447 protein-coding genes, 1 tRNA gene, 4 riboswitches and 4 other annotated features (2 of these 456 only partly in view) are annotated in these 461373 nt (G+C 40.4%); of the genes, 386 read left to right on the plus strand and 62 right to left on the minus strand.

The window, feature by feature from the left end:
* From ACCB35_RS08115 to ACCB35_RS08130, 4 genes are all read left to right on the plus strand, one after another.
* Positions 1–450: the 3' portion of a TerC family protein gene (locus tag ACCB35_RS08115; RefSeq protein WP_044337623.1), read on the plus strand. 342 nt of this gene lie to the left of the window's left edge; only the last 450 of its 792 coding nucleotides appear in the window; its start codon lies off the left edge, out of view; it ends in the stop codon at positions 448–450.
* A gap of 210 nt (positions 451–660) precedes the next feature.
* Complete coding sequence (locus ACCB35_RS08120) at positions 661–1854, plus strand: DUF5667 domain-containing protein (protein WP_374056484.1); 1194 nt, start codon at positions 661–663, stop codon at positions 1852–1854.
* A 200-nt stretch (positions 1855–2054) separates the two neighbouring features.
* Positions 2055–2810, plus strand: coding sequence for an RNA polymerase sigma factor SigI (gene sigI, locus ACCB35_RS08125; protein ID WP_374056485.1), 756 nt, complete (start codon positions 2055–2057; stop codon positions 2808–2810).
* Positions 2807–3886: an anti-sigma factor domain-containing protein gene (locus tag ACCB35_RS08130; RefSeq protein WP_374056486.1), complete on the plus strand. Its 1080-nt coding sequence runs from the start codon at positions 2807–2809 to the stop codon at positions 3884–3886. The genes sigI and ACCB35_RS08130 overlap by 4 nt, the downstream gene beginning before the upstream one ends.
* A gap of 80 nt (positions 3887–3966) precedes the next feature.
* Here the strand turns inward: ACCB35_RS08130 and ACCB35_RS08135 are convergent, their stop codons facing one another.
* On the minus strand, positions 3967–4167 hold the full coding sequence (locus ACCB35_RS08135; RefSeq protein WP_044337619.1) for an alpha/beta-type small acid-soluble spore protein: 201 nt from the start codon (positions 4165–4167) through the stop codon (positions 3967–3969).
* Positions 4168–4431: 264 nt separating this feature from the next.
* On the opposite strand from ACCB35_RS08135, the gene ACCB35_RS08140 reads away from it, so the two are divergent.
* Positions 4432–5784, plus strand: a complete 1353-nt coding sequence (locus ACCB35_RS08140) for a TrkH family potassium uptake protein (RefSeq protein WP_374056487.1) — start codon at positions 4432–4434, stop codon at positions 5782–5784.
* 30 nt (positions 5785–5814) lie between these two features.
* On the opposite strand, the gene ACCB35_RS08145 is transcribed toward ACCB35_RS08140, so the two are convergent.
* Positions 5815–6339 (minus strand): hypothetical protein, encoded by a 525-nt coding sequence (locus ACCB35_RS08145; RefSeq protein WP_374056488.1) that lies wholly within the window; start codon positions 6337–6339, stop codon positions 5815–5817.
* A gap of 155 nt (positions 6340–6494) precedes the next feature.
* On the opposite strand from ACCB35_RS08145, the gene ACCB35_RS08150 reads away from it, so the two are divergent.
* Both ACCB35_RS08150 and ACCB35_RS08155 read left to right on the plus strand, forming a co-directional pair.
* The gene (locus tag ACCB35_RS08150; protein ID WP_374056489.1) at positions 6495–6653 is read left to right on the plus strand and encodes a hypothetical protein; all 159 of its coding nucleotides are present in this window, start codon (positions 6495–6497) and stop codon (positions 6651–6653) included.
* Positions 6653–6778, plus strand: coding sequence for a hypothetical protein (locus ACCB35_RS08155; RefSeq protein WP_374056490.1), 126 nt, complete (start codon positions 6653–6655; stop codon positions 6776–6778). The genes ACCB35_RS08150 and ACCB35_RS08155 overlap by 1 nt, the downstream gene beginning before the upstream one ends.
* Before the next feature lie 26 nt (positions 6779–6804).
* Here the strand turns inward: ACCB35_RS08155 and ACCB35_RS08160 are convergent, their stop codons facing one another.
* Complete coding sequence (locus tag ACCB35_RS08160; protein ID WP_374056491.1) at positions 6805–8535, minus strand: B12-binding domain-containing radical SAM protein; 1731 nt, start codon at positions 8533–8535, stop codon at positions 6805–6807.
* 346 nt (positions 8536–8881) lie between these two features.
* Entirely contained in the window at positions 8882–9907 is a 1026-nt protein-coding gene (locus tag ACCB35_RS08165) for an acyltransferase family protein (protein ID WP_374056492.1), read from the minus strand.
* Between the two features lie 170 nt (positions 9908–10077).
* Between ACCB35_RS08165 and ACCB35_RS08170 the strand changes: the two genes are divergently transcribed.
* The 3 genes from ACCB35_RS08170 to ACCB35_RS08180 all read left to right on the plus strand — a co-directional run bounded on the left by ACCB35_RS08170 (position 10078) and on the right by ACCB35_RS08180 (position 13420).
* Positions 10078–12231 carry a PAS domain S-box protein gene (locus ACCB35_RS08170; protein ID WP_374056493.1) on the plus strand — a complete coding sequence of 718 codons (2154 nt, stop codon included), beginning with the start codon at positions 10078–10080 and terminating at the stop codon, positions 12229–12231.
* A gap of 14 nt (positions 12232–12245) precedes the next feature.
* Entirely contained in the window at positions 12246–12707 is a 462-nt protein-coding gene (locus ACCB35_RS08175) for a methylated-DNA--[protein]-cysteine S-methyltransferase (RefSeq protein WP_374056494.1), read from the plus strand.
* 119 nt (positions 12708–12826) lie between these two features.
* On the plus strand, positions 12827–13420 hold the full coding sequence (locus tag ACCB35_RS08180; RefSeq protein ID WP_374056495.1) for a metalloregulator ArsR/SmtB family transcription factor: 594 nt from the start codon (positions 12827–12829) through the stop codon (positions 13418–13420).
* A 54-nt stretch (positions 13421–13474) separates the two neighbouring features.
* On the opposite strand, the gene mtnA is transcribed toward ACCB35_RS08180, so the two are convergent.
* The 3 genes from mtnA to ACCB35_RS08195 all read right to left on the minus strand — a co-directional run bounded on the left by mtnA (position 13475) and on the right by ACCB35_RS08195 (position 16880).
* A complete protein-coding gene (gene mtnA, locus ACCB35_RS08185; protein WP_374056496.1) occupies positions 13475–14521 on the minus strand; it encodes an S-methyl-5-thioribose-1-phosphate isomerase in 1047 nt (348 codons plus the stop codon).
* A gap of 18 nt (positions 14522–14539) precedes the next feature.
* Positions 14540–15721: an S-methyl-5-thioribose kinase gene (mtnK, locus tag ACCB35_RS08190; protein ID WP_374056497.1), complete on the minus strand. Its 1182-nt coding sequence runs from the start codon at positions 15719–15721 to the stop codon at positions 14540–14542.
* Positions 15722–15839: 118 nt separating this feature from the next.
* A riboswitch (SAM riboswitch) is annotated at positions 15840–15996 on the minus strand.
* A 101-nt stretch (positions 15997–16097) separates the two neighbouring features.
* On the minus strand, positions 16098–16880 hold the full coding sequence (locus ACCB35_RS08195; RefSeq protein WP_374056498.1) for a carbon-nitrogen family hydrolase: 783 nt from the start codon (positions 16878–16880) through the stop codon (positions 16098–16100).
* 121 nt (positions 16881–17001) lie between these two features.
* Between ACCB35_RS08195 and ACCB35_RS08200 the strand changes: the two genes are divergently transcribed.
* From ACCB35_RS08200 to ACCB35_RS08245, 10 genes are all read left to right on the plus strand, one after another.
* A complete protein-coding gene (locus ACCB35_RS08200) occupies positions 17002–18186 on the plus strand; it encodes a pyridoxal phosphate-dependent aminotransferase (protein WP_374056499.1) in 1185 nt (394 codons plus the stop codon).
* A 49-nt stretch (positions 18187–18235) separates the two neighbouring features.
* A riboswitch (SAM riboswitch) is annotated at positions 18236–18337 on the plus strand.
* Positions 18338–18442: 105 nt separating this feature from the next.
* A complete protein-coding gene (locus ACCB35_RS08205) occupies positions 18443–19648 on the plus strand; it encodes a 2,3-diketo-5-methylthiopentyl-1-phosphate enolase (protein WP_374056500.1) in 1206 nt (401 codons plus the stop codon).
* Positions 19649–19655: 7 nt separating this feature from the next.
* Entirely contained in the window at positions 19656–20318 is a 663-nt protein-coding gene (locus ACCB35_RS08210) for a 2-hydroxy-3-keto-5-methylthiopentenyl-1-phosphate phosphatase (protein WP_374056501.1), read from the plus strand.
* Entirely contained in the window at positions 20315–20962 is a 648-nt protein-coding gene (locus ACCB35_RS08215) for a methylthioribulose 1-phosphate dehydratase (RefSeq protein WP_374056502.1), read from the plus strand. The genes ACCB35_RS08210 and ACCB35_RS08215 overlap by 4 nt, the downstream gene beginning before the upstream one ends.
* The gene (locus ACCB35_RS08220; protein ID WP_374056503.1) at positions 20959–21471 is read left to right on the plus strand and encodes an acireductone dioxygenase; all 513 of its coding nucleotides are present in this window, start codon (positions 20959–20961) and stop codon (positions 21469–21471) included. The genes ACCB35_RS08215 and ACCB35_RS08220 overlap by 4 nt, the downstream gene beginning before the upstream one ends.
* Before the next feature lie 214 nt (positions 21472–21685).
* Positions 21686–21931, plus strand: a complete 246-nt coding sequence (locus ACCB35_RS08225; protein WP_374056504.1) for an aspartyl-phosphate phosphatase Spo0E family protein — start codon at positions 21686–21688, stop codon at positions 21929–21931.
* A 234-nt stretch (positions 21932–22165) separates the two neighbouring features.
* Positions 22166–22624, plus strand: coding sequence for a MarR family winged helix-turn-helix transcriptional regulator (locus ACCB35_RS08230; RefSeq protein WP_374056505.1), 459 nt, complete (start codon positions 22166–22168; stop codon positions 22622–22624).
* A 163-nt stretch (positions 22625–22787) separates the two neighbouring features.
* Complete coding sequence (locus ACCB35_RS08235) at positions 22788–24482, plus strand: M3 family oligoendopeptidase (RefSeq protein ID WP_374056506.1); 1695 nt, start codon at positions 22788–22790, stop codon at positions 24480–24482.
* Between the two features lie 140 nt (positions 24483–24622).
* Entirely contained in the window at positions 24623–25654 is a 1032-nt protein-coding gene (locus ACCB35_RS08240) for a GerAB/ArcD/ProY family transporter (RefSeq protein ID WP_044337600.1), read from the plus strand.
* A gap of 75 nt (positions 25655–25729) precedes the next feature.
* Entirely contained in the window at positions 25730–25849 is a 120-nt protein-coding gene (locus ACCB35_RS08245; RefSeq protein WP_220154054.1) for a DUF6254 family protein, read from the plus strand.
* Between the two features lie 48 nt (positions 25850–25897).
* Here the strand turns inward: ACCB35_RS08245 and ACCB35_RS08250 are convergent, their stop codons facing one another.
* Both ACCB35_RS08250 and ACCB35_RS08255 read right to left on the minus strand, forming a co-directional pair.
* Positions 25898–27283, minus strand: coding sequence for a DUF2254 domain-containing protein (locus tag ACCB35_RS08250; RefSeq protein ID WP_374056507.1), 1386 nt, complete (start codon positions 27281–27283; stop codon positions 25898–25900).
* 131 nt (positions 27284–27414) lie between these two features.
* Entirely contained in the window at positions 27415–27594 is a 180-nt protein-coding gene (locus tag ACCB35_RS08255; RefSeq protein ID WP_044337597.1) for a DUF2187 family protein, read from the minus strand.
* Between the two features lie 165 nt (positions 27595–27759).
* Here ACCB35_RS08255 and ACCB35_RS08260 point away from each other — a divergent pair, with 165 nt between their 5' ends.
* From ACCB35_RS08260 to ptsP, 12 genes are all read left to right on the plus strand, one after another.
* Positions 27760–27954, plus strand: a complete 195-nt coding sequence (locus ACCB35_RS08260; protein WP_374056508.1) for a hypothetical protein — start codon at positions 27760–27762, stop codon at positions 27952–27954.
* Positions 27955–28134: 180 nt separating this feature from the next.
* On the plus strand, positions 28135–28725 hold the full coding sequence (locus ACCB35_RS08265; RefSeq protein WP_374056509.1) for a cell wall hydrolase: 591 nt from the start codon (positions 28135–28137) through the stop codon (positions 28723–28725).
* A gap of 107 nt (positions 28726–28832) precedes the next feature.
* Complete coding sequence (locus ACCB35_RS08270) at positions 28833–29012, plus strand: Spo0E family sporulation regulatory protein-aspartic acid phosphatase (RefSeq protein ID WP_374056510.1); 180 nt, start codon at positions 28833–28835, stop codon at positions 29010–29012.
* 157 nt (positions 29013–29169) lie between these two features.
* On the plus strand, positions 29170–29907 hold the full coding sequence (locus tag ACCB35_RS08275; protein ID WP_374056511.1) for an SDR family NAD(P)-dependent oxidoreductase: 738 nt from the start codon (positions 29170–29172) through the stop codon (positions 29905–29907).
* Between the two features lie 209 nt (positions 29908–30116).
* Entirely contained in the window at positions 30117–31058 is a 942-nt protein-coding gene (locus ACCB35_RS08280) for an AAA family ATPase (RefSeq protein ID WP_374056512.1), read from the plus strand.
* Complete coding sequence (locus ACCB35_RS08285; protein WP_374056513.1) at positions 31055–32248, plus strand: DUF58 domain-containing protein; 1194 nt, start codon at positions 31055–31057, stop codon at positions 32246–32248. Before ACCB35_RS08280 ends, ACCB35_RS08285 begins: the two co-directional genes overlap by 4 nt.
* A complete protein-coding gene (locus ACCB35_RS08290; RefSeq protein WP_374056514.1) occupies positions 32218–33480 on the plus strand; it encodes a hypothetical protein in 1263 nt (420 codons plus the stop codon). The genes ACCB35_RS08285 and ACCB35_RS08290 overlap by 31 nt, the downstream gene beginning before the upstream one ends.
* Before the next feature lie 94 nt (positions 33481–33574).
* Complete coding sequence (locus ACCB35_RS08295) at positions 33575–34189, plus strand: ATP-binding cassette domain-containing protein (protein WP_374056515.1); 615 nt, start codon at positions 33575–33577, stop codon at positions 34187–34189.
* 12 nt (positions 34190–34201) lie between these two features.
* Positions 34202–34990 (plus strand): iron export ABC transporter permease subunit FetB, encoded by a 789-nt coding sequence (gene fetB, locus ACCB35_RS08300; RefSeq protein ID WP_044337589.1) that lies wholly within the window; start codon positions 34202–34204, stop codon positions 34988–34990.
* Positions 34991–35069: 79 nt separating this feature from the next.
* The gene (locus tag ACCB35_RS08305; protein WP_052504427.1) at positions 35070–35333 is read left to right on the plus strand and encodes a hypothetical protein; all 264 of its coding nucleotides are present in this window, start codon (positions 35070–35072) and stop codon (positions 35331–35333) included.
* Positions 35334–35653: 320 nt separating this feature from the next.
* A complete protein-coding gene (locus ACCB35_RS08310; RefSeq protein ID WP_044337587.1) occupies positions 35654–35920 on the plus strand; it encodes a phosphocarrier protein HPr in 267 nt (88 codons plus the stop codon).
* Positions 35920–37641, plus strand: coding sequence for a phosphoenolpyruvate--protein phosphotransferase (gene ptsP, locus ACCB35_RS08315; protein ID WP_374056516.1), 1722 nt, complete (start codon positions 35920–35922; stop codon positions 37639–37641). Before ACCB35_RS08310 ends, ptsP begins: the two co-directional genes overlap by 1 nt.
* A gap of 170 nt (positions 37642–37811) precedes the next feature.
* Here ptsP and ACCB35_RS08320 read toward each other — a convergent pair whose 3' ends face one another.
* Positions 37812–38483, minus strand: coding sequence for a GNAT family N-acetyltransferase (locus ACCB35_RS08320; protein WP_374056517.1), 672 nt, complete (start codon positions 38481–38483; stop codon positions 37812–37814).
* A gap of 353 nt (positions 38484–38836) precedes the next feature.
* Here ACCB35_RS08320 and ACCB35_RS08325 point away from each other — a divergent pair, with 353 nt between their 5' ends.
* On the plus strand, positions 38837–39013 hold the full coding sequence (locus tag ACCB35_RS08325; RefSeq protein ID WP_172655616.1) for a hypothetical protein: 177 nt from the start codon (positions 38837–38839) through the stop codon (positions 39011–39013).
* Positions 39014–39058: 45 nt separating this feature from the next.
* On the opposite strand, the gene ACCB35_RS08330 is transcribed toward ACCB35_RS08325, so the two are convergent.
* Positions 39059–40210, minus strand: coding sequence for an aminotransferase A (locus tag ACCB35_RS08330; protein ID WP_374056518.1), 1152 nt, complete (start codon positions 40208–40210; stop codon positions 39059–39061).
* A 132-nt stretch (positions 40211–40342) separates the two neighbouring features.
* On the opposite strand from ACCB35_RS08330, the gene corA reads away from it, so the two are divergent.
* A complete protein-coding gene (corA, locus tag ACCB35_RS08335; RefSeq protein WP_374056519.1) occupies positions 40343–41338 on the plus strand; it encodes a magnesium/cobalt transporter CorA in 996 nt (331 codons plus the stop codon).
* A gap of 51 nt (positions 41339–41389) precedes the next feature.
* On the opposite strand, the gene ACCB35_RS08340 is transcribed toward corA, so the two are convergent.
* Positions 41390–41977: an HD family hydrolase gene (locus tag ACCB35_RS08340; RefSeq protein WP_374056520.1), complete on the minus strand. Its 588-nt coding sequence runs from the start codon at positions 41975–41977 to the stop codon at positions 41390–41392.
* A 203-nt stretch (positions 41978–42180) separates the two neighbouring features.
* Positions 42181–42225: riboswitch (PreQ1 riboswitch) on the plus strand.
* A 124-nt stretch (positions 42226–42349) separates the two neighbouring features.
* On the opposite strand from ACCB35_RS08340, the gene queC reads away from it, so the two are divergent.
* The 3 genes from queC to queE are packed head-to-tail and all read left to right on the plus strand — an operon-like array spanning position 42350 to position 44165.
* On the plus strand, positions 42350–43015 hold the full coding sequence (gene queC / locus ACCB35_RS08345) for a 7-cyano-7-deazaguanine synthase QueC (RefSeq protein ID WP_374056521.1): 666 nt from the start codon (positions 42350–42352) through the stop codon (positions 43013–43015).
* Entirely contained in the window at positions 43012–43446 is a 435-nt protein-coding gene (locus ACCB35_RS08350) for a 6-carboxytetrahydropterin synthase (protein WP_374056522.1), read from the plus strand. Before queC ends, ACCB35_RS08350 begins: the two co-directional genes overlap by 4 nt.
* Positions 43443–44165 carry a 7-carboxy-7-deazaguanine synthase QueE gene (queE, locus tag ACCB35_RS08355; protein ID WP_374056523.1) on the plus strand — a complete coding sequence of 241 codons (723 nt, stop codon included), beginning with the start codon at positions 43443–43445 and terminating at the stop codon, positions 44163–44165. Before ACCB35_RS08350 ends, queE begins: the two co-directional genes overlap by 4 nt.
* A 45-nt stretch (positions 44166–44210) precedes the next feature.
* Here queE and ACCB35_RS08360 read toward each other — a convergent pair whose 3' ends face one another.
* Positions 44211–44408 (minus strand): hypothetical protein, encoded by a 198-nt coding sequence (locus tag ACCB35_RS08360; protein WP_044337578.1) that lies wholly within the window; start codon positions 44406–44408, stop codon positions 44211–44213.
* A gap of 155 nt (positions 44409–44563) precedes the next feature.
* Between ACCB35_RS08360 and ACCB35_RS08365 the strand changes: the two genes are divergently transcribed.
* Positions 44564–45493, plus strand: a complete 930-nt coding sequence (locus ACCB35_RS08365; protein WP_374056524.1) for a chemotaxis protein — start codon at positions 44564–44566, stop codon at positions 45491–45493.
* Positions 45494–45586: 93 nt separating this feature from the next.
* Here ACCB35_RS08365 and ACCB35_RS08370 read toward each other — a convergent pair whose 3' ends face one another.
* Positions 45587–46054 (minus strand): YkyB family protein, encoded by a 468-nt coding sequence (locus tag ACCB35_RS08370; RefSeq protein ID WP_374056525.1) that lies wholly within the window; start codon positions 46052–46054, stop codon positions 45587–45589.
* A 234-nt stretch (positions 46055–46288) separates the two neighbouring features.
* Positions 46289–46576: a hypothetical protein gene (locus ACCB35_RS08375; protein ID WP_082051140.1), complete on the minus strand. Its 288-nt coding sequence runs from the start codon at positions 46574–46576 to the stop codon at positions 46289–46291.
* A 238-nt stretch (positions 46577–46814) separates the two neighbouring features.
* Here ACCB35_RS08375 and ACCB35_RS08380 point away from each other — a divergent pair, with 238 nt between their 5' ends.
* From ACCB35_RS08380 to ACCB35_RS08405, 6 genes are all read left to right on the plus strand, one after another.
* The gene (locus ACCB35_RS08380) at positions 46815–48815 is read left to right on the plus strand and encodes an EAL domain-containing protein (RefSeq protein WP_374056526.1); all 2001 of its coding nucleotides are present in this window, start codon (positions 46815–46817) and stop codon (positions 48813–48815) included.
* 315 nt (positions 48816–49130) lie between these two features.
* Complete coding sequence (locus ACCB35_RS08385; protein WP_044337575.1) at positions 49131–49349, plus strand: hypothetical protein; 219 nt, start codon at positions 49131–49133, stop codon at positions 49347–49349.
* Positions 49350–49485: 136 nt separating this feature from the next.
* The gene (fadH, locus tag ACCB35_RS08390) at positions 49486–50253 is read left to right on the plus strand and encodes a 2,4-dienoyl-CoA reductase (protein ID WP_374056527.1); all 768 of its coding nucleotides are present in this window, start codon (positions 49486–49488) and stop codon (positions 50251–50253) included.
* A gap of 145 nt (positions 50254–50398) precedes the next feature.
* Entirely contained in the window at positions 50399–51622 is a 1224-nt protein-coding gene (locus ACCB35_RS08395; protein ID WP_374056528.1) for an EAL-associated domain-containing protein, read from the plus strand.
* 129 nt (positions 51623–51751) lie between these two features.
* A complete protein-coding gene (locus ACCB35_RS08400) occupies positions 51752–51994 on the plus strand; it encodes a hypothetical protein (protein ID WP_374056529.1) in 243 nt (80 codons plus the stop codon).
* Positions 51995–52208: 214 nt separating this feature from the next.
* On the plus strand, positions 52209–52703 hold the full coding sequence (locus ACCB35_RS08405) for a DUF3993 domain-containing protein (protein WP_374056530.1): 495 nt from the start codon (positions 52209–52211) through the stop codon (positions 52701–52703).
* 63 nt (positions 52704–52766) lie between these two features.
* Here the strand turns inward: ACCB35_RS08405 and ACCB35_RS08410 are convergent, their stop codons facing one another.
* Positions 52767–53000 carry a glutaredoxin domain-containing protein gene (locus ACCB35_RS08410; RefSeq protein WP_374056531.1) on the minus strand — a complete coding sequence of 78 codons (234 nt, stop codon included), beginning with the start codon at positions 52998–53000 and terminating at the stop codon, positions 52767–52769.
* A complete protein-coding gene (locus ACCB35_RS08415) occupies positions 52997–53953 on the minus strand; it encodes an MBL fold metallo-hydrolase (RefSeq protein WP_374056532.1) in 957 nt (318 codons plus the stop codon). The genes ACCB35_RS08410 and ACCB35_RS08415 overlap by 4 nt, the downstream gene beginning before the upstream one ends.
* 154 nt (positions 53954–54107) lie before the next feature.
* On the opposite strand from ACCB35_RS08415, the gene ACCB35_RS08420 reads away from it, so the two are divergent.
* From ACCB35_RS08420 to ACCB35_RS08430, 3 genes are all read left to right on the plus strand, one after another.
* Positions 54108–54353, plus strand: coding sequence for a YkuJ family protein (locus ACCB35_RS08420; RefSeq protein ID WP_044337569.1), 246 nt, complete (start codon positions 54108–54110; stop codon positions 54351–54353).
* Between the two features lie 157 nt (positions 54354–54510).
* Positions 54511–54951 (plus strand): cyclic-di-AMP-binding protein CbpB, encoded by a 441-nt coding sequence (cbpB, locus tag ACCB35_RS08425; RefSeq protein ID WP_044337568.1) that lies wholly within the window; start codon positions 54511–54513, stop codon positions 54949–54951.
* Positions 54952–55047: 96 nt separating this feature from the next.
* On the plus strand, positions 55048–56541 hold the full coding sequence (locus tag ACCB35_RS08430) for an MDR family MFS transporter (RefSeq protein WP_374056533.1): 1494 nt from the start codon (positions 55048–55050) through the stop codon (positions 56539–56541).
* Here ACCB35_RS08430 and ACCB35_RS08435 read toward each other — a convergent pair.
* Positions 56530–57255 carry a sulfite exporter TauE/SafE family protein gene (locus ACCB35_RS08435; RefSeq protein ID WP_374056534.1) on the minus strand — a complete coding sequence of 242 codons (726 nt, stop codon included), beginning with the start codon at positions 57253–57255 and terminating at the stop codon, positions 56530–56532. The genes ACCB35_RS08430 and ACCB35_RS08435 overlap by 12 nt on opposite strands.
* Positions 57256–57365: 110 nt before the next feature.
* On the opposite strand from ACCB35_RS08435, the gene ACCB35_RS08440 reads away from it, so the two are divergent.
* From ACCB35_RS08440 to ACCB35_RS08490, 11 genes are all read left to right on the plus strand, one after another.
* On the plus strand, positions 57366–58244 hold the full coding sequence (locus ACCB35_RS08440; protein ID WP_374056977.1) for a LysR family transcriptional regulator: 879 nt from the start codon (positions 57366–57368) through the stop codon (positions 58242–58244).
* 95 nt (positions 58245–58339) lie between these two features.
* Positions 58340–59050: a 2,3,4,5-tetrahydropyridine-2,6-dicarboxylate N-acetyltransferase gene (gene dapD, locus ACCB35_RS08445; RefSeq protein ID WP_374056535.1), complete on the plus strand. Its 711-nt coding sequence runs from the start codon at positions 58340–58342 to the stop codon at positions 59048–59050.
* 114 nt (positions 59051–59164) lie between these two features.
* Complete coding sequence (locus ACCB35_RS08450; RefSeq protein ID WP_374056536.1) at positions 59165–60283, plus strand: N-acetyldiaminopimelate deacetylase; 1119 nt, start codon at positions 59165–59167, stop codon at positions 60281–60283.
* A gap of 741 nt (positions 60284–61024) precedes the next feature.
* Positions 61025–63427, plus strand: coding sequence for a hypothetical protein (locus ACCB35_RS08455; RefSeq protein ID WP_374056537.1), 2403 nt, complete (start codon positions 61025–61027; stop codon positions 63425–63427).
* Entirely contained in the window at positions 63424–64359 is a 936-nt protein-coding gene (locus ACCB35_RS08460) for an ATP-binding cassette domain-containing protein (protein WP_374056538.1), read from the plus strand. Before ACCB35_RS08455 ends, ACCB35_RS08460 begins: the two co-directional genes overlap by 4 nt.
* The gene (locus tag ACCB35_RS08465) at positions 64356–65207 is read left to right on the plus strand and encodes an ABC transporter permease (RefSeq protein WP_374056539.1); all 852 of its coding nucleotides are present in this window, start codon (positions 64356–64358) and stop codon (positions 65205–65207) included. Before ACCB35_RS08460 ends, ACCB35_RS08465 begins: the two co-directional genes overlap by 4 nt.
* A 4-nt stretch (positions 65208–65211) precedes the next feature.
* On the plus strand, positions 65212–66699 hold the full coding sequence (locus ACCB35_RS08470) for a hypothetical protein (protein WP_374056540.1): 1488 nt from the start codon (positions 65212–65214) through the stop codon (positions 66697–66699).
* Positions 66696–67697, plus strand: a complete 1002-nt coding sequence (locus tag ACCB35_RS08475) for an AAA family ATPase (RefSeq protein ID WP_374056541.1) — start codon at positions 66696–66698, stop codon at positions 67695–67697. The genes ACCB35_RS08470 and ACCB35_RS08475 overlap by 4 nt, the downstream gene beginning before the upstream one ends.
* The gene (locus ACCB35_RS08480) at positions 67694–68575 is read left to right on the plus strand and encodes a DUF58 domain-containing protein (protein WP_374056542.1); all 882 of its coding nucleotides are present in this window, start codon (positions 67694–67696) and stop codon (positions 68573–68575) included. Before ACCB35_RS08475 ends, ACCB35_RS08480 begins: the two co-directional genes overlap by 4 nt.
* Positions 68576–68584: 9 nt before the next feature.
* Positions 68585–70345, plus strand: coding sequence for a VWA domain-containing protein (locus ACCB35_RS08485; RefSeq protein WP_374056978.1), 1761 nt, complete (start codon positions 68585–68587; stop codon positions 70343–70345).
* Positions 70329–73100 carry a VWA domain-containing protein gene (locus ACCB35_RS08490; RefSeq protein WP_374056543.1) on the plus strand — a complete coding sequence of 924 codons (2772 nt, stop codon included), beginning with the start codon at positions 70329–70331 and terminating at the stop codon, positions 73098–73100. Before ACCB35_RS08485 ends, ACCB35_RS08490 begins: the two co-directional genes overlap by 17 nt.
* Before the next feature lie 37 nt (positions 73101–73137).
* On the opposite strand, the gene ACCB35_RS08495 is transcribed toward ACCB35_RS08490, so the two are convergent.
* Positions 73138–74004: a mechanosensitive ion channel family protein gene (locus ACCB35_RS08495; RefSeq protein ID WP_374056544.1), complete on the minus strand. Its 867-nt coding sequence runs from the start codon at positions 74002–74004 to the stop codon at positions 73138–73140.
* A gap of 349 nt (positions 74005–74353) precedes the next feature.
* Here ACCB35_RS08495 and ACCB35_RS08500 point away from each other — a divergent pair, with 349 nt between their 5' ends.
* The 8 genes from ACCB35_RS08500 to ACCB35_RS08535 all read left to right on the plus strand — a co-directional run bounded on the left by ACCB35_RS08500 (position 74354) and on the right by ACCB35_RS08535 (position 83976).
* The gene (locus ACCB35_RS08500; RefSeq protein ID WP_044337555.1) at positions 74354–74896 is read left to right on the plus strand and encodes a peroxiredoxin; all 543 of its coding nucleotides are present in this window, start codon (positions 74354–74356) and stop codon (positions 74894–74896) included.
* Between the two features lie 134 nt (positions 74897–75030).
* Positions 75031–75486, plus strand: coding sequence for a TlpA family protein disulfide reductase (locus tag ACCB35_RS08505; RefSeq protein ID WP_374056545.1), 456 nt, complete (start codon positions 75031–75033; stop codon positions 75484–75486).
* A gap of 204 nt (positions 75487–75690) precedes the next feature.
* Entirely contained in the window at positions 75691–77445 is a 1755-nt protein-coding gene (locus ACCB35_RS08510; protein WP_374056546.1) for an ABC transporter ATP-binding protein, read from the plus strand.
* 4 nt (positions 77446–77449) lie between these two features.
* Positions 77450–79279 carry an ABC transporter ATP-binding protein gene (locus tag ACCB35_RS08515; protein ID WP_374056547.1) on the plus strand — a complete coding sequence of 610 codons (1830 nt, stop codon included), beginning with the start codon at positions 77450–77452 and terminating at the stop codon, positions 79277–79279.
* Positions 79280–79581: 302 nt separating this feature from the next.
* Positions 79582–80550, plus strand: coding sequence for a nuclease-related domain-containing protein (locus tag ACCB35_RS08520; protein ID WP_374056548.1), 969 nt, complete (start codon positions 79582–79584; stop codon positions 80548–80550).
* 222 nt (positions 80551–80772) lie between these two features.
* The gene (locus ACCB35_RS08525; protein WP_374056549.1) at positions 80773–82110 is read left to right on the plus strand and encodes a cytochrome ubiquinol oxidase subunit I; all 1338 of its coding nucleotides are present in this window, start codon (positions 80773–80775) and stop codon (positions 82108–82110) included.
* Positions 82111–82180: 70 nt separating this feature from the next.
* Positions 82181–83194, plus strand: a complete 1014-nt coding sequence (locus ACCB35_RS08530; RefSeq protein ID WP_374056550.1) for a cytochrome d ubiquinol oxidase subunit II — start codon at positions 82181–82183, stop codon at positions 83192–83194.
* Positions 83195–83319: 125 nt separating this feature from the next.
* Positions 83320–83976: a TrkA family potassium uptake protein gene (locus ACCB35_RS08535; protein WP_044337550.1), complete on the plus strand. Its 657-nt coding sequence runs from the start codon at positions 83320–83322 to the stop codon at positions 83974–83976.
* A 48-nt stretch (positions 83977–84024) separates the two neighbouring features.
* Here the strand turns inward: ACCB35_RS08535 and rnjA are convergent, their stop codons facing one another.
* On the minus strand, positions 84025–85692 hold the full coding sequence (rnjA, locus tag ACCB35_RS08540; protein WP_044337549.1) for a ribonuclease J1: 1668 nt from the start codon (positions 85690–85692) through the stop codon (positions 84025–84027).
* A gap of 4 nt (positions 85693–85696) precedes the next feature.
* Positions 85697–85903 (minus strand): DNA-dependent RNA polymerase subunit epsilon, encoded by a 207-nt coding sequence (locus ACCB35_RS08545; protein ID WP_044337548.1) that lies wholly within the window; start codon positions 85901–85903, stop codon positions 85697–85699.
* 969 nt (positions 85904–86872) lie between these two features.
* On the opposite strand from ACCB35_RS08545, the gene ACCB35_RS08550 reads away from it, so the two are divergent.
* Positions 86873–87643 (plus strand): Cof-type HAD-IIB family hydrolase, encoded by a 771-nt coding sequence (locus ACCB35_RS08550; RefSeq protein ID WP_374056551.1) that lies wholly within the window; start codon positions 86873–86875, stop codon positions 87641–87643.
* 43 nt (positions 87644–87686) lie between these two features.
* Here ACCB35_RS08550 and def (ACCB35_RS08555) read toward each other — a convergent pair whose 3' ends face one another.
* Positions 87687–88241 (minus strand): peptide deformylase, encoded by a 555-nt coding sequence (gene def, locus ACCB35_RS08555; RefSeq protein WP_374056552.1) that lies wholly within the window; start codon positions 88239–88241, stop codon positions 87687–87689.
* Between the two features lie 329 nt (positions 88242–88570).
* On the opposite strand from def (ACCB35_RS08555), the gene ACCB35_RS08560 reads away from it, so the two are divergent.
* The 5 genes from ACCB35_RS08560 (at position 88571) to lpdA (ending at position 94763) form a co-directional block, all read left to right on the plus strand.
* A complete protein-coding gene (locus ACCB35_RS08560; protein WP_374056553.1) occupies positions 88571–89230 on the plus strand; it encodes a YkyA family protein in 660 nt (219 codons plus the stop codon).
* Positions 89231–89746: 516 nt separating this feature from the next.
* Entirely contained in the window at positions 89747–90862 is a 1116-nt protein-coding gene (gene pdhA, locus ACCB35_RS08565; protein WP_044337545.1) for a pyruvate dehydrogenase (acetyl-transferring) E1 component subunit alpha, read from the plus strand.
* Between the two features lie 3 nt (positions 90863–90865).
* Positions 90866–91843, plus strand: coding sequence for an alpha-ketoacid dehydrogenase subunit beta (locus tag ACCB35_RS08570; protein WP_044337544.1), 978 nt, complete (start codon positions 90866–90868; stop codon positions 91841–91843).
* 159 nt (positions 91844–92002) lie between these two features.
* Entirely contained in the window at positions 92003–93349 is a 1347-nt protein-coding gene (locus ACCB35_RS08575; RefSeq protein WP_374056554.1) for a dihydrolipoamide acetyltransferase family protein, read from the plus strand.
* A gap of 4 nt (positions 93350–93353) precedes the next feature.
* Complete coding sequence (gene lpdA, locus ACCB35_RS08580; RefSeq protein ID WP_299740571.1) at positions 93354–94763, plus strand: dihydrolipoyl dehydrogenase; 1410 nt, start codon at positions 93354–93356, stop codon at positions 94761–94763.
* Positions 94764–94877: 114 nt separating this feature from the next.
* Here the strand turns inward: lpdA and ACCB35_RS08585 are convergent, their stop codons facing one another.
* The gene (locus tag ACCB35_RS08585) at positions 94878–95270 is read right to left on the minus strand and encodes a hypothetical protein (RefSeq protein ID WP_052504422.1); all 393 of its coding nucleotides are present in this window, start codon (positions 95268–95270) and stop codon (positions 94878–94880) included.
* Between the two features lie 311 nt (positions 95271–95581).
* On the opposite strand from ACCB35_RS08585, the gene ACCB35_RS08590 reads away from it, so the two are divergent.
* From ACCB35_RS08590 to ACCB35_RS08600, 3 genes are all read left to right on the plus strand, one after another.
* The gene (locus tag ACCB35_RS08590; RefSeq protein ID WP_044337541.1) at positions 95582–95830 is read left to right on the plus strand and encodes a hypothetical protein; all 249 of its coding nucleotides are present in this window, start codon (positions 95582–95584) and stop codon (positions 95828–95830) included.
* A gap of 65 nt (positions 95831–95895) precedes the next feature.
* The gene (locus ACCB35_RS08595) at positions 95896–96735 is read left to right on the plus strand and encodes a polysaccharide deacetylase family protein (RefSeq protein ID WP_374056555.1); all 840 of its coding nucleotides are present in this window, start codon (positions 95896–95898) and stop codon (positions 96733–96735) included.
* Positions 96736–97008: 273 nt separating this feature from the next.
* Entirely contained in the window at positions 97009–97128 is a 120-nt protein-coding gene (locus ACCB35_RS08600) for a GapA-binding peptide SR1P (protein ID WP_082051137.1), read from the plus strand.
* Between the two features lie 95 nt (positions 97129–97223).
* Here ACCB35_RS08600 and ACCB35_RS08605 read toward each other — a convergent pair whose 3' ends face one another.
* Positions 97224–98693, minus strand: a complete 1470-nt coding sequence (locus tag ACCB35_RS08605) for an aminotransferase class I/II-fold pyridoxal phosphate-dependent enzyme (RefSeq protein ID WP_044337539.1) — start codon at positions 98691–98693, stop codon at positions 97224–97226.
* 489 nt (positions 98694–99182) lie between these two features.
* Here ACCB35_RS08605 and ACCB35_RS08610 point away from each other — a divergent pair, with 489 nt between their 5' ends.
* Positions 99183–100139, plus strand: coding sequence for an NAD(P)H-dependent flavin oxidoreductase (locus tag ACCB35_RS08610; RefSeq protein WP_374056556.1), 957 nt, complete (start codon positions 99183–99185; stop codon positions 100137–100139).
* Positions 100140–100172: 33 nt separating this feature from the next.
* Positions 100173–100445 (plus strand): UPF0223 family protein, encoded by a 273-nt coding sequence (locus ACCB35_RS08615; RefSeq protein WP_044337537.1) that lies wholly within the window; start codon positions 100173–100175, stop codon positions 100443–100445.
* A 60-nt stretch (positions 100446–100505) separates the two neighbouring features.
* On the opposite strand, the gene ACCB35_RS08620 is transcribed toward ACCB35_RS08615, so the two are convergent.
* Positions 100506–101126 (minus strand): YktB family protein, encoded by a 621-nt coding sequence (locus ACCB35_RS08620; protein WP_374056557.1) that lies wholly within the window; start codon positions 101124–101126, stop codon positions 100506–100508.
* A 180-nt stretch (positions 101127–101306) separates the two neighbouring features.
* Between ACCB35_RS08620 and ACCB35_RS08625 the strand changes: the two genes are divergently transcribed.
* Both ACCB35_RS08625 and ACCB35_RS08630 read left to right on the plus strand, forming a co-directional pair.
* Positions 101307–101501, plus strand: coding sequence for a hypothetical protein (locus ACCB35_RS08625; protein ID WP_044337535.1), 195 nt, complete (start codon positions 101307–101309; stop codon positions 101499–101501).
* 312 nt (positions 101502–101813) lie between these two features.
* A complete protein-coding gene (locus ACCB35_RS08630) occupies positions 101814–102611 on the plus strand; it encodes an inositol monophosphatase family protein (RefSeq protein ID WP_374056558.1) in 798 nt (265 codons plus the stop codon).
* A 45-nt stretch (positions 102612–102656) separates the two neighbouring features.
* Here ACCB35_RS08630 and ACCB35_RS08635 read toward each other — a convergent pair whose 3' ends face one another.
* Complete coding sequence (locus ACCB35_RS08635; protein ID WP_374056559.1) at positions 102657–102845, minus strand: YlaF family protein; 189 nt, start codon at positions 102843–102845, stop codon at positions 102657–102659.
* Positions 102846–103133: 288 nt separating this feature from the next.
* Between ACCB35_RS08635 and typA the strand changes: the two genes are divergently transcribed.
* Positions 103134–104972, plus strand: a complete 1839-nt coding sequence (gene typA / locus ACCB35_RS08640; RefSeq protein WP_044337533.1) for a translational GTPase TypA — start codon at positions 103134–103136, stop codon at positions 104970–104972.
* Positions 104973–104995: 23 nt separating this feature from the next.
* Positions 104996–105304 carry a YlaH-like family protein gene (locus ACCB35_RS08645; protein WP_044337532.1) on the plus strand — a complete coding sequence of 103 codons (309 nt, stop codon included), beginning with the start codon at positions 104996–104998 and terminating at the stop codon, positions 105302–105304.
* A gap of 58 nt (positions 105305–105362) precedes the next feature.
* Here ACCB35_RS08645 and ACCB35_RS08650 read toward each other — a convergent pair whose 3' ends face one another.
* Positions 105363–105806, minus strand: a complete 444-nt coding sequence (locus ACCB35_RS08650) for a hypothetical protein (protein WP_374056560.1) — start codon at positions 105804–105806, stop codon at positions 105363–105365.
* Positions 105796–105996, minus strand: a complete 201-nt coding sequence (locus ACCB35_RS08655; RefSeq protein ID WP_374056561.1) for a YlaI family protein — start codon at positions 105994–105996, stop codon at positions 105796–105798. The genes ACCB35_RS08650 and ACCB35_RS08655 overlap by 11 nt, the downstream gene beginning before the upstream one ends.
* 187 nt (positions 105997–106183) lie before the next feature.
* On the opposite strand from ACCB35_RS08655, the gene ACCB35_RS08660 reads away from it, so the two are divergent.
* On the plus strand, positions 106184–106639 hold the full coding sequence (locus tag ACCB35_RS08660) for a pyridoxamine 5'-phosphate oxidase family protein (RefSeq protein WP_374056562.1): 456 nt from the start codon (positions 106184–106186) through the stop codon (positions 106637–106639).
* Positions 106640–106692: 53 nt separating this feature from the next.
* On the opposite strand, the gene ACCB35_RS08665 is transcribed toward ACCB35_RS08660, so the two are convergent.
* The gene (locus ACCB35_RS08665; protein WP_044337528.1) at positions 106693–107295 is read right to left on the minus strand and encodes a YhcN/YlaJ family sporulation lipoprotein; all 603 of its coding nucleotides are present in this window, start codon (positions 107293–107295) and stop codon (positions 106693–106695) included.
* A 177-nt stretch (positions 107296–107472) separates the two neighbouring features.
* On the opposite strand from ACCB35_RS08665, the gene ACCB35_RS08670 reads away from it, so the two are divergent.
* Positions 107473–108801 carry a PhoH family protein gene (locus ACCB35_RS08670; protein ID WP_374056563.1) on the plus strand — a complete coding sequence of 443 codons (1329 nt, stop codon included), beginning with the start codon at positions 107473–107475 and terminating at the stop codon, positions 108799–108801.
* Between the two features lie 123 nt (positions 108802–108924).
* Here ACCB35_RS08670 and ACCB35_RS08675 read toward each other — a convergent pair whose 3' ends face one another.
* Positions 108925–109422 (minus strand): peptidyl-prolyl cis-trans isomerase, encoded by a 498-nt coding sequence (locus ACCB35_RS08675; RefSeq protein WP_374056564.1) that lies wholly within the window; start codon positions 109420–109422, stop codon positions 108925–108927.
* A 136-nt stretch (positions 109423–109558) separates the two neighbouring features.
* On the opposite strand from ACCB35_RS08675, the gene glsA reads away from it, so the two are divergent.
* The 4 genes from glsA (at position 109559) to pyc (ending at position 115913) form a co-directional block, all read left to right on the plus strand.
* Positions 109559–110485, plus strand: a complete 927-nt coding sequence (glsA, locus tag ACCB35_RS08680; RefSeq protein ID WP_044337525.1) for a glutaminase A — start codon at positions 109559–109561, stop codon at positions 110483–110485.
* A gap of 231 nt (positions 110486–110716) precedes the next feature.
* Positions 110717–110998, plus strand: coding sequence for a YlaN family protein (locus tag ACCB35_RS08685; protein ID WP_374056565.1), 282 nt, complete (start codon positions 110717–110719; stop codon positions 110996–110998).
* Positions 110999–111112: 114 nt separating this feature from the next.
* Positions 111113–112330, plus strand: coding sequence for an FtsW/RodA/SpoVE family cell cycle protein (locus ACCB35_RS08690; RefSeq protein WP_044337523.1), 1218 nt, complete (start codon positions 111113–111115; stop codon positions 112328–112330).
* Positions 112331–112472: 142 nt separating this feature from the next.
* Positions 112473–115913: a pyruvate carboxylase gene (gene pyc / locus ACCB35_RS08695; protein ID WP_374056566.1), complete on the plus strand. Its 3441-nt coding sequence runs from the start codon at positions 112473–112475 to the stop codon at positions 115911–115913.
* 38 nt (positions 115914–115951) lie between these two features.
* Here the strand turns inward: pyc and ACCB35_RS08700 are convergent, their stop codons facing one another.
* Positions 115952–116869 (minus strand): heme A synthase, encoded by a 918-nt coding sequence (locus tag ACCB35_RS08700; protein ID WP_374056567.1) that lies wholly within the window; start codon positions 116867–116869, stop codon positions 115952–115954.
* A gap of 491 nt (positions 116870–117360) precedes the next feature.
* Here ACCB35_RS08700 and cyoE point away from each other — a divergent pair, with 491 nt between their 5' ends.
* The 8 genes from cyoE (at position 117361) to eis (ending at position 125323) form a co-directional block, all read left to right on the plus strand.
* Positions 117361–118272: a heme o synthase gene (gene cyoE / locus ACCB35_RS08705; RefSeq protein ID WP_044337521.1), complete on the plus strand. Its 912-nt coding sequence runs from the start codon at positions 117361–117363 to the stop codon at positions 118270–118272.
* A 103-nt stretch (positions 118273–118375) separates the two neighbouring features.
* Positions 118376–119452 (plus strand): cytochrome c oxidase subunit II, encoded by a 1077-nt coding sequence (gene coxB / locus ACCB35_RS08710; protein ID WP_044337520.1) that lies wholly within the window; start codon positions 118376–118378, stop codon positions 119450–119452.
* Between the two features lie 29 nt (positions 119453–119481).
* A complete protein-coding gene (gene ctaD, locus ACCB35_RS08715) occupies positions 119482–121353 on the plus strand; it encodes a cytochrome c oxidase subunit I (protein WP_374056568.1) in 1872 nt (623 codons plus the stop codon).
* Positions 121353–121982 carry a cytochrome (ubi)quinol oxidase subunit III gene (locus ACCB35_RS08720; RefSeq protein WP_169216128.1) on the plus strand — a complete coding sequence of 210 codons (630 nt, stop codon included), beginning with the start codon at positions 121353–121355 and terminating at the stop codon, positions 121980–121982. The genes ctaD and ACCB35_RS08720 overlap by 1 nt, the downstream gene beginning before the upstream one ends.
* A gap of 4 nt (positions 121983–121986) precedes the next feature.
* Entirely contained in the window at positions 121987–122319 is a 333-nt protein-coding gene (gene ctaF, locus ACCB35_RS08725) for a cytochrome c oxidase subunit IVB (protein WP_044337517.1), read from the plus strand.
* A gap of 304 nt (positions 122320–122623) precedes the next feature.
* Positions 122624–123529, plus strand: coding sequence for a cytochrome c oxidase assembly factor CtaG (ctaG, locus tag ACCB35_RS08730; protein WP_374056569.1), 906 nt, complete (start codon positions 122624–122626; stop codon positions 123527–123529).
* Between the two features lie 73 nt (positions 123530–123602).
* Positions 123603–124064 (plus strand): DUF420 domain-containing protein, encoded by a 462-nt coding sequence (locus ACCB35_RS08735; protein WP_044337514.1) that lies wholly within the window; start codon positions 123603–123605, stop codon positions 124062–124064.
* A gap of 113 nt (positions 124065–124177) precedes the next feature.
* Complete coding sequence (gene eis / locus ACCB35_RS08740; RefSeq protein ID WP_374056570.1) at positions 124178–125323, plus strand: enhanced intracellular survival protein Eis; 1146 nt, start codon at positions 124178–124180, stop codon at positions 125321–125323.
* 106 nt (positions 125324–125429) lie between these two features.
* On the opposite strand, the gene ytvI is transcribed toward eis, so the two are convergent.
* Both ytvI and ACCB35_RS08750 read right to left on the minus strand, forming a co-directional pair.
* Entirely contained in the window at positions 125430–126488 is a 1059-nt protein-coding gene (gene ytvI, locus ACCB35_RS08745; protein ID WP_044337512.1) for a sporulation integral membrane protein YtvI, read from the minus strand.
* A gap of 216 nt (positions 126489–126704) precedes the next feature.
* On the minus strand, positions 126705–127064 hold the full coding sequence (locus tag ACCB35_RS08750; protein ID WP_044337511.1) for a YugN family protein: 360 nt from the start codon (positions 127062–127064) through the stop codon (positions 126705–126707).
* Between the two features lie 252 nt (positions 127065–127316).
* Here ACCB35_RS08750 and ACCB35_RS08755 point away from each other — a divergent pair, with 252 nt between their 5' ends.
* On the plus strand, positions 127317–127751 hold the full coding sequence (locus tag ACCB35_RS08755) for a CBS domain-containing protein (protein ID WP_374056571.1): 435 nt from the start codon (positions 127317–127319) through the stop codon (positions 127749–127751).
* Between the two features lie 222 nt (positions 127752–127973).
* On the plus strand, positions 127974–129014 hold the full coding sequence (locus tag ACCB35_RS08760; RefSeq protein WP_374056572.1) for a CAP domain-containing protein: 1041 nt from the start codon (positions 127974–127976) through the stop codon (positions 129012–129014).
* Positions 129015–129077: 63 nt separating this feature from the next.
* On the opposite strand, the gene ACCB35_RS08765 is transcribed toward ACCB35_RS08760, so the two are convergent.
* The gene (locus tag ACCB35_RS08765) at positions 129078–129572 is read right to left on the minus strand and encodes a PaaI family thioesterase (RefSeq protein WP_374056573.1); all 495 of its coding nucleotides are present in this window, start codon (positions 129570–129572) and stop codon (positions 129078–129080) included.
* Positions 129573–129736: 164 nt separating this feature from the next.
* On the opposite strand from ACCB35_RS08765, the gene ACCB35_RS08770 reads away from it, so the two are divergent.
* From ACCB35_RS08770 to ACCB35_RS08785, 4 genes are all read left to right on the plus strand, one after another.
* Positions 129737–130153 carry a YlbD family protein gene (locus ACCB35_RS08770; protein WP_044337508.1) on the plus strand — a complete coding sequence of 139 codons (417 nt, stop codon included), beginning with the start codon at positions 129737–129739 and terminating at the stop codon, positions 130151–130153.
* Positions 130154–130167: 14 nt separating this feature from the next.
* On the plus strand, positions 130168–130410 hold the full coding sequence (locus ACCB35_RS08775) for a YlbE-like family protein (protein ID WP_044337507.1): 243 nt from the start codon (positions 130168–130170) through the stop codon (positions 130408–130410).
* 116 nt (positions 130411–130526) lie between these two features.
* Positions 130527–130922, plus strand: coding sequence for a hypothetical protein (locus tag ACCB35_RS08780; protein WP_052504421.1), 396 nt, complete (start codon positions 130527–130529; stop codon positions 130920–130922).
* 167 nt (positions 130923–131089) lie between these two features.
* Positions 131090–131536 (plus strand): YlbF family regulator, encoded by a 447-nt coding sequence (locus ACCB35_RS08785; RefSeq protein WP_044337506.1) that lies wholly within the window; start codon positions 131090–131092, stop codon positions 131534–131536.
* Between the two features lie 67 nt (positions 131537–131603).
* Here the strand turns inward: ACCB35_RS08785 and ACCB35_RS08790 are convergent, their stop codons facing one another.
* Entirely contained in the window at positions 131604–131918 is a 315-nt protein-coding gene (locus ACCB35_RS08790; protein ID WP_374056574.1) for a hypothetical protein, read from the minus strand.
* A gap of 138 nt (positions 131919–132056) precedes the next feature.
* Between ACCB35_RS08790 and ACCB35_RS08795 the strand changes: the two genes are divergently transcribed.
* Positions 132057–132332, plus strand: coding sequence for a YlbG family protein (locus tag ACCB35_RS08795; RefSeq protein WP_044337505.1), 276 nt, complete (start codon positions 132057–132059; stop codon positions 132330–132332).
* A gap of 87 nt (positions 132333–132419) precedes the next feature.
* Here ACCB35_RS08795 and ACCB35_RS08800 read toward each other — a convergent pair whose 3' ends face one another.
* On the minus strand, positions 132420–132809 hold the full coding sequence (locus tag ACCB35_RS08800) for a methylthioribose kinase (protein WP_374056575.1): 390 nt from the start codon (positions 132807–132809) through the stop codon (positions 132420–132422).
* A 99-nt stretch (positions 132810–132908) separates the two neighbouring features.
* Between ACCB35_RS08800 and ACCB35_RS08805 the strand changes: the two genes are divergently transcribed.
* The 4 genes from ACCB35_RS08805 to coaD all read left to right on the plus strand — a co-directional run bounded on the left by ACCB35_RS08805 (position 132909) and on the right by coaD (position 136066).
* On the plus strand, positions 132909–133223 hold the full coding sequence (locus ACCB35_RS08805) for a hypothetical protein (RefSeq protein ID WP_374056576.1): 315 nt from the start codon (positions 132909–132911) through the stop codon (positions 133221–133223).
* Positions 133224–133313: 90 nt separating this feature from the next.
* Positions 133314–134723 (plus strand): hypothetical protein, encoded by a 1410-nt coding sequence (locus tag ACCB35_RS08810; RefSeq protein WP_374056577.1) that lies wholly within the window; start codon positions 133314–133316, stop codon positions 134721–134723.
* A gap of 261 nt (positions 134724–134984) precedes the next feature.
* Positions 134985–135542, plus strand: coding sequence for a 16S rRNA (guanine(966)-N(2))-methyltransferase RsmD (gene rsmD, locus ACCB35_RS08815; RefSeq protein ID WP_374056578.1), 558 nt, complete (start codon positions 134985–134987; stop codon positions 135540–135542).
* Positions 135543–135568: 26 nt separating this feature from the next.
* A complete protein-coding gene (coaD, locus tag ACCB35_RS08820; protein ID WP_374056579.1) occupies positions 135569–136066 on the plus strand; it encodes a pantetheine-phosphate adenylyltransferase in 498 nt (165 codons plus the stop codon).
* 87 nt (positions 136067–136153) lie between these two features.
* On the opposite strand, the gene ylbJ is transcribed toward coaD, so the two are convergent.
* On the minus strand, positions 136154–137374 hold the full coding sequence (gene ylbJ, locus ACCB35_RS08825) for a sporulation integral membrane protein YlbJ (protein ID WP_044337499.1): 1221 nt from the start codon (positions 137372–137374) through the stop codon (positions 136154–136156).
* A 177-nt stretch (positions 137375–137551) separates the two neighbouring features.
* On the opposite strand from ylbJ, the gene ACCB35_RS08830 reads away from it, so the two are divergent.
* Together ACCB35_RS08830 and ACCB35_RS08835 are read left to right on the plus strand one after the other, a co-directional pair.
* Positions 137552–138331 (plus strand): patatin-like phospholipase family protein, encoded by a 780-nt coding sequence (locus tag ACCB35_RS08830; protein WP_374056580.1) that lies wholly within the window; start codon positions 137552–137554, stop codon positions 138329–138331.
* Positions 138332–138335: 4 nt separating this feature from the next.
* Positions 138336–139376: a SepM family pheromone-processing serine protease gene (locus ACCB35_RS08835; RefSeq protein WP_374056581.1), complete on the plus strand. Its 1041-nt coding sequence runs from the start codon at positions 138336–138338 to the stop codon at positions 139374–139376.
* A 35-nt stretch (positions 139377–139411) separates the two neighbouring features.
* Here ACCB35_RS08835 and ACCB35_RS08840 read toward each other — a convergent pair whose 3' ends face one another.
* The gene (locus ACCB35_RS08840) at positions 139412–140623 is read right to left on the minus strand and encodes a nucleotidyltransferase (RefSeq protein WP_374056582.1); all 1212 of its coding nucleotides are present in this window, start codon (positions 140621–140623) and stop codon (positions 139412–139414) included.
* Between the two features lie 239 nt (positions 140624–140862).
* Here ACCB35_RS08840 and ACCB35_RS08845 point away from each other — a divergent pair, with 239 nt between their 5' ends.
* From ACCB35_RS08845 to ACCB35_RS08860, 4 genes are all read left to right on the plus strand, one after another.
* Complete coding sequence (locus ACCB35_RS08845; RefSeq protein ID WP_044337495.1) at positions 140863–141405, plus strand: DUF177 domain-containing protein; 543 nt, start codon at positions 140863–140865, stop codon at positions 141403–141405.
* 64 nt (positions 141406–141469) lie between these two features.
* Positions 141470–141643, plus strand: a complete 174-nt coding sequence (rpmF, locus tag ACCB35_RS08850) for a 50S ribosomal protein L32 (protein ID WP_044337494.1) — start codon at positions 141470–141472, stop codon at positions 141641–141643.
* A gap of 129 nt (positions 141644–141772) precedes the next feature.
* Complete coding sequence (locus ACCB35_RS08855; RefSeq protein ID WP_374056583.1) at positions 141773–142531, plus strand: enoyl-CoA hydratase/isomerase family protein; 759 nt, start codon at positions 141773–141775, stop codon at positions 142529–142531.
* A gap of 129 nt (positions 142532–142660) precedes the next feature.
* Positions 142661–143281 carry an RsfA family transcriptional regulator gene (locus ACCB35_RS08860; RefSeq protein WP_044337493.1) on the plus strand — a complete coding sequence of 207 codons (621 nt, stop codon included), beginning with the start codon at positions 142661–142663 and terminating at the stop codon, positions 143279–143281.
* A 364-nt stretch (positions 143282–143645) separates the two neighbouring features.
* Here the strand turns inward: ACCB35_RS08860 and ACCB35_RS08865 are convergent, their stop codons facing one another.
* Positions 143646–144122 carry an N-acetyltransferase gene (locus ACCB35_RS08865; RefSeq protein ID WP_044337491.1) on the minus strand — a complete coding sequence of 159 codons (477 nt, stop codon included), beginning with the start codon at positions 144120–144122 and terminating at the stop codon, positions 143646–143648.
* Between the two features lie 232 nt (positions 144123–144354).
* Between ACCB35_RS08865 and ACCB35_RS08870 the strand changes: the two genes are divergently transcribed.
* From ACCB35_RS08870 to pyrE, 46 genes are all read left to right on the plus strand, one after another.
* Entirely contained in the window at positions 144355–145704 is a 1350-nt protein-coding gene (locus tag ACCB35_RS08870; protein ID WP_374056584.1) for an acetyl/propionyl/methylcrotonyl-CoA carboxylase subunit alpha, read from the plus strand.
* Positions 145705–145780: 76 nt separating this feature from the next.
* A complete protein-coding gene (locus ACCB35_RS08875; RefSeq protein WP_044337489.1) occupies positions 145781–145996 on the plus strand; it encodes a biotin/lipoyl-binding carrier protein in 216 nt (71 codons plus the stop codon).
* Positions 145997–146081: 85 nt separating this feature from the next.
* Positions 146082–147623, plus strand: coding sequence for an acyl-CoA carboxylase subunit beta (locus ACCB35_RS08880; RefSeq protein ID WP_044337488.1), 1542 nt, complete (start codon positions 146082–146084; stop codon positions 147621–147623).
* Between the two features lie 136 nt (positions 147624–147759).
* On the plus strand, positions 147760–148656 hold the full coding sequence (locus ACCB35_RS08885; RefSeq protein WP_374056585.1) for a ketopantoate reductase family protein: 897 nt from the start codon (positions 147760–147762) through the stop codon (positions 148654–148656).
* A 1-nt stretch (position 148657) separates the two neighbouring features.
* Positions 148658–149044, plus strand: a complete 387-nt coding sequence (locus tag ACCB35_RS08890) for a DUF3397 domain-containing protein (RefSeq protein WP_044337486.1) — start codon at positions 148658–148660, stop codon at positions 149042–149044.
* Positions 149045–149134: 90 nt separating this feature from the next.
* Complete coding sequence (bshC, locus tag ACCB35_RS08895; protein WP_374056586.1) at positions 149135–150754, plus strand: bacillithiol biosynthesis cysteine-adding enzyme BshC; 1620 nt, start codon at positions 149135–149137, stop codon at positions 150752–150754.
* Between the two features lie 249 nt (positions 150755–151003).
* The gene (mraZ, locus tag ACCB35_RS08900) at positions 151004–151435 is read left to right on the plus strand and encodes a division/cell wall cluster transcriptional repressor MraZ (RefSeq protein WP_044337484.1); all 432 of its coding nucleotides are present in this window, start codon (positions 151004–151006) and stop codon (positions 151433–151435) included.
* Between the two features lie 37 nt (positions 151436–151472).
* Positions 151473–152408, plus strand: a complete 936-nt coding sequence (rsmH, locus tag ACCB35_RS08905; protein ID WP_374056587.1) for a 16S rRNA (cytosine(1402)-N(4))-methyltransferase RsmH — start codon at positions 151473–151475, stop codon at positions 152406–152408.
* Between the two features lie 26 nt (positions 152409–152434).
* Positions 152435–152797, plus strand: a complete 363-nt coding sequence (gene ftsL / locus ACCB35_RS08910) for a cell division protein FtsL (protein ID WP_044337482.1) — start codon at positions 152435–152437, stop codon at positions 152795–152797.
* Positions 152797–154998, plus strand: a complete 2202-nt coding sequence (locus ACCB35_RS08915; RefSeq protein WP_374056588.1) for a penicillin-binding protein — start codon at positions 152797–152799, stop codon at positions 154996–154998. The genes ftsL and ACCB35_RS08915 overlap by 1 nt, the downstream gene beginning before the upstream one ends.
* 233 nt (positions 154999–155231) lie before the next feature.
* Positions 155232–157148, plus strand: a complete 1917-nt coding sequence (locus tag ACCB35_RS08920; RefSeq protein WP_374056589.1) for a stage V sporulation protein D — start codon at positions 155232–155234, stop codon at positions 157146–157148.
* A gap of 220 nt (positions 157149–157368) precedes the next feature.
* Complete coding sequence (locus ACCB35_RS08925) at positions 157369–158829, plus strand: UDP-N-acetylmuramoyl-L-alanyl-D-glutamate--2,6-diaminopimelate ligase (RefSeq protein ID WP_374056590.1); 1461 nt, start codon at positions 157369–157371, stop codon at positions 158827–158829.
* A 2-nt stretch (positions 158830–158831) separates the two neighbouring features.
* Positions 158832–159239, plus strand: a complete 408-nt coding sequence (locus ACCB35_RS08930) for a hypothetical protein (RefSeq protein ID WP_374056591.1) — start codon at positions 158832–158834, stop codon at positions 159237–159239.
* A gap of 2 nt (positions 159240–159241) precedes the next feature.
* Positions 159242–160216 (plus strand): phospho-N-acetylmuramoyl-pentapeptide-transferase, encoded by a 975-nt coding sequence (gene mraY / locus ACCB35_RS08935; protein WP_044337479.1) that lies wholly within the window; start codon positions 159242–159244, stop codon positions 160214–160216.
* Positions 160217–161566: a UDP-N-acetylmuramoyl-L-alanine--D-glutamate ligase gene (murD, locus tag ACCB35_RS08940; protein WP_374056592.1), complete on the plus strand. Its 1350-nt coding sequence runs from the start codon at positions 160217–160219 to the stop codon at positions 161564–161566.
* Between the two features lie 113 nt (positions 161567–161679).
* Positions 161680–162780 carry a stage V sporulation protein E gene (spoVE, locus tag ACCB35_RS08945; protein WP_374056593.1) on the plus strand — a complete coding sequence of 367 codons (1101 nt, stop codon included), beginning with the start codon at positions 161680–161682 and terminating at the stop codon, positions 162778–162780.
* Positions 162781–163449: 669 nt separating this feature from the next.
* Positions 163450–164235, plus strand: coding sequence for a cell division protein FtsQ/DivIB (locus ACCB35_RS08950; protein ID WP_374056594.1), 786 nt, complete (start codon positions 163450–163452; stop codon positions 164233–164235).
* Positions 164213–164920, plus strand: coding sequence for a DUF881 domain-containing protein (locus tag ACCB35_RS08955; RefSeq protein ID WP_082051177.1), 708 nt, complete (start codon positions 164213–164215; stop codon positions 164918–164920). The genes ACCB35_RS08950 and ACCB35_RS08955 overlap by 23 nt, the downstream gene beginning before the upstream one ends.
* Positions 164921–164994: 74 nt before the next feature.
* The gene (locus ACCB35_RS08960) at positions 164995–165723 is read left to right on the plus strand and encodes a DUF881 domain-containing protein (protein WP_044337474.1); all 729 of its coding nucleotides are present in this window, start codon (positions 164995–164997) and stop codon (positions 165721–165723) included.
* Position 165724: 1 nt separating this feature from the next.
* The gene (locus ACCB35_RS08965; RefSeq protein ID WP_044337473.1) at positions 165725–166087 is read left to right on the plus strand and encodes a small basic family protein; all 363 of its coding nucleotides are present in this window, start codon (positions 165725–165727) and stop codon (positions 166085–166087) included.
* Between the two features lie 116 nt (positions 166088–166203).
* Complete coding sequence (gene ftsA / locus ACCB35_RS08970; protein WP_044337472.1) at positions 166204–167502, plus strand: cell division protein FtsA; 1299 nt, start codon at positions 166204–166206, stop codon at positions 167500–167502.
* 41 nt (positions 167503–167543) lie between these two features.
* Positions 167544–168716, plus strand: coding sequence for a cell division protein FtsZ (gene ftsZ, locus ACCB35_RS08975; RefSeq protein WP_374056595.1), 1173 nt, complete (start codon positions 167544–167546; stop codon positions 168714–168716).
* A gap of 450 nt (positions 168717–169166) precedes the next feature.
* On the plus strand, positions 169167–170093 hold the full coding sequence (gene spoIIGA / locus ACCB35_RS08980; protein WP_374056596.1) for a sigma-E processing peptidase SpoIIGA: 927 nt from the start codon (positions 169167–169169) through the stop codon (positions 170091–170093).
* 53 nt (positions 170094–170146) lie between these two features.
* The gene (sigE, locus tag ACCB35_RS08985) at positions 170147–170866 is read left to right on the plus strand and encodes an RNA polymerase sporulation sigma factor SigE (RefSeq protein ID WP_044337469.1); all 720 of its coding nucleotides are present in this window, start codon (positions 170147–170149) and stop codon (positions 170864–170866) included.
* Positions 170867–170996: 130 nt separating this feature from the next.
* Complete coding sequence (gene sigG, locus ACCB35_RS08990) at positions 170997–171845, plus strand: RNA polymerase sporulation sigma factor SigG (protein WP_374056597.1); 849 nt, start codon at positions 170997–170999, stop codon at positions 171843–171845.
* A gap of 396 nt (positions 171846–172241) precedes the next feature.
* Complete coding sequence (locus ACCB35_RS08995) at positions 172242–172529, plus strand: YlmC/YmxH family sporulation protein (RefSeq protein ID WP_044337467.1); 288 nt, start codon at positions 172242–172244, stop codon at positions 172527–172529.
* A 50-nt stretch (positions 172530–172579) separates the two neighbouring features.
* A complete protein-coding gene (gene pgeF / locus ACCB35_RS09000) occupies positions 172580–173416 on the plus strand; it encodes a peptidoglycan editing factor PgeF (protein ID WP_374056598.1) in 837 nt (278 codons plus the stop codon).
* Complete coding sequence (locus tag ACCB35_RS09005; RefSeq protein WP_374056599.1) at positions 173403–174077, plus strand: YggS family pyridoxal phosphate-dependent enzyme; 675 nt, start codon at positions 173403–173405, stop codon at positions 174075–174077. The genes pgeF and ACCB35_RS09005 overlap by 14 nt, the downstream gene beginning before the upstream one ends.
* A 16-nt stretch (positions 174078–174093) precedes the next feature.
* A complete protein-coding gene (locus ACCB35_RS09010; RefSeq protein WP_113968289.1) occupies positions 174094–174537 on the plus strand; it encodes a cell division protein SepF in 444 nt (147 codons plus the stop codon).
* A gap of 8 nt (positions 174538–174545) precedes the next feature.
* On the plus strand, positions 174546–174809 hold the full coding sequence (locus ACCB35_RS09015; RefSeq protein WP_044337463.1) for a YggT family protein: 264 nt from the start codon (positions 174546–174548) through the stop codon (positions 174807–174809).
* A 94-nt stretch (positions 174810–174903) separates the two neighbouring features.
* Positions 174904–175674, plus strand: a complete 771-nt coding sequence (locus tag ACCB35_RS09020; RefSeq protein WP_044337462.1) for an RNA-binding protein — start codon at positions 174904–174906, stop codon at positions 175672–175674.
* Positions 175675–175763: 89 nt separating this feature from the next.
* The gene (locus ACCB35_RS09025; protein ID WP_034755815.1) at positions 175764–176279 is read left to right on the plus strand and encodes a DivIVA domain-containing protein; all 516 of its coding nucleotides are present in this window, start codon (positions 175764–175766) and stop codon (positions 176277–176279) included.
* A 50-nt stretch (positions 176280–176329) separates the two neighbouring features.
* Positions 176330–176568, plus strand: a binding site (T-box leader).
* A gap of 105 nt (positions 176569–176673) precedes the next feature.
* The gene (gene ileS / locus ACCB35_RS09030) at positions 176674–179445 is read left to right on the plus strand and encodes an isoleucine--tRNA ligase (RefSeq protein WP_374056600.1); all 2772 of its coding nucleotides are present in this window, start codon (positions 176674–176676) and stop codon (positions 179443–179445) included.
* A gap of 135 nt (positions 179446–179580) precedes the next feature.
* Positions 179581–179862: a hypothetical protein gene (locus tag ACCB35_RS09035; protein ID WP_374056601.1), complete on the plus strand. Its 282-nt coding sequence runs from the start codon at positions 179581–179583 to the stop codon at positions 179860–179862.
* 108 nt (positions 179863–179970) lie between these two features.
* Positions 179971–180489: a signal peptidase II gene (lspA, locus tag ACCB35_RS09040; protein ID WP_374056602.1), complete on the plus strand. Its 519-nt coding sequence runs from the start codon at positions 179971–179973 to the stop codon at positions 180487–180489.
* Complete coding sequence (locus ACCB35_RS09045; RefSeq protein WP_374056603.1) at positions 180437–181348, plus strand: RluA family pseudouridine synthase; 912 nt, start codon at positions 180437–180439, stop codon at positions 181346–181348. The genes lspA and ACCB35_RS09045 overlap by 53 nt, the downstream gene beginning before the upstream one ends.
* Positions 181349–181535: 187 nt before the next feature.
* On the plus strand, positions 181536–182081 hold the full coding sequence (gene pyrR, locus ACCB35_RS09050; RefSeq protein WP_374056979.1) for a bifunctional pyr operon transcriptional regulator/uracil phosphoribosyltransferase PyrR: 546 nt from the start codon (positions 181536–181538) through the stop codon (positions 182079–182081).
* A 148-nt stretch (positions 182082–182229) separates the two neighbouring features.
* Entirely contained in the window at positions 182230–183558 is a 1329-nt protein-coding gene (locus ACCB35_RS09055; RefSeq protein ID WP_374056604.1) for a uracil-xanthine permease family protein, read from the plus strand.
* A 161-nt stretch (positions 183559–183719) separates the two neighbouring features.
* Positions 183720–184598 carry an aspartate carbamoyltransferase catalytic subunit gene (locus ACCB35_RS09060; RefSeq protein WP_374056980.1) on the plus strand — a complete coding sequence of 293 codons (879 nt, stop codon included), beginning with the start codon at positions 183720–183722 and terminating at the stop codon, positions 184596–184598.
* Positions 184599–184614: 16 nt separating this feature from the next.
* Positions 184615–185901 (plus strand): dihydroorotase, encoded by a 1287-nt coding sequence (locus ACCB35_RS09065; protein ID WP_374056605.1) that lies wholly within the window; start codon positions 184615–184617, stop codon positions 185899–185901.
* On the plus strand, positions 185898–186989 hold the full coding sequence (locus tag ACCB35_RS09070) for a carbamoyl phosphate synthase small subunit (RefSeq protein WP_374056606.1): 1092 nt from the start codon (positions 185898–185900) through the stop codon (positions 186987–186989). Before ACCB35_RS09065 ends, ACCB35_RS09070 begins: the two co-directional genes overlap by 4 nt.
* Entirely contained in the window at positions 186982–190194 is a 3213-nt protein-coding gene (carB, locus tag ACCB35_RS09075) for a carbamoyl-phosphate synthase large subunit (RefSeq protein WP_374056607.1), read from the plus strand. The genes ACCB35_RS09070 and carB overlap by 8 nt, the downstream gene beginning before the upstream one ends.
* A complete protein-coding gene (locus ACCB35_RS09080; protein WP_374056608.1) occupies positions 190191–190964 on the plus strand; it encodes a dihydroorotate dehydrogenase electron transfer subunit in 774 nt (257 codons plus the stop codon). The genes carB and ACCB35_RS09080 overlap by 4 nt, the downstream gene beginning before the upstream one ends.
* A complete protein-coding gene (locus tag ACCB35_RS09085; RefSeq protein WP_044337452.1) occupies positions 190961–191902 on the plus strand; it encodes a dihydroorotate dehydrogenase in 942 nt (313 codons plus the stop codon). The genes ACCB35_RS09080 and ACCB35_RS09085 overlap by 4 nt, the downstream gene beginning before the upstream one ends.
* Positions 191874–192584, plus strand: a complete 711-nt coding sequence (gene pyrF / locus ACCB35_RS09090) for an orotidine-5'-phosphate decarboxylase (protein WP_044337451.1) — start codon at positions 191874–191876, stop codon at positions 192582–192584. Before ACCB35_RS09085 ends, pyrF begins: the two co-directional genes overlap by 29 nt.
* A complete protein-coding gene (pyrE, locus tag ACCB35_RS09095; RefSeq protein ID WP_374056609.1) occupies positions 192581–193204 on the plus strand; it encodes an orotate phosphoribosyltransferase in 624 nt (207 codons plus the stop codon). The genes pyrF and pyrE overlap by 4 nt, the downstream gene beginning before the upstream one ends.
* Positions 193205–193334: 130 nt before the next feature.
* Here pyrE and ACCB35_RS09100 read toward each other — a convergent pair whose 3' ends face one another.
* Positions 193335–195038 (minus strand): NFACT family protein, encoded by a 1704-nt coding sequence (locus tag ACCB35_RS09100; protein WP_374056610.1) that lies wholly within the window; start codon positions 195036–195038, stop codon positions 193335–193337.
* Positions 195039–195251: 213 nt separating this feature from the next.
* On the opposite strand from ACCB35_RS09100, the gene ACCB35_RS09105 reads away from it, so the two are divergent.
* The 108 genes from ACCB35_RS09105 (at position 195252) to ACCB35_RS09640 (ending at position 304444) form a co-directional block, all read left to right on the plus strand.
* Complete coding sequence (locus ACCB35_RS09105; RefSeq protein ID WP_374056611.1) at positions 195252–197933, plus strand: cation-translocating P-type ATPase; 2682 nt, start codon at positions 195252–195254, stop codon at positions 197931–197933.
* Positions 197934–198067: 134 nt separating this feature from the next.
* Positions 198068–198943: a YicC/YloC family endoribonuclease gene (locus ACCB35_RS09110; protein ID WP_374056981.1), complete on the plus strand. Its 876-nt coding sequence runs from the start codon at positions 198068–198070 to the stop codon at positions 198941–198943.
* 56 nt (positions 198944–198999) lie between these two features.
* Positions 199000–199272: an extracellular matrix/biofilm regulator RemA gene (gene remA, locus ACCB35_RS09115; RefSeq protein ID WP_044337446.1), complete on the plus strand. Its 273-nt coding sequence runs from the start codon at positions 199000–199002 to the stop codon at positions 199270–199272.
* A complete protein-coding gene (gene gmk / locus ACCB35_RS09120) occupies positions 199273–199887 on the plus strand; it encodes a guanylate kinase (protein ID WP_044337445.1) in 615 nt (204 codons plus the stop codon).
* Positions 199888–200109 carry a DNA-directed RNA polymerase subunit omega gene (rpoZ, locus tag ACCB35_RS09125; protein ID WP_044337444.1) on the plus strand — a complete coding sequence of 74 codons (222 nt, stop codon included), beginning with the start codon at positions 199888–199890 and terminating at the stop codon, positions 200107–200109. It abuts the gene before it with no gap.
* Positions 200110–200246: 137 nt separating this feature from the next.
* Positions 200247–201476 (plus strand): bifunctional phosphopantothenoylcysteine decarboxylase/phosphopantothenate--cysteine ligase CoaBC, encoded by a 1230-nt coding sequence (coaBC, locus tag ACCB35_RS09130; protein ID WP_374056612.1) that lies wholly within the window; start codon positions 200247–200249, stop codon positions 201474–201476.
* Positions 201463–203886: a primosomal protein N' gene (gene priA, locus ACCB35_RS09135; RefSeq protein ID WP_374056613.1), complete on the plus strand. Its 2424-nt coding sequence runs from the start codon at positions 201463–201465 to the stop codon at positions 203884–203886. The genes coaBC and priA overlap by 14 nt, the downstream gene beginning before the upstream one ends.
* Before the next feature lie 31 nt (positions 203887–203917).
* Positions 203918–204400, plus strand: coding sequence for a peptide deformylase (gene def / locus ACCB35_RS09140; protein WP_374056614.1), 483 nt, complete (start codon positions 203918–203920; stop codon positions 204398–204400).
* Positions 204400–205350, plus strand: coding sequence for a methionyl-tRNA formyltransferase (gene fmt / locus ACCB35_RS09145; protein WP_374056615.1), 951 nt, complete (start codon positions 204400–204402; stop codon positions 205348–205350). The genes def (ACCB35_RS09140) and fmt overlap by 1 nt, the downstream gene beginning before the upstream one ends.
* Complete coding sequence (gene rsmB / locus ACCB35_RS09150) at positions 205343–206677, plus strand: 16S rRNA (cytosine(967)-C(5))-methyltransferase RsmB (protein ID WP_374056616.1); 1335 nt, start codon at positions 205343–205345, stop codon at positions 206675–206677. The genes fmt and rsmB overlap by 8 nt, the downstream gene beginning before the upstream one ends.
* Before the next feature lie 315 nt (positions 206678–206992).
* Entirely contained in the window at positions 206993–207742 is a 750-nt protein-coding gene (locus tag ACCB35_RS09155) for a Stp1/IreP family PP2C-type Ser/Thr phosphatase (RefSeq protein WP_044337438.1), read from the plus strand.
* A 4-nt stretch (positions 207743–207746) separates the two neighbouring features.
* Positions 207747–209762: a Stk1 family PASTA domain-containing Ser/Thr kinase gene (pknB, locus tag ACCB35_RS09160; protein WP_374056617.1), complete on the plus strand. Its 2016-nt coding sequence runs from the start codon at positions 207747–207749 to the stop codon at positions 209760–209762.
* 140 nt (positions 209763–209902) lie between these two features.
* Positions 209903–210784: a ribosome small subunit-dependent GTPase A gene (gene rsgA / locus ACCB35_RS09165; RefSeq protein WP_374056618.1), complete on the plus strand. Its 882-nt coding sequence runs from the start codon at positions 209903–209905 to the stop codon at positions 210782–210784.
* Entirely contained in the window at positions 210784–211437 is a 654-nt protein-coding gene (gene rpe, locus ACCB35_RS09170; protein ID WP_374056982.1) for a ribulose-phosphate 3-epimerase, read from the plus strand. The genes rsgA and rpe overlap by 1 nt, the downstream gene beginning before the upstream one ends.
* Before the next feature lie 57 nt (positions 211438–211494).
* On the plus strand, positions 211495–212142 hold the full coding sequence (locus ACCB35_RS09175) for a thiamine diphosphokinase (RefSeq protein WP_374056619.1): 648 nt from the start codon (positions 211495–211497) through the stop codon (positions 212140–212142).
* Between the two features lie 112 nt (positions 212143–212254).
* The gene (spoVM, locus tag ACCB35_RS09180; protein ID WP_032088878.1) at positions 212255–212335 is read left to right on the plus strand and encodes a stage V sporulation protein SpoVM; all 81 of its coding nucleotides are present in this window, start codon (positions 212255–212257) and stop codon (positions 212333–212335) included.
* Positions 212336–213435: 1100 nt separating this feature from the next.
* The gene (gene rpmB, locus ACCB35_RS09185) at positions 213436–213624 is read left to right on the plus strand and encodes a 50S ribosomal protein L28 (RefSeq protein WP_034755741.1); all 189 of its coding nucleotides are present in this window, start codon (positions 213436–213438) and stop codon (positions 213622–213624) included.
* A gap of 313 nt (positions 213625–213937) precedes the next feature.
* Entirely contained in the window at positions 213938–214300 is a 363-nt protein-coding gene (locus tag ACCB35_RS09190; protein WP_034755738.1) for an Asp23/Gls24 family envelope stress response protein, read from the plus strand.
* A gap of 15 nt (positions 214301–214315) precedes the next feature.
* Positions 214316–215980 carry a DAK2 domain-containing protein gene (locus ACCB35_RS09195; RefSeq protein WP_374056620.1) on the plus strand — a complete coding sequence of 555 codons (1665 nt, stop codon included), beginning with the start codon at positions 214316–214318 and terminating at the stop codon, positions 215978–215980.
* A 96-nt stretch (positions 215981–216076) separates the two neighbouring features.
* On the plus strand, positions 216077–216739 hold the full coding sequence (gene sdaAB, locus ACCB35_RS09200) for an L-serine ammonia-lyase, iron-sulfur-dependent subunit beta (RefSeq protein ID WP_374056621.1): 663 nt from the start codon (positions 216077–216079) through the stop codon (positions 216737–216739).
* A 49-nt stretch (positions 216740–216788) separates the two neighbouring features.
* Positions 216789–217682 (plus strand): L-serine ammonia-lyase, iron-sulfur-dependent, subunit alpha, encoded by an 894-nt coding sequence (sdaAA, locus tag ACCB35_RS09205; protein ID WP_044337430.1) that lies wholly within the window; start codon positions 216789–216791, stop codon positions 217680–217682.
* Positions 217669–219720 carry an ATP-dependent DNA helicase RecG gene (gene recG / locus ACCB35_RS09210; RefSeq protein WP_374056622.1) on the plus strand — a complete coding sequence of 684 codons (2052 nt, stop codon included), beginning with the start codon at positions 217669–217671 and terminating at the stop codon, positions 219718–219720. Before sdaAA ends, recG begins: the two co-directional genes overlap by 14 nt.
* A 92-nt stretch (positions 219721–219812) precedes the next feature.
* The gene (fapR, locus tag ACCB35_RS09215) at positions 219813–220394 is read left to right on the plus strand and encodes a transcription factor FapR (protein WP_374056623.1); all 582 of its coding nucleotides are present in this window, start codon (positions 219813–219815) and stop codon (positions 220392–220394) included.
* Complete coding sequence (plsX, locus tag ACCB35_RS09220) at positions 220395–221384, plus strand: phosphate acyltransferase PlsX (RefSeq protein ID WP_374056624.1); 990 nt, start codon at positions 220395–220397, stop codon at positions 221382–221384.
* Position 221385: 1 nt separating this feature from the next.
* Positions 221386–222330 carry an ACP S-malonyltransferase gene (gene fabD / locus ACCB35_RS09225; RefSeq protein ID WP_374056625.1) on the plus strand — a complete coding sequence of 315 codons (945 nt, stop codon included), beginning with the start codon at positions 221386–221388 and terminating at the stop codon, positions 222328–222330.
* Positions 222331–223074 carry a 3-oxoacyl-[acyl-carrier-protein] reductase gene (gene fabG / locus ACCB35_RS09230; RefSeq protein ID WP_044337426.1) on the plus strand — a complete coding sequence of 248 codons (744 nt, stop codon included), beginning with the start codon at positions 222331–222333 and terminating at the stop codon, positions 223072–223074.
* 93 nt (positions 223075–223167) lie between these two features.
* Positions 223168–223401 carry an acyl carrier protein gene (gene acpP, locus ACCB35_RS09235; RefSeq protein WP_032088865.1) on the plus strand — a complete coding sequence of 78 codons (234 nt, stop codon included), beginning with the start codon at positions 223168–223170 and terminating at the stop codon, positions 223399–223401.
* A gap of 192 nt (positions 223402–223593) precedes the next feature.
* A complete protein-coding gene (rnc, locus tag ACCB35_RS09240; protein ID WP_374056626.1) occupies positions 223594–224340 on the plus strand; it encodes a ribonuclease III in 747 nt (248 codons plus the stop codon).
* Positions 224341–224351: 11 nt separating this feature from the next.
* Positions 224352–227918, plus strand: a complete 3567-nt coding sequence (smc, locus tag ACCB35_RS09245) for a chromosome segregation protein SMC (protein ID WP_374056627.1) — start codon at positions 224352–224354, stop codon at positions 227916–227918.
* A 16-nt stretch (positions 227919–227934) separates the two neighbouring features.
* A complete protein-coding gene (ftsY, locus tag ACCB35_RS09250; protein WP_374056628.1) occupies positions 227935–228924 on the plus strand; it encodes a signal recognition particle-docking protein FtsY in 990 nt (329 codons plus the stop codon).
* Positions 228925–229141: 217 nt separating this feature from the next.
* A complete protein-coding gene (locus ACCB35_RS09255; RefSeq protein ID WP_371928757.1) occupies positions 229142–229453 on the plus strand; it encodes a putative DNA-binding protein in 312 nt (103 codons plus the stop codon).
* Between the two features lie 12 nt (positions 229454–229465).
* Positions 229466–230809 carry a signal recognition particle protein gene (gene ffh, locus ACCB35_RS09260; RefSeq protein ID WP_374056629.1) on the plus strand — a complete coding sequence of 448 codons (1344 nt, stop codon included), beginning with the start codon at positions 229466–229468 and terminating at the stop codon, positions 230807–230809.
* 118 nt (positions 230810–230927) lie between these two features.
* The gene (rpsP, locus tag ACCB35_RS09265) at positions 230928–231200 is read left to right on the plus strand and encodes a 30S ribosomal protein S16 (RefSeq protein ID WP_032088859.1); all 273 of its coding nucleotides are present in this window, start codon (positions 230928–230930) and stop codon (positions 231198–231200) included.
* Between the two features lie 12 nt (positions 231201–231212).
* Entirely contained in the window at positions 231213–231446 is a 234-nt protein-coding gene (locus ACCB35_RS09270) for a KH domain-containing protein (protein ID WP_044337421.1), read from the plus strand.
* 237 nt (positions 231447–231683) lie between these two features.
* Entirely contained in the window at positions 231684–232070 is a 387-nt protein-coding gene (locus ACCB35_RS09275; RefSeq protein ID WP_044337420.1) for a YlqD family protein, read from the plus strand.
* 17 nt (positions 232071–232087) lie between these two features.
* A complete protein-coding gene (gene rimM, locus ACCB35_RS09280; protein ID WP_374056630.1) occupies positions 232088–232606 on the plus strand; it encodes a ribosome maturation factor RimM in 519 nt (172 codons plus the stop codon).
* The gene (gene trmD / locus ACCB35_RS09285; RefSeq protein ID WP_172655660.1) at positions 232606–233340 is read left to right on the plus strand and encodes a tRNA (guanosine(37)-N1)-methyltransferase TrmD; all 735 of its coding nucleotides are present in this window, start codon (positions 232606–232608) and stop codon (positions 233338–233340) included. The genes rimM and trmD overlap by 1 nt, the downstream gene beginning before the upstream one ends.
* 136 nt (positions 233341–233476) lie before the next feature.
* A complete protein-coding gene (gene rplS, locus ACCB35_RS09290; RefSeq protein ID WP_032088854.1) occupies positions 233477–233821 on the plus strand; it encodes a 50S ribosomal protein L19 in 345 nt (114 codons plus the stop codon).
* Positions 233822–234020: 199 nt separating this feature from the next.
* The gene (gene lepB / locus ACCB35_RS09295; RefSeq protein ID WP_044337417.1) at positions 234021–234560 is read left to right on the plus strand and encodes a signal peptidase I; all 540 of its coding nucleotides are present in this window, start codon (positions 234021–234023) and stop codon (positions 234558–234560) included.
* A 28-nt stretch (positions 234561–234588) separates the two neighbouring features.
* Complete coding sequence (ylqF, locus tag ACCB35_RS09300) at positions 234589–235455, plus strand: ribosome biogenesis GTPase YlqF (protein WP_374056631.1); 867 nt, start codon at positions 234589–234591, stop codon at positions 235453–235455.
* A 101-nt stretch (positions 235456–235556) separates the two neighbouring features.
* Entirely contained in the window at positions 235557–236312 is a 756-nt protein-coding gene (locus ACCB35_RS09305) for a ribonuclease HII (RefSeq protein ID WP_374056983.1), read from the plus strand.
* Positions 236313–236397: 85 nt separating this feature from the next.
* Positions 236398–238206 carry a hypothetical protein gene (locus ACCB35_RS09310; protein ID WP_374056632.1) on the plus strand — a complete coding sequence of 603 codons (1809 nt, stop codon included), beginning with the start codon at positions 236398–236400 and terminating at the stop codon, positions 238204–238206.
* Complete coding sequence (locus ACCB35_RS09315; protein ID WP_374056633.1) at positions 238203–238484, plus strand: EscU/YscU/HrcU family type III secretion system export apparatus switch protein; 282 nt, start codon at positions 238203–238205, stop codon at positions 238482–238484. Before ACCB35_RS09310 ends, ACCB35_RS09315 begins: the two co-directional genes overlap by 4 nt.
* Before the next feature lie 260 nt (positions 238485–238744).
* The gene (gene sucC, locus ACCB35_RS09320) at positions 238745–239905 is read left to right on the plus strand and encodes an ADP-forming succinate--CoA ligase subunit beta (protein ID WP_374056634.1); all 1161 of its coding nucleotides are present in this window, start codon (positions 238745–238747) and stop codon (positions 239903–239905) included.
* Between the two features lie 16 nt (positions 239906–239921).
* Positions 239922–240824: a succinate--CoA ligase subunit alpha gene (sucD, locus tag ACCB35_RS09325; protein WP_044337414.1), complete on the plus strand. Its 903-nt coding sequence runs from the start codon at positions 239922–239924 to the stop codon at positions 240822–240824.
* Positions 240825–240903: 79 nt separating this feature from the next.
* Positions 240904–241779, plus strand: a complete 876-nt coding sequence (dprA, locus tag ACCB35_RS09330) for a DNA-processing protein DprA (RefSeq protein WP_374056635.1) — start codon at positions 240904–240906, stop codon at positions 241777–241779.
* Positions 241780–242079: 300 nt separating this feature from the next.
* Entirely contained in the window at positions 242080–244155 is a 2076-nt protein-coding gene (gene topA, locus ACCB35_RS09335) for a type I DNA topoisomerase (protein WP_374056636.1), read from the plus strand.
* Positions 244156–244446: 291 nt separating this feature from the next.
* The gene (gene trmFO, locus ACCB35_RS09340) at positions 244447–245745 is read left to right on the plus strand and encodes an FADH(2)-oxidizing methylenetetrahydrofolate--tRNA-(uracil(54)-C(5))-methyltransferase TrmFO (protein ID WP_374056637.1); all 1299 of its coding nucleotides are present in this window, start codon (positions 244447–244449) and stop codon (positions 245743–245745) included.
* Between the two features lie 61 nt (positions 245746–245806).
* A complete protein-coding gene (gene xerC / locus ACCB35_RS09345; RefSeq protein WP_044337409.1) occupies positions 245807–246706 on the plus strand; it encodes a tyrosine recombinase XerC in 900 nt (299 codons plus the stop codon).
* Between the two features lie 19 nt (positions 246707–246725).
* Positions 246726–247268, plus strand: a complete 543-nt coding sequence (gene hslV / locus ACCB35_RS09350; RefSeq protein ID WP_044337408.1) for an ATP-dependent protease subunit HslV — start codon at positions 246726–246728, stop codon at positions 247266–247268.
* A gap of 68 nt (positions 247269–247336) precedes the next feature.
* A complete protein-coding gene (gene hslU, locus ACCB35_RS09355; RefSeq protein WP_374056638.1) occupies positions 247337–248749 on the plus strand; it encodes an HslU--HslV peptidase ATPase subunit in 1413 nt (470 codons plus the stop codon).
* A gap of 97 nt (positions 248750–248846) precedes the next feature.
* On the plus strand, positions 248847–249626 hold the full coding sequence (gene codY / locus ACCB35_RS09360; protein WP_044337406.1) for a GTP-sensing pleiotropic transcriptional regulator CodY: 780 nt from the start codon (positions 248847–248849) through the stop codon (positions 249624–249626).
* 719 nt (positions 249627–250345) lie between these two features.
* Positions 250346–250735: a flagellar basal body rod protein FlgB gene (gene flgB / locus ACCB35_RS09365; RefSeq protein ID WP_374056984.1), complete on the plus strand. Its 390-nt coding sequence runs from the start codon at positions 250346–250348 to the stop codon at positions 250733–250735.
* A gap of 2 nt (positions 250736–250737) precedes the next feature.
* The gene (gene flgC / locus ACCB35_RS09370; protein ID WP_374056639.1) at positions 250738–251199 is read left to right on the plus strand and encodes a flagellar basal body rod protein FlgC; all 462 of its coding nucleotides are present in this window, start codon (positions 250738–250740) and stop codon (positions 251197–251199) included.
* An 18-nt stretch (positions 251200–251217) separates the two neighbouring features.
* Positions 251218–251523, plus strand: coding sequence for a flagellar hook-basal body complex protein FliE (gene fliE, locus ACCB35_RS09375; protein WP_374056640.1), 306 nt, complete (start codon positions 251218–251220; stop codon positions 251521–251523).
* A 33-nt stretch (positions 251524–251556) separates the two neighbouring features.
* The gene (gene fliF, locus ACCB35_RS09380; RefSeq protein WP_374056641.1) at positions 251557–253152 is read left to right on the plus strand and encodes a flagellar basal-body MS-ring/collar protein FliF; all 1596 of its coding nucleotides are present in this window, start codon (positions 251557–251559) and stop codon (positions 253150–253152) included.
* An 11-nt stretch (positions 253153–253163) separates the two neighbouring features.
* A complete protein-coding gene (fliG, locus tag ACCB35_RS09385; RefSeq protein ID WP_299740847.1) occupies positions 253164–254177 on the plus strand; it encodes a flagellar motor switch protein FliG in 1014 nt (337 codons plus the stop codon).
* Entirely contained in the window at positions 254170–254946 is a 777-nt protein-coding gene (gene fliH, locus ACCB35_RS09390; RefSeq protein WP_374056642.1) for a flagellar assembly protein FliH, read from the plus strand. The genes fliG and fliH overlap by 8 nt, the downstream gene beginning before the upstream one ends.
* Positions 254943–256262, plus strand: a complete 1320-nt coding sequence (gene fliI / locus ACCB35_RS09395) for a flagellar protein export ATPase FliI (RefSeq protein ID WP_374056643.1) — start codon at positions 254943–254945, stop codon at positions 256260–256262. The genes fliH and fliI overlap by 4 nt, the downstream gene beginning before the upstream one ends.
* A gap of 5 nt (positions 256263–256267) precedes the next feature.
* Positions 256268–256714, plus strand: coding sequence for a flagellar export protein FliJ (gene fliJ, locus ACCB35_RS09400; protein WP_374056644.1), 447 nt, complete (start codon positions 256268–256270; stop codon positions 256712–256714).
* Between the two features lie 4 nt (positions 256715–256718).
* Positions 256719–257312, plus strand: a complete 594-nt coding sequence (locus tag ACCB35_RS09405) for a magnesium transporter MgtE N-terminal domain-containing protein (RefSeq protein WP_374056645.1) — start codon at positions 256719–256721, stop codon at positions 257310–257312.
* Between the two features lie 25 nt (positions 257313–257337).
* Positions 257338–258909: a flagellar hook-length control protein FliK gene (locus ACCB35_RS09410; protein ID WP_374056646.1), complete on the plus strand. Its 1572-nt coding sequence runs from the start codon at positions 257338–257340 to the stop codon at positions 258907–258909.
* Between the two features lie 8 nt (positions 258910–258917).
* Positions 258918–259550, plus strand: a complete 633-nt coding sequence (flgD, locus tag ACCB35_RS09415) for a flagellar hook assembly protein FlgD (protein WP_374056647.1) — start codon at positions 258918–258920, stop codon at positions 259548–259550.
* Positions 259551–259561: 11 nt separating this feature from the next.
* Complete coding sequence (locus ACCB35_RS09420; RefSeq protein WP_374056648.1) at positions 259562–259948, plus strand: TIGR02530 family flagellar biosynthesis protein; 387 nt, start codon at positions 259562–259564, stop codon at positions 259946–259948.
* Positions 259949–260015: 67 nt separating this feature from the next.
* Positions 260016–260873 (plus strand): flagellar basal body rod protein FlgG, encoded by an 858-nt coding sequence (gene flgG / locus ACCB35_RS09425; protein ID WP_374056649.1) that lies wholly within the window; start codon positions 260016–260018, stop codon positions 260871–260873.
* A 78-nt stretch (positions 260874–260951) separates the two neighbouring features.
* A complete protein-coding gene (locus tag ACCB35_RS09430) occupies positions 260952–261173 on the plus strand; it encodes a flagellar FlbD family protein (protein ID WP_374056650.1) in 222 nt (73 codons plus the stop codon).
* Positions 261163–261588 (plus strand): flagellar basal body-associated protein FliL, encoded by a 426-nt coding sequence (gene fliL, locus ACCB35_RS09435; protein WP_374056651.1) that lies wholly within the window; start codon positions 261163–261165, stop codon positions 261586–261588. Before ACCB35_RS09430 ends, fliL begins: the two co-directional genes overlap by 11 nt.
* Before the next feature lie 33 nt (positions 261589–261621).
* Positions 261622–262620 carry a flagellar motor switch protein FliM gene (gene fliM / locus ACCB35_RS09440; protein ID WP_374056652.1) on the plus strand — a complete coding sequence of 333 codons (999 nt, stop codon included), beginning with the start codon at positions 261622–261624 and terminating at the stop codon, positions 262618–262620.
* Positions 262610–263785 (plus strand): flagellar motor switch phosphatase FliY, encoded by a 1176-nt coding sequence (gene fliY, locus ACCB35_RS09445; protein WP_374056653.1) that lies wholly within the window; start codon positions 262610–262612, stop codon positions 263783–263785. The genes fliM and fliY overlap by 11 nt, the downstream gene beginning before the upstream one ends.
* A gap of 24 nt (positions 263786–263809) precedes the next feature.
* A complete protein-coding gene (locus ACCB35_RS09450; protein ID WP_374056654.1) occupies positions 263810–264172 on the plus strand; it encodes a response regulator in 363 nt (120 codons plus the stop codon).
* Positions 264173–264196: 24 nt separating this feature from the next.
* A complete protein-coding gene (locus ACCB35_RS09455; protein WP_374056655.1) occupies positions 264197–264835 on the plus strand; it encodes a flagellar biosynthetic protein FliO in 639 nt (212 codons plus the stop codon).
* Positions 264828–265493, plus strand: a complete 666-nt coding sequence (fliP, locus tag ACCB35_RS09460) for a flagellar type III secretion system pore protein FliP (RefSeq protein WP_044337390.1) — start codon at positions 264828–264830, stop codon at positions 265491–265493. The genes ACCB35_RS09455 and fliP overlap by 8 nt, the downstream gene beginning before the upstream one ends.
* Positions 265494–265506: 13 nt before the next feature.
* Entirely contained in the window at positions 265507–265776 is a 270-nt protein-coding gene (fliQ, locus tag ACCB35_RS09465) for a flagellar biosynthesis protein FliQ (RefSeq protein ID WP_044337389.1), read from the plus strand.
* A 4-nt stretch (positions 265777–265780) separates the two neighbouring features.
* The gene (gene fliR, locus ACCB35_RS09470) at positions 265781–266557 is read left to right on the plus strand and encodes a flagellar biosynthetic protein FliR (protein WP_374056656.1); all 777 of its coding nucleotides are present in this window, start codon (positions 265781–265783) and stop codon (positions 266555–266557) included.
* A gap of 1 nt (position 266558) precedes the next feature.
* Positions 266559–267641, plus strand: coding sequence for a flagellar biosynthesis protein FlhB (flhB, locus tag ACCB35_RS09475; RefSeq protein WP_374056657.1), 1083 nt, complete (start codon positions 266559–266561; stop codon positions 267639–267641).
* An 18-nt stretch (positions 267642–267659) separates the two neighbouring features.
* Complete coding sequence (gene flhA, locus ACCB35_RS09480) at positions 267660–269696, plus strand: flagellar biosynthesis protein FlhA (protein WP_374056658.1); 2037 nt, start codon at positions 267660–267662, stop codon at positions 269694–269696.
* Positions 269693–270847 carry a flagellar biosynthesis protein FlhF gene (flhF, locus tag ACCB35_RS09485; protein WP_374056659.1) on the plus strand — a complete coding sequence of 385 codons (1155 nt, stop codon included), beginning with the start codon at positions 269693–269695 and terminating at the stop codon, positions 270845–270847. Before flhA ends, flhF begins: the two co-directional genes overlap by 4 nt.
* Entirely contained in the window at positions 270828–271688 is an 861-nt protein-coding gene (locus ACCB35_RS09490) for a MinD/ParA family protein (RefSeq protein WP_374056660.1), read from the plus strand. The genes flhF and ACCB35_RS09490 overlap by 20 nt, the downstream gene beginning before the upstream one ends.
* A gap of 9 nt (positions 271689–271697) precedes the next feature.
* Positions 271698–272780, plus strand: a complete 1083-nt coding sequence (locus ACCB35_RS09495; protein ID WP_374056661.1) for a chemotaxis response regulator protein-glutamate methylesterase — start codon at positions 271698–271700, stop codon at positions 272778–272780.
* A 15-nt stretch (positions 272781–272795) separates the two neighbouring features.
* Positions 272796–274814 (plus strand): chemotaxis protein CheW, encoded by a 2019-nt coding sequence (locus tag ACCB35_RS09500; RefSeq protein WP_374056662.1) that lies wholly within the window; start codon positions 272796–272798, stop codon positions 274812–274814.
* 33 nt (positions 274815–274847) lie between these two features.
* Positions 274848–275273, plus strand: a complete 426-nt coding sequence (locus ACCB35_RS09505) for a chemotaxis protein CheW (protein ID WP_374056985.1) — start codon at positions 274848–274850, stop codon at positions 275271–275273.
* Between the two features lie 14 nt (positions 275274–275287).
* Positions 275288–275923: a chemotaxis protein CheC gene (locus ACCB35_RS09510; protein ID WP_374056663.1), complete on the plus strand. Its 636-nt coding sequence runs from the start codon at positions 275288–275290 to the stop codon at positions 275921–275923.
* Entirely contained in the window at positions 275920–276417 is a 498-nt protein-coding gene (locus ACCB35_RS09515; RefSeq protein WP_374056664.1) for a chemotaxis protein CheD, read from the plus strand. The genes ACCB35_RS09510 and ACCB35_RS09515 overlap by 4 nt, the downstream gene beginning before the upstream one ends.
* Before the next feature lie 100 nt (positions 276418–276517).
* Complete coding sequence (locus ACCB35_RS09520) at positions 276518–277276, plus strand: FliA/WhiG family RNA polymerase sigma factor (RefSeq protein ID WP_374056665.1); 759 nt, start codon at positions 276518–276520, stop codon at positions 277274–277276.
* Between the two features lie 232 nt (positions 277277–277508).
* Positions 277509–277934, plus strand: coding sequence for a DUF6115 domain-containing protein (locus tag ACCB35_RS09525; protein ID WP_374056666.1), 426 nt, complete (start codon positions 277509–277511; stop codon positions 277932–277934).
* 158 nt (positions 277935–278092) lie between these two features.
* Entirely contained in the window at positions 278093–278800 is a 708-nt protein-coding gene (gene rpsB, locus ACCB35_RS09530; RefSeq protein ID WP_044337376.1) for a 30S ribosomal protein S2, read from the plus strand.
* A gap of 149 nt (positions 278801–278949) precedes the next feature.
* Positions 278950–279831: a translation elongation factor Ts gene (gene tsf / locus ACCB35_RS09535; RefSeq protein WP_044337375.1), complete on the plus strand. Its 882-nt coding sequence runs from the start codon at positions 278950–278952 to the stop codon at positions 279829–279831.
* A gap of 87 nt (positions 279832–279918) precedes the next feature.
* Positions 279919–280644, plus strand: a complete 726-nt coding sequence (gene pyrH, locus ACCB35_RS09540; RefSeq protein WP_044337374.1) for a UMP kinase — start codon at positions 279919–279921, stop codon at positions 280642–280644.
* Positions 280644–281201: a ribosome recycling factor gene (frr, locus tag ACCB35_RS09545; protein WP_044337373.1), complete on the plus strand. Its 558-nt coding sequence runs from the start codon at positions 280644–280646 to the stop codon at positions 281199–281201. The genes pyrH (ACCB35_RS09540) and frr overlap by 1 nt, the downstream gene beginning before the upstream one ends.
* Positions 281202–281485: 284 nt before the next feature.
* Positions 281486–282277 carry an isoprenyl transferase gene (locus tag ACCB35_RS09550; protein ID WP_374056667.1) on the plus strand — a complete coding sequence of 264 codons (792 nt, stop codon included), beginning with the start codon at positions 281486–281488 and terminating at the stop codon, positions 282275–282277.
* Positions 282277–283062, plus strand: coding sequence for a phosphatidate cytidylyltransferase (locus ACCB35_RS09555; RefSeq protein WP_374056668.1), 786 nt, complete (start codon positions 282277–282279; stop codon positions 283060–283062). Before ACCB35_RS09550 ends, ACCB35_RS09555 begins: the two co-directional genes overlap by 1 nt.
* A gap of 37 nt (positions 283063–283099) precedes the next feature.
* Complete coding sequence (locus ACCB35_RS09560; protein WP_044338003.1) at positions 283100–284242, plus strand: 1-deoxy-D-xylulose-5-phosphate reductoisomerase; 1143 nt, start codon at positions 283100–283102, stop codon at positions 284240–284242.
* A gap of 114 nt (positions 284243–284356) precedes the next feature.
* Entirely contained in the window at positions 284357–285613 is a 1257-nt protein-coding gene (rseP, locus tag ACCB35_RS09565; protein WP_374056669.1) for an RIP metalloprotease RseP, read from the plus strand.
* A gap of 139 nt (positions 285614–285752) precedes the next feature.
* Positions 285753–287462, plus strand: coding sequence for a proline--tRNA ligase (locus ACCB35_RS09570; protein WP_374056670.1), 1710 nt, complete (start codon positions 285753–285755; stop codon positions 287460–287462).
* 93 nt (positions 287463–287555) lie between these two features.
* The gene (locus ACCB35_RS09575; protein ID WP_374056671.1) at positions 287556–291875 is read left to right on the plus strand and encodes a PolC-type DNA polymerase III; all 4320 of its coding nucleotides are present in this window, start codon (positions 287556–287558) and stop codon (positions 291873–291875) included.
* A 186-nt stretch (positions 291876–292061) separates the two neighbouring features.
* Positions 292062–292532, plus strand: coding sequence for a ribosome maturation factor RimP (gene rimP, locus ACCB35_RS09580; RefSeq protein WP_044337367.1), 471 nt, complete (start codon positions 292062–292064; stop codon positions 292530–292532).
* Positions 292533–292567: 35 nt separating this feature from the next.
* The gene (gene nusA, locus ACCB35_RS09585) at positions 292568–293701 is read left to right on the plus strand and encodes a transcription termination factor NusA (RefSeq protein ID WP_374056672.1); all 1134 of its coding nucleotides are present in this window, start codon (positions 292568–292570) and stop codon (positions 293699–293701) included.
* Between the two features lie 12 nt (positions 293702–293713).
* Complete coding sequence (rnpM, locus tag ACCB35_RS09590) at positions 293714–293983, plus strand: RNase P modulator RnpM (protein WP_374056673.1); 270 nt, start codon at positions 293714–293716, stop codon at positions 293981–293983.
* 10 nt (positions 293984–293993) lie between these two features.
* Positions 293994–294311, plus strand: coding sequence for a YlxQ family RNA-binding protein (locus ACCB35_RS09595; protein WP_044337364.1), 318 nt, complete (start codon positions 293994–293996; stop codon positions 294309–294311).
* A 4-nt stretch (positions 294312–294315) separates the two neighbouring features.
* Positions 294316–296487 carry a translation initiation factor IF-2 gene (infB, locus tag ACCB35_RS09600; RefSeq protein WP_044337363.1) on the plus strand — a complete coding sequence of 724 codons (2172 nt, stop codon included), beginning with the start codon at positions 294316–294318 and terminating at the stop codon, positions 296485–296487.
* A complete protein-coding gene (locus ACCB35_RS09605; protein WP_374056674.1) occupies positions 296484–296762 on the plus strand; it encodes a DUF503 domain-containing protein in 279 nt (92 codons plus the stop codon). Before infB ends, ACCB35_RS09605 begins: the two co-directional genes overlap by 4 nt.
* Positions 296763–296814: 52 nt before the next feature.
* Positions 296815–297183 (plus strand): 30S ribosome-binding factor RbfA, encoded by a 369-nt coding sequence (gene rbfA / locus ACCB35_RS09610; protein WP_044337361.1) that lies wholly within the window; start codon positions 296815–296817, stop codon positions 297181–297183.
* Between the two features lie 101 nt (positions 297184–297284).
* The gene (gene truB / locus ACCB35_RS09615) at positions 297285–298193 is read left to right on the plus strand and encodes a tRNA pseudouridine(55) synthase TruB (protein ID WP_374056675.1); all 909 of its coding nucleotides are present in this window, start codon (positions 297285–297287) and stop codon (positions 298191–298193) included.
* A gap of 18 nt (positions 298194–298211) precedes the next feature.
* Positions 298212–299156 carry a bifunctional riboflavin kinase/FAD synthetase gene (ribF, locus tag ACCB35_RS09620; RefSeq protein WP_374056676.1) on the plus strand — a complete coding sequence of 315 codons (945 nt, stop codon included), beginning with the start codon at positions 298212–298214 and terminating at the stop codon, positions 299154–299156.
* A 135-nt stretch (positions 299157–299291) separates the two neighbouring features.
* Positions 299292–299561, plus strand: coding sequence for a 30S ribosomal protein S15 (gene rpsO, locus ACCB35_RS09625; protein WP_034760125.1), 270 nt, complete (start codon positions 299292–299294; stop codon positions 299559–299561).
* A gap of 337 nt (positions 299562–299898) precedes the next feature.
* Entirely contained in the window at positions 299899–302022 is a 2124-nt protein-coding gene (gene pnp / locus ACCB35_RS09630; RefSeq protein WP_044337358.1) for a polyribonucleotide nucleotidyltransferase, read from the plus strand.
* A gap of 145 nt (positions 302023–302167) precedes the next feature.
* Positions 302168–303157 carry a polysaccharide deacetylase family protein gene (locus ACCB35_RS09635; protein ID WP_374056677.1) on the plus strand — a complete coding sequence of 330 codons (990 nt, stop codon included), beginning with the start codon at positions 302168–302170 and terminating at the stop codon, positions 303155–303157.
* Positions 303158–303202: 45 nt separating this feature from the next.
* On the plus strand, positions 303203–304444 hold the full coding sequence (locus tag ACCB35_RS09640; RefSeq protein ID WP_374056678.1) for a M16 family metallopeptidase: 1242 nt from the start codon (positions 303203–303205) through the stop codon (positions 304442–304444).
* Positions 304445–304461: 17 nt separating this feature from the next.
* On the opposite strand, the gene ACCB35_RS09645 is transcribed toward ACCB35_RS09640, so the two are convergent.
* A complete protein-coding gene (locus ACCB35_RS09645) occupies positions 304462–304632 on the minus strand; it encodes a hypothetical protein (RefSeq protein ID WP_374056679.1) in 171 nt (56 codons plus the stop codon).
* 597 nt (positions 304633–305229) lie between these two features.
* Here ACCB35_RS09645 and ACCB35_RS09650 point away from each other — a divergent pair.
* From ACCB35_RS09650 to ACCB35_RS09795, 30 genes are all read left to right on the plus strand, one after another.
* Positions 305230–305463, plus strand: a complete 234-nt coding sequence (locus ACCB35_RS09650; RefSeq protein WP_044337355.1) for a YlmC/YmxH family sporulation protein — start codon at positions 305230–305232, stop codon at positions 305461–305463.
* A gap of 228 nt (positions 305464–305691) precedes the next feature.
* Positions 305692–306594, plus strand: coding sequence for a dipicolinic acid synthetase subunit A (gene dpaA / locus ACCB35_RS09655; RefSeq protein ID WP_374056986.1), 903 nt, complete (start codon positions 305692–305694; stop codon positions 306592–306594).
* Complete coding sequence (locus ACCB35_RS09660) at positions 306591–307184, plus strand: dipicolinate synthase subunit B (protein WP_044337353.1); 594 nt, start codon at positions 306591–306593, stop codon at positions 307182–307184. Before dpaA ends, ACCB35_RS09660 begins: the two co-directional genes overlap by 4 nt.
* Before the next feature lie 209 nt (positions 307185–307393).
* Complete coding sequence (gene asd / locus ACCB35_RS09665; RefSeq protein ID WP_044338002.1) at positions 307394–308443, plus strand: aspartate-semialdehyde dehydrogenase; 1050 nt, start codon at positions 307394–307396, stop codon at positions 308441–308443.
* Between the two features lie 88 nt (positions 308444–308531).
* Positions 308532–309770, plus strand: a complete 1239-nt coding sequence (dapG, locus tag ACCB35_RS09670) for an aspartate kinase (RefSeq protein WP_044337352.1) — start codon at positions 308532–308534, stop codon at positions 309768–309770.
* Between the two features lie 22 nt (positions 309771–309792).
* The gene (dapA, locus tag ACCB35_RS09675) at positions 309793–310665 is read left to right on the plus strand and encodes a 4-hydroxy-tetrahydrodipicolinate synthase (RefSeq protein ID WP_374056987.1); all 873 of its coding nucleotides are present in this window, start codon (positions 309793–309795) and stop codon (positions 310663–310665) included.
* A gap of 262 nt (positions 310666–310927) precedes the next feature.
* On the plus strand, positions 310928–312595 hold the full coding sequence (locus ACCB35_RS09680) for a ribonuclease J (protein WP_374056680.1): 1668 nt from the start codon (positions 310928–310930) through the stop codon (positions 312593–312595).
* A 136-nt stretch (positions 312596–312731) separates the two neighbouring features.
* On the plus strand, positions 312732–313487 hold the full coding sequence (locus tag ACCB35_RS09685; RefSeq protein WP_044337350.1) for an ATP-dependent Clp protease proteolytic subunit: 756 nt from the start codon (positions 312732–312734) through the stop codon (positions 313485–313487).
* Complete coding sequence (locus tag ACCB35_RS09690; RefSeq protein WP_374056681.1) at positions 313484–313690, plus strand: YlzJ-like family protein; 207 nt, start codon at positions 313484–313486, stop codon at positions 313688–313690. The genes ACCB35_RS09685 and ACCB35_RS09690 overlap by 4 nt, the downstream gene beginning before the upstream one ends.
* A gap of 190 nt (positions 313691–313880) precedes the next feature.
* Complete coding sequence (locus ACCB35_RS09695) at positions 313881–316244, plus strand: DNA translocase FtsK (RefSeq protein ID WP_374056682.1); 2364 nt, start codon at positions 313881–313883, stop codon at positions 316242–316244.
* A 424-nt stretch (positions 316245–316668) separates the two neighbouring features.
* Positions 316669–317394: a GntR family transcriptional regulator gene (locus ACCB35_RS09700; protein ID WP_044337347.1), complete on the plus strand. Its 726-nt coding sequence runs from the start codon at positions 316669–316671 to the stop codon at positions 317392–317394.
* 49 nt (positions 317395–317443) lie between these two features.
* Positions 317444–318541, plus strand: coding sequence for a BMP family protein (locus tag ACCB35_RS09705; RefSeq protein WP_044337346.1), 1098 nt, complete (start codon positions 317444–317446; stop codon positions 318539–318541).
* 214 nt (positions 318542–318755) lie between these two features.
* On the plus strand, positions 318756–320291 hold the full coding sequence (locus tag ACCB35_RS09710; protein WP_374056683.1) for an ABC transporter ATP-binding protein: 1536 nt from the start codon (positions 318756–318758) through the stop codon (positions 320289–320291).
* The gene (locus ACCB35_RS09715; RefSeq protein ID WP_374056684.1) at positions 320284–321333 is read left to right on the plus strand and encodes an ABC transporter permease; all 1050 of its coding nucleotides are present in this window, start codon (positions 320284–320286) and stop codon (positions 321331–321333) included. The genes ACCB35_RS09710 and ACCB35_RS09715 overlap by 8 nt, the downstream gene beginning before the upstream one ends.
* Positions 321334–322293: an ABC transporter permease gene (locus tag ACCB35_RS09720; protein ID WP_374056685.1), complete on the plus strand. Its 960-nt coding sequence runs from the start codon at positions 321334–321336 to the stop codon at positions 322291–322293.
* A gap of 258 nt (positions 322294–322551) precedes the next feature.
* The gene (yfmF, locus tag ACCB35_RS09725) at positions 322552–323826 is read left to right on the plus strand and encodes an EF-P 5-aminopentanol modification-associated protein YfmF (protein ID WP_374056686.1); all 1275 of its coding nucleotides are present in this window, start codon (positions 322552–322554) and stop codon (positions 323824–323826) included.
* 2 nt (positions 323827–323828) lie between these two features.
* Positions 323829–325118: an EF-P 5-aminopentanol modification-associated protein YfmH gene (yfmH, locus tag ACCB35_RS09730; protein ID WP_374056687.1), complete on the plus strand. Its 1290-nt coding sequence runs from the start codon at positions 323829–323831 to the stop codon at positions 325116–325118.
* 61 nt (positions 325119–325179) lie between these two features.
* Positions 325180–325896, plus strand: a complete 717-nt coding sequence (ymfI, locus tag ACCB35_RS09735; protein WP_374056688.1) for an elongation factor P 5-aminopentanone reductase — start codon at positions 325180–325182, stop codon at positions 325894–325896.
* 89 nt (positions 325897–325985) lie between these two features.
* Positions 325986–326243, plus strand: a complete 258-nt coding sequence (locus tag ACCB35_RS09740; protein WP_044337337.1) for a DUF3243 domain-containing protein — start codon at positions 325986–325988, stop codon at positions 326241–326243.
* Between the two features lie 269 nt (positions 326244–326512).
* The gene (locus ACCB35_RS09745; RefSeq protein ID WP_113968160.1) at positions 326513–327304 is read left to right on the plus strand and encodes a DUF3388 domain-containing protein; all 792 of its coding nucleotides are present in this window, start codon (positions 326513–326515) and stop codon (positions 327302–327304) included.
* Between the two features lie 19 nt (positions 327305–327323).
* Complete coding sequence (locus ACCB35_RS09750) at positions 327324–328217, plus strand: helix-turn-helix domain-containing protein (RefSeq protein ID WP_374056689.1); 894 nt, start codon at positions 327324–327326, stop codon at positions 328215–328217.
* 82 nt (positions 328218–328299) lie between these two features.
* Complete coding sequence (gene pgsA / locus ACCB35_RS09755; protein WP_044337334.1) at positions 328300–328878, plus strand: CDP-diacylglycerol--glycerol-3-phosphate 3-phosphatidyltransferase; 579 nt, start codon at positions 328300–328302, stop codon at positions 328876–328878.
* Positions 328879–328950: 72 nt separating this feature from the next.
* A complete protein-coding gene (locus tag ACCB35_RS09760) occupies positions 328951–330186 on the plus strand; it encodes a competence/damage-inducible protein A (RefSeq protein ID WP_374056690.1) in 1236 nt (411 codons plus the stop codon).
* A 302-nt stretch (positions 330187–330488) separates the two neighbouring features.
* Positions 330489–331526: a recombinase RecA gene (gene recA, locus ACCB35_RS09765; RefSeq protein ID WP_044337332.1), complete on the plus strand. Its 1038-nt coding sequence runs from the start codon at positions 330489–330491 to the stop codon at positions 331524–331526.
* 449 nt (positions 331527–331975) lie between these two features.
* Positions 331976–333535 carry a ribonuclease Y gene (gene rny, locus ACCB35_RS09770; RefSeq protein WP_374056691.1) on the plus strand — a complete coding sequence of 520 codons (1560 nt, stop codon included), beginning with the start codon at positions 331976–331978 and terminating at the stop codon, positions 333533–333535.
* Positions 333536–333700: 165 nt separating this feature from the next.
* Complete coding sequence (locus ACCB35_RS09775) at positions 333701–334504, plus strand: TIGR00282 family metallophosphoesterase (RefSeq protein ID WP_044337330.1); 804 nt, start codon at positions 333701–333703, stop codon at positions 334502–334504.
* A gap of 137 nt (positions 334505–334641) precedes the next feature.
* On the plus strand, positions 334642–334902 hold the full coding sequence (spoVS, locus tag ACCB35_RS09780) for a stage V sporulation protein SpoVS (RefSeq protein ID WP_034760060.1): 261 nt from the start codon (positions 334642–334644) through the stop codon (positions 334900–334902).
* A 101-nt stretch (positions 334903–335003) separates the two neighbouring features.
* Positions 335004–335927 carry a dipeptidase gene (locus ACCB35_RS09785; protein ID WP_374056692.1) on the plus strand — a complete coding sequence of 308 codons (924 nt, stop codon included), beginning with the start codon at positions 335004–335006 and terminating at the stop codon, positions 335925–335927.
* Between the two features lie 221 nt (positions 335928–336148).
* Positions 336149–337891: a 2-oxoacid:acceptor oxidoreductase subunit alpha gene (locus tag ACCB35_RS09790; protein WP_374056693.1), complete on the plus strand. Its 1743-nt coding sequence runs from the start codon at positions 336149–336151 to the stop codon at positions 337889–337891.
* Between the two features lie 3 nt (positions 337892–337894).
* Positions 337895–338761, plus strand: a complete 867-nt coding sequence (locus ACCB35_RS09795) for a 2-oxoacid:ferredoxin oxidoreductase subunit beta (protein WP_374056694.1) — start codon at positions 337895–337897, stop codon at positions 338759–338761.
* Between the two features lie 69 nt (positions 338762–338830).
* Here ACCB35_RS09795 and ACCB35_RS09800 read toward each other — a convergent pair whose 3' ends face one another.
* A complete protein-coding gene (locus tag ACCB35_RS09800) occupies positions 338831–339943 on the minus strand; it encodes a hypothetical protein (RefSeq protein WP_374056695.1) in 1113 nt (370 codons plus the stop codon).
* 261 nt (positions 339944–340204) lie between these two features.
* On the opposite strand from ACCB35_RS09800, the gene miaB reads away from it, so the two are divergent.
* The 3 genes from miaB to ACCB35_RS09815 all read left to right on the plus strand — a co-directional run bounded on the left by miaB (position 340205) and on the right by ACCB35_RS09815 (position 343027).
* Positions 340205–341770, plus strand: a complete 1566-nt coding sequence (gene miaB / locus ACCB35_RS09805) for a tRNA (N6-isopentenyl adenosine(37)-C2)-methylthiotransferase MiaB (protein ID WP_374056696.1) — start codon at positions 340205–340207, stop codon at positions 341768–341770.
* A gap of 1 nt (position 341771) precedes the next feature.
* Entirely contained in the window at positions 341772–342203 is a 432-nt protein-coding gene (locus ACCB35_RS09810) for a RicAFT regulatory complex protein RicA family protein (RefSeq protein ID WP_044337324.1), read from the plus strand.
* 287 nt (positions 342204–342490) lie between these two features.
* Positions 342491–343027 carry an outer spore coat protein CotE gene (locus ACCB35_RS09815; RefSeq protein ID WP_044337322.1) on the plus strand — a complete coding sequence of 179 codons (537 nt, stop codon included), beginning with the start codon at positions 342491–342493 and terminating at the stop codon, positions 343025–343027.
* Positions 343028–343184: 157 nt separating this feature from the next.
* Here the strand turns inward: ACCB35_RS09815 and ACCB35_RS09820 are convergent, their stop codons facing one another.
* Positions 343185–344174, minus strand: coding sequence for a YeiH family protein (locus ACCB35_RS09820; protein ID WP_374056697.1), 990 nt, complete (start codon positions 344172–344174; stop codon positions 343185–343187).
* 142 nt (positions 344175–344316) lie between these two features.
* Here ACCB35_RS09820 and ACCB35_RS09825 point away from each other — a divergent pair, with 142 nt between their 5' ends.
* The 14 genes from ACCB35_RS09825 (at position 344317) to ACCB35_RS09890 (ending at position 361596) form a co-directional block, all read left to right on the plus strand.
* Entirely contained in the window at positions 344317–346485 is a 2169-nt protein-coding gene (locus ACCB35_RS09825) for a DNA topoisomerase III (RefSeq protein ID WP_374056698.1), read from the plus strand.
* A 98-nt stretch (positions 346486–346583) separates the two neighbouring features.
* Positions 346584–347105, plus strand: a complete 522-nt coding sequence (locus ACCB35_RS09830) for an ankyrin repeat domain-containing protein (RefSeq protein WP_374056699.1) — start codon at positions 346584–346586, stop codon at positions 347103–347105.
* Positions 347106–347378: 273 nt separating this feature from the next.
* A complete protein-coding gene (locus ACCB35_RS09835; protein WP_374056700.1) occupies positions 347379–348827 on the plus strand; it encodes a carbon starvation protein A in 1449 nt (482 codons plus the stop codon).
* Positions 348828–349269: 442 nt separating this feature from the next.
* Positions 349270–350160 (plus strand): nitrilase-related carbon-nitrogen hydrolase, encoded by an 891-nt coding sequence (locus ACCB35_RS09840; protein WP_044337317.1) that lies wholly within the window; start codon positions 349270–349272, stop codon positions 350158–350160.
* Positions 350161–350252: 92 nt separating this feature from the next.
* Complete coding sequence (locus ACCB35_RS09845) at positions 350253–351608, plus strand: NAD(P)-dependent oxidoreductase (protein ID WP_374056701.1); 1356 nt, start codon at positions 350253–350255, stop codon at positions 351606–351608.
* A gap of 23 nt (positions 351609–351631) precedes the next feature.
* Positions 351632–352921, plus strand: coding sequence for an NAD-dependent dihydropyrimidine dehydrogenase subunit PreA (gene preA / locus ACCB35_RS09850; protein ID WP_374056702.1), 1290 nt, complete (start codon positions 351632–351634; stop codon positions 352919–352921).
* Positions 352922–352932: 11 nt separating this feature from the next.
* A complete protein-coding gene (hydA, locus tag ACCB35_RS09855) occupies positions 352933–354360 on the plus strand; it encodes a dihydropyrimidinase (protein WP_374056703.1) in 1428 nt (475 codons plus the stop codon).
* Positions 354361–354493: 133 nt separating this feature from the next.
* Positions 354494–355963, plus strand: a complete 1470-nt coding sequence (locus ACCB35_RS09860; protein WP_044337313.1) for an NCS1 family transporter — start codon at positions 354494–354496, stop codon at positions 355961–355963.
* 86 nt (positions 355964–356049) lie between these two features.
* Positions 356050–356253, plus strand: coding sequence for a hypothetical protein (locus tag ACCB35_RS09865; protein WP_113968125.1), 204 nt, complete (start codon positions 356050–356052; stop codon positions 356251–356253).
* Positions 356254–356274: 21 nt separating this feature from the next.
* Positions 356275–356460: a hypothetical protein gene (locus tag ACCB35_RS09870; RefSeq protein WP_374056704.1), complete on the plus strand. Its 186-nt coding sequence runs from the start codon at positions 356275–356277 to the stop codon at positions 356458–356460.
* Positions 356461–356533: 73 nt separating this feature from the next.
* Positions 356534–358135 carry a PucR family transcriptional regulator gene (locus tag ACCB35_RS09875; protein ID WP_374056705.1) on the plus strand — a complete coding sequence of 534 codons (1602 nt, stop codon included), beginning with the start codon at positions 356534–356536 and terminating at the stop codon, positions 358133–358135.
* Positions 358136–358283: 148 nt separating this feature from the next.
* The gene (locus tag ACCB35_RS09880; RefSeq protein WP_374056706.1) at positions 358284–359750 is read left to right on the plus strand and encodes a CoA-acylating methylmalonate-semialdehyde dehydrogenase; all 1467 of its coding nucleotides are present in this window, start codon (positions 358284–358286) and stop codon (positions 359748–359750) included.
* 21 nt (positions 359751–359771) lie between these two features.
* Entirely contained in the window at positions 359772–361127 is a 1356-nt protein-coding gene (locus ACCB35_RS09885; RefSeq protein ID WP_374056707.1) for an aspartate aminotransferase family protein, read from the plus strand.
* Between the two features lie 100 nt (positions 361128–361227).
* Positions 361228–361596, plus strand: a complete 369-nt coding sequence (locus tag ACCB35_RS09890; RefSeq protein ID WP_374056708.1) for a VOC family protein — start codon at positions 361228–361230, stop codon at positions 361594–361596.
* A 46-nt stretch (positions 361597–361642) separates the two neighbouring features.
* Here ACCB35_RS09890 and ACCB35_RS09895 read toward each other — a convergent pair whose 3' ends face one another.
* Positions 361643–362572, minus strand: a complete 930-nt coding sequence (locus ACCB35_RS09895) for a VanW family protein (protein WP_374056709.1) — start codon at positions 362570–362572, stop codon at positions 361643–361645.
* A gap of 128 nt (positions 362573–362700) precedes the next feature.
* Between ACCB35_RS09895 and ACCB35_RS09900 the strand changes: the two genes are divergently transcribed.
* From ACCB35_RS09900 to mutL, 4 genes are all read left to right on the plus strand, one after another.
* On the plus strand, positions 362701–363519 hold the full coding sequence (locus ACCB35_RS09900; protein ID WP_374056710.1) for a hypothetical protein: 819 nt from the start codon (positions 362701–362703) through the stop codon (positions 363517–363519).
* A 93-nt stretch (positions 363520–363612) separates the two neighbouring features.
* Entirely contained in the window at positions 363613–364257 is a 645-nt protein-coding gene (locus tag ACCB35_RS09905; RefSeq protein ID WP_374056711.1) for a DedA family protein, read from the plus strand.
* Between the two features lie 181 nt (positions 364258–364438).
* Positions 364439–367060, plus strand: coding sequence for a DNA mismatch repair protein MutS (gene mutS / locus ACCB35_RS09910; protein ID WP_374056712.1), 2622 nt, complete (start codon positions 364439–364441; stop codon positions 367058–367060).
* Positions 367061–367073: 13 nt separating this feature from the next.
* Positions 367074–368963: a DNA mismatch repair endonuclease MutL gene (gene mutL / locus ACCB35_RS09915; protein WP_374056713.1), complete on the plus strand. Its 1890-nt coding sequence runs from the start codon at positions 367074–367076 to the stop codon at positions 368961–368963.
* 52 nt (positions 368964–369015) lie between these two features.
* Here mutL and ACCB35_RS09920 read toward each other — a convergent pair whose 3' ends face one another.
* Positions 369016–369462: a DUF4385 domain-containing protein gene (locus ACCB35_RS09920; protein WP_374056714.1), complete on the minus strand. Its 447-nt coding sequence runs from the start codon at positions 369460–369462 to the stop codon at positions 369016–369018.
* 177 nt (positions 369463–369639) lie between these two features.
* Between ACCB35_RS09920 and ACCB35_RS09925 the strand changes: the two genes are divergently transcribed.
* From ACCB35_RS09925 to spoVK, 5 genes are all read left to right on the plus strand, one after another.
* Positions 369640–370677, plus strand: coding sequence for a class I SAM-dependent methyltransferase (locus ACCB35_RS09925; RefSeq protein ID WP_374056715.1), 1038 nt, complete (start codon positions 369640–369642; stop codon positions 370675–370677).
* A gap of 190 nt (positions 370678–370867) precedes the next feature.
* Entirely contained in the window at positions 370868–373240 is a 2373-nt protein-coding gene (locus tag ACCB35_RS09930; RefSeq protein WP_374056988.1) for a penicillin acylase family protein, read from the plus strand.
* A gap of 211 nt (positions 373241–373451) precedes the next feature.
* Positions 373452–374411, plus strand: coding sequence for a tRNA (adenosine(37)-N6)-dimethylallyltransferase MiaA (miaA, locus tag ACCB35_RS09935; RefSeq protein ID WP_374056716.1), 960 nt, complete (start codon positions 373452–373454; stop codon positions 374409–374411).
* A gap of 27 nt (positions 374412–374438) precedes the next feature.
* Positions 374439–374675 carry an RNA chaperone Hfq gene (gene hfq, locus ACCB35_RS09940; RefSeq protein WP_374056717.1) on the plus strand — a complete coding sequence of 79 codons (237 nt, stop codon included), beginning with the start codon at positions 374439–374441 and terminating at the stop codon, positions 374673–374675.
* A gap of 389 nt (positions 374676–375064) precedes the next feature.
* Complete coding sequence (spoVK, locus tag ACCB35_RS09945) at positions 375065–376018, plus strand: stage V sporulation protein K (protein ID WP_374056718.1); 954 nt, start codon at positions 375065–375067, stop codon at positions 376016–376018.
* Positions 376019–376091: 73 nt separating this feature from the next.
* Here the strand turns inward: spoVK and ACCB35_RS09950 are convergent, their stop codons facing one another.
* Positions 376092–376700 carry a trimeric intracellular cation channel family protein gene (locus ACCB35_RS09950; RefSeq protein WP_374056719.1) on the minus strand — a complete coding sequence of 203 codons (609 nt, stop codon included), beginning with the start codon at positions 376698–376700 and terminating at the stop codon, positions 376092–376094.
* Between the two features lie 200 nt (positions 376701–376900).
* Between ACCB35_RS09950 and hflX the strand changes: the two genes are divergently transcribed.
* From hflX to glnA, 4 genes are all read left to right on the plus strand, one after another.
* A complete protein-coding gene (gene hflX / locus ACCB35_RS09955) occupies positions 376901–378154 on the plus strand; it encodes a GTPase HflX (protein WP_374056720.1) in 1254 nt (417 codons plus the stop codon).
* Between the two features lie 18 nt (positions 378155–378172).
* Positions 378173–379453, plus strand: coding sequence for an aminotransferase class I/II-fold pyridoxal phosphate-dependent enzyme (locus tag ACCB35_RS09960; protein WP_374056721.1), 1281 nt, complete (start codon positions 378173–378175; stop codon positions 379451–379453).
* Positions 379454–379589: 136 nt separating this feature from the next.
* Positions 379590–380006 (plus strand): MerR family transcriptional regulator, encoded by a 417-nt coding sequence (locus tag ACCB35_RS09965; RefSeq protein ID WP_374056722.1) that lies wholly within the window; start codon positions 379590–379592, stop codon positions 380004–380006.
* A gap of 37 nt (positions 380007–380043) precedes the next feature.
* Positions 380044–381378, plus strand: a complete 1335-nt coding sequence (gene glnA, locus ACCB35_RS09970) for a type I glutamate--ammonia ligase (RefSeq protein ID WP_374056723.1) — start codon at positions 380044–380046, stop codon at positions 381376–381378.
* A 122-nt stretch (positions 381379–381500) separates the two neighbouring features.
* On the opposite strand, the gene lexA is transcribed toward glnA, so the two are convergent.
* Positions 381501–382121 (minus strand): transcriptional repressor LexA, encoded by a 621-nt coding sequence (gene lexA / locus ACCB35_RS09975; protein WP_044337292.1) that lies wholly within the window; start codon positions 382119–382121, stop codon positions 381501–381503.
* 160 nt (positions 382122–382281) lie between these two features.
* Here lexA and ACCB35_RS09980 point away from each other — a divergent pair, with 160 nt between their 5' ends.
* The 9 genes from ACCB35_RS09980 (at position 382282) to ACCB35_RS10020 (ending at position 391869) form a co-directional block, all read left to right on the plus strand.
* Positions 382282–382608 (plus strand): LysM peptidoglycan-binding domain-containing protein, encoded by a 327-nt coding sequence (locus tag ACCB35_RS09980; protein ID WP_044337290.1) that lies wholly within the window; start codon positions 382282–382284, stop codon positions 382606–382608.
* A gap of 11 nt (positions 382609–382619) precedes the next feature.
* Complete coding sequence (locus ACCB35_RS09985) at positions 382620–383270, plus strand: recombinase family protein (protein ID WP_374056724.1); 651 nt, start codon at positions 382620–382622, stop codon at positions 383268–383270.
* Between the two features lie 105 nt (positions 383271–383375).
* Positions 383376–383609 carry a DUF896 domain-containing protein gene (locus tag ACCB35_RS09990; protein ID WP_044337288.1) on the plus strand — a complete coding sequence of 78 codons (234 nt, stop codon included), beginning with the start codon at positions 383376–383378 and terminating at the stop codon, positions 383607–383609.
* A gap of 252 nt (positions 383610–383861) precedes the next feature.
* The gene (gene tkt / locus ACCB35_RS09995; RefSeq protein ID WP_374056725.1) at positions 383862–385868 is read left to right on the plus strand and encodes a transketolase; all 2007 of its coding nucleotides are present in this window, start codon (positions 383862–383864) and stop codon (positions 385866–385868) included.
* Positions 385869–386113: 245 nt separating this feature from the next.
* On the plus strand, positions 386114–386551 hold the full coding sequence (gene sirA, locus ACCB35_RS10000; RefSeq protein ID WP_044337286.1) for a sporulation inhibitor of replication protein SirA: 438 nt from the start codon (positions 386114–386116) through the stop codon (positions 386549–386551).
* An 84-nt stretch (positions 386552–386635) separates the two neighbouring features.
* Positions 386636–386857 carry a YneF family protein gene (locus ACCB35_RS10005; RefSeq protein WP_044337285.1) on the plus strand — a complete coding sequence of 74 codons (222 nt, stop codon included), beginning with the start codon at positions 386636–386638 and terminating at the stop codon, positions 386855–386857.
* A gap of 191 nt (positions 386858–387048) precedes the next feature.
* Entirely contained in the window at positions 387049–388170 is a 1122-nt protein-coding gene (locus ACCB35_RS10010; RefSeq protein ID WP_374056726.1) for a CamS family sex pheromone protein, read from the plus strand.
* Between the two features lie 141 nt (positions 388171–388311).
* Positions 388312–390060 carry an ABC transporter transmembrane domain-containing protein gene (locus ACCB35_RS10015; RefSeq protein ID WP_374056727.1) on the plus strand — a complete coding sequence of 583 codons (1749 nt, stop codon included), beginning with the start codon at positions 388312–388314 and terminating at the stop codon, positions 390058–390060.
* Positions 390061–390063: 3 nt separating this feature from the next.
* Positions 390064–391869 (plus strand): ABC transporter ATP-binding protein, encoded by a 1806-nt coding sequence (locus ACCB35_RS10020; protein WP_374056728.1) that lies wholly within the window; start codon positions 390064–390066, stop codon positions 391867–391869.
* Between the two features lie 95 nt (positions 391870–391964).
* On the opposite strand, the gene ACCB35_RS10025 is transcribed toward ACCB35_RS10020, so the two are convergent.
* On the minus strand, positions 391965–392141 hold the full coding sequence (locus ACCB35_RS10025) for an aspartyl-phosphate phosphatase Spo0E family protein (RefSeq protein WP_082051130.1): 177 nt from the start codon (positions 392139–392141) through the stop codon (positions 391965–391967).
* Positions 392142–392405: 264 nt separating this feature from the next.
* On the opposite strand from ACCB35_RS10025, the gene ACCB35_RS10030 reads away from it, so the two are divergent.
* The 4 genes from ACCB35_RS10030 to ACCB35_RS10045 all read left to right on the plus strand — a co-directional run bounded on the left by ACCB35_RS10030 (position 392406) and on the right by ACCB35_RS10045 (position 394863).
* Entirely contained in the window at positions 392406–393113 is a 708-nt protein-coding gene (locus ACCB35_RS10030; RefSeq protein WP_374056729.1) for a cytochrome c biogenesis CcdA family protein, read from the plus strand.
* A 131-nt stretch (positions 393114–393244) separates the two neighbouring features.
* Complete coding sequence (locus ACCB35_RS10035) at positions 393245–393604, plus strand: response regulator (RefSeq protein WP_374056730.1); 360 nt, start codon at positions 393245–393247, stop codon at positions 393602–393604.
* Positions 393605–393727: 123 nt separating this feature from the next.
* Positions 393728–394207: a CcdC family protein gene (locus ACCB35_RS10040; protein WP_044337279.1), complete on the plus strand. Its 480-nt coding sequence runs from the start codon at positions 393728–393730 to the stop codon at positions 394205–394207.
* Positions 394208–394383: 176 nt separating this feature from the next.
* Entirely contained in the window at positions 394384–394863 is a 480-nt protein-coding gene (locus tag ACCB35_RS10045; protein WP_374056731.1) for a site-2 protease family protein, read from the plus strand.
* A 157-nt stretch (positions 394864–395020) separates the two neighbouring features.
* On the opposite strand, the gene ACCB35_RS10050 is transcribed toward ACCB35_RS10045, so the two are convergent.
* On the minus strand, positions 395021–395446 hold the full coding sequence (locus tag ACCB35_RS10050) for a DUF2621 domain-containing protein (RefSeq protein WP_374056732.1): 426 nt from the start codon (positions 395444–395446) through the stop codon (positions 395021–395023).
* 205 nt (positions 395447–395651) lie between these two features.
* On the opposite strand from ACCB35_RS10050, the gene ACCB35_RS10055 reads away from it, so the two are divergent.
* The gene (locus ACCB35_RS10055; RefSeq protein ID WP_374056733.1) at positions 395652–396977 is read left to right on the plus strand and encodes an ATP-binding protein; all 1326 of its coding nucleotides are present in this window, start codon (positions 395652–395654) and stop codon (positions 396975–396977) included.
* A 64-nt stretch (positions 396978–397041) separates the two neighbouring features.
* Here ACCB35_RS10055 and ACCB35_RS10060 read toward each other — a convergent pair.
* Positions 397042–397138: transfer RNA gene (locus ACCB35_RS10060), tRNA-Sec, on the minus strand.
* Between the two features lie 302 nt (positions 397139–397440).
* Here ACCB35_RS10060 and ACCB35_RS10065 point away from each other — a divergent pair.
* From ACCB35_RS10065 to ACCB35_RS10180, 24 genes are all read left to right on the plus strand, one after another.
* Positions 397441–397968, plus strand: a complete 528-nt coding sequence (locus tag ACCB35_RS10065; protein WP_374056734.1) for a hypothetical protein — start codon at positions 397441–397443, stop codon at positions 397966–397968.
* A 105-nt stretch (positions 397969–398073) separates the two neighbouring features.
* Positions 398074–398211 carry a YvrJ family protein gene (locus ACCB35_RS10070; RefSeq protein WP_113968090.1) on the plus strand — a complete coding sequence of 46 codons (138 nt, stop codon included), beginning with the start codon at positions 398074–398076 and terminating at the stop codon, positions 398209–398211.
* A 181-nt stretch (positions 398212–398392) separates the two neighbouring features.
* On the plus strand, positions 398393–399538 hold the full coding sequence (locus ACCB35_RS10075) for an exonuclease SbcCD subunit D (protein WP_044337996.1): 1146 nt from the start codon (positions 398393–398395) through the stop codon (positions 399536–399538).
* Entirely contained in the window at positions 399535–402669 is a 3135-nt protein-coding gene (locus tag ACCB35_RS10080; protein ID WP_374056735.1) for an AAA family ATPase, read from the plus strand. Before ACCB35_RS10075 ends, ACCB35_RS10080 begins: the two co-directional genes overlap by 4 nt.
* A 209-nt stretch (positions 402670–402878) precedes the next feature.
* Positions 402879–403958 (plus strand): endospore germination permease, encoded by a 1080-nt coding sequence (locus tag ACCB35_RS10085; protein WP_374056736.1) that lies wholly within the window; start codon positions 402879–402881, stop codon positions 403956–403958.
* 12 nt (positions 403959–403970) lie between these two features.
* On the plus strand, positions 403971–405419 hold the full coding sequence (locus ACCB35_RS10090) for a spore germination protein (protein ID WP_374056737.1): 1449 nt from the start codon (positions 403971–403973) through the stop codon (positions 405417–405419).
* Positions 405420–405425: 6 nt separating this feature from the next.
* The gene (locus ACCB35_RS10095) at positions 405426–406586 is read left to right on the plus strand and encodes a Ger(x)C family spore germination protein (RefSeq protein ID WP_374056738.1); all 1161 of its coding nucleotides are present in this window, start codon (positions 405426–405428) and stop codon (positions 406584–406586) included.
* Between the two features lie 113 nt (positions 406587–406699).
* On the plus strand, positions 406700–406996 hold the full coding sequence (locus ACCB35_RS10100; protein ID WP_299741111.1) for a hypothetical protein: 297 nt from the start codon (positions 406700–406702) through the stop codon (positions 406994–406996).
* A 165-nt stretch (positions 406997–407161) separates the two neighbouring features.
* A complete protein-coding gene (locus tag ACCB35_RS10105; protein WP_374056739.1) occupies positions 407162–407758 on the plus strand; it encodes an SCO family protein in 597 nt (198 codons plus the stop codon).
* Between the two features lie 379 nt (positions 407759–408137).
* Positions 408138–410024, plus strand: coding sequence for a selenocysteine-specific translation elongation factor (gene selB, locus ACCB35_RS10110; protein ID WP_374056740.1), 1887 nt, complete (start codon positions 408138–408140; stop codon positions 410022–410024).
* A 280-nt stretch (positions 410025–410304) separates the two neighbouring features.
* Positions 410305–410862, plus strand: a complete 558-nt coding sequence (locus tag ACCB35_RS10115) for a VanZ family protein (protein WP_374056741.1) — start codon at positions 410305–410307, stop codon at positions 410860–410862.
* A gap of 173 nt (positions 410863–411035) precedes the next feature.
* On the plus strand, positions 411036–412250 hold the full coding sequence (locus tag ACCB35_RS10120; protein WP_374056742.1) for a phosphatidylserine/phosphatidylglycerophosphate/cardiolipin synthase family protein: 1215 nt from the start codon (positions 411036–411038) through the stop codon (positions 412248–412250).
* Positions 412251–412362: 112 nt separating this feature from the next.
* Positions 412363–412518 carry a hypothetical protein gene (locus ACCB35_RS10125; RefSeq protein WP_374056743.1) on the plus strand — a complete coding sequence of 52 codons (156 nt, stop codon included), beginning with the start codon at positions 412363–412365 and terminating at the stop codon, positions 412516–412518.
* Positions 412519–412776: 258 nt separating this feature from the next.
* Positions 412777–413433, plus strand: coding sequence for an HAD hydrolase-like protein (locus ACCB35_RS10130; protein ID WP_374056744.1), 657 nt, complete (start codon positions 412777–412779; stop codon positions 413431–413433).
* Between the two features lie 13 nt (positions 413434–413446).
* Positions 413447–414073 carry an NUDIX domain-containing protein gene (locus ACCB35_RS10135; protein WP_374056745.1) on the plus strand — a complete coding sequence of 209 codons (627 nt, stop codon included), beginning with the start codon at positions 413447–413449 and terminating at the stop codon, positions 414071–414073.
* A gap of 96 nt (positions 414074–414169) precedes the next feature.
* The gene (locus tag ACCB35_RS10140) at positions 414170–414796 is read left to right on the plus strand and encodes a metal-dependent hydrolase (RefSeq protein WP_374056746.1); all 627 of its coding nucleotides are present in this window, start codon (positions 414170–414172) and stop codon (positions 414794–414796) included.
* Positions 414797–414863: 67 nt separating this feature from the next.
* Positions 414864–415107: a binding site (T-box leader), on the plus strand.
* A gap of 54 nt (positions 415108–415161) precedes the next feature.
* Entirely contained in the window at positions 415162–416154 is a 993-nt protein-coding gene (locus ACCB35_RS10145; RefSeq protein ID WP_374056989.1) for a tryptophan--tRNA ligase, read from the plus strand.
* Positions 416155–416274: 120 nt separating this feature from the next.
* Positions 416275–416385, plus strand: a riboswitch (SAM riboswitch).
* A gap of 91 nt (positions 416386–416476) precedes the next feature.
* Entirely contained in the window at positions 416477–417601 is a 1125-nt protein-coding gene (locus ACCB35_RS10150; RefSeq protein ID WP_374056747.1) for a methionine biosynthesis PLP-dependent protein, read from the plus strand.
* Positions 417594–418778, plus strand: a complete 1185-nt coding sequence (gene metC / locus ACCB35_RS10155) for a cystathionine beta-lyase (protein ID WP_374056748.1) — start codon at positions 417594–417596, stop codon at positions 418776–418778. Before ACCB35_RS10150 ends, metC begins: the two co-directional genes overlap by 8 nt.
* A 16-nt stretch (positions 418779–418794) precedes the next feature.
* Positions 418795–420645, plus strand: coding sequence for a bifunctional homocysteine S-methyltransferase/methylenetetrahydrofolate reductase (locus tag ACCB35_RS10160; RefSeq protein ID WP_374056749.1), 1851 nt, complete (start codon positions 418795–418797; stop codon positions 420643–420645).
* On the plus strand, positions 420626–424072 hold the full coding sequence (metH, locus tag ACCB35_RS10165; RefSeq protein ID WP_374056750.1) for a methionine synthase: 3447 nt from the start codon (positions 420626–420628) through the stop codon (positions 424070–424072). Before ACCB35_RS10160 ends, metH begins: the two co-directional genes overlap by 20 nt.
* A 958-nt stretch (positions 424073–425030) precedes the next feature.
* Complete coding sequence (locus ACCB35_RS10170) at positions 425031–425876, plus strand: STAS domain-containing protein (RefSeq protein WP_374056751.1); 846 nt, start codon at positions 425031–425033, stop codon at positions 425874–425876.
* A 268-nt stretch (positions 425877–426144) separates the two neighbouring features.
* On the plus strand, positions 426145–427125 hold the full coding sequence (locus ACCB35_RS10175; protein WP_374056752.1) for a ring-cleaving dioxygenase: 981 nt from the start codon (positions 426145–426147) through the stop codon (positions 427123–427125).
* A 14-nt stretch (positions 427126–427139) separates the two neighbouring features.
* Positions 427140–427745: an alpha/beta hydrolase gene (locus ACCB35_RS10180; RefSeq protein ID WP_374056753.1), complete on the plus strand. Its 606-nt coding sequence runs from the start codon at positions 427140–427142 to the stop codon at positions 427743–427745.
* Between the two features lie 45 nt (positions 427746–427790).
* Here the strand turns inward: ACCB35_RS10180 and ACCB35_RS10185 are convergent, their stop codons facing one another.
* A complete protein-coding gene (locus ACCB35_RS10185; RefSeq protein WP_374056754.1) occupies positions 427791–428705 on the minus strand; it encodes a hypothetical protein in 915 nt (304 codons plus the stop codon).
* A gap of 220 nt (positions 428706–428925) precedes the next feature.
* Between ACCB35_RS10185 and ACCB35_RS10190 the strand changes: the two genes are divergently transcribed.
* The 3 genes from ACCB35_RS10190 (at position 428926) to ACCB35_RS10200 (ending at position 431576) form a co-directional block, all read left to right on the plus strand.
* Positions 428926–429999: a bifunctional transcriptional activator/DNA repair enzyme AdaA gene (locus ACCB35_RS10190; protein ID WP_374056755.1), complete on the plus strand. Its 1074-nt coding sequence runs from the start codon at positions 428926–428928 to the stop codon at positions 429997–429999.
* A gap of 51 nt (positions 430000–430050) precedes the next feature.
* The gene (locus tag ACCB35_RS10195) at positions 430051–430758 is read left to right on the plus strand and encodes a DNA alkylation repair protein (protein ID WP_374056756.1); all 708 of its coding nucleotides are present in this window, start codon (positions 430051–430053) and stop codon (positions 430756–430758) included.
* Between the two features lie 212 nt (positions 430759–430970).
* Positions 430971–431576, plus strand: a complete 606-nt coding sequence (locus ACCB35_RS10200) for a YitT family protein (RefSeq protein WP_374056757.1) — start codon at positions 430971–430973, stop codon at positions 431574–431576.
* A gap of 38 nt (positions 431577–431614) precedes the next feature.
* On the opposite strand, the gene ACCB35_RS10205 is transcribed toward ACCB35_RS10200, so the two are convergent.
* The gene (locus ACCB35_RS10205; RefSeq protein WP_374056758.1) at positions 431615–432391 is read right to left on the minus strand and encodes an MBL fold metallo-hydrolase; all 777 of its coding nucleotides are present in this window, start codon (positions 432389–432391) and stop codon (positions 431615–431617) included.
* Between the two features lie 176 nt (positions 432392–432567).
* Here ACCB35_RS10205 and ACCB35_RS10210 point away from each other — a divergent pair, with 176 nt between their 5' ends.
* The 7 genes from ACCB35_RS10210 (at position 432568) to ACCB35_RS10240 (ending at position 439478) form a co-directional block, all read left to right on the plus strand.
* A complete protein-coding gene (locus tag ACCB35_RS10210) occupies positions 432568–432744 on the plus strand; it encodes a hypothetical protein (RefSeq protein WP_374056759.1) in 177 nt (58 codons plus the stop codon).
* A 62-nt stretch (positions 432745–432806) separates the two neighbouring features.
* Complete coding sequence (locus ACCB35_RS10215) at positions 432807–433100, plus strand: TIGR04104 family putative zinc finger protein (RefSeq protein WP_374056760.1); 294 nt, start codon at positions 432807–432809, stop codon at positions 433098–433100.
* A 437-nt stretch (positions 433101–433537) separates the two neighbouring features.
* On the plus strand, positions 433538–434335 hold the full coding sequence (locus ACCB35_RS10220) for an alpha/beta fold hydrolase (protein ID WP_374056761.1): 798 nt from the start codon (positions 433538–433540) through the stop codon (positions 434333–434335).
* 303 nt (positions 434336–434638) lie between these two features.
* Positions 434639–435358 (plus strand): TIGR02206 family membrane protein, encoded by a 720-nt coding sequence (locus tag ACCB35_RS10225; RefSeq protein WP_374056990.1) that lies wholly within the window; start codon positions 434639–434641, stop codon positions 435356–435358.
* A 63-nt stretch (positions 435359–435421) separates the two neighbouring features.
* On the plus strand, positions 435422–435976 hold the full coding sequence (locus ACCB35_RS10230) for a glycerol-3-phosphate acyltransferase (RefSeq protein WP_374056762.1): 555 nt from the start codon (positions 435422–435424) through the stop codon (positions 435974–435976).
* Between the two features lie 35 nt (positions 435977–436011).
* Positions 436012–437622, plus strand: a complete 1611-nt coding sequence (locus tag ACCB35_RS10235) for an aminotransferase class V-fold PLP-dependent enzyme (protein ID WP_374056763.1) — start codon at positions 436012–436014, stop codon at positions 437620–437622.
* A complete protein-coding gene (locus tag ACCB35_RS10240) occupies positions 437619–439478 on the plus strand; it encodes an LTA synthase family protein (RefSeq protein ID WP_374056764.1) in 1860 nt (619 codons plus the stop codon). The genes ACCB35_RS10235 and ACCB35_RS10240 overlap by 4 nt, the downstream gene beginning before the upstream one ends.
* Before the next feature lie 91 nt (positions 439479–439569).
* On the opposite strand, the gene ACCB35_RS10245 is transcribed toward ACCB35_RS10240, so the two are convergent.
* The gene (locus ACCB35_RS10245) at positions 439570–439950 is read right to left on the minus strand and encodes a hypothetical protein (RefSeq protein WP_374056765.1); all 381 of its coding nucleotides are present in this window, start codon (positions 439948–439950) and stop codon (positions 439570–439572) included.
* 132 nt (positions 439951–440082) lie between these two features.
* The gene (locus tag ACCB35_RS10250; RefSeq protein ID WP_374056766.1) at positions 440083–441336 is read right to left on the minus strand and encodes an ATP-binding protein; all 1254 of its coding nucleotides are present in this window, start codon (positions 441334–441336) and stop codon (positions 440083–440085) included.
* A gap of 399 nt (positions 441337–441735) precedes the next feature.
* On the opposite strand from ACCB35_RS10250, the gene ACCB35_RS10255 reads away from it, so the two are divergent.
* The 6 genes from ACCB35_RS10255 (at position 441736) to ACCB35_RS10280 (ending at position 447234) form a co-directional block, all read left to right on the plus strand.
* On the plus strand, positions 441736–442644 hold the full coding sequence (locus ACCB35_RS10255) for a YitT family protein (protein WP_374056767.1): 909 nt from the start codon (positions 441736–441738) through the stop codon (positions 442642–442644).
* 192 nt (positions 442645–442836) lie between these two features.
* A complete protein-coding gene (locus tag ACCB35_RS10260; protein ID WP_374056768.1) occupies positions 442837–443148 on the plus strand; it encodes a hypothetical protein in 312 nt (103 codons plus the stop codon).
* Positions 443149–443193: 45 nt separating this feature from the next.
* Positions 443194–444015 (plus strand): undecaprenyl-diphosphate phosphatase, encoded by an 822-nt coding sequence (locus ACCB35_RS10265; protein WP_374056769.1) that lies wholly within the window; start codon positions 443194–443196, stop codon positions 444013–444015.
* A 328-nt stretch (positions 444016–444343) separates the two neighbouring features.
* Positions 444344–444567 (plus strand) — a binding site (T-box leader).
* A gap of 50 nt (positions 444568–444617) precedes the next feature.
* Positions 444618–445841 (plus strand): threonine--tRNA ligase, encoded by a 1224-nt coding sequence (gene thrS, locus ACCB35_RS10270; RefSeq protein ID WP_374056770.1) that lies wholly within the window; start codon positions 444618–444620, stop codon positions 445839–445841.
* Positions 445842–446037: 196 nt separating this feature from the next.
* The gene (pyrH, locus tag ACCB35_RS10275) at positions 446038–446766 is read left to right on the plus strand and encodes a UMP kinase (RefSeq protein ID WP_374056771.1); all 729 of its coding nucleotides are present in this window, start codon (positions 446038–446040) and stop codon (positions 446764–446766) included.
* 48 nt (positions 446767–446814) lie between these two features.
* A complete protein-coding gene (locus ACCB35_RS10280) occupies positions 446815–447234 on the plus strand; it encodes a GNAT family N-acetyltransferase (RefSeq protein WP_374056772.1) in 420 nt (139 codons plus the stop codon).
* Positions 447235–447280: 46 nt separating this feature from the next.
* Here ACCB35_RS10280 and ACCB35_RS10285 read toward each other — a convergent pair whose 3' ends face one another.
* From ACCB35_RS10285 to ACCB35_RS10300, 4 genes are all read right to left on the minus strand, one after another.
* A complete protein-coding gene (locus tag ACCB35_RS10285; protein WP_374056773.1) occupies positions 447281–447574 on the minus strand; it encodes a 4a-hydroxytetrahydrobiopterin dehydratase in 294 nt (97 codons plus the stop codon).
* Positions 447571–449298 carry an aromatic amino acid hydroxylase gene (locus tag ACCB35_RS10290; RefSeq protein WP_374056774.1) on the minus strand — a complete coding sequence of 576 codons (1728 nt, stop codon included), beginning with the start codon at positions 449296–449298 and terminating at the stop codon, positions 447571–447573. The genes ACCB35_RS10285 and ACCB35_RS10290 overlap by 4 nt, the downstream gene beginning before the upstream one ends.
* A 93-nt stretch (positions 449299–449391) precedes the next feature.
* Positions 449392–449601, minus strand: a binding site (T-box leader).
* A gap of 208 nt (positions 449602–449809) precedes the next feature.
* The gene (locus ACCB35_RS10295) at positions 449810–450034 is read right to left on the minus strand and encodes a hypothetical protein (RefSeq protein WP_148969181.1); all 225 of its coding nucleotides are present in this window, start codon (positions 450032–450034) and stop codon (positions 449810–449812) included.
* 225 nt (positions 450035–450259) lie between these two features.
* Positions 450260–450727 (minus strand): DUF2062 domain-containing protein, encoded by a 468-nt coding sequence (locus ACCB35_RS10300; RefSeq protein WP_374056775.1) that lies wholly within the window; start codon positions 450725–450727, stop codon positions 450260–450262.
* A gap of 178 nt (positions 450728–450905) precedes the next feature.
* Between ACCB35_RS10300 and pssA the strand changes: the two genes are divergently transcribed.
* The gene (gene pssA / locus ACCB35_RS10305) at positions 450906–451580 is read left to right on the plus strand and encodes a CDP-diacylglycerol--serine O-phosphatidyltransferase (RefSeq protein WP_044337230.1); all 675 of its coding nucleotides are present in this window, start codon (positions 450906–450908) and stop codon (positions 451578–451580) included.
* Between the two features lie 126 nt (positions 451581–451706).
* On the opposite strand, the gene ACCB35_RS10310 is transcribed toward pssA, so the two are convergent.
* The 3 genes from ACCB35_RS10310 to ACCB35_RS10320 form a co-directional block, all read right to left on the minus strand.
* Entirely contained in the window at positions 451707–452939 is a 1233-nt protein-coding gene (locus ACCB35_RS10310; protein ID WP_374056991.1) for a chromate transporter, read from the minus strand.
* Positions 452911–453219: a PadR family transcriptional regulator gene (locus ACCB35_RS10315; RefSeq protein ID WP_044337228.1), complete on the minus strand. Its 309-nt coding sequence runs from the start codon at positions 453217–453219 to the stop codon at positions 452911–452913. Before ACCB35_RS10315 ends, ACCB35_RS10310 begins: the two co-directional genes overlap by 29 nt.
* Positions 453220–453420: 201 nt before the next feature.
* Positions 453421–455112 carry a dihydroorotate dehydrogenase gene (locus tag ACCB35_RS10320; RefSeq protein WP_374056776.1) on the minus strand — a complete coding sequence of 564 codons (1692 nt, stop codon included), beginning with the start codon at positions 455110–455112 and terminating at the stop codon, positions 453421–453423.
* A 402-nt stretch (positions 455113–455514) separates the two neighbouring features.
* Between ACCB35_RS10320 and ACCB35_RS10325 the strand changes: the two genes are divergently transcribed.
* Both ACCB35_RS10325 and ACCB35_RS10330 read left to right on the plus strand, forming a co-directional pair.
* Entirely contained in the window at positions 455515–456996 is a 1482-nt protein-coding gene (locus tag ACCB35_RS10325) for a lipase family alpha/beta hydrolase (RefSeq protein WP_374056777.1), read from the plus strand.
* Between the two features lie 253 nt (positions 456997–457249).
* Entirely contained in the window at positions 457250–458299 is a 1050-nt protein-coding gene (locus ACCB35_RS10330; RefSeq protein WP_374056778.1) for a M14 family metallopeptidase, read from the plus strand.
* A gap of 131 nt (positions 458300–458430) precedes the next feature.
* Here ACCB35_RS10330 and ACCB35_RS10335 read toward each other — a convergent pair whose 3' ends face one another.
* Entirely contained in the window at positions 458431–458847 is a 417-nt protein-coding gene (locus ACCB35_RS10335; RefSeq protein ID WP_044337224.1) for a universal stress protein, read from the minus strand.
* Between the two features lie 268 nt (positions 458848–459115).
* On the opposite strand from ACCB35_RS10335, the gene ACCB35_RS10340 reads away from it, so the two are divergent.
* From ACCB35_RS10340 to ACCB35_RS10350, 3 genes are all read left to right on the plus strand, one after another.
* Complete coding sequence (locus ACCB35_RS10340) at positions 459116–460597, plus strand: SulP family inorganic anion transporter (protein ID WP_374056779.1); 1482 nt, start codon at positions 459116–459118, stop codon at positions 460595–460597.
* Between the two features lie 196 nt (positions 460598–460793).
* Positions 460794–461138 (plus strand): ArsR/SmtB family transcription factor, encoded by a 345-nt coding sequence (locus ACCB35_RS10345; protein WP_374056780.1) that lies wholly within the window; start codon positions 460794–460796, stop codon positions 461136–461138.
* A 14-nt stretch (positions 461139–461152) separates the two neighbouring features.
* Positions 461153–461373, plus strand: partial view of an arsenic transporter gene (locus tag ACCB35_RS10350; protein WP_374056781.1) — the beginning only. 1078 nt of this gene lie beyond the right edge of the window; only the first 221 of its 1299 coding nucleotides appear in the window; its start codon is at positions 461153–461155; its stop codon lies off the right edge, out of view.

Raw genomic sequence — 461373 nt, forward strand, 5'->3', positions numbered from 1 at the left:
TTGAAAGTGGAACTTGCAGACATCGCCTTTGCGGTTGACTCCATGTTAGCTGCCGTTGCTTTAGCGGTTACATTGCAGCCAACAGGATGGTTTGATGTGGGTGGAATTGATGGTGGTCAATTTATCGTCATGTTCCTTGGAGGCATAATTGGCTTGGTGATTATGCGATTTGCTGCTACATGGTTTGTTAAATTATTGGAGAAATATCCTACTTTGGAATCGGCAGCATTTTTGATTGTCGGTTGGGTTGGGGTAAAGCTTGCTGTCTTTACACTCGCTCATCCCGACGTGGCGATCCTGGATCATCATTTCCCTGAATCAAAGCCATGGAAGCTCGTCTTCTGGACCGTATTGATCCTTTTATCAGTTGGAGGATATTTATTATCACGAAAGAAAGCAAAACAGGAAGAAGCCAAGGCAGAAGTCAAGAAAGAAGCCAAAGCGGAATAAAGAAAAACCGAAAAGCTAACGTGAGTAATATTCACGTTAGCTTTTTTACATGAGGAATCAAATATCTACCCTCCCCCTTACCATTCCGTCCCTTTTTAAGAACTTTCAATTTTTATTTGTATAAACCCCCTCAAAAAAAATTCTCATAACGTAACTCCTTTAATAAGGCGATCGATCGACTAATAAAAATTCAACTTCCGAGGTGTACATATGACAAAACATTCCAAATTAATGAAATCATCTTTAGCTGTATTAGTAGCAGGATCTATTAGCTTTTCAGGTTCAATGGCTTATGCGAATAACGATGAAAAAACGTTCGACACGGTTACAATTGAGCAAAAGGACAGTACAGGAGTTACAGTGAATGATGAAGCCATGATTGATTCTGCTAAAACAGAAATTGAAAAACTTGAAAAGACAGAAAACCCATCATTACTTCCTGGTGATTTCTTCTATTTTGCAAAGCTTGCTCTAGAGAAAGTGAAGCTTGCCTTTACGATGGATGACGCGAAAGAAGCGAAATTACTTGCAGAGTATGCAGCAGAAAGACTTGCTGAAGTAGAAGCTTTATTTGAAGAAGGAAAAGAAGAGGAAGCCATCGAAGCAATCAATCATGCCATTGAAATGATTCAACGCTCTGGAGAAGAATTACCACAACGTGAGAACGAAGAATCTTCTGAAGAGGATTCAATGGAAAAGTCAGAGGGCGAAACTGCAGATGAATTGAATACTGAAGAGAAAAACAGTGAAACTGAACAAACCAAAGAAAGTAATGAAGAAGGTACTGTAGAAGAAGCAGATTCCGAAGGGAAATCGGATGAAATGACTGAAATGGAAGAACTGATGTCACAAAATATCATTTCACTTCAAGCGAATATGGAAAAAGTGAAGAATCCAAAAGCGAAAGCAGCTCTTCAAAATAACATTGAAAAAAGCTATAAGAAATTAGCCGAAAAGCTTGCAAAGCTTGAAGAAAAATGGACGAAAAAAGCAAAGGCTAAAGAAGAAACAGAATCCGATGCATCGATGAAGGAAGACTCTGTAACTTCGGTTGAAGAATCAGTGCCAAACGAAACAACGACTGATGAAAATACAGATGGAAATATAACTGAGACAGTGAAAGAAGAAACAGAAAAAACTGCACCAGTAAAAGTTCAGCATGTGGAAAAAGAAGCGAAAAAAGAATTAAAGCAACAGCAAAAGCAAGAGAAAAAAGAATTAAAGCAACAGCAAAAGCAAGAGAAAAAAGAAGCGCACAAACAATTGAAAAACGAGGAAAAACAAGCTCGTCAAGATGTTAAAGAAGAAAAGAAACAGCATCAGTCAGATGTAAAACAGAAGGAACATCAGGGTCATAACGGTGAAAGCGGAAAAGAAAACGGCAAGGGTCACAATAAAGACTAAGAATTAAGCAAAAGCTTCAGGATAGGCTGGAATTCTAATGACCCGTCAGTCTCGAAGGGGATACTGGACTTGAAGTGATTTGTCATTTGCTGAGTGGAATGCATCTGTGAAGATTACTTAAGCGGTACCCCTTCCTCTCTATTATCCTTTTAAAATCAACTTCATATGAGTATAATAGTGTGCAGGATGGAGTGAGACTGATGCTAAATGTATTACTATTTTTATTAGCCAAACAAAAGAAGAAACAAACGCTCGAAGACATGGCGATACAAATACAAAATGGTGATGAACAATTACTGAACATAGTCCTTGAAGACTATAAGCCATTTATAAAAAAAACGGTATCTTCAGTCTGTAAACGATATATTTATGAAAGTGATGATGAATTTAGCATCGGTCTTATTGCCTTTCATGACGCTATCTTAAAATATAATTATCAGCGAGGGTCATCCATCATCAGTTTTTCTGAAGTAATCATCAAACGGAAAGTCATTGATTATATCAGAAAAAACGGGAAGTTTCAGGATGTGAGCATCGACATGAGTCTGGTTGAGGATGATGAAGAGAACCCGAATTTAACAATCGAGCAAATTGTCTCAGTTGAAGAATATGGGAAGCAGCAGGAAGGAAGGAAGAGGCGGGAAGAGATCATCTCTTTCCAAGAACATCTTTCTCACTTCAAATTATCCTTCCATGAGCTGGTCGAACAGTCACCTAAGCATGAAGATGCCAGACTGAATGCCATTGACATTGCAAAAACGGTAGTGAATTCCAAAGAACTATTGGATTACCTCCTTGAAAAGAAACGGTTACCCATAAAAAAAATAGAGAAACAGGTAAACGTCAGCAGAAAAACAATCGAGAGAAATAGAAAATATATTATTGCCATTACTCTTATTCTTATTGGAGATTATGTATATTTACGGGATTACTTAAAAGGGCGGTTAGAGATATGAAAAAAGGGATCATTATGGAAATCAAACGTGATATCCTCGTTATGATGACGTCAGAAGGGGAATTTCTGACGGGAAGAAGACAGCCCAATCAACATTATACAATAGGAGAAGAAATTCCTTTCTTTCCTTTACATCATGAACCTGCTATGGCGAAACCACCTATTAAATGGAATTGGAAAGTATCGACTGCATTATTAACAGCCATAATCGTCATCCTCACCCTGTTTTCAAGTGCATTCTTACAGAGTAACCAGGCATATGCCTATGTGTCTGTCGATATCAACCCAAGTATGGAATTGACACTGAATAAAAAGCAACAGGTGATAGAGATCACCCCTTACAATCAAGATGCCAAAGTGCTTCTAAAAGAGTTGGGTGACTGGGGAGATATGGATGTAAGTGAAGTGACAAAGGAAATTTTCCTTTTATGTGAAGAAATGGGATATTTAAAAGAGAATCAAAATGTTCTCATCACCTCTTCATTTATTGAGGATTCGAATGATCAGACTGAAGATGATTTGGTTGCTGAAATAAACATGTTTGTTCAAGAATATAGTACATCCCATAACATGAATATCACGGTGAAAGAAACATCGCAGGAAATGAGAGAAGAAGCTTCTGATAAAGGAATGACTGCAGGCTCCTTATTACGTGAAACCGAAAAAGCTGAAACACCGAAACCAGCAGGGAATCCTGAAGAAGAGAGTAAAGACCAAGATGTGCTCAAAGAGGAATTGATGAGAGAGGAGAATTCAAAGGTTGAGAATCAAAAGGTGGAATTACCATCTGAAGAGAAGAAGCAGATACCAGCGAAACCTGAGAACCATCCAAAAAATGATAAACCTCTTCCAAATGAAAATAAGCCTCAAGAAAAACCAGCACAACCCCAAGGCAAAGGCAATTCCTCTGACCATCACAAATGGAATGAGTCCCATGGGAAACATAATGGCTCTTCTAATCAAGGTGATAAAGATCAATCCAGAGGCAATGAAAACCGTGAAAATCGTGAAAAGGAAAACAAAGAAAAGAAAAATGAACACCAAGATAGAAAAGAGAATAAAAAAGACAATGACTAATAAACAGCGGCCCATTTATGAAATGGGTCGTTCTTATTTATAAGGGGCAGCTGGTGGAAACCGGCTACCCCATGCCATTATTATTTAGTTTGTTGTCCAGAAAGTTGTGATTGAGCTTGTTTAACCAGACGCTTTGTAATTTCTCCTCCAACAGATCCGTTAGAGCGGGCTACTGTATCTGATCCAAGTGTTACACCAAATTCTTGAGCAATTTCATATTTCACTTGATCAAGGTACTGTTCAACACCAGGAACTAGTAATTTATTGCTGCTTCTAGCCATAGTCGTTTCCTCCTTATTAGTAGACTTGAAACAAAGATGTTTCTGTAGTACTATTATTTGTCTTATTTCTTTGAACATGAATGGTAATATTTCGCCGAAATTGTATAGTTTGTATGGTGCAAATTGAGTGATTTTATCTTGATGGTTAAGCATCTGTCGTTATAGAAAGAATAAACATATAGTAAATTATCCATTTTTCCTTTCATTCTTCGTTCATATTCATTAAGATAGAAAAGGAAATAACCTTGAAAGGGAAATACATATATGTGGTATAAATTAAGATTAAATTTGAATAAATTGACTCCTGCTCAAGTCATTGTAACCTTTTATCTAATTGCCGTTACAGTGGCAACGATTCTTTTGAGCTTACCATTCGCCCATAAACCCGGGGCAGAGTGGAGTTTTATTGATGCTATTTTCACTTCCGTCAGTGCGGTGAGTGTAACGGGCTTGACGGTTGTTAGTACCGCCGATACGTTTAATACAACAGGAATATTCTTATTGGTATTTGTTTTACAATTCGGTGGAATTGGGATCATGACTCTTGGAACTTTTTTCTGGCTTCTGGTAGGTAAGAAAATAGGGCTGAAAGAACGGCGATTGATTATGACGGATCAAAATCAAACAAATCTGTCCGGCCTTGTTCATCTATTAAAGCAAATATTATTACTTATCATTGTAATTGAATTAGTTGGTGCATTTATTTTAGGGGTTTATTTCCTGAGTTACTATCAAACTTGGCAGGAAGCATTCATCCACGGACTTTTTGCCTCAGTGAGTGCTACGACAAACGCTGGATTTGATATTACCGGTCAATCACTCATTCCCTTTAAAGATGATTATTTTGTGCAATTTATTACAATTATCTTGCTCACATTAGGGGCAATTGGATTTCCGGTATTAATCGAGACAAAAGACTATTTAATGAACAAGAAAAGAAGCAAACATCATTTCTCATTATTCACTAAAATTACGACCATTACTTTTGGTATATTATTAATTTTCGGTACGTTGGTTATATGGTTGTTCGAATATGATCGATTTTTTTCAGGTATGTCTTGGCATGAATCATTCTTTTATTCACTCTTTCAATCTTCATCGACGAGGAGTGGTGGTCTTGCTACCATGAATGTAGCAGAGTTTTCAACTCCTACATTGTTGGTTTTGAGTGCGTTAATGTTCATTGGCGCCTCTCCAAGCTCAGTGGGTGGAGGAATTAGGACAACAACTTTTGCCTTGAATATCTTGTTCTTATTCCACTTCGCCAGGGGCAATAAAACGATCAAGATTTTTAGAAGAGAAGTACACGAACAGGATATCATTAAATCATTAGTCGTAACGATGGTGGCAGTCCTTATGTGTTTCGTGTCAGTCGTAATCTTAACAATTACAGAAGATCACAGTCTTATTGAAATAATCTTTGAAGTTGCTTCTGCCTTCGGAACAACAGGTTTATCATTGGGGATCACCTCTGACCTTTCATCGATTGGAAAGTGTGTGATTATTGCCCTCATGTTTATCGGTCGAGTCGGCATTCTATCCTTCTTGTTTATGATAGGAGGAAAAGAGAAAACAACCAACTATCATTATCCAAAGGAACGGGTTATTATCGGATAGAAAAAAACGATGCTTTGCCGCATCGTTTTTTTATTTGAGTGCAGAATAGGGCACATCGAAATATAGCCAAAGAAAGAAAATTATGGGAAAGGATATAATCCATCCAATTATCGGGCTTTTATGGTGAACAATGAGTACGGTGAACATCATGATATTAAATAGGATATCCCAGCCAAAATGCCAGCCGTTGTGATAGGTCATCATCCCAAGAACATGCGATAAGCCTTCACCTACACCGTAAATTCCCGTCCACAACATAATCCATGCGACTTTTCCCTGGAAAGACGAAGGCAGTTTCCCGATAAAGATTGCAATGGTGGCAGTGTATTGAACAGCCATTTTACAAAGTGATATGATCGTATGATTCAGGTTGATGTGGTCGCCAAATGCTGTAACCGTTTGGAATTCCCACATGGAATAGTCATACAAAAGGAATTGGGATAGTAAATCGCCGATAATAAAAAACAGTAAAGTTGGATAATAGCTGTAAAATTCTTTCCAATTTCCAAATTTCCATCCGAGTAGAGCATAGCAAAGTAAGAAGACAAATATCATTTCATATCCTCATTTAGCATTTTTGCTTAGTTTCTGGTTAAATGCTTCATTTATTCAGACTTTTTCTTCTAGTATTGGAATACCTTACGCGGCTTCTTAGGGAATGGAAAGAGAAACGAATGGAGAAAATAAGGGTAACAAAGGAGATGAGTTACATGAAACGAAAAGCACAGTATAATGCTGCTGAAAAAAACAACCAAACGCCATTAAAGAATAAACAAGAGTCAGAATTCTCAGCTGAATTCTCTCAAGGAGAAGATTCAGCGAAGGGGAAGAATCGAAACTCTTCTAAAGGGATGAAGGGTAAAAGCTGATGAAGGATAAAAAACAATCTTTTCGCGAAGAATTTGGTCAGGAATTCGGAGATGTTAATGCAGCCAAGATCCTGGAAGTAACTCAAAAACAGCCAAAAGCAAAAGAAGACAAGAAAAAATGTTAAGCGATTCGCTTAACATTTTTTCTTGTCTATAGTGATACAGATTGTCGATCAATCTCAAATACGGTAGATTGACCGGTTGCTGGTTCAAAGTAAGCTAATACATACTGATCTTGTCCATCCTTGGATTGAATGGTTTCCAGGAGTGTATGCTTATACAATTCCTTTTCATTTAAGTTTAGAAGAGCGAAAGATTTTCCTGCGATAGTTGGTTCTGCCAGCAAGGATTGATAAATAGCAGATCGATCTGCTTTAGTCAGTTCATGAGTCCACCAAGGCTTACGTGGTTTGTACTTCTGGTTCTCTAAATAATCCAGTTTCATTAGACCTTCAATAATCGAAATGTTGAAGCTTGTCTCTGTAGATAAAAACTCATGCAGCCTTTTAAACAAATCTTCCAGTTGATGTCCGATTCTTGACCAACCACGGTTTTCCCAGTAAGAGCCGAATTGTTGGAAGAAATCAAAGGGAGTTTCAAAGCACTCGGTCACTAAATATTCAATCGTACGATCCATACGATGATCATTCCAATACTTTTCCAATACATCTTCTACCTGTTTGATTCTAACGATATCATCAAAGGACAATACATTGTTTCCCAGGATTTCATAAGGTGAATGGTCCATATACGTGTATTGATGATCGTTTGCACGAATCCTTAAGCCTGTACCACGAAGCATCTTCAGGAATCCTAATTGAAGCTCCTCTGGTCGCAATTCAAATACATCATTAAAAGTTTTACGGAAAGAGTTGTAATCCTCTTCAGGCAAACCGGCAATTAAATCCAGATGCTGATCAATCTTTCCTCCATCTTTCACCATGGTAACGGTTCTCGTCAGTTTCGTGTAATTTTGTTTTCTCATTACGAGGTCATTCGTTTCATCATTCGTAGATTGAATTCCAATTTCAAAGCGGAATAACCCTGCAGGGGCATTTTCGTTCAGGAATTCAATTACTTCCGGTCTCATTATATCGGCGGTTATTTCAAATTGAAAGACAGTACCCGGTAAATGTTCATCAATTAGAAATTGAAACATTTCCATGGCATAGCTTCGACTAATATTGAACGTACGATCAACAAATTTAATGGTTTTGGCACCATTTTTCATTAAGAAACGGATATCATCTTTTATCTTTTCCCTGTCAAAGTAGCGTACACCTACTTCAATCGAGGAAAGACAGAACTGACAGCGGAAAGGACAACCCCTGCTTGTCTCAATATAGGTGACCCTTTTACCCAATTGAGGCAGGTCTTCTTGAAAGCGAAATGGTGAAGGCACTTCTCTTAAATCGATTTTATTCTGCTGTGGCTTGATGACAGGCTTTCCATCTGCCAAATAAGCGACTCCATGGACCTTTGAAAAGTCCCTATCTCCATTAAGCTCATCTAATAACTGCTTAAAGGATTCTTCTCCTTCCCCCACTACAATAAAGTCAACGTCTTGCAGGCGCTCGAGCCAGTAGGGAACATCATATGTGACTTCTGGTCCCCCAAGGACGATGGTTACTTCAGGCAGGATTTTACGAAGGATCTTGATCACTTTGATCGTCTCTTCGATATTCCAAATGTAACAGCTGAATCCAATGATATCCGGTTTTTTCGAGAACAAGTCAGTGGCGATGTTAAGGGTGGGATCTTTAATGGTGTATTCAGCCAGTTCAATTTCATGTTCAGGCTCTGCATAGGCCTTTAAGCAACGAATGGCTAAATTGGTGTGAATATACTTTGCATTTAACGTACTTAAAACGACTTTCTTCATAAATAAGCTCCTTTTATACTAAAATTCACCTGGATATATACCAAATGAACCGTTGTAAACCAAATTTTCCAATATATATGGGTTGTTCGTACAACCCATACAGGCAGTACTGATTATCATTTTATCTAAGGAAGAGAGAAAGCTCAATGTTTGTCTAAAATGAATTTAAATTTATTGTAAGTATTAGAAGGAATTTCAGGAAAAGTTACGAATAATATAATAAAATAAATAGTTTTTTGATAATTGTGTAGAAGTGAAGTGGATTAAAATATACCTTAAGAGAATAGTTACTCATGAAAAGGGACTGACCCGTGTCTGCAATTGGGTCAGCCCTTTCTAGTGAGGTTTATCTTGTTTTCATTTCTCTTTTTGAAAGAAGCTTCTGGATTTTGGTTGATTTAAACTCGACAATCGGTTGCGTAATGCTTGTGAAAAACTTTGTCGAGAAAATCATCGTCAGAACTAATGATACACCTAGTAATAGTATTAAACTCGTAGTGGGATCGATTATATCCTTAAGCTGACTTTCCCGGAATAACCGGATAAGGAAGCCGTGCAGCAAGTAGACATACAGGGTGTTTTTGCCCCATTTAGTGAAAAACTGTCTTTTCGTAGGGACAAACGTGAAGAAGCTAAAGATCATCACAACATTTAACAAGTATACAAATGCACGAACTGCCACACTGACCGTATCATTCCATTCGAAATCTCCATAAGGCTTTGAGCCAAGTAACCATTTATCGGAGAATTCAGGGATGAAGTACATTCCTAAAAATACGAGAACAAATAATGAACCTGCCACTATACGAGCTTTACTCGTTTTGAAATATTCGAAGTGCTCCTTCTCCAAGTAATAGCCCATCAGGAAAATCGGAAAAAACACAAACGTTCGGGACAAGCTTAAGTAGTTTGAAATCACGTCTGCAAATCCAACAAGCAACCCAAGGGAAAAAGCCACTGTCAAACCAATAGCAGGTTTGAATTTGAACCACTTTATGAAAGCGTAAAGCAGTGCATTCCAACAGAATAAGCTAATTAGGAACCACAATGACCAGTGCGGGTTAAGTGGATCCAATTCAAATGTAGATTTCTCATAAAGAAAATAGTAATACACCGTGTAGATCAATTGGAACACAATGTAAGGGAGTATTAACTTTTTCGCTAGTTTTTGAATATATCCCTTTTTATAGAATCCTTTTGCGAAAAATCCCGCCACAAGTATAAAAGCTGGCATGTGGAAGGTGTAGATCGTTTTATATAAAGAAAGGATAAAGGGATCGCTTTCGATATAGGACCGGATCAAATGTCCAAATACCACTAGAAATATCAAAATGAATTTGGCATTGTCGAAGTAATAGTCACGCTGTTTCATATCTTCACCATCTCTTAGAATAGTTTTATCCTAATTCATTCTTACCCTAGGATACAATGAGTAAAACATGAATTTCACTGTTAATTATGACCATAAGTATGGGAAGCTATGCGAATTCTATAAATGCCTGAGCCAATAGTCGTCTTTTAAATTAGTAGGGGGATGAGAAAATGACTAATAGTAGTAAACTGGAAAAAGAGCTGAATAAGGAAGAATGTCATCCCGTCGATAGGGAAATTTGCTTAGCATCACCCATGCCGATGTTCGTAATCAATGAAGAGTTGAAAATCGTCTATGCCAATCTCGAAGCATGTGAAACACTGGAGACAACTTCTGAATCGATTGTAGGCAAGCTGTTCAGCGGTTTTTTCTCTTCTGTTCCTGCACCGATTGTTGCTCATTACAAGGAAGTGATGGAAACAGGAAAAACCCTTGAAGATGAAACCCTAATGAATATTACCGATAAGAAAATCCTTCATATTGAGCTCTTGCTCAAAAAATCGACCATTTCTCCTAATGCCTATCTCTACTTCAAGGATGTAACGGAACTAAAGGAAAAAGAGCGAAAAGATCATATGAATGTCCATTTGTTATCGAATATTTTCCAGAATGCATCAGAAGGAATCGTTCTCTTTGATATTGAAGGAAATATTAACGATGTGAATCAGGCGTTCAGTTCACAAGTCGGATTGGACAAGGAAGAAATCACAAACAGGAACATAAGCTCCTTTATCCCTGAAAATGCCCATTATAAGATTGAAAAGATAAAAGAACTGATTTCTCAAAATAAAAAAGCACGAGGAGAAATTCCGATAAAAAAAGCACACAGCATATCGATTGTTGAATTTACGACAAGTCCCTATGTGCATCACAAGCTTCATATGGCCATCCTTAGAGATGTAACCGAGAAGAGACAGATGGAAATTCAATTAAAGCGGAACGAAGAGTTATTTAAAGGATTATTTGAAGAAGCGATTGATGCCATTGTGTTATGGGATCAGGATGGTAGAGTATTAAAAGCCAACTCTTCTGCCCTGAAGATCTTTGAATGCTCACTTTCAGAACTTCTTTCGAAGAGAATCAGGGACTTTGTTTACCCTCTGGAAAGCCAAAAGTTTGATCTGGTCATGGAACAGTTAAACAGAAGTGGTGCTGTAAGGGATGAAGTGTTGTTTCTCATGCCTAACAATCAGTTGAAGCATTTGGAATTCACTTCTAAGCTTCATTCCGTTGACGGCTATAACATGACGATATTCCGTAACGTCAGTGAAAGGTATCAAATGGAGAAGGAATTACGGGAGAGTGAGGAGAGGTTTCGGAAAATTTTTGAAGGCTCATTGGACGGCCTGCTCCTAACCAATCACAATTATGTTGTCGTAGATGCAAATCCAGAAGTGAGCAAAATCATTACGATCGAGAAAGATCACTTAATCGGAAAAGATGTACGTGAGATATTGAATATCGAACCTGGTGACGAATCATATGATGAGTATTTACAACAATTAAAAGAAGAAGGACAGGCAACGTTTTTAAAAACGTTAACTTCTCATAGGGATAAGCTTCAATACGTGGAGCTGTCATCCAAGTATAATTTGCTCTCTAATTTGAATCTAACGATCATTCGTGACATTACCGAACAAATTGAAATGCAGGAACAGTTAAGAAAATCAGATACATTAAGTGTAGTTGGGGAGCTCGCTGCCGGGATTGCCCATGAAATCAGGAACCCGATGACCGCCCTAAAAGGCTTTATTCAATTGTTGGAAAATAGTGTAGGTCAAGATCATGAAATGTACTTTAATGTGATTACTTCTGAATTTCAGAGAATTGAATCCATCATTACTGAGTTTCTAGTGTTAGCAAAGCCACAGGCCATTCAATATCAAGAAACGAATTTAATCAAGATCATGAAAGATACCGTTGATCTATTAAGTGCTCAGGCAGTTATGCACAATGTGCAGTACGAGGAGAGTTACCAAAAGAATCTCCCAACCATCATTGCAGAGCCAAATCAGTTAAAGCAGGTATTCATTAATGTCATCAAGAATGCAATTGAAGTTATGACGGACGGTGGGTTCATTTCCATCGGTATCCAGGAAACAGAGGATGAAATGATTCATATTAGAATAAAAGACCAGGGAGGCGGAATTTCAAAGGATAAGATTAAAAAGCTTGGTGAACCGTTCTATACTACGAAGGAACGGGGGACTGGACTAGGGCTGATGGTAAGCTTTAAAATTATTAAAGAGCATAAAGGAAGCGTTCAGGTTGAGAGTATTGTTGGAGAAGGAACCACCTTCCATATTTATCTGCCTAAATCTTAAAGGAGTCGTGCAAAATGTCAATTCATGCTATTGTGATGGAGAGCCCGATTGGAAATTTAGAGCTTCAAGCAGATCATAGCCATCTTATTTCAGTACAGTTTGTAGAAGGTGAAGAGAAGGCGTGTTCTGACACGGATCATCCAATATTAAAGAGTACACAAGAACAAATCAGACAATTCTTTAAAGGAGAGAGAAGAGAATTTGATCTTCCTTTAAGGATAGAAGGAACTGCTTTTCAGAAAGAAGTATGGAACACCCTGCAACAGATCCCATTCGGTGAAACATGGTCTTATCAGGATGTAGCCCAAGCGATTCAAAGACCTAAAGCTGTAAGGGCAGTAGGGCAAGCGAATAAAGCCAATCGTTTCCCCATCATCATCCCATGCCACCGAGTCATAGGTAAGAATAAAACACTTACAGGCTATGCCGGTAAGCAGGTGGATAAGAAAGAAACCCTATTGTTGTTGGAAAAATAGAATGAATTACAGGTATCTTCCATCGGGAGGATGCCTGTTTTTTATACGAAATTGATTTTCCTATCTATTTAGATTATTATCTAATTAGACGATAATCTAAATAGAGAGAGGGAGACATTTTGCAATTAAGTAAGCAGGTGGCTTTTCATAAAACGATGGGGGATCCGACCCGGATCAAGATTGTCTATTTACTGACATCAGAAAGCTTGCACGTGGGAGCAATTGCCGGAAAGCTGGGACTCACTGCCCCGACAATCTCCCATCATCTAACGAAACTGAAAGAGTGCAATCTTGTTTATTCAAGAAGAGAGAAGAACACGGTTTACTACTATTTAAATAAAAAGGTTTTAAGACATCATGGGAATGTTCTTAATCAGTTTGCTCAGGAAGAGAAAGGGGAAAGTGTGATGTCAGAGAAGTTATTGAAAGAAAAACAGAAGGTAAAGAATAATTTTCTGGAGAAAAATGGACGAATCAAAAATATTCCTTCTCAACAAAAAAAGAAATTATTTATTTTGGAACATATGGTGGAAGGATTAAAGGTGGGTGAAAAATATCCGGAAAAAGATTTGAATGAATACATTCAGCAATTTCATGAAGACTATGCAACCCTAAGAAGAGAATTTATTATTCATCAGTTTATGTACCGGGAAAATGGCATATACGAAGTGAACCCGAGGGAAATGTGGGCGTCATCAAAACTATATGAATAATATCGATGAAGTCTAAAGAAGAGCAGGAGAAATCTCCTGCTCTTTCTTTTGGCTTTAACCGATGCTTTGTTGGATACTTTCTTCAAAGCTAGGGTAGAGAACACCTTTTTCCGTTATAATGCCTGTAATCAACTCATGCGGAGTAACATCGAAAGCAGGATTATAAACAGGTACATTTTCTGGTGAAATCAATGTTCCACCTACTATTGTGATCTCTTCCCTGGTTCTTTCTTCAATCGGAATCTCATTACCATTTCGAATTGATAGATCGAATGTGGAGGACGGAGCGGCCACATAAAAAGGAATATTGAAGTGTTTACACAGAATGGCGAGCATGGACGTTCCGATTTTATTTGCGGTATCCCCGTTGGCAGAGATGCGATCAGCACCAACGATGACAGCTTCCACCCCTCTTTCTTTCATGGTATGAGCCGCCATGCTATCGGTGATGAGGGTGACGTCAACTCCTGATTGTTGTAATTCCCAAGCAGTCAGTCGTGCTCCTTGAAGTACGGGCCGTGTTTCACATGCGTAAACCTGGAACGCTTTTCCTTTTTCCCTTCCTAAATGAAATGGGGCTAATGCCGTTCCATACTTACTCGTTGCAATGGAACCGGCGTTACAAATGGTCATCACGATTTGTTTGTCCTTCAATACACTTAATCCATATTCTCCTATTAAACGACATACTGCCTCGTCTTCTGCATGAAGTTGGACTGCAGCATGAAGTAAATTGGTTTTGGCTTCATTAACCGAAGATATATGCTCTAGTACATTTTCTAAGCGATTTAAAGCCCAAACCAAGTTGACCGCTGTAGGACGTGAACCGGCGAGATATTTCTTGTCTCGTTGAAAGAGGTCCATAAATTCTGCTAAGTCATTCGTTTCATATTGACGGGCTGCATGGGCTAATCCGTAAGCAGCTGTAATGCCAATGGCGGGAGCACCTCTCACTTTTAGCGTAATAATTGCATCGTAATATTCTTCAATGTTCGTCAGTTTGATGTATTCCACTGTGTTAGGCAATTTTTGTTGATTTAGAATCAGTAAATAATCTTCATGCCACTCCAGTGAAGTTGGAATTGTAAGTGTTTGTGTCATGATAATCTCCTTTATTCATTAGGAATGAGACTGTATTAAGGATATGAGTTCCTCGATGGAATAAATCTGTTTACGTTTCACGATCAGTTCTTTCCCTAGGGCTAAGCAAGCACGTTTGGCCTGTATTCTTTGTTCTTTATCAGCGATGATTTCCAAGTCTTCAACATGAGCAAGACCTATTGTTCTTCTGATACATTCACAGCCTGCAAAACCGATGCTGTCTTGAAAGCTTTTCTCCAATACATATTCAAGGTAGCCATTTACCTTCGTGTAGGCATCGCCACTTACTTTCCAATGGTTGGAAAATGTAGTGGAGAAGACGTTCCAGGTTTTCTGGATGTGATAGAGAATCGTTTCTTTCTCTTCAGGGTTTGAAATCACCTGGAAAATAAGGTTTGCGATGAATTGCCCAATATCAAAGCCTATCGGTCCATAAAAGGCGAACTCGGGATCGATCACTTTTGTCTGATACTGATCGACAAAGATGCTTCCAGTATGAAGGTCTCCATGCAGCAAGGCTTCTCCTTCAGTTAGAAAGCTCTTTTTCAATTTGGCCACTTCAAGTTTTAAAGTGAAATCATCCCATAACTGCTGAACATCCTCAGATAATTCTTCCTCAAATTCATTGGTTTCACTGTTGAAAAAAGGATCCGTGAATACAAGGTCTTCAGTGATTTTGCACAGCTCTGGATTTGAAAATTCTTTCACATATTCCTTTTTCTTGAAAGGATGAAGGGCATAATCGGATGTGTAATACAGTGTATTGGCTAAAAAAGTTCCAATGTCTTGGGAGAGCTGTGGATACTTTTCCCCTTTGATAAGACCTGTTCGGGCAATCGTCAGTGCACTTAAATCCTCCATTACCGTAATCGCAAGTGCAGGGTCTGAGTAGTACACTTCAGGAACCAGATCTCCCACAAATGATTGTTGAAGCTTTAGAGCACCCGCTTCGATTCTTGCCCGTTCGATTGTCAATGGCCAGCTTTCCCCTACAACCTTTGCATAAGGAAGTGCTTGCTTTATGATGATTCCTTTACCTGTCTCACTCTCCACTACATGAAATACCAAGTTTAGGTTACCGTCTCCAATTTCTTTACACGTCAAGAGAGTTCCGTCTTCAAAAATTCTTAACCGAATGGCCAGCACAATTGCTGACTGTTCAGTAAGTGGTTGATACGCATTAAGTTTTGTAATTGCCATTTTTATTCCTCCTTTTAGTACACCCCTTATTTAAAGACGGTGTTATGGAGGCTTTTCCGTGGCATAAGAAAAGCCTCTTTCCATGTTCGAAAGAGGCTTGAAGAATCATCTTCGTCGCCTCTTATCTCTCAGAAAGAATATCTTTCTGTTGGAATTAGCACCGTGCCTTACTGGATTAGTCAATCCGGCGCATACTGCGCCCCGCTTTAATGCGGTATTATGGTCGGTTGCTGGGCTTCATAGGGCCAAATCCCTCAGCCAGCTCTTGATAAGAGTTGCGTACGCTATTTAATTAAACTTTCAGAATGTTTCATTTGAATTGAATGGTACCATTTAAGTATTTTCCATGTCAACGTTTTTTTGGAAAATAACCTTTCTAATAAAAATCCGGTCTTCGGTCCTGGAATATCGGAATCTGCTTTCTGACTCTTTCTACTTCATGTAAATCGATTTCAGCTGAAACCAATTCTTCCGTTTGAGATCCCTTTGAAAGAATCTCTCCCCATGGATCAATGATGAGGGAACAACCGCCAAATTCATTGTTCGGGTCACTGCCTACACGGTTGCAGGCGATGACGTAGCACTGATTTTCAATCGCCCGTGCCCTTAAGAGGGTCTGCCAGTGATCAATCCGTGCTGCTGGCCACTGTGCTACGACAAAAACGACCTTGGCTCCCATTAGTACATGTTTTCTGAACCATTCCGGAAAGCGGATGTCGTAACAAATCAATCCTGCCATTTCTGTTTCTTGAAGGGTAAACATGCCATCCTCTTGTCCGGGAAGTAAATAATGATGTTCATCCATTAGCTTGAAAAGGTGAAGCTTTGAATACTGTTTCACCAACCGGCCATTGGAATCAACTACTAAAAGTGTATTGCTTACACCATTCTGTGTTTTGTTTGCTACAGAACCACCTACAATCTGAATGGAATTTCTTTTGGACAGGGCGGTCAGGAAAGAAGATGAATCATTTGCTCCGTTATCAGCGATGTCATCCATTCTTGTAAGATCATATCCAGTCGTCCAAAGCTCAGGCAGTACAACTGTATCACAGCCGTCTTCACTTGCTTTTTTAACCCATTTCTCGACTCTTTTCTTGTTTTCTAAAGGATTTCCGAACACAATATCCATTTGTGCGATACCTATCTTTTGAATCATTTCTTTCACCTCATTGTGGCCTTTTGGAATTTATTGCTTTACATTCTTTATTTTCCGTTATATCATTTGTGACTAGAATTTGAAAGTAATAAATTTTCAAAAAAATGTAGTGGGTGAGTGTATGAAGACTTATAGTAAGGCAAAACGTTTAGATTTATTACCTGAACAATTTTTCGCATCCCTTGCAGGGAAAGTGAATGCTGTTGTGAAAGAGGGACATGATGTCATTAATTTAGGGCAGGGAAATCCGGATCAGCCGACTCCTCCTCATATTGTGGAAAAACTGACAGAAGCAGCTGCTACACCTTCCAATCATAAATATCCCCCATTTCGTGGGTTATCGTCATTTAAAGAGGCGATTGCCGCTTTCTACCTCCGTGAATACAGTGTAGGTTTGGATCCGGAAACAGAGGTAGCTGTGCTGTTTGGAGGAAAGGCAGGATTAGTTGAAATTCCTCAATGTTTATTGAACCCTGGTGATGGTGTATTAGTGCCTGATCCCGGTTATCCTGATTATTTATCCGGGGTTGCATTAGCAGAAGCCCGCATGATTAAAATGCCTCTCCGTGAGGAAAATGGATTTCTACCTGATTATCAAGAACTGTCCGGTGAAAAGTTATATAATGCAAAGCTAATGTTTCTTAACTACCCCAATAATCCAACTGGTGCGATCGCCACAAAATCATTCTTTGAAGAAACAGTGGAACTTGCCGATCAGCATGATATTTGTGTTGTGCATGACTTTGCCTATGGAGCGATTGGATTTGATGGACAGAAACCTATTAGCTTCTTGGAAACAGAAGGAGCTAAGGATGTCGGTATTGAAATCTATACTCTATCGAAAACATATAATATGGCTGGCTGGAGAGTCGGGTTTGCAGTTGGGAATAAAAGTGTCATAGAAGCGATCAACGTCCTTCAAGATCACCTTTATGTGAGCTTGTTCGGTGCCATTCAAGAAGCGGCTACCACAGCCCTCTTAAGCTCGCAGGAATGCGTGAATGCATTGGTTTCAACATATGAAGAAAGAAGAAAACTATTAATCTCCGGGCTTCAGGGAATAGGGTGGGATGTAAAGGCTCCACAAGGTTCCTTCTTCGCCTGGTTAAAGGTACCTGAAGGATTTACATCTGTAGAGTTCTCAAACTATTTACTTGAAAAAATCAAAGTCGCTGTTGCTCCGGGGGTAGGCTTTGGAGAATTCGGTGAAGGGTATGTACGTGTAGGACTTTTAACCACAAACGAACGGATAAAAGAAGCGATTTCACGTATTGAAAGTTTAGAATTATTCCACAAAAGGGATTGACATAAGCCAAAATTGGTGCAATAATCCAACTGAATAATTAATAATGAAATTCTTATCAAGAGCAGGCGGAGGGACCAGCCCGATGAAGCCCGGCAACCGACTTATTAAGCACGGTGCTAATTCTTGCAGCTATATTGCTGACAGATAAGAAAGAGTGACGAATGCAAACCTCTTCTTATCTGGAAGAGGTTTTTTGTTTGCCGCTATGAAACCAACATGCGGCTTAGTAGCTTTTTCATAAGGAGGTAATTCAACAATGAGTGAAGTGATAGCAACCTATCAACTAAAGGGAAAGAGCGGTTCATACGAGAAAAAGGCAGAGGGAATTGCCTTGGGTCTAACGGTCGGTTCATGGACGGACTTGCCGCTACTGGAACAGGAACAATTGAGAAAGTACAAGGGTAGAGTCGTTTCCGTGAAGGAGTGGGAAGGCGATGATGGCCCACGGGGTGAAGTGAAGATTGGATATCCCCGTCATAATTATTCAAATGATATTCCAGCCATCCTAACAACGGTGTTCGGTAAGCTTTCCCTTGATGGAGAGGTGAAATTGATAGATTTAGAGTTTTCGAAAGATTTAAAAGAAATATATCCTGGTCCGAGATTTGGAATTGAAGGGATCAGGGAGTTAACAGATGTACATGATAGACCACTGTTAATGAGCATCTTTAAAGGTGTAATCGGCAGGGATCTCACTTTCCTTGAAAATCAGTTAAGAGCCCAGGCTCTCGGAGGAATCGATGTAGTAAAAGACGATGAAATTTTATTCGATAATCCGCTGACACCCTTTTCTGAGAGAGTCAGATTAGGAGAGGAGGTGCTGAACGATGTGTTTGAGGAAACAGGGAAGAAAACCTTGTATGCAGTGAACCTGACAGGCAGAACATCACAATTACGGGATAAAGCAAGAAAAGCAAGGGAGCTCGGGGCAGATGCTCTATTATTCAATGTGTTTTCTTATGGTCTCGATGTTCTTCAGGAATTGAGAGAGGACGATGATATCGCGTTGCCGATCATGGCCCATCCTGCTTTTGCCGGGGCTACTGCGGCATCTCCTGTTCATGGTGTGAGCTATTCTTTATGGTTAGGGAAATTTTTACGAATGGTCGGGGCTGATTTCTCATTATTTCCATCACCATACGGAAGTGTTGCATTAGAAAAGAAAAAAGTTCTAGCCGTGAGCCATGAGTTAACGAAGGAAGATGCCCATTTGAAAAGAGCATTGCCAGTACCATCTGCCGGCATTCATCCCGCTCTTGTCCCGCTTTTGGTGAAGGATTTCGGTATAGACTGTGTCATCAATGCGGGGGGAGGCATTCATGGTCACCCTGACGGTGCAAGTGGTGGAGGGAAAGCATTCGTTCAAGCAATCGATGCAGTTTTAAAAGGAACGTCTCTCAATGAGGCAGCAGAAAACCATGGTGAACTTCGTAAAGCACTATCCCTATGGGAGAGGAGGTAAAGGTGTAGTGGGTCATCCAATCATTTTTTGTGATTTCGATGGAACGATTACAGAAACGGATAATATCATCTCGTTGATGAAATCCTTTGCTCCTCCAAAATGGGAAGGTATCAAGGAGGACATTTTAAGTCAGTCGATGTCCATTAAAGAAGGTGTAAGCAAGCTGTTTTCGCTTATTCCTTCATCACAGAAAGACGAAATGATTCAGTATTTATTGGATACAGCTGTCATACGTGAAGGTTTTAAGGAATTTGTGGAATATACGAAAGACAACGAGATTCCATTGTATATCGTCAGCGGAGGAATAGACTTCTTTGTTCACCCTTTACTGAATGAATACGGGCCCTTTAACGGAGTTTTTTGTAATGAAGCAAACTTCGATGATTCTACCGTAACAATTCATTGGCCGCATCCATGTGACGATCATTGTGACAGTAAAGGTTGTGGATGCTGCAAGCCTTCCATCCTGAGAACATTGTCTTTAAAAGAAGATACAGAGGTCATTGTGATCGGGGATTCTGTCACAGATATCGAGATGGCAAAGCTTGGTGATACTGTGCTTGCCAGAGACTATCTCGCGCGCATGTGTGAAGAAAAGGGAATCCCCTATCTTCCCTTTGAAACGTTTCATGATTGCATGGATGCAATTAAAAAAGGAGTGACATTATGAAATCCTATCAACCGGAGTGGGATGAGCTCGCCGATATTAAAAGGGAATTAGCAGACAGAGATTGGTTCATGGGCACCAGCGGGAACCTCGCGATACGAGTGAGTTCATCCCCTGCCACTTTCCTTGTTACGGCAAGTGGAAAGGATAAACGAAAGCACACAAAAGAAGATTTCCTCCTCGTCAATGCTCATGGTGAGGCCATGGAGGAAACTCAATTACGACCATCGGCAGAAACACTGCTGCACAGTCATGTTTTTACACGGAGTTCAGCGGGATGCAGCTTACATGTCCATACCGTTGCAAATAATGTGATCAGTGAACTGTATGGGGATGAAGGTGTCGTCACGTTTAGAAACCAGGAACTGATTAAAGCTTGGGATAAATGGGGGGAACATGATTCCCTATCCATTCCGATCATTCATAATCATGCCCATATCCCAACCTTGGCAGATGCCTTTCAACCATTCATTAAAGGAGACAAAGGTGCCGTACTCATTCGAAATCACGGGATTACGGTATGGGGGCGTAACGGTTTTGAGGCTAAGAAACTATTGGAAGCTTGTGAGTTTATGTTCCAATACCAACTCACTCTATTATCTTTATCAACCAAGGAATCCATTCTTAAAGGAGGAGTCAGCTTATGACAACCATTAAAATTCAGGGGAAAAATCAAGTCATTGATCATCAGGAAGAGGTAGTGAAGTATTTAAATGAACAAGGAGTCATCTATGAGCATTGGAATATTGAAAAACTGAGCGAATCACTAAGGGATCGGTACGCTTTAACGGAAGAAGATAAAGCGGACATCCTGTCTACTTTCAAAGAGGAGATTGAAGATATTTCAGAGAGAAGAGGGTATCAAGCCTGGGATGTAATCTCCCTTTCGGAGAGTACCCCAAATCTTGAAGAACTACTAAAAAATTTCCAACAGGAGCACCATCACACGGATGATGAAGTCCGCTTTATCGTAAACGGCCATGGTGTGTTTGTCATACAAGGTAGTGATGGTGATTTCTTTGAAGTACACCTAAACCCGGGGGACTTGATTTCAGTCCCTGAAAACATTCGCCATTATTTTACATTAAGTGAAGATAAGAAGGTAGTGGCTGTACGTATTTTCGTCACTCAGGAAGGCTGGGTACCAATTTATTAATAGGCTGGAGGATAGACAAAGAATAGAATCTATTGTCTATCCTCTTATTTTAGTGGAAAGGAATTTTTGGCGAAAGATGTCTAAATTAGCAACATTACTAGTTATTTTGTCTTGTTTTGCGAATCTATTTACTTTTCTGATAATACTTGCGATAATTCTCAAGTACCGATTTAAATGAATAAAGACTAGGAGCTAAAAAAGGAGTTTACAAGAAATGGGTCGCCTATTAAAAAAGAAATGGTTATTAATGAAAATCAATCAGAAACGTTCAGAAATGATTTCCCTGGGAGAGAGTTTAGGTTTATGTGCAGCTGAAACCGTTCGATGCAGCCAGCAATTGGATCAGCTATTGAACGACTATGAAAAATGCACAAATAAAGTTGTATCATTTACCTTCCAGGAATCATCAAGTGAATTTGGGCATTACATTAAGACCTTATTAAAACGAACTGCTTCGTGACGATTCAACAAGAATTTCCTCACCATTCAAGGTATAAAGAGAGAACGATCTCCAATAATTTCCACATTTAAACCTGGACAATCAATCTAATTTGTCGTAATTTCAAAAAAGAGAAGGACGGTACGCTACAGGCGTACCGTCCTTCTCTTTTTTAACTAGCGGGCGATTTGTTTGACAATAACAGGGTTTATTTGTATAATATTTTGAAACTGAGATATTTAAATTTTTAAAGGAATGAATGCCATGAATGAAACTCAAGATACAAAACAATCATTAAAGCTTTTCATTGTCCTTTCAAGAGCTTTCAAAGCCTTAAATGAAGAGATAAACAAAAACATTCAGGAAAACGGTTTAAACCCTACCGAATTTGCTGTTCTAGAGCTTCTTTATCATAAAGGAGATCAGCCCCTGCAGCAAATTGGCGGAAAGATCCTATTAGCATCCGGCAGTATTACGTATGTAGTGGATAAGCTTGAACAAAAGGGCTATCTTAAGCGTAATGCTTGTCCAAAGGACCGTCGAGTTACTTATGCTCAAATAACTGAGAACGGCAGACAGTTAATTGATGAGATTTTTCCTAATCACGAAAATCGAATTCATGAACTGATGTCAGCTCTATCCCCTGTTGAGAAGAAAGAAACGATTGAAATGTTGAAGAAACTAGGCTTATCGATTAAAGACTTGTCGTATTAAACCAATTCCTGTACCCCGTCTATCACTAGACGGGGTTTTATTTTGTCTTAAAATCTCTTTATTCTGATAGCTGTGTCTTGAATTCAATCCTTGTGATAAAAGGAGATTCTATATTATAAGTCGAATAACTATAATCGGGAATATTTTATGAGGAGGCAACATTATGAAGTTTGAGCAATTTACATATGAAAGGCCGAATTTAGGAGAGATTAAACCTGTGTTTCAACAGTTGCTCGGTAAATTCAAGGCTGCGTCCAGTGTACAAGAACAAATGGATGCGATGAAGAAACTCAACGAAATACGTCTCAACATCGATACAATGCAAAATATATGCTATATTCGGCATTCTATTGATACCAATGATGAGTTTTACAAAGAAGAACAAGATTATATTGATGATATGATGCCAGAGGTCCACGGGATGGTAACGGAATATTATCGGGAACTTGTAAATTCCCCTTATCGTGAAGAATTAGAAGAGAGGTGGGGAAAGCAGCTATTCGCTTTGGCAGAGAGTGAAATGAAGACATTTTCTCCTGAGATCGTCACCCTTCTGCAACAGGAAAATAAGTTATCTTCCCAATATACAAAGCTAATGGCGTCAGCAAAGATTCCATTTGAGAGAGAAGAAAGAACGTTAGCTCAGATGGGCCCGTTCGCACAATCTGTGAACCGTGAAACAAGAAAAGAGGCCGCACAAGCGACTGTTGCTTTCTTTGAAGAAAATCAAGAAGAATTGGATCGTTTGTTTGATGAGTTAGTCAAGCTGCGTCACCTCATTGCAACTACATTAGGGTATAAGAACTTTGTTGAACTAGGTTACCATCGCATGACGAGAACGGATTACACTCCTGACATGGTCAAGGTTTTCCGTGAACAAGTGAAAAGGCATATCGTTCCTCTTGCTACAGAACTTAAAGACAGACAAGGTAAACGTATCGGGATTGATTCCATGAAGTTTTTTGATGAAGGATTCAAGTTTACTTCTGGAAACGCGGTTCCCAAAGGTAGTCCTCAATGGATTATTAATAATGGCAAAAAGATGTACGAGGAATTGTCTCCTGAAACAAAGGAATTCTTTGATTTCATGATCGAACATGATCTTATGGATTTAGAAGCGAAGAAGGGAAAAGCTGGAGGCGGTTACTGCACGTATATTGCAAACCATGAGTCTCCTTACATTTTCTCGAATTTCAATGGGACCTCAGGAGATATTGATGTATTGACCCATGAAGCAGGTCATGCATTCCAGGTTTACTCAAGCAGAGGGTTTGATATCCCTGAATATATCTGGCCAACATATGAAGCGTGTGAAATTCATTCAATGAGTATGGAATTCTTCACATGGCCCTGGATGGATTATTTCTTCAAAGAGGATACAGATAAGTATCGATTTACACATCTAAGTGAAGCGCTGCAATTCCTTCCTTACGGTGTGGCAGTTGATGAGTTCCAGCATTTTGTGTACGAGAACCCTGAAGTTTCTCCCGCTGAACGGAATGCTGCCTGGAGAAGAATAGAGAAGGAATATCTTCCCCATAGGGACTATGACCATGTTTCGTACCTGGAAAATGGAGGGTTCTGGCAGCGCCAATCCCATATTTATAATTCTCCTTTCTATTATATTGATTACACATTGGCTCAAATTTGCGCATTCCAATTCTGGAAAAAGATGAATCTGAATCGTGAAGAAGCGTGGAGTGATTATGTTGCCCTTTGTAAATTGGGGGGGAGCCTTTCATTCACTGGGCTTGTAGAAGCAGCCAAACTCGAGTCTCCATTCCGGGAGGGGACAGTTGAGAAAGTCATTGAACCGATAAGACAATGGTTAAATGGGATTGATGATCAATCATTATAAAGTAAAGAGGGCAGCCGAATTTTTTTACGGCTGCCCTCTTTCTTGGGGCCTTCTATAATTCCGGAAGAATTATGTTCTTTTGCTTCTGATTTTCTCTGCTTGTACATAAGGTGAAGTAGAAGGTTGTCAGAGGTGATAGGATGAAAAAGTTAGCTGGTTCGTTTCAAATAGCTGCTGTTTATGTTGGTACCGTAATAGGAGCAGGGTTTGCAACAGGAAGGGAAATTGTAGAGTTTTTCACCCGGTTTGGCTTTATCGGGTTTATTGCGATTTTATTAAGCGGGTACTTATTTATCACAATGGGGACGAAGATCATGCTGAAGTCCCATGATATTAAAGCAAAGTCCTTTGAAGAATTTAATGAGTATCTATTTGGGAAATGGTTCTCTAAGTTTATGAATATCGTCATGATGATTATGCTAATCGGGGTATCCGCGGTCATGCTTTCAGGAGCGGGTGCTGTTTTTCAGGAGCAGCTTTTGCTACCTAAGCAATTAGGTATTTTGCTGACGATTGGATTGGGATTTATCACGATGATGGTGGGGATCAAAGGACTTTTTGCTGTAAATACATTCGTTGTTCCTCTTATGATCGTCTTTAATCTTTTCTTAATGATTCATTCTGTTCGGGACGCTGGATTTTTAGACGCATTTCTTATGATCCCTCATGCTGAGGATGGGTGGAAATCGGTTGTAGCCCCTTTTTCATACGTAGCTTTTAACCTTGCCATGGCACAGGCTGTTCTCGTTCCTGTTGCCGGTGAAGTAAAAGATCGGGAAACCATTAAGTATGGAGGTTATCTTGGCGGTTTTTTCCTTACACTGATTCTAATCTCCAGCCATATTACTTTGGTCATGATCCCGAATGTGACACAATACCAAATTCCAATGGCTATGGTTATGAAATCCTTTGTAGCCGGCTTTTATTTCATTTATATTATCATCATTTATGGTGAAATATTCACCTCCGTCATTGGGGGAGTATTCGGCCTGGAGAAACAATTATCGAATTACTGGAAAGGCACCTCTTTATTGACCTTTGCCGGTATCTTCCTCGTGATTTATTCTTTAAGCTTTTTTGAATACAGCGAACTATTGTCTTATTTATATCCACTCTTTGGATACATGAGCTTACTATTTATTATTCTTCTCTGGATGAAACCAAATAAATAAATAAATGTTGGAAGAGAGTAAAAAGCGAGTCTGCTGCTCATGTTAATAGAGACTAATGAAAAAGGAGTGGCGAATATGACACAATCAAAACACGAAAAAGAAAGACAGTGGAATGTAAGGAAACAGGAACAGCATCCCCATGGTAAAGTATCTTCCTTCAAAGAGCTTTCAGAAGGGAAAAAAGGAAAAGAATAATAAAAAAACGGATGCTTCTAGCATCCGTTTTTTCGTCCGTTGGGTAAGTTACTCTTCATTCCCATGATCATAAGCGTCACTTGTTTTATATTGTTCAGGGAAATACTTATTCCGTACTTCATCCTTATCCCAATTCCTTTGTCTGCAAGCTGTCGCAAGTTCATCCAAATGTCTCATGATGTATTGCATGTCGAGGTTTTGGAGGCTTTCATAATCGATCCCTTCCAATATATAATCTTTAAACGTCCACACCATGCGCTTCGTCTCTTCGCTATTGTTTTCCCCTATCATTCTCAATGAACGCAGAATTTCTGAAATAATGGATATGTCCTGCTTCCCGTAATGCCTTAACTGGTAAAAGCTTCTGTATAAGTAATCAGAGAAGGTAGGCTGTTCCAATATGATTCGCACATTGTTTTTTTCATCCGATAAATAAGAGCTTGGAAGCTTGTGTTTAGCAAGCTTTGATAGAATGATCCCGATTTCTTCTATACAATTTTTTGCCGTATTCGGATCATTGATAGCCGGAGAGATGGCCCTCAAGGCTATTTCGACCAGTTTCCTAATACCGAGCTCAATGTCTTCAATGGGTTCTTTATCTGGTCCAAGCACGAGGTACCCCAAGTAATCCTCTACATCGATGTCTTTATTAGTAGTCCATGCAGTCATGACAGGAGTACCTTCAAGTAAGTATTCACCCGGTGTTTTCACCATCCGGATGATCGCTTTATCTTTAGCAGCTTTACTGATCATCCCTTCTATATTTATCTGCTGTAAATACCCCGATTGCTCACTATACACATATAGGGGTTCGGTATCATCAAACAGGGATTCATTAAAGGTTGGTGGTTCGTCATTAACGGCATTTTTTCTATATAAATAACTATTATCAATTTTTTTATTGGTTTTGATTGTTATGTTATGTATTAAATTACTTACCTTCACCCAATTGGAAACGTGATGCACAAAGTAGACGAAAACAAATAAACAGATAATCGCCACTATGCCGGCAAATGCAGATGAAATATATAATTTTTGTCCGGTTTCATCTTGTAGGAGAACCAATAATGTGATGCAATACACCACACCTGACACAAAAATGGCAAGAACCCGCTGAGTAGGGCGGTCATTAATGAAATTTTGAAGGGTCCTCGGTGAATATTGTGATAAAAAAGTGGTTAACACGACCATAATCGTTGAAAAGGTAATCGTCGTCATGGTCATGATCGATGATGCAATCGTACTGATGATGGTCATGGATAAATCGAAATTCGAGAACAAAACTTTAGGGAACAAAGGATAATCATGCTGACTTAACCACCAATCAAAATAAAAGGTGAGTAGGGAAAGCGCTAATGAGATGAGTGAAAATAAAAATGGTACAAACCAAAAGCTTTTTCTTGCTTTGTTAACAATATGTATATTTAAGTTCATGACGGGGCTCCACCTTACGAAACAGTATGCTATAAGAATATCCTCAAAGCTGTTTCTGTAAACCTTTTCTCTTCTTATGAATCTCAATATAAAAAGGTGGAGTAGCGTTCTCCACCTTTTAGAAATTTGTACTATGCTTCAACTATTTTATAGTTTTTATGATTAACAACTGTTTTTTCTTCCAGTTCAAGGTCTCGATAATTCTTCATATACGTCAGATCAACGATAACCGAGTTTTCATTTACTTTTTCTACAATTCCTTTTAATCCTTCTCTAAATTCAATCACATTTCCGATTTCTGCCTTTTTCATGAGAAGTCGCTCCTTTTTGCCAAAATTCTACAAACAATTACTAATATTTTGACGTAAACTCAATAAAAGGTAAAGAGTTTTCTAAAAATTTCATCAAAAAAATTATTCTTGAGCTTTTCATCCTTTTATACCTACAATAGAGACATTCAGGATGGAGGTTTGGATATGAGTGAAACAGAAATTCTTGAACAATTACAACTATTGCGTACAAGAGAAATTGAAGAAATAAGGGTGATGAAAGAAGACTTTCTTACTTTTCGATCTGTACTCGTTAAACAAGAGGATTTTAAACAGTTCCGTGGGGTGGCTCAGCATGGCGGAAATATTCTTTATCACTATTTAGATACACCAAGAAGTTGAAGTAAGCGGGGGATAGGATCCTCCGTTTTTTTTTTTGTTTCATATCCAATATATGAAACACTCTGGGTGTTTAGAATGAATGGACAGTCTACAAACAACGAAGGGTGGTAACCATTACCTGATGAATTTCTGTTTATTCGTTGTTATCTTAGTGGTGAGCGCTAATGAGGAGGTAGAAAGATGATTAAGAAAAGCTTACTAGTAGGGATTGCGGCACTTTCAATTGTTTCATTCTCTACTCAAACTATTGCAGCTGAAGGAGTACACACTGTAGAAAATGGTGAGTCTCTTTGGGATATAGGTAAGGAGCAATCTGTATCTGTCCTTCAACTAAAAAAAGAGAACGATTTGAAATCGAATGAAATTCATCCAGGTCAAACGTTAATTGTACCAGAAAATGAAGTAACAGTTGAAGATCGTGAGTTACTGGCAAAACTGGTTCATGCAGAAGCTAAAGGAGAATCATATGCAGGTAAAGTGGCTGTCGCAACGGTTGTTTTAAACCGGGTGGATTCCACTGAATTCCCAGACTCTATTAAAGAAGTAATCTACCAGGTAGCAAATGGTCATTATGCCTTTTCACCTGTTCAAAACGGTGAAATCAACCAAGCGCCTTCCCAGGAAGCGAGAGATGCGGTTCAAGAGGCATTGGCTTTCAGAGGTCAAGGACAAGGTTCTCTCTTCTTCTATAATCCTGTAACATCCACAAGCGATTGGATTACCAGTAGAGAAACATTGTTAACCATTGGAAAACACCGCTTCGCAAAATAATCATTACGCAGGATTTTTTCAATAACAAAAATAGCGTTCGGATACTTTTTTCTTTTCTCTACGTGGAATTAATAGTAAAATAGAGTAAAGAAGAAGAGGTGATGTTGATGAATGGGACCATAGTGGCTCGAATTGAAACGGTACGATGGAAGATGATACAATCAGGTATTCGTTTTGGGCTGAGCAGTCCAGTCACCATTCAACTCAGTAAAGAGTTGGATGCCTTAATCAATATTCATCAGCGTAATGATATAAATAAAAGAACAAAAAATAAGATAGTACAATAAATAAAAGGATTAACCTTGGAATGTCACGTCATTTCCACAGGTTAATCCTTTTCTATATGTCGAGAGAAGGTTGAGGGCCAGTTGAAAAGGGTATCCTTTTTAGGAAGAATGAATAGGTGAATATGAAAATAATTGAAGACAAAGGGAGAGGACAAGAGTGAAAGATAAAATTGTCTGCATAACAGGTGGGGCGAATGGAATCGGTAAAACGCTGGTTGAAGAATTTGCGAAGCAGGGCGCAGTCGTTGAATTTATGGACATGGATGGGGATAAAGGGGAGGAATTATCCCTGAAGCTCAACTCTGAAGGATATTCAACACGGTTTCATGAAGTCAATGTAGGAGTCTATCAACAGGTAAAAGATGTTTTTTCAAAGATGAAAGAAGACCATGGCGTGGTGGACGTACTAATTAACAATGCAGGTGTTTCGAAGTTCATGTCCTTCTGGGAGATGGATCCCGAGGACTGGGACAGCATTCTTTCGTCAAACTTAAGTAGTGTCTTCTATTGCAGTAGAGAAGGGGCAGCTTTAATGAAGAACCGAGGTGGTTGCATCATTAATATGGCCTCTACCAGGGCTTCAATGTCTGAACCGGATACGGAAGCCTACTCTGCAACTAAAGGGGGCATTGTGAGTTTGACTCATTCAATGGCCATTACATTGAGTGAGGTAGGGATCCGGGTGAACTCAATAAGTCCAGGCTGGATTCAAACCGAAGAGTATGATTCATTACGGGACAAGGATCATGACCAGCATCCATCCGGCAGGGTGGGGAAACCTGAAGACATAGCAAGGGCATGCTTATTTCTTGCTCATCCGGATAATGATTTCATAACAGGAGAAAACCTAGTGGTGGATGGTGGAATGACAAGGAAGATGATCTATGAGCATTAACACTTTTCGGGTGATGGCTTAGGTATTTTTGATATTTAAATGAATACTGAAGAACTACCGGTTACGAATCCAAGACAGGGATGGTGACCGGCTTTTTACTGTCCCCCAAAAGGGATATTTTAACAACGAAATATGGTATGATGAGAAAGGATCTATTTTTAGAATATTAGCTGAATATTTACTGTTGTCAACATAAAGGGGGAGCAAAGATGTCAACTATACAAGACATAAAAAAAGAAATGAGCAAAGTCCTGATTGGAAGGGAGAAAGAAATCGAGCTTCTATTGATTGCCTTACTTCAGGAAGGCCACGTCTTGCTCGAGAGCGTACCAGGTACCGGTAAAACATTATTGGCTAAGACTTTTTCACATTGTATTGAAGGAGATTTTAAGCGAATACAATTCACACCCGACGTATTGCCGAGTGATGTCACGGGCATTCAGTTTTTTAATCCTAAGTCTCAAGAATTTGAATTAAGAACGGGGCCAGTTGTCACGAATGTGTTGCTGGCAGATGAAATCAATCGTGCCACTCCGAGAACCCAGGCAAGCTTACTTGAAGTGATGGAAGAGAAGCAAATCACCATTGATGGAGAAACAGTGGCATTACAACCACCTTTTATTGTGGTAGCCACCCAAAATCCAATTGAATCCCAGCAAGGAACGTTCCCACTCCCAGCTGCACAACTGGATCGTTTTTTATTGAAAATTCCATTTGCATACCCCAGCTTTGATGAAGAAAGAAGCATTCTTAAACGTTTTAAATCCGAGCAGCCACTAAATACCGTTCAAAAAGTGATGAGTTTAAGCGCAATTCAATCTCTATCAAGTATTGTAAAAGATGTCCACATATCCGAGGACGTTGAATCTTATATTCTGCAAATTACCAGAGGAACGAGAGAGCATGATTGGGTTGAGATAGGAGCTAGTCCACGGGCCAGTTTAGCCCTATTAAAAGCCTCACAGGCCCAGGCATTTATCGAAGGGAGAGATTATGTAAGACCCCAGGATGTTGTTGAGGTTGCACCGTATGTCCTTCAACATAGAGTTCAGTTAACGATAGAAGCATCCTTGACAAGAACACCGGAAGAAGTCATTGGACAAATCATAGAAATGGCAATGCTTCCTGTGGAAGCGAGGCAGGCGCAGTGAACTGGAAGCGCGAAGTAGTCGAGGACCCGTATATATCCATGAGTCTGGTGCTCCTTGTTATTGTCGGGGCAGTAAGTTTCTATGTACAATCTTATGTTGGATTGGGGATTTTCCTGTTAATCATCCTCTATTATCGCGTTCATCGATGGTATCTGCTGAAAATCGGAGAGGGAGTCATGATTGAAAGATCTCAACGAAGGTTAAAGCTTCATTGTGATGAAGAAGATATTTGGTTGTTTAAGCTTGAAAACAAGGGACTTCCTATTTGGGGAGCTACATTGAAGATGACATTTAAAGATATTGTGGAGCCTACAAAGCATCCATATTCATCCGACATTGCAAACGAGATCGAGGTATCCATCCCATTCTCCATTCGAAAAAATGAAGAGGGGCAAATTTCGTTGCCGGTCAGAGGTAAGAGAAGAGGTTTATGCCGTATTACTAATATCCACCTTGAAATCCCTCATCTTTTCGGAAGTGGTAAGGTTATCCTGAGTCTACTCGATTCGGTCCCAGCCACCGTTATGGTGTTCCCCTCTTCATCCCCTGTCAGGATGGCGGAACATCAGCTTACTTTAAGGCAAGGGGACGTATCTACCCCCCATTCTTTGTTCCATGACTTGTTTCATCCCGTAGGAACAAGGGGTTATGTACAGGGAGATCGATTTCAGGACGTGCATTGGAAGGCTTCTGCTCGAACAGGCGAGCTGCAAACGAAAATCTTCGCGCCTGCTACTCAAAAAGAGTGGATGATCGCCATCAATATCTCTGACCGTTATGCCATTACAAGCAAGCTGGAGGGGATTATCAAGCATACAGCTTACCTAATGCAACTTGCCGTGGAACAAAACATTTCTTTCTCACTGGTCTTAAATGTGAGAACACCGGGAGTTACGCCTTACTATTATCTTCCTCCAGGGACAGGAAGGAAGCACCGGCAGAGAGGACTGGAGCTATTAGCTACCTTATCGACCGATGAATTCACCATGCCATTCCACTTCGTCCTGAAACATTTGTATCTGCAGAGACTGGTACCTTCCGTTTTTATTGTTGCCGGTTCACTTGGGTCAAGTGAAGAGGAGTTATTGCTAACTATCAAGAAAGGCCATCCACATATCTTTAAGCTGAGCTTAGAAGAAAAAGAAGGAGTCGTCACATTATGGAATCGATCGTTGAAAATTCCTTCATAACGAAATATAAACATATGCTTTTTATCAAAATGGGGCTGTATACAGGGATTGATCTTCTGTTTGTACTTTTGCTCATTACGTTTTTATTTCCAGGGGACGTCGTATTGAATCAATACGTGCCGGCTTTTTCGATATTGCTGGTGCTGGTAATGACTTACACGGCCATATCCCTCAAAATGGAGGGCTTTCATCATCTTATATTATATGCAGTGTTTGTCTTGGGGATTGGATCTGGAATCTTATTTTTCTCCGCGTCCTGGTGGGTTTTGCTTCCTGCTACGATCTTTCTGCATTGGAGAATCAGTTCTTATCTACAGATCAAGGACCCATTCATTGAAGTAAGCAGTGGCAGCGTATTGGTTTTTCTTTTTATCTCTGCTGTTTCTTTATTCACGGGATCCATAAGACAGTTGGAAAACACATATCTGGTTTACAGTCTGCTGTTTCTATTATTCGCGTTCATTGGTACCTTCACCTCGTTTCAAAGGATGTTGGCCAGTGAAAGTAAAGGAGCAAAGAAGAGTATATACAAGCCTTTTGCCCTCCTTCTCATGGTGTTTGTAAGCGGTGGGATACTGGCAGCTGTTAGTTCAGTGATCAGCAAAGGAATATATTGGCTGCTTGAAAAGGCATTTTGGCTATTCTCTTTTTTCGTTGACCCGATCTTTAATGGATTGATTAAACTAAGGGATTTGATCATGAAGTTTTTTGAAAGTAACCAGGAAAAGGGAGGAGGCAATAAGCTCGCACAACAGAATCATGATGAATCCCGGTTGCCTGCGTTTGGTGACGGACTTTCTTTTTCATGGGTAGATGAGGCATTGCTGGCCCTGTTGATTTGCTTTGCTATCATTTATTTGTTCAAGAAAAGAAAAACTTCCTTAGAATTATCCACGAGTGAGGGTACAACACCTCTCATGATGACCAGGGGAAGTGATGAGATTCGTGTCCATCATGAAAAAGAGGAAGTCTCCTATTCTAAAGCAAGGGATATAATAAGGAAATCGATGGAAAGGTTAGAAGAAGAGGCATATAGGAATGAAGCCGGAAGACTTCCGAATGAAAACGTCCAAGCTTGGTTCACTAGAATTGAGTTGGAGGGAAATGCCCGATTTTACTTTATTTACGAACGTGTCAGATATGGGCGTGGAGTTCCGGAGCAGGATGAAGTTGATTTTTTTACTAGACAAATTCAGCAACACATCCAATACTTGAATACGCGACATGAATGAAGCTGATGCCCGGGGTTCTCCTTCCGAGCATCAGCTTTTTTATTTCATGATTCTTTAGGGTATGATAAATGTGATTATATGAGAGGTGAAGATAGTGCTATTCAAATTAGAAAAAATAATATTTAAAGATATAATAGACATCGATCACATGGAGATATCCTCAAACATAACAACCTGCCTTATCGGTGAAAGCGGTGCGGGAAAGTCCACCCTTCTGAAGTTATTGAATAAAATGAATACACCAGATGCAGGAAAGGTTTATTATAATGAGACTCCCTTACAAGAGATTGACCCTGTAAAACTTCGAAGAGAAGTAGTGATGATTTCACAAACCCCCTTATTATTCGGGGAAACGGTAGAAGAGAATTTGCAGAAGGGTCTTATGTTTTCAGAGAAGCCCCTTGCCAGTCGTGAGGAGCTCATGAAAACCCTGGAAATTGTAAAGCTCGATAAACCTTTGGATGTGCTTGCTGAACGGTTATCCGGAGGGGAAAGACAACGCCTGTCCCTTGGAAGGGTTCTATTGATGAAGCCAAATGTCTATTTATTGGACGAGCCAACCTCGGCCCTGGATGAAGAAACCGAGATCGAAGTAATGAAAAGCTTTATTGAGTGTACGAAAGGGCATGAGGGGACCATTATCATGGTGACTCATTCGATGAATGTTGCCGAGCAGTATGGTGAAGAGACGATAACCCTTTCAAAATAAGTGAAGGAGAGAATGTTAGTGGAAAATGGAATTATTGATATAGAGCTGTGGAGATTTCTAGCTGCATATGTCTTTGTTCTTCTATTGTTACTTATTGTGAAGTGGCGGGGGATTTCAAGAGAGAAGCAGATTATCCTTGCATCTTTTAGGATGACCCTCCAGCTGATCGTTGCAGGATACATACTGACCTATATTTTTGACAATCCAAGTCCGTGGCTTACATTAAGTATCATTTTGATCATGGAAGCCTTCGCCATCAGGAATATTTTTAAGCAAGTTAAATATGAGATGGATAAGTTACTGAAAGGGATTGCCGCTTTATCTTTACTTATCGGAACACTGATTAGCTTATTCTACTTTAATATGGTGGTCATCCATTTCTCCCCTTGGTACGAACCGAGATATTTCATACCCATTGCGGGAATGATCGTCGGTAATTCCATGACGGGCATCACATTGGGGATCAATACTCTATTAGGGGGATTAAAGGATCAAAGAGAAAAGGTAGAAGGTGCCCTCATGCTTGGGGCAACCCCTAAAGCAGCTTCCAAGACCTATGTAGACAATGCCTTTGATTCAGCAATTCTTCCCACTCTAAATAATATGTTAGGGATGGGAATCATCTTTTTGCCCGGGATGATGACAGGGCAGATCCTTTCCGGGATAAGTCCATTAGTGGCCATCGAGTATCAGATCGCCATACTTTTAGGCATTGTGGGGAGTGTAGCCTTAACAGTCATCATCTTTATTTTATTGGGATATAAGCAATTGTTTACGAAAGATGCCCAATTGAATGTATAGATACCCTATAGCTCACCCGTTCTAATCTAGTTTTTCATGCATATGATGTGAAAGAATGGTAGGAAAGGGGAGGGTTCTATTGAATTACCAAACAGAGCAGGCTCTAAGAGTGAAAAGTTTAGCCATTGATGTCATGGAAGAACTCATGAAAGAGGATGTTAAACATGGGGTGCAAGAATTAAAACAGCTCTCAGAATTATTCTCTCGATGCATATGTGACTTAGTGAACGTATATACAAACACGTCTGAGGATCATGAAATGACACTGAAAGGCACGGTCATAAAAGCAAAAATCGGCTACAATATCATGAAAGCCAAATCACAAATCATAGAAAAAGAATAGTATTGCAATGACAAAACTGACTCATACTAAAGACTCCACCTCCTATTCGGAATGGAGTCTTTAGTATGAGTCAGTTTTTTATTTTGTATAAAAAACATTCATGATTTTTACATAAATAGGTTCATAACAGTGGCAAATTTATGAAATACTAAAAAAATCAAGCTTTACAATTGTGTATATCCTCATTGCATGCTATTCTTTTTTATTGAACAGCTTTATAGGAAGAATGGATTAATCACTATAAATAGTTGACGTTTTCTTCATAATCCATTACTTTTATGAAGCAACCAAAAACAAGATAAATTAAGGAGTCGATTCACATGGCACAAAAAACATTTACAGTTACAGCTGAAACAGGAATTCATGCTCGTCCGGCAACTCTACTAGTTCAAACGGCAAGCAAATTCGACAGCGATGTACATCTAGAATACAAAGAAAAGAAAGTCAACTTAAAATCAATCATGGGTGTTATGTCTTTAGGTGTAGGTAAAGGTGCAGATATCACAATCATTACTGAAGGTAGCGACGAAGAAGAAGCATTAAACAGCTTACAGGAAACACTGAATAAAGAAGGTTTAGCTGAGTAATGTCTAGTCTCTTAAAAGGAATTGCGGCATCAAATGGCATTGCCATAGCGAAAGCGTATCGCTTAGTTGAACCTGACCTAAGCTTTGAAAAGAAAAGCGTAGACAATGCTGAAAAGGAAGTATCACGCTTCCAGGAAGCCATTGCGACATCCAAGTCTGAGCTTGAAGCGATCCGTGATAAAGCGAGAGTTGATTTAGGGGAAGATAAAGCTCAAATCTTTGAAGCGCATCTTCTTGTCTTAAGCGACCCGGAACTACTTACACCAATTGAAGACAAAGTCAAATCAGAAAATGTAAACGCTGAATTCGCACTTAAAGAAACAGCGGATATGTTTGTATCCATGTTTGAATCAATGGATAATGAATACATGAAAGAACGTGCCGCGGATATCCGTGACGTGACGAAACGTGTCCTATCACACCTGTTGGGAGTGCAAATTGCGAACCCTAGCATGGTAACAGAAGAGGTTATTGTAATCGCAGAGGACCTGACTCCTTCTGATACGGCACAATTAAACCGTGAATTTGTAAAAGGTTTTACAACAGATATCGGTGGAAGAACATCTCACTCGGCCATTATGGCCCGTTCAATGGAGATCCCGGCTGTAGTGGGTACCAAATCCATTACTTCATCTGTTGAAAATGGTGATATGATCATCGTTGACGGATTAAATGGAGAAGTACATATTAATCCGACTCCGGAAGTCATCGAAGAGTATAAGAAAGAACATGCCCGTTATGAAGAACAAAAAGCTGAATGGGCGAAGCTTGTGAATGAACCAACTGTGTCCAAGGATGGTGAGCATGTCGAACTTGCTGCTAACATTGGGACACCTAAGGATCTGGAAGGGGTTATCAATCACGGCGGAGAAGGTGTAGGTCTGTATCGTACAGAATTCCTATACATGGGTCGTGACGAATTACCGTCTGAAGACGAGCAATACGAAGCGTATAAGGCTGTATTAGAAGGCATGGAAGGGAAACCTGTAGTGGTTCGTACCCTTGACATCGGTGGAGATAAAGAGCTTCCTTACTTAAATCTGCCAAAAGAAATGAATCCATTCCTTGGGTATCGCGCAATCCGACTTTGTCTGGACGAACAGGATATCTTCCGTACTCAGCTTAGAGCGTTATTGAAGGCAAGCCCATTCGGAAACCTGAAAATCATGTTCCCGATGATTTCAAATCTTCAAGAGTTCAGAGAAGCGAAATCCATCCTTGAAGAAGAGAAAAAAGCTCTTCTTGAGAATGGGACAAACGTAGCTGATCACATTGAAGTGGGAATCATGGTCGAAATTCCATCAACAGCCGTAATGGCGGATGTGTTTGCCAAGGAAGTTGATTTCTTCTCTATCGGAACCAATGATCTGATTCAGTATACTATGGCTGCCGACCGCATGAACGAGCGGGTTTCCTACTTATATCAACCGTATAACCCCGCCATTTTACGCCTTGTCAAAATGGTGATTGATGCGGCTCACAAAGAAGGCAAATGGGCAGGTATGTGTGGTGAAATGGCTGGAGATGAGATTGCTGTACCGATCTTACTTGGATTAGGTTTGGATGAGTTCTCTATGAGTGCTACATCGATCTTGCGCGCACGTTCTCAAATCCGTCAATTGAACCGTTCGGAAATGAAAGAACTGGCAGAACAAGCACTACAATTAGATACCAATGATGCTGTTATTTCTGCAGTGAAAAAAGCGACATCAATGGAATAATTTTAGGTTTAGATGGTGGAAATGGGGGTATTATATCTGTGAAGAATAAGGCACACCCTTTGGGCCTTTTCATTCTCATTTCCCCCTTTCTTGTGGATTGAAGGAACTTGTTGTTCTTTCAATCCCTTTTTTCTTTTTCATGGGGGTACATCAATTTGCGAAACATGCTATTACCTTGAACTTTTAAAGGGATTTCTCCATTCCATTAAAACACCATAGTCACATGATTCTTCATCCTCCAGGTACCCTTTAACCGCTTTTAATGGGGTGCGTCCTGTTTGAAGAAGGAACGTTATGACGGGGTCCTTGTATTCTCCACTTATTAATTTCTCTATATATTCCTCAATCGGAACATTTTTGGCCACTTTATGATAGGTAGGAATCCGACCGCCTCCAAGCAATCGATCCAATTGTAAATGCACCACGATCTCAAACATTGCATTCATAAGTACTTTTCCAAGCTTAAATCCCCGATAGGCCGGGTCGATACATAAATCTACCACATACAACGTATTTCCATTTTCATTGTGCGTCCGGATATATCCATTATCAGTTATATTTTCCCACGTATGATGCGGCTCTAACGGATCAAATTCGACGATCAAGCTGGTCATGCTTCCCGCTAATTTACCGTCTACTTCTACACACAAAGCCCCAAGAGGGAAATGAGTCAAGTGATGTTCGAGCTGATCTTGATTCCACCATAATTCCGACGGGAAAGGAGGTGGAAAAGCTCTTTTTTGAACGGATATCAAATCTCTGAAATCCTCTTTGTGGTAATTTCTTATAACGGCTTTATGAATCTGGCTGTTTCTGAAAACGTACTGTTCTTTCACATACATGTCAGAACCTCATTTCTCAGAATTTACTTGTTCATTATACGTTATGAAAGCGCTTTTTTAAAGTGTTTTACTGAAATAACTTTTCTCTTGAAAAAAATTTGAATTTTTTTTTGAAGGGCGGTTTATCATTCTGGAAAGCGGGTATTCTATAATTAAGCATGAAATTGGAGATTAATTTCTCACTAACACCCCCTTTTCCTTTTTTTTGAACCAACCCAGTTAAAAGGGTTGGTTCTTTTTTTGCTCTTTTATCCGGGCAGTTGATTCGTATAGTGAAAAAGAAGAAAGCGAATAATAATCCTATGCTGATCCATTTAAGGATAAGCATGATCAATAAAAGGGGTGTAAAACTAATGGCGAAACGTACAAAAAAGAATGATCCACAGCAGAAGAACAAAAAAGGATTCGATTCTTCTAAGATCAATGCGGAATTTGCCCACGAAATCGGAAGTGCGGCAACAAACAAAATACACAAAGACAAAGCCAAAAAAGAAAAAGCATCTAAAAATAACGGTGAATATAAAGGGTAAACATGAAGAGGGACGGACCTTGCTATGCAAGGTCCGTCCCTCTCGTCAGGTTTGGATGAAGGATTGGATACGGTCAAGACCTTCTGTCAGCTGGTCCATGGAGCAGGCATAGGATAGGCGGAAGTATCCTTCGCCGAACTGGGAAAAAGCATCTCCAGGAACGACAGCCACCTTCTTTTCTTGGGCAAGGGCCAACGAGAAATCAAATGAATTCAAAAGAATCCGCTCTGGTATCCTGACGAAAAAGTAGAAGGCTCCGTCAGGTTTGACGATTCCTTCAAATCCCATCCCAATTAATCGGTTGTAAACATAGTCCCTTCGTTTTTTATATTCTTTCTTCATATCTGCCGCATCATCTTTTCCGACTGTAAGAGCTTCATAGGCAGCTTTCTGGGAGATGGAAGAAGCACAGGATACATTGTACTGGTGAACCTTTAGAAGATGCTTAGAAATCGATTCTGGAGCGAATACCAGCCCGATTCTCCAACCGGTCATGCTATGTGATTTAGATAAACCATTGACGACGATGGTTTGTTCTCTTAAATATTCTGCAATTGAATGATGGGAATCATCGAAGGTCAGTTCACTGTAAATCTCATCGGCCAACACAAAGATATTTCTATCTTTAAGCAAATCGGCAATCTTTTTCAATTCTGCTTTTGATAGGCTTACCCCAGTAGGATTGGAAGGATAAGGCAATATAACACATTTGGTTGAAGGAGTTAAGCTAGCCTCAATGAGAGCGGCATCCAATTTAAAATCATTTTGTGTGATATCAATCTGTACGGGATTAGCACCACAAAGTTTAATGATTGGCTCATAGCCTGGGTACACCGGTCCCGGCAAAAGGCAGTCATCTCCTTCGCATAGGATTGTCCGAAGGATCACATCGATCCCCTGAGAAGCGCCGTTTGTGACTATCACCTCATTTACAGGGTTATAATGTACATTATATTTTTCTTTCACATATGAAGCCGCTGCTTCTCGTAACTCTAGAAATCCTGCATTATGTGTATACGAAGTGAAGTCATCCTCAATGGCAGCCTTACCCGCATCTTTAATATGAAGTGGGGTAGGGAAATCCGGCTGACCGATTGTCAAAGAGATTATGTCGTCTATGTCTGCCACCATATTAAAAAACTTTCGTATCCCTGAAATCTGGATGTCCTTGACCCTAGGGTTTATATACTGTTCCAATACGTACACCTACTTTAATAATTTGATTCATATTTTATCATTAATCTCAGCTTTTACGTAGTGATTTTGTTTGAATGGTGAAGAAAAAGGGAAAGGATAAAAAATAAATAAGTGTCAGTTAGGGAGAGCCAAATGATTCGTACGAGTATTGTTATGGAAAATGGGGAAATTGAACATAATGTTCCCTTATCCAGAATTAAGGAAAAAGCGGTTAAATGGTATTGGGTGGATTTTTCAGAGCCTACCAGCAAGGATATTCGGTTACTTAAGCTGTATTTTCGTTTCCATCCACTTGCGATAGAGGATTGCCTGGACGATTTCAGTCAGCGGGCCAAGCTCGATTTTTATGATCAATACATATTTGTCCTTCTGCATGCCATTAATAAGAAAACGCTGGATTCACACGAAGTGAATATGTTTGTAAACTCCAGTTTTATTGTTACATTTCATAAACAGCCTGTCAGGGAAATAAATAATGTATGGGAAAAAGTCCATCAAGAAGGGGATCAACTCAGTCCTTTTAAGGTCATGCATGGAATTGTCGACCGGTTAGTGGATGATTATTTTCCGCTTGTTTATGGTATAGAAGATCGACTCAATACAATTGAAGATAATACAAATGAAGAGGCTGATAGTGATCTGATGGATGAATTATTCGATATTCGTCATGATATGTCAAAGTTAAGAAGAACCCTCGTACCCATGCGGGATTTATTGTATCGGATCAGCAATTCCGGAAGATTGAATGCATTGAAGGAAGAGCAGCTCTATTTCAATGATGTGTATGATCATTTAATCAAGCTTGTCGAGATGCTTGAATCGTATCGTGAATTCTCATCAGATATCAGGGATAATTATTTATCCATCAATTCAGATAAAATGAATAACATCATGATGACATTGACCGTCATTACGACGATATTTATGCCTCTTACGTTTATAGCGGGTTTATATGGGATGAACTTCGCCTATATGCCGGAACTGGATGAGCGAAGCGGATACTTTATCGTTCTTGGAGTCATGGGCATAATAGCACTGGTCATGTTTGGGTTCTTTATGAAAATCGGCTGGCTCAGGTTCGGCTTGAAAAAACGGAGAAAACGAAGAAGGCTTCTCCGCTTGAAATAAGTAAGCCAAAAAAGCAGTGACTTCTAAGGAAGACACTGCTTTTTTAGGATTCTATCTTCTCATAAGCCAGCCTTTTTCAACCCCCATTTCAACCCATTCGTTTATTTGAGCATAAATCCGGGGAGAAGCTTCCTTAATCCAAGCATTACGGTTTAAAACCTGATGAGCGTAAATCGTATGTTCCATCCACGACTTTCCTTCTGTCGAAATATTTAAGAGAAGAGGTTGAATGTGGTCAATGATCGCAGCATAAAGAGCTTCATTGGTCTTTCCTTCTTCAAACTCATCCCACAGGGAGCGGTATTCGGTTCTCATCTTTTCAGGAAGCAATCCAAAGATTCGATCAGCAGCAAGCTCTTCCCGTTCTCTCTTGTCCTCATAACCGCCTTCATCAAACGCGTAAGTATCACCTGCATCAATTTCCACAATGTCATGAAGAAGAAGCATCTGAATGGAAGTGAACAGTTCTGTTTCGTGGTTTTTCTCATACACTTCAAATAAGGTCATCGCCATCACACATACGTGCCAGGAATGCTCGCCGCTGTTTTCTTTACGGCTTTGGTCACTTATGTATGTACGGCGTTCGATCGTCTTTAGTTTGTCTACCTCTTTAATGAAATTGATCATATCAGCTAACATGCCATACCCTCCAATGGTTATTCTCCTCTTCATTATGAGGAGGGGAAGGGGAACTTGCAAATTGTTGATAGTCCTTAATATGGGGACGTGGTCCCGAAAGAAATGTATTTTCAGGTAATATCCCTGTAAACGGTAGATTTTTTTAAGAAAAAACGTTATATTGGTTGAGGACAATTAGAAGAAGAACTGGGACAAAAAGTGCGTCCCGAGAGGTTCTAGCACAACCCTCTATAAAAAACTAAGGAAAACGGCATCCTTAGGTGTCGTTATTTTTTGTTAATGACGGCTTTAAAGCCAATATTATAGGGTATTAGAGAATCTCTTTCTTCTTTTCATGGCAAAAGAGCCTGTAGAAAAGAAAGGAGAACCTTTATGAACACAGAGAAATCATTAGTCGTTTTCAGCGGAGGTCAAGATAGTACAACGTGTTTATTTTGGGCGAAGCAACAATTTAAAGAAGTAGAAGCGGTGACATTTAACTATGGTCAGAGACATGTTGCAGAGCTGGACTGTGCAAAAGAGATTGCAGAGGACCTGAATGTACCTCACCATGTATTAGATATGAGTTTATTGAATCAACTGGCACCAAGTGCATTAACACGGGCTAATGAAGAAATCACCCATCGGGATGGTGAATTGCCCTCTACCTTTGTTCCTGGAAGAAACCTATTATTCTTATCATTTGCCGGGATACTGGCGAAGCAGATTGGTGCGAAGCATATTGTAACGGGAGTATGTGAAACAGATTTTAGCGGGTATCCGGATTGCCGGGATATTTTTGTGAAATCGTTGAATGTTTCCCTCAATCTATCTATGGATGATCAGTTTGTGATTCATACCCCACTCATGTGGATCAATAAAGCACAAACGTGGGAAATGGCCGATAGGTTAGGGGCTTTCCAATATGTTCAGGAAAATACCCTTACTTGCTATAATGGAATAAAAGGCAGCGGATGCGGCGAGTGTCCTGCTTGTGACCTTAGACAAAGAGGACTGGATGAATATGTGCAGATCAAAGAAGGAGGAATGGGATCATGATTCAACAAATTTACCCTACTCCCGACCATTCTTTTGAATTTGAATTAAATAAAGACATGCATTTTGCGGCAGCACATTATATTCCTCATCCGGAAGCAGGCAGCTGTCAGGAGATTCATGGTCATACGTATTTTGCCAATATAACGATTGGTGGGGATCAACTTGATGATTCAGGGTTCCTTATTAATTTTCAGCATATCAAAAAATTGATCCATAAGCGTTTTGATCATAAATTGATGAACAATGATGAAATATTTTCTTTAGAACGGGGCAATGTGTTTCCGACTACTGAAGTAGTGGCAAAAGTGATGTGGGAAATCATCCAATCTCATTTAGACACACTTCCTCACCGACCTCAATGCCTTCAGGTGTTTTTGAGAGAAACACCAACAAGCTATTGTCTTTACAGACCAAAGGGGAAGAGGCCATGAGGAAAATCCCTGTTCTAGAAGTGTTTGGCCCTACCATACAAGGGGAAGGGATGGTCATCGGTCAAAAGACGATGTTTGTACGGACTGCCGGATGTGATTATAGCTGTGCATGGTGTGACTCTGCATTTACGTGGGATGGTTCTGCCAAAGAGGATATACAGCTTATGACGGCTGAGGAAGTGTGGAACAGACTAAAGGAAGTTGGCGGAAATAAGTTTTCCCATGTAACCATTTCCGGCGGGAATCCTGCTCTATTGGCTCATTTGAAGGAGCTTATCGAAATCTTAAAGGAGAATGGTATTGCTTCGGCCTTAGAAACTCAAGGGAGCCGCTGGCAGGATTGGTTCTATGATATAGATGATCTCACTCTTTCTCCAAAGCCACCCAGTTCGAAAATGGGTATTGACTTTGAGATGCTGGATCATATTGTTCATCGTCTAAGTGAAAATCGCTCACAATTCAGCTTAAAAGTAGTTGTCTTTGATGATCTGGACTTAGAATATGCCACAGAAATTCATAGACGTTATCCTGATGTTCCATTCTATATCCAGACAGGTAATCCTTCTGTTACAGAAGGAGATACAGCTAAATTGGTGTCTAACTTATTATTGGATTATGAGACACTCATTGAAAAGGTCTGCGATAGGGAAGAATTAAATCACGTGCGGGTACTACCGCAATTGCATACCTTGGTATGGGGGAACAAGCGTGGAGTATAAGGAAAAAGCGATTGAAGGGGAGTCCTTCAATCGCTTTTTTTCTTTTTATTTCCTTGGATTTTCATCATGTTCCTGTCTTATTCTCCTTTGACCCTCTATGTAAGAAAGTTCAGAGGGTTCATCCTTTCCATCCACGTTCTTCCCCAAGGCAATAATGGGAAGGTTGTTCTGTGAGGGGAGAATGTGGTCACTTATTTCATCGAAATCAGGCAACTTATTCTCTAGGTACCTTCGGTCGGTCATATCAACACCTCCTCTTCTTAGTATGTATAGGGATTCATTTTCTATTACTTTTTAGGTCACGTATAGATAGCAGAACGTGACTGCCGACTTTTTTCATGTTTACCTTTAAACATGTTTCTCAATTGTTCGATATAAGAAGAGTAAGGTAAATACTCATGTTTGTATGGAAGGACGAAAAACAATTGAATCAAATAAACGGTATTCTTCTTGAAAGTGGAACCAACGAACTTGAAATAGTTGAATTTGAAGTTCAAAACAATAAATTTGGTATAAATGTGATTAAGGTGAAGGAAATTATCGAGCCTACCCCCGTTATCCCAATCCCTCATTCCCACCATAATGTGAAAGGACTCATTCAATTGAGGGGAGAGGTTCTTCCAGTTATTGATATGGCAAGGGTGCTTGGTGTGGAAGGGGAGGAAACATCCAAATCAAAGTATATTGTTGCTGAGTTTAATCAACAGAAGGTCATTTTTCTTGTCCATAACGTAACTCAAATACATAGGATTTTTTGGAATCAAATTGATAAGCCTTCAGAAATGTCTTCAGGGGTCCATTCCGGAATAATAGGGGTCATCAAGCGAAACGAGTCAATGATATTGTTATTGGACTTTGAGAGTATTATGCAGGAAATCAATCCTGAAACAGGGATCCGGGTGGAACAAGTGAAGAAGTTAGGGCAAAGGGAGAGAAGGAATAAGAAGATTGTTGCAGCAGAGGATTCTCCTCTAATCCGTAAGCTTTTGAATGATGCATTGAGTGAAGCAGGATATGAAGAAGTGGAGTTTTTTGAAAATGGAGCCGATGCATTCAACTATCTGGAGTCACTGGTCGAAGGGAATCAGGATATTGAAAAGACTGTCCAGCTTGTGTTAACAGATATTGAAATGCCACGAATGGATGGGCATCATTTGACCAAAAAAATAAAGAGTCATTCTAAGCTAAATAAACTGCCTGTAATCATTTTTTCTTCACTTATTACAAATGATTTAAAACATAAAGGTGAAACGGTCGGAGCAGAAGATCAAGTCAGTAAACCGGGGATTGCTGACCTGATCATGAAAATCGATCAACATATATTGTAGAAGCAAGGAAAAAGAAAGATACACAAAAGGGTTCCGGCATTTGGCCGGAACCCTTGAGAAGAAATATGCGTTATATATTAAAAACATCGACCATTAAAAGTAGCTATCGCCCAACTTTTTGAAGACGGGTTTTTGATAATTGTTCTTTCCCGGCTTTCGAGGCTTTTCATTCTGTTCGGACATTCCTGTATATTGTTCTAAAATCCCTTTTGCCTGCTGAAGTCCCATCTTACATCTAGGATTTCTTAAAGATTGATTAAGTGACCCAAGGTGAGGCAGTGCCTTAAAATCCTCTTTTGATGGTGGGATATGGAAGGTATAATCCCCGCAATCAATCAATACGTCAGATTGTTGTTGACTGTTCTTTGGATTGTTGGAGAAGTGAAGTCCAACTTTCTTCGCTTTACCTTCTCGGATCATTTTCATTAAGGCTCGTTTTTTTAATGAATATAAGTATTTTGGATTACCTGCTGTTTTCGCATGACGGTTCACAGTGAAAATAGCTTGAGAGAGGGTGATTACGGATGTGGAAGAAGGGGTGGATTTACTAGTATTCCTCAAGTTAATGGCTCCTTTCCAATGTATTAATCTCCATTATACCTCCTTTTTCTGGTATTGGAAAGGTACGGTGGGGAGTTTCTTGTTGAAAGATAAGTATATTTTAGACGGGGTTTATCTAAATATAACATTAACTTATGCGGGGAAAGGAGTAACCGGGCCGGCGTTGTTGAGAGTAAATATCAGAAGGCTCAACCTAAAGAATGTAACCCATACATTTTCAGGTGAGCCTTTTGATTATCTTTGGGGGTATATATTTATATTCTCTGTAAAGTTGTATGGTGAAGATTGAAAATTATTTCCTCCATAGGGTTGTTGGTAAGCAGGATAAGGATACCCTCCGTATGGTGGATAAGGTGGATAGCAAGCAGGACCGTAGCAAGGTCTGTTGAAAAGGAACGGGCTAATGGCCAATCCTGCTAAACCACCTGCTAAAAACGGTAATCCAAAGAAGGGGAAGAAACGTTGATCTCCTCCTCTATACTGTGGGTAACTCTCATATGGGTAATATGCATGTCGATACATTAAACAAAAAACCTCCTCTCTCTATTCACTTTAGTGTATGGTCCATAATCGAGCTGCGCGCCTGTCTCACATATAATGGGCAGTCGAATCGAGTATCCATATGGGTCTAAAGTAATTAAACGTGAAGAAAATGATGAATATTCTTACAGGAATGTAGGAAATTCCTGGTTTAACTAGTAAAATATAATCAGGATACTTGATGTAGAAAATGACAGAAGCCTAAGAGGATGAAGAATCCATGAAATGGACAACCATTAATAATACTATCGGTCAAGATCAAGAGATGCTTGACACTGTTTTGAAGGAACTAATTTTAGATCATATTCATGATATGATTTTCATTATGAAGGTTGAAGAGGGGCCTACTTTCAGGTACCTGTACATAAATGAATCTGCTAGAAGGTACACGTCTATTCATATTGAGGATATGGGGCGATTATTGGAGGAAGTTGTTTCATTTGAGATGGCTACTGACATACAGAAGAAATACACCAAACTTGTGCAATCAGGAGAGAAGATCATCTATCAGGATACGTTTTTCCATTTGAATGGAAGCCAAGTGGTAAACGAATCGATTCTCACACCCATAAAGAATGAAAGTGGAAAAGTAGAGTACGTGGTTTCCATAACAAGAGATATTACTTCGTCCATTGCAGAGAAGAAGAAATTAGTAAAAGCGAAAGAACGATACAAATCCATTATTGAACATAATCTGGATGCCATATTTATTCTGGATTCACATGGGTTCATCAAAGAGTCCAACGGAGCAGGATGCTCATTAACCGGCTATTTGAAAGAAACCTTGGTGAACATGAGAATCTATGATTTGTTTCACTCTCAAAATGAGAACACCCTAACCGGTTCACTTGTTCAAACCTTAAAAGGAACGCCCTCCTCCATTGAACATTGCCTACTACTAAACGAAGCAGGAGAAGAGAAGATAACTCAATTAAAAATGATTCCCATCGTTGTAGAAGAAAAGTGTGATGGTTGTTATATTATCGTGAAGGATACAACCAAGCACCATGAACAGAATGAAATAATTCATTATATGGCTCTTCACGATCAATTAACGGGTCTTTGGAACAGGAAAGCATTGGATGATCATGTCCCTTTAATCATTCATAATATGGAAGAAAGAGGTATAGAGCTCTCGCTTTTATACTTGGACTTAGATCGGTTTAAATTTGTAAATGATACTCTTGGTTTAAAGGGAGGCGACCGGTTTCTAAAAAAAATCACAGAGCGTTTGGTAACTCTTACGAACGAAGAATGTCTATTGTACAGGCAAGGCGGTGATGAATTTATCTTTCTGTTGAAGAATAGTAATGTTGAAGATACCAAAACGAAGGCGAAGGAAATCTTAGCGCTGTTCATAGACTCTTTTACTATTGATGAGCAGGAATTTTACATCTCACCTTCGATTGGAATCAGCCGTTATCCTGCAGATGGATATGATTCTAATTCACTCATTCAAAAAGCTGCTCAAGCTCTCTTTGAAGTAAAAGAAAAAGGAAGAGCCCATTATCGCTTTTACCAAACGCATATGAAATCAAGCTTTCCTAATTATATCATTATGGAATCCCACTTACGAAAAGCTATTGAAAAGGGTGAACTGTATGTCCATTATCAACCACAGGTGAATTTATCGACTGGCACCATCGATAGCTTCGAAGCGTTAATTCGCTGGAACAACCGTAAATTTGGGTTTGTAACACCGGCACAGTTTATTCCCTTGGCAGAAGAAACGGGCTTGATTCACCAGATTGGTGAATGGGTAATGGAGCAAGTATGCTTACAATTGCAAAAATGGAGAAAAAAAGGGTACAGGACAGTGCGTGTAGCTATCAACATTTCCCCTAAGCAATTTCTACAGGAGCAATTGGTGGATACAATTGATTTCTATTTATCAACGTATAATATACCCGCTTCCTGCATAGAAATTGAAATTACGGAGGGAGCCATGCAAGACACTCAACAAACATTGAAAATGCTGAAAAAGCTAAAAAATCTGGGTGTATACATTTCTGTTGACGATTTTGGGACCGGATATTCTTCACTTCATTATTTAAAGCGATTTCCAATCGATATATTAAAGATCGACCAATCCTTTGTGAAGGAAATAGGAATGAATCAGAAGGACTCTGCCATAACGACTACCATCATCCATCTTGCACATAGTCTGGGACTGGAAGTGATTGCAGAAGGTGTAGAAAGGGAGGGACAAGTACTTTCTTAAAGAGGCAAACTGCCAAAAAGCTCAAGGGTACTTCTTTAGTAAACCGATTTGCCCAAAGGAAATCGAGGAACAGCAATTTGTTCTTATGTAACGTTCTTGTCCGACTATTTCTAGGCAACCTGTCATTTGAATTGAAGATACGTTTTTATTTTCATGCTTTTTCACGTACGTCTACTAAATGCAATGAAATGTTTGACAGAGTAGTTCCTATGACTTATTTTAAAGTGAGGAGAGTAAAAGATTCATAGACTGGAAGCGATAAAATCGCATTCCAAGTGAATCAGAGTTCCGAATGCTTAATGAAGGAGAGGGATTATGAAAAAGACAAAACGTATGGAAATCCTATTTCTCCCTACCGATAGAGGAACGATTAAAGTATATGTATATGGCTTTAAATCTCCTCGATCTTTAGGCCAGGTAGTTGTTTCATATAATAATGTTTCGATTGAAGCAAAAGGATATAAGAGAAATAAAACCATTATTAAGGCGTTGGCGCAATTACACGATACCATTGTTAACAATCCGGATGGTTGATTTTTCAGGCTGATTTTTTAAGAAAAAGATATTTTCTTAAAAATCAGTCTTTTTTTATTGTCAAAATGGTTGCAACGCATCTCTATATGATAAAATTGTGAGTGAGCATTCATTCATTAATGAGGGGGAGTTACATATGGGAGAACAACAAGTTGTAATTGTAACAGGCGGTTCGAATGGTATGGGGAAATATATGGCGAAGCGCTTTGTAGAGTCTGGCGCAAGCGTCGTCGTAACAGGGAGAAATGAAGAACGGCTTCAATCGGTGAAAGAAGAGTTTTCTTCTCTTAATGGAAGTATTGAAGTATTTCAAATGGATGTAAGGGAACAAGAACACGTCAAGGCCATGGTTGAATTTACTGCAGGGAAATTCGGCAAAATTGATGTGCTCATAAACAATGCAGCAGGAAATTTTATTTGTCCGGCGGAAAAGCTAACTCCTAATGGCTGGAAATCTGTTATTGATATCGTCCTTAATGGAACGTTCCTTTGCTCACATGCTGTAGGGAATTATTGGATTGAGCACAAACAAAAGGGATCCATTATAAATATGGTTGCCACTTACGCCTGGAATGCAGGTGCAGGTGTGGCTCATTCAGCTGCAGCAAAAGCTGGGGTTTTATCGTTAACGCGCACGCTTGCCGTCGAGTGGGGCCATAAATACGGTATTCGTACAAATGCCATTGCACCTGGACCAATTGAAAGAACCGGTGGGGCAGAGAAGCTTTGGATTTCTGATGAGGCAGCGAAAAGAACGATTGATAGCGTCCCGTTAAAACGGTTAGGGACACCGGAAGAAATCGCCGGCCTTGCTTATTTTATTGCGTCAGATCAAGCGGCGTATATAAACGGAGAATGCATCACAATGGATGGGGGCCAATGGCTTAATCAATTTCCATTCTAATAAAGCATGAACAAAGGATTAAAAGCTTTCCCCCATATGTCTAGACGACAGTGCAGGGAAAGCTTTTTTTTATGTGTTTTCAATTCCACTGTATAGTTGTGTTATAATTATGCAAAAAAACATGAGTAATGGTGGGGGAGTGCGCATGGACGCATTAGAAGTGTTAACCAATATTGAAAAAGTGATTCCGTACTTTCAACCAATTTTCAGTGCGGATGAACATAAAATCATCGGCTACGAGGTATTAGGGAGAATAGAAGTCGATGAAGGAACAATTGAGAGTCTTGGTCCATTTTTTGGAGATGAAGAAATACCGGATGAATATAAAGTTGAAGTGGACGAACGAATAACCAGGCTTGCTCTAAACAAATTTTTACAAGAGGGACAAGAGGGGGACATCTTTCTAAACCGTGATGCAAGGCTATTGATGCTTGACCATGGAGAATCCTTACTTGATCTCCTCCAGGAATACGAAAAGAAGGGATTGAATTTGAACCGGACAGTCATTGAGCTGTCTGAAAAAACCTTTTCAGGGGATTTCGATCAGCTGGTCCATTTGCTTCTATATTACAAAACGTATGGGATTAAAATCGCAATCGATAATGTCGGCGGTAATAGCGGTCAGTTGGATCGGCTATCGCAATTCTCACCGGATATATTAAAGGTGGATTTATTCCAGCTTCGAAATGATGCGGGTAATAAAGTATACAAAGATATATTGTACAGTTTGTCGGTGCTTGCCAGAAAAATCGGAGCTTCCCTCTTATTTGAAAATATCGAAATCAACTTTCAACTGCAGTTTGCCTGGTTGAACGGCGGCCGTTATTATCAAGGATTTTATCTTCAGCACCCGTCAGCCTCATTTTTGAAACCCGATCTCCTAAAAGAAAAGCTGAAGGAAAAATGCCAGGACTATATTCGATATGAGAAGAAGCATCTTGAAGCAGGGTATGAATTCGCAGATGTGCTGCACAAAGAAATTAGTCAAAATCTGATTATGATAAAAAAACAGAGCACTGAATTCGATGATATACTTTTTGAGTTAGGGAAGAATTTTACACATAAATGCTTCAGGCTGTACATTTGTGATGAAAATGGCTTCCAAGTGACTAGTAACGTAGTAAAAGCTGATCAAAAATGGAGGATCGAACCAAGGTACAAAGGGAAGAACTGGAGCTGGCGCCCTTACTTTCTGGAAAATATCATTCGTATGAGGATCAATAAGAAAGGTTTATTATCGGACATTTACAGCGATATTGATTCAGGAGAATCGATCCGGACCTATTCGTTTCCATTTGGCAATGGCTTATATTTATTTATGGATCTTTCATATGAATTTTTATTCGAGGAAGATGGTTTGATTTTTTAAATCCCCAGGTATCCCTCTGTCAGATTCGCCTTATGCTAGTCGGGCCTGATCGAGCCGCCTCCGCTTTTCTTGTATAGCCTTTTCCTATTGGGACAAATTATTCTTAAGGACATTATGTAAGGAGGGGCTATGATGAGTATATATATGATTGTGCTTGCCCTGATTGTAATAGGGATAGCCGGTTATTCTTTGGTGTATACCTTTAAACTGGCTGGACAGGAGAAGAGGCTGAAGGGTGAGTATGACACAGATATTCCGGATGTTGTGAAGGAACATCCTTATATCCGGAATCCTATTTTCTTGTCTATCTTAATTGCAACCATTCTAATTACACTGTTCATTATATATTGGTCCGTTCGCTATTTATCATAATTAAAGGGGTGCCGCATGTAATCATGCGGCATCCCTTTTTTTGGGTAAATGTACCATTGATTTTTGTGTTTGACTGTCACCAATAGGGGGAATTTTACAACCAAACCAAAATATATGTCAGTCCTTGTTAGGATTTAACGAACAAATGATAACCTATCGACAATTTTCCATTGCTACAATAATTTCAACAAGCATATTAAGGGAGGGAAAGCATATGGAAAAGAAAAAATTATGGCTATTATTTCTTATTATAGGGCTCGTTACAGCGGCATGTGGACATGTCAGTCAAACCCAAGCATCTGAATTTTCTAAAGAAAACGCATTGTCTCTTGTGGAAGATGCCTTTCGTACCCAAGTATCATTAAGTGAAAAACCACAATCGAAGAAACATATCAATGACAAGTTGTCACAGTATTTCACAAAGGATCTTACAGCTAGCTTCATCAGGGAAAATGTGTATGAAGTAGAGGGCGGTTATATTACATTTGGATCTGACTTTGCATCACACTATATTCCATTTTTCAAGTATGATGACTCTACTAACGTAGAATACATAGATGGAAATTGGTATGTATGGGAAGAACGGACAGGGGAGGAAGAAGGGCCTGTATCAACGGATTCCGGTGTTGAAGCTGTCATGGTAAGTGAAGAAGAAGGAACATGGAAGGTTTCATCCATAACGTACGAATTACCGGAAAAACTTCAATAAATATTAAAAGTTGGCCATAAAAAGAGATTGGCCAACTTTTTTGTTGATAAATCATCTCAATGCTTATTTGTTTAAAGCTGCAGAAAGGGCTTCGAGGTTGAAGCCTGATATTACTTCGGAGTCCACTGTGATGGTTGGGGTGGAATATGACTTCAGCTCTTTCACAAGATAATTTCTTGCTTGTTCATCTTGTTTGATATCAATTTCTTTATAGTCAACATTGTGTTCTTTCAGAAACATTTTGACTACTTCACAAGGGGGGCATTCTGGTTGAGAGTATAAAGTGACTATTTTCATGATGTTTCTTCTCCTTTTCTTTGCCTAATGAAGTAATCTGCGATTCCCATTGCAGATACATTCATATCAAGCTTTAATAATTTGAAAATCGAGTCGTCCGGATCAACGCCTTTTTGGATCATTGTACTTTTCGTTAGATCAAAAAGTACAGAAGTTATCGCTTTTACGTTCTCTTCCACTGTTACTTTGGAAGAGAACTGTTCCTTACTTTTTTCCATGAAAAGGTCAAGCCATTTTTCTACTTCCCCTAATGCAAATGATACTTCTTCAGTGACACCGTAGTGCCCAAAATACAAACGATCCAGATGTAACTCCTTATACAAACGAATCGAATCCTTCATTCGTTCAGGACTAAATTGATTGGGGGAGGTGGAAGGGAAGTAAAAGTGCTTTGACCCAACAGAATACTGGATCCCGCATGTGTCCCCGGTGAACATCCCATTTGAAACAGAATCAAAGATGCTAAAATGGTGATTTGCATGGCCAGGGGTGTCCAAAAACGTTAATGTACAGCTTTCGCTCAGTTCCAGCTTTTCTTCATGCCCCATCACAATCAATCGCTCTTCAGGAATTGGCACAATCGGGTGAAAAAGCTCATCGAATTTCTCTCCATATACCGCTCTTGCTCCTTTGATCAAGCGTGTCGGGTCAACAAGGTGCCGTTTGGCTTTCGGGTGAACGATGACCTTTGCATTAGGGCATTCATTCAGAAAAAGACCTGCACCTCCCGCATGATCAAGATGGATATGAGTTAAAATTATGTATTGAATATCTTCAAGATTAATGTTTAACTTAGAGAGACCTTTTTTTAGATGAGGTATAGAAGGACTGGCAGACGTTTCGATAATGGTAAGGGACTCTTCGTTTATTATATAACTTCCTGTACGTTCCTGTAATGACAGATCCATTAGATCAACTAAGGATATTCGAGAATCTATACGATAAATACTCATCCAATCAATCCTTTCCGGGGAGAATATATTTCTACCCTTTCATTATAAAGGAATTTATGTAGAAAAAGGACAAAACATTAGATTTAACAGGATAGAATCTGGTACAATGCAAAAGCTATGACCAAGAATTAGAACAGGAAAGGAGAGACCAATTATGTCTCAGCTTCTTGGAATTATACAAAGATTAAAATCATTACAAGAACAAGGTGAACAAGGGGAAACTCAACAACGATTTTTCGAATACAATGGAAAGAAAATTTGTGAGGTAAAGTATTTACCAAAGCAAGATACATTCGAAATTGAAGTCATGAATGAAAAAGGAAGCAGTTTTCCTTTTGATAACATAGACATTACAGCGATTGAAATTTTTGAACTTCTACAAGAAGCTCAACAAGATTGATGTACTAAAAAGGTAACCATGTGGTTATCTTTTTTAGTCTTTATTCCAATCGTCAAAACATACATTTTTCTTCCAGTATGTTAAAATGGTTAGTGTCTGCTTCTTTTGTTTATAGATAGGCACGCAAATTCTTATTTTTTAAAATGAGGGGTTATACATGATTTCATTGAGTAGCAAAGAGTTATTAGAAACGAATATTAAAGATTTCATTATTCCTTCTGAGAAAGTTGCTCATGTTCAAATAGGGAATTCCCTGGAACATGCGTTACTATTACTCACAAAGAGTGGTTACTCAGCCATCCCTGTACTTGATCCGACATTTCGTTTTCAGGGCTTGATTAGTTCAAGTTTAATTACCGATTCCATTCTTGGTCTCGAGCGTTTTGAATTTGAAAAACTTGAAACAAAGAAGGTAGAGGAAGTCATGACAACTGAATTTCCCAGTGTATCCTTACAATCGGATTTCAAGAAAGCACTCGAGCTTTTAGTGGACCACCCATTCCTATGTGTGGTTTCTGATGACGGGTACTTTGAAGGGATCATGACAAGGAGAGTTGTGTTAAAGCAACTTCAAAGACAACTGTTTAAAAGGGATTAAACCCTTCATGGCAGTTACATAATGTTAAGATCATATAGGATGGCATATTTGTCATCCTCTTTATTTTTTATTGAACACGATTTAAAGGAGAAAAAGATGAGCAGTTTGGAATTGAATTCAGTCAAAAGGACAAAAAAACCGCTTGTATTGGCCGCAGTGATGCTGGCTATGTTCATGGGGGCCATTGAAGCAACAATCGTCTCTACCGCCATGCCTGCCATCGTGGGGGAACTCGGTGGGTTTTCTCTTTATAGTTGGGTGTTTTCTGCTTACCTTTTAATGAATGCCATTACGGTCCTGATCTACGGAAAGCTATCTGATTTATTTGGAAGGAAACCGATCATTACGATTGGGATCGTCATTTTTCTTATCGGCTCCATCTTATGCGGGTTTGCTCAAACGATGGGACAATTGATCTTATTCAGATTTATACAGGGCTTTGGAGCCGGAGCGGTTCTACCAATGGCAACTACCATCGTCGGCGATATATATTCCAAGGAAGAACGTGCGAAAATACAAGGGTATTTATCAAGTGTTTGGGGGATATCTGCCATTAGTGGACCACTTGTCGGAGGATTATTGGTTGAATATGCAAGTTGGAGATACGTTTTTTGGGTCAATATCCCGCTAGGTTTATTATCTATCGTTGGTCTATGGCTTTACTTACATGAAAATGTTGAAAAGAAAAAAACGGTTATCGACTATGGGGGAGCTTTTCTATTGGTTGTATCCCTCTCATCTTTAATGTTTTTACTGGTGGAGGGAGGGGTTCACCTACCTTGGAATTCCTGGCAGGCAATACTCCTGATCGCACTTTTCATTTTGGGGTTTGGAGCGTTTATTTATCAAGAACGGCGAACGGCACAGCCGATGATGCCTTTTGATTTATGGAAGGTCCGTTCCATTTTGGTCGCCAATATCGTTTCATTAACAACTGGCGTCATGTTAATCGGTATTTCAAGCTTCCTTCCTGCCTTTGTACAAGGCGTCATGGAGCAAAGCGCAACAGTTGCAGGGTTTACATTAACGGCGATGTCTATTGGATGGCCGATTTCGGCAACGATAGCTGGTCGCTTATTATTAAAGATCGGGTATTTTAGGACCTCCTTGATTGGTGGATTATCTCTTATACTGGGCGGAAGCATCTTTGTGATGATGGAACCATCCTACGGTCCTTTATGGGCTGCATGTGGGTCATTCTTTGTAGGTGTAGGGATGGGTCTCACCTCAACATCGTTTATCGTTTCTATTCAGTCTACTGTCGAATGGCAGGTACGGGGGATCGCGACTGCCACCAATATGTTCATGAGGAATTTAGGTACGACGATAGGGGCTGCATTATTAGGTGGAATCCTTAACAGCCGGCTGCAGACGTACTTAGATGAAAGCGATAAGGACTTTTCCATTAACGATGTGAACATGCTCTTAAATAAAGGGGAAAGAGAGAATTTATCTTCTGATGTGCTCGAATTGTTTCAAGGGGCACTTACAGGTTCCTTGCAATCGGTATACGTTGTCGTTCTCCTCTTCGCCCTGTTTAGCTTTATCGGCATCCTATTCCTTCCAAGGGACCGTTCCCTAAAGAAATAGGTTTTTTCCGAGTTGTAGTATAAGAATGAAAGTGAGGATGTTTAGCAGGATTTGTACATGTTTGGTAGAAAGCTTAGCTGCTAGTCTTACCGCCACCTGAGCCCCCACAAGGGCACCCAGAGCAAAAGGGATGGCAACTTCCCACTCGACGTGGCCATTATGAAAATACACCGTAAATGCACCTAAACAGCTTACAAATGTTTGAAAACGGGTAAGAGCTACTGATTTCAAATACGAAAGCCCGTGTAACAAATGAGTGTACATAAGCATGGTAGCCTGCCCTGGTCCGAATAAACCGTCATACGTACTGATTAAGTACAAAAATCCATATGTCCGATAGTGCTTCTGTTTTTTTTCCCTTGGCTTGAATCCTTTTAAAATACTTAGTGAAAGAGCGAACAGTAGAAAGAAAAAGGCCATCCATTCGAGCAAGGAGGGAGATATGCTATCCGATAGAAATGCCCCCGATAATCCCCCAACCAGTGCAATGGGAAGAATGGGCAAACATTCTTTCCATGTAACTTTCCGGTCCCTAATTAAATAAACAAAGCTTGAAAAAGAACTGATGATATTTGAAAATTTAGCCGTAGCGATTGCTGTATGAATAGGTAAACCAATTAAAAGCATCACCGGCATACCAATCAAACCGCCGCTCCCTGCCAAAGTGCCAACAAGTGCTACAACCAATCCAGTGAAAAAGAGAACCACTTCCATTATCCAACACCTCTTTTCAAATCTACTATCAGTGTATTCCATTCCATCTGATAATGAAATTTTATATAAATTAAGATATAATATAAGAAAAACTTATGAAGGTGAAAGAAATGGCGTTTTCTGAATATCAATTACTAAACGTACTGGCTCAGGAAATGAACATGCGTAAAGCAGCAGAGCGGTTATTTGTATCACAGCCGGCATTATCGCAACGACTCCAGACGATTGAAAAGGAATGGGGAACAAAATTATTCCTCCGTTCTCAAAAAGGTCTTGCATTGACCCCTGCCGGTGAGCTTGTAGTGAAATTGGCTGAAGAGATGTTGCAGAAGGAAGAGAGTGTGAAGGAAAGAATTCAAGCTTTGGAGTTTGAGGTGCATGGAACCTTAAAGATAGCTTGTGCATCCATCGTGGGTCAGAATTGGCTTCCTAAAGTACTCAAACGATTCGTTGAAAGCTATCCTCATGCCAAGATTTCTTTAATGACAGGGTGGAGCTCTGAAATTCTTAAAGCGATATATGAAAATGAAGTGCATATCGGAATTATCAGGGGGACGCCTGATTGGAAGGGGCCCAAACACCATCTCTTTCAAGATACATTGTACTTGGTGGATAGAGAAATCCAATCGATTGAAGAGGTCATGAAAACCGATCGACCGTTTATTCAATTTAAGAGTGATTCAAATTATTATCAGGAAATTCAGGATTGGTGGCATCGTCAATTTCAGACAACACCGAAAAGAACGATTGTTGTAGATCAAATTGAAACTTGTAAGCAGATGACATTAAATGGAATCGGCTACGCAATATTGCCTGCCATCACGTTAGACGGCATGGAAGATGACATTTATAAAGTACCTTTAATCGATGAACATGATTCGTTGATACACCGGGATACGTGGTTACTCGGGTATGACTCTGCATTCCAATTAAGGCAAGTGGAAGCGTTTGTTGAAGTTGTAAACGAATTCATTCATGAAAACTCATAGGATTCGCCTTTATGGCTTGTCTTCCACTCTTTAATTTGATAAAGTAATTCAAGAAACGAATTCTGAATTTATACATAATTATGGAGGGTGTTCTTATGAAAATGATGGACGCAAACGAAATTATTTCTTTTATTCAAAATAGTACAAAATCAACTCCTGTGAAAGTTTACGTGAAAGGTGATTTAGAAGGAATCGACTTTGGTTCATCTTCTCAAACCTTCCTTCAAGGAAACTCCGGAGTAGTATTTGGGGAGTGGAACGAGCTTTCTGCTATTCTGGAAGAAAATAAAGAAAAAATCGAAGACTATGTAGTAGAAAATGATCGCAGAAATTCGGCGATACCTCTTCTTGACCTAAAAGGGGTTAAAGCGCGTATTGAGCCAGGCGCTATCATTCGCGATCAAGTGGAAATCGGTGACAATGCGGTCATTATGATGGGTGCAATGATCAATATCGGTTCTGTAGTAGGTGCAGGAACGATGATCGATATGAATGTTGTACTTGGTGGCCGTGCTACAGTAGGGAAGAATTGTCATATTGGAGCGGGTGCAGTGCTGGCCGGTGTAATTGAGCCGCCATCTGCAAAACCCGTCGTCATCGAAGACGATGTAGTCATTGGTGCAAATGCGGTTGTCCTTGAAGGTGTAACAGTCGGAAAAGGAGCTGTCGTAGCAGCCGGGGCGATTGTCGTCGATGATGTAGCTCCATACACGGTTGTGGCAGGTACACCAGCCAAGAAATTGAAAGACATTGATGAAAAGACAAAATCCAAGACTGAAATAAAACAAGAATTACGTCAACTGTAAACATTTCAACAATAGTATGATCAAGGAGAGAACGGACGGCTGTCGTCTGTTCTTTTCTTGTAAGATCCCATTTTCACTAACTATCCATCTATTATCCATGTAAGGAGGATACCCATGTCTACTTTAGACTTTAAGTCGATCAGGAGAGATCTCCATCAAATTCCTGAACTTGGGTTTCAAGAGTTTAAAACACAGCAATATCTATTGAATTATGTTTCAAGTCTGCCTGCTGACCGATTAGAGATTAAGACCTGGAGAACAGGGCTCTTCGTTAAGGTTCATGGCACAAATCCTACAAGAATGATTGGCTACCGCGGGGACATTGATGGCCTGCCGATCACGGAAGAAACAGGTTTGGATTTTCCTTCAACACATGAAGGGAGGATGCATGCCTGCGGCCATGACTTTCATATGTCCATTGAGCTGGGGGTTTTAACTCATTTCGTTCACCATCCGATAGAAGATGATCTTCTGTTCATATTTCAACCAGCAGAGGAGGGACCAGGTGGAGCGAAACCAATGCTTGAAAGTGAAATCATGCAGGAATGGACGCCGGATTGTATTTTCGCCCTTCACATTGCACCGGAATATGAAGTGGGGACGGTGGCTATTAAAGAGGGTCTGCTTTTTGCCAATACGTCTGAGTTATTTATTGATTTTAAAGGGAAAGGGGGCCATGCTGCCTATCCACATCAGACCAAGGATATGATTGTCGTGGCCTCTTCCTTTGTCACACAAATACAGTCGATCGTATCAAGGAATGTCGACCCATTAGACAGTGCGGTCATCACCGTCGGAAAAATGGAAAGTGGGACGGTGCAAAATATCATTGCTGAAACTGCCAGATTGGAAGGTACCATCCGTACCCTTTCAGCCGAGTCGATGGAAAGTGTAAAAAAACGGCTGGAAGCATTAATCGAAGGTATGAAAATCAGTTATGATTGTGATATTCAGGTAGATTATGGAAGCATGTATCGCCAGGTCTACAATGATCCTGAGTGGACAAATCATTTCATTTCTTTCCTCCAAAAAACGGATCGGAACCTAGTAATCTGTCAAGAAGCCATGACGGGTGAAGACTTTGGTTATATGCTTGAGGAAATACCAGGCTTTATGTTTTGGCTTGGCGTAAATTCTCCATATGGCCTGCACCATTCTAAATTAAACCCTGATGAGGAAGCGATAGATTTTGCCATCTCCCTTCTCTCAGATTATATTGGCGGATTAAAATAATGACTGTGAATCACGGAACGTTATCTTTGGATATCGTTCCGTGATTTTTTTATAGGCTCTTTTCGCAAAGTTTGTGGTTATCTTAATGAAGAGTGTAGTAGTTGATTTCCGCTCCAGGATGCTCGCTTTCCGCGGGGCTGGCGGTGAGCCTCCTCGGCTGCGCCTCCGGGGTCTCACCTGTCCAGCTACGGGGCTTAGGGGCTCGAGGTCATAAGCCAAGTCTGCCAAAAAGGCAAAGTGCGCCTTTCCGGCAGACTCGTCTTATACTTGTCGCCCCTGAGCAAAGCCCCTCCGCTTTTCGTACTGTCCAGCTATTCCCGCAGGAGTCGATCATCCTGCAACGAGAATCAACTTTCTGAGCATGTATCCCTAATGGAAATCAATAAAAACAAGAATATTAGTAAACAACCTTTTCTTAAGATTTGAGATTGATTTCCCTTTTATAAAAAGGAGAATTATTCTTTCTAGTTACATGGTTTAATTACGCATGTTGAAGCTCTGTCACAAAAAAATTTAAAAGATGGTAATTGGCAGATGTTAAAAGCAACAATCTTTTCGAAAAGAGCCTTTTAATATAAGGAAAATTAACATAAATTCCTAAAATTGTATTGCTAAGAGATTAAAATAGTGTAAAATTACACTATGGGTAGGTGGAAACTGAGGGAAAAGATAAAAATAATAGAAACTTTTCCCATAATAATTTCGTCTATTTTGTAGAGAGAAAGAAAGAGGGGAATTCATGTGAAAAGATCGACGAAAGCAATATTTGTGATGATAGTAGGGTTCTTGATGTTTCTTGTCATGGAAGATACAACACTTGCACAAGCGCAAATTAAAATTTCAGTGGAAGAAGGTATCGATGGAAAAGTGAAGGAGGGAAGAGGTTTCCCTCTTAAAGTGACCGTCGAAAATACAGGTTCTGATTTCAAAGGAGATCTATTGTTTGATTATGCACCTTCCTACCAGACGGGAGGAGCAAGAGCATTATCAATAGATGTTCCTGCAAACTCCACACGTACATATACATTTTCCATTCCAGGATTTAATGACGAGATAAGGCATAACTCAAATCAGGAGACCATTCATTTATTCGAGGGCTCATGGGAAAAAGGGAAAGAGATGAAATTCAAAGGAGATAAACGATTAACTCCTAATTTCATCTATAGCAATTATACAGCCATCGGTTTATTGAGTGAAAATCCTGACCGTTTGAAGGGAATTAAAGGGGCTAACATGGGAGGTAATCAGGTAGAGGCATTAACGCTCACAAAGGAAAATATTCCTGAAGAGAAGAGCGGATTTCAAATGCTTGATTATCTTATCATTGACCAATTCAATATTTCAGAACTTAGCCAGGATCAACAAAGCGCGTTAAAAAGCTGGGTTGAGGCAGGTGGTGTTTTATTTATAGGAGGGGCTCCTCATTTAGAGGATACTCTAGGATCTGCAACAGATATGGCTCCTCTTACGTTCGGGGAAGAATCGACACTCTCCGACACTTCAACCTTTAATGTGAAGAAGAATATAGAGGCTTCCTTTAACTCATTAGCAATCTATAAAGGAACTGTTCAACCAGAATCGGATGTTCTGGTTGAACAAGACGGAATCCCATTGGTCGTGAAAAGTTCCGAAGGCTTAGGAGAAGTGTGGCAGACGGCATTCTCATTGGGTGATCCTGTATTAAATGCATGGGAAAGCTATGACGAATGGTTTGCAAATGTCCTTTCTAAAACAGAGCCATACTTTTTACTTGGCCAGTCCAACGGAGATCAAAGTTTCCTGGAGAGGATTTATTATGAAGTAGCTGACAGCAATGAGCTCTTTCCGACTACCAATTTTAAAGTAAGTACTCTAGTCATCATTCTCATCATTTATTTGATTGTCCTTGTACCTCTACTGTATTTCTTATTAAGAAAAGTGGATAAGCGTGAACAAGCATGGTGGATCATTCCTGCCATCTCGGTCCTCGTTTCCTCAGGCATCTTTATCACCGGGGCTAAAGATAGAATCTCGAAGCCACATTTGAATCAAATGAGTGTCTTAAAAGTTGAGGAAGATAAGAGCGTACACGGAATTTCAGCATTTAGCGCGTTATCCAACTCCGGGGGAGACTATGAATTTGTTTCAGATAAGCATAATTTAGAAATCACACCTGCAAGAGTAAGGAATAGTGCGGGGGGAGTGGATCAGTATAAGTTTGCAGTTGAAGAGATGACGAAGGATAATCGATCCATTACATTTCGGGATGTAGAATACTGGTCCACGAGGACATTACTCGGTACTAGCGAAAAGGAAGAAGTAGGAAGGTTTATACCTGAATTAGTGTTAGAGGATCAAACCTTATCCGGTACAATTCAAAATGATTTCCCATATGATTTTACAGATGTATATATTTGGTCAGGGTCCAGAATGTATCGTCTCGGAGATATGAAAGCCGGGGACACCCTCGAAGTTGATAAAAAGCTTTCAACGAATTATTTATCTTCTCCTATTGGTATGACCCCGAATATGTCAGCGCCATTACCGAATCAGCAAAATATCAAGCAGCAAAAGAAAGAACGGTTGGAAAACTTCGCATCTCAAATGATTTCTGCGGATAATGAAAATAACTCCCCGGTCATTTTTGGGTATACAGAAGCGGAGATATTCAATATGAAGATTAAAAACAAAGAATCCAAGTCTGAAAATTTCTCATTACTCTATCAACATTTTCCATCCCTCGGAAACTATAAGGGTGCTTTTACACTTAGAAATGAACAGCTTGATCTGGATGTGTTGCCTATAAAGGGACAGGTGATTGAGCATTACTCACATAATGGTGCAAATGAGATGGGACTTGAAGATGGCACGTATGAGCTAACCATCCACCTCCCAAAACAGCTTGATTTATCTAAAGTTACTCTTCATTCGCTGAATATGACTCTGCATACAGGAGGGGTGCTTCAGTTTTCTCTGATCGATCCACAAACTGATGAACGAATGGTGCTTTCTGAATCATCCACGAACTCAATCGAAGTAAAAGATAAATTGAACAAATATATTAATGACAATGGGGAAATCGTTTTCGAGTTTAAAAAACGATCTCAAGGGGATCCGTTTGTTCGTTTACCTGACATTGTGTTGAAAGGAGAGGTCCGACCATGATCGAAATTCAAAACTTATCTAAACGCTATGGGTCTTTCCTGGCCCTTGATGATCTGAACTTATCCATTGAGAAAGGAACCGTATTTGGCTTTGTTGGTCAAAACGGAGCGGGGAAATCTACGACATTCTCCATATTGGCCACTCTATTAGCTCCTACTACAGGAACGGCTACAGTGAACGGATTCAATATAAGTAAAGATCCAAAATTGGTCAGGAGGCAGATCGGCTATATGCCAGATTTCTTTGGAGTGTATGATCAATTAAAAGCTGACGAGTATCTGGACTTTTATGGTGCAAGCTATAAAATTCCCCAAGAGCAAAGAAAGAAACTCATTCCCCAGTTGTTGGAACTGGTAAATCTCTCTCATAAAAGGGACTCCTATGTTGACCTCTTATCCAGGGGGATGAAACAGCGCCTTTGTTTAGCAAGGTGCCTTATCCATGATCCGGAAGTGCTGATACTAGATGAACCGGCATCAGGGCTTGATCCGAGGGCCAGAATCGAAATGAGGGAAATTCTAAAAGAACTAAAGAAAATGGGTAAAACGATTTTAATTTCATCCCATATCCTTCCCGAATTAGCGGAAATGTGTGATGAAATTGGTGTGATCGATAATGGGAAGCTCATAGCTCATGGCTCTGTCCAGGATATTCAATTTCAACTTCAGGCAGATAAATTGATTGTCGTGAAAGTACGGGGGATGGTGGAGAGTGCTGTTGCATTCTTTGAAGACGACCCCTATGTTTCAAAGGTTGAAGTGGATGAAGCGAATAGAACATTTCAATTCCTTTATAAAGGTGAGGAAATGGAGCAAATAGAGCTATTGAAAAAAGCCATCTTAAATGACATCCAGATTGTGAGTTTCAAAGAGACTGAAACGAATTTGGAAGATGTCTTTATGGAGATTACGAAAGGAGTGACACTTTCTTGAAGCAGTTACTCATCAACCCTATGTTAAATAAAGAATTTAAACTTCGTTTTCGTTCCTTTAAGGCATTCATCGGGATGTTATGCTACTTGATTGCGGTAGGAATTGTCGTGATCGGTTTCATCTATATGCAAACGAGATTTTCAAATACTGGATATTTTCGCCCCGAAGAAAGCCGTGTGATGTTTATGATTCTCTCATTTTTGCAGCTTGCTCTCGTGTTATTCATTACACCCGGGTTAACAGGAGGCGTCATCAGTGGAGAAAGAGAGAAACAAACGTTAAGCATGTTGTTGACGACGGAGCAAAGCTCAATGAGTATAATCCTGAGTAAACTGGTATCGTCCGTTTCTTATTTGTTATTACTCGTTATCTCAAGTTTGCCTCTATACAGCTTTGTGTTCTTGTTCGGGGGAGTTTCACCAACGGATTTACTTTTTGTGTTCGGATATAGCTTGTTCCTGGTTTTTGCATTTGGTTCCGTCGGAGTTTTATATTCAACCATTATTCGAAAGACGATCGTGTCGATGGTCACAACCTATGCGACGGTTCTGTTTCTTGCAGGGGGGACGTTATTCCTCTTTATGCTCTCAATGGCAATCGGGAGCGGCCCTTATCAGAATCAGACCAATCCTGCACCGTACCTAATCGCTATGTTTAATCCGGGGATTGTCATGATGGCGCATTTTGAGCCAATGGCGATTGAAGAAATTTACACTCGCAGTGGCATCACATTTCCTTTATGGATTTCATTCCTGCTCATTTACACTGTTCTTGCAGTGATTTCCCTTTCCCTCAGTATTATGAAGCTAAGACCAAGTATGAAGGTGAAGAGCGCTAAAAAAGGGTGAGAAGATGGAACATACTCAACAATTTCTTCAATTGCTTCAGCAAATAAGAAAAAAGCTCTGGGTCAATCAATTCTGGTTTTACATTCAGCTCCTGCTTGTTTATGCAGGAGTCTTTACTCTATGCATCGTTTCAATGGCAGCGTCAGTAGTCATTCCATTTTGGGAAAGGATCCTTTGGATTGGTTTCCCCTTTATTTTCATTGGTGTTGCGATTTTATTTTATCGAAGGAGAGCCACTTTGAAGGATAGTGCCTTCACCTATGATGGGTTCGTGGAGGACAATCGTGTAACTGCCGCTTATAGTAGCCTTAACAGTGGCCATGCCCTTTCCTCCCTGGTTGTGCATGATGCATTGAAGCAGATGAATAGGGTTCATCCGGAAGTATTGAAATATAGAAAGAAAAGAATTAAGCCTTCATTTCTGTTATCAAGCGGAGTTCTTATGCTATTATCCTTACTGATTTTCACGCAATGGAATACCTCATTTCAGGTAGCGAATCGGATTGAGGAAGAAAAGGAAATCATTGCGGAGTCAAATAAAAGAATAGCAGAACAGGCGGAAAAGAAAGAGAATGCTTCTATCAAAGAAGAGTTGTTGAAGAAAATTGAAGAGCTCGAGAAAGTAAAGGAAGCGGCCAAACGATATGATGAACTATCCAAAAAAGTGAAAGAGATCGAGTTTCAGAAAAAATCAATTGAGAAACGGAATGATAATCTTCAGGAAGTGAAGAAAAAAATAGCAGATGTTGAGAACGTAGACAAAGCGCTTCAAGAAAAAAATGGCGATAAACTCCAGCGAGCCATTAATCAAATGACACAAGCACAAAGGGATCAGCTTTTAATGGCTTTGAAGTCACAGGGGATTGCCTCCTTGAAAGAATTGTCAGAAATAATGAAAGAGTCGGATAGCGCAGAAGAACAGTTAGATCAACTAGCTAAACTTCAAGATGAACTACAAAATGAAGCCGATCTCTTAAAGAATGCAATCGGACAGAGTGATACCACAAGTTCAAATTCATTGGCACAGAATTCCGGTAAAGCGCCATCTAACCAGGCAAACAGTAAGTCACAGGGGAATAGTGGTCCTTCTTCATCTGCAAATGGAAATCAGCCAGGCAACAGTGATTCAAATTCACCTGGCCAGGGAGGGAATGGAAACGGTGCAGGAACTGGAAACGTTTCCTCCCCTCTAGCAGGAAACGGAGCCGGCAACGGGCAGGGGTCCAGAGAAATGCTTTCTGTCCCGGAAAAAATCGAAGGGCAGAACCATATTGAACGGGATACAGGCAAATTAGGTGAGGGTGAAGAGGGAGAGCGGTTTGAAAGCAATGGACCGATACAAAAGGGAACCCTCCGTCCATATGAAGAAGTGTATCAGGATTACTATTCTTCTTACCGGAAGTCGTCAGATCGATCCACGATCCCAAAAGATTTAGAAAATATCGTACAATCCTATTTCAGTGAAATTGATCCAGGGGAGTTGGCAGAGTGAACTTAGAGGATAAAGAACAACAATTTAAACATGCATCCTTGAAGATAACAGAAGTGAAGGAAGAAGTTCAGCGCTTTATCGTAGGGCAGGAGGAAATTGTAGAGGGTGTACTTTGGTCCATCCTTGCGGGAGGTCATTCTCTCTTGGAAGGCTTACCGGGATTAGGGAAAACGATGTTGGTCCGTACTCTGGCAGATGTTATGGACCTTAGCTTTTCACGAATTCAGTTTACCCCTGATCTAATGCCTACAGACATCACTGGAACAATGGTCATGAAACAAAACCGGGACGATCAACAGCCGTTTGTATTCCATCAAGGTCCTTTGTTTCATCACTTAGTTTTAGCGGATGAAATCAACCGTTCGACCCCCAAGACGCAGAGTGCCCTTCTTGAGGCAATGGCAGAGAATACGGTGACGGTGGTAGGTGAAACGATGACCTTGGATAAGCCCTTCTTTGTCTTGGCCACACAGAATCCGATTGATCTTGAGGGAACGTATCCTTTGCCTGAAGCACAAGTTGATCGGTTCATGTGTAAAATCTTGGTTTCCTATCCTACTAAAGCAGAGTTAAAACAAATAATCCAGCGTACAACCGGAACAGAAGACATCGTTCTTGAGAAAAGACTGAATGAAGCTGAACTATTAAGCATTCAGGGCCTGGTGAAAGAAATCATGGTCACAGATGAAATGATTGACTTTGCCATTGATCTTATTGATGCAACACACCCTAATAGTGAAAGAACAACGGATAGAATCAAACAATATGTTGAATTTGGGAGTGGACCAAGAGGGCTTCAAAATGTCATTCTTATGGCCAAAGCCAGAGCATTGACACAAGGCAGGTACCATGTGTCCATTGGAGACCTGAAAAAGGTGGCTCCTCTCGTATTGCGGCACCGTATGATCCTGAATTTTGAAGGAGAAGCCATGAGTATTGGAACGGATGAGCTCATCCTTGAAATGATCGATTTTGTTCAAAAAGGTGTTAGTCGGTGAAAACACTTTGGCACAGCCAGTTTCTAGCTCAACTGAAAAGGCACAGGATTACCGGTAAACGATTAAAGAGCGGTCATCATAAAGGTTCCCGTCTCGCAACCCATCATGGGAGTTCCCTGGAATTTTCCGATTATCAAATGTATGAACTTGGGGATGATGTAAGGCAAATCGACTGGAATGTGTATGCCAGAACGGAAAAGGTATATATCAAAAGGTATCTGGATGAAAGAGAAATAAAGGTTCATATTTACCTTGATTGCTCGAACTCTATGTTAATAGAAAATAGAAAGTGGAAGAGAGCGAAAGAATTAGCTGGAGCACTGTCATTTTTAGCTCTTTCAAATGATGACCGGCTTTCATTGCATTGCATGGGAGCTCATCACCAAAAGTGCATTATGAAAAAAGGGGCACGGGACGCAAAAGCGATTCTCCATGACATTCAAGAGCTGTCTATGGACCATACAGGGGAAGAAGGAATCTCCTTTTTTGAGCAAGTAGGAAAAGGGGTACGAAAAAAAAGCTCCGTATCCTTTATTCTTTCTGATGGACTCGAATCGCTCTCATTGATAGAGGAAGCACTCAGAAAACTTTCGATTAAAAGAGAAATGGTTTATTTTATCCAACTCCTCGATGAAGAAGAGATAACACCGTCTTATCAAGGTGATGTCAAATTATTAGATAGTGAAAAACAACGGGAAACGAATGTATCAATAAATCCGAGGATGGTGGAGCTCTATCAGGAGCGATTAGTTCATCACAACAAAGAAATAGAAGCATTATGCAATAAATGGGGGTTTGGCTATATCCAGACAAGTTGCCTGCCACCATTAAACGGAATATTCTTTAAAGATTTCAAAAAAAATGGATGGATCCGCTGAGGTGATATGATGGGAATAGGGAATCCAATCTTTTTTTTCTTTTCTGTTTTTATAGCCGCCGTTATTTTAATGTATTTCTTTCGAAAACAATACAGAGATCAAGTTGTTCCTTCAAATCTACTATGGGAAGAGGTTATGAAGGAATGGCAAGCTTCTCCATGGTTTCATAGATTACAGAAAAATCTCTTACTTCTTTTACAAGTCCTGATCCTTTTCTTCTTAATGATCGCCCTGGTAAAGCCTTACACATTTAACGAAATGGCCAAAAAAGATCATCTAGTCATTTTACTGGACACCTCTGCCTCTATGAACGCATTGGTGAATAATCGATCTCACTTTGAAGAAGCAAAGGAAGACATCCAATCATTGGTTGAAGGAACTGATGGAAAAGTAACCTTATTGGCAGTGGGGAAATCTGTAACCCCCATTGTCTCGGAAGAAACAAACGACAGGGTTGTTCTCAATGATTTAAAGAACCTGCCATTGTCTAATGACAACGAAGATATGAAAAAAGCGATTCACCTTGGAGAGGCATTGGCGATCGGGTCGGAATCAAGCATACATATCTTCTCAGACTCCATGGAAAAAGACGATTTTACAGAAGAACTTTCAAGTCCTATTCAGGTACATAATCTATTGACTAATCCTGTAAATGTATCACTAACAAGTTTCGGGGTTGAACGGCTGGGATCTTCTTATAAAGGAGTCGCTGTGGTCGAAAATCAAAGTGAGATATCACGAAGGGGCCACCTCGCCATTTACGATGAAAAGAATGAAATCTTTTCAGTGGAACTGACATTGGATCCGGGAGAGGAAACCGTTGTTCCATTAGCTGACCTTTCCCATAGCCCAATCTATAAGGCGGTAATCGATTTTAATGATGATTACATGGAAGATAACAGCCTTTCAAATATTCAGGCTGCTTCAAAGCCGGCCATTCATGTCCTGGGGGAAATCAACCCCTTCTTATTAAAAGGGTTTCAATCCATCGGAGTAAACGTGAAAACCATTGAAGAGGATAAAATGAAGTCGGGGGATGAAATCATCTTGACCACAAAGGAGAAGTGGCAGCGTTTATCGGTCGAGGGTCCTGCCATGATTGTTCCGGAGCAATCAAAAGAATCCACTCCCCTGACACAGGGGATTAAAGCAACGAATGATGATCCCATATTAAAACATGTTTATCTGCAAAAAGTGTACGTGGAAAAAGTGAATTCCATCCAAATGAAGAATCTCCAATCAGTTGTCACAGGTGATTCCATTCCTCTCATACAGAAGGGAGAAGTGAATGGTCAGAAGCTTGTCCTGTTAAATTTGCACCTCAACGAATCAGATTTCCCATTACATCCGGGATTTCCGATCTTTCTTTATAATTCTTATCAATTTTTATCAGAGAATCACGGGTTTTTAGGCTATTATCAACCGGGTGAAGAGAGGACATTACCTCTTTCGGGAGATAAATGGGATATATACTCGACTGAAGGTGAGTTTGTAAAAGAATGGAATGGGGAGGGAGTGTTCAAGGCACCCGAAGCCCCTGGTGTATATCAGGCTATACGAGATGGTGACACGAAATATTTCACTGTCGTACTTGATGACCGTGAAAAACAAATATCAGCAGGGTCTTCCTTTTCCCTTGAACCCACTAAAGGAATGAATAACGAGGAATCAAAGAGCATTCCCGAATCCCTTACTGAGTGGTTTTTAATCTTGGCAATCCTTTTATTATTTATCGAATGGGAGGTATACAGACGTGGGAATCGAGTTTAAAGAAATCCTTTGGTTATGGTTGATGATTCCCCTTGGATTTGTACTCTTCCTATTTGCCAAACAGGGATTGAAGAGGAAGGAAGATAAGATCGTCTTTCTATTAAGGGGATTTGGTATGAGTCTATTGATCATTGCCCTTGCTAACCCGTATATTTTGTTGCCGGATAAAGGGCGGTCGGTACTCATTTTAGCAGACCGTTCTGCATCTATGGCGGAACAAGAGAATCATATCCTGAATCTGATCAATCAAGCATCCCGGACCACTGAGGAACATGATGGATACGGAATCGTAGCCTTTGGAGAAAACGCGGAAATTGAACGAACAATTTCACAGGAAAGAAATGAAATCGATCAGTTTGCAGGAGAAATCAAAGAGGGAGAAACGAACCTCGAAGAAGGATTGGAATATGCATCGAATCTCCTTACCCGTGGAGGTAGAATTGTCGCCATCACGGACGGTAAGGAAACGACGGGGTCTGGGGGAAATGCCATACCATTATTAAGGGGTAAAGGGATTGAAGTGGATTGGATTCCACTTTCACCGGATACGAAAGAAGACGTGGCAGTGACGAAGGTTACGTCGCCCTCCATTCAATATGAAGGGGAAGAAACAATCATAACCGTTAACGCATACAGCACAACTAAAAAAGAGATAGAGATGCGCATATCCTTAAATGATCAGTCAATCATTAAGGAAATTGTACAAGTACAGGAAGGTGACAATGAATTTCAGTTCAAGCATGTCGTAGGTGAATCAGGTTTATTGGTATATAAGGCAGAGGCGTTTACTGAAGGAGATGAAAGCAAAGAAAATAATACCTTATACAATCTTGCCCGTTCAGAAGGTCCAGCCAAAGTCCTCCTGGTGGAAAGCCCTTCTGGAGAAAGTCCATTAACCCCTTTACTGAAATCAGCAGGGTTTAGTGTCGATTCATACAAACCTGAGCAGTTACCGGAAATGCTGACTTCCTACCTTGAATATCAGACGATTCTTTTTGATAATGTATCTGCTACAAGCATTCCTGAAAATAAAATGCTCCTTATCGAGAAAAGCGTGAAAGAATTTGGACGAGGATTTATTATGTTTGGCGGAAGCGAAAGTTTTGCTCTTGGAGGATATTTTAGAACGCCGATCGAAAAATTACTGCCCGTCGACATGGATGTGAAAGGGAAAAAGGAGCTTCCTTCTCTTGGTCTTGTCATTGTTCTCGACCGATCAGGCAGTATGAATGGTCAGAAGATTGCTCTTGCAAAAGAAGCTGCTGCGAGAACCGTCTCTTTACTTAGGGATAAGGATACGCTGGGAGTCATTGCATTTGACGATCGACCATGGGAAATCGTCGAGACGAAACCACTTTCTGATCGTAAAAAAGTAGAAAAGCAAATACGATCCATCTCACCTGGCGGCGGAACGGAAATCTTTTCCTCCTTACAGCAAGCGTATGAGAGTTTAGAAGATTTACCTTTAAAAAGAAAACATATCATTCTTTTAACGGACGGACAATCTGCGACGACAGGCAGTTACCAGTCACTTGTAGAGGATGGGCACGATAAACAAATCACCTTATCCACCGTCTCAATCGGTGAAGGAGCAGATCGAGGTCTATTAAATGATTTGTCCCAATGGGGAAAAGGTCGATTTTATGATGTCGTCGACGCCAGTGTGATACCGAGTATCTTAACAAGGGAGACTGTCATTACAACAAGGACCTATATTGAAGACAATCCATTTTATCCAGCGATTTTTTCGTCTAAATGGGAACCGTTATTTACAGAAGGCATTCCCAAAATGAATGCCTATATTGCCACTAGTCCAAAAGGCACTTCTCAAGTGGAGATGAAGAGTGAGAAGAATGATCCAATTTTGGCAACCTGGAGATATGGTCTGGGGAGGACATTTGCCTTTACGTCCGATACAACTGGAAAATGGACAGGGGATTTCGTCAGGTGGAAGGGATGGCCGACGTTCATCAATCAGCTTGTTACACGTTCGTTTCCTGATATTCAATCCAACCCGTACACCATCGATGTGGAAGACGATCGGGGACATACTCAGTTAAAGCTTTCGGCATCTGCGGGAGATGTCTCACAACTTGATGTAACGGCACTTGATGAAAGTGGAAAAGAGGTTCCTGCAACGACGAGAATCAAGGCTCCGGGAGACTATGAAGTCGAATTTGAGAGCAGGTTATCACCCGGATTATATCATATGAATATCTCCAAGGCAGGTGAAGAGAGTGGAGTCTCATACCAAACAGGCTTTGCGGTTCCATATTCAAAAGAATACTCCTACAAGGGGGGAACCCGAACACTGGAAGAGATAGTAGAAGCAACGGGAGGGAAGCGGTATTCATCCCCTAAAGAAGTCTTTCGAGATTTCAAATACAAATCATCCAGAGAGCAATCAATCCGTACACTCCTTATGATTATTAGTTTTCTACTATTTTTTAATGAAATTGCTATAAGAAGGTTTGGATTAGGACCTATATTGGAAATCATTAATAAGCTTAAAAGGAAGATCCCTGTCTCCGCTCCCAAAGAACAATCAACTTTAGAACAACTTGGAAGCAAAGTGAAACAGAAACGCGGGGGGAATGAGCAGGAAAAACCTATAAGCAGCAAGCAGACTATGCCTGAAGTTTCAGAGAAGAAGGGGCAGATGAACAAATCCAAGGTTAAACAGGATCCTCAAGAAACTAAGGATGATGATCGCCTTCAACGTCTACTGAATGCAAAAAGGGGAAGAGGCAAATAAAAAGAGAAGGTGCGGGCACCTTCTCTTTTTACTTTCATTAGCTTTCTTTCTTTTCGATATACACCTGGTGAGGGTATGGAATTTCAATTCCATTTTGGTCAAGAGCTTCTTTTAGAGCTTTACGAAGTTTCCGTTCCACTCCCCATTGTTCCATGTTTTTCGTTTTGCATAGCACTCTCAATACTACATCTGAAGCGCCAAGTGTCTGAACACCTAACACATTTGGACCATCTACAATATTGTCATCTTCTTGAGCGATCGTGTCACAAACCTGCTGAAGCACGACCATCGCTTTGTCAATGTCATCATCATATGAGATCCCGATATCAACAAGTGCCCTCATATTTCCACGGGAATGATTGCTGACACTCGTAATTTCTCTATTTGGCACATAATGCAGAGTGCCATCAAACCCACGTATATGAGTCGTTCTTAAACCAACCTCTTCTACAATCCCTGAGAAATTTCCAGTGGACACGTAATCCCCTACATCCACTTGCTTTTCCAATAGAATAAAGAATCCAGTCACTACATCACTTACTAATCCTTGTGCCCCAAAGCCAACTGCAAGACCAACAATTCCTGCCCCGGCAAGAATAGCCGTCACCTGGATCCCAAAGATTTGTAAAATCGTAACAAAGAAAACAAAAATCAGAATGTATCCGATAATATTTTTTGAAAGACTTTGTAGTGTTTGGGCGCGGCCTTCAGAAACATCATTTCTCTTGCGGTACTTATCAAAGACTCTCTCAACCACTTTGTTAGCCGCACCTTTCACGATAATGAAAGCGATCCAAATCGCTACAATCTGTAAAGCGCCAATTCCGATCGTCACCAATAAACCGCCCCAATTAAAATTGGCAAGTCGGTCACTTAATGCATTAAGACCAAGTATGTAATTCAATCCAAAACATCCTTCCATTAAATAATGACCATTCTAGTATACACAATTCACCATAGGACATGTCAAAGAGTATATCAAAAAGCATATTGTTTTATTCCCCAGTTGAGAAATGGTAAACTTTATGTAGATGTTTAATCAGGCAGAAAAGTGAGTAAACTTCTATATAATGGGGAAAACCAAGTAAGGGATATTGTCAATAAATTATAATCATTTTAACATTAAATTGATTATAATTTGAGATTGACTAAAAAAAATTAATCCTATATAATGAAAATTGTGATTCAGAAAGGACAAGCCTTCCTTTCTCAGATAAAATATTTCATTAAAAACTCATTGGAGGGATTCACTCATGGCAGAACGCATGGTAGGTAAACAAGCTCCACGTTTTGAAATGGACGCTGTATTGCCAAACAAAGAATTCGGTAAGGTGTCACTGGAAGAAAATATGAAAAACGATAAGTGGACAGTATTGTTCTTCTACCCAATGGACTTCACTTTCGTTTGTCCAACTGAAATTACAGCAATGTCAGACCGCTACGATGAGTTCGAAGATTTAGATGCAGAAGTTATCGGTGTCTCTACAGACACCATTCATACACACTTAGCTTGGATCAACACAGACCGTAAAGAAAATGGTCTTGGTGAGCTAAGATACCCATTAGCTGCAGATACTAACCACAGTGTATCCAGCGAATACGGAGTTCTAATCGAAGATGAAGGTATTGCTCTTCGCGGACTATACATCATCAACCCTGAAGGGGAACTGCAATATCAAGTAGTATTCCACAACAATATCGGCCGTGACGTTGAAGAAACCCTACGTGTACTTCAAGCACTTCAAACTGGCGGACTTTGCCCGGCAAACTGGAAGCCAGGTCAGAAAACTTTATAATTTCTAAATGAATAAAGGCCTAACCGATTGTTAGGCCTTTTTCTTATCACATTCCATTAATTACAGGAGTAGGACAAATTCATCCTGTTGACAATAGAAATAATACTTAAGACGGATTGAAGGAGGCTCTATTAATGAAACTTCGTGAACCAATGCCTGATCTAACAGGCGCCACAGAATGGTTGAATGGAGAAGTAACAAAGGGGGATCTGGTGGGAGAAAAGCCGACGCTTATCCACTTCTGGTCCATCTCTTGTCACCTATGCAAAGAGGCCATGCCTCAAGTAAATGAATTCCGAGACAAATACAGTGATAAACTGAACGTGATGGCTGTTCATATGCCACGTTCTGAAGAAGACCTTAACATGGAAGAAATCAAAAAGGTAGCGGCTGAGCACGATATCACTCAGCCAATCTTCGTAGACAGTGAGCATAAGTTAACAGATGCATTTGAAAATCAATACGTGCCAGCTTACTATGTATTTGATAAAGATGGGAATCTTCGCCACTTCCAAGCAGGAGGAAGCGGGATGAAAATGCTTGAAAAGCGCGTCAATCGTGTGTTGGATGAAATGGAAAAAAGCGAATGAGTTCAAACGTATTATGGAGAAGAGATCGGTCAAAAGACCGATCTTTTTTTGTGGATTCATTTTTACAATAAATAAGAATAATACGATTAGAAGGATAATTCACAAAAAAGTAAAAAATTCTAAAAAAGGGTAGATAAATATTTCGAAAGCCGATATATTTATTAGTACGTCGTTTTTTTCTGGAACACTGAAGGGAGAGAAAATATGGATACATTTAAAAAATTGAAAGCCTTTTATTGGCCTTATAAAAGGCATTTTATCATTTCAATGATCTTTTTGATCTTTGTTACCGGCATTACTGTTGTCTATCCAATGATCCTGCAAATCACGATCGATGATGTGATTCTGCAAGGGAACTACCAGTGGATTCCTTACCTGGCATTCGGGTTTATCGGCATCATGATAGTGAAGGGTGTTGCTACCTTTATTCAACAATATAATGGAGATCTATTCGGTATTACTTCCGTTTACAGACTGAGAAACGAACTGTATGAAAAGCTTCAGTTCCTTCCATTCAGTTACTACGATAATGCCAAAACAGGGGATCTCATGTCCCGGCTGACGGCAGATGTAGAAGCATTCCGTTTCTTCTTATCATTTGGTTTTTCCGAATTGCTTCGCTTTTTCCTTTTGGTAACGGTAAGCTTTGGGGTTATGTTCTACTACTCACCTCAACTGACATTTGTCACCCTCGTTTCCTTACCATTTCTGGCGATTGCCGTATACAAATTTGATAAAGCGGTTCACCCGGCTTTCAGGGGCATCAGAAAATCATTCGGAAAGCTGAACACCAATGTACAAGAAAATATTTCAGGAATCAATACAGTAAAATCCTTATCGCGGGAAGATCATCAAATCAACAAATTCAACCGATCAAACGGTGATTATAAAGATAAGTACCTTTTCACCTCGGACATCTGGGCAAAGTACTTTCCATTAATGGAGTTCTTGGGAAATGTAAGCGTGGTGACACTCCTCGCATATGGTGGTTATCTGGTGATGAACGGCAACCTTCAACCAGGAGAGCTTGTCGCGTTCTACAGTTTAGTGTGGTACATTATCTGGCCGATCATGAATCTTGGATTTACGATTAACTTGTTTTCCCAATCGAAAGCATCAGGGGAACGTTTACTCGAGATACTTGAAGTGGATGAAGAAATAAAAGATCATCAAGATGTTCTTCACGTTGATCGAATGAAGGGTGAAGTGGAGTTCAAGCATGTGTCCCTGAATTACACCGTTCATGATGAAGCTGCACTGGAGGATATTTCCTTCAAAGCAGAACCCGGAAAAGTCATCGGTCTGATCGGAGGGACCGGCTCGGGTAAAACAAGTATCACACAACTCATTACACGTTTCTATGAACCCGAAGAAGGAGAAATTCTCATTGATGGCCGGGACCTGAAAGACTACTCTTTAAAGTCCCTGCGTAAAAATATTGGATTCGTCCTTCAGGAGTCTTTCTTATTTTCCTCGACCATCAAAGCCAATATTTCGTACGGGCGACCTGAAGCAACCATGGATGAAATCATGGAAGCAGCCAAACGGGCACAAGCTCATGATTTCATTTCAGAACTGCCTGATGGCTACGACACAAGACTCGGAGAAAGAGGTTTAGGTCTTTCCGGTGGCCAAAAGCAGCGAATTGCCATAGCCCGTGCGATCTGTACAGATCCATCGATCCTGATCCTTGATGACGCTACAAGCGCCGTAGACATGGAAACCGAATTCAGAATTCAAAAAGCGCTGAAAGAAGTGATGTCGGATCGAACGACCTTTATCATTGCACACCGAATTTCGTCTCTTAAGCATGCAGACGAAATCCTCGTACTGGAAAACGGGAAAGTCGTCGAAAGGGGAGTTCATGAATTCCTACTGAAGAATAATGGGCCGTATCAACGGATCTATGACATCCAATACAAGGACCAGAAAAAAATATTACAAACTCAGGAAGGGTAGGTGAGTGGATTTGAGTCAGAAAAACAAAGTGAACAAAAGCGTACTAAGCAGATTCCATTACTCTACAGATCAAGTGATTGATAAGCCGTTTAACTGGGAACAACTCTACCGGTTACTAACGTATTTAAAACCCTATTCTAAAAAACTTCTGCCCTTATCCATCATCACCGTTCTGATCACAACAGCAGTACGATTGATCGTACCTATTCTGATCGGGGTATACACATTAGACAAAGCAATCAGGCAGAAGGATTCCAATTTACTCTTTACACTAGTTGGAATTATCGCGGGACTCTATGTATTGAACTACGTTGCAAACGTGCTCAGAATCAGATGGATGAATCAGCTGGGGCAAGGGGTCATTTACGATCTCAGAAAGCATCTTTTCAGCCATGTTCAATGGTTATCCCATCGCTTCTTTGATCAGAGGTCAGCCGGTTCCATCCTGGTCCGGATCATGAATGACATTAACTCCCTGCAGGAACTCTTTACAAACGGAGTTATAAATCTCTTGATGGATATCATTCTACTTATTGGAATCATCGTCATCCTATTTACGTTAAGTCCTGAGTTAACACTGGCCGTCATGGTCATTCTGCCAATCATGTTTTTTATCTCAACCAGCTTACGGAAAAACATCCGCAGATCCTGGCAGATGGTACGACTCAAACAATCGAAGCTAAATTCCCATCTTAATGAAAGCATTCAGGGGATCCGTGTTACTCAATCATTCACTCAAGAAAAAGAAAACATGGCCTTCTTCGATGGGGTAAACACCGAAAACTTCGATAGCTGGAGAACAGCCACAAAGAAAAATGCCATGTTCCGCCCGCTGGTAGAATTGACAAACGCCATCGGTACAGCGGTCCTCATATGGTACGGTGCCCATCTTATCCAAGGCGGCTCATTGGAACTCGGAGAATTCGTTTCATTCGCCTTCTACCTGGGGATGTTCTGGGAGCCCATTTCAAGGCTCGGTCAAGTATATAATCAACTACTGATCGGTATGGCTTCATCAGAGCGTATCTTCGAATTCCTCGATGAACAACCGATTGTAAATGAAAAAACGAATGCAGTGAACCTGACTGACATCAAAGGAAGAATTCAGTTTGAGAATGTTGAATTCTCCTACGATGACAAACGAAAAGCATTGCAAAACATTAACCTTGAAATGAAAGCCGGCCAAACCGTCGCATTAGTCGGTCATACCGGTTCAGGAAAAACCACGATCGCCAACCTGATCAGCCGTTTTTACGACCCGACGAAAGGTGAAGTGAAGATTGATGGGGTGAACCTGAGGGATGCATCCGTTTCAAGCTTAAGAAGCCAAATCAGCATCGTACTTCAGGATACCTTCATCTTCTCCGGAACGATCATGGATAACATCCGATTTGGACGTCCAGATGCTACGGACGAAGAGGTTAAGAAAGCAGCCGAAGCAATCGGAGCTAATGAATTCATCGAGAAGCTTTCTAATGGATACGAGACCGAAGTTGAAGAACGGGGGAACGTATTATCAGTCGGTGAAAGACAATTACTGTCATTCGCCCGAGCACTCTTGGCAAACCCGAGAATCATCATATTGGATGAAGCGACAGCATCCATCGATACAGAAACAGAAGTCAAAATCCAAAACGCACTGAAAAAACTACTGAACGGCCGGACCGCGATCATCATCGCCCACCGCCTATCCACGATCCGTGAATCGGACAATATCTTTGTTCTGGAAAATGGAAGAATCAAAGAATCCGGTAACCACGATGAGCTGATGGAGCAGCAGGGTGATTATTATGAGCTGGTTAAATCGCAGTTCAGGATGTTGGATGCGATGTAAGTTGAGAGGAGCCCCGCACAGGTGTGTGGGGTTTTTTTCGTTGTAGTTATGGGAGGGGGAGTTGTACGGTGGGGTTGCGGAACTTGTCGGAATTTGCAGAACGGTTGGTATTGTGAAAATAAGGTTGATATAATGAAAAAACGGTTGATAAATTTAAATTTTGGTTGATAAAACAAAATAACAGTTGATAAATTTCTATTACGGTCGATAAAAAAATCATTACTGAAATTTTTCCAATAATAAAGGGAATTCTTATTTGAAAGTAGAATACTATTATTACCAAATTCGAAAGGAATGATAATTTGATCATTAAAGTAAGAGAAATCCCCCTAATTATCCTCTATTTTGAAGCCTTGTTAAGGAGGCTACCCCGGGAATCCAGCCTCAGATCCAAGATTGAAGAAAACTTGCTTAAAGCTTGGGCAGGTTACCATGGAGAGTGTAAAGTAGACCGGCAAGTGAGTACAATCGATAATGAACACATGCTCGTCCTTAACGATCTACGCATACCAATGGGGGAGAGTTTCTTCCAAATTGATACTCTAATTCTCACTAGAAATTTTATATTGATTTTAGAAATAAAAAATATAGCGGGATCAATGGAATTCGGAACTCAATTTGAACAATTTTCCCGTACTCTTAATGGAGAAGTAACAGGCTTTCCCAATCCCCTCTCTCAAGCGAATAGATATAAGATACACCTCACACAATGGCTCCAAAAGAAAAAACTCCCTATTATCCCAATTGAATTTTTAGTTGTATTCACAAACTCTTCTTCATTGATATCTACCTCTAGTCAGAGTAAAAATACTTTAGGTAGGGCTATCAGAATAGAGAATCTCGTTGCGAAATTTCTTACCATTCAACAAAGCTGCTCTAATTCGAATTCAATTCTTGAAATGAAAGAAATTAATAAAATTGCCAATTCCCTAATGAAGGAGAATGCTCCATATTCTAAATTTAACCAACAGCATGAAGGGATCATACGCGGTGTTATGTGTACCCGATGCGAGAGATTCAATATGGTACGTAACATGAGGTCTTGGTACTGTCCTGATTGTGGAGAATTTGACCGGAATGCTCACCAACAGACTATTTATGATTACTTATTACTTGTAAACCCAAATATCACCAACAAACAAGCAAGAGAGTTCTTAGGTGTTGAATCCTCCAGAGTGGCCTATCATCTCCTAAATAACATGGACCTTTCTTCAAAAGGTAAAGGAAAAGGTAGAATCTACTATCTCCCAAAAAACCTCAGTCATCAGTAATCTCTAGTAAAATTAAGCCCCATCATCCCCAAGCAACATCATTGCCAACCACCCTAAAAACCCCTAATATAAAGGTAGAACCAATGTTTGTGAAAAACGTCACAAAATATTCATGTTCAACACATCACAAACTCATTTTCAGGTTTTATAATGGACCATAAGTGATAAACAGGAGGAAAGAGCTGTTTACGAAAAAAAGTAATTCGGTAGGGGGAGTAGTGAATGGTTTTGGATAGTGTGATTTTGAGTAGAATGCTCACGTCGACAACCCTTGCATTCCATATTATATTTGCGACGATTGGGGTAGGGGTGCCGATCATGATTGCCATTGCAGAGTTTATGGGGATCAAACGGAATGATCCCCATTATCTATTGCTTGCTAGAAGATGGGCAAGGGGATTTACCATTACAGTTGCGGTGGGGGTTGTAACCGGTACAGCCATAGGGTTGCAGCTGTCCTTATTATGGCCTTCGTTTATGCAGGTGGCCGGACAGTTGATTGCCCTGCCCTTGTTTATGGAAACTTTTGCGTTTTTCTTTGAGGCTATCTTTTTAGGAATCTATCTTTATACTTGGGACCGATTTAAGAATAAGTGGATTCACTGGCTGCTGACGATTCCCGTTATGATTGGTTCTTCAGCTTCTGCGTTGTTCATTACGACGGTAAATGCGTTTATGAACACTCCTCAAGGGTTTGAATTGGAAAATGGGAAAGCAATTAATATCGATCCGATTGCTGCGATGTTGAATCCGGCAACTCCTACAAAAGTGTTTCACGTATTGACGACTGCCTATTTAACATCTGCTTTAGTGTTGGCGGCGATTACGGCATTTGCGATTCTTCGTAAGAAAGGCGGGGAGTATCATAAGAAAGCCCTGCGTTTAACGATGGTTTCTGCACTGATTTTCGCTTTTGCCACTGCTTTGGCAGGGGACTTATCAGCCAAATTCCTGGCAGAGTATCAGCCTGAGAAGCTCGCCGCAGCAGAATGGCACTTTGAAACGGAAGAGAATGCGGATCTGATCGTATTTGGAACACTGGATGAAAATAATGAGGTCCATAATGAGATACGCTTACCCGGATTCTTAAGTTTTCTGGCAGGGAGTTCTTTTGAAACAGAGGTTATTGGTCTGAATGAATTTCCTGAAGATGAACGGCCGCCTTTATGGATTCACTATATGTTCGACCTGATGGTATCAATTGGATTTTACAGTATCTTTATTTCAGCTGCATTTATTTTATTCTGGAAGTGGAAGAAGCGAAATGAATGGAACAAGCCTCTTTTATGGGGTATTGTAGCGAGTGGACCACTTGCGATGCTGGCGATTGAATTTGGTTGGATTTATGCCGAGGTGGGGCGACAGCCGTGGATCATGAGAGGGTATATGAAAGTGGCAGATGCTGCAACGAAAGCCGATGGAGTAGGCTTGACGTTTGCATTGTTTGTTGGTCTCTATATCCTCCTGGGCGTGCTATGTGTGGTTGTATTAATCAAAATGTTTAAAAATAAGCCTGCAGAGGCGGAATTAGAACAACGTTTTCCTAAGAAAGCGAGTTAATGAGAAATAAAAGGGCTCCTTCTTTAGTAGTCGAGGAGAAGGGGCTTCAAGCTTTAAGGGAGGAATGGGCATGAGTTTGGAAGTAGTAGGGATTACCGTATTGTGGATATTCCTTTACGGGTACCTTATTGTGGCATCGATTGATTTCGGGGCTGGCTTCTTCGCCTTTTATGGAAGAATGAAAGGCAAGGAGCATACATTAAACGTGTTGATCAGCAGATATCTTTCTCCGGTATGGGAAGTAACAAACGTCTTTTTTGTCTTCTTCTTTGTGGGTCTTGTCGGTTTTTTTCCCGACGCAGCCTATTATTATGGAACGGCATTATTACTTCCGGGAAGTATCGCCATCATCTTGCTTGCCATAAGGGGAAGCTTCTATGCATTTGGAAATTACGGCTCAAAGGATAATATCGTGTATCTGTTTTTATACGGAGCAACCGGGTTATTAATTCCTGCTTCTCTATCGACGGCATTAACGATCTCAGAAGGCGGGTTTCTGGAAGAAAAGGGAGATAAGGTCATCTTCCTGGCCGGGGAGCTTTTTACCAGTCCTTATTCATGGAGTGTGGTGGCCCTCTCCATTGTGTCGGTGTTATTTATTAGTGCGACTTTTCTAACCTATTATGCAAATCGTGCAGGGGATATGGATTCCAGGGAGGAATTAAGAAAGTTTTCTCTGTTTTGGAGTCCACCGACCATTCTAGCAAGCTTATTAGTGTTTGTGTCTTTAAGAGAGCATAATGCAGAGCATTTTACAAAGGCCATTGATATTTGGTGGATGTTTGGGTTATCACTCCTATGCTTCTTCGGTGCATCACTCTTAATCTATCTGCGTAAGAATTTTGGAACTGCCTTTATTTTGGTTATGCTGCAATTCTTCTTTGCCTTCTTTGGCTACGGTGCATCGCATTTACCTTATATTCTAAAACCGTTCATTACGATTGAAACGAGTGTAACGAATCCAACAATGGGAATGGCACTGGTAATCGTCTTCATAGCAGGGTTGCTATTATTGATTCCATCTCTTTACTTGTTAATGAGACTGTTTTTATTTGATGCAGATTATGTTAAAGGTAAGAAGTGATGATGGAAGAGGGTGTTGTTAAAATGCTCCTCTAAATTTAATACAGGGAACGACAGGGAGAAATTTCATTTTCTCCTTTTTTTTGTGCTAAAATATAGAATATATAGAGTGCGGGGGGATGTAGGGTGAAAAAAGAGTTTGTGGTTGTTGGATTAGGGCGATTTGGAGGCAGTATTGTACGTTCATTATCCGATCAAGGCATGGAAGTTATGGCGATTGATCAGGATGAAGATAAAGTAAATGAATTCTCTTCTATTGCCTCTCATGCGGTAGTGGCAGATTCAACGGATGAATCCGTTTTAAAGAGCCTGGGAATCAGAAATTTTGATCACGTCATTGTGGCTATTGGGGACGATATCCAATCCAGTATCTTAACTACCTTGATGATGAAAGAAATCGGGGTGAAGAACATTACAGTCAAGGCTCAAAATGATTATCATGAAAAAGTATTACGGAAAATAGGTGCGAACCAAGTCGTTCATCCAGAGCGCGACATGGGAAGAAGGATTGCTCATAATATCGTTTCGAATAATGTACTGGATTACTTAGAGCTATCGGATGAGCACTCCATCGTGGAGATTGTGGCGAATGAAAACCTGAGCGGGAACTCGTTGATCGATCTGGATATCCGTGCTCAATTCGGAATCAATATTGTGGCGATTAAAAGGCAAAAGGATATTATTGTGTCGCCCCAAGCCGATGAACAGATTCGTGAAGGAGATATCCTGATCGTAATCGGGGCGGATACGGATATTAACCGTTTTGAAAAGAAGGTTTTATAATAAAGAAGAGGCTGCCCTTTATATCGGGTCAGCCTCTTTTTTGGTAGATCAGACTTCCATAATGATTGGTAAAATCATAGGACGACGTTTTGTTTTTTCATATAGGAATGGAGCCAGTGTATCTGTGATTTCATTTTTGATTTCTGACCATTGAGAAGTTCTTCTCTCAAGAACTTTGTTCAGATGTTTAGAAATAAGTGTTTGAGCTTCATTGATAAGATCACCTGATTCACGCATGTACACAAATCCTCTTGAAATCAGGTCCGGTCCAGAAGCAATCTTGAAATCTTTCATATCGATGCTTACCACTACGATGACTAAGCCTTCTTCAGAAAGGATACGGCGGTCACGAAGGACGATATTACCGATATCACCAATACCGCTTCCGTCGATATAGACGTTTCCAGAAGGGATTTTACCAGCAACTTGTGCGGAGTCATTGCTTAATGCAAGTACCTCACCATTGTCCATTATGAAGCAGTTATCAGGCTGTACTCCACAATCTACACCAAGCTGTGCGTGCATCTTCTGCATGCGGAATTCACCATGTATCGGCATAAAGAAGGTAGGATTCATCAGGCGGAGCATTAACTTCATCTCTTGTTGTCCACCATGACCGGATGTATGGATATCACTTAATGGGCCATGAATGACTTCTGCTCCAGCACGATATAATAGGTTGATTGTACGATTTACACTGATCGTATTTCCAGGGATCGGTGAAGAAGAGAATACAACTGTGTCACCAGGCTGGATCTGAATCTGACGGTGAGTACCGTTTGCGATTCTTGATAATGCAGCCATTGGTTCACCCTGGGAACCTGTGCATAATATCGCGACTTCATTCGCAGGTAAACGATTTATTTGGTTATGTTCAATGAATGTATCTTTAGGGGCGTTGATATACCCTAATTCTTGACCGATCGTAATGGCCGCTTCCATGCTTCTTCCAAATACAGCGACTTTTCTATTATGAAAGACAGCTGCTTCAACCACTTGTTGTAAACGGTGAATATTAGAAGCGAAAGTAGCGAATATAACACGACCGTCCACTTTGCGGAAAATGTCATTGATGCTTTCTCCGACTTTACGTTCCGACATTGTGAAGTTTGGAACTTCAGCGTTTGTACTATCAGATAGAAGACAAAGTACGCCTTCTTTTCCGATTTCAGCCATTTTGGTTAAGTTCGCGGGTTCACCAACCGGCGTGAAATCAAATTTAAAGTCACCTGTGTGTACAACATTACCAGGTGGTGTTTTCACGACAATTCCGTATGAATCCGGAATACTATGAGTCGTTCTGAAGAAGGTTACGGACGTCTTGCGGAATTTAACGATGTCATCTTCTTTGATTACATTAAGTTTCGCATTTCGTAATAAACCGTGCTCTTCAAGCTTGTTTTTAATAAGTCCCAGTGCGAGCTTCCCGCCGTAAATCGGGATGTTTAATTCGCGAAGTAAATAGGGGATTCCACCAATATGGTCTTCATGTCCATGTGTCACGAAAAGCCCTTTGATTTTATCTGCATTCTTCACCAGATACGTATAGTCTGGGATTACGTAATCGATGCCGAGCAGTTCGTCTTCAGGAAACTTGATTCCTGCATCGATCAGGATGATTTCGTCTTGGAATTGTACGCCGTATGTGTTTTTACCGATTTCACCTAAACCGCCAAGGGCAAATACTGCGGTTTGGTCATTCTTGACAAATTTCATTTAATTATTGCTCCAACTCGAAAGAATGATGGTTTTCTTCATACTCTAAAAAAGCGCCCTCTAGCTTTTGTACGAATTCAATGTTATACGGTTTGTCTTTTAATTTCAGGCGTACTTCACGTTCTGAATCTGCTTCCATGTAAAGAGATTGAGTGCATTCGCGAACAGGCACTTCTGCTTTACTTTCTTGATAAAATACTTTAAAAATCATGTTTTTTCTCTCTCCTTATCCGTTTTCAAAAAATCTAACTTTCATCTATGATAAAAAAGTTATCAACTACATAACAAAAGCGGCGTCATAAACCCTATCCGCATAAAACCTTAATCCGGTTGAGGGATGTGTGTGGATTATGAAGAATAGGCTAGACGCTGGAGCTGGACATTAGAGGGCTGGTTTCCCTGCTAATAGGTATAGATATACCATTGTGGTCTGAACAGTTACTATGTTCATATATGGCTCATTTACGCCCTGTGGTAAAAAAACGATTGATAAAAGTATCATTTCCTTAACACAGGGCGACCTTTCAGTATGTATGAAAGGTGAGTGAAATCCATCTTTCACGAGAATTCACCATAGCGGGCAGTCCTAACTCTAACTCTTCGAAATGAACCTATCATTTAAATAGGGATGAATCATCTTGTTTATGTATGCTATAAATTATAAAGGATTCTTTCATGTAAATAAAGTTTTTGCAAGAATCCTTCATTAAAACATTACAAAAATAGAGAAGAGGGACTGAACCAATGGAGACGAAAAAGCTCACTAGTGGCATCAGTCCCTTATTATTTGTGTAAACGTATGACAGTATAGCCGAATGACATGTATTTTAGTAGTGTGACTGCCTGATTTCGTTCAGCAGATAAAAAAACTATGCAATCGTTTTTTTTCTAAGCAATTCTTTCCACTGTTTTAAAAGCTTTTTCCTGAGCTTCTTTAACATGGTGGATCACTCCTTATCAATAGTTTACCGAGATTTTCCTTTGAAGTAAAGGAACAATAAATACCGACGTCTCTGTTGTCTTACTTATATTGTACGGAATTTATTGAATCTCTTACATGGTTAAGTTTGGTAAATGAAGCTGTTTGGGCTCATTCATTGACTTTTAAGCCGTAAAGGATTACTTTAAACAACGGGTAAAAGAGATGAAAGATCGATAATGTATGAAAAGGAGAACGGTTATGTCTAAAATAGTTTTCTTCGATATAGATGGTACACTGCTTGACCACGATAAGAAGCTGCCTCAAGCAACGAAAGAAGCCATCCAAACACTACAATCAAACGGCACTTATGTAGCGATTGCAACTGGCAGAGCCCCATTTATGTATGAGAGTCTGAGGGAAGAGTTAGGGATTGAATCCTTTGTTTCATTCAATGGTCAATATGTGGTTTTTGAAAATGAGGTCATCTATACTAATCCATTAAAAATAGAGACGTTGGAAGAGTTACTGGAGGATACGTATTCTAAGGAACATCCGGTGGTTCACTTAAACCATGAAACGATGAAGTCAAACCAAAAACACCATGAATATATTGAAGAGAGTATGAGAAGTTTAAAATTTCCACATCCTGATTATGCTCCTGAATTTTATAAAGGGAGAGATATTTATCAATCCTTGTTGTTTTGTACAAAAGAAGAAGAGAGCTTTTATCGGGAGAAATACAATGATTTCACGTTCATTCGCTGGCATCAGTACTCAATGGATATCCTGCCAAAAGGTGGATCGAAAGCAGAAGGCATTAAAAAGATGATCGCTAAGCTCGGCTTTAAAATGGAAGACGTTTACGCGTTTGGAGACGGATTAAATGATATTGAAATGATTCAGTCCGTTGGTACAGGTGTTGCCATGGGAAATGCCGTCCAAGAAGTACAAAAACATGCAAATTTGATTACAAAACACGTAGATGATAATGGAATATACCATGGTTTAAAGGAACTGGAATTAATTTAATTGAAAAAAGACTTCTTCGGAAAACAGGAAGAAGTCTTTTTTATTATCGTTCAATGGCGATTGCATCCGGAATCGGCTCGAATGGGTTATTCGGGTTGATGTGGTCATAGAACATGATTCCATTCAAATGATCGATTTCATGCTGGAACACGATGGATGGTAATCCCTTTAAACGCAGTTTCACTTCGTTTCCATCCACATCCCAGCCTTTTACCGTCACCCTGGCGTATCGAGGAACAAATCCGGGGACATTTCTATCTACTGACAGACAACCTTCACCTGATGTTAAATAAGCTTTCTCGATTGAGTGACTAATAATTTTCGGGTTGAATAAAGCATAACTGTGTAATTTCCCCTGATTGTCTGTCACATTGACAGCCAGCATCCGCTTAGAAATATTGACTTGAGGCGCAGCAAGGCCAATCCCGGGTCTAAGGCCATACTTATGTGCTGTTTCAGGATTTTGGCTGTTTATTACATACTCCAATAAGCTTCTTAATGTTTCCCGGTCTTCATTTGATGGCGGGATAGGCACTTCCTTTGCCACCATCGTTAATGTTGGGTGGCCCTCCCGGATGATGTCATTCATCGTAATCATTGATCTTCCTCCTCAGGTACAATAGAGATATGAACGGATAGGCAATAAATGTCCTTAAATAACACTTGAAGACATGGCCTGATGATCAATCACTTCTCTACTTTATATATTAAGATAATCTACTATGTATGATAATAGTCTATCATTTTACATCGGAAAAGTTAACGAATCAGGTTTAAGGTGGAATACTCACCAGTTAAATGACATAATCATTTTAATAGGAAGAATTGTCTAATCGACATTTTTTTCCACAGTTGTAAATCCCTATTGTCAAATGTTGTAGACATAGATATAGTAGAAGGTGGTAAATAGTTAAGGGGGATCTAGTTGTGTCGAAATTTCGTTTTGCTTTCATTTTAGGAGCCGCTATCTTTGTATTGATGGGCTGTGTTGGTGGTTCTTCACCCGAGGAGAATATGTACAATGTTCTTGAAGAAACAGTATCCAAAGAAGGGCAATATGTTGAAGTTCAAAAGCCTCTTCAGAAGTTAGAAGAAAAAGAAAAAGAAATTTATACTAAGATTATGGATCTTGGGATGAAAGAGTTTGACCAAATTGTAAAACTTTCCGACGAAGCTCTGGAAAACATCAAAAAAAGAAAAGAATACATAGATAAAGAGCGTGCGTCCATGAGTGAAGCCGAAGAAGAGTTTGCGAAAGCAGACGAATATGTAGATAAGTTAGAAAACGAAGATCTTAAAAAAGAAGCCGAAAAGCTGGGGAAAACGATGGAAGAACGCTATCAGCTTCATGAAAAGCTAACATCTTCTTATCTGGATGTGCTGTCTCTGGATAAAGAACTTTATAATATGTTCAAAAAGAAAGAACTTACAATGGAAGAGCTTGAGAAACAAATCTCTTCTATTAATGAACAATATGAAAAAATAGTGAAGTTCAACGGGGACTACAATAAAAAGACAGAAGAATTTAATAAGCTAAAACAAGAATTTTATTCCAATGCCGGTCTTGATGTGAAAGACTCAGAATAATGATGGATAAAAAGTGGTAGAAGAGGAAAACTTCCTCATCTACCACTTTTTTTGTCATTTCACTTAAAAAATATTCTGAATCCCTATCAAGTCTCAAGGTCATAATGGGTTTATGAGGAATTACGGTATTCTTACTCTATAACAGATGCGATTGTTTCCGATGTTTATATATAACAGTAGATGAGGAAGTATTGATACAGTTTTGAAAAGAAATGGCAGAAAAAATTTGAAGGTTGTTTGGAATCATTAATTTATAATACTTTGTCGTTGACTTCCTGAATTTCTATATTGTAAACTAGTAAAGGTATTTATGAATTGTATTAGTCTTTATGGAATTTAGACTGATACAGATAAGCTCGAATGTAATTTCGGGTTTTCTTTCTTGGTATTTGTGGAAAACTACTAATAGTGTGTGTATCCTCAAGTATTGTGGTAGGTCATACTGAATTTGGGTAATCTAAACTTTGTATGTAAAAAAACCAAAATAAATGTATAAAGAAAGGATAGGTGACTTCGATGGCTTCTAAATCAAAGAAGGCACAATTCGATGCAGTTAAGACGCTCGAACAAATTGAAGACAAGTTTGAAATGTTCCAAATTTTGAACGAAGAAGGCGAAGTAGTAAACGAAGATGCAATGCCGGAGATCTCTGATGAGGATCTGCAGGAATTAATGCGTCGTATGGTTTATACTCGTATTCTTGATCAAAGATCAATCTCCCTGAACCGTCAAGGACGTTTAGGTTTCTATGCACCAACAGCCGGACAGGAGGCATCACAAATTGCTTCTCACTTTGCTCTAGAGAAGGAAGATTGGATCCTGCCTGGTTACCGTGATGTTCCACAGATCGTTTGGCACGGTCTTCCTTTGGCTCAAGCGTTCTTATTCTCACGTGGACACTTCAAAGGGAATCAGCCTCCAGAAGGAGTGAATGTATTATCACCACAGATCATCATCGGTGCTCAATACATCCAAACTGCCGGAGTAGCATTGGGTCTTAAGAAACGTGGTAAGAAAGCTGTTGCCGTTACATATACAGGCGACGGTGGATCTTCACAAGGTGATTTTTACGAAGGTATTAACTTTGCAGGTGCGTACGCAGCTCCAGCGATTTTCGTTGTTCAAAACAACCAGTTCGCCATCTCAACACCACGTGATAAGCAAACAGCCGGCCGTACAATCGCGCAAAAAGCAGTTGCAGCTGGTATCCCTGGTATATTAGTGGATGGAATGGATCCATTAGCAGTGTATTCAGCTACATTAGAGGCCCGTAATCGTGCTGTAAATGGTGAAGGTCCTTCATTGATCGAAACACTTTGCTACCGTTATGGACCACATACGATGGCTGGAGATGATCCAACTCGCTACCGTACTTCAGAAATGGATACTGACTGGGAAAAGAAAGATCCATTGGTGCGTTTCCGTAAATTCCTGGAAGGTAAAGGATTATGGAGTGAAGAGAAAGAAAACGAAGTGATTGAAGAAGCGAAAGAAGATATCAAACAAGCGATTAAAGAAGCAGACGGAACTCCTAAACAAAAAGTTACTGATTTCATTAACAATATGTATGAAGAGCTTCCTTACAACTTGAAAGAACAATTAGAAATCTACAAAGAAAAGGAGTCGAAATAAGCCATGGCGCAAATGACAATGATTCAAGCGATCACTGATGCACTGCGCACAGAACTACGCAACAACGAAGACGTTTTAGTTTTTGGTGAGGACGTAGGTCTAAACGGTGGTGTATTCCGTGCAACGGAAGGACTTCAGAAAGAATTCGGTGAAGACCGCGTATTCGATACTCCACTAGCAGAATCAGGAATCGGTGGTTTAGCAATCGGTTTAGCATTAGAAGGATACCGTCCAGTACCTGAAATCCAATTCTTCGGTTTCGTATATGAAGTAATGGACTCAGTAAGTGGACAAATGGCGCGTATGCGTTACCGTTCAGGTGGAACGTATACTTCCCCAATCACAATCCGTTCCCCATTCGGTGGTGGAGTACATACTCCAGAACTTCATGCGGACAGCTTAGAAGGATTGATGGCTCAGCAACCTGGTCTGAAAGTTGTTATTCCATCAACACCATATGACGCAAAAGGTTTATTAATTTCATCCATTCGCGATAATGACCCTGTCATTTTCTTAGAGCACATGAAATTATACCGTTCATTCCGTCAAGAGGTTCCAGAAGAGGAATACACGATCGAACTTGGTAAAGCGGATGTTAAACGCGAAGGTACAGACCTTTCCATCATTACTTACGGAGCAATGGTACACGAATCATTAAAAGCAGCTGAAGAACTGGAAAAAGAAGGACATTCAGTCGAAGTAATCGATTTACGTACGGTTAGCCCGCTGGATATCGATACGATTATGGCATCTGTTGAGAAAACAAACCGTGCCATCGTTGTTCAAGAAGCTCAAAAACAAGCTGGTATCGCAGCGAACGTGGTTGCTGAAATCAATGACCGTGCGATTCTTAGTCTTGAAGCACCAGTACTTCGTGTAGCGGCACCAGATACAGTGTACTCATTCTCCCAAGCGGAGCCAATCTGGTTACCAAACCATAAAGACGTGCTTGAAACTGCGAAAAAAGTACTTAACTTTTAATGGGTAAGGAGTTTTTATAGCTCCCCCCTAGATATTCAAAGGAGAACAGAAGGGCAATCCACCCTTCTCTTTTCCAATTGTAGATATAAGAAAATCAGACAGAGATAAATATTACATTCATCTATTTTTAATCATTATTCAATACAGGAGGTAGAGTCCATGTCATTCGAATTCAAATTACCAGACATTGGTGAAGGTATTCATGAAGGTGAAATCGTAAAATGGTTTGTTAAGCCTGGCGATAAAGTTGAAGAAGACGATGTACTATGTGAAGTCCAAAATGATAAAGCAGTAGTAGAAATTCCATCTCCGGTAGCAGGAACAGTTGAAGAACTTCTTGTTGACGAAGGTACTGTAGCGGTTGTAGGTGACACACTGATTAAGTTCGATGCTCCTGGATACGAAGATCTTCAGTTCAAAGGTGACGATGGAGAGAAGAAAGAAGCTCCTAAAGCTGACGAGAAAACAGAAGGTCAAGTTCAAGGATCTGCTGAATCTGGACAAGATGTCAAGAAAGAAGCTGCTCCTGAAACAAAGGAAGAAGCAACAAGTCAAGATTCTGAAGTTGATTCTAATAAGCGTGTCATCGCTATGCCTTCCGTTCGTAAATACGCTAGAGAAAACGGCGTGGAAATTCGCCAAGTATCCGGTTCTGGTAAAAACGGACGTGTTGTCAAGGAAGATATCGATGCTTTCTTAAGCGGAGATTCTAAGCCGGCTGAAACTGCTGAAGAAGCTAAAACAGAAGAAAAAGCACCAGAAGCTGATTCTAAAAAAGCTGCTCCTAAAGCACCAGAGGGTGAATACCCTGAAACTCGCGAGAAAATGAGTGGTATGCGTAAAGCAATTGCCAAAGCAATGGTTAACTCTAAACATACAGCTCCTCACGTAACATTAATGGATGAAATCGATGTGACAAAACTTTGGGCTCACCGCAAGAAGTTCAAAGAAGTTGCAGCTGAAAAAGGTATTAAATTAACATTCTTACCATACATCGTTAAAGCATTAACAAGTGCATTACGTGAATACCCGGCTCTAAACACATCTATTGATGATTCAACGAGCGAAATCGTACAAAAACATTATTACAACATTGGTATCGCAGCGGATACTGACAAAGGACTATTAGTACCTGTTGTGAAAAATGCTGATCGTAAATCCATGTTCTCAATTTCAAATGAAATTAACGAACTGGCTGGAAAAGCTCGTGATGGTAAGCTTTCAGGTGATGAAATGAAAGGTGCTTCATGTACAATCACGAATATTGGTTCTGCCGGTGGACAATGGTTTACTCCAGTAATCAACCATCCAGAGGTTGCCATCCTTGGAGTCGGACGTATTGCAGAAAAACCTGTAGTTAAAAATGGTGAAATTGTAGCCGCACCTGTGTTAGCATTATCATTGAGCTTCGATCACCGAATGATCGACGGAGCTACTGCTCAACATGCACTTAACCATATCAAGCGTTTGTTGAACGATCCAGAATTATTATTAATGGAGGCGTAATACAATGGTAGTAGGAGATTTCCCAATTGAAACAGATACTATAGTAGTCGGTTCAGGTCCCGGAGGATATGTTGCTGCAATCCGTGCAGCGCAACTGGGGCAAAAAGTGACAATCATCGAAAAAGAAAACATGGGTGGAGTATGCTTGAACGTTGGTTGCATCCCATCTAAAGCTCTAATCACAGCGGGTCACCGTTTTCATCAGGCTCAACATTCTGATGACATGGGGATCGTAGCTGAAAATGTAAAAGTGAATTTTGATAAAGTTCAAGAGTGGAAAGCTGGAGTTGTTAAGAAATTAACTGGCGGTGTTGAAGGTCTTCTTAAAGGAAACAAAGCAGAAATCGTACGCGGTGAGGCTTACCTTGTAGATACTAATACATTGCGTGTGATGGACGACAACTCTGCTCAAACATACAAGTTCAAAAACTTGATACTTGCAACTGGTTCACGTCCAATCGAAATCCCTAGCTTCAAGTTCTCAAAACGCGTCATCGATTCAACAGGAGCTCTTGCTCTTACTGAAATTCCACAGAAGCTTGTGGTAATCGGTGGAGGTTACATCGGAACTGAACTTGGTACTGCTTACGCAAACCTTGGATCCCAAGTAACGATTTTAGAAGGTGCCGACGATATCCTTAGCGGTTTCGAAAAGCAAATGACTACGGTCGTGAAAAAAGGTCTTAAGAAAAAAGGCGTCGAGGTTGTAACGAAAGCAATGGCTAAAGGCGTTGAAGAGAGCGATAGCGGCGTTGTCGTTAAATATGAAGTAAAAGGTGAAGAGAAAACGGTTGAAGCTGATTACGTGCTTGTAACAGTTGGCCGTCGTCCAAATACGGATGAAATCGGTCTTGAAGAAGTTGGCATCGAGATGTCAGACCGCGGTGTTGTCAAAATTGATAAGCAGTGCCGTACGAACATCCCTAACATCTTCGCAATCGGTGACATCGTGGATGGACCACCACTTGCTCACAAAGCTTCTTACGAAGGTAAAATTGCTGCTGAAGTCATCTCAGGTGAACCGGCAGAAATCGATTACCTTGGTATTCCTGCTGTGTGTTTCACAGATCCTGAATTAGCGACAGTAGGTTATTCTGAAGCGCAAGCGAAAGAAGAAGGCATCGAAGTGATCGCTGCTAAATTCCCATTCGCTGCTAATGGCCGTGCATTGGCTCTTAATGCGAGTGATGGTTTCATGAAGCTTGTTACTCGTAAAGAAGACGGATTAATTATCGGAGCACAAATCGTAGGTTCCGGTGCATCAGATATGATAGCTGAATTAGGACTGGCGATTGAATCAGGTATGACTGCTGAAGACGTTGCGATGACGATCCATGCTCACCCTACATTAGGTGAGATTTCCATGGAAGCAGCAGAAGTTGCTATGGGTAGCCCAATTCATATCGTAAAATAATGTAACAAATCGAGGATGATCCCAGCTTGCTGGGATCATCCTTTTTTTATTTGTTATCAAGAATAAAAGGGATTGAAGCAATAATGCGCTTCAATCCCTTTTTTACAATTGTTATTATTCCCAACTTTCAATTGCAGTTGAAACGGGTTTTATAATGTCTTCTTTGGAAATATCGCCTTCCACTTTACATATGACCTGATTATTTTCTACGACTACGATTGCAGGTGAAGTCGGGGGAGAATCTGCTATTTCATTAGGTGCCTCAGTATTGAGGCTGACAACCTTCAAACGTTTAAGGTCATCAGGATATTGTTTTTTCAGCTCAATGATTGCATCGTAATAGGGTATTTCTTTAGAAACGTTGCGTTCATCCGTAAAGAATATAACCTGCTTTTCTATAAATTGATCTTCTGCTAAAACAACCTTGTTCGAAGAAATATAGTCACATGAAGTCAAAAGCAACATCGTGGAAATGATTAATATTGATAAAGTGAGTGTATGTTTCATACATCATCCTCTTTTCTTAAACGATGCTATGAACTTTAATTTGTAAATAAATAACTTTTATACTGATCTTACGTCACATTTTATCATATGAAAAATCGTAAAAGGGTCAAGTCATTGAAATGTTACATAATTGAAAAGACATACATAATGAAAGTAATCTTAAAAGAATATACTATATTAATACCACATTAATACGACGATTGAAGGTTATTCTAAGACTTTATTATCTAATCGTCAGGTTTCAATTCATGAATAGGGGTAAATAAAAAAGAAGGAAGTTTAAAATAAATCACTTAAAGGGTGTAATAAACATGAAATCGTATATTGCGTTTTTGGTTCAAATGATTTTATGGAGTGTTTTCTATATAGCTGAATGGATGTCTGATAAAGATCATTTAGAATATAAGTGGATAATGTTTGTTATATTCTTTTACTTAGCTTTTATAGCCGCCAAGAAAATCGTTCAATCAAGAAAGCTGACCTTATTTATTACATCTTTCAGTTTAACGTGTTTCTTTGCCTTCAAAGTTGTATTTGAAAATGTAATGGAAATATTTTAATTCTTTCCCAGATTCATTTAAGAATATGTTAAAATATTCAAAGTGAATACGGAAAGGTGAGAGACATGAAAAAGATTTTAGCAACCGGCTTAACCCTACTACTATTAACAGCATGTTCCGGTGAACCAACAACCACCAACGAAGAAACCAAGAAACCCGATCATTCTGAAATGGAAGAAGAAAGCGGCAAGACAACTGAGGTTGACTCTTCAGCAGAGAAAAACACTGAACAGGAAGAGACAAGTGAACCTTCAGAAGAGGTAGTTCAAACAAAGGACTATACGATCAATGAAAATAACTGGAGCATTAATCCTATAGGTGATGCGAATCCTAAAGTAGTTCTCCTTACGATCGATGATGCACCAGATCAACACGCCTTACAAATGGCAAAAGATCTTAAAGCGCTGAACGCTCCGGCTATCTTCTTTGTAAATGGTCATTTTCTTGAAACACCTGAAGAAAAAGAGACTTTAAAAAAGATTCATGACATGGGATTTACGATTGGAAATCATACGTATAGTCATAGCAGTCTGAAAGAAATCAGTCCTGAAAAACAAAAAGAAGAGATTGTGTCCCTAAATGATCTTATTGAATCCATCATTGGGGAACGACCTAAATTCTTCAGAGCTCCATTTGGTCAGAATACTGACTATAGCCGACAAATTGCAGCAGAAGAAAAGATGTCACTGATGAACTGGACATACGGATATGATTGGGAAAAGCAATATCAGAACAAAGATGCGATCACCGATATTATGGTTAACAGCCCTTACCTGAATGATGGAGCAAATCTTCTCATGCATGATCGCACATGGACGAGCGAGGGCTTATCCGATATTGTTAAAGGCCTTCGGAATAAGGGATATGAGACTCTCGATCCAAATAGAATAAAAACCATTGAATAACTCTTAAAGCTGCATGAAGAATCTCTTCTTTATGCAGCTTTTTTCATTGCGCCTACGAAAATGTGCAAAAACTCTTTGAATTTCTTTAAAAAACTGTTCATGTTAATGAAAACACTTACATATAGTTTAATGTTTAATAGTATGGTTAATTAAAAGAATAAAAAGTTAAATATGTTATACAATTTAGGCTTGATATTTTAAATGTGTTATATTATTATAGAAGCAGATAAGATAAAGCGTTTACAAAAAACATCGCGAAGGAGAGGAAAAAAGATGGGAACAATTGTATGTCAATCATGTCTTGGCACTATCGAGCATTATGAGGATGAGAAGGTTTCTGTTTTATTCTCTAACTGCTGTGACTGCAACGACGACAAAGAATTAGACGACTGATACCTGCTAAGGGGAGCAGGGAGTGAAAGTGTCTTAAAGGGGTTCTAATAAATAAAAGGATGAAGAAGGGTGGGACCTTCTTCATCCTTTTTTGTTTATCTTATTGCTCTGTGCTCTTTAATTACTCTCAAGTGACGCAAATCATAATCTTCAGGTCCTTGTACTGGCAGACCTGCTTCTATATTGGTTTTAATATAATTGATGTTTTCCTGTGTGATGATTTCACCGGGGATGAAAATCGGAATTCCTGGAGGGTAGACCATAATAAATTCAGCGATTGTTCTTCCGACAGACTCATCAATTGGAATGACCTCGGTATCTGCATAAAACGCATCCCGGGGAGTAATGGAGAGAACCGGGATATCAGGGAGCATCACTTTAACAGGTGTCATTTCTCCCTGTTTCTTAAGACTTGTCACAAGTTCTTTTAAAGCAATGACCAATTGATTTCCCTCAACCTCGGTGTCACCAGGTGTGATGATGCAAAGGATATTATAAAGGTCAGACATCTCAACCTCGATATTATGAGCTTCCCGTAGCCACTTCTCAGCATCAAATCCACTGATCCCTAAATCCTTCACGGACACAATCAATTTTGTTGGATCATAGGCATAGGTAGCTTTCGTTCCAAGGATCTCTTCACCAACACAGTACAAATCGTCAATTTCGTTGATCTGTCTTCTAATATCCTGCGACAGTTCAATCGTCTTGGTGATGAGCTCATGTCCTTCAGTGGCCAGCCGTTTTCTGGCAACATCGAGGGAAGCCAGTAATAAGTAGGAAGTCGAAGTGGTCGTCAACATACTTAAAATGGTTTGCACCCGTTTCGATGAAACAAGTCCCTCTTTCATGTTAAGGACAGAGCTCTGAGTCATAGAACCGCCAAGTTTGTGAACGCTGGTAGCCGCTAGGTCAGCACCTGCCTGCATTGCTGAAAGGGGTAGCTCATCATGGAAATGTATATGAACGCCATGAGCTTCATCCACAAGTACTGGAACATTATATGAATGGGAGATTTCTACAATCTTCTTAAGGTCTGCAGAAATCCCAAAATAAGTTGGATTTATGACCAGAACACCCTTGGCATCGGGATTTTGGTCCAATGCTTTGGCTACAGCATCTGTTGTGATTCCATGAGAGATACCTAAGTCCTCATCAATGTCCGGGTGGATAAAGATAGGAATAGCTCCTGAGAATACAATTGCAGACATAACCGATTTATGGACGTTTCTAGGAACAATGATCTTGTCGCCAGGTCCACATACACTCATTACCATTGTCATAATGGCACCACTTGTTCCTTGAACTGAGAAGAATGTATGATCGGCACCAAATGCTTCGGCGGCAAGGTCCTGAGCTTTTTTTATCATTCCCTTGGGCTGATGTAAATCATCTAAAGGACCGATGTTAATCAAATCGATGGAAAGGGCATTCTCCCCGATGAAATCCTTAAAATCAGGATCCATACCTGCCCCTTTTTTATGACCTGGAATATGGAATTGGACGGGATTTTTTTTACTATGTTCAATTAAGCCGGTAAACAACGGCGTTTCATTCTGAGACAATTCATTCAACACCTCTTTATATTCTTGATAACACAATTAACCAACTTGCTAAAGATATTATTATATAGGATTATGACCACAATTTCATACATTTTCTTTAGAGATTTCAACAAACAAATGAATTATAGCACTTAAGAAAATCTTTGCATAGTGGCATATGCCTAACCATGGTTTATTTTGTATTTCATAGCACAATAATAAAGATTAGAAACCGATGATTTTTGGCTCATTTCCGTCCGGTGGTAGAGAATCCCCAGCCCAAGCTCGCTTGGGCTGGGGATTCTCTACCACCGGACGACCTTTCAGCATTGCTGAAAGGCGAGTGAAACGTACGTTTCACTCGAATGAGCCAAAAATCTACACTGCATTCCAATTTTAACGCGGTAATTCATACAAATCAGGTTCAAAGTATCTTTTTTATTATGCTGCCACCAAGAAAAGGATTTCACGCACTCCATCGAGAATAGATGAATGAATGGAGGGATTCAATTGAATTGGAAAACACGGGTAACAGAGTTATTAAACATTCAATATCCAATTATACAAGGTGGCTTGGCTCATCTGGCATATGCAGAACTGGCTGCGGCAGTGTCGAATGCGGGTGGACTTGGCCAGATCACTGCAATGTCCCTGGACAATCCTGAACAGCTTCGTGAAGAAATCGTAAAAGTAAGGTCGTTAACAGATAATCCGTTTGGAGTAAACTTTGCCATCGGTCAACATGGACGCCCCTTTAGTGAATTTGTGGACGTTGCCATTGAAGAGAAAGTACCGGTCGTTTCCGTTACAGGAGGAAACCCGACGCCCCTGTTTCAACAACTACAAGGGAAGAACATTGTTAAGCTTGTATTAGTTTCCTCAAAAAGACAGGCTATCAAAGCGGAAGAACTAGGTGCGGATGCCGTTATGGTGGTTGGACAAGAAGGGGGAGGCCACTTAGGGAAAGATGATATCGGTACATTCGTCTTGATTCCAAGGGTCGTTGATGCTGTTTCTATTCCGGTCATTGCTTCGGGAGGTGTTGGAGACGGTAGAGGGTTAATGGCTGCCCTCAGCTTTGGTGCTGAAGGAGTTGAGATGGGTACAAGGTTTATTGCTACAAAAGAATGTGTACATGCTTCTGATGTTTATAAGCGTGCCTTGATTGAAGGAGACGAGAGTGGTACAGTAGTCATCAAACGATCTTTAGGGGCTCCGGCAAGAGCCATTTCCAACACATGGACCAAGCAGATACTGGATGCTGAAACATCGGACGCTGGATATGAAGGATTAAAATCATACATAAGCGGTGAAGCCAATAAACGATACATTTACGATGGGGAAATAGACGAGGGGTTTGCGTGGGCTGGACAAGTGATGGGTTTAATCCATGATATCCCATCTGTTAAGGATCTCATTCAACGAATGATCCGCCAATCAGAGAACATTCGCAAGGAATGGAAATAACACATCATCATTCATCAAGGAGTTGTTTGAACTATGGAATACCAATACCCTTTCGATATAGACTGGTCTACGGAAGAAGTAATTGATGTTATTGCCTTTTTTGAAGCCATTGAAAAAGCCTATGAAAAAGGCGTCTCAAGAGATGATTTAATGGATAGGTATAAGCGATTTAAGGAAATCGTACCAGGTAAGGCAGAGGAAAAGAGAATTTGTAATGAGTTTGAAGAATCAAGCGGCTATTCTTCTTATAAAGTCGTAAAGAAAATGAAAGAACTTCAAGACGCTGACAAAATTTCAATGAACTAAAAGAACGACTGCTATTTTTAGCAGTCGTTCTTTATGCATTATTGACAACACTTATATGGTTTAGTTCATTTTATAAAGGGGTAAAAGTGTTTCAAAGGCACTATTAACTTCCTGGATAAATTCATCACCATTCAGCTTAATAGCTGTATCCCGGTCAAGATGAAGTCCACATAGAAGTTCGGCTTTTTTAACATTTTGTACTCTTTCAGTTAAAGCAATGAATTCATCCTGTGACATAGAAGAAAAAGGTGTAGCATCTGGTTTTGTATGATCTCCAGACCAAACAAAGTGACCAGGGATCAATGATCTTATCTTATCCGCACTTTCTGCAGCCTTTCTACCGAATTCAACTTTATTTGGAGCTTCATAGATCATTGCAAACCATATAAAAACATGCGTTTCCCATAATCCAATCTGGAAATGTGGATGTTTTTTATAACCCCGTTTGTTGTTCGCAAACGCTACCCAGGTATCATCAGGAGGGTTAACCGATCGACGTGCATGTTTAGCCACATGGTAGAACATTTCATCTCCTGTTAATGCGCTTAAAGTGGGTGCGAAATGTTCGCCTAAATCTTCAAGTTTTGGCCTAATCTGTTCCTGAATGGCAGTCATTCGATCTTCTAACCCATTAATAGTGAAAACTTGAAAATCTTCTTGTTTGAAACCATTGAATTTCATGTTGAATCCTCCTTATTTACCACCAATATCTTAACATAATGTAGTGCAAGCTTGTAGTCGATTGATTTATCCATGGGTGTCTGCACATTTTAGTTACAAGATGAGAGGATATTTCATAACATGTAGTAAATATTATCAGAACAATCAGATAAATCGAAAACTCGGAAGGGGTGTATGGCCATGAAACAAGTAATGAACACTTCTAAAAAACGTGATGTCCAGCAGCAAAGGATGAATGTATTAAGACTTGAAATGGATTATGAATTAGCTGTTTTGTTCGAAGCAATTCAAACGAAGAATAAAGAAACCCAGACCAAGTCCAAACAGAAACTCATGAGTATTCGAGAAGAGCTAATGAAAATGAAGGCCTTATAAAGCTTTAATCCTTTCAGGTGGGTATAAAGTATTTTGATATGATTCAACAGTTGAACGGCGAGCTCAAAGGCATAAAGAGTTCGCTTTTTTGTGGTCATAGATACTCCCGTTTTAGATCATGTCTAATTTGCGATGAGCAACGAGGTAAATAACTTGAAACAGTCTCTTATTTCCATTAAGCTATTTAGCTATAGAAGAAGAAGTGTATTGCGATTTTTGTTTAGAGAATGAGTATGAGTCGGATCTAATGAAAACGACCATATTAATAATTGTAATAAGTTGATTGTTACACATATTGGAGGCTAGTTATCAATGACAAATTGGACGGAATTAGATCAAAATGTTAGAACGTGGATACGGGAAGCTGGAGAGAAGATTCGTCAATCATTCAAGGAAGAATTGAATATCAAGACAAAGTCGAACCGAAATGATTTGGTTACCGATATGGATGAAGCAACAGAGCAATTCTTTACAGAAAACATCCGGAATACTTACCCTGGTCATCAAATCCTCGGTGAAGAAGGTTATGGGGATGACTTTAAGGAGTTATCAGGTATAACGTGGATAATCGATCCTATCGATGGAACGATGAATTTTGTTCACCAACAACGGAATTTTGCCATCTCTATCGGGATCTATGATGGAGAAGCAGGGAAATTAGGATACATATATGATGTTGTTCATGATGAGCTATATTTTGCAAGTAAGGGTAATGGGGCTTATATGAATGATGTGAAGCTGCCCGAGCTTGATCCAGTACCTGTTCAAGATGCAATTGTAGCTTTGAATGCACTTTGGGTGACTGAGAATAAACGAATTGACCGAACAATTCTTTCGCCACTCGTGAAGGATGTAAGGGGAACTCGTTCCTACGGATCAGCCGCCATTGAATTGGCATATGTTGCTTCAGGTAGATTGGATGCTTACTTAACAATGCGTTTGGCTCCTTGGGATTTCGCAGCCGGAAAGATTATGATTGAAGAGGTTGGGGGAGTTGTGACAGACCTTAATGGGGATCCCTTAAACCCATTGAATAAAAGCTCGGTTTTTGTAGGGAAACCAAAACTGCACCAAACCATCTTGACTGACTATCTTGGACGGAAGAACTAAAGAAGGGAGACCGGCAATATTTTTGCCGCGTCTCTCTTCTTCTGTCTACAATCGACCTTCTTCACGGTATTTTTTCTTTGTTTTGAAACCGAATCCCATCACAATAAATAGAAAAATTAAGCTTACAGAAGCAAGCAGGATGCTTTGTAAACTGATTGATATCGCAATACCCATAAGGGAAACGGCAGCTAATAAAGAAAATAATACAAAAATCCATTTAATATTTCCCATCATAAAACCTCCAAAAAAATCAAAAATCATTTTCCTGATTTTATTAATATTATACATATTTTATAGCTCTCCCAATTAAATTCTACCTATCAAATGAATAATGTGCAATGGGTATAGTAGACAAAGAGGGAGAGGGGTGTGACCCAAGTGATTACGGAAACTATTAGTTGACGGATAGGCAAATGAAATATTTATTAGGGCTTTTCTTGATGCTGTGATATAATGGTCTAGTTGAACTGAAATATATTATCTTTAACATAATAAAGAAATCCAATATTCAGGAGTGGAAATATGAAATTAAGAAATGATCTTAGAAATATTGCTATTATTGCTCACGTTGACCACGGGAAAACGACATTAGTAGACGAGCTTTTAAAGCAATCTGGAATCTTCCGCGAAAATGAAACAGTTTCTGAACGCGCGATGGATTCAAATGATTTGGAGAGAGAACGCGGTATTACGATCTTAGCGAAAAATACGGCGATTCAATATAAAGATTCTCGTATCAACATTCTTGATACCCCGGGACATGCTGATTTTGGTGGAGAAGTTGAACGTATCATGAAAATGGTAGATGGTGTTTTATTAGTAGTGGATGCGTATGAAGGATGTATGCCTCAGACTCGTTTCGTTCTTAAGAAAGCACTTGAGCAAAACCTTACACCTATCGTAGTTGTAAATAAAATTGACAAGCCTTCAGCGCGTCCGGAAGAAGTAATCGATGAAGTTCTGGAATTATTCATTGAATTGGATGCAAATGATGAACAGCTTGAATTCCCTGTTGTCTATGCCTCGGCTATCAACGGTACAGCAAGTACAGATCCGGATCCGGAAAAACAAGACGAAAACATGCAGTGTTTATATGACTCAATCATTGAGCACATCCCTGCACCGGTAGACAACTCTGAAGATCCACTGCAATTCCAAGTTGCATTGCTCGATTACAATGATTACGTTGGTCGAATTGGAATAGGACGTGTGTTCAGAGGGACAATGAAGGTTGGCCAGCAGGTAGCATTAATGAAGCTTGACGGTTCTGTTAAACAATTCCGTGTAACTAAAATCTTCGGTTTCTTCGGATTGAAACGTGAAGAAATTCAGGAAGCAAAAGCGGGTGATTTGATCGCTGTTTCCGGAATGGAAGACATTAATGTTGGTGAAACGGTTTGTCCTGTTGAACATCAGGATCAACTTCCGGTTCTTCGTATTGACGAGCCTACACTTCAAATGACATTCTTAGTGAACAACAGCCCATTTGCAGGTAGAGAAGGTAAATTTGTTACTTCAAGAAAAATCGAAGAACGTTTATTAGCTCAGCTTCAAACAGATGTAAGTTTACGTGTTGAACCAACAGATTCACCTGATGCATGGACGGTTTCAGGTCGTGGAGAGCTGCACCTTTCAATCCTGATTGAGAACATGCGCCGAGAAGGTTACGAATTACAGGTATCAAAACCTCAGGTTATCATCAAAGAGATTGATGGAGTGAAGAGTGAGCCTGTAGAACGTGTTCAAATTGATATTCCTGAAGAATACATGGGCGGAGTCATTGAATCCCTTGGTCAACGTAAAGGTGAAATGCTGGATATGGTAAACAACGGGAATGGACAAGTCCGTTTAATGTTTATGGTGCCTGCACGTGGATTAATTGGTTACTCAACCGAATTTATGACTCTTACTCGTGGATATGGTATCATCAATCACACATTCGACAGCTACCAGCCCCTGCAAAAAGGTAGAGTTGGCGGACGTCGTCAAGGTGTATTAGTATCCATGGAAACAGGTAAAGCATCCCAATACGGAATCATGCAAGTGGAAGACCGCGGTATTATCTTTGTTGAATCCGGTACTGAAATTTATGGTGGGATGATTGTTGGGGAACATACAAGAGAAAATGATATTACCGTTAATATCACAAAGCTTAAACAAGCGACAAACGTTCGTTCTGCTAACAAGGATCAAACCGTAACCATTAAAAAAGCAAGAATCATGACATTAGAAGAGTCTCTTGAATACCTAAACGATGACGAGTATTGCGAAGTAACACCTGAATCAATCCGTCTTCGTAAAAAGATTCTTGATAAGAATGAACGAGAAAGAGCAGAAAAGAAAAGTAAAGTTTCTCAATAAACTAAGTGAAGGGGGAGTAGGAAATGGATGTAACAGAGCGTTTGTCCTTTTTCGCATCCCTTTACCGTGTTGACCAAAACGCGGAAATGGGTATGTGGTTGCTTTATATAACCATAGTTGGGCTCTCAATCTTAGTTTACAAGCTCGGTTTTGCGAAGAAGCTGCCAGTAATGAAATCGATTTTGATTTATACTTTTCTCATTTTGGGATGTACCGTATTAACGTTTCTCGGAATTTTCTTGCCGGTTGCCGAAGGATTAGTCGTTGCGGCTCTAATCTTGATAATATATAAGGTGCGTCTAACGAACGAAAAGAAAAAAGGCACGTTTTAAGAATGAAAAAAAGCTGTAGTCTCTAATGGTGAGACTACAGCTTTTTTCGTTATGTGGATTAACCACGTACAGAAAATAGATAATAAAGCGGGGGTAAAGACAGTGCGTAAAGAAGGTGTCCTGCTGTCCACAAGATAATTGCCTCTCCATACAGTAAACCGGGTACATCTTTAATCGCCAGGTATGAAAGAGGGAAATATAGGAACACAGTCGGCGCTGTTAGGGCAAAGGAAAGGATCCAAGCGCCTTTACCAGAAACGTTCAGCCTTTCCATCATGTACACCAACACTACCCCGATCACACATGAAATAACCAAATGGAACAAAAACTCCATCCATTCAGGAAAGTCTTTATCACCGAACACGGGAATGAAATCAACATTCAATAAAAGGACATATACCTTGATGCCTGTCATTCCTTGCATCCATTTTAGGAATAATCCTAATAGGGTACCTGAAACAAGACCGATAATAGTTCCAGAACCGATTTGTTTAAAAGTCATCTTCTACTTGAGGTGAACGATAAAATCTGAAATTCCCGGTAGACACACGTTCCTCTGTCTTTTCTTTGATACGCTCATGGCACTTGTCACACATATACGTATGGATGGGGCGGTTCCGCAATTTCTTTGCTTGCAAGGAATAATCATCAATATTTTCTATCACTTCACATAAAGCACATTTTACTCTCATACATTACACCTCTATTTGTTCTAATCATAAGTTTAGTCTTTTTAGTATATCATGTAGTAAAGTCAAACGCTTTATTTAACTTTCCTGTATGCTTTTATCATTAGAGTTTGGTATAGTATAATCAAGATGAATCACGAATGAAATGAAACGCTTACAGAGAAAATGAGGCCTCATAAGGGGGGGTTGTATGGCTAATCAAGTGGAATCCAGCTTAATTCCTGCACTATTTGATGTACTTCAATCAGAGCGGTTTGTTACGCTCGCTACCGTTGATTTTGAAACTCATGGACCCAATGTGAGTGCGATTTCCTGGATACTTGCGAAGGATGAACACACGTTGTTATTTGCTGTTGATCAACGTTCCAGGATTGTAGAGAATATTAAGAATAATTCCCTTGCAGTTGTGAATTTGATTGCAAATGAATCGACCTATTCCATAAGCGGAAAAGCAGTGGTCCAAGAGGAGAAGCTGGAAGGGGTCCCTTTAAAGCTGGCGCTAGTTAAACTTGCTATCAATGAAGTAAGAGACGTCATGTTCTATGGATCGAAAATATCGTCAGAACCTGCCTATGAGAAGACATATGATAAGACGGCCGCAGACCGTTTGGACCGTCAAGTAATAGAAGCCATGAAAAAAGCTTAGAACCCTAAGCTTTTTCATGGCTTTTTCTCATTCATCCTTTAAATACCCAGGAATTATTCAATCTTATCGTACGTTTGATTTTCCTGTTTTTTCTGAAGTTGTTTTTCTTTCGTGTTATTCATTTTCTTATTGGGTTCATTCGGCGCATTTTCGGGGTCTGTTTGCTTTAACGATCTAGGAATTTCAGGCATGAGTCTGCCGGATATGTCAGCCAATTCATTCATGATACCTTGAACCGGTTCGCCCCTTTGAATGTCTTTGCTGATTTCATTTAAACGTGCATAAAGGTCCGGGTCGGCGATGACAATGGCTTCTGCACCATATGGATCTTTCTGAAGTGCTTCTGCTACAGAATACTTGATGGAACCGACTTGAGAACGTTCAATATCGGAATCGATATCGATCCCAACAAATGCATACTTCCCAAAGACTACCGCTGTTGCGTCTTTTACATCAGGTACACTAGTCGTCAGGTCAACTAAATGCTTTGAGATTTGCTGTCCTGATTTTCGCTCAACATGTTGGATATTGCTATCCTGAACAGTGATGGGTTTATTGTTTTTACTGTTCGAATCATTATTATACCCGACCTCATTCTTGTTCGCGCATGCACCCAGAATGATGGTTACCATAAGTAGAGAGATGAGTTTAAACATGTGAAAACCTCCCGATTTAGAATCAATATCTTTCTTATTGTGTAATTTTCTTCTATCTTTATACGTTTATTCATATATTTTAAGAAACGGGCCGTCCTATTTGAGTAGCTGGGAATAACCGGAACAACATTGGCTACATACAATAGTAATAAGAAATCAGGAGCAGGAGGCATCGATTTGAATAAAATTTATGTATTAGATACCAATGTCTTATTACAAGATCCACAAGCCATCTTTTCTTTTCAAGATAATGAGGTGGTTATACCTGCAGTCGTTTTAGAAGAAGTGGACTCCAAAAAGCGTTATATGGATGAAATCGGAAGAAACGCAAGACATGTATCGAAGTTAATAGATAATTTACGGCAAGAAGGAAAGCTCCATGAAAAAATCCCCCTTTATACGGGAGGATCATTGAGAATTGAACTGAATCACCGCTCATTTCAGCAGCTTCAAGAAATATTTGTAGAGAAGACCAATGATAATAGAATTATTGCCGTTGCAAAAAACTTATCTCTCGAAGAAGAAGCAAAAAAGGATGGGAAATCAGTCATACTTGTTAGTAAAGACACACTCGTAAGGGTAAAGGCTGATGCATTAGGGTTACAGGCAGAGGATTTCCTGAGTGACAGGGTTATCGAGGTAAATGATATCTACACAGGATTTATTGAACTATATACGGAGAGAGAGTTACTTGACAAATTTTATGATAAAGGGGAACTGACCCTTACTGATATAACGAAACAACGATTTTACTCCCACCAATTCCTTATTATGAAGGATGCACTTGGAAGCTCTGCTTCTGCATTAGGGATGGTGGATGCAACTGGACTGAAAGTAAAGAAGTTGGTATACGATCAAGAGCATATGTGGGGTATCAAGGCCAGGAATGTTCAGCAAACGATGGCAACTGAACTGTTACTAAGAGATGATATTTCTTTAGTCACCATGATTGGAAAAGCCGGCACAGGAAAAACCTTGCTTGCATTGGCTGCTGGGCTCCTTCAAACAGAAGACTTTAATAAATTTAATAAATTGCTCGTTGCTCGTCCGATAGTACCCGTAGGGAAGGATATTGGTTATCTTCCAGGAGAAAAACAAGAAAAACTCAGACCTTGGATGCAGCCGATTTACGACAACCTGGAATACTTGTTCAATACAAAGAAGCCAGGTGAACTGGATGATATCCTCGCCGGTATGGGATCGATTGAAGTGGAAGCTTTAACTTATATTAGAGGTAGAAGCATCCCGGATCAGTATATCATCATTGATGAAGCTCAGAACTTAACAAAGCATGAAGTGAAAACAATCTTAACCAGGGTAGGAGAACGAAGTAAAATCGTTTTGATGGGAGATCCAGCTCAAATTGATCATCCATACCTGGATGAGTACAACAATGGCTTAACATATGTTGTAGAAAAATTTAAGGATCAAAAATTAGCCGGACATGTTAAACTCATGAAAGGTGAAAGATCCGGTCTTGCTCAACTTGCTGCTGACCTCCTTTAGTACTTTCATTATTTAAAACACAATTATAACGTATGAAAAAACCGGTTCAGAGGTTCCTGAACCGGTTTTTTGTAAACATTTTTGACTAAGGGCTCCCTTGAGTAGCAAATCCCTTATACGATCTTATTCTACCCGAAATGCTCTTACATCGGTAATTGGGTTGTCTCTATTCGATCCGTTTTTGTAGTAGATATGAACGGGACCGTTTTCCCTTAGAGGCTTTCCTTCTTTTGAGAATCCAATGAGTAATTGATCTGCCTGTGAAAGGTCCATGCGATATTCATCCGAGTCGGTTTCGATTACAAGAGATGACGCATTTTCAAGAGGTTCCGCATTTGTAAGAAACGGCTTTAACGGAATAGCGAATGTTCCGTTCAAAATCTTTTCCTTTTCATACTTTTTCTCTGTCTTAAGTGTTGGCGGGTATGTTGCGCCTTCTTGAATTTCCCGGGACCAATGCTTGGACACGGCTTTTGTATATTCTTCTAATTCATCAATCGTCTCATTCGTTTCATCAAAATATGTAGTTAAATCCACTTTTCTATCATCAAATATCCAAACGCCCGAATCCAAGGTTATCGTGAATTTCACCTTACCTTTTATTGGTACTATGCTTTCCAATTTAGATTCCTCCTCTCGCTGATAGTTTCAGTATATCCGTTATCTTAATGTTTGTCACACAAAGCTGAAAGCATTTTCAACGTTTTCAATCGGGGAAAGTAGGGAAACTAAAGGTAGGACTAAAGGAGCTGATACAATGGTGGTTAGAACCCAGGAGCTTTTGGAAGAATTAGTGGAGAAAGCAAGGCCTTTTGCTTCAGAGGGGAAGGTGGCGGATTACATACCTGCATTAAAGGATCAAAATCCCAGTGATTTGGCAATAAGTATATATACTTTGGACAATCACTCTTGTTATGCAGGGGATCACTTAAAGAAATTCACATTGCAAAGTATATCTAAAGTCATCACTCTTGCCCTTGTATTAATGGACTATGGGGAGGATCATGTGTTTTCTAAGGTTGGTATGGAGCCTACGGGTGATCCTTTTAATTCCATAGCAAAACTCGAAACCCATAAGCCCTCTAAACCCCTGAACCCGATGATCAATGCAGGTGCACTAGCTGTAACGAATATGATTAAAGGAAACACTGGAATGGAAAAGTGGGAACGATTAATCGAGTTCATCAATCACATGACTGGGGATACGGTATCATATAATGAAGATGTGGCTTATTCAGAACTCCAAACAGCAAATTTAAATAGATCGCTTTGTTATTATATGAAGCAGCACGGAGTGATTACTGGAAATGTAGAAGATTTACTCGTTCTCTATACGAAACAATGTGCCGTGGAAATGAGTTGTGTCGATCTTGCTAAGATGGGTGCTGTTTTCGCTAATGATGGCGTTGATCCTGAAAGCGGGCGAGAAATTATTACGAGGGATGTTGCGAGAATTTGTAAAACGTTCATGGTTACGTGTGGAATGTATAACACCTCTGGCGAATTTGCCATTAAAGTGGGCATCCCGGCCAAAAGTGGCGTGTCAGGTGGAATCATGGGGGCCGTTCCAGGGAAGTGTGGAATCGGAATCTTTGGACCTGCACTAGATAATGTCGGGAATAGCAATGCAGGGCTAAAGCTCCTTGAAATGCTAAGTGATGAATATTCCTGGAGTATATTTTAACCTAAGGGTCCCATCAATCACATACGGTTATGAATCAAAAGCATTGGTTATTTAGCGGGTTCTGGAAAAAGCGGTTATAAAAGAGATTTTTCACGGTGATCCCTCCGGAAAAATAATTCGAAAATCTGTCATTGAATCCCGCCGAATACACTTATTTTTCTTGCAATTTCTCTGATTTAACGATAAAATTTTAAGACAGGAATGCACTTTGTTCGGAATGGGGGGATCACTGTGGCGTCAGAAATGACAATCAATCATCGGGAAAAAGCCTATGAGCTGTTAAAGGCCGACGCAGAAAAGATTTTACAACTTATTAAAGTACAAATGGATAATTTAACGATGCCCCAATGTCCTCTTTATGAGGAAGTATTGGATACCCAAATGTTCGGATTATCTCGTGAAATAGAATTTGCAGTCCGTTTAGGGCTAGTGGATGATCATGATGGTAAAGAACTGATTGATTCTTTAGAAAGACAACTTTCTGCCCTTCATGATGCATCTACAAAAAAGTAAAATAGTCATGACAACTCAAACAATACATGGATCTGTTGTTTGAGTTTTTTTGTTAAGGATATTGATTGCTTGGGATCTATTCAATGATATAAGAAAAAAAAGGATTGAAATGTTATGATTAAAAAAATAGCAAAGTCCTATGATTATTCGTTAATCGCTGTATATGTATTTCTTTGTTTGTTTGGTCTGGTAATGATTTATAGTGCGAGTATGGTCATGGCTGTGGAACGGTTTGGTTGGGAAAGTGACCATTTCTATAAAAGGCAGATGCTCAATATCATCATTGGATTCATTGCCTTTACCGTAGCAGCGTGGTTTCCGTACAAAGCCTTCCAAGTGGGGAAAATAATCAAAGGTCTCATGTTTATTATTATTGGATTATTAATCGGGGTACATATCTTCGGTTATGAAGTAAACAACGCAAAAAGCTGGATCAATTTAGGCTTCATGCCCATTCAGCCATCGGAGTTCGCCAAGCTCGCAGTCATTATTTATCTTGGCTCTGTGTACTCCAAGAAACAGGCATACATAGATGATTTTAATAAGGGTCTTGCCCCGCCATTACTATTTTTGGGTTTTATATGTTTTTTAGTCTTTCTAGAGCCTGACTTTGGTACGGCGGCGATCATTTTCGCCATTGGAGCAATCGTCATTTCATGTTCCGGGATCAGTTATAAGACATTCTTCAAACTGGCTGGTTTAGGCGTAGGGCTGCTGATCGTACTATCACCTGTCATTTACCTGGCAAGGGGCTTCATTTTCACAAGAGAAAGACTTAGCCGGATTGAAGCTTATCTATCACCGTTTAAATATGCCCAGGGAGAGGGCTATCACTTAGTGAACTCTTATCTTGCAATCGGTTCTGGCGGGGTAAAAGGGCTTGGATTGGGACAAAGTGTTCAGAAACTGGGTTATCTGCCTGAACCACAAACGGATTTCATTATGGCTATCATCGCTGAAGAATTAGGTGTATTCGGTGTAAGCTTTGTGATTCTCGGTCTGTCTTATATCGTGCTCCGGGGGATCTATACTGGGGTTAAATGTCAGGATCCATTTGGAACGATGCTGGCAATCGGAATATCGAGCATGATCGGTATTCAGGCCTTCATTAATTTAGGCGGTGTATCTGGATTAATTCCAATTACAGGTGTCCCACTTCCATTCATCAGCTATGGAGGATCATCATTATTGGTTCTATCTTTGTCGATGGGTGTCCTTGTAAATGTGTCGATGTTTGTAAAATATGAAGAAAAATATAAAACAAAGAAGGAAAATGGCTATCCTTCGGAGAATATTGATAATAGCAAAAAAATATATGGTGTAAAAATGTAGGTCACTTTGATAGAGTATCTAAAACTCTAAGTCTAGGGTCTGCCCCCTAAGATACTTCTAAATTATCTTTCGGGTCAGTCCTTTTTTCATAGACTGCATTATAGAGATTTTCAATCATGAATAGCTTAAAGGAGAGAGAGTATTGAAGAAAATTAAAAAAGTACTAGTAGCAAATCGCGGTGAAATTGCCATCCGTGTGTTCCGTGCGTGTACGGAGCTTAGTATTAGAACCGTCGCCATTTACAGTAAGGAAGATTCGGGAGCGTATCATCGTTATAAAGCGGATGAGGCATACTTAATAGGTGAAGGGAAGAAACCTATTGATGCTTATTTAGACATAGAGGGGATCATTCGAATCGCAAAGAACTCTGATGTCGATGCCATCCATCCTGGTTATGGGTTCCTATCTGAAAACATTCATTTTGCCAGACGCTGTGAAGAAGAGGGGATTACTTTTATTGGGCCTCATTCAGAGCACTTAAATATGTTTGGGGATAAAGTCAAGGCGCGACATCAGGCTCAATTGGCCAATATCCCTGTTATTCCGGGAACAGATGGCCCCGTAGAGACTTTGGAAGAGGTCATTGCCTTCGGTAGGGACCATGGCTTCCCGATCATCATTAAAGCTTCATTAGGTGGTGGTGGACGCGGAATGCGTATCGTCCGTAACCTGGAGAGCTTAAAAGAAGCCTATGAGCGTGCTAAATCAGAAGCGAAAGCAGCTTTTGGAAATGATGAAATATATGTAGAGAAATTTGTGGAGAATCCTAAGCACATTGAAGTCCAGATACTTGGGGATGAAGAAGGCAATATTGTTCACTTGTATGAACGTGATTGTTCCATCCAGAGACGTCATCAAAAGGTAGTTGAAATCGCACCATCCGTATCTTTGAGTGATCAGCTGAGAGAAGATATTTGTGAGGCAGCCGTCCGTTTGATGGATAATGTAAAGTATGTGAACGCCGGAACGGTTGAGTTCCTGGTAGCAAATGATCAATTCTATTTCATAGAGGTAAACCCTCGCGTTCAAGTAGAGCATACGATCACGGAAATGGTTACAGGGGTGGATATCGTTCAGTCTCAGTTGATGATTGCAGAAGGTCATGCCTTACATAGCAGTAAACTCGGGATCCCTGTTCAAGAAGAGATCCGGACAAATGGGTTTGCGATTCAATCCCGTGTTACAACAGAAGATCCATTGAATAACTTTATGCCTGACACCGGGAAGATCATGGCTTATCGTTCAGGAGGCGGATTCGGGGTTCGATTGGATGCAGGTAACGGCTTCCAGGGAGCAGTCATTACTCCGTACTATGATTCACTTCTTGTTAAACTGTCTACGTGGGCTTTAACCTTTGAACAGGCTGCATCAAAAATGGTCAGAAATCTTCAAGAATTTAGAATACGTGGAATTAAGACGAATATTCCGTTCTTAGAAAATGTTGTTAAGCATGAAAACTTTATTACAGGCAAATATGATACCTCCTTTATTGATACGACACCTGAACTGTTTATTTTTCCGAAACGTAAAGACCGTGGTACGAAGATGCTTACTTATATCGGAAATGTAACCGTAAATAGTTTCCCGGGTATCGAGAAGAAGAAAAAGCCTGTATTCTCTAAGCCAAGGATTCCAGTCCTTGACTTGAAACAAGATTTTAAACCGGGGACAAAGCAAATTTTAGATCAACATGGTGCCGAAGGGTTGGTTAATTGGGTCAAGGAACAAAACTCAGTACTGCTGACTGATACCACTTTCCGGGATGCACATCAATCTTTACTTGCTACGCGTGTCAGAACAAATGACCTCAAGCAAATTGCAGAGCCTACATCTCATTTACTTCCCGATATGTTCTCCTTTGAAATGTGGGGAGGTGCGACGTTTGATGTAGCCTATCGTTTCCTGAAGGAAGATCCTTGGAATCGATTATTAACAATGAGAGAGCGCATTCCAAATGTTCTTTTCCAAATGCTTCTGAGAGCTTCCAATGCTGTTGGTTATAAGAACTACCCTGATAATGTCATTAAAGAATTTGTTGAGAAATCCGCATTTGCAGGAATAGACGTCTTCAGGATATTTGACAGCTTAAACTGGGTCAAGGGTATGGAAGTAGCCATTGATGCTGTAAGACAAAGTGGAAAAATCGCCGAGGCTGCCATTTGCTATACCGGTGACATAGAAGATCCTACCCGGACAAAGTACAGTATTGATTACTACAAGGATATGGCAAAAGAGTTAGAAGCAAGCGGAGCGCATATTTTAGCGATCAAAGATATGGCAGGGCTCTTAAAACCACAGTCTGCCTACCGTCTTATTTCGGAACTTAAAGATACGGTTAGCCTGCCTATCCACTTACACACTCATGACACGAGCGGTAACGGAATATACACTTACGCAAGAGCCATTGAAGCCGGTGTAGATATTGTCGATACAGCACTGAGCACCATGTCGGGACTAACATCTCAACCAAGTGCCAATACGCTATTCTACGCATTAAAAGGAACCGAAAGAGAACCGAATGTAAACATTGACTCCCTTGAAACTCTTTCTCACTATTGGGAAGACATCCGAAAGTATTATACAGACTTTGAAAGTGGCATGATGTCCCCACATTCAGAGGTGTATAAGCACGAAATGCCAGGGGGGCAGTATAGTAACCTTCAGCAGCAGGCAAAAGCTGTAGGACTCGGGCATCGTTGGGAAGAAGTGAAAGAAATGTATGCAAGGGTCAACCATCTCTTTGGGGATATCGTAAAGGTTACTCCTTCATCTAAAGTCGTTGGAGATATGGCGCTATTTATGGTTCAGAATGATTTATCGGAAGAAGATGTAATCGAGAAGGGTGAAAAGATCGATTTCCCTGACTCAGTGGTGGAATTATTCGAAGGGTATCTTGGGCAACCTCATGGAGGATTCCCGAAAGACTTACAAAATGTGATTCTGAAAGGGCGCACTCCATTGACCGTTCGCCCAGGGGAGCTCCTTGATGATGTTGACTTTACCGCCCTTAAAGAAAAGCTCTTCGAGGATCTTCAGCGCCCTGTCACGAGCTTTGATGCCCTTGGATATGCCCTATATCCGAAAGTGTTCATGGAATACGCACAAACAATGGATCAGTTTGGAGATATTTCAGTTCTTGATACCCCGACATTCTTATTCGGGATGAGACTGGGTGAGGAAATAGAAGTGGAAATTGAAACTGGGAAAACACTGATTGTTAAGCTTGTTTCGATTGGTCAGGCTCAGGCAGATGGTACCCGTATTGTTTATTTCGAGCTGAATGGCCAGGCCCGTGAAGTGGTCATTAAGGACGAGAGTATTAAATCAACAGTCGCAGCCAAGATGAAGGCTGATGTGAAGAATGAAAATCATATCGGGGCTTCCATGCCAGGAACCGTTATAAAGGTCATTGCAGAAAAAGGCGAAACGGTTGAAAAAGGAGATCATCTAATGATCACAGAAGCCATGAAAATGGAAACGACCGTTCAAGCTCCGTTTGCAGGGGTAGTGAAGGACATTTATGTACAAAACGGCGATGCCATTAATCCTGGAGATCTATTAATTGAAGTGCAAAAAGCATAAAGAAAAGGATTCCGGATAAATCCGGAATCCTTTTTCTATTATTTAAGTTTACTTCTTGAAGCAAGTAAAATGAAGTAGCATAGTAATCCGAATAAACAAGAGATGATCAATGCGTGTAATAAAGCAATCCCAAGGTTCAATCGTGTGAACACAACGAGTGCTCCAGACATGACCTGAAGGGATACCAGCGTAAATGCAATGATCCACCCCCAATAAATAACCTTTTGGTGTTTATGCTCTTTAATTGCAATATAGGTGATATATGCGATCCATAAGAAAATGAGTCCTGCTGCTGTTCGATGTCCCATTTGAATCCATTCATAGAGATTTGCGGGCAGACCCGGGGACGAGTTAACACATAACGGCCAATCTTTACAGACTAAGCTCGAATCCGTGTGCCTGACTAAAGCACCGGTATAAACAACAATATAACTATATAAAGTGACTCCTATTGTATGGAATCTCATACGTTTATTAATAACCAATGAGTTGGCATCAAATTTCTGATCGACTTCAAAAATCAGAAGTGTTAACAATAGAACTGAAGCAAATGATATAAGGGAAATCCCGAAATGCAGTGCAAGTACGAAGTCTGATTGACCCCAGAGTACAGCGGCAGCTCCGATTAGACCCTGTAATACTAAGAAAAAGAAAGAGAGTGCAGCAAGGAATTTCGTTTCACGTTTATATCCAATCGCTCTCCATGACCATATCGATAATGCTAATACTAATAACCCTACACCACCGGAGACAACCCGGTGTGCCAATTCTATAACAAGCTCGAACGTTATGTCGCTTGGAATCAATTGTCCGTTACATAATGGCCAAGATCGACCGCAGCCCATACCAGATTCGGTCTTCGTAACGAGGGCTCCTCCCAATAGAACAAATAACATACCAAGAGTAGTGAGAACGGCAAGCCACTTTAATCCTTTGTGGACACCTTTATTATGCAATCTATTCACCTTCTTAATTAATAGACTCTACACACTTTCTAATTTATAAATATAGTAGAAAAATATATATGCCCCTACGATAATACATAAAAGGTCAGTAAAACTCAACCGATAAAATGTTACAGAATTATGAGCATTATGAGCATGATAATTATTTATATGAAGAGAATAGGTATTAGTAGATAATGACTAATTTACAGAAAAACAAAATCTGTAAGCGCTTAGCTTCGTTTTATGGTATGATGGGTTTAAAATGTTTGTAGAAATATGAAGAAACGTCTGCGATTTTCTTTCTTCACAATTTCTTCACATTATTGTTTAATTCTTCCCCAAAAAGGAAAAAATATATGGTTTAATATAATATTGATAGCATATATACTATTTCTTATCTGTGTATGAATTAACAGATGGATATAGAAATAGAGAATCATTTCCTATATAGTATAGAGGTGGTAATTGGCCTCTGGCTTTTTATAGAGAGGAGGAAGAGTATGTCTAGTCGAATGATGACTAACGCTCAAGAAGCAGATTTGACAACCTCAACTGCTTGGAAAGATTTCTTAGCATTAATCAAAATTGGTATCGTTAATTCAAACTTAATTACAACCTTTACAGGTATGTGGTTAGCGTTTTACTTTACGAATACACACTTTCTAAATTCTCTTGATACAATGTTCCTGACGTTGATAGGTTCTTCCCTTATTATTGCGGGTTCCTGCTCCATAAATAATGTGTATGATCGAGACATCGATCCTCTGATGGAACGTACGAAGGGACGCCCTACCGTAACAGGTAAGATCAATGCTCCTAAAGCGTTGTCTTTGGGATTAATTATGATTGCAGTGGGAATTATAATGTTATTTATGACTACCGTCACTGCAGGTGTGATAGGAATCATTGGGGTTTTTAGTTACGTTGTATTATATACAATGTGGTCTAAGAGGAAATACGTAAGCAACACGATTGTAGGCAGTATCTCAGGTGCGGTCCCGCCACTAATTGGTTGGTCAGCTGTAGATGCAAATCTGGATATCATCGCATGGGTTCTGTTCCTAATGATGTTTATCTGGCAGCCTCCTCATTTCTACGCTTTAGCGATGAAGAGAGTGGAAGAATACAGAGCAGCGAATATACCGATGCTTCCAGTAGTAAAGGGATTTGCTACAACAAAGCACCATATCGTTGCATGGGTTGCAGCATTACTGCCCCTGCCATTCTTCTTGTTGGATTTAGGAATGTTTTTCTTTATTCTTGCAACAGCCTTTAATATTGGATGGCTTGCACTGGGCTTAGCCGGTTACAAAATGAAAGATGATATTAAGTGGTCGAAACTTATGTTTGTCTATTCACTCAATTATTTAACTATCTTGTTCGTAGCGATGGTAATCGTTACCGTAATTTAAGATTAGTGGGAATTCTTTCTGATAAGAAATCCAAATAGATATTTTTTATGAGTCCTTGTTTTATTCAAAAGTATATTACACGAAAGAGGGGTTTGATTAAGCTATGAAAGCAAGGCTATCTAAGTGGCGCTTATTCTCAATTGTAGCAATGTTAGCGCTAGTTCTTTCTGGTTGTGGAGAGCCATTTCTCTCCACTTTACAGCCAGCTGGTGAAGTAGCACAGACACAATATGATTTAATGATACTGTCTACATTAATAATGGTATTAGTAATCATTGTAGTAGTAATCGTCTATATGGTTGCGATTATTCGTTTCCGTAGAAAAAAAGGAGATACTACTATTCCAAAACAAGTTGAAGGAAGTCACACACTTGAAATTGTGTGGACAGTTATTCCGATCATCCTTCTTCTTATCCTGGCTGTTCCGACCGTTACGTCTACATTTGAATTAGCTGATACTAAAGCTATGGATAAGAAAGACGCAGACGGGAATCGCGAAGCACTAGTTGTAAACGTTCGCGCTAACCTTTACTGGTGGGAATTCGAATATGAGGATCAAAAAATCATCACTTCCCAGGATTTAGTTGTTCCAACTGATCAAAAGGTTTATTTCAATGTCACAGCTTCTGACGTTAAGCACTCCTTCTGGATTCCAGCTGCCGGAGGAAAGATTGATACTAACGTCGATAACGTAAACACATTTTTCCTTGAGTTTGATGGAGAAAAGTCTGAAGAAGCAGGTGGGTTATTCTACGGAAAATGTGCTGAGCTCTGTGGACCTTCTCATGCTTTAATGGACTTTAAAGTAAAAGCGCTTCCTAAGGACGAGTTTACGGCATGGGTAGAAGATATGCAAAATGCAGGAGAACCTAAACCGACTTCTGATTTAGCTCAACAAGGACAAGAAATCTTCAACCAAAAATGCTTAAGCTGTCACGCAGTATCACCTCAGGATGGACGTCCGGAATCAGCTCGTCTTGCTCCGAACTTAGCAAACTTTGGTGAGCGTACCAGAATCGCAGGTATTTTAGATCACAATGAAGAAGAACTGAAAAATTGGTTAGTTGACCCTGAGCAGTACAAGCCAGGAAATAAAATGACAGGTACATACGGTAACCTGAAGGAAGACGAACTTGATGCCCTTGCAGAATATTTAATGGGATTAAAAGTTCAAGATTAATTGGGGATTAGTTAAAGGGAGGTTTAATCGTGAGTAGCTATGCACAGAAAAAAGGCTTCGGCGCGACTGTTTGGGACTATTTAACAACAGTAGACCACAAAAAGATCGCCATCCTTTACCTTATGGCTGGAGGATTCTTCTTCTTGCTCGGTGGACTGGAAGCTCTTATTATTCGTATACAGCTGGCTGTTCCTAACAATGACTTTGTTAGTGCAGGCTTATACAACGAAGTTTTAACAATGCACGGTACAACGATGATTTTCTTAGCGGCCATGCCGCTGATATTCGCATTCATGAATGCGGTTGTACCATTACAAATCGGTGCTCGTGACGTTGCATTTCCATTCCTGAATTCATTAGGTTTTTGGTTATTCTTCGCAGGTGGGGTTTTCCTTAACCTTTCATGGTTCTTAGGGGGAGCACCAGATGCAGGGTGGACTTCATATGCTTCACTATCTATGGCATCTAAAGGACACGGTATTGATTTCTATGTACTAGGTTTACAGATTTCAGGTGCAGGAACACTAATAGGTGGGATCAACTTCCTTGTAACCATTATTAATATGCGTGCTCCAGGTATGACCTACATGCGTATGCCGTTATTCACCTGGACAGTATTTGTTACCTCGGCACTTATTTTATTCGCTTTTCCTGCGTTAACGGTAGGATTATTCTTAATGTTATTTGACCGTATGTTCGGATCGAATTTCTTTGATGTAGCGAATGGCGGTAACACCATTATTTGGGAACATTTCTTCTGGATTTTTGGTCACCCTGAGGTATACATCCTTGTATTGCCTGCTTTCGGAATTTTCTCTGAGATCATTCCGCACTTCTCTAGAAAACGTTTATTCGGTTACTCATCCATGGTATTTGCAACCGTACTTATCGGTTTCTTAGGATTCATGGTTTGGGCTCACCATATGTTTACAGTAGGTCTTGGACCAATCGCAAATGCAATCTTTGCCGTTGCGACAATGGCCATTGCCGTACCAACAGGTATCAAAATCTTTAACTGGCTCCTTACCATGTGGGGAGGAAGTATCAGCTTCACGACTCCAATGCTCTACGCAGTAGCGTTTATCCCTACTTTCGTAGCAGGTGGGGTTACTGGAATCATGAACGCAGCTGCAACTGCTGACTATCAGTTCCATGATACGTATTTCGTTGTAGCCCATTTCCACTACGTTATCGTAGGTGGGGTAGTATTTGCCCTGTTGGCAGGTACTCACTATTACTGGCCAAAAATGTTCGGAACAATGTTAAATGAATTCTTAGGGAAAATCACTTTCTGGTTATTCTTTATCGGATTCCACTTAACATTCTTTATTCAGCATTTCCTTGGTTTAATGGGTATGCCTCGTCGTATTTGGAAATTCTTGCCTGGTCAAGGGTTAGAAACAGGAAACCTGATCTCTTCAATTGGAGCAGGCTTCATGGGAGTTGCGGTTATTGTCCTTCTTGTTAATGTCATCATGACTCAAGTCAAAGGTGTTAAGGTTTCTAATGACCCTTGGGGAGATGGTCGTACGATTGAATGGGCGATCCCATCACCACCGCCATTCTATAACTTCAAGCAAACTCCACTTATCCGTGGTTTGGATGCCTACTGGTTAGAAAAGATGGAAGGTAAGAAAGACTTAACTCCAGCAGAACCAATCGGAGACATTCATATGCCGAATAACTCCATCTTACCGGTAATCATTTCTCTTGGATTATTCATCGCAGCCTTTGGTGCTATGTATCATCCGGATGGTGATAAAGCATGGGCAATCCCTGTTCTGGTAATTGGTATGCTTATCACATTAGGTGCAATGTTCTTCCGTTCAGTAATTGATGATCATGGATATCATGTTCACAAAGAAGATTTAATGGATGATGATAAAGGGGGTAAGGCATAATGCACGCTGAAGAAAAATTCACGCCAAAGACCTGGCCAGCCTCCCCTGAAAAGGCGACCCTTGAGGGGAAAAACAAGTTTATGGGCTTCTGGTTTTTCCTTGGTGGAGAAACGGTTCTTTTCGGATCTCTTTTCGCAACATATTTAGCGCTTAAAGACAAAGTTCCTAGTGACAGTCATGCACTTGCTGCTGACATCTTTGATTTACCACTTGCATTTATTGCGACTATGTTACTTTTAACAAGTTCTCTTACAAGTGTTTATGCAATGTATCACATGAAGAATTACAACTTCCAACGCATGCAGGCTTGGTTATTGGTAACGGTTCTTCTAGGCGCAGCATTCCTTGGATTAGAGATTTATGAGTTTAATCATTACGTACATGAATACGGGCATACTTTTACTAGTAGTGCATTTGGTTCAGCCTTCTACACACTAGTTGGATTCCACGGAGCACACGTTGCTTTCGGTCTTCTATGGATTGTAAGCTTAATGCTTCGTAACGCTAAACGCGGTTTAAACCTTTACAATGCTCCAAAGTTCTATTTAGCTTCTCTATACTGGCACTTTATCGACGTTGTATGGGTATTCATCTTTACAGTAGTATACTTAATGGGAATGGTGGGATAAACTGATGGCGAATCAACAATCAAATTCAGGTAACCCAAGTGTAGATTACGAATATCGTCGTAAGAAAAATGCAGAAGACATGAGAATGCAGGTTACATCCTTCATGTTAATGATTTTCTTAACATTAGTGGCGTTCATTGCAGTCGCAGGAGATTTTGATAAGTACTTTATTGTACCTTTCATCCTCTTACTTGCAGTCGTTCAACTAATTTTTCAACTTTATTACTTCATGCATATGAGTCATAAAGGTCATGAAGCTCCTGCATTGTTCCTGTACTCTGGTGCACTTGTTGCATTTATCACAGTATTGGCATTTGTAACGATTGTATGGATCTAAAGAAAAAAGTCAGCCGTATGGCTGGCTTTTTTGTTGGTTGTGGATTTCTAGATATGCTTGTCGGGTCTGTTCAAGCCGCTTCCGCTTTTCATTGTGCAGCTCCGGGACTTAGAGGCTCGAGGTCATAAGCCGGGGATGCCAAAAAGGCAAAAAGCGCCTTTCCGGCAGAATCGTCTTATGCTTGTCGCCTCTGGGCAAAGCCCCTCCGCTTTTCTAATTGTCAAGAACTTGTCATTACCTTACATTGAAGTGGGGGAGGGTTGTCAGTATAATGGGGGTAGGAAACGTGAAATGAGGTGAAGAAATGCCTTTGGGTATTTTTGGTTTTATGGCTTTATGGAGCCCATTTTTTCTCTTGGCTTTAGCATTTATAACGGTCGTGTATTTCTTAATCACAATCAAATGGAGAGACAGCTTTAGAGAAAGTAAAAAGCTGACCCGCAAAGAAGCCACTTATTTTATTTTATCAATGGTTCTACTATATGGCATTAAGGGTTCGCCGGTAGAAATTATGAGCACAATTTTATTTTCAGCTCACATGGCACAAATGGCGTTACTATATTTAGTGGTCACTCCTCTGCTTGTATTGGGAATTCCTAAATGGGTCTGGAAGGCTGCAGTTGAGTTACCGGTGGTTAAGCAAGTATTTAAGTTTATGACAAAACCATTGATCTCTTTACTATCTTTCAATATCATCTTTTCGATTTATCATATCCCTTTAGTGTTTGATAATGTCAGGACCGATGCTACTCTTCACGGTTTGGCAACCATCATTCTATTCTTGTTGGCCTTATTCATGTGGTGGCCTTTACTGAATCCGGTGGATGACGATATTGATCTAAGTGGGCTAAAGCGTATTGGATATATTCTTGGGAGTGCAGTCTTATTGACTCCGGCATGCGGTTTGATTATTTTTGCCGAGAATCCTTTATATGCCCCTTATTATGATCCACAGGAGTTTCTTAAAGCGCTGGCACTATGTGTGCCCGTTACTACTCTTGAAGGCTTGACGTTGACTGGGCCGGAATTATTTACGGATATGTCAACACAAAATGATCAGCAGCTTGGCGGTGTGATCATGAAGATTGTTCAGGAGATTGTATTTGGAGTTATGCTCTTCAACTTGTTCTTTCAATGGTATCGCAAAGATCAGGAGAAACAGGAAAAGCTCTCGTATGATCCTATTGATCCCAAATTGACAGAACAGTAACGAATCTGGGGATGATTAAACGTCATTCCTCTAATTACATAGCTTAGTATCTTTAGAAAAGAGAGGATTAGAGATGGGTTTACCTATTTTACCTACAATTAGTACCACTTTTATCGTATTAAGTGCAGTGACAGTCGCAATTGGATGGTGGCAGATTAAACAGAGAAAGATTGAGCAACATCAGAAAACCATGACACTTGCAGGTGTTTTTGCGCTTATCTTTTTCATCATTTATATGAGCAGAACGATTTTTGTTGGGAATACGTCCTTTGGCGGTCCCGACAGCATCAAGATTTATTATACGATATTCCTGGTTTTCCATATTACATTGGCAACAACCGGGGCAGTGTTTGGTTTAATGAGTTTGTGGACAGGCTATAAAGACCGTTTAGCAAGGCATCGAAAACTAGGACCGATAACGAGCCTTATCTGGTTCTTCACAGCTATTACAGGCGTTGCAGTTTACCTCCTTCTATACGTATTTTATAAGGGTGGGGAAACCACTTCGGTCATTAGGGCAATACTGGGGTACTAATCTAAACCTATTATGCGTTTACCGCATAATAGGTTTTTATTTTTTGCTTGGTCTCAAAAGGGGATAACGGATATTCGTCGAATGTAAATAGAGGAGAAAGGAGCAGATGAAGAATGATTACTAAGTTAGAGCACAATCAGCTTGAAGAATCTTTACAGTTATCCGAATATGCGTTTCAATATACTGTACCAAGAGAAGACAGGGAGAGACGTATTCAACAGACTAAGAACCATACTGTGTATGGAATATATGAAGAAGAGAAATTAGCTGCAAAGCTTCATTTGATACCTTTGGAAATACAGATGGGTAAACATGTGTATCCCATGGGGGGCATTGCAGGAGTCGCCACCTATCCGGAGTTTAGAAGGAGGGGGTACGTACGTCGATTGATGAACCATTCATTACATAAGATGAAGGAAGATGGCCAAGTCTTATCCATGCTCCATCCATTTTATATTGATTTCTATCGCAAATTTGGTTGGGAGGTATTTACGTATTTCCACAAGGCACAGCTGGAGAAGAAGGACCTAGTCCCTTTAAAACCTCATAATGGACAAATTAAAAGATTTACGAAGGATACGTATCCTAGTGAATTAGAATTGATTTATAATCGCTACGCTGAAGAATATAATGGCATGCTCGTACGTTCAGAAAACTGGTGGAGGGAAAGAAGCATCACGGATTTGTGGATAGCCATATATTATAACGAACAAGCTGAGGCAACCGGATACCTTACATATGAAGTGAAAAAGGAAAAGATAAAGGTTGAAGAATTTGTTCCCCTTACAAGTGATGCAAGAATTGGATTATGGAACTTTATTTGTCAGCACGACTCTATGGTAAAAGAGACAGAACTTATTTTGAACCCGTGTGAACCATTACTGTATATGTTGAGGGACCCTGCAGTTAAGATGGAGAAGTACCCATACTTCATGGCAAGAATCGTCGACGTGGAAAACTTCTTGAAGAAATATTTAAAAGAAATCGATTTTTCGTATCAACTGTCACTCTCCATTACGGATCCGACAGCCGCATGGAATACCAATACCTTTTTTGTAAATAAAAATAAAGTGATCGTGGGAGAAAAGATGGAGGATCCGGTCTCAATGGATATAAACGCTTTCACAGGGTTAGTTTTTGGAATACATACCCCTCAGGCCCTATTGCAAATGGGAAAACTTCAATGCGGGCATGGGGAGCTTCATAAGCTCCAAGCCTTTTCTCAGGGAAAACAGCCGTTTTTTTATGATTTCTTTTAATGAGGTCCAACTTAACAGATCAACAATAATATGAACATAGCCAAAGGAATTTTAATCGCTGATTCAAAAAAGGACAAATCCTGGTCGATAGGACTTGTCCTTTAAATTATAACTTGAAATTCGTTTTTATAATACCTGCCTCTTTAGCGGAGTTAAAAACAATGAGTAATAATGGACCGATGATAAAGCCCAAGACACCAAAGAGTTTAAGCCCAAGATACATGGCGATCAATGTAGCTAGCGGGGATAGACCAATATGGGTTCCCATCACTTTAGGCTCTACCGTTCTTCTAATAATAAGAAGAATGGCAGCTAAAACAGCAAGTTGAGTTCCTAATGCTATATTTCCTGTTAAGAGATGGAAAATAGCCCACGGGCCCAAAACGACGATCGACCCTATCAAAGGAATGAAATCAATCACCCATATGATAATCGACATTACGATTGCAACATCGGGAGATATAAATAATAATCCAATTAAGGAAACGATAAAGATGATAATACTCACCAGGAATTGAGCTTTAAAGAATCCAAAAATAACATAAGTGAGCCGGGAAGTCATAAACGCTACTTTCTCTGCAGTTCTTTCTGTCAGGTGACCATAAATGGATTTCTTAATGCGTGGTAAATCCAACATGAAAAGAAAGAGAGCAATTAAGTAAACTAGAAAACTGACTAAGTAATTGGGTATATATGATAAAAATACGCTTATCTTTTCAATATTGACAGAGTTCAGAATCTTCGTCTTCCCACTATTCAGGAAGTTTTGAACGTCTTCACTGAAGCTTTTCACTAATTCATCAGGAAGATCCTCCGTGGCGTTCAATAGCCTATCCTCATAATCAAGCCATATATCGCTTAATTGGTTAACATATTTCGGTGCATCTTCTATGAGCTTAATACCCTCACCTACGACTTTGGTAGTTACGAAGAACGAGGAAACGCTAATAAGAAGTAGAAATAGTATAAAAACAGAAAGTACAGCAATTCTACGTTTTGCCGAAAAACGCTTTTGAATAAAGCTAACGGCTGGCTCCAGGAAAAGAGCAGTAATAATCGCAGTAATGAGGGGAACGGAAACAGGTAAAATAAAAAAAGCAACTATAGCAAGTATTAAGATGATAAGCGTAATCATTAATACTTTTTTCGTGAAAAACTTGGACAATTGTGTACCCCTTTCTAACAGAAAACTCTTACTATATATTATATGAGAGAATGTGGAGAATGAACAGTAGGAAGAAAATGAAATTTTAAAGGATATTTTTCTGTTTACATACATGTTCTATCAATTGTTGAACAGGAGAGATTGAAGTATGGCACACTCTAATTAAGACATAGAAAAAGACTGTCTGAAGATAGACAGTCTTTTCAAATTCAACTATTACCAAGCGAAATTCGTTGCTTCTTTTTTGACATCCGTAATAAGTTTTTCACAAGAAGTGACCAGGTGTTTAGGGAATTCTTCACCTTCACCGTATTCTACACCATGTGGATAATAGTGCTTACCTAATAGTGGGGTCATTAATTGGATAACTGCGTCATGCTTACCGATATCTCCTTCAACAGCAAGACCTTGGATTCGCAAGTAGAAAATGCCTTCTCTAATTTCGAATTTGCGATCGTACGTTACTCTTTCGTAATCCCATTGCCCTGCACGAACTAGACCATGAGATTCCATAATTTCGTCTAATCGGTTTAAATCCACTTTTAAGCTTTCAAATTCTGTTCCTTCAAATCGCATAATAATTCCCTCCTATATTGTCTGGCATGATGGCACTAAAAGCACTCATGCTGTACGTATGGTAGAAGCATTTATATCCGTGTATGTACAATGATACTAATGCGGTATTTCTCATTCTTAATAATAGTGGAAAAACCTTTATCTTGCAATGTCTTGAAGCATTTGATTATGGCAATTTTATAAAAGGTGAATATCCTTCATGAGAAAGTGAAAAATATAGAAAGTAATTCTGAACGCATGAGGAGGATAAATTTGACCAAAATCAAAGATATAATGACAAAAGATGTTGAAACCTGTTCATTACTGGACAATGTTTATGAGGTTGCTCTTAAAATGAAGGAACATAATGTAGGATCCATTCCCATCGTAGATGGTGAGAAGATTGTGGGAATGATGACGGACCGGGATATAGTCCTCCGCTGTATTGCTGAAAAACACCCTGCTTCATCGAAGGTAGAGGATATTATGAGTACACATTTAATAACTGTAGGACCTGAAGCCGAAGCGGAAGAAGCGGCTCATATCATGGCCGAGAATCAGATCCGCAGACTCCCCATTGTTGATGGAGACCGATTGGTCGGCATGATCTCTTTAGGTGATTTTGCTATAAGGGAATCACTGGGCAGACAGGCTTACGTTGCGTTAGAAAATATATCTGAATCGAATTTCAGAAATAAACCGTTTTAATCCTGATGATGAGATGATCTATGATCATCTCTATTTTATTTCAGGCAGAAACCTTTCCCTATAGAGATTCATTTGTTTTAGAAGGCATGAAAATATGCTATCCTTTATACTAGACTGAAGTTTTAGAATCATGAACAATGGTATAATAATTCTAGTATATGCAGCATATCTTGATAGAGAAAGTAGAGAGGAGGGAAATTTCTGAGAACCGTTTTGCGTATTTTGATCATTCTTGTCATTATTTTATTTATTGGTATTTATCAAGGTCAAAAACAAGAAAATGAACCTCTAAAAGGACCAGAAACCCAAACTCTTAAAGAAGACAACGAAAACCAATTGAACCAATCAATCGAAACTTCAGGTGAACGTCCTACATCCGGTTTATCTACCTGGATTGGTAAGGATACAAAAAAGGTAATAGAAGCTTTTGGGGACCCTGAGCGGGTTGAACCAAGCTCCTATGGTTATGAATGGTGGATCTACCCGATATCGGATAAGCAGTACATACAAATGGGCGTTAATAATGATAAAGTCGTTACGCTGTTTGCCATTGGGAATCAAGTGGATGTGGCCCCTTATAAATTGGGGCAAAGCTTAGAAGACATATACCGTTTTACCATTGTTGATTCCGAAATCGTGGTAAATGATGATTCAGGTGCATATCAATTTGAACTGAATGAAGAAGACCTGAATACACGGCTACTCATATCCCTCGGAGATATCTATGCACAGCTTTATTTAGACAAATTCACCGGTAAGCTCACGAGTATCCGCTTTCTGGATAGCCAAACATTGATTGAGATGCATCCATATGAAATGATGTATCGAGGGGAATTGACAGAAGCACAGGTCCCGAGTGAAGATGAATGGGATAAAGTGAATAGTGCCAGTGAACAGCAGATCTTCGATATTACCAATGTGCTCAGGCATCAATTTGAGGAGGATACCTTAAAATGGGATGAAGAAACGGCAAAGGTAGCAAGAGGACATAGTAGGGAAATGTATGAAGAGGACTATTTCTCACATGATTCACCTACCTTCGGAAACCTTTCCGAGCGCCTGGAAAGTGAAAACGTTATGTTCAAAACAGCAGGGGAAAACATTGCTTCCCAGTACACCGATGCTCCCGAAGCCGTTCATGGCTGGCTCAACTCTGAAGGACATCGAAAGATACTATTGGAACAACAATTCACTCACCTTGGTGTCGGGGTATACAAAAGGTACTACACCCAAAACTTTATAGAGAAATTCGAAAACGAATAAAAGAAAGGTTGATTCCCAACGCTAAAAGGGGAGTCAACCTTTCTTTTGAAAAAAAAAGCTCGTCTATTGTTTCTTTTTGAATATAAAAAAGGATCCGGTAGAATGAGCGACAATCTTGCCGTCTGAACTTACAACTTTCCCATCCACAACAATTGTCTTGCTGCCCTGATGAACCACTGTTGCATGAGCAGTTAATCGTTCTCCTTTACCTGGGGCCAAGTAGTGTACATTTAAATTTGTGGTTACAGCACCATAACCCTCTGGAAGCATCATATTGGCCAATGTCCCCATAGCTGAGTCAACCAAAGTAGCCGTTACTCCTCCATGAACGATCTTCAGGGAATTATGTGTGACTGGGGTTATCGGAATGCTTATTTCGAAATTCCCGTCTTTTACTTCACGGTCCATTGCAAATATTCCGCCAATGATTGATCCATTTTCATTTTCCTTCTTACGTTTTACTCCTTCAAGAAGCTGGTTCAGTATAAGAAGTTCCTCATCCGTTGCCCCTGAAAGACATTCGTCAAATAACTGTTGTACCCGTTCTTTCATCTTCATACATCCTTTTCTTTATTCACAGCAGCCTATACTTGGAAACTGTTTTGTTGAAAATCGGCTTTAATATACATGTAAATATTACTACAAAAAGGAATGTATCACCATTCTTTTCAATCCTTCATAAAGTATAGTAGGTAGATGCCTGTAATGGAGGTGTTCATAAAATGGGTAAATCACTACACCCAAAGGTAAAAGAGTTTAAAGGATTTGTGAAGAAGCACCCAAAAATTGTAAGGGATGTACGGAATGGTGATGCTAATTGGCAAGATCTCTTTGAAGACTGGTACTTACTTGGGGAGGATGATACAAAATGGGATAAGTATAGAGACCAAGTCACCAAAGAAACAACAGCAACAAACCAGGTAAGCAAAAACGGCTGGATGGACCAAGTAGGAGAAATGGTGAAAAAAATGGACGCTAATCAATTGCAGCAACATATTAACAGCTTAAGCGAAGCCCTGGGAGCCGTGCAAGGTGTACTTAGTCAATTTCAGTCAAATAACAATAGGGGATCAAAAACGGCGACCAAAACAGAAACACCATCTAAACCCTCCCATCCATTTTCATTCCGAAAAGATTAGGAGGACGACGAAATATGAGAGCAGATATTATTGAGTATATTTATGCCAAAGAAGATCTGAAATTATTTTTAAGGGATCAGCCACAGTGGTATCGCACACTTTCACGTAATCCCAATGAATTAGAGAAATTCGAAATTGCGTCCATCAACCATTTTCAAAAGACGATTCCTCATCGAGTACAAAAATTCTCAAACGGAGTGCAAATGGCTTCCATGATGATCAGTATGTTTCAATCAATGAATAGTGCCGATAGTTGAGGTGCTATTTTTTTGTTTAAGGCATGCATTAAATACTTCACACCCGCTCCCATCAAATATTTTGAGTAAAATTCGTGTGGATAGGGCAAGGCTATTAGTAAGGAGTGGTGTACACGATGAAGAAAATCATTTTTCTATCCATTGCGTTACTTATTGTATTAAGCGGCTGTAAGGAAAAAATGCCTGAACCAGAAAGCTTTACGTTCACAAAAAAAGTAGAAGCAGCGAACACTGAGCAAAAACCTCTTTCCATCAAACATATGGTACAAGGAAGTCAAGTGTATATTGAATGTATCGTTCCCAATGTAACTTTCACTTCAGAAAAAAGCGGAGCAAAAAAAGGGAAGATTGTCGTTCGTTCAAATACAGGAAATTTGTATAAGGAGTATCATACAGCTGCCTTTGTTGTAAAAGGATTACCAAAAGGTGTACATCTTCTCAACGTGGAAATCGTAGGGACGAATAACAAACCTTTAGGGATGAAAAAGCAGTTTTATGTGACGATTCAATAGTAATTATTTATCATTGACCGCCGTGAAAATTATTTCACGGCGGTTTTGCTGTAGGATAATTTAAAGTAGGCCAGGCATTCCATTAAGTGAGCAAATCTAAAAAATCAATTTGTATATTCGCTTCCTTTCCTAAAACATGTTAAAATGTCGTTACGGAGGTGAGCATTATGCTTGCTACTATAGAAAGAATGGAAATATTGGATTCAGCTGACGAATTATCTCAGTGGATTTTAGAATCTGATGTGGCAGAAAATTATCGTAAGTCTTTATATAAACTTCGCAATCATTCTGAAACTCAGCGAAAAGTACAAACCTTTGCGCGGATGAAGGAAAGTTACGAAGAAGTTCAGCGTTTCGGCCGTTACCACCCTGACTACAAAACCATCATGAAAGAGATCCGTGAAGTGAAAAGAGAAATGGATCTTGATGAAAATGTAGCAGAATTCCGGCGTGCGGAAAACGAATTGCAAGATCTCCTTGACCAAGTGAGCCTGCTAATCGGCCATTCTGTATCAAAAAATGTAAAGGTTCCTTCAGGGAATCCTTTCTTTTCAAGCGGAGGATCCTGCGGAGGAGGCTGCGGTTCTGGCGGAAGCTGCGGCTGTTCAGCGTAAACAAGTGGAAAGAAGAGCGGACAATGTGTCTGCTCTTCTTTTATCTAGAGAAGATCAAAACCTATACCTACTGCCTTAACCTAACACAATCCACGCAGAGGTTCCCGCAGCAAAACATCTTTTCCTGCGGAACATAGAACCGGTGGCGATATACATATATTGATTCATCTTCCCTGAAAAAAATCGTATCTGAGTGCAATCTTTTTCCCCGCATCGCTTTAGCCGACCACTTTTTAATGGAGTATTCAATGTCACTTTTCTCTTTCTTGGATTGTATATAGATAAATGGAATGCCTGCGCTCCATTTCACATGAGCATCCTCAATCCCATCCTCTTGTCGAAGCTGTTCGATAAAAAAGTCCCAAATCACATTTAAGTCCATGGTGGCCCTCCATTCTCTACTTCATTATGTAGTATTCACTGTCAGCTTAATTATTGAATGTTCACACCATTACGTATTGCTTACCCCCACATTATTATGCTAGACTTAAAAAAAAGTGATTCCTAGAGGGGAAACTATATGTTAACAGAGAGACAAGGTTTAGTTGTTTGGTTACATAGTTTGAAACATGCCAAGTCCCTGAGACGATTTGGGAATGTTCACTATGTTTCGAAGAAAATGAAATATGTTGTACTTTATTGTAATCAAGATGAAATCGACTCTGTAATGGAACGAATATCTACCTATTCTTATGTAAAAAAAGTAGATCCTTCATTTAAGCCATTTATTAAGTCTGTTTTTGAAAATTCCCGCCCGGATAAGGCAAAGGAATATGATTACAAAATGGGATTTTAATGTTTGCTGCCAAAGAGTGTTGTTTTGGCAGCTTTTTTCTTAGGGTGTAAAGCCCCCTGTTACAAAAAACTGCATGTTTAATATCCTTTATTGCAAAGGCAGTATATAATGATTTAAGCGCAGTATCGCGATCAGATGTTGATAGTACAATTCTTTTTCTGGATAGAGAGTGGAGGGTTTCACATCCATTTGGATGATGACCTTGTCTAATTCGTTAGCCGTTTCTTCAAAAAGGGAGTAGCGCTGATTCGGTGTGATGTTCGGGTTTGGAATTCCTTCCCTGCACACATAGATTGCTTGGAATTTCCCCTGTTCTGTAGGTTTCATCACAAGAGCCAGGGACGAAACGGCCCGGTTATTAACAATTGTATGAAATGCCATCACATGCTGTAATCGTTCTTTATTAGCTTTTGCAAGCTCCATAAGTTCATAAATATCTGAATATCCTTCTCCTAATTCAATAAAACGTTGAATCATTCATTCAATCTCCTTTTCTTACCGAGTTTATCAATTCCTTATTATTTCAAACATATAGTGATAAGTAAAGATTCAAAATAACTTATAGGGGTGATCGTGATGGTATGGTTATTTCTATTTCTCGTCCTGGGATTATCATGTTTATATGTAATCGGAGGGAGGCAGGAAAGGGGAGACATTGAGATAAAGAATAGTGATTCCTTTATCGTGACAGCAATCCTGTCGACACTGGCGGCTCACGGAATCTTATCCCTCATGGAAGAAAATGAACTGCAAAACTCTTCACTTGAAGATTTACAGGAAACTCTTCTCAGTAATGGTTTGGTCGATGAAATTGAATGGAATCATTTAATGAACGATCATTTAGGCGACTCCCCTTTTCTCACAGACAGTAAAGATCTGGATATTGGATGAATAAAAAATGGTAATCTCCTTAAAATATCCCACCACTCTCTGCCTGAATCTGCTATTCTTTATGTAGCAGACGGAGTTAAGGAGTATGGTATGACACGCGTTCTATTTACATTGGGTCTACTTATGGTTCTGATCAGCTCTGGCATCCTTTTCTTTCAATGGATGGGATTTACGACGGAAAGTGCCGAAGAGTCCGGAGCTGTAAAAGTGAATCAGTCTTATTTCATTATGCATAAGGAAAAAAAATTTCTTGTTACACAAACCATTCAATTTTTATCAACGATTCCCAAACAAATAACAATTGAATGGCCGGATGGTGCAATGGATTTTACATGTGTAAATGATAGAGGGGAAAATTGTTTAACCAAACAAAACGGAGAATTCCTACTAAGCAATCTCCACAATGAGCTTCAGGAAATCACGATTTCCTATTCATTCGAACAGCCACTAGAAACAGAAGTAATGTTAGTAAAAGAGTGGCATCCTACACTTTCTTCAGTTACTACAATAAATACAGATATTCATATAACGGAAAAGAACTTCAGGACTGGAAAATGGATAGCGGGATATAAATATGCCAGCCATAAAAAAATGAATTATATTGATTACTATTTCTTCAGTGGTGGAGGGGAGCCATCCGCTTTATATTGGACAAGAGAAACGATGATGGAAAAAAAGTCATCTACTGTGAGAATGTTGTACGACACGACTGACATTGAAGATATCCCGGAGGCTTCCCTGAGTTCCTTTGAAGGATTTGTGACGGTCATCATCTCGAACAAAATAAAGCCCTATCGATCTCCATATTTGATTGTGAGGAATACAGCTGACGAGGAGCTCCTCAATGAAGTGAAAGGCGGCTTACTTTATCAACAGCATGCATCCGCTGATGAAGAGGTTTGGCTCAAAGAGTTTATCGTTGGCATCAGCTTAAAAAAACAACCGCTCACTCCAAAATCCGCATGGGCTTATAAAGAAATAATGGAAGGACTAACACCCCCCCAATTGGATGAGTTTAAGCGAAGAATTGAGAAGGACGAGACAAAATCCGTCGATGCATTCAAATTAGATATGACAGTAGGAGCGGTTACAGGCTTTGACTCTACATTTTTCACTGAAAATACAAAAAGGAAAAAGAATGTCCCGATGGTTTTTAAAGCCGATCACCCAGTGGTCATCAACAAGAAATCACAGAACCTGTTTTACATTTCTTATAAACAGAAAGAGTACATTCAATTCCCACAAGCCGTGAAGGCTCTTGGACTGAATATCAAAGAGATTCAACCCAACGTATTCTTTACATCAATGAATGGAAATACATTCAGATTTTATGTAAATGAAGATTATTTTATTTACAATGAAGAAAATTACGGCTTATTAACGAAACCTGTCCAATCGATTGGGGGCTACAATTATATGGATGTTCAGTGGTTTGAGAAATTGTTTAAGGTAAAAGTGTTGAAAAAAGAAACCTCAATCGAAATCAAAGAAGAAATGTAAAAAGCCCTGCAGAAATTCTGCAGGGTCCTTCTATATCCATTTCTGGAAAGAAGGCAAAGGGAGAGGAGAAACCGGAGGAAGAACTTATGGGGAATCGTAAGTCTTCTCCGCGGTTGGCAACAACATCAGTTAGGATGCTGTTACTTCCATTATCACCTATCAAAATGATTTTATACATTTTTAGAACAATTTCAGTATGTAGCGATATCTGTCGAGATATGATAGGATAGTGAAGAAAAAATACATATTTGGTGGATGATTATGAGAGTGATATCGGGTACGTTAAAGGGTAGACCGTTGAAAGCTGTTTCTGGCAGTGGGACACGGCCGACTACAGATAAGGTGAAAGAGTCTATATTTAATATGTTAGGCCCCTATTTTGAAGGGGGATCAGGATTGGATTTGTTTGCAGGAAGCGGTGGACTGGGAATAGAAGCCCTGAGTCGCGGGCTTGATTCTGTTATATTCGTAGACCGTGATGCAAAAGCATTTCAAACCATTAAGGCAAACCTCCGGGATTGTGACTTAATGGACCAGAGTGAAGTGTATCGGAATGAAGCAACGAGGGCGTTAAAGGCGATATTAAAAAGAGAGTTAACCTTTGATTATATTTTCCTGGATCCTCCTTATAAACAGCAGAAGCTTCAACAACTCCTTGAGTTCATCGATGAGCACAACCTTTTAAATGAAAGCGGTTACGTCATGTGTGAACATGGCTCGGATATTACCTTGGAAGACAGAGCCGGGAGCTTGAAGAAAGTAAGGGAAGAAACGTATGGAATTATAAGGATTTCCATTTTTTCGAAAGAAACCGATTGAAGGAACAAAAGGCAGGGGGTAACAATATGACGAGCATTGCAGTTTGTCCGGGAAGCTTTGATCCGATTACTTATGGACATTTAGATATTATCACACGAGGTGCGAAAGTTTTCGATCAAATTTATGTGGTGGTCTTAAATAATTCTTCTAAAAAACCACTTTTCTCTGTAGAGGAAAGAATTGAATTGATTCGTGAGGTAACCAGGGACATTCCAAATGTAGTGGTGGATTCTTTTCAAGGACTTCTAGTAGATTACGCAAAAAAAGTAAATGCGAAAGCAATTATTAGAGGGTTGCGTGCGGTATCGGACTTTGAATATGAGATGCAGATCACGTCTATGAACAGGGTTTTAGAAGATGATATTGAGACGTTCTTTATTATGACGAATAATCAATACTCTTTCTTGAGCTCGAGTATTGTAAAAGAAGTGGCTAAGTACGGGGGGAACATATCCGAATTAGTCCCGAAGCGTGTGGAAGAATCGTTAAAGGAAAAATATAGTGAATTAAATAAGCCTGAATAATAAACAGGGTTGATCCCAGAGTCTGGACCTTACCTTTCACATGATGTGGAAGGTAACTGGCATAGGCAAAGGGATCAACCCCATTCTTTATTTATACACTTGTCTTCTTGCATACAGAACGATGTAGAGTATCAAACTGAAAATAGTGACCACTGGACCTGCAGTCTTAAACCAATATAGCATTTCCGTCCAGAATGCATTATTTTTCATGGCGAAAACGGGTATGGCATTTGAGAGCTGCTCATCGGAAAATCTCTCATATATCGGCTTCCAAATAAGAATGGTCGTGACGGACGCCGCTATTCCGTGAACAAAACGGGCATAGAAAAAAGGTTTGAACCGTATATCGGTTTCGGCTAAGATGCTTGCAACTTGTGCTTGGACACTAAATCCACTGAATCCTAATATAAAGCTTGTAATGATGGCTTGTTGAAGGAGAGTGGCTTCATTCACTCCACTTGTCAGCTTTGAACCTAACGTAATTTCAAATAATCCGGATATAAAAGGAATACTTAACTGCTCCGGTAATTGAAGCAGAATAAATAGAGTTGAAAAGCCTTCTGCAAAAAAGGTCGTAATGTGAAGATGGTAAAGCATTTTATTTATGACCGAAAATAAGATAATGAAACCACCGATCATTAGTAAGGTTTGGATAGAAGAGGTGACAGCATCTCCCAAGAGTTTCCCTATAGGGCGCTTATCTTCAAGTCTTGTTCGATGAAGAGCAGAAAAGGCTTCCCGAATGATAAAGCCCTTTTTCCCCGAAGAGGAATTCCTCATTTCTTCCTTTTCTTTTCCACCATAGAACCTCATGACGACACCTACACATATGTTTCCAATATAATGAGCGGCAGCTAAAACGATACCAAGTGTAGCGTTTTGAAAGAACCCGACTGACACAGCTCCGAATATGAATAAAGGATTGGAAGAGTTCGTGAAGGAAACAAGGCGCTCAGCTTCCAATTTGGTGATTTGTTCTTCTTGTCTCAGGCGGGCCGTCAATTTTGCTCCCGATGGAAAACCTGATGCCATTCCCATTGCCCACACAAATCCTCCGACCCCGGGAACCCGGAATAATGGTCTCATCAAGGGCTCAAGCATGACCCCGATAAACCTGACTACCCCAAATCCAATCAACATTTCAGACACGATAAAAAATGGCAGTAAGGAAGGGAAAACGATCTCCCACCACATATCTAATCCACGTATGGACGCCTCAAGAGATTCTCCGGGCATTATGATGAGAGATACCGCAAACACAGTCACGCTTATGGATAAAGCCAAGGTTTTGATTTTCGATTTAAACAACCGGACTTCCCCCTCTTATGAAATAAGTTCCTGCTATATCAATTCCTTGTGAAATGGGAAAAGAATGATAAAATGGGATTAATTCAACTTGTCCTCATATTACTCAATATACTCATACATAATTGAAATAGACCATATGATGAAATGTACCGATAACTCGGGAAAAGGGGGAAGGGCATGGAGAGACCGAAAATTGGATTAGCCCTCGGCTCGGGTGGGGCAAGAGGTTTTGCACATTTAGGTGTGTTAAAGGCATTTGATGATGCAAAGATTCCGATTGATATGATAGCAGGGAGCAGTATGGGCGCTTTGGTCGGCTGCTTTTATGGGGTAGGGCATAAGATGGAAGACCTTTACAAACTTTCTACCACTTTCAGAAGAAAATATTATTTAGATTTTACAGTTCCGAAGATGGGATTTATTTCGGGTAAAAGGATAAAAGAATTCATTCAGCTTTTCACACATAATAAAAATATTGAAGATTTAAACATCCCAGTAAGTGTAGTCGCCACAGACATTACAAATGGGGAAAAAGTAGTATTTACGACTGGACCTATTTCAAGTGCGGTCAGGGCAAGTATCGCGATTCCCGGTATATTTGTACCTGAAAGAATAAACGGCCGTTTACTCGTGGACGGAGGAGTCATTGACCGGGTACCAGTTTCCGTTGTAAAAGAGATGGGTGCTGATATCGTCATAGGAGTCGATGTATCTCATGTGAAACGTAATGCAGAAATCACAACGATTTATGATGTGATTATGCAAAGCATCGATATCCTTCAACTAGAAATCGTCGCACACAGGGAATTTGCTTCTGACTTTATGATAAGACCACATGTAGAAATGTATAGTACCAGAGCGTTCAAAAATATTGAAGAAATTATAGATATGGGAGAGGAAGAGGCGAAGAAGGTTATTCCTTCTATTCAGAAGGCTTTAGATAATTGGAAGGAGTAAGAACATGAAAACGAAAACATTAATCAGGACCCTAGTCATCATGACCATTATTATGGTTGCTACATCCTTTTATTATCTTCCATTCTATGTAACGAAGCCGGGAGGTGCACATGAACTGGATCCGATCGTTGATGTGAAGGATGGATATGAGGACGAAGGTGAATTAATGCTTACAACCGTCAGGATGGGAAGAGCAAATATCTATGCCTATCTTATAGCAAGCTTAAGAAAATACGAATACATCTTTCCGGTTGAGGAAATCAGAAGTCCTCATGAAAGTGACGAGGAGTATAATCTTCGTCAACTTCACCTTATGGCCGACTCTCAAAACCATGCCATTGAAGTGGCCTTCAAAAAAGCAGGTAAACCCTATAAATACACATATAAAGGAATATATGTGTTAAATATTTATCCTTCAATGCCAGCAGAAGAAGTCTTGAAGCCTGGTGATCGAATTACTGCTGTTGATGACAATGCATTTCAATCCTCAGAGGAATTTATCGAATATGTCAGTAAGAAAAAAAGTGGGGATAGCGTGAAGATTACTTTCGTTCGGGATAAGGAGGAGATGGTTGAAACGATCTCCCTTCAATCTTTTCCAGATATGCCGGATAAAATTGGTCTTGGAATTACCCTCAGTGATGATAAAGAAATCAAAACCAACCCGACGGTGAAACTGGATACTGAAGAAATAGGTGGCCCTTCCGCAGGATTGATGTTTAGCTTAGAGATTTATAATCAATTAACGAAGGATGACCTCACGAAAGGGTATTCCATTGCGGGAACCGGTACGATTTCCGAAAATGGGGAAGTTGGGCGCATTGGCGGTATTGAACAAAAGATCATTGCTGCTGACAAGGCGGGTGCAGAGTATTTTCTTGCTCCACATGAAACAGTTACAAAGGAAATGAAAGAAAAATATCCAAATCTTGAATCAAACTATATTGCTGCCAAAAGAACGGCTGAAGACATTGATACGGACATGAAAGTAATACCCGTGAAAACATTTGATGAAGCATTAGCATTTTTACAAACATTAGAATAAACAAAGAGGCTGCCTTCTGTCAGCCTCTTTTCTATTTATATAATAATTGGCGGTTGAGACCATTCTTGATGAAGTAATTTTTTTCGGGCTGCCGTATTTTCTAAACCTAATGAATAAATTTCAGCCGCTCTGACATCTAAGGTTATATCACATTGATTTGCACTGGAAAGCTTGCTGATTAAAGGCAAAGGCATTTCTTTTTTCTTAGAATGGATAAATTCCCTCCCTGTCTTATTCATTCCAAGCAGGCGAATATAGCGTGGAGAGTTGTGTCTGCTTCGCATCTCTTCCTTTTTTGTACTGGTTAAAACATGAAGGAGCATTCGTTGAAGCCGCGTCCAAGTATATCGTTTTGTTTTAAGCTTCATCATGAATTCTTCAAAGGAAGTCGAGCTTTTAACTAACTCTATCATCCGATTCTCTATACCTTCTTCTATTTCATATATCTCCTTCAGCTCCTCTTTGGACGACGAAAGAAGCTTATACTGCAAAAATGTCCAGTAATTTTCCCAGCGATGGAATTCCCCGTACTCGAGTCGGTACTGAGATAATTGATCAACAGATGTAGAGGGAAGATAAGAGTCAATCTTGCTATCACCCTCACTGCTGAAAATATTTTTCCTGATGCTTGTAGCGCTCGCAATCGAAGGAGAAGAAAAGTGCTCGTCATGGTATCCGGCAGATTCTCTTGTGATGGTGTAAGCTTTTAATGACGTGTGAAGCTGATTTCTAGCTTCCATATAGTGAAATCCCAGTATATTATTCGGCTTACTTAAATCGATGACCGAATCCCCGCTCCCTAACCTTTGGAAGGCTTTGGCCAGAGCAGAAGGGTAGCTCGTGCCTTCCTGGATAAACTCACTTATATATGTATTGTATTTCTCCTTATTCGCTTGGATGAATTGGACCGTTTTCTCGAAAGTATCGATATCTCCATCTTCACTGCCGAAACAAAAGCTTTCACAGCCGATGGCCTCAAGGAGAGAAATGGCTCCCCGTGAAAAAAATTCGGCATGCTGTGTTGCAAAGCAATAAGGAAGCTCAATGACAACGTCAACCCCTGCTTCCAATGCCATTTTGGTGCGGGACCATTTTGAGACCAGTGCTGGCTCTCCACGTTGAAGGAAATGCCCACTCATAACCGCAACCACCACATCCGCCCCAGTGGTTCTTCTCGTTTCCCTTAAATGATGTAAATGACCATTGTGAAAGGGATTATACTCTACTACTACTCCTGTTGCTTTCATGAATTTCTCCACATCCTTTCTAAGTCGGAACTATCTGTTATTTAGTTCATTATATAAGGAAATGATATAGATTCTCTCCTTTTATAACATAATCATAACTAATATTATAAAATATTTGAAAATCCTTATATTTAAACGTTATAATTACAACACTATGGTTGTAAAGAGTGTAAAGAAAAAATATTGACAAACGGTATTATGAAAGCTATAATTACCTTTGTTGCCTTGAGGTGATTACATTGAAATGGTCAATAATACAATTACAAAAATTTAGAGACAAGGGACTTTCCATTGACGAAACAATTAATTTGGATGAATTGAAAGAAATCGATCCCCAAATTATAGAAGTCTCACCTATTCGAGTGTCTGGAAAGGCAGATATCGGATCAAACCGGGTCACCTTCCATCTTCATATAGAAGGAAAGTTAGTATTACCTTGCTCAAGAACCCTTGTGGATGTTGATTTACCAGTTGACATTAAAACGATCGAAACCTATCTTCTAAATGAAAGTGATTATGATCAGTACGAGGAAGAGGAAGTACATCGAATTCAAGGTGATGTTATTGATTTAAAACCTGCTATAAGAGAATTGCTGTTACTTGAGATTCCGATGCAAGTAATCAGTGATGAAGCGAGAGAACAAGATGAGATGCCTTCTGGTAAGAACTGGGAAGTTCTGACGGAAGAACAAGCTTATCAAGTCGAGCAAGAGGAAGAGAAAAAGGTTGATCCTCGTCTCGCTGACTTAGCAAAACTTCTTGATCAAAACAAGAAATCTTAAAAGCGAAGTACCAGTTCGACTGGCTTCATAATGAGTATGAATCTCTTTTAAGGAGGTGGGAAGAATGGCAGTACCTTTTAGAAGAACATCTAAAACAGCAAAAAGACAACGTCGTACACACTTCAAACTACGTGTACCTGGTATGGTAGCATGCCCAAACTGTGGTGAAATGAAACTAGCACACCGTGTTTGTAAAGAGTGCGGAACGTATAAAGGAAAAGAAGTTGTAAACAAATAATTGTTTATAACAAAAAAAGCGTGAAAGAGGCCATGGCTCTTCACGCTTTTTTTATTGTCATTTTAAAGAAATCTCTGTTCAACCCATTTATAAAACCATACACTATAAGTATGGAAGGAGAGGTCTGATTTGGGAGAATATATGATACATATGAATGAAGATGGGATCCTGCAGTTTATCATCAATCGTCCGGAAAAGCGAAATGCAGTGAGTTATGAAATTATGGAAGGACTCGAAAAAGCGTTAAATGAGTGTATTCTTAATGATCATGTGAAAGCGCTGCTTATTACTGGTAGTGGTGATCAGGCTTTTTGCTCAGGAGGGGATTTATCTCAATTTCATAACCTGAAAACTGAAAGTGAAAGTTATGGAATGCTCAGTAAAATGGGCAGCCTCATTATGAAACTAGCCTTTCTACCAAAACCTACAATCGCCTTTATTAACGGAACGGCGATTGGCGGAGGGTGTGAGATTGCCACAGCTTGTGATTTTAGGATTGCCAAAAGGACCTCTAAAATGGGTTTCGTTCAAGGGAATCTGGCCATCACCACAGGCTGGGGAGGGGGGACCTTACTTTTTGAAAGGCTTTCAGCGTCTAAAGCACTCTCGTTACTGATGACAGCGAGGGTGGAAGAAGCAGAAGTCCTTCATGATATAGGGTTTATAGATGAATTAGTTGATGCAAATGTCCCAATCCATGAAATTCCCCTTATTAAGATGATCTCACTGAAATCAGAGGGAGTCTTGAAGGCATATAAGCTGCAACTCCTGAGGAAATGGGATAAAAAAAGAGTAGAAGAGAATATAATGAAGGAAATCAGCCAGTGTGCAAAGCTTTGGGCGAGTGATGAGCATCACGAGGCAGTGGAGAGATTCTTTAATAAATAAACCATGCCAAAAGGAGCGGGTTCAGAAAACCTGTTCCTTTTTGTATGGATAAAAAATAGTGATGCAGATTCTATCTTCTCTAGTAAGCGCATATGTATGGATAAACTGGATCTTACAGGGGGGATGGAAATGTCTTCAAATAGACAGGATGCATGGAGTCAAGATGAAGATGTGTTGTTAGCGGAAGTGGTATTACGCCATATACGAGAAGGCGGTACCCAGCTTCAAGCATTTGAAGAGGTAGGAAGGAAACTATCAAGAACATCAGCGGCCTGCGGCTTTCGTTGGAACTCATTTGTTCGTAAACAATATAAATCCGGAATTGAACTTGCTAAAAAGCAGAGAAAGCAATCTAAGAAGGATTCTCCAATAGGTAAGGTAAATGAAGATAAACAAGAATTGCCGAAGCAGGTAGAGAGTTCTCCAGAGCATGAAGCCCCTGAAGTGTTTTCAATGGGCAGTATGATAAATTATCTTCAAAAAGCTGAAGAAGCCGTTCGAAACGGTGAAAAAGTAAGGAATGAAAATACACAGCTTCATGGACAAATCTCTTTTTTGAAAGAAAAGCTTCAAGAGGTTGAAGGGGAGTTGAAAGAGTATGAAGCGAAATATAATCTTCTTGAAGAAGATCATAAGTCATTATTAGCTATTTTTGAAAAAGCAAGGAAAATGGCTCTTTTGCAAGGGAATGAAGATAAAGTGAAGTTTCAGATGGATAAAAACGGGAACCTTCAGCGGTTGAATAAATGAAGACAAAGATAGGCTGGCTAAATGAATTCATTTAGCCAGCCTATCTTAGTTCATTGTGATAATGGTTATCGTATGCTTGTCGCCTCTGGTCGAGCCGCCTCCGCTTTAGTTATCATCCAGCTACGGCGCCTAGAGGCTCGAGGTCATAAGTCAAACCAGCCAAAAAGGCAAAGAGCGCCTTTCCGGCTGGTTCGTCTTATGCTTGTCGCCTCTGTTCGAGCCGTCTCCGCTTTAGTTATCATCCAGCTCCGGCGGCTAGAGGCTCGAGGTCATAAGTCAAACCCACCAAAAAGGCAAAGGACGCCTTTCCGGTGGGTCTGCCTTATGCTTGTCGCCTCTGGTCGAGCCGCCTCCGCTTTAGTAGTTAACTGATTTTCTGTTCTTTAACCCCTTCTGGGAACCATACGTATGGATTTTCACCTAAATCTCTTTCCACTTCGTACGTAACGGCTTCGAAGCCCATTTTCTCCCAGAATCCCTGGGATTTAATACGGGAATTTGTCTTAATGGGTAAACCAAAGCTTTTCGCAAATTCTACAAGCATTTTTCCGTAACTTTTGTTCTGATATTTTGGTAATACCTCAAGTTTCCATAGTTCCAAGTAATTTTGGGGAGGATCGAAGTACTGATCAAAACGGGCATTGCGCTGATACAAGCTCATTCTGGCAACCAAGGTATCTCCAAAGTAAATTCCATAAAAAGGTGACTCGCTATCGTTTTCAATAATGTTTGCTTGTAAGTCTTCCAGCATGGATAATTCCTGTACACCATATTCTTTAAATTTCTTAAACTCTTCAAGAGTTTTATAGTTTACTTTTAATTTTTCCACTTTCACAGCCATCGTATTACCTCCTAGAATGCTAAAAAATATGTTTGAGAAAACATGGTGAATCATGAATCCGTTTGCAACGGATCTAATGATCATGCAAGTATTTACTATTATTATATAACAAATAAACAAAAAATTCTGCACTTAATTAAGAAAACGTTTACAATAAAGAAGAAGGATTTCGACGATTTTTGTAGAATTCGTAATATGAACAGAGGTGTTCTATGAAGAAAGGGGAGAGATTGTGCGAAAAATTCTAATTGCAAATAGGGGAGAAATTGCTTCAAGAATCATTAAAACCTGTAAACAATTAAACATTCAAACAGTCGCGGTTTATTCCGATGCAGATCAGGATATGCCCTTCGTTAAAGAAGCGGATATTGCACACCGCATAGGTGAATCACAAGTGAATCGCTCATACTTGGTAGTGGACAATATACTCGACGTAGCGAAAAAGGAAAAGGTGGATGGAATTCATCCCGGGTATGGTCTGCTATCAGAAAATGCAGACTTCGCCAGAAGAGTTGAAGAAGAAGGTTTCACCTTCATTGGTCCTACTCATGACATTATCGAAAAGATGGGCGACAAGGTAGAGGCTAGAAGGGTGATGCAAGAAGCGTCTGTACCGGTCGTACCTGGAAGTGATGGAGGTGTCGAAACCCTTGATGCTGCCAAGCGTGTAGCAATTGATATTGGCTACCCCGTTATGTTGAAGGCCAGTGGTGGAGGCGGGGGAATCGGTATGATCCGCTGTGAAAATGAGCAAGCGCTCGTTCAAAGCTTCGACTCTACTAAAAATAGGGCAAAAGCCTATTTCGGGAAAGAGGAAGTCTTTCTTGAAAAATGTATAGAGAATGCGAGACATATTGAAGTTCAGATCTTTGGGGATCATCATGGGAATTTGGTGCATCTTTTTGAGCGGAATTGTTCTGTACAAAGAAGAAATCAAAAAGTGATAGAAGAATCACCTTCTCCCGGGCTTTCTCAAGAAACGAAGGAGAAGATGTTTGCCTCTGCTGTACAGGCAGGGAAGGCAGTCAACTATACGAATGCCGGAACAGTTGAGTTCATTGTTGATGAAGATGAAAATTTTTATTTTCTGGAAATGAATACCCGACTACAAGTAGAACATCCGGTCACTGAAACCATCACGGGATTAGATTTAGTGAAGTGGCAGCTTTTAGTAGCTTCAGGAAACCCTCTCCCTCTATGCAAACAGGAGGAAATCCCTGTGAACGGTCATGCAATTGAGTTTAGAGTATACGCCGAGGATCCGAAGACGTTTTACCCGTCTCCAGGTCAATTAACGACCTTGCAATGGGGAGAAGGAGAAGGTGTTCGAATTGATAGCGGATACGCAGAAGGAAACAAGGTTACTCCATTCTATGATCCGATGATTTCTAAATGCATCATCGAAGGAAAAGATCGTCAAGATGCATTACATAAAGCCAAGGTCTTCTTTGAAGGGGTAACCATTGAAGGAGTAAAGACGAATGTCACTCTATTCAAGAATATCATTGAAGATAAAGGCTTTATCGAAGGATCTTACACCACGAAATGGCTTCAGGACTTCTTGACAGCCAACCGCACGTAAGAAGAATGGGCATTGGGCATTATGTTAGACACTGATAAGAATTCAACTAAAAGAGAACAAACTGGAGGAATCGATCATGAAGGAAATTACATCAACAATGGCAGGAACGGTTTTAAATGTACTTGTAGAACAAGGCGGAGTAGTGTCTGGTGGGGATACTGTATTAATGCTTGAATCAATGAAAATGGAAATTCCTGTGGAAGCTGAAGCGGGTGGGAAAGTTTCGGAAATTAAGGTGAGTGTAGGGGATTTTGTCAATGAAGGGGATGTATTACTCGTTATTGAAGGTTAAATCGAGTATGCAAACATTAAGTCAGAGATGATTTGAACATCTCTGACTTGTTTACGCATTTACATAAAACGACGGAGGGGATAGTATGTCGACATCTAAAACGATCATCAATACTCTCGAACAAACGAGAGAAAGGATTACTTCGGGTGGTCAGCCGAAATATCACGAGAAATTGAAAGAACAGAAAAAGATGTTTGTTCGTGATCGGCTTCAACAGTTATTTGATAATGGGGATTATCAAGAAGATGGTATGTTTGCAAACAATAAGGCAGAAGATCTGCCGGCGGATGGAGTCGTAACGGCAATTGGAAAGGTTGGAGGCCAGACTGTTTGTGTGATGGCCAATGATTCTACAGTTAAAGCAGGATCATGGGGAGCAAGAACCGTTGAGAAAATCATCCGGATTCAAGAAACCGCGCTGAATTTAAAAGTGCCTATCTTTTATTTAGTAGATTCAGCCGGAGCTCGCATTACCGATCAGTTAGATATGTTCCCTAATCGACGCGGTGCCGGTAAAATCTTTCATAATCAAGTGAAAATGTCAGGGATGGTTCCACAAATTTGTGTACTTTTTGGACCGTCGGCAGCTGGTGGCGCGTATATCCCTGCTTTTTGTGACATAGTGATTATGGTTGATGGAAATGCATCTATGTATCTCGGTTCTCCTCGTATGGCTGAGAAAGTAATCGGCGAAAAAGTGACACTCGAAGAGATGGGTGGTGCAAGAATGCATTGTACTGTCAGTGGATGCGGAGACCTTCTTGCAGCATCTGAAGAGGAAGCGATTGAAGAAGCGAAGAGATATTTAAGTTATTTCCCGGCGAATTATAAACACAAGCCTGCCGTCAAGGATGGTCTCGCTCCTAAGCATGAGAAGCTGTTAGAAGACATTATCCCGGAACATCAAAATGCACCTTTTAATATGTACGATTGCATCGATACATTGATTGATGAAGGCAGCTTCTTTGAAATGAAAAAACTCTTTGCACCTGAATTAATAACGGGTTTCGGGCGAATGGATGGAAAAGTGGTCGGGATCATTGCCAATCAGCCAAAGGTAAAGGGAGGAGTACTTTTCCACGATTCTGCAGACAAAGGGGCAAAATTCATCCAGTTATGTGATGCATTCCATATTCCCTTATTATTCCTTGCAGATGTCCCTGGTTTCATGATAGGGACGAAAGTGGAGAGAGCAGGTATTATTCGCCATGGAGCTAAGTTGATCGCTGCCATGAGCTCTGCAACGGTTACGAAGATTTCTGTCATCGTAAGAAAGGCATACGGCGCCGGTCTATATGCAATGGCAGGTCCAGCTTTTGATCCTGATGTTTGTATTGCCCTCCCTACAGCTCAAATTGCCGTAATGGGGCCTGAGGCAGCGGTAAATGCCGTTTATTCAAATAAGATACAAGCTATCGAAGACCCCAAGGAGAGAATTCAATATGTTCAAGAAAAGCAAAAAGAATATAAAGAACACATTGATATCTATAAACTGGCTTCGGAATTAATAGTCGATGAAATTACAGCTCCTAATGAGTTACGTTCTGTTTTAATTCAACGTTATAAGCTCTATGAAACCAAAGAAGTTCAATTTAGTGAGAGAAAACATCCCGTATATCCTGTTTAATGATAGTTAGAAAGGGCTCGCTCCTTAGGGACGGGCCCTTTCTTTTAAACGTGGACTGATTCTTTTAGCCTATAGTTTTCTAGTTCCGGGGAATTTGGTAAACTATACTTAAAAACATGTTCGAAAAGGAGTCTTTATGAAAATAGGAATCATCGGAGGAGGAGCAGTCGGACTTCTATTTGCGGGTTATTTGGGCCGGAAGTTTGATGTCACTCTCTTTGTAAGGAGAGAGGCACAGGTTCAGTTCCTATCAATGAACGGTATAAATGTACATAAGGAAAGTTCTTCATTCACAACGCAGGTCCGGTCCGATCAACTTACTGAAGTTCCCTTGAAGTTTGACCTAGTGATTGTGGCAGTAAAGGGATATGATTTAAAGTCCTTGGAAAATGTGTTAGTGCTTATGGATAAGAATCAACCACTACTATTCCTTCAAAATGGGATTGGACATTTGGATTGGGTGAAATCATTGCCCCACCAGAATTTGCTTGCTGGTTCGGTAGAACACGGAGCGCTGAAAGAAAACGACCATGCTCTCCTTCATTCAGGAGAAGGTAAGACAAATCTCGCTTTAATTAGAGGAGAATGGGGAGTTGTAGAAGAATTAGTATCACAGAGCATTCCTTCATTTCCATTTTTACTAAAACAAGACTTCGAGGAAATGCTCCTAACCAAGCTATTCGTAAATGTACTAATTAACCCTCTAACGGCTATAACCCGGATAACCAACGGGAAGCTGGTTGAAAACCCACACTTGCATCAATTACAAAAAGATTTATTTCAGGAACTGCTTCTCCTCTTTCCTCAAATGGAAGGGATTATTTCCTTTGAAAGGGTTGAAGAAATTTGCACCAATACATATCAAAACAGATCTTCCATGTTAAAAGACATTGAATCCAGCAGGAAAACGGAAATAGAATCTATCTTAGGCGTTCTAGTTGAAAAAGCATATAAAGAACACCATTTTGTACCCATCATGAATATAGTTTACAGATTAGTTAAAGGAATAGAAAGAGAAGGTCTGGGGGGATAAAATGGCTTCGATTTTTTCGACCATCATTGCCATATTTGTATTGATTCCATTTTTAGGATATTTCATTAGTTTCATTCTAGCGAAAGAAATCATGAAAAACCATCGGAAAGCCGTACATTTGGCCATTGATATTACAACCTTTCTACTTATTGTCTCTGTTCACTTTATTGTGATTGCCATTTGGCAAACTTCGTATCTATGGCTTATTTTCCTTGTGATTTGCTCCATTGGCATTCTATTTGCCATCATGTATTGGAAGGCTAAGGGGGAAATCCATTATCCCAAGGTATTGAGGGGTTTCTGGAGGATGAACTTTCTGTTATTCTTTACGGCCTATATTGCATTAATGATAACAGGATTGATCCTCCGCATCCTAGAATTATATTAGAAAAAAGAACAGGCAAGTTTTTTCCTTTTCTTAATGTGGAATGATATACTCATCGTTAGGATATTAAGAGCTAGAAAAGGAGTAATTCAAATGGAATTGGAAAGCTTAAACATTCCAGCAATAAATCAGTTTGCCTCTCAATACTTAAAACAAGAAGAGCCCGTCACTTCTTTTTTTCACTATAATGTAAACAGTTCTTCAGTCTATTTAGACCGCATGAAAGATCTAGATTCCAGACAGTTTCAGAGAGAGGATCTTGCAGAATGTATATCTTCTTACATGAAGCCATTGCCGTCATCCAAGAAGGTTGAAGAATCGTTGGCTAAACTGAGTAACAATGCCGTAACCGTCATTGCTGGCCAACAGGCAGGTCTGCTGACCGGCCCACTTTACACGATACATAAGATCATTTCTGTCATTCAATTAGCCAGACAGCAGGAAGCTGAGTTAAAGCATCCTGTGGTTCCTGTTTTTTGGATTGCAGGAGAAGATCATGATTATCAAGAAGTAAATCATATATATGTAGAGAATGGATCAAAGATTGAAAAGGTCGGATATCCGGAGAGAATATTAGAAAAGAAAATGACCTCTCATATTACGTATACAAAACCAGTGATGAAGAAATGGCTTGATGACATACTAGTGATGCTGGGAGAAACACAGCATACAAAACAACTGGCATCGGACCTTACTAAAATGATTGACGAAGAAGAGGATATTGTTAGATTCTTTGCCCACTTTGTAATGAGCTTATTTAAAGATTTCGGCTTATTGGTCATTGATTCGGCCTATCCATTACTAAGGAAACTTGAATCGAGACATTTTCATCATTTGATCGAAAGCAGTCAATCCATATCGGATGCGGTGTTTAAGCAACAAGATGAAATCCGTAAAAAAGGATATAGCACTCAATTAGATATTTCCCCTGCAGCAGCCAATCTCTTTATTCAAATTAAGGACGAAAGGGCTTTGTTAGAAAGAGAAGGGAATATGTTTTTCGAGAAGAATAGTGGTAAAACATTTTCAAATGTGGAGCTGCTATCCATTCTTGAAGATAGTCCAGAATCATTCAGTAATAATGTGGTCACGAGACCTATGATGCAGGAATGGTTATTTCCAACCCTCGCATTTGTTGCCGGACCTGGCGAAATTGCCTATTGGGGCGAATTAAAAAGAGCCTTTGAATTTGTGGATCTAAAAATGCCGCCAGTCGTCCCGAGGTTAAATATAACCATTGTGGAACGTGAAATAGATAAGAGGATTCACGACCTTCAATTGACTCTACATGGTGTGATTACAGAAGGTGTTTCTACTGCTCGTGATGCCTTTTGGAAATCCCTCGAGCGTCCCACTCTAGAGTTGGGAATGAAAGAGATCCAGGAAGAACTCCAACGGAAATATAAGAGGATTCGCGAACAGGCTGTTAGTATTGATCAAGGATTAGAACCGATTGTTGATAAGAACCTTGAATTCCACTTGAGTCAGTTCGATTATCTACGCAACAAAGTGGATAAATCCCTGAAAGATAAGCACTCGTTAACATTTAATCAGTTTATGAAGGTGGAAAACAGCATCAGGCCAAATGGAGGGCCACAGGAAAGAGCGTGGAATGTTCTCTATTTCTTAAACAAATACGGACCCGACTTCGTAAGAGACCTGACACTTCAAGATTTCACCTTTGACGGAACTCATAAAGTGGTATATATCTGATTAGAAGCCATTTGCAATATTACCAGTCGACAATCAAAAAAATAAAAGGACCTAATTCGTTTTTTATTGCGAATTAGGTCCTTTTTACGTTGTATAAAGACAAATTTCAACGGTGAAAAATTGTCTGGAAAAGAGAGAAAAAGACTAATGAAAAATAGAGGAAATAATTTGCAAGTGAAGAATTTAGAAAAGAGTGGAGAAAAGTGGGGGGATGTGGTACATTTGTGTTAGAAAGTGGGGGCAGTGCATATGTTCATGGGCGAATATCAACATAACATTGATAATAAAGGCCGTTTAATCGTACCTGCCAAGTTCCGTGATCACCTCGGAGATTCATTTGTCATCACCCGAGGGTTGGATCAATGTTTATTTGGTTATCCCATGGATGAGTGGCGAGTTCTTGAAGACAAGCTCAAAGCCCTACCACTGACAAAGAAAGATGCCCGTGCCTTCACTCGATTCTTCTTCTCTGGTGCGACTGAGAGCGAATTAGATAAGACAGGCAGGGTGAATATTCCTGCTTCGCTTGTGAATTATGCACAATTAGATAAAGAATGCATTATTTTAGGAGTTTCCAATCGAATTGAGATTTGGAGTAAATCATTATGGGAAGACTATTTCACACAGTCTGAAGATTCATTTGCTGAGCTTGCAGAGAATATGGTAGGGTTTGATATTTAACCCCCACAAAACGTTCGATTGGAAAGGTGAAATCAACATGTTTAAACATACAACTGTATTATTGAAGGAAACGGTGGATGGCCTGAATATTAAAGAAGATGGAGTGTATGTGGATTGTACTCTGGGTGGAGCAGGACATAGCGAGTATCTTGTTAGCCAGTTATCACCGAAAGGGCATCTATATTGCTTCGATCAGGATGAAACAGCCATCGGCCATGCAAAAGAAAAGCTTTCATCCTATCAGGATAGGGTTACATTCGTTCAATCAAATTTCAGGAATCTAAAGGAAGAACTTGAACAACTTGGAGTACATAGTGTGGACGGGATTCTTTACGACCTCGGTGTATCATCGCCTCAGCTGGATACTCCGGAAAGAGGTTTCAGTTATCACCATGATGCTCCTCTCGATATGAGAATGGACTTGCAAGGTGAAGTAACTGCTTATGATGTGGTTAATCATTGGTCGTTTGAAGACTTAGTTCGGATATTTTATCGATATGGGGAAGAAAAGTTCTCAAAGCAAATAGCGCGAAAGATAGAAGCGGCAAGAGATATCAAGGCGATTGAAACAACGGGTGAACTTGTTGAACTCATTAAGGATGGTATTCCTGCACCTGCGAGACGAAAAGGTGGCCACCCGGCTAAGAGAGTCTTTCAAGCCATACGAATCGCCGTGAACGATGAACTGGGAGCCTTTGAGGATTCTCTCGAACAAGCGATAGAGCTTCTTCATAAAGGAGGAAGAGTAAGTGTCATTACCTTCCATTCCCTCGAAGACCGTATTTGCAAAACGATGTTCAAAGAGAAGGCATCAGGTCCTGATTTGCCTCCGGGTTTACCGATTATTCCAGAGGGATATGAAGCGGAGCTGAAGCTTATAACAAGAAAACCGATCCTGCCTAGTGAGGAAGAATTGGAAGAAAATAATCGCGCTAGGTCAGCTAAATTAAGAATCGCAGAAAAAAATATATAATATAGAAGGAAATAGGAGGGAGAATTTTGAGTAACTTAGCCAGAAAGTACGAGCAGCAAAAAGTTGAGAATCAATCCGTTCAAGCCAAACCTAAGCGCCTGAGTGAAGAGAGAAGATCCGTCATTACACCAGGGGAAAAGATCCTTGTGGCGATTTTCGCAGCAGTTTTTTGCTTCCTAGCCGTTCAAATTGTTACAACACAAGCTGCTATCTATGATGTGAATAAAGATGTTCAGCACGTAGAATCAACCATTGAAAAGCAGGAAAAGGCAAATAATGACCTTAAGCTTCAAGTGAGTGAGCTAAGTACGTATGAACGTATTCTTGAAAAAGCAAAAGAGCTTGGACTTAATTTGAAAGAAAAGAATGTTAAGGTTGTTGAACAATAATGAAAAAAAGACCAAGTATGAACATAGGGGCAGCCATCCTTTTCGGGATTTTCGGCTTGCTCTTTTTTGTATTGATGGTTCGCTTTGTCACGATTCAGGTCACCGGGGAAGCTGAAGGAAAGGTCCTGGCATCACAAGCGGCAAAAAAATATATAAAGAGTCACATTTTGGAAGCCCACAGGGGAACGATCTTTGACGGGAAAGGAGAAGTCATTGCAGAGGATACTTCTGCCTATACACTCGTAGCCATTTTAGATCCCAGCATCACAAGTGACCCGAAAAAGCCTAAGCATGTGACAGATCCCAGGAAAACAGCAAAGGCTCTGGCTCCATATCTTGAAATGAAGGAGAGCGAAATTTATGAACGCCTTAATCAAGATGGACCGTATCAAGTGGAATTTGGATCTGCTGGCAGAGACTTGTCCCATCAATTGATGCTGGAGATTAAAGAAGAAAACATACCTGGAATCACATTCAGGAAAGAAGCAAAGCGATTTTATCCAAATGGTTCTTTCGCGCCTCATCTTATTGGGTTTGCGCAAAAAACCACTGCAGATAACGGTGACACCAAAACCGTCGGAAAAATGGGTGTAGAAGCAAGCTTTGATGATGTGTTAAGCGGCAAGGATGGGTCAGTGGAATATAAGAGTGATGTATGGGGATATTTATTGCCAAATGCAGATGAGCATGTAACATCACCACAAGATGGGAAAGATATTTATTTAACAATTGACAAGAAAATTCAAACATTCCTAGAAGAAGCCATGAATGAAGTACAAAAGAAATATAAACCAAAGAAAATATTTGCGATCGTATCAGATCCGAAAACGGGTAAGATACTGGCCATGTCTCAAAGACCATCCTTTCATCCTGACACGAGAGAAGGTCTACTGGATAATTGGACAAACTTCATTGTGGAGGAAACAATTGAGCCGGGTTCAACGATGAAGGCTTTTTCATTGGCCGCTGCAGTAAATGAAGGAAAATTCAATCCGAATGAAGCCTATGAATCTGGTAGGTATTATGTTGATAATGTTCCTAATCCCATCCGGGATCATAATGGAGGAGAAGGTTGGGGGACGATTTCATATTTAGAAGGCGTTCAAAGATCTTCTAATGTGGCATTTGCAAATTTATTGGACAAAATTGGTTTCAAGAAGTTCGAAGGGTATTTAAATAGTTTTGGATTTGGTGAACCGACAGGTGTGGGGTTACCACATGAGGCTTCTGGATCTATCCTTTATCATTACCCGATTGAAAAATACACAACCATCTTTGGGCAAGGAACAACCGTTACCCCGCTTCAAATGATTCAAGCAGAATCGGCCATTGCGAACGACGGGAAAATGATGCAACCCTATGTAATCTCGAAGATAGTAGATCCAAATACGAATAAAGTGGTTGAAGAAACAAAACCAAAAGTTGCCGGAAACCCAATTACGAAGGAATCTGCTGAAAAAGTACGTGAATACTTAGAATCAACTGTTACCTCTGAGAATGGCACAGGTACCCGTTTTGCCATCGATGGCTATCGCGTTGCAGGGAAATCAGGTACCGCCCAAATACCTGACCGAGAAACGGGAAGGTATATGTACGGAAAGGAAAATTATCTATTTTCATTCATGGGTATGGCGCCTGCTGACGACCCACAGCTAATCGTCTATGTAGGTGTTCAGCAACCCGAATTAGAACCGACTGAAATCGGTTCAGATCCCGTAGCGGCTGTGTTCAATCCCGTGATGCAAAATAGCTTGAAATACTTGAATATCAAACCTCAGGAAAAAGTGAGTTTGAAAAAACGGTCTCTCCCTGATACGAAAGAAATGAGTGTTGAAGAAGCTAAAGAAGAGTTGAAAAAAGCAGGGGCTTCACCCGTTGTTGTTGGAAACGGATCGGAGGTCCAGAAGCAGCTGCCCCAAGCTGGCAGTACGATACTCGAAGGGGAAAGGGTTGTAATCAAAACAGACGGAGACACCACGATTCCTGATATGAAGGGATGGTCTGTAAGAGATGTCTTTAAAGTGGCGAATCTTGCAGGTTTGAAGATCAATATGGTTGGAAACGGCTACGCCGTCAGCCAAAATATTCAACCGGGGGTTCCAGTGCAGAAAGAAGAGCCTCTAGTGGTTAATTTTAGTACTCCGGAAGAACAGGTACAGCAAGATGAAGACGAGAATACGGAAGAACCACCACTGAACTAAATAAACAGGGCTGACTTATGTATGTGACTCACTCGAGGGCACCTGGATCGATTTCTTTGGAATCGATTTAGGGACGAGTGCCATTCACATTAAAGTCGCCCTTTTTCTTATGGGCTGAAACGATTGAATTGACGTGGATGATAGAGCATCCCTCATCCTTTCATGGATTTCGAACATACCCATATAAGTCCAAGCATATAATGGAACGAGCCATAGAAGGGGAGGTTCCATTAGTGAAAAGAGTATCCAATGTAACGGTAAGGAAAAGGTTAGCAGTAGCGCTTGTAGTAGGAGTCCTGATTTTCTCCATTATCGATATAAGGCTGGGGTATGTCCAGTTTTTTAAAGGGGACTGGCTTACTGGTTTAGCAAAGGATTCCTGGAGTCGAAATATCCCATTTCAACCGGAGAGAGGGAAAATAGTAGACCGAAATGGGGTAGAATTAGCTGGAAACCAAAGTGCCCCGACGATATTTGTCGTTCCGAGACAAATCACTGATCCTCAGGGAACGGCGGATAAACTGGCGGCTGTTCTTAATATTTCAGTAGAATCTGCATATAAATATGTTACGCAGAGGGCAAATATGGTGCTGATTAAAGAAGCTAGAAAGATCTCATATGAAAAAGCGAAAGAGGTCAGGGATCTTAATTTAAAAGGGGTTTACTTAGGGGAAGATTCTAAGCGTTATTATCCATATGGCAGTTATCTATCCCATGTACTTGGTTTTGCAGGAATTGATAATCAGGGGTTGATGGGACTTGAACTTTCATATGATGAGGAGCTTAGTGGGGATAAGGGATATGTGAAATTTTTCTCAGATGCCAAAGGGAAAAGAATGCCTGACATGGCAGATGACTTTGAGAAACCTGAAAATGGCCTGGATTTAAAGCTGACGATCGATTCAAAGGTTCAAACCATCGTGGAGCGTGAATTGGATATTGCACAAGCCACTTACAATCCTGATGGGATTATCGCAATTGCCATGAATCCTAAAAACGGGGAAATATTGGCAATGTCAAGCCGTCCTACTTTTGACCCGGCGAATTTTCAGAATGTACCCCAAGAGATATACAACCGGAATTTACCGATTTGGAGCACCTATGAACCTGGTTCAACGTTTAAAATCATTACTCTTGCCGCAGCGCTGGAGGAAAATAAGGTGGACCTTTATAAAGAAAAATTCCACGATTCAGGCCATGTTGAAGTTGCCGGATCCACTCTACATTGTTGGAAGCGGGGAGGACATGGAACCCAAACATTTTTGGAAGTGGTCCAAAATTCATGTAATCCGGGATTTGTCGAGTTAGGTGAGAGATTAGGTAAAGAAAAACTATTCAGCTATATACATGATTTTGGATTTGGGCAAAAGACCGGAATCGACCTTCAAGGGGAGGGGAAAGGAATTCTCTTTAATATAGATAGAGTCGGTCCTGTTGAACAAGCGACGACTGCCTTCGGTCAGGGGGTGGCCGTAACGCCGATTCAACAGGTTGCAGCTGTATCAGCAGCCGTAAATGGTGGAATACTGTATCAACCGTACATCGCAAAAGAGCTGGTTGATCCTTCCACCGGAGAAGTGGTGATGAGGAAGACACCACAAATGAAAAAGAGGGTCATTTCAGAAGAAACATCTAAACAAATCCGTGAAGCATTGGAAAGTGTTGTAGCAAAAGGAAGCGGTAAGAAAGCTTTTGTAGATGGTTATCGTGTAGGCGGGAAAACGGGAACCGCTCAAAAAGCAAAGGATGGTAAATACTTAGAAAATAATCACATCGTTTCCTTTATGGGAGTTGCGCCTGCGGATGATCCTGAAATTGTTGTATATGTGGCTGTTGATAACCCTAAAGGCACGATTCAATTCGGTGGAGTCGTAGCAGCCCCGATCGGAGGAAGTATCATTGGCGATAGTTTAGAGGCGATGGGAGTCCCTAAGCGTAAAGGTCAAATTGAGAAAGAGATGACTTGGACCGATATTCCGTTGATTGAAACCCCTGACTTGGTTGGATTAACAAAAAAAGAGTTACAGGAGCAGCTTGTTAATCTTGATTTGGATATAAGTGGAACCGGAGATAAAGTGGTTAGTCAATCTCCTGATCCGGGGGTGAAGATCAAGCAAGGTTCAAAAGTAAGGGTGTATCTATCGGAATAAGTGCCGGGGATGTCAGCATGATGGCTTGTTTCATGATATACTTCTTATTTATGTCAGGGCTTTATCATCCTAAGGTGAGGCCCTGTAATCCTTTAAATGATGTTGAAGTCTGCAAGTTTTCAATAATTATAACGAACTAAGTTAAAAGGTTTATAGCTTTCATACGCATTTTTTTGTAAAATATAAAAAGGTTGCTTTCTACCTGTGAGGAGTTGAAAAGATGAGATTGCACACTTTGCTGGAAGTATTACCGTTTTTCTCAGTAGAGGGTGAAGGGAATCCAGCTATTTCAAACATCGCTAACCACCATAAGAAAGTGAAAAATGGTGATCTATTTATCTGTATTAACGGATTAGAGATTGATAGCCATTCACTCGCCCCACTGGCAGAGAAGAACGGTGCAGCTGCGATTCTCGCTGAGAGGAGCATAGAAGCAAACGTGCCGGTTATTATCGTTCCGGATACGAAGAGAGCAATGGCCATCCTAGCCGACTACTTTTATAAGCAGCCCTCCCATCAGCTTTTGTTGGTGGGGGTGACAGGCACAAATGGGAAAACAACGACCACCCATCTGATTGACCAGGTGCTTACCCACTGTGGAATAAAGACCGGTTTAATCGGTACAATGCACATAAAAGTGGGGGATGACTTACAAGTAAGTCACAATACGACTCCTGACAGCTTAACCCTCCAACAAACGTTTAAACAGTTTTGTGATAAAGGGGTACAATCTGCGATCATGGAAGTCTCTTCACATGCGTTAGATCAGGGCAGGGTTCACGGATGTGACTATGATATTGCCGTGTTTACAAACCTGACTCAGGATCATCTGGATTATCACAAGACCATGGACGATTACCGAAACGCAAAAGGCTTATTGTTTTCACAATTAGGGAATACTTATTTTAAGAAATCCCCTAAATACGCCATCATTAATAAAGACGATGAAGCAGCTGATTTTATTATCAGGACAACGGCCGCACATGTATTTACATATGGTCTGTCTCCTTCTGCTGACTTCTGTGCAAGAAATATTGTCCTGAAAGCAACAGAATCCGCTTTTACACTCGTTTCACCATTCGGAGAAAGAGAGATGGTATTAAAATTTGCGGGGCAATTTAATGTATATAACGCTTTGGCTGCGATTGCAACAGCCAGTGCTGCAGGTATACCCATCGAGGACAGCGTAAGAAGCCTGGAGAGCGCACATGGAGTCAGGGGACGGTTTGAAACGATCTCTGAAGGCCAGCCCTACTCGGTTATCGTTGATTACGCACACACTCCAGATGGTTTGAAAAATGTATTAGCAACAATCCAATCGATTACCAAGGGGAAGATTATTGTGGTGGTCGGGTGTGGAGGGGACAGGGATAAGATTAAGCGGCCGATAATGGCTGCGATTGCCTGCAAATATGGGGACTTTGCTATCTTCACCTCTGATAATCCGAGAACCGAGGATCCAAATGGTATCCTCAAAGATATGGAAGCTGGTGTGGTCGGGAAGCAGTATCAATTAATTGTGGATCGGAAAGAAGCAATTAAAAAGGCTTTAAGTCTTGCCGAAGCTGAAGATGTTGTCCTGATTGCGGGTAAGGGTCATGAAACCTATCAAATTATTGGAAACAACGTACACGATTTCGATGACCGCGAAGTGGTCAGACAAATCATAAAGGGGATGTAAGAATGCTCTTTTATGATGATGTAAAGAAATTATTTCCTGAAACATCAGGAATACTTCTACCAGGCTTTACGTTTCTAGTAGTTTCAAATTCAACTAGTATGGGAATGGAGAAGGGACTATACGTCCCTTTTGGTGATGAATTAGACCTTTTTGAAAGTATCGAAAAAGGAGCGATTGCTTCCCTTTGGCCAAAGAATAAAGAAGTACCTTCATTTGTTCCGAACCACTTTCCATTATTCATTGTTGAAGATGTTTACAAGGCATACATCGACTTACTACAAAATTACAAACAAAATTACAATCAAGAAAAGTGGGAAATTATGACGAAGTTTATTTTTAACAACGAACCAGAACAAAATCACACAATGGACGTATTATTGAACGAATCCAACGGAAAAGGAGGGGAATAATGATGATGGAACAAGTGATCTTCTTTACAATCATCATGGCATTTCTCATAACCGTATTGCTTGCACCTGTCTTTATTCCCTTCCTGAGAAGATTGAAATTTGGGCAAAGCATCCGAGATGAAGGCCCCCAGTCTCACCAAAAAAAGACTGGTACACCGACAATGGGTGGAATTGTGTTCTTAGTTTCCATCGTGATTACTACATTTGTAATGATAGGGAAATATTCAGAGCCAGGTCCTGAAACCTATTTAATGATTCTTGTGACCGTCGGGTTTGGGTTATTGGGGTTCCTAGATGACTTTATTAAAGTTGTGATGAAGAGGAACCTGGGACTGACATCTAAGCAAAAGCTATTAGGTCAGATTGTCATTTCTGTCATTTTTTATCTCATCTTTAAGCAAAATGACTTTCCGACTACGGTCTCGATTCCGTTAACGGATTTTTCCTTTGAATTAGGTTGGTTTTATTGTTTATTCATTATCTTTTGGCTTGTTGGATTTTCAAACGCTGTCAATTTAACAGATGGGTTGGATGGATTAGTATCAGGAACGAGCGCCATTGCCTTTGGTGCACTGGCTGTATTAGCCTGGAATCAATCCCAATATGACGTAGCGATTTTCGGAGTGGCAGTAGTTGGAGCGGTTCTAGGTTTCTTAGTATTCAATGCCCACCCTGCTAAAGTATTTATGGGGGATACAGGATCTCTAGCCTTAGGAGGAGCAATCGCCACGATTGCCATTCTAACCAAATTGGAAATCATCTTAATTCTTATCGGTGGAGTATTTGTCATCGAGACGCTCTCCGTCATCTTGCAGGTCGCATCATTTAAGACAACAGGAAAACGAATATTTAAAATGAGCCCGTTGCATCATCATTATGAATTAGTCGGTTGGTCTGAATGGCGTGTTGTTGTAACGTTTTGGACTGTCGGTTTGCTATTTGCCGTTTTAGGAATCTATATTGAGGTGTGGTTATAATTGAAGAAGATAACGAAGTTCAAACATAAAAAAGTTCTTGTATTAGGTTTAGCAAAAAGTGGGGTAAGTGCTGCCTCTCTTCTACATAAGTTAGAAGCATTTGTAACGGTAAACGATCAAAAACCATTATCTGATAATCCTGAAGCGCAGGGGCTTCTTCAGGAAGGCATTAAAGTGATCTGCGGAAGCCACCCAATCGAACTTCTTGATGAAGGCTTCCAGTATGTGATTAAAAACCCCGGAATACCCTATCACAACCCATTAATAAAGAAAGCAATCGAAAAAAACATCCCCGTTCTGACAGAAGTGGAACTTGCCTACTTAATTTCTGAAGCAGAAATGATTGGGATTACAGGAACAAATGGTAAAACCACGACAACGACACTTCTTTTCGAAATGCTAAAAGAGGCCAACCAAAAACCTCTTATTGCAGGAAATATCGGAACGGTCGCTTCTGAAGTAGCTCAGGAAGCGAAAGAAGATGAAAAAATGGTGGTTGAGCTCTCATCATTCCAGCTGATGGGGATTGAAGAGTTCGCTCCTCATATTGCCATCATTACGAATTTATATGATGCACATTTGGATTACCACGGTGACTTGGATGAATATTGGAAGGCGAAATCCAATATAACGAAAAATCAAACAGAAGATGATTATTTGATCTTTAATGCAGATCAAGAACATGTTTTAGAATCAGTCGCCTTTACAAAAGCACAATTGATTCCCTTCTCCACAAAGGAAGAAGTAGCAGCAGGGGCCTATATTAAAAATGGGGCTATCTACTTTAAAGGTGAGAAGATTGTTGAGGTAGCTTCTATTGTTTTACCTGGTGCGCATAACCTGGAGAATATCCTTTGTGCGGTTGCTGCATGCAAAATTTACGGAGTGCCAAATGCAAGTATTGAGAAGGTACTTGGGACTTTTACAGGTGTTAAGCATCGTACACAATTCGTTCGTGAAGTGAAGGGTGTAAAGTTTTACAATGATTCGAAGGCAACGAATAGTCTGGCGACGAAAAGTGCCCTGCATGCGTTTGAGGGTCCGACCATCCTGCTGGCTGGCGGTTTGGACCGGGGAAATGAATTCGATGACCTGATTCCATATTTGAAGAATGTAAAAACGTTGATCACCTTCGGGGAAACGTCCGAGAAGTTCGTTAAAACAGGTAAAAAGGCAGGGATACAAACCGTTATTCCTGTCGATAATGTTGAAAAGGCAGTTCCTGTTGCTTTTGAACATGCTAAAAGTGGAGATGTTGTTTTATTGTCTCCTGCATGTGCAAGTTGGGATCAATATCGAACTTTTGAACAACGTGGTGACATTTTTATTGAAGCGGTGCATAAGCTTTAATAGGGGCTTGTCTATGAAGAGCATCAATACTCTAACAACCAGTACACCAATCCAAGATAAGTAGTTTTCTATGCTCGAACGGCTCTAAATTTGTCTATTCGAGGTGTTTAGGATTGCCTTTAAAAAAATCGACTCCCGATTTTATACTCATTATGGTTACACTCACTTTACTTGCAATTGGTTTGATCATGGTGTACAGCGCGAGCGCTGTCTGGGCTGATTACAAATTCGAAGATTCCTTTTTCTTCGCAAAAAGGCAAGTGCTCTTTGCTGGTGTAGGGTTAGTCGCTATGTTCTTCATCATGAATGTGGAGTACTGGACATGGAGAAATTGGGCGAAAATCATCATCATCATTTGTTTTGTCCTTCTTGTACTGGTGTTAATCCCGGGTATCGGGGTTCTAAGGAATGGTTCCAGGAGCTGGATAGGAGTAGGTGCTTTTTCCATTCAGCCTTCAGAATTTATGAAACTTGCCATGATTGCGTTTCTCTCAAAGTATTTATCGGAAAACCAAAAGTATATTACTTCCTTCAGAAAAGGAGTCCTGCCGGCGCTTCTCTTAGTGTTCTCTGCTTTTGGAATGATCATGCTACAACCGGATCTGGGTACGGGTACTGTCATGGTTGGTACTTCAGTAGTGATGATCTTTATTGCAGGGGCGAGGGTCATGCATTTTGTAGGCCTTGGTATGATTGGATTAGTCGGATTCATTGGACTTGTTATATCTGCACCTTATCGCATTGCACGGATAACGTCCTTTTTAGACCCATGGCAAGATCCATTGAATAGTGGCTTCCAAATTATTCAGTCACTATATGCAATCGGTCCGGGAGGCTTGTTTGGATTAGGTCTGGGACAAAGCAGGCAGAAGTTCTTCTATCTGCCAGAACCTCAAAATGATTTTATTTTTGCTATTTTAGCAGAAGAGCTCGGTTTTATTGGTGGGACGCTTGTCTTGCTTCTGTTTTCATTGATTTTATGGAGAGGCATTAGAATCGCTTTGGGGGCTCCTGATTTATTCGGGACTTTTCTGGCGTTAGGAATCGTGTCAATGATTGCGATCCAGGTAATGATCAATGTAGGGGTTGTAACAGGGCTTATGCCTGTTACGGGAATCACCCTCCCTTTTCTTAGCTACGGGGGCTCCTCATTGACCCTCATGCTAATGGCTGTCGGAGTGCTGCTGAATATTAGCCGCTATACGAGACAGTAACGATTTAACAAGGAGATTGACAGTAAAAGCCGGGAAGAAGTGAATGGTAAAGGCCTGATTGTCAGGAATGCATCATTCATGTCCTCACCTGTCTTTAATGGTCAGTCTCTTTTTTTTATTAATGAAAAAACTCATAAATTCCCATGTTTTTTATTGAAATAACGATAGGATATTTAAAAGTGGGATGTTACAATTAATTACATATATGTAATGCATTATGATCAGACCTTTTCAAAATAAAGGAGAGTTTATTACTTTTGTTAGTAAAAACTTTTACAATTCAATGACATACTTTCATTATATAGAAATTGTTGTTTAAAATAGAGTATAAGAGTGTAATAGTAAGGATGTCCTCTTTTTGAAATGGTCACTGGAAATACATATACGAAAAGTGTTGTGGATGATGTATCTTAGAAATGGCTGGATTATTTGAACAGTGATTTTTAGAGGCTAAACTCCAGAATATCCAGCCTGTAACTCAATCATAAGGGTTTCTTTTTCAACATTATGTCATATGGCAGAAAATAACGTTCTGTTCCTCTTTTAACATTTGCTGCCTTCATATAGAATGAAAGGTATCCCAATGTAAAGAGTACTTTCATTATAAGACGTGGAGAGAATATTTTATTCATGACTTAATGAATACAAAGTGAAATTGAGGAGAACGAAATGAAAAAAGAAAATGTTGTTTCCCTTGAAGATCGTATTCCTAAATTAAAACAACACCGAAAAAAGAAAGCGAATCGCAGGCTGCTTTTTCTACTTTCTTTATTCTTACTCATGATTTTATCGGTTGTTTACTTTCAGTCACCTTTAAGTCATGTGAAAGAAGTGGTGGTACACGGGAATGAACTTGTTTCAAATGAGACGGTCCTTCAGTATAGTGGAATTGACAGCGGTATGAATTTGTGGAGCGTAAACAAAGACAAAACTGAGGAACAATTAAAGAAGCTTCCTGAAGTGAAGAATGCGAAGGTGAAGATGTCCTTTCCTAATTCCTATGAAGTACACATCCAAGAATATGATAAAAAGGCATATCTTTCGAAAGGTAATAAATTCTTTGTCATATTAGAGAATGGGAAGGTCCTGAATAAAGGCACGGAATCAATACCTGTGGACGCTCCTTTACTCAGAGGTTTCGAGGAAGATAAGGTACTGGTGAAAATGGTGGAAGAATTAGGGGAACTTCCGAAAGAAGTTCAGCATCTCATTTCGGAAATTAACCTGGTTCCAAAGAAAACAGACCAATATCATTTGACCTTATTTATGAATGATGGATTCGAAGTGAGTGCTACCATCAGGACCTTTTCAGAGAAGATGGTCCATTACCCGTCCATTGTCAGTCAACTTGATCCTTCAGTTAAAGGAGTCATTGATTTAGAGGTAGGTTCTTATTTCAGAGCATATGAAACGGAAGGTGAACAAAGCGATGATGAGGATGAGGGTGAGAGGTAAGCATGTAATCCTCTCTCTTGTATGTCTGGTGTTAGGTTTCATCCTTGCTTTTTCATTTAGTCTTGCTAACACAGAACAAGCGGAACTTGGGAACCGAACGAATGGTCAGTGGAAACAGGAAGAAGCATTGAGAGATCAGATCCTTGAGTATCAGCAGAAGAATAATAATCTTCAAGAGGAACTCTTTGAGAAACAGGAAAAGGTCGTCAACATGGAAAAGGAATTTTCTAAAGAGAAACAAATTTACTTTAACCTGGCAGAAGATGCGGAGAAGTATCGTATGTACCTGGGGAAAACGAAAGTGCAAGGTCCCGGGGTGAACGTAACGTTATCAGACGCTGATTACGATCCGAATGAAGAAAACGCCAATAATTATATCGTTCATGAGCACCATGTCTTTAAGGTGATCAATGAATTATACATTGCCGGGGCTTCTGCCGTAGCGATAAATGGACAAAGGTTAAAGCATGATTCATACATACTGTGTAACGGTCCCGTTATTCAAATTGATGGAATCGAATATCCTGCTCCCTTTGAAATTACAGCTATCGGAGATCCGGAAGTATTATCTTCATCCATGAACATCACAGGCGGGGTAAAAGACCAGCTTGTAAATGATAACATTATTTTTAAATTGGAAAAAAAGAATACCGTTATTTTAGAACCAAGCATCAGCGAATCCTAAGCAATAGATGCCGAATTGCCGATTCGATCTGTTACCAAGTGATGAGAGTTAGATGTGAAAGTAAGGTGCAATGAATGGACAACAAATTAAAGGTAAGCTTCACCATTATTACGATTATTATTGGGTTTATGATTGCTATACAGTTCCAAACAGTCAAAGAACCTGTTGTCCGGGATACACGAGATATATGGGAACTACGAGATGCATTATTAAAAGAAAAAGAAGTCAACTCCAATCTTTATGCAGAAATGCGTGCTGTTGAGACGAAGTTGGAACAATATAAGACAGAACAGCAGTCAAGTCCAGAACGAGCGTTAAAACAAACGTTAGAGGAATTGAAAACAGAAGTTGGTTTGACTGAGAAAACAGGAGCTGGTGTCATCTTAACGATTGAACCTGCCATGGAAGAAGTCCTGCTTGGGGAAAAAGTTCAAAGCGTATCACCTGAACTGTTGGAAAGACTTGTGAATGAGCTGAATCGTTACGATGCAATGGACATCTCCATAGATGGCCATCGCTTAATCAATACCTCGGTCATCAGGGATATTAATGGAGAAACCAAGGTGGATGGTTATTCAATTAAGACAATTCCATTTGAAGTGAGAGTTTTAACCAAAGATTTAGACTCTGCAAAAGAATTGTATAACCGGATGCAGGTATCACAGTCTGTGGAGGACTTTTTTATCGATAATCTTCGAGTCTCTATTTCAAAGCCTTTAGAAAAAGTGGTGGTTCCACCATATGAAGATACCATACGGGTCCGTTTAATGGAGCCGGTTAAGGAAAGAGGAGGGAACGGGTAATATGTGGCTTCCCCTTTTAGGGTTGCTGGTAGGGGTCGTATTGGGGCTTCTTACAGATATTAGAATTCCAGATGAGTACTCGAATTATTTATCAATCGCCGTCCTGGCAGCATTGGATACATTATTTGGCGGGATAAGGGCCCACCTCCAGAATATTTATGATGACAAGGTCTTTGTTTCTGGATTCTTTTTTAATATTTTACTAGCAGCAAGTTTAGCTTTTCTAGGTGTACATCTTGGTGTAGACTTATATCTGGCGGCTGTATTTGCTTTTGGAGTAAGATTATTCCAGAACATTGCAGTGATCAGAAGAATACTTATTAGCAATTGGTCAAATAAACAAGAAAAAAGAGAAAAAAATTAGAATTTTAAAAGGGAATCGTTTTTGTTACGACGAATATCATAATTAAGATATACTTAGAATAGTGTTTTTCTAGGATTGTTGTTCCAAACAAACATTCTTTAAGGAGGTGCCATAGAGTGAACAGCAATGAAATTTACGTTAGCCTAGACATCGGTACATCCACAGTAAAAGTAATCATTGGTGAAATGTCAAATGATTCCTTAAACATTATCGGTGTAGGAAATGTGAACTCAGAAGGAATCAGAAAAGGTTCCATCGTAGATATAGACGAAACTGTTCATACAATCAAGAAAGCAGTTGAACAAGCGGAAAGGATGGTTGGTTTATCCATAAGCCAAGTCATCGTAGGTATTACTGGCAACCACGTGTCCCTTCAATCGTGTCATGGTGTGGTGGCAGTATCAAGTGATAATCGGGAAATTGGCGATGAAGATGTTCTAAGAGTGATGGATGCAGCCCAGGTTGTTTCTATTCCTCCAGAAAGAGAAATCATCAATGTAATCCCAAGGCAATTCATTGTTGATGGATTGGATGAGATTACAGATCCCCGGGGCATGATCGGTGTTCGACTGGAAATGGAAGGCACCATCATTACGGGATCAAAGACGATTTTACATAATACTCTCCGTTGTGTAGAAAAGGCGGGCCTTGAAATAGTAGATATCGTTCTTCAGCCTCTGGCAGCTGGTTCTGTTGCTTTATCAAAGGATGAGAAGAATCTCGGTGCTGCCTTAATCGATATTGGAGGCGGGTCTACAACTATAGCTGTTTTTGAACAAGGTCACTTAAAAGCTACAACTGTACTGCCTGTAGGGGGAGAACATATTACCAAGGATTTGTCTATCGGTTTAAGAACTTCAACTGACGATGCAGAGAAAATCAAAACCAAATATGGACATGCTTATTATGACCATGCATCAGAAGATGAAGTGTTCAGCGTACCAATTATTGGTAGTGATCAACATCAGCAATTTAATCAATTAGAAATTTCTGATATCATAGAAGCAAGGCTGGAAGAGATCTTAGACCTAATCAGCCATGAGCTGAAACGAATGGGGATAAGAGACCTGCCGGGTGGATACGTGTTAACTGGTGGTGTAGCAAATCTTCCAGGTGTGTTAGAATTAGCACAAATCGTTTTCCAAAATCGTGTACGAGTGGCAATTCCGGATTATATTGGAGTTAGAGAACCTCAGTATACGACCGCAGTAGGATTGATCAAATACGCTCAAAAGAATGCTAGATTACAAGGAAGATCTGTTAGTGCAGAACCAGTGCCTGTAGAGGCTGCTGAGAAACGTCAATCGAAACCAGCTAATAAAAAGCCAAAGCCTGCAAAGGTTAAAGAAGAAGAACATGAAGATGAAAAGGCCATGTCAAAAGTGAAAAAGTTCTTTGGATACTTCTTTGAATAAATAAAGGAATCCATAGATTCGATGAGTTAGGAGGATTTGTCATGTTGGAGTTTGATACAAATTTAGATTCGTTAGCGACAATAAAAGTTATCGGTGTCGGCGGTGGAGGAAATAACGCTGTAAACCGAATGATTGAGCATGGCGTACAGGGTGTTGAATTTATCGCTGTTAATACAGATGCGCAAGCTCTGAATCTATCAAAAGCTGAAATAAAAATGCAAATCGGTGGTAAATTAACTAGAGGATTAGGCGCAGGTGCCAATCCGGAAGTAGGTAAAAAAGCTGCTGAAGAAAGTAAAGAACAAATCGAAGAAGCCCTAAGAGGGGCGGACATGGTCTTTGTTACGGCTGGAATGGGTGGAGGTACCGGAACTGGTGCAGCTCCGGTAATCGCTCAAATCGCCCGTGAGATCGGTGCATTAACAGTCGGGGTTGTGACACGACCTTTCACCTTTGAAGGCAGAAAGCGTTCAAATCAGGCAAGCGGTGGTATCGCTGCAATGAAAGAAGGAGTGGATACCCTTATCGTTATTCCAAACGATCGTCTTCTTGAGATTGTAGATAAGAGCACGCCTATGCTTGAAGCTTTCCGTGAAGCTGATAACGTTTTAAGACAAGGTGTACAAGGTATCTCAGATCTAATCGCTACACCTGGTCTGATTAACCTTGATTTTGCCGACGTAAAGACGATCATGTCTAACAAAGGCTCAGCACTAATGGGTATCGGTGCAGCATCTGGTGAAAACCGGGCTACTGAAGCCGCAAAAAAAGCCGTTTCAAGTCCACTACTTGAGACTTCCATTGATGGGGCACAAGGTGTTCTGATGAATATTACAGGTGGTACGTCTTTAAGTCTATATGAAGTCCAGGAAGCTGCTGACATTGTAGCATCTGCTTCAGATCAAGAAGTGAACATGATCTTCGGTTCCGTTATTAACGAAGATTTAAAAGATGATATCGTCGTAACAGTTATTGCAACCGGGTTTAATGAAGAGGTCATCCAACCTCCAAAGCAAACTCGACCTACATTTGGTGGAATGAAACCAAATCAAAGTCCAAACCCGAACCAAAGTCAATCTATCAAGCGCGAGCAACCTAAACGTGAAGAGCCTCAACACCAAGAGCCGGTGAGAACTTCTTCCAATCAAAATCAGGGAGCGGAAGAAACACTGGACATCCCAACCTTCCTTCGCAACCGTAATCGTCGTCGATAAACTGAAAAGCGGAGGGGCTTTGCCCAGAGGCGACAAGCATAAGATGAGCCACCCGGAAAGGCGTCCTTTGCCTTTTTGGGTGGCTTAGCTTATGACCTCGAGCCTCTAAGCCGCGGAGCTGGACAATCGAAAAGCGGAGGGGCTTTGCCCAGAGGCGACAAGCACAACAAGGAATCCCCAAAGGCAATTAATGCCTCTGGGGATTTTTTTGTCTTATTTATTTTCTACTTAACCTCCAATCAAAACCCGCTCCACAAAGCATTCTTTATACCTTGAATCAGGAATATATTTAGTGACATATTTCGTTCTAATCTCTGAAAAGTTTTCCTCTGAAGCATACAAAAAATGACAACCTTTTAAAGGGTATGTACGATATACTTCTCATAAGTCATTCCTATCTCGAAATTCATGTGAATGTAACTGGGTGAAGTTTCAAAAGGAGGGTAGAGATTGACCTTATATCTGGATGTCATCTGGTTGTTGAATCTGTTAGTAGACTTTTTCTTATTATGGTTAACTGGGATCATCTTAAAGAGACAATATGCCCTATGGAGAATTGGAATAGGCGGTTTGATAGGTTCGATCATTATTCTCCTTGCCTTTTCACCTTATGCCCATCTTGCAGGAAACCCTCTTATGAAATTGTTGTTTTCAATCATCATGGTATACACAGCATTTGGGTATAGAAGATTGCGCTATTACTTATCAAACCTGCTTATGTTTTATTTTGTTACTTTTTTTACCGGTGGGATTTTAATTGGAACTCATTATTTTATAAGTTTTGACCCTAGTGCAGAATCATCCATGCTACTTGCGAGTATCCGTGGATTTGGAGATCCGATAAGTTGGGTATTTGTTATGCTCGCCCTGCCTCTTGCCTGGTATTTTTCTAAGGGGAGAGTAGATAGTATTGAGCATGTGAAGATACAGTATGACCAGCTTCTGAAAGTAAGCGTAAAAATTGAAGATTTTCATTGTACCGTAAACGGCCTTGTAGATAGTGGGAATCAACTTCAAGACCCCATATCCAAAAGCCCGGTCATGATCCTGTCAATTGCTGAAATAGAGGGAGAAATTCCAAGTGAAGTGATGGCACTTTGCAACGATGTTGATGACATTTTCTCTGGTGAAAAATCTATTGATCCACGCTGGTCTGACCGGATGAGAATTGTTCCCGCCCAATCAGTGGGAAGAAAAAGTCAACTTCTTGCAGCTATAAAGCCTGATTCTCTCATAATGAAGGATCATGAATCAGAATGGACGATCCCGAATGGACTGATTGCCTTCAGAGAGGATCCGCTATCAGCAGACGGGAATTTTCAGGCGATCGTTCATCCGAAAATGGCTTCTCGAAAGCCGGTACTTAACGTTTCTTAAATCAATTATTACTACTATACTCACAATTTAAAGAAATAGAAGGGGGAGCAACAATGAAAAAATTCAAATTTAAATTTTTATACTATTGGTACAAACTGTTAATCAAACTAGGGCTGAAGACAGATGAAATTTACTACATAGGTGGTAGTGAAGCACTTCCCCCTCCATTGACGAAAGAGGAGGAAGAAGTACTACTTAATAAATTGCCCAATGGAGACAAGGCGGCACGTTCACTATTGATTGAACGCAATTTAAGGCTAGTCGTATATATTGCGCGAAAGTTTGAAAATACCGGGATTAATATTGAAGACTTAATCAGCATCGGGACGATTGGTTTGATTAAAGCGGTCAACACATTCAATCCAGAGAAAAAAATCAAATTAGCTACGTATGCTTCCAGATGTATTGAAAATGAGATCCTTATGTACTTAAGAAGAAACAATAAAATCCGATCTGAAGTTTCGTTCGATGAGCCCCTCAACATTGATTGGGATGGAAATGAATTACTGTTATCAGATGTACTCGGTACAGATGAAGACATTATAACAAAAGATCTTGAAGCAACCGTAGATAAAAAATTACTCTTTAACGCCCTTCACCAGCTTTCTGATCGCGAGAAACAAATTATGGAGCTCCGGTTTGGCTTAATGGGAGAAGAAGAAAAGACCCAGAAGGATGTAGCGGATATGCTTGGCATCTCCCAGTCCTATATCTCTCGATTGGAAAAGAGGATTATTAAGCGTCTAAAGAAGGAATTTAATAAAATGGTATAAATGAGTCAAAGCTGACCTTTTCGATCGAAAAGGTCAGCTTTTTTGCATTATAAGAATTTGAAAATTTTTTATGACGAATTTCCCCAGATAACTTAAGGGATTTGGAAAGTGTGAACCATTACTTGGCAGAATGAAATGCATATTTTTCCTCTTCAAGGAAATACTGAATTTTGTACAGCAGCTCCTACAAGGAGGGGAAAGAATGACACGTAATAAAGTCGAGATTTGTGGTGTAGATACTTCCAAATTACCAGTTCTCAAAAATGATGAAATGAGAATACTATTCAAGCAAATGCAAGCGGGCGACAATACCGCAAGAGAAAAACTTGTAAATGGGAATTTGCGCCTCGTCTTAAGTGTAATTCAACGCTTTAATAATCGTGGTGAATATGTTGATGATTTATTTCAAGTAGGGTGTATCGGGTTAATGAAATCCATTGATAACTTTGACTTAGGTCAGAACGTTCGATTCTCTACATACGCGGTTCCGATGATTATTGGAGAAATCCGTCGATATTTACGAGACAATAACCCAATAAGAGTGTCCCGTTCACTACGAGATATTGCGTACAAAGCTCTGCAAGTAAGGGAAAGATTAATGGGTGAAACATCCAGGGAGCCGACTGCTGAAGAAATAGCTAAAGTACTTGATGTATCTCATGAAGAAATTGTATTTGCGTTAGATGCCATCCAAGATCCTGTTTCGCTATTTGAACCCATTTATAACGATGGTGGAGATCCAATCTTTGTAATGGACCAACTGAGCGACGAAAAGAACCGTGATTTCCATTGGATTGAAGAGATTGCTCTTCAAGAAGGGATGAGGCGATTAAATGATCGTGAAAAACTCATTATCAGTAAACGCTTCTTTCAAGGGAAAACTCAAATGGAAGTCGCTGATGAAATCGGCATATCTCAGGCGCAAGTATCACGTCTGGAAAAAGCAGCAATCAAACAAATGAACAAAAATATTCAATAAGAAAAGAAAAGCGGAGGCGGCTCGATCAGCCCCGACAAGCACAATAGGAAACCCCCAAAAGGCGCTTTTTGCCTTATGGGGGTTTCCTATTGTGACCTCGAGGGGCTAGCCGCCGGAGCTGGACAAAAGAAAAGCGGAAGGGCTTTGCCCAGAGGCGACAAGCATAAGGCGTACCATCCGGAAAGGCGCACTTTGCCTTTTGGGATGGTTCGACTTATGACCTCGAGCCTCTAAGCCCTGTAGCTGACCAAAGAAAAGAAAGGCAGAACTCCTTCGGGAAGGTCTGCCTTTTCTTTTGCTGCATACACTAGTTATAACTACTTAAATTGGGAGAATCAACAGTCTTTGACACTATAGTGCACAATGAAAAACAATAAGAAGTGAGGGTGAAAACAGATGGTGCGTATATCTGAGTTTCAGGTGAAAGATGTCGTGAGTATTTCAGACGGACGTAAGTTAGGGAATATAGGGGATATAGAAATTAACCTGGATACCGGAAAAATTGAAGCCATTGTCATCGGAGGTGGAGGGAAGATATTGGGATTCTTCGGTAAAGAGGAAGATATTGTGATTCCTTGGAGCAGCATTGTGAAAATCGGGGAGGATGTTATTCTGGTACGATATAAAGAAAACCATTATATTCAAGGTCAGCTCCAGGAACCGAAACAATCCCCCGATACATGACGAATCTTCAAAGTCTATGGTACACTAAATAAAAACGAAGGAGATTTAACGTGTCGAAGGAGCCTTTTAAAAGAGAAACAGAATCTTATTATTCTATAGAGAAATGGACGAAAGAAAATCCAAGGCTAGTTGCAGGGATCACGACAAAATGGGGGGGTGTCAGCACCGGACCATTTCACTCTTTCAATATGGGATTGCACGTGGGTGACGATGAATCCTCGGTGATTCATAATCGTCAATTACTTGCTTCACGTTTATTCATGCCCGTACGATCATGGGTAGCTGCTGAACAAACACATGGAAATAACATCCACACAGTAGGGGAAGTAGACAAGGGTAAAGGTGCAGAGTATTATCATACCAGCATTAAAGATACTGATGGCTTTATTACATGGAATGAGAATATTCTATTAACGATGTGTTATGCGGATTGTGTTCCACTTTATTTCCTGGACAAAGAATCGGGTACAATCGGATTGGCTCATGCCGGATGGAAGGGGACAGTTTTACAAATCGGACCTAAAATGGTCGATGCATTCATGGAGCAAGGGGCCTCCAAGTCTTCTCTGGAGGTGGTGATCGGGCCATCCATATGTAAAAATTGCTATGTAGTTGATGACCATGTGATTGATAAAGTGAAAAAAACACTAGAAGATGAAAACAACTTACCCTATAATTTAAAGGAAGAGGGACAGTATTACCTCGATTTAAAGAAGTTGAATGAACGGCTTTTAGTACAAACCGGTTTAAATGCTGAACAAATCCACACTTCTAGTTATTGTTCATCCTGTCACAATGAGTTTTTCTCTTACAGAAGAGATGGTGGGAAAACAGGAAGAATCATGAGCTTTATTGGCTGGAAGGAGATAAAAGATGAAGGTATCTGAAAAATTCAAAATCATCCAAGAAAATATTGAAAATGCTTGTAAGAACAGTGGAAGAAACCCTGAAGACGTACATGTTGTAGCAGTCACCAAATACGTTTCCATTGAGAGAGCCGAAGAAGCGGTTGAAGCCGGGCTCATTCACTTAGGGGAAAACCGTGACGATGGATTACTTTCCAAGTGGGAAGTTCTACAGGGCAAACCCCAGTGGCATTTTATTGGATCTCTACAAACTAGAAAAGTAAAAAACATCATTGAAAAAGTATCATACATACATTCTCTGGATCGTCGGTCATTAGCCAAAGAAATTCATAAAAGAGCGGACAAGCCTGTTTCTTGTTTTGTTCAAGTGAATGTTTCGGGAGAAGACTCTAAACATGGGTTATCCCCTCAAGAAGTAAAAGAATTTATTGGGAGTTTAAAAGACTTCACAAATATTAAAGTCGTAGGATTAATGACGATGGCTCCACATACGGATGATGAACCATTCTTACGGACTTGTTTCAGACAGTTGAAAGCAATCCAGGAAGAAATCAAGGCATTAAACCTTCCATACGCCCCTTGTAAAGAATTATCAATGGGGATGAGCAATGATTACATGATTGCTATCGAAGAAGGGGCTACATTTATTCGTATTGGAACTGCATTAGTTGGAAATGACTGAAAGGGGATGAATACAAATGGGTATCAAGTCGAAATTTAAGACGTTCTTTTTGCTGGATGAAGATGAGTATGATTATGAAGAAGAAAAGTTTGAAGAAGAATACGAGGAGAAGAAGCCCATGAAGTCGCAGCTTTCAAATTCGAAACAAAATGTTGTAAGTCTTCAAAGTGTCCAAAAGTCATCGAAGATGATTCTTGTAGAACCAAGAGTTTATGCCGAGGCTCAAGAGATTGCTGATCATTTGAAAAATCGACGCTCTGTTCTGGTCAACTTACAACGAATTCAGCATGATCAAGCGAAACGCATTGTCGATTTCTTAAGTGGAACAGTTTACGCTATTGGCGGCGACATTCAGCGTGTTGGAGATAATATTTTTCTTTGTACGCCTGATAATGTTGAAGTAAGCGGAAATATTTCAGAGTTCTTAAAAGAAGAAGACCTATCAGATTCGAGGTGGTAATGTAAATTATGGTGTTGCTTTATGAAATTTTATCGAACCTTATTCAAATATACTCTTGGGCTTTAATCATTTATATATTAATGTCCTGGTTTCCAAATGCAAGGGAGACGGCGATCGGGCAGTTCTTAGCAAGAATATGCGAACCGTATTTAGAACCGTTTAGACGTTTTGTTCCTTCAATCGGGATGATTGATATTTCACCAATCGTGGCATTTATTGTGTTGAACTTAGCACAATCAGGGCTATACCAATTATTTAGATGGCTTATTTAATTAAAAACAGGCGATCATATATCTTTAAAGAGCTGAAACGTATTGAACAGTTTCAGTTTTTTTATTTTGGATAAATCACAGAGGAGGTGTGCGTGTGTCTTCAATTTATCAACATTTCAGACCGGATGAAAAAGAGTTTGTGGATGCTGTACTGGAATGGAAACTGGCAGTGGAAAATCAATATTCTGCTAAACGAACAGACTTTTTGGATCCGAGGCAACAGTATATTGTCGAGTCGATCATAGGAAATAACGACGAAATTCTCCTCTCATTCTATCCTGAGAATACAGAAAGGAAGAGAGCGTTATTGTATCCTTCTTATTTTCAGCCTGAAGAAGAAGATTTTGGAATTAGGCTATTTGAAATACAGTACCCGTCTAAGTTTGTTACAATAGAACATAGACAGGTATTAGGGACTCTTATGTCATTAGGCTTGAGACGTGAAAAATTCGGTGATATTTTAGCAGAGGATGATACCATTCAACTCATGCTTGCAGATGAGATTTCTGAATACGTTCGAATGGAACTCACACAGATAGGGAAGGCAAAGATATCCTTGAAGGATATTCCTTTGAAGGATCGAATCGTGAGTAAGGAAGAATGGCTGGAAAAAGTGACTACTGTAAGTTCCCTGCGGTTAGATGTCGTTCTTGCAGCAGTTTATAATGATTCCCGTCAAAAAGCTCAAAGCTTAATCAAGAGTAATCATGTAAAAGTCAATTGGAAAACGGTCGAAAACGCCTCTTTTGAAGTAGAAGCTGGCGATGTACTTTCAGCAAGAGGGTACGGAAGAAGTAAGTTATTGTCCATTGAAGGAAGGACTAAACGGGAGAAATGGAGAATTTCTGTCGGAATACTGAAATAATTTACGAAAAATAAAGGAATTCTCCCACATACTGTCGAAATTTTAGTTATAATAAATATGTAATTCACCAAGTACTGGAGGTGGCTCCCATGCCTTTAACGCCATTAGACATACATAATAAAGAATTTAGTCGTGGCTTTCGTGGTTATGATGAGGATGAGGTTAATGAATTTTTAGATCAAATTATTAAAGATTATGAAATTCTTATCCGTGAGAAGAAAGAAACGGAAGAACGTTTAAACTCCTTGAATGAACGTTTAGGTCATTTTACAAGCATCGAGGAAACATTAAACAAGTCAATCGTCATTGCTCAAGAAGCAGGGGAAGAAGTTAAGAGAAATGCAATGAAAGAATCAAAGCTGATCATTAAGGAAGCCGAGAAGAATGCTGATCGCATCGTGAACGAATCATTATCTAAAGCCCGTAAGATTGCCATTGAAATTGAAGAGCTCAAGAAGCAGTCAAAGGTGTTCCGGACTCGTTTTAAAATGTTAATCGAAGCTCAGCTTGATTTACTTGATACAAATGACTGGGATCAATTAATGGAATTCGATTTGGACGCGACAGACTTAAAAACTTTAAAAGAAGAAGAGACATTGTCTTGACGAAAAGCGCAATATTTTCATATAATTGAACGACAATGTAAATTGCCATAATGAATGCTAAGACAGGGACAGTACGTTTCTTATAATATTTCCTTTCTAGCGAGTCGGGGGCGGTGGAAGCCCGACAAGGAACAAAGGTACGGAAGATCACCCTCGAGCTCTATTCATGAATTTCACTATCTGGAGAGTAATGAATAGCGTCTTGTTCACGTTACGAATCAATACAAGTGAAGATCGATTTCGATCTTTATGAGGGTGGTACCGCGGGAAAAGCTTTCTCGTCCCTTTCCAGGGATGAGGAAGCTTTTTTTGTTTGCTAAAGGGATTGCCTGATTAAGATTCACGGGATATAGAAAAGATGGCAATTAAGAGAAACGTTTAGGAGGAAGATTTCATGGAGTATAAAGATACATTATTGATGCCGAAGACGGAATTTCCGATGAGAGGAAATTTACCGAAACGCGAACCGGATACACAGAAGAAATGGGAAGACATGAATATTTATCAAAAAGTGCAGGAGAGAACGAGTGATCGTCCATTATTCGTTCTTCACGATGGACCTCCATACGCAAATGGAAATATTCATATGGGTCATGCTCTAAATAAAATCCTTAAAGACTTTATCGTCCGCTATAAATCCATGAGCGGATTCCATGCTCCATATGTTCCGGGCTGGGATACTCATGGTTTACCGATTGAACAGGCGTTAACAAATAAAGGTGTTAAGCGTAAAGAAATGACCATTGCTGAGTTCCGTAAATTGTGTGAGGAATATGCATATGAACAGGTTGACAATCAACGTACTCAGTTCAAACAATTGGGGGTGCGCGGGGATTGGGATAATCCATATATTACATTAAAGCCTGAATATGAAGCTCAACAGATTAAAGTGTTTGGTGACATGGCGAAGAAAGGCTATATCTACAAGGGTAAAAAGCCAGTGTACTGGTCTCCTTCAAGTGAATCAGCCTTAGCAGAAGCAGAGATCGAGTATCAGGATAAACGTTCTCCTTCCATCTACGTTGGTTTCGCCGTTACAGAAGGAAAGGGAGTTCTTGAAGAAGGGACTCAATTAGTCATCTGGACGACAACACCTTGGACGATTCCTGCTAATCTGGGGATTGCCGTGCACGAAGATCTAAGTTATGCCGTTGTAAATGTGAAAGAAAGCATCTATGTTGTTGCTGAAGATTTATTAGAAGAAGTAGCGAAGAATCTGGAATGGGAAGATTACTCTGTATCAAAAAAGGTTAAAGGGGCGGAGCTTGAGCATATTGTGGCAAAACATCCATTATATGATCGGGATTCACTTGTTGTCCTTGGGGAACATGTCACTACTGATTCTGGTACTGGATGTGTTCATACCGCACCTGGACACGGGGAAGATGACTTCTTAGTAGGAAAAAAATACGGCTTGGATGTGTTATGTCCGGTAGACGACAAAGGAGTTATGACATCAGAAGCACCTGGATTTGAAGGCTTGTTTTACGATAAAGCCAATAAACCTATTACAGAAAAGTTACAGGAAACAGGAGCATTATTAAAGCTTAACTTTATTACTCACTCCTATCCACATGATTGGCGTACGAAAAAACCTGTTATCTTTAGAGCGACAGCCCAATGGTTTGCGTCAATTGATAAATTCCGTAAAGAGCTGCTTGAAGCTGTCAATGAAACGAAATGGGTTCCTGCTTGGGGGGAAACACGCCTATACAATATGGTCAGAGACCGTGGAGACTGGTGTATTTCAAGACAACGTGCATGGGGAGTGCCAATCCCGGTATTTTATGCTGAAAATGGCCAGGAAATCATTACTGATGAAACAATCGACCATGTATCGAAGCTCTTCCGTGAACATGGATCAAACATCTGGTTTGAAAAAGAAGCGAAGGATCTTCTACCTGAAGGATTCACTCATGAAGGAAGTCCTAATGGGAAGTTCACGAAAGAACAGGATATCATGGATGTCTGGTTTGATTCAGGTTCCTCACATCAGGCGGTACTTGAAGAAAGAGATGACCTGAAGCGTCCTGCAGACCTTTATTTAGAGGGATCTGACCAATATCGCGGATGGTTTAACTCTTCCTTGACTACAAGTGTAGCAGTGACGGGTAAAGCACCATATAAAGGTGTGTTAAGTCATGGATTTGCTCTTGATGGGGACGGAAGAAAAATGAGTAAATCATTAGGGAATGTAGTCGTTCCTGAAAAAGTGATGAAGCAGCTTGGAGCCGATATCCTTCGCCTTTGGGTTGCATCGGTTGATTATCAAGCGGATGTCCGGGTATCAGATCCGATCTTGAAGCAAGTGGCTGAAGTGTATCGTAAAATCCGTAATACGTACCGTTTCTTATTAGGAAACCTATCTGACTTTGATCCAAGCAGCAATGCGGTATCCTTCGATCAATTAAGAGAAGTGGACCAATTCATGCTTGTGAAGCTGAATGATCTTGTGAAAAATGTGAGAAATGCTTACGATAAATATGAGTTTGCAAGCATCTATCACGCAGTTAACAATTTCTGTACATTGGATTTGAGTTCCTTCTATTTAGATTTTGCGAAGGATGTTCTTTATATCGAGTCGGAAAATCATTACGAGCGTCGAGCTATCCAAACTGTATTATATGAATGCTTGGTTTCTCTTACGAAATTAATGTCTCCAATCCTTTCACACACAGCTGATGAGGTATGGGCGTATATCCCGGGAGTAGAGGGAGAAAGTGTTCAACTAACAGATATGCCTGAAGTGCAGGAGTTAAGAAATGCTGATCAGCTGAAGAAAAAATGGAATGCATTCCTCGAGTTAAGAGATGATGTTTTAAAGGCTCTTGAAGAAGCGCGCAATCAGAAGATGATTGGTAAATCTTTAACGGCTAAAGTGACTCTTTACGTGAATGATGAAACAAAAGCTTTACTCGGTTCCATTAAGGAAGACTTAAAACAATTGTTCATCGTGTCCGCCTTTGAAATCGGTGGGGCAGTGAACGAAGCACCAAATCATGCATTAAGTCTTGGTGAGAACAATATTGTCGTGGAAAAAGCAGAAGGGGAAACATGTGACCGCTGCTGGGTTGTCACCCCTACTGTCGGCGAGGACAAAGATCATCCTACATTATGTACAAGATGTGCATCAGTAGTGAAAGAAAGTTATTCTCACTTGGCATAAATGAAAAAGCTGACTCACACACGATGTGAGTCAGCTTTTTTTCGTCCAACCAGCTTTTCTAATTCCAGAATTGCTATATCTTGCAACACAATTTTCAGGTCTGTTTCCCCCATACTATAAATGGAGGGATCAAAGATGACATATGACCGATATACATCCATTGTTCAAGAACTGACTACATCCTTGAAAGAGCTGGAGGCAAGTCAATCTCAACATCCTTTAATTCAGCAGTATATTGATGAAGAAATTACAGAAGTGAAACAAGCGTTAGATCGATTCAGAGTGAATCAATACGGCTTTTGTGAAATGAGCGGAGAAGAAATTCCATTTGATTTCATTAAGATGAACCCAACATGCACTTCTATGGATGATGCATTGGAATGGAGAAGATTTGGAAAAATCTCATCTTATTCCTAAGGGCCGCTCAACAGGTTTTCATCGTTCTCCTTAGTTTAAGTGTCTTTATTCTCCCATTTATGCTAAAATGCAAAGGTAATCATTTAACGATGTTCGGAGGTTACCTTTGTGTATTATTATTTATTGGCTTTGGTTGTGATTGGACTGGATCAATTAACGAAATGGTTGGTTGTGAAACGAATGACAGAAGGAGAGAGTATAAAGATCATTGAAAATGTCTTATATCTTACTTCTCACCGAAATCAAGGTGCAGCATGGGGAATACTTCAAGGTCAGATGTGGTTTTTTTACATTATTACAGTAGTAGTGATCGTAGGTATCGTGTATTATATGCAAGTCCATGCAAAAGGGCATTCTTTATTCAGTTTAAGTTTAGCCTTCATGCTTGGTGGAGCTATTGGAAACTTTATTGACCGCGTCTTTCGGAAAGAAGTGGTTGATTTCTTAAATACATACATCTTTTCCTATGATTTTCCGATATTTAATATTGCCGATGCAGCATTAACCATTGGAGTAGCGTTGTTACTAATTTACATGTATTTAGATGAACGAAAAGCGAAGAAGGAGAACAAAAATGGAAGTAATTCAGCACAACATACAGCAGGAAGACCAGGGAGAACGAATTGATAAAGTCGTTAGTCAGTTGAACAAGGAATGGTCCCGTTCACAGGTTCAACAATGGATAAAGGAAGGGCATATTCAAGTGAATGGCGAAGCAGTCAAGCCCAATTTTAAATGTCCTTTTGATGCAGTCATCACGGTTTCAATCCCTGAACCGGAAGAATTGGATGTGGAGCCGGAAAATCTTAGACTTGACATTGCGTATGAAGATGGGGATGTCATCGTAGTGAATAAGCCGAAAGGGATGGTCGTTCACCCTGCACCTGGGCATTATTCAGGGACGATGGTGAATGGTTTGATGTATCATTGTAAGGATCTATCAGGCATTAATGGAGTTCTAAGACCGGGAATTGTCCACCGTATAGATAAGGACACTTCCGGCCTACTGATGGTGGCGAAAAATGACATGGCTCACGAGCATTTGGTGAATCAGCTTGTAGAAAAGTCCGTAACAAGAAAGTATACAGCCATTGTACATGGCCTCATTCCCCACGAATACGGTACCATTGATGCTCCGATCGGAAGAGACCCTAAAGATCGTCAAAGTATGGCTGTGGTGGATAACGGCAAACAAGCAGTCACTCATTTCAGAGTGCTGGATCGTTATAAAGATTTTACTTTAGTTGAATGTGAACTGGAAACGGGAAGAACGCATCAAATCCGTGTGCATATGAAGTATATCGGTTACCCGCTTGCCGGGGATCCAAAGTATGGACCAAGAAAAACACTGAGCATAGAAGGACAAGCCCTTCACGCAGGGGTGTTAGGATTTGTTCATCCGAGAACAGAAGAGTATATGGAATTTCAGGCGGAGTTACCTCCAGAGTTCACTAAACTAGTGAACCATCTTGAAAATAATCGTTGACAAATTTCGACTCTACCTTTATGATTTAGTTAATTGAATAAGTAACCTTTAATACGGTCCCGTGAGGCTGAGAAGGAGCATGTACGACCAATTCGTTTTGGCGTGCAATCAGATTACAACGATAAGTGTGCCCTCTCATCCCTACGGTGAGAGGGATTTTTTATTTTAAAGAAACGAGGTGGCGAAAGTGACAAAGAAAGCAACGGTATTGGATCAACCCGCCATTCGAAGAGCACTGACAAGGATAGCTCATGAAATCATTGAGCGCAACAAAGGAATTGAAGATTGTGTCCTTGTTGGAATCAAAACCAGAGGCATATACATCGCTAACCGATTAGCGGAGCGAATTCATGATATTGAAGGTGAAAAGATTCCCGTAGGGGAAATAGACATCACCTTATATCGAGATGACTTAACAAAGAAAACAGAAGATCAAGAGCCCGAGGTGAAAGGTTCTGACCTGCCTGTGGATATTACCAACAAGAAAGTTATCCTGGTAGACGATGTATTATTTACAGGGAGAACGGTCCGGGCAGGCTTGGACGCATTAATGGATCTTGGAAGACCAAGTCAGATCCAACTTGCAGTATTGGTCGATCGTGGACATAGAGAATTACCGATACGAGCAGACTTTGTCGGGAAAAACATCCCTACATCAAGCTCCGAAAAAATTATGGTTGCCTTAACAGAGGTCGATCAGGAAGATATAGTCGCAATACACGAAAAAGAATAACGGAAAGTCCTTTTAAGAGTAGTCCCGTGAGGCTGACAAAGGATGGGAATGAAGGTAGAAATAGGCCTTCTTGTACCCTCTTTGTGCCCTCTTTTGGACAAAGAGGGTTTTTTATTGGGAAATTTGGGTATTAGAGGAGGAAATATAAATGAGTCAAAATCAACAAATTGTATTAGATGTAGAAGAAGTGCCGAAGTTAGGAAAATGGATCACTTTAAGCATACAGCATTTATTCGCCATGTTTGGGGCAACGGTGTTAGTTCCATTCCTGGTAGGGTTAAGCCCGGGGGTCGCCCTGATCTCAAGTGGACTGGGAACGCTTGCTTACCTTTTCATTACAAGGGGAAGAATTCCTGCTTACTTAGGATCATCCTTTGCATTCATCGCACCTATCTTAGCTGCAAAGAGCTTTGGAGGACCGGCGGCTGCCATGATGGGAAGCTTTCTCGCCGGGATTGTTTACGGAGTCGTTGCATTACTGATATCAAAACTGGGTTTGAAATGGCTGGTGAGGATTCTTCCTCCGATTGTTGTAGGACCTGTGATTATGGTCATCGGATTAGGCCTCGCAGGAACGGCGGTAAATATGGCCATGTATGAAAACCCTGGAGCAGAAGAATTGGTTTACAGCAACACACACTTTATGGTGGCCCTTGCGACTCTGGCCATCACCGTTATTTGCTCGATTTACTTCAAAGGGTTTCTCGGAATGGTACCGATTTTAGCCGGAATCATTGGTGGATATGTCATCGCGGTTTTTGCAGGGTTAGTGAATTTCCAACAAGTAATCGATGCACCGCTTTTTCAAATGCCGGATTTCTTCATCCCATTTGTTGACTACGAGCCAAGCTTCTCTTGGGAGATTGTCTCCATCATGGTACCAGTTGCCCTTGTAACATTGGCAGAGCATACGGGAGACCAGATGGTTCTGAGTAAAGTGGTAGGAAGAAACTTCATTGAGAAACCAGGTCTTCACCGCTCCATTCTTGGGGATGGGGTAGCAACTGTGATTGCATCCTTTCTTGGGGGACCACCTAATACAACGTATGGGGAAAACATTGGAGTATTAGCCATAACACGAGTGTTCAGCGTATTCGTAATCGGAGGAGCCGCAGTACTTGCCATCATGTTCGGATTTGTCGGTAAGATAACAGCCTTGATCGGATCGATTCCATCAGCCGTCATGGGCGGAGTATCCATCCTTCTGTTCGGAATTATCGCATCTAGCGGACTGCGCATGCTGATTGATAACAAAGTGGACTTAGGAAACAAGAGAAACCTGGTGATTTCCTCAGTGATCCTGGTGATCGGGGTAGGAGGGGCATTCGTGAAGGTGAACGAGCAGGTATCCTTATCAGGAATGGCACTTGCGGCGATTGTCGGAGTTCTCCTTAACCTTGTCTTACCAGGCAGAGAAGAAAGCGAAGGGGAAAACAACTTATTCGAAGAAGAGAATGCTAAGCATGATGTTGCATAGAAGCACCTTTTAACATGGTCCAGAGAGTCTAAGAAGGGTGAATTTGAACAAGACAGGCACGTGGGATTTTTCGCACTGTCCCTGTTGGTATGTTCAAAACACCCTGTCAGAAAATTGGCAGGGTGTTTTTTTGAAAGAAGAGAAGAAAGGGTTGTCCCATGATGAAGAACTTGTTGACAATGAATGATTTATCAAAAGAGGAAATCATTGAAATATTAGATGCAGCTGAACGCTTTAAAGATGGAGAAACGTGGAAGGAAGGCTCCAATAAATATGTAGCCAATCTTTTCTTCGAGGCAAGTACCCGGACGAAATGCAGTTTTGAAATGGCGGAAAGGAAGCTTGGGCTCGAGGTAATCCCATTTGAAGCACAGACCTCAAGTGTTCAAAAGGGAGAAAGCTTATATGACACGGTGAAAACATTAGAAAGCATCGGTGTCGAAACCGTCGTCATCCGGCACTCCCTTGAAAGATATTTCGATGAACTTGCACCACTTAACATAAGCGTCATCAACGGAGGCGATGGATGTGGCAATCATCCTACTCAATGCCTTTTGGACCTGCTGACCATTCGTCAGGAATTTGGAGGGTTTGAAGGACTGAAGGTATCGATCATTGGAGACATTGCCCATAGCCGGGTGGCACGATCCAATGCAGAAGCGTTAACGAAGCTTGGAGCAGAAGTGATGTTCTCCGGGCCAAAGGAATGGTTCCCATCACAGGATCGACATCAATATATGCCTATAGATGAATGTATAACAGATTCCGATGTCGTCATGTTACTGAGAATTCAACACGAACGACACGATAGTACATCAAGCTTAACGAAAGAAGAGTACCATGAAAGCTTTGGTTTAACGGAAAGTCGAAAAGGAAGAATGAAACCAACCGGTATCATTCTTCATCCGGCACCGGTCAACCGTGGAGTTGAAATTGCAGATTCATTGGTGGAATGTGATCAATCAAGAATCTTTAAGCAGATGGAAAATGGAGTATACGTCAGAATGGCTGTGTTAAAGAGAGCACTTGAAATCAACTAACTAGGGGGAATTTGAAATGAAATGGTTAATCCGAAATGCACGTATTCTAGCAAAGAATGGTGACCTTGAGATAGTGGATGTGAAGGTGGAGAATCAGAAAATCATCGAGATGGGAACAGACCTCAAATGTACCGACCACCAGGAATTTCAAGCAGATGGGTTATTGATTTCCCCAGGATTTGTTGATCTTCATGTCCATTTAAGGGAACCGGGGGGCGAACACAAAGAAACAATTGAAACGGGAACAAAAGCTGCTGCAAAGGGTGGTTTCACGACCATCGCTGCAATGCCCAATACAAGACCCGTACCTGACTCAGTAGAAAATCTGCAAGCCCTTAACCAAAAGATCTCTGAAACAGCCAGTGTTCGCGTGTTACCCTATGCCGCCATCACAGAGAGACAAGTTGGGAAAACGCTTAATGACTTACCTTCCTTAAACGAAAATGGGGCATTTGCATTCACGGATGACGGGGTAGGGGTGCAATCGGCAGGCATGATGTTTGAAGCCATGAAGAAGGCAGCCGGCATCAATGCATCCATTGTGGCCCACTGTGAAGAGAATACCCTGATATATGGAGGAGCGGTCCATGATGGAACATTCTCCAAAGAGCATAACCTGAAAGGGATACCTTCCATCTGTGAAGCCGTACATATATCCCGGGATGTGCTGCTTGCAGAAGCGGCAGGCGTACATTATCACGTATGTCATATTTCAACAAAAGAGTCAGTGAGAGTAGTCCGTGATGCTAAAAGGGCAGGGATCAATGTGACTGCTGAAGTGACACCACACCATCTTCTTCTATGTGAAGAAGATATTCCAGGCCTTGATCCGAATTTCAAAATGAACCCGCCGCTTAGAAGCAAAGAAGATCGGGAAGCGTTAATAGAAGGATTGCTGGATGGCACCATCGACTTTATCGCAACGGATCATGCACCTCATACGGAAGCGGAAAAGTCTGAAGGGATGCAGCTCGCTCCTTTCGGAATTGTAGGATTGGAAACAGCCTTTCCGTTACTCTACACACACTTTGTAGAAAAAGGGATCTTCACATTGAAGCAGCTAATTGACTGGATGACGATTAAACCAAGCTCAGCCTTTAAACTTCCGTTTGGACTACTAGAAGTAGGAGGAGAAGCTGACTTTACGCTTATAGATTTAAATGAACAAAAAGTGATTGACCCAGCTGAATTTCTGTCAAAAGGAAAAAATACTCCATTTAAAGGGTGGGAGTGTAAAGGCTTTCCGAAAGCTACTTTTTATCAGGGATCTCTTGTATGGAATGAAGGAGGAAACAAACAATGAAAAGACAACTCATTTTAGACGATGGAACAGTATTCGTAGGAGAAGGATTTGGAGCGAATAAAGAAACGATTGGGGAAGTGGTCTTCAATACAAGTATGACAGGATATCAGGAAATTCTATCTGATCCATCATACTGTGGACAGCTTGTCACTTTGACTTATCCCCTCGTAGGGAACTATGGAATCAACCGCGACGATTTCGAGTCCATCACACCAGCTATCAAAGCGTTCATTGTGAGAGAGGTTGCAGACTTTCCTTCTAACTGGAGAAATGAATCAACATTGGATGAATTATTAAAAATAAAAGGTATTCCAGGAATTTCGGATATCGATACCAGAAAGTTAACAAGAATCATTAGACAGCATGGAGCAATGAAAGGCATTATTTGTTCAGCTGAATTAGATCCAAAAGAAATGATTGAGAAATTGAAAAATACAGCTCTAAGAACAGATCAAGTCATGCAGGTTTCGACCAAAACAGCTTATGCCAGTCCAGGTAGGGGATATCGTGTCGTGTTAATGGACTTTGGGATGAAACACGGAATTCTTAGAGAATTAAACAAGCGTGATTGTGACGTGATTGTGGTTCCTTACAATACGTCAGCTGAAGAGATCCGTCGCTTGCAGCCTGACGGCATCATGCTTTCAAATGGACCGGGAGATCCGAAAGATGTGCCGGAAGCCATTGAGACCATTAAAGAGCTACTGGGGGAAATTCCACTCTTCGGAATTTGTTTGGGGCATCAATTGTTTGCTCTGGCATGTGGGGGAGACTCCTTCAAAATGAAATTCGGTCACCGCGGAGGCAACCATCCGGTAAAAGATTTGACAACTGGAAAAGTAGCACTGACCTCCCAGAACCATGGCTATGCTGTAGATGAAAAATCATTGGCAGGATCAAGGCTTCAAGTTACTCACATGGCCATCAATGATGGAACAGTAGAAGGATTAAAGCATTTAGACTTCCCGGCCTTTACGGTTCAGTATCACCCGGAAGCATCTCCTGGACCTGAGGATTCAAATTACTTATTCGATGATTTCTTACAACTTATGAAAGACGAGAAAAGAAAGGAGCTTCAACATGCCTAAACGTACAGACATCAAAAGCATCTTAGTTATCGGAAGTGGACCAATCATCATAGGACAGGCGGCAGAATTCGATTATGCAGGAACTCAAGCGTGTATCGCCTTAAAAGAGGAAGGCTACCGGGTTATTCTAGTAAACTCAAACCCGGCTACAATCATGACCGACGCTGAAATGGCAGATAAAGTGTATATCGAACCACTGACACTGGAGTTTGTCAGCAGGATCATCCGTAAAGAACGTCCGGATGCCCTACTTCCTACATTAGGTGGACAAACGGGATTGAACCTGGCTGTTGAACTTGCTAAATCGGGGGTTTTAGAAGAATGCGGAGTTGAAATTCTCGGAACGAAGCTTTCTGCGATCGAGAAAGCGGAAGACCGTGACTTGTTCAGAAACTTGATGAATGAAATGGGAGAGCCGGTTCCGGAAAGTGAAATCATTCATAGCTTAGATGAAGCTTATCAATTTGTGAATGAAATCGGCTATCCAGTCATCGTCCGTCCTGCCTATACATTGGGTGGAACCGGTGGTGGAATCTGTCACAACGAAGAAGAATTGGTCGAGATCGTAAGCTCAGGATTGAAATATAGTCCTGTAACCCAGTGTCTCTTGGAGAAAAGTATTGCGGGCTTCAAAGAAATAGAATATGAGGTTATGAGAGACGCAGCCGATAACGCCATCGTGGTGTGTAATATGGAGAATATCGACCCGGTTGGAATTCATACGGGAGATTCAATTGTTGTAGCACCAAGTCAAACCTTAAGTGACCGTGAGTATCAAATGCTGCGGAATACAAGTTTAAATATCATCCGTGAGTTAGGAATAGAAGGAGGCTGTAACGTACAGCTTGCCCTGGACCCTGACAGCTTCCAGTATTACATCATAGAGGTGAATCCTAGGGTGAGCAGATCATCTGCCCTTGCATCAAAAGCGACGGGATACCCGATTGCGAAGCTTGCAGCAAAAATTGCAGTAGGACTGACCCTGGATGAAATGATGAATCCTGTAACAGGTAAAACATATGCATCATTCGAACCTGCACTGGACTATGTGGTGACAAAAATCCCAAGGTGGCCTTTTGATAAATTTGAAGCTGCCAAGCGTAACCTGGGTACGCAAATGAAAGCAACCGGTGAAGTAATGGCGATTGGCCGAACGTTTGAAGAGTCACTTCTTAAAGCGATTCGTTCACTCGAAAGCAATACGTATCATATGGAGTTAAGTGATGCTGAGCAATTTACAGACGAGTGGATCGAGAAGAGAATCCGTAAAGCAGGAGATGAACGACTCTTCTATATCGGGGAAGCACTTAGAAGAGGAGTGACGATTGAAACCATTCACGAATGGAGCAAAATCGATCTTTTCTTCCTGTATAAGATGAATAGAATTGTAGATTTCGAAAAGGAATTGACCTTGCATCCCTTCAATCTTGACATGGCTCGAAAAGCAAAGAGAATGGGCTTCTCAGACATCACCATTGCCAAGCTATGGAATTGTGCAGAAGCAGATTTGTATAGCTGGAGAAAAGAAAATCATTTAACACCTGTATATAAAATGGTAGATACTTGTGCGGCTGAGTTTGAATCAGAAACTCCTTACTTCTATGGAACATATGAGGATGAGAATGAGTCCAGGGTCACATCAAGGGAGAGTGTCATCGTTCTTGGGTCAGGACCGATCAGGATCGGTCAGGGAGTTGAATTTGATTACGCGACTGTTCACTCTGTCTGGGCCATTAAAGAAGCGGGTTATGAAGCGATCATCGTAAACAACAATCCAGAAACGGTTTCGACAGACTTCAGCATCTCGGATAAATTATATTTTGAACCTCTTACGGTAGAAGATGTGATGCACATCATTGATCTTGAGAAGCCTAAGGGAGTTGTCGTGCAGTTTGGCGGGCAAACCGCGATCAATCTTGCAGATGAGCTGGTTAGAAGAGGAGTCAAGATTCTCGGTACTTCCCTTGAAGATTTAGATCGTGCAGAAAACAGGGATAAATTCGAACATACTCTGAACGAACTTGGCATTCCTCAACCTGAAGGGAAAACAGCGGTATCTGTAGAAGGAGCCATATCCATTGCTAAAAGCATCGGATACCCGGTGCTGGTCAGACCGTCTTACGTCCTTGGTGGAAGAGCGATGGAAATTGTTTACCGGGAAGAAGAGCTTCTTCAATACATGAAGAATGCAGTGAAAGTGAATCCGCAGCATCCGGTTTTAATCGACCGTTACCTGATCGGAAAAGAAATTGAAGTGGATGCGATTTCTGACGGAGTGGACGTAGTCATCCCTGGAATCATGGAGCATATTGAACGAGCTGGAGTTCACTCTGGAGATTCCATCGCGGTTTATCCTCCACAGCAGCTCACACAAGAACAGAAACAAACGATTGTGGATTATACAACGAGACTAGCTAAAGGCTTAAACATTGTGGGGTTACTGAATATCCAATATGTCATCTCAAAAGGAGAAGTATTTGTTCTGGAAGTGAATCCACGCTCCAGCCGTACAGTGCCATTCATCAGTAAAATCACCAATGTACCGATGGCGAATATTGCAACCAAGTCCATACTTGGGATCTCCCTGAAGGAACAAGGATATGAATCAGGATTAATACCTGAAAAACATGGTGTATATGTGAAGGTTCCTGTATTCTCCTTTGCCAAGCTAAGACGGGTGGACATCACGCTGGGACCAGAAATGAAATCGACGGGAGAAGTAATGGGGAAGGATCTCACATTAGAAAAAGCCCTCTACAAAGGAATGGTTGCAGCAGGGATGCAAATGAAAGAATATGGCTCTGTACTCATGACCGTAGCAGATAAAGACAAAGACGAAGCAGTTCTTCTTGCTCAACGCTTTATCGATATCGGGTATCAAATCCTAGCAACCAAAGGTACGGCTGAGCATCTGACGAAAGCAAACATTGCCGTAAGCGAGGTGGATAAGATCGGATCCACCGGACCAACCCTGCTGGACATCATCCAAAGTGGAGAAACACAGCTTGTCATCAATACCTTGACTAAAGGAAAACAACCTGCCCGTGACGGATTTAGAATTCGTAGAGAATCTGTAGAGAACGGCATTCCATGTCTTACATCTCTGGACACTGCAGAAGCCATCCTGCGGGTGATTGAATCCATGACATTCTCTGCTGAGGCTCTTCCATCACAACCGAAGACAAGAGAGGCGGTTTTTCAATGATCGTAAATGAAAAGATGGTTGTGCTTTCTCATGAAAGAATCGCGGAAAACATCTTTGAATTAGTTCTACAAGGGGAATTGGTGAGGGAGATCAAGGCTCCTGGACAATTTGTCCATATTAAAGTGGGTACAGGAATGGACCCTTTACTTAGAAGGCCGATTTCAATCGCCTCTCACAACCCTGAAAACCTCACGATGACATTGATCTACCGTGCTGAAGGGAAGGGAACCGTTATCCTTTCAGAGGTGAAAAGAAGTGAAACAGTCGACGTTTTAGGACCTCTTGGAAATGGGTTCACAGTCGAAGACGGAAGTAAGACCGCACTGTTAGTAGGTGGAGGAATTGGAGTTCCTCCCCTCTACGGTCTTTCTAAAAAGCTGGTTGAAAATGGTTGGACAGTAAAACATATCCTCGGGTTTCAAAATGAATCCGTGAGCTTTTATGAAGACAGATTCAGGGAATTGGGTGAAACCTTTGTCGCCACAGTGGATGGAAGCCTTGGAACTTCCGGGTTTGTAACAGATGTAATACAAGAAAAAGGACCGGCCTTTGATGTGTTTTATTCCTGTGGTCCGACACCGATGCTAAAAGCACTTCAAGCCCAATTAGAGGATAAAAACGGGTTTATCTCTTTAGAAGAACGAATGGGCTGTGGAATAGGTGCATGCTTTGCATGTGTTTGTCATACACAGGATGATCCTGAAGGGTCAAGCTACGTTAAGGTTTGCAGTGATGGACCTGTATTTCCAGTAGGGGAGGTGCTTTTATGAAATCCTTACAAATCGAATTACCCGGATTATCATTAAGAAACCCGGTCATGCCAGCATCAGGATGCTTTGGCTTTGGTCGCGAATATAGTCAATTCTATGATTTAAGCGAACTTGGGGCAATTATGATCAAAGCGACCACGGAAGAAGCGCGCTTTGGAAATCCGACTCCCCGAGTTGCAGAGACGAATGCCGGTATGCTGAACGCGATTGGTTTACAAAATCCAGGACTAACCGGTGTGATGGAAAAGGAACTTCCTTGGCTTTCTCAGTATGATGTTCCCATCATCGCTAATGTGGCTGGTTCTCAAGTTGAGGATTACGTGGAGGTGGCAAGAGTCATCTCAACCGCCGAAAACGTAAAAGCCCTTGAATTGAATATCTCCTGCCCAAATGTAAAAACAGGGGGAATAGCCTTTGGTACCATCCCCGAAGTGGCAAAAGAATTGACCGAGAGAGTAAAAGAAGTATCACAGGTCCCGCTTTATGTTAAGTTATCACCGAATGTCTCCAATATTGTCGAAATGGCCAAGGCTGTTGAAGCAGGAGGAGCTGACGGACTGACGATGATCAATACACTCCTCGGGATGAGACTGGATATGAAGACAGGTAAGCCTATCCTGGCAAACAAGACAGGGGGGTTATCGGGCCCCGCCATTAAACCGGTTGCGATTCGTATGATATATGAAGTAAGTCAACAGGTTGATCTTCCGATTATCGGAATGGGGGGCATACAAACTGCTGAAGATGTGATTGAATACTTCTACGCAGGGGCAAGCGCCATAGCTGTAGGTACAGCAAACTTCGTGGATCCATTCGTGTGTCAGCGTATCATCAAAGATTTACCGCCATTACTGGCTGAACTGGGAGTGGAGCATATATCAGAGTTGACCGGAAGGAGCTGGGGGAAGCATGAATCAAAAGCCGTTTATAGCCCTTGATTTTCCAACGTGGGAGAAGACATCAATCTTTTTAGATCATTTCTCAGAAAGTTTAAATGTAAAAGTCGGCATGGAGCTATACCTTCAAAATGGACCGATTATCATCGAAAAGATATTAAATAAAAATCATCGTATTTTCCTGGATTTAAAGCTTCATGATATTCCCAATACAGTTTACGGTGCCATGAAGGGACTTGCCGGGTTAGACCTTGACTTGATCAATGTGCATGCTGCAGGCGGCAGTGTGATGATGGAAAAGGCGTTGGAAGGTTTACAAGCCGGCACACCCGCCAATCATTCACCGGCAAAACTGATAGCCGTCACTCAGTTAACTTCAACGACAGAAGAACAAATGCAGAGGGAACAATTAATACCTAAAACGATTAATGAGTCTGTCTTACATTATGCCACTCTTGCAAAAGAGGCAGGGCTCGATGGTGTGGTATGTTCTCCTCACGAATCCTCTCTTATAAAAGAGTACTGCGGAGAAGACTTTATTCGGGTGACTCCGGGGATCAGGTTGACAAATGATCAAAAAGGAGATCAAAAAAGAGTCACCACACCACGTATGGCAAGAGAAATGGGATCTTCTTTCATTGTTGTAGGGAGAAGTATTACAGGAGCAAGCAACCCGGTTGAAGCATATGAACGAATCGTACAAGAATGGGAGGGCCTTGAATGAAACAAGAAATCGCCAAAAAACTATTAGACATCGAAGCTGTATTTTTAAACCCCTCGGAGCCTTTTACATGGTCATCCGGGATCAAGTCCCCGATCTATTGTGATAATCGACTGACCTTATCTTATCCTGCAGTACGGGATGAAATCTCTACGGGTCTTGTTGAGATTATCAAAGAGAATTTCCCTCATGTCGAAGTCATTGCGGGGACTGCAACAGCTGGAATTCCACATGCTGCATGGGTGAGTGAAAAACTAAACCTTCCAATGTGTTACGTCAGGTCAAAAGCAAAGGCTCACGGAAAAGGGAAGCAGATTGAAGGGAAAGCTGCGCCGGGACAAAAAGTAGTCGTGGTTGAAGACCTCATCTCAACGGGAGGAAGCTGCATTACAGCTGTGAACGCCTTGAGAGAAGCGGGCTGTGACGTATTAGGAGTAGTCGCGATTTTCACATACGAACTGGAGAAAGGGAAAAGGATGTTTGATGAGCAAGATATTGAAGCCTATGCCCTATCCGATTATTCAAGCTTATTGGATGCAGCGGTCCAAAATGAGATTATTCGTGAAGATGAGTTAGAACAGTTAAAGCTTTGGAGAGAAGACCCAGAGAATTGGGGAATGTAAGGGGAAAGCAACTCGTTGGTGAGTTGCTTTTTAATTTTTGAGGGGTAGGGAACCGTCCCCTGACGACCAATTAAAAAGCACTCCCACCCAATCCCAATTCAGACTGAGTGAAAGTGCCTCATTGCTAAAGTCAATCTTTCAATGATCGAACCAGATCCAAATCAGGTGTCACATACACGGTTTGCTGTCCTTCATAAATGACAAACCCAGGCTTGGCTCCTTTTGGTTTTTTTACCTGTTTGACTTGAGTGAAATCAACAGGTACCGAGCTTGATTCTCGTGCTTTACTGAAGTAGGCAGCAATGTTAGCCGCTTCCTTGATCGTCTCCTCAGAAGGATTCTGACTTTTGATTACTACGTGGGAGCCGGGAATATCCTTCGTGTGAAGCCAAATCTCTTCCCTGCCTGCGACTCTGTTCGTTAGATAATCGTTTTGTTTATTGTTTTTTCCAACTAAGATTTGTGTGCCATCGCTTGATGTGTAGTTTTCCAGAACGGGCTTTACATTGGCTTTTTTCTTTTTCGTCTGCTTGCGGACCCTCAGGTAACCTTCTTCCTCGAGTTCTTCTCTGATTTCTTCTACATCTTTGGTAGATGCCGATTCTAATTGCTGAAGTAATTGCTCTAGATACTTAATCTCATCGTCGGCTTTTTCGATTTGCTCATGAACGATTTTCACTGCATTCTTTGCTTTTTGATAGCGAGAGAAATAGTTTTGGGCATTATCAGATGGAGACTTTTGTGGGTTGAGGGGGATGGTAATGCTTTCCCCGTTTTCATCGTAGTAATTTACAACGCTAACCTCAGTCATACCCCGTTCAACGGCATATAAATTCGATGTAAGTAGTTCACCCAGCAATTGATACCGATCAGCCTGTCGGGCATCCTCTAATGTTTGCTTTAATTTTTCGATTTTATTTACATTTTTATCACGTTCGTTTCGAATGAATCGTTCCAAATCGTTTCCTTGCTGCTTGACCCGGTCTCTTGCAGCCTTCTGATAGAAGAACCGGTCTAATAATTCACTTAACGAAGGAAAGGTTTGTTTCTCTCCTTGAAGATGTTCAAGATCCATCCAGTAAAACGTTTCTCTTTCTCCGCTAATGAGGGTTGGTGTTGAGTCATTCGATTTTGCATGCTGAATCAATTCTATGAATGATTCAGCAATGGTCGACTGGCTTCCGATTCCAGCCCGGTGTACAACTTCCTTCGCATATAGAGGAGAAATTCCTGCAAAGGATTGAACGATCTGCTTATCTAGTTTGCCGGAATTAAAGTCCAGTGCTCTTAGGACATCATCACTTGTTGCTTCAAGAGGATTTCTTTTATCCTGCTGAGGGGGGAGAACATACGTATGTCCTGGTAAAACGGTACGATGGGTGTTCATACTTGGTGAAATATGCTTGATACTATCCAAAATCATATTACGTTCCTTATCAACTAAGATAATATTGCTGTGTCGTCCCATGATCTCAATAATCAATTGTTTATATGAAATATCACCGATTTCATTTCTTCCTTTCACTTCGAATATAATCATCCGGTCTAACCCAACTTGTTTGATTCCTTCCACAATGTACCCTTCCAGATGCTTACGTAAGAGCATGCAGAACATAGGAGGAACAGAAGGATTTTCGTAGTTTTCGTTGGTTAATTGTACCCTGGAATAATTGGGGTGGGCAGATAATAGAACTTTGTGATTTTTTCCATTAGCCCGGATAATCATAATGATTTCATTTTTATAAGGTTGATGTATTTTATTAATCCGTCCGTGTAATACGTTTTCATTCAATTCTCGCGTCATGCTTCTCGTAAATAATCCATCAAATGACATATAAAACATCCTCTACTTTAAACGGTTTCAATCGTTTTTAATTCTATCCGACTTTGTCAACATCTCTGTGTATCAAATGTAATCGATTTTACCCCTCTAAACGATAAAATGCAAAACATACATAAATCATATCATTTTTTAGGACGAGTCTGAATAAGAATGCTATGAGAAGGGACAACTTTTCGTATCGTAGGAGGAGAGTGAAATGGTTGCATGAAATTTCATGAGATGAGACAAGAGGATATAGAGCAGTCATTGAATACCAATTATCAAGAAGGTCTTTCAACAGAAGATGTAGCTAAGAGACGGAACCAATATGGCTACAATCAATTAGAAGAAGCTGAGAAGCAATCGGCTTTGTTATTATTTTTCAGTCAATTTAAGGACTTTATGGTTCTTGTGTTATTGGCAGCCACACTCATTTCAGGATTACTTGGAGAATACATCGATGCGATTGCAATCATTGCCATTGTATTAATCAACGGTTTTTTAGGTTTTTTTCAAGAGCGTAAAGCAGAAAGGTCCCTACAGGCTTTAAAGGAACTCTCAGCACCTCAGGTTTCAGTGTTAAGGGATGGAAAATGGGTGAAAATTGCTTCAAAAGAAGTCATCATTGGAGATATTATACGCTTTGGAAGCGGGGATCGGATTGGGGCAGATGTACGCCTCATTGAAGCAAATAGCCTGGAAATAGAGGAATCTGCCTTAACGGGGGAATCTGTACCTGTTATTAAAGGAACGAACCCTGTTAATGGCGAAAATATGAGTCTCGGAGATTTAGAGAACATGGCCTTTATGGGGACGTTGGTTACAAGGGGAAATGGAATTGGAGTGGTTACATCGATTGGAATGAAAACAGCGATGGGACAAATCGCTGATATGATTCAAAAAGCAGAAACGATGATAACCCCACTTCAAAGAAAGCTTGAGGAATTAGGGAAAATACTGATCACGGTTGCCCTCGTGTTAACGGCTTTAGTCGTAGGAATCGGTGTAATCCAAGGCCATGACATGTACACCATGTTCTTAGCGGGAGTTTCTTTGGCTGTAGCGGCTATTCCTGAAGGGTTACCGGCAATTGTAACCGTTGCCCTTTCCCTCGGTGTTCAGCGGATGATCAAGAAAAAAGCGATCGTTAGAAAGCTGCCGGCTGTTGAAACATTAGGCTGTGCATCGGTTATATGCTCAGATAAAACAGGGACTCTGACTCAAAATAAGATGACGGTCACACATCTCTGGAGTGGAGGCAGGACGTGGACGGTAACGGGGATCGGATACGAGCCGGACGGCCAATTCTACAACGGGGAACAAAGGGTGACACCTCACAATGAGAATGCCCTGCAACAATTATTAACCTTTGGAATGCTATGCAATCATGCAGAACTTGTTACACGTGAAGAAGGCTTTGTGGTTGATGGCGATCCCACAGAAGGGGCTCTACTTGTTGCGGGATTGAAAGCTGGATTAAGCCGGGAGTCTTTGCAGAAAAAATTTACGGTTGTAAAAGAATTTCCCTTTGATTCTACTAGAAAGATGATGAGTATTATCGTTGTGGATCAAAATGGGAAACACTTTTCTGTAACGAAAGGTGCTCCGGATGTATTAGTCGCTAAAAGCGAGTCCTTCTTGTGGGAAGGAAGACTTCAATATAAAACAACTGAAATTTCCCGGAAAGTGGAAGAGGCTATCAGCGAGATGTCTTCCAATGCCCTGCGAAACATTGCGATTGCGTATAAACCGCTCAATGAAAGATCCATGGAAGGGATTACTGAACAAGAAATTGAAGAAGGAGTCACCTTCATTGGATTGCAAGGTATGATTGATCCTCCAAGACCTGAAGTGAAGCAGGCGGTCAAAGAATGTCGCGCAGCCGGTATCAAGACGGTCATGATTACTGGCGACCATATCTTAACCGCTAAAGCGATTGCTAAACAGCTCGGGATCTTAAAAAACAAGGATCGGGTTCTGGATGGAAAAGCGTTAAATCAAATGGAAGTACATGAATTGGAAGAGATTGTGGACGATGTATCGGTATTTGCACGTGTTTCTCCTGAGCATAAATTAAAAATAGTCAAAGCCCTGCAAAACAGGGGTCATGTAGTGGCGATGACCGGGGATGGAGTAAATGACGCTCCTGCTATAAAATCTTCCGATATTGGAGTGGCCATGGGGATAACAGGTACGGACGTGGCAAAGGAGTCCTCCTCACTGGTCCTGTTGGATGATAACTTTGCGACGATTAAATCGGCGATTCAGGAGGGTAGGAACATCTATGAAAATATCAGAAAGTTTATCCGGTACCTGCTGGCTTCGAATGTCGGTGAAATTCTCGTCATGCTATTTGCTATGATCCTGGCCCTTCCGCTTCCATTGGTGCCGATTCAGATTCTTTGGGTAAACCTTGTGACAGATGGGCTTCCTGCCATGGCGCTGGGTCTTGATAAGCCTGAAGATGATGTAATGAAGAGAAAGCCAAGGCATCCGAAAGAAGGGGTGTTTGCACGGGGACTAGGTTGGAAAGTAGTGTCAAGGGGATTCTTAATCGGAGGAGTCACTTTACTTGCATTTATGTTGTCTTATAAGACTCACCCTGATCACTTGGCATATGCCCAAACGGTCGCCTTTGCTACATTGGTTATGGCACAGCTGATACATGTTTTCGACTGTCGAAGTGAAGTATCGGTATTTTCAAGAAATCCGTTTGGAAACATGTATCTGGTGTGGGCAGTGTTATCTTCACTTGTATTAATGCTTCTCGTAATCTACATCCCATCCTTGCAGCCGATCTTCCATACAGTACCAATCGCGATGAAAGACTGGTTCTTGATCATCGGATTAAGCTCCGTTCCAACGTTTTTGCTGGCAGGGTCATTTTTCGCAAGAAAAAAACAGTGAAATGTGGTATAATCCTAAAGGTAATAGAGAATCGCCTCTATTACCTTTTTTATATAGTGTGAATGCACGTATGAAATCATATGAAATCAGTAGATCTACATACGAATACCGTCAAAAGATTGGATGTGATCGTAATGGTTGTCAGTATGACAGGCTTTGGAAGAAGCAAAGTAGACTCTGAACAACATACTGTAACGGTTGAAATGAAATCCGTTAATCACAGATTCAGTGAATGTTACATAAGAATGCCCCGCCAATTAATGAAACTTGAGGATAAAATTAAAAAACAAGTATCCCAGTCCGTTAAGAGGGGGAAAGTGGATATTTTCATCACCATAACCGGTGATGGCTTAGTACATAAAAATCTACATATTGACTGGAAGCTCATTCAAGATTATTATCAGTTAGTAAATAAAGTGAAAGAAACCTTCTCCTTAAAAGATGAAGTGCAATTAGCCCACCTCTTAAACAGAGAAGAATTTGTGTTGATTGAAGAATCGGAAGATGAAAATGAAGAACTTGAGCATTTGGTGTTAAAAGCTGTAGAACAAGCGGCAATTGACCTTAGGTTAATGCGGGAAAAAGAAGGACAGCTTCTCAAGAAGGATTTTCTCTCCCACCTCAATCATTTAGAGAACAAATTGGTTGAACTTACCAATCATGCTCCCCAAGTGGTCAATCAATACAGGGAACGATTAAGAAAAAGGATTCTTGAATACAATGAAACTTCCTTTGATGAAAGTCGTTTACTTACGGAAGTTGCCATTTTTGCTGATAAATCGGATATTACCGAGGAACTGACGAGATTGGAAAGTCACATTCAGTATTTTTATTCCACATTGACTGGTGAAGGGCCTGTAGGCAGGAAGCTTGATTTCATAATTCAGGAAATGAACCGGGAAGTGAACACAATTGGTTCGAAAGCAAATGATTCCTTTATCGCCACGATTGTGGTGGAACTGAAATCAACACTCGAGAAGCTAAGAGAACAAGTGCAAAATGTAGAATAAGAAGTTTAGTTTCCCGTCATTCCGGCGAAACTAAACTATTGATTAGGAGGAGCGTTATGTCGATCAAGCTCATCAATATAGGATTTGGAAATATCGTTTCAGCTAACCGGATCATCTCCATTGTCAGTCCCGAATCAGCACCGATCAAACGCTTGATTCAGGATGCAAGAGACCGGGGAACACTTGTTGATGCTACATACGGAAGAAGAACAAGAGCGGTTATTATTACGGATAGCGATCACGTTATTCTTTCAGCTGTTCAACCCGAAACCGTTGCTCATCGTTTAACGGATAAAGAGGATATAGTAGAAGAAGGGCAGGGTAAATAAATGAAAGAAAAAGGATTGCTGATCGTTCTATCCGGACCTTCAGGTGTCGGAAAAGGAACCGTTCGTAAAGCGATTTTTTCCCAAAAAGATACAAAATTTGAATATTCCATCTCCATGACCACTCGTAAACCCCGAGAAGGCGAAGTGGATGGTGTAGATTATTTCTTTAAAACAAGAGAAGAGTTTGAAGTGCTTATAGAGCAAGGAAAGCTCTTGGAGTATGCAGAGTTCGTTGGGAACTATTATGGCACTCCGGTTGATTATGTTCGAGAAACACTTGATGCAGGAAGAGATGTTTTTCTTGAAATTGAAGTACAAGGTGCACAGCAGGTCAGGGATAAATTCCCTGAAGGTTTATTTATCTTCCTGGCACCCCCTAGTCTTTCTGAACTTCAGAACCGCCTCGTAACAAGAGGGACTGAAACGGATGATTTGATCCAGGGCAGAATGAATACAGCAAGAAAAGAAATCGAAATGATGAATCTATATGATTACATTGTTGAAAATGATCAAATAGAAAATGCCGTAAACAAGATTAAATCCATTGTTCAGGCAGAACACTGTAAACGGGAACGAGTGCAACAACGATACTTAAATATGCTGGAGGTTGAATAAATGTTAAACCCATCCATTGATTCATTAATGAAAAAGATCGATTCTAAATATTCGTTAGTCAGTATCGCGGCTAAGCGAGCGAGAAATCTTCAAGACACCGGGGATTACCGTTTGAACCAATATGAGTCTCAAAAGTTTGTAGGAAAAGCTCTTGAAGAAATTCAGGCCGGTCAACTATCTATGAAAGAAAGAGACGCTAAAGCTGTTTATTCTGATGAATAAGCATCAGCATGCTTAATGATAAACTCTAAGGGGTTGACTCGAAAGATTTCATGATCTTTTCGAGACAACCCTATTTTCTTTTTCTATCAATATCCTTCATAATAAAGGAAGTATAAAGAGTAATGGGGGAAAGTAGAATGATCAAGGGGAAAAAAATACTGCTATGTGTATCTGGTGGAATTGCTGTATATAAAGCGGCTGCTTTAACGAGCAAGCTGGTCCAAAGCGGTGCGGAAGTGAAAGTCATCATGACTGATTCAGCTCGAAAATTTGTGGCTCCACTTACCTTCCAAGCATTATCCCGTCAAGATGTATACTGGGATACCTTTGATGAAAAGGATTCGGCAAAGATTGCTCATATAGACTTAGCTGACTGGGCGGATCTTGTACTCGTAGCACCAGCAACAGCCAACATCATCGGGAAGCTTGCGAACGGGATTGCAGATGACATGATATCAACAACCATTCTGGCAACGACATCCAAAGTTTGGATTGCCCCTGCCATGAATGTACATATGTATGATCACCCGGCGGTGAAACGAAACATTAATACCCTTTTTGGCTTTGGCTACGAATTTGTCGAACCAAGTGAAGGGTATTTAGCTTGTGGATACGTTGGAAAAGGAAGATTAGAAGAACCTGAAAGAGTAGTGGAATTGATTGATCGCTATTTTTCAGATCATGATCGTGAAGGACTGCTTTTACAAGGCAAAAGAGTAGTGATTACAGCAGGCCCTACGAGAGAAATGGTTGATCCTGTAAGATTCTTCTCCAATCGATCAACCGGGAAAATGGGCTATGCCTTTGCAGAAGCTGCCGTTTCCCTTGGGGCTCAGGTCGTATTGATTTCAGGACCTTCCCATTTACCGGTTCCCCGGGGTGTTGAATTGGTATCCGTCATGAGTGCTGAAGACATGTACAACGCGGTTCATGCAGCTTTCCCGACAGCGGATATCGTGGTGAAGAGCGCAGCGGTGGCTGATTATCGTCCGAGGGAAATATTTGAGGATAAGTTAAAGAAAAAAGATGGAAATCTAGTGATTGAATTCGAAAGAACGAAGGATATATTAAAAAGTCTTGGAGACATAAAGAATCATCAATATCTTATCGGATTTGCGGCAGAAACTACAAATGTTGAGGAGTATGCCAAGGCTAAACTTGAAAAGAAACGGGCAGATATGATCGTGGCAAATAATGTGAAAGAAACTGGGTCAGGCTTTGGTACCGATACAAACCGGGTGTCGATCGTTACAAAAGGCGGGGACGTTAGGGATTTGCCGTTATTATCAAAAGTGGATGTAGCCAAAGAAATCTATAAAGAAGCAGTCCGGCAAATAAAGAAGGGTACGCCACATGAACGTAGCTAGTGTAATCGTCGATGTCCCTGCCATGCAAACGGATCGCACCTACGATTATAGTATCCCGGATGAATGGAGAGGCAGTATCCTTCCCGGCATGAGGGTAGTTGTTCCGTTTGGACCAAGAAAAATTCAAGGTTTTGTGATTGAATTAAAGGAAAAAGGCGAAGTGTCGAAACTCAAACCGGTCATTGAGCCAATGGATCTTGTACCGGTTCTCAATAACGAACTCCTGGCGCTGGGGAACTGGCTGACAGAGAAGACCCTTTGTTTTAAAATCTCTGCTTTTCAATCGATGCTGCCTGCAGCCATGAAGGCGAAATACGAAAAATTCTTTCAGCTCGAAGGAAACATGGGACCTGGCGGGCTCCATCACTCTTTGCAGCGCTTCTTTCAGCAGGGGAGAGAAGTTTCCTGGAAAGCGATTGAAGAAAGCGGGCTTTTACCTCTCATTCATAAAGAGGTTAAGAATGGTTCTGTTGAAGTGATATACAGGGTGAAAGCCAAGGGGAATAAGAAAACGGTGAGAAGACTCTATCTTAATATTCAAGACGATGATTTAGAAGAGATAAAGAACAGCCTGCCCCCTCAAGCAAGTAAGCAGAAACAGATCATAGAGTACATGAGTGATTCTGCTCCGGGGGGGGACGGGATACTTGCTTCGACCCTCCTTGAAGAGATGGCGACCACCTCATCTACCGTTAAATCATTAGTCAATAAAGGTCTTCTGATTGAGAAAAACGTTGAAATGTATCGTGACCCTTTTGAAAACAGAACATTTGAGAAGACCTCACCCCTGACGTTGACGTCCCAACAGGACCAAGCGATTCGTCCTATACTGAACACCATCGATCAACATAAACATCATACATTCCTTCTTTACGGTGTAACAGGGAGTGGTAAAACAGAAATTTACCTGCAATCCATTCAACGGGTCTTACAAGAAGGGAAGGAAGCGATTGTATTGGTTCCTGAAATATCGCTTACCCCCCAAATGGTCCACCGTTTTAAGGGCCGTTTCGGAGATGATGTGGCTGTATTGCACAGTGGTTTGTCCGTTGGCGAAAAGTATGATGAGTGGAGGAAGATTCAGCGTAAGGAAGTAAAAGTGGTGGTTGGTGCCCGCTCAGCCGTTTTTGCTCCTTTTGAAAATATCGGCATAATCATTATCGATGAAGAGCATGAGACGAGTTATAAGCAAGAGGAAAATCCCCGGTATCATGCTAAGGACGTCGCCATTTATCGAGGGGAATATCATCAGTGCCCTGTGATCTTAGGAAGTGCTACGCCTTCTTTGGAATCCTTTGCGCGAGCATCGAAAGGTGTATATGAGCTTCTCACCTTGGATAAACGTATGAATGACGGACCATTACCTTCCGTGGACATTGTGGATATGAGAGAGGAGCTGAGGAAAGGGAACCGTTCCATGTTCTCAACAGAACTATTCGAGAAGCTTCAGGACCGGATGGCAAAAGGAGAGCAAACTGTTCTCTTCCTGAATAGACGGGGACATTCTTCATTCATCATGTGCAGGGATTGCGGCTTTGTCCTTCAGTGTCCAAACTGCGACATATCCTTGACCTATCATCGTTTTTCAAATGGAATGAAATGTCACTATTGCGGTTACGAAGAGGGAGTTCCAAGTACTTGTCCTGAATGTACGAGTGAGCATATTCGTTATTTTGGAACCGGAACTCAAAAGGTAGAGGAGGAATTGACAAAACTCATACCAGATGCTCGTATCATTCGTATGGATGTAGATACAACGTCTCGAAAAGGCTCCCATGAAAAACTTTTGACAGCCTTTGGAGAAGGTAAGGCGGATATCCTGCTTGGTACTCAAATGATTGCGAAGGGTCTCGATTTTCCCAATATCACTCTTGTGGGGGTCCTCAGTGCGGATACGATGCTCCATCTGCCTGATTTCAGAGCAGCAGAAAAGACGTTTCAATTACTGACTCAAGTGAGTGGTCGAGCCGGCAGGCACACGCTGCCCGGAGAAGTAGTGATTCAAACGTATACACCTGAGCATTATTCAATCGAGTTAGCATCAAATCACGATTACAATCGTTTTTATCAGCAGGAAATGATGATGAGGAAAATGGGATCCTACCCTCCTTTTTATTACATCACTCTAATCACATTAAGTCATGAAGACCTAATGAAAGTAGTGGACATTGCAGAGAAGATGACGAACTATATTCGGTCAAAGCTATCCGGCACAACGATTATTCTTGGCCCCGTTGCGTCACCGATCCCCAGGATAAAGAATAGATATCGCTATCAATGTTTGATAAAATACAAGCGGGAACCAAATCTTGGCACTACATTAAAGACAGTATTAGATCAGTACCAGCAGCAATATGCATCACAAGGGTTATCAATCTCCATTGATGTGAACCCTTATATGATGATGTAACGCTATTTATACGGAAAAATGGAGGAGACTTATGGCAATACTTCCAATTGTAATGCATCCTGATCCAATCTTAGAAAAAGATTGTGAGAAGGTAACGGCATTTGATAAGAAATTAAAAAAATTACTGGCAAATATGTATGATACTATGCTTGAAGCGGACGGTGTCGGCCTTGCAGCTCCTCAAGTAGGAGTCGACCTTCAGATAGCAGTGGTCGATATCGGGGATGACAGTGGAACAATCGAGCTTATTAATCCGGAAATCATCGAGGCGGAAGGCTCTCAAACAGACCTCGAAGGATGCTTAAGCTTCCCGGGCTTATATGGCGAAGTGACCCGTCCTTATTCCATCAAGGTCAGAACGCATGACAGAAAAGGAAGAATGATTGAATTTCAAGCTGAGGATTTTTTAGCCAGAGCGATTCAACATGAAATCGATCATCTTCATGGTATCCTATTTACCTCAAAGGTAGAAAAATATGTTACAGAAGAAGAATTAGAAGGGTATGAAGCTTAATGACGAAAGTGATTTTTATGGGAACACCTGATTTTTCAGTTCCTGTTCTTCAATCTCTATTAGATGAAAACTATGATGTAATTGCGGTTGTGACACAGCCTGATCGCCCGGTGGGAAGAAAAAGGATCCTCACGCCTCCACCTGTAAAAATAGCAGCTGAAAAACACGGGATCCCAGTATACCAGCCAGAGAAAATAAAGGATGAAGATGAGTTAAGCAAAGTGCTTGCATTGAAGCCTGATCTTATAGTGACAGCCGCTTTTGGGCAAATTCTTCCTAACGCATTACTGGAAGCTCCGCCCTACGGATGTATCAATGTTCATGCCTCTTTACTTCCTGAACTTAGGGGTGGGGCACCCATTCATTATTCCATTCTCCAAGGAAAAGAGAAAACTGGCATTACCATCATGTATATGGTCGAAAAGCTTGATGCTGGGGACATAATTAGTCAAGTGGAAGTAGATATAAATGAGCGGGATCATGTCGGAACGCTTCACGATAAACTAAGTGTTGCAGGTGCGGCATTACTGATTGAAACGATACCCAAATTATTAGGAGGGGAAATTACCCCGGTCAAGCAAGATGATTCAAAAGCCACCTTCGCACGAAACATAAAGAGGGAACAAGAAAAAATAGACTGGAAGAGAAGTGGAGAAGAAATCTATAACCATATTAGAGGACTTCACCCTTGGCCGGTTGCGTACACCACTTTAGAAAATTCTGTGATGAAAATCTGGTGGGGAGAAAAAGTCGAAGGACGATCCTCTGCACCTGGTGAAATCCTGAGAATCGAAGAAGATGGGTTCGTTGTTTCCACAGGCAATTCAGTAGGAATTAAAATAACCGATTTACAGCCTTCCGGTAAAAAGAGAATGAGTGCAAAGGATTACCTGCGTGGAGCAGGCTCTCACCTAAATGCAGGAATGATGTTAGGAGAAAATAATGAGTAAACGAAATAAAACCGTTCGTGAAGCAGCGCTTGATGTCATTGAAGCGGTAGAAAAAAATCAATCGTATAGTAATTTATTACTTAATCATGTGATTGAAAAAAATCAGCTGCCAAGTAAAGACATTGGATTATTAACGGAGCTGACGTATGGAACCATTCAACGAAAAATGACGTTGGATTTCTATTTAGCCCCGTTTATTAAGGGGAAGCTGGATGAATGGGTTCGGCAACTTTTACGTTTATCCCTCTATCAGCTTGTGTACTTAGATCGAATTCCTGACCGTGCTGTTTTCTTTGAAGCGGTAGAAATCGCCAAAAAGAGAGGGCATAAAGGCATTTCAGGATTAGTGAACGGGGTCTTGCGTTCTGTTCAGAGAAAAGGGCTTCCTTCCCTAGACAGTATTAAAGATCCGATCGAGCGGGTGGCCATCGAGACGAGTCATCCTTATTGGCTGGTAAAGAGATGGGAAGAACAATTTGGTTTGGAGAAAACGAAAGAGATGTGTGAAACCAATTTAATCGCACCTAAACAATCGGCACGTGTCAACACGACCAGAATCAATAGGGAAGAACTGGTTAAACGTTTAACGGATGAGGGGAATGAAGTGAAAGAAAGCGCGATTGTCCCTGAAGCTATTCAGTCACTTCGAGGTAACATTGCTAAATCAGAAGCTTATCGTGACGGACAGTGTACAATCCAGGATGAAAGTTCCATGCTTGTCTCCTATGCTCTAAAGCTTGAACAGGGGATGAAAGTGTTGGATGCATGCGCAGCACCTGGGGGTAAAACGACCCACATAGCCGAAAAACTTTCAGGTACGGGTGAAGTTCATGCATTGGACTTACACAAGCATAAGGTGAAATTAATCGACGAAAATGCGACCCGACTTGGATTGAATAATGTGAAGTCGACAACCCTGGATAGTCGAAAAGCAGGAGAGAAGTTTGAAAAAGAGAGCTTCGATCGCATTCTGGTCGATGCTCCATGCTCCGGACTAGGTGTATTAAGAAGGAAACCGGATATTAAATATGCTAAAAAAGAATCCGATCTTCTTTCGCTACAGAAGATTCAGCTGGACATCTTATCAGCTGTTGCACCACTGTTAAAAAAAGCTGGACTTTTAGTTTATAGCACATGTACTGTAGACCAAAATGAGAATGAAGGTACCATCTCGGCTTTCTTAAGTGATCATCCTGAATTTGAACCACATGCTTTAGATGGTCTTCCTGATTCCATTACACCTTTTATTAGTGAGGATAAATTACAAATATTCCCCCAAGACTTTGGTGGAGACGGGTTCTTTATTTCGTGTTTTAGAAAAAAATGAGTCGAAATAAATCAAATGTCGAAAGAAAAGCAGGAAAATTCACCAGAAAAGTCGTAAAAGTACAACAGCCCTTAATGAATCTTTGATTATCTATTACTTTGTAATCATATGCTTATTTCATCAAAAGTGATAAGCCCGAATATATTCGACCTTTTCATTATCAACTTTATTCAGCCCCATTCAAAATGAATGAAATGCTGATCGTATTTAACGAAGATAATCAAAGTCCTTTCATTTTTTGAACTAAAGATGCACCCGACTATGAGTATAAGGTGCTACTTGATCAGGTGCAGAAGAAGAGACGAGGTGACCTAAGTGAAAACTGTTTATTTTACGGACAAAGGGAAAGTGCGTCAACTTAATGAAGATAGTGCCGGCGTATTTGTGAATCATCATGGCGATCATTTAGCTGTTGTAGCAGACGGAATGGGGGGCCACCGGGCAGGAGATGTTGCCAGTGGGCTCACCATTTCGATCTTAAAGGACTTATGGGAGAAAACCGAGAAATTTCACACCGCTGATGAGGCCGAAAATTGGTTAAAAACAACTATTAACGAAGTAAATAAAGAGGTTTATACTTATTCTCAGTCCAATTCGGAGTGTGAGGGGATGGGGACGACTCTCGTCGGAGCCATTTGCACTTCCTTATTTGCGACCATTGTCAATATTGGTGACAGCAGAGGATATATTCTGAACGAAAATGGTTTTCATCAGTTAACAGAAGATCATACATTAGTGAATGAATTAGTCAGAAGCGGTGAAATTTCGAAAGAAGATGCAGAGCATCATCCGAGAAAGAATGTAATACTTAGAGCGATAGGTACGGAAGCTTCAATTACAATGGATATTAAAACGATAATGTTTGAAGAAGAAGACGTTATTTTACTATGTTCAGACGGTCTTTCTAACAAAGTCTCCCAAAAAGAAATGAAAGAGATATTGGTTCAGGACCACTCCCTGGAGAATAAAGGAGAGTCGCTTGTTCATTTAGCCAATGAATATGGCGGTGAAGATAATATTACCGTAGTAATTGTTGAGTTTGCCGCTGAAACGGAAAGCGGGTGATAACATGATGGAAGGAAAGCGCATCAGTGGGCGTTACAGAATCATTAAATTAATCGGCGGCGGAGGAATGGCCAACGTTTATTTAGCTCACGATGTGATTTTGGATCGTGAAGTGGCTATTAAAATGCTCCGGATCGATTTTGCCAATGAAGAGGAATTCATTAAACGATTCCAACGAGAAGCTCAATCTGCTACAAGCTTGGCTCACCCGAACATTGTGAGCATATACGATGTAGGAGAAGAAGACGATCTATATTATATTGTCATGGAATATGTCCATGGCATGACCTTAAAGCAATACATACAGCAGCATTCACCTGTTCATGTGGACAAAGCGATCGATATTATGAAGCAATTAACGCTGGCTATGTCTCATGCTCATCAGAATCATATTGTACACCGTGATATAAAACCACATAATATCCTTCTTGATGAAGAAGGGAATGTGAAGATAACGGATTTCGGGATCGCGATGGCTCTCAGTGCCACTTCGATCACCCAGACCAATTCAGTCCTAGGGTCGGTCCATTACCTTTCCCCTGAACAGGCGAGGGGCGGCATGGCTACGAAGAAATCAGATATCTACTCACTTGGAATCGTCATGTTCGAGTTGTTAACGGGCAGACTGCCTTTCTCTGGGGAATCAGCGGTTTCGATTGCATTGAAACACTTGCAATCAGAAACTCCTTCTCTAAGAAGATGGAATCCGGATATTCCACAGAGTGTTGAGAATATCGTATTAAAGGCAACGGCTAAAGATCCATTCAGACGGTTTGAAAGCCTTGAGGATATGGACGAGGCATTGACCTCAGCCTTGGATCCGGACAGGATGAATGAACCAAAATTTTCCGTTCCCCTTGATGACGAAGCAACAAAAGCGATACCTGTCATTACCGATCAGAAGGCGTATTCGAATCTTGATGATACGATTGTTCACCATCAAGCGGACACAGACAAACTTCAAACGAAGCCGACTCCTCCCGTTCAAGAGGGGAAAAAGAAAGGAAATAAGAAAAATAAGAAGGAAGCCCCTAAGAAAAAGAGTAAAAAGAAGTGGCCGATTCTTATTATTAGTTTATTCTTTTTGTTGATACTTTTAGGGGTTGCTGCTGTTACTTTTGTTCCTGAGCTGCTTGGACCAAAGGAAATCCAGGTACCGGATGTGGTTGAAAAAGATCAGACTGAAGCCATTTCCACCATCGTTTCAGAGGGATTTGTCGTCGGAGAAACAAAAAAACAATCCCATGAATCAATTCCTGAAGGTTTTGTCATCAAAACAAACCCAAAAGCAGGACGGATGGCTAATGAAGGATCTGCCATCGATATCTATGTTAGTACAGGAAAAGAAAAAGTGGCAGTCGAGGACTACGCCGGAAAGAGTTTTGAAGAAGTATCATCTGAACTTGAAGAAAAAGGATTCACGGTAGAGAAAGAAGAAGAGTTCGATGAAGGGGAACCTGCAGGAACCATCCTCGACCAGGATCCGTCACCTGGAGTAGAGGTCGTGGCTGAGGAAACTACTATTACCTTTACGGTGAGTAAGGGAATTGAGAAGTTTGATTTGGAAAACTTGGAAGGTTTTGATCAAACTGCACTTGATAAATATGAAGCCTCGAATGGGATAAATATCATTGTACAGGGTGAAAAGTTCTCGGATGAAGTTGAAGAAGGCAGGGTAATTTCTCATAAGCCGGTTGCGAGTACTCCTATTAGTAAAGGTGAGGATGTTTACGTTATCATGTCTAAAGGTCCTGAGCCACCGAAGGAAGTACCGACGAAGGAACATACTGAGGAAGTGTTCATTCCTTATACCAAGGAAAATGGAGAACCTCAAGTAGTGGATATTTATATTCAAGATAAGAACAGGAAGATTGAAGATAGTGACGAACTCATGAGTATTTACGAGGATACAACCATTACAATGAAGTTCACATTGGAAGAAGGAACTGTAGGGGAGTATCTCATTCTCGTTGATGAAAAAGAGTATAAAACAGGTACTGTCGAGTATCCTAAAGAATAAATGAAAATTGCCAAAGGGCTGTACCCGGGTTTTTAATGAACCTGACGGGACAGTCCTCTTGTTTTCATTTATAATGGTAGTGATACATAATGGAAATGACTAAAATATTTATATAAATGCTTTTGAATAGGAGGTTTCGAATGCCTGAAGGAAAAATCGTTAAAGCATTAAGTGGGTTTTACTATGTGCTTTCAGAAGGAAGCGTTACACAATGCCGGGGAAGAGGCAATTTCCGTAAAAATAAAATAACCCCACTGGTGGGGGATTATGTTGAATTTCAAGCTGAGAACAAAACGGATGGGTACATCCTGAAGGTCTTTGATCGTAAGAATGAGTTAGTGCGACCCCCAATCGCGAATGTCGATCAGGCGATACTGGTCTTCTCTGCAAGCGAACCGGATTTCAGCCCGGCATTACTTGACCGCTTTCTTGTGTTAGTGGAGAGTAAAGAAATAGAGCCGCTTATTTGTGTTACCAAGATGGACTTACTTACATCTGATCAAACAACCAAGATCGAACGATATGTGAATGATTACCGGTCATTTGGTTATGAAGTCCTGATGACGTCTTCTAAAACCGAGCATGGTGTAGAGGAATTAACTCCCTATTTACGTGATAAAATTTCTGTCTTTGCCGGCCAGTCCGGAGTAGGGAAGTCATCCTTGCTTAATGCCTTGAAGCCTGAACTTGAATTAAAGACGGCTATGATCTCCTCCCATTTGGGCCGGGGAAAACATACGACTCGTCACGTGGAACTGATTGATATTGAGGATGGTTTAGTAGCGGATACCCCAGGTTTTAGTTCACTGGAGTTTTCAGAGCTTGAAATAGAAGAGCTGCCACAATGCTTCCCAGAAATGGTTGAAGTATCAGACGACTGTAAATTCAGGGGCTGCCTTCATATCAATGAACCGAAATGTGCCGTTAAAGCTTCCGTGGATGCAGGAGAAATCCCTGCATACCGCTACGATCACTACTTAACATTCCATAAGGAAATAAAGGAAAGAAAGCCGAGGTACTAATTATGAAAATCGCACCTTCCATTCTGTCTGCAAATTTTGCAGAGTTAGGGAACGAAATTAAAGATGTGGAAAAAGGGGGAGCCGACTATATCCATGTGGATGTGATGGATGGTCACTTCGTCCCGAATATCACACTGGGGCCAATGATCGTGGAGGCGATTCGCCCGTTAACAACGTTACCATTGGACGTACATCTTATGATTGAAAATCCTAGTCAATATATCGCAGCTTTTGCAGATGCGGGAGCTGACTATATTACCGTCCATGTAGAAGCTGACCCCCATTTGCATAGAACGATTCAGATGATCAAAAGCAAAGGTGTAAAAGCGGGAGTCGTCCTAAATCCTGCAACACCGGCAGAAATGATCAAGCCTGTTTTGCAAGATGTCGACATGGTTCTGCTTATGACCGTGAACCCAGGATTCGGTGGACAATCTTTCATCCCGTCGGTCGTGCCAAAAATCAAACAGATTCGTGAATGGGCAAATGAAATCAATCCTACCCTTGAAATCGAGGTGGACGGGGGCATTAACCCTGAAACGGCAGCTATTTGTGCTGAAGCAGGAGCAGATGTATTTGTAGCAGGTTCTGCCATCTATAATCAGAGCGATCGTGGGGCAGCAATCGAAGAATTAAAGAAATCTCTTGCGTAAGAGATGACAGGCTGATCCTTTAGGGTCAGTCTATTTTTATAATATGGGAGTGATAGTATGGAAATCAATATCGTTGCTGGTGGACCCAAAAGATATATCCCTGAATTGAACACATATTGTGGTGAAGGAGTGAACTGGATTGGCGTGGACCGGGGCGTATACACGTTATTGGAACAAAGTATCGAACCTCATATCGCATTTGGGGATTTTGATTCAGTGAACGAAGAAGAGTGGGAGCTGATTCAAGAAAAAGTCCAAGAAGTCAATCGTTATCGGCCGGAAAAGGACGAAACGGATCTGGAGCTTGCCCTGAACTGGGCGATTGCTCAAGACCCTGACCGAATAACTATTTTTGGTGCCACAGGTGGGCGACTTGATCATTTCATGGGTAACCTGCAACTGTTAATGTCACAGAGTCTTTTAAGTAAGGACATTAAAGTGGAAATCATAGACGTTCAAAACCGATTATACCTAGCCAAATCTGGAGAGCACTCCGTCGAACAGAGGCACGAATTACAGTACATTTCCTTCGTTCCCGTAACCGAAAATGTGGAAGGTATCACCCTCACCGGCTTTAAATATCCATTAAAAAATCGGAATATTTCAAGAGGATCCACACTATGTATTAGTAATGAACTTATACAATCATCTGGTACTTTTTCCTTTTCAAATGGCATATTAATGGTGATAAGAAGCAGTGATTAAAGCTTCTAAAAACCAGGCAGAAAAGAAGACGTACTTAACTGAAACTGCTTGAATAAACTAACTGTTGTCAAGCGAAACATTACGTTCTTTAGATTGCGGGGAGGGACTAAAAATGCGCTTTTATACAATTAAATTACCAAAATTTTTGGGTGGACTTGTGAGGGCGATGTTAGGAACGTTTAAAAAAGAATAAATGGTTTATTGGAGATGGCTTTTGTGCCATCTTCTTTTTTTTGGGGGAAGGCGGGGGATCTTGATATGACAGAAGGGCTTTTTTAAAAATAATTGCCGATATGACCGCTTGGGAGCAACATTATTGGAATTTTTACGGTTACAAAACTAAATACTTCTGATGAGGTCCATTAAAATGTCTTGCTCAGCCATCAAGAGTATAATAAGCGGAGTTTTTTCCGTTATATTCAGGGAAATCCTTATTTTGAGGCTAATAAGGGGAGTTTTTCCGGTTATGCACAGAAACATCATCCATTTTTAGTATGATGTGAGTGAATAGGCGGAATTTTTCCTTCTATTTCATCCTTTTTAAACAGTAATTTCAAAATAAGCGGAATTTTTCCGGCTATTTATCAGCTTTGACGCTTAACCTGATCGCCCAACCGAGAAGTGGGCCCACTCTTTAATCTAAGTAAGGTAATCAGGTAATCAGCTGTTTTTACATTTCTTATTGTCCATCACGATGAACATGAAAATTGATAGGTGAACGTTGGTGGGATTCAATCGTCTTATGCTTGCCGCCTCCGATTTTCGGTGATGTCCAGCTCCGGCGGCTAGCCCCTCGAGGTCATAAGCTAAATTGACCAAAAAGGCAAAGGACGCCTTTCCGGTCAATTCATCTTATGCTTGTCGGGCCTGACCAAGCCGCCGCCGCTTTTTGGTGATGTCCAGCTCCGGCGGCTTGAGGCTCGAGGTCATTTCTGAAAAATCCCAAAAGGCAAAGAGCGCCTTCAGGAATTTTCTAGAAATGCTTGTCGCCTCAGGGCGAGCCCTTCCGCTTTTCGATATGTCCAGCTCCGGCGGCTAGTCCCTCGAGGTCATAAGTCAAATCAACCAATAAGGCAAAGAACGCCTTTCCGGTTGATTCGCCTTATGCTTGTCGGGCCTGACCAAGCCGCCTCCGCTTTTCGGTCTGTAAAGTATTTTTTCTTGAAAGGTTTTAATTGTAGTATTGCATTATAGAAAGTTGTGTGATAAATTATTAAAGTATCTTTATGATAATAAGCGAAATGTGGAACTGAAATTAACTTCAGCTTCTTGTTAGTGAGGAGGGAATATATTATGGCAAAACAATGCGTAGTAACAGGCCGTAAAGCTAGCTCAGGTAACGCTCGCTCTCACGCAATGAATGCGAACAAGCGTACTTGGGGTGCAAACCTGCAAAAAGTTCGAATTCTTGTAGACGGAAAGCCTAAGAAAGTATGGGTTTCTGCAAGAGCGTTGAAATCTGGTAAAGTTGAACGCGTATAATACTTAAAACGAGAAGGCGTCTAGTTGATAGGCGTCTTTTTTCTATCTATCGGTGGCAGCGGGGCAAAGGGATCTGCTAGACACATAGAAAATCAGGAAATTTCTCGATTAAGTATCTGGAACATGGCCGATCGAACACGATTATCATCACTCACTTCACTTGAAGTATGAATGATTAATCTTTGCATATTAAGGAAAAAATAGATGGCATAACCAACAAATCACGTAGAGATAATAGTTTAGCTTTCAAAAACAGCATACTTATAGTAAAATGTTTTTAGCCAAGCATGTAATTAAAGGGGGAAAACATTCCATGTCCATCGAATTAAAAACGCAGTACGGACAAATTGATATTACGAATGATGTCATTGCAATGATTGCTGGAGGTGCAGCGGTGGATTGCTACGGAATTGTTGGAATGGCTTCAAAGAACCAAATTAAAGACGGTTTCACAGATATCTTACGCAAGGAAAACTTCACTCGCGGAGTGATTGTTCGTCAAGATGAAGAGGAAGTACATATTGATATGTATATCATTGTGAGTTATGGTACAAAAATTTCTGAGATTGCTCATAACGTACAATCCAAGGTTAAATATACTCTTGATAAGACCGTCGGCTTGGCGGTAGATTCAGTAAATATTTTTGTGCAGGGGGTTCGTGTCACGAACCCGTAGTGAGGAGGAAGATTCGTGTCGATTACATCTTTGGAAGGAAAACGTTTTGCTGAAATGGTGATACAAGGTGCCACCCAATTATCTGCGAATGCGCAGCTGGTTGACGCATTAAACGTTTTTCCTGTTCCTGATGGTGATACTGGAACAAATATGAATTTATCCATGACTTCTGGTGCGAAGGAAGTCCAAAACCACATTCAAGGTCATATAGGAAATGTGGCTGCTGCTCTTTCAAAAGGGTTATTGATGGGAGCAAGAGGTAACTCAGGTGTTATCTTATCCCAATTGTTCAGAGGATTTGGTAAAGCAATTGAAGGGAAAGAATCCTTATCAAGTGTAGAATTTGCCAATGCACTTCAAACAGGTGTGGAAACGGCTTATAAAGCGGTTATGAAACCTGTTGAAGGAACGATTCTGACGGTTGCGAAAGATGCTGCCAAAAAAGGTGTTTCTGCAGCTGAAACGGAAAGTGATTTCGTAAAGGTTATGCAGGCAATCGTCGATGAAGCACAGGCTTCATTAAATCGTACACCTGATTTACTTCCTGTGCTAAAGGAAGTAGGAGTAGTCGATAGTGGTGGTCAAGGTCTTTTATTCGTTTATGAAGGCTTTCTAGCTGAGCTAAAGGGTGAAAAGGTTTCAAATCAATCTTCGTTACCGTCCATGAATGACCTTGTAAGTGCTGAACATCACAAAACAGCTCAGGATTTCATGAGTACTGAAGATATTGAGTTTGGTTATTGTACTGAATTCATGGTCAGATTTGAACAAGACAAACAATCCTTTGTGGAAGAAGACTTCCGTCAGGATTTAAGTGAATTCGGTGATTCACTGCTTGTCATAAGTGATGATGAATTAGCTAAAGTACATATCCATTCCGAACAACCTGGGGATGTATTGACGTATGGACATAAATACGGAAGTCTCATCAATATCAAAATTGAAAACATGAGACAGCAGCACAGCAGCATTGTCGGTGAAACAAAGCCTGTGAAAGCGGAAGTCCCTGCTGAAGCAAAAGAAGTTGACTTTGCCATTGTGACCGTAGCGATGGGTGAAGGGATTGCCGATTTGTTCAAGAGCATCGGGGCTACCTCTGTGATAGAAGGTGGTCAAACGATGAATCCAAGTACGGAGGATATCGTTAAGGCTGTCGAAGAAGTGAATGCCAAGAAAGTCATTATCATGCCAAATAATAAAAACATTATTATGGCAGCTGATCAAGCAGCTGAAGTTCTGGATATGGAAGTGGCTGTTGTACCAACGAAGACAGTACCTCAAGGAATGGCAGCGTTACTTGCCTTTAATCCTTCAGCTTCTGTTGAAGATAACAAGCAGTTAATGACTGAAGCTTCCAAGCAGGTCAAAACCGGTCAGATCACGTTTGCTGTCAGAGATACGAATATTGATGGTGTTGAGATTGCAAAAGATGATTTTATGGGAATCGCAGAAGGTAAGATAGTCATTTCTGATCATGACCGTCAAAAGACAGCGCAAAGCTTATTAGATAAAATGCTGGATGAGGACTCTGAAATCTTAACCATTCTATATGGTGAGGATGTAACAGAAGAGGATGTGCATTCATTAAAAGAGTATGTAGAAGAGCACTATGAAGATGTCGAAGTGGAAGTTCATAATGGTAAACAACCACTTTACTCCTATATATTCTCAGTTGAATAAGGAATAAAGGAAGGGGGCAGCTCTATATGGAGGTTGTCCCCTTCAATTATGTTAGAATGGTACTATAGATCGGATGTTAAGTGAGGGGGAGAAGTCATGAAATACAAAAGTGTATTTGATATTATTGGTCCCGTAATGATTGGTCCATCAAGTTCTCATACGGCTGGTGCAGCGAGAATAGGGAGAGTTGCGAGAAACCTGTTTCGTCGGGAACCTAAATGGGCGACGATCTCGTTTTACGGATCTTTTGCAAAAACATACAAAGGTCATGGAACAGATGTAGCCATTGTAGGAGGAATCCTTGATTATGATACATATGATGAACGAATTATTGAATCAATCAATGTAGCAAAGCAAAAAGGGATAAAGATCAAGTTTCAAGAGGAAGACGCCATTACGGATCATCCGAATACGGCTCGTATCAGGATGGGAGACGAGCACGGTGAAATCGAATTAGTCGGTATCTCCATTGGAGGCGGGAAAGTTGAAATAATAGAACTCAATGGTTTTGAGCTCAAGCTTTCAGGTCACCATCCTGCCATATTGGTTGTTCATGACGATCGATTTGGAGCGATTGCATCAGTATCCAATGTCATTGCCAAACATCAATTGAACATCGGACATATGGATGTTTCACGTAAAGAGAAAGGTCAGATGGCATTGATGACCATTGAAGTGGATCAGCCGATTGATGAGGCTGTCATCAATGAATTAACATCTCTGCCCAACATTACCCAGGTTACCCGAATTTCCGATTAATCAATTTATTTAATGATAGCGTTTACATTTAGATGGGGAGGTCATATTAATGTTTCGAAATGTAGCAGAGTTAGTCGAACTTGCTGAAAGTCAGAACAAGAAGATTTCTGACATTATGATTGAACAAGAAATCGAGTTTACAGGCAAAACATTTGAAGAAGTATACAGTCAAATGGAGAAAAACCTTGAAGTGATGGAACAGGCTGTAGCCAGAGGTCTGGAAGGTGTCAAATCCCATTCAGGATTGACAGGCGGGGATGCCGTATTATTGCAAAAATACATTGATTCAGGCCGCTCACTGTGTGGGGAAACCATTTTGGATGCAGTCAGTAAAGCGGTGGCGACGAACGAAGTGAATGCAGCAATGGGAACGATTTGTGCCACACCTACTGCAGGTTCTGCGGGGGTAGTGCCGGGGACTTTGTTTGCGGTGAAAAATAAGCTGAATCCTACAAAAGATGAAATGATCCGCTTCTTATTTGCGTCTGGAGCGTTCGGTTTTGTTGTAGCGAATAATGCTTCCATATCAGGTGCAGCTGGCGGATGTCAAGCAGAGGTTGGTTCTGCCAGTGGGATGGCTGCAGCTGCCATCGTAGAAATGGCCGGGGGCACACCGAGCCAGTCAGCCGAGGCCATGGCCATTACCTTAAAGAACATGTTAGGTCTTGTGTGTGATCCGGTTGCGGGACTCGTTGAGGTACCTTGTGTGAAAAGGAATGCGATGGGGGCGGCCAATGCAATGGTAGCAGCGGATATGGCACTTGCGGGCATAACGAGCCGTATTCCATGTGATGAAGTGATTGACGCCATGTATAAAATCGGTCAAACAATGCCAGTGGCGCTGAGAGAGACAGCTCAAGGTGGATTGGCTGCCACCCCTACAGGCAGGGAGCTGGAAGCGAAAATTTTTGGGGTTTCCCTGAATAAACGTGAAGACTCATAATGAAGGACTAACGATCCAGAACATAAAGGGGATTGGTGAAGAAACAGCTGTGCAGCTGAATGCAATGGGGATTTACTCTGTTCTGGATTTGTTAGAATATCTGCCTTACAGGTACGAGGATTACAGGCTTCGGGACTTAGAGGAAGTAGCCCATGATGAACGTGTCACAGTGGAAGGAAAGGTCCATTCTGAACCTGCGTTGATGTATTATGGGAGAAAAAAATCACGCTTGACCCTCCGGATATTGGTAGGGAGAAATTTAGTTCAGGCCGTATTTTTTAATCAGCCGTATTTAAAGAAGAAAATAAACCTTCACGATACGGTGACGGTGACAGGGAAATGGGATAAGAATAGGCAAATCATTACGGTTCAGCATTTTCAGTCGGGGCCGCACGGGAAACAGGGAGATTTTGAACCTGTTTATTCGCTGAAGGGCTCAATAAAAAACAACACACTCAGAAAATTCATTAAAAAGGGTTTTCAGGATTACAGTTATTTGTTGACGGAGAATTTGCCCAACCACCTCATGGAGAAATATAAGCTTTCCAGCCGAAAAGATGCTCTCTATCATCTGCACTTCCCTGACTCTACTGAAGACATGAAGCAGGCGAGAAGACGATTTGTGTATGAAGAGTTCCTGTTGTTTCAACTGAAGATGCAGGCACTTAGGAAGTTTGAAAGAGAACATTCCTCTGGTGTCCAACAAAATTATGATTTAAATAAAATCAAAGAGTTCATTGAGTCTTTGCCGTTTCCTCTAACCGATGCGCAAAAGCGGGTAGTAAATGAAATCTCAGCAGATATGAAGTCTCCTTTCCGTATGAACCGGCTTTTGCAGGGGGATGTCGGATCGGGGAAAACAGTCGTATCGGCTATCGCGCTCTATTCGAGTGTAACCGCAGGATTTCAAGGGGCTTTAATGGTCCCGACAGAGATCCTTGCAGAACAGCATGCAAATTCTCTGAGTGAATTATTGGAACCGGCGGGCCTGTCGGTTGCCCTGTTAACAAGCTCCGTAAAAGGAAAAAGACGACGGCTCCTATTAGAAAAGTTAAAAGAGGGAGAAATAGATATTCTCATTGGAACACATGCACTTATCCAGGAGGATGTGCAATTTAAGTCTCTTGGACTCGTTGTAACCGATGAACAACATCGCTTTGGGGTAAATCAAAGACGGGTCCTAAGGGAAAAAGGGGAAAGCCCTGATGTATTATTTATGACAGCGACTCCCATCCCAAGAACACTTGCCATTACCGTGTTTGGTGAGATGGATGTAAGTATAATCGACCAAATGCCAGCTGGAAGAAAGGCGATTGAAACTTACTGGGCTAAAGCGGATATGCTATCAAGGGTGCTTTCATTTATGGACAAGGAGCTGGATCAAGGCAGACAGGCTTATGTGATTTGTCCTCTGATTGAAGAGTCTGACAAACTGGATGTTCAAAATGCGATCGATGTTTACAATCAATTGCTGCACTACTTTGAAGGACGATACAATGTCGGATTGATGCATGGTAGGCTTCACCCAGATGAGAAGGATGAAGTGATGAGGGAATTTAGTGCAAATCACCTTCAAGTACTTGTGTCCACCACAGTTGTCGAGGTAGGTGTGAATGTTCCAAATGCTACTTTTATGCTTATTTATGATGCTGAACGCTTTGGGTTGTCTCAGCTTCATCAGCTAAGGGGGAGAGTTGGACGCGGGGAACATCAGTCCTATTGCATTCTTCTGGCTGAACCGAAAACGGAGGTTGGAAAAGAACGAATGAAGATCATGACCGAGACCAATGATGGATTTGTTTTGAGCGAGAAAGATCTGGAACTGAGGGGTCCAGGGGATTTCTTCGGTAGAAAGCAGAGTGGGCTCCCTGAATTTAAAGTGGCAGATATGGTGCATGACTATCGTGCACTGGAAGTTGCAAGAGATGATGCCGCAACCTTAATCCAATCCGATTATTTCTGGAGGGACCCTGAGTTTGAACCTCTTCGGGCGTATCTGTCGGTTGCTGGGATATTAGAAGGTGAAAAGCTGGACTAGAAAGGCAGATTGTGAGATTATTTCTTGCAATCTGCTTTTTTAGATTATATACTACTATTAGTACCTAGTACTAATACTGGACGGTGTTGATATTGAGACTCACAAAAAAAGAAAGACAGGGAAACCTTACTGGCACGATAAAGGAAAATCCTTTTATAACAGACGAAGAGTTAGCTGAGCGTTTTAGAGTGAGCGTACAGACAATCCGGTTGGATCGTATGGAATTGTCGATACCGGAGCTTCGTGAACGGATTAAATATGTAGCAGAGAAATCGTTTGAAGATGAAGTGAAAGCATTACCTATTGAAGAGATCATTGGAGAAATTATTGATATAGAATTAGATCAGAGTGCGATTTCCATTTTTGATGTGAAACGAGAACATGTTTTCGTAAGGAATGGGATAGCGAGAGGGCATCATCTGTTCGCTCAAGCAAACTCTCTCGCGGTAGCCGTCATTAATGATGCCCTAGCGTTGACGGCTAAGTCAACAATCCGTTTCACCCGACCTGTAAAGGAAGGGGAGCGTGTTGTCGCGAAAGCAAAAGTGATACATACGAAAGATCAAAAGGATCGAACAACGGTGGAAGTTCAAAGTTTAGTCGGTGGCGAGCTCGTTTTCACTGGTGAATTTGAAATGTATCGCTCTAAAAAATCTGCAAAGGATGAAGCGTAGATGAAGTTAGCCGTTGATGCAATGGGCGGAGATCATGCTCCTAAAGAAATCGTTCTTGGTGTAAAACGCGCATTGAAGGAATTTAACGATATAGAAGTGCTTTTATTCGGAGATGAAAGCCAAATCAAGCAGTACATCTCACCAGTTGATCGATTGACAATCGTTCATACGGATGAAGTGATAGAGGGAACAGATGAACCTGTAAGAGCCATCAAACGCAAGAAAAATGCCTCTATGGTATTGATGGCCCAGGCGGTTCAAAATGGGGAAGCTGATGCGTGCATCTCTGCAGGAAACACAGGTGCCCTGATGACAGCCGGGTTATTCATTGTAGGCAGAATTGATGGGATTGAACGCCCTGCTTTGGCGCCAACCCTCCCTACATTGGATGGTAGAGGATTTCTCATGCTCGATTTAGGGGCGAATGTTGATGCCAAGCCTGAACATCTCCTTCAATATGCAATAATGGGGAGCATTTATGCTGAGAAAGTAAGAGGAATCAACAATCCCCGTGTAGGGTTATTAAACATTGGGACTGAAGATAAAAAAGGGAATGAATTAACAAAGAAATCCTTCCAACTTCTAAAGGACGCTCCTGTTCATTTTGTGGGGAATGTTGAGTCCAGGGACTTACTTGAAGGCCCAGCGGATGTCGTAGTAACCGATGGATTCACCGGGAATATGGTGTTGAAGACGATTGAAGGGACGGCTCTTTCTGTCTTCTCGATGCTTAAGAAGACATTTACAGCCTCGACAAAAAATAAATTGGCCGCCGGGTTAGTGAAAAATGATTTAAAGCAAATGAAGAACATGCTGGATTATACAGAGTATGGAGGCGCGGGCTTGTTTGGTCTAAAAGCACCGGTGATCAAAGCCCATGGCTCATCAAATGAAGTTGCTTTATATAATGCCATGAGACAAGCCAGGGAAATGGTAAGGAATAATGTCTCCAATACCATTAAAGATGCCATCAAGGGGAGTGTGGAATAGTATGAGTAAAATCGCGTTCATTTTTCCTGGACAGGGTTCTCAATCAGTCGGGATGGGAAAAGAATTGGCTGATCAATACCCTGAAGTACAGGAGTATTTCAATAAAGCGGACATAAGATTGGATACAAAGCTATCAACTGTTATTTTTGAAGGGCCCCAAGAGGAACTTACCCAAACGACGAATGCTCAGCCTGCTTTATTAACGACAAGCGTCGCGATTCTTGACCGTTTAAAGGCTGAAGGCATCACAGCAGATTATACGGCGGGTCACAGCTTAGGTGAATATTCCGCCCTGGTGGCTGCCGACGCCCTTAGATTTGAAGATGCGGTGTATGCTGTTCGTAAAAGAGGGGAATTCATGGAAGAAGCGGTTCCAAGTGGAGAAGGTACGATGGCTGCTGTTCTGGGCATGGCAAGGGGACCCCTTAAAGAAGTTACCGATCTTGTAACAAATGAGGGACATCCAGTTGGGCTGGCAAATTTGAATTGTCCTGGTCAGATTGTGATTTCAGGTACCGTGAAAGGTGTGGAGCTTGCTTCAGAGAAAGCGAAAGAAGCTGGAGCGAAGAGAGTCATCCCACTTCAAGTGAGTGGTCCGTTCCATTCTCAATTAATGAAACCTGCTGCAGACCAGTTTGTTTCAATCTTAGATTCAATCACGATTGAAGATGCGGCTATACCTGTCATTGCAAATGTGACGGCAAAACCTGTGACTGATGGTGAAGAAATCAAGCGTTTATTGATTGAACAATTATACTCACCCGTTCAATGGGAAGATTCTGTTGAGAACCTGCTTGAATTAGGTGTGGATACGTTTATCGAAGTTGGACCCGGAAAAGTCCTTTCAGGTTTAGTGAAGAAAGTCAATAGACGGGTGAAAACGTATGCTGTTCAAGATGAAGCATCCTTAGAACAAACCATTCAAGCGTTAAAGGAGGAAGCTTAAATGAATTTAGAAGGAAAAGTTGCCCTGGTAACCGGTGCGTCCCGGGGAATAGGCAGGGAAATTGCTCTTGAGCTTGCCCGCGAAGGCTGTAATGTTGCCGTAAACTATTCAGGAAGTGAAGCGAAGGCTAATGAAGTCGTCGATGAAATTAAAGGTTTAGGCAGAGAAGCCATTGCCGTACAATGTAATGTATCGGATAGTGAGGCTGTTCAGGCCATGGTAAAGGAAACGATTGGTCAATTCGGTTCCGTGGATATTCTTGTTAACAATGCTGGAATTACGAAAGATAATTTATTGATGAGAATGAAAGAAGCAGAATGGGATGATGTCATTAACATCAATCTTAAAGGTGTATTCCTTTGCACAAAGGCCGTTACGCGCCAAATGATGAAGCAAAGAAGCGGCAGGATCATCAACATTTCTTCGATTGTGGGTGTGAGTGGAAACCCCGGACAGGCAAACTATGTGGCTGCTAAATCGGGTGTAATCGGATTAACGAAAACAACAGCAAAAGAGTTGGCACCCCGAGGTATCACCGTGAATGCGATCGCTCCGGGTTTCATTTCAACGGATATGACGGATCAGCTGCCGGAAGATGTGCGTAATGAAATGTTAAAGCAAATCCCTTTAAGCCGCTTTGGTGACCCCAAGGATATTGCGAAGGTAGTAACATTTGTTGCTTCTGACTCAGCTGCTTATATGACAGGCCAAACCCTTCATATCGATGGCGGAATGGTCATGTAACGGCAAGGAAATAATAAATTATTGATCGTTTTCATGTATACTCTTTTCATTAGAGGCAAAATTCTCTATAATACTTGATGGGAGGTGACAAAAATGGCAGAAGTATTAGATCGTGTAACAAAAATTATCGTTGATCGTCTAGGTGTAGATGAATCTCAAGTAACTCTTGAAGCTTCTTTCAAAGAAGATCTAGGAGCTGACTCCCTTGATGTAGTTGAGCTGGTTATGGAACTTGAAGATGAATTCGACATGGAAATCTCTGACGATGATGCTGAAAAAATCGGCACAGTAGGTGATGCTGTGAACTACATAAAAGCAAACGCTTAATCGTTAGATTGAATAAAAAGATGGGCAAACGCCCATCTTTCATTCAAAACCATTTAAAACTTGGTAGAGGTCTCACCTCTACCAAGTTTATTTGTGTTCTAACATATGCAAGAAACTTTTGCGTAAATGATTTTTTTAGCATAAACTTGATTAGTATATAATGAGAACATATAGAGCAAGGTGGAGTGCCTTATGCGGAAGCAAAGTAGAAGTAAAGGAATATCCAGATATAAAAATGATGGAAAGTTCAAAACGTTTCAAGATGAAATCGGGATTCATTTTAATGATGAAAAACTGTTAAAACAAGCTTTTACTCATTCATCCTATGTGAATGAGCATCGTCGGAAGCCTTATGAAGACAACGAACGCTTAGAATTTCTTGGAGATGCCGTCCTGGAATTAACGGTTTCTCAATTTCTTTTTAAGAAGTATCCAATGATGAGTGAAGGTGAACTTACGAAATTAAGGGCAGCCATAGTATGTGAGCCGTCCTTGGTAAAGTTCTCGATCGAACTGAATTTCGGAGAGCTCATCTTACTTGGTAAAGGAGAAGAAATGACAGGTGGTCGAGAAAGACCAGCACTAATCGCAGATGTCTTTGAGGCGTTTATCGGAGCGGTATATTTGGATCAAGGGTTAGATACAGTAATTTCAATCCTTGAAAAAGTTGTCTATCCAAAGATCAATGTCGGTGCTTTTTCTCATGTGATGGATTATAAGAGCCAGCTGCAAGAACTAGTCCAGCGAGGCAGTGCAGGAATGATTGAATACAGTATTCTTGAAGAAAGCGGGCCTGCCCATAACCGTCAGTTCATTTCCCGTGTCAGCTTAAATGACGATGAATTAGGTATTGGAAAAGGCCGATCTAAGAAAGAAGCCGAACAACAAGCCGCACAGAAGGCTCTTGAGAAGCTAAAACAAAAGCTAGACGCTAAATAGGGGGAAAGAAGATGTTCCTCAAACAACTAGAAGTAATGGGGTTTAAATCTTTTGCAGAAAGAATATCCGTGGAATTTGTACCGGGTGTTACAGCTGTTGTTGGACCAAACGGCAGTGGGAAAAGCAATATTATCGACGCGATTCGCTGGGTGCTTGGCGAACAGTCTGCCAAAAGTCTACGTGGATCGAAGATGGAAGATGTTATATTTGCCGGCAGTGATTCAAGAAAAGCCCTTAACATAGCAGAGGTTACACTCGTATTGGATAATCAAGACGGAGCACTTCCGATTGATTACAGTGAAATCAGTGTCACTAGACGAGTGTACCGTTCAGGGGATAGTGAGTATTTACTCAATAAACAGCCTTGTCGACTGAAAGACATTATTGAATTATTTATGGATTCAGGCCTGGGGAAAGAAGCATTCTCCATCATCAGTCAGGGGAAAGTGGAAGAAATCCTTAATAGCAAGCCTGAAGAACGACGAACCATTTTCGAAGAGGCAGCTGGCGTATTGAAGTATAAATCTCGCAAAAAAAAGGCTGAAAATAAGTTATTCGAAACACAGGAAAACCTAAATCGAGTGAATGACATTCTTCATGAGCTGGAAGGGCAAGTAGAACCCCTTAAAATCCAAGCTTCGATGGCACGTGATTATTTAGAGAAAAAAGAAGAGCTGGAGAAGTTCGAGGTTGCCTTGACGGTCTATGATATTGAGGATTTACATAAGCAATGGGAAAAGCTCAGTGAAGAATTCGAACAACATGGAAAAGAAGAACAGGCACTTTCCACGCGTATACAAAAGAAAGAAGCGATTCTAACCCAAACCCGGGATAAAATTGCAGCTCTTGATGAGTCGATTTCAAATCTTCAGGAAGTACTCCTGGCAACAAGTGAAGAATTGGAGAAACTTGAGGGCAGGAAGCAAGTATTAGTGGAACGGAAGAAAAATTCGTCTTCCAACGAATCTCAATTAAAGCATTCGATAGAAGAAGCCAAGGAGCAAATTCAACAACTGATTTCTGAAAAAGAAAAAGCAGAAATGGAATTCAAGTCTATTGATTCAGGTGTTAAGGAACTAAAAGAACTCCTTTCAACGAAACAGAATCAATTTAAACATTATAATGAGAATATTGAAGATGTAATAGAATCCTTCAAAAGCGATTACATTGAGAAGCTGAATCAGCAGGCGTCAGCTAAAAATGAAATTCAGTACCTTGAGCAACAACTGGAACAGCAATCTAATCGAAGCGGCCGATTAGAAGCAGAGAATGAAAAATATGTCATCCAGCGCGATGAATTGCATTTGGGTCACAAAAAACTTTCGAAAGAGCTGCAATCACAAAAAGAGGTAATCGATGAGCACATATTCTTCTATCGAGAGGAACAGAAAAAGCTAGAATCGGTTAAAGAAAAATATGAAAAGCAAGAAAAAACCCTTTATCAAGCTTTCCAATTTCTGCAACAAGCAAAATCCCGTAAAGAAATGCTTGAGGAAATGGAAGAAGATTATACAGGTTTCTTCCAAGGCGTAAAAGAAGTCCTGAAAGAACGTGACGGTCTGTTAACAGGTGTTCAAGGAGCTGTTGCGGAACTGATTACTGTACCTAAATCATATGAAACAGCTATGGAAACTGCTCTGGCAGCCTCTATGCAGCATATCGTGGTCGACACTGAAGAAGATGGCCGAAAAGCCATTGCTTTCTTAAAGAAGAATCAATATGGCCGTGCTACTTTCTTACCGATGAACGTGATCAAAGGGAAATCGATACCTGATAGTCAAAAAAACATGCTGAAGGGTCATTCATCCTTTATTGGAGTTGGAACCGACCTCCTGAATTATGATCAGCGCTTCCAAATGGTGATCTCCAACCTGGTTGGAAATGTAATCATCACAAAGGATTTAAAGGGAGCTAATGAAATCGCGAAGCTTGTACAATATCGCTACCGTCTTGTAACTCTGGATGGGGATGTTGTTAATCCCGGTGGATCCATGTCAGGTGGTGCGATGAAGCAGAAAAAAAATTCTCTTCTTTCCAGAAAAGGTGAGCTTGAAGAAATGAAAGCGAAGCTTTCTTCAATGGAAACTCAGACTGAACAGCTTCAATCTCAAGTCAAATCACTCAAAGAAGAGAGCAGTTTCAGAGAAAAGAAGCTGGAAGAAATGAGAGTGAAGGGAGAGCGTCTGAGACTCAAGGAGCAAGAACTGCTTTCCCAACTTCGTGAAAATGAATTATCCCAACAGAATCTGGATGAAAGGCTTTCCCTATACGACTTGGAGAAAAAAGACTTTACGTCGGTTAAAGAAAAGCATGATTCCAGAACGAAAGAATTAAGGGAGTCCCTCAATGAGATAGGGGAAGAGATTACAAAACTCGATCAAAAGATCAGCGAACTTACTCTCCAGAAGAATAGTGAACGAACATCCAAGGACGCTTTATTGAACGAAATAAGTGATATTAAGGCGAATCTGGCCGCGCGAAATGAGCAACTGGTTAATAGTCGTAATCAATTAAATCGTGTGCAGGAAACAATCGTCGAAACAAACAAGCGAAAAGCTACTTTGCAGGATGATTTAGAATGGCTGCAGACAGAAATGAAGGATAACTTTTCAGGTGAAGAGCAGCTCGGGAAGAAGGCAGAAGAATGTGCCGTCCAAAAAGCTGAAACTTCTAACCTGATCTCTTTGCGTCGTGAAGAGCGTTTGAATCTTCAAAATAGGGTTGAAGATGAGGAACTTGAGTTAAAAGAATTAAAGCGTCAGCATAAAGGATTGGTTGGAGCTTTGAGGGACGAGGAAGTAAAGATCAATCGTCTTGATGTTGAACTTGAAAATCGACTTGATCATTTACGTGATGAGTATATGCTTTCATTTGAAGCGGCTAAGTCCGACTACCCATTAACGATCGAGGTTGAAGAAGCAAGAAAGAAAGTGAAACTTGTGAAATTGGCCTTAGAAGAGCTGGGGACCGTCAATCTCGGTGCCATAGATGAATATGAACGAGTAAAAGAACGCTACGAATTTTTAGTTGATCAAAAGAATGATTTAACTGAAGCGAAGGACACACTATATCTGGTCATCAATGAAATGGATACAGAAATGATCAAGCGCTTTGATCAAACCTTTACGGCCATTCAAGTGGAATTTGAAGGTGTATTTAAAGCCTTGTTTGGTGGTGGACGAGCTCAGTTAAAGCTGACAGATCCATCAGATCTTCTTCATACCGGGGTGGATATAGTGGCGCAACCACCTGGGAAGAAGCTGCAGAACCTGGGCCTCATGTCGGGCGGGGAGAGGGCCTTAACGGCCATTGCACTCCTATTTTCAATCCTGAAGATTCGGCCTGTGCCATTTTGTATATTGGATGAGGTAGAGGCAGCCCTTGATGAAGCAAATGTGCAGAGGTTCAGCCAATATTTAAAGAAATTCAGTGACGAAACGCAATTCATCGTCATCACTCATCGAAAGGGTACCATGGAGGAAGCCCACGTACTATACGGTGTAACGATGCAGGAATCCGGGGTGTCCAAATTGGTATCAGTCAGACTACAGGAAACAAAGGAACTACTTGAAACTTAAATAAGGGTGTGGAAAAGTGAGTTTTTTTAAGAAGCTTAAAGATAAATTTACACAGTCGAGTGATAATGTATCAGAAAAATTTAAAGATGGGTTAAGTAAAACAAGAAACAACTTCACTTCAAAGGTGAATGACCTGGTGGCCAGATACCGCAAAGTCGATGAAGAGTTCTTTGAAGAGCTGGAAGAAATCCTGATTGGAGCGGATGTCGGCTTTGATACCGTCATGGAGCTGATTGACGAACTGAAGCTTGAAGTGAAGCGAAAGAATATTCAAGACACGGAAGGTGTCCAATCTGTCATCTCAGAGAAGCTCGTAGAAATCTACCAGGGGGATCGTGAAGAAGACAGCAGTCTGAACATCCAAGACAATGAGTTAACGGTTTTATTATTCGTTGGAGTGAACGGTGTCGGAAAGACGACGACCATCGGAAAAATGGCTCATATGTTCAAGGAGCAGGGTAAGAATGTCGTTCTTGCAGCAGGAGACACATTCCGTGCAGGAGCGATCGAACAGCTTGAAGTATGGGGGGAACGTGTCGGGGTTCCGGTCATTAAACAAGCTGCGGGAAGCGATCCGGCGGCAGTTATGTTTGATGCAGTCCAATCGGCCAAAGCGAAAAAAGCAGACATATTAATATGTGACACTGCAGGAAGGTTGCAAAATAAAGTGAACCTTATGAAAGAGCTTGAAAAAGTGAAGCGAGTGATTGAAAGAGAAATTCCGGGTGCTCCTCACGAAGTATTGCTCGTTCTTGACGCAACCACAGGGCAAAATGCCATGGTACAGGCGAAGACCTTCAAAGAAGCGACAAACGTCTCAGGGATCGTCCTGACAAAGCTTGATGGTACAGCCAAAGGTGGAATCGTCCTGGCAATCAGAAACGAACTCGAAATCCCTGTTAAATTTGTCGGATTAGGCGAAAAAATGGACGACCTCCAGCCGTTTGACGCAGAAAAGTATGTATACGGCTTGTTCTCAAACCTTGTTGATAAAGAAGAAGAATAGATCTAAGAATCGATAGAGTAGCCTGATGATAGACTATAAGAAGTGGTCTTGCAGGTTACTCTTCTTTTGTTTAGGCAATCAGTTTGTTATTTTAGGTTTTCCCTCTATGAAAAATCCATAAGTATCCTTGACAAACGCCTGTAAAGACTGTATTCTTCATATGTAAAGGTTTTTCACTTAACAAGGAGGGATATCCGTGCTGGAGAAAACAACCAGAATGAATTATCTCTACGATTTTTATCAATCTTTGTTAACTCCTAAGCAAAGAAGCTATATGTCCCTCTATTATCTGGATGATTTCTCTTTAGGGGAAATCGCTGAAGAGTATAATGTTAGTCGTCAAGCAGTGTATGATAACATTAAACGAACAGAGGCCATGATCGAGGAGTACGAAGAAAAGCTTTTATTATTTAAAAAATTTCAAGAACGCAACGAGATTCTTGATCAACTCAGACAAAAAATAGAAGAACCATCAATCGATTCTTCTCATTGTTTAAAACTCATTGATGATCTTGAAATATTGGATTAGGAGGCGGCATGAATGGCATTTGAAGGATTAGCCGACCGACTGCAAGGTACAATACAAAAAATCCGTGGTAAAGGAAAGATTTCAGAAGCGGATGTTAAAGAAATGATGCGTGAAGTTCGTCTTGCTCTTCTAGAAGCAGACGTTAATTTTAAAGTGGTGAAGCAATTCGTCAAGAAAGTGAGTGAACGGGCTGTCGGACAGGAAGTCATGAAAAGTCTTACACCTGGACAACAAGTCATTAAAGTTGTTCAAGAAGAGCTTACAAACTTGATGGGTGGCGAACAAAGTCAGATTGCCGTCGCTAAACGTCCCCCGACTGTCATTATGATGGTCGGTTTACAAGGTGCAGGTAAAACGACGACCACTGGTAAGCTTGCGAATCTGCTTCGAAAGAAACATAACCGCAAACCCCTATTAGTGGCTGCCGATATTTATCGTCCCGCTGCGATCAAGCAGTTAGAAACAATCGGGAAGCAATTAAGTCTTCCGGTGTTTTCAATGGGTGATCAGGTCAGTCCGGTGGAAATTGCGAAAAAAGCCATCGAAAAGGCAAAAGAAGAACATCACGACTATGTTCTGATTGATACAGCAGGTCGACTTCACATTGATGAAACCCTGATGGGAGAGTTGAAAGAAATCAAAGAACTCTCAAATCCAGATGAAATTTTCCTCGTTGTGGATGCCATGACTGGTCAAGATGCGGTCAATGTCGCTCAAAGCTTCAATGATGCCCTTGGTATATCCGGTGTTGTTCTGACAAAACTTGATGGTGATACTCGAGGCGGGGCGGCATTATCCATCCGTTCAGTCACTGAAAAACCAATTAAATTTGTTGGGATGGGCGAAAAGATGGATGCTTTGGAAGCATTCCATCCTGAACGTATGGCGTCGAGGATTCTCGGTATGGGAGATGTTTTATCCCTTATCGAAAAGGCTCAGGCCAATGTGGATGAAGAGAAGGCCAAAGAACTGGAACAAAAAATGCGCACCATGTCTTTCACATTCGATGATTTCCTTGAGCAATTAGGTCAAGTAAGGCAAATGGGCCCACTTGATGAGTTACTCAAAATGATGCCGGGGGCAAACAAAATGAAGGGTCTGGATAAGCTTCAAGTCGATGAGAAGCAGATCAGCCATGTAGAGGCGATCATTCAATCTATGACTGGTGATGAGAAAGTTCATCCGGAAACCATTAATGCTTCCCGTCGGAAACGGATTGCCAAAGGAAGTGGAACATCCATTCAAGAGGTGAACCGGCTTCTGAAACAATTCGAGGATATGAAGAAAATGATGAAACAGATGAGCGGCATGCAAGGAAAAGGCAAGAAAAAAGGAATGAAATTCCCATTTATGTAAGCAATTCGTTCTAATTTTCATAAGAAAAATAGAACTGTTAAGAAAAAACACTTTACAAACAAAATACACATTTGATATTATACTAACTTGTGTGAAACTATTCGGAGGTGCTTTAATTATGGCAGTAAAAATCAGATTAAAACGTATGGGAGCAAAAAAGTCTCCTTTCTATCGTATCGTAGTTGCAGATTCTCGTTCACCACGTGATGGACGTCAAATCGAAACAGTTGGAACGTACAACCCGGTTGCTAAACCAGCTGAAGTGAAAATCGATGAAGAGTTAGCTCTTAAATGGTTATCTAATGGTGCTAAACCATCTGACACAGTTCGTAACCTATTCTCAAAACAAGGCATTATGGAAAAATTCCACAATGCTAAAAACAGCAAGTAATCGATTAGATCGATGAAAGATCTTATTCTAACGATTGTGAAACCCTTAGTTGACCATCCTGACGCAGTCCACATCGATTTGGATGAAGGAACGAACGGCATAACGTATAAGTTATCTGTTCATCCCGAGGACATGGGGAAGGTTATTGGGAAACAAGGGAGAGTAGCTAAATCGATTCGAACTGTGGTATACGCTGCAGCAGGATCTTCACAACAGAAGAAAATCTTTTTAGAGATAGTGGAGTAAGGTAGCTTTCATCAGCTGCCTTCTCATGAGGCATTAGACCTTCAACACTTGCTCTTTTAGAACCAGGGGACTGACCCACAAGGTTACAATATAGCCTTAAGACGTCAGTCCCCTTTTTCATAGGGGTAGGCTGCTCTGTATCTGAAGAATGACCTGCACAATCCAACACTCCCCCAAGAGGACACCCTGAGGATTCAATACGACAGAGTGGGGTGAATAGAAGGAGGAGGAAGAGCTTTGAATGTGATACATACGATTACGATTAAACAGGTGCTGACAGAAAATAGTAAGGATTTGTTGATGAAACGGTATGAAAATCAAAAGTTTCATTTAGCCAAGGAATGTGACCAGTTACAGTTTGAAATGAAAAAGATTGAACGCGGGAAGAAATACCCGTCACATAAATTAAGTCAACATTTTGAAAGAGAATTGAATGAACGGGCTGAAAAGATCAAGCTCTTGGAATTCCAAATCGAACAGTTAAATATCTTGCCTATCGGGAGCGAACTCAAGGAAAGGGAAGTCCAAGGTATGATGGACATTCAAGTTGGTGACAATTGGGAAGAGGAAACACTTTCTAAGACGATTGTAATAGAAGATGGTATTGTGAAAGAAATTCGTTAATGCAAGAGGTGAAAGCTATGGAAAAGTGGTTTAAAGTAGGGAAGATCGTCAACACCCACGGAGTTAAAGGAGAGGTGAAGATCGTTTCGACTACCGATTTCCCGGAAGAACGCTATCAAAAAGGGAACACACTTTATCTGTTTCAAGGTCAAAATAGCGAACCGATCAGTCTCGTGATCAAATCTCATAGAAATCATAAGAGCTTTGATTTACTGACCTTTGAGGGATATGAAAATATTAATGAAGTTGAGAAATTTAAAGAAGGCATCCTGAAGGTTCAAGAAGACCAATTACAGGACCTTGAAGAAGGAGAATACTATTTCCATGAAATCGTCGGCTGTAAAGTCGTTACGACTGAAGGGGAAGAATTGGGTACGATTAAAGAGATTCTGAGCCCCGGAGCGAATGACGTTTGGGTAGTGAAGGGTCAACGGGGAAAAGAACACCTAATTCCTTACATTGAGGATATTGTGAAAACCGTCGATATTGATAAGCAGCTCATCACGATTGAACCGATGGAAGGCTTATTATCATGATGAGAATCGATGTCCTATCTCTTTTCCCATCCATGTTTGAAGGAATCTTTGGTGAATCGATACTCAAGAAAGCCCATGAAAAAGAAGCTGTAAGCTATAATGTGATTAACTTCAGGGAATACGCTGACAATAAGCATAATCAAGTCGATGATTATCCGTACGGTGGAGGGGCAGGAATGGTTTTGAAGCCCCAGCCTATCTTCGATGCCGTCGACGCATTGAAGAGTGAACATCAATCAAAGCCGAGGGTCATCCTCATGTGTCCCCAAGGAGAACCCTATACTCAACAAAAGGCTGAGGAACTGGCGAAGGAAGATCATCTGGTATTTATATGTGGGCACTATGAGGGCTACGATGAGCGAATCAGGGAGCATGTTGTTACCGATGAAATTTCGATAGGAGACTATGTTTTAACTGGTGGAGAACTTGGTGCCATGGTGGTCATAGATAGTGTAGTACGCCTGCTTCCTGGCGTGCTTGGTAATGTGGATTCTCCCATTCTGGATTCCTTCTCGTCAGGACTCCTTGAACATCCCCATTATACCCGTCCGTCCGACTTTAGGGGGATGAAGGTACCAGAGGAGCTGATCTCAGGGAATCATCGTCTGATAGATGAATGGAGAGAGAAAGAGAGTCTGAGAAGAACCTTTGAAAGAAGACCGGATCTATTAGAAAGCTATACGCTCACAGATCGACAAAAAGCCTGGATAGAGGAATGGAGAAAGTCTAAATAGGCTATTGCATCCTGCCGGTCTGTGTGATATTATATTCTTTGTGGCTTGAGGGGTTATCTTCTGTTGCCATTGATCCCGATGTTCCGCTGCAATCTATCGCTTTTGTAAGAGCATCTGTTGGAAGGAGTTGAAAAAGATGCACAAATTAATCGAAGATATTACGAAAGAACAACTTCGCTCTGATCTACCATCTTTCCGTCCTGGTGATACAGTACGTGTACACGTTAACATCGTTGAGGGTACTCGTGAACGTATTCAGGTATACGAAGGAGTAGTAATCAAACGCCGCGGTGGCGGTATCAGCGAAACATTTACAGTTCGTAAAATTTCTTACGGTGTAGGTGTTGAACGTACTTTCCCAGTACACACACCAAAAATCGCTAAATTAGAAGTTATTCGTCGCGGTAAAGTCCGTCGTGCGAAACTTTATTACCTGCGTAACCTGCGTGGTAAAGCGGCACGTATTAAAGAAATTCGATAAGAACGTAAGAAAAGGAGCTTGGAGACAAGCTCCTTTTCCTTATTCTTTCAACATTCTTTCAACTGCTTTTAGTGGACAATAAAAGTAAACGTCCGGCAGAATGCCTGAATTTTTAATGAACCCACCTTTTTTTAATGAGAAATACAAGAATTTCTAGTAGAATAGAAAAAGATAGAAAAATACATTGGGTGGTGGAGACGTGGTTAAAGAGAAAAATGAGTGGTGGGAGTGGATGAAGGCCCTGTTGATCGCAGTAGGTTTAGCTGCAATTATCAGATTCTTTTTATTTGCACCCATTGTTGTCGATGGATTATCAATGATGCCTACTTTACATAATGGAGATCGAATGATTGTAAGTAAATTAGGGGAGCCGGAGCGATTTGATATCGTCGTTTTCCATGCACCTGAACAAAAGGATTATATCAAACGCGTCATCGGGCTTCCAGGGGATAAAGTTGAGTATAAAAATGATACTTTATATATAAATGGAAAAGCGTATACTGAACCATATTTACAGGAATATAAGGATCAATTAAATGAAGGTGTGTTAACAGAAGATTTCACTTTAAATGATATCATTGAAAAAGGGACAGTTCCTGAAGGGGAAATCTTTGTGATGGGTGACAATCGCCGTTTCAGCAAGGATAGCCGTCACATCGGTACAGTCCCATTAGAAGAAGTGATTGGCGACACAAAAGTGATCTATTGGCCTGTTAAAGATATAGGTTTCGTGAAATAATAGAAAAAAGTTGTTTGGAGGTGGTCATATGACAATACAATGGTTTCCAGGGCATATGGCTAAAGCTCGTAGACAAGTTACTGAGAAGTTAAAACTTGTAGACATTGTGATTGAATTAGTAGATGCGAGAATCCCGTTATCGTCAAGAAATCCAATGATTGAAGAAATTATTGGACAGAAGCCGCGTCTTGTTTTGTTAAACAAAGCAGATATGGCTGATACCAATAGAACGAATCAGTGGATTTCTTATTTTGAAGAGCAAGGAATAACAGCCCTTGCCGTGAATGCACAGGCTGGCAAAGGACTTCAAGTCATTGTCCAAGCGGCTAAAGAAATATTAAAAGAAAAGTTTGACCGCATGAAATCAAGAGGAATGAGACCTCGTGCCATAAGAGCCATGATTGTCGGTATTCCTAACGTAGGAAAATCTACTTTAATCAACCGGCTCGCTAAAAAAAATATAGCGAAAACAGGAAATACACCTGGAGTGACAAAAGCCCAGCAATGGATCAAAGTGGGGAAAGAGCTTGAACTACTCGACACGCCGGGTATTTTATGGCCAAAGTTTGAAGATCCGCAAGTTGGATATAAACTGGCATTGACCGGTGCCATTAAAGATACCATCCTGAATCTGCAGGATATCGCCGTTTATGGTTTGCGCTTTCTTGAAGAGCACTATCCAGAGCGATTAGAAGAACGCTACGGCCTTGAAGAAATACCTGAAGAAGTAGTGGATAGCTTCGATAAAATTGGAGCTAAAAGAGGCTGTCTGATGGCAGGTGGAGAAGTGAATTATGACAAGACTTCTGAAATTATCGTCCGTGATATCCGAAATGTACAATTAGGCCCCATGACGTTTGATATCATTGGAGAGACTGAGGGAGAAAGCGAATAAAAGAAGAGGCTGTAAAAAGAGGGAAACTCTTTTACGCAGCCTCTTTATTTATGTAAGGTACGTCCGATATATATAGGAGGGACAATGTGACAACAGTACATATGACCATAAAAGAAATAAAAGAAATCATCAAATCCGTTCCGGCTCAAGATCCAATCCTTGAAGATTTGAAGAAGGACGAAAGAATAGGTGTTCAAAAACTATTACAACAGATTGAACGTGAGCGTATGAAACGGGTAATGGAAAAAAAAGAATTTGAAGTACTTACTCAATACGAAAGAGAACTTCGCCAACAAGGATTCACCCTTATTGCAGGGATCGACGAAGTAGGTAGAGGTCCTTTAGCAGGTCCTGTGGTAGCGGCTGCTGTCATTCTGCCTCATGACTTCTATTTGGCGGGATTGAATGATAGCAAGAAGATAACAGAAGCAAGAAGAGAAGATTTCTATGAATACATCAGGGAACACGCAACTTCTATTGGAGTAGGGATGGTACATGCGGATGAAATCGATTCAATAAATATTTATGAGGCTACGAAGAAGGCAATGAATGAAGCGATTGTCAGCCTGCATGTACAGCCTGAGTATTTACTGATCGATGCGATGAAAATTCAATCACCATTTCCCAGTCATTCGATCATTAAAGGGGACGCCAAAAGTATATCCATTGCAGCAGCGTCCATTATTGCCAAGGTAACACGTGACCGACTGATGAAGGACTATGCCCGTAGCTATCCTGGGTACGCGTTTGAGAAGAATGCAGGATATGGAACAAAGGATCATTTACTTGGATTAGAGAAATTAGGCGTCACGCCCATACATCGAAAGAGCTTTGCACCGGTGAAGGAGATGCTATAGCCCCCTGGCATCCGGCTGAACTATACGTACTAAGGGTGCAACAATCTGAAATGGTTAGGATTCACATTGAACGGGAGATAGGGATATGACCCACATTCATGGTATTATAAATAATCAGCCCCTTGACCAAAAGCCCTTTTCCATTCAAGATGGAAAAGTTCTATACATCAGCGTCCATAAAATGCTGGGCGGGGGCAATGCAGAGGTGTCTGCACATGGACAACGCTTTATTGCGAAAGTTGAAGCTCCATTGCAGGCCGGAGAGCGATACTGGGTTGAAGTGAAACAATCAGAAAGTGGTATAAGTCTCCATTTAATCCCAAACCTCTCGCGAACTGGAGAAGAAAACGGAAAGCATATGGCAGCGAATCTATTACAGCATTTGTCCATATCAAGCAAAGGGAAAGCAATGAACGGGTTTGTTATGGAGCTAATGAAAAAGAGCATTCCTATTCATAAAGAACTGTTGATATTCGCTGAAGAGCATTTGAATGGGAAAGATTCACCAGAAAATGTGAAGGCCCTGATAGAAATGGCTAAGAGGAACATGCCCCTTTCTGACAGGGTCTTTCTCTCATTGAGATCGGAAGCTTCAACAGGCAGTTTTATATCCATGTTAAACAAGCTTGCTTCAAAGTTAAGCGGAACGGGAAGGGGTACGGCCATACTTCCTTTACTCAATGAGATCCAGAAGCCTTTAAATAGGCTGGCATCAGAAAAACTTGTGATAAATGCATTATCCAGTTTAGTTGATTCTTCCCAGCCCTTCACCGATCGATTAGGCCATTTCGATCTATTGAAATCACTTGGATTCTTTCCGGAAGAAGTCTCCATGAATCAATGGAAGGCAGGGTTAAAGACAACGATTTTAGAAGAATTGAAACAGTCTTCACAGGGGCAATTGGAAATAAAGATAGAGCTTCTAAGAAACCAATTGGAACGGCTTCCCGGTGCAGATTCCGAAAAGCTTCGAAATGAATTAAGTCAGCTTCTACCAAGGGGTTCAGACTTTCTTAAACGAACTGGTGCTCATATCGATAAGTGGATGAATAATCTACTCAGTTTAGAGAATGTATTTAATGGAGGAAAGGACGAATCTTCCATTCTGGCAGCTAAAGAGCTGATGGGAGTGGTTGGTGAGGGAAAGAAGCGGTCGATTGAGATGAACTATATCAGGCTCCTGCACTCCTGGGGGAGAGGATCACCTGTATCAAATCAGGAACGGCTATTTCATAAACTTCACCTGCAGATAGAACAAGGGCTCACAGAGACGATACGAGGGGAAGAGCTGGCAAAAGTGTTGAAGAGAGTAATTGGAACGTTTGGGATCAATCTTGAATCTCAGATGCAAAAAAACGGTCATGAACTTCAATTTCATCCTACAATTAAGCAGCATCTCATTGGATTGAGTCAAAATCACCCACTTTCAGATATTCGGAAATTAGCCGATGATCTTGTTCTCAAGATGAACCACCAGGTGCTTCAATCACATGAGAATTCTCCGTTTCTTACAATCGTTCAGCAGTTCCCACTTTATATATTTGGGCAGAGCACCGATATAACACTTCAATGGACCGGGAAGGAGAAGGAAAAAGGTGTGATAGATGGAGACTATTGCAGGGTTTTATTTTATTTAGAGCTCGGGAGCTTAAAAGAAACCTTAATTGACATGCAAGTTCAAAATCGAGTGGTGTCCTTAACCGTCTGGACTGCACACCCAAAGGCAGAAGGCCTGTCCCGTTCTTTTATCCCTGGATTAAAAGAGGGTTTAACAAAGCTGGACTATCAACTATCTATGGTGAAAGTGAAAGCTCCTGATAATCAGGCCGAGCTTTCTGATGAAATCTTGAATGAACGTTTTAAAACGTTTTCGGGGGTTGATGTGAAAATATGAAAAACCTTCATGAAAGAAAAGAAGCGATTGCTCTAGGCTATAATCAACATACTGAATCAGCTCCCAACGTCCTCGCTAAAGGCAAGGGAATCATTGCTGAAAACATTTTAACTCAAGCAAAAGACCATCAAATACCGGTACAAGAAGACAAGAGCTTACTGTCGCTTCTCGGGAACCTGGATATCGGGGAGTCCATACCAGAAGAATTATATGGTGCTGTAGCGGAGGTTTTTGCTTTCATCTATCGATTAGATCGGGATATAGATGGGAAGGGATAATTTCTTTGCCAATCTAATATACTTCATGTCACCAAACGGCATGAGCACGCATTAGAATCGTAAATTATATTTTTTAAGAATAATAATTTTAGTGATAATCCCTTTAAGAACAATGGTACATATGGAGTAATACTACTATTTTAAGTTCAGAATTTTAAAATTAATATAATATTTTTAGCATAATGGTAGACAGATATACTGTCATTTTATACAATGAAAGCGCAGTCTATTTTTTGAAGAGTTTGATAGGAGGATGGAAAATGAATATCCATGAATATCAAGGTAAAGAAATCCTCAGAAATTACGGGGTATCCGTACCAAATGGTAAAGTGGCATTTACAGCTGAAGAGGCAGTAGAAGCGGCGAAGACATTAGATTCCAGCGTGTATGTAGTGAAAGCCCAAATCCATGCAGGTGGTCGAGGTAAAGCTGGCGGAGTTAAAATCGCTAAAAGCCTGGACGAAGTGCGTACATATGCAGATGAGTTAATCGGTAAAACTTTAGTAACTCACCAAACAGGTCCTGAAGGTAAGGAAGTAAAGCGCTTACTTATTGAAGAAGGCTGTGATATTAAGAAAGAATATTACGTAGGTCTGGTACTCGACCGCGCGACTTCCCAAGTTGTTCTGATGGCTTCTGAAGAAGGCGGAACAGAAATCGAAGAAGTAGCAGAAAAAACACCGGAAAAAATCTTTAAAGAGTATATTGATCCAGTTGTTGGATTAACAGGTTTCCAAGCTAGACGTATTGCATTCAATATCAATATTCCTCAAAAACTGGTTGGAAAAGCAGCTAAGTTCATGATGGGTCTTTACAACGTGTACGTCCAAAAGGATGCTTCTATTGTCGAGATCAACCCTTTGGTTGTAACGGGTGATGGAGACGTAATGGCATTGGATGCGAAGTTCAACTTTGATTCAAATGCATTATACCGTCAAAAAGACGTTGTTGAATTACGCGATCTTGAAGAAGAAGATGTAAAAGAAATCGAAGCTTCTAAATATGACTTAAGCTATATTTCCCTGGACGGAAATATCGGTTGCATGGTAAATGGCGCTGGTCTTGCCATGGCAACGATGGACATCGTAAAGCATTACGGCGGAGATCCCGCTAACTTCCTTGATGTTGGGGGCGGTGCGACAGCGGAAAAGGTTACAGAAGCATTTAAAATCATTCTTTCTGATGAAAACGTTAAAGGTATTTTCGTCAATATCTTCGGTGGAATCATGAAATGTGATGTTATTGCAACAGGTGTTGTAGAAGCAGCTAAGCAAATCGGTCTTCAAGTTCCACTTGTGGTTCGTCTTGAAGGTACAAATGTTGACTTAGGGAAAGAAATCCTTAATAAATCAGGATTGAATATCATTGCAGCTGAATCTATGGCGGACGGCGCACAAAAAATCGTTGAGCAAGTAGGCTGAGAAAGGCGGGGGACTAATGAGCGTATTTATTAATAAAGATACCAAGGTTGTTGTACAGGGAATTACAGGATCAACAGCTCTTTTCCATACTAAGCAAATGCTTGAATACGGTACACAAATCGTGGCAGGTGTAACACCTGGAAAAGGCGGAACTGAGGTTGAAGGCGTACCAGTTTTCAATACAGTTGAAGAAGCAAAGAAAGCAACTGGCGTAAATGCATCAGTCATTTATGTTCCTGCTCCGTTTGCAGCAGATGCAATCATGGAAGCGGTAGATGCCGAGCTTGATTTGGCAATCTGTATTACTGAACATATCCCGGTATTGGATATGGTGAAGGTCAAGCGTTATATGGAAGGCAAGAAAACTCGCCTTGTAGGACCGAACTGTCCAGGAGTCATCACTCCTGAAGAGTGTAAAATAGGGATCATGCCTGGTTACATCCATACGAAAGGTCATGTAGGTGTTGTTTCACGTTCTGGTACACTTACGTATGAAGCAGTTCACCAACTTTCACAAGCGGGAATCGGTCAGTCGACGGCAGTTGGTATCGGTGGAGACCCTGTGAATGGAACAGACTTTATCGATGTATTGAAAGCATTCAATGAAGATGAAGATACGTATGCCGTCATCATGATTGGTGAAATCGGCGGTACTGCTGAAGAAGAAGCTGCTGAATGGGTTAAAGCCAACATGACTAAGCCTGTAGTAGGATTCATTGGAGGACGTACAGCACCTCCAGGAAAACGTATGGGCCATGCCGGTGCGATCATTTCAGGCGGTAAAGGAACAGCTGATGAGAAGATTCGCGTTATGAATGAATGCGGAATTCAAGTTGCCCCTACACCTTCAGACATGGGTGAAACATTAATTAAGGTTCTGAAAGAAGAAGGAATCTTGGATAAATGTAAAACTCATTAATCATTTATTGAGACTGATGGCATTCAAGCTATCAGTCTCAGTTTTATCTTCTCTATTAACAATTTCCAGGAGGTAATAAATGAAAGAACGTCGTCATATTCTATTTCATATTCATCATTGTCGGGGAATTGGACTGAAAGGAACAAAAAGATTACTAGAATCGCTCCAGAAGTTACACACTATCTTTGATTTATCCCCTTCCGTGCTTCAACAGTTAACCTATTCTACCACTACCAATTCAGAACTCTTCTATAAAGATCTTCATTCATTTGATTCAGAACGATATAAAAAGCTTTATGCAGAAAACGAGATTGAATGGATCACAATTGAGGACGAAGATTATCCTTCTCTACTGCGAAACGTATATGATCCCCCATTTCTTCTATTTTTAAAAGGAAACAGGAATCTCCTTCATGCCCCAAGGAAACTGGCCATTATTGGCTCGAGGAAGTCCACCCCTTATACTGAAAGAGTCCTTCATGATTTGATTCCACAGCTGGTTAAGAAAGAGATACTCATTGTAAGTGGGTTGGCACAAGGTGCAGATACGGTCGCACATAAAGAAACGATCCAATCTGGCGGGAATACGATAGGTGTCATTGGTGGAGGGTTCAATCATATTTATCCAAAGCAAAATGAAGGCTTGGCCCATCATATGATGAATCATCATCTTTTACTTTCTGAATATCCCCCTTATATTAAACCTGAAAAATGGCAATTCCCGTTCAGAAATAGAATTATCAGCGGTCTTGCCGATGCAGTGCTTGTAACCGAGGCCAGGAAGAAGAGCGGTACATTCATTACAGCTGATTATGCCTTAAATGAAGGAAGAGAAGTCTTCTGTATACCAGGCTCCATCTATGAGCCATTAGCTGAAGGGACAAACAGCTTAATTCAAGAGGGAGCAAAAATGGTCTTATCAATAGAAGATATATTTTCAGAACTGGGAGTATAAAGTCAGAACATATGATATAGAATCTTTTAATAAAGTAGGATTTTCCCTGTGAATGTTTGAATAATTACAAGTTATTTATACAAAATGGTTGCAATTATTGTGAAACTGTTATACATTTTGCAACAGGTATCTAAAACTATATATAAGAGTAAGAAATCGTTAAAAGTAGTAATTCTCTACACTGAAATCAATTCTATACCTATGTGAATGTTAGTGTAAACGTTTCCGTTTCGCTGGGTTCTTTATCATTCCAAGGTGCTATAAACAGTGATTATTTTCCTCTTTAAGGAGGCTTATTGGATGGCAGATTATTTAGTAATAGTGGAATCGCCGGCTAAGGCGAAAACAATTGAACGTTATTTAGGAAAGAAATATAAGGTCAGGGCATCAATGGGACACGTCAGAGACTTACCGAAAAGTCAAATGGGCGTCGATGTTGAAAACGAATTTGAACCGAAATATATAACGATACGTGGTAAAGGCCCTGTATTAAAAGAACTGAAAACCGCAGCAAAAAAAGTGAAGAAAATCTTCCTTGCGGCTGACCCCGACAGAGAAGGGGAAGCCATTGCATGGCATCTGGCTCACAGCCTTGATATGGACACGACTTCCGAGTGTCGGGTTGTATTCAATGAAATCACGAAGGATGCGATTAAAGAGTCATTTAAGCATCCACGAGCAATTAATATGGATTTAGTCGATGCACAGCAGGCACGAAGAATTTTAGATCGATTAGTGGGGTATAACATCAGCCCTCTCCTTTGGAAAAAGGTTAAAAAAGGTCTAAGTGCAGGAAGAGTACAATCCGTCGCTGTACGATTGATCATTGACCGTGAAAATGAAATCAAGAGCTTCACCCCAGAAGAGTACTGGTCGATAGAAGCTGAATTCACCAAAGGAAACGATACATTCCAGGCATCCTTTTACGGTATGGACGGTAAGAAGGTTGAACTGAAGACAGAAGAAGATGTGAAAGAAGTACTTGGTAAAGTAAAAGGGAAGTCCTTTGAAATTAACAAGGTAACAAAAAAGGAAAGAAAACGGAATCCCGCTCCTCCATTTACAACTTCTTCTCTGCAGCAGGAAGCAGCAAGAAAATTAAACTTCCGTGCAAAGAAAACGATGATGCTCGCCCAGCAATTATATGAAGGAATTGAGATGGGTAAAGAAGGTACCGTTGGTTTTATTACCTATATGAGAACAGACTCCACCCGTATTTCTGAAGTGGCTCAAAAAGAAGCGAACGAATACATCGTTAATAAATATGGAAATGATTTCGTTAAGCAGACTGAGCGTAAAGAGAAAAAACAACAAAAGTCTCAAGATGCCCACGAAGCCATCCGTCCAACCAGTACTTTAAGGGACCCGGCTTCTGTGAAAGAATATCTTTCAAGAGATCAATACCGACTTTATAAATTGATCTGGGAACGATTCGTGGCAAGCGAAATGTCCCCGGCAATCATGGATACGATGAGCGTTGATATTGTAAATGGTTCAGTAATGTTTAGAGCAACCGGCTCTAAAGTTAAGTTCCCGGGCTTTATGAAAGTCTACGTTGAAGGATCCGATGATCAGAAAGAAGAAAAAGACAATCTCCTTCCAGCTTTGGAAGAAAACGATAAAGTGAAAAGTGAAAGCATTGATCCCAATCAGCATTTCACTCAACCACCACCAAGGTATACAGAAGCAAGGCTGGTTAAAACGCTGGAAGAACTGGGTATTGGCCGTCCTTCCACCTATGCCCCCACCCTGGATACGATTCAACGAAGAGGCTATGTAACACTTGATAATAAGCGTTTCATTCCAACTGAGCTGGGTGAAATCGTCTTGGAATTAGTGAGAGAGTTCTTCCCGGAGATCATTGATGTCGAGTTTACGGCAAACATGGAACGCAGTCTTGATGATATTGAAGACGGCAATGTAAAATGGGAAAGTATCATCGATCGTTTTTATCAGGATTTTGAAAAGCATTTAGAAAAAGCGGAAAATGAGATGGAAAAAATCGAAATCCGCGATGAACCTGCCGGTGAAGATTGTGAAGAATGTGGACATCAAATGGTATTCAAAATGGGGCGATACGGTAAATTCATGGCATGTAGTAACTTTCCTGATTGTAGAAATACAAAGCCGATCGTCAAGGAAATCGGTGTGAAATGTCCTAAATGTGAAAAAGGGAATATCATCGAACGAAAAAGCAAGAAGAAGCGTATTTTCTACGGTTGTGATCAGTATCCTGAATGTGACTTCTTGTCTTGGGATAAACCGATTGAACGAAAGTGTCCGAAGTGTTCAGAACTACTTGTAGAGAAAAAGCTTAAAAAAGGTAATCAAATTCAATGTACGAATTGTGATTACAAAGAAGAACCGCAAAAGTAGTATAAGTATCCTGTTCATCTGGGGATTGAAAGCCTGCGTTATCAGTAAATGTTAACAAAGCCAATAAAAAAACGATTGATTGTTGAACAATGAACTTATACAATGTAACGAGGGACTGTCCCAACAGGTGATTTCTCTATTACCTAATGGGTCAGCCCTTTTCTGTTTGCATTAATCTTTGTAATGAACTATACCAATACTTAATATGCTTTTCTCTTTTTTCTCATTGTCCTTTGGTGTACAATGCAGAATGGATGAGTTAAAGGGACGATTCACAGGGGGTCTATATAGATGCTAGTAAATGTCATCGGAGCAGGGTTAGCGGGAAGTGAAGCTGCTTGGCAGATTGCCAAGAGGGGAATAAAGGTAAACCTTTATGAAATGAGACCGGTCCGCCAGACACCTGCCCATCATACAGATAAATTTGCAGAGCTTGTGTGCAGCAACTCACTTAGAGCAAATACATTAACCAATGCCGTTGGGGTATTGAAAGAAGAAATGCGTCAATTAGATTCCGTCATTATGTCAGCAGCTGATGCTTGTTCAGTTCCGGCGGGGGGAGCTTTAGCAGTCGATCGCCATGAATTTGCGGGTCATGTTACTGAGAAAGTGAAAAATCACCCGAATGTCACAATATTCAATGAAGAAGTCACGGATCTTCCTGAAGGAATTACGATTGTAGCCACAGGACCGCTTACAAGTGAGAATCTTTCTGAAAAAATAAGAAAAGTAACGGGTGAAGAGCATTTATATTTCTATGATGCAGCTGCTCCCATCATTGAGAAGGACTCCATTGATATGGACAAAGTGTATTTGAAATCCCGATATGACAAAGGGGAAGCGGCATATTTAAATTGTCCAATGACAGAGAGTGAGTTCAATCGTTTTTATGAAGCTCTTATTTCAGCTGAAACAGTGCCTTTGAAAGAGTTTGAAAAAGAAATTTTCTTTGAAGGCTGCATGCCGATAGAAGTAATGGCTTCCCGGGGTAAGAAAACCATGTTATTCGGTCCTCTAAAGCCAGTGGGATTAGAAGACCCTAAAACAGGTAAACGACCCTATGCTGTTGTTCAGTTAAGACAAGATGATGCAGCAGGAACACTCTATAATATCGTAGGTTTCCAAACACATTTAAAGTGGGGACCGCAAAAAGAAGTTCTCCAATTAATTCCGGGGCTTGAGAATGCAGATATTGTCCGTTATGGGGTCATGCACAGAAATACCTTCATCAACTCTCCCAATGTTCTAAAAGATACCTATCAACTAAAAGATCATGAGAACCTGTTTTTTGCTGGTCAAATGACAGGGGTGGAAGGTTATGTGGAATCCGCTGCCAGCGGGTTGATTGCCGGAATCAATGCTGCGAAAATGGCCAAGGGTGAATCACCCCTGGTATTTCCGCATGAAACGGCGATTGGAAGCATGGCAAGGTATATAACGACTGCCAACAAGAACAACTTCCAGCCGATGAATGCTAATTTCGGTCTATTCCCTGACTTACCCAAAAAGGTAAAAGGCAAGAAAGAGCGAAATGAACAACATGCAAATCGGGCCTTGGAAACAATTCAGAACTTTGTGAAAAAAGTGTAAAATTCATTGCAAGGGCTGCTGGGTTGTGTTACTATTTAGTAGCCCTTGTGAGGTGTTAAAAATGAAAAATCAATTATATGAACAATTACAATCCTTTACTGAATATATACAAATGGAAAAGCATTATTCTGCTCACACTTTTGAACAATATCGTCATGATATTGAAGAGTTCTACGTATTTATGAAAGAACAAGGTTTAAGTTCATTAAAAGATGTCGAGTATTCTGATGCGAGACTTTTTTTAACCAAGCTGCATGAACATGGTTTAATGAGGTCCTCCATTTCAAGGAAGGTCTCCAGTTTAAGAAGTTTTTACCGCTATTTAAATCGGGAAAAACAGCTGACCGTTAACCCATTTTCTTTCGTGAATCTTCCTAAAAAAGAACAACGGTTGCCTAAATTTTTTTACGAGGAAGAAATACAAGCATTGTTGGAAGCGTGCGGTGGAGACACACTTTTAGACATCCGCAACCGAGCCATCTTCGAACTTTTATATGCAACAGGTATTCGCGTAAGTGAATGCACAAATATGCAACTGAAGGACGTAGATTTTGGGCTTTCTACAATCCTTGTGAAAGGTAAGGGTAACAAAGAAAGATATGTACCATTTGGCAGCTTTGCTCATGATGCTTTAGAACAATACATAACACAATCCCGACCCATGTTAATGAAGAATCAGACTCATACACATTTGTTGGTCAATCATCGTGGCGGAGCATTAACCCAAAGAGGGATACGCCTTATCTTGAATAAAATTATCGAGAGGGCTTCTTTGACTGGAAAGATACACCCCCATATGCTAAGGCACACATTTGCGACTCATTTACTTAATAATGGTGCCGATCTAAGAACGGTTCAGGAACTTCTTGGACACTCTCAGTTATCATCGACTCAAGTATATACTCATGTTTCAAAGGACCAGTTGAGAAAAACGTATTTAGCACATCATCCACGTGCTTAGAAGAGTTGGAGGTCAGGATATGGAACAATTCCACGCAACCACTATTTTTGCTGTGCAACATAGAGGCAAATGTGCGATGTCTGGTGACGGACAGGTTACATTTGGCAATACAGTTGTGATGAAGCACACAGCAAAAAAAGTACGAAAGCTTTTTAATGGTAAAGTATTGGCAGGTTTTGCCGGATCTGTTGCCGATGCATTCACACTATCAGAAATGTTCGAAGGCAAACTCCAGGAATTTAACGGGAACCTTCCGAGAGCAGCAGTTGAGCTGGCTAAAGAGTGGAGAAGCGACAAGGTGTTAAGAAAGCTTGAAGCGATGTTGATTGTAATGGATGAAAATCACTTGCTTTTAATCTCTGGAACAGGTGAAGTGATTGAGCCGGATGATGGCATTTTAGCCATTGGATCAGGTGGGAATTATGCATTATCTGCTGGAAGAGCGTTAAAGCAATATGCAGGAGACCATTTATCTGCAAGGGAAATCGCTCAGTCTTCCTTACAGATCGCTGCAGATATATGTGTATATACAAATAACCAAATTATTGTTGAAGAGCTTTAAACATGGGGCATTAGTTTTTAATTTAATATTCTTTCACACTATATGGAAAGTAAGGAGTGTGCCATTTAATGAAGAGTACTGATCACTTAACTCCAAGGCAAATTGTTGAACGTCTGGATCAATATATTGTAGGACAAAAAGATGCAAAGAGAGCGGTCGCTGTTGCCTTACGAAACCGTTATCGTCGCAGCCTTCTTTCGGATGTATTAAAGGATGAAGTGATTCCAAAGAACATTTTAATGATGGGACCAACAGGTGTCGGAAAGACAGAGATTGCCAGAAGAATCGCGAAGCTTGTAAGAGCGCCTTTTGTAAAAGTGGAGGCTACAAAGTTTACTGAAGTAGGCTATGTTGGACGTGATGTGGAATCAATGGTAAGAGATTTAGTCGAAACGTCTGTCCGTCTTGTGAAAGAGGAGAAGATGGTAGGAGTTCGTGAAAGAGCTGCTGAAAACGCCAATCGACGCTTAGTCGAAATGGTTGTGCCATCAAAGAAAAAGTCATCTTCTTACAAAAACCCATTCGAAATGATTTTTGGTGGCAGTCAGACTCAGGGCACTTTGGAAGAAGAGGAAGAAAAGCAAGAAGAGAGTTCCCTTCAAGAGCAAAGACGAAGAATGGAAAAGAGGCTTCAAAATGGTGAGCTTGAAGAAGAGTACATCACCATTGAAGTGGAAGAGCAGCAGCCTTCCATGTTCGATATGCTCCAAGGCTCCGGTATGGAACAAATGGGTATGAACATGCAGGATGCCATGAGCAACTTCATGCCGAAGAAAAAGAAAAAACGAAAATTAAAGGTGAAAGAAGCGAGAGTCGTTCTTACAAATGAGGAAGCTCAAAAGCTCATTGATATGGACGAAGTGACCCAGGAAGCAATCGTGCGTGCAGAGCAATCAGGAATCATTTTTATCGATGAGATTGATAAAATTGCAAGCAAGGGCTCCGGTCAATCTTCGGCCGATGTTTCAAGAGAAGGGGTGCAGCGTGACATCCTTCCTGTTGTAGAAGGATCTACGGTGGTCACGAAGCATGGTTCCGTGAAAACAGATCACGTGCTTTTCATTGCCGCAGGTGCCTTTCACATGAGTAAACCATCGGATCTAATTCCGGAATTACAAGGTCGTTTTCCAATCAGAGTGGAACTACAGAAGCTTTCTACAGAAGACTTTGTACGTATACTTGTTGAACCTGATAACGCAATAATCAAACAATATATTGCTTTAATGGAAACAGAAGGTATACAAATTGAATTTTCTGACGATGCTATTCGTAGATTAGCTGAAATTGCATATGACGTAAATCAGAACACCGATAATATTGGAGCGAGAAGACTTCATACGATTATGGAAAAACTTCTCGAGGACTTGTCTTTTGAAGCTCCGGACATTACATTGGAAACGGTTAAAATCACACCTCAGTATGTAGATGATAAGTTAGGCGCAATATCCAAGGATAAGGATCTGAGTCAGTTTATTCTATAAGTTTTCACCTTCACTCTATTGGGTAAAGATAGATGAATTATTCACAATACTAAAATTAAATAATAGATACACTTAAGTTGTAGTAGGAGGAAATGAAATGAATTTATTAGGTAAAACAAGAACCATCAATGCTATGCTGCAAAAAGCAGCTGGTAAACCAGTTAACTTTAAAGAAATGTCAGAAACACTCAGCAAGGTAATTGAAGCAAATGTATTCGTTGTAAGTCGTCGAGGGAAATTACTTGGATACGCTATTAATCAGCAAATTGAAAACGAGCGCATGAAACAAATGCTTGCTGACCGTCAATTCCCCGAGGAGTATACTCAGAACCTGTTTAATGTTCAGGAAACATCTCCAAACCTGGATGTAAACAGTGAATATACTGCATTTCCTGTTGAAAATAGAGAATTCTTCAAAAATGGTTTAACAACGATCGTTCCCATTATCGGTGGGGGAGAAAGACTGGGTACATTAATTCTTGCTCGCCTGGAAGCAAGTTTCGAAGATGATGATCTCATCCTGGCTGAATATGGTGCAACAGTAGTCGGTATGGAAATTCTTCGCGAAAAAGCTGAAGAAATTGAAGTCGAAGCTAGAAGTAAAGCTGTCGTGCAAATGGCGATCAGTTCATTATCATACAGTGAACTTGAAGCGATCGAGCATATCTTTGAAGAGTTAAATGGTAATGAAGGTCTTCTGGTTGCTTCGAAAATTGCTGATAGAGTGGGAATTACTCGTTCAGTAATCGTTAATGCCCTTCGTAAATTAGAAAGTGCCGGTGTAATTGAGTCTCGTTCCCTGGGAATGAAAGGTACCTACATTAAAGTCTTAAACAATAAGTTCTTAGTTGAGTTAGATAAGCTTCGTACAAATTAATCAATACAATGAATAAGCTGTTCCCTGATAATTGGGGAACAGCTTTTTTATTTGTCTTCCTTTATGCTTGTCGCCTCTGGGCGAAGCCCCTCTGCTTTTGTTTCATCCAGCTCCGGGGCTTAGAGGCTCGAGGTCATAAGCAAAGGGAACCAAAAAGGGTAGGGCGCCTTTCCGGTTCCCTTTGCTTATGCTTGTCGCCTCTAGGCGAAGCCCCTCTGCTTTTATGGTACAAATGGACGGAAATATCAGATTGTTTAGTGAAAATAAGTCGAATGGACTATCGATAATTGTCCTTTAGGTATTGTCATAAATGACATGAATAGTACAATAAAGTTACAACAATGTTACGACTATTTTCGACAAAAGTACTTATTAAATATTAAGAATGGATAATATGATAACTTTCGCCTCTTTGCAGGTGTTATTTTCATGTGTAAGGATTTTGTACATTGAAAATGAACCATTTCATTAAACGGGTATGTAACATATATGTAATAGAACTAGAAAAAAAGTCTTTTATTTGTAAAAATACCCTTGGGAATTTAAGGGTTAAATATAGATTAAAAGTCACGAATTCTTTGAATATCGACCTCATTCATGAAAATTTACGGAATATTCATAGACACTAATCTTGCTAAACATTACAATAAATACTGTTGCATGCTAAATTTGTAAAAAATAGTAGTATCTTGTCAAAAAAACGGATAGAGGTGCCTAAAGTGAAATTATTTTCCAACACTTTCACAACTCTAGAAAGAGGACTTAATTACGCCTCATTAAATCAAAAAGTAATCTCTCAAAATATCGCAAATGTCGATACGCCAAATTATAAAGCAAAAAAAGTAGAATTTAAAACAATGTTAGATCAATCAATTCAACAACTGGATGCCAAAAGAACCGATCATCGGCATTTTTTATTTCATTCAAGCAGTCAACATCCAGCAGTTAAAACCAAGACAGCTTATCAATATAATCACAATGGAAATGGTGTGGATTTAGACCAGGAAATGTCAGAAATGGCTTCGAATCAAATCTATTTTAACGCCTTGACAGATCGGATAAATGGTAAGTTCAACAGTCTTCAGACGGTTGTAAGGGGAGGTAAATGATAGTGGGGATATTTACTAGTATGAATACAACCGCTTCTGCCCTTACGGCTCAACGTTTAAGAATGGATGTCATTTCATCGAATATGGCGAATGTGGACACAACAAGAGGGGAAATGGTCAATGGGGAATGGCAGCCTTATAAGAGAAAATCTGTTGTAATGGCATCTAAGGAAAATCAATTTTCATCATTTTTAAACAATGCAATGAACACAAGAGACAAAAGCAGTGTTGGCATCGGGGTAAAGGTTTCCAGAATCGAAGAAGATGATGAGACACCATTTAAAATGGTGTACGATCCTGAACATCCTGATGCGAATGACGAGGGGTATGTGCAACTCCCCAACGTAGATCCATTAAGAGAAATGGTTGACCTTATATCGGCTACCCGTTCATATGAAGCAAACGTAACCGTATTTAATGCGAATAAAGCGATGTTAATGAAATCATTGGAAATCGGCAAATAGGGAAGAAGGTTCAGTTCTATGACAATACATAATATTAATTCGATTAATTCTGGAGTTATAAGTCCGTCAATTGAAAAAAAAAATATAACACCTTCAGAAGGTGCAGAGAATTTCAGTCAATTACTGAAAAATTCCATTGAAGAAGTGAATTCCATGCAAGTTCAATCAGATCAAATGACAGAAAAAATTGTAAGGGGAGAAAATGTTGATCTTCATCAAATGATGATCGCTTCACAAAAGGCCAGTATTACGCTCCAAACGACCATGGAAGTGCGGAATAAAGTAGTAGAAGCGTACCAAGAAATAATGAGGATGCCAATGTAGTAGGCTCATGGAGTCATGTACCGGAGGATTGTAATGAATGAATCGTTAAAGAAATATACAGAACAAATAACGTCTTTTTGGGCAAGCAGAACAAAAAAACAGAAGATAAGAATGGGTGTAACCTTCCTGATTATGGTCATTCTGATTAGTGTTGTGAGCTTCTTTGCAACAAGAACTTCGCTTGTGCCCCTATACAGTAATCTATCACCATCAGAAACCGGAACCATTAAAGAAAATCTGGACGGTAGAGGAATACCATCGGAGATTTCCGATGGTGGATCAACCATCATGGTTCCTAAAGAACAAGTAGATACATTAAAGGTTGAGTTAGCAGCAGAAGGTATCCCTAACACGGGCAGTATTGATTACTCCTTCTTCAGTCAAAATGCTGGATTTGGGATGACGGATAATGAATTTAATGTGTTAAAGCTGGATGCAATGCAAACGGAACTGGCTCAACTCATGAAAGGGATCGAAGGAGTACAAGATGCAAAAGTCATGATTAACCTTCCTGAGAAGCAGGTTTTCTTGAATGATGATGTTCAGCAAGCATCAGCGTCCATTGTATTAAATACAAATCCAGGTTTCACATTTGATCAAAAGCAGATTAAGTCCCTTTACCATCTGGTTTCGAAAAGTGTTCCTGATCTTCCTACTGAGAATATCGTCATCATGAATCAATTTTTTGAGTATTTCGATTTGGAATCCCAAAATAATTCCATGAGCGGAGGGAACTTTGCTCAACAGATGGATGTTAAGAAAGAAATTGAACGTGATATACAACGTCAAGTTCAGAATATGCTCGGAACATTGATTGGATTTAACAAGGTGGTTGTGTCAGTTACAACTGATATAGACTTTACCCAGGAAAATCGGGAAGAAAACCTTGTAACACCAGTGGATGAAGAAAACATGGAAGGAATTGCCGTAAGTGCACAACGTATAACTGAAACTTTTTCTGGAGAGGGAGCAAGTCCTGAAGGGGTACCACCGGCAGAAGATACAGATGATACATTCGATTCGAGCTCCTACCAAGAAGGAACTGAATCAAATGGTGATTATGAACGAATGGAAGAAACGATCAACAATGAAGTCAATCGTATCCGTAAAGAAGTGGTAGAAAGCCCATACAAAATACGGGACCTTGGGATTCAGGTAATGGTGGAACCTCCAAATCCTGAAGAGGTAAATTCCCTTCCTCAAGATAGGGTGGATGATATCCGCCAAGTATTATCGACCATTGTACGAACGTCTATCGACAAGGAAGCTACCCCTGAATTAACAGACGAAGCAATAGAAGACAAGGTCATCGTCTCGGTTCAACCGTTTAATGGAAAAGTCAACTTGGTCTCTGAAGAGAAATCTGTTCTTCCTTGGTGGACTTATGTAGTCGGAGGGATACTTATTGTTGTCATTCTACTATTAGTATTTTTCTTAATTCGTTCCAGAAAGAAAGAAATGATAGAAGAAATGGCTTACGAAGAAAAAAGGGAGCCTGTCCATATCCCTGATATTGAGCCTAAAGAAGAAACAGAAGGATCCATTCGCCGGAAACAGCTTGAAAAGATGGCTAGAGAAAAGCCGGAAGAATTTGCAAAATTATTACGTACCTGGTTAGCAGAGGATTAGGAGGGATGAACATGGTTAGAAGAGAGAAAGAATTAACGGGAAAACAAAAAGCAGCCATCCTCCTGATCTCTCTTGGTCCTGATGTATCCGCGTCAGTGTACAAGCATTTGTCAGAAGAAGATATCGAAAAATTAACGTTAGAGATTTCCGGAGTTAAAAAGGTAGAGAATGAAGCGAAAGAGGATATTCTAGAGGAGTTTCACAATATTGCCATTGCTCAAGATTATATCTCCCAAGGCGGGATTGGCTATGCCAAAACAGTACTAGAAAAAGCACTCGGATCAGAACAAGCATTAGCTATCATAAATCGATTAACGTCATCTTTACAGGTAAAGCCTTTTGACTTTGCAAGGAGGGCAGATGCTGCTCAAATTCTCAACTTTATTCAAAACGAACACCCACAAACCATTGCATTGATTCTATCTTATCTTGAACCTCAGCAAGCAGGCCAAATCCTGTCAGAACTTCCTCAAGACGTTCAAGCGGATATTGCAAGGAGAATCGCAATTATGGATGGTACATCACCAGAAGTGATAAGTGAGGTGGAAGCCATCCTTGAAAGAAAGCTTTCAGCAACTGTTACCCAGGATTATACGCAAACGGGTGGAGTTGAAGCAGTGGTGGAAGTGCTGAATGGGGTAGACCGTTCTACAGAGAAAACCATCCTGGATGCATTAGAAATTCAAGATCCGGAATTAGCAGAAGAAATCAAGAAGAGAATGTTTGTATTCGAAGATATCGTTACCCTTGATGGACGTTCCATTCAACGTGTCATTCGGGATTGTGATAACGAAGACCTTCTCCTTGCCCTTAAAGTATCCAGCGACGAGGTCAAGGAAGTTGTATATAGAAACATGTCTAATCGAATGGTGGAGACCCTTAAAGAAGAAATGGAATTCATGGGGCCGGTTCGTTTGCGCGATGTAGAAGAAGCACAGTCTCGGATTGTAGCTGTGATAAGGCGATTAGAAGACTCCGGTGAGATCATCATAGCCCGTGGTGGAGGAGACGATATTATTGTCTAGAATCATTAAATCTTCCATTGCTCAAACCATTCATGAGGGTGAAAAAGTGATATCCCTTAAAAGAGTTAAGCCACTAAGGGAATTCAAGCAGTATGATCCGGATGACTTTGAACTGAACACAGCGATCCGGGCAGACCACATTATAGAGGAAGCGAAAGAGAAAGCGGACCGGATAATCGAAGAAGCGAAACAGATGACTCTTCATGCAGAGATTCAAATTGAACGTGAGAGAGAAAAGTGGGTCATCGAGCGCGAGCAACTTATGCAAGAAGCCTATAATGCCGGATTCCTTCAAGGTGAAGAAGAGGGCAGAAACAAAGGTTATCAAGAATATCAGCAGCGTTTAATGGAAGCCAACGAAATGACCGAGCGAAATAAACAACAATTTCTTGACTATATTCACAATGCAGAAAAGGTCATAGTTAGTCTGGGGATAACATGTGCTGAGAAGATTATGAATTGCAAGCTTGAGGATGAACCCGATCATTTCCTTTCGATCGTCGAACAGGGCTTAAAGGAAGTAAGAGGTTTACCCCACATTCAAATTCATGTTCATCCGTCTAAGCATAGACTTTTGGCTGAAAACAAGAACGATCTTGAAGTCATGTTCCCCATGAATGTTCAGTGTTTCATTTATGCAAGTGATGACCTTAAACCAGAGGAATGTTATATAGAAACCAATCAGGGACGTGTCATTGTAAGTGTGGATTCCCAATTAAAAGAATTGAAACTGAAGCTACTCCATCTTCTGGAAGGTGATGTTGAATGAAAGCCGCAGATCTAATTCACCATATCCCCCGGATACCAACTTTCAAAAAGTTTGGAAAGGTGAAACGTGTTGTAGGGTTAATGATAGAATCTCAAGGACCTGAAAGTTCTGTTGGTGAAGTATGTCATATTCATATTATTTCCCGAGGCAAGCAGAAAGTGATTTTAGCAGAAGTGGTAGGGTTTAATGATGAATTAGTGATCCTCATGCCTTATACCAATATGCAGGATATCTCTCCCGGCAGTTTGGTTGAAGGAACGTCAAAGCCGTTGGAAATCAAAATTGGACCATCTTTAATAGGGAAGGTGATTGATTCCCTTGGACATCCACTCGATGGAAGTAACTTGCCTAGTGGATTGAGCACAACGTATACAGAACAAGACCCTCCCAATCCTCTGTCAAGACCTCCCATTAACGAAAAAATGGAGGTTGGTGTAAAAGCCATCGATAGCATGCTGACTGTAGGTAAAGGTCAAAGGGTCGGTATATTCGCTGGAAGTGGGGTAGGGAAAAGCACCTTGCTTGGAATGATTGCCCGAAACACAAAAGCGGACTTGAATGTGATTGCTTTAATCGGTGAACGGGGAAGAGAAGTCAGGGAATTTATTGAAAGAGATTTAGGAGAAGAAGGGTTAAAGCGAACGATTGTTGTGGCAGCCACTTCAGACCAACCTGCCCTAATGAGGATCAAAGGAGCCTTTACGGCAACAGCCATTGCGGAATATTTTCGTGATAAAGGATTAAACGTCATGCTCATGATGGATTCGGCCACGCGTGTAGCAATGGCACAGAGGGAAATCGGTTTGGCGGTAGGGGAACCTCCGACCACAAAAGGGTACACCCCTTCTGTATTCGCAATTTTACCGAAACTCTTAGAGAGAACAGGAACCAATCTGTTTGGAAGCATTACGGCATTTTACACCGTATTGGTAGATGGTGATGACTTAAATGAACCTATATCGGACACGGTCAGGGGAATCCTTGATGGCCATATCGTGCTCGACCGCCAAATTGCAAATAGAGGCCAATATCCTGCTATCAATATTTTAAAAAGTGTTAGCCGGTTAATGAATCATCTCTCATCTAATGAACATTTACACGCGGCCACTAGAATAAGAGAGTTATTGAGTACTTATATGAATTCCGAGGATTTAATCCAAATTGGTGCTTATAAAAAGGGGACTTCCCGTGAGGTTGATGAAGCCATCCAATACTATCCGGGCATCACTTCCTTCTTGAAGCAGGGCGTATACGAAAAGGTTTCCCTTCCTGCAAGTGTTGATGGGCTTGTAAAGCTATCGGAAAAAGGTGGATGAATCGATTGAATTATCAATACAGGTTTCAACGGATTTTAACATTGAAGGAAAAAGAAAAAGATGAAGTACAAGAAATGTACAGAGGCTCCATTGAAAAATTTGAAAAAGTTGCCGGGAAGCTTTATGAATTCCTGAAAAAGAAAGAAGAGCTTGAACAGCTACAAGAAACCAAATTGCAAAATGGCTTATCAGTACAGGATATCCGTCATCATCAACAGTTCATTACCAATCTCGAGAAGACCATTTCTTATTACCAGGACCTGGTGATACAAGCTAGAAACCGAATGAATTGGTACGAAGAGAAACTTGTGGACATGAATGTAGAAGTGAAGAAATACGAAAAGATGAAAGAAAAAGATCTCCATCGCTTCTTACAAAGCATTCAACAAGTGGAAAATAAACAATTAGACGAAGTGTCAGTCTTTCAATATATGAAACGGGGAGTCAGGTGATTTCATGGCAAAGGTAATCGAAGAGGAAAAAAAAGAGCAGTCAGGTCGATTTCAAAGGGTAGTGTTTATCTTCTTCATTCCTCTCTTATTTGCTATAACCTTCGCTCTTGTAATCATGACAGTAGCAGGAATAAATGTATTTGAAAAAGCGCAATCTTTAAGTTCGGATATTCCATTTTTAGCTAGAGTCCTTCCGGTAAACGGTACACAGGATGCAGACCAAATACATGAGCGAATGATCTCACTTCAAGCTTTAACAGAAGATCAAGAGGCGAAAATTGCCCAGCTTCAAAGTGAAGCGGATAAAAAAGACAGTGATAACGAACAACTACAAGCAACCATTCAGCGGCAAAAAGAAGAGCTTGAAGAGTTACGGCAGATTGGTGAAGAAAACAAACGTGCCTTTAAAGAGGTGGTCAGTACATTTGAATCCATGTCTGCAAAGAGTGCAGCTCCTGTTCTGATGAACATGAATGATGATGAGGCGATGAAGATTCTATCAAGTATCAAACCGGATACTCTAGCTGATATTTTAGAAAAAATGCCTCCGGAAGATGCTGCAAGATACACGGAGCTGCTCTCTACGGTGGAAAGTTAGCTAAAGCATGAGAGGAGGTGAAAAAGTGGAAATCGGAATAGGTATAAAAGCTCCTACCTCTCCCATGGGGATGAGAAATGAATCAATGCTTCCCAAGAAAGAAACGGATGGGTTTTCGAAACTAGTAGGATTTGTATCGAATCATGTTGTTGAAAGGGAAGAAGTAAAACAACCCGAGAGGCCAACTCTTCTAGTTAGCCTGCAAGACATATTACGTGCAACAGAGCTGGATGAAGTTGGACTAACTAGTGGAGAGTTAGAAGAATTATCCCGATTAAACGAATTTGACTACGACCAAATTGCTGAAATAGTTGGCGTGGATAAAGGAACCGTCAAAACACTTTTTTCTGAGCTTCAATCTGCTCTTATTGGGACTGAGCAATCCTCATCTTCATCAGGTGAAATTGCAGATGATCTTCATGAAATCTTGTTGGGAACGATGCAGCTGCTGCAATCTGCATTAAAAAATGAGGCGCCGGGCATAAGTGGAAAAGGACCAATAGAAGAAGTAACCAAACTTGTAAAGGTCATTGAACTTTTGACAGCTAACCGTGACTTGCTTGTGGTGGAAGCATCAAAAGCGACCGAGCTAAAAGATGTGTTGAAGATGGTTCAATCGGGTGTAGATGTAACTATTGCGAGGGAGTTTAATCAGGGTAAGGATTGGACCCGGGTATTTAAAGATGCTTTTCAACGACAGGCACCTGTGCAAACAATGGAAAAGCAGTCCCCAACAGAAGGGGGCACAGTGGAGAAGAAAAGCACTCAACCGATTCAGGGAAACCATCTACACTTGGTCCCTCCGAAATCAGAATCAATAGAAGAAGTCACCAGACTTGTCAAGGTCGTTGAACTTCTGGCTGTGAAGCGTGACTTACTTGTGGTGGAAGCAGCAAAAGCGTCGGAACTTAAAGACATGATTAAGGTCGTTCAAACGGGAGTAGATGAACCGATAGCCAGAGAGTTTAATCATGTGAAAGATTGGTCCCGGCTGATGAAGGAAGCCTTTCAACGCCAAGCACCTGTGGAAACACGCGAAAAGCACTCATATACAGAAGGTGTCACAGCAGAAAAGAAAAGTATTCAACCGATTCAGGGAAACCATCTACCCTTTGTTCTTCCGAAAACAGAATCGGTTTCCATGAGACTCCCAACAGGCAATCGCCCATATAAATACGAACAATTTGTAAAAGAATTCCAGAATATCCTAAGTAAATCTAAAATGCTGTCACAACCAAACATGAGTAAGCTATTAATCAAGTTGTATCCAGAGCAACTGGGCTCATTAAGAATCGAACTTCTGCAGCAAAATGGAGTGATGACAGCAAAAATATTGGCTTCAACGGCAACTGCGAAAGAAATGCTGGATTCTCAAATTCAAGGATTGAAGCATGCATTCACATCACAGAACCTTCAAGTGGAGAAGATTGAAATCTCACAGGCGTTAGCAGATGCTGAGCGGCAATCTAAAGGACAGTCACAACAACAGTCCTCACAACACCAAAAACAGAATCAGAATCAATCCGAACATGCAGGAAGCCAGGAAAAAGAAAGCACTCAATCCTTTAAGGATTATCTCGTAAGTACCGAAATATAGGTGATAATATGACGAAAATCGATCCAAGCTTACTATATTCCACCCCCCAAACAAAACAGCGTGAAGGTGGAAAGGATATTATGGGAAAAGATGACTTCCTGAAAATCCTGATGACACAATTACAGAATCAAGACCCGTTGAATCCGATGCAGGACAAAGACTTCATCGCACAAATGGCTACCTTTTCATCATTAGAGCAGATGACGAACCTGACGAAAACAATGGAGAAATTTGTGGATAACCAAAGTCAAACACAATTGATCTCTTACAATCAGTTTGTTGGTAAACAAGTGACATGGCATAAAATCATAGAGTCTGAAGAGGGTGATGCACCTGATATACAAGAAGGACAGGGATTTGTAAAGGGAGTCCGCTATAAAGGTGACTCTGTTGAATTCATCATGGAGGACGGCACGATCCTGACTCCCGGGAATATTTCACAAGTGAATACGACGGATACCCCTGAAGCTTCTCTCGTAAATGCATCATTACTGATTGGAAAGAACGTAACATGGAACACTGAAGATGGAGAGATGAGCGGAATCGTTCAATCCGTTTCAAAGAAAGATTCACTTATTTGGTTTCATACAGAAGCAGGTGACAAAATTTCCAGTGATAAATTAATTAAAATCGAATCTTAGGGAGTGGTTGTATGGAAAAGACATTCGTTCATCGTTCACTGCAACCAATTGCACCAAATTTTAATACGAAAGCTATTACTAAACCTTCCATCGCATCATCTTTTGCTGCCCAATTAGATAAAGCCATTCATGACGTACCCCCTATGCAGATCAGTAAGCATGCAAAGGTAAGGATGGAACAACGGGGAATCTCTATTACTCCACATACATGGGAGAAGATAGGGGAAAAATTGGATGAAGCGAAAACTAAGGGTGTTCAAGATTCACTGGTGATTTTAAAAGATGCAGCCCTCATTGTAAGTGCAAAAAATAAAACAGTGATAACAGCATTAGACCGTGAGGAAGCAAGTTCTCAAATTTTCACAAATATTAATGGAACCATACTAATAGACTCATAGGCTGGACCAAATAGGAAGCCTGTAGCTGTGGAATGATCGAAGCAGCTAACACGAAAGGGGAAAAAAAATGCTACGTTCAATGTATTCGGGTATCAGTGGAATGAAAAACTTTCAAACAAAGCTGGATGTAATCGGAAATAATATCGCGAATGTTAATACGTATGGATATAAAAAAGGTCGAGTTACATTTCAAGATATTGTTAGTCAACAAATTTCAGGGGCTAGTGCATCAAGTGCAAATAAAGGAGGTATTAACCCTAAACAAGTAGGGTTAGGTTCTCAAATTTCCTCCATTGATACGATAGATACACAAGGAAGTCTTCAAACAACCGCTAGACCATTGGACTTGTCAATATCAGGGGACGGCTTATTTATGGTACAAGAAGGGACAACAAACTTATTCACCCGGGCAGGAAATATGTATTTAGATAACGATGGCACCCTTGTGAACTCCAACGGTTACAAACTGCAAGGAAAGCAACCGGATAATACCAATGACACACTCTTAGATACAATAGGTGAAATGAAAATCCCTACCGATGCTCAAAGTTTTAGCATTGGGAGTGATGGTAAGATTTCTTATGTTGATAATGCTGGGGACTTGAAAGTTGCGGGACAAATCATGATTGCCAAATTCCCTAATCCGGGAGGTCTCCAAAAAGTAGGAGAAAATCTATACCAAGAAACGAATAATTCAGGTTATATTGATCCCGATAATGATAATACTTTTGAGCCACCACAATTAAATGCGCCGGGAGAATTTGGAGCAGGATCAATCGTTTCTGGTACCCTCGAAATGTCCAACGTAGACCTATCCGAAGAATTCACCGAAATGATCACGGCTCAGCGTGGTTTCCAGGCAAATACACGGATCATCACAACGTCGGATGAAATTCTGCAGGAGCTTGTAAACTTGAAACGTTAATTCGTTAAAAAGGGAGGAAGGGACTGACTAATCAGGGGGGACGCTGGTGAATCCCTGATTTGTCAGTCCCGAAAGCTGATGATCACGTTAACCAGACTGAATGGAAAGGCATTTATGTTGAATGCTTTATACATAGAAACAGTAGAAGCGTTTCCGGACACTACGATTCTATTAACAAATGGCAGACGATATGTTGTGAAGGAAACGGTGGACGAGGTTCGCTGCCTGACACTTTCTTTCTTTCAAGAAGCAAATCTACTCAGTGTGCCGCATGGGGGAGGGAGTACGAATGAAGAGTAAAGCCCTGACAATCATGATGATCTTGTTGGTTACGATTACGCTCATAGGGGTGATTGCGTTAGTTGTCATTATGAAGTTTTCAGGAGATGAAGAAACGAAGGAAGCTTCAATTGAAGAGGTTATTGAAAACTCTGTGGATATCCCTGAGACGACAACCAACTTGATGAGCAATGATTTTATTCGTATTTCCTTTAAAATTCAAACGGATAGTAAAAAAGCGAAAAGTGAGTTGGAAAAGAGAGACTTTCAAGTGAATAACATCATCATAGAAGAGCTTTCAGAATTGAAGGCGGAAGAACTGCAGGGGAAAAAAGGGAAAGAATTGATCGAAACAAAGCTCAAAGACAAAGTAAACTCCCTTATGCAAGAAGGTATGGTAGAAAGAGTCTATATCACCTCTATGATGATTCAATAAGGTAGCTTATATCGAGTGTTCGGAGGTGAAGGCATGGCTAGTGAAATTTTATCACAAAGTGAAATCGATGCTCTGTTGTCTGCTCTAAATACGGGAGAGATGAGCGCAGATGATTTCAAAAAAGAAGAAGAAGAGAAAAAAGTGAAAGTGTACGATTTTAAGAGAGCTTTACGGTTTTCGAAGGATCAAATCCGAAGTTTAACTAGAATTCACGAAAACTTCGCCCGTATCTTAACTACCTATTTCTCTGCCCAACTAAGAACGTACGTTCAAATAAACGTGGCTTCTGCCGATCAAATCCCATATGAGGAATTTATCCGTTCCGTTCCGAAAATGACAATTTTAAATGTCTATGAATTACCTCCATTGGATGGAAGGATCCTCATGGAAATCAACCCTAATATCGCTTATTCGATGATGGATCGGGTGATGGGTGGAAGAGGAGTCAGCGTTAACAAAGTAGAGAATTTAACGGAAATTGAAACCAGGATCATGAGTCAGCTATTTGAAAAAGCGTTTGAAAACTTAAGGGAAGCCTGGAGCACTGTGGCAGATGTAGATCCGCTTTTTGCTGAATTTGAAGTGAATCCGCAATTCCTTCAGATGGTTTCACCAAATGAAACGGTTGTGGTCATTTCTTTAAACACAACGATTGGTGAAACAAGTGGCATGATCAACATCTGCATTCCGCACGTTGTCCTGGAACCGATCCTTCCGAAATTATCAGGAAGCTATTGGATGGAAAGCAAACGTAAAGAGAGTAAGCCGGAAGAAACGGCACATCTTGAAAGAAGAATCAAGAAAGCCCAAGTCCCAATTGTAGCTGAATTAGGACGTTCAGATATTTCAATTGAAGAGTTCCTTATGCTGGATATTGGTGACGTAATCGAAATGAACACCCGAATCGATGATCCTTTAACGATCAGAGTGGGTGAAATTCCTAAATTCACTGCTCAGCCAGGGCAGTCCAAAAAGAAAATGGCTGTACAAATTTTAGATTCCTTGAAGGGGGGAGACGACGATGATGAGTGATGATATGTTATCACAAGATGAAATTGATGCTCTTCTTCGTGGTTCTGCAGAACCCGAAGAGGACACAGAAGAGCGCATGAAGATAAATAGTAATGATTACATTAGTCCGATTGAAGAGGATGCCTTAGGTGAAATCGGGAACATCTCCTTTGGGAGTTCTGCAACGGCTTTGTCTACTTTGCTTAACCAAAAGGTTGAGATAACGACCCCTAAAGTAACCATCATAAATAAAAATTATTTAGAAGAGGAATTCCCTCATCCGTATGTCGCCATTCAAGTTCAATATACTGAAGGGTTTTCAGGAGTGAACTTGCTGGTGATCAAACAATCAGATGCATCGATCATCGCTGATTTAATGCTTGGTGGGGATGGAAGGAATCCATCTGGTGAATTGGGGGAAATACAGCTTAGCGCCGTGCAAGAGGCAATGAATCAAATGATGGGCTCTGCTGCAACCTCCATGTCCACGGTGTTTAGTAAGAAAGTGGATATTTCCCCTCCTTCCATCGATTTGATGTACATACCACAAGGGGAAGGGGAAGAAAACATTCCTGATCAAGATCTGTTAGTGAGGGTATCATTCTCATTGAAAATTGGGGACCTCATTGATTCGAGCATTATGCAGCTGTTACCCTTAACTTTTGCCAAGAGTCTGGTTGATGAATTAATGAATGGTGGAGCTACTGAAGAAGTTGCAGCCGCGGTTGCTCCAAGCTTGGACCCGCCCAAAGGTACTTCACTACCGCAGAAAGTAAATAGCGGTATGGATGAGGAACTTGTTCGTGCGTCCCATCAGCAGAGCTCGCCACAGCACCTGGGTATACAAGGAGTACATGGGGAAACCGTAAATGTACAACCGGCTACTTTTAGTCATTTTGAACCGACGACGTTGGGACAGCAGGAAACAAAAAATTTACATATGCTATTGGATATTCCCCTGCAGGTAACGGTAGAGCTCGGAAGGACGAACCGGTCTGTCAGGGACATCCTTGAACTATCTTCCGGTTCCATTATAGAGCTTGATAAATTAGCGGGAGAGCCGGTTGATATTCTTGTGAACAGCCAATTAATGGCTAAGGGGGAAGTTGTCGTGATAGATGAGAACTTTGGTGTCAGAATTACGGACATCGTAAGTCAAAGTGATCGTATTAAAAAACTTAAATAACTTAGACAATGGAGGATGACGGTAATGGCGAATAAAATTCTGATTGTTGATGACGCGGCTTTTATGAGAATGATGATTAAAGATATTTTAACGAAAAATGGATTCGATGTAGTTGGAGAAGCAGCAGATGGGAGCCAAGCTGTTGATAAATATAAAGAACTGAAACCTGACCTGGTCACAATGGATATTACGATGCCGGAAAAAGATGGTATTGCAGCTTTGAAGGAAATCAAAGCAATCGACTCGGGTGCGAAAATCATTATGTGTTCTGCAATGGGTCAACAAGCAATGGTGATCGATGCCATTCAAGCGGGTGCAAAGGATTTTATCGTTAAACCATTCCAGGCAGATCGTGTAATCGAAGCCATTCAGAAAGCTCTAAGCTAACAGACTAGTAAGAAGGTGCATGTGTTGAAGAAGATTCAAATTCTAGTGGGTCTGATTGTTTTCATCATTACTGCAAATGCTGTAAATTTAACAGCATTTGCGGAAGTGAATAATGTCAAAAACTGCATAGAGCATCCTGAGAAATGCAATGAGCAACAAAGTAATGAGGAGGACAGTTCCGGATCAGGGGTCTCTACTTCGGTAACTTTTTTGGATTATCTTAAAATGATCGTTGCTCTTATCTTTGTAGTTGCACTCATATATTTTTTATTGAAATTTATCAATCAAAAAGGAAGATCCTTTCAACAGACGAAAATAATCAATCATTTAGGTGGAACGCCTCTCGGGGGCAATCGTTCCGTACAAATTGTTAAGGTAGGCAAGCAAGTACTTGTACTGGGTGTTGGAGAAGATATTCAGCTTTTGAAAGAGATTCAGGATGAGAAAGAAAAAGAAGAGATACTATCCTATTATCAGGAAGCACAATTTCCTGATGCCAAAACAGCCTTTTCCAGTTGGTTGACAAAGGTAAGTGGACCTTCTCCGTCTTCATCTCCAAGTTCATTTCAATCGCAGTTGAAATCACAGCTTGAGGAGATGAGCCAGGGAAGAAAGAAGATGTTCAAGGACTTAAAGAATAAGGAGAATCATTCAAATGAATGAATTCATGGAGTTTTTTAATAGTAGTTCTGCTGATAATGTATCGACAAGCGTAAAGCTGCTATTATTATTTACCGTCCTTTCACTGGCACCCAGTATTCTGATTTTAATGACATCTTTCACCCGTATCATGATTGTCCTGTCCTTTGTCAGAACTTCTCTCGCTACACAGCAAATGCCACCGAACCAGGTATTAATTGGTATTTCACTATTTCTAACATTCTTTATCATGGCTCCAACTTTTCAAGAGGTAAACGATGAAGCGTTGACCCCTCTTTTTAATGAAGAGATTAACCTTGAAGAAGCTTACGACAAGGCTTCCATTCCTTTTAAAGAATTTATGAGTAAGCATACAAGACAAAAGGACTTAGAGTTGTTTTTACAATATTCCGGGGCAGAGCGGCCGGAGTCTGTGGAAGACATACCTCTTACATCCTTAGTACCGGCATTTGCATTAAGTGAAATTAAAACGGCTTTTCAAATAGGATTTATGATCTTTATTCCTTTCTTAGTCATCGACATGGTGGTAGCGAGTGTCTTGATGTCCATGGGAATGATGATGCTCCCTCCTGTTATGATTTCTTTGCCTTTCAAGATTTTACTTTTTGTATTAGTGGATGGCTGGTATTTAGTAATAAAATCTCTTTTACAAAGTTTTTAAGTAGGTGAGTTCAATGAACGCTGAATCTGTTATCGCAATAGCGGAGCGTGGAATATATGTAACCCTCATCGTTTCCGGTCCATTACTGTTGTTAGCCCTCGTAGTAGGGTTGATCGTCAGTATTTTTCAAGCAACAACACAAATACAAGAACAAACCCTTGCGTTTATACCAAAGATCGTGGCGGTCTTGATCGGAATTGTTTTCTTTGGACCTTGGATGTTAACGAAGCTTGTGACGTATACTTCACAAATCTTCTCAGATTTAACAAGGTTCGTAGGGTAAGAGAATGGAAGAACTTGTCCCTATTTTATCGGTATACTTACTTGTGTTTGTAAGGGTTTCGGCTTTTTTTGTTACGATGCCCCTGTTTTCATATCGTAATATACCTGCACAGCATCGTATCGCTTTCTCGGTCGTACTCTCATGGGTGATGTATTACACGATTGATTCTGCGGCATTTGAAATCGACGGACAATACTTTTTATTGATCATGAAAGAAGCCATGATCGGTCTTCTGATCGGGTTTGTGGCCTATATGATTGTAACGGCCATCCAGATAGCCGGGGGATTCATAGATTTTCAGATGGGGTTTGCCATTGCCAATGTGATCGATCCTCAAACAGGAACCCAAAGCCCCTTGATGGGTCAATATTTATACACCTTTGCACTTCTTTTGTTGCTTGCCCTGGACGGCCATCATTTACTACTGGACGGAATTTTCTATAGTTATCAATTGATCCCCATCGATAGTCCTTGGATTCCATTTGGGGATGAGAGATTAATTGATTATGTTATTTCGTCCTTTAATTCAATGTTTATCATTGCGTTTCAAATGTCGATTCCGGTAGTTGCAACATTATTTCTGGTAGATGTGGCTTTGGGCATTGTCGCCCGGACGGTACCACAATTGAACGTCTTTGTCGTTGGATTTCCTATTAAGATTGCTGTTGCCTTTATCGTGCTATTCATTGTAATGGGTGTGATGTTTGCAGTCATGCAGCAGCTATTTGAGATGATGTTCGTGACCATGAGAGATTTAATGAAAATAATTGGAGGCACATAAATTGCAGTGGCTATCATTAGACCTACAGTTTTTTAGTGGGGAGAAAACGGAGAAAGCAACTCCGAAAAAAAGGGATGACGCACGAAAAAAAGGACAAACATCAAAGAGCCAGGATGTGAATACAGCAATCATCCTTCTTGCCGTATTTTTATTTCTTACGTTCAGTGCTTCATATATTGGGGATATTGTGTTCGATCTCTTTAATCAAACCTTTCAGGAATACATGCTGATGGAGCTGACAGAGAATACAGTTCAAGTTTTAACCATGGATATTATGAAGGAGATTGCATTGCTTCTCGGTCCGATTATGTTAGTGGCCTTACTTGCCGGATTGTTTTCGAATTATATACAAGTAGGAGTCATGTTTACGACTAAACCGCTTGAGCCGAAGCTTGAAAAGATTGATCCGATTAAAGGGTTTAAGCGCATCTTCTCTTTAAGAGCAATCGTTGAACTATTAAAATCCATTCTGAAAATTTCTTTCGTAGGGGCGATCACGTTCGTCATTCTCTGGAAGAACATTGATCAAGTGTTAAGCTTATCGTTTAAATCAGTGGGTGATTCATTAGCGACGATGGCAAGCCTTACAGTTCAGATGGGAATCGCTGCTTCACTAGCGCTACTATTCTTATCTTTATTCGATTTTCTTTATCAGAAATATGATTTTGAGAAAAATATCCGAATGTCTAAGCAGGATCTCAAAGATGAACATAAAAACATCGAAGGCGATCCTCTAATCAAATCCAAAATTAAGCAGAGACAGCGTGAAATGGCCATGAGACGCATGATGCAGGAGGTTCCCGATGCGGATGTAGTTATTACGAATCCTACTCATTTTGCCATTGCGCTTAAATACGATGAGAAGAAGATGGATGCGCCCTATGTAGTGGCAAAAGGCGTTGACTATTTAGCCCAAAAGATTAAATATATTGCCAATGAAAACGATGTGGTACTGGTGGAAAACCGTCCTTTAGCCAGGTCGCTTTATGACTCAGCTGAAATCGGCGATGCCGTCCCTGAAGAATTTTTCAAGGCCATAGCAGAAATTTTAGCTTATGTTTATCGAATAAAAAATCAAATGTAAGCAGTTAGGGGAGAAACAATGTCAGCAAGAGATTTATCCGTACTAGCCAGTGTCATATTAATCGTTGCCATGCTTATCATCCCATTCCCATCATGGTTACTAAGCTTTTTGATCATCGTTAATATTTCACTCGCACTCCTTGTACTCCTAACCTCAATGAATATGAATGAACCTTTGCAATTTTCGATATTTCCTTCTCTACTATTGCTTTTAACACTTTTTCGATTAGGTCTAAATGTTTCCACAACGAGATCAATCCTTAGTAAGGGTGAAGCAGGGGACGTTGTGGAAACCTTTGGAACATTCGTAGTGGGAGGAAACATACTTGTCGGTCTCGTAGTATTCATCATTCTTATAGTGATTCAATTTATTGTCATAACAAAAGGATCAGAACGTGTGTCAGAGGTTGCAGCAAGGTTTACCCTTGATGCGATGCCTGGTAAGCAGATGAGTATTGATGCCGATTTAAATGCCGGAATGATTTCAGAACATGATGCAAGAGATCGTCGTGAAAAAGTTGGGCGGGAAGCTGATTTCTATGGTGCCATGGACGGTGCATCAAAGTTCGTCAAAGGGGATGCCATAGCGGGAATCGTCATTGTAATGATTAATTTAATTTTCGGGATTATCATCGGAATGACACAAGAAGGCCTGCCTATTGCAGAAGCGGCAACCCGTTATTCATTGCTGACCGTCGGAGATGGAATCGTCAGCCAGATACCGGCACTATTAATTTCAACTGCCACGGGTATTGTGGTAACAAGGGCCGCATCTGATGGCAACCTGGGACAGGATATTATGAATCAGCTTCTAGCGTATCCCGCGATGTTATACGTTGCTGCCTTCACCATTTTCATGTTGGGTATAGCTACTCCTATTAACGACATCGTTACAATCCCTGTCGCCGCTCTATTGGGAATAGGAGCCTACATGCTTTCCAAGTCTACAAATGAGAGCGAGAGAGACGTGATAGATATGGAAGAAGAAGTAGAGCAAGATGAAATGAAAAGTCCGGAGAGTGTCGTGAACCTGCTGAATGTGGATCCGATAGAATTTGAATTCGGCTATGGTCTGATTCCCCTAGCTGATACGAATCAGGGAGGAGATCTCCTTGACCGGATTGTGATGATACGACGTCAATTAGCGATAGAGCTGGGGCTGGTCATACCTGTAGTGAGGATCCGGGACAATATACAACTTCAACCGAATGAATACCGCTTGAAAATTAAAGGCAATGAATTGGCCCGTGGAGAGCTTTTGCTTGATCACTATTTAGCCATGAGTCCAGGTGTGGAGGATGATTCCATTGAGGGAATTGATACAATCGAGCCCTCATTCGGACTACCTGCTAAATGGATATCAGAAGAAATGAAGGAGCAGGCAGAAATATTCGGATATACGGTTGTGGATCCACCATCAGTCGTGTCGACACACATAACTGAAATGATTAAAACAAATGCTCACGAGCTTCTGGGCAGGCAGGAGACGAAACAGCTCATTGATCATTTGCAGGAATCCTACCCTATATTAGTGGAAGAAGTGACTCCGAATCCATTGACAGTGGGTGAAGTACAGAAGGTATTAGCCAAGTTGTTAAAGGAAAACGTGTCAATCAGGAATCTGCCAATTATTTTTGAAACACTTGCTGATTATGCCAAAATGAGTTCAGATACAGATCTTTTAGCTGAGTATGTAAGGCAATCATTGGCTAGACAAATTACCGGTCAATATCTTCAAGGGGACACATCCTTAAAAGTTGTGACCATGTCTGGAAAAGTCGAAAAAATGATTGCAGATGCCATTCAACAAACGGAGCATGGAAATTACTTATCTATGGATCCAAACGACTCTCAAGGAATACTTGAAGCAGTCGCATCTCAAGTGGAACAGCTATCTCTTATGGAAGAGTCACCGATCATTCTGTGTTCTCCCGCAGTGAGAATGTACGTCAGACAATTAACAGAAAGGTATTTCCCGCAGGTGCCTATCATTTCATATAACGAATTAGAAGCAAATGTAGAAGTACAAAGTTTAGGGGTGGTGAATGTCGGATGAAAGTAAAGAAATATGCAGCACCTTCCATGAATGAAGCGATGAAAAAGGTCAGAGCTGAATTAGGGGATGATGCTGTCATCCTAAACTCTAAAGTAGCGTATTCGGGCGGATTTATGGGGTTATTCAAGAAGAAATCGATTGAAGTCATTGCCGCCATCGATCCAGAAATCGAGAGTGAAAAGATGGAAATGAACAGAATGAAAGAGTCAAATGCACAATTCGTTCCTCCTGCTCCATCCGAACAAAAATACGATGCCGATAGATCGGTAGAGTCAGAATTAAAAGAGCTAAAACATATGATCTCTACCATTCAATCAAAAAATCAATTTCAGAAATACCCTGAAGATGTTCAAGAAATCCTGTTTTATCTTAAAGAACATGACGTGAGTGACACAACACTCTTCCAACTGGGTGACTATCTTGAAGAAAGAATCAAGAGAGGTTTCATTCCAGGGGACAATCGGAATGAATGGGCTAAACAGGAAGTCCAACACTTTCTGAATGCATTTCTTAAGGAAATCACTTCAGGAGGTATGAGTTACAAGAAGAAATATATTAACGTGATAGGTCCGACAGGTGTCGGTAAAACAACTACTTTAGCAAAAATGGCGGCTGAAGCAGTCATCGAGAAACGGATGAAAATTGCTTTTATCACGACGGATACGTATCGTATTGCAGCGATCCAGCAATTAAAAACTTATGCCGGTCTGTTGAATGTACCAGTTGAAGTAGTCTATAAAATGGAAGACTTTAGAAAAGCAATCGATAAATTCCGGGACTACGACCATGTGTTCATCGATACTGCTGGCCGGAATTTTAGAGAAAATAAATATGTAGAGGATTTGCGGGGAATTATCGACTTCAAGCATCACATGGAAACGTTCTTGGTCCTTTCCCTTACCAGCAAGGAGCGGGATATGAAGGAAATCATTTCACAATTTTCTTCTATTGACATTGATCGGTTCATTTTCACGAAATTGGATGAAACATCCAGTTATGGCTCTATGATCAACATGATGTCCGAGGTGAAGATCGGTGCAGCCTATGTAACAATCGGTCAGGATGTTCCCGAGGATATCACCGAGATGAATATTGAAGAACTAGGTCATTTATTAATGAAAGGATTTCGCTATGAGAGATCAAGCATATAACCTAAGGAGGAAAATGCTCGTAGGCGACGCTCCTCCTGCAAAAACGATTGCAGTTGTAAGTGGAAAGGGTGGGGTTGGAAAATCGAATATCTCAACTAATCTCTCAATTTTGCTTGGTAAAGAAAATAAGAAAGTATTATTATTTGACCTTGATATCGGTATGGGAAACATTCATATTTTACTGGGAAGTCATCATTCCTATTCAATCATGGATTATATCGAGGAAAAAGAATTGTATATCGACACGATTATCTGTAAAAATGTTCATGGTATTTCTTACATACGCGGTGGGAACGGCCTGAAAAATATAGTGGAGTGGAAAGAGAAACAGATAGAACGCTTCTTTGAAGTGATGGAGTATGCAGTTCATAAGTATGATTATATTCTTTTCGATATGGGGGCAGGTGCTTCGAAAGAGACGGTAGAATTCCTTCTGGCCATGGATGAAATCATTGTAGTCACGACACCTGAACCTACTTCAATCACAGATGCCTACTCGATGATGAAATATATTTACTTGAGAGATCAAGAGAAAAAGTTCTATCTGACATGTAATCGGGCAGAATCCAAGAAGGAAGGTCTTGAAACGATTATCAGATTACAAGAAACGGTGAGGAAATTTCTCCATAAGGAGATTGTTTCTTTAGGGGTCTTACCTGAAGATCCAGCTCTAAGGAAGGCGGTCATTCATCAAATCCCCATTGTCGTTGCGTATCCTGCTTCAGCCATGACCTTAAGTCTCAGAGCAATGTTGCATCAGCTTTCAGGTGGAGTGAATCCACCAGTGAGTAAACAAATAGGCTTTATAAAGAGTATGAGAAATTTATTTTTTGGGAGGTAAAAGTCCTGAATGAAAAAGGTTCTAGTTGTAGATGATTCAGCATTTATGAGAAAACTTATTAGTGACTTTCTGACAGCCTCAAAGCAGCTAGAAGTGATAGGAATAGCAAGGAATGGTGAAGACGCAATCTCGAAAATTAAAAAACTCCGTCCTGACGTCGTAACCCTTGATGTTGAAATGCCAAGGATGAATGGAATAGAAGCCTTAAGGCGAATTATGTGTGAATGTCCGGTACCTGTCGTGATGCTCTCTTCCACAACGATAGAAGGGGCAGAAGAGACTTTTGAAGCCATGGAACTTGGAGCCGTTGATTTTATTGCTAAACCATCAGGCACCATTTCATTGGACCTTCATAAAGTTCAAGATGAAATCGTTGAAAAAGTAGCCGCGGCAAGCAAGGTGAATATGACGAAAATATCCAAAGCTTATGGAAAGAAATCAGAATGTAAAGAATCAACGGGACCTGCTGATGGGGCAAGACTGGCGTTAGCTTCTGTAAGCAAATGGAGCGTGCACTCTCCGAAGATAATCCTTATTGGAACATCAACAGGAGGTCCCCGAGCTTTACAACGGGTGCTGACAGAGTTACCACCTCATCTGGATGCACCAGTTGTAGTGGTGCAGCATATGCCCCCCGGTTTTACCAGATCACTCGCCAATCGGTTAAATGGTCAAGCAGCCATTAAAGTGAAGGAAGCAGAGCAAGAAGAAATCCTCCAAAAAGGAACTGCATATATAGCACCAGGCGGTTTTCATACAAAGGTGGTCGAGTTTGGATCACAATTATCCTTTCAACTTTCAAAGGAAGAATCACCAAAGAATGGTCATAGACCTTCCGTTGACATATTGTTCGAATCCGTAAGCTTGATTCGAAACTATGGGAAAATTGCTGTCATTATGACGGGCATGGGTTCTGATGGCTCAGAGGGATTGATCAAGCTTAAAGAACGAGGCGATGTGAAAGCCATTGCAGAATCAAGAGAGACTTGTACTGTGTTTGGAATGCCGAAATCGGCTATCGCTACAAATTTGGTGGACAGCGTGGAAAACATCGGGGATATTTCTCAATCAATTATGAAGTACATGTTGTAGAGAGGTGTGGAGCACATGGAATTGAGCCAATATTTAGAAGTTTTTATAGAAGAAAGTAAGGAAAATTTACAAACTTGCAATGAGCAATTACTGGAGTTGGAAAGAAATCCTGAAGATTTGGCGATCGTAAATGAAATATTTCGTTCAGCCCATACATTAAAAGGAATGTCAGCAACGATGGGATACGAAGATTTAGCGAACCTTACTCATAAAATGGAAAACGTACTGGATGCCATTCGAAACGAAAAAATAAAAGTGACGCCAGAAATTTTGGATGTTGTGTTTAAATCCGTTGACGACTTAGAAGCAATGGTGTTTTCTATCGCAGAAGGCGGAGATGGGAAACGGGACGTGACAGAAGTAGTTACTCTCCTCCAGGCGATTGAAAAGGGTGAAGTTCTACAATCAGCCAGCAATGAAGCTGCCGCAGCTACCGAAATACATACATTGTCCATGAAGTACGAAGCATTTGAACAAACCGTTATTCAGCAATCCTTCGAGCAGGGATTCTGCTGCTTTGAAATCACCGTTTCCTTGCGGGGGGATTGTCTGTTAAAGGCAGCAAGAGTGTATATGGTTTTCGAAGTGCTGGAAAAACTCGGAGAAGTCATTAAGTCTTTCCCAACTGTAGAACAGCTGGAAGAAGAACAGTTTGATCATTCCTTTGTTGTAGCTGTTGTCTCACAAGAGGATGCAAGTGACATAGAAAAAAGTATACGTAAGGTATCTGAAGTTGAAGAAGTCACTTTAATGGAACTCACCTCCCATCATCTTCATAGTAATGAAAATAATGCATATGAGGAACAGCAGAGGGAAGTGGTTGAAAAAGAACGGGAAGAAATGATGCCTAAAACAACTAATAGTACGGGAAGACAATCGAACCCTTCCAGCAAAACGATCCGTGTGAATATTGAACGCTTAGATGTACTTATGAATCTTTTTGAGGAGCTTGTCATCGATAGGGGCAGACTTGAACAGATCTCTAAAGATTTGAATAACCCTGAATTAAATGAAACGGTTGAAAGAATGACACGGATCTCCGCAGACTTACAAAACATCATTCTCAATATGCGTATGGTTCCTGTAGAGACGGTATTTAACCGTTTTCCACGCATGGTAAGACAACTTGCAAGAGATTTAAATAAGAAAATAGAATTAGAGATCATAGGGGCTGAAACCGAACTTGATCGTACGGTCATTGATGAAATTGGAGACCCTCTCGTCCACTTAATTCGAAACGCTCTGGATCATGGAATCGAAATGCCTGAGGTCCGTTTGAAAAACGGTAAGCCAGAGCAAGGAACAGTGAAGCTGAGATCCTACCATAGTGGAAATCATGTATTTATCGAACTTGAAGATGATGGTGCAGGAATAAATAAACAGCGGGTCCTAGAGAAAGCGATTCAAAAAGGAGTTGTATCAGAAGAAGTTGGGCAAACCTTAACCGATCGACAAATCTATGAACTCATCCTGTCATCAGGCTTTTCTACTGCTGAGCAAATCTCTGATATCTCTGGAAGAGGAGTTGGACTTGATGTCGTTAAAGCAACGATTGAGTCATTGGGCGGTTCAATTGCAATCGACTCGACTGTTGGACAAGGCTCACTGTTTTCTATTCAATTACCACTAACCCTATCGATTATTTCCGTCATGCTTGTTGAAATTGAAGCCGAGAAATACGCAATTCCACTTTCTTCGATTATAGAAACGGCCATTGTCAAGAAAGAAGAGATCATGAATGCACATAATCAAAGAGTGATAGATTTCAGAGGCAAGGTGGTTCCGTTGTTATTCCTGGAGGATGTATTCGATATTCCTAAAGATTCAAAAGATGAAGAGTTTTATTCTGTCGTGGTTGTAAGGAAAGGAGAAAAAATGGCAGGGTTGGTAGTGGATTCATTTATTGGTCAACAGGAAATTGTCCTAAAATCTTTAGGAAATTACCTTAATGATGTATTTGCCATTTCAGGTGCAACAATATTGGGTGATGGGCAGGTAGCTCTGATTGTTGATTGTAATGCGTTGATAAAATAGGAGGTAAGGGAAATGAGTGTAGTGACAGAGACAATGGAAGACCTAAAGCTTATCGTATTTCAATTGGTGGATAAGGAGTATGCCATTCCCGTCAATCAGGTTCGGTCAATTGAGAAGCTGCCATATATTACGAGAGTGCCTGGAACACCTTCCTATGTCATGGGTGTAACCAATTTACGAGGTGTCGTAACTCCTATAATCGATTTAAGAAGCCGATTTGATTTACCTTCTTCAGACTCAACGGAAAGCACCCGTGTGATTATCGTTGGTTTAGAGGATAAAGAAGTAGGATTGATCGTTGATTCAGCAAATGATGTGTTGGATGTAGCGAGAGAAATGATTGAACCGCCCCCGGAAGTTGTCGGAATAGTGGAGGCAGAGTACATTGGTGGAGTAGTCAGGCAAAGCAAACGATTGATGATCCTGCTCCATCTGGACAAAATTCTGCAATCCATTTAAGGGGTCGGATACGAATGGCATATGAAAAGAAAATATCATCAATGCACTTAGACATTTTGAAAGAAATCGGTAATATTGGAGCGGGGCATGCTGCAACTGCCCTCTCCACACTACTGGGTAAGAAGATTGATATGAAGGTGCCCAGTGTGCAGATTGTTACATTCGATGAAATGATGGACATGGCAGGAGGACCGGATAATGTAGTCGTAAGTGTTTTCTTAAGGATTGAAGGGGAAGCACCTGGAAGCATGTTTTTCTTGTTGCCTCTTGAACAAGCTTCTATGTATATTCGGACGATGTTGCAGGACGGGTCGTTTTCCTTTAGTGACCCGCCTTATTCAGAATTAGGATTATCAGCTATGCAAGAGTTAGGTAATATTCTTTCAGGGTCTTATCTGACGTCCCTATCTGACTTTACCAATCTTAAGCTTTTACCTTCAGTCCCAGCTTTATCGGTAGATATGGCTGGTGCCATCATCGGTTTCGGATTACTTGAAATTTCTCAGGTGAGTGATTATGCGATCGTCATTGATACTGCCTTGAAGGAAGAAGAATTCGAGGAATCGGAAAGTGTGAAAGGTCATTTCTTCCTCTTACCCGATCCGGATTCATTTGAGATCATCTTTCAATCGCTTGGTGTGAAGGTATGATCACTTTAAACACCGTGGTAAAGGTGGGAATTGCAGATATGAATATCGTTGGTGAGGGAAGTTCAATCCGAACATCGGGCTTAGGTTCCTGCATTGGAGTGGTAATATACGATGAGATTATTAAATTGGCAGGTATGGTCCACGTTATGCTCCCACATTCTACGATAGGGAAAGAGCCTTCGATCAACTTAGCCAAGTACGCAGACACTGGAATAGATGAACTCATTCGACAACTGGGTGTACGGGGAGCGGATGTTAGGAGACTTAAGTGCAAAATGGCGGGCGGTGCACAAATGTTTCAATTTAAGACAAAAAGTGATGTGATGAGAATCGGTCCGAGGAATGCGGATGCGGTGAAAGAGGCCCTCTTGAAGCATCGAGTGCCGATTATAGCAGAGGACATTGGTGGTAACAAAGGGAGAACCATTGAATTTTTTCCATCGACTGGAATTCTTCATGTTCGCATAGTTAATGAAGGAACTAAGGAATTGTGAGTTTATGTTCAGTTTCAAATAGTTCAGTTGCTCATACTCAAGGTGTTTTTAACTTTACAATAGGTTTCAAGAAAGAAAATAGTAAGCTAGGAGGATACTTATGTCTCAGCAACCCCCTCGAACAGATGAACAACTATATTGGGAGAGATGGATCAAAAGCCGTGATACCCAGGCAGGTGACATGTTAGTGAAGAAGTACATGCCCCTTGTGTCGTATCATGTTCAGAGGATTTCCATTGGGCTGCCAAGAAACGTCTCGAGAGAAGATATAAAGAGTCTTGGGTTGATGGGATTACTGGATGCACTTCAGAAGTTTGATCCAACAAGAGATCTAAAGTTCGATACATATGCTTCCTTCAGAGTCCGGGGAGCCATTTTGGACGGACTAAGAAAAGAAGATTGGCTTCCGCGATCAACAAGGGACCGTGCGAAAAAAATTGAAGCCAAAACTTTGGAACTCGAACAAATTTTATTACGACACGTGACGGCTGAGGAAGTAGCTGCTTCGTTAGAAATCACTCCGGAAGAAGTTTACCAAACGACCAATGAGCACTTCTTTGCCAATGTCCTTTCAATGGATGAACAACTAACCGATGACGATCATGAATCTCAGAGCTATTCTATTAAAGATAATAAAACGATCTCACCTGAGGATGAAGTGTTGAAGGGTGAAAAAGTATCGGAGTTAGAGAAAACGATTCTAACCCTCTCCGATAAAGAACAGCTTGTGTTAAGCTTATTCTACAAAGAAGAATTAACGTTAACGGAAATCGGGGAAGTCATGAAGCTATCAACATCAAGAATTTCACAAATCCATTCCAAGGCCATCTTTAAACTGCGGAACTTATTAGGCTCTTGAAACTCTAATTGACAGGACGATAAATGAGCCCAGACAATAGATATTGATGGTCTGTTTCCGCTGAAATACGGTTTAAGGGAGCAGTCCTTTTACATGCTTGGGAAAAACTAAAATCAAACTGAACTAAGGTGATGACATGGTAACATTCCTGCTTTTTATATCTTTTCTTCTTAATATTGTTTCCTTACTGGCAATCGTCATTTTATACTCCAGGCAAAATCGTTTTCTTAACATGGAAAAAGACCATAAGAAAATGATCAGTGAATTGGAAGTAGTCATTTCTACTTATCTGATGGAAATGAAAGAAGAGAACGAAGAGTTCCTGCGTACTTTTACTAATCATGCTAATAGTCAAACACATATCACTGACAAAACGGTCGAAGAGAATATAAACAGTTCCCCGCTTCAAACCAATCCCAAGTGGACAGGAGCGGGGTATAAGCAAGCTTCAAAGGCCTATCAGCAAAAAACAACACCAAGGGGAACCGACGAAAAAAAGTTGGAAATGAAACCTACAGTAAGAACCAACGAAGATCCCTTTACTCAACAGGTTCTCTCACTAAAGAGAGAAGGATTGACCATCGAAGAAATAGCTCAAACTGTCGGAAAAGGTAAGACTGAAATTGAGCTCCTTCTAAAATTTCGTCAAATTATGTAGGAAGTTCTTGATTGGCGAGTATAGGTATGCTATAGTATTCATGGTGTGATTACACACGTTTCTCGATTGAGGTGGATGGTGCTATTCAAACGAATAGTTTCTACTACAAGATGACGGAAACGGAGGAGAAAACAAAAACCATTTAGGAGGAAACACACATGTCAGTAATTTCTATGAAACAATTGCTAGAAGCTGGTGTACATTTCGGACACCAAACCCGTCGTTGGAACCCAAAAATGAAGAGATACATCTTCACTGAGCGTAACGGAATCTACATCATCGACCTTCAAAAAACAGTTAAAAAGGTTGAAGAAGCTTATAACTTCGTTAAAGAATTAGCTGGTAACGGCGGTAAAGTTCTTTTCGTCGGTACGAAAAAGCAAGCACAAGAGTCTGTTAAAGAAGAAGCAGAACGTGCTGGTATGTACTACATCAACCAACGTTGGTTAGGTGGAACACTTACTAACTTCGAAACAATCCAAAAGCGTATTTCACGTCTTAAAGAAATTGAAAAAATGGAAGAAGACGGAACGTTTGAAGTACTACCTAAGAAAGAAGTAGTACAACTTAAAAAAGAACATGAGCGCTTAGTTAAATTCCTAGGCGGAATCAAAGATATGAACACGCTACCTGATGCATTATTCATCATCGATCCTCGTAAAGAGCGTATTGCAGTAGCTGAAGCTCGTAAACTTCATATCCCTATCGTGGGTATTGTTGATACGAACTGTGATCCGGACGAAATCGATGTTGTTATTCCTGCGAATGACGATGCGATCCGTGCAGTTAAGCTTCTTACAGGTAAAATGGCAGATGCTATTTTAGAAGCTAAGCAAGGTGAAGAAGCAGCTGTAGCAGCTGAGTAATGAATGAAAGGTGATAAGAGGGTTTACCCTTATCACCTTTTTTTAAAGAGTATTCACATTTACTGTACTCAATTATTGAGACAGTACATTTTTGACTCTCACCTACTGGTGACATAGTCTACATAGTTAATCTAAGGAGGAAACCCACTATGGCAATTACTGCACAAATGGTTAAAGAACTTCGTGAAAAAACTGGCGCTGGAATGATGGACTGTAAAAAAGCGTTAACAGAAACTGACGGAGATATGGACAAAGCAATTGACTTTTTACGTGAAAAAGGGATTGCGAAAGCAGCTAAGAAGGCTGACCGTATCGCAGCTGAAGGTACTACTTACATTGCAAGCGAAGGAAACACTGCAATTATTCTTGAAGTAAATGCAGAAACAGATTTCGTTGCTAAAAACGAAAACTTCCAAAACCTTGTAAAAGAATTATCTGACCACCTGCTTGCAAACAAACCAGCTTCTGTTGAAGAAGCACTTGATCAAAAAATGACAAATGGTTCAACTGTAAGTGAATTCATCAATGCCGCTATCGCTAAAATCGGAGAAAAAATCACTCTTCGTCGTTTTGAAATCCGTACGAAAGCTGATAACGCTGCGTTCGGTGAATATCTGCACATGGGTGGCCGTATTGCTGTTCTTACAGTTGTTGAAGGTACAACTGATGCAAATGTAGCGAAAGATGTTGCGATGCATGCTGCAGCATTGAATCCTAAATATGTATCCCGCGACCAGGTTTCTGCTGAAGAAGTAGAGCGTGAGCGTGAAGTACTAAAGCAACAGGCATTAAATGAAGGAAAACCTGAAAACATCGTTGAAAAAATGGTTGAAGGTCGCCTTGGAAAATATTTCGAGGATATCTGTATCTTAGATCAAACATTCGTAAAGAATCCAGATCAAAAAGTACGTCAATACCTTGCAGCAAATAACGCTACTTTAACTGACTTCACCCGTTACGAAGTAGGAGAAGGTCTTGAGAAGCGTCAAGAAAACTTCGCAGAAGAAGTAATGAACCAAGTAAACAAATAAGAGCAGCTAAAGTTAAACATCTATAAGTAGGGAACACCTAGCGTGTTCCCTATTTTTCAAGAAAAATTCTATTTTATGGAGGTTCCCATGAGCGTTCCAAAATACAAACGTGTCGTTCTGAAACTTAGTGGAGAAGCATTAGCAGGTGATGATGGCTTCGGAATCAATCCTTCTGTCATTAAAAATGTTGCAGAAGAAGTAAAAGAAATTGCTGAACTTGATGTTGAAGTGGCAGTTGTGGTTGGCGGAGGTAATATCTGGCGTGGTAAGATAGGTAGTGAAATGGGCATGGACCGTGCATCTGCAGATTATATGGGGATGCTTGCTACCGTTATGAACTCTTTGGCTCTTCAAGACAGCCTTGAACAGCTGGGTATTGAAACAAGAGTTCAAACATCGATTGACATGCGTCAGGTAGCAGAGCCTTATATTAGACGTAGAGCGATCCGTCACTTAGAGAAGAAACGTGTTGTGATTTTTGCAGCAGGTACCGGAAATCCTTACTTCTCTACAGATACAACTGCCGCACTTAGAGCAGCTGAAATTGAAGCAGAAGTGATCCTTATGGCTAAGAACAACGTAGATGGGGTATATTCAGCAGATCCTAAGAAGGACGAAACGGCTGTTAAATATGAAGAACTTTCCTATTTAGATGTTCTGAAAGAAGGTTTAGCTGTAATGGATTCAACAGCTTCTTCCCTTTGTATGGACAATGATATTCCACTTATTGTATTCTCTATTATGGAGGATGGGAATATTAAGAGGGCCATCACTGGTGAGAATATAGGTACAATCGTTAGGGGGAAATCATAATGCCAAATACGATCATTGCAAATGCGAAAGAAAGAATGACAAAAGCTATTCAAACATTTTCTCGTGAGTTAGCAAGTATCCGAGCTGGTAGGGCTAACGCATCACTACTTGATAAGATCACAGTTGATTACTATGGTGCACCGACACCTGTAAATCAATTAGCGGGTATTTCCATTCCAGAGGCCCGTATGCTTGTGATCCAGCCTTATGACAAATCTGCTTTAGGTGATATTGAGAAAGCGATTTTGAAATCAGACCTGGGAATTACACCTACGAGCGATGGGAATATTATACGAATCGTTGTTCCTGCCTTAACGGAAGAGCGTCGTAAAGAGCTTGTGAAGCTTGTGAAAAAAGAAGCTGAAGATGCAAAAGTGGCGATCCGTAACATCCGTCGTGATGCAAATGACGATCTTAAGAAGAAAGAGAAGAGCGGAGACATAACAGAAGATGATCTTCGTGGATACTCTGATGACGTTCAAAAAGCAACAGACGAGAGCATTGTCAAGATCGATAGCATTGCAAAAGATAAAGAACAAGAAATGTTAGAAGTTTAATGATCATATTCTAATCCTAAGGGGCTGTCCTATAAGTGAACTCATATTCCTTATGGGACAGTCCCTTTGTTTATGCTTGTTTAGAGTATGCGTGTTGATAGCAAGCTTCCCATGTTCTCTGATAGAACGTTTTTATGAGTTGTGACAGGGCGGAACAACGGTGTATAAAACGTTCAAGAAACCTATATGAATATACATAATCTATTTTCTTGAAGATATCTTCCTTATTTTTTGATATGATAGTAAGGGTAAATATTTTTTGGATTGTTGGTGGAGGATTTTTTATGCTAAACAAGCTTAAGCAATGGAAACGACAGCAAACTTCCGAGGAAGTGGATGATCGATTTCAAGAATTAGTAAAACACCCTATTCCGGGTCATATAGCAATTATTATGGATGGCAATGGACGCTGGGCTAAAAAAAGGGCCTTGCCCAGAGTGGCTGGACACCATGAAGGTATGAAATGTGTGCGGAGAATCACTAAATTGGCAAACGAATTGGGTGTAGAGGCCTTAACACTCTATGCTTTTTCAACCGAGAACTGGAAACGCCCAAAAATGGAAGTTGAGTTCCTGATGAAGTTGCCAGAGGAATTTCTAGGAACTTTCCTGCCCGAATTAGTAGAAGAAAATGTTCAAGTTAAAATGATGGGTTCTCCTGATGCCCTGCCGAACCACACGAAGAAAGCTGTCACTAAGGCGATGGAAGCTACGAAGCTTAATGATGGTTTGATATTAAACTTTGCTTTAAATTATGGCAGCCGCTCAGAAATTATAGATTCCATGAAACATGTCTTAAAAGATGTTCAGAATGGAATACTAGATGAGAACCAATTGAATGAAGAAGTGTTTTCGAGTTACTTGATGACGAAAGATTTAAAAGATCCAGACCTGCTTATTCGAACGAGTGGAGAAATCCGCTTAAGTAACTTTATGCTTTGGCAATTAGCTTATACAGAGTTCTTTTTTACAGACGTACTGTGGCCGGATTTTGGTAAAGAACATTTAATAGAAGCAATTGAAGCATATCAAGGTCGTTCAAGAAGATTTGGTGGGTTACAAAGCGAGGAATCCTAATGAAACAAAGAATTATTACAGCAGTGGTAGCTGCAGCAATATTTTTACCGATCATCATTTTTGGTGAAACACCATTTATTATTTTAATGTATCTTATTGCTTCTATCAGTTTATATGAAGCATTAAAGATGAGGGGACAATGGATCTTTACCATTCCCGGTTTATTATCTCTTGCCCTTTTATGGGTCTTCTTGATTCCAACCGATGCCATTGGGATCATAGCTGACTTTGGCTATTCCAAAATTGAAATGGCTTTTCTTGCTGTGCTTCTCTTTTTAACATATACAGTGGCAACCAAGAACCGCTACACATTCGATGATGTGGCATTCGCTCTATTAAGCATTTTATATGTAGGGATAGGTTTCTATTATTTCATGGAGATCCGTTTGGATGAAGGAGTACAGTTTGTTTTCTATGCTTTATTTATTATATGGGCGACAGACTCAGGTGCTTATTTCATAGGAAGAGCGATGGGGAAAAAGAAGCTCTGGCCTGAAATCAGTCCGAATAAAACCATTGAAGGTTTTGTCGGCGGGATCATGTGTGCCATCGTAGTCGGTGTCATCATGACATTCTTCACAGATCTTGATATGTCCATTCCTAAACTCATTATCGTGACCGGGATTCTTTCTGTGTTTGGACAAGTGGGAGACTTAGTCGAATCCGCACTGAAAAGACATTACAAAGTAAAAGATTCAGGTCACTTATTACCTGGCCATGGTGGAATGCTTGATCGTTTTGATAGTTTATTATTTGTGTTACCCCTTCTTCACTTTCTTTTATAGTAAAGGTAGAAGGCTTCTAGCGGGAGGAGTGTAGTTGTTGAAAAAGATCAGCTTAATGGGAGCTACGGGTTCTATTGGAACACAAACCCTTGATGTAATTCGAGAGCATCCTGAAGAATTCAAACTGACAGCTATGTCTGTTGGCAGAAATATAGAAGAAGCAAGAAAAATGATTGAAGAATTCAATCCTCAGTTGGTTTCTGTTCAGAATAAAGAAGATGCGGAATTATTAACGAAAGAATTATCTACATCCATCAAGGTACTGTATGGGGAAGAAGGTCTTGTGGAGGTGGCTTGTCACCAGGAAGCTGACATACTCGTTAATGCAGTCCTGGGAAGTGTGGGGCTCTATCCTACACTGCAAGCCATTGAGGCAGGGAAAATGATAGCAATCGCCAATAAGGAAACTCTTGTAACAGCTGGACACCTGGTGATGGAAGCGGCCAAGAAAAAGGGCACCACTCTATTGCCTGTTGATAGTGAGCATTCTGCTATCTTCCAAGCTCTTCAAGGAGAACAAGAGAAGAACATTGAAAAATTGATCATTACTGCTTCCGGGGGCAGCTTTAGAGACCGTGCGAGAGAAGAATTAGTTGGTGTCACGGTAAAAGAAGCCCTGAATCATCCGAACTGGTCGATGGGAGCGAAGATCACCATCGACTCTGCTTCTATGATGAACAAGGGATTAGAGGTGATTGAGGCTCATTGGTTATTTGATATTCCTTATGATCGTATCGAGGTTGTGCAGCATAGGGAAAGCATTATCCATTCCATGATTCAATTTCATGATTCATCTGTTATGGCTCAACTGGGCACGCCTGATATGCGTGTGCCGATCCAATATGCTTTAACATATCCAGACAGGCTTCAAAGGCCAGGTAAGAGGTTGGATTTAGTGGAAATGGGTAAGCTTCATTTTGAGAAGATGGATTTACAGCGATTCCGTTGTTTGGCATTTGCATATGAAGCAGGTCGAATTGGCGGTAGTATGACAACGGTTTTAAATGCTGCCAATGAAGCGGCTGTTGCCTTGTTCCTGGATAATAAAATATCTTTCCTCGATATTGAAATGTACATTGAAAAGGCTATGAATACCCATCAAGTGATACATAGACCTGACCTTGAAACCATACATGAGATTGACCGGCAGACCCGCCAACTCGTTTCAAGTTGGTTGTAGAGTACTTGGGCATGTTTACATGATCTGTAACGTAGTATGATAGTGGACGTGTTTGCCTGGACTTTAAACATTTAGATCTGTTACCGACAGGTTATAAAAAAGGTGGTTTTTTATTTGCAAACGGTGATTGCCTTTGTTGTTATTTTTGGAGCTTTAGTTTTCTTTCATGAGCTAGGACATTTGATTTTTGCTAAGCGTGCAGGCATCCTATGCCGTGAATTCGCCATTGGGTTTGGTCCTAAAGTTTTTTCTTACAAAAAGGATGAAACAACCTACACGATTCGATTATTGCCTCTTGGGGGCTTTGTACGTATGGCCGGGGAAGACCCAGAAATGGTCGAGCTTAAGGCTGGACATCGGGTTGGTCTTGTACTTGATCAGGATGAGAAGATAAGAAAAATTGTCTTAAATAACAAAGATCGGTATCCGAACATTCGTGTCATTGAAGTAGAAGAAGCAGATTTAGAGCATAGGCTACATATTCGTGGATACGAAGAAGATGAGGAGGAACTGAAAACCTTCTCGATCTCAAGGGAAGCCGTGTTCATTGAAGATGGAGTGGAAACACAAATTGCGCCTTGGGATCGTCAATTTGCGTCTAAATCCCTGCCACAACGAGCCATGGCCATTTTTGCAGGTCCGCTTTTTAACTTTATCCTGGCCTTCTTCATTTTCATCCTTGTGGGCCTATTGCAAGGGGTTCCGACAAATGATCCTGTTCTTGGCGAATTGACAAAAGACGGGGCAGCTAAAGAAGCCGGTCTTCAGGAAAATGACATTGTTTTAAGTATAGACGGTAAAGAGATTTCAACATGGGAAGATATTGTTACAATCATACAGAAACACCCTGGGGATGAGCTGAGATTTAATGTTGATCGGAATGGCTCAAACACTGAGATTCCTGTCACGCCAAAGCCTCAAGAAATTGAAGGGGAAGAAATAGGTATCATTGGGGTTCATAGTCCTGTTGAAAAGTCCCCCCTCAAAGTGGTGACCAATAGTGCACAACAAACCTATGAATGGACCAAAATGATTTTTGTTCTGCTAGGAAAGCTTGTATCCGGTGAGTTCTCTATCGATGCGTTATCAGGACCGGTCGGAATCTATCAGTCAACAGATGTTGTTGCTAAATCAGGTATATACTACTTGATGAGATGGGCGGCCATCTTAAGTATCAACCTGGGAATTATGAATCTTCTGCCAATCCCTGCCCTTGACGGAGGCAGACTCCTTTTCTTCGCAGTTGAAGCGGTAAGAGGAAAACCGGTGGACCGGCAAATGGAAGGAATGGTCCATTTTGTCGGGTTTGCTCTCCTCATGGTTCTGATGCTCGTTGTAACATGGAATGACATTCAAAGATTCTTCTTATAAAATATAATGTGTGAATCGTGAACAGGCAGTTTCTCCCTCAAGAATGAAAAAAATGAGGGTGTTACTGCCTGTTAATTTAAGATAAAATAGTGAGAAGGAAATTCCCACACTACATAAAGGGTAACTGAGGTGCTAATAGATGAAGCAACGAAAAACATTCATCCCTACACTTAGAGAAACACCAGCTGATGCAGAAATCAAGAGCCATCAGCTTCTCTTGCGTGCAGGATTCATAAGACAAAATGCTAGTGGTATTTATAGCTTCTTGCCACTAGGAAATAAAGTGTTAAAGAAAGTAGAAGAAATTATTCGTGAAGAACTGGATAGAGCAGGGGCTGTCGAAATGCTTATGCCTGCTCTTCAACCTTCTGAGCTGTGGAAAGAATCAGGACGTTGGGGAACGTATGGCCCGGAATTAATGCGATTGAATGATCGCCATGACCGTGAATTTGCCCTTGGAGCAACACATGAGGAAGTAATTACAAGTTTAGTAAGGGACGAAATCAAATCATACAAGCGTCTGCCCCTTACGATGTATCAAATTCAGACAAAATTCCGTGATGAAAAGCGTCCACGTTTTGGACTTCTTAGAGGAAGAGAGTTCATTATGAAGGATGCCTATTCATTTCATTCTTCTTTTGAAAGTTTGGACGAGACATACGATGCTTTATTTCAAGCATATTCAAATATATTCAGCAGATGCGGGCTTAATTTCAGAGCAGTCATCGCCGACTCTGGAGCCATGGGTGGTAAGGATACACATGAATTCATGGTATTATCTGAAGTCGGAGAAGATACGATTGCTTACTCCGATACATCCGAATATGCAGCCAATATAGAAATGGCTGAAGTGGTTGATTCCTACACGCAGTCGGATGAAGATATACTTGATCTGGAAAAGGTTTCAACACCAGAGAGTAAATCGATTGAAGAAGTATCCTCTTTCCTATCGATCGATAAAGCTCAGTGTATTAAGTCCCTGCTATTTAAAGTAGATGATGATTACGTACTGGTATTATCCCGTGGTGATCACGAAATTAACGATATCAAAGTGAAGAACCTTCTAAATGCAAATGTAGTCGAATTGGCATCAGCAGAAGAAACGAAGGCGCTCATAGGATGCGAAATCGGATCGATTGGTCCTTGCTCATTAGATAAAGAAGTGAAAATTGTAGCCGATCACGCAGTTAAATACATCCGGAACGGTGTAGCCGGGGCAAACGTAGGAGGATACCATTTCACAAACGTGAACCCTGGACGTGATTTTGAGGTTTCTCGATATGCTGATCTTCGTTTTATTCAAGAAGGTGACCCTTCACCAGACGGAAATGGTACGATTGTTTTCGCAAAAGGAATTGAAGTGGGACATGTATTCAAATTGGGGACAAGATATTCTGACGCTTTAGGAAGTTCATTCTTAGATGAAAATGGTCGATCTCAATCAATCATCATGGGCTGTTATGGCATTGGTGTATCACGTACCCTCGCAGCGGTTGCAGAGCAATTTAATGATGATAATGGTTTGGTTTGGCCAACGAACCTTTCACCATTTGACCTTCACTTAATTCCAATTAATATGAAGGATGAAGCACAGGCAAATCTTGCAAACGAATTATATGACTCATTAAAAGATAATCGGTATGATGTATTAATGGATGACCGGGCTGAGCGTCCAGGTGTTAAATTCGCCGACTCAGATCTGATTGGACTTCCTATCCGCATAACAGTCGGAAAGAAAGCAGGGGAAGGCATCGTTGAAGTAAAAGTAAGGAAATCAGGAGATATGCTGGAAGTGCACAAAGACGAGCTTCTACCAAAACTCCAAGAACTATTCAAGACTCTTTCTTAAACATAAAAGGGCTCGACTTTGAAGGAGGCAATCCTTAGCTGTCAGCCCTTTTTCTACTGTAAATAACACGATTAGAAATGGGGGAAAAGAATCATGGAAGAAAAGCCCCTGGGCAAAAGAGAAAGGTTTCAACTGTTGCTAAGTCAATTAGGGTTAACAGAGGATGCCTTTGTAAAGTACTTTCAAAACGCTGAAATCGAAAAACTAGCGGTGTTTCGCAAGGAAAAGAAATGGCATTTTTACTTTACTTTTGAGGAAATCATTCCATGTAATGTGTGGAGTGAATTTTCAATTGCGCTGCAAACATCCTTTAAACATATTGCAAATGTTGGATTTACCATTAAAGTATTGAATACCCAAATAACAGAAAAGCATATTTTGGATTATTGGCAGGACTGTGTGAAAGAAATCCAAGGGATTTCACCGCCATTATTAAAATTATTAAATACCCAAAAACCAAAAATCAATGGAAACAAAATCATTGTTCGGGCATCGAATGATACAGAAGCAACCCAATTAAAGAGAAAATACGGTGACATGATCACCTCTACCTTCGAGAACTTTGGTTTTCCTAAACTGGTTTTAGATGCAGAAGTTAGTCAGGTAGAGGAACAGAGCAATGAGTATGAGAAATTTTTAGAAGAAAAGCTTAAAGAAGATCAAGAAAGAGCGAAACAGGCTCTTATTGAAATGGAAAAGGCTGAAAAAGAGGAAGCAAGTGATGCACCCAGCGGTCCATTCATGCTGGGTCTTACAATTAAAGATGATGCTGACTTCCGGAAGATTGAAGAGATTTATGATGAAGAACGACGAATCGCTATCGAAGGATATGTCTTTGATTGTGAAACGCGCGAATTACGAAGCGGTCGTACATTACTAACGTTTAAAGTAACTGACTACTCAAGTTCCATCCTGGTCAAAATGTTCTCGAGGGATAAAGAAGACGCAGCGGTAATGAACATTATGAAAAAAGGTATGTGGGTACGATGTCGTGGAAGTATTCAAAATGATACGTTCGTACGCGACCTTGTTATGATTGCCAATGATGTGAACGAAATCAAACCTGTTCTGAGACTGGATACAGCCCCTGCAGATGAGAAAAGAGTAGAGCTTCACATGCACACACCCATGAGTCAGATGGATGCTGTATCTTCCGTATCAAGTTTAGTGTCTCAAGCAAAAAAATGGGGGCATAAAGCTGTGGCCATCACGGATCATGCCGTTGCACAGTCATTCCCTGAGGCGTATAGCGCAAGCAAGAAGAACGATATTAAACTGCTCTATGGAGTAGAGGCCAATCTTGTAGATGATGGAGTACCAATCGCCTATAATGATCGAGACCTTCCTCTCGAAGATAGTACCTATGTTGTTTTTGATGTTGAAACTACGGGGCTTTCAGCCGTTTATGATACGATCATCGAACTTGCCGCAGTGAAAATCAAAGATGGAGAAGTCATTGATAAGTTCGAATCGTTTGCCAACCCCCATCACCCGTTATCAGCAACAACCATCGAATTAACGGGGATCACAGATGACATGGTGCAAACGGCTCCTGAAATAAAGGATGTTCTTCATGACTACCATAGATGGGTAGGGGACGATATTTTAGTCGCCCATAATGCATCCTTTGATATGGGATTTTTAAATGCCGGGTATCAAAAAGCCGGATTACCTAAGGCAACCAATCCGGTCATCGACACATTGGAACTGGCCAGGCTTCTGTACCCTCAATTTAAGAATCACCGTCTGAATACGTTAGCCAAGAAATTCGATGTTGAACTAACGCAGCATCACCGTGCAATCTATGATGCAGAAGCAACTGGTTACCTGTTATTGAAAATGCTGAAAGATGCCGTTGAAAAAGGAATCACCAATCATAATCAATTTAATGATTATATGGGGAAAGGCGATGCATACAAGCGGTCAAGACCATATCATTGTACACTGATTGCTCAAACGGAAGAAGGGTTAAAGAACCTCTATAAACTAGTATCCATTTCTCACATGAATTACTTTTTCCGTGTGCCGCGAATTCCCCGGTCTCAGCTTCAAAAATACCGAACGGGAATTCTCGTCGGTTCAGGCTGTGACAAGGGCGAAGTATTTGAAGGGATGATGCAAAAAGGGAAAGAAGAAGTTGAGGAAACTGCTCAATTCTATGATTACCTGGAAGTTCATCCAAAAGAAGTCTATCAACACTTAATCGAGTTGGATCTGGTGCAAAGTCAGAAAAACCTTGAAGATATCATTAAAAACATTGTGGATCTTGGTAAGAAATTGGATAAGCCCGTTGTGGCTACTGGTAATGTTCATTACTTAAATGAAAACGACAAGATTTACCGTAAGATTCTCGTTGGCTCTCAAGGCGGGGCGAATCCGTTAAACCGACATGAACTTCCTGATGTTCATTTCAGAACAACGAATGAGATGCTGGATGCATTCTCTTTCTTAGGGAAAGAAACAGCGAAAGAAATTGTTGTGGATAACTCCAACAAAATAGCCGATCTTGTAGATGTTATTAAACCAATTAGAGATGATCTTTATACACCTAAAATTGAAGGTGCAGATGAAGAAATGCGTCGCATGAGTTATGCCATGGCAAAAAGCATCTACGGAGAAGAGCTTCCTGAAATCGTAGAAGCAAGGCTAGAAAAGGAATTAAAGAGTATTATCGGGCATGGATTTGCAGTCATCTATTTAATCTCACATAAGCTCGTAAAGAAGTCATTGGATGATGGTTACCTGGTAGGATCCCGTGGATCAGTAGGATCTTCTTTTGTCGCCACGATGACAGAAATAACGGAAGTAAATCCTTTACCTCCCCACTATGTTTGTCCAGCTTGCAAGAAATCCGAGTTCTTTGATGATGGATCGGTAGGATCCGGGTTTGATTTGCCTAATAAAGATTGTCCTGATTGTGGAATTCCATACAAGAAGGATGGTCATGATATTCCCTTCGAAACATTCCTTGGATTTAAAGGAGATAAAGTTCCTGATATCGATTTGAACTTCTCAGGTGAATATCAGCCTAACGCCCATAACTATACGAAGGTTCTGTTCGGTGAAGACAATGTATATCGGGCAGGTACTATCGGTACAGTGGCGGAAAAGACCGCCTATGGGTATGTTAAAGGATACGCGAATGACCATCAGCTGCAAATCCGTGGAGCGGAAATCGATCGATTGGTAAGCGGGTGTACCGGGGTGAAAAGAACAACTGGTCAGCATCCTGGAGGTATCATCGTAGTACCTGATTATATGGATATTTACGATTTCTCACCCATCCAGTTTCCTGCTGATGATTCAAGCTCGGAATGGAAAACAACACATTTTGATTTCCATTCTATACATGATAATCTCTTAAAGCTTGATATCCTGGGACACGATGATCCAACCGTGATTCGTATGCTCCAAGATTTATCTGGTGTAGACCCTAAAACGATTCCAACAGATGATCCTGAAGTAATGAAAATCTTCAGTGGGACGGAATCGCTCGGAGTGACAGAGGACCAGATCTTGTGTAAGACCGGGACGCTCGGAATCCCGGAATTCGGTACACGATTCGTTCGTCAAATGCTCGAGGATACAAAACCGACAACATTTTCTGAGCTTGTACAAATATCAGGGCTTTCACATGGTACTGATGTATGGCTTGGCAATGCACAAGAGCTTATTCATAATAATATTTGTAATCTGAGCGAAGTAATCGGATGTCGTGATGATATTATGGTTTATCTCATCTATCAAGGACTCGAGCCTTCACTAGCCTTTAAGATTATGGAATTTGTCCGTAAAGGGAAGGGGCTCCAGGATGAATGGGTAGAAGAAATGAAGAAAAATGGGGTACCGGACTGGTACATTGATTCTTGTTTGAAGATCAAATATATGTTCCCGAAAGCCCATGCAGCTGCCTATGTATTAATGGCGGTCCGTATTGCTTACTTTAAAGTGCATCATGCCCTCTTGTACTATGCTGCTTACTTCACGGTACGTGCAGAGGACTTCGATATTGAAGCCATGGTGAGGGGATCACAAGCCGTCAGAGCTAAGATAGAAGAAATCAACAGCAAGGGCCTGGATGCATCTCCGAAAGAAAAGAACACGTTAACAGTACTGGAGTTGGCCCTTGAAATGTGCGAACGGGGATACAAATTCCAAAAGGTAGATCTGTATCGTTCACAAGCGGCTGAATTTGTGATAGATGGAGATTCATTGATTCCACCGTTCAACTCGATTCCCGGGCTTGGTACGAATGCGGCCATCAATATTGTCAATGCAAGACAAAATGGGGAATTTCTATCTAAAGAAGATCTTCAACAAAGAGGTCGCGTCTCCAAGACCATTATCGAGTACCTGGACAATCACGGCTGTTTGGAAGCCTTGCCGGATAAGAACCAACTATCCCTATTCTAAGCTGATACCATGGGAATTGTTTGCATAAAAATGTTGATTATGGTATATTTTTATTGGAAATACTAAAGATAGCTCTAAAGGTAGAAGAGTGGGGTCGCACCCCACTCTTTCGTTATTACATGGAGATTTTTTGAACTATCATTTCTAGTCTTGGTGCAAGATTTTCATATAGACCAGGAGGTAAGTATGAGCAAAATAACAACACTCGTAGAAGAACTTGTTACACCTATCTTAGATGACATGTCACTAGAACTCATCGACATGGAATATGTGAAAGAAGGATCCAATTGGTTTCTTCGAGTATTCATCGACAAAGATTCAGGTGTCGACATTGAAGAATGCGGAATAGTAAGTGAAAGACTTAGTGAAAAGTTAGATGAAATTGACCCAATTCCTCATAATTACTTTTTAGAAGTTTCTTCACCGGGGGCTGAACGTCCTTTAAAGAAAGAAAAGGACTTTGAGAAAGCCATCGGCAAAAACGTTTATGTGAAAACATATGAGCCGTTGAACGGTGAAAAGGCCTTCGAAGGCACACTTCTTTCCTATACTTCAGACCAATTAGCATTAGAAGTAACCATTAAGACTCGAAAAAAGAAGGTTGAAATTCCAACAGATAAGATAGCTGTCGCACGATTAGCTGTTACATTTTCATAGGAACGAACCGCACTATAAAGGGGGATGAAACCACCATGAGCACTCAGTTATTAGATGCTCTTACTGTTTTAGAGAAAGAGAAAGGCATTGCAAGAGATGTCATCATTGAAGCAATTGAAGCTGCACTTGTGTCAGCTTACAAACGAAATTTTAACCAAGCACAAAATGTCCGTGTAGACCTTAATCTTGAAACGGGTACGATGAGAGTTTTTGCTCGTAAAGAAGTTGTAGACGAAGTATTTGATTCCCGCCTTGAGATTTCTGTTGAAGACGCCGGGGAAATCAACCCCAGCTACGAGGTGGGAGACGTTGTTGAGTTGGAAGTTACACCTAAGGACTTTGGCCGTATCGCTGCCCAAACGGCTAAACAGGTTGTTACCCAACGAGTAAGAGAAGCTGAAAGAGGAATTATATATTCCGAATTTGTGGATCGCGAAGAAGATATCATGACAGGTATCGTTCAACGGCAGGACAATCGTTTTATTTATGTGGCGCTAGGAAAGATTGAAGCGCTCTTACCAGTGAGCGAGCAGATGCCAAATGAAACATATAAACCTCATGATCGCATCAAAGTGTTTATCACAAAGGTTGAAAAGACTACAAAAGGTCCTCAAATCTTTGTTTCACGGACACACCCCGGATTACTGAAACGTTTGTTTGAAATCGAAGTTCCCGAAATCTTTGATGGAACGGTAGAAATCAAATCTGTTGCACGTGAAGCCGGAGATCGTTCTAAAATCTCTGTTCATGCAGAAAATTCAGAGGTAGATCCTGTTGGTGCTTGTGTAGGAACTAAAGGTGCACGTGTGCAAGCAATTGTAAACGAATTAAAAGGTGAAAAAATTGACATCGTTCAATGGTCTGAGGATCCAGTAACATTCGTAGCCAATGCATTAAGTCCATCTAAAGTGCTGGATGTACAGGTGAATGAAGAAGATAAAGCAACAAGGGTAGTTGTACCGGATTATCAGCTTTCACTTGCAATTGGTAAACGTGGTCAAAACGCTCGCCTTGCAGCTAAATTGACAAACTGGAAGATTGATATCAAGAGTGAAACAGACGCACGGGAACTGGGACTATACCCTCGTGAAGATACCTTCCTGCCTCAGGATGAAGAGGAAGAGTACGATAACGAACCTTTAAATATTGATTTTGAAAATCAAGATTAAGAGGTGACCAAGATGGGTGTAAATAAGAAAATACCATTGCGTAAGTGTGTTGCAACGGGTGATATGAAGCCTAAGAAAGAAATGATCCGGATTGTCCGCTCGAAAGAAGGGGAGGTTTCCATCGATCCTACCGGTAAGAAATCAGGACGGGGAGCTTATCTTTCAAAGGATAAAGACGTCATTTTACAAGCTAAAAAGAAAAATACTTTAGCCAATCAATTACAAGCGAAAATAGATGAATCTCTATACGATGAATTGATTAGCCTTGTGGAGAAGGAGTAACGTTTAGCGTATGAATCAAAATCGTTGGATGTCACTTTTAGGATTGGCGAATCGGGCACGTAAGATAATTTCAGGTGAAGAGCTTGTTATTAAAGAAGTTCGTAGTGGACGAGCAAAACTTGTCATTCTTTCCAAAGATGCTTCTGCTAATACGCACAAGAAAATCACGGACAAATGTAAATCTTACAATGTCAAGGTTAGTTTGGTGGATAGCAGAAATGATTTAGGTCAGGCCATTGGAAAAGAAGCCAGAGTAGTGGTGGCTATTATGGATGCAGGCTTTGCCGGGAAATTATCCGAACTGCTCGATGAATCTCAGTGGGGGTGAACATATGAGCAAGATGCGTGTTTATGAATATGCAAAAAAATATAATGTTTCAAGCAAAGATGTTATCGGAAAATTAAAGCAACTGAATATTGAGGTATCAAACCATATGGCAACTATAGAAGACGACGCAGTAACGAAATTAGACGCGATGTATAAAGGTGATTCAAAAGGTCAAGGGAATAAAGCTGCCCAAAAAGATCCCAATGCATCGAAGTCAGAAGAAGCTCCTAACAAGGAAAAAGTAAAATCAGCACCGAAAAGTCGTGAAGGAAAAAAACACGAACAACAGCACCAATCAAAGGAGAAGAAGGTCTTCAATAATAATAATAACAACAACAAAAACAAAAATAATAGACAAAATAAGCAAAATAAAAATTTCAAACAGGCTCCACAGCAACAGCAGCCTGCCAAGAAAAAAGAGCTTCCTTCAAAAATCACTTTCTCAGAGTCATTAACGGTTTCAGAGCTTGCGAAAAAGCTTCACAAAGAGCCATCTGAAATCATTAAAAAGCTATTCATGCTTGGGGTGATGGCAACAATCAACCAAGAGTTGGATAAAGACTCGATTGAGCTGATTGCAGGAGAATATGGAGTGGAAGTAGAAGAAGAGATCAAAGTTGATGCTACTGATCTTGAAGTATATTTCACAGAAGATACCGAAGAGCAAGTAGAAGAGCGTCCTTCCGTTGTGACAATCATGGGTCACGTTGACCATGGTAAAACGACTCTGCTTGATTCAATCCGTAACACAAAAGTAACGGCAGGAGAAGCTGGAGGAATCACTCAGCATATCGGTGCTTATCAAGTAGAAGTAGATGGAAAGAAAATCACATTCCTTGATACTCCTGGACATGCTGCGTTCACAACGATGCGTGCCCGCGGTGCTCAAGTAACGGATATTGCGATCATCGTCGTAGCCGCTGATGATGGTGTCATGCCTCAAACAGTCGAGGCAATCAACCATGCGAAAGCTGCTGAAGTTCCAATTATCATTGCCGTTAATAAAATGGATAAGGAAGCTGCAAATCCAGATCGTGTAATGCAAGAATTAACGGAATATGAACTGGTTCCTGAAGCGTGGGGTGGAGACACAATCTTCGTACCGCTATCTGCATTATCTGGTGAAGGTATCGATAATTTACTTGAAATGATCGTCCTTGTAAGTGAAGTGGAAGAGCTAAAAGCGAATCCAAATCGCCTTGCACAAGGTACAGTGATTGAAGCACAATTAGACAAAGGTCGAGGATCTGTTGCGACTTTACTTGTTCAAAACGGTACTTTAAAAGTTGGAGATCCTATCGTTGTAGGGAACACGTTCGGTCGTGTCCGTGCAATGGTCAATGATCTTGGCCGCCGTGTGAAAGAAGCAGGTCCATCTGCCCCTGTTGAAATCACAGGTTTAAATGATGTTCCTCAAGCAGGAGATCGTTTCGTTGTATTTGAAGACGAGAAGACGGCTCGTTCGGTTGGTGAAGCCCGTGCATCTCAAGCATTACAAGCACAGCGCGGAGAAAAGTCTAAAGTAAGCCTTGAAAACCTGTTTGAACAAATGAAACAAGGAGAAATGAAGGACCTTAACCTTGTTCTTAAAGCGGACGTTCAGGGATCAGTTGAAGCTCTTGCAGCTTCATTACTGAAAATTGAAGTTGAAGGTGTAAATATTCGAATCATCCATACAGGTGTTGGAGCGATTAACGAATCAGATATTACACTTGCAGCAGCTTCCAATGCCATTGTGATTGGTTTTAATGTACGCCCGGATGTAAATGCTAAACGTACTGCTGAGGCAGAAGGCGTTGAAATTCGATTACATCGCATTATCTATAAGGTGATGGAGGAAATTGAAGCTGCTATGCAAGGGATGCTGGATCCAGAATTCGAAGAAAAAATCATTGGGCAGGCAGAAGTCCGTCAAACATTTAAAGTGTCTAAAGTCGGTACGATTGCGGGAAGCTATGTAACAGAAGGTAAAATTTCTCGCGATAGCGGTGTTCGTCTGATTCGTGATGGAATTGTTATCTTTGAAGGTGAACTGGATGCCCTTAAACGCTTTAAGGATGATGCGAAAGACGTAGCCAAAGGTTACGAATGTGGTATTACGATTAAGAACTTTAACGATGTGAAAGAAGGCGACGTTATCGAAGCCTTCATCATGGAGGAAATTACACGTAAATGATCACGTATGTTGAATGTGAGTGTATGATTTATGATTCTCACTCTTTAAAAGAAAAGCGGGCGGTCCTGCAGAGGGTCTTGTCACGACTTAAACAAAAATTTAATGTATCTGTCTCAGAAATCGGACATCAGGATGTATGGCAACGAACAAGGATTGCCATCGTCTCCGTCGCTTCTTCTAAAGGGGCGAGTGAAAGAGAAATAGAGCATGCATTGAAATTTATAGATTCTTTCCCGGAGTGGGAAAGACTGGAAACGCGAGTTGAGTCATTGTAATTAGCTGCTTATATTTCAACATATACCCATAACGATATAAGAGGTGATATTGATGAGCCATCGTGCGAATCGTGTTGGCGAGCAAATGAAAAAAGAGCTCAGCGATATTATCGGACGAAAAATAAAGGATCCACGTATTGGCTTTGTAACGGTTACAGATGTACAGGTAACTGGGGATTTACAACAGGCAAAAGTGTATATTACCGTTCTGGGTGGAGAAGACCAGAGAGAAAACACTCTTAAAGGTCTGGCGAAGGCAAAAGGGTTCATCCGTTCTGAAGTAGGACAGCGAATCCGTCTCCGCAAAACACCTGAAATTATTTTTGAGTTTGATGAATCGATTGATTATGGTAATCATATTGAATCTTTATTAAGAAAAGTTCAAGATGAACCAGAAGAGTCTAAAGATACAGAAGAGTAACTAGAAAGGGCTGATCCGGACGGAAGTACAATTCCAAATGGATCGGTCTTTTTGTTTTCTATTTGTTGAAATGCAGAATGAACATTAGTGGAGGTAGTAAGATGAATGGAATCCTGCCCTTATGGAAGCCCCGCGGCATGACGTCCCATGATTGTGTATTTAAATTAAGGAAGCTCCTTAGAACGAAGAAGGTTGGCCATACTGGTACCCTGGATCCGGAAGTTTCTGGTGTACTGCCGATTTGTATTGGAAGGGCGACGAAGATAGCCGAGTACATTACAGCATCGGGTAAAACCTACGAAGGGGAGGTCACTCTCGGTTCTTCGACTACGACGGAAGATGCCTGGGGTGAGCTCGTGGAAGAAAAGAAGGTGGACCGGACGATTACTAGAGCAGAGGTTGAGGAGATACTCCAAAGTTTGACAGGAGATATTGTTCAAACGCCTCCAATGTTTTCGGCGGTCAAGGTAAATGGCAAACGGTTATATGAATATGCAAGGCTTGGGATTGAAGTAGAAAGACCATCAAGAACTGTTCATATCCATAAGCTTCAATTGCTGGAGGAGTGGAATGAGATAGACATTGATGATCCATCTTTTTCTTTTGAAGTGGCTTGTGGCAAAGGGACCTATGTGAGGACACTTGCAGTTGAAATTGGAAATAGACTTGGATATCCGGCTCATATGTCCGCCCTTACCCGTACGCAATCAGCTAGTTTTAGAAAAGAGGACTGTTTTACCTTAGAAAATGTAAAAGAGTTTGTTGAGAATGAAAATACAAAGGGACTTCTTCTTCCGTTGGAAATGGGACTTTCTCATTTGCCGAAAATGGCAATTAGTGATACATTAGCAGAGAAAGTGAAGAACGGAGCACGCTTAGAAGAGCCTGAGGATTGGCCAGAAAGCAAAGAAGTAGTGATGGAGTACCAAGGCAAGGTCATTGCCATCTATCAGCGTCATCCGGACAAACCTGGGATTATCAAGCCTGTTAAGGTGCTTTTCAACGACTAGTGAAAAAGGTGAAATACTGTGAAAGTAATAACTGTACATCATCCCCATTCAATTAGTAAGAATGATTTTCCTCCCCTTGTATTGGCTCTTGGATACTTCGATGGAGTACATAGAGGACATCAAAGGGTGATCACGACAGCAGTAAAAAAAGCAAAGGAACTCAATGTCAGTAGTGCGGTCATGACATTTGATCCCCATCCTTCAGTTGTATTGGGCCATAAACACAAACATATACACTACATAACTCCTCTCGAAGATAAGAAAGAAATCATAGAGGAGCTGGGAGTAGATTATTTATTTATTGTTCGTTTTACATCTGAATTTGCAAGTCTGATTCCCCAGGACTTTGTTGATCAATATATTATCGGACTCAATGTACTGCATGTAGTAGCAGGATTCGATTACTCATATGGGAGGTTGGGAAAAGGGACGATGGAAACCCTTCCATTCCATTCCAGGGATAAGTTTACATCCACTATAGTCTCGAAATTGACAGACGATAATTTGAAAGTAAGTTCAACTTTCATAAGAGGAAGCCTTGAAGAAGGGGACGTAAAGAAGGTTCATCAGCTCCTGGGAAGACCGTTTAAAATGAAAGGGACAGTCATTCACGGGGATAAGAGAGGCAGGAAAATCGGCTTCCCTACTGCCAATATTGAATTAGCCGACGACTATCTGACTCCTAAAGTGGGAGTGTATGCTGTTAAAATCAAAATTCATGATAAATGGTTTGATGGTGTATGTAATATTGGATACAAGCCCACTTTTAAGAATCCTGATGAATATTCCCTTTCGATTGAAGTTCATATTTTTGATTTTCATTCTTCGATATATGGCGAAGAAGTGTATATTGAATGGTATGAGAGAATTAGAGATGAACAGAAGTTTTCCGGGATAGAGGAATTAATCTCGCAAATTCAAAAAGATAAAGACAAAGCGATTCACTACTTTTCGGAAATTTGAGGATTATACTTGATTTTTGCTGAAAAGAGTAGTATTCTAAATAGCGTATGAAATGAACCTTTGCTTGGCATCACGATTCACCAACGGATGCTCAGTAACAGGGGATTTGAAAGAAATTATTAGGAGGTGAAAAGGATGGCTATCACTAAAGAGCGTAAAAACGAACTTATCAGTGAATACAAAGTACATGAGAACGATACTGGATCTCCAGAAGTTCAAATTGCTGTCCTAACTGAAGAAATTAACAACCTGAACGATCACTTACGCGTTCACAAGAAAGACCACCACTCTCGTCGCGGTCTTCTAAAAATGGTAGGTCACCGTCGTAATCTATTATCTTACCTACGTAAGAAAGATGTACAACGCTACCGTGAGTTAATTAACAAATTAGGTTTACGTCGATAAACAGACAAAGGAAGCGGGATTATGTCCCGCTTTTTCTTTAGTTTTGATAAGTGGAAATCATTGTATGATGAACCACAAATTTTTCATCATTATCATCTGAAAAAGTATTCAATTTCATGGTTTTTGTCAACAATACATAATATGAACAGAACATTGGACTAAACGTCTCTGACTTTGTGTAGAAAGCGCACCTGCATTTACATAGACATTTATGTAATCCACTTTTACGAATATAACGGCACCATCGTGCATGATATAGATCAATAATAACGAGATTTATACGGGTAAGGTACATCCGAAACCCTTTAAGTGATGTATAAAGAGAGGGGTACACTTTATGGAACAAACTAAACAAACCTTTTCCATTGATTGGGCAGGAAGAGAATTAACGGTCGAAGTAGGCCAATTTGCCAAACAAGCCAATGGAGCGGTAATGGTACGCTACGGAGATACTGCGGTATTAAGTAGTGCAACAGCTTCAAAAGAGCCAAAACCACTGGATTTCTTCCCGCTGACGGTTAATTATGAAGAAAGATTGTACGCAGTGGGTAAAATTCCAGGAGGTTTCATTAAACGCGAGGGACGTCCAAGTGAAAAGGCGATCCTGGCAAGTCGATTGATCGACCGTCCTATACGTCCATTGTTCGCTGATGGATTCCGTAACGAAGTACAAGTAATCAGTATAGTGATGAGCGTAGACCAAAACTGTTCATCTGAAATGGCAGCTATGTTTGGATCTTCACTGGCACTATCTGTTTCCGATATCCCATTCGAGGGTCCGATTGCCGGTGTCATAGTTGGTCTGATTGATGGAGAATTCATCATTAACCCTTCAGTAGAGCAACTTGAAAAGAGTGAGATTCATTTATCTGTAGCCGGTACAAAAGATGCCATCAACATGGTTGAAGCGGGTGCGGATGAAGTACCGGAAGAGACAATGCTTGAGGCAATCATGTTTGGTCATGAAGAAATTAAGCGTTTAGTTGCTTTCCAAGAGGAAATCGTCGCTAAAGTCGGTAAAGAAAAATCTGAAATCCAACTTGTGGAATTAGATCAAGACATTGAAGCAGAGGTTCGTTCATTATGTGAAAGTGAACTGATCCCGGCTATTCAAGTTCAAGAAAAACATGCTCGTGAAGAAGCAATCAAAGCGGTAAAGAATAAAGTAATGGCTGTGTATGAAGAAGAAAAGGAAGCCGATGAAGCTACCCTGAAGCAAGTGAAGAAAGTGTTGGATAAGCTTGTGAAAAATGAAGTCCGCCGCTTGATTACTGAAGATAAGGTCCGTCCTGATGGCCGTAAAGTTGACGAAATTCGTCCACTTTCTTCAGAGGTTGGATTACTGCCTAGAACACATGGTTCAGGACTGTTCACACGTGGACAAACTCAAGCACTAAGCATTTGTACATTAGGGGCTCTGGGAGATGTTCAGGTTCTTGATGGTTTAGGGATTGAAGAATCAAAACGATTCATGCACCATTATAATTTCCCTCAATTCAGTGTAGGGGAAACAGGACCGATCAGAGGACCGGGCCGTCGTGAAATTGGACATGGAGCACTGGGAGAAAAAGCTCTGGATCCAATTATTCCGAACGAAAAAGACTTCCCATATACAATCCGTCTTGTATCGGAAGTACTTGAATCAAATGGTTCAACTTCTCAAGCAAGCATTTGTGCAAGTACCCTCGCAATGATGGATGCCGGTGTTCCTATTAAAGCGCCTGTAGCCGGGATTGCAATGGGTCTGATCAAGTCAGGTGAAAACTACTCCATCCTGACAGACATTCAAGGAATGGAAGATCACCTTGGTGATATGGACTTTAAAGTAGCCGGGACTTCTAAGGGTGTAACCGCTCTTCAAATGGATATCAAAATCGAAGGCTTATCCCGGGAGATTCTTGAAGAAGCACTTCAACAAGCTAAAAAGGGAAGAATGCAGATTCTTGATAGCATGTTAGCAACAATCGGTGAAGCAAGAACGAGCCTGTCCCAATACGCTCCGAAAATCCTGACAATGCATATTAATCCTGATAAGATCCGTGATGTTATTGGACCAAGTGGAAAACAAATCAATAAAATCATCGACGAAACAGGCGTTAAGATTGATATTGAGCAGGACGGCACGATCTTCATCTCATCTACTGATGAAGAGATGAACAAAGTGGCCAAGAAAACAATCGAAGATATCGTAAGAGAAGTTGAAGCTGGACAAATGTACCTTGGTAAAGTAAAACGAATTGAAAAATTCGGTGCATTTGTAGAAATCTTCAGTGGTAAAGATGGACTTGTCCACATTTCTGAAATTGCAGAAGAGCGTATTCGCAAAGTTGAAGATGTGGTAGCCATCGGTGATGAGATCCTTGTTAAGGTTCTGGATATCGATAACCAGGGGAGAGTCAACTTATCAAGAAAAGCCGTTCTTAAAGAACAGCGTGAAAAGGAAGAACAAAATCAAGCATAATCTTTTGAGATTGGCAGGCTGTCCTGTAAGGAGCAAACTCTCCTCCGGGACGGCTTTTTTTATCTGAAGAGTTGACCATAAACGCTCTATGTTCTACGAAGTCCACTTCCTTCATATGTTTTTATGAGAAGGAAGGTGGACAGGTATGGAAAAAAAATACTTGATTGGAATTAGTCTAATTGCTATTCTGACTTTAGTAGTTGTTGAAAACCCGTTATCAGATCAGTATGTGACAGAACTAAAACAAGAATCACTAGAAGTAAATGGAGTCAGCGAACCCAATGATCTAACTCGGAAAATAAAAGAAGAAGCAAAATTGAGAGAAATCCCAGCACAAGATGCTGTAATAGATACAGTTTGGAAAGCTACACCAGGCTACAATGGTTTAAAAGTGGATGTAGAAGCGTCCCTTCAAAATATGAAAAAAGAAAAATCATTTGATGAAGATAAACTGATCTACAAACAGATCCCTCCTGAAAAGCATTTACCGGATTTGCCCGCTTCTCCTGTATACAGAGGCAATCCGGAAAAACCAATGGTTTCCTTTATCATAAATGTGGCATGGGGAAATGAGTACATTCCAGATATGCTTGCAACTTTGAAAAAGCATCAAGTGTATGCTACCTTCTTTCTAGAGGGGAGATGGGTTAAAAATAACCCGGACTTAGCAAAGATGATTGTTGATGCAGGACATGAAGTAGGTAATCATTCATATTCCCACCCTGATATGAAAACTTTAGAGTCATCCAAAGTTAGGGAAGAGTTGAAAAGGACAAATGAGATCATTGAGGTCACTACTGGTGAAAAAGTGAAGTGGTTTGCTCCGCCTAGCGGAAGCTATCGTGATGAAGTTGTTAATATTGCAGACGAGATGCACATGAGGACAATTATGTGGAGCGTGGATACCATTGACTGGCAAAAACCACAGCCCCATGTATTAGTGGAACGTGTTATGGGTAAGGTGCATAAGGGAGCAATTGTTCTCATGCACCCTACAGCTTCTACAGCCAATTCATTGAATTCGTTAATCCTTCAAATAAAAGAAAAAGATTTGAGACTGGGTACGATTTCAAGTCTTGTTAAAGAAGAACGAATCGTAGAAGACGTCGATAATTCATCTCGGGCAAGGAAATAGTAAGAAGAAGCAGTAACTTATGCATCATGAATAGGAGGAAGTTTTTTGATAAAGAAATATACTTGCCAAAATGGACTGCGAATCGTGCTGGAAGAAATCCCGCATGTTCGCTCAGTAGCGATAGGGGTCTGGATCGCAACAGGCTCACGAAATGAAACGGAACAAAACAATGGTATTTCCCATTTCCTGGAGCATATGTTTTTCAAAGGGACTAAGACCAAAACAGCACGTGAAATTGCAGAGTCCTTCGATAGCATTGGCGGTCAAGTAAATGCATTTACTTCAAAGGAATACACCTGCTACTATGCAAAAGTATTGGACAATCATGCAGATTATGCATTACATACACTTTCTGACATGTTCTTTAATTCTACCTATGTAGAAGAGGAATTGAATAAGGAAAAGAATGTAGTGTATGAAGAGATTAAAATGTATGAGGATACGCCAGACGATATCGTTCATGACCTGCTCAGCAAGGCAATCTATGAAGAGCATCCCCTTGGCTATCCGATTTTGGGAACGGAAGAAACACTGAACTCATTCAATCAAGCTAAATTAAAAGAATATATGCATGACATGTATACTCCAGAGCAAGTAGTGGTATCTGTAGCAGGAAATGTAGATGAAACGTTTATCAAAGAAGTAGAGAAGCTATTTGGATCCTATGAAGGTGGTAAAGGACCTGAGGACCGTGTTAAGCCTGCCTTTCACAACAATAAGCTTGCCCGCAAAAAAGATACGGAACAAGCTCATTTATGCTTGGGGTTTGACGGGCTGCAAATCGGGCATCCAGACATCTATAACCTGATCGTATTAAACAACGTATTAGGTGGCAGTATGTCATCCCGTCTGTTTCAGGAGGTTCGAGAGCAAAGAGGACTTGCTTACTCCGTATTTTCTTATCACTCCGCTTATGAAGATAGTGGAATGGTAACCATCTATGGAGGGACGGGGGCAAATCAGTTAGATCAATTATTCGATACAATCGACAGCACCTTGCAAGCCTTGAAAGCTGACGGTATAACCTCCAAAGAATTACTAAACAGCAAAGAACAATTAAAGGGTAACCTTATGCTCAGTTTAGAAAGTACCAATAGCCGGATGAGTCGTAACGGTAAAAATGAGCTATTACTAAAAAGACACCGGACGCTTGATGAAATTGTCGAAGAAATCGACGGAGTTACGATGGACAAAGTAAATCAGTTGGCCCTGGACATCTTTAAAGATGATTATGCAATATCCCTCATCAGTCCGGATGGGAACCTTCCTCAAAATATGAGAAAATAATAGGAAAAGCAGACTGCTCAAACAGTCTGCTTTTTTTCAAGGCTCTTTTCGTAAAGATTGTTGCTATTAACATAACGGTCTGCTTGAGCTCTGCCAATCAGCATGTGCTGGATGGTGAGGGGAACCTCTCCACTTGCAGCTGGCGTTTGGCCGAGCCTCCTCAGCTTAGCCGAACGGGGTCTCGGCACGCCCGAAATCCGCCGGAGTCTACGCAGTTCCCCTCACCATCTTTAATAGTTTTATTGTGAAAGAGCTTCAACATGCGTAATAAAACCATGTAACTAGAAAGAATTATTCTTCTTTTATAAAAGGGGAAATAATTTCTACTCTTAAGTAAGGTTGTTTCCTAAAATTCTTGTTTTTATTGATTTCCCTTAAGGATACAGGCTTAGAAAGTTGATTCTCGCTGCAGGATGATCGACTCCTGCGGGAATAGCTGGACAGTACGAAAAGCGGAGGGGCTTTGCTCAGGGGCGACAAGCATAAGACGAGTCTGCCGGAAAGGCGCACTTTGCCTTTTTGGCAGACTTGGCTTATGACCTCGAGCCCCTAAGCCCCGTAGCTGGACAGGTGAGACCCCACAGGCGCAGCCGAGGAGGCTCACCGCCAGCCCCGCGGAAAGCGAGCATCCTGGAGCGGAAATCAACTACTACATTCTTCATTAAGATAACCACAAACTTTGCGAAAAGAGCCTTTTTAAATGATGAAACACCGAAGAAATTCTTCTAAAAAAAGTGGACAGTGTATACATTGTAATACAGAGCTTTTTTAAGGGGGAAACCTTCATGAGATTAAGCGAGTTAAGCGGAAAAGAAATAGTCGATTATAAAAAAGCAGAACGTCTGGGGATTCTTGGGCAAACCGATCTTGAATTTAATGATAAGTCGGGAAGTATTAATGCGCTTATCATTCCCACTGGTAAATGGCTGCGCAAACAGGGCGGGGAAATCCGGGTACCCTGGCACCAAATAAGAACAATCGGAGCAGATATGATCATTCTGGAAGTATCAAATGATTAACGGAAGAGAGAGTTCATTAAAACGGGGATTCCCCGTTTTTTTATTTTGTCTTTCATTTATAGTGTGAACAATCCCCCACCCTCCTGAACATCCCCTTTCAAAACAACCTTGCACTCTAAATAGCCTTCAATCGCTTTTCTTCTCACCCATTAGGTATGTGCAACATACACTGTTGAAGTGAAAAGGGATTTAGAATAGCGATTATGTAAAAAGTAGGTGAAATCAGTGATGCTGACCGGAATGCAGATCGCAGTTCTAGGCGGAGATGCTCGTCAACTTGAGATTATTCGGAAGCTTACGGAGTTGGATGCTAAGATCTCACTCGTAGGTTTTGAACAACTAGATCATGCCTTTACAGGGGCTACGAAAGAAAAGCTGAGTGAAGTGGACTTTTCTATTATTGATGCCATTATCTTACCTGTACCCGGCACGAATCTACAAGGAGAAATTGATACGATTTTTTCCAACGAGAAAATCATTTTAACAGAAGAAATCGTGTCACAGACGCCAGAGCACTGTACGATCTATTCAGGAATTAGTAATAAGTACTTGGATAAAGTGATGTCTTCAACAAACCGTAAACTTGTTCAGTTGTTTGAGAGAGATGATGTTGCCATTTATAATTCCATTCCTACAGTAGAGGGAACGATTATGATGGCTATTCAACATACAGACTTTACTATTCACGGATCTACCATTGTCATATTGGGTCTGGGTAGGGTAGGTATGAGTGTAGCTAGAACGTTTCATCATTTAGGCGGAAAGGTGAAAGTGGGTGTTCGTAAAAGTGAGCATCTGGCCAGGGTGACCGAAATGGGCTTAGAGCCATTCCACTTAGATAACTTAGAAAAAGAGGTTGAGAATTGTGATATATGTATAAACACAATTCCAGTGCATATAGTGAAGGCTGCTGTGATAGCCAAAATGCCAGCTCATACATTAATTATTGATTTGGCTTCAAAGCCTGGAGGTACAGATTTCCGTTATGCAGAAAAGCGGGGCATTAAAGCATTGTTGGCCCCTGGATTGCCTGGAATCGTGGCACCTAAGACAGCCGGGCAGATTCTGGCGAATGTTCTATGTCAATTGTTAGAGGAAGATTTTGATTTAGGAAAGGAGAGTTCATCATGAGTGTGAAAGGAAAACGAATCGGGTTTGGTCTGACAGGATCTCATTGTACGTATGATGCAGTATTCCCCGAAATCGAGCGTTTAGTGAATAACGGTGCAGAAGTGATGCCGATTGTAACGTCGACCGTTATGAATACGGAAACGAGATTCGGTAAGGGAGAAGACTGGATCAAGCGGATTGAGGACGTTACGGGCCATAAGGTGATCGATTCAATCGTAAAGGCAGAGCCACTCGGTCCTAAGATTCCATTGGATTGTATGGTGATCGCTCCCCTTACAGGAAACTCAATGAGTAAATTCGCAAATGCAATGACTGATTCTCCGGTATTAATGGCTGCCAAGGCGACTCTTCGTAATCACCGTCCGGTAGTGTTGGGGATTTCAACAAACGATGCTCTTGGCTTAAACGGTGTAAATCTAATGAGATTAATATCAACGAAAGATATTTACTTTATCCCGTTTGGGCAGGATGCACCTGAAAGTAAGCCAAAATCGATGGTAGCCAGAATGACGTTGATTCAGGAAACCATTGAGGCGGCAATTGAAGGAAGACAGCTCCAGCCTGTCGTAATCGAAAGATATTTAGATTAATACTCTAGAAGGCTATCACCTTGCACTGTTAAGATGGCCTTCTTTTCATGCATATAGAAGATTATGGATCTTATTAAATTTAAAATTAAACTTATATAAAGAATTCCCTATTGTCGAATAATTGTTTATGTTAAAATATTCTTTATTATAGTAATAGACTAAAACGTTATACCTACTATGAGAATACTGAATGGTTGGAAGGAGAGAAGATTTTGAATACAACGGGATTTCATGTAGCAGTTGTCGGTGCTACAGGTGCAGTGGGACAGCAAATGCTACAAACATTAGAAAAAAGGGATTTTCCAATAAAACAATTAACATTATTATCTTCAGCACGCTCTGCAGGGTCTACAGTTACCTTTAAAGGGAAAGAATGGACGGTTGAAGAAGCGAAACCTGAAAGTTTTGAAGGAGTCGACATTGCTTTATTTAGTGCAGGTGGGAGTGTATCCAAACTTCTTGCTCCTGAAGCCGTTAAACGTGGGGCAATTGTCGTGGACAACACAAGTGCATACCGTATGGATCCAGATGTTCCTCTTGTTGTTCCAGAGGTGAACGAAGAAGATATCAAACTTCATAATGGAATCATTGCGAATCCTAACTGTTCTACCATCCAGATGGTTGCAGCACTTGAACCGATTCGTAAACAATATGGATTATCGAAAGTAATCGTGTCAACTTATCAAGCAGTTTCAGGGGCAGGTGCAGTGGCAATCGATGAGCTACACGACCAAACACAAGCCATACTGTCCGGTGAAACATTTGAGCCAAGTGTCCTGCCTGTAAAAGGGGATAAAAAGCATTATCAGATTGCCTATAATGCCATACCACAAATTGATAAATTTCAAGAGAATGGATTTACATTTGAAGAAATGAAAATGATCAATGAAACGAAAAAAATTATGCATATGCCTTCTTTAAAAGTATCTGCAACTTGTGTGAGATTACCTGTTGTAACAGGTCACTCGGAAAGTGTATATATTGAAATTGAGGAGGATTCTGTTTCAGTGAAAGATATTCACTCACTGTTAAAAAATGCTCCAGGGGTAACCTTAGAAGACGTCCCGGAAGAACAAATTTATCCGATGCCTGCACATGCTGTAGGAAAGCCGGATGTTTTTGTAGGCAGAGTGCGGAAGGATCTTGACGAAGATAAGGGCTTCCATATGTGGGTTGTATCTGACAACTTACTTAAGGGAGCGGCTTGGAACTCAGTTCAAATCGCAGAAAGTTTAATGAAACTTGGTTTAGTTAAGTAACGGAGAGGGACCATTCCAGAAATAGATCTATATATTTCCACTATTCGTTCTCTCATACCTCTTGAACATATGACAATGAGGTGTAGTCATGAAAGTGATCGTTCAAAAATTTGGTGGAACGTCTGTACGTGATGAAGCAAGCCGCCTAAAGGCACTAGAGCACACAAAGCAAGCTATTGATAAGGGATATAAAGTGGTGGTAGTCGTTTCAGCTATGGGAAGAAAAGGTGAACCTTACGCTACTGACTCTCTATTATCACTAATCGGTGGCAGAAATACTTCAATAAGTAAGAGAGAGCAAGACTTATTATTATCTTGTGGAGAAATCATATCTAGCCTGGTCTTCTCTAACATGCTGCTGGAACATGGAATCCGATCAACGGCTTTAACGGGGGCTCAAGCCGGATTCCGGACAAATAATGATTTTAACAATGCGAAGATTTTGGAAATGAAATGCAGCCGTTTGGTAAAAGAGCTGGAGATTCACGATGCAGTGGTCGTTGCCGGCTTTCAAGGAGCAACGAAAGATGGTGATGTCACTACGATTGGCAGAGGGGGAAGTGATACTTCTGCTTCTGCTTTAGGAGTGGCATTAAAAGCTGAATTCATCGATATTTTCACTGATGTTGAAGGGGTCATGACTGCTGATCCCCGCATTTCATCAAAAGCTAGACCTATAACGGTTGTTTCCTATAATGAAGTGTGTAATATGGCATATCAGGGAGCAAAGGTGATTCACCCAAGAGCCGTTGAAATTGCAATGAATTCGAACGTCCCAATTCGAATTCGTTCTACTTACTCAAAAGGTGAAGGCACGCTTGTGACCACACTTGAAAATACGAAAGCACATAAAGAATTTCGGAGTCATCCCGTAACAGGAATCGCTCATGTTCCCAATCTTACACAAATCAAGGTATTCGCTAAGGAAGATCAATACAATCTTCAAGCTGAAGTCTTTAAAGCGATGGCTAAGGAAGGAATAAGTGTAGATTTCATCAACATCTCACCACGGGGAGTTGTATACACTGTTGCCTCATCGGTAGCAGACGAAGCGATTGCTGTTCTGAAGAATATAGGTCATCATCCGATTGTTGAGTCAGAATGCGCTAAGATTTCAGTAGTGGGTGCCGGGATGACGGGGGTTCCCGGGGTGACCTCAGCCATTGTATCGTCGCTTTCCAACGAAGGAATCCGTATCCTGCAGTCAGCAGATAGCCATACGACTATTTGGGTCCTGGTGAAAGAGATGGACCTTATTAATGCGATTAATGCACTTCATGATACGTTTCAACTACAGGAGAGAACCGCTACATTCAGGGTAGGATAAACAAAAGAGGAGAGTGACAAGATTGAATTTTGGCCGCGTTTCTACGGCGATGGTTACTCCATTTGACCGTAAAGGAAATATTGATTTTACCAAGACGACCCAATTAATTCAGTATTTGATTGAAAATGGCTCAGATTCGTTAGTAGTAGCCGGGACCACTGGTGAGTCTCCTACTTTAACAAAAGAAGAGAAGATTGCTTTATTTCGACATGTAGTAAAAGTAGTAAACGGAAGGGTACCTGTTATTGCAGGGACGGGAAGCAATAACACGCACGCCTCAATCGAGCTTACCAAAAAGGCAGTCGAGGCAGGCGTAGATGCCATCATGCTGGTGGCTCCATACTATAATAAGCCGAGTCAGGAAGGGTTGTTCCAGCATTTCAGGGCGATTGCTGAATCGACGAGCTTACCTGTCATGCTGTATAATATCCCTGGACGTTCAAGCGTCAATGTTTCACCTGAAACCATCATTCGATTGTCAGAAATTGAAAACATCGTAGCTGTTAAAGAAGCAAGTGGTGACTTAGATAGCATGACTGAGATTATATCACACACGCCAGACGACTTTATGCTGTATAGTGGCGATGACGGTCTTACTCTGCCTGTATTGTCAATAGGTGGAACTGGTATCGTGTCCGTTGCCTCACATATCATCGGGAACGAAATGCAGGAGATGGTTGCTGCATTTATTGATGGAAATCCAATGCAGGCAGCGGGACTTCATCAAAAACTTCTTCCGATCATGAAAGGGTTATTTACAAGTCCAAACCCTACTCCAGTTAAAACAGCCCTGCAGATGAAAGGCCTGGACGTTGGATCTGTCCGCTTACCATTAATTCCACTAACAGAAGTGGAAAGAGCAAAGCTGTCTCAATTGTTACAGGTATTATCTTAATAAAAAGACTGTGAAGGCCATTCCTTCACAGTCTTTTATTATAGGGAGGAAGCAACCTTAAAGTCAGTATTTGATTAATTTATTTTAGAGAAGAAGGATTTAATCGCATTGTATCGAAATAGTAATGTAGTAAAAATGAATGCAGTCTTTTCTATTTCTAGTTATAGGTAGGATAAAATTGGTTGTACTCCCAAAATATTATCAAGTATAATAAATGTAACTGATTGAAGATCGGGAAAGGCACAGCATAGGAGGACATAATGTGAGTAAGACAAAGAATGAAAGTATAAAGATCATACCGCTCGGAGGGGTGGGGGAAATTGGTAAGAACATGTACGTGATCGAAGTGGATCAGGAAATTTTCGTGGTTGACGCCGGGCTGATGTTCCCTGAAAATGAAATGCTCGGAATTGATATCGTGATTCCTGACATTCAATACCTCATTGAAAATAAAGAACGTGTGAAAGGAATCTTCTTGACTCATGGGCATGAGGATAGTATTGGAGCCATTTCATACGTACTCAATAAGATAAAGGCACCTGTTTATGGCACACGTTTAACGAATGCTCTTGTAAAGGCACGATTGAAGGATGAAAATATCCGGGAAAATGTGAAGTTCTATACAATTCACTCCGATAGCCATCTCACCTTTGATGGAGTGAATGTAACGTTCTTTAAGACCACACATAGTATTCCGGATTCTGTAGGTGTTTGTATACATACATCTGAGGGAGTCATTGTTCATACTGGGGAATTCAAATTTGATCAATCTGCTAAACACCTTTATCGACCGGATTTAGGCAAAATGGCTCAAATCGGTGAGAAAGGTGTGCTTTGTTTGTTGTCTGACAGCACCGAAGCGGAGAGACCTGGCTACACCACATCCGAGGCCGTCATTGAACAGCATATAACAGACGCTTTACGAACTGCATCTGGTAGAGTGATTGTAGCTTGCTTTGCATCTAATTTAATTCGCCTCCAGCAAGTTTTTGATGCTGCAGAGCAAAATAATCGAAAAGTGGCCGTGGTTGGTAAGAGTTTAAAGAGAGTATATGATGTAGCATTAAAATTAGGCTATCTTTACGTAAGGGATGAGATGATCATCGGAATTGATGAGATTGGTGATTACCCTAAAGATGAAGTCGTCATCATCGCGACCGGGACACAAGGAGAACCGTTTGAAGCACTGCAGCGAATGTCAAAACGCTCTCATCGTCTTGTAAATATCGAAGAAGGTGATACAGTTCTTATTACTGCTTCCCCTTCACCTGGCATGGAAGTCACCGTAGGTAAGACAATTGACATGCTTTACAGAGCAGGAGCCAACGTATTGACTGCTAATAAGAAGGTTCATGTTTCAGGTCATGGAAGCCAGGAAGACCTAAAGTTTATGTTAAATATCATGAAGCCGAAATATTTCATACCAATACAAGGTGAGTATAAAATGCTGGTGGCCCATACCCAAATCGCTCACGATATCGGTCTTCCTTATAAACAAATTTTCATTTTGGATAAAGGAGATGTACTTCAATACAAGGACGGCAAGATGAGAATGAGCGGCAGGGTTCAAGCAGGGAATGTGCTGATCGATGGAATAGGTGTAGGGGACGTAGGGAATATCGTCCTTCGAGATCGCAAACTATTATCAGAAGATGGTGTCTTTACGGTCGTTGTGACCATCAATCGTAGATCCAAATCGATTGTTTCCGGTCCTGAAATTATCTCTCGTGGGTTCGTCTATGTGAGGGAATCAGAAGAACTGATTGAAGGAGCAGGAGGTATCGTAACTGATGTGGTACATTCCTATTTACAAAAAGGCTCTTTTGAATGGACAACCATCAAACAGGATATAAGAGATCAACTTAATTACTATTTATACAACAAGACACGAAGAAGACCAATGATTTTACCGATCATCATGGAAGTATAATACGTGAGGCTATTTGTTTGAGTATGTTTGAACAAATAGCCTCACTTTTATTTGTTTGTACCTAAACTATAAAGTATGAAAACGCTCCCTTATTAAAATAATAACAAGAGAATGCAAATGAAAAGGAGATGTTTTCATGGAAGAAAGTCATGGACGTATGCAGGAACAACCAAATAAAGGCCAGGATGATAGTAAAGATAAACCATCAGGATTAATGGAAAAGATTCAGCAATTAGGGCAAACCAATGTCCCCCAACTCTCACAGGATTCCAATATCCATTGCTTAACGATAGTGGGTCAAATAGAAGGACATATGCAGCTTCCACCCCAAAATAAAACAACAAAGTATGAACATGTAATCCCTCAGCTTGTAGCAATCGAACAAAACCCGAAAATAGAAGGATTGGTAGTGATTTTAAATACCGTAGGGGGGGATGTGGAAGCTGGCCTCGCTATTTCTGAAATGATCGCTTCCCTTTCTAAACCTACAGTTTCCGTTGTATTAGGAGGAGGGCATAGTATTGGTGTACCGATTGCCGTCTCATGCGATTTCTCCTACATTGCCAGTACTGCTACCATGACGATCCACCCGGTTCGCTTGACGGGATTAGTGATCGGGGTACCGCAGACATTTGAGTATTTGGATAAAATGCAGGATCGGGTAGTGAGTTTTGTAACGAAGCACAGCAACATATCAGAAGAGGATTTTAAAGATCTGATGTTTGCAAAAGGTAACCTTACACGGGACATTGGTACGAATGTGGTAGGGGACGATGCCGTTGAATACGGGTTGATAGATGGAATCGGGGGCATTGGAACGGCCATAAAGAAGATCAACGAGCTAATTGAGATGAAAAAGCAATCTGATCAACAAGAGGGGTTGGTTCAATGATCCTTTATACAATGGTTCCCAATGACCTTGTATTTCCAACAGATTCAAGTGAATTCAGTGGTCAAATGATGATGGAATATCAGGGTGTCCCTATCCTTGTCCAGCAGGAAGAAAACCGGTATCGAATTGTCAGGGTGATGAGTAGTGACCCTGCACATTATCTCCACGATCAGATATGCCCGGGTGAATTTATCAACAATTAAGAGAGAAATAGGATTTTCCCGAAATAGTGGTTATGCTATAATATTACTGGAAGAGACAATCATAATGATACTTTAAGTTAACGGGAAGGGTCTGACACCTTAGGCACATATATTGCCCCAAAGGATCAGCCCTTTCTTCATCTTTATGTACATAAGAAGAAAGACTTCAATAGAATTTAGGTGAAATGGATTGGCAAAACGAAAAAGAAGAAAAAAACGATCTTCAACGAGTTCAACCTTAAAACAAACCATTAAATACGAAATAACAGGCATGATCCTCGCTGCCCTCAGTTTGATTTCCATCATTGAGCTTGGAGCTGTAGGGAAAGCATTGGTGTATTTCTATCGATTCTTTCTTGGTGAATGGTATATGGTAGCCCTCTTGTGGATGCTGTATGTGGCAGGATACCTGATGATTAAACGGGACATTCCTATGTTGTTTAGTCGGAGACTTATAGGGATTTACATCATTATTGCGAGTTTCTTACTATTGAGTCATGTGAAATTATTTGATTTGCTCTCAAATAATGGTTCTTTTGATAATCCAAGTGTCATCATGAATACGTGGGATTTGTATTGGATGGATATTGGTGGTGAAACGAGTACATCGGATCTTGGAGGAGGAATGATAGGGAGCGTTCTATTTGCCGTTTCTTATTTTCTATTTGACTCTCAAGGAGCAAGAATTGTTAGTGCAACATTCATATTGATCGGCATAATATTAGTGACAGGAAAATCCATCGGGGATGTGTTAGGGAGAGCAGGGAAGCGCTTTGGTGCATTCTTGGGTGGTCAATGGTCGGCTTTCAAACAAGATATGACTGATTGGAAAGAAGAACAGTCGAAGAAAAAAGAAGTAAAGGAAAAGAAAAAGAAAGAAGTTCCAATGAAACAGGAGGAAGCGGGTGAACGGGTGCTGCCTCAGGAAGAGGAACCGAGAGAACCGATTATCTCAAACTTCGCAGAACGTGCTTACGGAGGGACTCAGACTAAAGAAGACCAGGCGTCTGCAGGAGCTGGAATAAATGATGAAAAAGAAGATGCTAAAGCTCAAGGTATGCCTGATTCAGAAGGAGAAGCTGATTCTGCACCTCCGATCACGTTTACTGAAGTTGAAAATAAGGATTATAAACTTCCATCTATTTCTTTATTAAAGAGTCCCAGAAAAACAGATCAAAGTAATGAATATCAATTGATTCACGCCAATGCAGCAAAGTTGGAACGGACTTTCCAAAGTTTTGGGGTGAAAGCAAAAGTAACCCAAGTCCACTTGGGCCCCGCAGTCACGAAGTATGAAGTCCACCCTGATGTTGGAGTGAAAGTAAGCCGAATCGTAAATCTTAGTGATGATTTAGCATTGGCTCTAGCGGCTAAAGATATTCGAATCGAGGCCCCTATTCCAGGGAAATCGGCTATCGGTATCGAAGTTCCTAACTCAGAGGTAGCAATGGTCTCTTTGCGAGAAGTACTTGAAGCAAAGGAACATAATAAACCTGATGCAAAGCTTCAGATTGGTTTAGGACGCGATATTACGGGTGAAGCCGTACTTGCAGAACTGAATAAAATGCCCCACTTACTTGTAGCCGGTGCTACAGGGAGTGGAAAGAGTGTATGTATCAATGGAATCATCACCAGTATTCTAATGAGAGCTAAACCACATGAAGTTAAGCTCATGATGATAGATCCGAAAATGGTAGAATTAAATGTATATAACGGGGTGCCGCACCTCTTAGCTCCCGTTGTAACCGATGCGAAGAAAGCTTCACAGGCATTAAAAAAGGTTGTAAGCGAAATGGAACGGAGATATGAATTGTTCTCTCACACAGGAACAAGAAATATTGAAGGCTACAACGACTACGTTAAGAGACAGAATCTCGAGAACGAAGAAAAGCAGCCGCTACTTCCATACATTGTGGTCATAGTAGATGAATTAGCCGATTTAATGATGGTAGCTTCTAACGATGTTGAAGATGCCATCACTAGACTCGCACAGATGGCACGTGCCGCAGGGATTCATTTAATTATTGCGACCCAGCGTCCTTCTGTAGATGTTATAACAGGGGTCATCAAAGCGAATATACCATCACGGATTGCGTTTGCCGTATCATCTCAAACCGATTCCAGAACCATTTTGGATTCAGGTGGTGCTGAAAAACTATTGGGCAGAGGAGACATGCTCTTTATGCCTGTAGGGGCTTCAAAGCCTACAAGGGTTCAAGGCGCCTTTTTATCTGATGAAGAAGTAGAGGAAATCGTTGATTTTGTTATTTCACAACAAAAGGCACAGTATCAGGAAGAAATGATTCCTGATGAAATTCAAGAAGATGAGAAAACGGGCGAAGCAGAAGACGAACTATACAATGATGCAGTTCAACTAATCGCTGAAATGCAGACGGCATCCGTATCCATGCTTCAAAGAAGATTCAGGATCGGTTATACGAGAGCCGCCAGGTTGATTGATGAAATGGAAGTAAGAGGAGTCGTAGGACCTTATGAAGGAAGTAAGCCAAGAACAGTCTTAATCGGTAAACCTTCTGAAGAGCAAAGCTCTTAGTAAAAGGTGTGTTACCCTATTAAAAATAATTGGGGTTACACACCTTTTTTTTGTCTGAAATTAAGAAAGAAAGCTTAATATGAATACGATTCATTTATATTATTCTAGTTTATCCACCAATGTGTTATACTATTAAAAGCGTTTACATATGTAATACCATTGTTTAACTATTGTAAAGAATGAAAATGAAAACTCTCCATTTTGTAAAATATCTGTAAAAACACTCCTTGTAAACCTATTCATCACAATTAAATTACTATTTATTAACAAAAAAGGATTTTAAATTGTCATTCTAATCATTTTTTTCGACAAAATCACACAATGCTATTTATTTATGAAAAGAAAAGTGTTATAGTATTTTCGATTAGTAGGAAAGATATACATCAGAGGTCTGATGTCTTGAGAAAATTTGGTGGTGGTTCCAGTGACAATAAAAACAGACAATCGACATTTATACTTACAAGTGATTGACCGTTTGAAGAAAGATATTGAGGCGGGAGTTTACAAAGAAAAAGAAAAACTCCCATCTGAATTTGATCTCTCCAAACAACTAGGTGTGAGTAGGGCTACTCTCCGTGAAGCTCTCAGAATTCTTGAGGAAGAAAGTGTCATCGTAAGACGTCATGGGGTAGGTACATTTGTAAATGCCAAACCGCTCTTTACTTCTGGTATCGAGCAGCTGAACAGTGTAACGAACATGATTAAGCAGGCTGGTATGGAGCCAGGGACCATTTTCTTAAGCTCAACAACTCAAGAAGCTACTGAGGATGATGTGAAGAGGTTTACTTGCGATGAAGAGGACGACGTGATCCTGATTGAGAGGGTTCGTACGGCAAACGGGGAACCGGTTGTGTATTGTGTGGACAAAATTCCTGAAAAGGTTATGCCACGTAATTTTACCCATGAAGACAACTCTATTTTCACTGTTTTAGAAAAACGAGAGAATAAGAGAATTACTCATGCCGTTGCACAAATTGAGCCTATGGGTTATCACGATAAAATCTCCCCTATTCTAAATTGTGAACCGGAAACGGCATTACTCGTTTTAAAGCAAATGCATTTTGATGAAAACGATGAGCCGATTCTGTATTCAGTAAACTATTTCAGGTCAGACAAATTTAGCTTCCACGTATTAAGAAAGCGTGTATAAAAACAATCCATCTTACTACTAATTATTACAATAATAGGGGGTACTCTAGGTGAAAAAACGTAAATTTGGTTTAGCGTTGTCATTTGTTCTGGCTGCAGGTACATTATTAGGTGCTTGTGGAACAAGCGAGGACAAAGAAGGTGCATCTAGTGGTGAAGGTAACAAGAAAGAAGATCAATTTACAGTAGCGATGGTTACAGATGTTGGTGGAGTAGATGACAAATCTTTTAACCAATCGGCTTGGGAAGGTTTAAAAGCTTTCGGTGAAGAAAATGACTTAGAAAAAGGTAAAGAAGGATATGACTACCTTCAATCACAATCTGATGCTGACTATGCTACGAACTTAAACACATTAGCTCGTCAAGACTTTGACTTAGTATATGGTATCGGCTTCCTTATGGAAGGTGCAATCAATGATATTGCACAACAACAAAAAGATTCTCACTTTGCAATCGTTGATGCTATTGTAGATCAACCAAACGTTGCAAGCATCATGTTTAAAGAACAAGAAGCTTCTTTCCTTGCTGGAGTTGCAGCTGGATTAGCTACCAAAACGAATAAAATCGGATTCATCGGTGGTATGGAGATTCCGGTTATCGAACGTTTTCATGCTGGTTTCATCGCTGGTGTTAAATCAGTTAACCCGGATGCGGAAATCGTTGCAGACTATGCAGGGGCTTTTGATAAAGCTGAACTTGGTCAGACGATCGCTTCTAAAATGTATTCTCAAGATGTAGATGTAATTTTCCATGCAGCTGGTGGTACTGGAAACGGCTTATTCAAAGAAGCGCGTGACTTAAAAGAGAAAGATCCTTCCCGTGAGCTTTGGGCAATCGGTGTTGACTCTGATCAAGCTGCAGAAGGTAAAGTTGGGGACCATAACATTGTTCTGACATCTGCTTTGAAACGTGTTGATAACGCAGTTAAAGACCTTGCAACAAAAGCTCAAGATGGAAATTTCCCTGGTGGGGAACAAATCTTATACGGTCTTAAAGAAGATGGTGTAGGACTTGCTGAATTAAATGAAGAGCTTTCTAATAAAGATGAAGTTATGCAAAAAGTTGATGAATGGAAAGAGAAAATTAATAGTGGAGATGTGAAGGTTCCAGAATCTGTAAAAGAAGCGGAATCTTTCTCAGCTAACTAATTTTAATAGGGATAAGCGGGCCAAGGATAGCCGGCCTCTTATCCCTTTTTTAAAAGGAATATTCATAATAATTAAAAATTTAATTGAAGTATAGAAATATTTTCTATCTTTCATTTAGATTTTTATTCGGGGAAACCCTTTTTTTCTGGCAAGTTAAGGTCTGACCTCTAACTACTAGATAAATATCCCTATCCTACGCAAGGAGTGAAAAGCAATGGATTATGTAATTGAGATGCTGAATATCCGCAAAGAATTTCCAGGCATCGTAGCAAATGATAATATTACCCTCCAGCTCAAAAAAGGTGAAATTCACGCGCTTCTTGGTGAAAATGGAGCAGGAAAGTCCACACTGATGAATGTGTTATTTGGACTTTATCAACCTGAGCAAGGAGAAATTCGTGTAAAGGGTAAGAAAGTAAACATCACCAATCCCAATATCGCCAACGACTTGGGGATCGGAATGGTTCATCAGCACTTTATGCTCGTGGATACCTTTACTGTAACAGAAAATATTATTCTCGGAAGAGAGCCTAAGTCCGGTGCAACAGTGGACATTAAAAAGGCTGAGAAGGATATTCTGGAGATCTCGGAAAGATATGGTTTGAAAGTGGATCCGACTGCCAAAATTTCTGAAATTTCAGTAGGTATGCAGCAACGTGTTGAGATCTTGAAAACACTTTATCGCGGCGCAGAAATTTTGATTTTTGATGAGCCAACGGCGGTACTGACACCTCAAGAAATCAAAGAACTTATTCAAATTATGAAAACTCTCATTCAAGAAGGCAAATCCATCATTCTTATCACCCATAAGCTAAAAGAGATTATGGAAGTGTGTGATAATGTAACCGTTATCAGGAAGGGTAAAGGGATTGGGACAGTGAAAGTATCAGAAACTGACCCGAACCACCTTGCCAGTCTCATGGTAGGGCGTGAAGTAACCTTTAAGACTGAGAAAAAAGAAGCAAATCCTGCGGGCAATGTACTTGAGATACGTGATTTAAACGTGAAAGATCATCGCAATGTTCCAGTAGTAAAAGGGTTGAGCCTTGAAGTGAAAGCTGGGGAAATCCTGGGTATTGCAGGAGTAGATGGCAACGGTCAAAGTGAACTGATAGAAGCCATTACAGGATTACACAAAACCGATGGCGGGTCGATCAAGCTGAATGGAAAAGAAATAGTCAATATGAAACCGCGTAAGATTTATGAAACAGGAGTAGGTCATATTCCTCAGGATCGTCACAAACACGGATTAGTACTGGATTTTCCGATTGGTGAAAATATGGTTCTACAAACCTATTATCAAAAGCCTTATTCCAATAAAGGGGTATTAAGCTATAAAAATATTTACAATCAAGCGAGAAAACTAATCTCAGAGTTTGATGTAAGAACACCTTCGGAATATACCCTTGCCCGGGCATTGTCCGGTGGTAATCAACAAAAGGCGATTATCGGCAGGGAAGTTGATCGTGACCCGGACTTGTTGATTGCGGCTCAGCCGACTCGCGGATTGGATGTAGGAGCCATTGAGTTTATCCACAAACGCCTGATTGAGCAGCGGGATAACGGGAAAGCCGTGCTATTGCTTTCATTTGAACTAGATGAAATCATGAATGTAAGTGATCGCATCGCCGTTATTTATGAAGGTCAAATCGTAGCGATCGTGAATCCAAAAGAAACGACCGAACAAGAGCTTGGGCTACTAATGGCTGGATCAAAGAGGAAGGAAACGGGGGGAAGTGCACATGTCTAATAGATTAACAAATATATTAATCCCTATTATTTCAGTCCTTTTAGGTATTATTGTCGGAACCATAATCATGCTTGTGAGCGGATATGATCCGATTGCCGGATATTCTGCCTTATGGCAAGGTATTTTCGGCGAAATCTACTATATAGGTGAAACGGTACGTCAAGTGACACCATACATTCTAGCAGGATTGGCTGTGGCCTTTGCCTTTAGAACCGGATTATTCAATATCGGGGTCGAAGGACAATTGATTGTAGGCTGGCTTGCTGCTGTTTGGGTAGGGGTTGCTTTCGATGAGTTACCAAAAATCATTCATTTGCCCCTTGCCATTATTGCAGCAGCATTAGCTGGAGCATTATGGGGCTTTATTCCCGGATTACTTAAAGCAAGATTTCGTGTACACGAAGTAATTGTAACAATCATGATGAACTATATTGCTCTTCACGTCACGAATGCGATTATCCGGGATGTGTTAACAGAGCGCAAAGATCGTACTGATTATATCGCAGAAACGGCATCACTTAAGTCTCCGTTCTTCGAAAGCTTAACGGATTACTCTCGCCTGCATTGGGGAGTTTTCATTGCCCTTCTGTGTGTATTCATCATGTGGTTCCTATTAGAGAAAACGACTCGCGGATATGAACTGCGTTCTGTTGGTTTTAACCAGCATGCTTCTCAATATGCCGGGATGAACGTAAACGGAAACATTATCCTTTCTATGGTCATCTCAGGGGCGTTTGCCGGACTCGCTGGTGCTATGGAAGGTTTAGGGACATTTGGATATGCTTCTATTAAAGGAGGATTTACAGGGGTCGGATTCGACGGGATCGCTGTAGCTCTATTGGGAGGGAATGTTGCCATTGGTGTTGTGTTCGCAGCACTATTATTTGGAGGCCTAAAAGTAGGTGCATTGAATATGCCTCTTGAAGCAGGTATTCCCAATGAACTAGTGGACATTATTATTGCCCTTATTATTTTCTTTGTAGCATCTGGTTATATGATTCGTTATCTGATTCAACGATTTAGTAAAAAGGGGGTGAAGTAAGTGGGCTTTATTGATATCTTGACAATCCTTATTCCTTCAACGTTACTATGGGCATCTCCACTTATTTTCACTGCTTTAGGCGGAGCGTTCTCTGAACGTTCTGGTGTCGTTAATATTGGGCTTGAAGGTTTAATGGTCATAGGGGCTTTCGCAAGCATCGTTTTCAACCTTGCTTTCTCAGATGTATTCGGTGATGCAACTCCTTGGGTAGCTCTGCTCATAGCCATGGTCATGGGAGCGTTACTAGCAGTCTTGCATGCTGTTGCCTCTATCACGTTCAGAGCTGATCAAGTCGTATCGGGTGTGGCGATCAATCTGCTTGCTATTGGATTAACGCTTTTCCTAGTAAAACGTATTTACGGAAAAGGTCAAACAGATATTATTTCTGAAGGATTTGGGAAAGTTGATGTACCGTTACTGAATAAAATTCCAGTGATTGGGAATATTTTCTTCTCGAACACATATTGGCCTCCGTTTGTAGCCATTCTTGTATCCATCATTGTTTGGTTCATTATGTTTAAGACTCCATTTGGACTAAGACTCCGTTCGGTCGGCGAACATCCAATGGCAGCAGACACAATGGGAATCAACGTAACGAAAATGCGCTATATCGGTGTCATCATTTCTGGTGCTTTTGCAGGAGTGGGTGGGGGAGTATATGCTCAATCCATTTCGTCAGACTTTAGTCATGCGACGATCAGTGGACAAGGGTTCATGGCCTTGGCCGCTTTGATCTTCGGTAAGTGGCATCCACTGGGTGCCATGGGTGCAGCATTATTTTTTGGATTCGCTCAAAGTTTAAGTATCATCGGATCGAGCATTCCATTATTTGAGAATATTCCAAGTGTATATCTGTTAATCGCGCCTTACGTATTAACAATCCTTGCACTTACCGGCTTCATCGGTCGTGCAGATGCGCCAAAAGCGCTTGGTACACCGTACATCAAAGGGAATCGTTAATTTCCATGAGCAATGCATGAAAAAGGTATCTCGACATTCGAGGTACCTTTTTTTTGTGAAAACAAAAGAATGAAACATATTGAATACTTTCCATACATATAATAGTTTACTCTATGGGTATTTTTCCAATAGAGGAAGATGCTTGAAATCAACATCTCACTACATGTATAGTTATACATAAATACCGCACAATAAGGGTGTTTATATCTTTTTTGATTTCAAAAATGACGGAAGTGTGGAACTAAGGAGGACGGTACGATGACAGCCATAAATGAAGTAGTAAAAAAGAAACAAGGGTACACGCTACATATCGTTCAAACGGATAAGTATAAAACCAACAGTCTGATTTTGAAAATGAAAGCTCCATTAGATCAAGAAACGGTTACCTTACGCGGATTACTCCCCCATGTGATGCAAAGCAATACAAAGACCTATCCAAGTACAACGGAATTAAGATCTTACCTGGATGAATTATATGGTGCAAACTTCTTTACGGATTTGGGTAAGAAGGGTGAGTACCACGTGGTCAGCATGTCAGTTGAAATTGCCAACGAAAAGTTTCTAAGAGACTCAGAACCTTTACTTCAAAAAGGAATAGAATTTTTAGCTGACGTCCTGCAAAACCCTTATATTGAAAATAACGAATTCGATAAAAAGACGGTCGAGAAAGAAAAACGAAACCAGAAGGTAAGAATACAGGCGGTTTATGACGATAAAATGCGTTACGCTAATTCACGACTTGTAGAAGAAATGTGTAAGGGAGAGCGATTTGCCCTCCATGTTAATGGAATCAGTGAAGAAGTAGAGTCCATAACGGCCAAGAGTTTATATGAATATTATCAAAAAGTCATGAATGAAGATCAATTCGATCTTTATGTCATCGGCGATGTAAACGTTGCGGAAGTTGAAAATCTGTGTGATCAACTCCTTCATTTAAACGAACGGACCCCCCGTGAAGTGGATTCATCGGAAGTGAAACCAAAAGAAAGGGAAAACGTCGTGAAAGAAAAGCAGGATGTGAAGCAAGGGAAGCTTAATATGGGCTACCGGACACATACACAATATGGCGATGATGATTACTTTGCCCTGCAGGTTTTCAATGGCATATTCGGTGGGTTTTCACATTCCAAGTTGTTCATAAATGTGAGGGAAAAAGCGAGCTTAGCCTACTATGCAGCGAGTAGACTGGAAAGTCACAAAGGATTATTGATGGTTATGTCGGGAATAGAATTTGAGAAATATGATCAAGCTGTCGGAATCATCAATGATCAGCTGCAAGCCATGAAGGATGGAGACTTTACAGATGGAGAGATCGAACAAACGAAAGCGGTCATCCGCAATCAACTGCTTGAAACCATAGATACGTCCCGTGGGTTGGTAGAGGTCCTATATCATAATGCTGTAGCCCATGAAGAAATCGATTTAAAACACTGGCTTGATGAGATAGAGAAAACGACGAAAGAAGACATCGTGAAAGCAGCAAATAAAGTTGAGCTTGATACCATCTACTTTTTAACAGGAATGGAGGGATAAAGATGAAGAAGATTTCCTTCGATCAACTACAAGAAAACTTATATTATGAAAAAATGTCAAACGGACTGGATGTCTATATTCTCCCGAAAAAAGGATTCAATAAGACGTATGCTACGTTTACGACGAAGTACGGAAGCATCGACAATCATTTTGTCCCTCTGAACGAAGAAGAATTCGTTAAGGTTCCAGACGGGATCGCCCACTTCTTAGAGCATAAATTGTTTGAAAAAGAAGATGGGGATGTATTCCAGCAATTCAGCCGCCAGGGAGCGTCGGCTAATGCATTCACCTCCTTTACACGAACTGCATATCTATTTTCAAGTACTACCAATGTAGAACGAAATTTAGAAACGCTCATCGATTTTGTTCAAGACCCATATTTTACAGAAAAGACTGTCGAAAAAGAAAAAGGCATCATCGGACAGGAAATCACCATGTATGATGATAACCCTGACTGGCGATTATACTTTGGCGTGATTCAAAATATGTACAAGAATCACCCTGTGAAGATTGATATAGCAGGAACGATTGAGTCCATCACACCAATCACGAAAGATATGTTGTATCAGTGCTATAACACATTCTACCACCCAAGCAATATGCTCCTCTTTGTAGTGGGATCTGTAGATCCGGATCAAATCATGAATCAGATTCGTTCGAATCAGGAAAAGAAGGATTATGAAAAAATGCCTGAAATCAAGCGGAAATTTGATGATGAACCAGAAACGGTTGCTGAGAAGAAGCAGGTCCTTAAGATGAATGTACAAAGCCCTAAGTGCCTGGTGGGCCTTAAAGCGCCTGAACCTCATCAGCAAGGCAAGGAAATGCTTAGACAAGAACTTTCGATGAACGTTTTCCTGGATATGTTATTTGGTAAAAGCTCAACGTATTATTCTGAACTATACAATGATGGGTTGATTGATGAAACATTCCACTATGACTATACACAAGAAAATGGCTTTGGGTTCCTGACCGTCGGTGGAGATACGGAAAAGCCGGATGAGCTGGCCGAAAAGGTACAATCGCTGCTGCTTAAAGCGAAACAAGAATCTCTCTTTACAGAAGAGGGGTTAGAAAGAACGAAGAAAAAGAAAATTGGTGCGTTTTTACGGGCCATTAATTCACCTGAATTTATTGCAAATCAATTTACACGCTATGCGTTTAATGAAATGGATCTTTTTGAGGTTGTACCTACACTTGAATCATTGAAGTATGAGGATATTCAAACCGTTGCGAGTACCATTATTAGTGAAGAGCGTTTTACGGTGTGTCAGGTAGTACCTAAATCATAATATCGGAGGGAGCTGCTCTAGGGTAGTTCCTCTCTTTATGTAGACATAGAGGTGAGAATAGATGAAATACGCCTTAATAACAGGGGCTTCAGGAGGAATAGGGAGCAGTACGGCTTTAAGCCTGGCAGAAGAGGGATGGAATTTATATTTACATTACCATTCGAATGAAGAAGCTATGAGAGAGTTATTACATAAAATCGAAAAGCATGGGGTTGAGGCAATACCCATTCGAGCCAATCTTGCCCTTCCCCAAGAAGTAGGAAATGTTGTGAACAATATTTTTCAACTTGATACAATTATTTATTGCAGCGGAAATTCAAGCTGGGGACTGTTTCAAGATCAGACTGAAGACGAAATGGACTATATGATTAACGTTCATGTGAAAAGCCCTTTGCTTCTTGTTCAAAAATTATTGCCTAAGCTTATAGAGCGTAACGGGAATATTGTAATGGTAAGCTCTATTTGGGGGCAAATTGGTGGAGCCTGTGAGGTTATATACTCAACAGTGAAGGGTGCTCAATTGGCATTTGTGAAATCATTAAGTAAAGAGCTTGCCTTAAGTGGCGTAAGGATTAATGCGATTGCTCCGGGAGCCGTCGATACATCAATGATGGACATTTTTTCTGAAGGAGATTTAAAAGCTTTGGAGGAAGAGATACCAATGGGGCGCCTTGCTCAAGCGGACGAAATTGCAGACTCAATCCAGTTTCTTATTTCACCTAAAGCTTCCTATATTACAGGTCAAACACTTTCCATCAATGGTGGCTGGCATACATAAAAAGTTTTTTCAGTCAAAAGATTAAGGCGCATAATTTTTTCTCCGGGATACAAACTAAGGTTGTATTTCAATAAAGGAGGTCATGACAAATGTCTGTATTAGATAATTGGTCTGATTGGAAAAACTTCTTAGGCGATCGTCTTCACCAAGCTCAACACGGTGGGATGGAAAATGAAACGGTATCTGACTTAGCATACCAAATTGGCGACTACTTAGCGAATCAAGTCGAAGCTAAGAACGATCAGGAGAAAGTGTTAGCGGATTTATGGTCTGTCGCTTCCCCTGAGGAACAACATGCCATTGCGAACATGATGGTTAAACTTGTAAATAACAATGGTACTCGTTAAGGAGAGGGATTTTTCCTCTCCTTTTTCTTATACATACTCTTCAAAAAGGAATCAATTGAGTCGCGAGTCATTTTATTAGGCGAAGTCTATGCATCTTTTCAATAAACAGCCCTTTAGGTATAAAATGAGAAATTGTACATATTTATGTAGGTTTTACTTTTCTATTACCGGAAAATCATTTATTATAATACCTAGATGTTTAAAAGACTTTTCGAATTATGTCAATTTTTATCGAATTGAAATGTCACGGATCTTTCAGGAGGTAACCAATGGAACGCAAAGAATGGTATTTGGAATATGAAATTCAAAAAAATCGTCCTGGCCTCTTAGGTGATATTTCCTCATTATTAGGAATGCTTTCTATAAATATAGTGACGATAAATGGAGTGGATGAAGGAAGAAGGGGAATGCTTCTTCTTGCGAATAATGATGAACAGATCACAAGGTTAGAGTCCATTTTACAAACGATGGATACAATTAATGTGACAAAGCTCCGGGAACCGAAATTAAGGGATCGTCTTGCCGTTCGTCACGGCCGCTATATTCAGCGTGATGCCGATGATAAGAAAACGTTTCGGTTTGTTCGTGATGAGCTGGGTTTATTAGTGGACTTCATGGCTGAGCTATTTAAGCAAGAGGGACATAAGCTTGTTGGGATCAGAGGGATGCCCCGGGTAGGGAAGACCGAATCCATCGTGGCCTCAAGTGTATGTGCAAATAAGAAGTGGCTCTTTGTCTCCTCTACTTTGTTGAAACAAACAATAAGAAGCAAGCTGATTGAAGACGAGTACTCATCTGAAAATTTATTTATCATTGACGGTATCGTTTCAACCAGGCGTGCAAGTGAAAAGCATTGGCAGCTTGTAAGGGAAATCATGAGATTACCAGCAGTGAAAGTAATTGAACATCCTGATGTATTCGTTCAAAACTCTGAATATTCACTTGAAGATTTTGATTATATCATTGAACTTAGAAACGATCCTGATGAAGAAATTACATACGAATTAGTAGAACAAAATAATCTATTTCAAAATTCCGATTTTGGAGGTTTTGATTTTTAATATTGGAAGGTGTTAAGTAGTGACGGAATTAGGAAATCGTTTAAAGGAAGCTCGTGAAGCTAAAGGCTATAGCCTCGATGATTTACAAAAGGTAACAAAGATTCAAAAACGCTATTTGATTGGAATCGAAGAGGGCGCATATGATGTGATGCCTGGGAAGTTCTATGTTCGTGCATTTATTAAACAGTATTGTGAAGCGGTTGGTCTTCCTCCTGAAGTTATTTTTGAGGAACATAAAAATGAAATTCCGACAACCTATGAAGATGAAATACCGGTTTCCCTTTCCAGGGTCCAATCTAGAAAGTCTGTTTCAGAAAGCTCTACCAAAGTGTTTGACTTCCTTCCTAAGCTTCTTATAGCATTATTCGTCATTGGTGCGTTGATTGCAGTCTGGGTGTTTTGGCAAGGGAAAGTCGGAGATAAAGCTCCGGAGACACAAGGGTCTGAAAATCAAGAACAAGTAGCGGTAGATGAAAATAAAACCGCTAAAAGCGATAAGCCTGAGGTAGAAACCGAAGATAAAGAAGAAAGCAAACCTTCAGAGGATGAAAAAGCTGATGAAGAACAGGAGCAAAAGCCTGAACAATCTTTGGAGGCAGTTAATACAGCTGGCAAGAAAACAACCTATGACCTTAAAAATGCAGATGAGTTCAAGTTGCAATTATCGGCTAAAGGCGACACTTGGATTGGGGTTTATAACACCAAGGATGAATTATTGTTTGAAGGTTTACTGAAAGAGGGAAATAAAAAGGACTTTGATTTTTCCTCAGATAAACTTGCTTATCTTGTAATCGGAAACGCTGCGAACACAGACATTTTAGTAAACGGAAAACAGCTTGAGTATAAAGTATCATCTACTGATGTTGTGAGGCAGGATATTGTGATTAACTACGAACCGCAAGCAGCACAATAATTAAGATGGAGGGAGTTTTAATAACTCCTTTTTCTTACATACTATAGGTAGAACGTGTTTTATATGTATTGGAGGTAGAAAGGTGAACTTACCTAATAAGATTACAGTTTCGAGAATATTTTTAATTCCATTATTTTTAATCATTATGCTAGCCCCATTAAATTGGGGTGACATGATATTTCTTGGGGCAGAAATGCCAGTCAAACATTTTGTAGGAGCATTGATATTCATTATTGCAGCAACAACCGATTGGATCGACGGTTATTATGCCCGGAAGCTTGACCTTGTGACTAACCTGGGGAAATTCTTAGATCCATTAGCGGACAAATTGCTTGTATCCGCTGCACTGATTGTGCTTGTTGAATTGGGTCTTGCTCCTTCATGGATTGTTATTATCATCATCAGCAGGGAGTTTGCTGTAACCGGTCTTCGCCTTGTATTAGCCGGGGAAGGGGAAGTGGTTGCTGCGGGCCAACTTGGGAAAATCAAAACATGGGCACAGATTATCGCTATTTCAGCGCTGCTTCTGCATAATGCCATTTTTGAACTGATCAACCTTCCATTTGCGACCATTGCCCTTTGGGTAGCTATGTTCTTTACCATCTGGTCAGGCTGGGATTATTTCAAGCATAACAAAAAAGCATTTGTAAATTCGAAATAAGGTGTTCTATTAAAGGGGATTGATTCAACTGGAATCATCCCCTTCTTTACATCATCAATAGGGGGAATAAGGATGAATGCAGAAATCATAGCGGTCGGATCTGAACTACTATTAGGTCAGATCGTCAATTCCAATGCTCAATTCATATCAGAGCAACTGGCTGAAGTGGGGGTGAATGTCTATTACCACACTAGTGTGGGAGATAACCCTGAACGGTTGCATCACGCTATTACAGTAGCCGAAGGGCGAGCAGACCTGTTGATTTTCACGGGGGGACTTGGACCGACGAAGGATGATTTAACGAAAGAAACAATAGCAAAGTCATTAGGTACAACTTTGACCATGGACGAAGATGCGTTGGAATCAATTAAAAGCTACTTTAACAAAGTGAATCGGGAAATGACCCCCAATAATGAAAAGCAGGCTCTCATATTAGCAGGCTCTCAAGTACTGAAGAACGAACACGGTATGGCTCCTGGGATGCTACTGAAAAAGGATGATAAAGCATACATGCTTTTACCCGGTCCACCATCTGAAATGAAACCTATGTTTAGTAAATACGGCAAACAAGCGATCTTTTCTTTATTAAAGAAGAAAGAAATCATCCATTCCCGGGTAATGCGCTTTTTCGGCATTGGTGAAGCTCAGTTGGAAACAGAGCTGGAAGACTTGATCGACAAACAAACCAATCCTACCATTGCTCCATTGGCGGGTGATGGGGAAGTGACCCTGAGGTTGACGGCGAAGCACGAGTCAAAGGATATTGCCGCCTCGCTTTTGGATACAGTAGAAGCGGATATTATGGCTATTGTAGGAGATTACTTCTATGGCTACAATCAGGATTCTCTCTTTGAGGTAGGATTCAAATTGTTAAAAGAGAAAGGTCTCACCTTATCCTGTGCAGAAAGCTTAACCGGGGGACTCTTTCAAGCTCAATTAGCCTCGTTACCTGGAGCTTCATTTATTCTGAATGGCGGGGTGGTTTGTTACCAGGATGAAGTTAAGAAGACGATTTTATCTGTGAAAGAGAGTACATTGGAAGAACATACATCAGTAAGTGAACAGTGTGCACGGGAACTTGCTGAAAATGTAAAAGAGCTTTTCTCATCAGATATAGGAATCAGTTTCACAGGAGTAGCTGGCCCGGGATCACACGAAGGTAAGCCCGCAGGAACCGTGTGGATTGGATTGTCTATTAAAGGTCAACCAACTAAAGCGTTTCTATTGAATCTCGGCGGTGGAAGGAATGCAAATCGAGTGAGAACAGCGAAATACGGCTGGCATTATTTAATTAAGGAATTAAGTTAGGTGCTAGACAGGCTGTCTTCCAGTTTAAGGGAGGCAGTTTTTTTAGTGGGGGAGAAAAGTCTATAATATGCGGGGAGAGGATATCTGCCAGTTAACATATATTGACCACCTCCATTCACTTTCTTTTATTCTAGTGAAACAACTCTCAATTCAATCGAATACACCCTTAGAAAAAAACCGAATGAATGTTCGATTTTTTTCTTGTTTTCTATTAAAAAAACGTTTATAGTATAGATAGGTTGGATTTGAGACAAGCTGATAAGTTGTCTATTTCAAGTTATATATTCAAAGGAGGAAGATTTGTGAGCGATCGTAAAGCAGCCTTAGATATGGCGTTAAAACAAATAGAAAAGCAGTTTGGTAAAGGCTCTATAATGAAGCTGGGGGAGCAAACTGATAGAAAAGTAGTAACTTGTCCAAGTGGTTCACTAGCGTTGGACGCAGCCTTGGGGGTTGGCGGATATCCTCGAGGAAGAATTATCGAGGTGTATGGTCCGGAATCGTCTGGTAAAACAACAGTAGCACTTCATGCCATTGCAGAAGTTCAAGCTCAAGGCGGTCAGGCTGCATTTATCGATGCAGAGCACGCACTTGATCCTGAATATGCTCAAAAGCTTGGGGTAAACATAGATGAATTATTACTTTCTCAACCTGATACAGGTGAGCAGGCGCTGGAAATTGCGGAAGCTTTGGTACGTAGTGGAGCGGTAGACGCTATCGTTATTGACTCGGTTGCGGCGCTTGTACCGAAAGCGGAAATCGAAGGAGAGATGGGAGATGCTCACGTAGGTCTTCAAGCCCGTTTAATGTCACAGGCTCTTCGTAAGCTTTCAGGTGCTATTAACAAATCGAAAACCATCGCGATTTTCATTAACCAAATTCGTGAAAAGGTTGGAGTCATGTTCGGTAATCCTGAGACGACGCCTGGTGGACGCGCACTGAAGTTCTATTCATCTGTTCGTTTAGAAGTCCGTCGCGCTGAAACACTTAAGCAAGGGAATGAAATGGTAGGGAACAAAACGAAGATCAAAGTCGTTAAAAATAAAGTAGCTCCACCTTTCCGTGTAGCTGAAGTAGATATCATGTACGGAGAAGGGATTTCTAAAGAAGGTGAAATCGTGGATCTTGGGTCTGAGTTGGACATCGTTCAAAAGAGTGGTGCCTGGTATTCTTATAACGAAGAGCGTCTGGGTCAAGGCCGCGAGAATGCGAAGATTTTCCTTAAAGAAAATCCTGAAATCCGCAGTGAAATCATGCTGAAAATCCGTGAACACTACGGTTTGGACACAGGTCGTGCCGAAACGGATGATCAAAGTGAATTAAGTCTTTTAGAGGACTAATCCACAAATAAGAGAAGCAGCCACTATGGTTTGCTTCTCTTTATTATGTATGTCAAACAACTTATATGTAGAAAATAGTGACTAACCCTTTTTCACAAAGATTATGTCTGATCGGTATGAATGTACAAATGTGTATCCAGTTTTTGGTGATTGCCCTTACACCCAAACAAAAAAATGAAAAAAGATGTTTTTGCTTGAAAATCATTCATAACCCCACAGCGGCAGTGTAAAATAATGTCGATTGGAAAAAATCCCTTTAGAAATCTAGTGATAGAGGGCTCTACCCCTTGACAATAAATTTTCAGAGATTTAAAATTAACATGTATATTTTACAAATTTTTCGAATGAATATTTGAAAGCCTAGCGCTGTATATTTTGTTCTAGTGAGCAATGTACAAGCCGACATGTAAAAGACATGATGACAGTTCATAGCAAGAGGAGGTGAAATAATGCAACCTATAACAATCATCTCCATTTTGCTTGGCCTTATCGTCGGTGTAGTTGTTGGATACCTAATTCGTAAGTCCATTGCTGAAGCAAAGATTGCTGGTGCCAAAGGTTCAGCAGAGCAGATTTTAGAAGATGCTAAGCGCGAGGCAGATGCTCTGAAGAAAGAAGCACTTTTAGAAGCAAAGGACGAAAATCATAAACTTCGCACAGAAATGGAAAATGAACTTCGTGAACGAAGAAATGAATTGCAAAAACAAGAAAACCGTTTAATGCAAAAAGAGGAAAACCTCGATCGAAAAGATGAAACGCTTGATAAGCGTGAAGCTTTACTTGAAAGAAAAGAGGGAACTCTTAACGAGAGACAACAACATATTGAAGAGATGGAAAGCAAAGTGGACGAGATGGTACAATCACAGCAAACTGAGTTAGAACGTATCTCTAGCTTAACTCGTGACGAAGCGAAAGGAATTATTCTTGACCGCGTTGAGAATGAACTCTCCCATGATATCGCCATTATGGTCAGAGAGCATGAAACCCGTGCGAAAGAAGAGGCAGATAAGAAAGCGAAAGAAGTCCTTTCACTGGCTATACAACGTTGTGCTGCAGAACATGTGGCTGAAACAACTGTTAGTGTTGTGAACCTACCGAATGATGAGATGAAAGGTCGAATTATTGGGCGAGAAGGACGTAACATTCGTACGCTGGAAACTTTAACAGGAATTGATCTAATTATTGATGATACTCCTGAAGCAGTTATTCTTTCTGGTTTTGATCCGATTCGTAGAGAAACGGCTCGAATTGCATTAGAGAAATTAGTACAGGATGGACGTATCCACCCTGCACGAATTGAAGAGATGGTGGATAAATCTCGACGTGAAGTAGACGAATATATTCGTGAAATTGGTGAACAAACAACGTTTGAAGTTGGCGTTCACGGGCTTCACCCGGATTTAATTAAGATCCTGGGACGTTTGAAGTATCGTACAAGTTATGGTCAAAATGTTTTAAAACACTCAATGGAAGTCGCATATCTTTCGGGATTACTGGCAGCTGAGCTTGGTGAAGACGAAAGACTCGCTAAACGTGCAGGATTACTTCACGATATCGGAAAAGCGATTGACCATGAAGTAGAAGGAAGTCACGTGGAAATTGGTGTAGAACTCGCAACGAAATATAAAGAACATCCTGTGGTCATTAACAGTATTGCTTCTCACCACGGTGATACAGAGCCTACGTCAATCATTGCCGTTCTGGTAGCTGCAGCTGATGCTTTATCTGCTGCAAGACCTGGGGCAAGAAGTGAGACGCTCGAGAACTATATCCGTCGTTTAGAGAAGCTCGAAGAAATCTCAGAGTCTTATGAAGGCGTTGAGAAATCCTTCGCGATCCAGGCGGGGCGTGAGGTACGTATTATGGTAAGACCTGAAGCCATTGACGATTTGGAATCTCACCGATTAGCAAGGGATATCCGTAAACGGATCGAAGATGAGCTTGACTATCCAGGCCATATTAAAGTAACGGTCATCCGTGAAACAAGGGCTGTCGAATACGCTAAATAAGTGGTTGACTCGAAAAGGGATATCCCCTTTTTGAGTCAGCTTTTTTTATTGTTGCTAACATCAGTGATAAGGATCATTGGGAGAATCCCTCATTGATGAATAGACCCTAAGGATTTTGTGATACAATAACTACAGGACTCAATACATATAGAGAAGGGATTTTTCATGAAAATATTATTTGTAGGAGACGTTGTCGGTTCAATGGGCCGGGAAATGATCACAGAATACCTGCCGAAGTTAAAGAAGAAGCATTCACCCGATTTTACGATCGTTAATGGAGAGAATGCTGCATCAGGCAGAGGGATAACGGAGAAGATTTATAAACAATTCTTACAAGATGGCGCCAATATGGTGACCTTAGGAAATCATACATGGGATAATAAAGATATCTTCAATTTTATCGACTCATCTAAACAGATGGTTAGACCGGCGAATTTCCCGGAAGGCACGCCGGGAAGCGGTCTGGTGTTCGCTGAAGTGTACGGAAAAGAAGTTGCCGTCATCAATGCTCAAGGAAGAACATTTATGCCTCCCCTTGATGACCCGTTTAAGGCACTTGATGAACTTGTATACGAAGCAAAGAAAAGAACGTCGATTATCTTCGTTGACTTTCATGCAGAAGCAACAAGTGAAAAGCAGGCGGTTGGCTGGTTTCTAGATGGACGTGTATCTGCTGTAATAGGAACCCATACACATGTTCAAACGGCAGATAATCGCATCCTTCCAAATGGAACCGCATTTATGTGCGATGTCGGTATGACGGGACCATATGATGAAGTATTAGGGATGAGCAAGGATTCTGTTCTTAAGAGATTCCAGACTAGTTTACCAGTTCGTTTTGAAGTCCCAAAGACAGGACGCAAAATCTTGAGTGCCTGTCTAATCGAAGTTGATCAAAAAACTGGTAAAGCGAAAAAAATCGAGCGTATTTTAATCAACGAAGACCATCCATTTATGGCAGAATACTAAATGTTTTCTTTCCTTTTTTCGGTGTGACCGGAATGATTTGTCCATTTCCTGAATATAGTATCAGTGGAATCATTTATACCAAGTTTGTTCTTTACCACGGACATACGGTATGGGGGAAATGACAAGGAGGAAAAGGAATGGAAATATTAAAAGTTTCAGCAAAATCTAATCCTAATTCTGTAGCTGGTGCACTCGCCGGTGTTCTTCGTGAGAGAGGAGGAGCTGAGATTCAAGCTATTGGTGCAGGAGCTTTAAATCAAGCAGTTAAAGCGGTTGCGATTGCCAGAGGCTTTGTGGCTCCTAGTGGTTTAGATTTAATATGTATCCCGGCATTTACAGATATTTTAATTGATGGAGAAGAGCGTACGGCGATAAAGTTAATCGTAGAACCAAGATAATAAACAATGGGCTGTTCATTAAAGAGGATTCTTTAGTGGACAGCCTTTATACTATTAATCGTAATACATATAAGTTAGGTGCCCTGAAAGGATGAAGTATTATGTTATTTGATGCACACTGCGATGTGTTAATGAAGTTATACCTGGAACCAGGGAAGGGAGCATTTCAATCTAAATATACAATGCATATTACCTACCCCCAGCTTCTTGAAAGCAGGAGTAAAGTACAATTGTTTGCAATCTATATTCCATCATATTTGAAACCAGGTCAAAGATTCCAAGCTGCGTTAGAGATGGTGAACTTGTTTCATAATGAAATTTTAAAACCAAACCCAAAACTTAAATTTGTGACTTCAAAACAGGAAGTAGAAAGACTGGCCGATGATGAAATTGGTGCGATGCTGACACTGGAAGGTGCTGAGGCTATAGAGGAGGACCTAACCAAGCTTGAAATTCTTTACCGACTTGGGGTACGTTCTGTAGGATTGACGTGGAATTGGGCCAATGCTTGTGCAGATGGTGCACTGGAGCCAAGGGGTGGGGGTTTAACAAATTTTGGACATGAGGTAGTATCATTTTTAAACGAGAAAAGGCTTTGGACGGACGTTTCCCATCTATGCGAGAAAGCATTCTGGGATACAATCGAAATGGCTGATTATCCGATTGCTTCTCATTCGAACGCCTATTCTATATGTCCCAATCCCCGTAATTTGAAAAACGATCAAATTGAAGCGCTAATAAAAAGAGATAGTGTCATGGGGATCACTTTTGTTCCTCCTTTTTTAAACAAAAAAGGATCAGCGGTAATTTCAGACGTGATAAGGCATATCGAGCATGTATGCAGTTTGGGTGGTGAAAATCATATTGGCTTTGGCTCCGATTTTGATGGTATATCTGAAACGGTACAAGGGTTATCCTCATTCAATCAATATGATAACTTAATCAACACACTTCAACGATACTATAGTAAAAAGCAAGTTAAGAAATTCTTATTTGAAAACTTTTTTGTCAGATTACCAGATTGAAACCACTAAAGGTAAACCTTTAGCGGTTTATTTTTTGCCAAGTTGTGCGTGTTTACATTCATAATTTCTTCGATACAGTAGTGAATTAAATCAAAAAGTGATAAACTGATAGAGTGAACACAAGTTGCAACCATCCTTTGTAATAATAGATTGTTTGAACGAAATGAAGAGAAAAGCATCTCTAATAGATGTTGAAAAAATTGATTGAAGGGGTGTAATAAATGAAGGAACAACTTTCATGGAAAGTTGGTGGCCAGCAAGGTGAAGGAATAGAGAGTACGGGTGAAATCTTCTCTATGGCTCTTAATCGCCTTGGATATTACTTATACGGTTACCGTCATTTCTCCTCTCGTATTAAGGGAGGCCATACGAATAATAAAATTCGGGTAAGTACTACACAAGTGCGTGCGATTGCTGATGACTTAGACATTTTAGTTGCATTTGACCAAGAAACGATTGATGTGAATTATAAAGAACTACATAGCAATGGTGTCATTATAGCTGATGAGAAGTTTAAGCCTGAGAAGCCTGAAGATACAGAGGCTTCCCTCTATATCATTCCATTCACCCAGTTAGCCACGGAACTTGGAACGTCGTTAATGAAGAACATGGTAGCTGTAGGTGCGACATGTGCCGTTCTAAACCTTGATCCGGAAGTTTTCAAGGAAGTTGTTGAAGAAATCTTCGGCCGCAAAGGTGAAACGGTAGTAGAGAAAAACATGGAAGCGATCAAACAGGGCTTCCAAACGATGAAAGAAGAGCTTGGGAGCAATGTTGGTGCCTTACAGCTGAAAGAAGCTGACGGGAATAAACGTATGTTTATGATCGGAAATGACGCAATTGCTCTTGGGGCACTCGCAGGTGGCGTTCGTTTGATGGCTGCATACCCAATCACTCCAGCCTCTGAAATTATGGAATATCTTATTAAAAAGCTCCCGATGGTTGGAGGAACGGTTATTCAAACAGAGGATGAGATTGCAGCCGCAACGATGGCAATCGGAGCTAACTACGGAGGAATCCGTTCATTCACTGCATCGGCTGGACCAGGTCTTTCACTTATGATGGAAGCAATCGGATTATCCGGAATGACAGAACAGCCTTTAGTAGTGGTGGATACTCAACGTGGAGGGCCGTCCACGGGGCTTCCAACGAAACAGGAGCAGTCCGATTTAATGGCCATGATTTATGGTACGCATGGAGAGATTCCCAAGATCGTCCTGGCTCCAAGTACAGTACAGGAAGCGTTCTATGATACAGTAGAGGCATTTAACTTAGCCGAAGAGTATCAATGTCCAGTCATCATTCTTTCAGATCTGCAACTTTCATTAGGGAAACAAACAGTTGAACCTCTTGATTACAGCAAAGTGGAAATTCGTAGAGGAAAGCTTGTAGGAAATGAATCTGAACTAAATGAATTAGAACCGAAAAAATACTTTAAACGCTTTGAAGTGACTGAAGATGGTGTATCACCACGTGTCATTCCTGGAATGAAGAACGGTATTCATCATGTAACAGGAGTAGAACATGATGAAACAGGGAAGCCCTCTGAATCCCCTGTAAACAGGCAGGCGCAGATGGATAAACGTATGCGTAAGGTGGAAAGTATCCGCTTTACTAATCCAATTCACACTCATGCACCACATGAAGAAGCCGATTTATTATTAGTTGGTTTCAACTCCACACGTGGTGTAATTGAAGAAGCAATGGAACGCCTTGATGCCGATGGGCTGAAAGTGAACCATGCGCATGTTCGCTTAATCCACCCGTTCCCGGCAGATGAACTGGAGCCACTAATGCAATCAGCGAAGAAAGTGATCGTGATTGAACATAATGCTACTGGACAACTGGCAAATATTATAAAAATGAATGTTGGGTATGGGAATAAAATCACGAAAATGACAAAATATGATGGAACACCATATTTACCAAATGAAATTCATTCCAGATGTAAGGAGTTGATCTGATCCATGGCTACCTTTAAAGATTTCAGAAATAATGTTAAACCAAACTGGTGTCCTGGGTGTGGTGACTTCTCTGTACAAGCAGCGATTCAACGGGCATCGGCAAATGTGGGGCTGGATCCTGAACAATTAGCTGTCGTTTCCGGGATCGGTTGTTCCGGACGTATATCAGGTTATATTAACTCATACGGTTTTCATGGCATTCATGGACGTTCCCTTCCTATCGCTCAGGGATTAAAAATGGCGAATAAGGATTTAACCGTTATCGCTTCAGGCGGGGATGGTGATGGGTTTGCCATAGGGCTTGGCCATACGATCCATGCGATCCGTCGTAATGTTGATGTCACATACATCGTTATGGATAACCAGATTTATGGGCTGACAAAAGGACAAACCTCCCCGCGCTCATCATCTGGTTTTAAGACAAAGTCTACGCCTCAGGGAAGTATCGAGCCTGCACTGGCACCGATGGAAATGGCACTGACAGCAGGTGCAACATTCGTTGCCCAAAGCTTTTCTTCTGACTTGAAAGAGCTTACGGCGATAATTGAAGCTGGACTTAATCATAAAGGCTTCTCATTGATCAACGTATTTAGTCCTTGTGTAACATATAATAAGATTAATACGTACGACTGGTTTAAAGAAAACCTGACAAAGCTCTCAGATGTTGAAGGCTATGATCCATCAAATCGTGAACAAGCGATGAATATGCTCATGGAAAAGGATGGACTGGTTACTGGTTTGATTTATCAGAATAAAGAACAGCCATCGTACCAAGATCTTGTAGCAGGTTATTCCGAAGAGCCTCTAAGCACTCATGATTTAAGGTTGGATGAAAGTAAATTTGATGAATTAGTGAAAGAATTTATGTAATACTGATTGTAGAAAGGACTTCCAAATTGGAAGTCCTTTCTATCTTTGTTGTATCTGCATTGTAGTTATTTATCTTGTTTTATCCCTGATTATTGGCGTGCTTTCCCTTGCTTCAATTTTATAAACGCCTTTTTTGGTTGTCATAAGTTTGTTCGAATCTTGATTTTTATTAGAATCGATCAGTGTTTTAAGAGAATCAATTCCGTGAAATATAGATGACTCGGTCTGGTAAAGTGTGTTCATCTGTTGGATGATATGTGAAAGTTGGGAATCGAATTTTTCAAGTTCGTTCAACATATTATCTTTTTTACTTAGCACTTTTTCAAATGAATCATTCATTATCAATTCAAGTGAGTCCATTTTTTCTTCCTGCTTCTTGGATGACCGATCAATGTCAGCGAATTGATTTGTCAGCCACCATTCATTCTCCTCGATCTGCTGCTGAACGGCTTCAATCATTCTTTCGAAATAATCCACTTTCATTTTTTCAGATTCCATTAATTTTTGTTTGGCTTCTTCAAATCTAAGCATTAATTGATCCCTTTCAACCGACAGTCCTTCTAATTTTTCTGCTTTTGTCAATAAGTCATGAAAGAGATCTTTTTTTGTTTCTTCCGAATGTGAAAGTGCTCGGTTTAATTCTTGTAGGTGTGTATCCTTAATAGCTATTTCATTTTCAAGTGAGTAGATAATCCTATCTTTTTTAACTAAATCTGCATTCAAAGTATCTATTTCGCATAGTAAAACATTTTCAGACTCTTTCAATGAATATCTTTCTGTTTGAATTTCTTCCAGCTGTTTTCTAACTTCTTTGATTTTATGTTTTTCTATTAAAAGAAATTTCTCTAATTCTTTTTTTTCATTTTCAAGTGTTTGAATATGAGCCCCATTATGCATGATTATCTTGTTTGCATTTTTTAACTCGGATTCTATTTTTTCTTTCGCTTCTGTTAATGAGTTTCTATCCTTTAACAGTTCTGTTTCGTACAGATCATTTACTTTTATTTGTTCGTAGGCAAGCTCTAGTTCACGATTCTTTTGACTGATTTCTTCTTTTAAATGTTCATTCTCAGCGTAAAGGTAGCCGGTTTTTAACTTTTTTATAGTCTGTTTTAGGTTATTAATCTCCGATAGTAAAAAGAAGCTTTCTTGATCTGAAATGTTATATAGTGGATAAACCACTTTTTCCTCATCGATGGTAATCTCCTCCTGGTCAGTTTCTGATACATTAGTCTATGTATTGGTATCGACGATTGTTACAAGCACCCAGTTAATGTAAGGCTGCTAAAGAAAGATGTATATTTTTCAACACTTAAGCGCCTCTATTGTATGTAGACCAGAAAACCTTTATACTATTATAATGTGCAAGAATGTATATCTTGTGAGATCTTTTTATAATAGAAGATAAGCGGTTTTGTTATAGAGGTAGAAAGGGGATTTTTCATGAATGAAGAACAACGAAAACATGGACAACAATCGAAGTCTGTTATTCCATCGGACCAAAAATCCGAAAAGGATTACAGTAAATACTTCGAAAGTGTCTATATTCCGCCTTCGTTGAAAGATGCAAAAAAGCGTGGGAAAGAAGAAATAAAATATCATAACGACTTTACGATTGATGATCAATACAGGGGACTCGGTGAAGGCAAGAAATTCTATATCCGTACGTATGGTTGTCAAATGAATGAACATGATACGGAAGTAATGGCAGGGATTTTCATGGCACTTGGCTATGAAGCGACGAATTCGACAGATGACGCAGATGTCATCCTTTTAAATACATGTGCAATTCGTGAAAATGCTGAGAATAAGGTGTTCGGTGAATTAGGACATCTGAAACATCTAAAACGGGAAAAGCCAGAGCTCTTGATTGGTGTCTGTGGATGTATGTCCCAGGAAGAGTCAGTTGTAAATAAAATCCTGAAAACATATCAACAAGTCGATATGATTTTTGGAACGCATAATATCCATCGCCTTCCTAAAATCCTGTCAGATGCTTATATGTCTAAGGCGATGGTCGTAGAAGTGTGGTCTAAAGAAGGGGACGTCATTGAGAACCTTCCGAAAGTTCGCCGTGGCAATATAAAAGCATGGGTTAACATCATGTATGGCTGTGACAAGTTCTGTACCTATTGTATTGTTCCATACACACGTGGTAAGGAACGAAGCCGCCGTCCTGAAGAAATCATTCAGGAAGTACGTCATCTGGCCGCCCAGGGTTACCAAGAGATCACTCTTCTTGGTCAGAACGTGAATGCATATGGTAAAGATATTGAAGATCTTGAATATGGCTTAGGTGATTTAATGGATGACCTTCGTAAAGTGGACATCCCACGTATTCGCTTTACGACTAGCCACCCAAGAGATTTTGATGATCATTTAATCGAAGTCCTTTCGAAAAAAGGGAATCTGGTTGAGCATATTCATTTACCGGTTCAATCCGGTTCCACAGATGTTCTGAAGATTATGGCCCGTAAATACACGAGGGAGCAATTCTTAGAATTAGTACGGAAAATAAGAACAGCGATGCCAGACGTGGCTCTAACAACTGACATCATCGTTGGATATCCGAACGAGACAGACGAGCAGTTTGAAGAAACACTTTCACTATACAGAGAGGTCGGATTTGAATCTGCCTACACGTACATCTATTCTCCAAGGGAAGGTACCCCGGCGGCGAAGATGAATGACAATGTACCGATGGAAGTGAAAAAAGAGCGACTTCAACGATTAAATGCAGTTGTGAAAGAGTACTCGGCTGAAGCGATGAAGAACTATACAGGACAGATCGTTGAGGTGCTGGTAGACGGGGAGAGTAAGAAAAACCCAGATATTCTTGCCGGTTATACTCGACGCAGTAAGCTTGTGAACTTCAAGGCTCCTAAAACAGCCATTGGAAAAATTGTGAAAGTTAAGATCACAGATGCTAAGTCTTGGTCACTGGATGGGGAAATGGTCGAAGAAGGCCTAATTGGATCAGAATTTCAAGAACCGGTAGAGGTGAAATAATATGGCAAAGTATACTAAAGACGATATTATGAAACGAGCGGAAGAGCTGGCAACAATGATTGCTGAAACAGAAGAAGTGGATTTCTTTAAACGTGCTGAAGCACAGATTCATGAAAATCAAAAAGTACGTGAAATGATTGCGAGTATTAAGAGTTTACAAAAGCAGGCTGTGAACTTTCAGCATTATGGAAAAATAGAAGCTCTAAAAATGGTTGAAGCAAAAATTGAAAACCTGGAAAAGGAAATCGATGCCATTCCGGTGGTACAACAATTTAAAGAGTCACAAACAGATGTAAATGATTTACTTCAAATTGTTGCGTCCGTCATTTCAAATAATGTGACAGATCATATCATCGAAACCACCGGGGGAGACTTACTACGTGGAGAAACTGGATCACAAGTGAAAAACTCGACGCCTGGAAGCTGTTCTTAATAGAAGAAAAAATAATGACATTACAAAAACGATCTCTGCTTAAAGGAATCTCCCTTTTATGCAGAGATCGTTTTTTTGCATGCTCTTTTGCTGATGCTGCCATTTTCGTAATCGTTGAGTTCACGATATTTTCTATGGAGGGAGATCGTGCATTCCGGAACATTCAATGGGTATTCGCATACAATACATTATCTCGCAACAATCCCATTATGTAATTAAATTTACTCGCACAAACACCTAGATAGTCGCATAAGATGAATTGAAAATGAATGAGGAGGTTCGCTCGAATGGCAGAATATAGAGAGATTATTACTAAAGCGGTCGTAGCGAAGGGACGTAAATTCACACAGTCTCATCATACGATTAGCCCGCCGCATAATCCATCGAGCATTTTAGGCTGCTGGATCATTAATCATCAGTATGAAGCACACAAAGTAGGCAAGAAGGTTGAAATTCACGGTTATTACGAGATCAACGTATGGTACTCTCACAGTGACAACACAAAGACATCCGTTGTAACAGAGAGAGTACAGTATACAGATTGCATTAAACTGAAATACCGTGATCCTGATTGCTTAGATGATATTGAAGTATGTGCTCGAGTACTGCAACAGCCGAATTGCTGCGAAGCGGTCATTTCACCAAACGGTAACAATATCATTGTTCACGTTGAACGTGAATTCCTAGTGGAAGTTATAGGAGAAACGAAAGTATGTGTCCTTGTAAATCCTGAAGGTTGTGACGATGAAGACTGGGATTGTGACTTAGATGATGAAGAATTTGAAGAGTTAGATCCAGACTTCTTAGAAGGAGACGAAGAATAGCATTTACTAGGAAGACGGCCTCTTCCTAGTTTTTTCTTCTTCACAGTCTAAGACAATTTATCTCATTATGGATGGGAAATAATACAGGGGGCATCTCTCTAGATGCTCTTTTTTTCGTAATAAAACCAATCACTTGTTAGGGTGATTGGTTTTTCCATTATAGAATGAGAAATAAACTGATAAAAGCACATGTAATAGAGGCAATTAAGCCGGTCAGGAGGGGCTTGAATCCTAACTGGGTGATGTCCTTTATTCTCACTTGAAGACCCACTGCTGCCATTACCATGATGATCATGAATTTTGACGAAATCTCCAAGATTGATTCAATCGCTACAGGAATTAAACCAAATGTATGGAGTAAAGACATTCCCAAAAATAAGAAAATAAACCAAGGGAATACCTTCTTGTATTGAGATTCACCTTCTTTTCTCGTTCTCAAAATAAAAGGTAAACAAAACATGACAGGAATCAAGAATAAAGTACGGGCAAGCTTTACCGTAGTTGCAACCTCTCCCGCTTCATCCCCGAAGGCATACCCCACAGCAATTGCTGAGGATGTGTCATGTACAGCGGTGCCTGCCCATATACCAAACGATAATTCTGACATATGAAGCAGGTAGCCAATGATAGGATAGGTAATAAAAGCAATTAAATTAAAGAATACAATCGTCGATAAAGCATAGGCGGTTTCATTTTCTTTCGCCCCGATAATTCCTTTCACGGCTGAAATGGCGGTTGCCCCGCAAATACTGGTACCGATTCCTATCAACAAGCTTAACCGTTTGTCGATACGAAGCCATTTGCCAATGAAATACGTCACAGTAATTCCAACGGAAACCGAAAGAAATATAACCCATAAAGCTCTCTGTCCAATATGGAGGATATCATACAGGCTCAAGCCGACACCAAGAAATACGATGGCCACTTTCAATAGTGTCTTCAGGGTGAATTGTATGCCTGGATTGAATGATGAAGGAAGCCTGGTTGCATTCTGAAGAATGACTCCAATTAAAATCGCAAATAACAAACTTCCGATAAGAGGGAAGAGAGTCCCTAAACCTTTAGATAATAAACTGATTAAAACAATGATGAAGATGCCCAAAGCTTCTGTTGGAAGGAAGGAATCTTTTTGTATGTCATGATGCAATGTCCTATAACTCCTTTGTGAAAATCAACTATCACTAAGTATAGTACAACCTATTATAGACGTGAACTCTAAAGCACTATCGTTTTATTGTATGTTAAAATAAAAAAGATATTGAAACTTTAGCTGTGAAAGGATTTTTTACATGAAAAAGATTTTAGTCCTGGCAGAAAAGCCATCTGTCGGTAGAGATATTGCCAGAGTACTTCAGTGCACGAAAAAAGGAAATGGATTCCTGGAAGGAAACGAATATATTGTTACTTGGGCCCTGGGGCATTTAGTCACATTAGCAGAACCTGAAAGCTATGATGAACGCTATAAATCATGGAACCTTGAGGATTTACCTATGCTTCCCCCATCCCTCAATCTTGTGGTCATTAAGAAGACAGGGAAACAATTTAGTTCAGTCAAAGCACAAATGAACCGTCAGGATGTAAAAGAAATTATCATTGCCACTGATGCCGGCCGGGAAGGGGAGCTCGTTGCCCGCTGGATCATTGAAAAAGCCCGGGTAAACAAACCGTTAAAAAGATTATGGATATCCTCTGTGACCGACAAAGCAATCAAAGACGGCTTCAACAATCTGAAAGATGCAACTAAATACGAAAACCTATATGCAGCTGCCCAAGCAAGATCTGAAGCTGATTGGTATGTGGGAATGAATGCAACCAGGGCTCTGACTACCAAGCACAACGCACAATTATCTTGTGGACGTGTGCAAACTCCAACACTAAGCATCATTGCTCAGAGGGAAGAAGAAATCAAGAACTTTAAACCACAACCCTATTATGGCATACAGGCCACAACAGAACGTGGTACGTTTAATTGGTCAAACCCTAAAAATAACGATACGAAAACATTCTCTAAACAAGAAATCACGGACGTCATGAAAAAATTGAAAGACCATAAGGAAATCACTATTCATTCAGTGAAAAAATCACTAAAGAAAAATTACGCTCCTTCTTTATACGATTTAACTGAACTCCAAAGAGATGCCCATAAGGCCTTTGGTTTCTCTGCTAAAGAAACGCTTTCCATTATGCAGAAATTATACGAGCAGCATAAATTAGTAACCTATCCAAGAACAGATAGTAGACATCTATCAAGCGATATGGTCTCTACATTAAAGGACCGATTGAAAGCAGTCAGCGTTCAACCTTATCGCAAGATGGCTCACAATGCGTTGCAGGGCTCTATTCAGCTGTCAAAAACATATGTAGACGACCAAAAAGTGACGGATCACCATGCCATTATCCCGACAGAGGAGACACCTTTCCTCCAACGTTTACAAGACCGTGAAAGAAAGGTCTATGATTTAATCGTGAAACGATTTTTAGCCGTATTCTACCCTCCATATCTGTATGAACAAACGACTGTAGTAGCCTCGATTGGTGCTGAAACCTTTCAGACAAAAGGAAAACGGATTGTAGAAATCGGCTGGAAAGAAGTATATGATTTTAATTCAGAAAAAGATCAATTGCTATCAAAAATGGAGGAAGGGGATACGTATTCGGTTCTTGCAATGAAAGAAGCAGAAGGACAAACAAATCCTCCAAGCCGTTTTAATGAAGGAACACTTCTATCCGCTATGGAAAACCCTAAAAAGTTCATGAAAGAAAGCAACAAAGATCTTCTCGATACCATACATGAAGCGGGTGGACTGGGGACAGTTGCGACCAGGGCAGATATCATTGAAAAGCTTTTTAACTCTGGTGTGATTGAGCCGAAAGGAAAAGAAATCCTTATTACATCTAAAGGAAAGCAGTTATTGGAGTTGGCACCTCTTGAACTGCAATCCCCGACACTTACAGCGGAGTGGGAGCAAAAACTTGAGAAAATCGCAAACGGTTCCCTCAATAAACAGGAATTTTTAAAAGAAATCAAAGACTACACGAAGAAATCAGTAAGTGAAATCAAGAATTCCACTAAGAAATTCTCCCATGATAATCTAACAGGTACGAAATGTCCAGATTGTGGAAATCTGATGCTGGAGATTAAAAACAAGCATGGAAAGAAACTGGTTTGTCAAGATCGCGAATGCGGTCATCGGAAAAATATCAGTAAAAAGACGAATGCCCGCTGCCCCAACTGCCATAAACGCTTGGATTTAAGAGGGGAAGGAGAAGGGCAAATGTTCACCTGTGTTTGTGGACATAGAGAAAAACTATCAACGTTCAATGATCGTAGGAAAAAGGAAAAGAACAGCAAAGCTACCAAAAGGGATGTAAATAAGTATTTGAAAACACAACAGAAGGAAGAGCCTGTCAATACCGCATTAGCAGATGCTTTAGCTAAATTAAAACTGGATCAGTAATTTTATAGGGAAGACTCCCTATTTTGGGAGTCTTCCCTATCTTTTTCCGGTTTGAATTGGTAGAATATTTGTAATTATGAAAAAACGAGGTGGAAGAGATGACAACCTTTACAATTGAAGAATTTTTCAAAGCAATTGAAACCGGTGATAAAGTGACAGTGGAACAGTCTTTGAGAAATGACACAAACCTTTGTAATGCAGATAATGAAAATGGATTAACGGCTTTGGGAGTGGCTGCACATTATGGACATATGGAAATTGTCGAGCTTCTGTTGAATTTTGGTGCGGATATTAATTCCATATCGAATTCGAAAGTTTCCTACATACCTTCCAACACAGCTTTGCATGCAGGAATAGCTGGAAAAGCCTCTAAAGAACTGGTAGAATATTTACTAAAGCAAGGAGCGAATGTAAATCAAGCCGATTCATCTGGTCACACACCTTTACATATTGCTGCTTTCGACGGAAGTGAAGAAATCGTATCCCTATTACTGGCTCACGGAGACGGGCAAGAGATACAGTCAGGAAATGATCGTACTCCATTGGAAATTGCCAAGGAAAGGAATAATAAAGAATTTCTAAAGGCTCATGAAGAATTTACAAAGGGAAAAATACAGTAGCTTCCAGTATGTTTCACGCACCTCTTATAAGGGGTGTTTTTTATTTTTGCGCTTTTCAAAAAGGGTCTTTTCTAATCATTCAATATGTATTATGGTATAAAATTTTTTTGAAATAATGTAATCCCTTACATTATTGGTTTAACAACCTTAAGTGTAAAGGGTATATTTTGTTTTATTCTAAAAAAATAATATTTTTAGAAAATTCTGTTGTTTTTTGTCGTTTATCGTATTAGAATAAACGATAAATTCATTTACTGAAGGGAGGACATCGTGATGCTAACATTTCTTGCATCCATCTGTATTCTAGTAGTAGGTTATTTCATTTATTCAAAGGTGGTAGAAAAGATTTTCGGTGTTGATGATTCCAATGTGACGCCTGCATACAAAAAGAAAGATGGCTTAGATTATATGCCCATGAGCTGGTGGAAAGCGAGCCTGGTTCAATTGTTAAACATTGCGGGGTTAGGTCCGATCTTCGGGGCGATTTTAGGAGCTTTATATGGACCTGTAGCATTTATATGGATCGTGATCGGCACTCTATTTGCTGGAGCAGTTCATGATTACTTTTCAGGAATGTTATCACTTAGGCATAATGGGGCACAGTTTCCTTCTATCGTAGGAAAATATTTAGGAAAGCCCGTGCAATCCGTTATGAACATTTTATCCATTGTGTTGATGGTTCTCGTAGCCGCTGCTTTTACGTCGGGACCTGCACAATTAATGGCTGAGGTAACACCTCTGAATTTTATGACGTCTCTTATCCTTATTTTTACATACTTTCTAATTGCGACTATCTTACCGATCAATAAGATTATTGGAAAGGTTTATCCGTTCTTTGGAGCAATCCTTATCTTTATGGCAGTGGCGATCGGAATTGGCTTGTTCTTCTTTGAGCATCCAGTCCCAAATCTAACATTTGAAAATTTACATCCAAATGAACTGCCTCTATGGCCTTTACTGATGGTTACTGTATCTTGTGGAGCAATCTCTGGATTCCATTCCACTCAAAGTCCCATCTTAGCCAGAACCTTAAAAAGAGAAAGTGAAGGTCGGAAAGTATTCTATGGAGCGATGGTAGCTGAAGGGATCATCGCCTTGATCTGGGCTGCAGCAGGTATGGCATTCTTCAATGGAACGGCGGGGCTTCAAGAAGCGTTGGCCGCAGGCGGACCTGCTGGAGTGGTAAATGAGATCAGCAAAACGACGTTAGGAACTTTAGGTGGAATACTGGCTGTCCTTGGTGTAATCATCCTTCCAATTACAACAGGCGATACCGCTTTAAGATCCTCTAGAATGATGCTTGCGGATTTACTGAAAGATCTGCGGAAGAAAGATGTAGAAGGGAAATGGTTGCCGGTCTTGTTGGTCATTCCTGTGGCAATCCCGACGTTTTTACTTACTCAAATCGACTATACCTTCCTGTGGAGATATGTAGGCTGGTCCAACCAGGTAGTAGCAACCGTCATGTTGTGGACCGCTGCCATTTATTTATTACAGCAGGCAAGGTTCCACTGGATTTGCAGCATCCCTGCATTATTTATGACAGGAGTTGTGAGTTCATATATCTTTTACGCTCCAGAAGGTTTTGGTCTGCCCTATTCAACAGCGATGGTAATCGGCTCAGTCATTTGGTTGGCTGTCTTGATTTGGTTTGTGGGACAAGTAGTAAAATACAAACCTCGCCGACAAAAATTACTAGAGATGAACTCAGTAAATTCATAACGATTATCGACAAAAACAGCCTTTTCAGTAGAGAAGGCTGTTTTTTATTTGGAAATTTCAAATGCAGTTGCATAGACTCTCGGGAATAAGATTGAATGAATCAAAAGGGAAGGCGGATGTTTTTGTCGAATGAAAACTGAATTTTTAAAAGATTATAACAAATTATTCTACAAATTTCGTAAAATAAGTATGCTACCTTAAGAGAAACGGACAACAGCATCAATCTGTTTTAAGAATGTACATAGTGACAAATAATACAGGAAGTTAGTGTTACAGAATGTATAGTGCATTCTGAAAATGTACGAGTTAAAATAAAGTGAAAATATTTAAAATTCAGACTTTAATTTCAGCCAGTGAAATCTAGTAAGTGTGAAACAATGGAGCAAAAAACAATGAAAGCGCTTACTATTTTATAAAATCTAATTGTGTAGGGGGTATTGAAGTGTCAGACTTGGTGAAAATTGGACTTATTCAAGCTTCTCATGATGTCGATGGAAGTGAAGGGGTAGACGTCCATAAAGAGCAAGCGATCAAAAAACATGTGGAACTGGTCCGTGACGCGGCAAAAAAGGGAGCTCAAATCATTTGTTTACAAGAAATCTTCTATGGTCCTTACTTTTGCTCCGAACAAAATCCAAAATGGTATGACTCTGCTGAAGAAATACCAAATGGACCCACAACAAAACAGTTTCAGGCGTTAGCCAAAGAGCTGAGTGTCGTCATCGTTCTACCAATCTATGAGAGAGAAGGAATAGCTACTTACTATAATACGGCAGCGGTCATCGATGCAGATGGATCCTATCTCGGAAAATATAGAAAGCAGCATATTCCACATGTTGGGGTTGGAGAGGAAGGTTACGGATTCTGGGAGAAATATTACTTTAAACCCGGCAACCTTGGATATCCGGTATTCGATACTGCTTATGCAAAGGTAGGAGTGTATATTTGCTATGACCGTCACTTCCCGGAAGGTGCCCGCTTATTAGGTTTAAAAGGGGCGGAAATTGTGTTCAATCCATCTGCAACCGTGGCTGGTTTATCTGAATACTTATGGAAGCTTGAGCAGCCAGCCCATGCGGTGGCAAACGGCTACTACTTAGGAGCTATTAATCGTGTTGGTTTTGAGGGTCCTTGGAATATGGGTGAATTTTACGGACAGTCCTATTTGGTAGATCCGAGAGGCAGCTTTGTTTCCATTGGGAGCAGAGATAGTGATGAGGTCATTATTGGTGAAATGAATAAGAAGCTATTACGTGAAGTTCGGGATACATGGCAGTTCTATCGGGATCGAAGGCCTGAAACTTATAACGATATGACGGCTTTACTTCCTTAATAAATTGAGGCTGACGGTGGACCATCATTGTCAGCCATGGTGTGTTTAATAGTTTATGGAAAATAATAGGAAATGGATAGGGGGAAGTCAGTTTGTCTAACACACTTTCGTTACTCAATCTTGAGAAGAATTTTCTCGAAGCCCATGAGGGATTGACCAAGAGGGAAGCAGTGGAGGAAGCGAATCGATGTTTGTATTGTTATGATGCTCCGTGCATAACGGCTTGTCCCACAAGCATTGATATACCTTCATTTATTAAAAAGATTGCATCCGGGAACTTGAAAGGATCGGCAAAAACAATCATGTCTGCAAATCCTGTGGGTGCGAGCTGCTCACGTGTCTGTCCTACAGAAGAGCTGTGTGAAGGTGCCTGTGTACTGAATCATTCTACTAAGCCAATCATGATTGGAGACCTGCAGCGATATGCAACAGATTGGGCAAGACATAACGACACTGTGCTATTTGAAGCAGGTGCGCCAAACGGGATCAGAGTAGGGATTATCGGAGGGGGGCCGGCCGGCCTATCTGCGGCAAGGGAACTCGCACGCTTCGGTTATGAAGTGACCATATATGAAGCGGAAAAAGAAGCAGGGGGCTTGAATACTTATGGGATTGTATCTTTCCGCCTTCCCCAGAGCGTATCCTTCTGGGAAGTGGAGCAGGTAAAGAAATTGAATGTCGATATTCGAACCAACGTGAAAGTAGGTCAAGACATATCTGCAGATGAAATCATACAGAATCATGATTTTGTCATCCTGGCAGCAGGTATGTCTCATGTTCCTGATTTAAGAATCGAAGGAGAAGATTTAAAAGGGGTTCATGACGCCATTGAATTTGTTAAGGCAACGAAAAGTGGCAAGCTGACGAAAGACTATGTAGGCAAGAAAGTGGTGGTGATAGGGGCGGGAAATACAGCCATCGATGGAGCTACCTGTTCTGTCCGCTTAGGGGCAGGAAATGTGAAAATCTTGTACCGACGAACACAAGAAGAAATGACGGCCTATGATTTTGAATACGAATTTGCAAAGCAGGATGGAGTAGAATTCCGGTGGCTTACGGCACCTCAGCGAATTATAGGAAATGAAGAGGGTAAAGTAACGGGAATCGAATGCATCAAGATGGAGTTGGGAGAGCCTGATGAGGATGGAAGAAGACGTCCGGTTCCTGTCAAAGGCTCACAGTTTGTGCTTCCGGTGGACGCAGTCATTAAGGCGATTGGCCAAACTCGTCATCTATCGCTTATTGAACAATTCGGACTGGAGCATTCAGGCGGTGTTGTACAGGTAAATCGAGACACCTTCCAAACTTCCGATCCAAAGATTTTCGCTTGTGGAGACGTTGTCTTTGGTAAGGGAGTAGGAGAGGCGATGGTCGTTACGGCAGCAGAGCAAGGCAAACTTGCCGCTTATCACATACATGCACAATTGGCTAAGGTCCAAGTGAATTAAGATTGTCCCAGGGGGGGAAACTCATGGCAAATTTAAGCATTGATTTAGCAGGAATAAAATCACCTAATCCTTTTTGGTTAGCGTCCGCGCCACCAACGAATTCAGGTTACCAGGTCCAGAGAGCATTCGAAGCAGGTTGGGGCGGAGCGGTATGGAAGACTCTGGGGGAGCCCATTATAAACGTTTCCTCAAGGTTCGCAGCGGTAAGCTTTAACGGTCAAAGGGTAGCCGGATTTAATAATATAGAACTTATTACAGATCGTCCATTAGAAGTGAATCTGAAGGAGATATACGAAACGAAAAAACGATTTCCTAATCATGCCATCATTGCTTCTTTAATGGTAGAGCCCAAACAGGAAAAGTGGCATGAAATTGTAAAGAAGGTTGAAGATGTCGGTGTTGATGGCCTTGAGCTTAATTTCGGATGTCCACACGGAATGGCTGAACGTGGAATGGGATCTGCGTCCGGTCAGGTACCTGAACTAGTGGAGAAACAAACCCATTGGGCGAAGGAGGTGGCCAGGACACCTGTAATAGTAAAACTTACACCAAACATTACAGATATTACCGTCACAGCTGAAGCGGCTGTCCGGGGTGGAGCGGATGCAGTAAGTATGATCAATACAATCAACAGTTTAGCAGGTGTTGATTTGGATTCCTGGAATACCATTCCTCATGTAGCCGGAAAAGGTGCTCATGGAGGTTATTGTGGACCTGCAGTTAAGCCAATTTCATTGAATATGGTTGCCGAATGTGCCAGAAATCCACGTATCAACGTTCCTATCTCAGGAATGGGAGGAGTATCCAATTGGCAGGATGCCGTCGAATTTATGCTTATGGGAGCATCCGGAGTTCAGGTCTGCACTGCTGCTATGCATCACGGTTTTAGAATTGTCGAGGATATGCTTGATGGCTTAAATAATTATTTAGATGAAAAAGGGATTTCTTCAGTCCAGGACATCGTAGGGAAATCAGTACCTAAATTTTCTGATTGGGGAAATCTTGATCTTAATTATAGTGTTGTGGCAAAAATCAATACAGATGTTTGTATTAACTGTAATAAGTGTCATATTGCCTGTGAAGATACGTCTCATCAATGCATTGACATGCTGAAGGACCCCAATGGAAACAGCTATCTAAAAGTACGGGAAGAAGATTGTGTCGGGTGTAATTTATGTTCGATTGTATGTCCGGTTGATGGGGCTATTGACATGATAGAGGTTCCAAGTGGCCATATGCCAATGACATGGAATGAACGTCAATCGGTAGTGGGGAATCTATCCGGCGCAAAAGTAAATGCGGCGAAATTTTAGGAGGTACGGAAATGAATAAAATTATTCAAAATGGAACCATTGTTACCGCAACAGACACATATAAAGCGGATGTACTTATACAAAATGGGAAGATCACAGCCATAGGTAAAGGGTTTGATACCAGCAATGCAGAAGTAATTGACGCCAAAGGAAAATACATTTTCCCTGGAGGGATCGATCCCCATACTCATCTGGAAATGCCCTTCGGGGGAACGGTTTCAAAGGATGATTTCGAGAGTGGAACTATCGCAGCAGCATTTGGGGGAACGACGACACTCATTGATTTCTGCCTGACTAATAAGGGGGAACCACTTCAAAGTGCAATTGATACATGGCATGCGAAGTCTAAAGATAAAGCAGTCATCGATTATAGTTTCCATTTAATGATCGGGGAAATCAATCAAGATGTTCTATCACAGCTTCCTGAGGTGATGGATAAAGAGGGGATTACATCATTCAAAGTATTTATGGCATATAAAAATGTATTCCAGGCAGACGATGAAACGCTTTTTAGAACCTTGATAGCCGCGAAGGAATTAGGGGCGCTCGTAATGGTACATGCCGAGAATGGCGACGTTATTGAGTATTTAACAGAAAAGGCTTTGGAGGAAGGGAAAACGGAACCAATTTATCACGCATTGACTAGACCTCCTGAACTGGAGGGGGAAGCGACTGGCCGGGCGGCTAAACTAACCGGATTGGCAGATTCCCAATTATATGTTGTGCATGTTTCTTGCTCTGATGCCGTTGAACAGATTTCAGCAGCAAGAAGTAAAGGATTGAATGTTTGGGGAGAAACATGTCCTCAGTACCTTGTGCTCGATCAAACCTATTTAGAACGTCCGAATTTTGAGGGAGCTAAATACGTCTGGTCGCCGCCCCTTCGTGAGAAGTGGCATCAAGATGTTCTCTGGAATGCCTTGAAAAGTGGTCAACTTCAAACCTTGGGGTCTGATCAATGCTCATTTGATTTCAGGGGGCAAAAGGACCTTGGGAAAGGTGATTTCACTAAAATCCCGAATGGCGGACCGATTATTGAGGACCGTGTATCCATATTATTCTCAGAAGGAGTTGAGAAAGGGCGTATCAGCTTAAACCAGTTTGTTGATATCATGTCTACGCGTAGCGCAAAGCTGTTTGGTCTTTATCCTCAGAAAGGAACCATTGCAGTAGGTTCTGATGCTGATGTAGTCATTTTCGATCCAAATGCTGAGAGAGTGATAAGCGCTGAAACTCATCATATGGCAGCAGATTATAACCCCTTTGAAGGCATGAAGATAAAAGGTGAACCTGTTTCGGTATTATCCAGAGGTGAATATGTCATTAAAGACAAACAGTTCGTCGGTAAGCTGGGAACCGGAAAGTATATTAAGAGAGCAAAATACGGTAAGCTTCTTTCAAGTGAAGAGAGTGAAGCATTTCAATCCTCTAATTCTTAAAAACTTTAGAAAATAATGCATCTTAACTGTAGAACAACTCCTGCCCGAGGAGGAGAGACTGTCTTCCTCCGGCCTCTCTTGTCAAAGATTTGGTTTTGCCACATCCGATGCAAACAAATAAGGGGTGTTCAAGATGAAAAGAAGTTATTTAAAGTCTCCTGATTTATTACCGATTAAAGAGAGCGAAAGAAAAATCACCAAGCTTGGCTATTCATTTATGTGGGTTGGAATGGTTGTAGTCCTTGCAACCTTCGCCATTGGGGGAGCCGGGGTCGTATCCCTACCCCTGCCTCTTGTTGTGCTTGCCACCATTATTGGGTCTCTTGCGATCGGTCTGTTTATTACATTGACCGGAGATATCGGGATTGAGCATGGGGTATCATTTCCGGTTTATATGAGGGCACCTTTTGGAACGCTGGGAACCCATATTCCCTCTGTAGTTCGTGGTCTGGCTGCATCAATGTGGTTTGGAATAAACACTTACTTTGGTGCAACAGCGATGAATGGTATTTTAAATATTTTATTTGCTTTTGATAATTGGTTTGTGTGTTTCTTGATTTTTGCTGTCCTTCAATTAGTAAATACTGCACTTGGAATCAAAGCTGTGGAAAGATTCGCAGACCTTGCTGCACCGGTCATCATTCTAATTTCTGTATGGATGTATTCTTCCCTATCCGATTCAGCCGCTTCTCAAGGAAGAGACATTTGGAGCTGGGTTGAAAGTCCGGTAACAGGTGCTGCCACGTTTACGGCTTTTCTCGTAGTCATCTTTAGTAATATGGGATTTTGGGCCACATTATCTGCGGATATTCCTTCCATTTCCAGATTCATGAAAGCTCCAAAAAATGAGCGGAATTGGTTTAAGAGGAACAAAAGTTCGTTAATTGGGAACCTTGTAGCTCTCCCTATCACTCAATCATTTATGGTGTTAATTGGTGGTATTTCATATATTGCCGTATTAAATTATGATCCCGTAGTAGCCCTTCAGGAAGCAGCGAGTGGGTTCGTTTTAGGTGTACTCCTACTGATGATTGTCCTGGCTCAATGGTCAACTAATATTGCTGCGAATATCGTTCCGGCTGCAACAATATTCTCTAATGTCGGGGGGCCAAAATTCCCGTTCTGGGCAGGGGTCATCACTGCTGGTATTGTGGGTACGATCGTACAACCATGGAACCTTTTTGGAGTAATCATTCCAGTTCTACTTTTCGTAGGAGGCATTTTGTCAGCCATCGTAGGAATTTTGATTTCAGACTATTACTTAATCAGAAAACGAAGAGTCAATGTACCAGCATTATATGAAGACAAAGGACAATTCAAATATATGAAAGGAGTGAATCTTGCAGGGTTCTTCTCATGGATTATTGGAGGAGTTGCTTCCTATTACGTTCCAAACTTTTCATTTTTGGTCGGCTTCGGCGTTGGAGCTCTTTGTTATTATGTATTGGCTAAATTCTGGTGGTTCAAGAAATACGAGCAGGCAGAGCTGCTGGATCCCAGTGATGAGAAATATCTTGGTTTGTCTGTCGGACGTGATTGGGAAATTGAAGTGGAAGAAGAAGTTGTCATCGAAGAATCTCCAACAGGCACAAGTTTTTCTTAAAACCGCTTTTCAACAGTAATCAACACGTTGCGAAAACACAAAGTCGCAAATTTTTTAGAGTAGAGAGATCAAGAAAGGGTGTCGTCATGTCTGATTATCAAGAGTTTTTAAGTGAACGGGATAAGATTGATTTTCTCATTCAAAAAGGCTTTAAAATTGAGAAAATCACAGAGAATCTAAGTGGAGCATTTGTTCTTTTTAAACATACGGAAAACAAAAGAAGTGCCACTCTTCATGTGAAAACAGCAAATGCCAGGAAATATTTTTCAAATCTATTACTTCAAAACTAATCGATGAAAGGGGAGCCTTGGATGAGTGACATTAATGGTCCGCTTGAGGGAAAGGAACTGACACTCTTTCCTGGAAATCTGCAAACGTCTGAGGAGTTAATCGATTGGGTGTTAGGCGTCTTGTCTTCACAACATTTATCAGAAGAGGAATTAATGAAATGGTGGAGTGAAGAGATTCAGTTTGCAATTCCCCGTATAGAAGAATAGAAGAAAAATGAAGGATTGGTCCCTCCAATCCTTTTTCTCCATTTTACTTAAGGCAAACCCGAAGGAGAGATGTATGAAAAGTAATTACTATTTTTCAGTAGAAGATATTCTGGAAAGAAAATACTTTGAACATGCTAAAGTGATTGCTGGGCATAATGGTCTCAGCCGCCAGGTGAAGTGGGTCCATGTAGTCGAAGTAACATCGATAAAAAATCTTCTTAACGGAAATGAACTGATCCTTTCTACAGGAATCGCTTTACAGAAGGAAGAGACCTTTCTTTCACTCCTTCAACAGTTAATCGAGAGTGAAGCAGCAGCCATTTGCATTGAACTTGATACAAATATTTCCATGATTCCAATTTCTGTATTAAAGTATGCGGATACATTTGAATTTCCTATTATCGTGTTCGAAAGGGAAGTTCCGTTCGTTAGTATAACTCAAGATATTCACTCCGTACTGATCAATCAGCAATATGACATGATAAAAAAACTGGATTCGTATGCACAGGAGTTAAATAGAAGGCTGCTCGGCGTTAATCACTTCAGAGAGATCCTTCAGGTTTTACATAAGGAGCTTACTGTACCTGTACTATTTCAGTTGAAAGAACAAGAGGTGGAAATCTATCCACTTATGTGCTCACCTGATGAAGAGAGAATAAGAAAATGTTATCACAATCATAAAGAATCCCGTAATCACCATTTAGCCTCCTCTAAAGTTATTCTATTTGACCAGGAATACGCAGAGTTATGTATATATAGAAGCGATCATCCTTTTAGTGAATACGAGCTTCTCATATTGGACAGAACTTCAACGGCGTTAGCCCAGTATTTAATGAGAGAATTGTATTTTAACGAACAAAAACGGTTAGAAGACTCCAAATGGATTACCTGTTGGCTAAAAGGAGAACAGTCCTATGAGAAACTTTCCGCATTTTTAGCCGACTTAAAAGTACAGGTCAATGGTGGAGTCGTCTGTATTTGCCAGACGAATAGGCTGAACGAACAAGAGCCGATTGATTTTACTTTTTTTAACCTTGTCACAAGAAGTATTTTTGAACAACAGGGTTTTCGTGTGTTACCCGAAAGAGTAGGGAATGATCTCATTTTCATTCTTCTGGACACAAGGAGGACAGGAGATTGGAAATCGAGAGTCACCACTGCCTACGAAAAGATTCTTCAGTCTGATTTCTTTAAAGATTCTTCACAAACAGTATTTGCAACTGGCAAATACCAACTGGAGATGATGGAAATTCACAAGAGCTATGAAACTGCCAAAGATAGTCTTATGTTTCAATCAAAGGTGGATGCTTCAAAAGCGTATTTTTTCTTTGATGATTTGCATTTATACAGGCTGATTTCAATCGTTAACAACAATGTTAATCTGTGGGAGATGATCGAAGAGTACCTCACCCCGCTCCTGGAATATGACCGTAAACATGATGGCAGTCTATTGAAGACGTTGAAGGTTTTCCTTGCATGTCAGGGATCAAAACAGGAAACATCGAAACAACTATTTATTGTAAGGCAAACACTCTACCATCGCCTCAAAAAAATTGAAGATTTACTTGGAGATGATTTCATGACCTCTGATAAACGTGTGGCCATCGAGTTTCTCCTTGCTGCCCATGATTATCTGCAACCCCTAAGCTCTTTGAAAAAGTCGAAGATTAATTAATTGTAAAATGTTAAATCGATAAGCCAGCTTCTTTTACACATTGTCTAATGAAAGCATTACCAATATCTTTCATAATGAAACTATAAACTATACGACAGGTTCTACACCTCTTAGAAGAATAGCGATAAAAAATAAGGAGGAACTGAATATGACGATCATTAAAAAAGATGTAGCTGTATTAAAAAATTATATTGGTGGTAAATGGGTTGGTTCTCTTAGCTCACAAACATTAGAAGTCGTTAACCCTGCTACAAATGAAGAGATTGCAAGAGTACCAATATCTACTAAAGAAGACGTTGCGATGGCTGTGAAAGCAGCTAAACAAGCATCTCAAACCTGGAAGAAGACGCCTGTTCCAAAGCGTGCCCGAATTCTATATAAATACCATTCTTTACTTTCTGATAATCATGAGGAATTAGCTAAGCTCGTTGTACAGGAAAATGGTAAATCATTTAAAGAGGCTTATGGAGAAGTACAGCGGGGGCTTGAGTGTGTGGAATTCGCTTGTGGTGCACCGACTCTAATGATGGGTGAAACGCTGAGTGGTATTGCAGAGGATATAGATTCTGAAATGTTCCGTTATCCACTTGGTGTAGTGGGGGGAATCACTCCTTTTAACTTCCCGATGATGGTGCCACTTTGGATGTTCCCGCTTGCAATTGCGTGTGGAAATACTTTCGTGCTGAAACCATCTGAAAGAACCCCGATTTTAGCCAATAGGCTTGCAGAGTTATTAACAGAAGCAGGAATGCCCGATGGTGTACTAAATGTCGTGCATGGTGCACATGATGTCGTAAATGGGTTGATCGAGCATAAAGATATTGCAGCCATATCCTTTGTCGGGTCTCAGCCGGTGGCTAAATATGTGTACCAACAGGCTGCCTCTCATGGAAAAAGGGTGCAGGCCTTATCCGGGGCGAAGAATCATCATGTAGTCATGCCTGATGCAGATATGAATAAAGCAGCTGAGCATATTATCAGTTCAGCGTTTGGCAGTGCGGGCCAGCGATGTATGGCGTGCAGTGCCGTAGTGGTTGTAGGGGATAATGAACCGTTCGTTAAAGCTTTAAGTAAAAAAGCAGATGAATTATGTATTGGTAATGGGATGGACGATGAAGTGCTTCTCACTCCCGTCATTCGAAAAGAACATCGAGAGAAGACACTGGGTTATATTGACAAAGGACTGCAGGAAGGTGCATCCCTCATACGAGATGGGCGTAAAGAAATGGATGACTTCAAGGAAGGAAACTTTTTGGGTGCAACGATCTTTGACCATGTTTCACCGGATATGACCATTGCAAAAGAAGAAATGTTTGCCCCTATCCTCAGTTTACTGAGAGCCAGGGATTTGGATGAGGGACTTGATTACATTCGTCAATCAAGATACGGAAATGGTGCCACAATTTATACCAAAGATGCAAAGGCTGTCAGACAGTTCAGAGAAGAAGCAGATGCCGGAATGCTGGGAATTAATGTAGGTGTTCCTGCAACAATGGCGTTCTTTCCTTTTTCAGGGTGGAAGGATTCTTTCTATGGGGATATGCATGTAAACGGTAAAGACGGAGTAAATTTCTATACTAAGAAGAAAATGATCACTTCTCGATTTGATTTTTAATCAGAGTTAGGGGGAACTTTCATGGTGAAAGCAGGTCAATCTCAAGATGTATGGTTAAAGAATGATGAAAAGCTCATTTGGCATTCGATGAAACCATACAATCCTGATGGAACAATGGTCGTTACAGAGTCCAGCGGATCCTGGGTCACAGATAAGGATGGTCAAAGATTTTTGGATGGCATGGCAGGGCTTTGGTGTGTAAATGTAGGATACGGTCGACAGGAATTAGCAGATGCTGCCTATGAGCAGCTTAAGAAAATGGCTTATTTCCCACTAACACAAAGTCATCAGCCGGCTATTGAGCTTGCGGAGAAATTAAATCAATTACTTGGTGACGATTATGTCATTTTCTTTTCCAACAGTGGATCAGAAGCCAATGAAACCGCCTTTAAGATTGCCAGGCAGTATCACCAGCAAAAAGGGGAACACGGACGGTATAAGATTTTCTCCAGGTATAGAGGATATCACGGAAATTCAATGGGTGCCCTTGCCGCGACAGGTCAAGCTCAGCGTAAATATAAGTATGAACCGCTGGCACCGGGATTTATCCATATTGCCCCCCCTGATGCTTATCGCGACGAAGCACTTGGGAAGGGTCCACATGAACTTCCTGGAGTAAAGGCGATCGATCAAGCCATGACCTGGGAATTAAGTGAAACTGTGGCTGCGTTAATCATGGAACCGATCATCACCGGCGGGGGGATACTCGTTCCACAAGATGAATACATGAAAGCGGCGAAAGAAGTTTGTGAGAAGCATGGTGCACTTATGATTGTCGATGAAGTGATATGCGGGTTTGGACGTACAGGAAAGCCTTTTGGATTCATGAATTATGATGTGAAACCAGATATCATTACGATGGCTAAGGGGATTACAAGTGCGTATCTCCCACTTTCTGCAACAGCCGTGAAGCGTGAGATATATGAAGCATTTAAAGGATCTGAGGAGTATGATTACTTCCGTCATATTAATACATTCGGTGGAAACCCCGCAGCATGTGCTCTAGCCTTGAAAAACATTGAAATTATGGAGCGGGAGAAGCTGTTCGAACGTTCCGCTGATCTTGGTGAAAAAGCATTAAACACGTTGAAAAATCATTTGCAAGATCATCAATATGTTGGAAATGTGAGAGGGAAAGGTCTGCTAATTGGAATTGAAATGGTAAGCAATAAGGATACAAAAGAACCTTTGGATGTCTCTATGGTCAATGGAGTGATTGGCTACTGTAAGCAAAAAGGGGTAATCATCGGGAAAAATGGTGCAACGGTTGCCGGTTACAATAATGTGCTAACATTATCACCTCCATTAAACATTGAGGAAGAAGATTTGGATCTGTTATTATCAACCGTTATGGATGGAATCCGACAGCTTAAATAATTCCAGGGAAACATCTGCTCTGCAGGTGTTTCCTTTTTTCTTATATATTGAAATTTATGGTAAAATGAACGGGTAAGATTCAAAGGGGAGATGATACATAATGAGCATCATTTTTAAAGGTATTGACCATATTCAGTTTGCTGCTCCTAATGGCTGCGAAGGGGAAGCTAGAAAGTTCTTTGGTGAAATTCTTGGTCTGAAAGAAATACCGAAACCTGAAAACCTTCAAGGGAGAGGCGGTTGTTGGTTCCAATATGGACCTCAAGAAATTCATGTGGGGGTACAAAATGATTTTGTACCAGCGACAAAAGCGCACCCTGGTTTACTTGTTACAGATTTAGCTGCACTTAGGCATAACCTGATGGAGAAAGGCATTAAGATAAAAGAAGATACACCGATAAACGGTAGAGATCGCTTTTTCGTCTCTGATCCATTTGGAAATCGAATTGAATTTTTAGAATACAGATAACAAGGAATGCACCTCTTGGTTTGGAGGTGCATTTTCATTAAGCACCCTATTCTTCAATAGATTTATCCACATCTTTCTCCGTAGATAATTCTTGTGAAGCGCTGGGAACTTTCCTTTTTTTCACATTGATAAGATCGGAAGAATAAATCGAAATGACGACTTGTCCACCAATTACTTTTGCACGGATGAGCAGCGGCTGGTTATAAGCGTTTCTAAACGTGAAGTCAGGCCCATACCAACTAACAGTAGCATCTCTACCCTGAGGCACATAAGGAACCCGCTTTGAATGATGATACCTTTCTAATATTTTTACACCTGCTTGGTCAACCGCGTTAAATAAAGTAGAAGAAACCTGACAAATTCCTCCCCCAATATCTTCTGATAGTTCCCCTTTTACAATCACGGGAGCTTTTTTATATCCTTTTTCTTTCGTTCGTTTTCCAACCACTCCATTAAAAGAGAACACTTCTCCAGGAAACACAACCGTATTATTGATTTTTTCGGTTGCTAGGGCAATATTTTGAGAACGTTCCTCATTATGCTTATTAAAATAGGTGACGTACCTCCCAATAAGTTGCGTTCGTATTTGGGACAGGATTTCACTATCGACTTTAGGATGCAGTGTCATAAGGGGGGCTTGCGTATTGATTGACCCTTTGGAAAAAAGGAAGGAATGAACCAGGTCCCGAAATCTTCTTTCATGAAGTTTGTATCCTGCTTTTTCTGTTACAATCTGATTATTCTCATTGATATAAGCATTCTGCGGGGGATTATAAACGCTATTTTGCACTTTTGAAACTAGTTCCTCATATCGTTTTTCGTTCATTAATGGTTCATCGACCAATGGTACATTTAATGTATTTCGGTCTATAGAAATTGGCGCATCGTCTTGAAATTGTATATGTAATTGATCTTGACCATTCATCACCGGGAATATCAGAAGACCTATTGTACTAAGCTTAATCAAAAGCATCATTTATCCTCCCTTTCATATGTAGTATCGGTAGAAAGGCATCCTTTCATGTTAAATCCAAATTGCCAAAAATTGATGGTTATGTATTTGCTGGCAGGATTAAAAACTAAGAAAAAAAAGAGGTTTCGTACATGCTTTATCTATTCAGATTCATGATGGTTGTGTCATTATTCTTTCTCTGCGGTGCTAAACCTGCAGAGGCAATGCCTAGTTTTACTATAGAAATACTTCCGTGGGATCAAGTTAAAGACATCATTCCTAATCAATCCTATTTTACGATCATTGATGTAGAAACCGGTCTTTCATTCAAGGTACAAAGAAGAGCGGGAAGCAAACATGCGGATGTACAACCCGTTACAGAAAAAGACACGAAAATCATGAAATCCATATATGGAGGAAAATGGAGCTGGGACCGTCGTGCGATACTCGTTATGGTACATGATCAGTTAATATCAGCCTCGATGAATGGCATGCCACATGGGGCCGGTGCACTCCAAAATAACTTTCCGGGACATTTCTGCGTTCATTTTTACGGGAGTACGACTCATAAGACGCCAACCCCTGATTTAGCTCATAAGATCATGATTTTGAAAGCAGGTGGAAAACTGGATGAGTTTCTATACAAATTAGACCCCTATCAGTTGATCAGCGTTTTGGAAATTGCGGTTAATCAGCATGATGAAAAGCTACTTTCACAAGTGATATTTGGAAGTAATGGGACCCTAGAGGAAACCCTTGAGGGAGTGAAACATATGGATGTTACTCAGAGATCGCTACTTCCTGTAGAGGATTTACCTGCACTTGTTGGGATGAAGCTTAAGGTTAGAGTGAAATGGATACGTTCGGATCAATCTCAAGAAGAAAATAACATTCAATTCATCATTCGGAAAGATGCGATTGAGGATCAATGGAAAATAGAGGGTCATTCATTTCTTAAGGAAATGAAATAAAGATCAATTCCAATACATTATTTCCCTCCAGTGGATGAATTCTTATCCTTTATGAGCGTTTTTAAAATGCAAAATAGGGAAAAGGGTATATAAATGAATCGTGGAGGGAACACACCGATGTTTGATTTTGTAATCAGTCTAATAAAGGAGCTTGGAGTGTGGGGGTTATTCGCCGGAAATGCAATTGAAGCGTCATCCTTGCCATTTCCGGGAGCTCTCGTGACGCTGACATATGGTTACCTTTTAGATCCATCTTGGGGGAAGCTGATCATTTTAGCATTCACAAGCAGTTTGGTCTATACGGTATTTAGTTACATCCCATATGGAATTGGCTATAAATTAAAAGATAAAATCAAAGAGAAAACCAACTCAAAGAAAATGGCTAAAGGTCAGAAATGGTTTCGTAAATGTGGATTGTGGAGCATTGCCATCACGAGACCGTTAGGCATTGGTAACTATATCTCTTATGTTGCAGGTATTAGTAAAGTAAACAAATGGAAGTTTGGCGCATTAACATTCATCGGAATATTTCCAATTACCCTCACAATGTTAATAGTCGGCAAGAATGGAAACTTCAAATATGTACAGTCTTTGATGAGTAACATCCAAACCTATCTAGTCATCGGAGGGGCTATACTGTTGATTGGTTTCTTAACATATAAATACTTTTTCAATCATAAGGCTAAAAACACGGGCTGTTTGGACGATGAGCCAAGCATAGTAAAACAAGCCGAATAAACAAGACATCGATTCGCTCCTGCTCAGGGAAGCGGATTTTTTTTGGGGTAAAGGAAATACACACAGATCTTGAGGTGACCAGTCTGGTTTCCTCAATCTACTACATGCTCCAATCCTTTTACGTGTGATATAATGAATATTCGAGATTAGTAGATTTACTTGGAAAGGTTTGAATGAAACCATGACACAATATACTCCAATGATAAAACAATACTTACAAGTAAAGGCAGAATACCAGGATGCCTTTTTATTTTTTCGTTTAGGGGATTTTTATGAAATGTTTTTTGATGATGCCATTGCTGCATCTCAGGAACTTGAAATAACGTTGACAAGTCGTGATGGGGGAGGGAAGGAACGTATTCCCATGTGTGGTGTTCCTTATCACTCTGCTCCTAACTACATAGAGCAGCTCATCGATAAAGGCTTTAAAGTAGCAATTTGTGAACAAACCGAAGATCCGAAACAAGCTAAGGGAGTTGTGCGGAGAGAAGTTGTTCAACTCATTACACCCGGTACGGTTATGGATGGAAAAGGCTTAAATGATAAAGAGAACAATTATATTGCCTCTGTGACCGATTTTAATGATCAAACTTATGGATTGTCTTACAGTGACTTAACAACAGGGGAAACAAAAGTGACTTTGGTGACAGATGGCCTTCAAGCATTGTTGAATGAGTTATCGACGATTGGTGCGAAGGAAGTTGTCATTCATCCGGACCTCAGTGAAGCGGTACAAGGGAAGATCAAAGAACGAAACGATGTTACCTTATCCCATGAGAAAGAAGCTGACGTAAAGGAAGATTTCGCTCATCTCGTTGCTCCTTTACAACAAGATAAACTAATAGAGGCTTCATCGATCCTTTTTCACTACCTCTTCCGTACACAGAAGAGAAGCCTTGATCATCTACAAGTAGTTGAGACATATCAGCTGCATCAATTTATGAAAATGGATTACTATTCAAAACGTAATCTGGAATTGACAGAGACAATCCGATCCAAAGGAAAGAAAGGTTCGCTGCTTTGGCTATTAGACGAAACGATGACGGCTATGGGAGCCCGATTACTAAAGCAATGGATAGATCGACCACTTATCCATAAACAGGATATTGAAAAGCGTCAAACGGTCGTTGAAGTGCTATTGGAGCGATTCTTCGAAAGGCAGGACCTTAGAGAACGTTTAAAGGAAGTATATGATCTTGAGAGACTGGCAGGACGGGTTGCGTTCGGTAATGTGAATGCACGTGATCTGATTCAGCTGAAAAAATCACTTCAGCAAGTACCCGTTTTAAAACATCTGGTGGAATCACTGGAAAATGAAGCAACCGATGACCTCGTAAGCAAGCTCGATCCATGTGAAGAATTAACAGACCTCCTAGAACAAGCGCTGGTAGAAAATCCTCCTCTATCCATTAAAGAGGGAAGCTTGATCCAAGATGGGTATCATGAGGAGCTTGATCAATTCCGTGATGCAAGTAAGAATGGGAAGTCCTGGATTGCTCAACTCGAACGGGACGAGAGGGAAAGAACGGGAATCAGATCTCTTAAAGTAGGATTTAACCGGGTCTTTGGCTATTATATCGAAGTAACGAGAGCAAACCTTCAACACCTGGAAGAAGGCCGCTATGAAAGAAAACAAACATTAACAAATGCAGAACGCTTTATTACCCCGGAGTTGAAGGAGAAAGAAGCGCTTATCCTTCAGGCTGATGAAAAAAGCGTTGATCTGGAATATGAACTGTTCATTGGGATTCGTGAAAGAGTGAAAGAATTCATTCCCCGCCTTCAGAAGCTAGCGAAGCTCGTAAGTGAATTGGACGTTCTACAATGTTTTGCAACGGTCAGTGAAAAGCGCCATTACACCCGCCCTGTTTTTAATAATGAAAGAAGAATCCTGCTAAGGGACGGACGTCATCCAGTCGTGGAGAAGGTGATGGGTGCTCAGGAATATGTTCCGAATGACTGCTATATGGATCACAAAAGGGAAGTCTTTCTTATTACAGGACCGAATATGTCGGGGAAAAGTACCTATATGAGACAGGTAGCTTTAACCAGTATTCTTGCTCAAATCGGCTGTTATGTTCCTGCAAGTGAGGCAAACCTGCCAATCTTCGATCAAGTATTCACACGCATCGGGGCAGCAGATGATCTTATTTCAGGTCAAAGTACTTTTATGGTTGAGATGTTAGAGGCCAGAAATGCGATCATCCACGCGACTCAGCAGAGTTTAATATTATTTGATGAAATTGGACGCGGTACCTCCACTTATGATGGAATGGCACTTGCCCAGGCGATTATTGAATACATTCATGATCATATAGGGGCTAAAACTTTATTCTCTACTCACTATCATGAATTGACAGTCCTTGAAGAAGAACTTCAAAAAGTGAAAAATGTGCATGTAAGTGCCATGGAACAGAATGGAAAGCTCGTTTTCCTTCATAAAATCAAGGAGGGTGCAGCAGACAAAAGTTACGGAATTCATGTTGCCGAGCTTGCAGAGCTGCCTAAAGTCCTGATAGAGAGAGCGAACGAAATCCTTCTTGAGCTCGAGCGAAAGGAAGTACCATCCTTCTCTAATGAGGTGGCTGCAGCAAGGGAAACCGCTATTGAAAAACAAGAACCAAATGAAGATGAGCTTTCCCAGCTATCTTTCTTTACAACAGAGAAAAAGGAGAAAAGAGAAAATTTTTCATCTAAAGAGAAGAAATGCTTAGATGAGCTTAAAAAGCTGGATATTCTGGAGATGACTCCATTAGATGCAATGAACACCCTGTACGGAATCCAAAAAAAATTAAAAAACTAAAGGAGGTGAAACTGTGGTAAAAATATTTCAGCTTGATGATTCCCTTTCAAATAAAATAGCCGCCGGTGAAGTTGTGGAAAGACCGGCTTCTGTGGTGAAAGAACTCCTTGAAAACAGCATAGATGCAGGCGGATCCGTGATAGAAATTCATATTGAAGAAGCGGGATTACATTCGATACGAATCATTGATAATGGTGACGGTATCGAAGAAGACGATGTGAAAACAGCCTTCAAACGCCACGCAACGAGTAAAATCAAAGACGAAAATGATTTATTCCGTATCCGGACTTTGGGATTTAGAGGAGAAGCCCTGCCGAGTATTGCTTCTGTTTCCCATTTTGTCCTGAAAACGAGCACGGGAGATGGTCCTGGTACGTATATAGAACTTGAAGGTGGTGAAATTAACACACTTGAAAATACATCGTCAAGAAAAGGGACAGATATCACAGTTTCCCAACTGTTTTTCAATACACCCGCACGGTTGAAATACATGAAAACCATTCATACTGAACTAGGAAACATTACAGATGTGGTGAACCGGATTGCCCTGGCTCATCCAAACGTTTCAATCAAGCTTCTGCACAACGGTAAAACGTTATTACACACTAATGGTAATGGAGATGTCCTGCAAGTTCTGGCTTCTATCTATGGGATCGGAATAGCCAAGAAGATGGTGCCGATCGAAGTGAACTCACTTGATTTCAAGGTGAAGGGCTATATATCCCTGCCGGAGGTTACCCGCGCCTCCAGGAATTATATTTCAACGATGATCAATGGGCGGTTTATAAAGAACTATGCTTTGGCGAAAGCGATCGGCGAGGGGTATCACACACTTCTCCCTATCGGGCGTCACCCCATTGTACTTCTTAACATAGAAATGGACCCGATCCTGGTCGATGTGAATGTTCATCCTTCCAAGATGGAGGTCCGTATCAGTAAAGAAAGTGAATTGAATACATTAGTTACTGAAGGGATCAAAAGGGTGTTTAAAGGAAAAGAATTGATTCCTTCGGGCGCCGTGGCACCGAGGATTGTACAGCCGAAATCAGAGCAAACGTTCATGAATCTGGATCGTTCCCCGATACCTCAACCGAAAGAGGAAAGGTCAGTATTTACAGGTGGGATCCGTGAACGATTGCTTCCTAAAGAAGAGCTGGAAAAGCTTTATGAGCCAGAAACACCAAGGAACGAAACCCCTGAAGCAAAAATTCCTGTTTCAGATATACCGGCAGTTCCGGACTTAACTGACACAATTGAGGAAGAAGCGGAATTACAGGATACCAATGTGGAAGAAGGATTCGATGAGGAACGGCACTCTCCCCGGGTTCCTCCACTTTACCCTGTTGGCCAAATGCACGGTACGTATATATTCGCCCAAAATGATCGCGGCTTATATATAATTGATCAACATGCAGCTCAAGAACGGATAAAATATGAGTTTTTCAAAGAAAAAGTGGGGGAGGTTTCGAAAGAGCTGCAAGAACTCCTGGTCCCACTTACCCTTGAGTTTTCCACAGATGAGTATATTAAGATAAACGAATACCGCCATCTTCTGGAAGAAGTCGGCGTGTTTCTTGAAGAATTCGGCTACAATAGCTTTATCGTCCGGGCTCATCCTCAATGGTTTCCAAAAGGGGAAGAACAGCAAACCATAGAAGATATGATCGAACAGGTGTTAAAAATGAACCGGGTTGATATCAAAAAACTCCGGGAAGAAGCGGCTATTATGATGAGTTGCAAAGGTTCCATCAAGGCGAACCATCATTTGCGCAAGGAAGACATGCAAGCTTTACTGGACGAACTGAGAAGGACCAGTGATCCATTTACCTGTCCACACGGGCGGCCTATTATTATCCACTATTCTACTTATGAAATGGAAAAAATGTTTAAACGCATAATGTAGTACAAGAACAAGGGGATGGACGAGCATTAGTTCATCCCTGTTCTGATTGCACTCAACCATAATGGGTTTGATGTTCTTTTTTCATACGAAGATACTCCTCATCCTCTCTGGCAAGCTTCCACTTTGTTTCGAATATTTCTGCAGCCGCCGCCTTTTCTTCGTCTATTTTTCTTTTCTTTAAATCTCCATCTTTACTATACTTTTTCCCTCCTGGATAGTTGGCGTACCGTCGAGCTCTTGTATACCCCATTTGCAGAAACTTCCTCGCCATGTCCATCCCTACAAAATCATTTTCCAGTTTATATTGGATAAACATCTCATAGATTTTATTTGAAGATTCTTTCGCAATATCAATGGTCTTAAAGCGCCAGTGGGGAAGGATTTCAATCTTATAGGGTTCAACAAGTAAAACACCTTGTTCCCCGCGTGCTACCCGGTAGTTTTCAGGCTGCTCCCGAAAATCAATCGACTCGAAATCAAGGTCATAATCAAATGGCATGTTCTATACCTCCTTCCTGTACTGTACCCAATATGAGCAAACCCTCAAACGGAATGTATTGTCTATAATAATATTATGTCAACTAATGTTTTAATTTTATTAGAGGTATTTTTATATTTATCGTTAATTTATATAGTAATGGATTGTAAGCGTTTTACTTAGGAGGAGAAAAAGAAAATGATAGAACTGGAAAAATCTATTAATAACGAAGTAGTCAGTGCAGAAACATACCTCCAGCCATCTTATCGAGTAGATAAGAGACAGTTCACAGAAAAGGAATATAATAAATTTGTAAGGTTAAAAGGTGTAAGGGATTGGTCGACACTATCATGGAAAGATGTAGGAAAGCCTTACGAAGTAACAACTTTCGCTAAAGAAAAAAACGAATGGGAAGCAGAGAACGGTAAAGTTCTTCCCATTCATACTTCATGGGAAATGTTTAATCGCTCCTTTCATGAGTGGTTTGTGAAGGATGTTCCCACTGAGTTGAACCATAGTAGAAAACGATTTATCAGCAATGCGTTAAAATTGAATGTGAAAGAAACGACTGCTGCATTAGGTGAGCATCTTCGTCTTCATTTATGGAATTATGTTCACCGGATACAAGATGGGGTGTGGGATCCCAGAGGGAAGAGGGCTTTATTTGGGGGTCTTGAGGTTATAAAGCCTAGAATCTTATTCCTCGGTGCTGCCGAAGGCTATGAAGCCATGCAGCTTGCGGCGATGTATCCGGGTAGTGAAATTGTTCTTGTCGATTATGACCCATTCTGTAGAGATACCCGTTACAGGGATTTTCCGGACACCTATCCTTTCTTAGGACCGAATCCGGCTACGGGGGCTGATAAAATCTACTATAAAGGTGACTTTCCAACAACGTATATTGTAGATGATATAAGATACCTATCTTTTGGAAAGGAGTTTGATATTGTACTCAGTGTCGGGCTTCTTGAACATTTCCCTGATGAATATAAATCAGAAGTCGTCGAGTGGCATCGTAAATTTTTGAAGCCAAATGGATACATGGTCCTTACTACTCCCAGAGCTCAGCTCAAATCCAAAATTTATTATGAAGTAATGTCTGATGTGATGAACCACACATATAGGGAACTCATGACCGTTGAACAAATGGGTCTTTATTTATATGAAAATGGAGTGGATATTTTGCAGCATGGTTATATAAAGGTTCATAATGGAATTATTGCAAAAGCCCGGTAAGGAAAGATAGCTTTTGATTGAAATGATAATCAATCAAAAGCTTTTTATAATTGACTCTACTGTTCTATAAAATATCTAAGACCACTAATTAGGAGAAGGAATTCCTCACTAAAAGAGCTAATAACTAGATATAATAAATAATTTCAGAAAATTAAAATAAATAAGGGGAGGAAAAGGAATGAACGGGGGCATAGAGCTTCAACGGGAGAAAAAGAATAAACGATTAAGGATCACTTTGTGGACGGCAGGGTCACTTATGTTTATCCTGCTTGGAATATTAATATTTGTAAACTATTATATTGACAGATCTTTACCCATTACATCAGGTACAATATCGTTAGAGGGGCTTTCTGAGGATGTGGAAGTAACAAGGGACAAGGACGGTGTCCCTCATATTCTAGCTCAAAATGAAAAAGATTTATATATGGCGCAAGGATATGTACAGGCGCAGGATCGTCTATTCCAAATGGACCTAATCAGAAGACAGGCTTCAGGTCGATTGAGTGAAGTGGTCGGTGAGAAAGCAATTGAACGGGACAAATTCTTCCGGACATTTGGTTTGAAGAGGGCAGCGGAGGTTTCATTTACTGCATATCCCGATGAAGCCAAGCAGCTTCTCGGATGGTATGCAGATGGGGTCAACGCTTATATTCAAGAAGCCAAAGATGAAGGAAGGCTCCCTATAGAATTCACCCTGCTTGGTTACAAACCTGAAAGATGGACTCCCATCGATTCATTAACCATCGGGAAGTATATGGCATTTGATTTAGGGGGCCACTGGCAAGGTCAGGCTTTCCGGTACTGGGCATTAAAAAACCTGCCAAAGGACAAAGCGTATGATTTGTTTCCGTCATACCCGGAAGACGCTCCTGCAATACTATCAGATATAGGAGAAGTTCAGGTTGATATGGAGCAGTCATTTGCCAGTGCAGTCATTCCACCTGAGTTCAATGGGAGCAACAACTGGGTGGTAAGCGGAGAGAAAACAGCCAGTGGTAAACCCCTTTTGGCAGACGACCCACATCTCTCATTGGGGACTCCTTCCATATGGTATCAGATGCACCTGGAATCACCACAGGTCAATGTGAGTGGAGTGATTTTTGCAGGTATCCCAGGGATCATCCTTGGTCATAATGAGCAAATTGCTTGGGGGGTAACAAATACAGGACCTGATGTTCAGGACTTATATGTTGAAAAACAAAACGAAGAAGATCCATCGCTGTTTTTATATGATGAAAAATGGGAAAAGGCAACGATCATAGATGAGCCCATTAAAGTAAAAGATGGTGACACCATTCCTTATGAAGTCACGATCACAAGACATGGACCGGTCATTTCAGAGTTCTCTCATCATAATGAGAGTGGAAAGGTGCTTTCAATGAGATGGACCGCACTTGATCCAAGTCTGGAACTTCTTGCAATCCTTAATATCAATAAGGCTAAGGATTGGGATGAATTTGAAGAAGCCTTAAAGGACTTCCATGTTCCTACGCAAAATTTCGTATTTGCTTCAGTAGATGGAACGATTGCCTACAAGGCAAATGGTAAAATTCCCATCAGGAAGAAAGGAGATGGGCTACTTCCTGTACCTGGGTGGGACCCTGAATATGAATGGCAGGGCTATATACCATTCGAAGACCTTCCAACAGTAATCAATCCTCAGTCAGGCTTTGTGGCAACAGCGAATAATAAAGTGACATCAGATGACTACCCATATCATATCAGTCATCATTGGGCACAGCCCTACCGATATATGAGGATTTCGGAATATTTAGAGGGGAACGATGAGCTGACAATTTCCGATATGAAAGAACTGCAGATGGATCATTTGAATTTGCATGCTCGGGAATTCATTCCGGTTCTTATCAATGATATAAAGAATGGTTCTTTAACTGATAAGGAAAAGGAAGCCATTGAGTTGCTAAAGTCATGGAACTATAAAGATGATAAAAGACTGGCAGCACCCCTTATTTTCCACCAATGGATGAACGAAATTTCCACTGGGCTTTTTAAGAAGGAAGTGTCAGGGGATATGATGAAGTTATTTGAAGGCCGTCAAAGTGTAGTAGATGAACTTATTCGAAAAGCTCATAACGGAGAAGAGTCTAAGTGGTTTGTGGACAGGGGAGGATACAAGACTTTTATAAAAGCTTCGCTTACCCAGGCTTTAGAAGAGCTTGGAGAGGCTTATGGTTCTTCAATGAACGAGTGGGAGTGGGGGAGGTATCATAGAGTATACTTTGAACATCCTTTATCGGGAGCATCACCAGTGTTGGAATGGTTCTTAAATGACAGAGATCCTGTCCCAGTGGGAGGAAGTAGAGTGACGGTGGGAGCTGCAAGCTATAATGAGAGTGGAATCGTCAATCATGGTGCTTCATGGAGATTTGTCATAGACACAGATAACATGAACGATGGCTATCATATTGTAGGCCCTGGACAAGCCGGTCATTATAAGAGTGAATGGTACCATGATCAGATTAATGCATGGATCAATGGAGACTATCATGAAACCTCAATCTCCAACCCAAGTGGAGACAGGTTAATATTAAAAGCAGAATAACTAACCGGGAACTGCTTGAAGAATGCCTTCAAGCAGTTTTATACATTCTATAAACGGGTACTGACATCATTGAAGAGGGGAGGGAAAAAAGATTTATTTCTGTGAATAATCATAAAAGAAATGGGCACACTAGCAAGATGTGATTTAACAACGTCTATCATTATGGTACGATAATATGTAAAGAATCATTTACATAGAAAGCAGTGAACGTATGACAAGATATGAGAAAGAGAAAGTGATTGTTCTTATTGGTCCGACTGCTGTAGGGAAAACCAATACAAGTATAGAACTTGCAAAGAGGTTCAAAGGGGAAATCATTAGTGGTGATTCCATGCAAATCTATAAAAGAATGGATATTGGAACCGCTAAAATCACCCCTGAAGAAATGGAAGGCATCCCCCATCATTTGCTTGATATTAGAGATCCTGATGAATCCTTCTCTGTAGCTGACTTTCAGCAGCAGGTTCGGAAGAAAATATCAGAAATCCACTCTCGTGGGAAAATTCCTCTTATAGCAGGGGGGACAGGACTTTATATTCAGTCGGTCCTATACGATTATCAATTCACTGAAACTCCAGGTGATGAACACTATCGTGAGGAACTGGAAGCAAGCCTTGAGAAGAATGGTTCCGAGTGGCTTCACGACCAATTATTATCAGTGGATCCTGTTACAGCAGGGAATATTCACCGGAACAATACCCGACGTGTTATTCGAGCATTGGAAATCTATCATTGCACTGGAAAGACAATGTCTGAGTATCAAGGAGCACAATCCCAGGAGCTGCAGTACGATGTAGCTTTAATTGGATTATCCATGGAACGGGAAAAACTTTATAAGAGAATCAATCTTCGTGTTGACTTAATGATGAACCAAGGGCTATTAGAAGAAGTAAAAGGACTATACGATGAAGGTATAAGAAATGTTCAGTCTGTTCAGGCCATTGGCTACAAGGAGCTTTACGATTATTTTGATGGTACAGTCAGCTTGGAACGGGCAATCGAAAACCTAAAGCAAAATTCCAGAAGGTATGCAAAGCGCCAGCTTACATGGTTCAGAAATAAAATGGATGTGGCCTGGTTCGATATGACAGATGAGCATCAGCACCCCAAAATTATTGAGGATATTTCAGAATTTATTGCAGGAAAGCTTCAATTAAAGTCGAATAAGTAATGTAGAGATAGAAGAGGAGGACTAACCATGAAACAATCCATTAATATCCAAGATCAATTCCTTAATCAATTGAGAAAAGAGAGCTCCCTATGTACGGTGTTTTTATTGAATGGCTTCCAAATCCGTGGCCAAGTGAAAGGTTTTGATAACTTTACAGTGCTGTTTGAATGCGATGGAAAACAGCAGCTTGTATATAAACATGCTATTTCAACATTCGCTCCACAGCGTAATGTCCAAATAAATTTTGAAGAATCAACCAATTAATTGTGAAAAAAGTTTTCGAAAGCTGCCTCTAAGGGCAGCTTTTTTTGTGGTCATGAGCAGGATGTTTTTGCATGCCCATAATGAATCTGATGAAGGATTAACAGAATTAGTTAATGAAAAGAAAAGTAATTGAATAGGATGATAAGAGAGGCTATTTTACGTCCCTCACTTACAATGCTACAGACTGGTTTTTAACAGTTGAATAATGATTGAACCTGTATAGAACATTAACGAAGCAAAACACTCCGTATTTCTTTTTATTTCTCGGGAAAGCGCAGGAATAGACAGAATTCTTCTTATTTGTCGAAAAAAATAGGTGAAATATAGGCGTTTGTCACCCTAAAATCCTCAGGAGCGTATACTGTCTTTAGAATGGTGAGGTGAAACCTTTGGATCAACCAATGAGAATGAAAAATAATGGTCAAATCAGCATTGTATTGAATTCTCAAAAACGGAGTTCAGTACGAGATACGTTGAGGCATGAATCTCTTCCTCAGTCTCTCCCTCAAGAGCATGTAGCATTAAAAGAAATAGAAGAAGAACTCGGATCTCTTGTGGGAATGGAAGAAATGAAAAAAATGGTGAAAGAAATTTATGCATGGATATATGTCAATAAGAAACGTGAAGCAATGGGTTTGAAAGCAGGAAAACAAGCGCTTCATATGATGTTCAAAGGAAATCCCGGCACTGGTAAGACGACCGTAGCAAGAATCATTGGAAAACTGTTCTTGAAAATGAATGTACTTTCTAAAGGACATTTAATAGAAGCAGAGAGAGCTGATCTGGTTGGCGAATATATAGGTCACACGGCTCAGAAAACAAGAGACCTTGTCAAAAAAGCTTTAGGAGGCATTTTGTTTATTGATGAAGCATATTCTCTCGGTAGAGGAGGCGAAAAGGATTTCGGGAAAGAAGCGATTGATACACTTGTCAAACATATGGAAGATAAGCAGCATGAATTTATCTTGATTCTGGCAGGATATTCAAGGGAAATGGATCACTTCCTCACCTTGAATCCAGGTCTGCAATCACGATTTCCTCTCGTATTTCATTTTCCTGATTATTCAGTTGATCAGCTGATGGAAATTGGGAGAAGGATGTTAGAAGAAAAGCAATACTTATTAAGTCACGATGCAGAAAGAAAGATAAAGGAGCATCTTCACTCAGCTAAAAATAGCCTATCTCCAATGGCATTTTCAAATGGAAGATATGTACGAAATGTAATAGAAAAGTCCATACGTGCTCAGGCAATGCGCCTCTTAATGGAAAATTGCTATGATCGACACGATTTATTAACCATTCGAAGCAATGATCTGGTGTTTAATAAGGGTTCTTCTGAATGACTATACTTAGTAAACAATAGGAATATAAGAATCTATGAAAAAATGCATTCGTAAACGAATGCATTTTTTCTTATTAAACGTGTGCTCTTAAGCTCCTATTCGGCAACCTCCATTTATATAAGTAGGAAAGGACACGCAGCGTGGTGGTAATGACGAATAAAGAGTATAATTCAAAGGCCGATTGGACAATTCCGAGTCCGATAGCCGCTCCACAAAGTACCGCCCACACAGCATAAATCTCTGAACGAAGCACTAACGGTTTACGGCCGGCAAGAAGATCGCGAATGATTCCACCGCCGCTTCCCGTTAATACGGCTGCCACAATTACAGCACTTATCGGATGATTCATTTCAGAAGCATACAGTGCTCCTTGGATGGCGAAGGCTGATAGACCAATTGCATCAAAAAAGTTCCCCCATTTTCTCCAATGCTTAAGGAGATTATTCGGGAAAAGAAAGACGGCTGTTATAGAAAGAAGGGCTATCTGAAATAACATGCCCTGCTCCCAAAGAGCGGAAACCGGAACGCCGATCAATAAATTCCGGATGGCCCCTCCACCAAATGCTGTGACAATTCCTAATATATAAACACCGAGAATATCGTATTCCTCTTCCATGGCAATTATAGCTCCTGAAATGGCAAAAGCAATGGTACCTATAATACTTAATACTTCCCACGTCATACACATTCCTCCTAACCCTATTACAATATGCTACATGCCAGTATGTAGAATGTGATCGTTGTTATGTTTATTCAAACATACTGATTTTAACACGTTTGCACTTAATTGCAACCATTTTTCATACCTTTTTACATAGAGTTTACGAGGCGAATTTGGTATGATGAAAATAATAATGAATTGTAAAGAAAGTAGGATGTTTATTGAAGCATGAAGTAAAAGAAAAAGTCATATTGGTTGGATGTCAACTGGAAGAAGATGACTTGCGCTTTCAGTATAGTTTAAACGAGCTTGAAGAGTTGACGGAAACGGCTCAAGGTCAAGTTATGGCTGTACTAACTCAAAAACGGGATAGCGTTCATCCTGGTACATATATAGGTAAAGGAAAAGTGGAAGAGCTGGTCCTTTTGGAAGAGCAATTTGAACCGGATATTATCATCTTTAATGATGAGCTATCTCCGAGTCAGATAAGGAATTTATCAAAAGATTTAAAAGCAAGGGTGATTGATCGAACTCAACTGATCCTGGATATCTTTGCCGGGCGTGCCCGTTCAAGAGAAGGGAAGTTACAAGTAGAGCTTGCTCAGCTTCAATACTTGCTTCCTCGATTAATCGGTCAGGGAGCCTCTCTCTCAAGGTTGGGAGGAGGAATCGGGACAAGAGGGCCGGGTGAAACAAAGCTCGAAAGTGACCGTCGTCATATTCATCGCAGAATTGATGATATTAAGAAACAACTACAAATCGTCGTTGAACACAGAGAAAGGTATCGTGAACGAAGAAAGCGTAACAAAGCCTTTCAAATAGCACTGGTCGGTTATACAAACGCAGGAAAATCGACTTTGTTTAATCGAATCTCATTAGCAGATTCTTATGCAGAGAATCAACTCTTCGCTACACTGGACCCTATGACAAGAAAGATGCCCTTGCCAAGCGGATATTCGACTTTACTTACGGATACTGTTGGATTTATCCAAGATCTTCCGACTACATTAGTAGCGGCATTTCGCTCTACGCTGGAAGAGGTGAGGGAAGCGGACCTTCTTCTCCATGTAGTGGATAGTTCAAATCCGGATTACAGTCAGCATGAGAAGACCGTTCAATCTTTATTGGAAGACCTGGACATGTCTGGACTGCCTCAGTTAACGGTATACAACAAGAAAGATGTGATGCACCCTGACTTTGTGCCGGGCAGTGAAGGGGATCGGATCATGATCAGTGCCTTAAACGAACTCGATCGCGGGCAGCTTTTATTAAAAATAGAAGAAATCGTGAAGAAACATATGACATCTTATCATGTGTTCATTCCAGCGAGTGAAGGGAAGGTCCTTTCGCAATTAAAGAATGAAACCATCTTAAGAAAACTGGAATTTATAGAAGAAAACCAGGTTTATGAATTGACGGGCTATCACCTGGAAGATCACCCGATCTCAGGAAACATTAAGAAATTTCAAAGGTAGAAGGGAAACAAAGACCTCATGTTTGAACAATTAGCGCACGGAACCATTCTAAAATCATTGGTAACAAAGGTTGAATCAAGCATTAAAGATATACATAAACATATAGAAGAAAGAGCGGAAAGTAACCAATTTAAGGTACTCAGATCTTTTCAAAAGCATCGTGTAAGTGATTCTCATTTTATTCCTTCCACAGGATACGGGTATGATGATGCCGGGAGAGACACATTGGAAAGTATTTATGCAGACGTATTTGGAGGAGAAGCAGGACTGGTTCGACCCCAGATCATTTCAGGTACCCATGCAATATCAATCGCCTTATTTGGTGTACTCCGACCTGGGGACGAACTGGTGTATATAACGGGAAAACCTTATGATACGTTAGAAGAAATTGTTGGTATTCGCGGAGAAGGCACCGGTTCTCTGAAAGACTTCCAGATTGGCTATCAAAGTGTCGATTTACTAGAGTCAGGAAAGGTCGATTTTGAAGAAGTGGCCAAAACGATTTCTTCCAAGACAAAAATGGTGGGGATTCAGCGTTCTAAAGGGTATGCCAATAGACCTTCCTTTACTATAGAAGAAATCAAAGAAATGATTGACTTCGTTAAAGAAATTAACCCTGAAATTGTCGTCTTTGTAGATAACTGCTACGGAGAATTTGTAGAAGAAAGAGAGCCTTGTCACGTAGGTGCAGACCTAATGGCCGGTTCCCTTATTAAAAATCCTGGTGGTGGCCTTGCTAAAACAGGAGGATATATTGTTGGGAAAAAAGGATACGTAGATGCATGTTCGTATCGAATGACCTCACCTGGGATAGGGGCAGAGGCCGGGGCATCTCTTTACAGTTTGCAGGAAATGTATCAAGGCTTCTTTTTGGCGCCACATGTGGTGGCACAATCATTAAAGGGTGCCGTTTTCACATCAGCGTTCTTAACAGAGCTCGGCATGAATACAAACCCAAGTCCTTATGCAAAACGAACAGATTTAATCCAGTCTGTACAATTCAATGACAAAGATAAGATGATTGCATTTTGTCAGGCAATCCAGTTTGCATCACCTATAAATTCTCATTTTACTCCATATCCGAACTATATGCCTGGCTATGAAGATGATGTCATTATGGCTGCTGGAACATTCATTCAAGGTTCCAGCATTGAATTATCTGCTGACGGACCGATAAGACCACCTTATGTGGCATACGTTCAGGGAGGGTTAACTTACGCACATGTAAAAATTGCTGTATGCACAGCAGTAGATAATTTAATTGAAAAAGGTTTAATCACTGTTGGGAAAGGATATTAAAGTAGTAATTGGATAGTCTAAATCTGACTATCCTTTTCTATTGATTTCTTATGTAAGAAAATCTAACATTTGATTGACAGAACTCCTTACATTACATATAATAAGGTCAAGAAGGAAAACAAAAGGAGGAATCAAGATGAGCGGAAGTGAAATTCGTAGAACGATGGCATTATTTCCAATTAGTATTGTCATGCAGCTCACGGACCTAACGGCTCGTCAGATTCGATACTATGAAGAGCACCAACTGATCAGCCCTGCACGTACTGAGGGGAATCGCAGGCTCTTTTCCTTGAATGACATTGATAAGTTATTGGAAGTAAAGGATCTGTTAGATCAAGGCATCAACATGGCAGGGATAAAGAAGATATTTGCTGTATCCAGCCAAAATGAAAGTAAAGTAGTATCTGACGTAAGTAATGAAAAGGAAGAAAAAGCACGACAAGATTTATCCGATGACGAGCTGCGTAAATTACTTCGAAATGAATTGATGCATTCCGGTCGATTTACTAAGGCATCTTTGCGTCAAGGTGACATGTCCCGCTTTTTTCATTAAATAAAACCTTTAATAAACTTGAGGAGGAAATACGTAAATGGCAAAGTATACTCGAGAAGATGTATTAAGATTAGCGAATGAAGAAGGTGTCAAGTTCATTCGACTGCAATTCACTGACATTCTGGGGACGATCAAGAACGTAGAAATCCCTCTAAGCCAACTTGAGAAGGCTTTAGATAACAAGATGATGTTTGACGGATCTTCAATTGAAGGATTTGTTCGTATTGAAGAGTCAGATATGTACCTTTTCCCTGATTTAGATACATGGTTGGTATTCCCATGGACAGCTGAAAAAGGAAAAGTAGCCCGTCTAATCTGTGATATCTACAATCCAGATGGCACTCCATTCGAAGGAGATCCGCGTAACAACTTAAAGCGCATCTTAAGTCAAATGGAAGAGCTAGGGTTTACCGACTTCAATCTTGGACCTGAGCCGGAATTCTTCCTCTTTAAATTAGACGTAAACGGTGAGCCGACATTGGAATTAAACGATAACGGTGGCTATTTCGATTTAGCTCCTACAGATTTAGGGGAGAACTGCCGTCGTGATATCGCATTAGAACTGGAAGAAATGGGCTTTGAAATCGAAGCATCCCACCATGAAGTAGCTCCTGGTCAACATGAGATCGACTTCAAATATGCAAATGCATTAAAAGCCTGTGACGATATTCAGACATTCAAACTAGTGGTAAAAACGATTGCACGTAAACATGGTTTACACGCAACATTCATGCCGAAACCATTATTCGGTGTGAATGGTTCAGGAATGCACTGCAATATGTCCTTATTCAAAAATGGAGTGAACTCTTTCTTTGATGAAAAAGGTGACTTACAACTAAGTGATACTGCCCGTCAATTCCTTGCTGGTATCATTAAGCATGCTACTGCTTTTACAGCAATCACGAATCCGACTGTAAACTCATACAAGCGTTTAGTTCCAGGGTACGAAGCACCTTGTTATGTTGCCTGGTCTGCACGTAACCGAAGCCCATTAATCCGTATCCCTGCTTCTCGTGGATTAAGCACACGTGTTGAAGTACGTAGTGTCGATCCGGCGGCTAACCCTTACCTGGCAATGGCTGTATTATTAGCAGCAGGATTAGATGGTGTTAAGAATAACCTGCAAGCTCCTAAGCCGATTGACCGCAACATTTATGTTATGGACAAAAAAGAGCGTGAAGAAGCGGGTATCGTAGATCTTCCTGCAACTTTACATGCTGCATTAGAAAACCTTAAAACAAATGAAGTAATCGTTAAATCTCTTGGAGAACACATTTTCGAACATTTCGTGGAAGCGAAAGAGATCGAATGGGATATGTTCCGTACACAAGTACACCCATGGGAACGCGAGCAATACATTCAAATGTATTAATCCTTAAAAGCAAAGCAGTGGGTCGTAGGGAAAACGCTACGACCCACTGCTTATTTTTTTACAAAAGTCTTTCGAAATACAGAAAAAATGAAGCCGCTATTAAACATAGCGGCTTAAACGTACTAATGTACTTGACGATAAACTCCGACGACTTTACCTAAAATGGATACATTTCGTAAAATGATCGGATCCATTGTTGAATTCTCTGGCTGTAATCGAACATAATCCTTTTCTTTAAAGAAGCGTTTTACAGTCGCTTCATCTTCTTCTGTCATTGCTACGACGATGTCTCCATTGTTCGCTGTTTGCTGCTGACGCACGATAACAAAATCTCCATCCAAAATCCCGGCTTCTATCATACTATCACCCATGATTTCGAGCATGAACACCTGTTCGTCTGAAGGTGCCATACGCTCAGGCAGGGGAAAGAATTCTTCGACATTCTCCACAGCCGTGATGGGTTGACCTGCTGTAACTTTACCGATTAAAGGAACGTTAACAACACGCTGGCGTGGAATCGTATCCTCTTCAAGATTTAAGATTTCGATGGCTCTTGGTTTGGTGGGATCTCTACGAATAAGACCTTTACTCTCTAACCTGGCCAGATGTCCGTGTACGGTGGAACTAGAAGCAAGACCAACGGCTTCCCCGATTTCCCGTACGGAAGGTGGGTACCCTTTTTCTCTAACTGCAATTTTAATATATTCTAGTATGTCCTGCTGTCTTTTAGACAATTTTGTCATGTTCACGCACCTCTATTATAGATCTTATGTTCCCATTATAGCATGTCTTTCCAGTCGATACAAACATAAGTTCGAATTTCTGTTGACACCAAACGAATGTTCGTATTACAATGAATATATCAAAAAAACAGAACAAACATTCGTATGGAGGTATTTTTTTATGTTAACACACATTTGGAATCGTTTCTCTTACATTATTATATTATTTATTTTAGCACTTTTATCTGCAGCCTATTTGCTAGTGGTTATGGCAAACCAGCCGTCATATCAAAGCATCACCGTTCAGGATGGAGACACGCTTTGGACTATTGCCAAACAGTATAATGAAGAATATTCTATGACAGTGGAAGAATTTATCGCTTGGGTCGGAGAGGAAAATAATCTTACATCATTCTCAATCAAACCCGGTGAATCACTTGTGTTACCTATAGAAAATCCAACATTATCCACCCATTCAGATTATGAATTGGTAATGAACGAAGAATAGAGGGATAGAAAATGAAGGCAGTTATTTACTGCAGAGTAAGTACAAAGAAAGACACACAGGAAACATCTTTGGAGCGTCAAGAAGAGGAATTAGTGAAATTAGCACAAGAACGCCAATACGAAGTGGCTGCTATCATAAAAGATCAAGCAAGCGGTTTTGAATTAGATCGTCCTGGTGTACTGGAACTTCTTGATTTGATTAAAGATGACTCGATTGCGGCAGTTCTCATACAGGACGAAACGAGGATTGGCAGAGGAAATGCAAAAATTGCACTCATTCATTGTTTATTAAAAGAAGAAGTCAAGATTATCAGTCAAACACATAGTGGTGAGCTTCACTTATCTGAATCAGATTCTATGGTCATAAATATCGTGAGCATGGTTGAGGAGTACCAAAGGAAAATCCATAATTTAAAAATCAGACGAGGTATGAAGAGGGCAGTGGAAAATGGCTTTCAACCCCATAAAAATCTTAAAAACAAAGGGAATGTAGATGGGAGAGAGCGGATTGAAGTACCTGTCGAGGAAATTGTCAGGTTAAGAAAGAACGAATTGACTTTTGCTGAAATTGCAGCGACTTTAAGAGGGTTTGGATATGATGTTTCCAAAGCTACCGTACATAGGCGTTTTAAAGAATATATGGCTTCATTGGAAAATGCGTAACTCTTGTTTTATCTCCTTTAGTCTAGTAATATGGCAATAGTATGTCGCTTAACTTTGAGTTGTGTTTTAGATTTTGCTGATTATGCAATAAAGGAGTTTTTATAGATGCTTTCAAAAACAAAAATGAATCGAATCAATGAACTTGCGAAAAAGTCTAAAAGCAATGGACTTACAGAACAAGAAGCAAAAGAGCAGTCCAAACTGAGAAAAGAATACCTTGAAACGTTTCGTCAATCGATGAAAGGTACAATAGAAAATACAAGAATCTTTGATCCGGAAGGTAATGAAGTGACCCCTAAAAAGATTCAGGATATCCAGAGCAAAAAGAAAATGCATTAAAGTGAATGAGCTGCCAGGCTTTAGAAGAGCCTTGGCAGTTTTTTAGTATTCCGAATTAAAGGAAAACATTCCCTTTTTAGCTTATCCACGCTTATGCTATTAGGGGCTGTGCAAATCCCCTCCGCTTTTGTTTTTGCAAGGGTTTTTATTTTTCAAGGATGATAAAGTCATGTTATCATTCAAGATAGTTGTATAAACTACCAAAGAAGATTAATATTAATAAGGTACATTAAAAGGAAGGATGTCTGACAAATGTTTGATAAAACAGATCAATTAGCAATTAATACAATCCGTACATTATCTATTGATGCAATAGAAAAAGCAGGTTCGGGACACCCTGGAATGCCTATGGGAGCTGCTCCGATGGCGTATGCTCTTTGGACAAAATTTATGAATCATAACCCGAAAAATCCTGAGTGGTTCAACCGCGATCGCTTCGTTTTATCCGCTGGTCATGGTTCTATGCTATTATATAGCCTTCTTCATTTATCTGGTTATGATGTTTCAATGGATGATCTTAAAGAATTCCGTCAATGGGGAAGTAAAACTCCAGGACACCCTGAATACAAACATACTCCAGGAGTAGAAGCAACGACTGGGCCACTCGGTCAAGGAATTGGTATGGCGGTTGGTATGGCATTGGCTGAAAGACATTTAGCGTCTACATACAATAAAGATCAATACGATATTGTAGATCATTTTACATATTCTATCTGTGGAGATGGAGACTTGATGGAGGGGGTATCCTCTGAAGCAGCTTCATTAGCAGCACATTTAAAATTAGGCCGTCTTGTTGTTCTTTATGATTCAAATGATATTTCTCTTGATGGGGATTTAGATAAATCTTTCTCTGAAAGTGTGAAAGGTCGCTTTGAATCTTATGGTTGGCAATATATTCGCGTTGAAGACGGTAATGACCTTGAGGAAATTTCTAAAGCGATCGAAGAGGCTCAAGGTGATACAACTCGTCCTGCAATGATCGAAGTTAAGACTGTCATCGGGTATGGTGCTCCTAATAAATCAGGTAAATCAGACGTTCACGGTGCTCCACTGGGTGAAGACGAAATGAAGCTCACGAAAGAAGCTTACCAATGGACATTTGAGCAAGATTTCCATGTTCCAGATGAAGTATACAGCCGCTTCGAGGAAAAAATCCAACAAGCAGGTTCTCAAAGAGAAGAAGAGTGGGCTAACCTATTCATTAAGTACCAAGAAGAACATCCAGAACTTGCTGCACAATTAGAAGCTGCCATTAAAGGCGATCTACCACAAGGATGGGATCGTGACATTCCTGTCTATGAAGAAGGTAAAGCATTAGCAAGCAGAGCTTCTTCCGGTGAAGTCTTGAATGCGATCGCTAAGAATCTTCCTTCATTCATTGGTGGATCAGCAGACTTAGCGGGATCCAACAAAACGATGATCAAAGATGAAGCAGATTTTATGCCTGAATCTTATGAAGGACGTAATATCTGGTTTGGAGTTCGTGAATTTGGTATGGGTGCTGCCATGAATGGTATGGCTCTCCATGGTGGACTGCACGTATTCGGGGGAACATTCTTCGTATTCAGTGATTATTTAAGACCTGCTATCCGTTTAGCCGCATTAATGGGCTTACCGGTAACGTATGTTTTCACTCATGATAGTATCGCTGTCGGAGAAGATGGACCTACACATGAACCTGTAGAACAGCTTGCTTCATTACGTGCAATGCCTAACCTTTGTGTCATCCGACCTGGTGATGGAAATGAAGTAGCTGCAGCATGGAAGTTATCTTTAGAATCCAAGGATCAGCCAACTATGTTGGTTCTATCCCGTCAAGATCTTCCAACTCTTAAAGGTACAGCAGATAAAGCATATAACGGAGTAGATAAAGGAGCATATGTGGTATCTGCTTCTGGCAAAGATCAGCCTGATGCAATACTGATTGCGACTGGTTCTGAAGTGCATTTAGCGGTAGAGGCTCAAAATGCACTGGAAAAAGACGGAATCAGCGTTTCCGTCGTAAGTATGCCATCTTTTGACCGCTTCGAGAAACAGTCAAAAGAATATAAAGAATCAATCTTACCTAAGAGTGTGAAAAAACGCCTTGCTATTGAGATGGGATCTCCAATGGGCTGGGATCGCTATGTTGGAGACGAAGGCGACATCCTAGCGATTGATGGATATGGCGCATCAGCTCCTGGGGCAAGAGTCATGGAAGAGTATGGCTTTACTTCAGACAATGTAGTGTCAAGAATCAAGGCATTGCTTCAGAAATAAATAATGATTTGAGAGGTCAACTCCTTAATACTCTTTAAGGAGTTGACCTTTTTTAAATGGTAAAAATAATTATGGATTAAAAGGACTATGTATGGAAGAGACTGGGTAAAGGGAGGATAGACCATTTCATATAGTAACTTAGGAGAATCCTTCGACAAAACTAGTGTAGATTTTCAACAATTTCTGACAATGACTCCCTTCTAGTTGATTTATACTATATGAAAGAAAGGCAGGAGGGAGAAAAGGTGCGAAACTATCAAATCTATTTGATTGAAGAAAAGTTTGTCCAGCACTATTATGGTCGAGAAAGAATGTTCTATCAATTGTTTTCCGATTGGGAAGCAAGTTCAGGAGATCTTCATGATATCATCTCTAAGCAAGTAGAATATATTACTAAGCCTATCCCTTACCTTCCTACACAGAGACTCCTCCAGCATGGATTAATAAAGGTTGAAGGAGCGGCATGGGTTGACTCTGTACCGACAATCGATAGAGGGGCTTCAGGGGCTACCCTCGTTCTAAATGAAAAGTGGATGACGCTTAGCACCTGGGGGCCGGATGAATCAGAATATATTTTCTTTGAGATTTTACGGAAAAATATGGGGCAGCTTCTGGCAATCGATATAAAAAATGAACGTTTTGGCTGGTTAAAACCTATAAAACAAAGAAAATTTATATATTAATAAGAAATTATGACTGAAATATTGTATAATGTTTCATGGTTTAGTACACTTTTATAAGGACAACATGAAGGAGGAAGTAAGAATATGTCAACGACTGGGTTACTTATTCTAGTTGGAGTTCTAGCATTACTTGCTGGAGTTGCACTAGGATTTTTCATTGCTCGTAAATATATGATGAGCTATCTTAAGAAAAATCCACCAATTAACGAGCAAATGTTACGCATGATGATGATGCAAATGGGTCAAAAACCATCCCAAAAGAAAATCAATCAAATGATGAATGCAATGAATAAAAACATGAAGTAATAGGTAGAAGCACTCAGGTGATGGGTGCTTTTTCTATTTTTGATAGATACGATTTGTGGAGATGTTTGGGAGGACGCATTCCTTTAGTAATGCAGGATAAATTGATTATTTTCATGTATTCATAAAAACTTGAGAATTATCATTCAGTTTGAAATTGAATTTATGATAGAATATAGTCCGGAGGGAGTCATATGAAAAAATGGATGATTGCTTCACTGTCTCTCATGATTCTTGTTGCCGGGTGCAGCAATAAGCCTCAAGAAGTGATGGATGAAGAAACACTTGAAATTCAAAATAGTGCAGCTGGAGACGCTCGCGAATATTTAAATTATAAAGTGAACGAAGAGAAGAAGTCGGTCAATCGCGGACTAATTACGATGATGATCAATAATCGAAGTGATATGGATGAAATCGAGACAGGCCTTATGTCTTTATCCACAGAGCATTTTTCTCCTGAGGATTATGTATACGAAGAAGGCCAATACCTTAAAGATCTGAATTCATGGTTGCGAAGAAAGTCTGAATCAAATAAATTGGGGCTTAATCCTGCTCTGAAGATTACGGATGATATGGGCTGGGAACAGCAGATGGAGCTTGAAAAAAAGAATCCCATGTATCTCGCTTATATCCATGAGCAGAACTACGTAGATTCAAAAGGGAAAATTAAAGGAATCTCCCTCGGTCTTGCCATGAATACGGTAGATTATATTCGAGTCGAGGATGAAAATAAGCTCATGCACTTCGATGAGGCGAAGATCGATGACCAACAGTTAGAGGAATACGGAAAGAAAATAGCTAACACCGTTGTCAGTCGAGTGAAAGCCAATAAAGAACTTAAAGATGTTCCTATCATGATTTCCCTGTATAAACTTCAACCATTAAATAGTGTCGTTTCAGGAAACTACATTTCATCTGGTTATGTAGACGGAAATGACAAAAGTGTAAAAAAATGGACTGATGTTACTGATAAATATTATTATTTTCCTAGTGACGAAGGGGAAGAGAAAGACCGTGATCTCCATAATCGGATTCGTGATCTAGAAGATTATGTTTCGAAATATTTCTCTCATCAAGATATAGAGTTTGTCGGAAAAGGCTTATACAAAAAGGATACGTTGAATAAACTTGTCATCGATGTACATACAGGTATGGTGAAAGAAACAGAACTAATTGGCTTTGCTCAGGCAATTGGCCCCGAAATCGTTGATTACTTCCCTCATACGCCCGTTTACCTTTATGTTAAGACGCCAAAGGGTCTTAAAGCAACCATCGTAAAAGAAGTGGACCAAGAACCCTTTGTTCAAATCCATTAGTATAATACAAACAATAAGAGCATTTCTTTAGAAATAAAGAGGTGTTCTTTTTTTGTTTGTATCTTATCAAAAAAAGATTTCTCATTTTTTTGAAATTTGGTAAAATAAAGAGTCGATTTATTAGGATGCGGGGGAGAGAGAATGAAAGTCTTTTTAGATTTAAAGTGGTTTTTTCTGCAAGAGAAAAAATCTTATATCACAGGAACCATTCTACTTTTATTTGTAGCATTTCTTCAATTAATCCCACCGAAGATTGTTGGGGTTATTGTAGATAGCATTAAAGAAAATACATTAACACGGGAAGATATGATGAAATGGGTTCTTATTCTGATCATTACAGCCCTATCGATGTATGGACTGAGATTTGTATGGAGGATCATGATTTTTGGTTCGGCAACCAAGCTTTCCCTCTTGCTTCGGAATCGTTTGTACCATCATTTTACTAAGATGTCACCATCCTTTTATCAAAAGAGGCGGGTAGGTGATTTGATGGCCCATGCCACAAATGATCTTCAAGCGATACAACAAACGGCCGGGGTAGGAGTATTAACGTTTGTGGATTCCATATCTACAGGAGGTTTTGTGGTACTGGCCATGGCTTTTACAATCAGTTGGAAGCTTACCCTTATTGCTTTGATCCCCATGCCATTCATGGCAATCCTGACAAGTTATTATGGAACTCTTCTACATAAACGATTTCATAAAGCCCAGGAAGCTTTCTCATCCTTAAATGATAAAACTCAGGAGAGTGTAACGGGGATAAAGGTTCTTAAAACGTTTGGACAAGAGAAAGAGGATATCGAATCATTTAGAAAGCAATCTGAAGAGGTGGTGCAAAAGAATATAGCTGTTGCAAAAGTGGATTCCTTATTTGATCCCACCATTTCCATAATAGTAGGAATTTCTTTCTTTTTATCGATTGTATTTGGTTCAAGGTTTGTGGTGAGAGGGGAACTTACGATAGGAGAACTGATCTCATTTACTACCTATCTCGGGCTTCTCATTTGGCCGATGCTCGCATTCGGATGGTTATTCAACATTGTGGAGAGAGGGCGTGCGTCTTACGAACGTGTATCTCAACTCTTGAATGAAAGGGTGGACATTAAAGATCATGAAGGAGCGCTGGATGTATGCCCTTCCGGAGATATTGAATATAAGATTGAGTCCTTTTCTTATCCGAATGAAGAGGTTCATGCTTTAGAAAATATTCAATTTACCTTAAGAAAAGGTCAAACGATAGGAATTGTTGGGAAAACGGGAGCAGGTAAAACAACCCTCTTAAAACTATTGCTCAGGGAATTTGAAGGGTATGAAGGAGAGATAAAGTTTGGGGGGCATATGATCCAAGATTATAAATTAACCCGTCTTCGTGAAAGTATTGGATATGTACCTCAAGATCATTTTCTTTTTTCAGCGACAATTTATGAGAATATAGCTTTCACACATCCCCTCACCACGAAAGAAAAAGTTGAGGAAGCGGCAACACTTGCACATATCCATGATGATATTGTCCATTTCAGCGACGGATACAATACTGTGGTCGGAGAAAGAGGAGTTTCCTTGTCTGGTGGACAAAAGCAAAGGATATCGATTGCAAGAGCTCTTTTAATGAATTCTGAGGTGCTTATTCTTGATGACTCCTTGTCAGCCGTTGATGCGAGGACGGAGGAATCCATCTTGACCTCCTTAAAGGAAAATAGAGCGGGAAAAACGACCATGATTACTTCTCACCGATTAAGCGCCATACAACATGCAGATTTGATCCTCGTGCTCGAAGATGGGAAGGTCGTTGATAGAGGCACTCATAACGATTTGATGAAGAATAAAGGATGGTATCGGGATATGTATCTGCGTCAACAGTTAGAAGAATTAGTGGAGTATGGAGGTTGAGATATGGATACTATACCGACTTTAACACCGAGAGAACAGAGGAACATTTTTTTTCGTCTTATGAAATATACAAAGCCTCATAAAAAAACAATTTTATATGCATTTTCATTATTGTTACTGACCACGATCGGTGATGTCTTTGGACCGATCATTATTAAAGTGTTTATAGACGATTATTTAACTCCGAGAGAGTTTCCATACGGACCGCTTATAGGGCTCTCAGCAACCTATTTATTCATTCAGATTGGAAATGTATTGATCTCCTACTTTCAATTGCTGAAGTTTCAGGAAATAGCCCTGAAGATCATTCAGCAACTGCGTGTAGATGTTTTTACCAAGGTTCAAGGTTTAGGTATGAAGTATTTTGATAAGACCCCGGCGGGAAGTATTGTCTCCCGGGTTACGAATGATACGGAAGCGATTAAAGATATGTTTGTGAGTGTGTTAGTATCATTCATTCAAGGTGCATTCCTATTAACGGGTATCTTTATTGCCATGTTTGCACTCAATAGCAAGTTGGCCTTTTTCTGTTTATTCATTTTGCCAGTCATTTTTATGATAATGAAGCTTTATCGCAAGTTTAGTGCCATCTTCTATCAGGATATGCGTGAGAGATTAAGTCAGCTTAATGCTAAGCTTAGTGAGTCACTCCAGGGGATGTCCATCATTCAAGTGTTCAGGCAGGAAAAAAGACTACGGGAAGAATTCGGCGATATTAATAAAAAACACTATTTGGCAGGCATGAAGAATATTAAAGTGGATGGATTACTATTAAGACCTGCCATTGACCTGGTGTATGTTGCTGCCTTGATTGTTGTGTTAAGCTATTTTGGCGTAACCTCATTGAATCAGCCAATCGAAATAGGGGTTTTATATGCCTTCGTTAATTATCTGGACCGATTTTTTGAGCCGGTCAATCAAATCATGATGAGGCTTTCCATGTTTCAACAGGCAATCATCGCCTCTTCCCGTGTTTTTAAGCTACTGGATGAAGATGAGGTTTCACCTGCACAGAAATTGGATAGTCGTTTAAAAGAAACAATTAGTGAAGGGGAAATAACATTTGACAATGTTTCATTCTCTTATGATGGAGAGAGAGATGTTATTAAGAATATTTCATTTACTGCAAAACCCGGAGAGACGGTTGCTCTTGTCGGACATACCGGAAGCGGAAAGAGTTCAATCATCAATTTACTCATGAGGTTCTATGAATTTGAACGTGGCAGTATTCTGATAGACGGTCAAAACATTAAGGCTTTCCCACTAGAAGAGCTTCGTAGGAAAATGGGGCTTGTCCTGCAGGATCCATTCCTCTTCTTCGGAACAATAAGGGATAATATTAAACTTCACTGCGAAGCCATGACCGATGAGCAAGTGGAGGAAGCTGCCGCATTCGTTCAAGCCGATACCTTTATTGAAAAACTGCCGGAAAGATATGGGCATCCAGTGGTTGAGAGGGGATCGACGTTTTCGAGTGGACAAAGACAATTAATCGCTTTTGCGCGTACCATTGCGACCAGACCAAAACTTCTAATACTGGATGAAGCAACTGCCAATATTGATACGGAAACGGAAGAAGCCATTCAAGGCGCATTGTCAAGGATGAGAAAAGGAAGAACAACGATTGCCATTGCTCACAGGCTTTCTACCATTCAAGATGCAGACCTGATCCTGGTCCTTCATCAAGGGGAGATTGTAGAGAGAGGAAGTCATCAGGAACTACTTGTTCAAAAAGGCATTTATCATAAAATGTATCTTCTTCAGAATGGTTTAGTGGATGGTATGGAAGATGTGGTATCAGGTTCTTAAACGCAAACACATGAAAGGCAGGCTCTATAGATGAAGAGTCCGCCTTTTGTCGTTGTCATTTATATTAGAATGGGATAATTGTATTCAAAACGGTCTTAGCTCATTTGAGGGGAACGTTTTTTTATGTATAAGGAGTTGTAGCTATTTAACAGACGATCAAGTTCCTGACTAAACTGAATAGCTTGAGGTGACGTGAGTCCATTTTCGGCAACTATATCGATTAATTGAGCACGCTGTTTTTCAATTCGTTCGAGAAGCTCTTTTTTAGACACGGCTGTTTCCTTTCTTTTGTATGTCCTTACAGATGGAATACAAAACTAGTAATAACTGTAACTTTTTATTAGTATAACGAAAATAGGACTAATTTTCAAAGCAAAATTAATGGTTTTTTTTAAAAGAAAAGAGAGTTTAATACATTTGAAAAAGTAAAATATTCATGTAATATGACGGTCACAAATCTTTCACACAATCATTCCTCATAGAATCGGGATTTGTTTGATAGAATAGAGATATAATGAAATGTAGGAGTTGTAAAAATGTCTGATATTAATATTTTCTTAGCATTTGGAGCGGGTTTCCTAAGCTTTATATCGCCATGCTGCCTGCCATTATATCCCGCTTTTCTTTCTTATATAACAGGAATGAGTGTCAATGAGCTCAAATCGGATAATGCAATGCTCCAAAGGAGAAGTTTAATACATACGTTATTTTTCTTAGTCGGCTTCTCGGCAATCTTCATCGCCATCGGTTTTGGGACTTCCCTTATCGGAAACTTCTTTTTGGATTATAAGGACCTCATTCGTCAACTTGGAGCTATCTTCATTGTCATATTTGGATTGGTAGTCATTGGCGTATTTACCCCTGAAACATTGATGAAGGACCGTCGTTTTGAGTTCAAGAATAGACCGGCCGGATTTTTTGGTTCGGTGTTAATCGGAATGGCATTCGCTGCAGGCTGGACACCTTGTACCGGACCGATTCTTGCTTCCGTTCTTGCCCTTGCGGCCTCTAATCCAGGTTCAGGTGTTATATATATGACGGCTTACGTGTTAGGATTTGCCATTCCATTTTTCATTCTGTCATTCTTTATTGGAAGAATGCGATGGATCAGAAAAAATAGTGGAAAGATCGTAAAGGCAGGAGGATATGTAATGATTGCAGTAGGAATCATGCTATTCTTTGATTGGATGACAGTCATTCTTGCTTATCTTACTCCAGTATTTGGGGGATTCACGGGATTTTAACCCCATCAAATGAGCATAGACCATACAGAATAAATTGAATGCATATTACGTTTTATGGTATAGTTTAAATGGATGAATTAGGAAATTTGGATCAATAGACAATGGGTAGCGTATACGAGGAGGAAACATCTGTGGCAACGATACTTGTAGTGGATGATGCGAAATTTATGAGAATGACTCTTGGGAGCATGCTCTCCTCCAGCGGTCACGAAGTCGTAGGGGAAGCTGAGAATGGACTCACAGCCGTAAAAAAGTATCGTGAGCTTCAGCCGGATTTAGTGACCATGGACATCACGATGCCTGAGCTAGACGGAATTGAAGCGGTTAGAAGAATTTTATCCGAGTTTCCTCAAGCTAAAGTAATCATGTGTTCAGCCATGGGGCAACAAAAGGTAGTGGTGGAAGCCATTGAAGCGGGAGCAAAGGACTTTATTGTGAAACCCTTTGACGATGTGCGTGTGGAGGAAGCCATCAAAAGAGTTTTAGGATGATCAAATAGAAAGGGAGATTGAAGCTTCGATTCATTCTCTCTTTTTTGTGTTTTCGTTTTTCTTTCTTTTGGGCTATAATAGGGAAAGGTATGAAAGTAGAAAATAAAAGGATGATGATGGTTTATGATGATTGCTTCATCCATTGTTGCGATTTGTATGGGATTTATGGTGATATTTATTAGAATGAAGGCTCAGAAAAGACCTGTAAGCGGTAAGAAGATTATTTTACCACCTTTGTTTATGAGTACGGGTGCCTTAATGTTCTTATTCCCTGTCTTTCGAGTCACTTTAGGAGAATTTCTAGAAGCGATTACGGTAGGAATGATTTTTTCTATATTGTTAATCAAGACTTCCAAATTCGAAATTCGTGAGAATGATATTTATCTAAAACGATCTAAGGCGTTCGCATTTATTTTGATTGGACTTTTGTTAATACGGATTGTGGCCAAGTCAGTTCTCAGTGCATCGATTGATTATGGTGAACTTAGCGGGATGTTCTGGATACTTGCCTTTGGAATGATCGTACCGTGGAGGATCACCATGTACCTTCAATATAGAAAGCTCCACCAACAGCAACAAGATTTAACGACGAATTCAATTTAATTCAATGGAAAAATAGCAGGGTGATTCCTATCACCCTGCTATTTTTTATTTGGAAACTTCTTCATCTCAGATTACGATTTCTTTACAAAGGAGACCAATACGCTTAATGATTACTCATTTAGGGCAAATAGTGAGATGAAGAAAGAAAATAAAGAGAGATATTGGTGGGATAAGTATTGTTTACGCTAGCAGATATATGGACGTTTTTTCTGGCATTCTTTTTAACACTGCCTTTGGTCACCATCGTCCATGAAGCAGGTCATATCCTAATTGCTCGCATATTTGGTGCAAAGATAAAATTCTGCATTGGCACCGGTAAGCATTTAATGAACATTGGTCCATTGGAAGTGAAGAGAATGTATTTTATGGAAGGTTGGTGCCAATATACAGAATTGAAGTATAACAAGGTTTGGGTTCATGTCCTTATTTATATTTCCGGAAGTTTATTTAACCTGATTGCGATTTTAGCTATTAATTTCCTGATTTATGAAGGGGTCATTCCCGTTCATATCTTTTTCTATCAATTTGTATATTTCTCCGTTTACTTTATTTTCTTTTCATTGTTTCCGTTTCGGAATGGAGAAGGAAAACCAAGTGATGGACAAGCAATACTTGACGTCATTAGATACGGTAAGGCAGAGGATCCCATTGATTAATCATATAAATAGTGAAAGAAAAAAGGTAAACGACTATCGTTTACCTTTTTTTGCTTTCTTCCATTTAATAAACAGAAATGCTGCACCTATAACAAAAATTAAGTATAGCACAATCGGAATAATTAGTATCGATCCCATTCTATTTCCTTCCTGTCACCTAGAATAAATGTTCGTAAGGGGTTACATCTATTTGCATTTCGTTTAGTTTTTTTCGAAGAAATTTATGATCCCGTTTCGGAGTCGCCAGAATATACCCTCTTATGACTAATTCCTGGGTAATGGAAGAGGCTCTGTCCTTTAAAGCCAATTCCCCAATTTTCCCTGCAATTTTTTGCTTCGCTACGTCCCTGAATAATTCGGGTACGGGTGTGACCAGCTCATTGAGCATTTGCTTTTCTTCATCACCCCATAAATGGATGGTTTCTTTCACATAATGTTCTTCCCAGTCCAAATCGGATTTTCCATCTTCCTTAGGAAATCTCTTTAAGAATTTCCTGAACATAAAGAATCCACCAATAGCAAATGAAGCCACTAAAAAAACGACCCAAAATAGTATGAAATATAAGAACCAACCTTCAAGCATGCTTTCACCTCAATTTTTCAAAAACGATTGTATCGTATTCATTATAGACAAGGGAAAAGCTTGTGACAAGAATATCACTGTTTTTACAAAAGAAGTCTATACTGTTCTTAATTAGAAATGATATACTAATAAATAACAAATATCGTGAAAATTCTTTCTATTTCGATTCGATTCTCAAGTTTGGATGGATAGGGGGGCTCATAGGATGAAATATAGGGGGAGAATAGTATCAGTGCTCTTTGGACTTTTACTAGTCTTAACGTGGGATTTTATTTATTACTTTGTTCTGCATTACCCAGTGGATTTAAAAGTGGATTTGGTGTTCACTCTATTGATTCTCTTTATCAGCTATTATATGGGGAAAAATCATGACACCAGCCATAAAACATTAGCTGCCTTACGAAAGAGTGAAGAGAGAGTAAAGCGTCTCAACGAAGAGATGCAGCATGTGCTTCAGAGTATCGATGAAGTTGTCTTCCATACCAATTCCAAAGGAGAGTTTCAATTTCTGAATCAATCCTGGGAAGATTATACGGGTTATACGGTTAAAGAAAGTTTACATAAGAATGCACTTCATTTTATATCCCTTCATGAACGTCATGAAATACTTAGGATGGTGAGACAAAGCATCAGCTTGAAAAAGGAGAAAATGAAAATGGACTTCTCTTATCAAAAGAGGGAGGGTCAATTTCGTTGGGGTGAAGTGAATGTTAAGTTAAATTACAACGAAAATGGTGAGCTTCTTGGTACGGTAGGCACCATCTCAGACATTACCGAAAGAGTACATAATGAAGAAGAATTGATTGAAATGAATGAAACGTTGGCCATCGAGTCTCAAAAACTTTCTGTCGCCGGGCAATTAGCAGCCGGGATTGCACATGAGGTTCGCAATCCCCTGACGTCTATTAACGGCTTTCTTCAGTTATTAAGAGATGATGCCGATGAGAAGACCAAGGAATACTTAGGGATTGTCTTTTCTGAAATTAAGAGGATTGAACTTGTGCTGAGTGAGTTATTGATACTCGCAAAGCCGCAATCTGTTACATACAGACGAATTAATATCATAGAGACCCTCGATCATGTCGCGAAACTGTTAAATACGAATGCCATTTTATATAATATTGAAATTCAAACCGATTTTCATGAAAGGGAGCTTCATATTCGAGGAGATGAAAATCAGCTAAAACAAGTATTCATTAACTTACTTAAAAACGCCATAGAAGCGATGCCTCATGGAGGAACGATTACGATAACTGCAGACTTGTCCCCTAATAACAAGGTTCAATTAACCTTCAAAGATGAGGGGGTAGGCATGAAAAAAGAAACACTGGATAAACTCGGAGAACCATTCTTCACAACGAAGACGAAAGGCACAGGGTTAGGTCTTACCATATGTCTGAGAATCCTTCGGGATCATGGAGCGGATATCAGGGTTCAAAGCGAGCAGGGAGAAGGGACCACCTTCCATATCATGTTTGAATCAGTTCAAGCTTCAGAGAGAAAAAGGAGAGAAACCTTACAAAATCAATGAAATAAGAGCCCTTATGGAATGAACATAAGGGCTCTTTCATGTGTAAGAATATAAAATTTTAAAGTGGCGGGACTGCCTGGGAATCGAACCCAGCGGAGACGGCACGCGCCTCCCAAGAGGTTTTGAAGACCTAGGCAAGCACCAGCTCAACAATCAGCCCCGGAATTATGTATAAATAAGTTATACCATGGAAGGAAAAATTGTTCAAATGGTTTAGAAGATATTCGTACCATTGACCCGTGAGTAAAGTGTGATAATCAGATAGAAAATAGGCTTTATATTTAAAATATTTATAAGATTTAAACTTTGGAGAAATTAGAAAATTCTTCTTTACCGGTCTATTCTCCCCGTGATAAGATACTTTTTGCCGGCTTATCATAAATTGAAGAAAGCGATTTCCTAAAGGAATTGCTTACCTTCTATACTTGAACATGTTGATTGAGACAGAGAGGGGAAAACAAGTATGAAAAAAGTATGGTTTTTAGGTCTGGGTCTATCTTTAGCTTTAGTTGGGTGTTCTGATTCAGGTACTGACGAAGCTAAAAAAGATGAAACATCAAATGCAACGGAAGAGAACACAAATGTTGCTGGAGATTTAATGGATTTTTATTTGAATTTAACGACAACCGTCAATGGTGTTGATATTGATCTTAATGGATATGAAGAAGCGATGGCAGGGGAAGCGCCTCCTGCAGGAGAAGAGTTGGAAAAAATGAAGGAAGCCGCTGCAGCATCAGCAACAGAATCTGCGAAAGCAGTTGAAGGCATGGAGATCCCTGAAGGTCTTGGTGATCAAAAAGAAACGGTGGAAACATTCAAATCCACTTTGAAAGAATCATATGATATGAAGGCTGAAGCACTCTCTAAAGAGGGCGAAACAGATTTAGCGGCAGCTAATGAGAAATTAACTGAAGCAGAAAACCAAATCAAAGAAATCCTTGATGAAGCAGGGTTAGTAAGCTCAAGCTTAATAAGTGATTTAAACGGTTGATAAAAAGAAAAGGCGATTCCATGAAAATAATGGATTCGCTTTTTTTATATATAGTCTCCTTTTTCTCTCATTCTCCCTATATAAAAGATGAGAGGAGGGAAAAGAATGGAAACTATTATTTCCTTCGTTTCTGAAGTAGGCTTTCCGATTGTTGTCACGATGTATCTCCTATATCGTATTGAGACGAAGCTGGATGCCGTGATCACGTCGATACAAACACTACCTCAGCAGTTAAAAGAATAATAGAAAGGAGGCCCCTCATTTCACATTTGGGGCCTCCTTCCCTTTCTAATCATGGAAGTTCGATAATAAAAAGGTGATATAGGAACAATCGTTCTATAAGTTGACATTTCCACTCACCTATAACTTCTTAGTTTGATATAATTTAGGGAGATACTCAATGACCGGAAAGGAGACATCAGAAGTGAAATTCATTCATACCGCCGATTGGCACTTAGGTAAACTGGTTCATGGCATATATATGACAGAAGAACAACGCTTTATATTAGAGCAATTGATAGAGCTCGTGAAAGAGGAGGAGCCCGATGCAGTCGTGATTGCAGGGGATCTTTATGACCGATCCGTTCCTCCTACCGAAGCTGTAGAGTTATTGGATGAGGTTTTATTCCGGATTAATGTAGAGTTAAACACGCCTATAGTGGCCGTATCGGGAAATCATGATAGTGCAGAACGATTATCATTTGGGTCATCATGGTATAAGCATAGTCACTTTTACTTGAAAGGGAAGCTGACAAACGACTTTACTCCAATCACGATTAATGGGGTTAATTTCCACTGCGTTCCCTATGCTGAGCCTGGTAGTGTGAGACAAGTCCTTGAAGACGATTCAATCAATTCTCATCACGCTGCAATGGAAGCGATCGTGAAACGGATTGAAGAAAATATGAAACCTGATGAACCACATGTCTTTGTGGGGCATGCATTTGTCCTCGGTGGTAAAACCACAGATTCAGAGCGCACCCTTTCTGTTGGAGGATCCGGCTGTGTCGGTTCAGATGTGTTTAATTCTTTTCATTACACAGCCCTGGGGCATCTTCATAGTCCAGATGCTATTAAGCATGAAACGATTCGATATTCCGGATCTCTATTAAAATACTCTTTTTCTGAAGCGAATCAGCGAAAATCAGTGAGCATAGTAGAAATGGAAGGGGACGGATCATTCCATTTACGGGAAAAAGTGCTTCAGCCGAAACAAGATATGAGAGAACTAGAGGGGCTTATGGAAGAACTTCTGGATCCCGAATTCTATCAATCCCAAAAAGTAGATGACTATTTAAAAATTATGTTACATGATGAAGGAACGTTAATCGATCCTATCAACCAACTGCGCCAAGTTTATCCGAATGTCCTTCATTTGGAGAGGAAATTGGATCTCACCGATGCAAAAAAGAAAAATACATTTCGCGTACTAGAGGATAAGAAGAGGTCGGAGCTTGACTTGTTTGAAGAATTCTATGGGGATATGACGACAGGTGAATTTACCGATGAAAAAAAAGAAATCCTGCAAGACGTTATCGGGAAAGCGAGAAAGGAAGTCGATCAAGCATGAAGCCTCTTCAATTAGTGATGCAAGCCTTTGGACCCTATGCAGGTAGAGAAACGATTGATTTTCGTTCGTTAGGGAACCGTACAATGTTCGTGATATCCGGGAAGACAGGATCAGGCAAGACGACTATTTTTGATGGAATATCTTATGCGATCTACGGAAAAGCGAGTGGTGAAGATCGCAGTCCGACTGAACTGAGGAGTCAATTTGCAAGTAATGATGTTATTACGGAGGTAGAGCTTACATTCAGTTTAAGAGGCAAATCGTATCGTATTTGGCGCTCCCCTCAGCAGGACAAAAAGAAAGCAAGAGGAGAAGGCTACACAACCATCAATGCCCGATCTGAATTGTACGTATACGATGAAGATGGGAAAGAACAGCTACTGGCGGCTAACGTCAGAGACGTGGATGAGAAGATCAAAGAGTTGATTCAACTGGATGCCAATCAATTCAGACAGATCCTTATGATTCCCCAAGGGGAGTTCCGAAAGCTCTTAACTTCAGACAGTAAAGATAAGGAGCTTATCCTGCAACGCCTATTCCATACAGAGCTCTATAAGACCATCCAGGAAAAACTGAAATCTGAGGCAGACGATCTAAAAAAGTCAGTAGAAACTTCTATGGAAGAACGAACCAGGGAATTACTTAGAATTCATTTTGAAGAAAATGAAGAGCTTCAATCACTATTATTGGAAAATCCATTGAATGATCACCATATTCTTCAACTTCTTCCTGCACACATTGAAAGCATGGAAAAAAGGGAGAAAGAACTGCAGCTTACCTATGAAAGAGTGCAGGAGAAAAGAGACGCCCTTCAGAAGCAGCTTCAAGAGGCAGAAGGATTGGTCGATCAGTACGAACTTCAAGAAAAACTAAGGGCTCAGAAAGAATCCCTTTTAAAATTAAAGCCTGAAATCAAATCATTCGATCGAGACATTTTATTAGCCCAGCGAGCCTCCCGTTTAGTTCCACAAGATGAGTATTGCCATAAACTAAATAGAAACTTGAAGGAACTTAAGGGTCAATTCGTTCAACTTACAGACGAAAAGAAGGCAATCTCGGTAAAGCTTATAGAAGCTAAAGAAACCTTGAAAAAAGAAAAGAATAAAGAAAAACTCAGGGACGACGTTTCTAAAAAAATCACTCAACTCGAAGAAATGGAAAAAGATATAGATTCTCTGGATATGTTGGTAAAAGATACCAAGGAAATGAAAGAAAGATATGAGCATCAGCAAGACATCGTCAAAAAACAGACAGAGAAGATTTCATTTTTACAGGAAGGCATAAAATCAAGGGAGATACGACTTGAAGAAGTGGAAAATGGTCAAGCAGAATTATTTCAATTAGAACAATCTTTGCAAGAGAATCAATCCTTTATAGAACAAGTAAATGAAATGGCGAAGATGGAGCAGAGATTGCAACTTGTCCATAAGCAGGAGCGACAATTAAAAGAACAGTATCATCACCTTCAAACACAAAGTTCGGATGCGTCTGAAACTCTGGCCCATTTAGAAGAAAAGTGGCATTCCGCTCAAGCTGCACTCCTTGCAAAAGGGCTGGTTGATCACGATCCTTGCCCCGTTTGTGGGTCAGAGCATCACCCACACCCAGCCACTCGTGTTGATTCATTACCCTCTCAAGAGGATTTGAAAGTGGCGAAGGAAAAGCAGGAGGAACTCAACCAGGAAGAGAAAAGGATGAGCCTTGCGATTGCCCAAGAGGAAACAAAAATGCAGGGTATTCAGGATCAGATAGACGAAATCTTTCGGAAAATCCGCGAAAAGAAAAGCGACTTCAAGCGGGACGAAATAGATGATACTCTTTCTCAAATGACATCAAAGATTGAAGCCTTGAAACGTTCAATGGCAGAAAAGAAAAGAGAAGTCGAACAAGCGAAGGTCATGAGGGAAGAAGTAAGAAAAGGAAGGGAAAAGCTAGAGGAACTGGAACGCTCAAGGTTGGAAAATCTGGACAAGCTACAGGAGCTGAATACTCTGTTCCTTACGAAGGATACTACCCTTCAAAAAGTGAAGGAAGCCATTCCTGATGAGCTCAGATCAAAAGAGCAATTTAACAAAGTGTTAAAGGAGCAGAAGCAAAAAAGAGAAGAGTTGAAGACGGCATACGAGCACGCCCAGAAGCTATACTACGAGCTTGAAAACATGTACAGCGTAAAAGAGTCACAAGTAAGTGACAAAGAAATGCAGATAGACAAAGTAGATGCCGAGATGAAAACAGAGCGTGAAGCATTCCTTGCACTGCTTACAGAACAGGGTTTCCCCCACTATAAAGCCTTCCAGGAAGCGAAAATGTCTGAAGCAGAAATGATGGGTCTTCAAGAGAAAATCAAGAAATATGGGGAAGACTTGCGTTCCGTTTCCGATCGACTGAATGACATCGAAAAGCACTTGGAGGATAAACATAAACCTGACGTGAAAAGCATTGAAGAAAACATATCACGGGTTACGGAAGAACTTAGGCTTGCAAATGATGAACTAAATAAAATCGCGACAAATACAAAAGAGAATAAGCTTATCCTTTCACGGGTGACAACCATAAACGAAGGCATAAAGCATTTAGAATCCAGATACCAAATGGTGGGACATCTGGCAGAAGTGGCCCGGGGGCAGAATGCAAACAGAATTACATTTGAAAGATATGTGCTTGCATCATTTCTTGAAGAGATTCTTCATGTGGCAAATGAACGATTAATCAAAATGACGTCTGGAAGATATCAGCTGATTCGAAAAACGGATAGAAGCAAAGGAAACGTCCAGAGCGGTCTAGAACTCCTCATATTTGATCAGTACACTGGTCAGGAACGGCACGTAAAAACGTTATCCGGAGGAGAAAGCTTCAAGGCATCGCTAGCATTGGCTCTCGGACTTGCTGATGTCGTGCAGCAATATGCAGGTGGTGTCTCACTTGAAACAATGTTTATTGATGAAGGGTTTGGAACATTGGACCCAGAATCTCTGGACCATGCAATTGAAGCACTGATGGATATTCAAAGCAGTGGACGACTTGTAGGGTTGATTTCACATGTTCCAGAGTTAAAAGAGAGAATCGATGCCCGATTAGAGGTCATATCTTCTCAAAGCGGAAGCAGGACCGAATTTCAGTTTCTGGCTTAGTTTATTCTATTAATACATTTCAGCTTCACAATGAAGATTAAAACAGTCAAAGAGACAATCTCTTTGACTGTTTTCTATTATGGCAAAGATCCTGATCATAAATATAGAGATGATATAGGCATGGGCGATCCTTAATTTGAAAATGGGGTTTGATTTCTTATCTGTAGGACATAAATAGAGATAAAACTACCTAACTTTGGAGATAAACTATGAGAAGCATTCGTCCTATATTAATTCCTCGACAGCTAATATTATTGCTCATCCTTTCAACCGGTTTACTAAATCATGTCATGCTTATCCCAAGTATTATTAATGCAGCCGGGAGAGACGGTTGGATAAGCATCATTTTATCCTATCCTATTTTATTTATCGTGACCTTATTCATTTATTACATAGTTAAGAATTCCCCTCCGGAAGGGTTCTATCATTTACTTAATCAAAAGTGGAACAAATTTCTTGTTTTCCTATTTTCACTGCCCATGTGTTTATTTTTGTTATCAAGTGCATATATAACCTTTGTTGACTTAATAATATGGTTAAGTGCATATTTTTTAGCAGATGTTCCATCATTATTAGTGGTTGGAAGCATCTTCATCATTTGCTTTTTAATCAGTTGGTCAGGGATCAAACATATGGCCATCGCGAGTGGGATATTATTGCCATTGGTTATGTTATTTGGTTTTTTTATTGCTTTTACAAACACCAATATGAAAGATCCCAGTTTATTATTGCCGATTTTCAGTCATGGGTATGAGCCTGTCTTAAAAGGAATGATCTACGTATTATCAGGTTTACTTGAATTATATTTGATTGTATTAATACAGCCTTATAGTGAAGGGAAGATTAAATTTCATCATTTAATCGTTCTTGGGTTAATTTTTATGGGCTTGATGTTCGGGCCATTAACCGCTTCGATCATGGAATTTGGACATGTAGAATCAGCGAATATGAGATATCCAGCCTATGAACAATGGAGAATATTAGCCATTGGGGAATTTATTACCCATTTAGATTTCTTTGCTCTCTATCAGTGGTTATGTGGAGCACTTATCAGGATTAGTTTATTCATGTTTCTGCTTGCCGTATTTTTCACGAAAAAGAAGGATCGTTACCGGATTTCACTAAAAGTGATGGTGCCATTTTTTCTAATACTGGCAGTACTCATTTTTATAGATGTAGATACGTATTTTTTTTATAAGTTCTTATATATCTATTTTTTTCCTGCAACCGTTGTCCTTTTCATCGTACAAATTATTACGTCAGCAGTGATACTCCGATTTATAAAGTAAAGGATGTTCAGAATGAAGAAGTCTTCGAAAGAAAAGCGTATAGTGGAAGAAAAAGAGGACTCTTTGAAAGAGTTAACGCAATTATTTTCAAAAAGTCATGATTTACTTATTCGAGAACATTTTTTTCACGATGAAGTCGTCACCCTGGTGTATTTTGAGAGTTTGGTGGATCGACATTATCTCGATCAATTCATTCTCCCAAAATTAGAAGAATCTCCTGAAAAGTCCTATGCAAAAAAGATGGAGGGGAATTTCCAAGCAGTAGATAAAACCGGAAAGTCCCTTGATAAGCTCTCTACTGCTTTATTTAATGGGTATATTTTGTTTTTTATCGAAGAAAAAATTATCTCCTTACATGCAGGCAATCTCCCAAAACGGCTCCCGGAGGAATCTTCGCTTGAAACATCTATCCGTGGCCCGAAAGATGGCTTTGTTGAAGACTTAAATACAAACATCTCGTTAATCAGGAGAAGACTTTTCACTCCAACTCTATCAGTTGAAAAATATAAGGTAGGGACCCGCAGTCATACAGAAATCGCCATCATGTACCTGAGTGATGTAATCGATGAGCGTATTCTTGATGAGCTATATACTAGATTAGAAAAAGTGGATATTGATGTTCTGACCAGCAATCAACAGCTGGAATCTATGCTTGATGACAACCCTAATTCCATTTTTACTAATTTCGATTATACAGGTCGCCCCGATTTTATCGTTGATTCATTGGTTCAGGGAAGATTTGCCCTCTTGGTGGATGGGTACCCAACTGTTTCAATTGCGCCAATAAATCTTCTGTTACAAACGAAATCACCAGAAGACTCAAGTATCAATTACGTATATGTATCTTTGGAAAGGATCCTGCGAGTAGCCGGGATCATGATTTCAGCTTATTTACCAGGATTATGGGTGGCATTTTCGGCTTATAATATTGAACAAATTCCCTATCTGCTCGTGGCGACGATTTCCATGTCCAGGTTCGGCTTGCCCCTTTCCGCTCCTGTTGAGATGTTTATCGTCCTATTTTTGTTTGAGTTTTTTAATGAAGCGGGTGTCAGGCTACCCAGGGCAATTGGACAGACGGTTTCTGTACTTGGGGGGCTGATTGTGGGAGATGCCGCCATACGTGCCGGGTTGACATCCCCAACCATGCTTGTTATTGGTGCCATTACATATATCTCGTCCTTTACACTCGTCAATCAAACATTGAAATATGGAACAACGATATTAAGGTTCATTGTATTGCTCATTAGCACATTTTTTGGATTATTCGGTGTTGTTATGAGCTTTATTCTGACGGTTCTCTATTTAGCGACAAAATCTTCCTTTGGTACTCCATTCCTTGGCTCTGCAGCTCCAATCAGTTGGAATGAAACCATTCGGTCATTTTTCCGGTTACCTATTCAATTTTATAAGAAGCGCACCCCTACAACGAGCCCGGATGATGATACAAGGAAGGGATAGATCATTATGATCAATATGATAAGTAAGCTCATCTTAGTTGCTGCAGCCCTTTTATTAACAGGATGCACAGGGTCAAAAAACATTCAGGACCTAACTTATATCGTCTCGATCGGATTGGATTATAATGAAGAGAACGAGTTATATACAGCATATATTCAAGGCTTGAATTTTGCCAATGTAGCCAAGCAGGAGGGGAGTAAGCCGACAGAGCCTGTTCCGACTTTTGTCGGTTCTGCTTCCGGTAAAACCCTGAATATGGCTGTAAGAAACCTATATAAAGCATCGAGGCCATCATTGTTTTTTGGACATACAAAAACGCTCGTCGTCTCAAAAAATTTGATCAAGTTTAAATTCAAAGAAGTTCTGGAGGATGTGGGCAGAAATCGATCATTAAGGCCCAATCTTCTATTGTTTACAACTGACGAGAGCATCGAGAAAATCTTTAAGTTGAATGGTTTATTTCAATATCCTCCCGTTTATACAGTCCTTTTGACAGAAGAAACCGTAGAGGCTTTACAAGATGATATTAGTGCAACAAGTTTAATGCATTTTCTTCGGGAGTACTATGAACCGATGGGGACAGCGTTCATCCCAAATATCAGTATCGATAAAAAATCCTGGCAAACCGATCAACCATACCCTGTACTTTATCTGAACGGTTATAGTCTGTTTCAACAATCACAATTCAAAGGAGACCTTCCTTCTGAACCCTCCATCATCGTTGATTGGTTGCTTACCAAAAAAAATCAAATCGATTATCCTCTATATATCGATGATGAATTGGTATCTACATTTAAACTATTGACGAAAGAGCCTAAAATAAAATACAAGGAAGAAAGAGGTGATTTCTCCACCTTTTCACTTGAAGTCAGCGTGAAAGCAGAGCTAATTGAAAAATTAGTGGATGCTCCATATAAAGATGTTAAAAGTACCTTGGAAAAGTCTTTGGAAAATGAAATTAAAAAAGTGTATAATATTGGGTTGGAAAAGCAAGTGGATTTACTGAATGTAGGTGAAAAATGGTATAGATACCATCCACTAAAGTTTAGAAAGCTTGAAGAACAGCCTTCATTCTATTTAACAGACCATTCATTAGACGAAGTGAAAGTAAAAGTGGATATTACACATTTCAACGCCTATCGTTACGATCACAAAAGCATGGAATAGGATCAGTGTAGAAAAACACCAAAATAAATTGGTGTTTTTCCCTTTTTCTCTTTCATTTTCCAGGTCATTTGAATAACATGGAAATAGTATGAATTTGAATGGAGGAATCACTGATGAAAATAAGTATCTACATATTACTATTGTTAGTATCTGCCGTAGTGGCGATTGGGTGGAGCTGGAAAAGGCTTTTGGATTTTAATACCTATAAAAAACCATTCTTAGAGGGAGTCGCACTTCAATTTCTTTTTCTTCTCTTTGCATCCGTATGGTGGCTCATAACAGAGGATACTTCAGATGGGGTCATAGGTGTTTTCTATTATTTTCTTGCTTTCCTTACGATAATGGTCGTTCATGGATTTACGCTGCACTATTTATTTTCCAAGAAAAAAATGGAGGAACGGGAAGAATGAGTGTGATGGGGGGTTAACTAGTTTATTAGGAAAGGGATTCTACTATTGGAATGGGAGCATAGCTTTCACAAAATAGACAATGAATCTTACCGGTACTGATTGTTTTTTGATCCCCTTTTTACTAACATAGAATGGGAGAGACAGATAAAGTCGGAGGAGATAAAGATGTCAAAAACCAAAACATTAATTGTGGTGATGACCATCATCGGGATTCTCCTTGCAGGTTGCAGTAATAGTAACTTTCAAGCAGAAACAGATTATGAAGTGAAAGAATTTTCTTATACGAATCAAAATAATCAAGAAGTCGGTTTGAACGATCTGAAAGGACAAGTCTGGATCGCAGATTTCATATTCACTAATTGTGAAACAGTGTGTCCACCCATGACCTTTAATTTAACGAAGCTTCAAGAAAAGCTGAAAGAAGAAGGAGTAGAGGATTACAAAATCGTCTCCTTCAGCGTAGATCCTGAAAATGATACACCGGAAGCATTAAAGGAGTATATTTCAAATTTTGAAGCAGATGCAAGTAAATGGGAACTACTTACAGGTTATGAATTTGACGAGGTTAAGGACCTTGCGGAACACTCCTTCCGCTCGATTGTAGCCGACGATCCTAATTCCGATCAGATGATTCATGGTACCAGCTTTTATCTTGTGAATCAAAAAGGTATAGTCGTAAAAACGTATAGTGGCAATAGTGATGTCCCTTATGATGAAATTGTCGAAGATATGAAAACATTGATTCAAGAGGGGTCTGAATAGATTTTATAGGAAGGAGAATCACAGAATATCAGGTGATTCTCCTTTTTTACAATTGAATTAACATTCCTACATCAGGGTTTAAAGGATTATAATGATAAAAAGGGGAACCGCTATGTCGGGGAATGTTGTCCGGCAAGGTTTAGACCTGAATGGAAGGATTGCAAATAAATTAAAGAGTAGCAGGTGAAGAAACATTCGAAACTCAAAAGGTATGATGATGATTGACATAGCCATAACCTTATTTATATTGATATGGGTATTGAAATCTTTTTCAGATGGAGATGTATGGAAGGGAATCTTATTCGCCATTTGTTTTGCCATAATGGCCGGCGTCCTATTTTTCCGGTTCAAAAAGAAAAGATAGAGAGCAGGTGAGAGGATGGCGAAGCAATACTATACGATTGGAATGGCCGGACATATTGATCACGGAAAAACCACTCTCACAAAGGCCCTTACTTCTGTCGATACGGATCGATTAAAGGAAGAAAAGGAGCGCAGCATCTCGATTGAACCCGGGTTTGCCCCTTTATATCATGATGAAGATATGGAGATTTCTGTAGTGGATGTTCCTGGTCATGAGCGGTTTATTCGCCAGATGATCGCAGGTGTGGCAGGGATCGATCTCGTTGTGTTAGTGGTAGCGGCAGACGAAGGTGTGATGCCGCAAACGAAAGAACATCTTGATATCCTGGCGTTACTGGGAATTACTCACGGCATTGTCGTGTTGACGAAAATTTCCAAAGTTGATGAAGAACTGAGGGATATGGCTCTTGAAGAAGTGATGGATGAGTTGAAGGAAACGGTATTTGAAAGGGCCCCTGTCTTGTTGGCAGATAGTCTTTCAGGAGAAGGTGTCGAAGAGTTAAAACAGAAAATCATTACTACGTTAAAGGACATGGTTTCAAGAAGTGTCAGAGGCGATTTTCGTTTACCGATTGATCAAGTTTTCACTGTAAAAGGTCAGGGAACTGTCGTAAGAGGGACTGTTTTTGGAGGTACCCTGGACACTGGAGAGGAAATAATGATATTACCCCAGGGAATACATACGAAAGCGAAACAAATTCAAGCTCATCATAGGAAAGAGAGTCGTGCTTTTGCCGGTCAACGTGCAGCGATAAACCTTTCAGGAGTGGGTTACAAAGAATTGAAAAGAGGAAATGTACTCGTCACATCCACACATTTTTCCGTGACCAACACGATTGATGTGTGTCTCGAAATATTATATGCGGTAAACCATCCTATAAAACAAAGAATGCCAGTTGTGGTTCATGTTGGAACTTCCGAAGTGATGGGGAAGCTTGTATTTTTTGATCGAAATAAAGTGGAGTCGGAAACGGAGCCTATTTTATGTCAGATCCGGCTTGATGAATCGATTGTTGCCAAAAGAGGTGATCGTTTTATACTAAGAAGACCCTCTCCGATGGAAACCATCGGAGGAGGCTGGATTATTCAGCCAAATGGAGGGAGATACAAGTTTGGAGAGGAAACGATGGCCCTTCTTCAGTCTGAACGGCATGGAACGCCTCAGGAGAGAGTTCTAAGGCTGCTTGAACAATACAAATGTGTAGATGAAGATTTCATCTTACGAGAAGCCTCTTTAACACACACAGAGCTGCATGATATGCTGCAGGGTGATGATCAGTGGATTGTACTTTCACAATCCAAAGTTTCACATTTAAAAATAGTGGAAGAATGCGTGGAATCGATCGATCAGATTCTTCGAGGGTTTCATGAGGAGTTTCCTTTATTAAAAGGGATCAATAGTGGTGAATTGAAGCAATCTTTAAAGGAGTACACAGGAGATTTAGTGGACTATGCGATTGAGCAAAAACATTGGAAACAAAGCAGTGGCATTCTTTGTTTAGAGGGGTTCATTCCTCACTTGCCTCCTCAATGGGAGAAACGATGCAGTCAGCTCCTTGACTTATTAGAGGCTGATGGAAGACAAGTAAAAGACATGGAAGAGTATTTTCATCAAGTAGGTATTCCTCCAAAGTGGCAGTCTGATTTTCATCACTTTTTCATCCAAGAAAAAAAAATCGTGCCGTTGGATGATAAAAAGGCCTATTCCTATCAGATTTTTATGAAAGCCGTTGAAGACTTAAAAGAAAAAACCGGTGAAACATTCGATATAGCAGATGCCAAAGAGGTTCTGGGATTATCCAGAAAATACATGATCCCGTTTTTAGAAAAGCTGGATAAGGATGGTCTGACTTTGAGGATCCAGGAGCTTCGTAAGTGGATTGGAACAGGTGCAAGAGGATGAGGAGTTAGCTATAGATATTCGTGGGGAAGGAGAGACGGGTTTACATGTTCAAAAATTAAGGTATAAAGGGTTAGGTGAATATGTTGACCCGATCGATTTTTATATGTAGCCAATAATGACCTTTCCTGACAATTTAAATTATTCTACTTGGAATGGTATCGAAAAAAGGCTGTAGAAGTGACATTTGCCACCTTGTCATAATGCTTCTCTTTCAAACATATATCATCGTAAATAAACTAAATCAGAGTTTGTAGCTTAAAGGAAAGTAGGAAACGGAATCATGAAAGAATTATGGAGCGCATTTGGTTGGGTTCTTCCAATTATAATAGTTGTGACGATCTCCCTTATCTTTGCGGTCTCCTTTTGGAAGAAAAGAAATGGGAAGGGCAGATGGATGAACCTACTGCCTGTACTATTTACGTGCATAACGATAGGAGGCATATGTTTAATCACTCTGACTCCTTTGACAGGTGGAAATGTGTCAGAGGGATCGGTGAATTTCGACCCATTTTCTAATCTTAAGTTGAATTTAATTTACCGAAATCATTTAGATGTACCCATCAGAAACCTGCTGGCCAATATATTATTGTTTATTCCATTAACCTTTTTTATAGCTTGGTGGATGAGACATTCGAAACAACTTATACTGATGGTCACGTTTATTGGGGCACTATTTTCCTTCGGTATAGAATGTGCCCAATATTATTTACCATTAGGAAGAGCAACGGATATTGATGATTGGATTATGAATACGCTAGGTTCATTTATAGGTGGTCTCCTATTTGTGAGCGGACGTTTTATCTATAATATGTTGAAAATCAATAAGAAAATAAACTGAGAGTATTAACGATTTCGTTAATGCTTTTTTTTTGTCAAAAATTAACGCAAAACTGCTTAAGCAGCATGATAATTCTGTAGATAACCTTTGGAACCATATAAACTTTCAAAGGAGATGCATAGTCTCTTCCCTTAAACAAAAGCTAATACTACATAAAAAGGAGGTGAGTTCCCTTGCTGAAAAAAGGATTTAAATTAATCCTGATAACGGCTGCAGGCATCGTGATTTTATTCCTCATCATGCACTGGGATGTAAAACAAGGTGTGAAAAACTATGCGAGAACTCACCCAATGACGGAAACACTTCCTCATAAAGCTGCAATCAACGTCTACAATACTGGGAATGACTTATATAAAAAAATGTTTGCAGATATTAAAACAGCAGATGAGCTTGTTTGGATTCATTTTTTCATTATCAGGGACGATCAGATTTCCAACGAGTTTTTTGATTTACTGATTGAAAAGGCCAAGGCAGGTGTAGATGTTCGTCTATCTGTTGACTACCTGGGTTCAGATATAAAAAAGGAAAGTATAAAGAGGATGGAAGAAGGAGGGGTGAAGTTTGTAAAAAGCAGGCCTCTATCCCTAAAGAACATCTTCTATTCCCTCCATCATCGGAATCATCGCAGGCTCGTTTCCATTGATCAAAGAATTGCCTATATTGGAGGATTCAATATGGGGGATGAATATTTAGGCAAAGACCCGAAGCTAGGTTACTGGAGGGACTATCACTTACGGTTGGAGGGGGAGGCAGGGATTGAGGTGGCACAGCAGTTTAAAAGGGACTGGGTCGAGGATGGAGCTGAGAGTATGGAAAGCGTGCCTCCTACTCTTACTTTAAGTGAAAATGAAAAGAGCAGCGTTCATTTCTTGTTTTCGACAGGCGACAGTATCGTAGATAAGACAGTAAACTGGATTAACAGTTCGGAAGAGAGCATCACGATTACAACGCCATACTTTTTACCAAATGGGAAACTTGTATCAGCTTTAAAGAAAGCAGTGAAGCGCGGGGTGAAAGTGAAGATTCTCGTCCCGGACAATACCGATGCATGGTTTACGAAGCCGCCAAGTTATAGAATAGAGAAAACTTTGTTGGAGAGCGGAGTGGATCTCTATTTATACGAAAAAGGATTTTTCCACGGGAAAGTGCTGATCATTGATCATAAATGGGCTGATATAGGTACAGCCAATTGGGATCCACGAAGCTTCTACTTAAATGATGAGAGCAACTGTATCATTCGCGATGCCAAAGTTGCCGGGGAATTAGAATCACTCATCCAGAATGACATTAATGATAGTAAGAAGCTGACCATGAAGGCCTTTAATGAACTCCCTGCCTGGGAAAAAGCGCTTCGTAAAACCCCTGATTGGATATATTATTATTTCTGAGAATAAATATTTTTATTGAATAAGAAAATATGGTAAAGTGATTTCATATCTTAATAAGAATACACCTTACCGAAGAAAGGGATTGTCCATGAGCGAGCTCTTGTTTGTATCTTTGTTTATTCTTTCGTTATTGGCTTTTAAGTTTTTTAACGTGTTAAAGAAGAAGCATGTATCAAAGTCTCACAAGTCAGTAGCAGTTAGTATCGTGATCTTTTCTGTTATCGGCATGATGTTGACGGTCCTCTTTTATCTTCCCAATGCATCTTAAAGAAAGCAAGCTATACACCGATTTAAGGAGTAAACACACAAGAGAAGCATTCTTGTGTGTTTTTTTGCGATGTTTTAGTGATAGTGTGAATAAAATAATGACCGGTCCTACATTCTTACTGGCAATAAACGCAGTTGCTTTCATTCTGCTGTGAATTTGATATGATTATAGAAGGCTTATTTCAAATAAGCAAGATAATGACTTAAGTATAAAACGCCCAACATTTTGAGGTACGAAAGGCAATAAAGGAGAATATGGATGAAAGCTGCAATGATTTTTGACATGGATGGAACTTTATTTCAAACGAATCGTATTCTTGAAGCTTCACTTCATGATACCTTTCAACTACTAAGAGATGAAGGAATGTGGAAAGGGGATACACCTCTTGAAGTATATAGAGAAATTATGGGTGTACCTCTTTCTGTTGTGTGGAAAACACTTTTACCACATCATCCCTTACATATACATGGTAAAGTGAATGAAGTGTTTCAAGAAAAGTTGATTGAAAATATCCAGAAAGGAAAGGGAGCTCTCTATCCACATTCGGAGGAAATATTAACCTATTTAACAGGGAGAGGGTTTCCGGTCTTTGTGGCAAGCAACGGATATCCTCATTATTTAAAGGCGATCGTCAAGTACTTTCGTTTGAACCAATGGATTTTAGACTGCTACAGCATTCAGGAAATACAATCAGATGACAAAGGGGAATTGATTCGAAAAATCAAAGAAGATCACAATCTTACACATGGGATTGTGATTGGAGATAGATTGTCTGACTTCAAAGGAGCAGAGTTAAATCAATTTCTTTCGATAGGTTGTGCCTTTGATTTTTCTCAGGAAAAAGAATTACGTGAAGCGGATATTGTGGTTAAAGATCTCTTGGAGGTTAAAAAGTATCTGGAAGAAATGAAATGAAAGAGGGATTAGGGTGGAGAATGAACAATTAGCCGTCTTTGATAAACACGGTAATAGGCTTGGAGTAGCCAGTCGTTCTGAGGTGCATCTAAAGGGATATTGGCATGAAACTTTTCATTGCTGGCTTGCGCATTATGATAAGAGTAGTAGGGAGGCCTATATTTATTTCCAACTGAGAAGTGATAAGAAAAAGGATTTCCCCGGCTTACTTGATATTACCGCAGCTGGACATATTTTATCGGAGGAGAAGGTTGAGGATGGTATAAGGGAAGTTCATGAAGAGCTTGGGCTTCTTATTACGATAGATGAACTGCAATCATTGGGAATTGTAAAAGGAGAGTTAATTCAACGGGATATGTTCGACCGGGAACTAACTCACGTGTTCTTGTATTCCAAGCCGGTTGCATATGACGAATTTCAACTTCAGTCAGAAGAATTGTCCGGTATTTACCGTTCGACTCTTCAAGATTTTAATGCACTAGTTGAACAAACCAAAGCGGAAATCGACGTGGAAGGATTTCTTGTAAATGAGGCAGGAAAAAAGGACTTCGTTAAGCAAAGGGTGAGTTACCATCACTTTGTTCCTCATGAAAGGTCCTATCTTCTTGACATTATTTCGCGCATATCGGCTCATCTTTAGAAATTAATCCGTACTTCCCATAGTCAGTATGGATAATAAAGGCTATTATAGTAATCTAGTACATACATATTGTGATAAGAGAGTAGGAGGACACACTTGAACGGCACAGCACATATGGCAATAGGAGCAGCAACAGGATTTATTGTGGCCAACTCATTTGGGTCTGGTCCGGATATAACCGCAGCCCTCGTTGCAATAGGCGGGGTATCCGGACTCATGCCTGATATGGATATTGACGGAAAGCTTAGTAACAGGGTTACTCTTTCATCGAAAATGATCAGGTCAGTGGCACAAATCATTGGTTTTTTAATGATGGTATACAGCTATCTTGAAGGTATAGGGAAAGAACGGTGGCTTGGGATTGGTTATGGAGCCGGAATGATGATTCTCTCAAGTTTCATCACTCAGAGAAGGATGCTGATGATCACCGGGGTCGGCGTAACGGCATGCGGTTGGCAATTGAATGAAACGTGGTTATTTTTGTTGGGGATATATATCATCATCGCTTCATTTGTTCCACATCGGAGTTACACCCACTCTGTCCTTGGAATCATCTATTATGGAGTGATTGCCCATTATCTTGAGTCTTCCTTAATGATGGATGGAGTATTCGAAGCTTGTGTAATCGGATATGCCAGTCACTTGATCGCCGATATGAAATTTCTTCCTTTTAATAAAAGAGGCATAAAGCTTTTCCTTCCCCTCTTCTCGAAAGAAATATAATCCTATGCAAACACCTATTGACCATTATTTTCCGATGCATTAAAATAATGGAAACAAGTAAATACTTGAAACGGCAATGATAAAGAAAAGTAGGCGAACGAAACACTTCAGAGAGCTGATGGTTGGTGCAAATCAGTGTGGGAAGGTCGTTGAATGGGCTTTGGAGCTACCAGGCTGAAAACAGTAGGTTATGGCGGATGGTCTCACCGGTAAAAGAGACAGTGTATTGAAGTCTGAACTTCTGTACATGAAAAGCGCGTTTACGGTAGGTAAGCGAATGAAGGTGGCACCACGGGTTTCTCGTCCTTTTTTAAGGAAGAGAAGCCCTTTTTGTGTTCTTTCATGATATAAGGGAGGAGATAATGATGAAAAAACAAGTTCTGACGGGTATCAAACCAACAGGGCGTATTCATTTAGGGAATTATATCGGTGCGATTAAACCTGCATTACGATTGGCAGAAAATGAATCCTACAACACAGCTTATTTTGTTGCGGATTATCATGGTTTAACGAAGATACATGATCAGCATGAAATGAGAGAACTGTCCTATGGAGTGACAGCAGCCTGGTTAGCCTTAGGGTTGAATCCTGATCGAGCGATCTTCTACCGTCAATCCGATGTACCTGAAATCTTTGAATTGAGCTGGATTCTCGCTTGCTTTGCACCGAAAGGATTAATGAACCGCGCTCATGCGTATAAATCAATGGTCGAAGATAATCAAAACAGCGGCAGAGAAGCAGATGCAGGGGTCAACATGGGCTTATTCACCTACCCGATATTGATGGCCGCGGATATCCTTCTATTTCAAACTGAACTGGTTCCTGTTGGAAAAGACCAAATTCAGCATGTTGAAATTGCCAGGGACCTGGCAGAAAACTTTAATAAGCAATATGGCGAAACATTTGTTCTTCCCGAGTATATCATACAGGAAGAAACATCTGTTCTACCGGGACTTGATGGAAGGAAAATGAGTAAAAGCTATAACAATACGATTCCTTTATTTGAAGAACCGAAAAAACTGCAAAAACTAATCAATAAAATCAAAACAGATTCCTCAACCCCCGAAGAGCCTAAGGATCCTGAATCGTCCGTCATATTTTCGCTCTACAAAGAATTCGCAACATCCGATCAAGTTGAAGAAATGAGAGGGAGATTTCAAGGAGGAATAGGCTGGGGAGAAGCGAAAAAAGAACTCTTTGGAGTCATGAATTCATTCATTGAAGAACCGCGATCCAAATATAAAGAACTGATGGCAAATCCCCATTTGCTGGATTCCATACTGCAAATGGGAGCAATAAAAGCGCGGGAAAAAACGATCCCATTCATGAAAGAGATTAAAAGGAAAATAGGAATTTAAGATTGATTGAAATATAACATCGTGAGGGATTTGTTTTTCAGATAATTCATAATTCTTATTGACTTTTCTTTTCCTTTGTTATAAGTTATGGGAAAGTTATTTTTCACAAATTCATATTGTTTCTTATCAAGAGAGGTAGAGGGACTGGCCCGAAGACACCTCAGCAACCAGCCGCAAGATTCAGGTATGGTGCTAATTCCAGCAAGTTGATGTCAACTTGGACGATAAGAGGGAGAACGAACGTACAAAACCTTCTTATTTTCATAAGAAGGTTTTTTTGTTTTTTCCCTTTTCGTTTTCAGGGAGAGAAAAGGAGAGAAGAATGTTGAAAAAACATATTGATACTTTGCTTGTCCAGGCAGGGAACCGGAAGGATCCTGCAACGGGTGCTGTGAGCCTGCCCATTCATTTATCGACTGCTTATGAACATAAGGGGATTGGCCAATCGACAGGATATGATTACACGAGAACAGGAAATCCAACACGCGGCACCTTAGAGGAAGCTCTTACTCTATTAGAGGAGGGGCACAGGGGATTTGCCTTCAGTTCGGGGATGGCAGCGATTCAGGCAATCCTTGGCTTATTCTCGACTGGGGATGAATTGATCGTATCGAGAGACCTTTATGGGGGAAGCTACCGTTTATTCGTTCAGTATGAAGCACAATACGGAATCAAATTTCATTTTGTTGATACAAGTGATGCAGGCTCTATAGAAGAACAAACTTCTAACAGAACAAAAGCCATATTCCTTGAAACGCCAACCAATCCATTGATGAATGAAGCAAGTATATCTGAGGTTGCCGGTATTGCAAAGCATAATGGATTGCTTTTAATTGTCGATAATACTTTCTATACACCTGTGCTGCAAAAGCCTCTCACTGAGGGAGCAGACATTGTCATTCACAGTGCGACGAAATACTTAGGGGGCCATAATGACGTGCTGGCGGGAGTCGTGGTCGTAAACTCAGAGGAGTTGGCGGAAAAAATCTACACCATTCAAAATTCAATCGGCGCGGTTCTCGCACCTTTTGATTGTTGGCTCTTATTAAGAGGGATGAAAACCCTTAGTCTCAGAATGGCTCAGCATGAAAAAAACGCAAGAAAACTTGCCGACTATCTTGAGGGGCATGAATGTGTAACGGACGTTTTGTATCCGGGGAAAGGCGGCATGCTCTCTTTTCGCATCGCAAAGGAAGAATGGGTGGCACCCTTTCTCCGCCAATTAAAAGTGATTACGTTTGCTGAGAGTTTAGGGGGGGTTGAGAGCTTCATCACCTATCCCGCAACCCAGACACATGCAGACATTCCTGAAGAAGAACGAAAAAGGCTTGGTATCTGCAACAGACTCCTGCGGTTTTCTGTAGGAATCGAATTTATTGATGACCTGATAGCAGATTTGGAGAATGTTTTTCATCAATTGGAAAAAGAGGTGCTTACGTATGAGTAAAAAACCATTTTCACTACAGACGTCACTCATTCATTCTCACGGATTTGATGAAGAAACAGGAGCGGTCTCTACGCCGATTCATCATGCAACAACTTTTCATCAACAGGATTTCGACCAGTATGGAACATATGACTACAGCCGATCGGGAAATCCAACGAGGGAAACCGTCGAGGAAACGATAGCTGAGCTCGAAGGAGGGGTAAGGGGATTTGCCTTTTCATCCGGAATGGCGGCAATCTCAACAAGTTTTCTATTATTATCGAGCGGGGATCACGTTCTCGTATCAGAAGAAGTATACGGTGGGACCTACACGATGATCACGGAAGTCCTCACTAAGTTTGATATAGAATACTCCTTCGTGAACATGAAGGACCTGCATGAAGTGGCTTGTTCAATCAAGCACAATACAAAAGTGATCTATATGGAGACACCATCGAATCCGCTGCTGAACATCACGGATATTGAGGGAGTCGTTAAGCTTGCCAAGGCAAATGGATGTTTAACGTTCCTCGATAATACATTCATGACTCCCCTGCTGCAAAGACCGATCAGTCTGGGTGTAGATGTTGTCCTCCACAGTGCCACGAAGTTTCTTGCCGGCCATAGTGATGTCTTAGCGGGGCTTGCGGTAACGGGGAATGAAGAGATTGCGGGGAAACTTGCTTTCCTGCAGAATTCGTTTGGTGCGGTCCTCGGGGTCCAGGATTGCTGGCTGCTCTTAAGAGGAATGAAAACACTGCACGTAAGGTTGAAGGAGTCTTCTGAATCGGCATATAAGATTGCAAGCTTCCTAGAAAAGAGAAAGGAAGTTGAAGAAGTGTACTACCCGGGCTTGAGCTATCACCCCGGTCGTGAAATTCAAGTTCGCCAGGCAGAGGGGCCAGGTGCGGTTCTTTCCTTCCGATTGAAAGGAGAAGAGGAAGTGAAGCAACTTATACAACATGTAAACATTCCCGTATTCGCCGTAAGTCTTGGGGCAGTGGAATCCATTTTATCCTATCCTTCAAGAATGTCACATGCTTCCATGCCAAAAGAGGAAAGGGAAAGAAGAGGTATTACAGATGGTTTATTGCGATTATCAGTAGGACTTGAAAACGTGGATGAATTAATTAATGATCTTAAAAACGGTTTAGATAGTATTCAAAAGATCAATAGAAACAACGTGATAAATCTATAAAAAAGGAGGGAACGTCATGAAGCCATTGCTGGAAGCACTGAAAGAGAGAATATTGATTGCTGATGGGGCGATCGGAACACTTTTGTATTCATATGGAGTGGACAGATGCTTTGAAGAATTGAATCTATCCCACCCCAATGAAGTGTTGAAAGTCCATAAAGAGTATATTGATGCAGGAGCAGATATCATTCAAACCAATACGTATGGAGCCAACTATCAAAAGCTTTCCAGATACGGATTGGAGGATTCGGTAAAGGAAATAAATACAGCTGCCGTTCGTCTGGCAAGAAAAGCAGCAGGTGACAACACCTATATCCTGGGTACCATCGGGGGAATCAGGGCGATCAAACAAAATGTGTCGCTGGAAGAAATCAAGAGAAGCTTCCGGGAACAGCTATACTGTTTATTACTAGAGGGTGTAGACGGCATTTTACTTGAAACCTATTACGATTTTGAGGAATTGACAACTGTATTAAACATTGTAAAGCGTGAAGCGGACATTCCTATCATTGCTCAAGTTTCCCTTCATGAAACCGGAGTTCTTCAAAATGGAATGGAAATAAGAGATGCCCTTCAACAATTAGAATTACTGGGAGCAGATGTTGTCGGCATCAATTGTCGCATGGGGCCATTTCATATGGTGAATTCCTTAGAGGAAGTTCCATTACCTAAACGGGCGTTTCTATCCGTCTATCCCAATGCCAGTCTGCCAAACTATGAAGAAGGCAGATTCTATTACTCTGCTGAGCCTGATTACTTTGGGGACATAAGCAACGAATTGCGATTGCAAGGTGCAAGAATCATTGGTGGCTGTTGTGGAACCACACCTGATCACATTCGTTCTGTAGCTGCAAGGTTAAAAAGCCGGGAGCCCGTGAAAGAAAAAGTGGTGAAAAAGAAAAAGGTTGTTCAGTTATCATCACCTTCTGTCAGGGGAAACTTGCTGCATGAGCAGGTAAGAGAAAAGAAAACGATCATTGTTGAACTAGATCCACCTAAGCATCTCGACACGAAGCTTTTCTTCCAAGGGGCTGAGGCATTAAAGGAAGCTGGAATTGATGCACTTACGCTTGCTGACAATCCGTTAGCGTCGCCTAGGATAAGTAATGACGCCATTGGGAGCATGGTCAGATCCAAGTTTGACCTTACACCTCTGGTTCACATCACTTGCCGGGATCGAAACCTGATTGGACTTCAGTCTCATTTAATGGGCTTACACACGTTAGGGATACACAATATATTAGCAATAACGGGTGACCCGGCCAAGATTGGAGATTTTCCAGGGGCAGCATCCGTTTATGATTTATCTTCCCTTGAACTCATTGAATTGATTAAACAGAACAATGAGGGGATATCCTTTTCAGGTAAATCACTCCGGGAACGGACTCAGTTTTCAGTAGGTGCAGCTTTCAATCCGAATTTCCGTCATTTAGACGCTTCCGTAAAGAGGCTTGAAAAGAAAAAGAAAGCAGGTGCTGACTATTTCATTTCTCAACCGATCTTTGGGAAAGAGCAGCTGATTCAAGTACATGAAGCTACAAAGCATTTAGATGTTCCGATCTTTATAGGGATCATGCCGTTGATCAGCTCAAGAAATGCAGAGTTTCTACATCATGAAGTACCTGGAATCAACGTTCCAGAAGAAACAAGACAAAGAATGAAGGAAGCGGGAAGTGATCCCGTCATTACAAGAGCAATTGGCATGGAGATAGCCAAAGACTTACTTGATACAGCAATAGATCTGTTTAATGGGATTTACCTTATCACACCTTTTGTACGTTATGATATGAGCATTGAATTGATTCAACATATACAAGAGAAAACAAAACCGGAAAGAGAGGTTCCCTATGGCCATCACTTTGTTTGAAGAGCAGCTTAGGAAAAAAATACTCGTACTCGATGGAGCAATGGGAACGATGCTTCAACAAGCGAATTTATCGTCGGAGGATTTTGGTGGAGAAGAGCTTGAAGGGTGTAATGAAAATCTGGTTTTAACAGTGCCAGAGGTGATCTATCAAATCCATCTTGAATATTTGAAAGCGGGGGCAGACGTGATTGAAACGAATACGTTTGGTGCAACTCCCATTGTACTGGACGAATATGATTTAGGCTCTAAAGCATATGAAATTAATAAAGTAGCAGCTGAAATCGCCAAAAAAGCTGCAGGAGATGTCTCAACCTCCGAGTGGCCCAGGTTTGTTGCAGGATCTCTAGGTCCAACTACCAAAACCCTATCCGTAACAGGAGGGATAAGCTTTGATGAGTTAGTAGACAACTATCGTGTTCAAGCAGAAGGACTTCTCGATGGAGGAGTCGATGTACTGCTGCTCGAAACGAGTCAGGATGCTTTAAATGTAAAAGCAGCAAACCTCGGAATTCGAAGTGCCTTTGAATCCAGAAAAAAAGAGATCCCCATTTTGTTATCCGGAACCATTGAGCCGATGGGCACTACACTGGCAGGGCAGACAATCGAAGCATTTTATTTATCCCTAGAACATTTAAACCCTTTGGTCGTTGGTCTGAACTGCGCAACCGGACCTGAATTTATGCGCGATCATATTCGCTCCTTATCAAATCTGGCCACTACCTATGTCAGCTGTTATCCCAATGCAGGACTTCCGGATGAAGAGGGGAATTACAATGAAACCGCTGATTCACTCAGTGTAAAGATGAAAGGTTTTGCTGAGAAAGGCTGGCTGAATCTTGTTGGAGGGTGCTGTGGAACGACACCGGAACATATTCGTGCCCTTTCAGATGTGGTGAAAGGATTACCTCCTCGTAAACCCAATGAGTCTCACCCTCATGCAGTGTCGGGAATTGAAGCCTTCGTCTATGAGGATGCAGACAGAAGACCGATCCTGGTAGGAGAACGGACGAATGTCATCGGTTCCCGTAAATTTAAACGATTGATTGCAGAGAATAAAATAGAAGAAGCGTCAGAGATTGCGAGAGCGCAAGTGAAAAATGGAGCTCAAGTGATCGATATCTGCCTTGCAGATCCCGATCGAGAAGAAGTAGAAGATATGAATGTATTTATCCAGGAAGTGGTGAAAAAAGTAAAAGTTCCACTTGTCATCGATTCAACGGATGAGAAAGTGCTTGAGACCGCCTTGAAATATTCTCAAGGGAAAGTAATCATAAACTCGATTAATCTCGAAGACGGAGAAGAGCGGTTTGAGAAGATAACAAAGCTTATGAAGGAATACGGAGCGGCGGTTGTCGTAGGAACGATTGATGAAAAGGGAATGGGAGTGTCTGTAGAACGTAAGGTAGAAATTGCCATCCGCTCACATAAACTGTTAACAGAGAAATATGGTGTAGCTTCAGAAGACATCATCTTTGACCCTCTCGTTTTTCCTGTGGGAACAGGGGATCAGCAATACATTGGATCAGCCAATGCCACCGTTGAAGGGATTAGACAGATTAAGGAAGCCTTACCTGAATGCCCTCATATCTTAGGGGTTAGTAACGTTTCTTTTGGACTGCCTCCTGTTGGGAGAGAAGTGCTGAATGCGGTATATCTTTACCACTGTACCAAAGCGGGGCTGGATTATGCCATAGTCAATACGGAAAAATTAGAGCGCTTTGCCTCTATTCCTGAAGAAGAAGTTCGAATGGCTGAGAAGCTCTTATTTGAGACGACGGATGAAACACTGGCTGTATTTACTGCATTTTATAGAGGGAAAAAGAAAGAAGTTAAGGTTCCTGTAAACACAATGACCTTAGAAGAACGACTGGCTCATTATGTAGTGGAAGGAACGAAGGAAGGGCTTATTGATGACTTGAATCTAGCCCTTCAACAATATGATGCTCCTCTTGATATCATCAATGGTCCCCTTATGGCCGGAATGAGTGAAGTCGGAAGATTGTTTAATGATAACCAGCTGATTGTAGCGGAGGTATTACAGAGTGCCGAAGTCATGAAAGCATCCGTTGCTCATTTAGAACCGCATATGGAACAAACGGAAAGTTCATCTGCAAAGGGAAAAGTGATCTTAGCTACGGTTAAGGGGGATGTTCATGACATCGGTAAGAATCTCGTTGATATTATCCTCAGTAATAATGGATATGAAGTGATTGATTTAGGCATTAAAGTAACACCTCAGGAACTTATCAAAGTCATACGGGAAGAAAAGCCCGACATCGTAGGTTTATCCGGGCTCCTTGTAAAGTCGGCTCAACAAATGGTCATTACGGCTCAAGATTTAAAGCAGTCTGATATTTCAGTTCCTCTAGTAGTGGGAGGTGCGGCACTAACACGAAAATTCACTACGAACAAAATTGGCCGGGAATACGATGGGCTGGTTCTTTATGCCAAGGATGCAATGGATGGACTTGGCATCATGAATGGGATTCAACATGAAGAAACAAGGCTGAAGCTGGAGGAAGAAAGCCGTGAAAAGCTAAGCAAGCTTGTTTTGATTGAAGAAACATCAGATCGGGATAGATCGTCAGTTGCAGTCAAAGTACGTTCCACAGTATCAAAAGATGTTAAGGTTCATGTCCCGTCAGACCTGATTCCTCATACCATAAAAGAATTTTCACTTGATCAAATCCATCCCTATATTAATCAGCAAATGCTTCTGGGGCATCATTTAGGCATCAAGGGGAAAATATCCAGGTTACTGGAAGAAAAAGATGAACGAACGGTAGGCTTGAAAGGCGTAACTGATGAATTGTTCCATAAAGCAAAAAGGGAAGGGATGATTCAGGCATCTGCAAAATATCAATTCTTTCCTGCTCAATCAGATGGAGATGATGTTGTTATTTATCACCCGGATGATTCTTCCACAGAAATAGAACGATTTCATTTTCCAAGACAAGCAGGAAATCAGCATTTGTGTTTAGCAGATTATTTGCGGCCGGTAGAAAGTGGAGAAATAGATTATGTCGGTTTCTTTGCGGTGACGGCCGGTGTGAAAATCAGGCAGTGGGCAAGTGAGATGAAGGAAGAAGGCAGGTTCCTTGAAAGTCACGCCCTGCAGGCTCTTGCCTTAGAAACAGCAGAAGGACTGGCTGAAAGAGTCCATGAGATGATGAGAAGCAGGTGGGGATTCCCTGATCCCGTTGATTTTACGATGCAGGACCGGTTCCGGACCCATTATCAAGGACAGCGCTTTTCATTCGGGTATCCCGCCTGTCCCGAACTTGAGGATCAAAAGAAACTGTTTAAGCTTATCCAACCTGAAACAATCGGAATCCAATTAACGGACGGATGTATGATGGAACCTGAAGCATCGGTAACAGCGATGGTCTTCGCTCATCCGGAAGCAAGGTATTTTAATGTATTATGAAATTCATATTAAAAAGGCAACTTCCAGAGTGGAGTTGCCTTTTTACTTATGGCGATAAGTTCAAAAGTCTATTCTTATTAAGCTGTTCGTAAGATCGGCAAGGATCCACTGTTTCAAAATAAAAATGGATTTTTTGGAAATGAAAGAACTTAAAGTTAAAGGTTAGGGGATGAAGTGAAATCGGCTTGTAGAGTAATAAAGGGGAAACACAGAGTTAAAAAGAGTGATCTTCTGTTTTAACACTTTGATTACTAAACTTTGTTTCGAGTATTTCCAGTATTCTTTCTTCTGAGAATCCTGTAATCATCGTCAGATTGACTAAACTGGGCTTAAGTCCTATTGTTTCACAGAAATGATAGGCACTTTGGATAGCAAGTGATTCAATACACCTTCTTGTCAGATTGTTTTTCATTCTCTCATCAGCTCCCAACTATTTTGACATATGACTAAGTAGTAGGATTACGACATCATATTAAGATTTGTGGTTGGTTTCTAGTAGGAGATACATATTCATCGAAATAGTATATCGAGACATACCCTTGCTTTCTGTTTCTCAGTTAATCCCCATTATACACTTTATATTGTGAATTGTAGAGCTATTTTACAAAATAATGTAATGATTTAGAATTTACTTATGATTAATCCGTTTTTTATATGTAATGCAAAGAGCAAGAAAATAGTTGTATACAAAGAAGCGGAATGAATTTAGAAGAATGAGAATGCTCATAGATATGAGTGTCTGAATGGAAATTTTGTATGAATATGATATATAATGAAGGACGGTATAAGAAAATGTCGGAATTTCAGAAAAGCGATCAACTTGAACCTGAATGAAGGACCGATTCTTTAATGGTGAAAGAACACATGAAAAAGAGTATGATCTCCCAACTACTCATTGCGTCAGACAGGAAGAAGAAATTGATATAAATATGTTCGATTATCATAGGAGGAATCATACATGCATAGAAATCAGGAATTACATACTTTCTTGTTGAGTAAGGCTCGTCAATTAACGGAAGATTGGTATAACTCCTTGGACAAAAGCACAACAAAGGGTGTTTATTCTTCCTCAGATCCCAAGGTGATAGAAACTTTAAAAAATCAAAACTTCGAGTTTCACGGAATTCTTTGCAATGTATTTGCTGAGGACAAAGAAACGTTTAACAAGAGTATTGATGAATGGGTCTTGACCATTGCAAAGGATAAAGAACATTTAGAGACTCCAAATCACTATATCCTTAAGGAATTCATGAGAGTAAGGGATCAATACCTGGGATTCTTGAAAGAATATGCCGAAACTCATATGGAAGAAAACATATTCGAACAATTTAGCCTTTGGAATTCAGTGATTATTGAAGCATTTGATCGGGTTATGTTGCGTTTTGTTGAGCTGCAAACAGAAGTTGTGGAGCAGCAGATCCAATCTCAGCAGGAAGTGATCAATGAATTAAGTTCACCAGTCATATCATTGAACGCACATACAGCACTATTGCCACTTGTGGGTAATATCGATCCAACCCGGGCTGAATTAATTTTAGAGAATGCTTTGGAACAATGTGTAAATAAGGAAGTTTCTCAATTGTTCATTGACTTATCTGGTGTCGTATTGATTGATACGATGGTAGCTCATCAAATCTTTCAGTTGATTGATGCACTCCAGTTAATCGGTGTTAAACCGATCCTATCTGGATTACGTCCAGAGATAGCACAAACTGCTGTTCAGCTTGGATTGGATTTTGAAAACCTTACGATTACCTCCACCCTGTCACAGGCTTTGACCATCAAGAATAATGAAGTCATATAATTGAACTAAATCAAAAGCATTCGTACACGGTGTACGGATGCTTTTTTTGGTGCATTCGGTTCAAATCTCGTTTCCATGCTCCTCTTGTTTTGTTAAAAAGCAACAATATTTACGAAAAACAGACTTATAGAAACAGCATTCAATTTAAAAAATACAATCGAAAAATCAAAAGTAACACTTCGAAGTAAAATATCTTGAATTAAAGATAATTTTCGTGTATGATTTAGATAGAAAGTAAGCAAGAAAATCACAAAGGAGTGAATCTGCTATGAACTTGAAACCACTTAAAGGGCAGCATCACGTTTCTGCCATTACAGCAAATGCAAAGAAGAATTATGAATTCTACACAAAAACACTAGGACTTCGACTCGTGAAAAAATCAATCAACCAGGACGATACATCCGTCTACCATCTTTTCTATGCAGACGAAAGAGGAAATCCGGGGACGGACCTCACATTCTTCGAAATTCCACATGCTGGGAATACGTATAAAGGGACAAATAGTATTTCATTAACAGCACTGCGGGTAAACTCGGATGAGTCGTTAGCATATTGGAAAAATCGCTTTATAGAGATGAGTGTTGAGCATGACGAAATTTCTCACCATAGTGGTCGGGCAACACTAAGCTTCCGTGATTTTGAAGGACAGCGACTCATGCTTGTGTCAGATGAGAAGAACGAAGGAGTTCCTGGAGGGAAGCCTTGGGACAAGAGTCCTGTACCCGCCCAGCATGGAATTGTGGGCCTAGGTCCGATAACCCTGACGGTTGCGCAAGGGGAAAACACCGCAATCGTGTTGAAAGACGTATTAGGTTTTAGAGAAACTAGAACCTTTCCCTCCGATGTAGATGGACAACCTGATATTCGTGTGTTTGAAACGGGCGAGGGCGGTACTGGTGGAGAAGTATATTTAGAAGAACGGAGCGATATTCCACAAGAAAGACCGGGAAGAGGAAGTGTTCACCACGTTGCCTTCCGTGTTGAAGATGAAAATGAATTGCGTAAATGGGTAGAGTGGATCACTCAAAATCGCCTGCCGAACTCAGGCTTCGTTGAAAGATACTATTTCAGATCCCTTTACTTCCGTGAACCTAATGGCATTCTTTTCGAACTGGCAACAGATGGACCAGGCTTTGAGACCGATGAAGATTTTGATACTTTAGGAGAGAATTTATCTCTTCCACCATATTTCGAATCGCAAAGAGATTCCATAGAAGCTAAATTAAAACCATTAGATACTAAGGAATAGAGGAGGAAGACAGCATGAAACATCTTTTTAAACAAGGAAATAAAGACTTACCTACACTTCTTCTCCTTCATGGAACAGGTGGAGATGAGCGTGACTTATTACCACTGGCTGAGATGATTGAGCCGAGTGCTTCTGTATTAAGCGTAAAAGGGAATGTGGATGAAAATGGAATGGCCCGCTTTTTTGCACGCTTAAGGGAAGGTGTGTTTGATGAAGAAGATTTAGTATTCCGAACGAAGGAATTGAATGATTTCATTGGGGAGAGTGCTGAAAACTACGGGTTCGATCGTCAAAATATCGTTGCGTTAGGCTACTCCAATGGAGCGAATATCGCGGCAAGTTTAATGTATCATCACAAAAATGCATTAAAAGGTGGAATCCTATTCCATGCCATGGTCCCAAGACGAAATGTCAGGCTTCCAGACTTAAGTGATGTATCTGTATTCATTGGGGCTGGTAAGCGTGATCCACTCATTCCCTTACAAGAGACAAAAGAACTTGTGAAAAATCTTCAAGGTGCCGGGACACAGGTGGAAGCGTTCTGGACTGAAGGAGGTCATGAGCTTCGTCGTGAAGAAGTAGATGAAGCAAAACGATGGTTTGAAGACAACTTTAAATGATCTTTGGAATCCGGAAGGGAAGTCTTCCGGATTCTTTATTATCCTTTAACATTCTACTCTCTCATAGGCCTTTAAAACCTGTAGCATACCAAGGGTCAAAATTCCCCCCCATTCCTTTTCAGCAATCGGCCATGTCTCGTCATATTGACCGAACCAGGACCAATTCGGCTGCCAATATCCTTTCTGGTGTTGTGCTCCAATCTCGACATTCAATTGCACATGTACCTCCTCTTCTAACGCTTTATAAAAAGGGGAGGCAGGCCTATTGGCTACCTGTAATGGTTTGGCTATATATTCATTCCAGCGTGATGGATCCGTACAGACAGTCTTTCGTACTGAAGAAGAAAGGATTTTATAGATTTTGGATTCCGTTTCCCCTTTCACCTCAGAAAGGAGTCGATCATAACAAAGAAAATCATGCATCTCTATTGGGTGTGAAAGATTCTTTAACTCTGTGACGGCTTTCCCAGTCCATTCTTTTAAACGAGGGTGTTCTGGACTAAATAAATGAAAATACCCTACTATTTCAGCGTTAGGGTTAGCCCATGTTGTTTGAACGCCGCTATGTCCCTTTTCAGAGTCAAAATGCCACCATGGTGCATGGGGAACCAGATTAACCTCTTCAGGCACAGCATGCCAGCCGTTGATTTTCTCATCATATGTGTCTTGCAGGTAGCTCATCGCCTTTTGAACGATGGGGTGTTCGGATGGAAGTTTTAAGTCCTTCGCATGCTGTAATCCAACGGTTGTTGCCATTGGAGATGAATTGTCCAATCGAAAATCAGGCTCTATACAGTTGCCAAATCCCCCGTCCAAATTTTGAAATTCTGCTAGTTCTATGATTGCTTCCTCTTTACTTCCTTCTTCAAAATAAAAGCTGAATAGCTTTTGTTCAATTGGTCTTGCATAGGTTTTGATATAGGCAGCTGCTGTATTCCATTGGTCAGATGTCAGTTTCATAAGAGATGCTCCTTTATCGTAGTATTGATGTTTGCTATCTTAATACATTATCTATTAGGTGAGAGAATCCCTGCTTGTTACGATAATTAGTTGGAATACAAAGGTCCGTCCCTCAAAAAGGGAGAAAAATAGATAAAAAAATCGATGCCTGATATTCGGCGGCATCGTTGTTTTATAGAGGTTATAATAAAGAAAGTATGAAATATGTGGGGGAATGAGGATGATATCAGTCGAACTACAAAGGGAGTATTATCAAGCGTTAGTGGAAAAGAGATCGGATTACGAAGGGATTTTTTTTGTAGGGGTTAAAACGACAGGTGTGTTTTGTCGCCCGACTTGTCCGGCTAGAAAACCTAAATTTGAAAACTGTGAATTCTTTGGAACAGCTCAACAAGCCCTTCTGGCGTCGTTTCGACCTTGTAAAAGGTGTAAGCCCCTAACGCACCCAAATAGTATCTCAAATGTAGTAAAGCTTCTGGTAGAGGCTGTGGAAGCAAATCCTGAAAAACGTTGGAAGGATAAGGATTTTCAGGAGCTATCCATAGATGCATCTACTGCACGGCGTCAATTTAAGAGGCGGTTCGGTATGACCTTTGTAGAATATGCCAGAGCACGGAGGATGGGAATTGCCATGAAGCACATCAGATCAGGCTCAATGGTGATGGATGCTCAACTTGCAACTGGATATGAATCAAGCAGCGGATTCAGAGATGCATTTTCGAGCATTATGGGAACGCCGCCCGCTTTGTCTCATCACCAGCACATACTAAAAGCAGCTTGGATTGATACGAAACTTGGACCGATGATTGGAATTTCAGATGAAGAGTCTTTATACTTGCTGGAATTTGTTGACCGACGCGGTCTGGAGAATGAAGTGAAGAGATTGAGGGAGAAAACAAAGGCGGCAATCGTTCCCGGTTCTACCGAGCCACTTCGTTCCATCGAAAAGGAATTGAATGCCTACTTTGAGGGCTCTTTATCAGCCTTCCAAACAAAGTTGAAAATTAACGGAACACCTTTTCAACAAAACGTTTGGAGCGAATTGCAAAGAATCCCATTTGGACAAACCAGATCCTACACTGAGATCGCTCAAAGTATTTCCAGTCCGGCAGCTGTTCGAGCAGTAGCAAGGGCCAATGGGTGTAATCAGCTTGCCATCATCATTCCTTGTCATCGAGTGATACGAGCGAATGGAGATCTTGCCGGCTATGCTGGTGGTCTTAACCGGAAGAAATGGTTGATTGAACACGAATGTAAGATAAATGAGGAAATGAAGGGATCATTCACCAACTAACTCTATAGTGAAGAATACAATTGATCAAAAATAATAAAAGGGTGGTCAAGCATGAAATTTGATGAAGTAATGGCAGCACTTGAAGAGATGGGCAACGAACAGACCAAGAATATATATTTACGTCACGGCGCACATGAACCAATATTCGGAGTGAAAATTGGAGATATAAAAAAACTGGTGAAACATGTGAAAAAAGAGCAAGGCCTTGCATTCAGCCTGTACGAATCGGGAAATTTCGATGCCATGTACCTGGCAGGATTATCTGTAAATCCTAAAGAAATGAATAAAGGAATCTTACAGGATTGGGTCAATAAAGCAGATTGGTATATGCTGGCTGAATACACGGTTGCTAATATAACCGCAGAGAGCGACTACGCTATTGAATTAGCGAATGAGTGGATCAAATCGGAAAATGAAATGACGGCAACGGCTGGCTGGAGTGCCTATGCAGGGTATATTAGTATTACCCCAGACCAAGAAATCAATATAGACGAAATCAAACAGTATCTGAAACATATCGAAAAAACGATACATAAAGAGAGAAATAGAGTACGCTACGTAATGAATGGATTCGTCATTTCAGTTGGAGCACATGTAGCCCCGTTGTTAGATGACGCAAAACAAGTGGCGAATAAAATTGGGAAGGTACATGTCGATGTTGGTAATACAGCATGTAAAGTACCGGTAGCGGCCACCTATATAAAAAAGATAGAGGATAAAGACAGGGTCGGAGTGAAAAGAAAGACATGCATTTGTTAAATAGGTAAAGGGAGATTGGAAAGGAGCTATATTGAATTTATTTGGCAGAGCTGACGGTACAATAACCATATTTTCAATAAATGTATACTACTAATATAGGAAGAATTTCAATTAGTCAACAACCGGTCATTTTCATTTCTCTGTTGCAGAAGAAGTGTATAGCTACTAGACTATGAAATAGAGTCCTTAACAGAATCAGGAGCAATGTACAGATGAATGTAGTAAGAAAGGGTACTATTTTAGGTATAGCAGCAAGCATACAAGGATTGGCAATGGCTATCTTTTTGTTTCCCCATTTAATCCCTTCAGGTGGCGCTGCAAGTGTGAGTGTGCTAGTAAACTATTTGTTGGATGTCCCATTTGCCATTACGCTATGGGTGTTAAATGCTTCTCTTTTACTAGCTGCAGTAAAATGGTTAGGAAAAGAGAATGCACTTTGGACCATGTATTGTGTGACAGTCACGTCGTTTGTAGTCAATTTCTTGAATTCTCATTTAATCGGAACTGTTTCCTTTATTTTCGTCGATCTCTTGATTGGCAGCATCCTTTTCGGAATAGGGATAGGCATTCTTTTTAGAATGGGAGCATCCTCTGGAGGGATGGACATTTTAGCACTTATTATTTCAAAGCTAAAAGGCTACACCCCAGGGAAGATTTTATTCTTCATTAATGGCAGTGTATTACTACTGACAGGAGTCGTAGTAGATTTAAAAATCATTCTTTTTGCCTTAGCCTGCCAATTCATATCAACAAGAATTCTGGATGTCATTTGTCAGTTGGAATACAAACGAAGCCTCAACCGCCTTGAAAATCAGTAAACAGAAGGTCCGTCCCTATTGAGGGACGGACCTTCTGTTTACGATATTTCTTTAATGATGGATTTGACTGTGTGTTCCGGTGAGTTTTCGAAAAGTGAAATATATTGAAAAAGTTTGTTCTTGGGAAGCAGGTGCTTTCTAATTTCTTTAGCCGTTTTTCCCTCCAGGTGTGCTTTCATAACGGCTTCTTGAAGGTTTTGAAGATAGGCTAGTTTCTTCTCTAAAAGCTTTCTCCCATGCTTCAAGTACCCTTGATGTGAACAATATACTTCCTGAAAGGAATACTGAAGTGTTTTGTCTATTGAGCGAATGAGTTCCGGTACAGACTCGAATGAAAAGTTAGATGTAGGAGAATGGAATAAATATAAATCCCCCGAAAAGCAAATGCCCTTTTCTTCATCAATGAGAACAATGTGATCCTCAGCATGTCCCGGTGTATGAACAATTTTAAAGGAGTGTTTAGTGGTTTCAAATACTCCCCATTGAAGTGGTGACGGGTGAAACGCTGGACGATTATGCCAGAACATAGCTCTGTAAAAAGGAAGTTTAGTGCTGTGGTTGCATTTTTCCACCCCTAATGGATGGATCCATTGAGGAATGGAGTAAAACCTTTCAATCCATGAACTATTACCAGTATGATCTTCGTGGTGATGAGTATGAATGACTTCTTTAATCTGGAGCTCTTTAAAAATAGTGCGCACTTCATTCTTCATACTGTATGGTCCCGTATCAACGAGAACATCATCGACTTTAAAAATATAAACGGGCATCTTCTGACCTAATGTTTGAACGTTTAATTTAAATGATTGTATCAATGCAGTAACTCCTTATGTATAAGTGTTATAGTACATTATTCGAATGAAAGTTTTAAATTCCTGCATGAATACATATTTATGTACGAATTTCCTGTTAAAGGTCGAATGGAAAGGTGTATATGGTATAATTTTCTATAAGGGAAATATCAGACATTTTTTGAAGGGGTTTTCAATGTATGAAGGTGAAACAGAAGTCTTTACTTGTAATCCTTACGATTCTGATGGTGATTACTATCGTAATGCTAGATAAGATGGGTTTGAAAAAGGCCATTGAAGCATGTGAGAACAATGAGGGATTAGCAGAAGTGAAAGAAGGGATCCTTTCTTGGAATGTTTCATGTGAAGAAAAGTAACTCCTCCAATGCTAAAAATGGTAGACTAGAGAGTAGAATCATTATTCACAGGGGGAAATGCTTTGCAGAAGTGTAATGTATGTAACAATCAGTTTCAATGGAAAGAGATATTATTCTCCATTTGGAGATCTTATAAACCTATTGAATGCAGTCAATGTGGGAAGAAGCATACAATAAATTTTGCCTCGAAATTTTTTGTTTCATTTCTCATCATCGTTCCAGCGGTTGTATTCGGATTATTGATTGCACCCGATAAAGGGCTATCAAAGCCGGTGACTTTTGGTGTGATCGTTGGTTTGGCGTTTATAGTCTCGTTGATTTTACCGTTGTTCGTTAAATACGAGTATAAAAACTAAACATAAAGAGAGCTGCCGAAATAGGTAGCTCTTTTTTCAGCCATTGAAAGATCTCCAAAAGGAATTGGGTTTTAGTTAGTAAGTTCAAGAATGTCATGATGGTGAAGGAATTATAGACTTCATGTCACCGGGCTGAAAATCAAGATAGCTAAAGGACAATAAATGTAAGACAATAAATGTAATATGATGGATGTTCGTTCCTGTTTATCACAAAATGTTCGGAATTTCTTCAGCAATTATATGACAAAGCGACGGCTGATAGTATAGAATGAAAGATAATTAAGGTAAGGCTTCAAGAGTTTAGAATGCATCAAGCAATAGTATTGAAAATCGATTTTCAAATTAATGAATAGTTAATAGAAGTAAAACGGTTCTCGAATATTTGGCTGATTCATTTCATTCTTTTGGTAGGTTGTGCTGTTTTAAGGAGAGAATTGATGCTAGAATACAAAGTTCACCAAGGAGTCGGCAAAGAATATGTGGTGTTCCTTCATGGCATTGGAGGGAACTCGAGAATATTCGGCAAGCAGCTCGATATTTTCAAAAAATATTATAATGTGATAACGATTCATTTGCCAGGGCATGGGGAGTCCCCAAGTGTAGAATCATACAATGAAAAATTCACAATTGATTTAAATGTTCGTGAAGTTTTTAAGGTATTAGATCATCTTCAAGTGGAACGTGCTCATTTTATCGGAATTTCTTTAGGATCGGTTCTAATCCACGCTTTATTACAGGCTGCTCCAAACCGAGTGAAAAGTGCCGTATTAGGGGGATGTATCACTAGATTCAATTTGTTATCCAATACACTACTTAAAATTGGTGATGCAGTGAAAAATATGATTCCTTTCATGTGGTTATATAAAATTTTCGCCTACATCATGATGCCTAAAAGCAATCACAGAATTTCCAGAAAGTTATTCATACGCGAAGCAAAGAAAATGAATCGTAATGATTTTCTCGGGTGGTATCGTCTGACACCGTTTGTGAAATCAACTTACGCTTCTGTGCAGGAAAGGGCTTCTCATGTACCTAAGCTTTATATATCCGGGAAAGAAGATCATCTGTTTGTTCGGTCGCTTGATCAGGATACAATGGGAGACCCTTCAGCCACGAAAGTGTTTCTTGAGGATTGTGGACACGTATGTAATGTAGAGAAGCCAAATGAATTTAATCGACTTGCTCTTGATTTCATTTATAAGAACCAAGATGTTCCATTGCGCAGGGTGCAATAAAATTAATGAAAATCCCATTTCTTCATTGGAATGGGATTTTTTGTATAGCTTCATGTTAGGTGCAAACTTGATTTATATAGTTATAGAGGGGAGAAATCTCTGTTAAGTAATCTGCTGTTTCTTAACAGGGATTTTTTTAAAAAAGGTTAAGTATTTGGAGAAAGGGAATAGGGAGGTACGGAATGTTTAGACGGGGTTAACGGTAATGATTAAGCGAGGTCCGTCCCTTAAAGGAATTGAGGAAGGATTAAGAGAATATAGTATAGATGGGTGTTCGGAGGGGAGTTGGGGTTTGTGAAAGAGATGATGAATTTTAGGTATGAGGATTATCCTTTTGAGTTGTTTTCGGTATCCCATGTGGCAGCTATGATTGTCTCGTTTGGATGTATGATCGGTTTGTATCTTCTTAGGAATCACCTAAGCGGTAGAGGTAAGAGTGTGTTGAAATGGAATCTCGTGGTACTGCTGATTTTGAGTGAAGCATTATTTCAAATTTGGTACTTTATCAATGATTATTGGGATGTAGCCATTAATTTGCCGCTTCAATTATGTTCCATCTCATTGTACCTTTGCATGATCATGCTCATTACGAAAAACTATAGAATCTTTGAAATCAGTTTTTTTGCAAGTATGACTGGTGCTGTTATTGCCATCGTGACACCTGAGTTGTTTTTTGGTTTTCCCCATTTTCGTTATTTCCAATTTTTTATAGCGCATCTTGCAATTGTATTATCCTGTTTGTACATGACATGGATAGAAGGCTACACATTGACGTTCCGGTCTATGCTGAGGGCATTCATAGCTTTAAATCTAATTGCTGTCATGGTATTTATCCTGAACAAATTGGTAGGAGCAAATTATATGTTCCTTTCACATAAACCGTATAATGCAAGTCCCATAGATTATTTAGGGGAGTATCCCTGGTACCTCCTGTCACTTGAAGGAGTAGCCCTTATATTATTCAGCCTCCTTTATTTACCATTCTATCTCTTTAGAAATAGAAAGAGTATAGATGAATTGTAAATATATGAAACTTTCCTTGGTATCAATCCGTCTATTAACATATAAGAAAAGTCAGGTGTGAATATGATGAGTAATAGTATGATCATAAGTATGATCATTTTGGTTTCTTATGGACTAGGAAGTTTAACAGGTGCTTATTATATAGTGAAAATGTTTACCGGTGAAGATATCCGTAAAATGGGGAGCGGGAATGTCGGTGCGACGAATGCAGGTAGAGCCATAGGGAAAAAGGGATTTCTGCTGACGCTGCTGGTTGATGTCGGAAAAGTGATTCTTGCACTAATGTTAACGGCTCAACTGGCAGAAGGTGAGATTTACTCTGTTCTCAGTTCTATTTTTCTCATGATCGGACATTTGTTTCCAATCCAACTTGGACTTCATGGCGGAAAGGGAGTAGTTGTTTATTTGGCATCTGCATTATTTCTCAATCCCTTTACAATTGGGATTTTCGCTATCACTATGGGAGTCTCATATATGATCTTGAAGAAATACACCATTGCCGGTTTTCTCTCAATGGCAACCATTCCGATTACGGCTTATGTGATTGAGGGTTCATTCACCATTTTCATCGGATTATTGTCACTTTTTGTGACGGTTCTGATGGTACATAAACGATAACAGAAGCAATCTTTCGATACATAGGAGGAACGAGAATGGAAAACCTTTCTCTTCAGTACAAAATTGCAAGTGAATCATGTGAGTTTCAACAAATCTATTCCCTGAATTATCAGACTTTTGTAGAAGAAATACCTCAGCACGAAGGAAATCCAGAACGCAAACTGATAGATAAATTTCACGATGAAAATACATATGTTATTGCTAAAGATGAAGGGGAAGTCGTGGGCATGATCGCGGTTCGTGCCAAGCGTCCCTTCTCTCTGGATTTAAAACTGGGAAATATTAATGAATATTTGCCGGCTGGGGCTGTTCCTTGTGAAATTCGATTACTATCCGTAAAAGAATCGTATAGAAGTACGAGAGTTTTTTATCAATTATGTGAGCGCTTAGTATCTTATTGCTTGGAGAAAGGATATACGATGGCTCTCATTTCAGGAACGGTTCGTCAGCTCAAGTTGTATAAACGAATAGGTTTTCAGCCTTTTGCCGATCTTGTGGGGGAGGAAGGGGCCAATTTTCAGCCCATGTATTTAACCCGCGAAAGCTTCGAAAATTCGACGAAAGCCTTTCAGAAATTAATGATTCGCAAAACAGAAAAATCAGTTCCGCTTTCTTTCCTTCCTGGTCCGGTTCCACTTCATGGAACGGTAGAAGAAGCTTTCAAAAGGGAACCTGATTCTCATAGAAGCAGCGTGTTTATTAACGAAATGGCAGAAGTAAGAAGATCATTATGCGAGATAACAAACGCAAACCATGCAAAAGTTGCAGTGGGAACGGGTACCCTATCTAATGACATGGTTGCAGCTCAACTGAAATCCTTGAACGGAAGCGGGCTTATTCTGGCAAACGGAGAATTCGGGTACCGGTTGATTGATCATGCAAATAGGTTTGATTTATATTTTCATACATTCCAAAAAGATTGGAATGAAGCAATTTCATTAGGCGAAGTGGAAAGCTGCCTCAAGGAAAACAAAAACATAAAATGGCTTTGGACGGTACATTGTGAAACGTCGACCGGCTACTTATATGACCTGGACGGGCTACTTTCTCTGTGTAAAAGGTATGGAATAGAACTATGCGTCGATGCTTGCAGTTCGGTTGGGACCATTCCAGTGAATTTTAAAGAAGTGTACTTTGCCACAACGGTCAGTGGGAAAGGATTAGGCTCTTATCCCGGCCTGGCAATCGTATTTCATCGGGATGAAATACAGCCCAGCACATCAATTCCAAGGTACTTGGATGTGGGAATGTACGAGGTGAATGGAAGCATCCCCTTCACCCACTCTTCTAATATGGTAAGGGCTCTAAAGGAGGCACTGCACTATCTTGACTATGAAATGCATGAAAAATTAGCTCAGAGAGTACGGTGTGTGTTAACTCAGGGAGGATTTCAAATACTGGGGGATGAAAACTATTCTCCTGGAGTGATTACAATTGCTTTGGAGAGGGAACAGTGTAGTAGACAGTTTGGTGATGTGTTGAAAGATAGAGGGATTTTATTAAGCTACGAAAGTGACTATTTAGTTAAGAGAAATTGGGTGCAGGTGGCGCTCATGGGAAAACAAAACGAACGAAAGGTTTTGAAAGCAATGAAAATACTCAACAAAGAATATCAAAGCAATGTTGATTCCAGGGTTGTGAAATGAGTAGGATATCCCGTTTTATATCTCGCTTTAAGACATACAAATTAATTGGGTTTGCCATCCTAACCTTATGGTTAAAGACCGTATTAGTTTCTTTAATTGGATTCAATCTACATATCGAATCCCTCTTGGACTTATTACTCATCATATTCAATCCTCTTGGTTCGTTAATGCTATTAATCGGATTCAGTTTTTACTTCTCAAAAAAGATTAAACCCGCTATTGTCGTCATTGTAATGGGGATTGCAACAGGACTTTTATACGGTGATCTATTATATTTTCGATTTTACTCGGATTTTGTTACCGTTCCGATTTTATTTCAGTTTAAAAATGTGGGAGGGATTGGACCAAGTACATTTGAACTGATGAGTCCCTGGGATCTACTTTTAATTGTAGATTTCCTACTTGTCGGGTGGTTATTAAAGAAAAAGTGGGCGCCTACTTCTTCCATTAAGGTCTCAAGGAGGTGGAAGCTTTCATATATCGTGTTGAGTCTAGTGCTGTTACTCATAACAGTGGGATTAGGACTGATGAAATCTCCATATTTATTCGCTGAATCCTATGACAGAGAGCAAATGGTCAAATCCGTGGGACCATATAATTATCATTTATACGATATTGGGGTTGAAGCTACGGTCCCATTCACCAAGATGCTTGCCAGTAAATCAGACACAGAAGCGTCCATAAAATATACACAATCCAAGAAACATAACAAGTCAGATTTGTTCGGAATTGCCGAGGGGAAAAATGTTGTATTGATCAGTATGGAATCCACCCAAAATTTTGTCATCAATCAAGAGGTCAACGGAGAAGAAATCACACCGTTTTTAAATTCTTTAATCAAAGATAGTTACTATTTCAACCAAATTTATGATCAAACCGCACAAGGAAAGACGTCAGACTCTGAATTTATGATTGATACAGGGTTATATCCCTTGGCCAGTGGATCGGCATTTGTTCGCACACCGGATAACCGCTATAAAAGCATGCCTCATATTTTAAAAAAGAAAGAAGATTATTATGCCGCAGTTTTCCATGGGAATGATCGTACATTTTGGAATCGTGATGTGATGTACGAATCATTAGGATATGATCGCTACTTTTCGAAAAGAGACTTCAATGTATCTGAAGATAACTCGGTTAATTATGGATTAAAGGATATACCGTTCTTCGAACAATCTATTTCGTATCTTGAAAAATTGCCCCAACCATTTTATACACGTCTCATCATGCTGACGAATCACTTTCCCTTTCTATTAGAAGAAGAGGATAAACTTATCCCGGAGGCTTCAACAGGGGAGGATGTTGTCAACCGTTATGTTACCACGGTACGTTACGAGGATGAAGCGATTAAGACATTATTTAAGAACCTTAAAGCAAACGGAATGTATGAGAATACTGTATTTGTACTATATGGAGACCATTATGGTATCTCAGAAAAATATGAAAATGGAGTTTTCGAGCTTTTAGGACAGGAAGATACCCCAGTGAATCATGTGAAGCTCCAGCAGGTTCCCCTCATTATCCATGTCCCGGGTGAAAAGGGAAAAACGATTGAGACGATAGGGGGAGAAATTGATATTCGTCCAACCATACTTCACTTATTGGGGATTAAGATGAACGATAATCTGTCATTTGGTCATAACCTGTTCACTAGAAAGGAAGATCATCCAGTCATTTTCAGGGATGGAGATTTTGTTACAGAAAACTACGTTTTTAAAGACAATGTTTGCTATGATAAGAGTAATGAAACATCTGTTTCTGAGTCATTATGTGAACCTTTTAAAGAAACGGTAAGAAAAGAGTTAGGTATGTCGGATGATATCATCTATGGAGATTTGTTAAGGTTTTTAGAATAGCAGGAAGAAAACCCGACTCTAAATTAGAGTCGGGTTTTCTATTGGATATTTAATTATTAATAATATTATTATGTAAACTATAGTGCGTTCTTTATTTATTCCCGCTTTCTAAGAGGCCAAGTTTCTCTGTGCCATTTTCAGATTTCATTTCGTAGAATTGTCCATTAAAGCCAATCACTTCTATACTAAGTTTGTGGCTAGGGTCATTCAAGCTTATGTAGTGTCTATTTATACGTAATGTAAATAGTCCAGGAGAATAGGCTCCGTCTCCATTTGCAAGCTTAATCCTCTCTGTAATGTTCCCATTAGCACTTTCCAATTCAATGATAGAGCAGTCTTTATTGCAGTCAATATTGTGTTCTTCTTGCAGCCAAATGGCGAAATCTTTTTCTGTCGGCTTATTTAGAATGGTTATGGTGCAAAGTGTTACGATCAGACCTATTAGAAATAGGGATGTCCATCTTTTGCTCATTGCATTTAGCCTCCCACCAGGTTGTAGAGCCCTGGAAAATCTTGATAAAGTAAGTGTATCATAGATTAAGAGAGAGGAGATTATTTCAAGAAAAAAGCCCAGGATATAAATACCCTAAGCTTTTGGTGTTGATTATTGTTTGGTTGTGAGAGGTAGACGAATTTTCACGACAGTACCCTTATTCAACTCACTTTCGTATTCAATCATTCCACCCATTTCACGAATGATTTTATTCGTCACCATGCTGCCAAGGCCGGTGCCCTTTGTTTTCGTTGTGTAAAAGGGTAAACCGATCTTTTTTAATTCATCCCCAGTCATTCCTTTTCCAGTGTCTGAAATAGTCATCAACACATCGTCTCTCGAAGAGTCCTCCTTTAAAGAAATGTTGATTTCCCCATGGTCCTCAATCGATTCGATTCCGTTCTTAATGACATTCATGATCGCTTGCTTCATATGATGCTCATCACCCTTTATATAATAGGTGTCATTTTGGTGGAAAAGTATCGATGTATTCGAATAGGAGGCAAATGGTCTTAGTAAATCCACACAGTCCTGAACCACCATTTCCAGGTTCAGTGTAGACAGCTGAAATTCACTTGGTCTTGCTACGCTAAGGTAGTCTGTGATGATTTTATTCGTTCGATCTAATTCATTGAGAATAAGAGGGGAGTACCTTTTAAACCGTTCATCCTCAGAGTCCTCGCTTAGATGCTGTATGAATCCTCTTACGGTTGCAAGAGGATTTCGAATCTCGTGTGCAATAGAAGCCGCCATCTGTCCCACCATATTCAATTTATCGAGATAAACCATTTCTTCGATCTGTTTATTCGTTTGGATCAAATGTTCAATAATGAACACAAGAGCCACAAAAGTAAAATAGAAAACAGTGAAATAAATAAAATAAAACGGCAAATGGAGAATAGGAATATAGTTGTTAATAATCGTAATGTAAAACAATGAATGAACCAGGAAGATGATCGTACTTCCCATTAATTTATATTGTGTCTTTAATAACATCTTACGAAAGAGAATACCTATTACAAACGCCAACACGGAGACAGTTATTCCAACCATAACATATGGACCACCTATTAAATGGCGGAAGATGATCACGCATCCTAAAACGATAGATCCTGATAATAATCCGGCGTAGATTGTCGCAATTAATATGGCGATCATGCGTAAGTCAAAATGAGTTTCTCCCAGGGTTTCAATCGGATAGAGCATACACAATAAAGCCCCAAAGGATGCGATAAGGCCATAAGTGATTTTATGTTTAAAATGTGGAACTTGTTTTTCTTTAAATGGAAATAAAACGTTAGCATTATATGTAAAAGAAAACAAAATTGTAATATTGACCAACAGGGTTTTGATTAATGTAATCAAAGAAAAGCCTCCAAAACCTAATTTACCTGGAAACAGAAAACTGTTTATCCAAAATATGAATATACAAGTATTAAAAATACTTCATTTTCCCGTTTGAGTCAAATCTTACAATTAATTGAGGGACGGACCTTGAAGTTATAACTAGAAAATCGTTAAATACCTTGATTAACATGATTAAAACAAGATTTATTTATTCCAATGAAGTTATATGGTGTTTCATTAGAGGTCCGTCCCTCACTCTTAGCAGGTATTTTGACGGTGATAATAGAATATATAAGTTATACAAGCCGGTTTTTATGAGTTTTTTGGAAATAGGTTTGGTGTATATTACATAGATCATTTTAGTTCCAATGAGATGAGTTCAGTAGTTGACGCGGGGTGTTTATCTTAGGAGGAGGAATGAAGATGATTGAAGGACAGGTAATAAATCCATTGCAGCAAGTGAAAATAAAGCATAAGAAGATTCCCCTTAAAGAGGTTGTGAAAAGAGCTGTCCTCATTACCATCGGGGCGATGATCATGGCGGTTGGTCTTGAAATATTCCTGGTCCCGAATCAGGTCATCGATGGAGGAATCGTTGGCGTCTCGATTATGCTCTCCCATATTACCGGCGTTAAGCTTGGTCTTTTCATCTTTATTCTCAATATCCCCTTTTTCTTCATCGGGTATAAACAAATCGGAAAAACCTTCGCATTCTCTACACTTTACGGCATTATCATACTATCGATTTCAACCACTTTTCTTCATCCGGTAGCTGCCTTCACACAAGACATTCTTCTAGCTTCTTTATTCGGCGGGATCGTTCTTGGAATAGGTGTGGGTATGGTCATTCGTTACGGTGGATCTCTTGACGGTACGGAAATCCTTGCTATTCTATCAAGTAAAAAGCTCCCATTCTCTGTCGGTGAAATTATTATGTTTGTCAATCTGTTCATTTTGGCTTCCGCCGGATTTGTGTTTAGTTGGGATAGAGCCATGTATTCACTTCTTGCCTATTACGTAGCTTTTAAAATGATTGATATTACCATTAAAGGACTTGATGAATCCAAATCTGTTTGGATTATAAGTGAAAATTATAAAGAAATTGGTGATGCCCTCTTACACAGACTGGGGAGGGGAGTGACCTATTTGAAGGGGGAAGGAGCCTTTTCAGGAGATGATAAAAAAGTGATATTCTGCGTCATCACACGTCTGGAGGAAGCGAAACTTAAAGACATCGTCGCAGAACATGATCCATCCGCTTTTCTAGCCATTGCTGATATAGCAGAGGTAAGGGGAGGGAGGTTCAAGAAGAAAGATATTCATTAGGCAGAAGCACAGTATAGGGAAACCCCTTGACTGTGCTTTTTTTGATTTGACTTAAATAATTGATTTTAGACTCCTTTCGTCAGTCAAATGATTCATTGGAAGTGTTCTGTTTAATAGCTTACAATTCCTTATTGTCGTCCCGTGTCGGTTATAGTATGATAAGCTAGATTATCACGGGACGGGGGCAAGAGTGTGAAGAAAGTCATGTTGCTTGTGCTATTTTGCTGTTTTGGAATTTTCCAGCAGATAAACGATGTTCAGGTTCATATGGGAGGAGAAGTCATTCAGGATCAAGCCCAGATTGCCTATCTTGAGGATGATTCTTTCTCATTGAACCCGACTTTAGTGACGAAGAAAGTAGAAGATAAAAGTAGATTTCCTTTTAAAAGAATTCTGCCCCTGATTCCTCCCATTTTTTTCAATGAGCGACTCTTTTCCCATTGTAGTGGGGATTCAACCGGTTTTGAAGTCATCGTGAAATATCACTCCAACTATCTTTCATGACTGCTTTATTCACAGTATGATTAAACGATAGAGGAGAAATGATAAATGGACGTCATCATGTTAATAAAAGCATTCATCTTAGGCTTGGTCGAGGGGTTAACGGAATTTGCCCCTGTATCTTCCACTGGCCATATGATAGTAGTAGACGATTTATGGATCAAATCAAAAGAAGTATTGGGTAAATATCCAGCAAATACGTTCAAAGTTGTGATCCAACTAGGCTCAATTTTAGCGGTTGTCATTGTATTTAGAGAGAGATTTAAAGATTTACTTGGATTTAATCAACGTACCGCAAGTAAAACATCCAGTTTAAAGTTAACCCACATACTGGCTGGATTGATTCCCGCAGTGATCCTGGGCTTGTTATTTGAGGATTATATCGATGAGCATCTTTTTTCGCTTAATACAGTTCTGGCTGGCTTAACGATCGGTGCTTTCCTCATGATTGCAGCGGATTTATTTCGCCCCAAAAGCGTCACAGTGGAAAATGTTGATCAGATAACACATAAAAAAGCGATGGTGATCGGGCTTATTCAATGCTTATCATTATGGCCAGGATTTTCACGGTCAGGATCCACCATCTCTGGAGGAGTTTTACTTGGATTAAGCTACCGGGCTGCGTCGGATTTTACATTCATAATGGCGGTTCCGATCATGCTGGGAGCAAGTTCCCTTTCTCTAATGAAGAACTGGATGTACTTCACCCCTGAATTTCTACCGTTTTTATTGGTTGGATTTCTAAGTGCATTTCTATTCGCTTATCTGTCAATACACTTTTTTCTTAAAGTAATCAATAAGATCAGGTTAATTCCTTTTGCCATTTATCGACTGGTTCTGGTCGCGATAATATTTCTTGTTTTTTACTAAAATCACTCTTGACAGTTAGAAAATACTACCATATAATTTCAATAACAATTTTATTCTAAATTGAATATACTATACGAAAGCAAAGATGAGGACATGATTCATTCTGTTTTTTCTTGATCAGAGAGCAGGGTCACCGGCTGAGAGCCCTGAAGAGAAAGGAATGACTTACCACCTCGGAGCTATTATGGTGAAATGTCAGTATCCATAATCGGGAAAACCGTTATCTTACTTAAGCGAAGAGTACTATTTTACACTTCGGAATTAGGGTGGAACCACGACCGCACTCGTCCCTTGGTTAGGGATGGGTGCGGTTTTTTTATTAATTGAATAAAAAGTGATGAAGAGGACACGAATCATTTACTGCTTTTCTTACCAGAGAACAGGGTCACATGGCTGAGAGCCCTGAAGAAAAGGAAATGATTTACCACCTTGGAGCTATTATGGTGAAATGTCAGTATCCATAATCGGGAAAACCGTTATCAACTTTGAGCGGAGGGCTTTTGTTCAGCACTTCGGAATTAGGGTGGTACCACGACCGCATTCGTCCCTTGACAGGGATGAATGCGGTTTTTTATATAAAAAAATGATTAGGAGGAGACAAAATGTCAATTCAATCTGAAGTGGAAAAACGTAATCACAGGAAATTGGGTCAGGAGCTGGAGCTTTTTGTATCGATGGAGGAAGCACCAGGGATGCCCTTTTATTTACCGAAAGGGATGCTATTACGTAATGAATTGGAAGACTTTTGGAAGAAGGAGCATCGGAAAGCAGGATACCAAGAGATTAGGACTCCCATCATGATGAAGCAGGAGCTATGGGAAAAGTCAGGGCACTGGGATCATTACCATGAGAATATGTATTTCTCAGAGGTAGATGATCAGAAATATGCAATCAAGCCAATGAGTTGCCCAGGGGCAGTCTTGATCTATAAAAGTAAGAGAAGAAGTTATCGTGAATTACCCCTTCGATATGGTGAACTGGGATTGGTTCATCGACATGAGCTATCGGGTTCATTAAGCGGATTATTGAGAGTCCGCTCCTTCACTCAGGATGATGCTCATCTATTTGTAAGGGAAGATCAAATCCGGTCGGAGCTTCATAAAGTATTGGATCTTATCGATCTTTTCTATAGTAAATTCGGGTTTGACTATAAGGTTGAGCTTTCGACTCGTCCGGAAGATTTTATGGGCTCCGTTGCATTATGGGATCAAGCTGAAGGAGATTTGGAAGGTGTGTTGAAAGAGAGAGGAGTCAACTATCATGTTAATAAAGGAGACGGTGCTTTCTACGGGCCCAAAATTGATTTTCATATATTGGACGTCATTGGTCGAAGCTGGCAATGTGGAACAGTTCAACTTGATTTTCAAATGCCTGAAAAATTTGAGTGTGAATATATTGGAGAAGACAATGGAACAGCCAGACCGATTATGATTCATCGAGCGATATACGGTTCGATCGAACGCTTTATGGCAATCATCATTGAACATTTCGGAGGAGACTTTCCCCTTTGGTTAGCTCCACACCAGGTCAAAATCCTTCCAATCTCCGACGCGCATATCCAATATGCTCAAGCTGTGAAGTCTCAATTAGAAAGAGAAGGGTTTAGGGTGGAAATCGATGATCGTGTAGAAAAAGTCGGTATGAAAATCAGAGAAGCAGAGATGCAAAAAGTTCCTTATATGATGGTAATTGGAGATAAGGAGGTCGAGGGTGATTCTATTTCGTTACGTAAGAGGAAGGAAGGAAACGTCGGCATGTTGAAGATAGAAGATGCTTTATTGAAGTTACAAGAAGAGATAAATGGCTCGGATAAACAGTCGAACTAAGCGTTATAAATCCACTTGACCTTTTCCTGAATTTTCTTTACAATTGGAGAAAGAAAATTCTGAATATGAGAGGGGGAGAAGGAATGCAACAATATTATCGATCATGTTTAGCCATTTCTCCCCCTATAAAAAGAGCTAAAAGGGTATTATCCATTACCTTTTTAGTTCTTTTTTTATGTCCAGGGGAGGAAAAAAGATGAGATATAAGCGTGTATTAATTAAATTAAGTGGTGGGGCATTGGCTGATAAGGAAGGAAATAATTTTGGTGCAGAAGAACTTGAACACATTGCAGGAGAAATCATGTCCATCGTCAATATGGGGATTGAAGTCTCCTTGGTGGTAGGTGGTGGCAATATATTTCGAGGCAGTCTTGCAGATACATGGGGAATAGACCGGGTAGAAGCAGACAGTATTGGAACCCTTGGAACCATCATCAACAGTTTGATGCTTAGAGGGGTGTTGAAAAGCAAAACCGACAAAGAAGTTCGAGTGATGACTTCAATTCCAGTTTCAACGTTAGCTGAACCTTATATTCGACTTCGCGCCGTTCATCATCTTGCAAAAGGATATATTGTCATATTCGGTGGTGGGAATGGTCAACCTTTCGTTACGACGGATTATCCCAGCGTTCAGCGAGCCATTGAAACGAATAGTGACGCCATCCTGGTAGCCAAGCAAGGGGTCGATGGTGTTTTTACAAGTGACCCTAAACGGGATAAAAAGGCCAAGATGTACCATAACCTAAATTATGATGACGTTGTAACGAATAATATTAAAGTCATGGATCAATCAGCTCTGCTGTTAGCAAGGGACTATAAACTTCCTGTTCACATTTTTAATTTTGATCAGGCAGGAATCATGGAGGAAATATGCTCAGGTCAGAAGCGGGGAACACTAATTAATCATGAAGAGACGAGACTTTGATAATGGGCATTTTATTCACTTAAACCTAGATGGGAGGAGCAAAGCATAATGGAGATCGGGATCCATAACAAATATGATCCGGATAAGATAGATGAGATACGTGCAGTGTACCAGTCAGCAGGTTGGTTGAAGCATTCAAATGAAGTAATTACCAAGGTTTTTCAAAGAAGTGATATAGTCACTTTCGCTATAAGTGATGGTAGGATCATTGGAGTTGGAAGAGCCCTAACGGATGGTGTATTCAATGCAGCAATATATGATGTGGTCGTTCATCTAGAGTATCAAAAAATTGGAATCGGCAGTCTCATCATGAGTGACCTTTTAGAGCAGTTAAAAGATGTTTCCTGCGTTCAATTAATCTCCACAACCGGTAATGAAGAGTTTTATAGAAAACATGGAATGAAGAAACTGAAAACGGGTATGGCTAGATATTTGAATTCAAGTTTGACGGGTGAGTATTTGGATTAAGAGGCATTGAAAAAGAGAGACGGCCACGTGTGACCGTCTCTTTTGTTTACACCATTTCCTTATAGAGCTTTTCATACTGAATCGCCACATCGAAGTCCAAATCCGTGAGGCCATTTTCACTCCAGGAAGTCAACTCTACTATAACCAATTTGTATTGAATCGTTATAAATGGATGGTGATTCACTTCCTCCGCTGCCTCTGCCAGCTTGTTGACAAACCTTATTCCTTCAAGATAATTCTTGAACCGGTAGCGCCGTTCAATCCATTTCTCTTCTTTAATGCGCCATTTCTCAAGAGTTTCAAGTTTATGAGAAATGGCAGCTTCACTTAACTTCTTCATACCATAACTCCTTTCCTTCCATATATGACATCAAGACCATTTTGAATGAGACGTGCAAACCGATCCTGCTTACTTAATATATTTAAGTCTTTCAGAAGCTCTTCCTTTAACTGAGATTCCGGCTCGTGAATCTGCAATAGTTCAATCATTTCAAGTCTAAGCAGCCACTCTTCAGGGAAATCCTCTTTCAGCCTGCCAACTATACTATGAATAAGATCTATGGAAAAGGCTACTTCTCTCAGTTCTCTGACCTCTCTAAAGAGGCTGTCCAATGGTGTAAGATCACGGGGTTTGCCATCCTCTTCTTCAATGAGTGGGGTGTGTCCGAAGAAAGCACCATAATCAGCCGCATGTGGACGCGCTGAAACGATTTCACTGCCTACTGCCAAATCGTAAGTTCCCCATGAAGGGTGGAATAAAACGTGTTCACCCAAAGTCACCATACATTCATCAATTGATATGAGAACAAGATGATGATGGTGAAAGACGAGATTCGTCACATGTCCAGAGACTTCAATCCCACCATCAAATGTGATTTGCATCATTTTATTCATCTCAATGCCAAGCTTCCTTAAATCCGCTTCGGTCTGGTCCTCAAGAATGGTACCATCCTCAAGGATACCGATAGGTGCACCAAAGCCATCAGCGTGATGGTCTGTCCCGTGATGATCGAGCTGCTCGTCTTGGATGGAAAGTGAAGTAGGTCCTACGGTTTTGACGTAGATAGCTTCACCATGCTCATTTTTTATTACTTCTCTGAAGATGCCGGTGACTTGTAATCCTGAATTGTATTCGATATGAGCAAGTTGATTAGAATGTATCGCTTTATCTATAGCTTCTGTTCCACCTTTACGGAAAGCCATGGTCTCTCCGAATTTCTCGACGTCTTCAATGAGTTGGTCGAAACTTTCACAAACAAATAATTGAGTTTGCATAGAGGTAACATCATAGCTGGTATGGATGGCGTCTTCGATGGAGAACGGCCTTTTGATCACTTCACTTGATAAACAGTGCTTGCTTTCTCCAACCGATGAAAGCAGTCCTGCACCGAAAATCTTCGGTTGATGAAAATCACCGATTAAACCGAATTCCACAGTCCACCAAAAGATTCGTGAAATTTGTTCTGCTTCAGAAAGACCGGAAACGGCCTCTTGCTTTTCAATTAACACCTGCTTTGCATCTTCAATTTCTTTCTCAGTGGAGCATGGATTCTCCATCACAATGGATAAATGCCTGGTTGCTTCAAATACTTCGTGTTCTTCTTCAGTGGCAAAAGCGTTTGCTCCGATATTGCCGATTATCTTTACAAATCGGGAATAGGTTTCATTAAACAAAATTGGAGCGTGTCCGGCTGCTTCATGCAATATATCAGGAGCAGGGGTGTATTCGATATTCGATTTTTGACGAATATCCGTCGCTATTGGGAGAATTCCGTGAGCCTGGAAATCAAAGAACGCTGTACCAGGGATCAAACCGTCTACAATTGCAGCCCCCCAGCCAATTTTCGCTAAGTGCCGGTTCATATCACTTACCTTAGGAATTTCGTGTATGTTAATACCGGAGGCTTTTAATCCTACAGTGAAAGCTTCATGAGCGGTATCTTCAAGAAAGTGATAATTCTGTCTCATCACATAGCGCCACACGGCATGATCGATAGGGGTGTATGAATGATAATGCTGTTCAGCTACAAATTGGCGTAAATGACTTGGAATGGTTTGGTTCATATTAAACTCTCCTTATTTCAAGATGTTATTTAGTGCTTAAACGCTTTTATGCGCGAAAGTAGATACATACAAAAAATCCCTGCTGAATAAATCAGCAGGGACGAAAAAGATCGCGGTACCACCCTTGTTGTAAGCAAATTGCCTACCACTCGAATTGATAACGGACAATAACCGTCTTGTTCCACTACAGAACAAGAAGCTCAAGAAACGTAATTCATGATTTTCCTATGTACTAGTTCCCAGCACCACTAGCTCTCTATAACAGGGAGGAGACCACTACTTCAAATCCATCAAAGCTCTTCATAAATATGTATGATCAAGATGCTTTATATCTTAAACGCTTTTAAGCGTTAAAGTCAAGGGGTTTTTACGTGTATATGATGTTTATTTAAGAATCAATAAAGGTGTTGGTAATTTCAATTAAAGGAATTTGGCAGATATAAAACTGAAGCTAACGTGCTTAAAAATAGCCCCTCAGATAAAAAACGCCAGGAAAACCTGGCGCTATTAGTTATAAAATTTGTGTTTTTTCCTGATGATCCTGAAGTTTCATCTGTTCTAATTCCAGTCTCATTTTCTGGGTTTCAATCACAAAATTTTCGTGTTTCAGTTTTTCAAGTTCGAGTTGGTCTTCTATCATTTTTTGTTTTAGCTTGGATTGTTTTTGGAAGTGGTCCGTTATGATTCCGAGGATGGGTATTGAAAAGATCATGATAACAGCAATGGTTCCAGTCATGACAATCCTCCTTTTTCTCCTAATCGTATTCGTTACTTAATAGTTAAATTATAACAAAACACGAGGTGGATTAGTATATAGTGTGGTAATGTTAAGATAGAATCTTCTTAGAAGAATATACGAATAAAAACATAAAAGAGTTTCATGTTTTCTAAATAAAGAGGAGAGTTTCAGTAACAATTATTTTTCGCGGAGAATATCTGGACAAAGACAAAGTGGAATAAACTATAAGTTCCACTTCTTATGAACATACATAAGCATCGTCTCCCGGTATTTTCTAAAAATGGTATTGATGATGAAGTACGTGAGGATACCGAAAATGGGGAGATTGATGAACATGCCGATAAAAAATGCTTTCCCCAATTGCAGCCCTACATCTACTGCTTCACTGGAGTAGTTTATTGACGGAGCGATTACATCAATGGGGTAGAAAAGATATCCTACAACAAGATTCAAGTAGAAAAAAAAAGGGAAAGCCCAAATCAAGGAAACCCCTCCTACTAATCCAGCGAATGAGTTCCCTTTAAACACCTTTGCAACTGCTGTGGAAATGAATGGACCTATGCCAAAAGATGGAACGAAGTTGATTAATAATCCAACCGTGAATCCTAATGCAATACTATGGGTGTTATCTTTAAGACGCAATAGTTTAAGAGTAAGACATTTACATTCACGAAGCTTTTTTCTAATCATGAGATCAACACCAATTATCGTTTACTTTCATACTCAGTAAATAGTATGGTCAACTTTCTGGTTTCTAAATATGAAATTTTAAAAGCTTTTTAGAAGTTTTTTCACAACATTTCTTTAAGAAAATCTGTAACATGGTATCCTAGAAGTAATATAATTTTTGGTAGAGTGAGGATAAAAGATGAAACTAACGAAAAAAATACCCAATATGGTCACGTTGGGAAATCTGTATTGCGGTTTCTTATCAATTGGGTTTGCCGCTAGCGGACAATTTAAAAACGCAGCGATACTCATTATTATTGGTATGATGCTTGATAGCATGGACGGCAGGCTGGCGAGGATGCTGCAAGCGGATAGTGTATTAGGAAAGGAATTGGATTCATTAGCCGATATTGTCACGTTCGGAGTCGCACCTTCCTTCCTTGTGTATTATACATATTTCTTTCAATTTGGATTATTAGGGTTTATCGTGGCAGGTTTATTTCCATTATTCGGAGCTTATCGCCTGGCAAGATTCAATACCAGTCCGCCGAAGTCGTCTCTTCATTATTTCGTGGGAGTACCGATTACGGCAGCAGGTGGGATCCTGGCGATCCTCACCCTATTCGGAGACTTTATTCCGAATATCGTGACAACGGTCATTTTTACAGCAATGTGCTTTCTCATGGTGAGCCGTATACGTATCCCGAGTCTCAAGGAAGTGCCTTTACCCAAATATGGAACGATTGTGACGCTCTTCATTGGAGCATTACTATTCGTTATATATAAGGGTACATATGAGGAGTTTCCCTATTTAATTTACATTGCTACACCCCTGTATATCGCGTATCTTGCGTATCGATTTATAAAAAGATAAAAGTAAAAATGATCCAGGCACTCATTGCCTGGATCATTTTTTATCTCCACTATGCAAATCCAATTCCTAAAACTCTGACTATCAGAAAGCCAAGGAGCAGGTCCCTAACTCAGTTAACTTAATGAATTAAATAAAACCCATAACGAGTCCTCCCACTGCTCCCGTCACCACGACGATCCAAGGTGGAAGTTTCCAAAAGACCAGCATGCTAAACAAAACTGCAGCAAAGGCAAAATCCAGTGGAGCAAGGATGGATGAAGTCCATATCGGGTGGTAAAACGCTGCAATCAAAATTCCTACGACAGCGGCATTGACTCCCATCAGCGCGCCTTTTATCTTAGGATTCCTACGGAGGGAATCCCAGAATGGAAGCGTCCCTAAAATGAGTAGAAAGGCTGGAAGGAAAATCGCGAAAGTCGCAAGCAATCCGCCCTGCCACCCATTAATCACAGCACCAATATACGCTGCAAAGGTGAAGAGGGGACCAGGAACCGCCTGGGCTGCACCATACCCTGCCAAAAACGCTTCTTCCGTTAACCATCCGGTGGGAACAAACTCCCGTTCAAGGAGAGGTAAGACAACATGACCTCCACCAAAAACCAATGATCCGGAGCGGTAAAAGCTATCGAATAAAGCGATCCATTCTAGGGATGTCAATTCCCTCAAAAACGGAAGAAGAAATAGTAAACCGAAGAAGATAGCTAAACAAATCACTGCGAATCTACGAGAAATCGGGAAGTCAATTCGGGCTTCATCGGCGGGTTCATGTTGTTTAAAGAGTAAAAATCCAATGAAAGCTGAAAGTAGAATGATCCCAATTTGTGAAAACGCTGTTTGCCATAATAAAATGACCACTAAAGCAAACAATGCAATCGCTTTTCGTTTTAAATCAGGCGTCAACTTTTTTGCCATTCCTAAAATAGCATGAGCAACGACTGCAACTGCGACAATTTTCAACCCGTGTATCCATCCGGCATCTGCCACATCAAACCCTTGAAGAATGATGGCGAAAAGAATCAATGCAACGACAGAAGGGAGTGTAAAGCCTATAAAAGAAACAATTCCTCCGAGCACTCCTGCCCGCATGATACCAATACCCATTCCAACTTGAGAGCTTGCAGGACCCGGGAGAAATTGGCAAAGAGCGACCAGATCAGCGTAACTTTTCTCATCCATCCATTTTCTTCTGCGAACATATTCTTCATGAAAGTATCCTAAATGGGCAACCGGTCCACCGAACGATGTAAGCCCCAATCTTGTTGAAATAAAAAGTATTTCAATCAGGGACTTTAAATTTCTTGATGTTTTCAATATTCTTTCACCTTCTTTGTTAGTCTTTGATTTCTTTAAATAGCTCATAGGCTTTATCACGTGCTTCACTGAGCACTTTATTGCCTTTATCTGTAGTTGAATAATACTTCCTGATCTTGCCGTCCACGTTTTTCTCTTCTTTTGTTAATAATCCGTCAGTCTCCATTGAGTGAAGAATAGGGTACAGTGTACCGGAGCTTATGCTATATCCATGTTCTCTTAATTCTTCTAACATCCATGTACCATAAATAGGATCTTCTTTAGCATGATGGAGTATATGAATCTGGATAAAACCTAGAAAGAGTTTCCTTAAAACTTTGTCTTCCAATGAAACGCCTCCCTTTATTCAAAGCGGAAATCAATATCGAAAATCGATATCGAAAATTCATACAAAGAATGTAGCATGAAAAATGAACTGATTCAATGAACTTCCGGTAAATTTACAAACTCTTAACATGTAGGTAATTACATATAGATTCCTTAGTAGTAAAAATCCCAACAAAAAAAGCCATATCCACTATGGATACAGCTAAAGTTCATCATCATCCCTATCTTTGTAAAAAAATGAATAGGTCTTGACTAAGCCAATCAAAAATAAGCCGATGGCAAAGTAGGCGGGCAGAAGATGGGTAAATGAGGTGTACCCGATAGCAAAATGAATATATATCCCCGAAATAAAGGCAGGGAGCCCCCCTATCAGAAGGGTCCGCCAAACCCACTTATTTCCCTGCTGAAAGCCCCAAAGTGAGAGAGTTAAGACTAGTAATCCCACACTTAATAAAGCACTGCCGAATCCCGCTCGATCATGTGCGATAACGGGAATGAGGTTCTGATTGAACTCATGTAGAATCTCCGGTGGCATACAGAGGTAAAGAAGATCCGTCGGAACAAAAACAGAAGTAATTCCAAAGTAAGAAATGACTAGACCTCCAAGAACAAAAGAAAATCCAAGTACGACAAATGAAAGCTGACCATACAGGGATTGCATCCATATATTATGATTTCTTCGATTTCGAGATGATGGAGTTCCTTTTATCCCCCTTGTATGAATCCAGCCATATACGTAAAAAGGTAGCAAAACGAGCCAAAATAAAAGATGAAGCCAGTCAAAATAGCCATATCCGATAAATAAGAAAATTCCCAGAAATCCTGTAATGGCTGCAATGTCTATTGAGTGTTTGGCCCATAGTAGACCTCTCCTGACACCATGGAAGGAGAGCTGCATATACACAATCCCTCCTGAAATCATAGTACCTGCTAATGTCATCCGATCATGAGCCATAAATTTTATAATCCGGTCGTTGAAACCAGCAATCGATTCCTTCTTCATACCCAAATAATGTTCATCATAGGGCAGAATCACCGACGTTAAACTAAATAGGAAGGCTAAGAGTCCTCCTATAAAAATAAATAAACCAAAATACCAGTAAGATTTCCATCCCTTTTGAGGGGGGAGCTGATCGTTCAGATCATCCAGTAATGCTTCGTTAATGCGTTTGGTTAAACCTGGACCCGAAAAGACATATTCATCAGAGAGGAGGAGGAGGTCTGCACCCTCCCTTAGTAGAGATAGTGCCTGACTTGGTTCACGAACTCCCCCTGATGTAATGATTGATAGAAACGGGATAGTCTTTTTATATGTACAAACAGTTGAAAAGAGAGTGTTGAATTCATTCCCTTCCACAACGATTCCTGAAATATTTTCAACGTTCAATTTGGAGAGGAGTTCTAAGGTTGGATTTGAGATGAAAATCGGTTTGTCACTATGAAAAGTAGGGTGAATTTCATCACCTTCAACAATATATCCATCTGCAAATACATCTAATCTATTCATCATTAAGGATAATTCTTTTGGTGTCCCCGACAGGCGTATGAGGAGGGGTTGTTTCTTTCTAACTTTACTTAATTTCTTTAGAGTCCTGTCTATTCCGATGGATTCAAGGGGACCTGGGAACAGAATACGCTCCTCATTATGATCTGCAACAGGGTGAGAGGGTTCTGTTGAAGCCTGTAAAGTTACAGGACCAATTTCAATAAAGCCAAAGCCCAAATGAACAAAGGCAGATGTACCTGTAAGCAAGGGGTCAATTTTACCGGAGAGCCCAACAGGATTGGAAAATTCTATCCCTTTGATTTGTTTATTCAGGTTAGGGGAGCACTCTTCTCTACCTAGAAAATGGATGATGTTAGGACCCAGAGGCAGAGAAGCGATAGTACTCATTCCTCTATGTATAAACTCTCTCGATATGTAAGCAGGGAGTCTGGATAAAGCGGGTTTAAATATTCCGTGGTAGGACCAATCAGGCATAGCACATTCCTCGCAATTTTTTGTAATACCATCATTCTATCAGGGATTTTGATAGAGTGGGTACGGAATTTAAAGAAGTGGGTATTTACGTGAACAAATGAATTACTTCTTTGATACGAATTTTTGGAAAACATATTTTGAGGAAAAAAAGTGATATAGACAAGACTGAGAATCTGGATCTTCATAATGATAGTTTATGTTAAAGACCAGAACATTTTTTAGTTCTTTCTTCCTTAATTCCGTCTGTCCAGTTATATCTACTGAATTCTGTCGATATACTTTACAGGTTTATTTCAACGGAAAAGGAGAGAGTGTATGATTAAAAAGATCTGTATGTTCGTTTTTGCACTATTTTTATTGCTGCCGTCATGGAGCCAGGCAGGTTCATTCGGTAAAGATGATCCTTCTGGAGTTCCCGGACAGTGGTATGTAGGAACAACACCCTCGTATGTAGCCCCTTCCAAGCATCCGATCCTCTTTGTTCACGGGTTAAATAGCTCTTCCAACACATGGTGGAACGGAAATAATATGTATGACACAGCCTATCAAAATGGTTATGAAACCGCTTTTATCGACCTGTACCCAACAAAGAATATGTGGGATAACGGTGCCCTCCTGTCCCAGAAAATTCGCGACATTTACAATTACTACGGTGAAAAGGTGGTGGTTGTGGCCCACAGTAAAGGAGGCATCGATACGCAATCAGCACTTGTACACTATGGTGCCTATCCGTATGTCGCACGGGTGATCACCCTTTCCACACCCCATTATGGTTCACAGCTGGCAGATCTCGCTTATAGCAGCTGGGCGGGGTGGTTGACAGGCATTCTGGGAAGTAAGAATGATGCCACTTATTCACTGCAAACAGGATATATGAGCTATTTCCGTTCTGAAACGGACCATCATCCGAATGTAAATAGAAATCCGGTCTATACGTTTGGCGGGACGAAACGGGGAAGCTTCGGAAGCTCCTTGTATTGGGGTGGATTGTATCTCAGTGCTTATGGAAGCAACGATGGTGCCGTTACAGTCAATAGTTCGAGACTCCCCTACGGGACAGAACTTAGAGTGGGGGACTGGGATCACTACACTGTCAAAGAAGGTTCCTCTACCTTCAACTTGTTCAAAAATTATTTGAATGAATCGACCAATACCTCGGGCTTTAACGCAAAAAGTGTGGTCGAGTCAAACGTTGCAGAGAACGCTGCCTCATTTGTTAGAGGAGGAGAATTTAGTGGAAAGAAACATGAAAAGGTTTTTGTAGAAGAAGGGGCTCAGTCCGTAACATTTGACTGGATCAGTAATCACTCTTCCTCACAATTAATCCTAAAAGATCCTGGTCAAAAAACAAATTCGATCTTCAAGGTGAAAAAGGATGATAGTGCATTCTTTAACGGTGCGTATCACCATAAGGTTACCGTTCAAGATCCGACACCAGGGGAGTGGACGGTTGAAGCATCTTCGACTTCAGTCGAAAAGTATCTCTTACATGTGACTTTTGAAAGCGCGATGAATGATGCATTGAGTATCGATTTAGCACAGGATGAAATCAGCTTGAAAGCCAAGGACAGTAAGCTAAAGCTTCAACCAGACATGATCATTGAATATTACAAGAATGGTAAGTTGAAGAAGAGTAAGGTGAAAGCAAAGGACGACTCATTAAAACTTCCGAAGCTTGGAGAAGGAGTCTATAATGTGACCATTGATGTAGAAGGGAGCAAGGACAAAAATACGTTCCAGAGAACTTTTATTAAAACCATTTACGTTGATGCTGCAGGGAAGGTTTATGGACAGTAGGATAGGTTGAAATACTTTAGGTGAGAAGCTGATGTTCCATTAGCTTCTTTTTTCACGGGGATTAGGGACTGGATCATTTGTCTCCTGCCATTAGTTTGACAAAAGTCAACAATTTCCGTAAAGGAATAGGGATTTATATCCACACGAAGTTCCGTAGTTCAGTTCTAATGTTTCATTTTTGCGAATGGAAAAGGGTTTCATTCCATTTATCTCTAAATAGATTAGGGAGTCGAAATATAAGGAGGAATACATAATGAAGAAGAAATTAATGGTTGGTGCACTTTCGGGTGTGTTGGTAGCATCAGGAATCGCTTACTCTGCACCGGGTGCATCTGTACTTGCAAATGGTCCAGGATACAATGGAAACGAGACGATCAAAAACGAGCGACTTCATAATTATGAAGAAATGGCGAGTATGCTCCAACATTTAGATCAGAAATCAGATGCTCTTTCTTTAGAAGTATATGGTCAATCCGTCAAAGGACGAGATCTTTACCTTGCGAAATTTGGAACAAATGAAAATAACCCTACGATCCTATACTTAACTCAGCAGCATGGGAATGAAACATTGACGACTGAAGGGGCCCTTCAGTTCATCAAGCACCTTACATCAAACTCAAAAGAAGTAAAAGAAATGCTAGATCACGTGAATATTTTGGTTGCTCCGCGATTAAATGTGGATGGAGCAGAAGGGGACGTGAATTTCTCTCTAGAGGATTATGTATCGGGAACTCACACCCGCTATAATGCGAACGAAGTCGATCTAAATCGCGATCATGTAGACCGGGAACAACCGGAAACACAAGCTCTTCATGAAAACGTCCTTCAAAAATACAAGCCTGATTATATGATCGATCTTCATCATCAAGGAGCCGAAACAACGCTTGGGGATACAGATGAACTCGTATCGGGATCGATCCTTTTTCCAACGAATGAAGAAGTGGATCCTGAAGTTGTGGAAAAATCAAAACAGCTGGGTTCAGTCCTTTACAATACGGTGGAAAGTCGGGGATTCGGTACGTTATCAAAATACATCGGTGGAACGGCACCGACAATCAGCCGTAATGGACTGGCGGTTGAATATGGAATAGCGACCCTTCTATTTGAAATGAGAGGGATGGCTGATCATTATCGTGATGATTATGTTCTGGGTCAAAAGAGTAATGGGTACCTCATCAAGCAAGCGGTTATTAGTTTAGAAGCAACGGCGAAAGCCATTGCTGACGGATCCATTGAGAATGCGGATACTTCTTTCTGGGACACGCTTCCTGAAAGTTCATACAATCGCAGTGAAAGTGAATAAAGATTTATTAAAAAGGGTCCTTTCTTGACTGAAAGGGCTCTTTTAATTATTCATATACTCTCCGTATTAGTTCACCTCGAATATTACCTAAGGATTAAATGGAGAAATACTTCCTATTTGGAAGTATTTACCTATTTTACAATCATCACGGGACATTTAGCCCTCTTTGCGACTTTATGGCTAACACTTCCCAAGACCATTTCTTGGAACACATTTAATCCACGGCTTCCAATGACTACTGCATCGAAGTTGTTTTTGTTCGCATGCTCAACAATGGTTGGACCCGGTTCGCCATGTAAAAAGGTAATCTCATAGTCGATGCCTTCATGCTTGGCTTTTTGTTCTATCATCTGCAGTTTCTGCTTCCGTTTGTCTGTTGCATCCAGTCCCCAATGGTGAAGAACATCTTCCTTGGATTGCTTCCCGTCTACTACATAAACAATATCTATCTTAGAGCCTTCATGGCATCTTGCGAGAGCGATCGCTTTTTCTCCTGCCCTAAAAGAGTGTTCAGATCCGTCTGTTGCGAGAAGAATGTGTTTGAACATTACTATTCCTCCATCCGATAAAAGGGTTTCGTATTAAGTTCTATATTTTTATTCAATTTCCTTTATAGATATTTAAGTAAATTTTACATGAATTTGAACTTGATCAGAAAACGGATGAAATCCAGAGTAATAGGAAGAAAAAGTTGCATGTTTGCGCTTTCATAATCATTTCACAAATGAAATGATCCATTATATAATGTCCTTTGTGTTAAACGGCCCCGACTTTCATGAGAGTTGAAAGTCATAAATAAATAGGAAGAGGTGCATTATGGGTTTAAGTCAAAAAATTAAATATGAGTGGTTTGGAAATGTTAGAGGGGATGTACTTTCAGGTATCGTCGTTGCGATGGCATTGATACCGGAAGCGATTGCCTTCTCAATTATTGCAGGAGTAGACCCGATGATAGGGTTGTACGCTTCCTTCTGTATAGCAGTAGTCATTGCATTCGTGGGTGGACGTCCAGGCATGATTTCAGCTGCAACGGGTGCTACAGCCTTGCTTATGACGACTCTGGTAGCTGATCACGGTCTGCAGTATTTACTTGCGGCTACAATCCTGACAGGGGTGATTCAAATTGTCATGGGCGTCCTGAAGCTAGGGCGTTTAATGAAATTTGTACCACGCTCCGTTATGATTGGATTTGTCAACGCGTTGGCAATCCTTATTTTCTCGGCACAATTACCTCATTTTGTTGGTGAATCATGGATCATGTATGCAATGGTTGCAGCAGCACTGGGAGTCATTTACATCCTTCCACGTTTCACAAAAGCTGTGCCTTCAGCGTTGGTGGCCATTATAGCGGTTACGATTTTCGCTGTTGTAACAGGAAGTGGGGTTCGTACTGTGGGAGACATGGGTGAACTAACTCAAACGTTGCCTATATTCTTGATTCCTGACATCCCATTTACTATTGAAACACTGCAAATAATCTTTCCTTATTCTTTATCGATCGCGATTGTTGGATTGGTCGAGTCACTCTTAACTGCTTCTATTGTAGATGACATGACTGATACAGCGAGTAATAAAAATAAAGAGGCAAGAGGGCAAGGTATTGCCAACATTGTGTCAGGTTTCTTTGGTGGTATGGCAGGGTGTGCGATGATCGGACAATCCGTCATCAATGTAAAATCAGGAGGGCGAGGGAGACTGTCTGCTTTTGTGGCGGGAGTTTTCTTAATGATCCTTATCATCGTCCTGAATGATTTCTTAGTTCAAATTCCAATGGCTGCCCTTGTTGGAGTAATGTTCATGGTATCAATTGGGACATTTGATTGGTCTTCTTTAAAGAATATTCACAAAACACCGATAACCGATACGGTTGTTATGATAGCGACCGTAATAACTGTCCTAGTGACACATGATTTATCAAAAGGAGTTCTAGTGGGAATTATCTTGAGTGCCATCTTCTTTGCATCAAAAATTTCAAAAGTGAAGATTACGAGCATGGTATCCGATGATAAGCATAAAAAAGTCTATCGTGTTTCAGGACAATTGTTCTTTGCTTCTGTAACAGATTTTGTTGAAAGCTTCAACTTCAATGAAGATGTAAAAGAAGTAACCCTAGATTTAACTCATGCTCACTTATGGGATGACTCAGCGGTAGGGGCAATTGATAAAATCGTCATTAAATATCATCAAAATGGTGTAAGGGTAAATGTAACAGGATTAAATACTGAAAGTAATAGGCTAATAGAAAAACTAGCTGTGCATAACAAGCCGGGTGGACTAGGTAAAGTGGTTAATCATTAGCGGGGAATTTAGAAAAACTCTTGGTCATTTGACTAAGAGTTTTTCTATTTACTAAAATTTCACTTGAAATAAGCATATAAGTATTTTATTATATAAGCATTAACTTATATAAGGACTTTGATAAAGTTTTATTTTTTCTTGTTATATAAGTAAATAATAATATGCTAATAATACATGTGATTTAGGAGGTGTTTACATGCTTGATTCAAAAGTTGATATTGAAAGGGCCGCAACGATGTTAAAACTTCTAGGGGATAAAACCCGTCTTACTATGGTGAAACTATTGGAATCTAACGACTGCTGCGTGTGTGAATTTGTGGAGATTTTTAAAATGAGTCAGCCTGCAATCTCTCAGCATATTCGTAAACTAAAGGATGCAGGGCTGGTAAAAGAATTAAGAAGGGGTCAATGGGTCTTTTACTCTCTTAATAAAGAAAGTGATGCGTATCCGTTTGTTCAAAGCTTGATGGAACACTTGCCTGATCAGGATGATCGATTAACAGCATTAGAAAAGCAAGGATTACGCATTTCTTGTCATTAGGAGGAGGGTTTCCCGTGTTATCAGTAATTTTAGCTACCATGATTTTTGTAGCCACATTGGTGCTTGTGATTTGGCAGCCTAAAGGATTGTCCATTGGCTGGTCTGCTTGTGGAGGAGCGATCCTTGCCTTGATTGTAGGGGTTGTCGATTTCCAGGATGTCGTGGCTGTGACAGGAATAGTCTGGAATGCGACTTTAGCATTCATTGCTATTATTATTATTTCATTGATTCTGGA

The organism is Rossellomorea sp. FM04394 (assembly GCF_041889765.1).
Classification (GTDB): Bacteria; Bacillota; Bacilli; order Bacillales; family Bacillaceae_B; genus Rossellomorea; species Rossellomorea aquimaris_B.

Coding starts and splice junctions, on each gene's coding strand:
- ACCB35_RS08265 (WP_374056509.1), top strand. CDS start 28,135: ATGATTAAGAAAAGCTTACTAGTAGGGATTGCGGCACTTTCAATTGTT.
- pnp (WP_044337358.1), top strand. CDS start 299,899: ATGGAACAAACTAAACAAACCTTTTCCATTGATTGGGCAGGAAGAGAA.
- ACCB35_RS10030 (WP_374056729.1), top strand. CDS start 392,406: ATGTCTGATATTAATATTTTCTTAGCATTTGGAGCGGGTTTCCTAAGC.
- ACCB35_RS10005 (WP_044337285.1), top strand. CDS start 386,636: ATGTCAACGACTGGGTTACTTATTCTAGTTGGAGTTCTAGCATTACTT.
- ACCB35_RS08995 (WP_044337467.1), top strand. CDS start 172,242: ATGGTGCGTATATCTGAGTTTCAGGTGAAAGATGTCGTGAGTATTTCA.
- acpP (WP_032088865.1), top strand. CDS start 223,168: ATGGCAGAAGTATTAGATCGTGTAACAAAAATTATCGTTGATCGTCTA.
- rsmB (WP_374056616.1), top strand. CDS start 205,343: ATGAGTAAACGAAATAAAACCGTTCGTGAAGCAGCGCTTGATGTCATT.
- mtnK (WP_374056497.1), bottom strand. CDS start 15,721: ATGGCAATTACAAAACTTAATGCGTATCAACCACTTACTGAACAGTCA.
- ACCB35_RS08800 (WP_374056575.1), bottom strand. CDS start 132,809: ATGATTCAACGTTTTATTGAATTAGGAGAAGGATATTCAGATATTTAT.
- ACCB35_RS10050 (WP_374056732.1), bottom strand. CDS start 395,446: ATGCTTGAAGGTTGGTTCTTATATTTCATACTATTTTGGGTCGTTTTT.
- ACCB35_RS08765 (WP_374056573.1), bottom strand. CDS start 129,572: ATGAAGATGAAAGAACGGGTACAACAGTTATTTGACGAATGTCTTTCA.
- ACCB35_RS08460 (WP_374056538.1), top strand. CDS start 63,424: ATGATCGAAATTCAAAACTTATCTAAACGCTATGGGTCTTTCCTGGCC.
- ACCB35_RS09985 (WP_374056724.1), top strand. CDS start 382,620: ATGAAGGCAGTTATTTACTGCAGAGTAAGTACAAAGAAAGACACACAG.
- glsA (WP_044337525.1), top strand. CDS start 109,559: ATGGTGGTTAGAACCCAGGAGCTTTTGGAAGAATTAGTGGAGAAAGCA.
- ACCB35_RS08350 (WP_374056522.1), top strand. CDS start 43,012: ATGATTCAACAAATTTACCCTACTCCCGACCATTCTTTTGAATTTGAA.
- yfmH (WP_374056687.1), top strand. CDS start 323,829: ATGAAGAAGATTTCCTTCGATCAACTACAAGAAAACTTATATTATGAA.
- rpoZ (WP_044337444.1), top strand. CDS start 199,888: ATGTTAAACCCATCCATTGATTCATTAATGAAAAAGATCGATTCTAAA.
- fabD (WP_374056625.1), top strand. CDS start 221,386: ATGAGTAAAATCGCGTTCATTTTTCCTGGACAGGGTTCTCAATCAGTC.
- eis (WP_374056570.1), top strand. CDS start 124,178: ATGATTACTAAGTTAGAGCACAATCAGCTTGAAGAATCTTTACAGTTA.
- nusA (WP_374056672.1), top strand. CDS start 292,568: ATGAGCACTCAGTTATTAGATGCTCTTACTGTTTTAGAGAAAGAGAAA.
- ftsZ (WP_374056595.1), top strand. CDS start 167,544: ATGTTGGAGTTTGATACAAATTTAGATTCGTTAGCGACAATAAAAGTT.
- ACCB35_RS10225 (WP_374056990.1), top strand. CDS start 434,639: ATGATGAATTTTAGGTATGAGGATTATCCTTTTGAGTTGTTTTCGGTA.
- fliE (WP_374056640.1), top strand. CDS start 251,218: ATGACAATACATAATATTAATTCGATTAATTCTGGAGTTATAAGTCCG.
- ACCB35_RS10255 (WP_374056767.1), top strand. CDS start 441,736: ATGAAGATGATTGAAGGACAGGTAATAAATCCATTGCAGCAAGTGAAA.
- rpsB (WP_044337376.1), top strand. CDS start 278,093: ATGTCAGTAATTTCTATGAAACAATTGCTAGAAGCTGGTGTACATTTC.
- metH (WP_374056750.1), top strand. CDS start 420,626: ATGGCCATCACTTTGTTTGAAGAGCAGCTTAGGAAAAAAATACTCGTA.
- rnc (WP_374056626.1), top strand. CDS start 223,594: ATGCGGAAGCAAAGTAGAAGTAAAGGAATATCCAGATATAAAAATGAT.
- ACCB35_RS08215 (WP_374056502.1), top strand. CDS start 20,315: ATGAAATCCTATCAACCGGAGTGGGATGAGCTCGCCGATATTAAAAGG.
- pyrE (WP_374056609.1), top strand. CDS start 192,581: ATGAAACAAGAAATCGCCAAAAAACTATTAGACATCGAAGCTGTATTT.
- ACCB35_RS08660 (WP_374056562.1), top strand. CDS start 106,184: ATGGCTAATCAAGTGGAATCCAGCTTAATTCCTGCACTATTTGATGTA.
- pyrF (WP_044337451.1), top strand. CDS start 191,874: ATGAATCAAAAGCCGTTTATAGCCCTTGATTTTCCAACGTGGGAGAAG.
- fliM (WP_374056652.1), top strand. CDS start 261,622: ATGGCTAGTGAAATTTTATCACAAAGTGAAATCGATGCTCTGTTGTCT.
- ACCB35_RS08485 (WP_374056978.1), top strand. CDS start 68,585: ATGGGAATAGGGAATCCAATCTTTTTTTTCTTTTCTGTTTTTATAGCC.
- ACCB35_RS08625 (WP_044337535.1), top strand. CDS start 101,307: ATGAAACAAGTAATGAACACTTCTAAAAAACGTGATGTCCAGCAGCAA.
- ACCB35_RS08320 (WP_374056517.1), bottom strand. CDS start 38,483: ATGTATGTGAAAGAACAGTACGTTTTCAGAAACAGCCAGATTCATAAA.
- ACCB35_RS09450 (WP_374056654.1), top strand. CDS start 263,810: ATGGCGAATAAAATTCTGATTGTTGATGACGCGGCTTTTATGAGAATG.
- ACCB35_RS10345 (WP_374056780.1), top strand. CDS start 460,794: ATGCTTGATTCAAAAGTTGATATTGAAAGGGCCGCAACGATGTTAAAA.
- ACCB35_RS09010 (WP_113968289.1), top strand. CDS start 174,094: ATGGGTATCAAGTCGAAATTTAAGACGTTCTTTTTGCTGGATGAAGAT.
- ACCB35_RS10285 (WP_374056773.1), bottom strand. CDS start 447,574: ATGAAGAAGTTAAGTGAAGCTGCCATTTCTCATAAACTTGAAACTCTT.
- ACCB35_RS09815 (WP_044337322.1), top strand. CDS start 342,491: ATGGCAGAATATAGAGAGATTATTACTAAAGCGGTCGTAGCGAAGGGA.
- sdaAA (WP_044337430.1), top strand. CDS start 216,789: ATGTTTCGAAATGTAGCAGAGTTAGTCGAACTTGCTGAAAGTCAGAAC.
- ACCB35_RS10185 (WP_374056754.1), bottom strand. CDS start 428,705: ATGAAACTGACATCTGACCAATGGAATACAGCAGCTGCCTATATCAAA.
- ACCB35_RS08195 (WP_374056498.1), bottom strand. CDS start 16,880: ATGATTCAAAAGATAGGTATCGCACAAATGGATATTGTGTTCGGAAAT.
- ACCB35_RS10085 (WP_374056736.1), top strand. CDS start 402,879: ATGAGAAGCATTCGTCCTATATTAATTCCTCGACAGCTAATATTATTG.
- ACCB35_RS09690 (WP_374056681.1), top strand. CDS start 313,484: ATGATCCTTTATACAATGGTTCCCAATGACCTTGTATTTCCAACAGAT.
- ACCB35_RS09550 (WP_374056667.1), top strand. CDS start 281,486: ATGCTAAACAAGCTTAAGCAATGGAAACGACAGCAAACTTCCGAGGAA.
- topA (WP_374056636.1), top strand. CDS start 242,080: ATGGCAGATTATTTAGTAATAGTGGAATCGCCGGCTAAGGCGAAAACA.
- ACCB35_RS09515 (WP_374056664.1), top strand. CDS start 275,920: ATGATCACTTTAAACACCGTGGTAAAGGTGGGAATTGCAGATATGAAT.
- flgG (WP_374056649.1), top strand. CDS start 260,016: ATGCTACGTTCAATGTATTCGGGTATCAGTGGAATGAAAAACTTTCAA.
- ACCB35_RS09710 (WP_374056683.1), top strand. CDS start 318,756: ATGGATTATGTAATTGAGATGCTGAATATCCGCAAAGAATTTCCAGGC.
- ACCB35_RS08835 (WP_374056581.1), top strand. CDS start 138,336: ATGAAAACGAAAACATTAATCAGGACCCTAGTCATCATGACCATTATT.
- ffh (WP_374056629.1), top strand. CDS start 229,466: ATGGCATTTGAAGGATTAGCCGACCGACTGCAAGGTACAATACAAAAA.
- ACCB35_RS08200 (WP_374056499.1), top strand. CDS start 17,002: ATGAAGACTTATAGTAAGGCAAAACGTTTAGATTTATTACCTGAACAA.
- coxB (WP_044337520.1), top strand. CDS start 118,376: ATGAAAGCAAGGCTATCTAAGTGGCGCTTATTCTCAATTGTAGCAATG.
- ACCB35_RS08830 (WP_374056580.1), top strand. CDS start 137,552: ATGGAGAGACCGAAAATTGGATTAGCCCTCGGCTCGGGTGGGGCAAGA.
- dpaA (WP_374056986.1), top strand. CDS start 305,692: ATGCTGACCGGAATGCAGATCGCAGTTCTAGGCGGAGATGCTCGTCAA.
- ACCB35_RS10090 (WP_374056737.1), top strand. CDS start 403,971: ATGAAGAAGTCTTCGAAAGAAAAGCGTATAGTGGAAGAAAAAGAGGAC.
- pyrH (WP_044337374.1), top strand. CDS start 279,919: ATGAGCGTTCCAAAATACAAACGTGTCGTTCTGAAACTTAGTGGAGAA.
- ACCB35_RS09745 (WP_113968160.1), top strand. CDS start 326,513: ATGGAACGCAAAGAATGGTATTTGGAATATGAAATTCAAAAAAATCGT.
- ACCB35_RS10170 (WP_374056751.1), top strand. CDS start 425,031: ATGCATAGAAATCAGGAATTACATACTTTCTTGTTGAGTAAGGCTCGT.
- miaA (WP_374056716.1), top strand. CDS start 373,452: ATGACAAGATATGAGAAAGAGAAAGTGATTGTTCTTATTGGTCCGACT.
- def (WP_374056552.1), bottom strand. CDS start 88,241: ATGATTACGATGAATGACATCATCCGGGAGGGCCACCCAACATTAACG.
- ACCB35_RS08500 (WP_044337555.1), top strand. CDS start 74,354: ATGGCAGAACGCATGGTAGGTAAACAAGCTCCACGTTTTGAAATGGAC.
- spoVS (WP_034760060.1), top strand. CDS start 334,642: ATGGAAATATTAAAAGTTTCAGCAAAATCTAATCCTAATTCTGTAGCT.
- ACCB35_RS08255 (WP_044337597.1), bottom strand. CDS start 27,594: ATGAAAAAGGCAGAAATCGGAAATGTGATTGAATTTAGAGAAGGATTA.
- hydA (WP_374056703.1), top strand. CDS start 352,933: ATGAATAAAATTATTCAAAATGGAACCATTGTTACCGCAACAGACACA.
- ACCB35_RS08595 (WP_374056555.1), top strand. CDS start 95,896: ATGAAAAAGATTTTAGCAACCGGCTTAACCCTACTACTATTAACAGCA.
- ACCB35_RS09920 (WP_374056714.1), bottom strand. CDS start 369,462: ATGCCATTTGATTATGACCTTGATTTCGAGTCGATTGATTTTCGGGAG.
- ACCB35_RS08430 (WP_374056533.1), top strand. CDS start 55,048: ATGAGCAGTTTGGAATTGAATTCAGTCAAAAGGACAAAAAAACCGCTT.
- ACCB35_RS09635 (WP_374056677.1), top strand. CDS start 302,168: ATGGAAAAAAAATACTTGATTGGAATTAGTCTAATTGCTATTCTGACT.
- coaD (WP_374056579.1), top strand. CDS start 135,569: ATGACGAGCATTGCAGTTTGTCCGGGAAGCTTTGATCCGATTACTTAT.
- ACCB35_RS10210 (WP_374056759.1), top strand. CDS start 432,568: ATGAAGGTGAAACAGAAGTCTTTACTTGTAATCCTTACGATTCTGATG.
- ACCB35_RS10100 (WP_299741111.1), top strand. CDS start 406,700: ATGAAAATAAGTATCTACATATTACTATTGTTAGTATCTGCCGTAGTG.
- ACCB35_RS10160 (WP_374056749.1), top strand. CDS start 418,795: ATGAAGCCATTGCTGGAAGCACTGAAAGAGAGAATATTGATTGCTGAT.
- ACCB35_RS10070 (WP_113968090.1), top strand. CDS start 398,074: ATGGAAACTATTATTTCCTTCGTTTCTGAAGTAGGCTTTCCGATTGTT.
- sdaAB (WP_374056621.1), top strand. CDS start 216,077: ATGAAATACAAAAGTGTATTTGATATTATTGGTCCCGTAATGATTGGT.
- rsgA (WP_374056618.1), top strand. CDS start 209,903: ATGCCTGAAGGAAAAATCGTTAAAGCATTAAGTGGGTTTTACTATGTG.
- ACCB35_RS10230 (WP_374056762.1), top strand. CDS start 435,422: ATGATGAGTAATAGTATGATCATAAGTATGATCATTTTGGTTTCTTAT.
- ACCB35_RS08655 (WP_374056561.1), bottom strand. CDS start 105,996: ATGAGAGTAAAATGTGCTTTATGTGAAGTGATAGAAAATATTGATGAT.
- ACCB35_RS08750 (WP_044337511.1), bottom strand. CDS start 127,064: ATGCGATTTGAAGGAACAGAATTTGAAAGCTTAAAAGTGGATTTAAAC.
- fliQ (WP_044337389.1), top strand. CDS start 265,507: ATGAACGCTGAATCTGTTATCGCAATAGCGGAGCGTGGAATATATGTA.
- ACCB35_RS09740 (WP_044337337.1), top strand. CDS start 325,986: ATGTCTGTATTAGATAATTGGTCTGATTGGAAAAACTTCTTAGGCGAT.
- ACCB35_RS08240 (WP_044337600.1), top strand. CDS start 24,623: ATGAAAAAGTTAGCTGGTTCGTTTCAAATAGCTGCTGTTTATGTTGGT.
- gmk (WP_044337445.1), top strand. CDS start 199,273: ATGAAAGAAAAAGGATTGCTGATCGTTCTATCCGGACCTTCAGGTGTC.
- ACCB35_RS08645 (WP_044337532.1), top strand. CDS start 104,996: ATGGATGTAACAGAGCGTTTGTCCTTTTTCGCATCCCTTTACCGTGTT.
- ACCB35_RS08690 (WP_044337523.1), top strand. CDS start 111,113: ATGATTAAAAAAATAGCAAAGTCCTATGATTATTCGTTAATCGCTGTA.
- ptsP (WP_374056516.1), top strand. CDS start 35,920: ATGTCTAGTCTCTTAAAAGGAATTGCGGCATCAAATGGCATTGCCATA.
- ACCB35_RS09875 (WP_374056705.1), top strand. CDS start 356,534: ATGAAAAGTAATTACTATTTTTCAGTAGAAGATATTCTGGAAAGAAAA.
- ACCB35_RS08205 (WP_374056500.1), top strand. CDS start 18,443: ATGAGTGAAGTGATAGCAACCTATCAACTAAAGGGAAAGAGCGGTTCA.
- pyrH (WP_374056771.1), top strand. CDS start 446,038: ATGAGATATAAGCGTGTATTAATTAAATTAAGTGGTGGGGCATTGGCT.
- ACCB35_RS09775 (WP_044337330.1), top strand. CDS start 333,701: ATGAAAATATTATTTGTAGGAGACGTTGTCGGTTCAATGGGCCGGGAA.
- ACCB35_RS09405 (WP_374056645.1), top strand. CDS start 256,719: ATGGCAAAGGTAATCGAAGAGGAAAAAAAAGAGCAGTCAGGTCGATTT.
- ACCB35_RS08440 (WP_374056977.1), top strand. CDS start 57,366: ATGGCGTTTTCTGAATATCAATTACTAAACGTACTGGCTCAGGAAATG.
- ACCB35_RS08170 (WP_374056493.1), top strand. CDS start 10,078: ATGACTAATAGTAGTAAACTGGAAAAAGAGCTGAATAAGGAAGAATGT.
- ACCB35_RS10330 (WP_374056778.1), top strand. CDS start 457,250: ATGAAGAAGAAATTAATGGTTGGTGCACTTTCGGGTGTGTTGGTAGCA.
- sucD (WP_044337414.1), top strand. CDS start 239,922: ATGAGCGTATTTATTAATAAAGATACCAAGGTTGTTGTACAGGGAATT.
- ACCB35_RS09255 (WP_371928757.1), top strand. CDS start 229,142: ATGAATTATCTCTACGATTTTTATCAATCTTTGTTAACTCCTAAGCAA.
- def (WP_374056614.1), top strand. CDS start 203,918: ATGGCAATACTTCCAATTGTAATGCATCCTGATCCAATCTTAGAAAAA.
- ACCB35_RS08875 (WP_044337489.1), top strand. CDS start 145,781: ATGAAGGAAATTACATCAACAATGGCAGGAACGGTTTTAAATGTACTT.
- rsmD (WP_374056578.1), top strand. CDS start 134,985: ATGAGAGTGATATCGGGTACGTTAAAGGGTAGACCGTTGAAAGCTGTT.
- ACCB35_RS09555 (WP_374056668.1), top strand. CDS start 282,277: ATGAAACAAAGAATTATTACAGCAGTGGTAGCTGCAGCAATATTTTTA.
- ACCB35_RS10080 (WP_374056735.1), top strand. CDS start 399,535: ATGAAGCCTCTTCAATTAGTGATGCAAGCCTTTGGACCCTATGCAGGT.
- ACCB35_RS09905 (WP_374056711.1), top strand. CDS start 363,613: ATGAATCGTGGAGGGAACACACCGATGTTTGATTTTGTAATCAGTCTA.
- rpmF (WP_044337494.1), top strand. CDS start 141,470: ATGGCAGTACCTTTTAGAAGAACATCTAAAACAGCAAAAAGACAACGT.
- ACCB35_RS08890 (WP_044337486.1), top strand. CDS start 148,658: ATGGCTTCGATTTTTTCGACCATCATTGCCATATTTGTATTGATTCCA.
- rimM (WP_374056630.1), top strand. CDS start 232,088: ATGGAAAAGTGGTTTAAAGTAGGGAAGATCGTCAACACCCACGGAGTT.
- ACCB35_RS09080 (WP_374056608.1), top strand. CDS start 190,191: ATGATCGTAAATGAAAAGATGGTTGTGCTTTCTCATGAAAGAATCGCG.
- ACCB35_RS09430 (WP_374056650.1), top strand. CDS start 260,952: ATGATCACGTTAACCAGACTGAATGGAAAGGCATTTATGTTGAATGCT.
- ACCB35_RS08130 (WP_374056486.1), top strand. CDS start 2,807: ATGAAAAAAGGGATCATTATGGAAATCAAACGTGATATCCTCGTTATG.
- ACCB35_RS08575 (WP_374056554.1), top strand. CDS start 92,003: ATGTCATTCGAATTCAAATTACCAGACATTGGTGAAGGTATTCATGAA.
- ACCB35_RS08145 (WP_374056488.1), bottom strand. CDS start 6,339: ATGATATTTGTCTTCTTACTTTGCTATGCTCTACTCGGATGGAAATTT.
- ACCB35_RS08155 (WP_374056490.1), top strand. CDS start 6,653: ATGAAGGATAAAAAACAATCTTTTCGCGAAGAATTTGGTCAGGAATTC.
- ACCB35_RS08380 (WP_374056526.1), top strand. CDS start 46,815: ATGAAATGGACAACCATTAATAATACTATCGGTCAAGATCAAGAGATG.
- ACCB35_RS08570 (WP_044337544.1), top strand. CDS start 90,866: ATGGCGCAAATGACAATGATTCAAGCGATCACTGATGCACTGCGCACA.
- ACCB35_RS10240 (WP_374056764.1), top strand. CDS start 437,619: ATGAGTAGGATATCCCGTTTTATATCTCGCTTTAAGACATACAAATTA.
- ACCB35_RS08630 (WP_374056558.1), top strand. CDS start 101,814: ATGACAAATTGGACGGAATTAGATCAAAATGTTAGAACGTGGATACGG.
- ACCB35_RS09270 (WP_044337421.1), top strand. CDS start 231,213: ATGAAAGATCTTATTCTAACGATTGTGAAACCCTTAGTTGACCATCCT.
- flhF (WP_374056659.1), top strand. CDS start 269,693: ATGAAAGTAAAGAAATATGCAGCACCTTCCATGAATGAAGCGATGAAA.
- sucC (WP_374056634.1), top strand. CDS start 238,745: ATGAATATCCATGAATATCAAGGTAAAGAAATCCTCAGAAATTACGGG.
- ACCB35_RS08510 (WP_374056546.1), top strand. CDS start 75,691: ATGGATACATTTAAAAAATTGAAAGCCTTTTATTGGCCTTATAAAAGG.
- ACCB35_RS10190 (WP_374056755.1), top strand. CDS start 428,926: ATGATATCAGTCGAACTACAAAGGGAGTATTATCAAGCGTTAGTGGAA.
- ACCB35_RS10335 (WP_044337224.1), bottom strand. CDS start 458,847: ATGTTCAAACACATTCTTCTCGCAACAGACGGATCTGAACACTCTTTT.
- preA (WP_374056702.1), top strand. CDS start 351,632: ATGGCAAATTTAAGCATTGATTTAGCAGGAATAAAATCACCTAATCCT.
- corA (WP_374056519.1), top strand. CDS start 40,343: ATGATTCGTACGAGTATTGTTATGGAAAATGGGGAAATTGAACATAAT.
- ACCB35_RS09060 (WP_374056980.1), top strand. CDS start 183,720: ATGAAGAACTTGTTGACAATGAATGATTTATCAAAAGAGGAAATCATT.
- sigI (WP_374056485.1), top strand. CDS start 2,055: ATGCTAAATGTATTACTATTTTTATTAGCCAAACAAAAGAAGAAACAA.
- ACCB35_RS08585 (WP_052504422.1), bottom strand. CDS start 95,270: ATGAAACATACACTCACTTTATCAATATTAATCATTTCCACGATGTTG.
- ACCB35_RS10175 (WP_374056752.1), top strand. CDS start 426,145: ATGAACTTGAAACCACTTAAAGGGCAGCATCACGTTTCTGCCATTACA.
- hfq (WP_374056717.1), top strand. CDS start 374,439: ATGAAACAATCCATTAATATCCAAGATCAATTCCTTAATCAATTGAGA.
- glnA (WP_374056723.1), top strand. CDS start 380,044: ATGGCAAAGTATACTCGAGAAGATGTATTAAGATTAGCGAATGAAGAA.
- ACCB35_RS10325 (WP_374056777.1), top strand. CDS start 455,515: ATGATTAAAAAGATCTGTATGTTCGTTTTTGCACTATTTTTATTGCTG.
- fabG (WP_044337426.1), top strand. CDS start 222,331: ATGAATTTAGAAGGAAAAGTTGCCCTGGTAACCGGTGCGTCCCGGGGA.
- lexA (WP_044337292.1), bottom strand. CDS start 382,121: ATGACAAAATTGTCTAAAAGACAGCAGGACATACTAGAATATATTAAA.
- pssA (WP_044337230.1), top strand. CDS start 450,906: ATGAAACTAACGAAAAAAATACCCAATATGGTCACGTTGGGAAATCTG.
- ACCB35_RS09500 (WP_374056662.1), top strand. CDS start 272,796: ATGGAATTGAGCCAATATTTAGAAGTTTTTATAGAAGAAAGTAAGGAA.
- metC (WP_374056748.1), top strand. CDS start 417,594: ATGAGTAAAAAACCATTTTCACTACAGACGTCACTCATTCATTCTCAC.
- ACCB35_RS09505 (WP_374056985.1), top strand. CDS start 274,848: ATGGAAGACCTAAAGCTTATCGTATTTCAATTGGTGGATAAGGAGTAT.
- fliP (WP_044337390.1), top strand. CDS start 264,828: ATGAATGAATTCATGGAGTTTTTTAATAGTAGTTCTGCTGATAATGTA.
- ACCB35_RS08550 (WP_374056551.1), top strand. CDS start 86,873: ATGTCTAAAATAGTTTTCTTCGATATAGATGGTACACTGCTTGACCAC.
- ACCB35_RS09980 (WP_044337290.1), top strand. CDS start 382,282: ATGTTAACACACATTTGGAATCGTTTCTCTTACATTATTATATTATTT.
- ACCB35_RS08150 (WP_374056489.1), top strand. CDS start 6,495: ATGAAACGAAAAGCACAGTATAATGCTGCTGAAAAAAACAACCAAACG.
- ACCB35_RS09595 (WP_044337364.1), top strand. CDS start 293,994: ATGAATCAAAATCGTTGGATGTCACTTTTAGGATTGGCGAATCGGGCA.
- ACCB35_RS10020 (WP_374056728.1), top strand. CDS start 390,064: ATGGATACTATACCGACTTTAACACCGAGAGAACAGAGGAACATTTTT.
- ACCB35_RS10040 (WP_044337279.1), top strand. CDS start 393,728: ATGATGATTGCTTCATCCATTGTTGCGATTTGTATGGGATTTATGGTG.
- ACCB35_RS08590 (WP_044337541.1), top strand. CDS start 95,582: ATGAAATCGTATATTGCGTTTTTGGTTCAAATGATTTTATGGAGTGTT.
- ACCB35_RS09860 (WP_044337313.1), top strand. CDS start 354,494: ATGAAAAGAAGTTATTTAAAGTCTCCTGATTTATTACCGATTAAAGAG.
- pdhA (WP_044337545.1), top strand. CDS start 89,747: ATGGCTTCTAAATCAAAGAAGGCACAATTCGATGCAGTTAAGACGCTC.
- ACCB35_RS08435 (WP_374056534.1), bottom strand. CDS start 57,255: ATGGAAGTGGTTCTCTTTTTCACTGGATTGGTTGTAGCACTTGTTGGC.
- ACCB35_RS08280 (WP_374056512.1), top strand. CDS start 30,117: ATGTCAACTATACAAGACATAAAAAAAGAAATGAGCAAAGTCCTGATT.
- bshC (WP_374056586.1), top strand. CDS start 149,135: ATGGAATTGGAAAGCTTAAACATTCCAGCAATAAATCAGTTTGCCTCT.
- trmFO (WP_374056637.1), top strand. CDS start 244,447: ATGCTAGTAAATGTCATCGGAGCAGGGTTAGCGGGAAGTGAAGCTGCT.
- ACCB35_RS10180 (WP_374056753.1), top strand. CDS start 427,140: ATGAAACATCTTTTTAAACAAGGAAATAAAGACTTACCTACACTTCTT.
- rsmH (WP_374056587.1), top strand. CDS start 151,473: ATGTTTAAACATACAACTGTATTATTGAAGGAAACGGTGGATGGCCTG.
- ACCB35_RS09045 (WP_374056603.1), top strand. CDS start 180,437: ATGGAAGTAATTCAGCACAACATACAGCAGGAAGACCAGGGAGAACGA.
- ACCB35_RS09575 (WP_374056671.1), top strand. CDS start 287,556: ATGGAAGAAAAGCCCCTGGGCAAAAGAGAAAGGTTTCAACTGTTGCTA.
- ACCB35_RS09810 (WP_044337324.1), top strand. CDS start 341,772: ATGGCAAAGTATACTAAAGACGATATTATGAAACGAGCGGAAGAGCTG.
- sigG (WP_374056597.1), top strand. CDS start 170,997: ATGAAATGCATATTTTTCCTCTTCAAGGAAATACTGAATTTTGTACAG.
- ACCB35_RS08260 (WP_374056508.1), top strand. CDS start 27,760: ATGAGTGAAACAGAAATTCTTGAACAATTACAACTATTGCGTACAAGA.
- ACCB35_RS09085 (WP_044337452.1), top strand. CDS start 190,961: ATGAAATCCTTACAAATCGAATTACCCGGATTATCATTAAGAAACCCG.
- remA (WP_044337446.1), top strand. CDS start 199,000: ATGTCGATCAAGCTCATCAATATAGGATTTGGAAATATCGTTTCAGCT.
- ACCB35_RS10245 (WP_374056765.1), bottom strand. CDS start 439,950: ATGAGCAAAAGATGGACATCCCTATTTCTAATAGGTCTGATCGTAACA.
- ACCB35_RS09960 (WP_374056721.1), top strand. CDS start 378,173: ATGTTTGAACAATTAGCGCACGGAACCATTCTAAAATCATTGGTAACA.
- queE (WP_374056523.1), top strand. CDS start 43,443: ATGAGGAAAATCCCTGTTCTAGAAGTGTTTGGCCCTACCATACAAGGG.
- fliF (WP_374056641.1), top strand. CDS start 251,557: ATGAATGAATCGTTAAAGAAATATACAGAACAAATAACGTCTTTTTGG.
- ACCB35_RS10290 (WP_374056774.1), bottom strand. CDS start 449,298: ATGAACCAAACCATTCCAAGTCATTTACGCCAATTTGTAGCTGAACAG.
- ACCB35_RS09880 (WP_374056706.1), top strand. CDS start 358,284: ATGACGATCATTAAAAAAGATGTAGCTGTATTAAAAAATTATATTGGT.
- ACCB35_RS08385 (WP_044337575.1), top strand. CDS start 49,131: ATGAAAAAGACAAAACGTATGGAAATCCTATTTCTCCCTACCGATAGA.
- fliL (WP_374056651.1), top strand. CDS start 261,163: ATGAAGAGTAAAGCCCTGACAATCATGATGATCTTGTTGGTTACGATT.
- ACCB35_RS09900 (WP_374056710.1), top strand. CDS start 362,701: ATGCTTTATCTATTCAGATTCATGATGGTTGTGTCATTATTCTTTCTC.
- rpsO (WP_034760125.1), top strand. CDS start 299,292: ATGGCTATCACTAAAGAGCGTAAAAACGAACTTATCAGTGAATACAAA.
- ACCB35_RS08720 (WP_169216128.1), top strand. CDS start 121,353: ATGCACGCTGAAGAAAAATTCACGCCAAAGACCTGGCCAGCCTCCCCT.
- smc (WP_374056627.1), top strand. CDS start 224,352: ATGTTCCTCAAACAACTAGAAGTAATGGGGTTTAAATCTTTTGCAGAA.
- ACCB35_RS09785 (WP_374056692.1), top strand. CDS start 335,004: ATGTTATTTGATGCACACTGCGATGTGTTAATGAAGTTATACCTGGAA.
- ACCB35_RS09835 (WP_374056700.1), top strand. CDS start 347,379: ATGCTAACATTTCTTGCATCCATCTGTATTCTAGTAGTAGGTTATTTC.
- queC (WP_374056521.1), top strand. CDS start 42,350: ATGAACACAGAGAAATCATTAGTCGTTTTCAGCGGAGGTCAAGATAGT.
- flhA (WP_374056658.1), top strand. CDS start 267,660: ATGTCAGCAAGAGATTTATCCGTACTAGCCAGTGTCATATTAATCGTT.
- ACCB35_RS10115 (WP_374056741.1), top strand. CDS start 410,305: ATGAAAGAATTATGGAGCGCATTTGGTTGGGTTCTTCCAATTATAATA.
- ACCB35_RS09175 (WP_374056619.1), top strand. CDS start 211,495: ATGGAAATCAATATCGTTGCTGGTGGACCCAAAAGATATATCCCTGAA.
- mtnA (WP_374056496.1), bottom strand. CDS start 14,521: ATGACACAAACACTTACAATTCCAACTTCACTGGAGTGGCATGAAGAT.
- ACCB35_RS09605 (WP_374056674.1), top strand. CDS start 296,484: ATGATCACGTATGTTGAATGTGAGTGTATGATTTATGATTCTCACTCT.
- fliR (WP_374056656.1), top strand. CDS start 265,781: ATGGAAGAACTTGTCCCTATTTTATCGGTATACTTACTTGTGTTTGTA.
- ACCB35_RS09005 (WP_374056599.1), top strand. CDS start 173,403: ATGAAGGTATCTGAAAAATTCAAAATCATCCAAGAAAATATTGAAAAT.
- typA (WP_044337533.1), top strand. CDS start 103,134: ATGAAATTAAGAAATGATCTTAGAAATATTGCTATTATTGCTCACGTT.
- plsX (WP_374056624.1), top strand. CDS start 220,395: ATGAAGTTAGCCGTTGATGCAATGGGCGGAGATCATGCTCCTAAAGAA.
- ACCB35_RS09015 (WP_044337463.1), top strand. CDS start 174,546: ATGGTGTTGCTTTATGAAATTTTATCGAACCTTATTCAAATATACTCT.
- fliI (WP_374056643.1), top strand. CDS start 254,943: ATGAAAGCCGCAGATCTAATTCACCATATCCCCCGGATACCAACTTTC.
- priA (WP_374056613.1), top strand. CDS start 201,463: ATGAACGTAGCTAGTGTAATCGTCGATGTCCCTGCCATGCAAACGGAT.
- ACCB35_RS08530 (WP_374056550.1), top strand. CDS start 82,181: ATGAGTTTGGAAGTAGTAGGGATTACCGTATTGTGGATATTCCTTTAC.
- ACCB35_RS09525 (WP_374056666.1), top strand. CDS start 277,509: ATGGAAAAAGACCATAAGAAAATGATCAGTGAATTGGAAGTAGTCATT.
- ACCB35_RS08950 (WP_374056594.1), top strand. CDS start 163,450: ATGAAAAAAGAAAATGTTGTTTCCCTTGAAGATCGTATTCCTAAATTA.
- mutS (WP_374056712.1), top strand. CDS start 364,439: ATGACACAATATACTCCAATGATAAAACAATACTTACAAGTAAAGGCA.
- ACCB35_RS10015 (WP_374056727.1), top strand. CDS start 388,312: ATGAAAGTCTTTTTAGATTTAAAGTGGTTTTTTCTGCAAGAGAAAAAA.
- ACCB35_RS08160 (WP_374056491.1), bottom strand. CDS start 8,535: ATGAAGAAAGTCGTTTTAAGTACGTTAAATGCAAAGTATATTCACACC.
- pknB (WP_374056617.1), top strand. CDS start 207,747: ATGATGGAAGGAAAGCGCATCAGTGGGCGTTACAGAATCATTAAATTA.
- ACCB35_RS10310 (WP_374056991.1), bottom strand. CDS start 452,939: ATGAGCTATTTAAAGAAATCAAAGACTAACAAAGAAGGTGAAAGAATA.
- ACCB35_RS08620 (WP_374056557.1), bottom strand. CDS start 101,126: ATGAAATTCAATGGTTTCAAACAAGAAGATTTTCAAGTTTTCACTATT.
- ACCB35_RS08165 (WP_374056492.1), bottom strand. CDS start 9,907: ATGAAACAGCGTGACTATTACTTCGACAATGCCAAATTCATTTTGATA.
- ACCB35_RS10055 (WP_374056733.1), top strand. CDS start 395,652: ATGAAATATAGGGGGAGAATAGTATCAGTGCTCTTTGGACTTTTACTA.
- ctaF (WP_044337517.1), top strand. CDS start 121,987: ATGGCGAATCAACAATCAAATTCAGGTAACCCAAGTGTAGATTACGAA.
- ACCB35_RS08525 (WP_374056549.1), top strand. CDS start 80,773: ATGGTTTTGGATAGTGTGATTTTGAGTAGAATGCTCACGTCGACAACC.
- ACCB35_RS08365 (WP_374056524.1), top strand. CDS start 44,564: ATGTTTGTATGGAAGGACGAAAAACAATTGAATCAAATAAACGGTATT.
- ACCB35_RS08960 (WP_044337474.1), top strand. CDS start 164,995: ATGGACAACAAATTAAAGGTAAGCTTCACCATTATTACGATTATTATT.
- fadH (WP_374056527.1), top strand. CDS start 49,486: ATGGGAGAACAACAAGTTGTAATTGTAACAGGCGGTTCGAATGGTATG.
- flgD (WP_374056647.1), top strand. CDS start 258,918: ATGACGAAAATCGATCCAAGCTTACTATATTCCACCCCCCAAACAAAA.
- fliY (WP_374056653.1), top strand. CDS start 262,610: ATGATGAGTGATGATATGTTATCACAAGATGAAATTGATGCTCTTCTT.
- ACCB35_RS08860 (WP_044337493.1), top strand. CDS start 142,661: ATGTCTTCAAATAGACAGGATGCATGGAGTCAAGATGAAGATGTGTTG.
- sigE (WP_044337469.1), top strand. CDS start 170,147: ATGAAAAAATTCAAATTTAAATTTTTATACTATTGGTACAAACTGTTA.
- ACCB35_RS08310 (WP_044337587.1), top strand. CDS start 35,654: ATGGCACAAAAAACATTTACAGTTACAGCTGAAACAGGAATTCATGCT.
- ACCB35_RS08270 (WP_374056510.1), top strand. CDS start 28,833: ATGAATGGGACCATAGTGGCTCGAATTGAAACGGTACGATGGAAGATG.
- ACCB35_RS08450 (WP_374056536.1), top strand. CDS start 59,165: ATGTCTACTTTAGACTTTAAGTCGATCAGGAGAGATCTCCATCAAATT.
- ACCB35_RS09825 (WP_374056698.1), top strand. CDS start 344,317: ATGAAAAAGATTTTAGTCCTGGCAGAAAAGCCATCTGTCGGTAGAGAT.
- ACCB35_RS09310 (WP_374056632.1), top strand. CDS start 236,398: ATGACCCACATTCATGGTATTATAAATAATCAGCCCCTTGACCAAAAG.
- cbpB (WP_044337568.1), top strand. CDS start 54,511: ATGATTTCATTGAGTAGCAAAGAGTTATTAGAAACGAATATTAAAGAT.
- ACCB35_RS08805 (WP_374056576.1), top strand. CDS start 132,909: ATGGTATGGTTATTTCTATTTCTCGTCCTGGGATTATCATGTTTATAT.
- ACCB35_RS10195 (WP_374056756.1), top strand. CDS start 430,051: ATGAAATTTGATGAAGTAATGGCAGCACTTGAAGAGATGGGCAACGAA.
- hslU (WP_374056638.1), top strand. CDS start 247,337: ATGAAGAGTACTGATCACTTAACTCCAAGGCAAATTGTTGAACGTCTG.
- dapG (WP_044337352.1), top strand. CDS start 308,532: ATGAAAGTGATCGTTCAAAAATTTGGTGGAACGTCTGTACGTGATGAA.
- fetB (WP_044337589.1), top strand. CDS start 34,202: ATGTTAGTGGAAAATGGAATTATTGATATAGAGCTGTGGAGATTTCTA.
- trmD (WP_172655660.1), top strand. CDS start 232,606: ATGAGAATCGATGTCCTATCTCTTTTCCCATCCATGTTTGAAGGAATC.
- ACCB35_RS08615 (WP_044337537.1), top strand. CDS start 100,173: ATGGAATACCAATACCCTTTCGATATAGACTGGTCTACGGAAGAAGTA.
- ACCB35_RS09570 (WP_374056670.1), top strand. CDS start 285,753: ATGAAGCAACGAAAAACATTCATCCCTACACTTAGAGAAACACCAGCT.
- ACCB35_RS09315 (WP_374056633.1), top strand. CDS start 238,203: ATGAAAAACCTTCATGAAAGAAAAGAAGCGATTGCTCTAGGCTATAAT.
- lpdA (WP_299740571.1), top strand. CDS start 93,354: ATGGTAGTAGGAGATTTCCCAATTGAAACAGATACTATAGTAGTCGGT.
- ACCB35_RS08325 (WP_172655616.1), top strand. CDS start 38,837: ATGGCGAAACGTACAAAAAAGAATGATCCACAGCAGAAGAACAAAAAA.
- rplS (WP_032088854.1), top strand. CDS start 233,477: ATGCACAAATTAATCGAAGATATTACGAAAGAACAACTTCGCTCTGAT.
- ACCB35_RS10065 (WP_374056734.1), top strand. CDS start 397,441: ATGAAAAAAGTATGGTTTTTAGGTCTGGGTCTATCTTTAGCTTTAGTT.
- fliG (WP_299740847.1), top strand. CDS start 253,164: ATGGTTAGAAGAGAGAAAGAATTAACGGGAAAACAAAAAGCAGCCATC.
- mraZ (WP_044337484.1), top strand. CDS start 151,004: ATGTTCATGGGCGAATATCAACATAACATTGATAATAAAGGCCGTTTA.
- ACCB35_RS09510 (WP_374056663.1), top strand. CDS start 275,288: ATGGCATATGAAAAGAAAATATCATCAATGCACTTAGACATTTTGAAA.
- ACCB35_RS08340 (WP_374056520.1), bottom strand. CDS start 41,977: ATGTTAGCTGATATGATCAATTTCATTAAAGAGGTAGACAAACTAAAG.
- ACCB35_RS08650 (WP_374056560.1), bottom strand. CDS start 105,806: ATGACTTTTAAACAAATCGGTTCTGGAACTATTATCGGTCTTGTTTCA.
- infB (WP_044337363.1), top strand. CDS start 294,316: ATGAGCAAGATGCGTGTTTATGAATATGCAAAAAAATATAATGTTTCA.
- ACCB35_RS09760 (WP_374056690.1), top strand. CDS start 328,951: ATGAATGCAGAAATCATAGCGGTCGGATCTGAACTACTATTAGGTCAG.
- ACCB35_RS10280 (WP_374056772.1), top strand. CDS start 446,815: ATGGAGATCGGGATCCATAACAAATATGATCCGGATAAGATAGATGAG.
- ACCB35_RS08915 (WP_374056588.1), top strand. CDS start 152,797: ATGAAAAAAAGACCAAGTATGAACATAGGGGCAGCCATCCTTTTCGGG.
- ACCB35_RS10095 (WP_374056738.1), top strand. CDS start 405,426: ATGATCAATATGATAAGTAAGCTCATCTTAGTTGCTGCAGCCCTTTTA.
- ylqF (WP_374056631.1), top strand. CDS start 234,589: ATGACAATACAATGGTTTCCAGGGCATATGGCTAAAGCTCGTAGACAA.
- rbfA (WP_044337361.1), top strand. CDS start 296,815: ATGAGCCATCGTGCGAATCGTGTTGGCGAGCAAATGAAAAAAGAGCTC.
- ACCB35_RS10105 (WP_374056739.1), top strand. CDS start 407,162: ATGTCAAAAACCAAAACATTAATTGTGGTGATGACCATCATCGGGATT.
- truB (WP_374056675.1), top strand. CDS start 297,285: ATGAATGGAATCCTGCCCTTATGGAAGCCCCGCGGCATGACGTCCCAT.
- ACCB35_RS09795 (WP_374056694.1), top strand. CDS start 337,895: ATGGCTACCTTTAAAGATTTCAGAAATAATGTTAAACCAAACTGGTGT.
- ACCB35_RS09925 (WP_374056715.1), top strand. CDS start 369,640: ATGATAGAACTGGAAAAATCTATTAATAACGAAGTAGTCAGTGCAGAA.
- ACCB35_RS08925 (WP_374056590.1), top strand. CDS start 157,369: ATGAGATTGCACACTTTGCTGGAAGTATTACCGTTTTTCTCAGTAGAG.
- ACCB35_RS09025 (WP_034755815.1), top strand. CDS start 175,764: ATGCCTTTAACGCCATTAGACATACATAATAAAGAATTTAGTCGTGGC.
- ACCB35_RS08775 (WP_044337507.1), top strand. CDS start 130,168: ATGAGAGCAGATATTATTGAGTATATTTATGCCAAAGAAGATCTGAAA.
- rny (WP_374056691.1), top strand. CDS start 331,976: ATGCAACCTATAACAATCATCTCCATTTTGCTTGGCCTTATCGTCGGT.
- ACCB35_RS08735 (WP_044337514.1), top strand. CDS start 123,603: ATGGGTTTACCTATTTTACCTACAATTAGTACCACTTTTATCGTATTA.
- ACCB35_RS08770 (WP_044337508.1), top strand. CDS start 129,737: ATGGGTAAATCACTACACCCAAAGGTAAAAGAGTTTAAAGGATTTGTG.
- ACCB35_RS09990 (WP_044337288.1), top strand. CDS start 383,376: ATGCTTTCAAAAACAAAAATGAATCGAATCAATGAACTTGCGAAAAAG.
- ACCB35_RS09715 (WP_374056684.1), top strand. CDS start 320,284: ATGTCTAATAGATTAACAAATATATTAATCCCTATTATTTCAGTCCTT.
- ACCB35_RS09885 (WP_374056707.1), top strand. CDS start 359,772: ATGGTGAAAGCAGGTCAATCTCAAGATGTATGGTTAAAGAATGATGAA.
- ACCB35_RS08225 (WP_374056504.1), top strand. CDS start 21,686: ATGGGTCGCCTATTAAAAAAGAAATGGTTATTAATGAAAATCAATCAG.
- ACCB35_RS09950 (WP_374056719.1), bottom strand. CDS start 376,700: ATGACGTGGGAAGTATTAAGTATTATAGGTACCATTGCTTTTGCCATT.
- ACCB35_RS08415 (WP_374056532.1), bottom strand. CDS start 53,953: ATGAGTATTTATCGTATAGATTCTCGAATATCCTTAGTTGATCTAATG.
- ACCB35_RS08375 (WP_082051140.1), bottom strand. CDS start 46,576: ATGTATCGACATGCATATTACCCATATGAGAGTTACCCACAGTATAGA.
- ACCB35_RS10235 (WP_374056763.1), top strand. CDS start 436,012: ATGGAAAACCTTTCTCTTCAGTACAAAATTGCAAGTGAATCATGTGAG.
- ACCB35_RS08220 (WP_374056503.1), top strand. CDS start 20,959: ATGACAACCATTAAAATTCAGGGGAAAAATCAAGTCATTGATCATCAG.
- frr (WP_044337373.1), top strand. CDS start 280,644: ATGCCAAATACGATCATTGCAAATGCGAAAGAAAGAATGACAAAAGCT.
- ACCB35_RS09105 (WP_374056611.1), top strand. CDS start 195,252: ATGAAATTTCATGAGATGAGACAAGAGGATATAGAGCAGTCATTGAAT.
- xerC (WP_044337409.1), top strand. CDS start 245,807: ATGAAAAATCAATTATATGAACAATTACAATCCTTTACTGAATATATA.
- ACCB35_RS09965 (WP_374056722.1), top strand. CDS start 379,590: ATGAGCGGAAGTGAAATTCGTAGAACGATGGCATTATTTCCAATTAGT.
- ACCB35_RS08410 (WP_374056531.1), bottom strand. CDS start 53,000: ATGAAAATAGTCACTTTATACTCTCAACCAGAATGCCCCCCTTGTGAA.
- dprA (WP_374056635.1), top strand. CDS start 240,904: ATGAAAGAACGTCGTCATATTCTATTTCATATTCATCATTGTCGGGGA.
- ACCB35_RS09660 (WP_044337353.1), top strand. CDS start 306,591: ATGAGTGTGAAAGGAAAACGAATCGGGTTTGGTCTGACAGGATCTCAT.
- ACCB35_RS09790 (WP_374056693.1), top strand. CDS start 336,149: ATGAAGGAACAACTTTCATGGAAAGTTGGTGGCCAGCAAGGTGAAGGA.
- ACCB35_RS08885 (WP_374056585.1), top strand. CDS start 147,760: ATGAAAATAGGAATCATCGGAGGAGGAGCAGTCGGACTTCTATTTGCG.
- rimP (WP_044337367.1), top strand. CDS start 292,062: ATGAGCAAAATAACAACACTCGTAGAAGAACTTGTTACACCTATCTTA.
- ACCB35_RS09495 (WP_374056661.1), top strand. CDS start 271,698: ATGAAAAAGGTTCTAGTTGTAGATGATTCAGCATTTATGAGAAAACTT.
- miaB (WP_374056696.1), top strand. CDS start 340,205: ATGAATGAAGAACAACGAAAACATGGACAACAATCGAAGTCTGTTATT.
- ACCB35_RS08290 (WP_374056514.1), top strand. CDS start 32,218: ATGGAATCGATCGTTGAAAATTCCTTCATAACGAAATATAAACATATG.
- rnjA (WP_044337549.1), bottom strand. CDS start 85,692: ATGAAATTTGTCAAGAATGACCAAACCGCAGTATTTGCCCTTGGCGGT.
- ACCB35_RS08230 (WP_374056505.1), top strand. CDS start 22,166: ATGAATGCCATGAATGAAACTCAAGATACAAAACAATCATTAAAGCTT.
- ACCB35_RS09865 (WP_113968125.1), top strand. CDS start 356,050: ATGTCTGATTATCAAGAGTTTTTAAGTGAACGGGATAAGATTGATTTT.
- ACCB35_RS09110 (WP_374056981.1), top strand. CDS start 198,068: ATGGTTGTCAGTATGACAGGCTTTGGAAGAAGCAAAGTAGACTCTGAA.
- ACCB35_RS08140 (WP_374056487.1), top strand. CDS start 4,432: ATGTGGTATAAATTAAGATTAAATTTGAATAAATTGACTCCTGCTCAA.
- yfmF (WP_374056686.1), top strand. CDS start 322,552: ATGACAGCCATAAATGAAGTAGTAAAAAAGAAACAAGGGTACACGCTA.
- ACCB35_RS09490 (WP_374056660.1), top strand. CDS start 270,828: ATGAGAGATCAAGCATATAACCTAAGGAGGAAAATGCTCGTAGGCGAC.
- ACCB35_RS09420 (WP_374056648.1), top strand. CDS start 259,562: ATGGAAAAGACATTCGTTCATCGTTCACTGCAACCAATTGCACCAAAT.
- ACCB35_RS08665 (WP_044337528.1), bottom strand. CDS start 107,295: ATGTTTAAACTCATCTCTCTACTTATGGTAACCATCATTCTGGGTGCA.
- ACCB35_RS09065 (WP_374056605.1), top strand. CDS start 184,615: ATGAAATGGTTAATCCGAAATGCACGTATTCTAGCAAAGAATGGTGAC.
- ACCB35_RS10150 (WP_374056747.1), top strand. CDS start 416,477: ATGTTGAAAAAACATATTGATACTTTGCTTGTCCAGGCAGGGAACCGG.
- ACCB35_RS08955 (WP_082051177.1), top strand. CDS start 164,213: ATGAGGATGAGGGTGAGAGGTAAGCATGTAATCCTCTCTCTTGTATGT.
- ACCB35_RS09520 (WP_374056665.1), top strand. CDS start 276,518: ATGTCTCAGCAACCCCCTCGAACAGATGAACAACTATATTGGGAGAGA.
- ACCB35_RS08545 (WP_044337548.1), bottom strand. CDS start 85,903: ATGATTTTTAAAGTATTTTATCAAGAAAGTAAAGCAGAAGTGCCTGTT.
- ACCB35_RS09070 (WP_374056606.1), top strand. CDS start 185,898: ATGAAAAGACAACTCATTTTAGACGATGGAACAGTATTCGTAGGAGAA.
- selB (WP_374056740.1), top strand. CDS start 408,138: ATGGCGAAGCAATACTATACGATTGGAATGGCCGGACATATTGATCAC.
- hslV (WP_044337408.1), top strand. CDS start 246,726: ATGGAACAATTCCACGCAACCACTATTTTTGCTGTGCAACATAGAGGC.
- ACCB35_RS08810 (WP_374056577.1), top strand. CDS start 133,314: ATGACACGCGTTCTATTTACATTGGGTCTACTTATGGTTCTGATCAGC.
- ACCB35_RS10130 (WP_374056744.1), top strand. CDS start 412,777: ATGAAAGCTGCAATGATTTTTGACATGGATGGAACTTTATTTCAAACG.
- ctaG (WP_374056569.1), top strand. CDS start 122,624: ATGCCTTTGGGTATTTTTGGTTTTATGGCTTTATGGAGCCCATTTTTT.
- ACCB35_RS08785 (WP_044337506.1), top strand. CDS start 131,090: ATGCTTGCTACTATAGAAAGAATGGAAATATTGGATTCAGCTGACGAA.
- tkt (WP_374056725.1), top strand. CDS start 383,862: ATGTTTGATAAAACAGATCAATTAGCAATTAATACAATCCGTACATTA.
- ACCB35_RS08505 (WP_374056545.1), top strand. CDS start 75,031: ATGAAACTTCGTGAACCAATGCCTGATCTAACAGGCGCCACAGAATGG.
- ACCB35_RS09055 (WP_374056604.1), top strand. CDS start 182,230: ATGAGTCAAAATCAACAAATTGTATTAGATGTAGAAGAAGTGCCGAAG.
- ACCB35_RS09305 (WP_374056983.1), top strand. CDS start 235,557: ATGACCATAAAAGAAATAAAAGAAATCATCAAATCCGTTCCGGCTCAA.
- ACCB35_RS09890 (WP_374056708.1), top strand. CDS start 361,228: ATGAGCATCATTTTTAAAGGTATTGACCATATTCAGTTTGCTGCTCCT.
- ACCB35_RS08420 (WP_044337569.1), top strand. CDS start 54,108: ATGTCTCAGCTTCTTGGAATTATACAAAGATTAAAATCATTACAAGAA.
- ACCB35_RS09870 (WP_374056704.1), top strand. CDS start 356,275: ATGAGTGACATTAATGGTCCGCTTGAGGGAAAGGAACTGACACTCTTT.
- ACCB35_RS09650 (WP_044337355.1), top strand. CDS start 305,230: ATGAGATTAAGCGAGTTAAGCGGAAAAGAAATAGTCGATTATAAAAAA.
- ACCB35_RS08360 (WP_044337578.1), bottom strand. CDS start 44,408: ATGACCGACCGAAGGTACCTAGAGAATAAGTTGCCTGATTTCGATGAA.
- ACCB35_RS08865 (WP_044337491.1), bottom strand. CDS start 144,122: ATGGCTGTGAAAGTGGAAAAATTAAAAGTAAACTATAAAACTCTTGAA.
- tsf (WP_044337375.1), top strand. CDS start 278,950: ATGGCAATTACTGCACAAATGGTTAAAGAACTTCGTGAAAAAACTGGC.
- ACCB35_RS10010 (WP_374056726.1), top strand. CDS start 387,049: ATGAAAAAATGGATGATTGCTTCACTGTCTCTCATGATTCTTGTTGCC.
- ACCB35_RS09830 (WP_374056699.1), top strand. CDS start 346,584: ATGACAACCTTTACAATTGAAGAATTTTTCAAAGCAATTGAAACCGGT.
- rpsP (WP_032088859.1), top strand. CDS start 230,928: ATGGCAGTAAAAATCAGATTAAAACGTATGGGAGCAAAAAAGTCTCCT.
- ACCB35_RS10300 (WP_374056775.1), bottom strand. CDS start 450,727: ATGATTAGAAAAAAGCTTCGTGAATGTAAATGTCTTACTCTTAAACTA.
- ACCB35_RS08235 (WP_374056506.1), top strand. CDS start 22,788: ATGAAGTTTGAGCAATTTACATATGAAAGGCCGAATTTAGGAGAGATT.
- ACCB35_RS08600 (WP_082051137.1), top strand. CDS start 97,009: ATGGGAACAATTGTATGTCAATCATGTCTTGGCACTATCGAGCATTAT.
- ACCB35_RS08120 (WP_374056484.1), top strand. CDS start 661: ATGACAAAACATTCCAAATTAATGAAATCATCTTTAGCTGTATTAGTA.
- ACCB35_RS09190 (WP_034755738.1), top strand. CDS start 213,938: ATGTCCATCGAATTAAAAACGCAGTACGGACAAATTGATATTACGAAT.
- ACCB35_RS08400 (WP_374056529.1), top strand. CDS start 51,752: ATGATGAGTATATATATGATTGTGCTTGCCCTGATTGTAATAGGGATA.
- mraY (WP_044337479.1), top strand. CDS start 159,242: ATGATGGAACAAGTGATCTTCTTTACAATCATCATGGCATTTCTCATA.
- ACCB35_RS09895 (WP_374056709.1), bottom strand. CDS start 362,572: ATGATGCTTTTGATTAAGCTTAGTACAATAGGTCTTCTGATATTCCCG.
- ACCB35_RS08245 (WP_220154054.1), top strand. CDS start 25,730: ATGACACAATCAAAACACGAAAAAGAAAGACAGTGGAATGTAAGGAAA.
- cyoE (WP_044337521.1), top strand. CDS start 117,361: ATGTCTAGTCGAATGATGACTAACGCTCAAGAAGCAGATTTGACAACC.
- ACCB35_RS08780 (WP_052504421.1), top strand. CDS start 130,527: ATGAAGAAAATCATTTTTCTATCCATTGCGTTACTTATTGTATTAAGC.
- ACCB35_RS10340 (WP_374056779.1), top strand. CDS start 459,116: ATGGGTTTAAGTCAAAAAATTAAATATGAGTGGTTTGGAAATGTTAGA.
- ACCB35_RS10295 (WP_148969181.1), bottom strand. CDS start 450,034: ATGACTGGAACCATTGCTGTTATCATGATCTTTTCAATACCCATCCTC.
- carB (WP_374056607.1), top strand. CDS start 186,982: ATGCCTAAACGTACAGACATCAAAAGCATCTTAGTTATCGGAAGTGGA.
- ACCB35_RS10220 (WP_374056761.1), top strand. CDS start 433,538: ATGCTAGAATACAAAGTTCACCAAGGAGTCGGCAAAGAATATGTGGTG.
- ACCB35_RS08840 (WP_374056582.1), bottom strand. CDS start 140,623: ATGAAAGCAACAGGAGTAGTAGTAGAGTATAATCCCTTTCACAATGGT.
- spoVM (WP_032088878.1), top strand. CDS start 212,255: ATGCGCTTTTATACAATTAAATTACCAAAATTTTTGGGTGGACTTGTG.
- rpmB (WP_034755741.1), top strand. CDS start 213,436: ATGGCAAAACAATGCGTAGTAACAGGCCGTAAAGCTAGCTCAGGTAAC.
- ACCB35_RS10320 (WP_374056776.1), bottom strand. CDS start 455,112: ATGAGTACTATCGCTTCTCTGCCTCTGGGTCCTAACATCATCCATTTT.
- ACCB35_RS08790 (WP_374056574.1), bottom strand. CDS start 131,918: ATGGACTTAAATGTGATTTGGGACTTTTTTATCGAACAGCTTCGACAA.
- ACCB35_RS08795 (WP_044337505.1), top strand. CDS start 132,057: ATGTTAACAGAGAGACAAGGTTTAGTTGTTTGGTTACATAGTTTGAAA.
- ymfI (WP_374056688.1), top strand. CDS start 325,180: ATGAAATACGCCTTAATAACAGGGGCTTCAGGAGGAATAGGGAGCAGT.
- ACCB35_RS08965 (WP_044337473.1), top strand. CDS start 165,725: ATGTGGCTTCCCCTTTTAGGGTTGCTGGTAGGGGTCGTATTGGGGCTT.
- ACCB35_RS08395 (WP_374056528.1), top strand. CDS start 50,399: ATGGACGCATTAGAAGTGTTAACCAATATTGAAAAAGTGATTCCGTAC.
- ACCB35_RS08470 (WP_374056540.1), top strand. CDS start 65,212: ATGGAACATACTCAACAATTTCTTCAATTGCTTCAGCAAATAAGAAAA.
- thrS (WP_374056770.1), top strand. CDS start 444,618: ATGTCAATTCAATCTGAAGTGGAAAAACGTAATCACAGGAAATTGGGT.
- ACCB35_RS08635 (WP_374056559.1), bottom strand. CDS start 102,845: ATGATGGGAAATATTAAATGGATTTTTGTATTATTTTCTTTATTAGCT.
- ACCB35_RS08880 (WP_044337488.1), top strand. CDS start 146,082: ATGTCGACATCTAAAACGATCATCAATACTCTCGAACAAACGAGAGAA.
- ACCB35_RS09035 (WP_374056601.1), top strand. CDS start 179,581: ATGACATATGACCGATATACATCCATTGTTCAAGAACTGACTACATCC.
- ACCB35_RS09100 (WP_374056610.1), bottom strand. CDS start 195,038: ATGTCATTTGATGGATTATTTACGAGAAGCATGACGCGAGAATTGAAT.
- ACCB35_RS10200 (WP_374056757.1), top strand. CDS start 430,971: ATGAATGTAGTAAGAAAGGGTACTATTTTAGGTATAGCAGCAAGCATA.
- ACCB35_RS10145 (WP_374056989.1), top strand. CDS start 415,162: ATGAAAAAACAAGTTCTGACGGGTATCAAACCAACAGGGCGTATTCAT.
- ACCB35_RS08405 (WP_374056530.1), top strand. CDS start 52,209: ATGGAAAAGAAAAAATTATGGCTATTATTTCTTATTATAGGGCTCGTT.
- ACCB35_RS08135 (WP_044337619.1), bottom strand. CDS start 4,167: ATGGCTAGAAGCAGCAATAAATTACTAGTTCCTGGTGTTGAACAGTAC.
- ACCB35_RS08250 (WP_374056507.1), bottom strand. CDS start 27,283: ATGAACTTAAATATACATATTGTTAACAAAGCAAGAAAAAGCTTTTGG.
- ACCB35_RS08930 (WP_374056591.1), top strand. CDS start 158,832: ATGCTCTTTTATGATGATGTAAAGAAATTATTTCCTGAAACATCAGGA.
- ileS (WP_374056600.1), top strand. CDS start 176,674: ATGGAGTATAAAGATACATTATTGATGCCGAAGACGGAATTTCCGATG.
- dapD (WP_374056535.1), top strand. CDS start 58,340: ATGAAAATGATGGACGCAAACGAAATTATTTCTTTTATTCAAAATAGT.
- fmt (WP_374056615.1), top strand. CDS start 204,400: ATGACGAAAGTGATTTTTATGGGAACACCTGATTTTTCAGTTCCTGTT.
- codY (WP_044337406.1), top strand. CDS start 248,847: ATGAATTTATTAGGTAAAACAAGAACCATCAATGCTATGCTGCAAAAA.
- ACCB35_RS10265 (WP_374056769.1), top strand. CDS start 443,194: ATGGACGTCATCATGTTAATAAAAGCATTCATCTTAGGCTTGGTCGAG.
- ACCB35_RS08175 (WP_374056494.1), top strand. CDS start 12,246: ATGTCAATTCATGCTATTGTGATGGAGAGCCCGATTGGAAATTTAGAG.
- ACCB35_RS09685 (WP_044337350.1), top strand. CDS start 312,732: ATGGAAGAAAGTCATGGACGTATGCAGGAACAACCAAATAAAGGCCAG.
- rnpM (WP_374056673.1), top strand. CDS start 293,714: ATGGGTGTAAATAAGAAAATACCATTGCGTAAGTGTGTTGCAACGGGT.
- coaBC (WP_374056612.1), top strand. CDS start 200,247: ATGATCAAGGGGAAAAAAATACTGCTATGTGTATCTGGTGGAATTGCT.